Genomic DNA, 461,373 nt, shown 5'->3' with positions numbered 1-461,373 from the left:
CAGTTTGGCACTGGGTTTACTGGGATTTAGAACTCTTTAGAGATCCCCGCACTGGTGAACCAGCACTAGACTTGCCCAAGATGTTTGGTATTCACCTGTTCTTATCTGGTTTACTCTGCTTTGGTTTTGGTGCATTCCACCTCACCGGACTTTATGGCCCAGGGATGTGGATTTCCGATGCTTATGGAATCACAGGTAGCGTGCAGGCAGTAGCACCAGAATGGGGCCCAGATGGTTTTAACCCCTATAACCCCGGTGGTGTTGTGGCTCACCACATAGCCGCTGGTGTGGTTGGTATTATTGCTGGTTTATTCCACCTTACAGTTAGACCTCCCGAAAGGCTATACAAAGCCCTACGGATGGGTAACATTGAAACCGTACTTTCCAGCAGTATTGCTGCGGTATTCTTCGCTGCTTTCGTAGTTGCTGGCACCATGTGGTACGGTAGCGCTACCACCCCAATCGAACTGTTTGGCCCTACCCGTTATCAATGGGATCAAGGCTACTTCCGTCAAGAAATTGAACGTCGTGTTCAAGCTAATGTAGCTAACGGTGCAAGCTTGTCTGAAGCTTGGTCACAAATCCCTGAAAAGCTGGCATTCTACGATTACGTTGGTAATAGCCCTGCTAAAGGTGGTCTGTTCCGTACAGGCCCTATGGATAAGGGTGATGGTATTGCTCAGTCTTGGCAAGGTCACGCAGTATTCAAAGATGCTGAAGGTAGAGAATTGACTGTACGTCGTCTGCCTAACTTCTTTGAAACCTTCCCCGTAATTTTGACCGACAGCGATGGTGTTGTCCGCGCTGACATTCCTTTCCGTCGGGCAGAATCCAAATATAGCTTTGAACAAACTGGTGTTACCGTTAGCTTCTACGGTGGCGACCTAGATGGTAAGACCTTCACAGATCCTGCTGATGTGAAGAAGTATGCTCGTAAGGCTCAAGGCGGCGAAATCTTTGAATTTGACCGCGAAACCTTGAACTCTGACGGTGTATTCCGTACCAGTCCTAGAGGTTGGTTCACCTTTGGACACGCAGTATTTGCTTTGTTGTTCTTCTTCGGTCACATTTGGCACGGCGCTCGGACAATCTACCGAGACGTATTTGCTGGTGTGGAAGCAGACCTAGAAGAGCAAGTCGAATGGGGTCTGTTCCAGAAAGTGGGTGATAAGTCAACCCGCCGCAAGGAAGCCCTCTAAACAAGTCTGAAGGATGAAGTCTGAAGTGTGATTCAGAACTTCATCCTTTAGGTTTCATTTATTACTGGCTGGATAAGCAGGAGCTTTTGATATGGAAAGCGTTGCATACATTTTAATTTTTACTTTGTGCATAGGCGTTCTGTTTTTTGCGATCGCCTTCCGCGAACCTCCCCGCATTGAGAAAAAAGACGAGTAATAGATTACTATTACTAAGCTTTGCAAAATATCCGCTGTTATGGCTAAATAACAGCGGATATTTTACTGGTATATTTTTTGATAAAACTGCCTTATATCCTTTGACAGATTGCAAGAGACCATTTGTTATGTGATACAATCTTCTATCTGGAAGTTGATATGTGTTAACACTAGCTTTCTACGCTAGGATTAATAAGGATGTAAGTGTACACTGGTTTTCAGTGGCTTACACAGGCATTATAGTTATGTCACAAAACTTTACGGAGACTAGAACCAGGAACAAATCAGCATGGTCAATCAGAACTTAACCGCTACAGAAATTGGATTTACTCACGAAGATTTCGCTGCTCTACTTGACAAATACGACTATCACTTTAGCCCTGGAGATATTGTACCAGGAACGGTTTTCAGTATAGAGCCGCGCGGCGCTCTGATTGACATCGGTGCTAAAACAGCAGCATATATTCCCATACAAGAAATGTCTATCAACCGGGTAGATGCCCCGGAAGAAGTTTTACAGTCAAACGAAACACGCGAATTTTTCATTCTTACTGATGAGAACGAAGATGGTCAATTGACCCTTTCGATTCGTCGTATAGAATATATGCGGGCTTGGGAACGTGTTCGTCAGTTGCAAGCAGAAGACGCAACTGTTCGTTCTGGTGTATTTGCGACCAACCGTGGTGGGGCGCTGGTAAGAATTGAGGGATTGCGTGGTTTTATCCCTGGTTCCCACATTAGCACCCGCAAACCTAAAGAAGAATTAGTAGGTGAAGAACTACCCTTAAAGTTCTTGGAAGTAGACGAAGAACGTAACCGCCTAGTTCTATCTCATCGTCGGGCGTTGGTTGAACGTAAGATGAACCGCCTCGAAGTTGGCGAGGTAGTAATTGGCACAGTTCGTGGTATCAAGCCTTACGGTGCTTTTATCGATATCGGTGGTGTCAGCGGCCTGTTACACATCTCAGAAATTTCTCACGAACACATCGATACGCCTCATAGCGTGTTCAATGTCAATGATGAAGTTAAAGTCATGATCATTGATTTGGATGCAGAAAGAGGCCGGATTTCCTTATCTACCAAACAATTGGAACCAGAACCCGGTGATATGATTAAAAACCGTGATTTGGTCTACGATAAGGCTGAAGAAATGGCAGCTAAGTATCGTGAGCAACTGTTAGCAAAACAACAAGGTATCACCTTACCAACTGCTGAAGAAGGTGCTGCTGAAGAAGGTGCAATTGAAGAAGAAATCCCAGCAGCTACCGAGGAAGAAATTCCATCAGCTATTGAAGAAGAAATTCCAGTAGCGATTGAAGAGTAAGGTCATTAAATAATTGTACTAAAGCCTAAAAAAAGAGGGAAAAACCCTCTTTTTTTATTTTTTTGAGTGGGGTGAAAGATTTTGGTAAGTATTCAATGTAAAGATATTACTTTTGCCAATATTCAGGCAATTTTTTTTGATAAAAATGGTACTTTAGAAGACTCAGAAGTTTATTTGCGATCGCTTGGACAAAAAGCCGCACGAATTATCGATGCCCAAATTCCTGGAATTAACGAACCATTATTAATGGCCTTTGGTATCAATGGCCATTACATCGACCCTGCGGGTTTAATGGCGGTAGCTAGTCGCCGAGAAACGGAAATTGCTACAGCTGCGTATATTGCTGAAACTGGTAGAGGATGGTTTGAATCTCTCAAAATAGCCCGTCAAAGTTTAGACGAAGCCGAGAAATATTTAGAAGAATCTCCCGCACCCATGTTTCCAGGAAGTTTGGAGTTGTTACAGTCCCTCTCAGCCGCAGGGCTGAAACTCGGTATTATATCGGCAGCTACAACCGCAGAAGTTAAAGCATTTGTAGCCCGGTATAAATTGAGTGATTATATCCAAGCTCAAATCGGCGTGGATGATGGCCCTGGTAAACCAGATCCAACACTGTTTTTGCAAGGCTGCCAAATTTTAGGAGTAGAATCAAGCACCGCACTGATGGTAGGAGATGCGGTTGGTGATATGCAAATGGCACGGAACGCCAAAGCCGCAGGTTGTATTGGCATCACCTGGATTGGTAAATCAGATCACGTCCAAGGTGCGGATGTGGTGATTCATCAACTAAATGAAATTCAAGTTTTAGGTTTCTGATTTGATTTGCACTCCAGCCTGAACTAAATCAAAATTTGGAGGAAAATGAGTGTTGCGATCGCAGTCTGCTTTTTCCAGCTTTGCACCTTGGAGGTTAGCTTGGCGGAGATTAGCTGACATTAATAGTGATCCCCGCAAATCTGCATCTGTCAAGTCAGCTTGAGAAAGGTCGCAATAGCTGAGGTCAGTTCCTCTAAGATTAGCAGCGCGAAGATTAGCTGTGCTTAAATCAGCATAGCTAAGGTCAGAACCTTTGAGGTTAACCCCTTGCAAATCAGCATCACCAAGTTCTGCCCTAATAAAATCCCGTCGTCCCTCAGCGTACTGTTCTAAAAGAGTAGCCACTGTATTAATCGGCTGTTGATAATTTACTTCAGACATAAAACAGCCTCAAACATTTTTGATTTAAATTCATCATAAAACTACTGATGCAAAAAATTACATCATAAATTGCTTTAATTTATCAAAATAAGTGAAAGGAAATCAATAAAGATTTCCTTTCATCCTATTATCTTTATTGATTTTTGACTAACAAACCTAGATAGACGATCGCTTAAACGTTAACTTTCTGTTTTGACCAAACACCGTTTTCATCTTCATCAAATTGCTGATGCACCGCTGCCCAAGCTGCTTGTTCAGCATTAAACTCATCACTTGTTTCATTCAACACAGCGTTATAACGCTCAATAAATGTGCGTTGAGCTTCTGGTGACAAATGAGAGCGCACTTCAGGAGATAAATCCTCTGGGTTGTTACATGGCCCAGGGCAAGGATGAGCTAATATTTTATCAATTGTGTTAATTTCTTCAGCACCCGCACTTTCTAAAAGCAATTGAAATTCACCAGCGCGATTAGCTGGAACTTCTGCCATTATTAAGAATTCGCCAGCTTGTAAACGAGTTTGGTAAACAGCAGCTTTATCTTCGGGCATTCCCCAAGCGGTTAAAACTGAAACTAAACCAGCGCCAGCACTACCTGCGATCGCACCACTTGCCGCTCCTAACAGTAATGCACTGATTGGCCCAGCAGCCACAATCGGCCCAACAAAGGGAATAAACAGTACGCCTACACCTGTAAGCAAACTGAGGAAAGAACCAAACAGAGAACCAAAAATCGCCCCTGTTCGCAGACCTCCTAAAATTACATCTCTCTTGGTAATAAAGCCTGCAATTCTAGTTTCCGACTGGAAATTCCGTCCCATCACCGAAATATGATCTCTGGGTACGCCTCTGTCTAGTAAACGTCGAATCACATCATCAACTTGTTTCTGTTCTTTTAATACAGCCGAGATAGTACGTTCTGCTTGATAGACTTCTGGCACTTGAATACTCCTTAAAATCTGTTTTTCTACAGCTAATTTGCCAAGAGGCAAATGCGGGAGATAAAGTCTTCCCGCAGCCGAATATTTTCAGTCAGACTCTACATTTAGAGATAAATCTGCGTTGAACTACACACCTACAGGGGTTTTTGCTCCTGTCCCTGGTTTTGTTCCGTCTGGCTGCAATTCCTGACCTTCAATAAAAGAGCGCAACATCCAAGCCATCTCTTCATGCTCTTCCATTAGTCCAGTTAAAAAGTCAGCAGTTCCTTCATCATGAAACTCTTCACTAGACTGATCAACATGCTCTCTTAAATTGCGGATAATTTGCTCATGATCTTCCACAAGGTTAGCTACCATTCCAGTTGCTGTAGGAACATCACCAGAATGTTCTTTGAGGGTAGCAAGTTGGAGAAATCCTGCCATTGTGCCAACTGGGTAACAACCCAAAGCCCGAACTCGTTCGGCTAGAGCATCAATATTTTCAGTTAGCTTTTCATAGTGTTCTTCCCAAAGTTCGTGCAAACTGCGAAACTGAGGGCCAACTACATCCCAATGATACTTTTTAGTTTTTACTAAAAGTAAATAGGCATCTGCTAAATCTTGATTTAACAGATTTGCCACACCTTGACGCTGTTCTTCTGTCAAACCAATGTTAATCGCACGCATTGTATTGTAATTCCTAAGTAGACTTATTAATAAGTTCACAAAAATCAAACATCATTTACATCAACCATAGGAAAGATTGCCAGAGCATAATTATTTACAACTTAAGGTCAGGTTGATTTATGACTTATAATAGAAAAGTATTTTAGATAATTATTACTGATAAATAAAAACACCTTGATTAAATTTATCAACCAAGGTGTCAAAGCAGAGTAACAGTATATAGAAGTGCGAATGAAGAGTATTTAGGCTAACTAGCAGTCAAAGCTTCTACTTGGTAAATAATTATCATTGAGTTATTACTGATAATTCCCAAATATTATTACGTAGATTACTTTGGCAACGGCTTATTAGCATCATTACTTTTTACTTTTTGCCTGTTACTTTTTCCAACAGATTTTGCACTTCATCTTCAACTGAGGTTGCGGATTGGGAATTTTCAGGACGCTTCATTTTTTCAATGTCAGCATCTCCTTGAACTTCGTTGAGTCCTTTATTAGACTCTTCTTGCACCTTATTCAGCCCAGGAGGTGCAGATCTACCAATTTCATCAGTTTTCTTTTGAGTTTCTAGAAGTTGTGTTGTAGCTTCAGTAGGAGCGCTCTTATAGCTTTCAATTGCAAAAGCTGGAAATGCATTAGATACCAACAATAATGCACAGGTAAAAGCTACAATTAGAAAACGGACTGGACGCAATAGAGATAGAACAAAAGTCATATTCTTCATTGGAAATCCTCAAAACAGGTTAACAACAAATAAGTTATATTTTTGCAGAGAAGCAATATTTGGCCATCATTAAATAAAATGGTGGTACAAATGAAATATTAAGATATGCTTCACTCTTGAGTTATTTCAAGGTAGATATTTGCGCAAATTATAATTGTGGATCACTTTAAATTAGACCAGAGAAAAGCTCATATAGCTATCAACTATATTTGCTTTATTCACAATCAATTTCCTAGCAAATTTCACCTAACTTATATTTACTTTGAATCATCCTACTTTGGGATCAACCTGTAGAGTGAAGTTGATCGCTTCTGCGTGAGAGATAAGATCAACCTGTAGGTAGAGTGGCTAAATATCGTTGAATTTGGCTGTTTATTGCTTTTATCTAGCCTTGCTAGAGGGCAGTCAATATATTTGCTTGTGTTATTTATACAATAGTTTTACTTATGTTATTTATATAATAATCCGGTTTGTTTACTGAAGCTAAATGTGTAAAAAAAGAATAAACATTGAGTAAAAAGTAAGTGTCAATAGCATAAGTGATAACGTTTAACTAAATTTAATAAGATCAGTGATCGCACCAATTAAACTAGTATTTTTTCTCCAATACTAAAACTAATACAATTAATGATGAAGATTTATCAGCGTCATGCTTGGCCTCAAACACTAGAGGAAGCTATTACTATTCAAGAAAATTTGCGTGAACAAGTAATCACCGAAGATCAACTCCCAGAACCTATCAACTATGTTGCTGGCGTAGATATGGGTTTTGAAGCTGATGGTACAATTAGCCGTGCAGCGGTTGCAGTGCTGAGTTTTCCTGATTTACAAGTCGTAGAAACAACCCTAGCACATCGTCCTACTTCATTTCCTTACATTCCTGGCTTCCTCTCATTTCGAGAAATTCCTGCTGTACTTGATGCTTTAGAAAAAATTCAAACAGCACCAGATATTATCCTCTGTGATGGACAAGGCATTGCCCACCCCCGCAGATTTGGTATCGCCAGCCATCTAGGAGTAATTTTAGATATGCCGACAATTGGTGTGGCAAAATCACTGTTAATTGGCAAGCATCAAGAATTACCTGAAACTAGAGGTAGTTGGCAACCACTTATACATAAAGGTGAAATCATTGGTGCAGTTTTACGAACTCGTGTTGGGGTTAAACCTTTGTATATTTCTAGTGGCCATAAAATTAGCTTGTCTACAGCAATTGATTATGTATTGCGTTGTACACCAAAATACAGGCTACCAGAAACTACACGCGTAGCTGATAAATTAGCTTCTAATAGATAACCACCGTAATCAGTTTTCTGTGCTGTGAAACATCTAGAAAAGTCAACTTTGCAGGATTAATGACAAAAAATATACGCTGGAATAGTGTAGAAATGTATAGAATCTTGTAAAGATATAAAATATAGTCTTTTTTAAGATGCAAACATTACAAGCTCTTTCTTCAATGCAACTGTCTTTAGCCCCAAATCAATGTCAGTCTTTGAAGATTGTCGCTCTTGGAGACAGCATAGTTTACGGTTTTGGCGATCCTGAACGCGGTGGCTGGGTAGAACAACTGCGACGATGGTGGATGTTGCCTGGTAGTGCAGGTCATATTTTATATAACTTAGGTGTTAGAGGCGATCGCACACAACAGGTAGCCCAAAGACTAGAAGTAGAATTTCGCCATCGCGGCGAACTCCGCAATCGCGTTCCAGATTTGATTATTCTTTCAGTAGGTGTAAATGATTCAGCGCGGTTAGGTCGTCCCAATGGCAAAAATTACACCGATTTTGCTGTTTTTGAATCAGATATCGCCCATTTACTAGATTTGGCACAACAACTTTGCCCAGTTTTATTTGTGGGTATGGTTCCAGTGGATGAAGCAAAGATGCCATTTCTCGATTGTTTTTACTTCAATCACAGTGACCAATATCGTTACAATGAAGCGACTCGCCTAGCTTGTAACCAACGCCAAATTCCTTATTTAGATATTTTCGACCAATGGATGGGACGCGGTGAAACTTGGTTACGCCAGCGGATGAGTGTTGATGGTTTACATCCCAACACATTAGGCTATCAAGCTTTATTAGATGATGTGCTGAAATGGGATGCATTAGCAGCCTATCATTCCCAACCAGAGTATCAACTAAGATAATTTTAGTTTCTTATGCAATAGCGATCGTCTCAACTTGAATATACTGAATATTTTGTAACCACATTTTTACTACTGCTCTTTTTAGTTGTGTTTGAAATTAACACCTAAATTGCACTAGTAAATAAATTTACATCGTGGCTAATTATACTTTAAGTTTTGGTGATCGCTTTTCTTGCTCAATGTTTTACTTGTATGCTAATTGCACAATTATTTAGAGCAAATTAACATGAATTGGCAATTATCTGCATCTTCTTGAATGCTCCTGATTTGATAAAGCTAATTAACATCAATATTGGTCTATAACAAGCCATAGTTACCATAATCACTAATATTGTCATAATTATCATAGTGTTAAATTAATCATGATTACCTGATTTTTACAGAAGTCAACTGATAAAAATACTCAACATTCATAAGTAATTCTAGAAGTCTTGTCTAGTATTAATTACATAGATATCTGGTAAATCTCTAGACAAAAATTTTATCTAAAATTGCTAAATAGCATTTATTAACGTTTAAACGTTAATAAAAAAATCTTCCCCATATCTGTTAGTTATTCACCAAGGTTGAAACATCTATTTTGTCAAATATTCTCTGAATATCTCTTAAATTCATAGCAAATCACTATTAATGAGTTTGACTGTGTTGTAACAACAATTAACATCATAGTCGAGCATAAATTTACATGGAATATGCTTAACAAGGTTGACAATTTCCCATTTCTTAAAGAATCATCTTAGGGAAACCAGTCATTTAGAGGAAACCATGCACACAGTTATTCTCGTTCTGATCGAGGTACTGATTGTTATTGGACTGTCCCGGCTTATAGGTCTGGCATTCAAATCAATTAAGCAACCGTTGGTAATTGGTGAGATTGTTGCTGGGATTATGCTTGGCCCATCTTTATTTGGATTGGTTGCTCCTCATGTAGCAGCTAGTCTATTCCCACCAGAAACTATTCCATTTCTCAATGTTTTGTCCCAGGTGGGATTAATATTCTTCATGTTTTTGATTGGGCTAGAACTCAATCCGAAATATCTGAGTGGTCAGTTAGAAGTAGCAGTCTTAACTTCTCATGTCAGCATTTTAGTACCCTTTTCTTTGGGAACTTTGCTGGCAGTATTGCTATATCCTTTAGTATCGAATGCCAGTGTTTCTTTTACTGCATTTGCACTATTTTTAGGGGCAGCAATGTCTATTACTGCCTTTCCGGTATTAGCACGAATTATTACAGAGAACAATTTACAGGGGACACGTTTAGGAACTCTGGCATTAACTTGTGCAGCAGTAGATGATGTAACGGCGTGGTGTGTTTTAGCAGTAGCGATCGCTGTAGCACGTACTGGTAACTTTTTTGGTGCTATACCCACAATTATCGAGAGCATAGTCTACATTGGCTTTATGCTGACAGTGGGGCGTTGGTTTCTTCAAAGGTTAGCCACTTACTACCGGCGTACTGGACGCTTAAGTCAATTACTTCTAGCTGTAATTTACATAGCAGTAGTTGCTTCTGCACTGATCACTGAACTTATTGGTATTCACTTAATTTTTGGCGCATTTTTACTCGGTGCAGCAATGCCCAAGAATGCAGATTTAGTTCGGGAATTAGCTGTCAAAACCGAAGATTTTGTCTTGATATTTCTGCTACCGATATTTTTTGCTTACAGTGGCTTGCGGACGCAGATTGGTTTACTCAATCGTCCTGAGTTGTGGTTTTTGTGTGGATTAGTGTTGCTAGTAGCGATCGCAGGCAAGTATTTTGGCACTTATGTAGCGGCTCGTGTTAGTGGAATTAATCAACGAGAAGCCTCAGCCCTTGGTTGGTTAATGAATACTCGCGGTTTAACTGAGCTAATTGTTCTCAATATTGGTTTAGAGTTGGGAGTTATTTCGCCTTTAATCTTTACCATGCTGGTGATTATGGCATTGGTAACAACATTTATGACCTCACCTCTGCTGGAGTGGACATATCCCAAACGCCTGATCAAATTGGATGTAGTCGAACCAGACTTAGAAGCAGAAACAACTACTGAAATTGCTACTGTTGTTGAATCCGCTCCTAACTACCGGATTTTAGTACCAGTGGCGAATCCCAGCACACAAAAAGGTTTGGTGCAATTAGCAGTTGCGCTCGCGCTAAACTACAGACAAAATGCTGTTGTCAATCCTCTCAGCTTAATTGAACTGCAAGAAGATTATGCTTTTGAGAGTACCCCAGTAGAAGCAGATCGATTAATTCTACAGCGTCGCCAGCAATTAGAAGAACTAATTAACACCTTAGAACCGCCAATTGCTCGTTCCCATGTGCATCCAATCATTCGCATATCAAGCAATGTTGCACGAGAAACAGCTCAAATAGCCAAAATTGAGCAATCTGATTTAATTCTTGTAGGATGGCATCGTCCAGCTTTTAGCAACAATCGCTTAGGTGGAAGAGTCGGTCAAATTCTTAGTACTGCACCAGTAGATGTCGCCGTGTTTGTAGACAGGGGTTCAGAGCGCTTAGAAAACTTATTGGTTCCTTATTCGGCAAATATCCACGATGATTTAGCCTTGATTTTAGCTTTGAGACTCTTGATTAACCGTGATACCTGTATGTTACAGATTTTACAGGTATTAGGAGAAAATCCTCACCATGATGAGTTGAGTTATGAATTGCACAAAATGATGGAACAACTCCCTGCTAGTGTACGCGATCGCATTGAAATTAAAACAGTCGAATCCCCAGAACCAATTCAAGCTGTTGTTACAGCTTCCGAAGCAGTTGACCTCACCATTGCTGGAACCAGTCGCGTTTGGGGAATTGAGCGTCAAACTTTAGGTAGATACACAGATGCACTAGCCATTCAATGCCGTTCCTCGCTGCTAATTACCCGTCGTTACAGCCAAGTTACCTCTCATCTTGCTTCTGTACTGCCTGAAATAAGTAACCAAGAATCAACACTCACAAGCTAAATCTATGAATAATTTTAATGTTAAATCTTTGACCTTCTACGGAATAACCATAGGTTCAGTGCTACTGTTGTTTAAAACTGTCACAGCCTATGGAGAAAATAATCTCAAAGCTCCTCCTGTAATTGACGGTCGCTACCTTCTCACTTTAGCTACAAGCTTACCTAGCTGTGAAACAGCAGACACTCTTGTATTAAATATGCAACAATCAGGTATTTATTTAAATGCCTCTTTATTGCCAGTAAATCCCAACGCAGATACTGAACAACAGCTTTCGCTTACAGGTATCTTGAAAAATCAACAGGTAAGCTTCTCTGGAAAAATTAATCCAGAAATCCTATGTCATCATTCAAACTCTCAGGTTTACCCAAGTAAATCAGCCACAATGCAAATGCAGCTGATAGATCAAGGTAAAGTGAAAGGTCAACTAACAGTCAATGGCATTCCTCAAACTTTCAAATTTACTGCAACCAAACAACCAACCCAAGAAAAATCACAAAAGTTAAATAGCCATTGAAATATGGGCAAATTATGGAAGTTAGGAATTTGGTGAGGACTTACCTCTGAAAACGAAAAATCAAAGGTTTGGGTAGTGAAAAAGTTTAGGCGTTCAACACCCTTACACCCTTTCAAAATAAATAGTCTCTTTGCGTCAGTCCTTTTACCAGTTCCTCAAAACTTCCTGATGTCTAAATATACAAGGAATAGAAAACATGTACACAAGCCCAAAACCCAAGTGGTTTTGCTTATGGGGCCAGCGCCTAGTTAGTATAAGCTTACTTGGATTCTACACAGCAATTACCTTAGAAACTGGCAGTGGTAATGCTGCACCCATCGCTAAGTTGAATGATTGGCGATTTTATCCAGAAGCTTCGCAATTAGAATTTACTCTTTCAGCAGGCACAACTCCCCACTACTTTTATCTTTCCCAACCCCCACGTCTAGTTATTGATCTGCCAGATACTAAGTTGGGTTATGTTGTTACCAAGCAAAATTACACTGGTGCAATTCAAAGAGTCCGAGTTTCTCAATTGAACGCCAGCATAACTCGGATTGTTCTAGATTTAGCAGCCGGAACATTTATCGACCTCAAACAGGTTAAACTACAACCTGTTTCTCGATATAACCCCACGCGCTGGGTATTACGTCCTTTTATTTCTAGCTATAGTCGCTCTATTCAACCACAAAACTTACAGCCTGCGGTTAATAGTCTACCGCCAAGTTCATATAATTATTACCCTCAAACACCTACTAACTTAAATCCAAATTCAAACTATCTACAGTTACCTAGTACTTTACCGCCTATCACCAGTAACCAACAGCAGCCCTATATCACTGTACCTCCCATAAAGCCTAATAACCCCTATCAAATCCAAGGTTCGATTTTGCCTCCACCTAACTTCCCAAATCAACTTGGTAATTTGAATAATATTCCACCCCTAGCAAGTCCTAATTTTCCAATTCCTCCAGCACCAAACACGCCTAACTATCCATCTAATGAACCCCAAATTCAAGTGATTGAGTTTGGTCAACCTCTTCCCAAACCCAAATACTAATTAAGTTAAAAGTGCTGAGTGCTGATTAATGAGTAAAAATACTAGTATCTAGTCTCTCTTTCTTCTCGCACTAAAATCTATCGGTTTCTTGAGGTACTGCAACTGCTCCTGGTTGAGAGGTGAAAAAGTTCTGTGCTGCCTCGTTTTGATAAATACATCTAATATCGGGTTTTTCGCTATCTAAGCTACCTGTAAAACCAAAGGTATTCAAACGATTTTTGCATTCTCTTACTTGCTCAGAGGTGACAAGTTTGCGCTGTTCTAAAATTGCCCAGTTATTTTGACGCAACACACATCCTGGACGCATACTTGGTTGCGCAACATAAACATTAAATGGGTTGAGTGTGACAAATAATCTCGCATCCATGACCATTGCACTAGCACCGTACTGTACGCAAATCTCTGGGTTTGGCGCTCTTGTATCAATGAATTCTCTTGAAGCTACGTTTGATGGCGTTAAAGTGGTTGTGGAACTAAAAGCAATCCCAATCCCAATACCCAAAACTAGCACCCCTCCCAAAATGGCGATCGTGGTGAGGTTGAATAGAGAAGGCTGTAAAGCCGTAGGTTTAGATGTTGTAGCTGATCTACCAGTAGATTTACGTCTCATTTTTACTTGACACCTTCACGTTTTGGAAAGCAGGGAGCGGTCTAAACTGCTCTCCCTATTTCAGTATGCCGATTCTTGACGATGATTGTCTGCAAAATTTATCAGAGCTATGAATTCTGTGAGCTTAAATAGCATTTTCTGCATTTTTTTAGTGATAAATAATACATAAACTGTAAAAACAGTATTTTTGATAACAATTATTAATTGAGGTAACAAAAATTGTAAAGTATTATTACTGGAACTTTGATAGGTAACGGCAAGAAAGTGACATCTCAAAAAGCATTAATCTGGGGAAAAAGCTTTAAAACTACACAATTTCAACTTCTACTTGCAGATAGTCTGACGATTTTCTGGGGTGAGTGGTTAAAATTGCGTGCCAGAATCACACAAGTTGCCGCAACTGGTTTAGTATCTCCACTAATATATATTTTGGCTTTTGGTTTGGGTCTGGGTAGCTCAATTAGACCAGGCTCAGGGATTACCGGGAATTTCGATAATTATTTAGAATTTATTCTGCCGGGGATGGTAGCACTATCCTCAATGACTATTAGCTTTGGCGGTACAACATTTTCAATTTGTGGAGAGAGGCTTTTTAGCAAAACTTTTGAAGAGATGTTACTGACTCCCATACATCCTCTAGCGTTACACATCGGTAAAATGCTGGCTGGAGTTGTACGAGGCTTAATGACATCAGGTTCTGTAATTCTGGTAGCACTGCTGTTTACTGGTAACTGGAATTTTCTAAATCCGCTATTTTTGCTGTTGTTGGTGCTGAATTGTGCCGTATTTGCTGGGTTGGGGGTAATTGTGGGGTTAAGTGTGCGATCGCTCGAATCTGTGGGACTATATAACAACTTCGTAATTGTTCCCATGTCCTTCTTAGGCGCAACCTTTTTTGACCCCAGTACTTTACCAGTCGCGTTGAAATGTGTAGTTTACTTATTGCCTTTAACTTACGCCAGCACAGGATTACGTGCTGCTGTTTATTCACCTTTATCTGAGTTTCCTTGGTACAGTGTACCGATTTTATTAGTAGTGGCGATCGCTCTATCTCTCTGGGGTGCTTCCAAATTTTCCCAACAACAAGATTAATAGGAAAACTTACGGTGTTGCAATAAAGGTTTGACCCAGTCGAAGTTGCACAGCTTTATTGCGAGATCGCTCTAAGTAGGTAAAAAATTGGTTTACATACAGACAAATCATGGATACGAATTAATACTTCATTTTGTTTTTTACTTGATGTTGAGTAGTCTGATCAAGTAAAAGCCCGGTAAATAATACTCGCCGAGCATATTAAAAAAATAAAATAAAAATATGCATGTGATAAGTCGCAAAAAGCTTCGAGAATTCTGCGAAATACACGCTGATTCGTGCGAAGCACTTGATGACTGGTTTCAAACGGCAAGCAAATCAGACTGGAATAATTTAATTGAGGTTCAGACAGTCTACCCAAAAGCTGAAGCAGTTAGTAACTTTACGGTCTTCAACATTAAAGGAAACAAATATCGCTTAATTACAAGTATTAATTAAGAGAAGCAGGTTATCTACATCAAGTACGTTTTAACTCATGCCAATTATGACAAAGACGACTGGAAGCATGACCCATACTATTAATTCCACAATTTACGGTGAGTTATTGTTACACTATCAACCCCGCATCATCAAAACTGAGTCAGAAAATGAGCAATTTTTGGCGGTGGTTGAAGAATTACTGGCTCGTCCTGACTTGAGTCCAGAAGAAGATACCTTGTTAGAGCTATTAGTCAAACTAATTGAAGACTTTGAAGGAAAGTACTATCAACTTAATGCTTCAACCCCTTGTTCAAGACTACTGCATTTGATGGATGCTCGAAATTTACAGCCATCTGACTTGGTGGAATTAGTGGGTTCAAGTGACACAGTGACTGAGTTGCTCGATGGTGAGCAAGAAATAACTGAGGAACAGGCTAAGATTTTAGGAAAGTTTTTTCACGTCGAGCCGGAGTTATTTTTTTCATCAAAAAAATAGGCGATCGCACCCAAAATTAAAAGTAGCGATCGCCCAAAAGCCAATACAAAAAGATTACACAGCCTGAGAACTAACCGCGAAGGTAGCTGTTAAAGGTTTCCAATTGAAAGCGCGACTACCGCCTCTTTCAACAACTACTTTGACTTTTGGTTCCAATTTAGGCAGTTCTGCCAAAAACTCCACTTCTTGGTCAGAAAGAATATGCCCTTCAATAATCCACAAAACTAAACCCTTGGATTTTGGTGGTAGCTGTTCTAGCTGATAGTTAACAATTGGGGGCAAATAGTAGACAGAACCTACAGCAGCGCCACTACCAGTACTTTTCTTACCCAAATGAGGTGGTCTCACACCATGAACTCCCGTGAGATAGGCAGCCACATCGCCTAATCCCCTAGCAGTTATATGCAAAGTCACATAGCCAGCAGCACGCAATCGGCGGCGATATCTACCTTCAAAACCTCCTTCTAAAGGGACGTATACACCGAGAGCGCCAAATTTTTCCAAATCCCGGATTAAACCATTGCCAGTGGTAATTAGTGCCATAGATTTTCGTTTATCCTATCCCACTTACATATCTCTATTATTTACCGTTAAGTAAAATATTTAAGTTACAGTCAGATAGCAACTAGTCGAAAAGTTTCATATAACTGATAACTTTAGCTGCTACAAGCAATTTCCAGCCAATATTATTCATGGATATGGTCTTTGCTCACAAAAGCGCCGTCAAAAAATTTTGTAAAAATATCGACAAACATCACATCTCTCATCTATAATGTGAGATTGTGACCAAATCAGCAAGTTAAGCTTTTCTCTGTCATAGACTTTGGAATAACATCTAAAACTGATTAAACAGAATCAGGAAATGATTTAGCCCAAAGTACTAAGAGACTGCTAAACTATAAAAGCCTGAAAGTTCACTAATAAGCTTGTGGCTAACTAATAAAAGCCATCGCTTAGATGTAATCTGGATTCAACACTGTAGCCCGGATAAACTAGGTAAACCCTTGAACAATAGTTTAAGGTGTTCCGTAAAGTAGAAGCTGAGCCGTAATACTAGCGCTGTAGTAGTACAAAAGTCTTAGTTACAGGATACTGAGTGGTGAAAAACTGCTTAAGTCCTTCTACAAGAAGGCAGATGTTTCAAGCGCTGCCTTCAGAGAGTGCCTAAGCAAGTGCTTGGACGAAAGCATTGCTGCACAAAGTGCAAAGCTTTAAAGCATTGCCTTAAAGCCAAAAGTTTATGCTTCCCATTGGGAAGAAACTCCAGGCTGTTTCAGTAAGCAACTGAATTCAAGTAAACGGATTCACCAGATAAAGAAGGGAACGGTTTCTGTTTTCCGGATAAGAGAAAGCAGCTAATACTGCTGGAAATTGCTGAGGATCGTCCTCCCTCAGTCGGAACATGGCCGAGCATCCCGATGAATCTGCTCAGTAAGTAAAAAGGAGAACCAGTTACTGTGTCTGTAGGTATTCTCGGCACCAAGCTGGGCATGACCCAAGTATTTGACGATGCAGGAGTAGCAATTCCTGTCACAGTTATTCAAGCGGGGCCATGCACTGTCACACAAGTAAAAACAAAACAGACTGATGGTTACTCAGCCATTCAAGTTGGTTATGGCGAAGTAAAACCAAAAGCGCTAAACAAACCCTTGTTGGGTCATTTAGCTAAATCATCTGCCCCAGCTTTACGTCATCTAAGTGAGTTTCGTACAGATAATTCTAGCGAATACACGTTAGGACAAGAAATTAAAGCAGATATTTTTAATGCTGGTCAAATCGTCGATGTAATCGGTACAAGTATCGGTCGCGGTTTTGCAGGCAACCAAAAGCGGAATAACTTTGGTCGCGGGCCAATGTCTCACGGTTCTAAAAACCACAGAGCGCCCGGTTCCATTGGTGCAGGTACAACACCTGGTCGTGTGTACCCCGGAAAAAGAATGGCAGGGCGTTTGGGCGGTAGCCGCGTCACCATTAGTAAATTGACAGTTGTGCGTGTAGATGCAGAACGCAACTTATTACTCATCAAAGGGGCGATTCCTGGTAAACCAGGTTCCTTAGTGAGTGTCGTGCCTGCAAAGAAAGTTGGTAAATAGTCAAAAGTCAATAGTCAATAGTCATTAGTAGCTGAACTATGGACTATGGACTATGGACTATGGACTAATGACATAGGACAAAAAAATGGTTGAGACTGTAGTTAAAAACTGGCAAGGAGAGGAAGTCGGACAAAAAACGTTCGACTTGCGGGTTGCCAAAGAAGAAACAGCGGCTCATATTGTACACCGCGCCTTGGTTAGACAAATGACCAATGCTCGTCAAGGAACCGCTAGTACAAAAACTCGTGCAGAAGTTAGAGGTGGTGGCCGCAAACCTTGGCGGCAGAAAGGTACCGGTCGCGCTCGTGCTGGTTCTATTCGTTCGCCCTTATGGCGTGGTGGTGGTGTAATCTTTGGGCCAAAACCCAGAGAATACAACCTGAAAATGAACCGGAAAGAGCGACGGTTAGCATTACGGACAGCTTTTGTAAGTCGTGCTGATGACTTAATTGTGGTCGAGGAATTTAGTAACGAACTGTCTCGTCCCAAAACAAAAGATTTAGTTGCTGCTTTGGCACGTTGGGGAGCAAGCCCAGAACAAAAAACTCTATTAATTTTGTCTGAGATTGCTGACACAGTTTATCTGTCAGGACGCAACATAGAAAATTTAAAGATTATTGCCGCAGATCAGCTAAATGTTTATGACCTGCTGCACGCTGACAAGCTTGTAGTTACAGCACCAGCATTAGAAAAAATTCAGGAGGTCTACAATGGCTAAGATTGCGACCCGTGATCTGCCTGACTTGGTGCGTCGCCCGATTGTCACCGAAAAAGCAACGATTCTGATGGAACAGAATCAATACACTTTTGAAGTTGTTCTAAAAGCTACCAAGCCAGATATTAAAGCAGCGATCGAAGACTTGTTTCAAGTCAAGGTTGTCAAAATTAATACTGCTACACAGCCACGTAAAAAACGTCGCGTTGGCAAATTTATTGGCTACAAGCCCCAATATAAGAAAGCTATTGTCACCGTCTCACCTGGGGACGCACAGAAGATTAGACAGATTCTATTCCCAGAGGTCTAACAGAAGATGGGTACTCGTTCTTATCGCCCTTATACCCCTAGCACTCGTCAAGTTACAATCTCCGACTTTTCAGAAATTACGAAAACTGAGCCGGAAAAGTCCCTTACGAAGTACATACATCGCGCCAAAGGTCGCAATAATCAAGGGCGGATAACCAGCCGTCGTCGGGGTGGCGGCCATAAAAGACTTTATCGGATTATCGATTTTAAAAGAGATAAGCGCAACATTCCAGCAACAGTATTGGCGATTGAATACGATCCCAACCGGAACGCTCGCATTGCCTTGCTGCAATATCAAGATGGGGAAAAACGCTATATCCTTCAACCTAACGGGTTGACTGTAGGTAAAACTTTGATAGCTGGACCTGAGTCTCCTATTGAAGATGGTAACGCCTTACCTTTGGCAAACATTCCATTGGGTACAAGTGTTCACAACGTAGAACTTACCGCTGGCAAAGGTGGACAGATTGTCCGTTCTGCTGGGGCTACAGCCCAAGTAGTTGCGAAAGAAGGTAATTATGTAACTCTCAAGTTACCTTCAGGAGAAGTGCGGATGGTGCGACGCGAATGCTACGCCACCATTGGACAAGTAGGAAACACCGACGCAAGAAACCTCAGTGCAGGTAAAGCCGGACGCAATCGCTGGAAAGGCCGTCGTCCTAAAGTTAGAGGTAGCGTCATGAACCCAGTGGATCACCCACACGGTGGTGGTGAAGGTAGAGCGCCCATTGGTAGATCTGGCCCAGTCACACCTTGGGGTAAACCAACATTGGGAGCAAAGACACGCAAACCCAAGAAACCCAGCAGTAAGTTGATTGTGCGTCGTCGCCGCAAATCTTCCAAGCGTGGTCGTGGTGGTCGTCAGTCTTAAAATTTTAGATTTTAAACTTTGGATTTCTAGATTGAAAAATTATCTGAAGTCCAAATTAATAAATCCAAAATCCCAAATCCTAAAACCGAAATTTAACTATGGGTCGTTCATTAAAAAAAGGGCCTTTCGTTGCCGATCATTTACTCAGCAAAATTGAAAAGCTGAACGAGAAAAACGAAAAGCAAGTTATTAAAACTTGGTCAAGAGCCTCGACAATCCTGCCCCAGATGGTAGGACACACGATCGCTGTTCACAATGGCAGACAACACGTCCCCGTTTTTATCAGCGATCAGATGGTAGGACATAAGTTGGGAGAATTCGCCCCAACACGCACCTACAGGGGTCATGGAAAAAGTGACAAAAAAGCGGGTAGATAAGAAAGAGTCAAAAGTCAATAGTCAATAGTCAAGAGTCCCAACAAATGACCATTGACCATTGACCATTGACCGACTCAAGGAGAAAAACATGGCAACTAATACTACAGAAGTAAAAGCGATCGCCCGTTATATACGCATGTCTCCCTTTAAAGTGCGTCGTGTACTCGATCAAATTCGGGGGCGGTCTTATAGAGAAGCGTTAATTATCCTGGAATTCATGCCTTATCGGGCTTGTGAGCCAGTACTGAAACTCATCAGAAGCGCAGCCGCAAATGCTGAACATAATGCAGGTTTAGACCGCGCTCAACTGGTGATCACCCAAGCCTATGCAGATCAAGGCCCAGTCCTCAAACGTTTCCAACCTAGAGCGCAAGGTCGAGCTTACCAAATTCGCAAACCTACGTGTCACATTACAGTAGCTGTTGCTGCTGGTGAGACTGCGGAATAATTACCAGAACTTTAGAGGAAGCATTTGTGGGACAGAAGATTCATCCAGTTGGCTTTCGCCTCGGAATTACCCAAGAACACCAATCCCGTTGGTACGCAGATCCTGAACGCTATCCAGAACTTTTACAAGAAGATCACAAACTTCGTAAGTACATCGAACAAAAACTGGGTAGACTTGCTCAAAATAACGCTGGCATCTCCGAAGTCAGAATTGAGCGTAAAGCAGACCAAATTGATCTCGAAGTGCGTACAGCACGCCCAGGTGTAGTAGTAGGTCGCGGTGGACAAGGTATCGAATCCTTACGCACCGGATTACAAGACTTATTAGGAGGGACTCGCCAAATTCGGATTAACGTTGTGGAAGTACAACGAGTTGATGCTGATGCTTACTTAATTTCGGAATACATCGCTCAACAATTAGAACGCCGGGTTTCCTTCCGCCGCGTAGTCCGACAAGCAATTCAACGGGCGCAGCGTGCTGGTATTCAAGGAATTAAAATTCAAGTCAGCGGTCGCCTCAACGGTGCAGAAATTGCTCGGACAGAGTGGACACGTGAAGGTAGAGTACCTCTACATACCTTACGGGCTGATATTGACTACGCTTACTGCACAGCAAAAACCGTTTACGGTATTTTGGGCATCAAAGTGTGGGTATTTAAAGGAGAAATTATTCCTGGACAGGAAGAAACTCAACCCCAACCCGCAGCCCGCGAACGCGAACCTCGTCGCCGTCAACAACAGCGCCGTCGCCAGCAGTTTGAAGACCGTTCAAATGAAGGCTAGTCAATAGTCAAAAGACCATTGACCATTGACCATTGACCATTGACTCTTGACCCTTGACAAATCATGTTAAGTCCTAGAAGAACTAAATTCCGCAAACAACAGCGCGGGCGGATGGCGGGTCTAGCTAACCGTGGTAGCACCCTCAATTTTGGAGATTTTGCACTCCAAGCCCAAGAACCAGCTTGGATCACCTCTCGGCAAATTGAGGCTTCCCGTCGGGCAATGACTCGTTATATCCGCCGGGGTGGTAAAATTTGGATTCGGATTTTCCCAGATAAACCTGTTACCATGCGTCCGGCAGAAACACGGATGGGTTCTGGTAAAGGTAATCCAGAATTTTGGGTAGCAGTAGTTAAACCAGGGCGGATTTTGTTTGAAATCGCTGGTGTTTCTGAAGAAATCGCCCGTGAAGCTATGCGCCTAGCTGCATACAAACTGCCAATTAAAACTAAATTTATTGTGCGCTCTCAAGTAGAAGAGGAGCAGGAGTAGGTCATGCCGCTTCCCAAGATTTCAGAAGCTAGAGAATTAAGTGACGAACAATTAGCTGCGGAAATTGTTGCCACTAAAAAACAACTGTTTCAGTTGCGCTTGCAAAAGGCAACCAGACAATTAGAGAAACCTCACCAATTCCGCCATGCTCGCCATCGCCTCGCCCAACTGCTAACGGTAGAGGGAGAACGCAAACGGGCAGCAAATCAACCGCCTAAGGAAGAGAATTAAGAGATTATGGCAATCAAAGAACGAGTTGGCTTGGTAGTGAGCGACAAGATGCAAAAAACGGTGGTAGTTGCCATCGAAAACCGCGCTCCCCATCCCAAATACGGCAAGATTGTAGTTAAAACCCGCCGCTATAAAGCTCACGATGAAGAGAATAAATGCAAAGTGGGCGATCGCGTGCGGATTCAGGAAACCAGACCCCTGAGCAAAACCAAACGCTGGCAAGTCACAGAAATCCTCAACACTAAAAATTCATAAGTTGTTACTTAACTAACAACTGCACAAGGGAGACCAATTGTGATTCAACCCCAAACTTACTTAAATGTGGCAGATAACAGCGGTGCGCGGAAACTAATGTGTATCCGTGTGTTAGGTGCTGGTAATAGCCGTTACGGTTTTATCGGTGACAGAATTATTGCTGTTGTTAAAGATGCCATTCCCAACATGGCTGTGAAAAAATCAGATGTTGTGGAAGCTGTGATTGTTCGCACTCGCCATAACATTCGTCGTGATAGTGGTATGACTATTCGCTTTGATGATAATGCTGCCGTCATCATCAATAAAGAAGGTAACCCTAGAGGTACACGGGTATTTGGCCCAGTAGCACGAGAACTCCGCGACAAGAACTTTACTAAAATTGTTTCTCTGGCTCCGGAGGTGCTGTAATGGCAAGACAAAACGAAAAAGAATTTCATAAAATGCACGTCAAAACTGGTGACACTGTGCAAGTGATTGCTGGCAAAGACAAAGGCAAAGTTGGCGAAATCATTAAAGCATTACCCCAACTGAGCAAAGTCGTTGTTAAAGGTGTCAACATTAAGACTAAGCACGTTAAACCCCAACAAGAAGGGGAATCTGGACGGATTGTTACCCAAGAGTACCCAATCCACAGTTCTAACGTGATGCTCTATTCCACAAAGCAAAATGTCGCTAGTCGCGTTTGCTACACCTTCACCCCAGAAGGCAAGAAGGTCAGAAAACTCAAAAAAACTGGCGAGATTATTGATTAAGGATGAATTTAAAGCCTGAAGTATAAATACTACTTATTTTATCTTCATCCTTCATAATCTTCCCTGACCAAGCCCAGGGATATCAGGACAAAAAAATATGGCGACAACAAGACTCAAAACCTTATATCAAGAGACAATCGTCCCCAAACTCACAAATCAGTTTCAATACACCAACGTTCATCAAGTACCGAAGGTGATCAAGGTTACTGTTAACAGAGGTTTGGGCGAAGCAGCACAAAATGCTAAAGCATTAGAAGCTTCTATCAACGAAATAGCGTTAATTACAGGTCAAAAACCTGTAGTGACAAGGGCGAAAAAAGCGATCGCAGGCTTTAAAATCCGTCAAGGTATGCCTGTTGGGATCATGGTCACTCTCAGAGGCGCGAAAATGTATGCTTTTCTCGACCGCCTCATCAGCTTGACATTACCTAGAATTCGTGACTTTCGTGGTATTAGCCCTAAAAGCTTTGACGGCCGCGGTAACTATACTCTAGGCGTAAGAGAACAGCTAATCTTTCCAGAAGTCGAATACGATAGCATTGATCAAATTCGCGGTCTGGATATTTCAATTATTACTACAGCAAAAAATGACGAAGAGGGCCGCGCTTTACTCAAAGAATTGGGAATGCCCTTTCGCGATCAATAAGTTCATCTAAAGAGGGAACGATGGCGGCTAACGACACAATTGCAGATATGCTGACGCGCATCCGCAATGCCAACATGGCAAGGCATCAAACAACACAAGTGCCAGCCACTAAAATGACCCGTAGTATTGCCAAAGTACTACAGGAAGAAGGATTTATTTCAGAGTATTCCGAAACCGAAGAAGGCGTAAAACGTCACTTGGTGATTGCCCTAAAATATAAGGGTAAAAATCGTCAGCCTTTGATTACTGCCCTCAAACGGGTGAGTAAGCCTGGTTTACGCGTTTATTCCAACAGAAAAGATTTACCCAGAGTACTAGGCGGCATCGGCATTGCCATTATTTCTACATCTAGTGGCATCATGACCGACCGTGAAGCTCGCCGTCAGAACTTAGGTGGTGAAGTACTTTGCTACGTCTGGTAGTCATTAGTCATTTGTCATAAGTATTAAAGACAAAAGACAAAAGACAAATAACAAAGGACAAAAGATCATGTCTCGTATTGGTAAACGACCAATTACTATTCCCGCCAAAGTGCAAGTCACCATTGATGGCACCAAGGTTGTGGTAAAAGGCCCCAAAGGCGAACTGTCACGAGATTTACCTGTTCACGTGACAGTCAGCCAAGAAGGGGAAACCTTACAAGTAGTTCGTAAAGATGATTCCCGTACCTCTCGCCAAATGCACGGTTTAAGCCGAACATTGGTTGCCAACATGGTAGAGGGAGTTTCCCAAGGTTTTCAACGTCGTTTGGAAATTCAAGGGGTTGGTTATCGCGCCCAAGTACAAGGGCGTAACCTTGTTTTGAACATGGGTTTCAGCCATCAAGTACAAATTGAGCCACCAGAAGGAATTCAGTTTGCTGTAGAAAACAATACTAACGTTATAGTCAGCGGCTATGACAAAGAAATCGTAGGTAATACAGCAGCTAAAATTCGTGCCGTCCGACCACCAGAACCTTACAAAGGTAAAGGTATTCGCTATGCGGGTGAAGTAGTCAGACGCAAAGCTGGTAAGACCGGAGGTAAAGGTAAGAAATAAAAATGAAACTTACTCGTAGAGAATCAAAACAGCGTCGTCATCGTCGCGTCCGTGGCAAGGTTAGCGGTTCTCAAGAACGCCCACGCCTAGCAGTATTTCGGTCTAACGAACATATTTACGCCCAAGTAATTGATGATACTCAACATCATACTTTAGTGGCAGCGTCAACTTTAGATGCAGAGTTAAAAGCAAATTTAGCTTCTGGGGCTAACTGCGAAGCATCGGCACAAGTTGGGAAGTTAATTGCAGCACGCGCTCTTGAAAAAGGCATTACTAAGGTAGTCTTTGATCGCGGTGGTAACTTATATCACGGTCGAATCAAAACACTAGCTGACGCAGCACGTGAAGCTGGTTTAGATTTTTAAAGTTGTCAAAAGTCCATAGTCCATAGTCAACAGTAATGACTATTGACTCTTGACTCTTGACTGTTGACTCTTGACTTTTAAAGGCATTGATTATGGCAACAGGTCGTCGTAAAGCTAACCGCGCAAAAAAAGAAGAAACCAACTGGCAAGAGCGGGTAATCCAAATCCGACGCGTGAGCAAGGTAGTTAAGGGTGGTAAAAAACTCAGCTTCCGTGCGATCGTTGTTGTTGGTAACGAACGTGGTCAAGTAGGTGTCGGAGTAGGTAAAGCCTCAGATGTAATCGGTGCTGTTAAAAAAGGCGTAGCCGATGGCAAAAAACACCTAATTGACATTCCCATCACCAAATCTAATTCCATCCCTCATCCTATTGATGGCATTGGTGGAGGTGCAAAAGTTATCATGCGCCCCGCCGCACCTGGTACTGGTGTAATTGCTGGTGGTGCTGTGCGGACTGTACTGGAATTAGCCGGAGTTCGTAACGTTCTAGCTAAACAACTCGGTTCTAACAACCCACTCAATAATGCTAGAGCCGCAGTTAATGCTTTATCTACCCTGCGTACTCTTGCTGAAGTGGCCGAAGACCGTGGTATTGCTATTGACAAACTCTACATTTAGTAGAGCTTCACTTACAGAGTTCTTGTAAAAAATAAAAATAACATCATGAGACTCAACGATGTTAAGCCTCAAAAAGGCTCGAAAAAACGCCGTCGCCGTGTAGGTAGAGGTATTTCTGCTGGTCAAGGTGCTAGTGCTGGTCTAGGTATGCGGGGTCAAAAATCTCGCTCTGGTAGCAGTACCAGGCCAGGGTTTGAAGGTGGTCAACAGCCATTGTACCGCCGTATACCCAAGCTGAAAGGCTTTCCACTTGTGAATCGCAAGAGTTACACTACGATAAATGTAGAGAAGTTAGCCTCTCTTCCTGCCAATACAGAAGTAACATTGGAATCCTTAAAAGCAGCTGGGATTTTAACCTCTGCCAAAGGGCCATTGAAAATTTTGGGTAATGGGGAATTGAACGTTGCCCTCAACGTCAAAGCGGCAGCTTTCACAGGCCAAGCTCGTAGCAAAATTGAGGCAGCTGGAGGAAGTTGTGAAGTTTTAGGGTGAAGCCAACCGCGCACTTAAATACCTCAACTCGCTTCCAGTGCCTGGTTCACGACAAAGGTAGCACTCTATGATCAGTCGAGATAAAGCCCCAACGGCTCAAGAAACTTTTATGCAGATGGCACAAGCAGCTGGGCTAAGAGGCAGGCTGCTTGTCACTGTCGGTATTTTAATTTTGGTTCGCCTAGGTATCTTTTTACCTGTACCAGGAATTGATAGAAATAGATTTCACGATGCTATTTCGGGTAGCAATTCCATATTTGGTCTATTGGATATCTTTTCTGGACGTGGACTTTCAACTTTGGGAGTCTTTGCTTTAGGGATTTTGCCCTTTATTAATGCGTCCATTATCATCCAATTGCTGACTGCGGCTATCCCATCTTTAGAAAATTTACAGAAAAACGAAGGCGAAGCAGGAAGGCGTAAAATTTCGCAAATCACACGATACGTGGCTGTAGGCTGGGCAATCGTTCAAAGCGTGGCTTTTTCTGCCTTATTCCTGCAACAATTCGCCTTAACTCCAGGACCGCTATTTGTGGCTGAAACTGCGATCGCTCTTACCGCAGGTTCTATGTTCGTTATGTGGGCATCCGAACTGATCACAGAACGAGGTATTGGTAATGGTGCATCACTGTTGATTTTTGTCAACATTGTCGCTTCGCTACCTAAATCTCTAGGCGACACCATCGACTTAGTACAAGTTGGCGGTAGAGAAATCGTAGGTAGGGTAATTGTACTAGTATTGGTATTCCTGGCAACTATTGTTGGGATTGTGTTTGTGCAAGAAGGTATCCGCCGCATCCCAATCATTTCGGCTCGTCGTCAAGTAGGTAGAAGAGTGCTGGCAGAACAACGGAGCTATCTACCGCTACGTCTCAATTCTGGTGGTGTTATGCCAATTATTTTTGCGGCTGCCATCCTGAGTTTGCCATTGCTAATTGCCAACTTTACGAAGAATCCTGAGTTAGCGAATATCGTCAATACCTATCTCAGTCCTGGTGGTTCTGCGCCTTGGGTATACGCGCTGGTTTACTTAACCTCAATTGTCTTCTTTAGCTACTTCTACTCTTCATTGATTGTTAACCCAGTTGATGTAGCCCAGAACTTGAAGAAAATGGGTTCTAGTATTCCGGGAATTCGCCCAGGTAAAGCTACAAGTGAGTACATTGAGCGGGTAATTAACAGATTAACTTTTTTGGGAGCGATATTTTTAGGCTTGGTTGCGATCATTCCTACCGCCGTGGAAAGTGCTTTGAAAGTACCAACCTTTAAGGGATTAGGTGCTACTTCATTACTAATCCTAGTTGGGGTGGCAATTGATACCGCCAAACAAGTCCAAACTTATGTTATCTCTCAGCGCTATGAAGGAATGGTGAAACAATAGTGACGCGACTAATCTTCTTGGGGCCACCTGGAGCGGGTAAAGGAACTCAAGCTCAAGTTTTGGCAGAACACCTGCACATCCCTCATATTTCCACTGGTGAAATATTGCGGCAAGCAATGAAAGAGCAAACTCCTCTGGGAATTAAAGCTCAAAGTTATGTTGATAGCGGTGAGTTAGTTCCTGATCAGTTGGTGCAAGACTTGGTAGAGGAACGCTTAGGTCAACCAGATGCAAAATCTGGCTGGATTTTAGACGGTTTTCCTCGCAAAGTTACACAAGCAGCTTTTTTAGAAGAATTGCTGGCAAAAACTGCGCAAGGTGGCGAAAGGGTAGTTAACTTAGATGCACCAGATGACGTTGTGATCTCAAGGTTACTGGCTAGAGGACGAAAAGATGATACCGAAGAGGTAATTCGCCGTCGCCTAGAAGTGTATCGCAATGAAACTGCGCCTTTGATTGATTACTACAGTAAGCGCGAAAGGCTGCTGACCGTCAATGGTAATCAATCCCAAGAAGAAGTCACTACTGAATTGAAAAACATTTTAGCTTCCTAGCTAAATACGAAGGGGTAGTAATTGGGAAGTATGGAATTCACGAGTCATTACTCCCAATTCCTAACTCCAATTTGGCAACAGAATGCTGATCAATTTTAGCTAAGATATATTAATAAACTGTTGATATATTTCTCAAATTATGTTCTCTTGCAGATGAAGGCTGCAAGTGAACGGAAAATTGTTGAGTTGAGGAACAAAAAAATTGTCTAAGCAAGATTTGATTGAAATGGAAGGTACGGTTACTGAGTCCTTGCCAAACGCTATGTTTCGCGTAGACTTAGACAACGGTTTTAATGTACTGGCACACATTTCTGGAAAGATTCGCCGCAACTACATCAAAATTTTGCCAGGCGATCGCGTCAAAGTGGAATTAACTCCCTATGACCTGACAAAAGGCCGAATTACCTATAGATTGCGGAAAAAATAAATAAATCCAGAACAAATTAGTTATATGTAGAGGATCATACCATAAAACTAAGTTTTTGGTGATTCTCATTTACTTAACTGCAATATTTTTCTAGAAATGCTATAATTTTATATTTGGAGTCAATTACAAAAGGCATGAAAGTCAGAGCCTCTGTCAAAAAAATTTGTGAAAAGTGTAACGTGATTCGCCGTCGTGGTCGCGTTATGGTGATTTGCTCTAATCCTAAGCACAAACAACGTCAAGGATAACACTCTCAACATTTGGGAGATAACTGCGACTTGGAAAAATCACCACAAAAATTTTGGATGTGGTTTAAAATCCACATCTTAACAACAGAAATTGCGAGAACAACAGGGAGAAATTCATTGTGGCACGTATTGCCGGCGTAGACCTGCCACGCGATAAACGCGTTGAGATTGGTCTAACTTACATTTTTGGAATTGGATTATCTAGGTCGCAGGAAATTCTTGCGGCTACAGGTGTCAATCCCGACACCCGTGTTAAAGACTTAAGTGATGCCGATGTCGCAGCCCTACGTGCAGAAATAGAAAGTAACTATCAAGTAGAAGGTGACTTGCGGCGCTTGGAAGCCATGAATATCAAGCGCTTAGTTGACATTGGTACCTACAGAGGTCGCCGTCACCGGATGGGTTTACCAGTTAGGGGCCAAAGAACTCGTACTAATGCTAGAACCCGTCGTGGAAGAAGGCAGACAGTAGCTGGTAAGAAGAAAGCTCCTGGCAAATAATTGTTCATTGCTTGCTCATCAGAGCAAGTTTTTCTCTAGATTAACTAAACAAATATGGCGAGACAACCAACTAAGAAAACTGGGAGTAAAAAGCAAAAGCGGAACGTACCCAACGGACTTGCTTATATCCAATCTACTTTCAACAATAGCATTGTCACGATCACCGATCAAAATGGCGATGTCATCTCCTGGGCAAGTGCTGGTTCCAGTGGTTTTAAGGGAGCTAAAAAGGGAACTCCCTTTGCTGCCCAAACTGCTGCTGAAAGCGCAGCCCGCAGAGCTATTGACCAAGGAATGCGTCAAATAGAGGTGATGGTCAGTGGCCCTGGTGCAGGTAGAGAAACTGCGATTCGCGCCCTTCAAGGAGCAGGACTGGAAATTACACTCATTCGAGATATCACTCCAATTCCTCACAATGGTTGCCGTCCACCAAAGCGCCGCCGAGTCTAGATACAATCTGTTGGGCAACATCAAAATTCACCTGTGATAGCTCTTAGGACTTATTGGCTTTTAGCTTTTAAGCAGCGTGAATACTCAATAACTTCTGACGGCTTGGACGGTAAAAAGCCAGTTAGCTCTTCCTTGAGGGAGAGCTGCTGTACTTTCCAAAACCCATATTTATGGATAATCGCCCGCAGACTTAATAAGGAGGTCAATTACCGCCATTATGACGTTGGCAATTTGATCAGCCTGAAGAAAGCTTAGGGCAAAAGTAAATTGAATAGGTAATTAATTGTTAGCAGCACCTTAATTAAGGGAGGCTACTCCGTGGCGCAGTTTCAAATCGAATGTGTAGAGTCTAGTACAGAGGAAAGTCGGAGCCATTACAGTAAGTTTGTCTTAGAACCCCTAGAGCGTGGTCAAGGCACAACTGTTGGTAATGCGTTGCGGCGGGTGTTACTTTCCAATTTGGAAGGAACAGCAGTTACCGCAGTGCGAATTGCCGGTGTGACACACGAGTTTGCCACAGTTCCAGGTGTGCGAGAAGACGTATTAGAAATCTTGATGAGAATGAAAGAAGTCATTCTCAAAAGCTATTCTTCTCAACCCCAAATTGGCAGATTACTCGTTACCGGGCCAGCAACAGTAACAGCAGCCCATTTTGATTTGCCAAGTGAAGTTGAAGTCGTTGATCCTACCCAGTATGTCGCTACTCTAGCTGAGGGCGGTAAGCTGGAAATGGAATTTCGTATCGAAAGAGGCAAGGGTTATCGCACCGTAGAACGAGGCCGGGAAGAAGCCACTTCTTTGGACTTTTTGCAAATCGACTCGGTATTTATGCCAGTGCGAAAAGTCAACTACAGTGTCGAAGAAGCCCGTGCGGATGGCTCGATTACAAAAGACAGACTGTTGTTAGAAGTTTGGACAAATGGCAGTGTCTCCCCTCAAGAAGCACTATCCTCAGCGGCAGGTATTCTGGTAGATTTATTCAACCCTCTGAAAGATATTTCTTTAGAACCAACAGATATTGGTTCTGAGGTTCCAGACGACCCAACTGCTCAAATTCCGATCGAAGAATTGCAACTTTCTGTGCGGGCATACAACTGTCTCAAACGCGCACAAGTCAATTCTGTGGCAGACTTATTGGATTTTACCCAAGAAGATCTGTTAGAAATCAAAAACTTTGGTCAAAAATCAGCAGAAGAAGTTGTAGAAGCCCTGCAACGACGTTTGGGCATTACCTTACCGCAGGAAAGAAGCTCCAAACACAGCTAAAGCAAAACCTTTCATAGTTCATAGTCCACTATTATGCGTCACCGTTGTCGGGTTAAAAAACTTGGTAAACCAGCTGACCAGCGTCGCGCTCTGTTGCGTACCTTAACCACTGAGCTAATTCGTCATGGTCGAATTACCACTACTTTGATTAGAGCGAAAGCTCTGCGAAGTGAAGTAGATAAAATGATTACCTTAGCTAAAGACGGCTCCTTAGCATCACGTCGGGCAGCTTTAGGTTATATATACGATAAACAACTGGTTCATGCTTTGTTTGAGCAAGCTCCTACTCGGTATGGTAATCGCAATGGTGGTTACACCCGCATTCTGCATACCGTACCTCGGCGCGGAGATCATGCTGAAATGGCAATTATTGAACTAGTGTAAGTCAATGGTCAATAGTCAATAGTCAAAAGTATTTATACAAATGACGAATGACAAATGACACAAAATCTGTATGTTAGAAACTGACCAGCCTAGACAAACTCAAAGAGTAGCCTTGGTAGTTCAATACCTTGGCACTCATTTTCATGGCTGGCAACGGCAAAAGGGGCAGCGTACAGTCCAAGAAGAAATCGAAACAGCGATCGCTACTATTCTTGGTCATCATGTCACACTGCACGGTGCAGGTCGCACTGATGCTGGTGTTCATGCGGCTGCACAAGTAGCCCACTTTGATGCTACAGGTTTAATTCCGGCTCATAAATGGGCAACAGTTCTCAATAGTTATTTGCCGCAAGACATAATAATAAGGGCTTCAGAACCCGTGAGTAACGCCTGGCACGCTCGTTTTAGTGCAGCGTATCGGCGATACCGCTACACGATATACACTGAAAAACGACCTAATTTGTTCGTTAAGCCCTTCAGTTGGCATTATTATCATGAGCCTCTGGATGAATTATTGATCCAGACTGCCATGAAACCTCTGCTGGGCAAGCACCATTTGGCTGCTTTTCATCGTGCAGGCTCGAAAAGAGCGCATTCTTGGGTAGAGGTACAAGCCGCAGAATGCCAGCGTAACGGGTCATTAATCCATATTGAAATCCAAGCAGATGGATTTTTATATGGCATGGTCAGGCTACTAGTGGGAATGCTAGTACAAGTTGGTACGGGGCAGCGATCGCTTGCTAACTTCACCGAAATTTGGCAAGAAGAACGTCGAGAAGAAGTAAAATACGCCGCGCCTGCTCAAGGTTTGTGCTTGTTGCGTGTCGGCTATCCTGATTTTCCTTTTTCTCCTGATGTTTGGTACGATACCCAGCCAAAATTTAGTTTTTAGTCAATAGTCATTGGTCAATAGTCAAATATTTCTACTATGGACTATGGACTATGGACTTTTGACTCCAAAAAAATGACAAAGGACAAACAACAATGAATAAAACCTACCTTCCCCCTCAAGATTCTCTTGAGCGTGATTGGTACGTAGTAGATGCTACAGACCAACGCCTTGGTCGCCTCGCTACCGAAATTGCTATGATTCTTAGAGGCAAAAAGAAAGCTGAATATACTCCTCACCTAGATACTGGTGACTTTGTAATCGTTGTTAACGCTGAGAAAGTCGCAGTTACAGGTAAAAAACGTACTCAAAAAGTTTATCGTCGCCATTCTGGCCGTCCTGGTGGGATGAAGACCGAAACTTTTGCCAAGCTGCAACAGCGTCTACCAGAACGGATTGTAGAACACGCTGTTAAAGGTATGTTACCTAAAAATAGCTTAGGTAAGCAGTTGTTTACGAAACTGAAAGTTTACGCTGGGCCTACTCATCCCCACGACGCACAGAAACCTAAAGAATTAAAAATTAGTACAATTCCTGGAGCAGAAAGTTAATGGTAGTAGCAGAAGCAAATAGCGGTCGCGCCGTGTACTGGGGTACAGGTCGCCGTAAGTCAGCAGTAGCAAGAGTACGCCTTGTACCTGGTAGCGGTCAATTAACAGTAAATGGCAAATCGGGAGAGTTGTACTTTCAGTTCAATGCGAATTACTTGGGAGTTATCAAAGCACCTCTAGAAACTCTTGGCTTAGAAAGCGAATATGACATTTTAGTCAAAGCTGAAGGTGGCGGCTTAACTGGTCAAGCTGATTCTATCCGTTTGGGTGTTGCTCGTGCTTTGTGCCAATTAGACCCAGAAAATCGCTCTCCTTTGAAGACCGAAGGCTATCTAACCCGCGATCCTAGAGCTAAAGAGCGCAAAAAATATGGTTTGCACAAAGCTCGTAAAGCTCCTCAGTACTCCAAACGATAAGTTACTGGGTCTTGGGTATGGAAAAGTCAAAAGCGTTTACCTTTTGGCTTCCTAGCCTTAATCTCTAACCACATCAAAAAGTTATAATTTATATAGATTCACCACAAAAGGAACAATGGCTAAACCTGATATTCATCCCAAGTGGTATCCAGACGCTAAAGTCTACTGCAACGGTCAAGTTGTCATGACTGTTGGTTCTACCAAACCAGAATTGCACGTAGATGTTTGGTCTGGAAATCACCCTTTTTATACTGGTACTCAAAAGATTATCGATACCGAAGGTCGTGTAGAACGCTTCCTGCGGAAATACGGCAAGTCAAGCGAGCAAGGCTCCGGCGACAAGAAGAAAAAGTAGCGGTTTGGCTCTGCTGTTAACGACGACCCTGCGAATGCTGGGTCGATTGTCATTTTTTGAGCCAAGTTGTTATTTTAAGGAGCGATCGCACTCGTCATGGCTGAAACATACCTGCTGGAAAAACTTAGATCTGTTGAACAAACTTTTAATGAATTGACTCGTCGCTTGGCCGACCCAGATACAGCTAAGAATCCCGATGAGTATCAAAAAATTGCCAAGTCTCGTTCTTCTTTAGAAGAAGTAGTCAATACCTACGAAACTTGGAAAATAGCCCAAGAAGAATTAGTAGGGGCGCGTCAAGTCCTCAAAGAGTCAAATAGCGATCCAGAGTTGCAAGAGATGGCAGCTTTGGAAGTTGATGAATTAGAGCAGAAAGTTGAATATCTAGAAACTCGCTTGAAAGTCTTGCTGCTACCCCGCGATCCCAACGATGATAAGAACATCATGTTGGAAATTCGCGCCGGGACTGGTGGTGATGAAGCGAGTATCTGGGCTGGCGATTTACTGCGGATGTATTCTCGCTACGCTGATACTCAAGGTTGGCGAGTCAAACTAGTGAGCGAGTCACTAGGGGAAATGGGCGGATTTAAAGAGGTAATTTTAGAAATTCAAGGTGACAGCGTTTACAGTAAGCTGAAGTTTGAAGCTGGAGTGCATCGCGTGCAGCGTGTTCCAGCAACGGAAGCTGGTGGACGGGTTCACACCTCAACCGCGACTGTCGCGATTATGCCAGAAGTGGATGATGTGGAAATTCACATTGACCCGAAAGATATTGAAATGACTACGGCGCGTTCTGGCGGTGCTGGTGGGCAGAACGTCAACAAAGTGGAAACAGCCGTTGACTTAATGCACAAACCGACAGGAATACGGATTTTCTGTACAGAAGAACGCAGCCAGTTGCAAAACAAAGAACGGGCGATGCAAATTTTGCGGGCGAAACTGTACGAAATGAAGTTACGCGAACAACAAGAAGCTGTAACTTCCATGCGGCGATCGCAAGTTGGTACAGGATCGCGATCGGAAAAAATTCGCACTTATAACTATAAAGATAACCGCGCGACCGACCACCGCTTAGGTCAGAACTTTTCTCTGAACCCTGTACTTGAAGGTGATTTAGAGATGCTGATTCAATCTTGTATCTCTCAAGATCAGCAGGAACGTTTGGCAGAATTAGCTGCTTCTGGAGCGATGAACTAATCTTTAGTTTGAGAATTAATTTAATTAGAAACCGTCTGGTGTGTTGTTATGTTTAACGCGCAGGCGGTTTTTTAATTTAGCCATATTTTTCACCATTTTTACTGATTAATTCATAACATTGAAATATTTAAAATCACTGAAGTTCATTTGTAATCAAAAATGGTAGCAACACGCGAAAGTTTGGATAAATTTGTCAGTTTTTGCAAACAGCACATTACAGGACAAGAAAAAAAAGAAGCTCAAACATTTTTAGACCGCTTTTTTCGGGCTTTTGGACATGAGGGTGCATTAGAAGCAGGTGCGAGTTACGAGGAAGCAATTAAAAAAGGTAGCAAGAAAGGTAAAACAGGTTTTGCGGATTTAGTTTGGAAACCTCGCGTATTGATTGAAATGAAAAAGCGCGGGGAAAATTTGAGTAAGCATTATTCTCAAGCATTTGATTATTGGACGCGTTTAGTACCACAACGTCCAAAATATGTAATTTTATGTAATTTTGATGAGTTTTGGATTTTTGATTTTGATATTCAATTAGATACACCTGTAGATGCAATTCCTCTAGAGCAGCTACCAGCAAGGGTGGGAGCCTTTGGATTTATGGAATTAGGCGAAAAAATTCCTATTTTCCGTAACAATCAGGTAGAGGTGACAGAACGGGCTGCACGTAGTATGGGAGAGTTGTTATTGGAGCTAGAAAAACGTGGAATTGAGAAGCTAAAAGCACAGCGATTCATTCTGCAATGTGTACTTGCAATGTTTGCAGAAGATAGGCAACTTTTACCCCGTGATATGTTTATTTCTTGTGTTGAAGATTGTATTAAAGGTGCAAGTTCTTATGATGTTTTAGGTGGATTATTTCGAGAAATGAATCAGCTAGGAGTTACACCTGCTGGACGTTATAAAGGAGTTGATTATTTTAATGGTGGTTTATTTTCGCTAATTTATTCTATTGATTTGACAAAAGATGAATTGAATTTATTGGAGTTGTCAGCTAAAGAAAATTGGAGTCAGGTACGTCCAGCAATTTTTGGTAATTTGTTTGAAAGTACGATAGATAAAATAGAGCGTCATGCACGAGGTATTCACTATACCTCAGAAGCGGATATTATGAAAATTGTTCGCCCAACAATTAGCCGTTATTGGGAAGAAAAAATAGAAGCGGCTAATACAATTGGCGAATTGTCTACACTGCAATTAGAATTACAAAGTTATCGCGTACTTGATCCTGCTTGTGGTTCTGGCAATTTTCTTTACATAGCCTATCAGGAACTCAAACGGATTGAAATGTTATTGCTGGATAAGATTTCTCAGCGTCGTAGGTCAGATGATAAACAAATGCAAATAGGATTTGTCACACCATTAAATTTTTTTGGGATGGATACAAATCCTTTTGCGGTGGAATTGGCTAGAGTCACGCTGATGATTGCGCGAAAGATTGCTATTGATAATTTAAATTTAACTGAGCCTGCTTTACCTTTGGATACCTTGGATAACAATATCGTTTGTCAGGATGCGCTATTTAATGAATGGCCAAAAGCTGATGCAATTATTGGTAATCCTCCATTTTTGGGTGGACATCGAATTAGACAAGAATTAGGGGATGATTATGCTGAAAAGATTTTTGAAAAATTTACAGAAGTTAGAAACCAACAAATAGATATAGCTTGCTATTGGTTTCGATTATCTCATTCGCAGCTCAGAGAAAATGGGAGAGCAGGATTAGTAGCTACAAATTCAATTTGCCAAGGTAAAAATAGAGAAGATTCTATAGATTATATTATTGAGAATAATGGATATATTCATGATGCTATATCTACTCAGCCTTGGTCTGGAGAAGCTAGTGTTCATGTTAGTATTATCAACTGGAGTAAAGCAAAAAATCCAAGTTTATATTTAGATAATCGTTTAGTTCTAGCGATCAACTCTTCACTCAAATCTACTGTTGATGTGACTAAAGCAAATTGCATCAAAGTAAATACTGGTTGGTGTCTTCGTGGAGTAGAGCCTAATGGTAAAGGATTTATAATTAATGAAGAGCAAGTAAAAGCTTGGATAAAATCTGATTCTAAAAATCAAGAAATTCTTAACCTATTTTCAATGGGTGAGAATTTAGCTCAGAATCCTCATGGTACTCCAGAACGCTGGATAATTGACTTTGCAAATATGCCTATTGAAGAAGCAAGTAATTATATCTTACCTTTTAGGCATATAGAAACCTGTGTCAAACCAGAACGTTTAAAAAATCGTGAAAGGTCTTAAGAAGAAAATGGTGGGTTTTCAAGCGTACTAATGAAGCAATGAGAACAGCAATTGCTGATTTAAAATTTTACTTTACTGTTCCTAGAGTATCTAAGTGGTCTGTATTTATTCCTGCACCTCTGAATTGGTTAGCAGGTGATAAATCAGTTGTGCTAACCACTGATGATTTTTACGTTTTTGGTATTGTTTCATCAATAGTGCATCGTACTTGGATGAATGCTCAAAAGTCAACTTTAGGTGAAACAACAGCTTATACACCCACAACTTGCTTTGAAAAATTTCCGTTTCCCCAAACACCAGACCCTAAATTAGTTCAACAAATTCGTGCTAAGGCTGAGGAACTTCATCAATACCGCACACAACAAATGCAGTCAAAACAGTGGGGAATTACCACACTTTACAACAAATTTTTTGATGAACCAACTAGCCAGCTTTATAAACTGCATCAGCAGTTAGATAAATTGGTAATGGAAGCTTACGGTTTTAATTCTAATGATGATCTTTTAGAGCAACTACTAACATTAAACATAGAATTAGCAGAAAAAGAGCAGCGAGGTATCAATATTATTGGCCCTTGGTCGCCAGTTTAATAAATTGCCTTAATTAACCTATGTCATTTTATAAAAAGCTAGATCCTCGACTTCTTTAAGAAGTCGGGGATCTAAGTTATGAATTGTTTGTCTCAAATTTTACTACTGGCGAGTCACTATAAATAGTCTTAGAATGGTGAGCATTAAATTTTCATAGGTGCAGCCATGTCTTTGCTACGTAACGAACCTTCAGATTGGCAGTTTGATCCAGATGTAGCTTATATTCCTATTTATCATAAAGGTAATTTAGTCGGTTTCTTTAAGCAAGAATATGCCAATGAAATTACTAAGTTTTTAAATGAAGAAGAAGTTTTAAAAAAAGCTTTGAGAAAAGCCTGTACTGATTTATTAAAAAAGACAGGTGGCGATACTAGTAAGGTTAACCACTTAATACAAAAATATATAAAAATTAGCGAACGTCCTAAGTTTGGGACGAGAGCGATCGCACTTTTACTTCAAGAACGACAAAAAGAACTTGACCTCAACAATCAGGAATTTACTAAATTCTGCGATACCTTTAAAATTTCTCCTACAGAACTAAATAATATTTATACTGGAGAACCAATTGATGATAGTTTGTTAGCACCAATAGCACGAGTATTAGGAATATCTAAAGAGCGTGTACAAGAAGTTAGGGATGGTGCAGAAGCAGAAAAAGAGACATAATTAGCTACAGAAAATTATCTACTAGTACCAATCTGTGAAAACAGACACCATATTTTATCGCTTGTTTCAAGAATTTCCTGACATCTTCTTTGAATTGATTGGGAATTCTCCTGATACTGCAAGTATTTACCAATTTTCGTCAATTGAGATTAAACAAACATCCTTCAGAATTGATGGGGTATTTGTTCCGAATTTTGAAAGTGAGCAGCCAATTTACTTTGTAGAAGTGCAGTTTCAAGCCGATGAAAGAATTTATGCACGCTTGATTGCAGAAATCTGCTTGTACCTGCGGCAAAATCAACCTGCAAATGATTGGAATGCTGTGGTTTTATACCCTAACAGAAGTGTAGACATAGGAGATATCAAGCACTACAGAGAATTCTTTATTAGTCAGCGAGTTAGGCGTATTTATCTTGATGAATTAAGTACCGAAGCATCCCTACCTATTGGCATTGCCACTGTTAAATTAATTGTGACATCTGAAGACACAGCGATCGCAGAGGCCAGAGGACTGCTAGAAAGGGCAAAATTAGAGATAAACTCATCAATCAAACAACAGCAATTATTAGAATTAATAGAGACAATCTTGTTGTACAAGTTTCCCACAATCACTAAAGAGGAGATGGAGGAAATGTTTAACCTCAGTGAATTAAGGAATACCAGATATTTTCAGGATGTTTTTCAGGAAGGCAAACAAGAAGGAAGACAGGAAGGTATAGAAGAAGGTCAACGCCAAGAAAAGTTAAGAATGGTTCCTCGCTTTTTGAAGCTGGGTTTAACTGTAGAACAAGTGGCTGAGGAACTTGGTTTGACTATTGAAGAAGTACAGCAAGCCGCACAAAATTCGTAATTAACTAAAATTAGGAGGTATCTGGTATTCATTACAACTTACTGGGAGGAATTATTGGTTAATTTTTGTTAATATTGGACACGGTGTTGGTACTTCGTCCTTAACCATATATTTCTTACCAGAGAGAAACTCGATGCTGCGACTCGAACATATCAGTAAAATTTATCCTACAGGCGAAGTCCTTAAGGACATCAACTGGGAAGTCAAACCAGGCGATCGCATTGGCTTAGTTGGCGTTAACGGTGCGGGAAAATCTACCCAGTTAAAAATTATCTCTGGGGAAATTGAACCTACCGCCGGCGAAATCATTCGTCCTGCTAGTTTGCATATTGCTTACCTCAATCAAGAGTTTGAAGTCGATCCCACGCGCACTGTTAGAGAAGAATTTTGGACAGTATTTAAGGAAGCAAACGAAGTACAGTTAGCTCTAACGCAAGTGCAACACGATATGCAAACTGCAACACCAGAGGAACTGGATAAACTGATCAACAAGTTAGATCGTTTGCAGCGTCAGTTTGAAGCTTTGGATGGTTACGGTTTAGAAGCACGCATCGGCAAGATTTTACCAGAGATGGGATTTGAGCAAGAAGATGGCGATCGCCTCGTCAGTGCTTTCTCTGGTGGTTGGCAGATGCGGATGAGTTTAGGTAAAATACTGCTGCAAGCACCAGATTTGTTGCTATTAGACGAGCCAACAAACCATTTAGACTTAGAAACTATTGAGTGGCTAGAAAATTACCTGAAAGGCTTAACAACGCCAATGGTAATAGTTTCCCACGACCGAGAATTTTTAGACCGCCTCTGCACTCAAATTGTCGAAACTGAACGTGGAGTTTCTAGTACATACTTAGGTAACTATTCAGCTTACCTGCAACAAAAAGCTGAAAATCAAGTAGCACAACTAAATGCTTACGAACGTCAGCAAAAAGAACTGGAGAAACAGCAAGCCTTTGTTGATAGATTCCGCGCTAGTGCTACCCGCAGTACTCAAGCAAAAAGCCGAGAAAAGCAACTAGACAAAATTGAGCGTATCGAAGCACCCACATCTGGAGTGAGAACCCTGCATTTTCGTTTTCCCCCTGCACCCCGTAGTGGTAGGGAGGTAGTGAAGATTAAAGATTTGACTCATATTTATGATGATAAAATCTTATTTCTGGGTGCAAATTTGCTGATTGAAAGGGGCGATCGCATCGCTTTTTTAGGGCCAAATGGTGCAGGAAAATCTACCTTATTGCGAATAATTACGGGTAGTGAGACACCCACAGAAGGCATTGTTAATTTAGGCGATCATAACGTTATTCCAGGTTACTTTGAGCAAAATCAAGCCGAAGCGTTGGACTTGAAAAAGACAGTTATGGAAACAATTCATGATGAAGTTCCTGACTGGAAAAACGAAGAAGTTCGCACACTGCTTGGCAAATTCTTATTCTCAGGTGACACTGTATTTAAATCTGTTGAATCTTTAAGCGGTGGAGAAAAAGCGCGTTTAGCATTGGCAAAAATGCTATTGCGTCCAGCGAATTTACTGATTTTAGATGAGCCAACTAACCATTTAGATATTCCAGCAAAAGAAATGTTGGAAGAAGCACTGCAAAACTATGATGGGACGGCAATTGTAGTTTCTCACGACCGCTATTTTATTTCTCAGGTAGCAAACAAAATTGTTGAAATTCGAGACGGTGAGTTTCGAGTTTATTTAGGAGATTACCATTACTACCTAGAAAAAATTGCCGAGGAAAAAGAACAAGCAAAATTAGCTGCTATAGCTGCGGAAAAAGCTGCTAAGAAAGCCGCCAAAGCAGCGAAAGCTTCTGCCAAGAAAAAATAAAATATCAAGTTAGTAGTAGCACCTCTGCTTAACTACTAACTAATCAACCCGCTTGAGATATCACAAAATATATTCAAAAGCTACGAAAAGTAAAAAAAGTCTAAAAAATCTGTCAATAATTCATAAAATAAGTTAATAAGCAGAAATTCACTTGCACCTGTGGTTAGCAGTGGTATCATTCGGGTATTACAAAAAGTAAAGGGCGATTTTACTATGACCAAAGCACCTGTTGCTCCTGTGGTGCTAGTCATTTTAGACGGATGGGGCTACTGCGAGGAGACGCGAGGAAACGCTATTGTTGCGGCTAAAACGCCGATAATGGACAGCTTGTGGGCGGCGTACCCGCATACCCTCATCCGCACATCAGGAAAAGCCGTAGGCTTGCCAGAGGGTCAAATGGGTAACTCAGAAGTTGGTCATTTGAATATTGGCGCTGGGCGAGTTGTACCACAAGAACTTGTACGCATCTCGGATGCTGTAGAAGATGGTTCAATCCTCAGTAACCCTGCACTGGTCAAAATTTGCCAGGAAGTTCGCTCTAGGAATGGCAAGCTGCACTTAGTGGGTCTTTGTTCTGATGGAGGGGTACACTCGCATATTACCCACCTGTTCGGACTAATTGACTTAGCCAAGGATCAGCTAATTTCAGAGGTTTGTATCCACGCGATTACTGATGGTCGTGATACTTCCCCTAGCGAAGGTATAAAAGCGATCCAGCAAATTCAAGATTACATTGACTCTGTTGGGATTGGGCGCATCGCTACTATTAGTGGTCGCTACTACGCGATGGATCGCGATCGCCGTTGGGATCGAGTTAAGCGGGCTTACGATATCATGACCCAAGATGGTGCAGGCGATGGACGAACAGCCGCACAAGTCTTGCAAGCATCTTACGCCGAAGGGGTGACAGACGAGTTTATTAACCCAGTCCGCATTGCTCCTGGCGCAGTTGAACCAGGAGATGGGGTAATATTTTTTAACTTCCGACCTGACCGTGCTAGACAGCTGACTCAAGCCTTCGTCAGTCCCGAATTTACAGGCTTTGAACGACAGCAAATTCAGCCATTATCTTTTGTTACATTTACCCAGTACGATCCAGACTTACCAGTGACGGTAGCTTTTGAGCCGCAGAATTTGACTAATATTCTCGGTGAAGTCATTGCTAATCATGGACTGAAGCAGTTCCGTACTGCGGAAACAGAAAAATACGCTCACGTTACTTACTTCTTTAACGGCGGTTTAGAAGAACCCTTTGCTGGCGAAGACCGAGAACTAGTTAGCAGTCCGATGGTAGCGACTTATGACAAAGCCCCAACTATGTCAGCCGCTGCCGTTACGGATGTAGCGATCGCTGCCATTCAAAAAGGCATATACTCCTTAGTAGTAATTAACTACGCTAACCCAGACATGGTAGGGCATACTGGTCAAATGCCAGCTACCATCACGGCGATTGAAGAAGTTGATCGTTGTGTGGGTCGTCTCCTCGAAAGCATCATCAAAGCAGGCGGGACAACAATTATTACCGCCGATCACGGCAACGCTGAGTATATGCTAGATGAAGAGGGTAATTCTTGGACGGCTCATACTACCAATCCAGTACCCTTGATTTTGGTGGAAGGAGAAAAAGCTAAAATTCCTGGACATGGTACAAATGTCGAACTGCGTAGCGATGGCAAGTTAGCCGACATTGCGCCTACCATTCTGGATATTTTACAGCTACCTCAACCAGAAGAAATGACCGGGCGATCGCTAGTTAAACCAGTAGAGTTTGACTTAAAGCGGAATCGTACCCCTACGCCAATTGGTCTGTAAAAAGTGCTGAGTTGAAAGTGCTGAGTGCTGAGTATTTTTTGCTTTACTCAGCACTCAGTCCTCACTACGGATTATGCTAAGAATCTTAGGAGTTAAAAGTTAAAAGTAATAAAATAGAGTTTTTGAAGCCTTAACTTCCGACATCTGTTTTCAAACCGTTATAAATGAGATTGCTAACATGACAGTTACAAATATCGTACAAATTGTTTGGGCATTAGCCGCCCTTGGAGTCATTGTTTTAGTATTACTGCACAGTCCCAAAGGTGATGGTATTGGTGCTATTGGCGGGCAAGCCCAATTATTTAGCAGCACCAAAAGTGCAGAAAACACATTAAACCGAGTTACTTGGGCTTTGACAGTAATTTTTCTTGGTTTGACAGTGGTATTAAGTGCAGGCTGGCTACCTAAATAAGGATAGGGAAATGGGGAAAATTACCCTACACCCGATACTGAATATTAGAAAATTGCTAACAGCCCTTGTCTTAACTATAAGCACAGGGCTGTTAATTATTTTGGCTAACTTACCCTCTAACGCCATCTCTCTACCTTCCCCCAAGCCTCATCCCCTACCATCTACACTGACTCAATGGAAGGATAATACAAACATTGGTGATTACTTTTCCCAAGTTGAAACAACCGAAGTAGGTTATTTAATTTGGTCAAAATTTCCGGTGCAAGTTTATGTAGAACAGCCGAAAGCTATTAGTAATCAACAAGCTGAAGTATGGGTTAAAAGCGTTTTGCAGGCTGTACAGGAATGGAGTGTTTACTTACCTTTAACAGTAGTAGAAAAGCCAGAGATTGCTGATATTAAAATTGAGCGAAAAGCACCACCATTACAATTATCACCAGATAAAAAAATCCTGCGTGCGCGTTCTGCTTTAACCACCTATAAGTTGTATACCAGCAACAATGTTTTATTACACCGTTTTACTATTCTCTTGAGTCCTAGTCAGACAGGTAATTATGTCGTTGCTGCTGCACGTCATGAACTAGGCCACGCCTTGGGAATTTGGGGACATAGCCCATCACAAACTGATACTTTATACTTTTCCCAAGTTCGCAACCCAGCGACTATTTCACCCAGAGATGTGAATACTTTGAAGCGGGTTTATCAACAGCCAACGAGTTTGGGGTGGAATTTATAAAATATTGAATAAAAATATTTAATATAAACCCAAGTCAGGTCTATTTTTGATTTCTGCATTGTATTTACACAAAAAATAATCTGACCTAACTCTATCTTCTTCTAAAAATCCATGAGAATTAACATAGTAAGCACCATTTTCGTAACAATCTGCAATTATTAACATTAAATTTGTCAAACTTGTGTAGCAGATTACGGAGTCATCACCAGTATGGACTACCCAAACTTGAGAATTATTATTCTTTTTTTCATCAGCAACTACAAAGAAAAATGAATCATCTCTACTAAAAAGAATCAGGCTATTACGTGGACTCATTAAAAGACTTTCGTCTAGCTCATACTTTACAGTTTTATGGTAAAAATCCAAAGATTCTTCTAAAGAGTAGAAGACTGAAAATGGAAAGAAACCATGACCATGTAAAGTGCCATTACGCCATTGATAAAGTTCTTTTACTTCACTTGGGAGTTTAAAAGGTAAATCTTTGGTTAGTTCTTGAACTTGTTCATTTGTCAATCCTGGATAAGGAAATGAAGCAACTGACGGACAGTTAGCTTGCAGCCACACCAAAATTCTTTCTAGAGCTTCTGTAAGCGGTGACATAAGATACCATGTTGGAACAATATTCACTAATTTGAATAGTATTCCGACAACAGCCATTGTAGATTCACTACTTTAGACATTAGGGGTAGATTGATGAGAAGGTGAGGAGGCGAGGATATATTCTGTCAATGCCTGATTAATCAGTGCTTTATACCCCTGTTCACCAGCTTTTGCCTCGAAGTATTCCACGATGAACGCATCCAGCAGAAGCTCGACACGCCGTTGACCTCGTTCAACAGGTTTTCCACTAACACGCAGCACAGCCCGTTTCATCTGCGCTTCAGTTACTTCCGGAATTTCTGAAAGATCAATGTCTTCATCTTGCATAGCATCAATCTGATCCCAATCAGTTTGAGAGGTTTTGGAAGAAAATGATTTGCTCACGTTTAGTTCCCTCCCTCATCGAAATGACACGAATTTCATCTTTAACTTCTGTATGGGCTATCACCACTACTCGCCCACGCAATAGTCCTAATGTAATAAAACGCTGCTCTCCATAAGCATAACGCTCATCTTCAAACGTGAATGTTGCGCCCTCAAAAACCTGGGAAGCATCTACAAAATCAAACCCATGTTTGTCTAAATTTGATTGCCGTTTATTTTCATCCCAAGTGAACCGTATCTCTTAACTATGAACAACACAAAGCCATATCAAATAGCTGATAGACAATAACCTTTATTTTAAGCACCCCAGCTAAGATGCACAGGTCGCTTTACTAAAACTTCCTTATACAATTCTTCTAGCTGTGTAATATTTTTATCCAAGGTATAGCGCTCTAAAACACGATTTCTAGCTTTTTGTCCTAGTAAAGTTGTTAACTCTGGATGATCTTGGCATAGAGGTAAAAGGGTTTTCAATTGCGATCGCACTGTTTTAGTACTTAAAACTATACCAGCGCCTTTTTCCAATACTTCGCCATCTGCACCTACATCTGTAGCTATACAACCTACTCCACAAGCCATTGCTTCTAATAAAGACAAAGACAATCCTTCTACTAAAGAAGGCAAAATAAATACATCTGCGCCCCGTAATATTTCGATGCGTCTGTCTTCTTCCGCAATAAACCCTAACCAGATAATGCCGTATTCTGAACCGTAAAATTGCTCTAGCGAAGCCCTTAAAGGGCCATCTCCGACAATTAATAACTTACTTTCAGCCCCCATATCGGACTGTTTCCAAGCGCGGAGGAGGGCTTCAACATTTTTTTCTGGGGCTATGCGTCCTTGGTAAACAAATAGACGTTCAGCTTTAAACTCCGCTTTAACTGCGGAATATCCCGGAGAATATTTAACTGTATCTACACCGTTGGGAATGACGGCGATATTTTCTTCTCGGACACCCATACGTGCCAGTAATTCTCGCTGAATTTGCGAAAATACAATCACGCGATCGTAGTTATCTAAAAAAGGTGCATATAACTGATAGGCTATCAGCTGCGTTCCTGATATCAGTTTTGCCCCTTTACCTGCAAATGGTGTATGAAAAGTGGCAATTAAAGGTAAATTAAGTTGTTCGCAAATTTCTGGTAAAACAAAGTCTAGCGGAGACAGAGTTAAGGAAGCATGAACTATATCAGGCTTGATTTCTCTTAACGATTCGGTTAAAACTTTCGTCGCTTTTAGTGCAGGGATTGTATAAACTTGAGATTTATAAATAAAGGGTAAAGATACTTCTTGGAATTTTGGCCAGTTATCCGGTTCAGGTTCTTCTTGAGCAAAGTGGAGAAAACTAACTTGATGTCCCCTATCTAACAAAGCATTCGTTATCTCTCGGCTGTAGGTGACATTGCCACAAAAGGGCGACTTTTTTCCAATCCAAGCTATACGCATTCTTTAAAGTTAGTTATAAGAAAGCTGGTTTTATTTATTAGTTTTGCGCCTTAGCTGTATTGGACTTTATCCTGATTTTACTTGATGCTTTTGGTCGTCAAATACCGAAATAATCTGTTTATCAAGCTGATTATCAGCTGATAAAAACAATAGATTTTCAGCTTAATTTAGTTTAATGAATAAGTTGCTAATTTTTCACTTGGAATACAACTTAATTCTGTGTAATCTCAGGTTTATTTCCAGCAAGTAGGCACTAAATTATTGATGAGTTCAGTTTACCATGAAATCAAAGTCAATAATAAATTATTGCTTTTGTCAAGCGATGGATGAATTAACCTGTTTATAAATACTGACGGGAGTTGTACCAAGTTAAGATACCACCAAAAAAGACGATCGCAGCTAATCCTAAAAACACCGCTTTCAATCCCACAAAGGTTTCTGCTACACCTGCCAGTGCTAAAGGTAAAGTCAGAGCAATATTAATTACATTATTTTGCAAGCCAAAAACTTTACCGCGCATGTCTGGTGGAGTTTCTGTTTGAATCGCGGTTTGCATAGGAATCCCAACCAGCGCTCCAAAAATACCCAAGATAGCTACAAACAACAAGACTAGCCATAATTGGGTTGTAAATAGGGCAAGTCCAATTAAAGATGCTGCCATTCCTAAACAACCATACAAGCCTAGTTGAGAATAGGAAAAGCGTTGTCCAAACTGACCCAAAATTGTTGCTCCAACTGCAATCCCGACACCACCTGCTGCTAGTAAAAAGCCAAACTGAGAAGCTTTCAAATTAGGAATTATTTCTGCCATCCGCACTGCCAAAACAGTTAAGGCGGCAAAGACAGAAAATAAAATAATTAGCCTGACTAAAGCATTGCGTACTTGATGGTTAGCTTTGAGATAAGCAAAACCATCCTTTAAATCCGAGAAAACGTGAGGAAATTCTGTGTCGGGAGCGTGAGGTTTTTCCTTCGTTGCCAACAACATTAAAATTATGCCTGCGATCGCATAACTGCCACCAACCAAAATTTCTTTACCCAAACCATTGCCACCACCAAATTGCGCCCATATACTATCTGCGATCGCTAAAATTGGTTCACCAATGGCAAATCCAATAATCACCGATGCCATCATTGTTGTTGTGTAAAGGGAGTTGGCAGAAAGTAAATGCTGTTCTTCTACCACTAAAGGAATTGCTGCTTGTTCTGCTGGCGCAAAAAACTGTGTCAGTGTGGAAACCAAAAAGGTTACACCGAGAATAATCGCAAAACCTAGTGGCAAAACTCCTATGGGTTGCCAATCATGAGTCAACCAAAGTAAGACAGGAATTGCCAATACCAAAAGACCACGCCAAACATTAGAGGCTACCAAAACTGCTTTTTTCGACCAACGATCTACAAACACCCCAGCCACAGAGCCAAACAATACTGCTGGGATGGTAAATGCCATCATTAACGCTGACACCCAACCACTAATGCTTTGACTACTTGCTTGAAAGTTAGTATTAATTAAAGCAATCATCAATACTAAATACACCTTATCAGCCAGTTGGCAAAACACTTGACCACCCCAAAGTGCCAGAAAATTGGGGTTTTTCAATACAGGTAAAAATCCTTGCTGTTGTAAGTTACCTGATTTAGCTTCACCACCTGAACCATTCCAATCTGCTTTTTCTGGCGCAGCTTCTACTGGCAAACTACGCTCATTGCTGCTAGGAGCAATATTGATTAATGGCTCATTAGCCTGTTTATCAAAAAATTGGCTAGGAACATCTGTCTTGACTTTTTCTGATGTCCACTGTTTACCATTTGTAGAAATGTCTGGTTTGGAAACTTCTTGTTGATAAATTTGACTGTTTGTAGAAGTGGGAACAGTTCTCAAAGGATGGGTAACAGTAGAGTCTGTTACTCTGCTCTGTTTTTTGGCATGGCTTGGTGATAAAGGTAGGATTTTTCTATCCAAATCAGATGGTTGCATCATGGTTGGCAGCAAAATAAGAGTCAATTAGGGTAGCGGAGCGAATAGAGTGGCCTAAATGATACTGAGCATACTGGCGCAAAATCTGCTCAACAGATAACCAGCCATTATCTCTAAATACATCAATTTGCATTATCTCTGGTTGTGACAACTGTTGGAGCAGAGCAAATTCGGTAGCGCTCAGGCGACTTGAAATTACTGGAATTTCTTGTCGATGGACAACAGTCTCGTAACTAGTGACAGGAGAATTCGGTGATGAGGCATGGTGGTGATTATCTCTATCTTCCCACCTTTCTATCTCCCGTTTTCTGCGTAAACTTTCCCACGCCTCCAAACAAATCACCCCACCAGATGGAACACTAAATCCCACTTGCCAGTTGGGATTTACAAAGTCTGGCTTTAAGGCGCGTTGAGTTAAACAACATGTTTGGGTTTGAGGAGTCAGTCCTGCCAAGACTAAAAGTTGAAATACCCCAAGGGCAAGGTATGCGTAAACATCTGATATTTCAGTTTTCGGTAAGCTTTCTAACTGATGAAGGTGTTCATTGAGTAACTCATAAAGTTCTTCTTGGGGTTGTTCACTCAAAGCTTGACATAAAGCTATTTCTGCTAAATATTGCCCTGCGGCTAATTTTCCTAAATCTTTAGCTAAACCGGGGTATGTTTTTAAAGTTTGTGCTTGAGTAATTTTATCGAGCGATCGCCCTTTGGCAATCAGTAGTTCATTCACCACAAACATCCCACTCCTACCGCCAAGGCTGGAGTTGTGCTTACGCGCTCCTGGGGCAACTGCTCGAATCAGACCGAACTCTCGTGTCAAAATTGTCACTATTCTGTCTGATTCCCCCAGCACCTGAGTTTTCAGATTAATACCAGTTGCTTTATAAGTTTTACTCATGAGTTATTATTCATCGGTCACTAGTCATTTAGCCATTAGTCATTAGTCATTAGCTGAGGACAAAATGACAAAGGACAAATGACTATTCCCCTTTCTCCAGATTATCGCGCTGGCGGATCAAATCGATACCACGAGATGTACCCAATCTAGTAGCACCTGCTAGGATTAAGTCTAGGGCTTGCTCGTGAGTCCGAATACCTCCAGAGGCTTTAATTCCTATCCTTTCTCGGACTATTTCTTTCAATAAATGTACATCTGCCACTGTGGCACCGCCATTCCAACCTGTACTAGTTTTTAGGAATGCTGCACCCGCATCCATACATATTTCTGCTGCTAGTCTTTTTTCTGCATCTGTCAGCAGGTTGGTTTCCAAGATTACCTTAACTGTTTGCCCAGTTTCTTCACAAATCTCGGCAATTTCTCGGTGAACTTCCTCAGTTTTTCCCACCTTCAACCAACCTAAGTTAAGCACTACATCCAACTCAGTTGCTCCGTTTTCTACCGCTTCTTGCGCTTCATACAGCTTAACTGCGGAAGTTGTTGCTCCAGTCGGAAAACCAATGACTGTACAAACTTTCGGCTTTTTTCCTTGAAGGAGTTCTGCTGCTTGCTTGACGTAGGTGGGGTAAATGCAAACCGCTGCAAAGTTAAATCTGTATGCTTGTTCACACCATTGCGCAACCTGCTCTGGAGTCGCCGTTGGCGTTAACAGGGCGTGATCAATAAATGGCGCAATATCAATATCTGGATAGTCTGCTGCCATCGAGCCTTTTGCCTATAAGTGATTATTAAGCTTTATAAAAAATTAAGACATTTATTATCTATTAAACCACATTTACTACGAGTTGATCCCCAAAACAGTCTGATTATGTGGTTTATTATTTAGACTGATATTGAGTTTATTTAATTATTGTAACTAATTTATTGAGCTTTAGGCGGTTATCGTTTGAGGCAATTCAACAGTTTCTTCTACATTAATTCCTAAAAATTCAAGAATACTTCTCGCTAAGGCCTTAGACACTAAATACGGCACACCATTACCAATTGTTTTAAACATATTGGTAAGCGACATATGGTCAGGAAGTACAAAATTTTCTGGTAAAGATTGTATAGCTAGGGCTTCTGCTACAGATATTCGTCTGATTTTATAAGGATGTAAATGCACTTCGTTATTTCCATAGCAAGCTGTAGGAGAGTAACGCCATCTGTGAAGACGCTTAAAAGATTTTTTAGAATCATCTCCTTCATCCACATTTGCCAATTTACTTATACCTGCTCTTGGTTGAAAGTAGTGTTCAGCATTAGGATGATTCTGGACATGATTTTTTCTAAACCAAAACTCAACAGTTAATTCTGGAAGAATATTATTTGGGCAAGGCAATATAGAATCTTCTTGAAAAGTCTGGCAAAGTGGCCAAGGATAAGCAAAAATTTTTTCTTGAGAATGTATAATGTATTGTTGCCAAGCCAAAATATTTCGAGTTTTTTTTATACCCATTTCATTAATTAAAGGCTGGGAAAAACCTAGAAGAATAATTCTTTCTCTGTCCTGTGGTACTCCGTATTCAATAGCGTTAATCAAACGTTCATTTAATATATAGCCAGCTTGCCGTAACCGAACTTTTAAAGATTCAAAAAATAAACGATGTTTCTTTGTTTTCCACAAGCCTTTAACATTTTCAAACAAGAAAAAATCTGGCAAATTCTGACAAATTAATTCAATATAAGCAGCAGAAAGTTTACCATTATCTCCTAAGTATCCTCGATTTTTACCTCCAATAGAAAAATCTGGGCAAGGCGGCCCACCAATAAAGCCAACAATATTGTGAGACTTACGGCAATTTTGTACTAGTTCTAATAGACGTTGTGCTTGTACTCCTTCAACTAACTTACTGACATCTCCTGCTTCCCCGTGGTGATATCCATAGTCAGGCAATGGGAATTTGAGTAATTCTCTGGAATAGCGGTATGCTGCCATGAAAGGGGAAAAAATTTCATTGACATAAACAATATTAAAGCCGTTAGCTTCAAAGCCTAGGTCAAGAAAACCTGCACCAGCAAAAAATGAGAAAATAGCAGGGCGATCGCTATTCATTAGCTCTTTTAATTAGTACATAATAAATTTATCATTTTAGCTCTGCTTTTTCTAAGCAAAAAAGTTAATAGAGACGTTGTATTGCAACGTCTCTATTAAATAAAGCCTCCCAATAATTGACAACTAGTACTTTTATAACTATCTAGAAAATTTACTCATTGGTAATAATGATTCTAGGTGTTAACTAGACTAGACTACTATCTTAAGCAACTTGAATGAGGATTTTTGAGAACAAACTATTAAATGCAACAGAGTTAAAAGTAAGTATTAATTTTACTTAATTTTCTGCTTAATAAAAGTGACTACCTGAGCTAACTGTTTTTTCAAGCCATCTATTTCAGCTTGCATTTGAACTATCTTCTCATTCAACGCTTTAATTTCTGCTAAGGAAGCTGTATCAACACTAGCTGTTGTTAATGGAGAGTGATCCACACTGACTGTGGCTATTGTGTCATGCTCAGCGATCAAACCTGTACTAGCTGTACTTACACTAGCACCATTTTTAGCAGCAACCGCTCCTACCAAAGCTGGTTCTTGACGCGGTAGCTTAGCTTTAGCCATTGCTGATTTAATCGCATCAATCAATTGCTTTTTATCAAATGGTTTACCCAGAAAATCAAAGTATTCAAATGGTTCTGGAATTTTTTCGGTAACTTCTTCCTTGCGACCAGACATGATCACCAAGGGAATTTTTCTTAAATCTGGCTGGGCTTGAATTTGTTGAAAAACTTCCCAACCACTCATTTTCGGTAACAGGAAATCTAACATAATCAAACTGAGCTTTTCTTGACGGATAAAATTGAGTCCTTCTACACCGTCTTTAGCTTCTAATACCTCAAAGTTACCTGGAGGCAACATTTCTCGTACTTTTACCCTGACAACGGTAGTGTCATCGATAACTAAAATTTTGTTACTAGCCACAACTGATTTCTCTAACAGAAAATTTAAGTTTAATTACGGCTATGCCGCTTGACCTTGAGAGTCATCCCACTATATCTAAATTTGTTATGGATTGGGGGATAGTATATTTCGGTATAAATAGCTTGATTATCAGTGTTTTGTAAAACTTTTCCCCGTACTCTCAGCAGTTTGATGCAATATCTAAGTACGCCCAGTCTCCACCAATAACCTTTCTGTGTAAGCCTTAATGTAGAGAAACTTACTTTACATTATCTTTGGACTTACTTAGGATATTTATGACTTCGTTAGAACCAGCCGAATTTAAGTCAGAAATTATGGCAATGCCTAGCTGGTTACGTCGCCCTATTGGCAAAGCCAGCGAAATTTCAACTGTACAACGCATTATTAAGCAGCGCCAAATTCACACTATTTGTGAGGAAGGCCGTTGCCCTAACCGAGGAGAGTGCTACGCCCAAAAAACAGCAACTTTCTTACTTATGGGGCCAATATGCACACGTTCTTGTGCTTTTTGTCAAGTAGATAAAGGTCATGCACCAATGCCGCTTGACTTAGAAGAACCACAAAAGGTTGCTGAAGCAGTACAGCTTTTGGGATTGCGTTATGTAGTGTTGACTTCTGTGGCTCGTGATGACTTGGCAGATCAGGGAGCCGGACACTTTGTCCAAACAATGGAAACTATTAGAAAGCTCAACCCCAAAACTCAGATTGAGGTATTGACACCAGATTTTTGGGGTGGTGCAGGTGCTGGCGAAGCAGGACAACGCCAACGGATTGCGATGATTGTCGCAGCCAAACCAGCGTGTTTCAATCACAACATTGAGACGGTGCAAAGGTTAACAGGCCCAGTGCGTCGCGGGGCAAAATACGATCGCTCGCTGCGAGTCTTGGCTATAGTTAAAGAGATTGACCCGACTATTCCCACCAAGTCTGGTTTAATGCTGGGACATGGAGAGACAGTAGAAGAAGTCATCCAAGCAATGGCAGATTTAAGAGCAGTAGGATGCGATCGCTTAACTATTGGCCAGTATATGCGTCCTTCTTTAGCACATCTGCCAGTACAAAAATACTGGACTCCAGCGGAATTTGAGCAACTTGGCAGCCTAGCCTGGAAAATGGGATTTAGTCATGTCCGTTCTGGGCCGCTAGTTCGCAGTTCCTACCATGCAGGAGAAGAAACAAGTGTGAAGTCTGAAGTGTGAAGTATGAAATGTTAAATCCTACAACCAAACCTGAAAAACTCTCTTAACTCAGCACTCAGCACTATTGTCCAGCTAGACAAATATTTTTAACGAATGTGGGTAATTGGTGCAGCTATTTGGTATTTCTGAAAAAGTCATGACATTTAGGAGAACCGATTATGGCTGATAAAACTCCGAATTCAGCAGTTGCAGACAGTGGAGCAAAACCCCCCTACGCCTTTCGTACAGGTTGGGCATTGCTCCTTTTAGCTGTTAACTTCTTGGTAGCAGCTTACTATTTCCACATCATTGAATAATTAGAAGTGGATTTGGTGCTGCTCAAATCGTGCCTTTGAATAAACCTTTGGGACGAATGAGCAGCACCAAAATCATAATCAGCAGGGCAATACCTTGTTTGTATTGAGAACCCAGCCAAATGGTGCTGACTTCTTGGGCAATACCAATGATAAAAGCGGCTGCGATCGCTCCGTAGGGATTACCAATTCCGCCTAAAATTACAGAAGCAAACAAAGGCAAAATTAAAAACCATCCCATATTTGGGCGGACTGCTGTAATTAAACCGTACATACTGCCACCCAAAGACGTGAGTGTACCAGCAATCAGCCAAGTCCACAGGATAACTTGCTCAACATTGATACCAGAAACTCTGGCTAAGTCTAAATCATCGGCTACTGCTCGCATCGCTTTACCAATTTTCGTGTTTTGCAGGAGGTAATGCAGCCCTACAATTGCTAACACGGCTAGACCTAACACTAACAATTGATTTTGGGGGATTTTGACACCAAAAAAATCCCAAGCAGAAGTTACAGGAACATTGTAATTTTGGTTTTTGCCTCCCCAAACCAAGATAATGCCATTGCGCAAAAATAAAGCTAGACCAATAGAAATGATAATCAGCGTCGTGGAAGTAGCTCGAATCAAGCGCATTCTTGACCACAAAAGTTTCTCCGATAACAGCATTGCTGCGACAGTTCCTACTGCTGCCAAAATCATTGATAGCCAGATATTAACCCCAGCTGCATTTACCAATAAAGTCAAATAAGCTCCTAAAGTGAGAAAATCACCATGAGCAAAATTAGATAACCGTAAAATCCCGTAGGTAAGAGTGAGACCAACAGCAGCTAGAGCAATAATGCTTCCTAGAGCAATGCCATTGACAATTAGTTGTATAAGTTGTGTATCCATGATTTTTAAGCAAATAAGTTACTCTAAAGAAATTTGATGTGAGTGATTTCTTCCAAAAATAGTGTTACGTCTGTTACCATAAACAGAAAAAGTTAGGGTTTGTGAACAATCAGGATTTGTGAGCTAATATACATAGAATCTTGTTCGCAATTTTGCGCCAGGCTAAACTTGTTCAGCGGTCTAGTTGACCATGCAGCAGTATTCAAGCTTACCAGAACGAAACTCACAGGTAGATGCAACGCCAACACTGTTGGCAACAATTCAACAACTCCGTGCGGAGTTGTGGTTGGAACGCAGCTTGAACAAGTTGCAAAGTCGCCTGAATGATTACCTACTTGCCGCTTCAGCGCCTACTGTACAAGTAGAAGCTACAGAAGCAGATATTTTTCAAACAGTGGTCGATGAACTCGATATTGCTTTGAACAATAGTAGAGTAGCGATCGCTCTATCTCAACCACAAGCAACATTTGCTAAAGTTTGTTACCTTTCTTGTTCATCTTCAGTCGTGGAAGTAATGTCTCAAAAAGGCAAAAAACTGCGATTGAAATTGTCACAGCTGATTGAAGTTGAAGATTTACAGCATCTAACTAATCAGCAACCGCCTAGTGCTTGGCCTTTAGAAAGTGATTCTGGCATGATTGGCTGGCTAATCATTGCTACAGCGCCTCGTGAACTGCTGACAGAATCACAAGTACAACTTAAATCAGAATTATTCACCAGAGTTACCCAACAGTGTGCTGATGCTTTAGCACAACTAAAACAAATACAATCTTGGCAACAACTCTCTCAAAATATCGGTAGTTCTAATCAAGAATTAGAAAGAACAAATCAACTTAAAAATCAATTTTTGGCCAATACCAGCCACGAAATTCGCACACCGCTAAGTTCTATTATCGGATTTACCCATCTGCTATTAGCTCAAGGTTACGAACCAACCAGAGAACGTCATCAAGAATATTTAAATATTATTCAGTCGAGTGGCAAACATTTGTTAGCACTGATTAATGACATTTTAGACCTCTCCAAAATTGAAGCTAATCAGTTAGAAGTCCAACAGGAAGAAGTTAATGTACCAGAACTGTGCCGGAATGTTTTGGCATTAGTCAAAGAGAAAGCTGCTAACAAAGGTTTAAAACTGCGCTTAGAATTAGATCCCACCGTTAAAACTTTAGTTGCTGATCCCTTACGGCTGAAGCAAATGCTGTTAAATTTGCTATTTAATGCCGTGAAATTTACTCGTACTGGTGAGGTAGGATTACAGGTTGTACCTCAAGGTACATCTGTATGTTTCACAGTTTGGGATACGGGGATTGGTATCTCTAAAATAGACCAGGCGCAACTTTTTCAACCTTATTTTCAGATTGCTAATTCTGTAACCAGTCGTGATGAAGGTACAGGCTTGGGTTTAGTTGTGACTAAAAAACTCGCTGAAATTCACGGCGGTTCTATAAAAGTAGAATCAGAAGTTAACTGTGGTTCGCGTTTTTCTATTATCCTTCCTGTGAAACCAGTAACAGAGGTGGAGGAAAAGCAGGAAACTCAAGCAGATGCAAAAGATATTACACCTTTATCTCCTTTACATATCTCCGTTAGTTCCAACTCAAGCATTTTATTAGTGGAAGATGATTTACCTAATGGTGAGTTGATGCAAACTTATCTTGAGCGGTTGGGTTATCACGTAAATTGGATCAAAAATGCTACAGAAATGTGGTCAGTTCTTTCACAGCAAAAACCAGGACTAATTTTAATAGATATTCAGTTACCAGATGAAAACGGACTCAACGTAGTGCAGCAATTACGTCAAAAGCCAGAATATCAAACAATTCCGGTAATTGCTCAAACTGCAATGGCCATGAAAGGCGATCGCGAAACTTGTTTAGCCTCAGGAGTGAATGAATATATTTCTAAACCGCTTGACTTACCGCTATTAGCTACACTGGTATCTAAGTATATTCAATTACCCCAGTCAGAATCTCAGGTGACGAACAGCTAAAACACAGATTTTCTCTACACCTTTAAAATGGAATTTGTTGGGAAATGTAAAGCTTTTGCTAGGAATTTAAAATGAGATTGACCGAAAAACTTGAGCAACTAAAAGCCTTGTTTGGTGAAATGGAACGCGCTTTAATTGCCTATTCTGGCGGTGTAGATAGTACTTTAGTTGCCAAGATTGCTTATGATGTTTTAGGCGATCGCGCTTTGGCTGTGACAGCAGTTTCGCCTTCGCTGTTACCAGAAGAATTAGAAGACGCGAAAATTCAAGCCGCCACTATTGGAATTCCCCATCAAGTTGTCCAGACATATGAGATGGAAAATCCTAATTACACATCAAATCCTGTCAATCGTTGCTATTTCTGCAAAAGCGAATTACACGATACTCTCAAACCCTTAGCTGTCAAATTAGGCTATCCCTACGTAGTGGACGGTGTGAACGCTGATGATTTGCATGATTATCGTCCTGGAATTCAAGCTGCTAAAGAACGAGGTGCGCGATCGCCTTTAGCAGAAGTTGGTGTGTCAAAATTAGAAGTGCGCCAACTTTCTCAACAACTTGGTTTACCTTGGTGGGATAAACCTGCTCAACCTTGCTTAAGTTCTCGCTTTCCTTACGGTGAAGAAATTACTGTAGCTAAGTTACAAAGAGTCGGTAGAGCAGAAATTTATCTGCGAAAACTCGGATGGGATAATTTACGCGTGCGCTCTGAAGGTGATACCGCACGTATTGAATTAGCACCAGAAAAAATTAAAGATTTTGTGTTGTCAGTTGATTTACCCTCTGTAGTTTCCACATTTCAAGAATTTGGATTTATCTATGTCACTCTAGACTTAGAAGGTTATCGCAGTGGCAAGTTAAATCAAGTTTTAAATAAAGAAATTTTAGAGGCTAAAATATAAACCTTTTTTGATCATTTACCATCGGCTAAGAATTAAATAATTTCTACTTCCACCGAGACTAAAATGCAGCCGTTAATTTTCCAAGTATCATCAGGTTGCTGTTCCATAAAATACAATGCTCTCAAAGGTACTCCATGAGGACTCAGCAATAAAACAGGCTGAGTTATATTGTCTTGGATATTTGTGATTTTTTCAAAAACCACTGAACGAGGACGGTAGACAGCTGGGTAGTTGAGCATTACCATTCGCATAAAGTTTTCTGCGGTTTGAAATTGCTCTTGAATACCTGGACTAGCAAGAGCAAACGCAGCTGGAGCATCATCTTTTTGAAAAGCTGCTAATTGACTTTCAATCACATAACGGATGGCAGTAGAATCACTATCATTAACTTCCATAATTTTAATATTGCGATCGCAATCTCTCTTGTTCACGCTGAGTAAGCTTGAACTCCACTTGTTCAAGTGCAGAACGCCAAACATCATATCCCTCACGAGATAGATGTAACCCATCTGTCGTCAACTCTGGACGTAAATTACCTTCAAAATCTGTAAACCAACCGTGAATATTTAAATAATTAGCACCCTCTTGTTTAGCAATGAGAGCAAGTTGTGAATTAATTCGACGAATTCGACTATTAGAAATTGTTGGTAAACTTGTCGGTAGAATTGATTGCACAATTATTTGAGTTTTTGGGTGAGCTTGCCTTAAATTGCGAATAATTTGGCGATGATTACGCAAAATTGTTTCATCACTTAAACCTTTGCGTAAATCGTTAATTCCAGCCATGATATAAATACTTTCTGGCCTTGTGGCAGAAAATGCTCCTAATCTTTTTAAAATTCCACCAGAAGTATCACCAGATATACCTTGATTTAGCCATAGTTTGCCACTGGGGAGTTTTTCAGGGGGAAACCACATACTTAATGAATCCCCAACTATAATGCTCAGATAATTGTGGCCTTGTCCTTTAGTAACTGCTTTGGCTTCTAAAGCTAATAAATTTTTCCAGTCTTCATAAGTTAGCTGGTGCTTTTTACCTAATTCAGCAGAAGACGGTGAATCATCATATATACGTGTATAAATTTGACCAGTTTTTAAGGCTGCTAATCTTTGGTAATAAAGTTGATAACCTGAAACTAAAGGCACATTCGGCGTTTGGTGTCTACGCTCAAATAATGATTCTATTGGTGCTAAAAAACCCTGCTCACTAATTTCTAGAGAAGATTCATCAATATGAGAAACGTTTTTCTCTTGGACTATTGGCTGTGTATGTTCTACAGGCTGCAAAACTTGACTGCTAAATTCGGATGATAAAGTATCAATCCTTGAGTCTACTGTTGATTGTAAAGTTTTTAAATTATGTAAAGATTGGTCACTAAATTCTGGTAAAGATTTATCAATATTAGTACCATTTTTTAGTTCTAATGTTGACAGTGAATTATGTTTTGAATACCACAGAAAACTAGAATTTACTGCCAAAATACTCGACAGATGTGGAATAGTCGATGCTGGTATTATCAATCCTGTTAACACGCAGGCTGTCAACAGATAATTGTGCCTCATCGCTTTATTTTTCCTCATACTTAGTACTTTTCCTTATGACAGCATCAGTTACCTGTATTCAGGATGAATTTTGGTAGTTAAGTTATTATTTTTATCCACTCTACGTAGTACTGTAAAGTAGTTTATCAAGTTTATATTCGTTTTTCATATTCTCTTTAAAGCAACTTTTAGCACAGTAAGATCATTTAAGCGACACAGATGATTTTGCTGAAGCACTGAGGATGGTTTGTCACCTAGTTAATTAGCAGATTTAGCCATACGTGAAGCTGCAAAAACTCAAAATTTTTGGAGTAATATAATTAAATTTTTCCAGATTTTGCTCTTTGCAGATACTTTATATTTTGATTTACAGAGTCATGATATCTACGGAAGCTAATATTACTAGTGTAGCAAGTATTGAAAAGTACTAAGCATATTTATGGCGTAAGTGTGTGAAGAATATTATTTGACTAAAATATTTCCCCTAAACTAGTTAATAATGGAGCTTTCATAATTCAGGCAAGAGTTAAGTTATGGCAGCGATCGCTATCTGCATACCGAGTTTAAAATTTATCATGAAATACGTATATACTTAAGATTTTGTCAATTAAATACGAACGCTGCAAAAATAGCTAAAAATGAAGGTAAAACTTGTTAAAAGCACAGCAATTACGCTTATATAAATAATTATTCTTTTTAAGAAAGTTAAATTCAATATAAGTTATTTACAACAACTTCAAGGGAAATGCTAAGATTTAGGCGGTGTCTAGAATGTTATACATTTGTTCTGTGGCTAGAGCTAGTACAGCGATCGGTGTTAGTCCGATTATTAAGGAGATTGTGCAAAAACAGGCACATTCAACTCGTTTAACTCTCAAAGAAGTCATCCTCATGGGGATGTTAGCGATTGACAAGCTTGACGATCAAAATCGTCAAGAATTGGCAGATCAGGTTCATAAAATGCAAGTGGATGGAGAGATTTAAGTAAAAATTTCTCGGTTTTAACTTTAAACTCTCAATTAGATTTGGCTACTCAACAAAGCGACAACGACTCCCTAAAACATAATCTTGATTAATTTCAAAAGAAATCCATTGGCGTTTTAAAGTCTCAGCAACAAAACCAGTTGTGTTGGAACCAGCAAATGGATCTAAAACCAGATCACCTTCTTCTGTTAAAAATTTGATAAAAAATTCAGCAAACCCCTGAGGGAAACGCGCCGGATGGGGCTGAATTCCTAAAGCTTTACAACGACGTAAATAAGCACTATTTGATTCTGTGTTGGGAATTTCTAATAAATTGGGTGGAATTGCACCCTGATTATCTTTTTGGAATTTATCAGAAATTTCATGTCCACTAGGACGCATTTTAGCTTCATAGCCATTTTTGAGTAATCGCTGCATACTTTGGCTATAAGGCTTTAAAACTTTTCGATTATCCGCTTTAGGATGTGGTGTTTTAGACAACCACCAAACAACATTAACCGCATCTTTTACCCGGATTCTTCTAATTGTTACCCACTCAGCCGGGGTAGGTAGTCGTGCTGGGTTGTAATGGTAAAATTCTTGTGCCAAAAAAAAGCCAACTTCCTTAGACAATCTCAGCAATAGTTCATACTGGTAAAGACTCCGTACAGGATTACCAGGAAGATAAGCACCACCTAAATCTAAAATAAACGAACCATCATCTGTCAAAACTCTTTTGAATTCATCAGCAAAAGGCAGAAACCACTCAATATATTTTTCTGCGCTTTCATTACCATATTCTTTTTTGCGAGTCAAAGCAAAAGGAGGCGATGTCAGAATCAAGTTAACGCTGCTTTCTGGCAAAAATTTAATTAGTTGCAGACTATCGCCTAAATATATTGAGCCGTAATTTTGAGTATAGTGAGGTGTGAAAATATTAGGTTGTGGTGTATTTTCTGGTTGAGTTGCCAAGATTGATATTATCGATTAATTTAATTTGATTTATACAAATTTTTAAAACCCCTCTCCACACCTCTCTCCTGCGAAAAGAAAGGCTTTAAAAGCTTATTTCCGTATTAAAAACTCATGATATTTAAGCTCCTATCCGCGTCGGAGAGGGGTTGGGAAGAGGTTAATTAAATTTATACCTTTCAAGTTTCTATTATAAAATCATCTGGCTCAAGTCCCCAATTAACCCAGCGAATCGCTTCACGGGCTGATACCATATTTGAGGGAACACGTAAGACATGAATAAAACCTGTACTGGGACAAGTCATTTTTAATAACAAAATCGGTTCAATATCAATATTATTATCAATTCTTAAAAGGGTATATCCAGCCCAATTATCTAATTCAATAACTTGTAACTCTTGGCAAATACGGCTGTAACCAATACCTTGAATCAACACGCGCCGAAGTTCAGCATTTGTTTCTGTTAATAGCCATTGGGCTTCCCATTGATGTGGATGAATCTTACCGTATTTTTCAGGTAAGGTGACACCGTGATAAGAATAAAGGCTATAGCCATCAGCATATTCAATTGCAGGTTCACCTTCGGCGTGGAGGAGGTTTTGATTATCGAAGCGGATATGAATCGGGCGATCGCATATAATCGCTATATGCTCATCAGGAAAAATCCAACCACAATTTTTAACTAAATTTTGTAACACCAACCAATCTTGTTGAGAGAAATCGCAATTTAATTCAGATATACAAAAATCAATATAACTAACGTCAATTAAGCATCGTTCTGTTAAGATACACTGTAAATGAAAAATACAAATATATAATTCTTCATTTAAGTTACAAATGTCTTGGTCGAGTTTGTCAAAAATAATCCAACTAAATATTTCATCTATATCACCGCTTAAGATATTAATAATTTCTTGATTAAGTGAACTTCCTATTTTTTTACTTGGTATTTGAGAATATATATATTTTTTGAGCGGATAAATTAATTTTTCTTCAATCTTATAAGTCTCTTGCTTAAATACAGACTTGTCTAATTGGAAACGAAACTCTTTTAAGGCTGTATAAGGACTATCAAAAAATACAATTTCAGGCTCATCGAAACCCAGAATTTTATAAACAGCTTTCACAGCATCAGCCGCTTTCTCTCTATCAATCCGTTCCGTAGACAGCGCAATTTTTCGCCATTTTTCTCGATAAACTGGAATCAAAGCCTCTTGTTCGGGCGTTAGTTTTTCAATCAGCGACATATCGCCACCCTTCCGGTTCATATTCACGCTGAATTTTGACTATCCAGTTACCTTGCGGGATAGGAATTGCTTGATGTTCTTCATGAGTTAATAACGCCGTCTTTGATAAAACACGTAGATAAAAATTTCCATCTTTTTGTAACAATTCTGCCTGTCCTTCACTAATTCGATGCTTGTGTCCTGTGACTTCACCTTCTGCCAAAATTAAATGAGATAGCTTTTGTCCATCAACTTGCTGTACAGGGAGTAAAATAACATCACCTTGACGAATCGCTCTCATAGTCTTAGTTCCTAGCAACAGAGAATTAACCCTACTTTGTTTTCATCTCAAAGTTTGATTTTGGCATAACCTATAAAAATATAAAGGGAGCAGCATACCAGTCAGAGAAAATCCATTAGTATCAATTTATATTCCTGACATTGTTTCAAGTACCATTACCCATCTAGACAGCCAAACTCAGAACTCTGTGTTTAATTCTTTGGTTCCCGACTTAAGGAATGTGAAAAAGTAGAGCAGCATTAAACTTCAGCAGTAATTTGCCAACGGTAGTCGCCAATTATGCCCTAGATAAGTTAAAGATTGAAATAGTTGGCAATTCACCGCCAACGTTTCCATATTCTATGCTCTAAGAAAGACTGCATCTGAAGTTTTGCGAATTTTCGCCTTCACAGGCAGTTTGTGTGAGGATGAATTCACAGCCCCCAAGCTCGAATTTTCTCTTGACATTTCACAGAAATTGCTTCAATTTGACTGTTTAGCTTAGCAGCTATTCTTTTTTTTGAAATTTCCATGTCAACTCTCGTCATCGTCGAATCTCCCACTAAAGCTCGTACCATTCGCAACTACCTGCCAAAAGACTATCGGGTAGAAGCGTCTATGGGTCATGTCCGTGACCTACCCCAGTCAGCAAGTGAAATCCCCACGACCATCAAAGGGGAGAAATGGGCGCAGCTAGGGGTAAATGTGGACGCAGACTTTGAACCGGTGTATGTTGTCCCCAAAGACAAAAAGAAAGTTGTTACTCAGCTCAAAGATGCCCTGAAAGAGGCAACCGAACTCATCCTGGCAACTGACGAAGACCGGGAAGGAGAAAGCATCAGTTGGCATTTATACCAATTGCTTAAGCCCAAGGTTCCCACCAAGCGGATGGTGTTTCACGAAATCACCCAAGAGGCGATTAAAAAAGCTTTGAAAAACTGCCGCACTATTGATGAGCAGTTAGTACGCGCTCAAGAAACACGACGGATTTTAGATCGTTTGGTTGGATATACACTGTCTCCGCTGCTGTGGGAAAAAATCGCCTGGGGATTGTCGGCTGGGCGAGTGCAGTCAGTAGCAGTGCGATTATTAGTGAAAAAGGAACGCCAACGCCGAGCCTTCCGTGAAGGGACATATTGGGATTTAAAAGCGTACTTAGAGCAGGAAAAAGCACCGTTTACCTCCCAGTTAGTTACCTTGGGTGGCACAAAAGTAGCTAACGGCAGTGATTTTGACCCCAACACTGGACAAATTGCTGCCGGACGCAATGTGGTATTACTCACAGAAGCCGATGCTGTGGCGCTCAAAGAAAGGCTGACAGGCAAAACCTGGAATGTCACCGAGATGGAGGAACGGCCAGTGACTCGCAAACCTGCGCCACCATTTACGACTTCAACCTTGCAACAAGAATCAAACCGCAAACTTCGCCTTTCAGCACGGGATACCATGCGGATTGCGCAAAACTTGTACGAGCAAGGGTATATTACCTATATGCGTACAGACTCGGTGCATTTGTCAGAACAGGCGATCGCAGCTGCCCGTGATTGTGTAGAAAAGCTTTACGGTAAGCAATATCTCAGCCCCCAACCCCGGCAATACACCACCAAATCTAAAGGCGCACAAGAAGCCCACGAAGCTATCCGTCCAGCAGGTAACACCTTCCGCACACCCCAAGAAACAGGCTTAAGCGGTCGAGAACTAGCTGTCTACGACTTAATTTGGAAGCGTACCGTCGCCTGTCAAATGGCTGACTCTCGTCAAACTCAAATTACCGTGCAGTTGCAAGTCGAGGATGCAGGCTTCCGTTCCTCTGGTAAACGCATAGACTTTCCTGGTTACTTACGCGCTTACGTCGAAGGTTCTGACGATCCCGAAGCTGCATTAGAAGACCAAGAAATCATTTTGCCCAACCTAAAAGTCGGGGATCATCCAAATTGTAAAGAACTAGAAGCAGTTGGCCACGAAACCCAACCACCAGCCCGATACACCGAAGCTACCTTAGTAAAAACCTTAGAAAGTGAAGGTATTGGTCGTCCGAGTACCTACGCCAGCATTATTGGCACAATTATTGATAAAGGTTATGCCCAATTGGTGAATAATGCTTTAATTCCGACCTTTACCGCCTTTGCCGTCACCAGTTTATTAGAAAAACATTTCCCCGATATTGTTGACCCTGGTTTTACCTCCAAAATGGAGCAAACCTTAGATGACATAGCAGAAGGGGAAGTTAACTGGCTACCTTACCTCCGAGAATTTTATCTGGGTGACAAAGGTTTAGAAACATTAGTCAAAGAACAAAAAAGTCAAATTGATGCCAATAAAGCGAGAACCGTAGAACTAGAAAATTTAGAGGCAAAAGTCCGCATTGGCAAATACGGGCCTTATATTGAAGTAGAAAATGGTGAAGGGGTAGTTACAGCATCCATTCCTAAAGATTTAACACCCGCTGACCTCGACCCTAAACAAGTAGAAGTTTTACTGAAGCAAAAAACTACTGGCCCTGATGAACTCGGTCGTCACCCAGAAACAGGTGAGCCGATTTATATCAAAATTGGAACTTATGGCCCTTACGTCCAATTGGGCGACAAAACAGAAGAAAATCCTAAACCTAAACAAGCTTCCATTCCCAAAAACGTGCCGCAAGAAAACGTCACTCTCGAAATGGCTGTCGGTCTTTTAGCACTTCCCCGCACCTTGGGAACACACCCAGCTACAGGTGGCAGAATTCAAGCTAGTATCGGCCCCTATGGGCCTTACATAGTTCATGACCAAGGCAAAGAAGGCAAAGACTACCGTTCTTTAAAAGCTGCGGATAATGTTTTAACAGTTTCTTTAGAACGAGCTTTGGAAATATTATCAGAACCGAAAAAAGGGCGGAGTTCTGCTAACAGTAAATCCAAAGCGGCGTTACGTGAATTAGGTAACCATCCAGAAGACGATTCACCCGTTAATATCTACGATGGCCCCTACGGCCCTTATATCAAGCATGGCAAAACTAACGTGAGTATCCCCGAAGGACAATCGGTAGAAGATATGACACTATCTATAGCCCTGGAATTGTTAGCCAGTAAAACTTCGTCATCTAAAAAATCTACCCGCAAGACAAGCAAAACAACTAGCACACGGGCTAAATCAACTACCAAGGCATCCAAGACTACTGCAAAAAAGAATGATGCGTAAGATGGTCAAGAGTTTATAGTCAACAGTCCATAGTCAAAACTAAAAACTATTGACCATTGACTCTTGACTATTTCTCCAATATACCCATCCTTAGCTAGATGCAGTTCATTGGGTTGCAGATGTGATACTCTAAAAAGTAAGGGAAATCACAACTCTCAACTTTTAAAGTGGCTAAAACTCGGAATCCCAAATTCTGGTTCAGCCAGGTTAGCAGCAAAACGTGTAAGATTAAGCCAATTTCCGCGTAGCTGTTAATTACAATAGGTAGTAACTCAGGAGCGGTCAGTTCATGGACTATATAGAAAAGGTACTGGAAAAGCTGAAGGAAATGGCACGCAAGCTGATTGAAGCCCTGCTGGGGCCAGAAGCTGAACCGGAACCGGAACTGATTCCGATTCCAGTCAATGAACGTTCCCGTCGTCGTTAAATTTGAAGGGACGGAAAATTGAGGGTGCAACCTTTAAGCATTTTGGTACTGCATGGGCCAAACCTAAATTTGCTGGGACAGAGAGAGCCTGGAATTTATGGTGCTGTAACTTTGGCTGAAATTAACCGTTTATTGCAAGAAAAAGCGGTAGAGATGCAAGTGAGCGTTGATACCATGCAGTCTAATCATGAAGGGGCTTTGGTAGACGCAATTCATGATGCTTTAGGTAAACACCAAGGAATTTTGATTAATGCTGGGGCATATACACATACAAGTGTGGCACTAAGAGATGCGATCGCAGCAGTTAATTTACCAACAGTAGAAGTACATCTAAGCAATATTTACCGTCGAGAAGATTTTCGCCATCACTCTTATATAGCGCCTGTAGTTATTGGACAAATCAGCGGTTTTGGTGAACAAAGTTATTTGTTAGGCTTACAGGCTTTAGTGCATCATTTGCGAAAGAATGAAAGATAAAGACTAAAGGCTGAAGGTTAAAGAAGTATTCAGAAGTAGAATTAAGAATTTAGAATCAATTAATGGGAAAAAGACCCACTACCAATAATTTTCACTGTATTTTTCATTTGATGCGGGTATAATCGCACAGTATTGATACTAAATTTTCATTCCTAAATCCTATTTCTGAAAAAAACGTAACAGTTTCTACGTTCAACTTCATACTTCATCCTTTACACTTCATACTTCAGAAATATGCGCTATTCACTTTTCAGTCGATTTAGAGGTACTTTACTGGGAGCTTTATTAGGTGCAAATTTAGCCAAGTCAGGAGAACAACAACTTCAAGCTTTCTCTGATATTGGTAAATTAATATTTCTGGGTACTGAAAGTCTGATTGCATTAGGCAAATTAGATTTAGATGACTGGAAACAACGTCAGCAACAAGAATTACCTAATTTCAATGCAAATAATAGTGTCTCTTCAGAAATAATTTTAGCCACCTTACCAGTGGCACTTTTTTTTCATGACAATCTGCTCAAATTGCGATCTAATCTTCTAGCTACGTACCAACTCTGGGGAGATGACTTAGTTGTACGAGATGGAATATTAGCAATAGGATATACGATCGCTTTATCTTTAACCGAAAAATTAGATTCTCAAACTCTTGTACCTCAAATAATTAGTTTTATTGGCGAAACACCAACATCATTACCAAAAAAATTATTACAAGTTAATGATTTGTTAACTAAACACGCTGGGTTAGAAAGAGCTAAAACAGAGTTAACTACACAAGACAAAACCAGCAGTGCGATCGCAATGGCATTTTACTGCTTTCTAAGTACTTTGGACGACTTTCGCTTAACAGTTTTACGGGCAACTCTCCATCCAACTCGGCTTTTACCTTCGCAAACTATAGGTGCGATCGCAGGAGCTTTATCTGGAGCTTACAACAGTACAGCAGGAATTCCTACCCAGTGGAGAGTTTTACATTCATCACCCGATTATTTTACTGGGATACTGGTCAATTTTCCGCAAATGCTAGAATTGACCGATGCACTTTTAACCGTGTGGTCAGGAGTATATAACCTGTCCCTACATCCAAAACATTTTTCCCCAGAAGGATGTATTATGCTTGACAAACAAAATTCTGTTTCTGTCTTTGCTGCACCACGCGTCATTCGGTCACGTTAATAAAGTGATCAACAGTAAATAACACTTATTAGTCCAAGCAGCACTTAGACTTAGAGTTTTTTATTTTTGTTTTAATTTTTACCTCCACCTAATTCTGTAGACAGATATCCTAACTAATTTTTGTTAATTACTTTCGATTAAAGCTTAAACTTTTCTTAAGAAAATTTTGTTCTGAGCTATCAAAATCAGTAGCCAGAGGTCATGAAAAAGCAGCAATTTTTTCAGTCCTTAACCCAGCAATTAACTAACTGGCGATGTTACACAATAAAATTTCGTCCAGTGCATTGGCTAGTTAAGAAAAGTCAAAATAGCCAAAACTTTCGTGGTCAACATCAAACAAATGTTTTCAGTAACTTTCGTCTGTTTTTGTTAAAAATTAGTAACAGCAGCAAACACCATAAACGAGCAACGGTATCCAGATCAATGGCAAAATCGATCAAAACTCAGACTGGAATTAGTGCAGTCGGTTTAGGCTGGGTACATCAAAAGCGTTCTTCTGTGGTTTTTGCGATCGCAGTTGTGTCTCTTACAGGGGTACTAGGTCATAAGCTATACAACCAACCCCAACTGCAAATAGGCACTCCAGCACCACAAACTTTCAAAGCGCCTTATTCTACAAGCATTGAAGATAAACAACAAACTCAAGCTCGACGCAAAGCTGTTAGTAGAAGTTCTGTACCGATACTAATGCTCGATGCGCAAATAACCGCTGATATTAACCAAGATTTGCAACAACTTCTAGATCAAGGTAATGAACTTCGTTCTACTGCTGGATCTTTTCCTTTTTTTGAGACCTCAGCGTTGTCGATAGCTACCCAGCAGTATCTACGTGCTTGTTCTGACTCAGAATGGAAAGCGCTACTAGTAGCTGTAGAAAATAAGAGTAAACAGAAATTAGAGCTTGTACCAAATAATCAAACTAGTCTCCGCCAGCAACAAAACCTCAGCACAAAACAAAAATTTAACCCTTCCAAATATCTCCCTTTATTTCCATCTGCAACGGGTTCATCCATTTACCAGCATCGTTCACCGACTAACCTCACCCAGCCTCTACCATCTGAGGAAGTTAAACCTGTTGATACTACTCAAAACAAAGACTTCCAACTAGCAGTGGGAGAGTTGGATGCTTACCGCATTACCACCTCGTCCCAAAACTTACTTTCATTGGTGCAGCAAATATCTCAAGTTCGCCAAGCCTATATCCAAGCTAAGTCTCAACTTTCACAATTAGCAACAACTAATCCAGAAACAGTTTATCAAGAGACTGTAATCTTAGATTTATCAGATGATGATTGGTCAACTACTTACACAGAAGTTCGCCAAATTGCTGAGCGGATTCTCACTCAGGGAATTCCGGAAGGACTCCCCGACAAAACTTTACAAGATGCAGTAAGACTACATGTAAAAGCTGTTGTGCCAAAAGATGCAGAAGCTTTAGCAACTAAGTTGTTGTTGACAGTGTTGAAGCCTAATTTAAAACGAGATGAAGAAAGAACCAAACTACAGGCTCAACAAGCAGCATCAGAAGTCTCACCTGTAATAGTGTCGGTCAAGCAAGGTGATGTGATTGTCCGTCAAGGACAAAAAATTACTGAGTGGCAGTTTGATGTTCTGGAGGAGTATAAATTAATTCGCCGAGAAAATAACTGGCCAGGGTTGGCGAAGTTAGCAGTGATCATTACAGGCGCAATTGGAATTTTTGTTTGGGTAGAAAAGCAAAACAAGTATCGATTACGACAACGCGATCGCCTATTAATATTACTGCTGACTTTGAGTACACCAGGAGCGATCGCAATGGGTATAATTCATACTACATGGAGCGCTCTTGGTTTGCTGTTAGGAAGCTTTTATGGGCCAACTTTGGGTACAACAGTCGTAGGACTATTGTTGCTAGTTATACCTACAAGTTTGGAAGTAAGTAAGATAGCGCTGGTAGCAGGTGCAGCTGGAGGGATATTAGGTAGTTGTATCGCCCAAAGACTGCGATCGCGGGAAGAATTAGCATTGTTAGGTGTAGCGATTGCGGCAACTCAAGGTAGTGTTTACCTAATTTTTAGTTTATTCATCGGTGCAGCATTTGGTACAGGCTGGTATATGGTCTTTCAAGAAGCCGGATTATTTGCTTTATCGGGTTTGGCTTGGAGTATCGTCGCCTTAGGCGTAAGTCCCTATTTAGAAAAACTATTTGATTTAGTCACTCCGATTCGGTTAGCTGAACTGGCAAACCCCAATCGTCCCTTATTAAAAAAACTCGCCACAGAAACTCCAGGAACTTTTCAACACACCTTATTTGTCGCTACCCTTGCCGAAGCTGCTGCTAAAAAGTTGGGATGTAATGTCGAACTAGTCAGGGCGGGTACTCTTTACCACGATATTGGTAAAATGCACGACCCTTTAGGTTTTATTGAAAACCAAATGGGGGGGCCAAATAAACACGAAACAGAAATTAAAGACCCTTGGGAAAGTGCCGAAATTATTAAAAAGCACGTCAGTGAAGGGTTAGTGATGGCACGTAAACACCTTTTACCAACAGCGATTCAAGCTTTTATTCCCGAACATCAGGGAACAATGCTGATTGCTTATTTTTATCATCAAGCACAGCAGCAAGCTCAAGCAGATCCCAGCTTAATAGTAGATGAAGCTGATTTTCGCTACAACGGACCAATTCCTCAATCGCGGGAAACAGGAATTGTGATGTTGGCAGATGCTTGTGAAGCTGCACTGCGATCGCTTAAAGAAGTTACACCCGAACAAGCTTTAACTACACTGAATAATATTCTGCGTGCGAGATGGCAAGACAATCAATTACTAGACTCAGGACTAACGCGAGATGAAATGACAGAAATTGCCCAAATTTTTGTAGAAGTTTGGCAGCAATTCAACCATAAACGCATTGCTTATCCCAAGTTAAAAACTAGTAATGAAAAGTTAGCTAAGTAGTTAAATTAGAAAATGGGTGTAGGTGTTCAAAACCCTCATATCCTTACACCCATTTTTAACAGACAATCTTGGTGCGTAAGTCCTGCTACCGCGCAATGTCTGGGTCTAAAACTATACGAGAGCCAGATTCATCAACATGATAAGTCCAAGACTGACGACGTACTCGTACAATCACTTCCCATCCTTCGATGGGGTTGTATTCCCTAGTACAGACCTCGCCAAAGTTAAAAATGCAGGGATTGCTAAAGGTTTTGCGGATAGCTTGGGTAATTCTTAAATCCCTCTCATCCTCACCCGAACGACGAGCCGCGTCTCGTAAAATTCTATCTGCGATCGCTCTTGGTAATTGATAACTGTTTTCTGAGTCTGAGTCGGCAATTTGGGGATCTAAAACGATACGAGAGCCAGATTCATCAACGTGATAAGTCCATGACCGTCCCTCAACTCTGACAATTACTTCCCATCCTTGAATAGGGTTATATTCTCTAGTGCAAACTTCGCCAAAGTTAAACTCGCAAGGATTACCAAAGGTTTTGCGAGTAGCTTGGGTAATTCGTAAATTATTAGTGTTGACACCAGAACGGCGGGAAGCATCTCGTAAAATTCGATCTGCGATCGCTCTTGGTAGTTGATAGCTGTTGTCTGAACCTGAGTCAATAGTATTTGGATCTAAAACGATTTGAGAACCAGATTGATTGCTGTGGTAAGTCCAAGACTGTCCCTCAACTCGGACAATTACTTCCCATCCTTGAATTGGGTTATATTCCCTAGTACAAACTTCGCCAAAGTTAAAAATGCAGGGATTACCAAAAGTTTTGCGAGTAGCTTGGGTAATTCTCACCTGACCATTTGGTACTCCAGCACGTCGCGCCGCATCACGAATTATGGAGTTAGCAATTGCTTGCGGTAGTCGAGTTGTACGAGTACGAAAGTGGTCAGGTAAGCGTTGAGATAGTTGTATTGGTTCGCCACCGGGAGCAGCTTCGGCTGAGTAATTATTCGTAAATCCCTGTCCAAAAGATAATAGGCTTGTTAAAGCCAGAGTCAAAGCAACACCTCTGGGAAACTTACTGGTGCTGTTGATTATTGGAAATAACTTTATATTTGATTTCATACCGTCACACCTGCGTAAGTAAAAATACTTTTTCCAAAAGCCAAACCTTTCGACCTTTGACTTTTGCGTAGCTATTCTAGGTGGGTTGACGGATGTCGCAGGTTGATTGTTGCTGATGTTGCTTGGTAATCTTCCGGTGTGCTTTAGAGTATGTTTGAAAAGTCTAAAATTCTATTAAAAACCCCTCTCCAAACCTCTCCCCGAAGCGGAGAGAGGCTTTGAAACCCTCATTCCCTCGTAGGGAAGGGGGGCTTGGGGGGTTAGGTTTTTTAAATTTTGATGTTACCGACAATACTTTTCAAACAACCTCTTATATTCTCATATAGAATGATTAAATTATTTATTATCAAATCTGAAACAAAATTAAGCTGTGTAGACATTTAGAGCATCAAACATGGTTTCATCATTTTGAGCTTTGGTTTATGGAAGAAGCTGAACAACTAGTTACTGCAATTTTTGAATCTGATTTTACCAAAATTCAGGATTTAATTAAGCATGGTATAGCCATAAATCAAGAAATAAATGAAAAAAGCCCATTAGCAATTGCTATCGAAGAAGGAAAACTAGAAATTGCAAAAGTTTTAATTGATGCTGGGGCAAATGTAAACTGGCGCTATAGCTGGTATGATCCTCTCTTAGTTTCTGTTGCGAGATCAGGAAACTTAGAAACTGTAAAGCTCTTAGTTGAAGCTGGAGCAAATTTAGACTTAAAAGATGATGATGGACATACTGCTTTATATAGTGCTGCATTGTATGAAAATCAGGCAATATATGATTATTTATATAACTTGACTGAACCTAGTGATTATCGAGATTGGGTAGATAAAGTAATTCTTCCAAATGCTTCAGAGACAACCAGAACAAATTCTTATTAGAGTAGTATAATTGCCTGATTTTATAGTTAAATAATCTTCAGGTGTATCACGATGTAAACCACCAAATCTCTTGTCAAATTAGAAAATTTTCATACTTCACACTTCACACTTCATACTTCCACTGATTCAGGAAACTGTCGCTTTAATGCAGGAAACACCGGACAAGGTGCTTGTTCTTGTAAATTATCTGGTTTACTCCAAGTGAAAGGTGCTTTTTGCGCCGCAGACATCCATAACAGACGCTTGGCGCGTGTCATCGCCACATAAAGTAAACGATACTCTTCAGCCGTTTTTAGGTGTTTGGCTTGTTCCCAAGCTTGGGTGACATCAGGTATACCAGATTCTCCGTGGAGCGCCGCGCGAATTTGGGCGCGTGCTACTTCTGATAAGGTGAAGTCTCCTAAAAACTGACTTTGAGGCGGAACCCAAAATCTACCAGGAATCAAATTTTCATGTAGAAAGGGAATGAAAACATAGTCCCAATCCAGCCCTTTAGCTTTGTGCATGGTAATGATGGTCAATTGATTCGCACGGGTGTAGTGAGCTTCTAAATCTTCTGTTTCCACAGGCTCAAAGCGTTCAGAATTGACAATTTCGCTTAAAGCTGACAGCATTGCACCCATTGAACTACCACCAGCTATTTGCTGATTAACTCGTTCTGCAAGTTTGTCAGCCGTTGCTAATTCTGCTTGGTCATAATTCAAAGCCAAAGCGAGAAAGGAAATTAATTGATACAACGGTAGTTCTAAACGGGCGCGGAGTAAGCTACGGCAAAGGTGAGCCGCTTTTTCGACTGGTTCTGCTTGGGGTGCGGCTAAAGGGCCGGGATATAAAAATTCTTCTGGTAAACTAGCCAAGGCGTTGAGGTCTTGAGTCGGAATTAATTGCCGTTGTACTAAGACTTCTAAGGCAGCTTTCAGGTAATCTGGTGAGTGCGGTCGATCGCAAAATTGCAGTAATGCCAAAATTTCTTGGGGTACATGAGAACGGCGATCGCGTTCGCCCACATCGTAAAGTGTAATTTTATGCTCTTTACATACAGGTGCAAGCATTTCAGCCAGCCATCGACCTTGGCGATTTTCTCTCACTAACACCGCCGCACGGGTATTTGTGGGGTCTGGCGTAAATAACTCAACCACTCTTTTAGCCAGCAGTTCGACTGTGTGATGAATATCACGGGGGGTATATAGTTCCAGCCCTTTACCTTCTGGTGCTGGGTTAGCATTTTTTTGCGGATCATTAGTACTAACTGGATAAATTGTCTGCGGACGGAAAGGAGAAGCAGCATTAATAAGTGGTGACTTTTGATTTTTCGCGCCATAAAAACTATTCACCCATTCCAAAGCGAAGTTAGCCGCCGCAATGATAATTCTTGTACTGCGCCCAGCTTGATTCATCGTTGCTAATTTTTCCACGCGATCGCACTCTTCGCAAAATTGCCGAAAATAAATTGGGTCGGCTGGTGTAAAGGTGGAGTTAATTGCTTGGTTAGGATCACCCACTCTTACGAGGTTAAGTGCTGAGTATTGAGTGCTGAGTGCTGAGTGCTGAGTGCTGAGTAAGATATTATGTTCTTGCTTCCCTGCTTCCTCGGCGGAATCAGAAGCTAATATTTCTAACAGTTTCGTCTGGAGTGGACTAGAATCTTGGGCTTCGTCTTCAAAGACAGCGAAAACTTGGTTTTGTTCGATGCGACGGGCGCTGTCATTTTCTAAGACGCGCAGGGCGGCGAGAATCATATCGTCGTAGTCGATGAAGTCGCGCGATCGCATTAAGTTTTGGTATTGTTCATACAACCCTGCCGCTATGCTTAAAATTGCATATTCATCTGATGTTTGTTCACTCCACTGTTGCAGTTGTTCTGGTGATATTCCCGAACTTTTGGCTTCGTGAATAACTGTAGTTGCTAAATCTGGTAAAACTTCTGTGCGTAGTACAGATTGACGACGCAATCTTTCTGTTTCTTCGCCGTCAAATTGTTGTCCTTCCAGTAAACGGAAATATTTTTCAGGATTGTTATTAATCCATTGTTCGACTGCTGTGCGAATTAAACGATGGCTTTGGCTAGGAGTAATTAATGTCAGATTTTCTAACTCTAAACTTGATAAATCAGGATAACGACTCGCTATATTTAGTGCCAAACCATGTAATGTGTAGACAGCAAAACCTGTTTGCGGTAAAGATAAATCTTCACGGAGATATTTCCGAATTTTCGCTTTAATATTGGCAGCCGCCGAACGAGTAAAAGTAACAACTACTAACTGACGGTGAACAGATGAACGTGACTGCGCCAAGCGTTCATACTGACGAGCGATGGCGATCGCCGCCGCCGCCGCCATACCTGTCGATTTACCTGCACCTGGAACCGCCGAAACCGCCAATGGCCCAGATTCCCAGTCAGCCATTTGTTGTTGTCCTTGGCGCAAGCCGTTGCGGATTGCTAAGATTTTTTCGTGCAATGATAAAACAGGCGATGACTGAGATAATTCTGATTGAGCAGATTCTAAAGGTACAGTCGCAGTAAAATTTGTATCTGACATAATGAATTTTATACTTTGGGCAGAATGCAATTATTCAACTACAGATGCGAATGATAATTGGTATTGATGTGATTTTGTAGTGAGAAATTTTCATAGTTTAATAATGGTAAATAGCAGATTTTCTCTACATTATTTTGGTTTAGTTGGAGCGATCGCACTTGGCGCTATTTTGCGCTTTTGGCATTTAGATTTAAAACCTTTATGGATGGATGAAGTAATTACTTCCATCTTTAGTTTAGGCAAAAATTATCATGAGTTGCCTTTGGATGTAATATTTCCTTTAGAACGTGTGCAGGAAATTTTTACCTTTCATCCAGGTGTCAGTTGTGCGCAAATAGCTACAAATCTTGATACGCAGTCTACCCATCCACCTTTATTTTTTTGCGCGATGTATCGGTGGTTAAGTTGGATGACTCCTTTGGGAACAGAATGGGTGACAAAATTGCGATCGCTTCCTGCTTTATTTGGTGTAGCGACAATTCCTGCAATTTATGGGCTAAATCGCATTGCCTTTTCTAAATCATCGGGAACTATAGCAGCTTTGGTGATGGCGACTTCGCCCTTTGCTGTGTACCTTTCCCAAGAGGCGAGACACTATACTGCACCGATGTTTCTGATTACCTTATCTTTGTTAGGATTGATGCAAATTCAGCGGGATATATTTGAGCGATCGCGCCTGAGGTTTTGGGTTTGGCTATTATGGACGATTACTAACAGTATTGCTCTTTATGTTCACTATTTTTTTGCTCTAGCATTTATTGCAGAAATAGCTACTTTAATCTTTCTAGTTTATCTGTATAAGCCAAATATTTTAATTATCAAAAAATTTTGGTTATTTCTATTTATTTCTAGTACTGCTGTTTTCATTAGTTTTATTCCTTGGTTCCTCAGAATATTCAATCATGTTCAGCGTACAGAAACAAATTGGTTGCCGACTCCTAACTACATTTCACCTTTATATCAAACTTTGATTAACTGGGTATTGATGATCATTGCTTTGCCTGTAGAAAATCAGCCTTTACCAGTAGCAATTATTTGTGTTTTACTTATGGTAATATTTTCTATTTGGTCGGGGCGTACAATATTTCAAGGTTTGCGTATTTTGTTATTAAATAATCAAACTAATATATCGACTAATACACTTTTAATTTTTACTATTTTTGTAATTTTAGAATTTTTAATTATTATTTATTTATTCGGTAAAGATATTACAGTTGTTCCTAGATATAACTTTGTATATTATCCAAGTTTTTGCGCTCTTTTAGCCGCAGGTCTTAATTCTAGCTGGAAAAATAAAAAATTAATCCCTATATTTTTGATAGTTAGTATTATTAGTTGTATTTTTGTTGTTTCTAATCTAGCTTTTCAAAAACCTTTTCAACCTGAAAAGGTGTCTCATAATATGAATTTAGAGCCATCTGTTCCACTAATGCTAGTTACAGGATATGGTAGTTATCAAGATGTAGCATTAGGATTAAGTTTTGCTTTAGCTTTAGAACCACTTAGAAATGCATATAAATTAGATAATTTTGCTTTTATTAATCAAAACTCTAATATAATTCCTTTTTGGCAGAAACTTTCGCAATTAACCGTTCCAGATACATCTAAGCTAAATTTGTGGATAGTCGCTCCTGGTTTGCGACGGCGCGATTATCAACAGCAGGTAATATTATCTGCTGGGCAAATCGTTTGTAATATAGACCCAACACACCACTATCGGATAGGAATTCCCTATCAACTTTATCGCTGTATTAAAACATAGTTCAAGCAGACAACTATCCAAGCGACTGATTGAAATCAAAAGTGAATTATTCGTCAATCAGCCAAGGTTCTTTGATGACTTCTTCATCTAAAATTTTCTTCGGACGCACAATGACAATCACTTTTCCCAGGATGGAAATGTCTGGTTCAGTTTCCAACCATTGAATATCTAATTCTCCGGTATGCTCAACTATAAAATAGCTATTAGCATCCCATTGTCTTTGAGCGCGATCAACAACTATTAGTAATTCTTCTCGCTTGTTTGATGCTTGATTAGGAAGGCGATCGCTATTTGCTAAAATCACCACAGGGTCTTCAGCGTTTAACAGGGCTTGCCAACCAGGTAAGGGAACCCAAGCTTGTTCTCCAGCAAACTTCACTATTTGGAATGGTTCAGCCGCTGTAATCAGAGGTACAGCTTGTAAATCTTGTGGCTTTAAGGGAAGTTTACCTACAACTGGTAGGATACGCGGTAATTCTTCTTCCGAGTCAAAGCGGTAAAAAGGCAACAAAGGAGCCGGGCGTTTAGGAACAACGGTAAAATCAACTAGTAGTTTTTCTAGTTGCTTCCTAGCGGAATCGGTGTGAGCAAAACGTAACCCTTTAGCTATTAAACGCGATCGCTCTGCTAAATCTGAATTTTGCCGGGCTAATTTCCAAGCTTGGTAAGCAACTGCATCCCCAACATGATCCGAAAATCCTTCTGGTAAAGTGCGTAACCAAGAGTAATCTTTAATTGCCTTGGCTACTTCTTTTGCGCCATCGAGATCAAGTTTGTGAGTAAAAGTCAGTTCCGCCGCCGCCGCCCGTTCTTCTTGAGAAAGCAAGCGTAATTCATATAAAACATCACTACCGCGTGTAGAGTAGTGCGATCGCGTCGCTTCTGATGCCCCTGCTTTTTCTATAGAATTGTAAACTTGAGCGCCAACCACTACCTGATTTTGTTGAATGGGTTCAAATCCAGTAGCTTCAAAAATTTCTTGGGGATTATAACCAGATTTTTGCAGAGTAGCGATCGCAATTCCCCATTCCACCCAATTACCTTGCTTTTGCCGTAGTTTACGCAGTAACTCCTGTGCATGATCGTTAGCAGAAGTTTCAGGGTTTTGGGCGTTGGGTGGTAAGTCAGTCATAATCTAGAGTGACAGATGGAAGTTGAGAAAACTACCGATACCTGATCGGCAAGTATTATTCTAATCTTTAACAGCGGACTATCTCTACACTCTACCGCCAAATAAAATTATGGGTTATCAATAGTACACACAAGTTCTGCCTTGAACTTATCAGTACCTTCACGCAAGGCTTAGTTACTGTATATCAACTAAGCTTGGTGTGGAATATAACACTATAGTGAATTATTTACAGGAATTATCTCATGGATAATCCCACGCTTGAAATAACTACAAGTCGTCGGCAAGCAGCTACATTAGAAAGGGCAAAAAAGCTCAAAATATTGGTAGTGGATGATGAGCCAGATAATCTCGATTTACTTTATCGGACTTTTCGGCGCGACTTTCATGTTTTAAAAGCTGATAGCGGCATCAATGCCTTAGAAGTTTTGGCAACAGAAGGAGAAGTAGCAGTAATTATCTCCGATCAGCGAATGCCAGAAATGAAAGGAACGGAATTTCTGAGTAAAACTGTGCCGCAGTTTCCCGATACAGTCAGAATTATCCTTACTGGCTTTACTGATATTGAAGATTTAGTAGAAGCGATTAATGCTGGACAAGTTTACAAGTATATTACCAAGCCTTGGGATCCAGGAGAACTGAAGGCAGTAGTTCAAAGAGCCGCAGAAACCTATGACTTGTTGAAGCAACGTACCGAAGAATTACGCCGTGCCAATGCTCAAATGGCGTTATTGTCTGTGTTGGTGCAAGTCACCCAAGCCGCAGATACTTTAGAGTCAATTTTAGAACCCATAGCTACAGCCTTTAGTGATAGTTTCGCCGCTGATGGCTGTATTTTGCAGCTGGTTGAAGAAAATCAATTAGTTGGTGTTCAAGGTGCATATAGCCGTGTTGGTAGTATTGTCAACTGGCTAGACAAAGACATCTTGGTAACGGAAGCGATCGCTACTGGTAAGATGCAGGTAGCCTTAAATGTTGCTAAAGATTCTAAACTCACTGGTCTATCGCACTATCAAGATACAGGTGTCCAAGCACATTTAGTTATTCCAATTACCTACCGCAATGGTATGTTAGGTGTGTTGTCACTCCAATGGAAACAACCTTGCTCTTTGCGAGAAGATGAACTGAACCTAATTAATTTATCCGCTCAACTGGTAGCGATCGCCCTAACTAGCAGTCGTTGCCATCAAGTACAAATTTAGTCAAGAGTCCATAGTTCATAGTCCATAGTGAGGTTATGTTGACTCTTGACTATGACTATTGACTATTGACTATTGACTATTGACTATTGACTAATGACTCAAGACATTCGTGCCATTTTTGACAGTATTGCTCCAGTATATGACCAGCTAAATAATTGGTTGAGCCTGGGACAACACATGATATGGAAGGAAATGGCTATTAAATGGAGTGGTGCTAAACCTGGAGATACTTGTATTGATTTATGTTGTGGGAGTGGTGATTTAGCGTTGCGTTTGGCGCGGCGTGTTGGCAACACAGGACACGTGTATGGTGTGGATTTTTCACCTAACTTACTAGCTACTGCTAAAGAACGCTCTCAACAACAATACCCCCAACCTGCCATAACTTGGCTAGAAGCTGATGTCCTCAATTTGCCTTTTGAGGATAACCAATTTGATGCGGCGACAATGGGTTATGGGTTAAGAAATGTTACAGATATTCCTAAAAGCTTGAGAGAGATTCACCGTGTTTTGAAGCCAGGTGCGAAGGCTGCAATTTTAGACTTTCATCGCCCGAATAATCAGCAATTACGCGCTTTTCAACAATGGTATTTGGATTCTATAGTTGTGCCAATGGCTGAACATATGGGCTTAAAAGAACAGTATGCCTATATCAGCCCCAGCTTAGATCGCTTTCCTACAGGAGATGTGCAGAAGGAATTAGCGCTTCAAGCTGGTTTTGCATCGGTTACACACTACCCCATTGTGAACGGTATGATGGGAGTGCTGGTAGTCAGTAAATCTTAGATTTAAGATTGGAGATTTTGATTGGCTCTGCTGGCACAGAAGCAGAAATAATCTAGAAATCAACATCTGAGTCTAAATTTCCAAATTCAAAATCGGCAAGTCCAAAATCCTGTGGATTGGTCTCATCTTTGGCTTTATGTATCTCCCCCGATATTGGGCGGCGTAATTGGCTATTTCACAAATGATATAGCCATCAAAATGTTATTTCGTCCCTACCGCGCAATTTATATTGGTGGACGACGAGTGCCTTTCACTCCTGGTTTGATTCCTCGCAACCAGGAACGTCTGGCTAAAAATATTTCTAATACAATCATGGGTTCGCTGCTAACGCCAGAAGAATTACAAAATCTGGCGCGGCGCTTGTTGCAAACAGAACGAGTCCAAAGCGCTATCCTGTGGTTATTACGTTTAGCAATTGAACAAATCAAAGCAGATAAAAACCAAAAAAGTGCCAAAATTGTGGCAGGAATTTTGCGTGATTTGTTAGGTGAATCTTTACCACGATTGCTGAAAGTTTTAGCACGAAGAGAAGACTTTTTAGAAGCGCAAATCAATCAAATTTTTGATCAAGTATTACTAGATTTACAACTAACAGATGAACAAGCTACACGACTAGCTGATTGGTTGTTGCAGACAGTTTTACCGCCAGACATATTACGACAAGCCATTGTTGACTTTTTAACTGACAACACAATTCAAATTATCGATGAAAGCTTCCGCGAAAAAACTAGTGGAACTTATTGGGTAGTAGCCAATTTGTTTGGTTTACGCAATACGCTCACAAGATTGAGAACCTTTTGTTTAGATGAAAAAGAAGCGACAAATGCTCGTTTGCAAGAATTAACTCAAGATTTGCAACTGCGCGATCGCCTGAAAAAAATTCTGCAAAATTTATCATTACAAAACTTGCCAATTGGTACGGTACGTCAGTTACGTAAAACCACACGCGAAACAGTCCGCCAATATATTCAAACTAGTGGGAGTGATTTATTAAAAGGATTCACTGATTCTGTTAACTGGGAGAATATTGCTACCCTGCTGCTAAATCGACTGAGTGCTTCACCTGTTGTCAGTTCTTCTTTAGAAGTTGTCAGCTTGGAATTAGCTTTGATCTTAGAACGTTATTTAGAAAAAGATTTAGAAGCAATTGTGGCACAAGTGATTCCGATTTTATCAATAGATCAAGTGATTATTGACCGTGTAAAGTCAACATCTCCTGCTGATTTAGAAGCGGCTATTGAGGGAATTGTCAAAAATGAATTGCAGGCGATCGTGACTTTAGGAGGTGTTTTAGGTTTTATTGTTGGGTTATTCCAGACAGGATTTTTAATCTTGAGTCAGCAGTAAGTGTTCAGGTGACATGACTGCGATCGCCTAACTCAAAATTTGTGCTAAACCCAGAAACAAACCTGGCATAAAATCTGACGGCACGATGAGATGATGTTTGGAAAGTCGTGAAAAATACCATAAACCCCTCTCCAAACCTCTCCCCTGCAAGGAGAGAGGCTTCAAAGGCTTATTTTTCGTTGAGACTTATACCAATTATATGAAAAGCTGCACTCTATAAATCCTGTAGAGATGTTATATACAACGTCTCTACAAAAACCGATTAATTGCATCTTCATAAAGAAACGGTATTAAGCCCCTCTCCGCGTCGGAGAGGGGTCGGGGAGAGGTTAATCGAATTCACTTTCACTAACGATCGCTAGTTATCCTTTACATTACCCTTATTCACTTTTCGTTCTACTTGTCAATGCCTAGTTCTAGCTGCACTAGATCAACTTTCTGATGGCTTTATTTAGCATATATTGGCATTTCTGCAATTTGAATAGTATATAATTATGGATCGTGTCGAATTGTCAAATTAAAGCCAGCAAATGCCTAAACTAAAAACCCGTAAAGCAGCAGCGAAACGGTTCCGCGCTACTGGTAGCGGTAAAATCGTTCGTCGCAAAGCTTTCAAAAACCACTTGTTAGAACACAAGACAACCAACAAAAAGCGTAAATTGTCCAAAATGGCAATTGTTAACGAGCGCGACGAAGAAAACGTGCGCTTGATGCTTCCTTATTTGTAATGTATTTTTTTTAGGAATTAAAACATGACACGGGTAAAACGCGGTAACGTAGCTCGTAAACGCCGCAATAAAATTCTCAAATTAGCTAAAGGTTTTCGCGGTTCCCACTCAACGCTGTTTAGAACTGCTAACCAGCAAGTAATGAAGGCACTACGCAGTGCCTACCGCGATCGCAAAAAACGCAAACGTGATTTCCGTCGTCTGTGGATCACTCGGATTAACGCTGCTGCTAGACAGCATGGCTTAAGCTACAGCCAGTTGATTGGCAACTTGAAAAAAGCTGATATCCAACTCAACCGCAAAATGTTGGCACAATTAGCAGTTCTAGATCCTACTAGCTTCGGCAAAGTTGCTGAATTGGCAATCCAAGCTAAAAAATAAAGGTGGTAACGGATGAATAACCTTTGAAGGATGAAGTATGAAGTATGAAGGCTGAAACTTACCCCAAAAATGAATTAAGGGGTTTGAAGAAGATTGGCTCTTTGCTGAAGAGATTGCTGCGGCAACAAATCTTTTTTTCATCCTTTATCCTTTATCCTTTATCCTTGATTTGGTTATATTTGGTCTTGTTCACTACCATTGTTGGGATTTTCTGCTGTTTATTTATAGTCACAGGATTACCTGCATCTGCCGCAGAAATGCCAGAAATTCAGCGGCGGGGCTATTTTAATATTGCCGTCAAAGATAACTTGCGTCCCTTGGGATTTAGGGATGCTAACGGCAATCTTCAAGGCTTAGAAATTGATTTGGCGCAACGATTAGCAGCAGACTTGCTCGGTAAACCAGAAGCTGCTAAGTTGCAAACTGTAGCGAATCGCGATCGCTTATCTATAGTGTTAAAGCATAAAGTTGATTTTGCGATTGCCAGAGTTACGGCTACGGAGTCACGCGCACGGTTAGTAAGTTTCAGTGTGCCTTATTACTTTGATGGCGCTTATCTAATTACTAAAGATTTCTCTGTCAAAGAACTTCCAGATTTAGCAAATCGTAAAATAGCGGTACTCAACCACTCTAATACAATTGCCCAAGTACGTTATTATCTCCCTAATGCTGAGTTAGTGGGAGTAAATTCTTACCAAGAAGCGCGAGAAAAACTAGAAAATAATACAGCCACAGCCTTTGCCGCCGATGCTAGTGTTCTCAGCGGTTGGATACAACAATATCCCCAATATCGATTATTACCAACAAAGCTATCAACGGAACCTTTATCTGTAGTGATGCCCAAAGGCTTGCAATACGACGAACTGCGCCGTAAAGTAAATGAAGCGATCGCACGTTACACAATCGAAGGTTGGCTCAAACAACGCGCTCAATATTGGGGATTACCTTAAATAAGTGCTGAGTGCTGAGTGCTGAGTAAGATATTCTTTTCCTGTGCCTCATCTCTCCCTACTCCCCATAAGGTTGATAATAGATGTAGAAAGTAGTTTTAATATTTGTCTTAGCAGGCGATGGATAATAATCTAGCTGTTGTTTACCTCTCGATTGTGGTAGCAATTCTTGCATTTGCGGTTGTAAGTGTTTTTCGCCAAATCCTCAAAACTCGCAAGTTAGAAAGCGCATTTTCAAAATTGCGAAAAAAATTGGAGAAAGAAAAAGGTACAACTCAGGAATATTACGAGTTAGCCTGTATCTATTCTGAAAAAAAATTGTACTCTCAGGCGATCGCGTTATTTCAAAAAGCTCTCAAAGCGGCTGAAGAAGAAGGCGAAGAAGCTATTGCTCCTATTTATAATGGGCTAGGATACGCTTACTTTGCCCAAGAGCAATATGATTTAGCAATTCGTCAGTACAAAGAAGCACTGAAAATTAAACCAGATTATGTAGTGGCATTAAATAATATCGGTCATGCTTATGAACGAAAAAAATTAAATGCTCAGGCGCTACAAAGTTACGAAGAAGCACTTAAATTAGCTCCTAATAACGCCACCGCTAAACGTCGTGCTGAATCTCTACGCCGCTTGGTTTCTGCATAATTTTCCAGTAAATGTCTCAAAAAGTATCAATCAAAATCTTGATACTATATCCCCTTAAAAAAGACAGTCTAGCAAATAGAATGTTCTATTTTTAAGGGGCAAATTTTAATAATGAATAAGAATTTATACCTATTGCTACAGAGATTATTTTTCAGTCAATTTATCCCTGACATAGGCAATTAATCGGAATCTGAATTATAAATTCTGTACCCTTTCCAAGAGTAGATAAACAATTAATTCGTCCACCATGCTTTTTCACTATAATTTCATAACTTATAGATAATCCTAAACCAGTCCCTTTACCCACTGGTTTAGTAGTAAAAAATGGGTCAAATATCTTTGAGCAGACTTTTTCATCAATACCTGAACCATTATCTTGAATAATAATCGACACCCATTTTTCATCCGTAAATTCAGTTTTAATGTTAATTTGAGGGCTATCAATAACTATTGTTTGATTTTGATTTTTTGCTAAAGAATTAGGATTTTTATATTTTTCTTCCAGTGCATCAATAGCATTAATAAGAATATTTATAAATACTTGATTAAGTTGTCCAGAATAGCAAGTCACTTTAGGAATTAATCCATACTCTTTAATAACTTTAATGTCTGAAACCCCACTTTTAGATTGTAGGCGGTGTTCTAACATCATTAAGCTACTATTTATTCCTTCATGAATATCAACTTTTTTGATATCTGCTTCATCTAATCTGGAAAAGTTGCGTAGTGATAGGACAATATTTTGGATGCGCTGTGTTCCTGCTGTCATAGATTTGAGTATTTGAGCCAAGTCTTGGCTAACAAAATCTAAATCCATAACTTCGATTTTATTTTGAATATCTGGATGAATATTTGGACAATATTTTTGATATAGATTTACTAATTCTAGCAATTCTTCAATGTATTTTTCTGCATAGTTCAAATTGCCATAAATAAAGCTAACAGGATTATTAATCTCATGAGCAATACCAGCAACCATCTGAGCTAAACTAGACATTTTTTCAGCATGAATTAGCTGGGTTTGAGTGAGTTGTAGCTCCTTTAATGTTTTTTTCAAAGCTTTTGTTCGTTCTTTAACACGAAATTCTAGTTCTTCATTGATTTTTGAGAGTTCTTCTTCAGCTTGTTTACGTCGTTGAACTTCTTTAGCTAATTCATCTATTTTTTTATTTAAAAGGACAAAATTATTATTAGCAGTAGCACGATTTTCTAAACGTAAAAGAATCAAAGCTAATGACTCAGGAGATAAAGGTTGAATAACTGCACCTTGGCTACGGCAGACTAATGTTTCTCCATCAGGTTTGCGTATAGTTAGAGTACCAATAACCATTGCTCTACTAGTTGAACAGACTTGCAAGTAATTAACTAGCTCGTTGGCAGGTTCAGTGACTAAATCAAAGAGCGTTCTTTCTTTGATTTCCTGACTACGTAATCCAAACAATTTGGCGGCTGGTTGATTTCCTGCTAAAAGCTGACCCGCACTGTTTACTAATAGTAAAGGTTCTGGTAAAACTCTAGCAAATTCAAGAAACTGCTCAGGAGTCATAGGTGTTTAATTTGAGAGTTTACCAATATATGCAGAACAAAACTCAGTTAAACTCTAGGTTACAGCTTAGTAACCTAGAGTTTAATATGGTTCTAGTCTTTTAACCCTTTAAAGTATTCTCGCCCTTCTGCATCTTCTGACTCTTCTGTAGGTCTTAAATAAATCACTACTCTGCATCCAGTAGCACCTTCTGCTATGGTTTCTTGCAATTCTACTTTGGCATATCCAAGATTATTAGCCACTATCGTCCCAAAAACATTTGAGGTCATCATACACATAGCAGGACGACCTGAAACTTTGTCTGCAAACGGACAAACACGATTACCAAATACAATTTTGTCTTCATTCTGTTCAATTACATAAAAATCACCTTGAATTCGTTTTTTCAAATCAACTAAAACAGCAATAACTTGCTCACGAGAAAGATTTGAAACCTCCAAAGCAGACTTATAATTTTGATTAATCTGCCTACCCATTCTTTCGCCAACTACACTAATAAATCCAGAGGCTTCTTCTAGCCCAATTACTTGTTGTAAAGTGCCGGATAATTCACGAATTAATGTACGTAAGAAAATATCCCGTTCTAAAGGAACATTGAGAGTGTCTAGGGAATACTCAAGGGAATGATTCATAAATTTTGAACTTACAGTTGTTGAACTCAGTCATGACTTACGTAAAAATCCCTCTCTAGCTGAATTTCTTGAACTACCCCAGTCGCCTAATTCGGGAAACCCGCCTACCGCGATGGTTCGCTAAGTCGCCAATAACCCTAAAAAATCCTAGAGTTTGCGTAAGTCTTATCAGTTTTATTTATAATTCCCCAATAGACTGCCAAAATAATCACTTCATCATCAAAAACTTCCTGGAATTGTCAGTTTATACATAGATTTTTAAATAACTGTACTAACTAGCTCCACATATCTACGGTATGTATCTCAATACACGATAACTCTAGTAGTTAAGTATACAAATTTAAATATAAAATTTTTAAAAAACGTATCAAGAAAAAGCATATAGAAAAAACTATGTTGAATATTACGGTTTTAAGCCTAATTTATAGTAATAAATAACTGTAAGTTTCTTGGCTTTATTTAAAAAATGCTTCAAAGAATACGAATTTTGGGTTTAACTATTATCCTGCTTATTTTGACTTTAACTGCATTGGTATGGACAGGAAAAGTATCTGCTCAACAGCCTGTAATAAATCATCCTCTTACATCATTAACAGAGACTGAAATTACAACAGCTGTATCAGTTATCCAAAAAGAAAAAACTTTGAGTGACATGACTGTATTTCCTGTTATTGCCTTACAAGAACCAGATAAAAATGAAGTTTTAAGTTTTACAGCAGATAAACAATTTCAGCGAAATGCTTTTTTGGTAGTATACGAGCGATCGCAAAATAAAACCTACGAAGGTATAGTTGATTTAAAAAAGCAATCACTCACTTCTTGGAAAGAGATAGCTAATGTTCAACCAGCGCTAGTTAATCCAGAATATCAACTAGCAACTCAAGCAGTTAAAGCCGATCCGCGATGGCAAAAAGCTATGCAACAGCGGGGAATTAAAGATTTTGATGATGTCAAAATTAATTGCTGGGCAGCTGGAATCTTAAGTAAACAGGAAGAAGCAGCAGGCGATCGCCTTTGTCGGGCATTATCTTATTATCGTGGCGATCGCTGGAATTATTACGGTAGTCCAATTGAAGGTGTCCTAGCAACTGTCAATTTGAATACAGGTAAAGTTGCCAGCTTTATAGACAGAGGAATAGTCCCATTCTCCAAAGAAAACTGGAACTACGATATTAAATCTTTGGGTAAATTACTCACACCACCAAAAGCATTAAAAATTCTCCAGCCTAATGGTAGAACCTTTCAAATTAATGGTAATGAAATTAGTTGGCAAGGTTGGAAATTTCGCTATCTGATGCACCCGCGCGAAGGTTTGGTGTTGTACTTGGTGTCTTACAAAGATGGTGAAAATATTCGACCAGTTTTATATCGTGCCAGTTTATCAGAGATGGTAGTACCTTATGGTGACCCGAATCCTACTTGGTCATTTCGTAATGCTTTTGATGTTGGGGAATATAATCTTGGTTTATTAGCTAATACCTTAGAGTTAGGTAAAGACATCCCAGAAAATGGAGTTTTACTAGATACTGTATTTGCCAACGAACAAGGAGAACCTTATACCATGCCAGGTGTTGTTGGTATTTATGAACGCGATAATGGCATTCTTTGGAAACATTATGAATATAACACTCAGCGTAATGATGTCCGTCGCAATCGTGAATTAATTGTGACGATAACTGCAACCGTTGACAATTATGATTACAGCATTAATTGGATTTTTCACCAAGATGGAACTTTAGAAGTACAGAATGAATTATCTGGAATTGTCCTGGCACAAGGAACAGCGTTAGAGAAAGAGTCTTTTGATAATTTTTATGGACGGCTACTGGCAAAGAATATTTTTGGTGTCAATCATCAACATTTCTTCAATTACCGCCTAGATATGGATGTAGACGGACAGGCAAATTCTGTAATGGAATTGAATGTTAATTCTGTCCCAATAAATGATAAAAATCCTATAGGAAATGCGATCGCAGTAGAAGACACTCCATTAACAACAGAAAAGGCTGCTGTGCGCGATGTAGATATGAAGCATAGCCGAGAATGGATGATTGCCAGTGCAAGTAAAAAGAATGTTTTAAATACTGCACCTGCATATATGTTAATGCCAACTGGAAATTCAATCTTTTTCCCTACAGAAGGTGCAGAAATTCGTAAAAGGGCAGAATTCGCTACACATCACTTTTGGGTAACAAAATATAAACTAGAAGAACTTTATGCTGGTGGCAATTATCCTAACCAAACTCAATCAGGACAAGGTTTACCAAAATATATCTCTGATAATGAATCATTAACAAACGAAGACATCGTAGTTTGGTACACGATGGGAATGACACACGTACCTCGTCCGGAAGATTGGCCTGTGATGCCTGTTCACCGGATTGGGTTTAAGTTAGTTCCACGTGGTTTCTTTAGTCGCAATCCTGTAATCAATTTACCTGAGTAAGTCTCATATCCCCGACTTCTTGAAGAAGTCGGGAATCTATTTCTTCACGAATGATTTAGAATTGCTCTATTTGTATCGAAATGTTAAGAATGCCTTCTAAAAATTTATGAATAAATATTAACTAACCGCTTTATCTTGTTATCAAGATTTGCATAAGACTAAGAATTATTTCGGAAACAAATATATATTGTTGCTGCTCTAAAAAGCTGAATGCCAATAATACAAAAGGTTTTAGCTATTCCTACACCAATTAAATAGTAAATAGTCCTATTTCTTCAACGCTACAAGTTTTGGGACAATCAAAGACTAATAATTTCGCAATCATAGTCCACCTCTGATTCACCTCACAAGGGAGAACGCCTGATGAAATTGGCTTACTGGATGTATGCAGGCCCAGCCCACATTGGCACTTTGCGAATTGCTAGTTCGTTTAAAAACGTTCATGCGATTATGCACGCCCCACTCGGAGATGATTATTTTAATGTCATGCGTTCCATGCTCTCACGGGAGCGAGATTTTACACCAGTGACCACCAGTGTTGTTGATCGCAACGTTTTAGCACGCGGTTCTCAAGAAAAGGTGGTTGACAATATTACTCGCAAAGATGCGGAAGAACACCCGGATTTGATTGTGTTAACTCCCACCTGCACCTCTAGTATTCTGCAAGAAGACTTGCATAACTTTGTGGAACGGGCGCGGATTGAGGCTAAAGGCGATGTCCTCTTAGCAGATGTGAACCATTATCGCGCAAACGAATTGCAAGCAGGCGATCGCACTCTGCATCAAATCGTTCAATACTATATCGAGAAAGCCCGCAAAAAAGGCGAATTGCCTACAACTAAAACCGAAAAGCCATCAGTTAACATCATCGGTATTTCTACCCTTGGTTTCCACAACAACCACGACTGCACCGAACTGAAAAAACTCATGGGTGATTTGGGAATTGAGGTTAACGCCGTCATTCCCGAAGGTGCTTCAGTTCACGAGTTGAAGAATCTGCCCAAAGCTTGGTTTAACTTAGTTCCTTACCGCGAACTCGGTTTAATGACAGCTAATTACCTGCAAGCAGAATTCGGAATGCCTTGCGTAGATATTACACCGATGGGTGTGGTAGAAACTGCCCGTTGCATCCGCAAAATTCAACAGGTAATTAACGAACAAGGGGCAAATGTTGACTATGAAGAATATATCAACGAGCAAACCTTGTATGTCTCTCAAGCTGCTTGGTTCTCCCGTTCTATTGACTGTCAGAATTTGACTGGTAAAAAAGCTGTAGTATTTGGCGATAACACCCACGCGGCTGCTATCACCAAAATTTTGTCACGAGAAATGGGGATTCATGTAGTTTGGGCAGGAACTTACTGCAAATACGATGCAGACTGGTTCCGCGAACAGGTAAGTGAATATTGCGACGAAGTGCTGATTACTGATGATCATGCCGCAATTGGGGATGCGATCGCCCGTGTTGAACCTTCAGCCATTTTCGGTACACAAATGGAACGCCACGTCGGGAAACGCTTGGATACTCCTTGCGGTGTGATTGCTGCACCGATTCACGTGCAGAACTTCCCCATCGGTTACAAACCATTCTTGGGTTACGAAGGTACAAATCAGATAACAGATTTAATCTACAATTCCTTCACTTTAGGAATGGAAGACCATCTATTAGAAATATTTGGTGGACATGATACTAAAGAAGTAATTACTAAAGGTATTTCTGCCGAATCTGATTTGAATTGGACAAAAGATGGTTTAGCAGAATTAAATAAAATACCTGGATTTGTACGCGGTAAAGTGAAGCGAAATACTGAAAAATTTGCCCGCGATCGCGGCATCAAAGATATCTCTGCTGAGGTGCTATACGCTGCCAAAGAAGCAGTAGGGGCGTAGTTTTACGGTTAGCTGTTAGCTTTAACCCGATTTATGATGTAAGAGCGTTTATATGCAAAAACGCTCTTACTATATTTTTTAGGGTGCTTAAGCTACATAACAAGACAAGACTATGATTGATCAACAATTAATTAAATGGATTGAAAATAAGTTTGATTTTACTCCAACTAATTTAACTGAATATAGAAATGCAATCACCCTCAGAGAGTATCAAGTATTAGAATTTTTTGGAGATTCAATACTTGGTTTTGTTGTTGCTGAGTATTTAGTGAGAAAGTTTCGTAAAATAGGCGAACCAGGATGGTTCACTAAAGTTAAATCTAAAGTTGTAAAAGATACAAATTTATCAGATATAGCTAAAAAAATTGAGTTACAATCAATCATTGTAGTACCTATTACAAGTAGTAAACAACACATTACAGACAGAGTGCTTGCTGATGTTATGGAATCTTTGATAGGTGCAATTTATTTAGATCAAGGACTAGATAAATGCACACAAATTGTTTCTAAGTTATTAAATTTGGACAAAATTGAGTATTTTGATTTTATAGACGAGGACAATCCTATTTCTATGTTGCAGGAATATCTTGTTGGACTTCGTTATGCTCCTCCGGAATATATGGACTTAGATAAAACAGGTAGTAGTCATGAACCTATATATACTATAAGAGCTACTTGTAATGTTAAAGGACAAGAGTTAAAAGCAGATGGTGTTGGTAGTTCAAAAAAAGAAGCAAGAAAGGAAGCAGCTAAAAAACTATTTTCATTAGTTCTTAAAACCTTACAAAGTTTACAGATTCTACCCAAATAATAGAAGGACATTGTGAGGTTATAAAAAAATCGAGACAATTATCTTGGTGATTGCACTAACTGAGCTATGTCTTCGCCAATCCGAGTAAAATCATTAGCGTTAAGAGTCAATAAAACATCTACATTTGCTTTAATAGCAGCCTGAGCAATCAAGGCATCGTAAATTCCACCACCAGGAAGATTTAAACTTACCATCCTGGCTATTGTGTCTTGATAATCCTTGGCAGTGAGAGCAATCTTATGAAACTTATTGAGATTTTCTTGAACTAATCTTTGTGCTAGTTTTGGTTTAATTCTGGGTTTTTGAGGAAGGCGAGTCAGTATAGCATAAAGTTCAGCTAGAGTATGATTTGAAACAAAACCTTCTATCTGCCCTGCCTGGACACGCTGTAACCACGGTAAAGCTATTGAGTAATGGGGATGCTCTGCCACAATTGCAGCAACAAGTACAGAAGTATCAAATAATATTTTCACCAAGATGTAAATTTTTGAATTCGTTCTTCTCTTAAATCATGAACAGCTGTTTCCCAGTTTTTTGTGCTTTTAGTATGTACTACTAATACACCTTCAATATATTCTGCAAAACATTCTTCTTCTATTTGTTCATTTTGTCCTTCTGTCAGTTCTTGGTAATTTGCCTTTCTCCATTCTAAAAACTCAACAAAATCTAGAACCTCCTGTAATTTATTTTCAGGTAATTGTTCTAGTTTGCCTACAATTTTTTCTTTGAGAGAATCCATCTTTAATTTCACTATCTTTACTTAAAATTTTAACTCAGCGTCAGCGTTGAGAGTCTATTCATATATCTTTATTTATGGTTATTTTTATTACATTCTCCTAAAGAGAAATATTTCATAGCAGAGTATTCCTAGTCTCTACACCTTGACACAGCAAGCATTTTCCTATGTTTACGTAAGCCGTCACCTGAGGCTTACGGATTAATACTGATAAATAAAATTTAATGTTTATCAATTATTACAATACAAGCTTATTAGTTGAGCGATCCCGCAAGCCAAAATAGCTCACCTACTGATTCACCGTTGTATTTCCAGAAACGACGTATAAAAAATTATCAAAAAATCTTAGTAGTTGCTGATCAAAAAAATCGGGGTAGGCGTGATAAGGTTTAAATCCATCCTATTCTGTTCGCGCTTCTCATCATGCATCTACACTATTTAGAACCCAAACACCTTGAAGAATTAGTCAAGGGCAGTAGTATAGATTTACACCTAGCGCAACTAAATTTTAAGTCTCTCCAAGGTGCGATCGCCTACGAATATTTATTAATCTCCGAACTTCTTCCACGCACTAACACAGGCATGGTAAAAAGCGGCTGGTTGCAGCGTTACAGTCATATCACCGCTGGTGGTTGGTGGTGTGCGGGATTAGATCCGCTAAATAATTGGCAATCACTGGAATGGGGATGCTTTAAGCCAAACCAACCCCGTATCAAGGATAATGGCAAACCTATTAAATATGAACATCCACCCAGTACACCCACAAGGGTATTTTGTTTGCGGGTGACTTTGGAAGCATGGCAAGAAGTAGCCAAGCGTTACAATCTCAACCTACCTGCTAACATCAGCGTTGACTCTAACGGCGAAGCCATTGGTTTTTGGAAATGGGTGACGGAACAGAACATCCCCGTGATTATCTGCGAAGGTGCAAAGAAGGCGGCTGCACTGTTATCGCTGGGGTATGCGGCGATCGCAATTCCCGGAATTACTAGCGGTTATCGAGTTGTGAAAGATGGATTTGGTAAAGTTACCAAGCGCCAACTAATTCCTGACTTAGCGTTGTTTGCAACTGCAAAGCGCCACATATATATATGTTTTGATTTTGAAACTCAACCCAAGACTATAGCAGCTGTGAATAATGCGATCGCTCAACTTGGCTGCTTATTTCAAGAAAAAAATTGTTTAGTCAAAGTTATAGAACTTCCTGGCCCCGAAAAAGGCGTTGATGAACTAATTGTGGCGAAAAATGGTAATGCTTTTGATAAAGTTTATCGCCAAAGTGTTGATTTAGAAATTTACCTGGCTCAAACTAAGCCACATACCGAATTAACTATTCCGGCTGCACTCACAATCAACCGTCCTTATTTAGGAGAGATCGCTTTTCCTCACTCAGGATTAGTAGGAGTTAAATCAGCTAAAGGTACAGGTAAAACCACAGCATTACAAACTATTGTCAAACAAGCTAAATCTCAAAATCAGCCAGTATTATTAATTACCCATAGAATCCAGCTTGGAAAATTTTTATGTGACAAAATCGGTATTCGTTGGGGTTTAAATATTAATAATCATAATTTGTTATCTTACTTTGATGCTCAAAATACTGAGTCTTTAGGCTTATGTATCGACTCTATTTGGAAGATTAACTCAAATAATTGGCAAGGTGGAATACTTATTTTAGATGAAGTAGAACAATTACTGTGGCATCTATTAAATAGTGATACTTGTAAAAATAAACGCGTTAAAATTTTAAAAAACTTTCAACAACTCATTACCACAGTTTTGAAAACTGGAGGGTTAGTAATTGCCCAAGATGCTGACTTGTCAGATGTATCCTTAGAATATCTACAGGGTTTATCAGGAATCAAACTAACGCCTTGGGTGTTGGTAAATCAATGGCAACCAGAACGCGGTTGGGACATTACTTTTTATGATTCACCTAACCCTACGCCTTTAATTCATCAATTAGAACTAGATTTACTAGCAGGCCGTAAATGCTATGTCACTACAGATAGTCGGTCTGGGCGCTATAGCTGTGAAACGATTGAAAATTATCTCAAAGAACGTTTAGAAAAATTACGATATCAGTTTCCTAAAAGCTTAGTAATTAGTAGCAGGACTACAAACACACCTGATCATCCAGCAGTTGAGTTTGTGGCAACTATTAATCAGAAAATAGGGGATTACGATACTATTTTTGTTACTCCCAGTTTAGGAACTGGAATTAGTATTGATGTGCAACATTTTGATAGAGTTTATGGCATTTTTCAAGGCGTAATTCCAGATTCAGAAGCACGACAAGCATTAGCGAGAGTTAGAGATAATGTACCCCGAATTGTTTGGTGTGCTAAACGAGGTATTGGTTTAATTGGTAGTGGTAGTACAAACTATCGTTTATTATCTGATTGGTATCAAGCCAATCAAAAAGAAAATTTAGCATTACTTAGTCCCCTACATAAAATAGATGTAGATTTGCCTTTAGTATATGACCCGATTCATTTACGTACTTGGGCTAAGTTATCTGCTAGAGTAAATGCTTCTATTCGCCTCTACCGTCAGTCAATGCAAGATGGTTTAACTGCTGATGGACATCAAATTTGGCTACGGAGTAATGCAGTTCACAATAATATTATTCGAGATTTACGTTTAGCATTTTTAGCAACTGACGCTAATGATTTAGCAACCCGCAAAAGGCTGATTTTAGAAATTGTGAAAGTTCAAAGAGATTGGACGGATAAGCGCCAAAAAGCTAAAGATATTAAACGCCAAATGAGCGAAATTAAGCAGAAAAATCAATTAATTACTGCTAAGATTATTGCTGAAGCCCAAGATATTGATTACGTAGAATATCAACGGCTATCATCTAAAAACTCTCTAACAGAAGTAGAACGCAATCAAATACATAAATATACACTCAGACAAAAGTATGGAGTGGAGGTTACACCTTCACTAAAGCTAAGAGATGATCAAGGTTATTATGCTCAATTACTAATTCACTATTACTTAACCCACGAAAGTGATTATTTTCATGTTAGAGACCAGCATGAATGGCAGCAGCAATTACAGTGGGGAGAAGGAAAAGTTTTCTTACCAGATATCAAAACTTATACTTTCAAAGTTGAAGCAATGAGAGCTTTGGGAATGGTAGAGTTTCTTGACCCAGCCAGAAATTTTACTGAAAATGATGCTGATTTACTCTGGTTGCAAGATGTTGTTTATCAGCACAGTCAACATATCAAACGGGTTTTAGGAATTAATCTAGCTAGGGAAGAAGAAGTAACTTCACCAATCAAAATATTGAGTAAATTACTCAAGTTATTAGGATTGAAGTTGAAATTAGTTAATGAAGGTTATCAACTAGATCCTGAAAGTTTTTACGATGGGAGAGAAAAGATATTTGTAGCTTGGTATCAACGAGATGAGTTGATGTTAGCTAATCTTAAAGATATACAATTGGGAACGAAAAATTTATCCTGGAAGTTTGAACCTATTAAGCAGCAAACTGTATTAGCAAGTTGATCAATGAGATGAATTACCCAATGCTATAACTGCATTTTGCCCACCAAAGCCAAAGCTAAAACATAGTATATTTTGAATTATATTTTGTTGTGCAGTCATCACAAAATTTAAATTAAATTCTGGTTTGTGCAAGCCGATACATGGAGGTAGAATCTGCTGCTGCAAAGCTTGTAGGGAAAACGCAATTCCTAAAGCACCTGAAGCGCCTAAAGTGTGTCCTGTTGCACCTTTGGTAGAACTTACAGCTACGGTTTGCGGAAATAAGTGTTGTATTACTTTGCTTTCAATCCGGTCGTTTAATTGTGTAGCTGTACCGTGAGCGTGAATGTAGTCAATATCGTTTGGTTTTAAATTACTACGTTCTAGACATTGTTTAATAGCTGCGATCGCACTTTTTCCATTTGGTTCTGGCTGGTTGGTATGATAAGCATCTGCGGTAAAACCAAAACCCAGAATTTCACCGTAAACTTTGGCTTGGCGTTGTTTGGCTAACTCTGCTGACTCTAAAACCAACACAGCACCGCCTTCACCCAAAACTAAGCCTTCTCGCTGCACATCAAAAGGATAAGCACCAGTTTTGGCTAAAGCATTCATCTGTTGAAAGCCGCAGATAGTTAGGGGTGTAATCGGTGCTTCGACAGCGCCAGCAATTACCCGTTGACATTGCCCTGTCTGTATCAAAAAAGCTGCTTGGGAAATAGCCCAAATTCCTGTTGCACAAGCCGCCATCGGTGCTGAAACTATTCCAGTTGCACCAATTTGCCTAGCAGATGCGATCGCATTCATGTGAGGTAAGAAATCCAACCAATCTTCTAATGAACAATTGGTATCTTTTCCATACATTTGCCTAGCCAGCGATTCCCATACACCTTGATGGCTACGACTTGAACCAATTACTACAGCACAATCAGGTAAAGGAGGACTCAAACCAGCATCTTTTAATGCAGAAGCAACAACCAGCTGGTTGAGCATTTTTAACCCAGCTGGTTGTTTACCAATTAAGCCTATAGGAACTACTTCCAGTTCTGGAAATGGTTGTTGCCATTGAATTCCTGATTTACCTGCTAGTAAATTTTGCCAGCTATCTTCTAAGCTTGCGCCTAAAGCGGAAACTAAACCAATACCAGTGACAACAACCTTAACCAATTTCGTGAGTGGGGATTAATAAAGTCAAAAGTTAAAAGTAAAAACTGAAAAGATTTTTTTACTTTTGCTTTTTTACTTTTAACTTCCTAAATTCCTATTGTGGAACTTTCAGGTTTTCTGCACCTTGAGTGACTTTAGCAGAGTCAATGCGATCGCCCTGCTGAATTTTGTTGACTACATCAAAGCCTTGGGTGACATAGCCAAATACAGCGTAGTTACCATCTAGAAAACCCAAATCAGCTAATGCAAAGTAAAACTGTGAAGAAGCTGAGTCTGGCATTTGCGATCGCGCCATTGCCACCGCACCTTGTTTGTGAGTTAATTCGGGTGGTTTAGTGATTCCAGCCATTTCAAATGTTTTGCTGTAAATTGGGCTGGCTTCACCTTTGGGTTTGATTTCTAAAGGTATATAGCGTTCATTACCAGTTTTTGGGTCAATATAACCGCCTGTCCCCAATCTGCTGGCTGGAAACTTGGGGTCTTTGCCTTGGGGATCGCCACCTTGAACAACAAACGGTTGCGGGTCGCGTACTACTCGATGGAATACTAAGCCATCGTATACACCTTTTTGAACTAAATCGACAAAGTTACCGGCTGTAATTGGGGCATTTGTGCCATCTACTTCAATAGTGATTGGTGAACCTTTCACCGTCATCACCACAGTAGCTTTACCTTCGAGCCGTGGTAAATTGTTCATTCCTGGGATACTCTCACTTGTTGTTTCAGATACAGACGTTGCTTCAGTAGTTGTCGTAGTTGTTGTTTGGGTAGCTGTTGATGTAGGAGAAGTGTTAGAGCTAACTTGCTGTGTGGAACATCCTCCCAACATTAAAGCAGCGACCATCAAAAACGTAACTAAAAATTTTGTAACTTTTAACCGCATTTTCAGGTACTGACTCAACCAGAGTATCTTATCCTCTCAAGTGAATTGAAAGTAAAAAGGTAAAAGTAAAAAGTCAAAATATTCTATTCTTTTAACTTTTGCCTTTTTACTTTGGAATTTCTACAACCCTTCTAGAGGAACTTGCAAAAAGCGAGCTAACTCTGCGCCTTTTGTTTCTATTTCAGTCAAAGAAGGCGGCTGACCCACTCTCGTTAAAGGAATATCTCTGCGACCTTTAATTCTGAGGTAAACTGCACGCTTAGGATTCAAACCTTCTTTAATTTCCAGCCGCACAGCTTGTACATCACGGATGCGAGCATCAATTTCAATCCGCCGATTTTTGCCGGGGAATCCCCAGCGAAAGATTTTGAGGCTACCAGTTTCTTGATTGAACTCGTTGTAACCGCCGCCCACATCCCATAAAATCATTAGCCACAGATACAAAGCTAAAAGTACGCCAGCAGTGCCATACAAGCCCATTACTAACCCTTGGGGTATGAACACCAATTGAGTGGGATCGGTGACCAATAGTAAATTGACTTTTAAATAACTAGATATCCCAGCCAACAAAAAGCCTGTGGCTCCTAAAGTCACAACAGTTGCCCACCAGTAGTTACTCAACCGACGAGAACCGATAACTTTTTGATGTAAAACGCTTGAAGAAGAGCGATCGCCATTCGGTGAATCGCCTTTGTTAATTGTTGTTGATGCCGTCATGGAACTACCTTGGCCAGTGAGTGCTTCCCTATTAGAGTCTGCCATTTGAGCCGTATATCTTGCAAGTTTAGCCAATGGTCATCGTTTAAAAGCTGGACACAGAATACCAAAGGATAAAGTTTCATATTTCATACTTCACACTTCAAACTTCATACTTCTTTTCGAGATTTCTGAGAAAAGTTGTGTCAGATTGTAAAAATTCTGATATTCATAATATTTAATAGGTTTGTGATCAATACCAGATTTCCCTGCGTAGTTCAGGCAAAAACCCGAACTAATGTGATAAGTTAAGGATCATTAAGTTACCACAAGCTAGGTTACTAGCCAATGGTACGTGTAATGGCATAAGCCTGAGAAATGCCATCTTACTTAAATGGCAAGCTCTCAGAAACTCAGCAGCTCTAAAGCAGTTGAGACTGTCAAAAAAAACGTTTATTCCTCAAAAGCGTTGAAATTTTTAGTAAAAAGAGGATTTTAGTCCGATGACCATCGCAGTTGGACGCGCCCCAAGTAGAAGAGGGTGGTTTGACGTATTAGACGACTGGTTAAAGCGCGATCGCTTCGTATTCGTAGGTTGGTCAGGAATACTACTATTCCCCTGCGCCTTCCTCGCACTCGGCGGTTGGTTAACCGGCACAACCTTCGTCACATCCTGGTACACCCACGGATTAGCATCATCCTACCTCGAAGGCTGTAACTTCCTGACAGTAGCAGTATCCACACCAGCAGACAGCATGGGACACTCCTTGCTGTTGTTGTGGGGGCCAGAAGCGCAAGGCGACTTCACCCGTTGGTGTCAACTGGGTGGATTATGGCCATTCGTAGCCCTGCACGGAGCCTTCGGCTTAATCGGCTTCATGCTGCGGCAATTTGAAATTGCGCGGTTAGTAGGCATCCGTCCCTACAACGCATTAGCATTTTCCGCCCCCATCGCGGTATTCGTCAGCGTCTTCTTGATGTACCCCTTGGGACAATCTTCTTGGTTCTTCGCACCCAGCTTTGGTGTAGCCGCAATTTTCCGCTTCTTGTTATTCTTGCAAGGGTTCCACAACTGGACACTCAACCCCTTCCACATGATGGGAGTTGCAGGTGTACTCGGTGGAGCGCTATTGTGTGCGATTCACGGTGCAACCGTAGAAAACACCTTGTTTGAAGACGGTGAAGCCGCCAACACCTTCCGCGCCTTCAACCCCACCCAATCCGAAGAAACTTACTCAATGGTGACAGCAAACCGCTTCTGGTCACAGATTTTCGGGATTGCTTTCTCCAACAAACGCTGGTTGCACTTCTTTATGTTGTTTGTACCAGTCACAGGTTTGTGGATGAGTGCGGTAGGGATTGTCGGTCTAGCACTTAACTTGCGGGCCTATGACTTCGTGTCCCAAGAATTGCGGGCAGCCGAAGACCCAGAATTTGAAACTTTCTATACCAAAAACATTTTGCTGAACGAGGGTATCCGTGCTTGGATGGCTCCTCAAGATCAGCCCCACGAACAATTTGTATTCCCTGAGGAGGTTCTACCTCGTGGTAACGCTCTCTAATAGACCCGCAGTGATGGGCGGCGGTCGTGACCAAGAATCCACCGGTTTTGCTTGGTGGTCTGGTAACGCCCGTTTGATTAACCTGTCTGGTAAACTGCTAGGCGCTCACGTAGCCCATGCTGGCTTGATTGTCTTCTGGGCTGGAGCAATGACTTTGTTTGAAGTTGCTCACTTTATCCCAGAAAAGCCCATGTATGAACAGGGCTTGATTCTGCTACCTCACATCGCTACTTTAGGTTGGGGTGTAGGCCCTGGTGGCGAAGTAATTGACACCTTCCCCTACTTTGTTGTTGGTGTACTTCACTTAATTTCTTCCGCAGTCCTGGGTTTTGGCGGTATTTATCACGCCGTTCGTGGCCCAGAAACCTTAGAAGAGTATTCTTCCTTCTTTGGTTATGACTGGAAAGACAAAAACAAGATGACCAACATCATCGGTTTCCACCTAATCATCTTGGGTTGTGGTGCGTTGCTGTTAGTGCTGAAGGCTATGTTCTTCGGCGGTATCTACGACACCTGGGCACCTGGTGGTGGTGATGTTCGTGTCATTACTAACCCAACTTTAAACCCAGCAGTTATCTTTGGTTATCTCATCAAAGCTCCTTTTGGTGGCGAAGGTTGGATTGTCAGCGTTAATAACATGGAAGATGTTATTGGCGGACACATCTGGGTTGCTTTACTGTGTATTGCTGGTGGTATCTGGCACATTTTCACCAAGCCTTTTGCTTGGGCGCGTCGTGCCTTCATCTGGTCTGGTGAAGCTTACCTCTCCTACAGCTTAGGCGCTTTGTCCTTAATGGGCTTTATCGCTTCTTGTATGGTTTGGTATAACAACACTGTTTACCCCAGTGAGTTCTACGGCCCCACAGGCCCAGAAGCTTCTCAAGCTCAAGCTTTAACCTTCTTGATTCGTGACCAACGCTTAGGTGCTAACGTTGGTTCTGCTCAAGGCCCCACAGGTCTAGGTAAATACTTGATGCGCTCTCCTTCTGGTGAAATCATCTTCGGTGGTGAAACCATGCGCTTCTGGGACTTCCAAGGCCCCTGGTTAGAACCTCTACGTGGCCCCAACGGTCTTGACCTAGATAAAATCAAGAACGATATTCAGCCTTGGCAAGCTCGGCGTGCTGCTGAATACATGACTCACGCTCCTCTGGGTTCTTTGAACTCTGTAGGTGGTGTAGCCACTGAAATCAACTCCTTCAACTACGTATCTCCTCGTGCTTGGTTGGCTACTTCTCACTTCGTACTAGGTTTCTTCTTCCTAGTAGGTCACTTGTGGCACGCGGGTCGCGCTCGTGCTGCTGCTGGTGGTTTCGAGAAAGGTATCGACCGTGAGAATGAACCAGTATTGTTCATGAACGAGCTTGACTAAGTTGAAATATTTTTTTCATCACTGACAATCGAATCTCTAAAAGGCTCTTGTTCTGGAACGAGAGCCTTTTTCTTTAATGTCTTATAGTAAAGTACTGAGTATAAACCCAGTTGCATCATACACTTTCCAACCCAAATTTACGATCGCCTATTGGTGTAGCTTCAACTTTAATATTGGTACTATCAGTAAGTTCTAAGGTAATAATTGTGCTTTAAATTTTCATGTTAGTTTAAATACATATCCCTGCTTTTATAACCTATCAACTTAACTACCTCCCACATTCATCGCTTCTAAAACAGCCTTTTGGCTAACATCTTTGTAAACAGTATCTAAATATTTCATTAACACATCGCCAGAAGTTGAGTTTACAACTTCTTCCTCGGTTTTTGCCAAGGGAATTGCGCCTAAAACATCTAATACTGTTTCGCTCATGCTAGGTGTAATCACTACTAAAGATGAATCTAAAGGCTCATGATATTCCCAAAAAGAGTTAAGGTTTACTGAGGATTCCTTGAGAGAAATTGCCTGTTGAACATCTGATGTTGAAGTAGTATTTACTTCAGATTTAGCACCGCGTAATTTGCGTAAATCACTGATAATTTGTTCTTTAGTCCGTCCGCGTAATTGAAATAGCACAAACGGGTCTTCGCTGAACCTGTCACCTAATTGATAGTAAATTGCTCCAACATGTTTACAAGGGTTGGCTTTATCTGGACAAGAACATTTGCTATGAACATCACCTAATGTAAACGGAAATAAAGAAAGACCATTGGCAGTAAAAACTTCTTCAATATTTTGAGGCATTTCTCCTGCTAACAGTTTGGCAGCAAATAATGCCCTTTTAGACATTGTTTCAATTACATAACCCCACTCTTCATAACTAAAAGAGTCAAGAGAAAGAGATACTGTATAAGGTTCAACTTCACTACCTTGTACCTTAGCTAATACTTTCGCACCTTTAAATTCGATGCTGAGAACATTACCTTGACGTGCATAATTTCTAGCCCGTTCTAACCGCTTTTTAAAACGATAAGAATCGAGTAACTCTAGCCATCTTTGCGACCACCATTCACGGCTTGCTTGTAATGTGTAACTGGTCATAATTAATCTCTATCAATTAACTTAAAAAACTATGCGTTATTCTGCCTCTTCATCAATCAAAGCACTGCGGTCAAGTATCAGTAAGTTACGTAGTTGGTCTGTATCTAATTCAGTTAACCACTCTTCACCAGCACTCACGACTTGTTCGGCTAATTGTTTCTTACTTTCAATCATGTCGTGAATTTTTTCTTCTAAAGTGCCAGTGCAGACAAATTTATGTACTTGGACATTTCTAGTTTGACCAATCCGAAATACTCGGTCTGTGGCTTGATTTTCAATTGCTGGGTTCCACCATCTATCAAAGTGAAATACATGATTGGCGCGGGTTAAATTCAAACCGACACCACCAGCTTTCAAGGAAAGAATCATAATTGGCGGCCCTTGCGGATCATGTTGGAAACGGTCTACCATTTCCTCACGTTGTTTTTTACTAGTGCTGCCATATAAGAAGAATACTTCCCTTCCTAATTGATTTTCTAAATAAGGTTTGAGCAATTTACCCCATTCAGCAAATTGGGTGAAGATTAAAGCCCTGTCTCCTTCTGCGATCGCCACATCTAACATTTCTTCTAAACGTTGCAACTTTCCAGAATTATGTTTATCTAACGTATCTTCTTTTAGATACTGGGACGGGTGATTACAAATTTGTTTAAGTTTAGTTAATAAAGCTAAAATCATTCCCCGTCTTTGTAATCCCTCAGCCGATTCTATTTCAACTAAAGATGTGTCTACTGCTTGTTGATAAAGTGCAGCCTGTTCTTTAGTCAGACCACAAAATATGGTCATTTCTTGTTTATCTGGTAGGTCTTGTATGATTGTACGGTCTGTTTTTAACCTTCTTAAAATAAAAGGTTGAACTAAGGAACGCAACTGAGTTAGAGAAGCAGCATCACCATACTTTTCAATTGGCATTGCAAATCGCCGTTGAAAGAATTGTTTATTACCCAAATAACCAGGATTGAGAAAATCTAATATAGACCATAATTCTTGTAATCTATTTTCTACTGGTGTGCCTGTTAACGCAATGCGAAATTTTGCCTCTAACTGCCGTACTGCCTGTGACTGTTTTGCATCAGGATTTTTCACATTTTGGGCTTCATCTAATACAATTGCCTGCCAAGAAATAGTCTGCAATGATTTCACATCTCTATGAACTAATGAATAACTAGTAATAACTAAATCATGTTTTTTAACGGCTTCAACAAATGCCTTTCCTTTAGGACGTTTGTCACCGTGATACTGCATGACTTTCAAGCTTGGGGCAAATTTTTGAACTTCCCGTTCCCAGTTACCTAAAACAGAAGTTGGACAAACTAGTAAGGTTGATTTTTCTAGTACATCCTGTTCTTTGAGGTGTAAGAGAAAGGCGATAAATTGAATAGTATTGTGACAAATAATATTATTAGCAATAAAATTGTGATGCTGACAAACTTCAAAATCGTAAACCCAACCTTCGTAATCTACATCTTCAATATTATCAATTCGGCAATAAAATACTTCTTGGTCAATCAAACGTTGCAAATGCTGTTTGGTGAGGTTTAGATTTTCTAAATCTAATTGATCATAAGCTGTTAATGTTTTATTCGTCCACTTAGAAGCTTTTAATAGCTGATATTGCTTTTGAGTTTCTCCAGAAACAATATGACTAATACTAGTCACAAATTTTTGCAAGCTTTCTCTAGAGAATTGCTGTGAGCCATTAATATAAACTGTATTGTGCATTCCCAGATGTCGTAAAGGTATGCCTGTTTTTGTGACTGTTTGGGCTACAACATCAGCAGCGGGAAGACCTTCAATATTGGTGTTACTAACTCGCTGACAAATTTCTATTAATTTTTGCTGTTTCTGGGTGTAATTAAAACCAATTTCTTTCAGAAATCTTCGGGCTGAATTGCCGCCAATGACACCAATATAATAAGTACGAAAAATTCGCGTACCATTAGTAGCACATTTTTGTTTAGACGAAATTCGTAACCAAATACCAAAGCGACGCAGCAGTGCAGAAAGTTGCTGAATTAGTAAACTTGATGCTGTGGCAATCTCAATACTCCGCATACTAGAAACTACAGCAGACTCAGCATCAAAATAGTGGCGTAAAAATAACCGCACAGTATCTAAGTCCGACTGCATTATAAATGAAGGAATAGATTTTTCTGCGGAAAGTTTACCCCAAAGGTAACCTTGATTTTCGAGAAAGCGGCGATAAGCTTGACTATTAATTCGTAAATAAGGAACTTTACCGGGGAATGTACAAATACTAGGACGGTTGATTTTCAGATTGTAGCGATCGCCTATTTTTTGAAATGTTTGGCGTAAATCTTCTAATAAGTTTATGTCTTTTTGAGTAATGTTGACAGTTCCAATATCTGCTAGTTCATGTCCTTCCGCAATTTGCCAAGCCAGAAACTTGACTAAATCGGGGTCTTGTGGTTTACCATGCCACAGCATCTTCTCAGGTACACAAACATAATCACCCACTTGCAAATTATTTGTCCAACCTTGATTTGTTAGCAACTTATGGCGATGGGTAATAGTGACACAACTTCCGTCTTGCAGCGTGATTTTTCTTAATTTCTCGCATACTTGCTGCCTATACAATCGCTGAATCGGTGCCTGTACAATTTTGCCAGTTGCTTCATCTATGGAATTAACTAGTAACTGTTGAGTGGGTTCAGCCCAAAATCCTTCACCGTCAAATGTTGTGTCTCCAGCATTATTTGTCCAGATAGCCTCTGCTGTCTGTAACATTCCATTGACATTAATTAAGGTATCAGGGGCTACGCATTTTCCGAGTCCCATATCGTCGGCGAGACACGCGCCTAAACCCCAACGTTCCAAAAAAGCCAGCCAAGCAGCACCACGTTCTTGATAAGGGCGCAATTTTCCTTGGAAACCTGCTGGTGTGGGTAAAGGTGCGATCGCCTGATTATTTGTTAACGCCCCAATCAATTCTTGTAACGCCCCAGATGCTTCAAAACTTACCACTGGTAATTTTTCAATCACTTGGGTATCGCCTGTACTCAGGCGCAAAGCATCTTCTAAGGAAAGTGCCATTTGTTCTTTGCGCGAAGCAAAAAATGTCTGGGCTGTCTTGATATCTTGGGGACGTAACTCCACCCACTCACCGTTAATTTCTACGAGAGGACTATTCAGCGCTACTAGCCGATCAAACTCCGCTTTAGAAATTGTCTGTCCGCCAATTGCCAATTGCCATTGAAAATTCAACAGACTTTGTAAACCCAAGCGTTCCTTTTGCTTCTTGGGCGTTTCAGCAGTAATTTTCAACCCTAAACGGTTCGCCAAGCCTTCGCGGTTGGTTAAACTGGGTGGCAAAATCACACCTAAACCGCTATCTTCCAACCTCCAAGCTACAGACTTGATAAATTCGTATGCCTGTACTGGGTTCAGTTGACAAGATTGGGGATATTCTGTTTCTAAACTGGGTGCGATCGCGCTATACAATCGAGAAACTAACCCCAAACCTCGCAAGAAAGTTTCTTGGGGTTTATCAATGGTACGGTTTTGATAAATTAATTCCTCAACTGGATTTTGCCAAATTGTTGCAGCATCCACTAAAAACTCTGGATTATCAGCAGCTTGGAGAAAGTACGCCAATTTCCATTCTCTTTCTCCTGCTGCTGGCGAATTAAGTTGAAAACAAGTACGAAATAACGGCTTTCCTGTTAATTGATGCTGTAGCGGCAAAGTCCAAGCTGTGAGGGCTGCTTCTAAACGTTCTATGCCAATCGCATCTGCAACCACAGTGTTAGATGCACTAGTTAAAGCTTGCAACCACTGTCGTACTGCCGCTGGTAAAGCAGCCATCACTCTGGGTTCAATGATGGGTTGACCACCTACCATCTCCCGCACTTGGAAATCTATTGTACTGTTGAGAAATTCTAAAATTAATTCCTGTGCAGGTTCGGGTAAATCTACAGAGATCACCCCACTCCCTACTCCCGATTCCCTACTTCCCAACTCCTGATAAGTCCGACAAGCCAGTGGCATTTTCGCCGCGAATTTTTCTAAGCGAGTTCCATCCACAGCACTATCTAAAAGCACTTGCCACCCAGCAATTCTAGTACCATCTACTTGGTGTTGAATATTTGGTAAAAACTTAGAGCGTGAAATTAAATCTAAACTCCAACGCGCCACTTGTGACCAAAATCTTAAATCTCCAGCTAAAAAAGCATCTTCACCACTAGTAATGTTGAGAGGAAGAGATTTGAGAAATTTAATTGCTTCGCTAGTATTCAGACAAAAACCCTCAACTTGCCAAGGTTGTAGGTATGGTGTAGCGTCGGATTCTAAATCTTGGCTGGCAGAATGCACAGGCAATAAGTTGAATGTTTTATCTGCGCTGTTTTCCAGGATCTGAGTTGGTAAAGCAATGATTTGAGAATGTGTAGGTAAACCTGATTCAGGTGGTTTTGCAGTTTTGCGCGATCGCGTCGATGTTGATTGAGTCTGTACCTGCTGTTGTTTGCTGCTGGAAATTGTTAAATTCCGCGCTGCCAACCACTCACTCAACTCCACTGCTGTCATTGCTAATGGATGTAGTGGTACATCTGTAGATTTATTTATGTCCCAATTTACTTGTGGCGATCGCCAAGTTTCTCCCCATATAAATAAACAACTTTTTTGATTATTTCTTAACCAGCTACCGTGTAAAATCGCCATTTTTAACTTCTCAGATTTTTACCAGACTAAATTATTTAAACTTGATAAATTTGATGGGATAATTTTATTTTGAATACTACTATATTACTTTCGTCATTTATCACTGAGATTTAACTCTATATATTTTTTTCAAATTATCAGATTATTACTTAGTTTATAAAAATTAGCAATTTACATATCTGCTAAAAACTAAATTGCTAATCTTCAATAATTGGTTGCTTGGTGATTGAATTAATATTTTTTTGTTGAGGCTAATGCAACTATATGGCAATGCTGGTACTATTGTACAACTAGGGTTACATAGTGGTGGGATATTATTTTTGTTTAATTTAATGATGATTTAAGAAATGTAGCATTCCGTTTAAGAGTTGTAAAAAAATCTACTTTGCTTTTACTTGGCATCACTAGTAGTCGATAAATTACATAGATTGGTATATGTGCAATTCTTCAACCTTTTGAGTATGATTAGGCATATTCTACCTGTGACAATCCTAAAAGATCAGCAAGCCGTCGAATCTACTGCCGCTTGATAGCAAACGTGTAATACATTTGGCAGGAAATAACTTGTTGCTGTTTGTATGTAACAGAAGCCAGCCAGAGTGCATAAATGTTAGGATTGCCACAGAGAGAGAATAGCGTGCATAGAAGGAAAAAAAACTGAATGGCAGAAGTTGAAAAGTCAATATCCTTTGATGGACGGGATATTCGACTGAAGTTAGGCCTACTAGCTCCCCAGGCTGGTGGGTCGGTTTTGATAGAATCAGGGGATACAGCTGTATTGGTAACAGCTACGCGAGCAGAAGCCAGAGAAGGCATTGATTTTCTTCCCCTTACCGTAGATTACGAAGAAAGACTTTATGCAGCAGGGAGAATTCCTGGTGGGATTATGCGCCGGGAAGGTCGTCCACCAGAAAAAGCAATTCTCACCAGCCGTCTGATAGACCGTCCTCTGCGTCCTCTGTTCCCTTCATGGTTGCGGGATGACCTGCAAATTGTGGCTTTAACATTATCAATGGATGAGTTAGTGCCACCCGATGTTCTAGCAGTAACTGGTGCTTCTATTGCTACCTTGATTGCCCAAATTCCCTTTAACGGGCCAATGGCAGCCGTGCGGGTAGGCTTAGTAGGAGATGATTTCATTATTAATCCTACTTATGCAGAAATTGAAGCTGGAGACCTGGACTTGATTGTAGCTGGTTCGCCAGAAGGCGTAATCATGATTGAGGCAGGAGCTAATCAGCTGCCAGAGCGAGATATTATCGAAGCAATTGATTTTGGCTACGAAGCGGTACGTGATTTAATCAAAGCGCAGCAAGATATAATTGCTGATTTGGGTTTGCAAATAATTCAGCAAGCACCACCAGAGGTAGACCAGACCCTGGAAAATTATATTCGCGATCGCGCCAATGACGAGATTAAGAAAATTCTGTCTCAATTTGAATTCACTAAAAATGAACGCGATGCTGCTTTAGATGCTGTTAAAGAGACAATCGCAACTGCGATTGCTGAGTTACCAGAAGAAGATCCTGTTCGCGTAGCTGCTACTGCTGACCCCAAAGCAGTTGGTAAGACTTTTAAAGACATCACCAAATACTTCATGCGCCGTCAAATCGTTGAAGACAACGTGCGCGTTGATGGTCGCAAGCTAGATGAAGTGCGTCCGGTTTCTTGTCAAGTTAGTGTCTTACCAAAACGCGTTCACGGTAGTGGTTTATTTAATCGCGGACTAACTCAGGTATTGTCCAACTGTACCCTTGGTACTCCTGGCGATGCCCAAAACCTCAACGATGACCTACAAACAGACCAATCTAAACGCTACCTGCACCATTACAACTTCCCACCCTTCTCAGTTGGAGAAACCAAGCCATTGCGTGCGCCTGGTAGACGGGAAATTGGTCACGGCGCTTTAGCAGAACGAGCCATATTGCCAATTCTGCCACCTAAAGAACAATTTCCTTATGTAATTCGCGTCGTCTCGGAAGTACTTTCTTCCAACGGTTCCACCTCAATGGGTTCCGTCTGCGGTTCTACCCTCGCTCTAATGGATGCTGGCGTACCAATTATCAAACCCGTTAGCGGTGCAGCAATGGGTCTGATTAAGGAAGGTGATGAAGTCCGTGTTTTGACTGATATTCAAGGCATTGAAGACTTCTTAGGTGATATGGACTTCAAAGTCGCTGGCACGGATACTGGGATTACAGCCTTACAAATGGATATGAAAATCCCTGGTCTGTCTTTGGAAACCATTGCCCAAGCCATTCACCAAGCTAAAGAAGCGCGGTTGCACATCCTGGAGAAAATGCTCCAAACCATCGACCAACCACGCACAGAAACATCACCCTACGCGCCACGTCTGCTAACCATCAAGATTGACCCAGACATGATTGGTTTAGTCATCGGCCCTGGTGGTAAGACAATCAAAGGCATTACCGAAGAAACTGGTGCCAAAATCGACATAGAAGATGATGGTACAGTCACCATCTCTGCTGTCGATGAAACCAAAGCCAAGAAAGCGCGGAACATCATCCAAGGTATGACCCGCAAGCTGCATGAAGGGGATGTTTACGTAGGACGTGTAACTCGAATTATCCCAATTGGTGCATTCGTGGAATTCTTACCCGGTAAGGAAGGTATGATCCACATTTCTCAACTGGCTGACTACCGCGTTGGCAAAGTTGAAGATGAAGTCGCAGTTGGTGATGAAGTGATTGTCAAAGTGCGCGAGATTGATGGTAAAGGACGGATTAATCTCACACGTTTGGGTATCCATCCAGATCAAGCAGCTGCGGCACGGGAAGCTGCGGCAGTGAATCGATAAATCGATTTGGGATTTTAGATAATATCTAAAATCCGCGATGCCTTTGTTGTAGGCATCGCCGTAGCTTCTTTAACAGTTTTGTTTAAGTGATATGAGCCGCACAAAGACGTTCGCGGTTATACAAATTAAAAATGAGCCGAATGAGTAAACTGGTACGCCAGCTACTAACCTTCAAGAAGCAGCACAGATTACGTATATAAGTCATCTCTGCCAACGACAGGCAATTCCCAATATCTCTACTGGACTGTCTAGACTAAAATAGTGCATTAAAGGTAGGTTGGGTGGAACGCAGTGAAACCCAACACTTTCAAGATTTTGTTGGGTTACGATCCGCTTCGCCCAACCTACAATTTTTTTGCTGCCAACGACAGGCAATTCCCAATTTACTATGCTGCGTGCAAACTCTACCAGTCGAAGTATTCTCCCAAAATTGGGCATAGTCTACTAAACTCAAACATAGGGTTTCATCTCGATTTTTACTCTATTTAAAGTTATTCTAGTTACCCGCCTTTCTCATATTATCTGCCTGCATACTTATAGGAGCGATCGCGTGAATATATTCGGTATTGGTCTGCCAGAAATGGCTCTAATTATGATAGTGGCACTACTCATCTTCGGCCCTAAGAAATTGCCAGAGATTGGTCGGAGTGTTGGAAAAGCCATTCGCGGTTTTCAAGAAGCTTCTAATGAATTTCAAAGTGAATTTAAACGAGAAGCCGAACAATTAGAACAAGCTGTAAAAACCACTGCTGAACTCGAACCCAAGCAAATCGAAGCCGCTCAACCACAACAAGATACTGCTAATTCTTCTCAAACTAGCTCATAAAGTGCTGAGTGCTGAGTAAAAATACTAGTCGCTAGTACAATTCGACATAAATCACCCATTCTCAATTTCTGAAAGCCTCACTATACAGGTTTCTTCATTTCAGACTTAAGACTTCAGACTTTTCTACTAATCCCTTAACATAGTGGTGCGAATCGATTGATTGTAAGTGAAATGACAGAAGCTGTAACACAACCAGCTTTGGTAATTCCCCAACTAATTGTTGGGTTGGGGAATCCAGAGCCGAAGTACGAACAAACACGCCATAATATTGGTTTTGCCGCTGTCGATGCGTTAGCTCGTGCTTGGCAAATTTCCTTAGCGGAAAATCGCAAGTTTCAGGGCGAGTATGGCGAGGGTGTAGCATTCGCTGGCAGCAAAATCCGCTTGCTGAAGCCATTGACTTACATGAATCGTTCAGGACAAGCAATCCAGGCTGTCACAAGTTGGTATAAATTGCCGCCAGAGTCTGTGTTGATAATCTATGACGATATGGATTTACCTTTAGGAAAAACTCGCCTGCGCCTATCTGGTTCTGCGGGTGGGCATAATGGAATGAAAAGTGCGATCGCTCATCTTAGCACGCAAAACTTTCCTCGTTTGCGCATCGGCATAGGTAAACCAAAAAACTCAGCTAACAGTGATAACTCAGAAACTGTCTCTCATGTACTAGGAAAATTTTCTACTGCTGAAACTCAATTGATGTCTGCTGTACTTCAATTTGTAGTTGAGTGTGTAGAAATGAGCATAAAGCAGGGTGTAGAAAAGGCTATGAATCGTTGTAATAGCCGCACTGTTGAAGTTAATGGTTAATATAGTGCTGAGTGAATCAATTTTGGATTTTAGATTAGGACAATCTTTCAATCTAAAATCGCCAATCTGTCTTGAAAAGTTTGCTCAAGTCGGGAAACCCGCCCACGCAACTTTTCGCAAAATCTAAAATTCTCTAGCCCCTATTATCTCTTAACAGCAATATACCCAAACCCCTGTTAGGGTTGGGTAAATCTTGCTAAATTTCATGTGAGTATTATGGCAAAGTGCTGTTGCTGATTTAGAGTGATTTCTTTAAGCAACGCCAGTACCAAACCACATAGGTTTATTTAAAACGGCGCTTGCGTCTGGCTGCTACGGCCTTACGTTTGCGCTTTTCTAATGGTGTTTCAAAGTGCCGATGATATTTCACGTCAGCTAGGATACCAGCCTTGGATACTTGGCGCTTGAACCGACGTAGCGCTGAATCTATTCCTTCGTTTTCGCCTAGAACCACTTGGGTCATTCTGTTTCCTCATTATGGATAATTTCCATTGTAATAGTAGCCTCAAACTTAGCCAAACTCCTCAGCCGCAATTTTTAATCACCGATGATTCGTCTATTTCAGGCAAAAGTTTGATAAAATTTATACTTAGCTATTATTACTTAAATACTTATGTTAAAAGTACTATTTACTACCTTGCAAACAAGTACAATCGTCCCTAAAAACTATGAGTTAGAAGTTAATTCTGCCTTGATTCAATAATTTATAACCAACTGCTAATGATGTGAATGCAACACAGAAACTCCACAAACTAGTTGGTTTTAAAATAACTCCACCACTTAAGAAAACTAGTACTATGCCAATACCCAGAAATATCCATCCCAAATTACCAGTTTCTCTGGAAAAGAAAATCAATGCAAAGATACCTGCCATAATTGCCAATACCGAACCTGTAGCAGGTAGCCTCCGATAGAAAAATGAATAGTAGCCGCTAACAAATATAATGTTTTGACCGAAAAAATATAAACCCAGAAATAACAGAATTAAGCCTATAAGTTTAATCAAAAGCCTACCCATAATTATTGAATTAGTCTTGCTTGGATCTGAAGTTAGTATGGGTTAATTATATTTGGCATCTTAATTAAAAAATAGGGGTTACAGTAAAATTTTATATAAAAATTATCGTGACAACCAAGTAAATATACGTAAAAAATGACAATAAGCTACTCAGAACTCAGAACTATAGACAAAGCTAGTTGATAAACTTGACGACGGGAAAGCGAGGTAAATTTGGCTAGTTGACGGCTGGCTTGCGATCGCGATATTCCTTGGCTAATTAACTGTTGCAATTCAGCCTTGAGTTCTGTCTCTGTTAATAATGGTTGAGTGGCTGGAGTTCCGGCAACAACTAAAGTATATTCACCTTGGGGTTCGCGTTGCTGGTAATGAGCGATCGCTTCGGCTATTGTGCCGCGCCAAAATTCTTCGTACAGTTTAGTTAACTCCCGTGCCAGTACAATTTGGCGATCGCTTCCAAAGACTTCTGCTAAGTCTTGCAAAGTATCTAACAAACGATGGGGCGATTCGTAGAAAATTAAAGTGCGGGATTCTGTTTGCAAAGTTTCTAAATGTTCCCGTCGTTGTTGTGCTTTCGGTGGTAAAAAGCCTTCAAACACAAATTTATCCGTTGGTAAACCCGCAGCACTCAAAGCCGTAATTGCTGCACTTGCACCGGGAATTGGTACAACTTTTATCCCTGCGTCAATACACGCTTTAATCAGTTCATACCCAGGATCAGAAATTCCCGGCATACCTGCGTCACTAACTAAAGCGATCGCTTTATTGTTACTTAAATGTTCTAATATTTCTGGAATGCGACTATTCCGATTATGTTCGTGATAACTTACCTGGGGTGTTTTAACTTGAAAATGTTGTAACAGTTTCCCTGTATGACGGGTGTCTTCCGCCGCAATCAAATCCACAGTCTGCAAAATTCGCACCGCCCGAAAAGTGATATCTTCTAGGTTGCCAATGGGTGTGCCAACAACGTAAAGTGTTCCTGGTTGCGGATCGGTTTGCATGAGACTGAATGTAATTCGTAGTTCGTAATTCGTAGTTAGGTTTTCTCGTCTTAGTTTTGGAGAATGGGTATTATCGGTGACTAATCTAAAATCCAAAATCCAAAATCTAAAATCGCATCGGGGATTATTTGTGGGTTTGGTCACCTTGGATTTAATTTATCTTGCTGATTCTGCTCCTCAAAATAATCAGAAGTTGGTGGCTGCTGACTATACTGTAGCAGCAGGCGGCCCTGCTACCAATGCGGCTGTTGCTTTTGCACATTTGGGTAACCAAGCAACTGTCTTGGGTGTGGTTGGTTCTCACCCGATGACCCAACTAATTAATAGTGACTTAGAAAATTATAAAGTAGCGATCGCTGACCTCGACTCTCACAAGCAGACACCACCACCTGTCTCTTCAATTATTGTCACTCAAGCAACAGGTGAACGGGCAGTAATTTCGATTAATGCTGTAAAAACTCAAATCAGCAACGCATCTATCCCAGGAAATATTTTGCACGATATTGATATTGTATTAATTGATGGACACCAAATGACAGTTAGTAGAGCGATCGCTCAAACAGCGAAAGCTAAGAATATCCCAGTAGTTATTGATGGTGGTAGCTGGAAACCTGGTTTCGAGGAAATCCTACCTTGTGTAGATTACGCTGTTTGTTCAGCAAATTTTTATCCTCCCAACTGTGAAACAGAGATAGAGGTTTTTAATTACCTTAGCAGTTTTGGCATTCCCCACATAGCCATTACTCACGGCGAACAACCAATTGCATATCTAAATAGTAATCAAAGTGGTACTATAACCGTACCGCAGATTGCAACAGTTGATACACTGGGGGCTGGAGATATTTTTCATGGCGCTTTCTGCCACTATATATTAAGTGATAATTTCACTAATGCTTTAGCACAAGCAGCTAATATCGCCGCTAGTTCCTGTCAATTTTTTGGCACACGTCGCTGGATGGAAGAGAAGTAATGAAAGATTTAGAAGAAATATTAGCGATCACTCGTGATGTAGGCTGGAAAGCAGCAGATATACTCCACTCTTATTACCACGGTACTGTTAAAGACTCTGACTTACAGGTGGAATACAAACAGAATGAACCTGTGACTATTGCAGATGTTACCGTCAGTCAATATATTTTGCAGAGATTGCAAGCCGCTTTTGGTCATGAAGATTTTGCTTATATTAGCGAAGAAACTTATAAATCCCAACTCCATCAACAAAAATCACAGTTAGTATGGCTAATTGATCCCTTAGATGGAACACGAGATTTTATCGATAAGACGGGAGACTATGCGATTCACATTGCATTAATTAAGGATCATCGCCCTATTTTATCTGTGGTAACTGTGCCTGAAGCGGAAACAATCTACTACGCTACTAAAGAAGGTGGAACATTTAAGGAAACTTTAAAAACATCTGTTCCCATAACACTTGCAACACAAAAGCGAGTTGAAGATTTAACCTTAGTTGTGAGTCGTTCTCATCGCAATGAAAGATTAAACTATTTGCTACAACATTTACCTTGCCAAAATCACAAATCTGTAGGTAGTGTAGGTTGTAAAATCGCTACTATTCTCGAACAACAAGCAGACATCTATATTTCTTTATCTGGAAAGTCTGCCCCTAAAGATTGGGATATAGCTGCACCAGAATTGATTTTAACCGAAGCAGGCGGTAAGTTTACTCACTTTGATGGCAGTCTTTTAAAATACAATACTGGTGATATAAATCAGTGGGGAGGCTTGCTTGCTAGTAATAGTAACTATCACGAATTCTTATGCCAGGAAGCCCAAAGGATATTATTAGAGTTCGATAGTAATAATAAAGAAGTTGAGAAATATAGTTAAAAATCACTCGTTTATCTTGACCATATAATTGATAATTATATGTAATACTTAACTTCATCAATGTCTATGAACAACTTCCAATACATTTTTTAAGTATAAATACTCAAATAAATTTTTCTTAATAGTTGTAAACTACAAAGTTTTTTAACTAATTGATAACTTTGATTATTTGAAGCTTGTGCTATACTTTGGCATATAAGGATTATTTTCGGTTGAGTAACTCGTTTTGATTTTGAAAAAGCGTCTCTCCGAATTTAACTCTCTACACTCCCTGAATTCGGAGACATTATATGTCAATTTACGTCGGAAACCTGTCCTACCAAGTCACTGAGGACGACTTGCGGATGGCATTTAGCGAGTACGGAAAAGTTAATCGTGTTCAGTTACCTACTGACCGAGAAACTGGCCGTCCTCGTGGTTTTGCCTTTGTAGAGATGGAAAGTGAGTCACAAGAAACCGCAGCCATTGAAGCACTTGATGGTGCTGAATGGATGGGGCGTGACTTGAAAGTCAACAAAGCTAAACCTCGTGAAGAAAGAAGTCCTTCTCGTGGCGGTGGCTGGGGTAATAACAATCGCGGCGGTGGCGGCGGTCGTGGTCGTTACTAAACTTTTGAAATAAAAATTTAGCATCTAGAGTCTCCAGCAGATAAAGCCAAAGGCTCATTTCTGCTGGAGTATTTTATTTTTTCTCTAGAGTCCGCTATTCATCCACATAAGGAGGAATGAGAATGACGCAAGTAGTCTTGGGGGAGAATGAGGGTATTGATTCAGCTTTGCGAAGATTTAAACGGGAAGTTTCTAAAGCTGGAATTTTCCAAGACATGAGAAAGAAGCGTCACTTCGAGACACCGCTAGAAAAACAAAAGCGGAAAGCTGTTGCAAGACATAAACAAAATCGCAGCAACGGCGCTCGTCGCTTCAAATAACACTCAAGTCTATCTGGCTAACCACTCACAATTAGACAGATATTAACTAAAAAAATTACTGGTAGTAGCGCTTACAACCTTAAGGCAGCGCTGCTACGTGTTTGTATATGGCATATTTTTTGGCGAAATTTACAGTTATTTAATATATCTTTACTGTATACTCACCAAATGTTGTAGTCTATAGCCTGATTCGGCAATTTCTGGCTCTGGATTTTCAGAAAAAATGTTGCGTGTTTATCATCTTTTCCTGGCTGCGATTTTACTGTTGTTAGCGCCAGTAGGTATAAAACTTGTCCTGCCCTACTTTTCAGGAACCAAAGTAGAACCAAAGAATCAAGTAGCGTTACCGACACCCAAGACTTCCCCACAACTTACCCCTGGAGACACTTCCACCCCCATAACAGGAAATCTGTGGCAAAAAGTTTTAGGTAAAAATATTGTAGTTCCTAACGGCTGGCAAGTGGCTCCTTGCCAAGGAAATGCACCTTTTTTATGTGTGTCTTCCAAGGGCGAAGTTTTAGGTTCAGTCGAGTTTGGTATTTATCAAGTTAGTAAAGATCCGAATTTTCAAAAGCAACTTGCCAATGCAGGTATTCCATTCGGCTCTAAGGTTGTAGATTATAAAAACGCTGTTAACAAAACCAAAGTACTTACAGCACTGAAAGCTTGGGCGGAAGACTACTATGCTTCTTTGAGTAAAGACCGCCAGAAAGGATATGGCAATAAAATTATTTTTTCTACCCACCCTTTAGAAGAATTATCAATTGGTAAGTTACCAGGAATACGCTACGGTTTTACAGGTATTAAACAAGAAGGTGGATTGCAAGAGCAATACATTAGTTATGCTGCCTTTGATGGGACTGCACTTTATATAATGAGTACGGCTTTTGACCCAGGTGCAGTTACAGGTAAGTTTGAAAAACTGGAAAATTTAGTAATTTTTCAGCCTTACTTAGATGCGATCGCGGAAAATTTAAATCTATAAGTTTTCATGGTCATTAGTCATTAGTCATTTGTAAATACCCATGACTAATGACTAATATTAGCTTGAACTAAATCTCAGCGACGGCGCGTTCAATTAAACGACGTGCTAAAGTTTGTGTGCCTGTATGTTCGTAATAATTAGTAGACACATCTAAGAAAGCCGCCAAATAATCTAACTTGTCATCGCTGACTTCCATAAAGTTTTGCAAGTGACCAACGACATTTTGCGGGGTTAAATTATTCTGAACAACTAACCCATTCATCCAACCTTTAACCGAATCAAAACTTTCACCAATAAAGTTTAGTTTACTTCCAGCATCTCCACCAGGAATTGCATCTTTAATGCCTTGGAAAGTAGAGTTTTGTTCTAGTTCTTGAGGGTTGGTTTGGCTTACCGCAGATAGTGCTTTGTTGATGAAATCTGGGCCTAATGGTATCAACCCATCAATACAAACTAACGCCACCATACGGATGAGTGATTCACCACTATACTCACCCAAAGAAGCAACAAAATCTCCAATGCTGTCTCCAGGGATGCCATTAATTTGACAAAAAGCCACCAATTCAGCTACAAGTTTTAAGCACAAATCAATGGTTTGGGCTTTGTCTGGTTTAGGTGTAACAGAGTTGAGAAAACCCAAAAGCGGAATTTTTTCGCCAACTTTGTTAGCCAAAGCTGCTGCACCAAGAGCTTTATCTGTACCATCAACAGTTTGATAAAGCCACATCGCGCGTTGGTAGCCTTGAGAGCGATCATTGTAAAGATAAATTGCTCTTTCGCCAATTTGTTGAATTAATTCTTCGTCAGTTTCACCAGTAACAGTTTTAATTGTGTTGACAAAGCCAACAGTATTTTGCCACTCACCAGGAGCAACAAAATCGAGAGCTTTTAACACAGATACAGTTAAGCCACCAGTTGGTAGTTCATCAACCAATTCAAAAATTGCTTTGCTCACAAAAATCTCCTGATTGCGAGTTTGTTATCTAAATATCTTGAGCGCAGATTATTTGAGTTTTGCTAAACCATCAAGATTAAATTTACTAAGCCAATCAGCGCGATCGCTCGCTGTCAAAGTTTTTGACGAGACTTTAACTTGATACTTACCAACTAAAACCGCAGTTGCGGTTGAACCTTGTTCTACGGCTGGATATCCACCAATCTTTTTGGTACTTTTAGAGAATTTGGCTGCGGCACTCGGCGTGCTGCTAGTATCAGAAATCGACAGCATCGCTACTTCTTTTCCGCTTTTTTTCAGCTTGGCTTCTGCAAAGCCTTTCTTCTCTTGGGTATAAACGCGATCATAGCCACCACCCGGTTTTGGGAAATATTTGTTAAATTCACTTCCCTGAGTGGCAGTCTTAGCAACTGCTTGACCACTTTTTTGTTTGGTGCTTTCTTGTTGTACTTGGTCAAAACGTCCTGGTGTTTTGGGAGTACAAGCTGTTGTCAGTATTAACACTGAAATCAGCAAGACAGCTAAAACTTTACGCCCACGATAGAAACTCATGTTTCTTTCTCCTTATACTTTGAAGCAATTATCAGCGCACTTGTCAACTTTTGCCCATAAAATTTATTTTTCGATAACTATTGTGAGTAGAGAGGGAATAGGGAATAGGGAACAGGCAACAGCAAGAGTAGGCTTGATACTATGTGAAAAAGGGATTCTCATGTCTCTTAACTTTGCCAACTACCACCACAACTTGTGCAGCAGAAAAATGAACACTGATTTTGGCAATCTGTTTAGGGAAAATGCTTTAATTCAAACTATACATACTTCTATCAAAGGCAGAGCTAGATATAAGGTGAAGGGACTGCATTATTCGCAAGCTCTGAAAAAATACTTAGAATTAAGATTGTCCAAGGAAGAAATCGTTGTTCAAGCTAGTGCAAACCATTTAACAGGTAATGTTTTGGTACTTTTTCAGCCGAATTTTAGCCCCAATGCGATCGCTTGGCTCCTGCATAATATAGTTCTAGATTACAGAGGATTTCAAAAGCAATTACCATCTAGCAGTGCGCCAGAATTTATTCCTAGCAAGAGCATTTCTCCGGTTGTGCTATCAGATACCCTCATAAATCGGCGTAATCAACTAATTCCCGTAGCAACAGCCTTTACTTCTCTTTCCTTTGGCACTGTACTATTACACAGATATGGTTTAGACACAAGTATTTTATTAGCTATTCAAAAGTTGCACACACCGTTACTAGACCGCATTATGGTGAGTGTAACTTCTTTGGGTGAGGCCCCACTATTACTATTAACTTGTTTAACATGGGAAGCGATGCTGCTGTCTCGTCGCCGTCACTTACAAGCTAATACTTTTGGCATTGCGGCGGTTGGTGCGATTAGCTTAAATTATTTGCTGAAAGAATTGTTTGTCAGGGCGCGTCCTGCACTGTGGGATCACATTATTAATGTCAATCACTATAGTTTTCCCAGTGGCCATGCAATGGTGTCAATAGTGGTTTATGGTTGTATGGGCTATACGCTGTCCCAAGAATTTCCGCAATGGCGATCGCAGATTTTAACCTTGACTGTTATTTTAATTTTGGCAATTGGTTTTAGTCGGCTTTATTTGGGAGTACATTGGCCTACTGATGTGATGGCTGGTTATGCGGTGGGTTTAGTGTGGTTAACTGCTTGTATAGTAAATGAGTATTTGTTAACTCAAAAGGCTGTTGAAACGCAAAGGAACACAGAGGTAAACGCGGAGTTACGCGGAGTTTAAGTTGACTACTGGTGCAGAGACTACCCCTTGAGATTCTAACCAGGCTGCTACTCGCAAGATTACAGCTTCGTTGTAGGGTGAGGCGATTAATTGTACGCCTAGTGGTAAAGCATTGGGGCGGTGAATTGGGATTGATAAAACAGGTAAGCCAATGAAGGATAAGGGTTGGGTAAATAATCCTAAATGTGGACGAACTAATATTTCTTCGCCATCTAAAATCATGGTTTGCTGACCAATTAATGGTGCAGAAATGGGTGTGGTTGGTGCGAGAATTATATCTACATTTTGAAAGACTTCTTGAACGCGATCGCGATACCAGCGGCGAAATCGTTGTGCTTGCAAGTACCAACTACTGGGAATTAACGCCCCAGCCAAAAAGCGATCGCGTGTTGCGGGATCAAAATCTTGAGGATGCGATCGTAATTTATCTAAATGCAGATTTGCGCCTTCACTGGCTGTAATCACAAAAGCGGCTGCACGGGCGCGTTTTGCTTCTGGTATTGTTATGTATTTAGTTACGCCTAAAGCATTTGCTACGGTTTGGACTGGGGCTAATGCTTCTGGTGTTGCGCCTTGGATAAAATAATCATCTGCGATCGCAATTCTAATATGAGAAATATCTTGATGCAGTTGGGGTGAACACAACTCTGGCGGACGTTTGGTACAAATCGGATCGCGGTTATCTTCTCCTTGCAGTACATCAAAAACTGTAGCAATGTCTTGTACAGAACGGGCAAATGACCCAATGTGGTCAAAACTACTAGAAAATAAAGCTACACCTGCACGAGATAAGCGTCCGTAAGTTGGTTTTAAACCAAACACACCACATAAAGCCGCAGGTACGCGAATTGAACCATTCGTATCAGAACCCAGTGTGAATGGAACCAACCCAGCCGCCACCGCTGCTGCTGAACCACCAGAAGAACCACCTGCTACTCGTTGTAAATTATATGGGTTATGAGTAGCACCATAATGAGAGTTTTCTGTGACAAATCCATAGGCGTACTCATCCATATTTAAAGCGCCAACCAACACTGCACCAGCTTGTTTTAATTTGGCGACGGCTGTTGCATCTTGGGTAGCTGGGGGATTTTCGGCATTAATTTTTGCACCAGCCAGAGTTGTGATACCTGCAATATCAAAAAGATTTTTGACAGCAAAAGGTACGCCAGCCAATAAAGGACGATGATTACCTTGAGCTATTTCTTGATCAACTCGTGCTGCGTCTGCTAAAGCTGTTTCTGCTGTGACAGTTGTAAAACAGTTAAGTTGATTGTCTATTGTGGCAATTCGTGCTATTGCAGCTTGAGTGACTTCTACTGCACTAACTTTACCTCCGCGCACAGCAGCTGCTATTGATAAGGCATCAGCTAAATCTAAATTCATCAGTTAAGCAATATTGCGTTTAGCTTTTTGAGTCACCGCAGTTCGCATAGTTTTGATTAGTTGTAACAAAACAATAGTAAAACCTAAATCTAAAAAGCCAGATAATAACAGCCACAAAGGGAGAAATTTATCTCCAGGATTTTTATAAGCTTCAAAAACAATACGATTTACAGTTCTTGAACCTATCATAAAACCATACAGCGGTGCTATCAACGATCGCACTTGTTCACTTGAACTGCTTAAATCACCACCTTCTTCTTGAAATTTTTCCGCAAAAGTGAATAAGGTGTTATGTATGCCCCAAAGGCTGTATATAGGAATTAAAAATCGTGCGATCGCACCTCCTGGGGTAATAGGATATTCCTGGAAGAGGTTTTTTAAATCTGTATGGATACGATGTAGCCAAATCAAAAAAATAATAATTGAAATTATACTGACCAGCAACGCAACTATTGAGATTACTCCATCAACAGAAGCAAGTAGCTGATAAAGTGGCTGTGCTATGACCCCTAATAAAGAGAAAAATGTAGAAACAATCCCAACTCCCACAAGCACCCACAGCAAACGTACCAAAAATTTACCTATAGCCGCAGACTTCAATGAACTAGCCGCATTAAAATTACTCATTTCATTTTTACAATGGCATTATCGGCTAATATCTTAAGCTTACTAGTTATATTGAAAACTCAGTGCATTTACTTGAGGAGTCAAGCCGTTGCTCATCAACTATGGTTCAAATACGGGTGCAGATTCAACTTCTTCGGGTAATGGAAAAGAATTGACAAGTTGAGCGATCGCTTGAATTCTCGCAAAATTCGCTACCACTCCATCACGATACTCATCTTTGATCTGCAAATCTAATAATAAGGAGATTTGCTCAACATACTTATTTACATCTAATTCTTGATTGTTCATCGTTGTTCGGGTGATATTTTGGTTGATCAGTCATACTCATACAGGGCAGTCTATAACCAAATACGAATACGTCTGCGGTTATAGACTGCCCTGTAAAAAAGTCTAAAAAGTAAACGTAGTCCGGAGTACACCTACAGTTGTAGTTTCGTTTCTGCTGTCACCTTCAGGGTTAAACAAAACAAAAGCACCGGGGGTAATGCTAATATTATCCGTCAACCTAAAGCGATAATAGGCCTCTAAATGGTAAGGAGTAGTCCGATTTGTTATCCCAACCTCAGCTGGAGCTAGTCGAGCAGCACCGCCAGCATCTGAGCGAAAAAGTGGTTGTCCAAAAATAATCCCAGCATTGTTTCCTGATTTAAATAAATCATTGAAGTGAAGTCCTACCATCCAACTAGTAAAAGTGGTGGAAGCATCAACATCTCCAGAAGAATCATCTACAAACATTGCTGCACCATACCCAGATAAAGCCACCTTTGGAGAAAAGCGCCAAGTTACAGTACCACCAACAGAATTGAGAGTAACAGGTGTTCCCAGAGGTACGCCAGCTAATGCACCGATATCATCACGAACTAATCCTGTGCCTAAGATATTAATTTCGTGATAACTATGGGCATAGTTTAAACCAACATCTATGGAACTAGTAGGTTTAAAGGTTAATTGAGCGCTGACAACGTTACTACCACCAAATACACCTGCTCCCAAAGGAGTATTAGAAACTCCTGGGACGATATCACCTGCTTCTTGGGGTAGGTTGGCATTGACACTGCCGTATAAAGCTCTTAAATCTAACTGGGGAGAAATGTTAAAAATAAATCCCGCAGCCGATGCTAAACCAGTTCCCGAAGTCCCACCTGATACTCGTGCTACAGGATTTAAACCGGCAAACCGAGAAATAGACTCTTGTCCTTCACCATAAAAAGGTGTGATAGCAGGAAAAGCATCTGTTGCTTCCGCCGCAGTTCCCGCAAATAAAGTCAATTTATCAGCTACAGGAAAAACATACAGTAACTTATATAGTTCTACGCTATTAGCGCTTACAGGTGATAACGTTTTCACGTCTAACCCAGGAAACAGTGGCTCAAAACTTGTCCTAGCACTACTAGCACTGAGTAAAGGCGAAGCTAATCCTAAACTTTCTTGCAGACTACCACTTCCGTCTACACCACCCAAAAAGTTATAAGCTTGCAAACCAGTGATTAATAAATCTTTCCCAGTAAAGCTAGTATTGAGATTCAACCTAACTCGATTCACTAAGATAATATTAGGATCGTCTCTATCGGGTGCGCCACCTGTAGCACCAATCCCAGCGATAATGACTTCTCCATTGAGTTTAGTAGTAGTGGAAAACTGATTTGCTTCTAGCTCTGCGGTGCGTGCTTCTAGTGCATCAACTCGCCCTCGCAAAGTTGCTAGTTCCGCCGCAAAGTCTTCTTGCAACTTTTGCAAAGTCGCTAAATCTTCTTTCTTGACTAAATCAGAAGTTGCTGTGGCGATGAGTTCGTTGACTCGCTCTAAACAAGCATTTAAGCCAGCAGCAAATTCATAACGAGTCATGGCACGATTACCACGATACGTGCTATTGGGATAACCAGCAATACAACCATAACGCTCAACCAAAGATTGTAATGCTTGAAAAGCCCAATCAGTTGGTTGCACATCAGACAATTGCGATACAGAGGTTACTTGGGCGCTGTTGTTGTCGTCTGATGTCTGCAACGAGTTAGGCTGTGATGAGTCCTGAACTTCTTGCTTGTCTTTTTTAGTAGGTGATTTTAGTTGGCTATCATTTGCTATGAGCAACCTACCTTCAGCAGTATTGACAAAAGGAGCTTTATTTAACTCATTGGCTTGATTAGAAATTTTGTTATTTAAAATTGCTGATTTTTGAGGCTCATTGCTCAATGAATTCTGAACTGCTGGCACTAAATTAGCTAGTGCTTGTACAGGTAAAATTCCGTTGATTAAACATAAAAAACTAGCTCCACTAGCAGAAGCTAGGAGATACTTTGCCATTACCACTCCTCACAGATAAGAAATATTAAGAAAACTTATCTACGATATTTATACAGTTATGAAGCACTCTTTAGTAAATTGCTCAAAATAAGCTTGCTTCCCGTAAGTAATTACCGTAGGTATTAAAATCTAGTAAATACTATTTGCATAAACATTTAACATTAGTAATGATTGATAGTTCTAATTATCTTGATAAAAATATTTTAATCATTAGAATCATCTATAGTAATCATAGATAAACATAAAACATTCAGCTACATAGCTTCGTTGAGAAGTTAGGTGGCTAAATCTCATAATTTTTATCTATCAAATCAGATGGTTCCAGAAACGAAAAGTAAATATTTGATTCTGTAAAAATAAGGAGTTAAATTTTAGTGAAAAATCAAAAATTGCTCTAGTAATTGTTAGAGAAAAATTGCAAAATTTATTTTATGATTAATCATAAAGAAAGCACATTTAATGGTATTGGAAACATTGATCTGTATTACCAAAGCTGGAAACCAGCAGGTAAGCTAAAGGCAGTATTAGCTATTGTGCATGGACTGGGAGGTCATAGTAGCAAGTACGGTAACATAGTTCAGCACTTCATACCCAAGCAATATGCTGTTTATGGTTTTGATATGCGTGGTCATGGGCGATCGCCAGGACAAAGAGGATATATTAATTCTTGGGCAGAGTTCCGCGAAGATGTGCGAATTTTTTTAGAATTAATTCAAACCCAGCATCCAAAATGCCCAATTTTTCTTTTAGGTCATAGTTTGGGTTCAATTGTTGTTTTAGATTACGTTCTGCGTTATCCCCAAACTGCTGCCACACTCCAAGGTGTGATTATCTTAGCGCCAAGTTTAGGGAAAGTTGGCGTATCAAAATTCAAGCTATTTCTGGGACAACTGCTGTCGCGTGTATGGCCACGGTTTACTTTAAATACTGGTCTTGACCTTGCTGCTGGTACACGAGATGAGAAAGTTTTAGCTACCTATATGCAAGATTCTTTACGACATACCCTAGGAACTGCGCGTTTAGCAACAGAGTTTTTTGATACTGTGGCTTGGATTAATCATCATACTGCTGAATGGCGATCGCCACTATTAATTCTGCACGGTGGCGCAGACCGAGTAACGCTACCAGAAGGCGGTAAGATTTTTTATGAAAAACTAACCTCCTGTACAGATAAAACCAGAATTGAATATCCAGATGCTTATCATGAACTGCAAGATGACCTCAATTATCAAGAAGTTTTAGCTGATTTAGAAAATTGGTTAGAGAAACATTTACCGCCTGAGACTGTGTAGTTTATATATGAAAGTAATTGGTTGAATAATTTGAGTTATCAACACAGATGTCAATACCAAAAAAAGGTACAAGAAAAATATTAGTTGATGGCGAACTATTCATTTGGTTAATCAGAAGACAAGCTACAAACTTCCAAGCTGACTATCCTGATGGACATATTCATGTAGCAATAGAACACGCTTCTGAGTCAGGTTCAGTATTAGTGATTATTACTGATAAACTTCATTCACAGGGTTTCAGCCTCACTAATAGCGCAGTCACCCCAAAAGACGTAGCGTTATGGATAAAACAAGCTATGCAAATTGGATGGTTTCCTAAAAAGTCAGGCAGAACTTTTAAGGTTCGCGTTATTAGCAATAGAATAATCCAAGCTTAAGGCAGTTATTGAATTTTTCTACTAATTTCTCTGTAATTTGATTGATAATTCGCCAGTGTTTCTTTAGCTTGTGAATACACAAATGTATTTTTAGGAATTGCTTTTAAAAGATTAATTGCTTGTTGCCATTTGTCTTTTGCTTGTTGTCGAACCGAGAGTGAGTGCGGCGAACTTTGGATAAAAAAGTGAGCTTCTATTGCTAGTTTATGTGCTGTTTCTAAATTAGCTAAGGCTTGTTTTTCTGCAATTACTCTTTGATTAATAGCTGTATGATAAAAACGATAACGAATCAACTTATCTTTAGCTTGAGCCGAAACTGATGTGTTTTCCGGTACACTTTCTAGTAACTTGACGGCCTCTTGCCATTTAGATTCTGCTTGTTGCCAAATAATTAGCGGATGGGGCGGTGATTGTACTAGCCCAGAAGCTTCTAAACCCAGCTTTTGAGCAGCTTTAAAATTAGCGATCGCAGTTTCTTCTTGATTAAAATTTAAGTTAATTTGTTGTAATTGCGGAATTTCAGCTTTAATCATCCAGCTACCAAAGCTTAAAGCTAATAAACTCACTGCAATAATTCCACCATAGTGAGATAATTTTTGCTCTTTAAACTTTTTTAGCAAACTAATATTTACGAATTTACGTTGACCAGATTTAGGCTTGAGCAACTTTTTTTCAGTCTTGATTCTCAAGGCACTAATCTGCAAAATCAAAGAATCAATTTTATCTTGGTAAAATTCGCAATCATTAATAATATCTGTTAATTCTTGTAATCTGCCATCGCCAGATATAATTAATTCCTGGTCATCATCTAGCCATTCTAGTGCAAAGCCAGATTTGCCACAAAAAGATGATACTCCTAATAAAATATTTAATAAGTTATTGCTATGTTTAATATTGTTAAAAATAAATTCTAATCTTTCTTTGATTTTTAAAGAATCTTCTTGGGCTTTGATAATTTGCTTAATTTGTTGTTGTAAAAGCCTGGGTTTATCTAAATCTAATTTGATTTTTAAAACTTCTTCGGCAGCTTGAAACGTGGCTGGAATACTATCATGATTAGCATCAGTATTTAATTGTTGAATTAATTGATTATCGCTTAAAATATCGGCGGCTATAGCTTGAATTAAATCACCCCAATCAATCCAAATATCTATTTTTGCTTCAACTTCTTGGAGCGAAATCTCTATCGGCAAGTGACCAAATTTTACTATTAGTAACCCTGGATAGTCATATTTATAAATGTAGACTGTATAGTCTGCATTTTTGAAAGATTTTTGTACTATATCTAAACTAGAAACTGTAGTAGCAGGTGATTTTTCTAATTGGTTACACTTAACTTTCTCGTGAATATGACGTAATTGATCCTGAGCATGATTAATCATGACAATCTGTTGCATGATGTCATGAGAATGTCCAATATTCAGCCTCAGACTATGAACAATTTTTGGTAGTTCATTTACCAAAGTTTCTAAATCAGCCATAAATATCCCTTGGGGATTTGCCGAAAGTTGATGTGAAACAATTAAAATGACTATGCAGCAAGGTGGTAGCTTAAATACCAGCCTCATCTGATTGGTGGTAGTGCAGCATCCTAATAGATTGAAAATCTGAGGAGCTATGGATTCATACTTCCCGAAAATCCTACTAAAGTAACAAATTCAACTGAAAAATTTTAAATAAATGCACAATTAGTAATTAAAGTCAAATATGAATGAAATTGATTTAGCGTTTACTCCAGCGCTGGAGTTAGCGCAATTAATCCATCGTCGGGAAGTGTCGCCACTAGAGTTAGTGGAAATATATTTACAAAGAATTGAGCGGTTAAACCCCCAATTGGGAAGTTATTTTACGGTGACGGCAGAATTAGCGATCACTGATGCCCAAGCAAAAACCGAAATGCTGGCAACAGGCGCTGAACTGCCGCCTTTTTTTGGAGTGCCAATTTCGATTAAAGACCTCAACACTGTGGCGGGCGTACCTTGTACCTACGGCAATCCAGCATTGTTAAATAACATTCCTGATTACGATGACGGGGTGGTAACTAAGATTAAACAAGCGGGATTCACTATTCTCGGTAAAACTGCAACTTCCGAAATCGGTTCCTTTCCTTACACTGAACCAACAGGGTTTCCCCCAGCCAGAAATCCCTGGAACTTAGAATATACTCCTGGCGGTTCCAGCGGTGGTGCAGCGGCAGCTGTAGCGGCGGGATTATGTGCGATCGCTCAAGGTTCTGATGGTGGTGGTTCGATTCGTGGCCCGGCGGCTTGCTGTGGTTTAGTAGGAATTAAACCATCACGAGGCAGAGTCACCAAAGCCCCGGTAGGCGATCGCTTGGGGGGAATTGCTGTCAATGGCCCCATTGCCCGGACTGTGGCTGATGCAGCAGCAATGTTAGACACAATCTCTGGTTACTTCACAGGCGATCCTTACTGGCTACCTGATCCTGAACCATCATTTCTCGCTGCTACTCAAGAAAAAATTTCTGGGTTACGCATTGCCTTCTCTACTAAAATCCCGCCTTTGGGAACTGCCGATGTTAACTGTCAGCAAGGTGTATTGCAAACAGTCCGGTTATTAGAACAATTGGGTAACACAGTTGAAGAAAACTGCCCAGATTTTAGTGGCTTAGTCGAACCATTCCAAGTCGTTTGGCAAGCTGGGGTAGCAGCATCAGGAATTCCGGCAGAGGCGTTACAGCCTGTAAACCGTTGGCTATTGGCACGCACAGGTTCTGTCGCTGAATATCTCCGGGCTTTATCGCAATTGCAAATTATCTCACGCCAAATTGTGGCATTTTTCGAGCATTTTGATGTTTTGGTACTGCCTGTGTATTTACATTCACCAATTCGCGTAGGAGAATGGGCTGCCTTGAGTCCAGAAGAAGCATTTCAAAATATTGTGCGTTGGGTTGCCCCTTGTCCAGTTGCTAACGCCACCGGACAACCTGCGATCGCTTTACCAGTGGGTTTTGATAGTCACGGTGTACCTATCAGTGTGCAATTGTTGGGTAAACCTGCGGCGGAAGCCACTTTAATTAGCCTTGCCGCCCAAATTGAAGCAGCGAAACCTTGGATTCAGCACCGCCCAGCTTTTGCCTCCTAATGCCGTCACCCAAGCAGGATTTATTCAGAAAGAAAAATCAAGGGTTTAGGGATGTGGGGTGTATATGAGCAAAATCTTTATATTCCTACTCCCTGATTTCAACTTTACGAAAAGCCGTTGTCGCGTCTACACCCCCTTTAAATGTTAAGTTATTTTACGATTACATGGCACGGAGTATCGGAATTATTGACGAAGCATATTTACACCTGATCAAAAGTCTTCCATCAGTCATGGTCTAAAGCCGAGGCGACAAGCTTAACATCCTTATTCCACATCAATTAGCAGCGATCGCCTCTAGCAGAAATATATCTGGATAAATTGCCTAAATTAGGCGATAAAGAGGCACAAATCCAGATTTTTCTCTGGTTTAAGAATTTAGTTGTTTCGGACAAAACAGGTGTTTTTACTAAGTATTTATTCCTACTTTAGGGGTGGTTTTGAGTGCAACACACCCCTTAAAAACATAAAACATCCTGAAATCCATATAAATTAATGGTTTCATATATCCACTTCTGGCTACTACACCTTAGAATGATTCATTGAAAAGTCGAGCCGAAGGGATGTGTAGCCGTTTTGAGTAGAAATACTCCCTAAGCCCGGCTTTTGTAATTGTGCAAACAGAGGTTTGAGTAAAGATGCTACATGCTGCATCTTGAACAAATCTCAAGTAAACCTGAAGGAGTTTATATGAACAAAGGCGAATTGGTTGATGCAGTAGCAGAAAAAGCTAGTGTTACTAAAAAACAAGCAGATGCCGTCTTAACCGCTGCTTTGGAAACCATTATTGAAGCGGTTTCCTCTGGCGATAAAGTAACACTAGTAGGGTTTGGTTCTTTTGAATCACGGGAACGCAAAGCCCGTGAAGGACGTAACCCCAAAACCAATGAAAAAATGGAAATTCCGGCAACAAAAGTGCCTGCTTTCTCTGCTGGTAAACTCTTTAGAGAAAGAGTTGCGCCCCCAAAATCTTAGGTTTAGTTTACGGAATTTGTATTTTGATGCAGCAACCAGCACACGGGGGAAATTTAGCCTGGGCAGCAGCACTGGCTGGCTGTCCCCGTGATGCTATTCTTGATTTTTCTGCAAGCATCAGCCCTTTAGGGCCACCGGATAGTGCGATCGCTGCGATTCAGTCACAAATGAGTAGTTTGAGGCACTATCCCGAACCAGAGTACAGTGAACTGAGACTAGCTCTCAGTCACTTCCATCAATTACCGCCAGAGTGGATTCTACCGGGTAACGGTTCAGCAGAATTATTAACTTTGGTGGGAAGAGAATTAGCCGCATTATCGGCAACCATCTTGCTTACTCCAGCCTTTGGTGATTACTACCGCACCTTGGCGGCTTACAACGCTAAAGTTCTGGAGTTTCCCATTGATTTCAGTCATGTGTCATTTGTCAATAGTCATTTGTTAATAAACAATGACACGAGTCTGAGTGTTGGCAGCCAATGCTTAGAAATTCGAGGAAAAAGTACCAATGACAAAGGACTGCTGTTAAACAATCCCCATAACCCGACAGGAAAACTATTTTCGCGGCAGGAAATTTTACCGCTGTTAGAAGAGTTTGCCTTAGTGGTGGTGGATGAAGCGTTTATGGATTTTGTACCACCGGAAGCAGAACAAAGCTTGATTTCGGTGGTGCAAGAATACGAAAATTTAGTCGTGTTGCGATCGCTCACAAAATTTTACAGTCTGCCGGGGCTAAGACTGGGATATGCGATCGCACACCCTGATCGTTTAGCGCAGTGGCAGTCGTGGCGTGATCCTTGGCCTGTCAACAATCTAGCTGCGGCCGCCGCAATTGCTGTCATAGGCGATCAAAATTTTCAACAGCAAACATGGCAATGGCTTCCACCCACACGAAACCAACTGTTTCAGGGTTTAGCTGCCATTGAAGGATTGCAACCTCACACAAGCGCTGCGAACTTTTTACTAGTGGAATCACAAAAATCAAGTTCGCAGTTACAGCAAAAATTACTGCAACACCATCAGATTTTAATTCGAGATTGCCTGAGCTTTAAAGAATTAGGCGATCGCTTCTTCCGAATAGCCGTGCGTTCTGTGTCCGACAACCAGCGCTTATTAACAGCGCTGCAAGCATTACTGGAAAATTCTTAATTCGTCAGAATAGGAACTACGAATTATCTTGCACTTTGTAGAGACGCGAATCATCTCGTCTCTACAATTAACTAATGACCAATGACAAATGACCAATGACAATTGATTATGATGTCGTGATTATTGGTGGCAGTCTCGCCGGACGCTATGCTGCTTTAGCTGCAACCAAATTGCACGCCAAAGTCGCCTTAGTAGAACCACAAATAAATTACGGATTTATTTATCACCACACCCTCAGCGAAATTGCCAACCGCTTACAATCCCTCAATGATGTAGATGGCTTTGGTATTCGTACCAACCATGCTGACATCGCCGAAAAATGTCACATATCTGTCGCTTGGCAAGAGGCAATGCTATATGCTGACAAAGTTAAAGCCAACATCCAAGAACTCAATTCTCCCGCCACCCTAGCCGCGCTGGGAGTTGATGTCATTTTTGGCAAAGGTGAATTTCACTCTTCACCACACTTAGCATTTGCTATTTATGAAAATGATGAAAAATCATTGCAATCTTCACATGATCGCATCCTCCGCTTGCTGCGGGGACGCACCTATTTACTAGCGAGTGGTTCTCGTCCAGCCATTCCCAATATAGAAGGTTTACAAGCCACTGGTTACATCACCCTAGCCAATATTTGGCAGTCTCTTAGAAAACCAACACTACCCCAGAATTGGGTAATTATTGGTGGCATTCCTCAAAGTATAGAAATAGCCCAAACTTTAGCGCGTTTGGGTTGCAGTGTTACATTAGTCATTAAATATCCTTATATTCTGCCCAATATTGATCCAGAAATTGCTCAACTACTCCAGGCACAATTAGAAGTTGATGGTGTGCGCGTTCTGACTCAAACACCCGTTACTCAAGTCAAACAAATTGAAGATAAAAAATGGATACAAGCCGGAGATAAAGCAATTGAAACTGATGAAATTTTAATAGCAACAGCACAAAAACCAAATATTGATTCATTAAATTTAGCAGCAGCAGGAGTGAAATGGTATCGGCATCGCTTGATAGTTAACAATAAACTGCAAACTACTAACAAACGTATTTACGCTTGTGGTGATGTAATTGGTGGTTATGACTTCACTAACATTGCTAATTACGAAGCAAGAATTGCTCTGAACAATGCTCTCTTTTTCCCAAGATTGGATGTTAATTATCAACACATACCTTGGGGAATATTTACTCGCCCAATGTTAGCACAAATCGGTTTAACTGAGACGCAAGCAAAACGGCAATTGCGTTATGATGAATTTTTAATTTTAAAACAATATTTAAAATCTTTAACAGCAGCCCAAATTCAAAGCGAAACTACAGGTATTTGTAAATTAATTGTTCTACTTAATGGAGAAATTTTAGGAGCCACTATCTTAGGTGCAGTAGCAGGAGAATTAATTAATTTAATTTCATTAGCCATAGCACAAAAAATTAAAGTTAAAGATTTAGCAAATTTAGCTCCTATCCATCCCAGCTTCTCAGAAATTTTGACCCAAGCCGCACAAGAATGGCATCAACAAAAATTAAATAGTAATCCAAATTTACAAGACAGATTAGAAGGCTTCTTTCATTTCCGACGAAATTGGAAGTTGTAGATAGTTTGGTTTTGATAGGGGATGCAGGTAAAAATTACAGCGATAATCATCAAGCGATCGCAATTCATTCTCTCAGGCACATCTGAAATTAATCATACCGATTTTCAAATCAGAATTCTCAATCTGTCAACTGTCTAATATCTTTAACTCTGCTTTCTCAGATCCTCTGCGGTTTGTTAAAAAAATATTGTTGCAAAAAATGCAACAGTAACAGCAATATTACGCCAAACTAGTAAGATAACAACAGATTTTCCGTAATATCTCTGATGACAGATAAATAATTGTCATTAGCAACTTGTCATAGCTGCTAACTAGTAGAGTGCGTGAACAACAGTATGACGCAAATTCGAGGCTAACTTCATATACAAAAAACTATGAAAAATCCTCTTTCCCACTTCCTACTCTCTACTCCCCACTCCCTTTTTTTACCCTTATTGCTGAGTTCGCTGCTGTTATCCGATACAGTCACCGCAACATCAACAACTCAAACGTTGCAGATAGCACAACAACCAACCCAACCAGACGCAACCCGCGCCGCAGCACAACAGGCATTATTTGAAGGATTTGAGTTATATAAGCAAGGCACAGCCGAAAGTTTACGACAGGCACTTGCAAAATGGCAAATTGCCTTACCCTTGTGGCAGAAACTAGGTGATAAACGCGGTGAAGCAGTGACTTTACTTGGAATTGGTCGTATATACGACAATTTAGGACAAAAGCAGCAAGCATTGTCATTTTTCAACCAAGCTCTGCGCCTATCTCGTGCATTAGGCGATCGCGCAGAGGAAGCTACTACTCTCAATAACATTGGCTCTGTTTACGATGATTTAGGAGAAAAGCAGAAAGCACTATCATTTTATGACCAAGCTCTGCCTCTCAGACGTGCAGTGGGCGATCGCTTTGGGGAAGCCACTACTCTCAGTAACATTGGTGCAGTCTACGACGCATTAGGGGAAAAGCAGAAAGCACTGTCATTTTATAACCAAGTTCTGCCCATAGATCGGGCATTGGGCGATCGCGCTGGTGAAGCCACTACTCTCAATAACATTGGTCAAGTTTACTCAGATTTAGGCGAAAAGCAGCAGGCACTATCATTTTTTAACCAAGCTTTGCCCCTATTTCGTGCGTTGGGCGATCGCGCTGGTGAAGCGGTTACTCTCAATAACATTAGTCGAGTCTACGACGATTTAGGAGAAAAACAGCAAGCATTGTCATTTTACAACGAAGCTCTGCCCCTAATTCGTGCAGTGGGCAATCCCTCTAGGGAAGCCACTATTCTTAATAACATTGGTCTAGTTTACTCAGATTTAGGGGAAAAGCAGAAAGCACTTTCATTTTACAACCAAGCTCTGCCCCTCAGACGTGCCGTGGACGATCCCTCTGGGGAAGCCACAACTCTCAATAACATTGGCTCTGTTTACGATGATTTAGGAGAAAAGCAGAAAGCCCTATCATTTTATGACCAAGCTCTGCCTCTCAGACGTGCCGTGGGCGATCGCGTTGGAGAAGCTAGGACTCTCAATAACATTGGTCGAGTTTACTCAGATTTAGGAGAAAAGCAAAAGGCACTGTCATTTTACAACGAAGCTCTACCCCTATCTCGTGCAGTGGGCGATCGCTCTGGGGAAGCTGGTATTCTCAATAACATCGCTTACATCGAACGAGACAAAGGTAACCTGGAAACCGCACTCACTCAAATCGCAGCAGCCATCAAAATTGTTGAAGAATTACGCACCAAAATTGATAGCCCAGAATTGCGTACTTCTTACTTTGCCACCGTACAAAACTATTACCAGTTCTACATCGACTTATTGATGCAGTTGCATAAAAAAGACCCTTCCAAAAGTTACGCCGCACAAGCACTGCACATCAGCGAACGTTCCCGCGCTAGAGGTTTAGTAGAACTATTAACAGAAGCTAACATTGATATCCGCAAAAATATTACCCCGGAATTAGCAGCCGAGGAGAAACGTCTGCAACTGCTACGAGAAGCCAAAGAAAAACAACTATCACAATTTGCCAATCAAACCCAACCAGCAGCACCACTCATAGCTGCCACTAAAAAAGAAATCGAAGATATCCTCAAACAACAGCAAGAACTCACAAACAAAATTCGGGCGACTAACCCAGAATATGCCGCTTTGAAATATCCCCAACCCCTCACCTTGCCGCAAATTCAGCAACAACTCGACAAAGACACACTCTTATTGCAATACTCTATCGGTGAAGAACGCAGTTATCTGTGGGCTGTTACCCCCAATTCTCTCAACAGCTACGAACTACCAGGACGCGAAACAATTGCCCAAGCAGCAAAAAAATATAAAGAACCATTACTTTCTTGCCAAATCCAAGGCGTTGACTGCCGAGAACTTTCCTATCGCCAAACACCATTCTTCCCAGCAGCAACTCAACTGAGTCAAATTATCCTCGCACCTGTGGCTGATAAATTAGGTGATAAACGCTTAGTTATTGTTGGCGATGGCGCATTACAAGATATTCCCTTTGCGGCGTTAGTTGCACCCAACACTCCCGCCACCAACCAAAAAGATTACCAACCCCTCATCCTCAAACATGAAATTGTCAATTTGCCTTCTATGACGGCTATTGCTACCCACAGGCAAAAATTGCGTCAAAGGCAATTAGCACCCAAAACTTTAGCTGTTCTGGCTAACCCTGTGTTTAGTGCCGAAGATAAACGGGTAACAGGTAAACCAGCAGGAGTTACACCAGACTTAGACACCCGTGGTCAATTAGAACAGTCTGCCCTAAAACGCGCCGCACAAAATATCAACCGCAGTCAGTGGTGGGATGTGCTTCCTGGTACGCAGAAGGAAGCAGAAGCAATTTTACCGTTAGTACCATCAAACAGCCGCCTATTGGCTGTTGACTTTGATGCTAATTACAACTGGGCAACCAGCAAACAACTTGCACAATATCGCTTTGTTCATTTGGCGACGCATGGCTTTGCTGACCACACCAACCCAGAGTTATCAGGAATTGTTTTGTCTTTAGTTAACAAGCAAGGTCAATCTATTCCTGGTTATTTGCGACTGAGTGATATTTTTAACCTCGATTTGCCTGCGGAGTTGGTGGTATTAAGTGCTTGTGAAACTGGTCTAGGCACAGATGTCAAAGGCGAGGGATTGGTAGGGTTGACAAGGGGTTTAATGTATGCGGGTTCGGCAAGCGTGGCGTTGTCTTTGTGGCAAGTGAGTGATGATGCGACACCAGAACTAATGAAGGAATTTTATCAGCAAATGTTGCAAGGGAAAAAGTCACCGAATGCCGCTTTACGTGCGGCGCAAATAGCTATGTTACAAAACCAAGATTGGCGTTATCCATATTATTGGGCGGCGTTTACAGTTCAGGGTGAGTGGCGCTGAGACTAATTCGGAATTTGAGTAGTTGATAGTGTTTTTAAACGCAAAGGAATGCGGAGGAAAGCGCAAAGTAACGCGGAGTATTGAGTGGAAGTCTATCAATTAAGCTGATTTTTATCCAGGAATGGTATTAGTGTTTACAAACCAAAGAGGCTGACCAATGAATAACAAATTTATTTCTAAAAAAACTTCTGCATTATTAATTTCAGGTGTTCTCGGTTTTACTACTTTGGGTGTTTGGGCTTCTGTCCAAGCACAGGCGCAAAAACAACCTGCGCCAACAACAGCCCCAATACCGAAGGAAGCCAGTCAATTACAATTACAAAATAACGGCAAACCCTTTAAACCATCAGAACTAGAGCAATCAAATAAACCTATTAAAAAAGGGACGCGGGGGACGATAGGTCGAGACGATCGCCTGCCGATGTTAAGTAATAATTATCCTTGGTCAACTGTTGGTCGCATTGTTGGTGAATCAAACTCGAAAACTTATACTTGTACGGGTACTTTGATTGATGAAGATATTGTTTTAACTAATGCTCACTGTGTAGTTGACCCGAATACTGGTAAGGTTGCAAGCCGAGTTGTCTTTCTGCCAAATGTGGTTGATGGTCAATATGCAGATAAAGCCTATGCTGTACAATATCTGGCTGGCACTGATTTTCAAGAGAAAAATGCAGAGGCTAAAGATTGGGCAGTTGTGAAGATAGATAAACCGCTCGGTCGTAAATATGGTTATCTAGGTTGGAAGTCTCTGCCTTCGTCAACTTTAATTCGCAATGAGAAAAAATTCTTTTTTGTTGGGTATTCTGGTGATTATCCCAAAGCAGAGACAGAAAAGTTTTGGGGTTTAACAGCAGGCCAAGGATGGACAGCAGGTTTTCAAGCGGGTTGCAGTATTATTGATGAGCGATCAAATATCTTATTACATGATTGCGACACTGCGGGTGGCTCATCTGGTGGCCCAATTATTGCCTCTATTAACGGTCAGCCTTATATTGTGGCTGTAAATAATGCAGAAATTAAAGATGCGAAAACTGGTCAAGGGTTGATTAATTTGGCTGTAAAAATCTCCTTTTTAGATAGTTTATTTGGCAAAAAATAAGCTTAGGGCTTATGCACATAGATCAGTCGTTGAGATTGGGTGTAAGGGTATAAGGGTGCAGGGTGTGAGGATTTTGCTGATTTACACTCCTCGCTCCTAAACCCTTAATTTTTGGTATCACTGTGTAAGTTGTATGAGTATTATTTCCTTCACAAAAAGTCACAATTCGGTAGAATTGGTTAAAGCAATCTCTGCTCTTGTGAAATAAAGGTCTCAGCAAACTCATGCAACTGAAACTCAGTGCATTTCGCCTATCCTTCGCTCCCCTATTGTTAATTGCTCCCTTTTTCCTCTGGGGAACAGCAATGGTTGCCATGAAAGGAGTTATACCCCATACGACTCCACTATTCATGGCGGGTGTGCGCTTGCTACCAGCTGGAGTGTTAATTTTGGTGGCGGCTGCACTTATGGGTAGACCCCAGCCACAAAGTTGGAAGGCATGGTTTTGGATTAGCTTGTTTGCCTTTGTAGATGGGACATTATTCCAAGGCTTTTTAGCAGAGGGATTAGTGAGAACCAGTGCGGGTTTGGGATCAGTGATGATTGACTCGCAACCTTTAGCAGTAGCTTTGCTATCGCTGTGGCTGTTTCAGGAACACATTGGTTTTTGGGGATGGTTAGGGCTGGCTTTAGGAGTCACAGGTATTAGTTTAATTGGCTTACCAGATGAGTTGATTTTTCATTGGCTGGGTACACAAGGAAATATCACCATTGGTAACTGGCAAGATTTGTTTGCTAGTGGTGAATGGTTAATGCTGTTAGCGGCGCTGTCGATGGCTATAGGGACGGTGTTGATTAGATTTGTGACACGGTACGCTGACCCTGTAAGCGCTACCGGATGGCACATGATTATCGGTGGTTTGCCATTATGGGTAATTTCGGCATTTACAGAATCTCAGCAATGGCAGAATATTTTGATACCTGATTGGTTGGCCTTGGGATATGCCACAGTATTTGGTAGTGCGATCGCTTACGGTTTGTTTTTCTATTTTGCTTCTAGTGGTAGTCTCACTAGTCTCAGTTCCTTAACTTTCCTGACACCAGTATTTGCCTTAATATTTGGTCATCTCTTTCTCTCGGAAATGCTTAGTCCGTTGCAGTGGATAGGAGTTGCCCTAACATTAATCAGTATTTATCTCATCAATCAGCGCGAGATCTTAGCTGGACAAAACCAAACGCTAAATATTGTAGAAAAAACTGCTACACAGCAAACATCAGTGTTAGATACATCTGCGAACAAGCTCAATTCTGTACCCATAAAGGTCAGAGAATCTGAGACAGAAACTGTACCCTAACTAGGGTAGGTAAGAATATAACAAATGGCTAATAATAAATAACCATAGTTAACATTTAGACATATAAAACTTACTGCGTAAGTCCATTCTCATTTCAGCTTCAATTTTGCCAGTCAATTAACTATTGACCATAAATATTGACTCCCCTTTGATTGGGGAGTTAAAAACTGTTGGTTAATGGAATAGAGTGAAAAAGTTGATAATCTAAAATCCAAAATCTCAAGATAGGAACTATGCGGGCGTTATTGTCTGGTTATTACGGCAAAGGTAATGGTGGTGATGAAGCTTTACTGGCGACGCTTCTACAAATGTTGCCATCTCGTGTAACACCTGTGGTGCTTTCGGGCAATCCAGAAGAAACGCGCGATCGCTACAATGTAGAAACTTACAACCGTATGGCTATGCTACCTGTACTGCAAGCGTTGCGTTCTTGCGATGCTTTTATTTGGGGCGGTGGTAGTCTAATTCAAGATGTTACCAGTACCATTAGCCCTCTATATTATGGGGGATTGATGACATTGGCGCAAACAATGAATTTGAAAACCATAGCTTGGGCGCAAGGTATTGGCCCGTTAGTACGTCCGCAAACGCGTTGGTTAGCCAGACGCAACTTTGCTGGCTGTACCAAAGTTAGTGTGCGCGATCGCGCCAGTGCTGCATTATTATCTGATTGGCAAATTCCGCATATCATTGCACCTGATCCCGTTTGGGCGCTGCAAGGTAAACCAGTTCCCGGACTTGCGGATTTACCTGCGCCGAGGGTTGCTGTAACATTGCGATCGCATCCTCAACTCACTCCAAAACGTTTAGCTAACCTGACTAAAGCATTAGTAGATTTTCAAAAAGCTACTCAGGCATTTATCTTATTACTACCATTTCAAAAAAGTGAAGATTTAGGCATTGCTCAAACAATCCAACCTCATCTTGCAGATGTCAGTAAAATATTGTGTCTGGAAGATCCACAACTTTTAAAAGGAGTATATCGTGGTGTTGAAATGGCGATTGGAATGCGGTTACACAGTTTAATTATGGCTGCTGCTGAAGGTTGTCGCTGTTTTGCCCTCAGTTATGATCCCAAAATCAATCGTTTGATGGAAGATTTAGCAATACCTGGCTGGGATTTAGAGAATTTACCAGATGACGCAAATGTAATTAGTAAAACTTGGCTAGAACATTACGCCAACAGTGAGCCACTTTTATCTGAACAAATTCAATCTTTAGTAGATCGAGCCTTAATGCACCGCGAATTGTTGAGTGAAGCTTTAAGTTAAATGTTTGGGTGGAAATGAATATAAAAAATTTTCTTTATAATGCCAAGTCTAAAAACTTAAAGCAAGCTCTTGATATTTATACAAATGGAGGTCGGATTTTATGTGCGGTATGCGGTTCTGAATTAATAATAATTGGTTATGAAGATAGAAAATTAATAAAAAAACAGCAATTACAGCCTGGCATTTATTGTCCGGTTAGCCCAAAACACATATATGCAAGATTTATTATCGGAGAGCATTTTGAAGAATTTAGACAGAAATGTAGCTATAACGAATAATCATTGAAAGTTTATGCGATCACTTAAACTGCCGCATCTTTGATTCACAAAACAGTAAGTTTATTTATTAGTTCAAACTCAGTATAAAAATTATTACAAATTTAATAGAATTAACCAGGGCGATCGCTTCTAAATCTAAAATAGAATAATGCTATCAACTTCTACTCACTTATTACGACTGTCTCAAGGGCAACTCAATTTACTAGAACGTTGTCCCCGTCAGTTTCAGCATACATATCTAGAGCAACTCAATTCTCCCTCCGATCCTGAACACGAAGAGAAACAAACTTTAGGTAGCCGCTTTCACTTACTAATGCAGCAACAAGAAATGGGTTTACCAATTGATAGTTTCTTACAAACAGATACTCAACTGCAAAGTTGGATGTCTGCTTTTGCCAATGCCGCACCAGAAATTGTAACACCCATAACAGATAGTCAAACCTTCCGCGAAAGCGAACACTACCGCACCCTACAAGTTCAAGATTATTTATTGACAGTTATCTATGATTTATTAATTGCAGATAACCAGCAAGCCCAAATTTTGGATTGGAAAACTTATCCAAAACCACCAGATAAACGCAAATTAGCACACAACTGGCAAACACGCCTTTATATGTACGTATTAGCTGAAACTAGCGAATACTTGCCAGAAAATATTTCGATGACTTACTGGTTTGTTCAGTCCGCAGGTAGACCACAAAATATAAAATTTATTTATAATAGTAAGCAACATCAGCAAACACAAAAAGAACTAAATCAACTATTAAATCATCTGAAAAATTGGCTAAAACTTTACCAAAAAGGTCAGCCATTTCCGCAAGTAATTGAGAGCAGTAAAGCTTGTCATCATTGTCAGTTTGCTACTCGGTGTCAACGTACACAAGCAACAGAAGAAACCAAAATCTATCCCTTACCAAATATTGATAATATTCAAGAAGTTTCACTTTAAGCTGAAAATTCTTTTTGAATATTAACTATTAATTTATTTATGACTAACTTTGACGAAAGCGATGTAATTTATGTACGCGAATTAGGAATTGATGATATCGCTCCCGTGTACCATTTGGGAGAAGAACTATTTACAAGCGATTTATATCCATACCTATACCGTACTTGGGATGAGTGGGAAGTAATCGGACTTTACAATACAGATCCAGAATATTGTTTAGTTGCCGAAACTAGTGGAGAACTAGCAGGATTTATTTTGGGAACCATCATTACTAAAGCATCTTGGACTTATGGTTATATTTTATGGCTAGGAGTTAACCCTAAATTTCAGCGTCAGGGAGTAGCAGACAAATTAGTTGATAAAGTCGTTGCTCGAATGATTGAAGATGGGGCAAGATTCATGTTGGTAGATACTGATCCGACCAATAATGCAGCAGTGAAATTTTTCAATCGCAAAGGATTTGGTAACGTTCGTCAACACATTTTCTTATCGATGAACTTAAGTAAACACCCACATTATGGCAGACTAATTGATTACGAACACCAAAAAGCAGAAAGAGCAGGTTATAGGCGATCGCGTCCTGCTATTCGTCCTCGTAAATCTGATGGAGTGGCTACTGAATTAGTTCTCAATCCTTTAGTAAATGAACCTCCAATAATTGAAGAACAGAAATAAAGAGTAGGAGAGTTAAAGTAATAAATAACTATTGACAATTAACCATTGACTATTGACAACATGCAGTGGATTTTAGTACCAACTGAACAACCGACAGATTGGTTTATTACAGCAGTAAAACAGTACACACCTGCATCAAATGGATTATATGCAGCACAATTATTGTGGCAAAGGGGTATCCAATCTCCTCAACAACTAGCAGCTTTTGTTAACTATCAAACTTATCAACCTGCTAGTCCCTTTGAATTTGGGGAAGAAATGTACCTAGCAGTAGAACGATTACGACAAGCACGTAATATTGGTGAAAAAGTTGCTATTTGGGGAGATTTTGATGCTGATGGTATCACTTCCACTGCGGTGTTATGGGATGGCTTGGGGCAATTTTTTGAGCAACATACTCAGTTAACTTACTATATTCCTAATCGTCTGAGAGAATCTCACGGACTGAATAATTCAGGAATTGAGAATTTAGCGAAACAAAATTTTAAATTAATAGTTACTTGTGATACTGGCAGCACAAATATTAATGAAATTATCTATGCTCAACAGTTAGGTATAGATGTAATCGTTACAGACCATCACACCTTACCTGCTGAACGTCCACCTGTTACAGCAATTATTAATCCCCGTTATTTACCAAGTGTTCATCCATTATTTCATCTTTCTGGGGTAGCAGTAGCTTACAAATTAGTAGAAGCCCTTTATCAAACTCTGCCAAATATTCCTCAAGATGCACTAGAGAATTTATTAGATTTAGTAGCGGTGGGGTTAATTGCCGACTTGGTACAACTAAAAGGAGATTGTCGCTATTTAGCACAATTGGGAATTCAACGTTTACAGACAGACTTTAAACAACCACCAACAGCGCGACGGCGACCAGGCGTAGGGCGATTATTAGAATTGTGTCAAAAAAGTGGCGATCGCCCCACAGATATTTCTTTTGGTTTAGGGCCACGCATCAACGCAGTCAGCCGCATTCAAGGCGATGCTAGTTTTTGCGTTGAATTATTGACCAGTCGAGATACCAAACACTGCAATCAATTAGCTGAAGTTACAGAACTTGCCAACACCCGCCGCAAATCATTACAAAAAGATGTACAAGCCCAAGTAGCACAAAAACTCACCCAATTAGATTTATCAACAACCAGCGTCATCGTCCTGGAAGATCCCCAATGGCCAGCAGGTGTGTTAGGCTTAGTCGCCGGGCAAGTAGCCCAAGAAACAGGCCGACCAACAATTTTGTTAAGTACAGAAGACAATTGGGAAAGTTCTCCCTCGACTCCCGACTCCCAACTTCCCACTCCCCTAGCAAGAGGTTCTGCCCGTTCCATCAATTCTGTCGATTTATATCAACTAGTCAAAGACCAAGCACATTTATTGCATCGTTTTGGCGGACATCCCTATGCTGCGGGTTTGAGTTTGCCAGTGGAGAATATTCCTTTATTTACACAAGCAATTAATCAGCAATTGCGACAATCTTTGGGTACTACAGACTTAATGCCCACAGTACAAGCAGATTTGAAAGTCACCGTAGCAGACTTGGGCAAAGAGTTATTCTTAGAACTTAAACTCCTGGAACCCTGTGGTATGGGAAACCCAGTTCCAAAACTACTGATACAAAACTGTTGGTTTGAAAATGCCTGGCATCGCAATCAGCAAGATTGGCAAGGAAAAAAAGTACAGTATATTAAAACTGATTTTGACATTCGAGATGAGTCAACTAAAAATCCTTTTCCAGGTGTGTGGTGGGGACACTACAAAGATGAATTACCCATAGGTAAATCTGATTGCATAGCCGAATTGGACTACAACAGTTATAAAAAACGTTATGAAATTAGATTAATTGCCGTCCGCCCCAGTGCTAACTCAGAACTCAATCAAAAACACTCAACACAAATCCTAGACTGGCGCAACCAAGAATACTCAGCACTCAGCAACGCCACTTGCTTCAAGTCGGCAGAGCCGATGACAGTTGCTACAACGGAGGGAACCTCCGCAACGCACTGTCTCCCCAACGCAGTGGCTCCTCAGCACTCAGCACTTATCCTTGAAGAATGCCCCACAAGCTGGGATGAATTACGCACTTGGTGGCGGCGATCGCATTACAATAACCAACCATTAGCCCTTGCTTGGTCTAAACCTCACCTGCAACCACCACAAGAAATTTGGCTGACCTTGGTTGGTATTGCGAAATATCTCAGCCGTACACACCAGGTAGTCACCCGTGTACAACTATTAGACAAATTAGGTATAAGCAACCAAAGCTTATTTTTAGGCATCAAAGCCCTGAAATATTGGGGATTTACAGTCAAAACCCAAGACCATCATTTACAAGTTACCCAAAATTCCCAAACAATTTCAGCAACCCTAGCCGATGCAGCAGTCACTCAATTTTTAGCAGCTGTCAGCGAAGAACAATTTCAACAACAGTATTTTGCTGAAGTACCTCTATCTACAATTGTGGCAGTAGTTAATAGACCTGTTACTTTGTAACTCAACAGCGATCTTGATTTACCTAAACAGAAATTTTACATTTTTGCCAACTCACCATACTCACAGTGATTCACCCTAAATAAATAACTTGATGTATAGATAATTTACTGTATATCTGGGCATTTGCTGAGTCTAGTGCATTTGTTGTCGAGAAAAACTTTTGATGGTTTTTAGATGTCAGTGATACGTTATCAATATCTCAATCAAGTTTTAGAGCTTAACAAAACTTTATATATGCCTTTCAAAGGTAGATTTATTGGAGTTTTTTCATAATCAAAGCTTCATATAAATTTAGGTAGATTTAGCAAGCCTAGAAGCAAAATTTCAGAGTTAGAAATAGATTAGCAATCTTGCGTTCATCCAGTTTGAGAAGATAATTTCCCATGACAACAAAACTATTTCAAACTCTAGCAGCTGCTACAACCTTAGCAGGCATTGTTGCCTCCGCTGGCGCTGCAAACGCAGCTTCACTTTCCTACTCTGCCCAATACAAACCTACAAATGACGTAGCAACACCCGATGGTTATTATGCTACAGATATCAATGATACTATCAGCGTCCAACAGTTCAACACAGCTTTAGGTACCCTCAAAAGTGTAACGATAGATTTTGTGGGTAGTTTGAAGGGAGATGCAGGATTTGAAAACAAGAGTAACAATGCGACTACAGTAACAGTAGATCTTTCTGGCCTGCTGAAATTGCAACTACCAACAGGTGTAGATCGGTTTGAGCTAAATCCTCAACAGATTTATAATTACAATGTTGTTAAGTATGATGGTAAAACTGACTTCTCTGGTACTTCCGGTATGACAGTTGATGGTCTAATGGCTAGTATATCCGAGACAAAAACATTTACTGACACTAGCTTTTTGCAATATTTTCTGGGTACAGGAACAGCAGATTTTACCTTCTTAGCTAACGCCACATCCAAAATCACAGGATCTGGTAATATGGCTTCTTTTGTTAATACATTGGCCAGTGGCGGTATCAAAGTCACCTATGACTATGACCCAGCCAAGTCTGTACCCGAACCCTCTGCTGCAATTGGTATCAGTTTAGTTGCAGGACTTGGTTTGTTGTCACAACGTAAAAAAAGCTTACTGAAAGCATCTAACTAATTGATTTTTCTAAATAAGTGGCTTTTCTCTCATCATTGATTCTCCCACTACTTAAGCACCAAAAAGCACATTTAATAGTTACGACAGTGTGTATCTGTTAGATTGCTCTTCATGCTGATAATTACTGCCAGAATTATCTTTCATTTAACGGTGAAAAACCTAGACTATAAAAGTCTGGGTTTTTTATTTTGGTTGGCAATGACAACGCGTTTACTGAAGCATATTGTGCCAATGCCTGTTAACCTCTTACTGGGAGTTCATATGTTAAAAATTTATGTATGTTGTATCGTCTGATCATCAATCTATACCTGCACAAGACATTAAGTTACTAGTTTTGGACATAGATGGCACGATCGCAGGAAAATCCAACACCATAAGCAAACCCGTCAAGCAAGCGATCGCAGCAGCGCAAGCACAAGGAATTTATGTAGCAATTGCTACTGGTCGGATGTATCGTTCAGCTTTACGCTTCCATCAAGAAATTGGTTCTAACCTACCATTAGCAGCTTATCAAGGAGCCTGGATTCAAGACCCAAGCAACCAGAAAATACATTGTCATTTGCCTGTTGCCAGAGAAATAGCATACCAACTACTAGATTATTTTGAACAACCAGAATGGCGATCGCTTCTTTCTATCCACTTCTACATCAATGATCAACTTTATGTACGGGAATTAACCAGAGAAACCAAAATTTATGCACAAAGGTCTGGAATTACCCCTATTGCGGTAGGTGATTTACGTCAAGTCTTAATTGAACATGAACCTACAAAAGTTTTAGCTTTGTGCGATGATACAAATGCAATTGACCAATTACTGGGAAATTTGCGCTGCCAGTACACACCTGCGGAACTTTACCTGACAACTTCTGTAGCTACATTTTTTGAAGCTACAAATCCTTCTGCCAATAAAGGCGTTGCTGTACGTTATTTTGCCGAAGAACTTCTAGGTTTACAAAGAAATAATGTTATGGCTATTGGTGATAATTTTAATGATGTAGAAATGTTGGAATATGCTGGTGTTGGTGTAGCAATGGGTAACGCACCAGAACCTGTGCAGGCGCTCGCGCAGTGGATAGCTCCTAGTGTAGAGAATGACGGAGCCGCAGTTGCAATCAAAAAATTTTTACTGTCTTAAAGCACACTGTTTAAGCTGTTGTACATCATGAAATCAGAAAGAACACCGACGACTGGCCGTGTTTCGTCTCGGTGTTCTTGCTGGTTCGCTCCTCACACAACTGAAAGTATAGTCGAACTACTTTTATGCGTCAATAGCTGCAATAAAAATTGTTATATTTTACCTCAGAAACACCACGGATGAATAACACACTTATTCCTAGCAAAATTGCCTAGCTAATGTTCAAAAATCTAACTTTTTAACCTCAATAAATCATCTAGTCACATCACTTAACTTTTATAAATCCTCATCAGCAGCTACCGTACATAGTTTCCCGACTGGCTTGACTATAGTAGCAACCACCACAACGCATTGACTTCTTTTGAAGTGTAACTTCCACTCAACAGTACTAGTTCATAACTCCAAAGGAGCAGAAACCCCTAGTTTTTTTTCCAGTAAAATTCTCAGTAAACGCTGAGTAACCATTACTAAACCCAACCTAGCTTTAGCTAGTTCCAGTGAAGAGGTTTTTACGTCACCCCAAATGCGACATTGACACCAGAAGTTTTCAAAAGCTTGACTCAACTTCAGGGTAACTTTTTGCCAGTTAAAAGCATCACCCACATCTGAACACGCTAAGTCGTCCACTACTTGCACTAGCTGCGCCAGTAAATATTTCTCAGTTGGGTGATAAAGGCAAAGTTGGTTGTCCTGATTCAACCAAGGTAGTGGTTCTTGAGATATTAATTGCCAAAACGCTGGACTAGTATCTGGTAAAGGTTGTCTAAGTTTAATTAATCCTTCTCGATAGCCTAGTAATACTAATGAACAGCAGCGTGCATGAGCGTATTGAACAGCAAACACATTTGAAGGGTTTTGGTGTTTAAATTTTGGAGTGATTTCTCCTACTCCTATGTTTCCTTCTAGCTCGACACACTCAGTTGACATGGTTTGTAGCCACCTTGCCAAACAAGGTTGAGTTAATTCACAATAAATCCAACCAGGTGGAACAATTGTGACACTAAAAACGTCGCCACTGGTCGCCGATAATGTAGATACAAGAGTATTAGCTATCTCTATAGCAGTGCAATTATGAGATTTTGATAACTGCTGTGCCACTCCTGAGATATACAAGATTCTGTTATTATTTCTATCTTTGTATAGAGGAATTTTTGTTATTTCTATGCTTTGTATTTTTTGTAATTGCGTAGATTTGTTTAGTATATTAAATAACTGGCTGTGTATTAACTGTTTAATTGATATGTAACGGCTGATTAATGACCAACTATGCACTTAATGAGATAAGAATAGCTTTTTATGAGTGCTTGAGCAGTTGCTTGTCATCTTCCTTTAGATATAAGTTTTATCTATATAAAGAAAAATGAGAAGAGCATAAAATTTAATAAATATTCTATGAATAGTAAGTAAACTTTACTACCATCATTGTACAGTAAGAAGTATAACAAAAGAGTAGGGGCTAAAATTGCTTTCTACTCTTTGGATGGCTGGCGCTGTTAGGCGTTAAGCCTACCCCGTCAACACAAAGACACTCCTTGCACCTTGTTTTATGACGTCTTTGTCTTCAGCCGAACGCTCTTTGTTACCTATGCAATCTCCATCCTCCTTTTCTGAGGCATCACGCCCTTTTTTGACTTGGCAACGTATTCTTGACTGGGCTCAAGAACACTACCGTTGCCGCACCTTTAGCAAAGATGAGCGCATTCCAGCTAGACCTGGATTGCTTTATTTAGTGCAAAGAGGTGCGATCCGCATGGTAGGCACTGCCCAAGTTAGTGCTACTGCGAGTCAGCTAACATCTCGACGCATCAACAGAACCCCAGAAGAAGCTTTCTTGGGTTTTGTGGGAGCGGGACAACCATTTGAAATTGTGGCTCAGTCACCATTCACGCTCCAGGCATACGCTCATGTTGACCAAACTGCGGTGCTGTGGATGTACTGGCATGATTTAGATAACTGGCCTCACTTCCGGCGCGAGGTTATGGATGCCTTTAGGTATCAGCATCAGCGTAAATTGTTGTGGCTGAGTGCCTTAGGCCAACGGCGCACAATTGACCGACTCTTAGGATTCCTCACATTGTTAATTGAGGAATATGGCGAACCAGCAATGAGCGAAACTGATCCTGACGTGATCCGTGGCTATTGTCTGCCTTTCCCCCTAACTCATGCCCAAATTGGTAGTGCGATCGGCTCTACTCGCGTTACTGTTACCCGCTTAATGGGCAAATTGCGTCAACGAGGTTTAATCCTTACTCAAGGAGATAATCTCATTTGCTTGCCAGCAGAATCGATTAATAGAGCCAGCTAAGATGTATCCAGAGTTCCTGTAACAGCATCTCTCAGAACTTGACCCGATCATTCACCAGTAAGTTGGCGCAGCAACACCTCCTTACTGTTGGGTTTGACCAATCTGTTTGACCACCACAAACAGATTGTGCGTAATCGGGGGTCTTCTGGATAAAAAGCCTCTGTGTGAAGTTTGTGACTTTTACAAGGTATTCACAAGGGAAAAATAATAGTTCTTGGTAGGGAACTGATTGATGGTATTGATTGTGTTCCAACAGCCCGAATTAAGTGGAACATTGAAGATGATACCTTTTTAGGTAAAAGCAAAAGCGTAGTAGATCCCAGTACAAATATCAGCCAACTTTGCTTAAGTTTGGGTGGTTTTGAAAACAAACTCAAAATTAGAGTCGAAAGTATTGATTACTCAAGACTTATTCCATCAATTTGTCTGTCTTGTTGTTATCAGTGGTGCAGTGGAAATACAGTTTACTCACACAATTGGAGCCTATAACTAGGCTCCAATTGTCAATTTTGCCTATTTATAGCAAAGTGTTGAGTGCTGAGTACAAACATAGTAGTATCAAAGCTTTGAGCAATTAGTAATTTCCGCATCTATGCTTCGACTGCTATAAATACTAGGTCTTGATTAGCGAAGCCTAACAAATCCTGCTTTAGCAATTAATTCTTGACCTTGATCTGTAAGCAACAAGTTGGCGTAAGCTTCTCCAGCTTGCTGATCACTTTGTCCATTTTGTTTAACAATCACAAATAAACGTCGGGTGATAGGATATTCACCAGTTTGAAATGCTTCTATATTAAGTTGATTGCGCTGTTGCGGGCATTTTTCTGAGGAAATATAAGGTTTTTTGTAAGGTTCCACAAGTTTGTCTGATTGCCGCCCTAGTGGTAAAGGCTTAATGCTGCACTGTCCAATTACTTCCGGTGCTGAGGCATAGTAAATTGCACCTGAATTTTTGGCTATTTCTTTTAAGGCGTTAGTTGTTGTGTCGATAAATTGGACATTACTACCAAATTTATCTCCTCCTAACACGTTCTCATCAAAAAACTCGATAGTTCCGCTATCTTCTGGACGGCGAGAATAAGGTGTGATGGGTAATTTTGGGCCACCTAACTGTTCCCAATTTGTTACTTTGCCTGTGTAAATATCTTTCAACTGCGCTAGGGTTAACCCAGAAAGTTTGAGATTAGGGTTAACTGCGATCGCAATTCCATCAATTGCCACTGGAACTGCTTTGAGTGTAAATCCCAATTTTTTTGCTTGTTCATTCTCTTCTGGTTTTAGGGCGCGGGACGACTGAGAAAAAGCTAGTTGATTACCCAGTAACATTTTAATGCCAGTACCTGAACCGGGTGCGGCTTCAATCGGCTCGGTGTAACGTAGTTGAAATCTTGGCCAGACAATTGCGACTGCTGAATCTACTTGTTGGCGGATGGGTGCCCAAGTAGTACTGCCTCCATAGCTAAATAATCCTGTGGGTACATTAGGTATTTGAGAAAAAGTGTCAGTATTTGGTGTTTCTACCCTTGCCCTGGTAAAAGAACTAGCTTTGATGCCATAACTGTTAAAAAACCACCACAACAAACCACCCACTAGTCCTAAGGTGATTGCTAGTGTTAGAACCAAAACTTTAGTTTCATTAGTTCTATTTTGTTGTGTCATAGCTGGTTTTATGATTTTTTTACCCTGAAAGTAATTTCTCATCTTATGGGTAACTGTAAGTTAAATTTTAGTTAAACTCTAATTCGCCAGTTCCAATGCTGTTAGTAGATGGATACATAACAATCCGATTTAATTCCTGAAAATAGTTGCTAACAGAGATATAAGTGCTTTGTAAAAAGTAAATATTAGTTGTACAGGGAGTTAGCTATAGTTAAAACATCATAGATAATAACTTATATATAAGACGAAATAGTGTGGTAAATACAATAGCTATTAAGCTGCCTGCAACTGCTAAAACCACTATTTGTTGAATATCTAGTCCTGCATGCAAGAAAGGAACAAAAAAAACAATAGCAAATGTTATTCCCGAAATAATTAATAAATCTATTTTTTTAATCCAGCGTCTAGTTTGCCCAAAAATCATTAAAGCCAAAATCACGGCTGTCATACTCAAAACGATGATGAGTGATGGTATTAGACTAGATAGCGCGATCGCAATTAATGCACTTTCTAATCCGCTAAAAGCTGCTCCTGTTAATAACTCCCAGGTAGAAAAGGTAGAATGCGACTGTATTACCTGGGCTGCTGGCGGCGTTGTTGGTAATGCAGTTAATACAGTTGGAGGTATTACTTGGTTACAAAGTTCTGCCAGTACTTCCTCGGCTGATTGAAAGCGTTGACTAACCGCAGGCAGAAGCATTTTATCTAGTACTTCAGCTAAGTGTGGATTCAGATTCACATGCGATCGCCATGTCCACTGGTTGATCAGGGGGTCGAATAACTGAGTTGCTGGTACACCTGTAAGCAAGGTAACCGCTGTTACAGCTAAAGCATATAAATCTGTACATGGAAATACTTGATTACCAGTCATTTGTTCTGGGGGTGCAAATCCCGCAGAATAAATTCCTGTGGATGAAGTAACTGAACCTGATGCGACATTTGTGACTTGCTTAACTGCGCCAAAATCTAAGAGAAACAGTTTCCCATCCTGGCGGCGCATGATATTAGAAGGCTTGATGTCTCGATGAAGAATGCCTTTATCATGGACAAATTTGAGGATTTTGAGGATTTCCTGCAACAAGTATAAAATTTCAGATTCCGAAAATTTCCCCTTTTGAGTTAATTCTTCCTCAAGATTTAGCCCATCAATATATTCTTGTACCAAGTAAAAAAACTGTTCTTCGTGATTTGGCTGGGTGAAGCTGGGAACTGTGACTTGAAAAAAAGCGTATAGTTCTGGTATTTGCTCGTGTTCTCTGCCTATTTCTGCTAAAACATCTGCTTCTCTTTCAAACAGTTGTTGTGCTATGCGCAATTGATTAGAACTGATGTTTTCCGCAGGTTGGAACTGCTTGACTACACATGCACGAAGTCCCGGAATGCGGCGATCGCGTGCTAAAAAAGCGGAGGCAAATCCTCCCCGACCGAGTAATTTGGTAGACATATATCTACCATCTAAGATTAGTGGCATCCCGCATGTAGCACAATATTTTTGCTGTGCTGTTTTTAGCGTTGTCACATCATCCAAGTCGGCAAAGTAGTTTTTCGGGCGGGGGCAGCGTGGACGGGTGCAGTAAGCTTCCATGTTAATTGTTAGTCAATAGTCCACAGTTAGTAGTCAATAGCCTGTAGCCCTTTACTAATGACTATTGACTATTGACAAGTATCAGCCTTCGTCAGAAGAACTGGGTGTTGCTACATCTAATGTATTTACTACTAGCTTTTTTTGTGACAATTTTATCAGGTCTTGGTTCCATCCCGGAGTAGCAAATTGCGGTAGAATTTCCTGACTAAATGCCTCTGCGGCTTTGGATCGATAGCGATTGGGATTGAAAATCAACCATAGTGTGCGTTTGACGATTACACCTTCTATTGGGGAGCAGTGTAGCACACCCATTTGTAGCTCTTTAGCAATCGCTGAGGTTGAAACAAAAGCAGCCCCTAGGCCTGATTGCACGGCATTTTTGATTGCTTCTATGGAATTTAGTTCCATTTCAATTTTAAAACGCCTGGTATCAATTTCGCAGCGTGCTAATACTTGATCGATGACCTTGCGAATAGTTGATTGCGAATCTAAAGCAATGAATTGTAATTTATATAGGTCTTCTTTTTGAATTGTTTCAAGTTTAGCAAAGGGATGAAAGACGGGTAAAATCAGTGCCAGTTCATCTTCTGCATAAGGAATAATTTCCAAAGATTCGGCTAATTCGCCGGGAATTTCACCACCGATGATTGCTAAATCAACTTGTCCGTTGGCTACACTCCAAGCAGTCCGGCGAGTCGAGTGAACATGTAATTGTACAGCAACATCTGGATATTTTTGCCGGAACATCCCAATCATTCGTGGCAATAGATAAGTCCCGGTGGTTTGAGAAGCACCGACAATTAAAGTACCACCTTGGAGATTTTGTAGATCCTCAATGGCGCGGCAGGTTTCTTGACACAGACTGAGGATTTTCTCACCGTAACTTAGAAGTAGATGCCCTGCTTCGGTTAATTGTGCGCGACGGCCACCACGGTCGAAGAGGGGGACATCTAGCTGCCGTTCGAGGTTCTGCACTTGCAAACTAACAGCAGGTTGGGAGACGTAAAGACTATCAGCGGCACGCTTGAAGCTCCCTTCTTGTGCGATCGCTTTCAGAATACGTAACTGATCTAAAGTGAAAGGAAGGTCAGACATAAGGCTCAACCCACAAACTTTGAAAGGAGCGACTTTGGCAATAAATCGGATTTGATCACTGGGTAGTGAGAGATGATTTATTGCATCTGAAAATTTGAAGACTTGACTCAAAAAAAACAGTACTACTGCATCTTCTCTCAAGTCCCCTGTTGAATACTTTGTGTTATTGGTTGTACTGTATTAACTTTTGTTTAAATAACTTCACCCATGTCTACGATGCCCAATCCTTGGTTTACTCCCAGTCATTTTGTCATGTTGGGGTTACAATTTGCTTTTGCGATCGCCCACAGCGGTGGCGCTGCTCTACGTCCATTGGCTGAGAAGCACATAGGAGCAAGGCTTTATCGCATTTTGTTTGCATTAGTTAGTTTACCTTTGGCTGTCATCCTAATTATTTACTTTTTTAACCACCGCTATGATGGCTGGCAAATTTGGCAGGTACAGGGGGTACCAGGGATACAGGCTGTAGTTTGGGTGCTGTCAGCAATTTCGTTTTTGTTTTTGTATCCTGCCACCTTCAATCTACTAGAAATTGCTGCTATTCAAAAGCCCCAAGTCCATCTGTATGAAACAGGGATTATTCGGATTACCCGTCATCCCCAGATGGTTGGGCAAATTATTTGGTGTGTGGCTCATACTCTTTGGTTAGGTACTAGCTTTACCTTGGTAACATCTATAGGATTGGTATTACATCACTTATTTGGAGTTTGGCATGGCGATCGCCGTTTGGCTCAACGTTACGGAGAAGCTTTTGAACTTGTGAAACAAAGAACTTCCATCATTCCCTTTAAAGCAATTATTGATGGTCGTCAATCTATCAAATGGCAGGAGTTTATTCGTCCTGCTTATTTAGGAGTAGCAATTTTTGTAGCTCTGCTATGGTGGTCACATCCCCTGTTGATAGTAGCTACTAGTAAAATAGGATGGTGATTTTTGTTGATCCCCATTATCAAAAGAAAATCCAAGTGAATGAAAATTTCTGCTTATCAATTGCTGCCAAATCAATGTAGGATCAATTCAAATAGTTGTCAGTGGGGGAAAGCTTAGCCAGTTTGATTTTTATATAGTGGTAAGTCGCTGGTCAAATGCCTTGGTTGAGAATTTAATGACACTGTATTCTCAACCCCCTCTATAGCAGCGGCAATCAGGAGTTAAAAATCAAAAAGCCACCGTGACAGTCGCGCTGGCTTTTTTATCACAGTTAAAATCAAAGCGGAATTATTTGTTTAATCATCTTAGTCCTGAATGCTTCTATAGATAGGTGCTGACTGGGTTGCCAATTCTCCCTGCTGATAGCTAGTTTGATATTAAAACCCTATAATTTTCGAGGCGTCATGGTGTTGTCGGTTAGTGAGCGGACATTTACTCAAGAAGTTTTAGAATCTCCAATACCTGTTTTAGTGAATTTTGAAGCACCTTGGTGCGGCTTATGCCGGATTATTCACCCTTTATTGTTGCAATTTAAATCTCAATGCGGGGAGCAAATTAAATTGGTTGGAGTTAATGCCGATGAAAACTTCCACCTATCTAACACTTATCGTCTCAAGTCACTACCCACCTTACTTTTAGTAGAAAACGGAATTATCCGACATCGCCTAGAAGGTTTTCGTGGCAGAGACGATTTACGTCTAGCGTTAGAAGAAATCAAGCTCACCTACACCAACCGTTTTCAAACATACAATCATTCCCAAACAGCAGATTTAGAATGCCGTACTGCATGATAAAAGATATTTGTCAATAGTCAATGGTCAATGGTTAAGAATTCTTTTTTTGAACTATAGACTATGGACGTTGGTACTCAGTGCAAATCTAAAACCATGCTTAATTACCCCGCCCAATCACCCTTGGGTGGGGTATTTTATCATCAGGGGTGTGTGTCACAATTATTAACAGTTCCGACCTGGACAGTTGCCTGCGGAGGACAGCCACCGCAAAACTGTCCTAAGCTAGTCAAGAATTCTAAAATTACGCGTCAGTGATGGAAGCAATCTATGAATATGCCTGGCTGATTCCGGTGTTACCCCTGTTAGGGGCAATGCTGGTCGGTTTGGGATTAATTTCGATCAATCAGGTGACTAACCGCCTGCGGCAACTCAATGCTGTGTTAATTATCTCCTTGATGGGAGCAGCAATGGGCTTGTCGTTTGCCTTGCTGTGGAGTCAAATTCAAGGACACCCAACTTACCTCCGTACCTTGGAATGGGCAGCAGCTGGGAATTTCCACCTGAGCATGGGCTACACAATCGACCATCTGACAGCCCTTATGCTGGTAATTGTGACAACCGTAGCCTTTTTAGTCATGGTTTACACCGATGGCTACATGGCACATGATCCTGGATATGTAAGGTTTTACGCTTATCTGAGCTTGTTTGGCTCATCGATGTTGGGTCTGGTGATCAGCCCCAACCTAGTGCAAGTTTATATATTCTGGGAACTGGTCGGGATGTGTTCCTACTTGCTGGTCGGCTTCTGGTACGATCGCAAGTCGGCAGCAGATGCAGCCCAAAAAGCATTTGTCACCAACCGTGTCGGCGACTTTGGCCTATTACTGGGCATTTTGGGGCTGTTCTGGGCAACAGGCAGCTTTGATTTTCATGTTATGGGCGATCGCCTCGCTCAACTAGTGCAAGCAGGTACAGTGAGCAATTTCCTTGCCGTTCTGTTTGCGATTTTAGTCTTTCTCGGCCCTGTAGCGAAATCAGCGCAATTCCCCCTGCACGTTTGGCTACCAGACGCGATGGAAGGCCCGACCCCCATTTCTGCCCTAATCCACGCTGCAACAATGGTGGCGGCGGGTGTGTTCCTGGTAGCGCGGATGTACCCTGTTTTTGAACATGTCCCCGCAGCCATGAACGTTATTGCCTTTACTGGGGCATTTACAGCGTTTTTAGGGGCAACCATTGCGATTACGCAAAACGACATCAAAAAAGGCTTGGCATACTCCACCATCTCCCAATTGGGTTACATGGTAATGGCGATGGGAGTAGGCGCTTACAGTGCTGGCTTGTTCCACCTGATGACTCACGCTTATTTCAAGGCGATGCTGTTCTTGGGTTCCGGTTCTGTAATTCACGGGATGGAAGGAGTCGTTGGACATGACCCCGCTTTAGCCCAAGATATGCGCTTGATGGGCAAACTGCGGAAATATATGCCAATTACAGCCATTACCTTCTTGATTGGTTGCTTGGCTATTTCCGGTATTCCGCCTTTTGCTGGTTTTTGGTCAAAAGATGAAATTCTCGGTAAGGCATTTGAAGCCAATCCATTTTTGTGGATAGTTGGCTGGCTAACTGCTGGGATCACTGCTTTCTATATGTTCAGAATGTATTTCATGACATTTGAAGGCAAGTTCCGGGGTACGGACGAGAAAATCAAAGACAAGCTCAAGAAAGCGGCGACAATCATTCTGGAATTAGAAGCCGAAGAACCAGCCCCGACTTTTGGCCCTGGGGCAATGAAACACGGTGAACTAGCTGCGACAGGAGGCCATCATGGTTCTGGTGGTCATCACAGCGATACTCCCCATGAGTCACCGTGGACGATGACCTTGCCATTAGTCGTGCTGGCTGTGCCTTCGATTTTGATTGGTTTGCTAGGGACTCCTTTCGCCAATTACTTCGAGGAATTTATTTACTCACCTAACGAAACCCTCACCGAAGTTCTAGAAAAAGCCGCCGAGTTCAACCCGACGGAATTTTATATTATGGCGGGGGCTTCTGTAGGTATTTCCTTGATTGGGATTACCTTGGCTTCCTTGATGTATTTGCGTGGGAAAATTGACCCAGCTGCGATCGCTGCGAAAATCAAACCCCTATACGAGCTATCACTCAACAAGTGGTACTTTGACGACATTTATCACCGCGTCTTCGTCCTTGGCTTGCGTCGCGTAGCTAGACAAGTCATGGAAGTTGACTTCCGCGTCGTTGATGGTGCTGTCAACCTAACAGGCTTTTTCACCCTGGTTAGCGGCGAAGGGTTGAAATACTTAGAAAACGGTCGCGTTCAATTTTATGCCTTGATTGTGTTTGGCGCAGTTTTAGGCTTAGTGATCGTTTTTGGTATCACCTAACCGAGTGCCGAGTGCCGAGTGCTGAGTATTGAGTAGAAAAAGAATTCGCAATTAGCAAGCAGTACCGTAGGCACTATCTTGACTCAGCACTTTTAACTTAGCACTCAGCACTTTCAAAGATGAAGGCTTGGGTACAGGTTGACCCACCTTCATCTTTCTTTATGTTGATTAAATCAACCTAACAAGGAATGCCAAATCCTCAAAAAGCTGCTACTTAATAGCTAGGGCTTCCTTGATAAACATGATTTTGATTTCAGACAAATTGTGATGAATACAGCTAATTTCCCGTGGCTGACTACGATTATTCTGTTGCCGATTGTGGCAGCACTCCTGATTCCGATCATCCCGGATAAAGACGGTAAAACAGTGCGCTGGTATTCCCTGATTGTTGGGTTGATAGACTTCGCACTGATTGTCTACGCTTTTTATACCGGGTATGACTTTTCCAATCCAGATTTGCAGCTGTTTGAAAGTTATGCCTGGGTTCCACAACTAGATTTGAAGTGGTCAGTAGGGGCAGATGGCTTATCCATGCCCCTAATTATTTTGACTGGATTCATTACTACCCTGGCGATATTAGCAGCGTGGCCTGTCACCCTCAAACCAAGGCTATTTTACTTTTTAATCCTAGCGATGTATGGCGGTCAAATTGCCGTATTCGCTGTGCAGGATATGCTGCTGTTTTTCTTAGTGTGGGAACTGGAATTGATTCCGGTTTACCTGCTACTGGCAATTTGGGGCGGTAAAAGGCGGCAATATGCAGCGACAAAGTTTATTTTGTACACCGCAGGCGGTTCGCTGTTTATTTTGGTCGGGGCGTTGACGATGGCCTTTTATGGCGATACAGTCACCTTTGATATGCGATCGCTCGCACTCAAAGATTACGCCCTCAATTTTCAATTGTTACTCTATGGTGGCTTTTTGATTGCCTACGCCGTCAAATTGCCTATTATTCCCTTGCATACTTGGCTACCCGATGCCCACGGCGAAGCTACAGCACCCGTGCATATGTTACTGGCAGGTATTCTTCTGAAAATGGGCGGCTATGCCTTAATTCGGATGAATGCCCAAATGCTGCCTGATGCCCATGCTTATTTCGCCCCGGTTCTGGTCATTTTAGGGGTAGTGAACATTATCTACGCCGCCCTGACATCCTTTGCCCAGCGCAACCTCAAGCGAAAAATTGCTTACTCCTCAATTTCGCACATGGGCTTTGTGACCATCGGTATCGCCTCCTTCACCGATTTGGGATTGAGTGGTGCAGTACTGCAAATGGTGTCTCACGGTTTAATTGGGGCGAGTTTGTTCTTCCTTGTCGGTGCAACTTACGATCGCACACACACCCTCATGCTGGATGAAATGGGTGGTGTTGGTAAGCGAATGCAGAAAATTTTTGCTATGTTCACCGCCTGTTCAATGGCTTCTTTGGCATTGCCAGGAATGAGCGGTTTCGTAGCAGAATTAATGGTATTTGTTGGCTTTGCCACTAGCGATGCTTATAGCTCTACCTTCAAAGTTATCGTAGTATTCTTGATGGCAGTTGGGGTAATTTTAACACCCATTTATTTGCTATCCATGCTGCGAGAAATTTTCTACGGTAAAGAAAACGAAGAATTAGTTTCTCACCAGAAACTTATCGATGCTGAACCCCGCGAAGTCTTTATCATTGCTTGTTTGCTAGTGCCAATTATTGGTATTGGTTTCTATCCCAAATTGCTGACTCAAATTTACGACGCTACAACCGTACAACTAACAGCAAGATTGCGTGATTCTGTACCTACATTGGCACAGAAAAAAGAAGAAGCACCCAAGATTTCATTAAATGCGCCAATTATTGGTAATTAGTTAATAATTGGTCACTTTAATTGAAATTTTTTAGGGCGGGTTTTATACTCGCCTTTTTTGTATAAAGCTAATTATTAGACTCTATAAAGCTTCTAAAAATTCCTAGAATTTTCCCTACATCACTTAAAAAAATATTCATTTAAATCAATTTCTACTACCTGCCCAGTCAGCCGCATAAATTTCCAGCTATTACCTGTAGTTAGGCTACCATAAACAGTTTCAATTGCATTACCTTTTTGTTGGTTAAATAATTGTGCAGCTACCATTTCAGCTATACACTTTTATCTAAAAGCCGCTGTATTGCTTGAGATTTTAAAACTTAGCGATATCTACATATATCAAAATTAATTTATTTTCTAAAATCTTTGTAGAAATAGCATCTACCATTGCCACTCATGTTAAACTACAACCCGTTACACTGTTTGCCATCTTCCGAAGAGCTACCAGACTCAGAGGATACACCTGTGGATAATGAACTACAAAATTTAATTCTCAGTTTGCTAAAAGCTACGCTGGCTTTTGTATGGTCAGAGCGTTGGGATTGGTTTTTTGGCGTTAATATGGGTATTTATTATGACCCTAAAAAAGCTGCGATCGCTCCTGATGGATTTCTCAGTGTAGGAGTTAAGCGATTTATTGATGGCGACTTACGTCTTAGTTATGTCATGTGGGAAGAAAAACAGCCACCAATTTTAGCACTAGAGGTGGTTTCTCAAATCAGTCATGGTGAGTATAGTACTAAAAAAGAATTTTACGCTAAAGAATTAGGAGTTTTGTATTACGTTATTTACAAACCTCTGCGGCGGAAAAAGCCACCTTTGGAAGTTTATCAGTTAAGAGATGGTGAATATTTCTTAATGTCAGGAAATCCCATTTGGATACCAGAGATTAATTTAGGAATTGGAAGAGAACGAGGAATTTATCAAGGTATTGCACGGGAATGGTTGTATTGGTATAACGAGCAAGGACAAAGGTTGCTCACCCCAGAAGAACGTATTCAGGAAATGGAAGAACAGTTAAATTTTGAGCGACAGCTACGCATACAAACACAACAAAAAATGCAACTACTTGCACAACAATTAAAGGCTTTAGGTGTAGAACCAGAAACTTTAATTTGAAATAGCTAATTTACAACATTTAAGAGAAAAACCGTACAAATTAGTCTGCCTTGATGGGTTGCCATTTCATATTTTCAGAAGCGCTATCAAACAGGGGTAAATAGTACCCTTAGGGGTACTGCTAAAGCCATTTTCGGAAAACTATACTACGTTCAGTATTACTGATAAATAAGATACTGAATATAAAGGAGCCGATATGCGTAGACGGCATGGATTTCCCCCTCGTAATGGTGAAAAACAACCCTTGAGTGAATTTGCACCTACTGGGAAGTTCGGTAGGTTATTTCCTAAACTTCGTCCCTTCACTCCATCTGTAGAAAGTTTGACCGAGTTAGGCAACGCGATGAGCGATCCTAGCCCTGAGAAAACAGAAGGAGACAATTTGAAGGTTCCCGCAGGGTTTACCTATTTGGGTCAATTTATTGATCATGACATTACTTTAGATACTACTGCTTTGCAGGAGATTATTGTAGACCCATTGGCAGTAGTTAATTTCCGCACTCCAATGCTGGATCTTGATAGTATCTATGGTTCTGGGCCAGAAGCGCAGCCATATCTATACCAACTAGATGACCCAGATCTATTTTTGATAGGTACCACAAATGAAGCTCCTGGTGCGGGAGATCCCAACGTTAAAACTAAACTGCCTCACGACCTCCCCCGACTTTCGAGTACGTTGGCTGTCTTAGGTGATTCACGTAACGATGAAAACCTAATTGTTGCCCAACTTCATCTAGTTTTCCTTAAGTTTCATAATAAAGTAGTCGCTGGTATCAGGGATGGCAGCATTAAGCCCACAAGTTCTATTGATAAGTCTGTTTTTGAACAAGCCAGAGAATTAGTAATTTGGCACTATCAATGGATTGTCATCCATGACTTTTTGACTCGCCTAATTGATAAAGAGCAGTTAGAAATCGTTCTCAAGAAAGGTAGAGACTTTTTCTTGTTTAAAGACCAGCCTTTTATTCCTGTAGAGTTTGCTGTAGCTGCCTACCGTCTAGGTCATAGTATGGTACGTGCAGTTTACGACTATAACCGAGTTTTTACGCCTCGTCCTGGTGGCGTTACACCTGCGACTCTAGAATTGCTGTTTGCTTTCACTGCAAAATCAGGTAAATTAGGTGATTTTGCTAATATTCCAATTCCCAGTGATTGGATTATTGACTGGAGAAGATTTTATGAGATTGATGCAGCTGTGCCAATTAATCATAGCCGTAAGCTAGATCCATTCTTGGTTGACCCGCTGAAGAATTTGCCCAACGTGCCACCACCAAATTCACTAGCTGTAAGAAACTTACTTCGTGGTCGCAGTGTCGGTTTACCATCTGGTCAAAGTGTTGCTCGATTCATGAAATTCAAGCGCTTGACCAAGGCTGAAATTGCTACTGGCCCTGATGGAGCAGTTGCTGTTAAACATGGATTTGATATTGAATCACCATTGTGGTACTACATCCTCAAAGAAGCACAAATTCAAGGTCAAGGTGAGCGTTTGGGTCAAGTAGGAAGCCGTATCTTGGCTGAGGTGTTTGTTGGTTTACTAGAAGGAGACAGCAGTTCATATTTAGTACGTAATCCAGATTGGAAACCAACATTACCAGCCCAAATTCCAGGTACATTTACAATGGCGGATTTACTGAAGTTTGTTGGGGATCTTAGTCCCATCGATGATCCCAATAACCTGATTAAGGAATCAAATTGATTTTTATCCGTTCATTTAGCTGTTATTAAACTCACGTAACACTAAGCCAAGCTCCTCAAAAACCCTGTTGAGGAGCTTGGCTTGTTTTAGGTTTTTGTTTCCGGTTGTTAATTAATTTGTTGAATAGGGAATTATATATGTAAATACACTAGTTGCTTGTTGGTACAATTTGTAATTATTGTTGCTACGGTAATTTATTTACATAGATATTCTTAGACAATATGGGTGTTAAATTAGGGTTCGGATCTATCCCAAAACCACAGTATATCTTTGTTAGTAAAGAAAGTGACCACTGTTGGTATATGCTCTCAGATGATGCAAGACAAATCCCTATTTATGACAGAGCATTAACTGGAATTATTACAGAAATTGAAGTTAAGAAAGAAGTAGAAACTTCTCAGGGAAAAAGTGAAAAAACAGATTTACATATTTTGGCAGATAAGCCATATATTATTCGCTCAGGAAGTGAATCTTATTTTTCAAAGGGTTTATTGCTTTCACTTAATGCCCTAAGTTACGAACAATTGCTGCAACCACTAACTATTGCTGTGAGTCCGGGAGACAAAGCTATTGTATTTTGTACAATCTATCATCCAGTAACTTATCGTTCTGTTGGGGTTAGCTGGGATGGGCATAAGGAAATAGACTGGCAGGCATTAGGACAAAAAGTCAGTTTAAAAATCAACGGTAATAAAACTGTAAATCCAGAATCCGCAGAAATTTCGGCTAACACAATTACATCAGAAATTCGGGCAGATTTTATCGCTAAAACAGATACATATTTATCACAGTTAAACTGGACTTCCAAGCAGGGTAGAGAGTATTTACAGCAAAAATATGGCAAGAAATCACGTCACCATCTTTCAGAGACAGAACTGCTAGATTTTATTGATTATCTCAAACTACAACTTAGTTACAGCTATTAAAGTATTGGATGTACTCAAAAAGCGATCGCCTAATTTCCAGAATTTTTTTCACTGGCAAAGGGCGATCATTTTTTTATAGTATATGTGTATTGTGAAAAACTTAGCTTAAGTAGATCCATACCGTACAAATCTAGAAAATGCTAATTTTCATAAATCTTGTTATAACAGTTTTACTGTTTTCAATCAGCAGTTGCAGCCGCATACATCCAGAGCAATAAAAGTCAATAAGTGTAAATACTCTCGCCATAAGTTATTAAGTTAGTCAAGTTTGTATGAACTCGGAATTGCCAATCATTACTAGCGATCGCCTATTATTAAGAATTGCCATCAAAGAAGATATTCCACAAATCTTAAAATATTTTATTGAAAATAAATCTTATCTAACTCCATTTTATCCTCAATGGGCAGATGATTTTTTTACAGAACAATATTGGCAATATCAACTAGAAAATACTTTTTTAGAATTTATTCATGACCAATCGTTAAAGCTATTTATTTTTCCTAAAAAAAATCCTAACGTAGTCATTGGAACAGTTAATTTTAGTAATTTTATTCGCGGAGCCGCTCATTTTTGTTATGTAGGTTATAGCCTAGCAGAAACTGAACAAGGTAAAGGATACATGACAGAAGGACTAAAAGCGGCAATTCAATATGTATTTGATGATTTAAATTTTCATCGTGTTATGGCAAATTATATGCCACACAACCAACGCAGTGGTAATGTCCTAAAACGGTTAGGATTTGTTGTCGAAGGATATGCTAGAGACTATTTATTAATTAATGGCAAATGGCAAGATCATATTCTAACAAGTCTTACTAATCCTAATTGGCAAGCAGAGGAATATTAAAGTGAGAATTCAGAACTCAGAATTCAGGAGTCAGAAGTTAGGAGTTAGATATAGCAATAGCCAAAGTAGTTCAGATATGAGTAAATAATCAAACTTAGACATCAAAATACAGCTTTTAACTCTGTCACCCTTCGGATTCGCCACTTGCTTTATGCCGGGAAACCCGTCCACCGCAGTGGTCTCACCTGTCACTTGCTATACTTCTACTCGTAACCCAAAGTAAGTAAGAACTAGTTCAGTTGAACCATTGTTGATAACTTCGTGAAGTTCTCCTGGTTCTATTGCGATACAGTTTCCTGGTAACAGCGGATATTCTTTGTCATCAACACGAATTACCCCTGAACCAGCTTCGACAAAAAATACTTCACACATATCTTGATGAGCATGTGCTGGTGCTGTATGTCCAGGGGCAAAACGAGCTTGAGAAAAGTTGGTGAGGTGAGGTAAATCACCAAAGCGTAACATCACCTTTTTTTTGATTTCGGGGTTGTGAGAAACTGATTCTTCTGGCAAGTTGTTGAGGGAAGTAGTAATCATTGTGGCCTTAAGTCGTTAGATAGTTCTACGATACCTCTAGACCCATCAATTCTGACTCGTTGACCATCTTGCAATAACCAAGTTGCACCGCGAACATCCATAACGGCGGGAATACCGTACTCACGGGCGACAATTGCGCCATGAGATAATCTACCTCCAGCTTCAGCAATGAGTCCACCAGCCCTAACTAACAAAGGGGCCCAGCCAGAATCAGTATAAGGTACAACTAAAATTGTTTCACGGTCGATTTGCGGCAAATCTTGTAAGTTCCGCACTACTTTTACTCGCCCGACCGCTTGTCCGTGACTGGCGGGAATACCTTGTAATACTTGGTCAGAGTATAAAGGCGAGGGTGCCAACGGGTGCGGGGGTGTGTTGCCGTAAATTAAGATGGGTACTTGCGGAATTTTACTATCTTCGAGAAATTGCGATCGCCTATATTCGATAATTTCTGGCAAGCGTTCTCTCAAAGGAGTATCTGCTGCGGCAATTATTTGTCTGATTTCCTCGATTTCTAAGAAAAAGATATCTCCAGCTTCTTGAAGCAAACCAGCTTTTAACCAATTTTTTGCAATCGCCACAAATCGCCATCTTAATTCGGCTAACAGCCGCGAATAAACTTCGGTAACGCGTCCTTTAATATCCACACGTTCTTGGACAAAGCCGCGCTTACGTTTACCTGATAAGGCGCGATTAATGGGGTCTACATCGCCTGTTTCTGGTTGATTACCTTGAATCAATTGCACAAACAACTGCTGAATTGGTCGGGGGTCTTCTTTCCAGGTAGGAACGGCAATGTTAGTCCCCACATCACTTAAATAACCGTAATCCTCCAGCAGTTCGTTAAAGTCGTAAAGAATTTTTTGCCCTTCGGGAGTTTGTTCTAACTGTTCAAATACTGTATCTGGCTCAAACTCAGGTAATACTTGCCTTGCATCGGCGGCTAAGGCACTGAGCGATCGCAATGCGGCGACTTCTGGTGTCACACTGTTATCAATCTGCCCATCTTTAACCCGAAAGATAGCTTGTCTGATGGCTGCACTCAAGGGCGCGAAGATGCTGTAATATGTCCCACGACGCAGTAATTCTAAGTTAAAGTCAATTCTGGCTAAGAGTTCCGCTGGTTCCATCTCCTCAATTGATTCATGGGCTAGTTGCGACAACCCAGGAATAAATAACTCGCGGTAGTCTTGTTTAAAATCTTTGTCTAAATTCAATTCCTGCTTCAGCAACTGCATCAGTCCTGGGAGATTCTGCATTGTTGACTGTAAGGGGGGTTTACTCATTTTTGCGCCTCTGGTCAGAAATTCTAAACTTTCGGGCGGTAAACCCATTCGTAGAAAAATATCTCCTAAGAGAGAGGCATTAAAATAAGCTCTGGAGTAATGCAGCGTGGCAGTTTCTGTAAAATCTAACCCAGAAGCGCGATCGCCTAAAACAATTGTGAAAATATCTCCCCAAACTCCACAAGTTAAAGGTCGATTAATTGACCAAGTTAAGGGGTGAATTACACCAGGAATCACTTCCGCTGCAATCTTCCTTGTCCATATTGGCAATAAGGTAGTAATTGGTCTAGCTTGCAATACCCACAACGTTTGACCGTCATAACTCCATTCAATATCTTGGGGAATGCCGTGATAACGTTTTTCGATGCGGTGGGCGAGGTAAGCTACTTGTTTGAGGATGGCTTGAGGGACTTGTCCTGTACCTTCTATGTGAATCGAGGAAATATTGTCTGTTTCGACCACAAAGGCGCGATATTGTTCTGGGGTAACTTGTCCAGAAACAACTTGAATCGGACTACCAGGTAAGGCTTCAATGACGATCGCATCGCCTTGCTGAGTGATGGGATCGCGGGTAAACGCCACTCCCGAATACACGCTTTGCACTTGCTGCTGCACCAGTACCGTCATGGCTGTTTCTGGTAAACCGCGATCAATCCGATACTGCACAGCTGTTGGATGATTATACGAATCACGCACTTGGGCGATCGCAGTTTGCAATTGTTCTTTACTAGTGACACTTACTATTGTTTCATACTGTCCAGCGGCGGAAGCGTGTTCGGAATCTTCACCAATGGCAGACGAACGCACAATTAACGGCGATAAATCTGATGGTTGCAGGATAGCAATTAATTTTTCTGGATCAGCACCAGGAACAACTACCCAGCCTTTCGGTACAGGATAGCCCCAACGCTTTATTTGCGAGAGAGTAGCCGCTTTCTGCCCAACTACAGCTGCATCCAACTCATCATCTAAAGTCAAAATCGGGGGATCGCTTTGCAAAGTTTCTAAAGTCGCCTGTGTATCTGTCTCTGCTTCTTCTACAGGTAAATCTAGATCGTCAGGCATTTGACGATAAATCCACCCCAGTAAAACAGCTAAAGCGATCGCTGCAATGATTCTAAAGAAATCATCAGAATGTAAGACGGCCACAAATAAGGGAAACAAAACTAACACTCCGTACTTCACCAGTTGTTTGGTACGAAATACTAAGAATGTGGTGAGTGCCAAAAAAGTTACAAAGACGGCCACGAGTGGATCGTGTATGAGAAATCCCCATGCAGCATTAGTTGTCCCCGCCCCTTTGCCTAACCAAAATCTACCTAAGACTAAAGCAATCAAGGCGACTATTTCCCAAGGCGATCCATCTGGGAAAAAAATCCTAGTCAGAAAAACTGCGGCGATTCCTTTCAAAGCTTCTGACACCACTGCCAAAAGCCCTACCCATGTGCCGCCATGATAAAAAGCGGCTGATACACTGATGTTTTTTGTGCCTATCTGTGACAATTGCCTACCTGTCAACCCGTTGGTAATCCAGGCTATCAGCGGTAAGCCTCCTAATAAGGGGCAGGCAATTAAAATAACTAAGGCACCCCAAAGTTCAAGCATTGTTGATGTTGGATTTTAGATTTATATTGCATCTAAAATCTCAAATCGCAAAATCTAAAATTATTTTGAAGTTTTTCAACGATTGTGCAGGCATTTTTCTTATGTGCTTTATGGACACTGGGCAATGGCGGAAACCGTTTTTTCCCAGTGTCCACCTCAACAAATTTTCTGCACCTTGTGACTTAATCTAAGGCATAGGCAGCTTGCAGCGCCCAAATAATCAGGCCAGCAATCGAACCTAAGAGCAACACAGTAGAAATAGTAACTACTCTTGGGGAGTCGGCTCCCTCAAATTTCATAATTCCTCTATTTAAGTCGGACATCCTGTTTAATCCTCCTTCGTTAGAGTCCTAATTTGTCCGTTTTGATTGTAGTCCTTCTGTTAGCAAAACAAGTTAAGTTTCTACTTTTATTTTGTTTAAGCTTTGCAACAAATACATCAATAAATTTACTTACGCCGCTAGAGGTAATATCTCACTTTATACAAACAAATAGTATATCTTTGGTTTGACTTACTACCAAGTAGTAATATTTATGGTTAATTATTGGCAGTTTTAAGTAAACATACGGTTTAAGAGATTAATACTTTCTAACTAATACACTGAAAAAATCGAGTATAGTTGATTACTTTATAAGTGTGAATTTGAATAATTTATAGGTGAGGCTGAACAAGTGAAAGTAGTAACATTAGTGATTTTGCTAGTAATTGTGCTACTCATTCTCATTGAGATGGGGTTGCGATCGCTCTTTGGTTTCGGTAATCCCCTAATTTACATTAGCGACTCGCAAATAGGTTATTTATTAGCGCCAAATCAAAGCACTCGTCGCTTTGGTAATCACATTGAAATTAACGAATTTTCGATGCGTAGCAGTCAGCTCGCTAAAATCCCTGCGCCTTCAACGTTGCGAGTGCTGCTGTTAGGAGACTCAATTGCTAATGGTGGCTGGTGGACTGATCAAAAAAATACCATCTCCAGTTTAATCATGAATTCGCTAAAATCAGCGATCGCTGACAAATATCAGCAAGTCGAAGTTTTGAATGCTTCAGCTAATTCTTGGGGGCCAAGAAACGAATTAGCTTATTTGCAGCGGTTTGGAGATTTTGAGGCGCAGGTAGTAGTTTTATTAATTAACACTGATGATTTGTTTGCTTATACTCCCACAGCTTTACCTGTAGGACGCGATCGCAACTATCCAAATACTAAACCGCCTTTAGGATTAGTAGAAGTATGGCAGCGTTATGTCAGCAAACAACAGCCAATCCCTGAATTGAAAGCACTTCAAGAAGAACCAGGCGATCGCGTCGGTGCTAATTTAGAGGCAATCAGACAAATTCAAGTTATAACTCGTCAACGCCAACGTCAGTTTCTCTTAGCCATGACTCCCTTACGGCGAGAACTAGGCGAACCAGGCCCCCATGATTACGAAATTCAAGCACGTCAACGGTTGAATGAGTTTACCAAAATTCAGCAGATACCTTATATAGATTTTCTGCCGCTATTTAATGCAACTGCCAATGCTCAAGCTTTATATCATGACAGTATTCACATGAATTTGCAGGGTAATCAGTTCGTTAGTGCAGTTATCGAGCGATCGCTTCGAGAAATTTTGGAATTCAAAAGTTCAAATCAGCCTGTTTAAATGCTCTCAAAAATCTATAGGACTCATATTTGATGAGTGAAAAAAATCAGTACACAACTAACTTTCCTGTTATCTGTTCCCCATTCCCTGTTCCCTGTTCCCTTCCTACACAAGGATTTTCAGTAATCAAATCGGATTCCTAGAGTATTTCTCAATTAGATGAGATACTCCCTAACTAGCCCCTAACTGATAAAAAGCGCCAGTTAAAGCGGAATAAAAACTGGCGCGATCGTGTTATCGGTTTGTTAGCGTGTTATAAACAAAGTGAATTCAACAGAAAACAAAAAGTTATTTCCTCAAACTGAGAAAATTCTTTGATTTCTGCGATGTTCTGCCGAAAGCAAATTAGTATAAAAAAACTGTGTCTTTTCTAACATTTTGCTCTCGGCACAAATTATTGCCAGGATAACATACCAATCAGTAAAAATTAGAAATGTCCTTATTATTTCTTAATTTTCTTTTTATAAAGTAATTTAATTTACAAAATAAATTGATTAATTGTTATAACTAATGAATGCTGCATATCAAAAAATAACCTCCGGGGTCGCATAACCACTGGAGGAGATGAGCAAAGACATTTTTGTGGACTAGTCTAGATATAAATTTAGCTCTATTATTCAATCAATGCCCTCCATCTTAAGAAGAATTAAAGGTTAAGTTGATAAGTTCTCTTGATTACAAATTAGCTAACTGCTTATTTGACTGATTTCGTCAGGAAATAAACTTTAAATAGCAAATTTACTCAAATATAACTGTCATTGAAATTACTATTAAGTTTAAAAGATAATAAACTCCATCTATCAAAATATATAATTTTGCATAGTAAGAGAATATTTTCCTGATAAATTCTGGGGTTGGAGTTTCTGCTATCTCTTGATTTCAAGATAGCAACCTTGCTGTGATTGAATGATTTTGCCATCCAGTTGTACAATAAAATATAGATGCGATCGCTCTTCGCTATTCACTTTACAGAAAGCTGCCTTTGCGCCAGTGTTAGCATCCTGTGGTAAGTTGAGATGCAGTAGGAATAGAAAAAGAGTCGTATATTTGTAGGCAAAGGGAATATCTCGTAAAGCTTGCCTTGTTCAGAGTTTTCAACTCTGGGTGGCACATATTTGGAATCTGCAAAATTAACACAATACCTGTGTATTAAGCTAATGTTTCTAAGTAGAAACTCATTAGTCATTTTTCCCATTTCTCTCATCAATACAGATGACTAATGACACAATACAACCCCTACAATTCCATGTGCAACTTAGACAGATAACAGCTTAGTCACCAATAGCTTCACATCATTTACTGCTAGGTAAATAAACTAGCACAGATGCATACTTGGTAATTACTCAACAACCTTCACAAATTTAAAATTTTCGAGGAGTCAATGACTTTCACTAATTATACCAAAGCTAGAAGTGCATATAAACACCTTGAACAAGAATCGCCTTCATCAGGAAAACTTGTGTTGAAAAATAGTTCCAAAAGTGAAAATTTTCACAATAGAGAACCTAGAACTCACAGTTCAACAATCAACGGATTAAACCGGGGACGAGTGGCAATTTTTATTGATGGTGTCAATCTTTTTCATGCAGCTTTACAACTAGGCATTGAAATCGACTATCTCAAATTGCTTTGTCGTTTAACTTCTGGTTCGCGGCTGTTGCGAGCGTTTTTTTACACAATCGTTGATGTTGCACGACCAACACCAACACGTCCACGAGCGAATGAAAAACAACAAGGCTTTCTGTTTTGGATGCGGCGAAATGGTTATCGTGTCGTCACCAAAGAAGCTCAGGTGACAGATAATTCTAAAAAGCCCAATTTAAATGTAGAAATTGCTGTTGATATGATCACTTTAGCGCCTTATTACGATACTGCTATCTTAGTTAGTGGCGATGGCGCTTTAGCTTATGCTGTTGAAGCTGTCACTAGCAAAGGTGGTCGAGTGGAAGTCGTGAGTTTGCGACCTATGACCAGTGATAGCTTGATTGATGTTGCTGATTACTTTCTTGACCTCGATAGCATTAAACAAGAAATTCAAAAAGATTCCCATGTGGGTTACAACTATCGGTCATTGTCTAATTCCCACCTGTAAAATTCACTCCTCCCAACCCATCGCAGGTTTTTAGAGTACAATTACAAGCCAGGAAATAACTCTGCGTATTCCGCTCAATCCTAATTGCGATGGATATTTTAATTGTTGAAGATGAACATGAAATTGCTCAGTTAATCCAATTTTCTCTAGAGAAAGAAGGATTCTCTTGTCGCAATAGCCGCGATGGTATCAACGCCTTGCGAATGTTTCAAGAGCAACCACCTGATTTAATTATCCTAGACTTAATGATTCCTGGGTTGGACGGGTTAGAAGTTTGTGCCAGAATTCGGCAAAAACCCGGTGCAAAAGACCCTTATATTTTGATGTTGACAGCCAAGGGTGAAGAAATCGATCGCGTCATTGGTCTATCTACTGGTGCTGATGACTACATGGTTAAACCATTCAGCCCCAGAGAATTAGTTGCCAGAGTAAGAGCTTTATTACGGCGTAGTCTCCGCCAAGGAGGTCAACATCAGGTCACTCGTACACAAAACTTTATCGTAGATATTGAACAACGCACCGCTTCTCGCCAGTTAAATTCCCAAGAAGCAGAAATTTTAGACTTAACAAACCTCGAATTTAACCTCTTAAGCACCTTTGTTAGTAATCCTGGGCGAGTTTGGAACCGCACTCAGTTAATCGATAAACTTTGGGGAGATGATTTTTTTGGTGACGAGCGAGTTGTTGACACTCACGTAGCAAGGTTGCGGAAAAAAATTGAGCCTGACCCAGCTAACCCTTCCTTTATTAAAACTGTTGTTGGGGTCGGCTATAAATTTGAAGACTCTCCTGTAACGTGAGTATGTTGAGTAAACAAGAAGGCAAAAGTAAAAAGTGAGCTACTGCGGTGGACGGGTTTCCCGGCATAAAGGAGGCAGTGCGTTGGGCGGCTTTGCCGACTCCCTCACTGTCGTCAAGTGGCGTTAGCGACGTAGGAGCGTCACCCGAAGGGGTAAAAGGCAAAAAAAGCAGTAACATTAATTAGGATGACGACCTCCGTAATTTCTTAATGATAGGACTTACGCAGACTCTACGATTTATTGGCATTCTACCCACCGGGAAGCCGCTACGCGTCTACGATAAATTAAGTTGTTTGGCGATTTTTGCGTAATTCCTAATGAAAAAAAGTGTTTGTTTCCAATTTCCTAATTCTAATTAGGGGAATTATCTTTTTACTTTTTACTTTTTATTTTTTACTTTTTAAAATGAGTTGGCGTTGGATGAAATCCTTGCCTTTGGCATCACGTTTATTTTTTTCCCACTTGGTAGTCATGATTGTGGGAGTAGTTAGTCTTGTCATCATCAGTAAAGTTTCTTCGCCGCGTTTTTTTGTACTGCACTTAGAGAGATTAGAAAGTAGAGGTTTGAAATTAATTCATATTCGGACGGAACTGGTTCAAGGCTTTGAAACAGCTTGGCGCAGCAGTACTATTTGGTCGGTGATTGTGGGTACAACTGCGGCGGGAGGATTAAGTTATTGGGTATCCAAACGGATTATGCTGCGGTTGACGGAGATGGAACAAATTACGCAAAAGTTTGCAGCTGGTGAGTTACAAGCACGACTACCCATGTCTGATATTCCCGAACTGAATCGTTTGGGTGCTAGTTTTAATCGCATGGCGGTCAGTTTAGAGGGTGTGGAAGCACGGCGACGAGAATTAATTGGCGACATGACTCATGAACTGCGGACACCGCTAACAGTTGTGCGCGGTTATTTAGAAGAATTAGCAGATGGTGAAATAGAACCGTCGCCTGAAGTTTATCGGCGCTTGGCCAAGGAAACAAGACGCTTAGAAAGATTAGTTAATGATTTGCAAGAACTTTCTAAAGCAGAGGCTGGTTATTTACCAATTAAAATACAGCCAGTAAATCTGCGTCCGTTATTAGAGTCTTTGGTAGAAAGATTTAGCGAGCAACTATTAGAAGATGGGCCAGTGCTACGCTTGGAATGTCCATCACAGCTACCTGTGGTATTGGCAGATATCGATCGCACCGAACAAATTTTAGTCAACTTAGTAGGGAATGCGATCCGCTACACTACCAAAGGTACAATTACTATGCAAGCTTGGACGGAAAGCTCTAAACTTTGGATTGCCGTGATTGATACTGGTATTGGGATTTCCTCTGAAGATTTACCCCACATATTTGAGCGCTTTTGGCGAGCCGATCAATCACGCGATCGCCATTCGGGAGGAACAGGTATTGGTTTAACAATTTCTCGGCATTTGGTTGAATTACAAGGTGGAAAAATTCAGGTAGAAAGCGAATTAGGAATTGGTAGTACATTTCGTTTTTGTCTACCTTTAGCTTAATAGCTACCGCAAAGCTTTGAAATAACTGGCTCCTCAGCACTCAGCACTTTACTTGTACAAGGAATTGTCACAAGCTAGTCGTATTACTGTCATACTCACTTGATAGCTTGAATATATTCAAAATAGTGTTTTAATTAATTTTTGAGATGACTAGTATTGTTCTGGCTTGTTTATTAGTGAGTTTACTGACTATCTCTGGCTGGACTGCGATCGCCTATCTATTTCCGCAAAATGACTCCCAAGACTAAGTATTAGTCTGTGTTTTGTGGTTAAAAATTCCCGAAAACGGACATACACAAAAATTTTTCCAGGCTTGCTATTGTTTTTCTAACACACTGTTAATCTGACTCAAGTGGGATAATTAATTTCCATCTTCTTCCCAGTTTTCGCTACCTAATAAGTCAATAATTCTATCTCTGAGCAAAAATTCGTTTTTTTCTAGCTCAAGTTCAAAAACAACCCAGTCACGTTCAGGAATATACTTACATAAAGCATAAATTGGTCGCTGACGACTAATAAGTCCCTTTTTAACCAGTTGACGTGCTTCTTCTTTGATCATTTCAATGTCGTATTTAACAGCAGTATCCATAGCTAGTTTCTTTGTTTATTATCTAAAGAATTCCAGGCTTCGCTTCTATTGTAGAATTATCAAAAAAATTTGAGGAAATTGTGAGTATCTACAGCATTAAAGCTGGCTGAAGCTATTTAATTTAATCAATTAGTTTATATTCATAAACATATCTAATTAATTTTAGTTTTAATGTAGCCACAAGTAGATAAATTCTGAATATCTACACTTTGCTCAGAATGACATATTTGTATATACTTGTGATCAGTCCTGAGGTAGAGCAGATTTAGAAAACTTTATGTAGATTGATTAAATTGATACAATTAGAAATTATTCTTCTTGCTCTAAGGCATACTTGGCTTGTAGAAGGTGCTGCTTATCTTCTTCGCTAACGGTAGGATATTTCAAATTCAATGACTCTAATTTAGAGCAGATAATATCAGCCACTACCATACGCATAAACCATTTGTGATCGGCGGGAATAATATACCAAGGAGCATGTATGGTGCTAGTGTGATGAAAAACTTCTCCGTAAGCAGCCATATAATCTGACCAAAATGCCCGTTCTCGAACATCATTAATTGAAAATTTCCAATTTTTTTCTGGAGCTTCAATTCTGGCTAAAAATCTTTTTTTCTGTTCAGATTTGGAGACGTTAAGAAAAAATTTTAAAACAATAATGCCATTATCTACTAAGTATTTTTCAAAATTATTAATTTCCTCAAAACGCTGTTGCCAGATTTTATTTCCTTTTGGTAAATGAGGGAGTTGTTGCTTTTGCAGTATTTCTGGATGCACACGCACTACTAACACTTCTTCATAATAAGAGCGATTAAATATACCTATTCTTCCTCTTTCTGGTAAAGCCTTCATTGAGCGCCATAGATAGTCATGGTCTAATTCTTCGTTACTTGGAGCTTTAAAACTAAATACTTGACAACCTTGGGGATTAATTCCAGACATCACATGTTTAATTGTGCTGTCTTTACCAGCAGCATCCATTGCTTGAAAGATAATTAGCAAGGCATAACTGTTTTGAGCATAAAGAACATCTTGATACTTTGCTAATCTTTCTATATCTGACTTTAATTTGAGTGTGGCATCATTTTTGTCATGATAATTAGCTGTATAAGCAGGGTCATAGTTTTTTTGCAGAGAAATCTTTGCACCTGGCGGCACAATAAAAGCATCATGATTCATATAAAGTATGAAGTGTGAAGTCTGAAATATGTAAGGTGCGATCGCTATCCTACAATTTTCTTTCTGATTTTCTTTGGTTTGACAGGAGGTCGCATTGTTTCTCGACCAAGGACAAACATCCCCGCTATCCCTAAGCAAACAAACCACACATATTGATACCAGTATTGGCGAATTTGCTCAACTGTACTTAGTTCTGGATGCAACGTATTCAAGTACAGCAGCAGCACCAGGATCATCAGTGCGCCAAAACCCACAAAGCTTAAACCAACACGTAAACGTGCAGGCTGCAATTCCCAGTCACTAATTTGCTCTAAGTCAATTTTTGCCAGTACTTGTAAAGATTCTTCCGCAACAGTTGAGACTTCTTGCATTCTGTTACTCAACTTTGGGGGCAAAATTGGCACTAATGTTGCTACAGCAGGACGACGTAGCAAAGCTTCTGTATCTCGTAACAATTCTAGTGGTTTACGTGCTGTTACTGATTGAGCAAATTCTGTATTTTTTGTAGCAGTTGTAGCGGTGGCTTTGCCTTCAAAATCCATAGCAGGCTATAGAAGTAAGAGGATACAAATAGCCTAGCGAATCAGTTGGAGCAGCGCAAACATCTTTAGTATCTATGTGTCTTGATAGCTGAAATTTCCCTACCAAGACACACAAATAACATCTACGAAGCTAAAGATTGTAATTGTTCTAATCTTGCCAGCACTTCTTGACTGTGAACAGATGGGTTGACTTTGACAAAAGTTTCGCGCAAGATACCTTCTGGGTCGATGATAAAGCTGTGGCGCATGGAGACGAAACCAATCCACGAACCATAAGCTTTGCTCACTGCGCCAGTTGTATCGGCTAAAAGTGGAAATTTTAATCCCTCAGAATCGCAAAATTCAGCATGGGAATCTACATCGTCAGCACTGACACCAATTATTTGCGCGTTTTTTTCTAAATATTTGGGTAGGTCTTGCTGAAAACGCCGTGCTTCGATGGTGCAACCAGCCGTAAAGTCTTTGGGATAAAAGTAAAGTACTACCCACTTACCGCGCAAGTCAGAAAGAGAAATTTTGCCATCGCCTGTGTTAGTGGGCAATGTAAACTCTGGTGCTGGTTGATTCACCGTTGGTAGTTTACCACCCAGCGCATAAGCCGCAGGTGAAAAATTTAACCAACTGATCAGGGTAAAGCAACTGGCAAATAAGATACTCAAAAAATTGCGACGAGAAATCATGGTGCAAACCAGAATCACAACTTTACATAAGTTTACAATTCTTGGTTACTGCTATTATCATCTTGCTCAGATTCACTGGGGGCATCTGTACTTTCAATGTATTGGCTATCGAGGAGAAAAGCGCCTCTTGTAAAGCGAATCCCCCAATAGCCGCCAGGACGACGGTCAAGTACTATACCTTCTTCACCAAGATGAATTACATCTGGGGGACGTAACATCGGCATAGGGTCGGCTGTTTTTACATAGGGTGGTAGCGCCACAACCCGGACTTTACTACCAATGGCAAATTCTTTGGACATAAAAAAAGCTAGAAGTTTTAATTAACTCCTAACTTTATCCTAAAGGGGTTGTCAACTTTGCTGATGTGAGAGTAAACCTAGTTGGGAAGAATCTTAAGGAATGCGAAAGGAGACGGAACTTATCCCCTCTCGCCATCTTCTGCAAGGAAGTCTGAGTAAGTTAAAAGTAAAAAGTTAAAATTTAAAATATTTATTGGTTTATAGAAAATATTGCTTGCACTTCAGTTAATGGTAGATGCCAAACTAACTCTGGTTGCCAAGTATCAGGGTCAAAGTTGGAGTGATGACCACGCTGATATGCTTGCCACAATCTTTTCCAAGTAAATTCTTGGCGAGAATTGAGATTTTTATGAATAACTCTTAATAGACCTAAGCCCAATAGAAGATTAAATAATCCAAACTTTGCGCCTAATAAAAATGCTTGTACTTCTGCTTCGCCAATGGGATCTGCACCATAACCAGTCAGGACATGAACGCCATCATGAAGTTGTTTGCGACGGATACCTTGAGTAAAAGGTTTGAGGTTGTGTGCATCGAGAAAATCAACCCAAGTTTTACCAAAAGTTCCAGCAGGTAAAGAACGCAATTTTTCTACATGAACAATTTGTGGCACATTCTGGCCGCGTGCTTCAGTAACGCGATCAAGTGTATCTAAAAATTGTTGGAGGTGAGGAGTTGAATTTGGGGAAGCAATATCGGGTTGCATAATCTTGATGTGGTTTTGTGTAGGGTGGAGTAACCCACCCTGATATTTCATGAGTTGGGTGCAGCAGAATTAGCGGGGTTGTTGACGTTGTTGGCGGCGTTGTTGAGCATTTTGCCGTAATTGCTCTAGTTTTGTGCGTTGTTCTGGAGTCAACACTGCTTGTATGCGTTGTTTAGAAGACTCACGTATTTGCCGCATTTGAGTTTTTTGTGCTTCAGTTAAATTCAACTCAGCAAAACCCTTACCGCCTCGACGGCCTACGCGCTGTCCTGGTTGGCGTGGTTGACCTTGATTTGCTTGTCTTTGAGCGCGACGTGCTTCAAAGGCCGCTTTTAATTTATCTTTTTGTTCTTGGGTAAGAACATTGTCCATTTGAGTGCGGGTCTCGCGTTGGATTTGCTGAATTTGGGACTTTTGAGCATCTGTGAGACCTAATTCTGACCAAGCACCTTTTTTACCTTGCCAACGTCCTTCTTTTTGTGCTTGAGCAACTAGTAGGGGTGAATGAGATAAAGTTTGAGCTTTTACACCGAGGGAGGTTGTAGTAAGAGTAAGAGCGATCGCACCAGCAATTAATGATAATGACTTGAGCTTCATTTGTTACCTTGTTTTCCTGTCCCGTTGAGGATGTCATCATCATAGGAATTTGCTCTTAATAATCACATGAGGAGAAAGTCATGGTTACACCCATGACTTTAGTCATACTTTATTTTTGGGCGATTGGAGTAATAATAATTGATAAATTCCAGTGTATAAAACTGGCAGGAAACCAAATATTTCTTCCTCAGATATTCTGTAAATAACTTTTTATGAATCGTCCTATTCAAATAAACAATCATCCCTTTCGATTTTTACTATATTTAGAATGGATATTACTAGTTCTTGCCATTTCGACAACTGCTTTACCAGAACTTTCGCCAAAATTTGCAAGTAAGTTTCCTGAACTGACCATTGGCTGTTTAATTGTTTTTGGTTTAATGGGATTAAGAATACCTACAAATAAACCTATAACTAAGATCATCTATACAGCTATTGAAATTTTATTACTATTTACTATTGGCATTTTTGGTGGTAGATCGGCTCGATTGTTTCCCTTTCTCTACTTAATTTTAGTAACTCGTAGTTGTTTAATTTTTCAATTACCTGGTCGCTTAGTTGTCACGGGTTTATCTTTCGCTTTATTTTTAATTACGCTGAATAGTCGTATACCCCACGCTTTACCACCACAAGCACAAGAGCGTTTTCGGTTTATTACTTTCAATACAGCCCTATTATTTGGATTAAGTTTAGTTTTTGTTTTATTATTAATGAATACAGTATTATCGGAAAGACAAAGTCGAGAAAAGCTGGCGATCGCTAACGAAAAACTGCGTCAATATGCCTTACAAATTGAAAATCAAGCAACTCTAGAAGAACGCAATCGTATTGCCCGTGAAATTCATGATTCATTAGGACATTCTTTAACTGCCTTAAATTTACAATTAGAAACTGCTTTAAAATTGTGGCAGTCTAATCCGGTAAAATCACAAGAGTTTTTAGCAAGAGCAAAAGAACTGGGTTCTAAAGCTTTAAAAGATGTGCGCCAATCTGTTTCAACTATGCGGGCTAATCCTTTACAAGATAAAACTTTAGAACAGGGAATTGCTATTCTTTTAGAAGATTTTTATCGAGCTAATGGTATAGTACCAATTTGTTTAATTAATCTCGATCATCCACCACCCGCAGAAATTAATATTGCTCTTTATCGTATCATTCAAGAATCATTAACAAATATTTCTAAATATGCCCAAGCTACAGAAGTTATACTAGAGCTTACTAGTACTAAAAAAAGCTTACGCTTAATGATTCAAGATAACGGCAGAGGTTTTGATATTAACCAAAATACTACCGGGTTTGGCTTACAAAGTATGCGCGATCGCACTTTGGCATTGGGAGGTGAATTTACTATTAACAGTACTCCTAATTCTGGCTGTCAAATTATCGTAGAAATTCCCTTATTTAGGATAAATAGATGATTAAAGTTTTGCTAGTAGACGACCAAAATTTAATTCGCCAAGGACTAAAAGCATTATTAGAACTAGAACCAGATTTAGAAATTGTTGGGGAAGCAGAAAATGGTGTGATGGCTGTAGATTTGGTAGCAGAATTACAACCCGATGTAGTACTAATGGATATTAGAATGCCAATTATGGATGGAGTTGCTGCTACACAAAAAATCCATCAGAATTTTGGTAATACAAAAATTTTAGTACTGACAACTTTTGATAATGATGAATATGTTGCAGCAGCTTTACAACATGGTGCAATGGGTTATTTACTCAAAGATACACCCTCAGAAGAATTAGCTGTGGCAATTCGCGCCGTTCACAAAGGATATACTCAATTAGGCCCAGGAATAGTTAAAAAACTATTAAATCAATTTCCGAGTCATGTCCAAACTCCATTACAGCCTGTACCGCCGAGTTTAACTGAACTTACACCTAGAGAAAAAGAGGTGTTAAAGTTAATTGCCACAGGTGCTAGTAACCGCGAAATTGCCCAGAAACTATATATTTCTGAGGGTACAGTCAAGAATCATGTTACTAATATTTTGAATCGGTTAAGTTTGCGCGATCGCACTCAGGCTGCTATTATCGCTAATACGTTTTTAGCTTATTTAAATGAACCTGATTGAAATCTCAAGTTAGCTCAAAATTACTGTTGTCTCAGCGCCGCCATTACGTGAGGCTTAACATCTTGCCCACCTTGTAAATTCGTCATCAAAGATTGGATGGTATATTATGCCCCAAGGTATACCCCACCATCCTAAAAATAGAGAAATTAAGGTAAACTTTAAGATTTTTTTAAGAGTGTTTTCTCCAGATTTAATAAAATAAATATTAGAACTACGCTTAAAAGTTAAAATTACTATCGAAAAGCAATAAAGAAAAACAATAAACTTAGCACCAGTTGCTAATTCCTGATTTACTTCTTCTAAAGTCATTCCACCCAAACCAATTATTTTCGACAGTCTCTGCTAATATTACAGAATTTAGCCTTTATCAAATAAAGCCAAACACTCATTTTTTAAAACACCTTTTGTGACTTTGATGTTTCTAAAAGACTTGGCTATAATTTCTTCGCAAGAAATATAAATTTGCGATTGATATATTGAGATTAAATCTTGAATTGAAACACCATAGACAATTTCTGATATACCTGTCCAAACACAAGCTGTCGCACACATAGGACAAGGTTCACCAGTTGTATAAATGGTGTAACCTTCTAGAGAAGGGCTTTTTAATTTAGCTGCTAAACTGCGAATAGCATTAATTTCTGCATGAGCAGATGGATCATTATCTCGCTGCACAGTATTGTATGCTACCTCAACAACTTCGTCATCCTTGACAATCACAGCGCCATAAGGCCAATCACCTTTTTTTGCTGCTTCCAAAGCTAAACGCATAAAATATTCTTGGTTCATTGTTGTTATTACTAGTTAAAAATCATACTCAATCATATCTTACTGATCTATAAGATGTAAGTAAAGCGTTAAAGGTCGAAAAAATATGTTAATAAGTAGAGAACAAACAGAATTTTACTTAACAGACCTGGAAACAAATACAGGTAAAATTATTAATCTCACAATTGCTGCTTTAGTTTTAATTTCATCAGGAATTTTTGTTGCCCAAACTTATAATCTTCCCGATAATATTAGGTTTCAGCTAGATTTAATTGACACTGCTATCCTCATCATTTTTGCAGCAGAATATGTACTACGTTTGTGGAGTGCAGAAAACAAACTCAAGTATATTTTTAGCTTTTATGCAATTATTGATTTAATGGCGATTTTGCCTTTTTTTCTCGGCGTAGTAGATATCAGCTTTATTCGCTTACTGCGATGGTTTCGGATTTTACGATTAATTAGATTTATCGATCAGCGGTTTTTATTTGCCAGCATCAGCAGTGAAGATGGTCAAATTTTTGTAAGAATATTATTTACATTATTTGCAATTATTTTTGTCTATTCTGGGTTGATTTATCAAGTTGAACATCCGGTAAATGCCCAAGTATACACCACATTTTTAGATGCATTTTATTTCTCAGTTGTCACCATGACAACTGTAGGATTTGGGGATGTCACACCGATTTCAGAAGTAGGCCGTTTACTCACAGTATTAATGATTTTGACTGGCGTAGCATTAATTCCTTGGCAGGTGGGAGATTTAATTAAGCGTTTGGTGAAAAATGCTAATCAGTTAGAAACAGTGTGTTCAGGATGCGGTTTAGCATTTCATGATTTAGATGCAGCTTTTTGTAAACGATGCGGCAATAAATTACGCAACACTGGCAGTGAAAGCAGTTGAGGTGTTACCAGTGGTCAGTAAGACTGAGTGTGTTAATATACTGTGGTATGATGAAAAACAGAGTTGAGATAGCGAGATGTTTTAGGAACCCGCTGCAAAAGTTTTGAAATTACATTTTGGATATTTTCATAAATTCCCTAACAAGGAGTAAAAGTAATGGATGCATTACTGCACAATTTCGTTGCAGATATGTATGGGCCGAACTTTCTGCTATTGTATGGTATTGTTATCGCCGCAACTTTGTTATTGTGTGAGCGTTTAGTCCAATATCCGACCAAAAATCAGCCTTTACCGCTAATTCCGGCTGAACCAGATCCTTATAAAATTGCTTACTTGCGTTCTCAAGCCACAGGAATTGCTCATGTAGTATTATTCAAATTGATTCAGCAGGGTTATTTGCAAGTCAGTGGACAGACTATTAGCCAAGCATCTAACCATCTTGACATATCCAATTTACAACCAGTCGAACGGCAAGTTTTTGAGAAAATTTCTGAACCTGCTACAGCTAAAACATCTCTGTGGTTAGCAACTCAGTGTCTACAGTCATTCTGCAATGCTTATCAAGAAAAGTTGTATGATGAACAACTGCTGTATAGTGCTAAGTGGCAAGAATGGAATATTAAAGTCGGCTTGGTTGGCGCGATGCTGATTTTTGGCTTGGGTGGCTATAAGCTGCTGATAGCTTTGGGTAAGGGACGCTATAACGTTGGGTTTTTGATAATTATGGGTGTGTCGTCCATTATCTATTTGCTGTGGTATGTGAGTCAGCACAAGTTTCTCAGCCATCTCGGAAAAAGGTATCTGCAACAACTGCAAAACACTTTCAACCAACTGCGCGAAACTTCTATAGTCAACAACAACTTACTGGTATTAGCACTATTTGGTGTTGAGTCTCTGGCTGGAACCGCCTACGATGCTTACTACAAAGCATTCTTTCCGCCAACTTATTCTACGACAAGTAGCCGCAGTAGTTCGTCTAGCAGTTCATGTAGTAGTGGTAGTTCCTGCGGGAGTTCTTGCAGTAGCGGGAGTTCCTGTGGGAGTTCTTGTGGTGGTTGTGGCGGAGGCTGTGGCGGTTGTGGAGGCTAGGTAAATGTTATCTCAACTTCCTACTTTGGGTGTCGGGTTGGGTTTTCGAGAACCATTCAAAAGTGATTTGTTTCTCAACCGTCAACAAGTGGACTTTTTGGAAATTGTGGCGGAACATTATCTTGATGCACCAGTACAAAAACAACAAGAGTTAGAAATACTGGCTGCACATTTCCCGATAATTCCCCACGCCATTAATTTGTCGCTGGGTAGTGCGGAAGGTTTAGACACAGATTATTTACGCAAACTTGCTGCACTCATTCAACAACTTAACCCGCCTTGGTGGAGTGAACATATTTGTTTTACCAAAGCTGGTGGTGTGGATATTGGGCATTTGTCACCCTTACCTTACACCAAAGAGGCGGTAGATATACTCTGTCGCAATATTGCTGAAGTGCGACGCTTTGTTGATGTGCCGTTAATTCTGGAAAATATTACTTATATGGTAAAACTTCCTGGTGCAGAGATGAGCGAAGCGCAGTTTTTGGCAGAAGTGGTAGAACGTGCTGACTGTGGGTTGCTGTTGGATGTGACGAATTTACATACTAATGCGGTAAATTATGGTTATGATGTCCAAGATTTTCTCAATAATTTACCTTGGGAACGCATCGTTCAGTTGCATTTCGTCGGTGGACATTGGCATGATGGCGTACTAATTGATAGTCATTCACAGTCAACGCCGCAGGAAGTATGGCAAATAATGGAGGAAGTGGTAGCCCGCATTCCAGTTAAAGGGATAGTGTTAGAACGGGATGAAAATTTACCTGCGTTTACAGAAATAGCCCAAGAATTGCAGACAGCACGAAAGATTATGCACACATATTTTGCGCCTGGCGACTGAAGTCGCGGCTACACAGGCAAAACCCGCCTGCGCGGGTTATCAACCAAAGGCTAAGTGCAAGCTAAAATCCAAAATGGTATTAGGAGTTATCAAAGATGGGGTTAGCACAAACGCAGCAAGTTTTAGTCCAGCTTTATACTAGTACTGAATTTAGACAGCGTTTTTTTGCCAACCCGCAAGCAATGGGTGTGGAGTTTGGTTTGAGTGATGATGAAGTACAGCAGTTAGCACAAGTTTCATCACAGGAAGTCAATATATTCGCCAATTCTTTGAAGTGGAAACGGTTAGGGGAAATACGGGAATTATTACCGCGTACTGCTAAGGTGTTAGGAAAAAATTTTAATACTTTGTTTTGGCGATATGCAGAAACTTATTTACCTACAGGAATTAAGAAACATCGAGATGATGCGATCGCTTTTGCTAACTTTATTACTAAGGTGGCGCAAAATGAAAACTTAGAACCTGCTTGGATAGGTGATTTAGTCAGGTATGAACAAACTTGGCTGTTAACTTATGAACCTGGAATTTGTTTAAAATTTTGTTGGTTGCGTTACGCTGTCCATCGTGATTTTACTGCAAAACCAACTTTGGCAATCTGGTGGCGTTTATCGGGGCGATCGCTGTTACGTCATATCATCTTATGATATTGTCTCACGCGGAGGCGCAGAGACGCAGAGAGTGTTAGAAAAATCATTCTCGGATAGCTTGAATAAATTCCTGTACCGCGTCATACTGGTCAGGACTGGCGATATACCGCAGCAAAATTGCTGGATCTAAATCTGGGAAAAACTGACTCCGGTTGACTTCTGCATACTCACCACTTTCAGTTAGAGAAAATATTTGGATTTGATGAGATTTCCAGAACCAAACTTCCGGTATATTCTTAGGTTTGTATAAATCTTTTCTATTAATACTGCCACTGGTAACAACAACTTCAATCACAATGTCAGGAACTTCTTTTTTTATACCAATGCTGTAAGATTCGTCTGGTGTACCAGAAGCATATCCCGGTTCTTCTAAAGTATAGCCACCACGCTTATAAAACCGGATGTTTTTCTCTCTCATGTAAGCTTCTAGTAATAAACTCAGAGTACTTTTGACGAACTCATGTTCTTCTCCAACTGGCGACATAATTTCTAATATTCCTGACAAATAAGACAGTCGAACATTGTGATTATCCTTTAGCTGTGTTTCAATTCCCTTGAATTGCTCCCATGAAACATCTTTCAGAGTTACTAGTTGTTCTTTCTTGGGCTGGTCTACAAGTGGAATGCTCATCATCACAGTTCCTTATATAACCAATGTTGAAATTGTACTTATACTCACTAACTAGAAATACAGTTAATTTACCTGAAAATAATTGTTATTATAACTCATTTTGTAGCGAATAAAACTACCATGAGTAATGAACACATCGTAAAATTACTCATGAATAAAATAGACCGCCAGAGAGAACATCAAGCCAATGAAAGAACTTTTTTAGCTTGGCTGAGAACTTCTATTGCTTTAATTGGTTTTGGTTTTGCCATTGCAAGGTTTGGTCTATTTTTACGCCAATTAAATACAGCAATTACCCAACAAGAACCTGTGGTTCATCCTTTATTTAACTCGGAGAATTTAGGAGTTGCTTTAGTAATTGTGGGAGTAAGTGCGATCGCCTTAGCTGCGTGGCGTTATAATCAGGTCTTCTGGCAAATTGAACGGGGAGATTATCAAGCCAATCGTTTACCAGTTTGGATTCTCACCGCAGTGGTGATGATTTTAGGTTTACTGAGTATTCCTTTATTATTTTTACGCAATCATCTTACACCGCGCCCATCTTCAATATCACCCCAGCCCCAAACTAAAAATCTTCACCAAAAATAATTAATGATTTATTTATGACCATAGATATATTTGAATCATGACTATAGGCATATTTTTAAAATTAATTTTGTGCTTTTAAATATCAGCCGCTAAAATTTTAGAATAGATTAATCAGGTAAATAAAGCTGTTTTGAAAACTCAAATCAGTTCCCGCACCTCTACCCCCACAAATCAAAAGCATCTATTGGAAAGACTTGATTAGAGATTGTTTTTGCTGTTGAGTACATCGCTAATAGATATTATTAAATAAAGTATTTCGGATGAGATACTAAGGCATACAATCACTATTTAGAGTCAACTCTAAAGCCCGCAAGTGGTCAATCAAATATTATCCTAACCAGGGATAATCCTACCTACAGATATTGGATTTTCCAGTTGGATGCAGCTAACATGAACCACCAACTTCCAGGCTTTAACTATTTCTAATTAGTACCACAACGCTGTCTGATAGTGCCGTTTAAAGGCTAGGACTACAATTATGAGTCAAACCTTTGCAACCATCGACGGGAATGAAGCTGTTGCCCGTGTTGCTTACAAATTAAATGAAGTAATTGCTATCTACCCTATCACCCCCTCTTCAGCAATGGGCGAGTGGGCAGATGCTTGGTCAGCAGAAGGCCGCCCTAATCTTTGGGGTACGGTTCCCAGCGTTGTGCAAATGCAAAGTGAAGGCGGTGCGGCTGGTGCAGTGCATGGGGCATTACAAACAGGTTCTCTGAGTACTACCTTCACCGCTTCTCAGGGGCTTTTGTTAATGATTCCCAACCTCTACAAAATTGCAGGGGAACTGACTAGCACAGTTGTTCATGTGGCTGCACGATCTTTGGCTACTCACGCTTTATCCATTTTCGGCGATCATAGTGATGTGATGGCGGCGCGGGCGACTGGCTTTGCCTTGTTGTGTTCCGCTTCAGTGCAAGAAAGTCACGACTTAGCCCTCATCGCCCACGCAGCGACTCTCAAATCAAGAGTTTCGTTTATGCACTTTTTTGACGGGTTCCGCACCTCTCATGAAGTGCAGAAGGTAAAGTTACTCTCGGATGACGATATCAAATCGTTGATTCCTGACGAATTGATTTTAGAACACCGCGCCCGTGCTTTAACCCCAGACCGCCCTGTGTTGCGGGGTACTGCCCAAAACCCTGATGTTTACTTCCAATCGCGGGAAGGCGCAAACCCCTACTACAACGCCTGTCCAGAGATTGTCCAGAATATCATGGATCAATTTGGCGATCGCACAGGTAGATACTACCGCATTTTTGAATATCACGGTGCGCCGGATGCGGAACGGGTAATTGTCATCATGGGTTCTGGTTGTGAAACCGTCCATGAAACCGTTGATTATCTCAATGCGTGTGGGGAAAAAGTGGGCGTGGTGAAAGTACGCCTCTACCGTCCCTTTGATATCCAAAGGTTTGTGGAAATGTTACCAGAAACTGTACAAGCGATCGCGGTTTTAGACCGCACCAAAGAAGCAGGTAGCGCTGGCGAACCACTATATCTCGATGTGGTCGCTGCTATCAACGAAATCCGGGCTGAACGCGGTAGTGGTAGAGACAAGGTTCCCTCTATCATCGCTGATGCGCGTGGTAGTGGTAGAGATAAGGTTCCCTCTGTCATTGTCGGTGGTCGTTACGGCCTTTCCTCCAAGGAGTTCACTCCGGCGATGGTGAAGGCCGTCTTCGATAACTTGTCTCAACCAAGACCAAAAAATCATTTCACTGTGGGTATTCATGACGATGTTACCCACACTTCCCTTTCCTTCGACCCCAACTTTTCCATCGAACCCGATAGCGTCGTCCGGGCGATGTTCTACGGCTTGGGTTCCGATGGTACGGTAGGGGCGAATAAAAACTCCATCAAAATTATCGGTGAGGGAACCGACAACTACGCCCAAGGTTACTTTGTTTACGACTCGAAAAAATCCGGCTCGATTACCGTTTCTCACCTGCGGTTCGGGCCGGAACCGATTCGTTCTACTTACCTGATAGACAAAGCCAACTTTATTGGTTGTCACCACTGGGTATTTCTGGAAAAGATAGACGTACTGCAAGCGGCTGCAACTGGGGCGACGCTTTTGTTGAACAGTCCTTTTGATAAAGAGACGGTTTGGCAAAATCTCCCCCTGAAAGTGCGACAGCAAATTTTAGATAAGCAGCTGAAATTGTACGTCATTGATGCCAACCAAGTCGCCCGTGAAAGTGGGATGGGGGGGCGCATCAATACAATTATGCAGGTGTGCTTCTTTGCCTTAGCAGGTGTATTAGCACAGGATGAAGCGATCGCCAAAATTAAAAAGGCGATCGAAAAGACTTATGGTAAAAAAGGCGCAGATATTGTCCGCATGAACTTGCAAGCAGTGGACATGACTTTAGATAACTTGTATCAGGTACAAGTCCCCACCGCAGAACAAGGTAAATGGATAGATAAAGAATTATTCTCCACAAATTCCCTACCTGTAACTGCACCTGAATTTATCCAAGAAGTTCTCGGTAAAATCATGGTTTGGCAAGGCGATGATTTACCAGTAAGCGCATTACCCGCAGATGGAACCTTCCCCACAGGTACAGCCAAATGGGAAAAACGCAACGTCGCCCAAGAAATCCCCGTTTGGGAACCGGATGTCTGCGTACAGTGCAGTAAGTGTGTAATGGTTTGTCCCCACAGCGCCATCCGTGCTAAGGCTTATCAAGAAACTGAGTTAGCTAATGCACCGTCTGCTTTCAAGTCGGTGAATGCTAAAGATAAAGATTTTAATCATCAAAAATTTACTATTCAAGTTGCTCCAGAAGATTGTACAGGTTGCGCTATTTGTGTAGATGTTTGTCCTGCTAAAAATAAATCTGAACCGGGAAAAAAAGCCATTAATATGGCGCAGCAACTACCTTTAAGAGAACAAGAAAGGAAAAATTGGGATTTCTTTTTAAGTTTGCCAAATCCTGACCGCAGAAATTTAAAATTAAACCAAATTAGACAACAACAATTACAAGAACCTTTATTTGAATTTTCCGGTGCTTGTGCTGGTTGTGGTGAGACACCTTATTTAAAATTATTAACGCAATTGTTTGGCGATCGCTCCGTCATTGCCAACGCCACAGGCTGTTCCTCCATCTACGGCGGCAACTTGCCCACCACACCTTGGACAACCAATACCCAAGGACGCGGCCCTGCTTGGTCAAATAGTTTATTTGAAGATAACGCCGAATTTGGTTTTGGTTATCGTCTATCCATAGATAAACAAGCCGAATTTGCCGCAGAATTATTACAACATTTAGGAAGTAAATTAGATGATAATCTCGTTCAGTCCATCCTCAATACTGAACAAAAAACCGAAGCCGATATTTGGGAACAACGGGAACGAGTCGCATTATTAAAAGAGAAATTAGATAACCTCTTAACTTTTGAAATCGATTCTAATTTAAAATCAAAAATCCAAAATCTCAAATCAATTGCAGATTACTTAGTCAAAAAAAGCGTCTGGATTATCGGTGGCGATGGTTGGGCGTATGATATTGACTTTGGCGGTATTGATCATGTGTTAGCCAGTGGTCGCAACGTCAATATTTTAGTAATGGATACAGAAGTATATTCTAATACCGGTGGTCAATCTTCCAAAGCCACTCCAAAAGCAGCCGTAGCGAAATTTGCCGCCAGTGGTAAGCCTGCACCCAAGAAAGACTTGGGCTTAATGGCGATGAACTACGGTAATGTCTACGTAGCGAGTGTAGCTTTAGGCGCAAAAGATGACCACACCCTCAAAGCCTTTTTAGAAGCCGAAGCTTACGACGGGCCATCATTAGTTATTGCCTACAGCCATTGCATCGCCCACGGCATCAACATGACTACTGGCATGAATCATCAAAAAGCCTTGGTAGAATCAGGGCGGTGGTTGTTGTATCGCCATAATCCGCAATTACGAGAACAAGGTAAGAACCCCTTGCAATTGGATATGCGCCCTCCTACACAATCTGTAGAAGCATCCATGTATCAAGAAAATCGCTTCAAAATGCTCACTAAGAGTAAACCAGAAATTGCCAAACTGTTGTTAGAACAAGCACAAGCTGAAGTTGATGCCCGTTGGCAAATGTATCAATATTTAGCTGAACGGAATCTTTAGAAACACTGTCTTTACTCTAACAATTGTAGAAGATTTTGAAATTGGCTTAAAAACCTGCGAAAATAATACAATTTTTTTAGAGCGATATCCAGAATAGTTCTGGATATCGCTCTAAATTGGGTATTTATGCAGAAAATGTCTAGATAATCGGTAAGACAAATTGTTGCTTATATGGGGGCGATAGAAGAAGCTGAAAATAAGCCAGTTCGTGGTTTACTTGTAGCAGGTGATTTTCACAAGAAAGTCATCCTTGCGGCTAAAGCAGTTCCATCACTTGAATTGAAGAAATACTCATTTCAATTCACGTTTGAGCCAGTCAAGTAAGGCTGTGTGAGTTTAGAATAAGCGGTGTATGGAGTGAGTGCCTTGAATGCCAACAGATGCCCAATTGAGAGGTTTATATCGTCTTAGCTATTGGCTAACTTATATTGTGCTTCAGCCTATACATCTTGTTTGCATTGATGAGCGCACAAGTAATCTGTATATCTTGGCTGGAAACGCTGAAAATCTAGAGTTCCAGATTACCCCAAACGGAGAGGTGTTTTGATGAGTCAGGTTAACTATGCTGCTATGTCTGATGAAGAATTGAGACGATATTTTTTGCAACATCGTGATGACAAGCTGGCTCTTAGGGCGTATTTGGATAGATTAAATCAGCATCCACGCGAGATAATTACAACTGTAGACGATCCTGATTTTGATGCCAAGATTCAAGCAGCAATTCTACGGAAAATGCAAGCAGCAAATAATAACGGTGAAGCTAAAGCTTAATCACAGTGAATAAAATTAACTCAGCGCTTACCGAAAACCTCACGCAGAGATGCAGAAACAAGGAGTTTAAAAATGTATCTCTGCGTGAAATATTAGTTGTTGACAGCGATCGCAATTTTACCAACTGCCCGCTCACTTTCACTATAAGCATGAGCCGCAGCTAATTCTTGCAGGGGAAAAGTCCGGTCAATTACAGCACGAATTTTACCAGCCTCAATCAAGTCTTTTAAATAAATCAAGTCTTGGCTATTTGGTCTTTCAATTACTAATTTTGCTTTTTGACCAGGTAAAAACGTTGTTAAAAAACCTTGTATCAAAACTTCTGGGCTAGGCAAAGTTGTAACATAAACTCCGTTTGGTGTCAGCACTTCTCTACAGGTAGAAAATGCTCGTTTGGCAACTGTATCAAAAATAATGTCACACTTTATTGCCTCTGTGGTAAAGTCTTGTTGCGTATAATCAATAACGCGGTCTGCTCCTAGAGATTTGACAAAATCTAAATTTTTTGTACTGCAAACTCCTATTACCTCTGTTCCCAAAGCTTTAGCAATTTGCACTGCAAATATACCCACGCCACCCGCAGCGCCATTAATCAAAACTTTCTGTCCAGCTTGAATATTTCCCAAGTCACGTAAAGCTTGCAATGCTGTTAGTGCGGCTAAAGGTACGGTGGCTGCTTCTTCATAGCTTAAATTTCCTGGTTTGGGTGCTGCTAAATTCTCTGGAATGGCAGCAAATTCGGCGTATGCACCCCCAGGAAAGCTAGTGCTGCCATAAATTGCATCTCCCGGTTTAAAGCGGGTGACTTGCGAACCCACGCTTACGACTTCCCCCGCCACATCAAACCCCAAAATCAACGGAAATTTGTTTCCTACCAGCAAGCTCAACAGTCCCTTGCGAATCTTCCAGTCGATGGGGTTAACGCTGCTGGCGTGGACTTTCACAAGTAATTGGTCAGGCTTGATTTGCGGCTGCATCCAATCTTCATACTGCAAAACATCAGTGGTTCCGTAGCCTCGGATAATGACTGCTTTCATAGCATTCCTCCTGTCACCCTGTTTTGAAAGTGCTGAGTTGTAAGTGCTGATTGCTGAGTAATAATACTAGCTTCTCTTTCATGCTTGGCACTAATTCCAGTGTAGCGATCGCCCCCGCTTTGTGACGTACTTAACTTTTTATGCTATCTGTTAGATATGCTGCAATTTGAATATCAAAATATTTTACTTTTTATATAAAAAAATTAATTTTTGCAAATTATATTCATTAATTTTGCCCGTTTCTAAAACCGCGAAACCTAACAATATCATACTCTCCAGTGCGATTTAATTTCATTAAACTTAGAAAACTTAAGAAAATGTGAATTACATTTTTCTCTAAAAAAAAATGATATGTTGTATACAGAATTGAATTTCGCACGTATCTGGAGTAGTACCAACAAATCTGCTCCAGTTTTTCCCCCTAAATCCTTTAGCTGTCAAGGTTTTTGGCAGGATTTAAGGGATGGTTGAGTACAACGTTTTGTATCCCGAAATCAGCAGCAAATAGCCGGAAAGCTTTGCTGATGTTGTGTTTTAGCTGAGTACAAAGAAATCCTAAACCCCACTCTAAAAATACAAGAACCCTGACCTAAAAATACTAGAACCCCTACCCGAAAAAAAATTTTATAAACTTTTTTATAGCTCAATCTCAAGGTTTCCAGATTTGAGTACAAATGTAATAAATCCAATAAATTCTATCCAAAAATAACAACCAGTCGGGGGAAACAACGGCTGCTATAAATCATATATCGCCAATCACCAATGGCTCAAAACACAGAGCCAAAAGTGAGTGGAGGGATGAGATAGCACCATGCCTCGGTGAATCGAAGTCGCGGCTGTACACACAACTCTACCCAGAACCTAAAAGTTGACACACACCAGCCGAAACACAAGGATTCATAGCCTGTCATCATCAGCGAAGTTACCCACCAAGTGGCTTTGCTACAACCAAAGGATGCACTCCTACGGGCAGTGTTATGGCCGTGACTTCCATTCTAGGGCAGACCAAATAGCAACGGCATCTCCCACAGTGGCAGCTTAGTCCACCGACCTTTGCGAAATTCAATGACACTACCGGTTACAGGACTCACCAACAACTCCGTTACTGAAGCGACAACCCAAGCAAAATCAGGTGGTTGCGGATGCGACAGCAAAAGCAGCGCCACCGTGGAAATGGACGAAAAGCTCCAAGAACGTATTGCTAAACATCCCTGCTACAGCGAAGAAGCTCACCACCATTACGCGAGAATGCACGTTGCAGTTGCACCCGCTTGCAACATTCAATGCAACTATTGCAACCGCAAATATGATTGCGCCAACGAAAGCCGTCCTGGTGTAGTTAGCGAGTTACTCACACCCGAAGAAGCAGCACACAAAGCTTTAGTCATCGCTGGCAAGATTCCCCAAATGACAGTTTTGGGAATTGCTGGCCCTGGCGACCCCTTAGCCAACCCCGAAAAAACTTTCCGCACCTTTGAGTTGATTGCAGACAAAGCACCAGATATCAAGCTTTGCTTATCAACCAACGGTTTGATGTTAACTGAATACATCGATCGCATTAAACAATTAAATATAGATCACGTTACTATTACCCTAAATACCATCGACCCAGAAATCGGTGCGCAGATTTACTCTTGGGTTCACCATAAGCGCAAGCGTTACAGAGGCGTGGAAGGAGCCAGAATTCTGCTCGAAAAGCAGTTAGAAGGTTTACAAGCTTTGAAAGAAGCCGATATTCTGTGCAAGGTCAACTCCGTGATGATTCCCGGAATCAACGACCAACACTTAGTTGAAGTCAACAAGGCAATTCGTGAGCGTGGTGCATTCTTGCACAACATCATGCCTTTGATTTCTGCACCAGAACACGGTACACACTTCGGCTTAGTAGGTCAACGCGGCCCCACACAAAAAGAACTGAAAGCAGTTCAAGACCAATGCGCTGGCAACATGAAAATGATGCGCCACTGCCGTCAATGCCGTGCAGATGCTATTGGTTTGTTGGGTGAAGACCGCAGCCAAGAATTCACCAAAGAGAATTTCTTGGAAATGTCTCCAGAATACGACCTCACCAAGCGCCAAGAAGTTCACGAAGGTATTGAGAAATTTAGAGAAGAAATTAAAGCAGCCAAAGAAAAGGCAAAAGTAGGCAAGCAGCAAGCAGTCAACAATCCTAAGATCTTAGTTGCAGTTGCAACCAAAGGTGGCGGATTAGTTAACCAACACTTCGGTCATGCCAAAGAATTCCAAGTTTACGAAGTTGATGGCAACGAAGTTCGCTTTATCAGTCACCGCAAAATTGATCAATATTGTCAAGGTGGATACGGTGAAGCCGCCACCGCAGAGAATATCATGAAGACAATTGCAGATTGTAAAGCAGTATTGGTTTCTAAGATTGGCAACTGTCCCAAAGAAAAATTGCACGAAGCTGGCATACAGACCGTTGAAGCTTACGACGTAATCGAGAAAGTTGCTTTAGAATTTTACGAACAGTACGTCAAAAAACAATAGGAAGTATGAAGTATGAAGGCTGAAGTATGAAAATTCTACTGCTCCGCAGAATAGAGTTAATGAATTAAAGACTAAAAAATTTCACACTTCATACTTGACACTTCATACTTCAAACTTCACACTTCACACTTCTCTCATTCGCAAGGAGAATAATCATGGCTTATAAGATTACCAGCCAATGTATTTCTTGCAATCTCTGTGAGTCTGTATGTCCCACCGGAGCAATTAAAGTAGAAGGCACGCGCCACTGGATTGACCCCGAACTTTGCACAAACTGTGTTGGTACTATTTACTCCGTGCCTCAATGCGAAGCTGGTTGCCCAACCTGTGATGGTTGCGTTAAAGAGACAAACGATTATTGGGAAAGCTGGTTTGCTAAATATAATCGCGTTATAGGGAAATTAACAAAAAAACAAGATTATTGGGAACGTTGGTTTGACTGTTATTCTCAGAAGTTCATTCTATCAAATAACAAAAATGCTGATTCTGCAAGGGTTAAACACTATCTGCATTAAAGCAGATGTCCAGAACTTGCTTGAGAAGAAGAATTAGGGTAACAAAAAGATTATTAAGTCATGTTTCTTTTTTAAAACCTTTTGCCTTTTCTCAGTCATTATTGCAACTTTGACCAAATTCCTTGACAGCGTTCCATCACTAACGCCTGAAAAATTGATTGAGTTGATGGATGAATGTCTATTTTATATAGATAGAAAATACCTGTAGGACTTTTCAAGTTTAACTCTCTGCGAGTCAGAGATAATGCTTGCGCTCTATGGAGTTCTACCGCTTGAAGTAAACCAGGATAACTCAAATTACGTAAAGCTAATTGACCCTTTTTAGTGACATAGATAGCATCATTCTGAAAAAGATGTTCTAAGCTGAGTAAACTAGCATATACATCCGTATCTTTTTCTATACCTCCTAAACGGTGAGCATCTAAACCAAAGCGAATACAGAAATTGACAGCCACTAATTTACCAGCTTCTTCAGCAGGTAAAGTGCAAGCAGCAAACTCAAACCCTAAGCTATCAGCCCGCCATTCTTCTACACCACCATAGGAATAGTTTTGAAAAAGTTGATTCTTGTCTTTAAAGTCAAATCCTAAACCACTCGCATGGCCTGCTTCATGAACTTGAGTGTCTACGTGACGATAGCGATCGCCATTGATTTCGTCTTCTAAGGGGCCTAATAGTAAATTAGCCGTGTCGTAATCAAATATCTTTTGGATACATTCACGGCTAGAACCTAAAAAACGTCGTTTCTGCTCTTTTGCATTGTTTAATGCTGGGCCACAAACACTGTTAGGAAAAGGCCATCCATTCGGGACTATAAAGGCTTCACCACTTTCACCACTAACATGACCGCAACTAGCAATCTCAGTGAAAGAAAGGTTTATGGGAATTGGTTGATTCAGTTTGCCAAATTTTTCTCGAATCAAATGTTCTAATTTTTCTATAGAAGGCTCTTGGTTATCGTGCATTTTTCCATAAATTGCACTTAAAGTTACTTGACCTTGGCATTGGCGACTAATTCGGTATGGTGCAATTATTAGGAAATGGCCGTTTTTACCAATAAAATTCCTATTGATAAAGTCTTGAGACAAGAGACTCCAGTCATTATTTTCTAAAGCATCTGCTGTTTTTAATAGCCAAGAAGAAGGAAGTTCACTAGAGTTTTCTGCCTGTTGACGTAGTTTTTTGACAGCTTGAGCAACTTCATCTTTCTCGATATCTTGGACTATTTGTTTAGTTAGTTCTTGTTCGTCTATACAGATTGTTTTCATTGTTCGATGTTGTTATTAATTTTAGTTGTTATTTATTAGTTATTAGTTATTAGTCATTGGTGTTTATCTCCTATATCCTCAAAAGTATGAGTGTTCGCTAAACTCTGACCCATTTCAATACTTTGGGGTCTTTGTTGTAGCGGTAGGTAAAGCCATCTTTAGCAGTAATGGACTTTCCTTGGCTTGCTCTGCTTCTGATGGTGCCAAGTGAATAGTCTGTTAATGTCTGCATTTCTTTGTGAGAAAACCCTGCAATTGTGTTTGTTACTACACTGGTTTTTGATTGAATTTGTAGTTGATTGTTAGGAAATTCATCTATAGTGCTTTGAACATTTTCTTCAGGAGGATTAGTGACTATTGTTTTTTGTCGTTGATAATCTTCCACAGTTACAAGTTGCCAAGTGGAATTTTCCGATAGTTCTAGAACCCATTGATGATATTGAAATAGACTTTCTCGATGTCCAACACTGATAAAAGTTGTTTTGGTTTCTTGTAATTGTTGATATAAAATCCCTTCATTAGTTAAATCTAAGGCACTTGTTGCTTCGTCTAATATAGTGAAGCTAGGATGAGTAATTAATAGTCGTGCAAATGCTAGGCGCTGTTGTTCTCCTAGCGATAATATATTTTCCCAAGGAACTTCTGTATCAAAGCCTTTGACTCGGTTTAGTACATTTTGTAGGTTAACTTGTTGCAAAACTTCTCCCAGTTGTGCATCGGTCATTTGACAATTGGTATGAGGATAAAGTAATTGTTCGCGCAAAGTTCCCAAAATTATGTAAGGACGTTGAGGTAAGAATAAAGCTTCTTCCAGAGGAGGTCGGACTAAACGACCAGTTCCCGCATTCCATAAACCTGCGATCGCTCTCAGTAAAGAGCTTTTTCCTCGACCACTTGGCCCTATAATTAATAAGCCTTCTCCTGGCTGAACAGACAGGGACAAGTCTTTGACAATTACTTGCTCATAGTTGGGTGTTTGTAAGGTGACATTCTCAAACGTGAGATGATTATCTTCTATTGTTTTGATGGTACTGATGTTTTCTGGTTGTTTAGTTACTTCTTCTAAAGCTGTTGAAAACTCAGTTAAACGCTCAACATAACTATAAAACCTTCCAGAAGTTCCAAATTCATTGATTAATTCTGCTACAGAATTAGAAAAAAGATAGGCGGCTAAAGACGCTTGGCTAATTTCTCCAAATCCTAGTTGATTTGTAATATATAAAGGGCCAAGTATGAGAAATGGAAATATTTCAATTACAGCCTGATATCCTCTATTATAAATATCTTGGTTTCTTTCCCAACTAATCTTGCGTTTAGCATCTTTTATCACATTGATAAATCGTCGTCCAATAATATTTAATTCTTGATTTTCTCCCCGGAAAAAAGCTATAGATTCTGCATGATTACGAACATGAGTCAGACAATAGTTATAGTTAGCTTTCGATTCGAGTTCTTCTTGATTAATCTTATTTAATGCTTGAGTCAAGAAAATGGCAATCAAATTACCTATAATTGTATAAATAAGTAAGATAATTGCAACTTCTTGAGAAATTGACCAAATAATTAATATAAAAGCTACCATTTCCAGTATCTTTTCGAGGAAAGTAGCTGAAAAACTGAGAGCATTACTGGCAATAGGTTCAATCTCTTGAGATAGACGTTGATCGGGATTATCAATATCAGATTTAAAATTGATTTTATAATAAGCTTGGTTACTTAAATATTTCGATAAAGTGTGGTTATTGAGCCATTGATACCAATCAAGTGCGATTTGTTTTCTCACAAATTTAGAAAACCCTACCAAGAATGTTACCAATACTAGGGCTATGCTATAAAGCCAGATAGCATCAAAAAACTTAGCTACATTCTTTTCTGTAATGATGATATCGACTAAATAGCGGTTAATGAAGTTAGTAAAAACATTTACGCCTACAAGCGCGATTATTAATAAAATTAAGAGAATGAGCATTCCCCAAGCACGAATTACTTCTGAAAATGCTCTTTCCCCTGGCTTTGTCGGATACCAGTAAGGGCCTGTAATCGCTTTAATATTTTCCCAAAATTGAATAAAAGCTGAATAAATATTGATTAGGGGGTTAGCGTGCAGAACTTGAGATGGCATGGTCTAAAAATATAGTGGTTCTTAGCGATTATCAGAGTGGCAGAGAAAACAAATTTACACAAATTTTTCCTCTGCTTTATAGTTTGATTTTATCTGCTAATTTTAAGTTAGCAGACTACTCTGCTTAATTAATCTTATTAGTGATCGCCATTTTTTCAGTTAATAAATGGTTATCTATCAACCCGCTACTTATGAAGTAGTGAAAGTAAGTTTTTAGTAAGTTTTTGTCTAACATAGGACAAACAATTTCAGTATTTACTAGCCCCTTCATAGTGTTTTGATAATCGATTTTTGGTTCTTCAGAGTTTTCTATTGTAGTTTTGGGTACAATATCTGATAAGAATTTTAAGTTGTCTGTGTCAGACATTTTACTATGGTGTGAAATTTCTGAATGCCATTGCTCTAAAGGAATTAGTTGCAAAGAATAACCTAAAGAGCGAATTAATTTAAACAAATGATTGAGTGGAGTGGAGTTAGGATTGACCAGATGAAATGCTTTTCCTAATGATTCTTTTTGACGTGAAAGATAAACAATAGTTTTGCTCACATAGTCCACAGGAGTCAAGTTATCTTCTATATCAATATCTGGAGCCATTTTCATTTGTAAACAACCTTTGACTAGCCTACAAAATAAATCCTCTGTGTTACTAATCCCAGTTTGGCTGTGTCCTGTTATCCTTGATGCTCTGTAAATAGAAACAGGAAGTCCTAAGTCACGGGCTTGCATTAGTAGTTTCTCTGCTACCCATTTGCTTTGGATATAGCCATTTTCTAGGGCTTCATATTGTTCAAGCGGATCTGATTCTAGAATTAATCCATCTTCATTTTGAGTAGATGCTGATAATACAGATGTCGTTGAGACAAAATGCAAAGGTTTGATTTTAATTTCGCTGGCTAATCGGATAATTTCTTGAGTTCCAAGTACATTGGCGGCTTTTAAAACAGAGTAAGGATAGATGAGATTGACCAAAGCACCACAGTGATAGATGACATCTATCTGACTAGCTAACTGTTGAAATTGTGATGTGGAAAGACCTAGATGGTTTTTCGTTAAATCTCCAACCACAGGAATGATGCGATGGGCTATGCTTGGCTGGCTGCGATCGCTATTCACTCCTTCCCAGAGTTGATAGAATTTAAGCTGACTTTCCAGTTTCTGTTTTGCCTGTTCTACATTGGTAGCGCGAATTAAGCAATAAATATCAGCTTGAGTTTGTTGTAGGAGTTCATGCAGTAAATGAATCCCTAGAAAACCTGTTACTCCCGTTAAAAAGATTCGTTTGGGCTGGTTGATGAACTCAAAAGGCGTGCTGGAAATGTCGATGTTTGAATCTAGGACAGCTTCTGCCTTTAAATTGATGATACTTGCAGTAGTAATTGTGTCTGTCTGGGTTGTTTGTAAGCTATCGACTCCTTGGGCGAGTTCTGCAACTGTAGGGTTCTCAAACAGGTAACGTAGGGGTAACTCTAGTTGCAAAGCCTCTCTCAACAGTGACATTACATGGATAGCACGTAAGGAATTTCCACCCATTTCAAAAAAGTTGTTGTGAATGCCTAGCTGTGTAATTCCTAAAACACTACTCCAGATATCTGCTATCAGCTTTTGTGTTGGAGTATTAGGTAAAACAAGGTCGGTTAAGTTAATGTCTTGCTGTGGAGCTGGTAGTGCGCGACGGTCAATTTTTCCATTAGCATTAAGTGGCAATGACTCTAGCATCACAAACGCTGTGGGGATCATGTAGTTTGGCAGCTTTTGTTTTAAAAAGCTTTGTAATTGATTTTGGTTTAAGGATGGGTTACTAGAGACAACATAACCAACTAACTGCTTCTGCCCTTTATCTTCTCTTAGTATTACAGCCTGTGCAATGACATCAGGATGTTGAAGTAAGAGACTCTCAATTTCTCCAAGTGCAATCCGAAAACCTCGTATTTTTACTACATCATCAATCCGTCCAAAGCATTCAATGTTACCATCAGGCAGATAACGTCCTACATCACCTGTTTTGTACAAGCGTGGCGATTTGGCATCCTTAAACGGGTTAGGAATAAATTTTTCCTGGGTTAATTCTGGGCGGTTGAGATATCCTCTGGCTAAACGCACGCCGCCAATGTGGATTTCCCCTCTGATGCCAACGGGTACTGGCTGGAGGTTACGGTCGAGGATGAATATTTGTGTATTCGCAATGGGACGACCAATCAGGACTTTATTAGTTTTTGATGATTTGGGATGTAGCAAATCGTGGACTACGGCTGTTACCGATGCTTCGGTGGGGCCGTAAACGTTGAGGCAGGTAATGCGTTCACCTCCGGTGGGCGGAACGCCATCGCTTACCAACTCCCGCCACATAGTAACTGTTTCTGGTAGCACTGTATCCCCACCCACAGCTACTAAGCGTAAACATTGCGGCACAGTTGCATAGAATTGCGAGACTGCCACTACCCATTCATGCCAATAGGCTGGGGTGATATTTAAGACAGTCAGTTTTTGTTGCTCGATAAATTCGGCAAAACTGGCAAAGGAAGAAAACATTTGTACAGGTCTGACGACCACAGTTCCGCCTGTATACCAAGTGGGGAAGATTTCTTCGGCTGCGACATCAAAGCAAAAGGAAGCAAATTGCAAAACGCGATCGCTGTTATTCAGTCCAAATACTTCACTAATAGCACTACTATGATTCACCAATGCAGCATGAGTCAGCATCACCCCTTTAGGTTTGCCAGTAGAACCAGAAGTGTACAATATACAAGCTAAGTTTTCTGGTCTTACCTCACTCACCAAATTGTCTTGACTTTGAGAAGTGAGCATCTCAAACTCTCTGTCTAAGACGATGACTTTCACCCCTTCGACTGGCAAGGAGTTGAGTAATTTCTGCTGTGTAATCAGTACCGAGAATTGTGAGTCCTCTGATATGTAAGCTAATCGTTGCTGGGGATAATCAGGGTCGAGGGGAACATAACCGCCGCCAGCTTTGAGGACAGCTAACAATGTCACAATAATAGATAGCGATCGCTCTAAATAAATCCCTACCAAAACCTCTGGCCCCACACCCAAAGATTGCAGGTAATGTGCTAATTGATTCGCTTGGGCATTTAACTCTTGATAAGTCAGTTGCTCATTATCAAAAACCACTGCTACAGCATCGGGTGTCAGTTCTGCCTGCTGCTCAAATAATTGATGCAGACATTTATCCCAAGGATAATCTGCCTGAGTATCATTCCAGTCAACTAATATCTGCTGTTGCTCAGATTGTGTCAACAAAGGCAATTGGTCAATGCGCTCTTGGGGATTACTAACAACTGCTTCCAGCAGAGTGACAAAATGACCAGTCATCCGCTCGATGGTGCTATGGTCAAACAAATCAGTGTTGTATTCCCACACACCCACCAGTCCACCAGCAGTGTTCTGCATTGATAAAGTTAAATCAAATGCAGCCGTTACAGCTTTGAGTGGCACTGAACTCACGGTTAACCCGTTTAAATCCAACTCAGACGCAGACGCATTCTGAAGCACGAACATCACTTGGAACAGTGGTGTATGGGCTAGATCCCGTTCTGGTTGCAATGCTTCTACCAGCATTTCAAAAGGCAAATTCTGATGAGTATATGCCCCCATTGCCATTTCTCGCACACGACCCAGCAATTCACTAAAGCGCGGATTACCTGCTAAGTTAGTACGCATCACTAAGGTATTGACAAAAACGCCAATTAACCCTTCTATTTCCGAGCGATCGCGGTTAGCAATGGGAGAACCCACCAAAATATCTGATTGTCCGGTGTAGCGGTAAAGCAGAGTGTCATAAGCTGCCAACAAGGTCATAAATAAGGTGACACCTTGCTCCTGGCTGAGTTTAACCAATTTATTAGTTAATTCAACTGAGAGGGCAAACTCTTGATGTGCGCCTGCGACAGTCTGTACAGCCGGTCTTGGGCGGTCAGTTGGTAATGACAATACAGATGGTGCATCCTTGAGTTGCTGTTGCCAATAACTCAGTTGGTTTTGCAGAATATCTCCTTGCAACCAGCCTCTCTGCCAAATCGCAAAATCTGCGTACTGAATTGGCAGTGGTGCTAAAGGTGATGGTTGACCTTGAGAATAAGCATTATAGAGTTGCGTTAGTTCAGAGACAAAAACACCAATTGACCAACCATCAGAGACAATGTGGTGCATACACACTAACAAGACTTGTTCTGTCTGGTTCAGTAATACTAATGTCGCTCTAATTAATGCTTGTCTTGCCAGGTCAAATGGTTCAATGAGTTGTTGTTGCGCTAATTGTTGTACGGCTATTTCTTGTTCAGTAGTTGGCAGATGTTGGCAGTCAACAATTGATAGTGTCCAATTGGTTTGTGTTTGAATAACTTGAGTTGCTTGTCCATCAACTGTGATGAAGTTAGTACGTAAAGCTTCGTGGCGATGAATAATTTCTTGTAAGCTTTGCTCTAACGCTGCAACCTGGAGTTTCCCTACTAGACGCAAAGCAGTAGGTATATTGTATAAGACACTGTTCGGCTCGAATTGGTCTAAAAACCACAAACGCTGTTGAGCAAAAGACATTGGTAAGTCTGAATTCTCTGCTCTTGGTAAGATAGGCGGTGCAGAGAGTTCTAAACTTTCTTGCTGTAACTGCCCAATTATATGCGCTAATTCGCCAACTGTAGGGGCAGTAAACAACTCATACAATGGTATTTCTACTTTAAAAACGTTGCGGATGCGTGAAACCAGTTGTGTTGCTAGTAGTGAGTGTCCCCCCAATTCAAAGAAATTATCATGAATACCCACTGGCGCTACTTTCAGCACTTGCGCCCAAATTTGGGCTAACAGTTCTTCAATTGGGGTGCGTGGGGCAACATATGTATCTGAGTTAGTGCTTTGTAAATCCGGTGCAGGTAAAGCACGGCGGTCTACCTTACCGCTAGGAGTTAGTGGTAAAGACTCCATAATCACAAAAGCCGTGGGAACCATGTATTCTGGCAACTTGGCTTTCAGGAATTGCCGCAGTTCGCCAACTGTGGGTGTACACTCCTGATGTGCTACCACATATGCAACTAAGCGTTTATCACCCCTGATATCTTCACGGACGATGACACAACAGCCCTCCACATCCTCAAACTGGCTCAGTGCTGCTTCCACCTCGCCCAACTCAATACGAAAACCGCGTATTTTTACTTGTGAGTCAATGCGTCCCAAGTATTCAATATTGCCATCTAGTAAATAGCGGGCTAAGTCTCCAGTTTTGTAGAGACGACCAGCACCAAAAGGATTATTGATGAATCTTTCCTGTGTCAATTCTGGACGGTTGAGGTAGCCTCTAGCCAAAGCGACACCACCGATGTACAACTCTCCAGGCACACCGACGGGGACAGGCTGTAAATTTTTATCTAAAATATGAATCTGTGTATTGGCAATTGGCTTTCCAATTGGAGGCAGTAGCGGCCATGTCTCTACTGAGTTAGGCAGGGTAAAAGTGACGACCACATGACTTTCAGATGGGCCATAATGATTGTGCAGAGTACAATCGCCTAGTTTGCTGAACCATTGAGAAATCGCAGGCGTAATCTGCAACTGTTCGCCAGCAGTAATGATTTCTCGAAGATGACTAGCAACTTTTTCACTACCAACGGCTACTTCCGCTAGTTGCTGTAAGGCGACGAAGGGAACAAACAGTCTCTCCACAGCTTTTTCTTGCAGAAATCCTAATAAAGCCAAGGCATCACGGCGCAATTGCTCTGTAATTAACAGCAATGTGCCTCCAGAAAACCAAGTAGAGAACATTTCTTGGAAGGAGACATCAAAGCTGATGGGAGCAAATTGTAGTGTTTTTGCACCACTAGAATGTTTTGTATTTTGCAGTTGCCACAGAATCAGGTTGCACAAAGGAAGCTGAGTCATTGCCACTCCTTTGGGCTTACCTGTAGAGCCAGAGGTATAAATTACGTAAACCAAGTTATTAGCTTGTACACCGGAGATAAGATTGTCCTGACTCGACTGGGAAATCTCTTGAGTGTCAGTATCTAAACAAATAAGTGTTGCCTTGTCTCCCCTGCTCCCCTTCGGGTTCGCCAGTCCCCCATCGTGACGGAGACCGCCAAGACGGGGGCTGGTCTCACCTGCTCCCTGCCCCCCTGCTTCTTCCCACTGGGGCAATCTGTCCAGGAGTGACTGCTGGGTTAGCAAAACTGAAACTTGAGCATCTTCTAACATGAAAGCCAAACGCTCAGTAGGATATTCTGGATCAAGTGGCAGGTATGCACCACCAGCTTTGAGAATACCTAACAGTCCTACAACCATTTCTAAAGAACGCTCAACACAAATACCCACCAGCACATCGGGTTTCACACCCAAAGACTTGAGGTAGTGCGCTAACTGATTAGCACGACAATTTAATTCATGGTAAGTCAGTTGTTGGTTGCCAAACACCACAGCTACAGCATTAGGTGTACGCTCTACCTGCTCCTCAAACAACTGATGGATACACTTATCTTGGGGATAGTCTACAAAAGTATCATTCCAGTCAATTAACAACTTTTGTTGCTCAACTGCTGTTAGCAGTGGCAATTGCCAAATTCGCTCTTTGGGGTTGGTAACAATTCCCGTCAGCAATGTTTGGAAATGTCCTAACAAACGAGCGATCGCTCCATCATCAAATCGGCTAGTATCATAGCTAATCCTCACCAGCAATTCCTGACCAGGAACCACCATTACTGTTAGAGGATAATTGGTTTGTTCAATGGCGTGAAGATTGTCTATCGAGAAACCGTAATTGTTTTTCTGTGCTGCCTCATCAACTGGATAATTATCGAAGACAACAAGACTCTCAAACAAAGGTGTTCCTCTCTTGACATCACTCAGACCTTGAATATCTACCAAAGAACTGTATGAGTATTGCTCAGACTCAACTTGCTGTGTCTGCAAATCTTTTAACAGAGTCAACACTTCCGTCTCAGCAGCAACCTGAACTCGTACTGGCAAGGTGTTAATAAATAGTCCTACCATCGACTCTACACCAATCAAAGATGGCGGACGGCAGGACACAGTAGCACCAAAAACTACATCTGTTTCTTGACTGTAGCGAGACAGCAATAATGCCCAAGCTCCTTGCACTAAATTATTCATCGTCAGTTGATGCTGTCGTGCAAAAGTCTGTAAGGCGGCTGTCGCTTCTGGTGTCAGTTGAATTTTTTGTTCGCTGTAACTAGAATCTAACTGTTTGCGGTTTGATGATGGTTTATCAACTACTAAAGGAGTGGGTGCAGTAAGACCTTGGAGTTTTTCTCGCCAAAATTCTTTAGCTTGGGCTAGGTCTTGTTGCTGTAGCCAAGCAATATAGTTGCGGTAGCTTTGAGCTGGTTGAAGTGTCTTAGTTTCTCCTTGAGAAATTGCTTGATAAAAATCCAATAAGTCTTGGAAAATCAAAGGCCCTGACCAACCATCAAGCAATAAGTGATGGAAATTCCAAACGAATTGATAACTATCTGCACCTAATTGAATGAGGCTGAGGTGCATCAATGGTGCTTGCGAAAGTTGGAAGCCTTGTTGTCGCTGTGACTGCAATAAGAATTCTAATTTCTGTTGCTGTTCTTGTGCAGATAGCGATCGCCAATCATAAGTTTGTACTTTAACATCAACTTGCCGATACACTACTTGCAGTGGTTGATCTAATTGCTCCCAAATAAAAGCAGTCCGCAAAATTGAATGTCTTGCTACGACTTGCTGCCAAGCTTGCTCAAAAGCTGGTAGATTCAACTCACCACTCAAGGTATAAATCAACTGCTCAAAATATGCCTGAGAATCAGGAGCATACAAACTCTCAAACAGCATCCCCTCTTGCATCGGCGAGAGTGGGTAAATATCTTCAATATTTCTCCAGTTAGTTTTGCCTAAACTTGTCAAAATTTGGTCTAGTTCTGGCTGCTTGAGCTTCACTAACGGGAAATCTGAAGGTGTATAACCTCCACTCTCCGGTGATGAGCAATGAGCAATGAGGCTCTGCAATGTCTTGACAAATTCTTGTGCCAGACTCTCGATTGTAGCGTGCTGGTGGAAATTTGTGCTGTAAGTCCACTCTATTCGCAATTGTTCTCCAGCAATAATACTGTCAATCTCTAGCAGATAAGCGCGGTTGTTCTGTAAACCGTGCATTTTCCCCGCCGACTCGGTAGCTGGCTGCATCCAAGAAGTTGTATTAACAAGTTGATCGAATTGACCCAAATAATTAAAACTGATTTGGGCTTGCGGTAGTGCCTGTAGTTGGTTAGAAATTTCTGTATCTTGACTCAGATAGCGCAATAAGCCGTAGCCAATTCCTTTATTAGGAATAGCCCGTAATTGTTCTTTGACAGATTTTAAAGTATCTGCTGGATTGTCTGTGGCTGGGAGTTCTACAACTACAGGGAAGATAGTTGTAAACCAACCGATGGTACGTGATATATCCACACCATCAACGATATCTTCTCGCCCATGACCTTCTAAGTTAAACAGCACACTCTGAGAGTTAGTCCATCTGCTCAAAACCAACGCTAAGGCAGTCACTAGTACATCGTTAATTTGAGTGTTGTAAGCTTTTGGCACATCGTGCAGCAAGGCATGAGTTTCCGCCTCACTTAAAGAAAATAATACTGTGTTAGCTGCGGCAACAGTGTTTGCTCCTTTTATATAGTCAACTGGGATGGGTGGAACTGCGGCGCGAGATTCATTGAGCCAATAAGCTACTTCCGATTTGAGGGCTTGTGATTTTGCATATTCTGTTAATTTAAAAGACCAATCTTTGAAGGAAGTTGTTTTAGCTGGAAGTGTAATGGCTTTACCTTGAGCAAGTTGCTGGTATGCTGTTTGCAAATCTTCTAATAAAATCCGCCAAGAAACACCATCAACTGCTAAGTGGTGGATAATGATGAGTAATCGCGCTCTTTTGTCAATACCTAGATAGAAAAAGGCGACTTGCACTAGATTTTCTAAGAGATTTAAACTCGCCTGTGATAAATTCCCTTGAGCTTCAATGGCAGCTTGTTGTTCACTTTCTGGAATTGCCGATAAGTCTATGTAAGAGAAAGCAACGCTATCATTCGGAGCAGAGTAAATCTGCTGCCAAGTAGAGTCAGACTTGGTAAAACGTAAACGCAGAGCATCGTGATGTACTAGCAATTGCTGGAAGGCTTGCTTTAATAGCTCCGGCTTGAGGTCAGAGGGAACTGAGAGCAGAAATGCTTGATTAAAGTGATGCGGCTGGGAGAGATTTTGCTCAAAGAACCAATGTTGAACGGGGGTTAGAGGTAATGTGCCTGTGGCTAATTCCTGCTTTACCTCGATCGCCTTAATTGTACCTGCTACTGCTGCCAACTGTGCGATCGCCTGATGTGCAAATAGTTGTTTAAGAGTTAGTTGCAGCCCTGCAAGCTTTGCTTTGGCGAGAATTTGGATGCTGAGGATGGAATCTCCACCGAGTTCAAAGAAGTTATCGTAAATACCTACTTGCTTGACTCTTAGCACTTCTGCCCAAATCTGCACTAATATTTCTTCGGTTTGGTTACGTGGAGCAACAAAACTGTCTTCCAGTCCCTCACGAGAATCTGGTGCTGGTAAAGCGCGACGGTTTACTTTGCCGTTGGGAGTCAGAGGCAACGACTCTAGCATCACAAAAGCATGAGGTATCATGTATTGTGGCAGTTGACTAGAGAGGAACGCTCTCAACTGGCTGATTGTAGGTGAATAATTTTGATGTGCAACTACGTAAGCAACTAAGCGTTTATCACCGGGATTATCTTCGCGGGCGATGACAGAACATATCTGCACACTTTCATGTTGGCTCAGTGCAGCTTCAATTTCTCCCAACTCAATGCGGAAGCCCCGGATTTTTACTTGATTATCAATTCGTCCTAAGTATTCGATATTACCATCTGGTAAGTAGCTTCCCAAGTCTCCGGTTTTGTAGAGACGACCCGCACCAAAGGGATTAGTGATGAATCTTTCCTGAGTTAATTCGGTACGGTTGAGGTAGCCTCTGGCTAACCCAACACCACCAATGTGTAATTCTCCTGGTACACCCACAGGTACGGGTTGCAAATACTCGTCTAAAATGTAGACTTGGACGTTAGCGATTGCACGACCAATAGTTATTTTCTCATCTTCATTGTATTTGGAAATTGTGGCACAGACACTAGCTTCCGTCGGCCCATAAGCATTGAAGAAATTTCTGCCCACAGACCATTGCCTGATTAATTCCGCCGGACAAGCTTCTCCAGCGACAATGATTGTTTGCAGTGCAGGCAGTTCTTCCACTGGCATTACTGCTAACGCCGATGGTGGTAGGGTGATATGAGTAATGCCATGATTGCGGAATTGCTCAAGTAATGGCTTCCCTGGCATCAGAGAATCTTTTGTTCCCAAGTAAAGCGTTGCACCAGACCCCAAAGCCATCAAAATTTCTGATATGCAGGCATCAAAACTGAAGGAGGCAAACTGAAGAACGCGGCTATCAGAGTGTACGCCAAAAGTTTGAATCTGAGCTTGAGCTAGGTTACATAGTCCCCTATGCTCAACCATCACACCTTTTGGTCTACCTGTTGAGCCGGAGGTATAAATGAGATTAGCTAAATTAAAAGCTGTGACTCCACTCGCTGGGTTATCTTGACTGTTTTGGGCAATTTGTGACCAGAGTTCATCTAAACAAATAAGCTTTACTTGATGCTGAGGGAGTTTGTCAATGAGTCGCTCTTGAGTTAACAGTATCGAAACTTGAGAATCTTCTAACATGAAGCTCAAGCGGTCTTGGGGATACTCTGAGTCTAGTGGCAGATATGCACCACCAGCTTTCAGAATACCAAGTAGAGCGGTAATCATGTCGAGCGATCGCTCTACACAAATACCCACCAACACATCTGGTTTTACACCCAATGAGCGCAAGTAATGAGCTAACTGATTAGCGTGACAATTCAATTGATAATAGGTGAGTTGTTGATTCTCAAACACCACTGCTACTGCATCCGGTGTTTTCTCAACCTGTTCCTCAAATAACTGATGGATACACTTATCAAAAGGATAGTCTGCTTGGGTATCATTCCACTCGACTAACAATTGATGCCGTTCTGAGGGGGTTAATAAAGGTAATTCCCCAACTTTCTGATGAGGGTCTGTAACTATTGCTGCTAACAAAGTCTGGAAATGACTTATCATCCAGGCAATTGTCTCTGCCGCAAACACATCGCTGTTATATTCCCACGAGCCAATTAATCCCTGTTGTGTCTGCCACATTGAGAGGCTCAAATCAAATTTAGACGTACCTCGTTCTACCATCTGTGGAGTCAGAGTAACACCAGGTAACTCTAAAGTATCGAGGGAGAAATTTTCTAGAACAAACAACACCTGAAACAGAGGGTTATAGCCAAGAGAACGTTCCGGCTGTAGTGCTTCTACCACTTGCTCAAATGGGATGTCTTGATTTGCGTAGGCATCCCAGACAACAGAACGGACTTTTTCGAGTAACTGGGAAAAACTAGGATTCCCGGCAATCTGGGTACGCAGCACCAATGTATTGACAAAAAAGCCAATTAGTGAATTAGTTTCTTGGCGATCGCGGTTAGCAAAAGGCGAACCAATGCAAAGGTCATCCTGACCACTGTAACGATGCAGTAAAACGGCAAAAGCTGTCAGCAGGGTCATGAACAAAGTGACACCTGACTTTTGGCTGAGGGCTACCAGTTCAGAGGTTAAATGCTCGTCAATTTGAAATTCTATAGTAGCACCAGCAAACGTCTGTTCTGGAGGATGAGGATAATCTGTTGGTAACTCCAACAAAGGCGGTGCGCCTGCTAACTGTTGTTTCCAGTAGCCGAGTTGTTTTTCTTGAACTTCTTGAGTTAACCATTGACGTTGCCAGACAGCAAAATCAGCGTATTGTATCGTTAACTCTGGTAAGGAACTCGCTTGTCCTTGAGTAAAAGCTGGATATAGTGCTGCTAATTCTTTGAAGAATATCCCTATTGACCAACCATCTATGATGATGTGGTGCATGGTTAATATCAACAAATGGGATTCTGGTTGTTGTCGCAGTAGAGTGGCTCGAACTAAAGGATCTGTCTCCAGGTCAAAGGGCTGGCTAACTTCCTGGGTGACTATCTGTTTTACTAAAGCTTCTGTGAAGTCCTGCACATTTACCACAGGTATGGTGATAGTTAAACCCGGTCTAATTACCTGAACAGGAACACCATCGACCGTAGGAAAGTTAGTCCGTAAGGCTTCATGACGGCGAATAATTTCGTTGATACTTTGTTCTAAGGCCGTGACAGAGAGCTTACCAACAATTCGCAGTTGGAAACTTTCATTGTAAAATGAGCTTTTTCTATCCAATTGATCAAGAAACCACATCCTCTGCTGGGCAAAAGATAAAGGCAAATCTTTATCTCTAGAAACTGGAACTAAGGGAACAGAAATTAATTGTGTTGCTGTTTGAGCTTCTTGGAGAAAAGCCAGGATTTCTGTTTTCCTTTCCTTGAGTTCCTGTTTTATTTCTGCTGTCATTGCTCCTTTAGGAGCGCGATAGCGTAACTGACCATCTTCAATCCAGATTTTGATATCTAAAGTATTTAATAAAGATAAAAATTCAAATATAGCCATTTTATAAATAATCCTCTTCGTATTCTTCTTCGAGTGTTTCAATAAAGGAATTATTACTTTGGGTTACTGTTTGAATTGCTGCAATAGTCTGAGCTAAACCTGCAATAGTAGGTGCTTTAAACAAACGCTGGAGAGACAATTCTATAGAGAAATCTTCGCGTAACCGCGCAATTATTTGACCAGCTAGTAAAGAATTTCCTCCTAACTCGAAAAAGTTGTCGTAAATGCCTAAAAGTGGAACTCTCAGAACTTGTTGCCAACATTGAGCAATTTTAAACTCTATGTCGTTGCGTGGTTCTATCCGCTCCCTAATTTCCTGAGAGTTAATTTTACTAATTAGGCTGGCGCGGTCAATTTCGCCGTTTTCCAAACAAGGCATTTCAGGCAATTGTACTAAGTTGCAAGTACAATAAGTCCCAAAGCGGTCTTGTACTTGCAAATCTGGTAATTGAACCTCGTGACTACTGGCAGTGAAATAAGCAGTTAACTTTTGTAAATTAAAAAATTGAGACTGCCAACGTTGAATGTTTTGGTTGCTACCATCCAAACCTATCAATAGATTTGTTTGTTGATGTTGTAAGCCAGCCAGCATTGAAGATATTGCTTGAGAAGCAGACATCACATAGAAACCTTTGGCGCGGATCAGATTCTTCATCTGATATCCTTGGCTCATCCCTGTTTCATCCCACATACTCCAACTAAAACAATAGCTTGCTAATTCAGTTTGGGCATTTTGGTAATGAGAAAAACAGTCTAAAAAACTATTGGCAGCAGCATAAGCACCAACAGCAGTACTACCAAAAAAACCGTGTGCCGAAGAAAAGTTAATAAAAATACTGCTCTTATGATCTTTTACCAATTGATGCAAAGCCCAAGCACCCAAAACCTTGGGACGTAGTATAGCTGTTAAGCTTTCCTGAGTCTCATCAAGTACAAGTTGCTCATGAAAAGTTCCAGCTAAATGAAGTATCCCATCCAGATTTTTACCCCATTTATTTTGGGCTTCCTCAACAATTATTTGCAACTGTTTAAAATCACAAATATCAACAGCTTCGTAAATCACTTCTCCCCCAAACTGCTGTAATTCTTGATAAAGTTTTATGCGTCTTTCTGGAGTTAAAGGAGTTCTGCCAACTAACAGTAATCTAGCTTGGTAATCTTTCAGCAAATATCGCGCAATTTCAATACCAATACCACCGAGTCCTCCTGTAATTAAATAAGTACCACCTTGCTTGAAGCTAATTGAGGATTTATGTAGGTTGGAAAAATCAACTTTTTCTAAACGAGGAACAAAACGCTGCCCATTTCTGTAAGCTACCTCTCGTTCTTTAGAGGAAACTTGTATCTCTTTTAAGATAAAAGCTCCATTTGTCTCAGCTTCAGCGAAAGGCAAATCTATATGGCGACAGTTCAACCAAGGCAATTCTTGAGGAATTGTTTTCAATAGCCCTAATACTGCTGATTTCTCATAAGCTATGGGATCCTCTGACGTAATAGCTTGAATATGAGAAGAAATAAATAATAATTGAACAGAATGATCAACACCCTGAACTTTGGCTAAAGCTTGAGTCAAAAATAATAAACTGTATATTCCATTTTCTTGTGTTTGTTCGAGAGCATTAAGGCTTTTGACTTCGCCAATGTATTGGTCATAAGTCCATAAGTGAAGAATCTGCCCAATGATAATATTATCTGCTGCTAGAGATTCGAGTAAAAGTTGGTAATCTTTGGATTGTCCTGGGGTAATTGTGTAGTGTGAACGATTTATTTTTCGGAAATCTTCTCCGGGTGAAACAGTTATGTATGGCAGATTATGTTCTGACAATTTTTGACATAAATAAGAACCTAAACCGCGGGAATCTAGAAATACTAAGGTGAAATTAGTAACAGTTAAAGCCGAAGTAAAATTAAGAGTATTTTTGGGTTGCCATACTTGGCGGTAGAACCAGTTAGGAATTGTCTTGGCATTACCTAGTAATATATCAATGTGTTTAATAATTGATTGAAATTCGCCTGCATTGAATCGCTGGCTGAGTTGCGATCGCTGAATTTTTCCAATAGCAGTTTTCGGAATAATTTCTTTATTGACTAGAATTAAATAATCTGGATTTATACCTACTTTGTTGACAACCGCAGTACGAATTTCTCTAAGCAGAGCTACTAAACTAGCATCATCAGCAACAGCAGTATTGAAAAATATAGCTAATTTATCAGTATTGATTCCTGGTTGTCTGACTGCACAGGCGGCTGTATAAGAAACTTCTACATTTTTCAGTTCTTCAACGGCTGCTTCGATTTCGTGACAGTAGTAGTTGAGTCCATTGATGATAATGACATCTTTCTGTCGTCCGGTAATCGTTAAACGCCCTTGATTGAGATATCCCAAATCTCCTGTATTAAACCAACCATCGGCAGTAAAAACTTCTTGGTTTGCTTGAGAATTTTGATAGTAACCGCTGGTAACAGATTCACCTTTTACTTGTAAACGACCGATTGTACCTTCTGTAACTATCTGTTCGTTTTCATCAACAATCCGCAATGAAGCACCAGCAATTGGTAAACCTAACTCGACAAATGAAGTGTCATCCGATGAAGATTCCAGGGAAAAACTATCAGAGTAGGTGATACCAGAAGAAGTTTCACACATCCCAAAGGCTGGATGAATAGCATTAGTTGGTAAACCGTGACGACTCAGCAGTTTTAAGAAATTCCTTGCTGTTTTCGTGACAATCGGCTCCCCAGCATTGATCACAAACTTCATTGATGATAAATTCCAGTTCTTTTGATTGATATCAGAAGCGCGATCGCAGATTAGGGAAAATGCAAAGTTAGGGGCCCAATTAATCGTTGCTTGATGCTTGTCAATTAAATCTAGCCACTTGAGTGGATTCTGCACAATCAAGTCAGTGGGTACATGGATTTGTTGGCAACCTAAACTCACAGCCATAATACTCAGAGATACCAATGCACCAACATGATCTAAAGGCATCCAGTTTAAAACGCTTTCCTGGCTAGAGAAATGACCCATTAAAATTAAGCCAGTCGTCATACTCAATATGTTGCGGTGATTGAGCATCACACACTTGGGTATACCAGTGCTTCCAGAGGTCAAAAATAAAATTGCTAAATCTTCTGGCTGACTTTGATATAATTGCAAATCTGGTTCGCACTCACGCAACTTATCAATAGTTGCAATTTGAAAGTTTTCTAAGTTTAACAGCCTGAAAAAATCATCAATGTTGGAAGCTAAAGAAACACTGGTCAGTACTAGGGGTTTCTCCAGCATTTGCCAAGTATTTTGTAATTTGCTGGCGGTACTATTGTCTGGCTCATAAATTGGGGCTATAGATACTGGTACAGGAACAAAGCCCCCTAGCACGCAAGCCCAAAAACCACTCAAGAAATCTTGATCATCTTCTAGTTGAAAAATTACTTTGTCTTGAGGTTTGAGTCCCTTTTTTCTCAGTCCGGCTAAAATTCGTTGAGCATCTTGCAATAATTCTCGATAAGACTGAACTTGCTCATGTCCCTCAGATTGAATGTAAATAATACCTTTATTTGAAATTTCAGCAGCTCGTTGCAATACTTCCACTAAAGTTTGAGGAGCATCTTTAGAGTATTGGAGTGGTTCACCGTGACTAATGGCTAACTTTTTTGACAAAGAATAATTTTTGTTTTCTGTTGTCTGATTATGTGTGATTGCTTGTATTTCTTGGTTCTTTTCATAGAGAGTTACTTGAGTCTCACCTAGTAAATCATCCAAATGTAGAGGCGGAATATTGTTAACAATAGGTTCGACAACGACAGCAATACGCTCAATTTCTGACAATGACTCTAATTGCCCTTCTATGCAACGTACTAAGTCAGAGTCAATAACTTCTAATTTGGCTAGAGTGGCTTCATCTACTAAACCTGTATCTGTTATCGGTATTGTGGAGATTGGTACAAATAATGTAGGTATTAATTCGCTAGGCAGAATTGTTTGCAGATAAGACAACAATTGCTCTAGTACGAATACAACTGAAGGAACTATATAAGCAACTAATTCCTGTTTTCGCTTTTGTGTTTGTCTTTCTCTAACTACACAATCATCTACAGTCAAACTCGACCGAATAGCAACTTCTATTTTTTGGTATGGAAAATTTTTATCACTTGAGGCTGCTAAAATTTGACTATGATTATTTAACTGCATTAGCTTTAATATCCTTATAGGAATCCGATTTGATTACTGAACATCCTTGTATAGGTAGGCAACTCTTAACAGAGAATGGGGAACAGATAAGAGGAAAATTATATGTGTACTGATTTTTTCAAAAATCAAATATGAGTCCTATATTAATATTTGTTATTCATAAATTAAAAATTTTTCTAATTTAAAAATGTTATTTTTATTTATCTATTGTTTTTCAATATTATCCAACAGATAGATGATCTCAGTTTTATCAATAAAATGCAATAGTAGTTAAGACAGTTAAGAAAACAATTCAGTTAGTTAGATAGACAGTTAAAACATTTAAGAAGACAGTTAAGACATTTAAGATATTTAAGAAGACAGTTAAGACAGTTAAGACATTTAAGGGGATAGTAAAAATAAAAAATTAGAATTTACGCACAAAGATTGGCCGTTGAGACTGGGTATAGATTTGAAAAATGATTACTACAGATGTACGTTAGATTGAGGAACGTAGACTTAGCTTTCCCGGAAAGTAACTCAAAAGCTTAAAAACTTGTATGCGTTAGGTTTCACTTCGTTTAACCCAACCTACGCATCTGTCACATTCTGTTATTAAATTGGTATAATTTATAACAAATTGGGTAAGGACTTACGCCGCAAGCCCTTACTGTTGCACAGATTTCATTAAACTCTCACCCATTGTGCGATCGCTACACCAATTAAAAAAAATCATACAACTTTTCAGTCTATGGAATGTAATATTATCAAATTGCTGAACAGTTAATTTTTTCGTGGTTTATTATATTCTTTGAAATACTCGTTATCAAACTCAACTTGAGAGATTTATTTATGTCCACAGTACTTGCTTATCTTGAAGATACTTATAAATTTACTGATAAGGCTCACGTTGAGTATATTGCCAATGATGAGCGAGGTAATTATTGTGTACTCGATAGTACTATATTTTATCCGCAAGGTGGTGGTCAGCCTTCAGATGTAGGCACTATTGAAGTTAAAGGAGTTAAGCTTGCTATCACTTTCGTAAGCTTTGTAGATGGAGAAGTTCGTCATTATGGAGACTTTTCATCTGTTTCTTTAGAGAAAGGCGAAGAAGTAACTTTGTATGTTGATGAAGCCCGTCGTATACAAAATGCTAAGGCTCATACAGCAGGACATCTTATGTACACCATAGTCGAATCTCTGGATAAAAATTTAATTGCAGTTAAAGGATATCATTTTCCTGATGGTTCTTATGTAGAGTTTCAAGGAAGTTCTTCATTTGAAAATACGGAAACATTTCTTGCTGAAGTTAATAAAAAAATTAGCGAAGCTTTAAATCAAACTACTAGTGTAGAAGCTTCACTAATTACACCAGAAGAATTAGCAGCGCGTTGGTCTAATATTCCCAGTAATTTACCTCCGGGAAAACCTTTGAGAGTTGTGACAGTTGGCAATCTTCATCCAACTCCATGCGGCGGAACTCATTTAAAATCACTTAATGAATTAAAAAGTGTAGTAATTACTAAAGCCAAGCGTCAAAAAGGAAATCTCAAAGTCAGTTATAAATTTGATTAAGGTTATGCTTTTTATTACTCGGTCAAAACTTTGGCTTTGTTGTTTGTAATGGTTGCATCTTGCTATTAATTTCTGAAATCTTGTCACATTAATGGCATAAATTATTTGATGTAGCGCATCTGTCTAGCCTGCGCCACATCAAAGCATTTACGACCAAAAAACTAAATTTCCTCCCGGCATTTGTCCAATAAAAGAACTAATTGTTATACGTTCTCCAATACCTGGTAAGACTTCATGAAAATTACGGCTGTTGAAGATAACTAAATCTCCTATGAGTGGAATATTGTGTTTTACTTCTGAGTTAGCCACTAAGGAAGAATCGTAGCCATACGAACCAGGAATTTTATATTTTTCATCTTCAGGCTGCCACTGGCGGTTGTAGACTTTGCAAATACCACCTTGGCTAGGTGCTTTGATATAGACATTCCACACTAACTGTGAAGTAATATTTCCTATGCTCCAATTTGGGGCATCTAACCCTGCAAAGTCTATGTGTAACAAGGCAATATTAATCTGACGTATCAAACCAGCAAAATAATTTCCATAGTTTTCATTTTCGTAAGCAATTTCTACTTTACTTGATACATGCTGGCGCAGAATTGTCGCCAAACGTTTTAATGGATCAAAAGCTAAAGCAGTTACTTGATTATAAGTTTTACTAGCTTTTTTAACTGCATCGAAATATCCTGACTTATCCCTATTTATATATTCAAATTGGGTAATTCCAATTCTTCCTATTGGTGGTTCTACATTTCTATAAAAATCAAACCCAACTTTTTCAATTGCTAAGGTTAATTTGTGGCATTCTTCAACTGAAGCAAAGTTAGAAATCCGAATTGATGGAATCTCATTTCTCAGCAATGCTTGAAAATTTTTAGAGTTAATTTCGCAGTCATTTAAGGTTTGCCACTGGGTTGTTTTCAGCATATAAATTTCTCCTTGATAGCTTATAATTTAAGTTATTGTAGGAATCGAAAATGATAGAAAATTTGAATGTGGGTTCTTGATTAAAAAAGATTATTTACTCTGGAAAATAACCTTTTATTTAATATTTAGTTTGTCAAAAAATTGGCATTAATAGCCATCGAAAATAAGAGTGGAGCCTGAACTCTTCCACCGCATAATTATTCTTTAATTAAAAAAAATAAATATTTTACTGTTTTACAAAAGGTGATTTATCTTTCAGACTTATGGTTAGTAGCCACTAAACCCTCACCCATTTCAATACTTTGCTATCTTTGTCATATCGATAGGTAACGCCGTCTCTAGTGGTGATAGGTTCTCCTTTGCTGGCCTTACTTCTAATAGTCTTAATGGAATAGTATGTTAATTCGCTCATTTCCTTATGAGAAAGTCTCTCAGTTGTTTCTTGTTGGGTCAAAATATCTAATTCATTTTGAGATTCATTATTAGATGTGATTTGAACATTTTCTGGAGAATTGTGAACTATATTTTTTTGATTGCGGTAATCTTGGACAGTCACAAGTTGCCAGCTAGAGTCATGTGAAAGTTCCAAAACCCATTGATGATAATCAAATAAACTTTCTCGATGTCCAACGCTAATAAATGTTGTTTTTGTCTCTTTTAACTGTTGATATAAACTTGCTTCGTTTTTCAAATCCAAGGCACTTGTGGCTTCATCTAAGATAGTGAATCTTGGATGAGTTATTAACAGCCGTGCGAAAGCTAGGCGTTGTTGTTCTCCAAGCGATAATATGTTCTCCCAAGGAACTTCAGTATCAAAACCTTCAACTCGACTGAGCAAGTTTTGCAGGTTTACTTGTTGCAAAACTGTTTTGATTTCTGCATCGGTCATTTGACGATTAGTTTTGGGGTAGAGTAACTGTTCGCGCAAAGTTCCCAAAATGATATAGGGACGTTGGGGTAAAAATAAGACTTCTTCTAAGGGAGGCCGCACCAAACGACCAGTTCCCGAATTCCACAAACCCGCGATCGCTCTCAGTAGAGAACTTTTCCCTCTACCACTAGGGCCGACAATTAATAAGCCTTCTCCAGGTTGAACAGAAACAGACAAATTTTCGACAATTACCTGCTCATAGTTGGGTGTTTGTAAAGTGACATTCTCAAAAGCAAATTGGTTTTCTTCTATTGTTTTAATAGTATTGACGTTTTCTGGCTGTTTAATTACTTCCTCTAAAGCATCTGAAAATTCTGATAAACGCTCAACGTAACTAGAAAATCGCCCAGAAACACCAAATTCACGGATTAATTCTTCTAATGCGGCTGCAAACTGATAGCTGGCTGTAGTGGCTTGTCCAACTTGTCCAAAATCAATGTCACCTTTAATATATAAAGGTGCGAGTACTAAGAGCATACCAAGTTCAATAGCACCTCGATATCCTCTGTTAAAAATTGCCTGATTTCTCTCCCAACCAATCTTGCGTTTAATATTGTTTACCAGAATTAGAAATCGGCGTTGAATTATATTTAATTCTTGTTGTTCTCCTTGATAAAAAGCTATAGACTCAGCATGATTTCGCACATGAGTTAGAGCATAACTATAATCGCCTTTAGATTCGAGTTCTGCCTGATTAATTTTAATATATTCTTGATTTAAGTAAACACCAATGAAATTACAGATAATAGTATAAATAATGATAACAACAGCTATTTGTTGGGAAATTGACCAGATAATTACTAAAAAAGTCATCATTTCCAATGCTTTTTCTAAGAAAGTAGCTGAAAAGTTGATAGCACTACTCGTAATCGGTTCAATTTCTTGAGATAAGCGTTGATCTGGGTTATCTATATCGGCTTTAAAGTTGATTTTGTAATAAGCACGCTTACTCAAATATTTATTTAATGTATTCTTTTCGAGCCATTGATACCAATCAAGAGAAATTTGTCTTCTGGTAAATTTATTAAATCCAATTAAAAGCGTTATTGCAATAATTCCAACAGCATAAATTGAGATAGTAGAAGTAAATTTAGAAGCATCTTTTTCTTGAATAATGACATCGATTAGGTAGCGATGAATAAAGGTATTGCCAGCATTTATACCTACATATGAAATTATTAATAATAAGAGTAAAATAAGCATTCCCCAGGCACGAATTACGTCAGAGAATGCTCTTTCTCCTGGCTTTGTGGGATACCAATAAGGCCCAGCGATCGCTTTGACATTTTCCCAAAATTGCAAAAATTCTGAAAAAGGATTTGTTGTCGGTTTAGATTGAATAACTTGGGTTGTCATATTTGATAAATAAACTGGAAAATTCTTAAATTAGATTAATACTTTTTCTTGTTGAATAATCAACAAGAATGACCGAATAACAAATCCCATTCACAACTACTTTTCTAAAACATATTACCTAGTTGTTGAGTGCGGCTCAAAGCAGTCAGCACTGCATTAGCAATCACAGTTCGCAACCCACCTTTTTCTAACTCGTAAAGGCCAGCAGCAGTCACTCCCCCAGGACTCGTTACTTTGTTGCGTAAGACGGCTGGATGTTCGTCAGTTTGAGACATCAGTTCTACACTGCCAGCAATCGTATGTAAGGTTAATTCTTGGGCTTGTATGCGAGTTAAACCCATCTGTACCCCAGCATCAATCATCGCTTCGATATACAGATAGATAAACCCAGTTCCCGCGCTACTTAATGCTGTTGCCATATCAAGGTAATGTTCGTTTTGAGTAACAAATTCCTTACCTAAAGCTTGTAGAATAACTTGTGTCTGCGATCGCTGTACCTCAGTCACACTTGATGATGCACTCCATACCGTAGTCCCATGACCAACTTGCACTGCAATATTGGGCATAGTGCGAACAACAGCAGCATGATTTAACCCTTCACACAGCGATGCAATACCTACTCCACCGATAATACTAATTACTAATACATCAGGTGAAATCTTACCTTTCAACATAGCCATAACAGAGGCTAACACCTGTGGTTTCACCGCCAACACAATAATAGATGCGCCTTGTAGAGCTTCTATGTTAGAAGTTGTAGTACGTACTCCATATTCCTTCTCTAAATGAAGGCATCGAGTAGAAAGTGGGTCGCTAACAACAATTAGTTCAGGTTTTTGCACAACCTTCGTTGATAATAATCTACTAATTATCATTTCGCCCATCGTTCCACCGCCGATAAAGGCAATTTGTAAATTTCCCAGCATATTCTCTTCCTTATTCATTTAATATATTTTTATCCTCAAGTTAAATTAGGCTGAATTACAGCTTTTAATACAGAACCTTGCTCTACATCTGCTAGGGCTTGATTAATTTCTTCTAAAGTATATGAACGGCTAATTATGCTTGACCAATCAACATTTTTTCTGGAACTGCTATGACGTTTTAATAATTCAATCATTCTATAAAAATGGCTAAAATCAATTCCCCAAGTTCCGCGAATATCTATATGTTTTAAATTAATTTCTAAATGTGGATTGATGAGAATCTCACCTGTATTGGTGTAATGTCCTACAATCACATAACGACCTCCATTTCTCGTTATATTCAAGCCCTCTTTGACCGCAATGGGAACACCTGTGGCTTCTATGGTCACATCAGCACCATGTCCCTGCGTCAATTCCAAAACTCGCTCCAGATGTTGTTTTGGGTTATCGGCGTTAATTGCAAGAGTTTCATCTACACCAAAGGATTTGGCAACTGCTAATCGACTCTCAAATTTATCAATAACAATGACTTTACCTGCACCTGAGAGCAAAGCCAGAATTGCCGCACTCAAACCCACAGGGCCGCAACCTTGCACTACAACAACATCACCAATTTGAATCTGCGCTCTATCAATAGCGTGGAGTGCAGTGGGTAAAGCACATCCGCCAGCAATGAACTGTTTTGGTGAGACTTCTTCTGGTAAAGTTAGAACCTTTACTCCTGGTTTGAGGTAGACCAGTTGAGACCAGCCCCCCAACAATCCCTCATTGGCTGAGTAGGTGACACCATAAACCTTGCGTTGGGGACAGCGAGTGGATGCTTTGGCTACTAGACAATACCAGCAGTTGTAACAAGTTTCGTGGACATCCAAAAAAGTGGCGATCGCCCCAGGTTGAATTAATTTACCATTGACATCAGTAACTTTTCCCCCTGTTTCCACCACACGACCGACTGAAAAGTGACCGGGGATAATTGGATAAGGGACTCCCTCTAAATGTCCACGCAGTAGATGTACATCAGTTCCACAAACCTCACTATATAAGGTTTCAATAATGATTCCACCCTTTTCTAGAATCGGGTCTGGTAATTGTTGCACTGTAACTGGCTTATTGGGTGCAGTCATCACAGCTGCTAAGGGCATGAATGATTACCTCACTATATTTGGGCAGGGAGCGGGGAGCGGGGAGCAGGGAGCAGGGAGATTAGCGTTTTATGAGCCAGGGTGATGGATTGTTAATTATGGTTACTAGAATGGCTAAAACTCTATTTAATTGCCCATAAAGTTATCTTCCTGTGTCAACGTCTAAGTAATTGCATTTCAAAGCGAATTTAAGCCAGGTTTGAGTTTCTGCGGCTTCAGCTTCAGAATCGTTCAATTTTGCAATAAAAGCAGCCTCATAACGACGTTTTCTCCATGCTTCAGCTAAATTAGCGCAAACGGAGCATGACGACCGACGAATTTGGTCATTTGATTGGTTCTTTTTCCATTCCCCCTGCTCCCTGCCCCCTGTACCCCTGCCTCCTATCAAGACCAGAAAATAATTTCACCGTTAGGAAGTAAGCCAATCATGGAAGTGAAAGCTACACGATGTCCATTCATCGGCTCAACATAGTGATAATTTCTGGTATTGAAAAGCAATACATCGCCGACATAAGGTTGGAAAGCGATCGCATCTGCATCATTAATGACTGTATCACTGTATCCGTAGGAATCGAGTTTATATTGCTCATCTCCTGGTGTCCAACGGCGATCGTAAATGTAGGTTTTACCTTGATTGTTATCAGACAATTTCAAATACAAAGTCCAAGAAAGTTGAGTGGTAATTGTGCAAACTTCCCAGCCAGATTGCTCGAATGGGGCAAAATCAATATGAAGTTGAGTACCATTTTCAATTTTTCTGATCAATCCTGCATAATAGCTACCGTAGTCTGCCTCAGAAGCGACTCGCACCTTCGCGCCACACTCTCTAAATTTCTCCATGATGCGCTCTAATGGATTGAAGGAAGCTGCGAAAATAGAGTCTCTTAATTTAGATGCTCTTTCTACTTCTTGAAAATAATTTGCTTTACTAACGCTGTTGTATTCAAATACTGTGATGCCAACTTTTTCAATTTTAGGGGTGACATCTTCATAAGCATTAAAGACGAGTGATTGAGATTGAGCATATAACATTTCACACTCTTCGGGTGTGGCAAAGTCTTTAATCCGAATGAGAGGAATGCGGTGTTCAATCAGCTTTCTTAAAGATTCTGCTGTTAAGGGATACTCTTGATTTTTTTCCCACAGCTTTGATTGAATTTGGTTAGATGTAGCAGTCATAATACAGTTCCTTACGTTTAAATTTCAATTTTCAATTCCTACTAATATTTAGCAACGCTATGTTTGCTTGTGCTTGTTGAATACAAACTTTCAACCTTTCAGCTAAAACCTGAACATGGGGTTCAGCCAACATAGTGACATGGTTTCCTGGAACAAAATGCACATCTACTGGTTCGCAAGAATACTTATCCCAACCCATAGCTGAATCCTGTGCAATATCAGAAAACTGGCTATTCAGGCGTTCTGGAGGAATTTCGCTGGCACGTAGAAGGGTAATTTGTCCAGGATAAGTATGTTGTGGTTCATATTTAATGAGAGATAGAGAGTTTACTTTTAAAGCTTGCACGATGTTTTTTAGCTGTGTAATTTCAGCATTAGGAGGCAACATATTTACCGTTTTGAAATGCTGTAAAACTCTTTTTAGTTGTTCCTCTACAGAAAGCGATCGCAGGGTATCGTAAGAAATATCTATATTCGTTGATAAAGAAACTTCTACTGCTTTAATCGTCTCAATTAACCACCTAGCATGATCCCAATCAAGCCGCTCAATTCGTGTTTGTATGTCTTTAGAGGTTGGTGCTGGCATATCAATCATGGCAAGTAACGCAACTTGATGTCCTTGATGAACCAGCTGAGTTGCCATTTCAAAAGCTACGATACTTCCTAAAGAATGACCTCCTAAAAAGTATGGCCCTTGCGGCTGAATTGTCTGCATTGCTTGAATATAATGACTAGCCAGAGCCTTAATTCGGGTGGCTGGCTCTAGTCCATCTAAATTGTTAGCTTGAAAACTATATAGAGGTTGGTCTGCTCCTAAATAACGCCCCAAATGATACAAGTAGTAAGGCTCGCCACCAGCACCGGGAAGGCAGAAGAAAGGTAACTTGGAACCGTTTGGTTGAATCGGAACTAGACAAGACGAATTTGCATCATCCGAGTCTACTTGCAAAACGGTTGCCAACTGTTCAATTGTGGGGTTTTGGAAGAGGCTTGTTAAACTCACATCTTTACCAAACTGCTGCTGAATTTGAGCCATTAAGTAGGGAGCTAACAGCGAGTGTCCGCCAAGGTCAAAAAAGTTGTCTTGTACTCCTACTTTGTCAACTTTGAGAATTTTTGACCAAATTTGCACTAGTTGCAGTTCTAATTGGTTACGGGGTTCAACAAATGTGTCTAAGTTATTGACGTTAGCAGGTGTAGGTAAAGCGCGGCGGTCTACTTTACCGTTAGGTGTTAGTGGTAACCTATCTAGGAAGACAAAACTAGAAGGAACCATGTACTGTGGCAATTTCGTAGACAGGAAGCGGCGAATCTCACGGATGGTAGGTGTTTCCTCTTGAGTGGGGACAATGTAAGCCACTAAACGTTCTTCAGGTGCAGTTACGATAGTCTGATGCACAGATGGGTGTTGTGCTAATGTTGCCTCAATTTCTCCAAGTTCAATGCGTACACCGCGAATCTTGACTTGATGATCTTGACGACCGAGAATTTCGAGAGTGCCATTTGGAAGATAGCGACCGCGATCGCCTGTATAATACAGCAAATCTTTTTCGTCATTGCCAAAATGGTTGGTGACAAAGCGAGAACGCATTTCTTGGGCGGCGTTAATGTAGCCCAAACTGCGAAATGGAGTCCGTAAAACAATCTCGCCTGGTTCCCCAATACCGCACAGCTGATGATTTGCATCCAAAACTAAAGCTTGAGTTTCTGGAAGTGTTTGTCCGACTGGTTGCACCCCTGCTCTAGGTTCGCTGGGTACTTGGTAATAACACTTCGCCAAAGTTGTCTCTGTCGGCCCATACAGATTAACGATTTCACCTGCTTGGGGAAAAGCATCTCGCCATTGCAATACAAGCGTCTCCTTCAGAGGTTCTCCGGCTAAGAATAACCAGCGTAAGTTATGCAGAGAAACGTCTGAGGGAACATTGGCTAACCATGATTGCGCTAAGGAAGGAACTGTATGGAGAACAGAAATTTGCTCGCGTTCCAAATAACGTAAAATTTTTGTCGGTTCTAACTTATCCTCTGGTGCTGGCAGACATAAGGTTGCACCACTGGTCAAAGGTAAGAACATATCTCTCAGGACGACATCAAAGGAAAGTCCTGTTAATTGGGCAATGCGGTCTTTTTGATTAATTCCAAAGGTTTGTCTTTGCCAGCTAATAAAATGTGCTAACCCTTTGTGACACCCCAACACACCTTTAGGAACGCCAGTAGTACCAGAAGTAAAGAAAATATAGGCTGCATCATCACCAGATATTTCTGATAAGGGTATAGTATCACTGCTTTCTAAACTGGCAGATGCCGTGTCTGGATTTACATAGATAACAGTTAAAGACTGCCATATCTCCTGGTTTTCTGGAGGTTGACTATTAACGTAAAGTATGAATTTAGCTTTACCTTCCTGAAGCATTAGCTGTTGGCGATCGCGCGGAAGTTGCGGATCGAGAGTCAGTAATACTCCTCCACTTAAGAAAACGGCGAGTTCACTAGCAATCAATCCAAAACTTGGGCTTCCGTACACAGCTACAACATCACCCTTTGCGATACCGTGACTCAGCATCACTTGAGCTAAAGCTTGAGATTTATTGCCTAATTCTCCATAGTTCCAGGTGCGATCGCCTTGACGCACTGCTGAGAGTTCTGGATTGGTATTTACCCAAGAGGTAAAAGTTGTTGTGACTAATTCGTATTCTGGTTGTGGTATGGGTGTTTTAGGATCTGGTAGTAAAAATCGGGCTTGTGGTGTGACAAGAGAATAAGAGGCGATCTCTCTATCAGGCTCGACAACAATTTGATTTAACAAATGATGGTATTGTTGCAACATTTCCACCATTCGTTCTGAACTAAATAAGTCAGCATTATAGAGTAGTTGCAGAGTTGTGCCTTGTTCTTGTTCTGTAACATACAAGCTTAAGTCAAACTTAGAAGCTGCTTCTGAAACTAATATAGGTTCTACAGACAGCCCAAAAAGTTCTAGTTCGTTTTGTGCCAAATTCTGTAAATTAAACCACACCTGAAAAATTGGATTATGGCTGAGATTGCGTTCTGGCTGTAACGCTTCCACCAACATTTCAAACGGCAAATCTTGATGAGCATAAGCTCCCAACGCGACTTCTCGCACCCGTGATAGTAGTTGTCTAAAACTGGGATTTCCATCTAAACGGGTACGCAATACCAGAGTATTGATAAAAAAGCCAATTAGTGGTTCAATGTCTGCACGGTTGCGGTTAGCGATCGGTGTACCTATGCAAATATCATCCTGTCCACTATAACGCCATAGCAATATTTGGAAAGCTGCTAACAGCGTCATAAACAAAGTGACACTTTCTTTTTGACTCAATTGTTTAAGGGCAATACTTAACTCTTTCGATAGTGCTAACTCTTGATAAGCCCCCTGGTAAGTTTGCACAGCCCCTCTGGGTCGGTCAGTGGGTAGCGATAATAAAGTTGGTGCGTCTTTTAGTTGTTGTTGCCAGTAACTCAGTTGGCTTTGCAGTACATCCCCTTGCAACCACTGTCGCTGCCAAATTGCGAAATCTGCGTACTGAATCGGCAATGGTGCTAAGGGTGAAGGCTGACTTTGAGCATAAGCATTGTATAAAGCTGCTAATTCTTGAATTAACACACCCATTGACCAACCATCAGAGACAATGTGATGTATAAACACTAACAAAGCGTGTTCTGTCTGGGACAATACAACTAATGTTGCTCTGACTAATGGTTCATTTGCCAAGTCAAAAGGTTGTTGTGCTTGTGTTTGCACTAATTGCTGCAAAGCAATTTCTTGTTCAGTTGTAGATAAATGCTGCAAGTCACCAATTGATAATACTCCCTGCCCCCTGCTCCCTGCTCCCTGCTCCCTGCCTTCTATTACCTGTTCCCTAATAACTTGAATTGGTTGCCCATCAACGCTAATGAAGTTTGTGCGTAATACTTCGTGGCGATGAATAATTTCTTGTAAGCTTTGTTCTAAGGCTGTTTGATTGAGAGTTCCTACTAGACGCAAAGTTAGGGGCATATTATATGCGCCACCCAAAGGCTGTAACTGGTCTAAAAACCACAAACGTTGTTGAGCATAAGAAAGTGGTAATTGTGTATTGTTTGCCCGCCTTAAGATGGGTGGTGTAGAAAGTTCTAATTCTTTTTGCTGTAATTGCCCAATAAAATGCCCCAATTCCGCAACTGTAGCTCTAGCAAACAATTCACGCAGTGGTAATTCCACTTTGAAAATGTTGCGGATACGTGAAAGTAATTGAGTTGCTAGTAACGAATGTCCCCCCAGTTCAAAGAAGTTATCATGAATGCCCACTTGCTCTAGTTTTAAGATTTGCACCCAAATTTGCGCCAGCATTTCTTCGATTGGATTGCGTGGAGCAACGTATTTATCTGATAATTTGCTTTGTAAATCCGGTGCAGGTAAAGCACGACGGTCTATTTTGCCGTTAGGAGTGAGTGGCATTGACTCCAAAATCACAAAAGCACTTGGAACCATGTATTCTGGGAATTTTGCTTTGAGAAATTGCCGCAGTTCGCCCATTGTGAGTTGGCATTGTTGATGCACTACTACGTAACCAACTAGGCGTTTATCACCTCTGTTATCTTCACGGGCGATGACACAAGATGTTTGCACGCACTCATGTTGGCTCAGTGCTGCTTCGATTTCGCCTAACTCGATGCGGAAGCCCCGAATTTTTACTTGATTATCGATACGTCCCAGGTATTCAATATTGCCATCAGGTAAATAACGCGCTAAGTCTCCTGTTTTATACAGACGCTCGGAAGAAGCAGGGGAGCAGAGAGAAGTCCGAGCGGAGGCTTCCTCTGCTCGGAACTTCGGAGGGAGCAGGGGAGCAGAGGGGAAATCCTCTCCTCTGTCCCTCTGCCCCTCTGCCCCTCTGCCTCTTTCAAAGGGGTTACGGATAAATCTTTCCTGTGTCAACTCTGGACGGTTGAGGTAGCCTTTTGCCAAGCACGCACCACCAATATACAATTCCCCTGGCACACCAATGGGAACAGGCTGTAAATACTTATCTAGAATATATATAGTCTTGTTAGGCAGGGGACGACCAATAGGAATTTTTTTCAGATTGATGCCTTCATTTACCTGAGGAAGAGTTTCAAATACAGTTGCGGCGATAGTTGTCTCAGTGGGGCCATAAACGTTGACCAAACGAACACAAGACATTAGGCTTTGTTGCCAAAGGGCCACATATTCAGGCAACATTACATCTCCACCAACCAACACAAGTCTCAGTTGGTTGTTGGCATCTAACAATTGTGTTTGAAACCACTCTTGAGCCAATTGTTGCCAATAGGCTGTTGGAATACTAACGACAGTAATGCCAAAATCCGAAATTATTTTTTGGAAGTTTGTTGGAGTCCATACATCTGAACCTCGGAGTACCAAGGTAGCACCAACCATTAATGTATGAAATATATCTTCTAATGAGGGATCGAAGCTGATTGAGACAAACTGGAGTATGCGATCGCTCTGTACAAATTTATAAGTTTGTTGAATAGCACAGCAGTGGTTAGCGATCGCGCCATGTGGTATCATCACTCCTTTGGGTCTGCCTGTAGAACCAGAAGTATATATCACATAAGCCAAGTTAGTTGCTTGCACACTAGCGATCAGGTTTTCCTGGCTATACTTACAAATACTTTGCCAGTCAGTATCCAAAAAGACTTGTTTTGCTTGATGTTGAGGCAACTTCTCAATTAGACTATGTTGTGTTAGCAGCACCAAAACTTGAGCATCTTCTAGCATAAAGCTCAAACGCTCAGGCGGATATTCTGGGTCAAGTGGCAGATATGCCCCACCTGCTTTGAGAATCCCCAATATTCCCACAATCATTTCTAAAGAACGCTCGACGCAAATACCCACCAGCGTATCTGGTTTTACGCCCAGACTTTGTAAGTAGTACGCCAAAGAGTTAGCACGACAATTTAACTGCCGATAAGTCAGTTGTTGATTTTCAAATACTACCGCCATAGCATCCGGGGTACGCTCAACCTGTTCCTCAAACAACTGATGAATACACTTATCCTGCGGATAGTCTAATTGAGTATTGTTCCACTCAACTAATAACTGTTGTTGCTCAACTTCACTCAGCAAAGGTAATTGTGAAATCTGCTCTTTGGGATTAGCAATAATGCCTTCAAGCAATGTGACAAAATGCCCGCTCATCCGTTCGATAGTGGCTGTATCAAATAGGTCAGCGTTGTACTGCCACATACCTATTAATCCACTGGCAGTGTTCTGGAATGATAAAGTTAAATCAAACTTGGCAACTGTGCTTTGAGTTGGCAAAGGACTGAGAGTTAAGCCAGTAAGCTCTACTTCCGATATAGGAGCATTCTGGAGGACAAACAACACCTGAAATAGTGGCGTATGGCTGAGGTCGCGTTGTGGTTGCAATGCTTTGACTAACTCATCAAATGGTAAGTCTGCATGAGCATAAGCTTGCAATGTCAACTGCCGCACTCGACCCAGCAATTCTTTAAAGCTGGGGTTGCCTGACAAATCGGTGCGAAATACTAAAGTATTGACAAAAAAGCCAATTAATCGTTCTATTTCCAGGCGATCGCGGTTAGCAGTTGGCGTACCCACTACAATGTCATCGGAGCCTGTATAGCGATAAAGCAAGGTAACATAAGCTGCGAACAGCGTCATGAATAGGGTAGTTCCCTCTTGCCGACTAAAATCGGCAAGTTTTTGACTCAGTTCTTTTGATAATTTTATATATTCGACTGCACCCCGATAAGTTTGAATGGCTGGTCTTGGTCTGTCTGTAGGTAATTCCAGTAAGGTTGGAGCATTTTTGAGTTGTTGCTTCCAGTAATCAAGCTGCGTTTGCAGTACTTCTTGTTGCAAATATTGGCGTTGCCAAATTGCATAGTCAGCATACTGAATTGGTAACTCAGGTAGCTCTGGCGACAAGTTCTTACATAGGGCTGAGTAAATGGTTGCTAACTCACGCATCAATATGCCTGTTGACCAACCATCGACGATGATGTGGTGTACCGTTAATATAAAAGCGTGTTCTAGTTCTCTGAGTTTAACTACACAAGCTCGGATTAAAGGAGAACTAGCAAGGTCAAACGTTTGAGCAGCTTCTCTCGTAGCTAATTGTTGGCAAGCGATTTCTCTGTCACTTTCAGGTAGTTCTGTTAGGTCTACTACTGGCACACTTAAGGTTAAACTGTCAGCAATTACCTGGACTGGCTGTTCGTTGATGGTGCGGAAGTTGGTACGTAAAACTTCGTGACGAGCAATAATTACGTTGAGGCTTTGCTCTAGTGCCACAATGTTTAATTGACCGTGAAGTTTTATAGCTGTTTGTTCGTTGTAGAAGGGATTATCTGGTTCTAACTGGTTTAATAACCAGAGTCTTTCTTGGGCAAATGACAGAGGTAAGTTCTGAGGGCGTTTGGCTTTGACCAGAGGAAAATCTGTGTTGGTAGAAACATTTTTTTCTTGCAGTAACAAAATAAGTTCTGCTTTATTTTGAGCTAATAAGTTACGAGTTTCTAGCGTCAACACTCCCTTTGGAGCATTAACACGCAACTGCTCACCTTCAACCCACAACTTTACACCCTGATTACGAAGGTCAGCTACCAATTGCTCAGTATTCACAGAAAAATTTCCTCCAATCACCTAATTCTTAATTCCCAATCAAAATTTTTATTTAAATCGCATTTTTTATTTCTATTACACATTAATTTAATTGTTAAATTTACTATCTATAAATTGAAATTATTACTAGTTAATATTTGTGAATAATTTTATTTATTTTGCTATTTTTTAATTATCAGTAGACAGATGATCTCATTTTTATCAATAAAATGCAATGCCAGTTAAGACAGTTAAGACAGTAGGAAATAAGACAGTTAAGACAGTTAAGACAGTTAAGAAGACAGTTAAGACATTTAAGAATATCCTTATATTTAATGAATAATTACTCTCACTTGTACGGCATTAGTTTCTGCGCCTGAACTACTCAACAGCCATTAAAGTACGCACTCATATTCCCTAAACCTCTTAAAAATGGCGCAGAGGATCAAGAAACAAGATTGGAAAACCTAAACTTTTCGTTGAAAACTCAGAATATTTTTGTCCCTCTCTCTAGGGAAGATGTGTAGGTAGGTTGGGTAGAACGTAGACACCGAAGGTGGCTTCCCGCAGGGTAGTGAAACCCAACAAAGACAAGGTTTTGAGTGTTGGGTTACCCTTCAGGAAGCCGCGCGGAGCGCGTCTACGTTCCTCAAACGCCACGTACTTTAAGTCTGGCGCTCAAACGCAGTGGCTCTCCAACCTACATCTGTAGCAATAATTTTTTGAATTGGCATAACACAAAATCAAGGGTTTGGAACCCGCGCAGGCGTTTACTGAGCTTGTCCTGAGCGTAGCCGAAGGGCTTGTCGAAGTGCGGGTTTTGCCCGTGTAGCTACGACTTCAGTCGCATGGTGCAAGATATAAGTTATTGCATTTAAATTGCAATTTCTTCTCGCTCATTCATAGTTAAGTTAGCATCTAATTGGAGTTGTTCTTGTAGCTTGGCTGTAATTTCAGCGATTGTAGGAGATTCAAACAAACTGGCTACAGTTAATTTAATAGAAAAAGCATTTCGTAATCGGGATATGACTTGTACAGCTATTAAAGAATCTCCTCCTAATTCAAAAAAGTTATCATGGATACCAACTTCTTTTACTCCTAATAATTCTTGCCAAATCTGGGCAAGTTTTTGCTCAGTTGCATCACGAGGAGCTACATAAGAATTAGGTAAATTAGGTCTTGAATAGGTTGCTGATAATTTTTCAGTCTGAAAAATATCTGGCTTTGTTTGTAATACAATTTCTGATTCTTTCTGTCCAGATTTTGCGGTAAATGCGGCTGATGCAGATGCTTGAGCCATAATAATCTGATGTTCAATTGCTTCAGTTTCAGGAAAAGCCGCAACTTGCACAAAATCCTGTTCTCGTAATGCTTCAAACCACTGGTCTAGGATAATAAAAGGCTGACCTGGGCTGCGTCTTTTATCATCTAAAGGTTTCAACAGCAGACCCCAGCTAATATCAAAGTCAATTTTTGGCTGAGTTATTTCCCACACTAAGAGTAAGCCGCCAGGAGCTAATAAAGAGCGTACATGATGGAGAGTTTGATCTATATTTCGAGTGGCGTGTAAAACATTAGTGGCGATGATGACATCAAAGCTGTACTTTTCAAACCCTTGCTGGGTTGGCGACTTGTCTATATCTAGTAAACGATATTCAACAAATGGATAGTCTTTAAATTTCTCTTGCGCTTGAGTTAGGAAACCGCTACCAATATCAGTAAAAGTATAGCTGGTTCTTTGGGGTGGCAACACAGGTAATATTGCTTGTGTAGTTACGCCAGTACCTGCACCGATTTCCAAAACTCTCAGTTGAACAGATGATGGTAATGATTTGATTAGCTGTTCCAAGCTGGAACGCACAATAGAGTTGTAGTAAGTAATTAAAGCAGATTCTGAATATGAAGGTTTGTTTTCTTTTTGGTAAACCAGTTCATTGAAAATCTCTAATGGTTCTTGTTCGCCAGTCACAATAGCTGCTAAATTTTCACCACAGCGTTGGATTAAATCTAAATCTACTAAAGATGAATTAGCAAACCTTGTTCTGACTTGTTCTAAATGTTCATGAATATAATCTTGTGAACATGGCACTAGCCCAGTAAATAATTCTTCTTGTTGCTGTAGTTGTTTTTGCTCGACTAATATTTGCAACCATCTAGAAAATAATTGCTCATAGCGGGGAGAAATATCATATTTCTGCAATAAATTCTCTAAAGAATGCTTGTCTTGAGGTTTACTAAAAGCTCCTAATTTTTGGAATGCAGAATTAATGTAGGCTGTACATAAATTATCTAACCACTGTCTATTCTCTTGATAGGTTAACTCGTCGAGTTCTGCATTTCTAACGCTTGCTTGCTTTTGACCTGCTTGTGTAAGCAGGTTCCACAATTGTGATGTTGTGGGTGTTTGCGAATTTTCCCAAGCTGTTTTTTGTGGAGGGTCTATCCAATAACGTTGGCGTTCAAAGGGATAAGTTGGTAAGGGAATATGATAATACTCATCCTGGCTATAAAATCCAAACCAATCTACTTTCACCCCAGCCAACCAGAGTTGACCGAATGTGTTGAATAAAACATGAATATCAGATTGCTTTTCTTGCGGATGGCGTACTGAAGTTAAGACATTTTGCGCGGCTGCTTTGTTTGGATGTCTTTTAACAAATGTAGCTAATGTATGTCCTGGTCCTACCTCTAATAAGACTTGCTCTGGCTTTGCTAATAACTTCTCGACACCAGAAGCAAACAGCACTGTGGAACGTAGATGTTGAGCGTAATAGTCAGGATTTGTAGCTTGGGTGGTTGTAATCCAAGTACCAGTTAAGTTAGAAATATAAGGCAGTTTTGGCGGATTTAAAGTAACTTTTTTAACTTGCTCTGTAAATGCTTCTAAGATTGGTTCCATCATTTGCGAATGGAAGGCGTGGGATGTATGCAGACGACGAGATTCAATTCCTTGAGCCGCAAGCTGATTTTGTAATGCTTCTATCGCTGCTATGGAACCGGAAACTACACATTGCGAAGTTTGATTAATTGCCGCAACAGACAGTTCTTGACCTAATAGAGATTGTACGTTTTCTGCGGACAGAGGAACCGAAAGCATTGCACCTGTGGGTAGTTGCTGCATCAACTGTCCGCGTGCTGCTACCAAAGATAAGGCATCTTCTAAAGAGAAAACTTCTGCGAGAGTTGCGGCTACATATTCGCCTATACTATGACCGATCGCAGCTTGTGGTTGCACTCCCCAAGACTGCCATAATTTAGCTAAGGCGTATTCAATTACAAAAATAGCAGGTTGAGCGATCGCAGTTTGTTGAAGTTGCTTTGATGCTTCATCAATCTTTTCGTCGCTGGGATAAAGAATATGACGTAAATCTAACCCTATTAAGGGTTGAAGGAATTCTGAACAATAATCAACTTGTTCTTGAAATACTGCCTCAGTTTCATAAATTTCCCGCGCCATATTCACGTACTGAGAACCTTGACCGGGAAACATAAAGACAACAGGTCGTTCTGTAATTTCTGTATAGTTCGTAAAAACCTGTTTTGGCTCTAAATTACTCAGACCATTGACAGCATCTTCTATGTCACGACAAACTAACATCCGTCGATAATTAAAACCCCTGCGACCACTATTAAGGGTATAAGCTACATCGCCTAAGTTAACTTCTGGATGCTCTTTTAAATGCGTGGCTAAATTAGCCGTCGCCTTCTCCAACGCACTCGCCGTCTTAGCCGACAGACACAACAAGTGATGATTTCTCCCCTGCTCCCCTGCTCCCCTGCTCCCCTGCTCCAACACAGGCGCTTCTTCTAAAATCACATGAGCATTCGTCCCCCCCATTCCAAAGGAACTAACCCCAGCACGGCGAGGAGTGTTATTTGTTTTCCATTCCTTTAGGGTTGTGTTGACATAAAAAGGACTATTAGCAAAATCAATTTTGGGGTTGGGTATCTCGAAGTGCAAACTAGGAGGCAGCATTTTATGTTGCAGTGCTAACACCGTCTTAATTAAACCTGCGACACCTGCGGCTGTATCTAAATGTCCGAAGTTGGTTTTGACTGAACCAATGGCACAGAAACCTTTTTTATCAGTAGTTTGATTAAAAGCTTGAGTTAAAGCGGCAATTTCTATCGGGTCTCCTAAAGGTGTCGCTGTACCATGAGCTTCGATGTAGGAAATTGTTTCAGCATCTACACCCGCTATAGCTTGTGCTTCACCAATGACTGCGGCTTGTCCGCTAACACTAGGAGCAGTGTAGCCAACTTTTGTTGCACCATCGTTATTAATAGCCGAGCCTTTAATGATGGCATGGATATAGTCGCGATCGCTGATTGCATCCTGTAATCTTTTTAATACGACAATCCCAGCACCGCTACCTGCAATTGTCCCTTGTGCTTTTGCATCAAAAGTACGGCAGTGTCCATCAGGAGAAAGTATCATTCCCTCTTGATGCAAATAACCTATTTTCTGAGGAATACACAGAGTCACCCCACCTGCTAAAGCTATGTCACATTCACCATTTAAAAGACTTTGACACGCTACATGAACCGCAACCAAAGAAGTAGAACAGGCTGTTTGCACATTGACTGCGGGGCCAGTCAAATCGAGTTTATATGCGACTCGTGTCGGTAAAAAATCTTTATCGTTGGATATTCCTAGTTGTACAGGGTCAAATGTTGGTAATGATTGATGATGAGAAAAGATGTTTTTTAAAAAATATCTATTCATCCCCACACCACCATAAACCCCAATTAAACCATTGTAGGTTTGCGGGTCATAGCCAGCTTTTTCGACAGCCTCCCAAGCTAATTCTAAAAATAGGCGTTGTTGTGGGTCTATTAACTCAGCCTCTTTGGCACTATAAGCAAAGAAATTTGCATCAAACAATTCAATATCTTCTAGAACACCGCTTGCTTTTACATAACTCGGATTATTTATTAAATCAACAGAAACACCAGAGTTGATTAATTCTTCATCTGTCAGCCAAGAGATGCATTCTACACCATCTCGGATATTTTGCCAAAATGATTCAACATCTTTTGCGCCAGGAAATCTACCAGCAACAGCAATTATTGCTATTTCAGAATTATTAAATTCGTTATTGTCATGCACTAGATTTGTCATTTTACACCTTTCTTCTGAGAGCGATATTGTTGTCTGGATTGTAATTGCTGTTTTCTTAGAGCTTTAATTTCACTCTGGGCTTGAGTTCGAGAATTGTTTTGCTTAATGATTGGTTCTTTTTGAGATTTAGTATTTAAATATTGGCTAAGGCTATGTATAGTTGGGTAGTTAAACATATCAACTATTGATAGTTCTAAGCCCAATTTTTCTTGCAATTGCTGATTAACTTTTACTAGGAGTAATGAATGACCCCCAAGCTCAAAGAAATTATTGTAAATTCCTACATTTTCTAGAGCTAATACTTGTTGCCAAATGCCAGCAATAATTCTTTCTATCTCTGTATTTGGCATTACATAATCTAATGACTCTTGGTGTAAATCTGGGCTAGGCAGAGCGCGACGGTTTACTTTGCCGTTAGGTGTCAAAGGTAAGGACTCTAGTATGACAAAAGCGGCTGGAACCATATACCCAGGCAATTGATTAGCCAGGAATTGACGCAGTTCTTCGGTTGTGAGTGTCACGTCTTGTTGTGGTACTACATAGGCAACTAAACGCTTATTACCGCCAGTTCCTTCATGAGCAATGACACAACAGTTCTGCACATCACCATGTTGCCCCAACAGGCTTTCTATTTCTGCCAATTCAATGCGGAATCCGCGAATTTTTACTTGGTTATCAATTCGTCCCAAGTATTCAATATTGCCATCTGGTAAATAACGCGCCAAATCTCCAGTTTTGTAGAGGCGACCAGAACCGAAGGGGTTAGGAATGAATCTTTCTTGAGTTAGTTCTGTCCGGTTGAGGTAGCCTCTTGCTAACCCGACTCCACCGATATGTAACTCTCCTGGGACACCTACAGGTACTGGTTGTAAATTTTTGTCTAAGATGTAAACTTGAGTATTAGCGATCGCTCTACCAATAGTGATTTTCTCTTCATCATTGCATTTGGCGATCGTTGCACAGACAGTCGCTTCTGTCGGCCCGTAAGCGTTAAAGAAGTTTCTACCAACAGACCATTGCTTAATTAATTCAGTAGGACAAGCTTCTCCCGCGACAATGATTGTTTGCAATGCTGGCAGTTCCTCTTGTGGCATCACTGCTAGTGCCGATGGTGGTAAGGTGATATGCGTAATCGAATAATCACGTAATCGCTCAATTAACGGCTTCCCTGGCAATAGAGAGTCTTTTGTTCCCAAATACAGCGTTCCGCCTGACATTAGTGCCATGACCACTTCCCAGATAGAAGCGTCAAAGCTGAAGGAGGCAAATTGAAGAACGCGACTATTCGCACCTAAGCTAAAAGTTTGAATTTGCGCTTGAGCTAAGTTGCACAGTCCTTTATGCTCAACCATCACACCTTTCGGTCTACCTGTTGAGCCAGAGGTGTAAATCAAATTCGCTAGATGAAAAGCTCTAACTCCACTGTCTGGGTTATCTTGATTGTTCTGGGCAATTTGTGACCAAGCTGCATCTATACAAACAACTTTTGCTTGATTTGGAGGAAGTTTATCAACGAGTCGCTGCTGAGTTAACAGTAGGGAAACTTGAGTATCTTCTAACATGAAGCTCAGGCGTTCCGATGGATACTCAGGGTCAAGTGGCAGATATGCTCCGCCAGCTTTGAGAATACCTAGTAGTCCCACCACCATCTCTATTGAGCGTTCTACACAAATACCTATCAGCGTATCTGGTTTTACACCCAGCGATCGCAAATAATGCGCTAAAGAGTTAGCACGACAATTTAATTGCTGGTAGGTGAGTTGTTGATTTTCAAATACTACCGCTACAGCATGGGGGGTACGCTCTACTTGCTCCTCAAACAATTGATGGATACACTTATCTTCAGGGTAGTCCAACCGTGTATGATTCCAATCAACCAATAACTGCTGTTGTTCAACTGCTGTCAGCAGTGGTAACTGGGAAATTCGCTCTTGAGGATTGACGACAATTGCTGACAGCAATGTGACAAAATGACCAGTCATTCGTTCAATTGTGCTGGCATCAAACAAGTCAGTATTGTACTCCCACACGCCCACCAATCCTTGGGTAGTGTTTTCCATCGATAAAGCCAAATCAACCTTTGTAGTTGTGCTTTCTACTGGTAATGAACTAACAGTTAAGCCAGCAAGCTCTAATTCTTGTACGGGTGAATTCTGAAGGTTGAACACCACCTGAAATAGAGGTGTATGACTGAGATTCCGTTCTGGTTGTAATGCTTCCACCAACATTTCAAACGGTAAATTCTGATGAGCATACGCGCCTAAAGCGACTTCTCGAACACGGCTTAGTAATTCGCTAAAAGTGGGATTGTCTGCGGTGTTGGTACGCATGACTAAGGTATTGACAAAAAAGCCGATTAACCCTTCTATTTCTGAGCGATCGCGGTTAGCAATTGGTGTACCCACCAAAATATCTGACTGTCCTGTGTAGCGATAAAGCAGAGTATCATAAGCTGCCAACAACGTCATAAAAAGAGTACAACCTTGCTCCTGGCTCAGTTTTGTCAACCTATCAGTTAATTGGGCTGAAAGTGGAAACTTCTGATATGCGCCAGCGAAAGTTTGCACAGGTGGTCTTGGTCGGTCTGTAGGTAGGGACAACAAGGCTGGTGCATCTTTTAGTTGCTCTTGCCAGTAATTTAGTTGGTTTTGTAATACATCTCCTTGTAACCACTGTCTTTGCCAAATTGCAAAATCTGCATACTGAATCGGCAATGGTGTTAAAGGTGACGGCTGACCTTGAGAATAAGCATTGTATAAAGCTGCTAATTCTTGGACAAACACACCCATTGACCAGCCATCAAAGACAATGTGATGTATAAACACTAACAATGCCTGTTCTGTCTCAGACAATACTACTAATGTTGTCCTGATTAATGATTCATCTGCCAAGTTAAAAGGTCGTTGTCCTTGTTCTTGCGCTAATTGCTGCAAAGCAATTTCTCTTTCGCTTGTGGATAAATGCTGTACATCAACAATTGATAATACTCCCTGCCCCCTGCTCCCTGCTCCCTGCTCCCTGCCTTCTATTACCTGTTCCCTAATAACTTGAACTGGTTCTCCATCAACTGTAATGAAGTTAGTGCGTAAAGCTTCGTGGCGATAAATAATTTCTCGTAAGCTGTGTTCTAAAGCAGTTCGATTGAGAGTGCCAACTAGACGCAAAGCTACAAGTAAGTTGTAGAAAGGACTATTGGGATTTAACTTGTCTAAAAACCACAAACGCTGTTGAGCATAAGACAGTGGTAATTCTGCATCCCTTGCTCTTGGTAAGATGGCTGATGTTGTTAGATCCTGTTGCTGCAACTGTTGAATATGTTGAGATAATTCGGCAACCGTTGGGGCAGCAAATAAGCTCCGCAGAGGTAATTCTACATTCAAGCTACTACGCACGCGGGAAACCAGTTGCGTTGCTAATAGCGAATGTCCGCCAAGTTCAAAGAAATTATCATGAATGCCAACTCGCTCAACTTTCAGCACTTGCGCCCAAATCAGTGACAAGATTTCCTCAATTGGGTTACGTGGAGCGACATACTGATCTGATAATTGGTTGTGTAAATCAGGTGCAGGTAAAGCGCGGCGGTCTAATTTCCTGTTAGCAGAAAGCGGTAGAGCCTCCAAGATGACTATTGCACTTGGAACCATATACTCTGGTAACTTTTCCTTGAGGAAGTTACGTACTTCGCTAATAGAGATTGTCTGCGCTGGTTGCGGCACAATATAAGCAACTAAGCGTTTATCACCTGGTGTATCTTCACGAACAACTGCACAAGACGCTTGTACATCAGTTAGTTGACCCAGTACCGCTTCAACTTCGCCCAACTCAATGCGGAAACCCCGAATTTTAACTTGATTGTCAATACGTCCTAAAGATTCAAGCTTACCGTCAGGTAAATAACGCGCCAAATCCCCTGTTTTGTAGAGACGGGAATTAGGATCAGTGCTAAAGGGGTTGAAAATAAATTTCTCTTGTGTTAGCTGAGGTCTGTTGAAGTAGCCCTGAGCTAAAAGCGCACCTGCAATATACACTTCTCCTTGAACACCCACTGGTACAGGCTGTAGATATTTATCGAGGATGTAAATTTGCGTATTAGAAATGGGTCGCCCAATGGAAGGAAGTAGCGGCCAAGTGTCTATTATTGCATCAGGCAGAGTGTAACTGGTGGCTAAATGGCTTTCTGACGGCCCATACTGATTATGCAAAGTAATATCAGTTAGTTTGCTCAACCAACCAGATATCGCAGGGGTAATTTGTAACTGTTCTCCAGAAGTAATAATTTCCCGCAAACCAGTATTAACTATGTCATTCCCCAAGGCGACTTCTGCAAGTTGCTGTAAGCCGACAACAGGGAGAAACATTCTCTGAATTTGTTTCTCTTGCAGAAAACCTAACAATGCTAAAGCATCACGGCGTAATTCCTCTGTGATGAGGAACAATGTACCGCCGGAACACCAAGTAGTGAAGATTTCTTGGAAGGAGACATCAAAGCTAACCGAAGCAAATTGCAGGGTTTTTGCACGAGCAATTTTCAGGTTGTCCCGATGCCACAAGATATGATTGCAAAGGGCAAGCTGACTCATGGCTATACCCTTTGGTTGACCTGTGGAACCAGAAGTGTAAATTATATAAACTAAGTTATTGGGTTGTACGCCAGAAATTACGTTATCTGTGCTGCACTGAGAAATTAATTCTGCGTCAGTATCTAGACAAATAAGTTTTGCCTGATTTGGTGGGAGTCTGTCAATCAGTTGCTGTTGAGTGAGTAAAACTTTAACTTGAGTATCTTCTAAAATAAAGCTCAAGCGATCGCTCGGATACTCTGGGTCAAGTGGTACATACGCTGCACCCGCTTTGAGAATTGCCAGCAGTCCGATGACCATCTCTAAAGAACGCTCGACACACAGCCCAACCAAAGTATCTGGTTTTACACCCACAGACTGTAAGTAGTGTGCCAACTGATTAGCGCGGTAGTTTAATTGGGAGTAAGTTAGAGACGCGATATATCGCGTCTGTACATCTTGAAACTCCACCGCCACTGCATCGGGTGTCAGTTCCACCTGCTCCTCAAACAACTGATGGATGCACTTATGTAGGGGATAATCTACAAAAGTATCGTTCCACTTCACTAATAACTGCTGTTGCTCAACTGCTGTTAGCAGTGGCAATTGAGAAATTCGTTGTTCTGGGTTAGCAGTAATCCCTTCAAGTAATGTGACAAAATGACTTGTCATACGATCAATGGTACTAGCATCAAACAAGTCTGTGTTGTACTCCCACAACCCTATCAGCCCAGTAGGACTGTTTTGCATGATTAAGGTTAAATCAAACCTGGAAGTTGTACCTTTAATAAAGAAGGAATTGACACTTAGCCCTGTTAGTTCTAATCCAGATGTGGGTGCATTCTGGAGAACGAACATTACTTGAAACAGTGGTGAATAACTAAGATCCCGTTCTGGCTGCAATGCTTCCACTAGCATTTCAAAGGGCAAATGCTGATGAGAGTATGCCTGCATTGCCATGTCTCGAACTCGACTTAGTAATTCGCTAAAGGTGGGATTACCTGCTAAGTCAGCCCGCATGACTAAGGTATTGACAAAAAAGCCAATTAACCCTTCTATCTCGGAGCGATCGCGGTTAGCAATGGGCGAACCCACCAATATATCTTCTTGTCCTGTGTAGCGATAAAGCAGGGTATCGAATGCTGCCAACAGTGTCATGAACAAAGTTACCCCTTGTTCTTGGCTCAGTTTTGTCAGCTTATTAGTTAGTTCAGCAGAAAGTGCAAATTCTTGATGTGTGCCGTTATAAGTCTGCTGGGCTGGTCTGGGTCGGTCTGTGGGTAAGGATAATAAAGCTGGTGCATCTTTTAGTTGTTGTTCCCAGTAACTTAATTGGCTTTGCAATACATCTTCTACTAGCCACTGTCTTTGCCACAAGGCGAAATCTGCATACTGAATTGGCAGTTGTGCTAAAGGTGACGGCTGACCTATTGAGTAAGCATTGTAAAGTGTTGCTAGTTCCGAGACAAACACACCCATTGACCAGCCATCTGCGACTATGTGGTGCATACAGACGAACAAGATGTTTTCTGTGTCGGATAGCACTACTAATTTAGCTCTGACTAATGCTTCTTTTGCTAGGTCAAAGGGTTGGCTAAATTGTTGTTGTCCTAGTTGCTGTACAGTTATCTCTTGTTCATTTACGGATAAATGTTTTAAATCAACAACGCAAACAATTCCCTGTTTACTATTCCCTATTCCCCTAATAACTTGAATTGGTTGCCCATCAATGGTTATGAAGTTGGTGCGTAAGGCTTCGTGGCGTGCAATGATTTCTTGTAAGCTCTGCTCTAAAGCGGTAAATTGCAATTTTCCTGTTAAACGCAACGCTATGGGTATGTTATAGAAGGGGCTGTCTGGCTCGAACTGGTCTAGGAACCATAAACGCTGTTGAGCGAATGATAATTGTAAGTCTGCGTCCTCTGCCCGCCTTAAGATTGGTGCTGTAGAAAGTTCTAAGTCCTGTTGTTGTAAATGTGCGATCGCTTGCGCTAATTCTGCAACTGTAGCTCTTGCAAACAACTCGCGTAATGGTAATTCTACTTTGAAAATGTTGCGGATGCGTGAAACCAATTGTGTTGCGAGTAGCGAGTGTCCCCCTAGTTCAAAGAAGTTATCATGAATACCCACTTGCTCTACTTTCAGCACTTGCGCCCAAATTTGCGCCAGTATTTCCTCTGTTGGAGTACGCGGTGCAATATATTTTTCTTGTAGGGTGCTGTCTAACTCTGGTTTTGGCAGGGCGCGGCGGTCTACTTTACCGTTAGAGGTGAGGGGTAAGGATTTCAGCAGTACAAAAGCACTTGGGATCATGTACTCTGGCAACTTTGCCTTAAGAAACCCACGCAATTCTGGGACTGTAGGATATTGTTCTACCTGCGGCACTACATAAGCCACTAAACGTTTGTCGCCCGGTTCATCTTCTCTTACTACCACTACACTTTCCCAAATGGCTGGGTGAGAAGCTAGTAATGCTTCCATTTCGCCCAACTCAATGCGGAAACCGCGAATTTTTACTTGGTTATCGATGCGTCCTAAATACTCTAACTCACCGTTGGGTAAATAACGCGCTAAATCACCTGTTTTGTATAGTCGTGCTTGAGGGTTGTTGCTAAAAGGATTAAAGATAAACCGTTGTTGTGTCAATTCGGAACGGTTCAAATAACCACGCGCTACTCCAGCACCACCAACATACATCTCGCCAGGAACACAAATTGGTACTGGTTGTTGATGTTCGTCTAGTACATACACCTGCAAATCTGGTATTGGGCAACCAATTACACTGGCTGTGCCATGCAAATCAGCTTTACTCAAGGGGCGATAGGTAACGTGTACGGTGGTTTCTGTAATCCCGTACATATTCACCAATTGCGGCGACAAGTCGCCGTGGCGTTCAAACCAAGGTTGCAAACTCTTGAGTTCTAAGGCTTCACCACCAAATATGACTAGGCGTAAGTTCAAGTCGTTAGTAGCTGTTATTGACTGTTCGGCTTGAATTAACTGGCGGAAGGCGGAAGGTGTTTGGTTGAGAACTGTGACTTTTTCTTGACACAATAAATTGTAGAAAGATTCAGGCGATCGCGTCACTAAATACGGTACTACTACCAGTCTTCCACCATACAGCAATGCCCCCCAAATTTCCCATACGGAAAAGTCGAAGGCGTAAGAGTGGAACATTGTCCACACATCATCAGAATTGAATTTATACCAAGCGTCTGTAGCTGCAAATAGACGAGTTACATTATAGTGATTAACTAAAACGCCTTTGGGTTTACCTGTAGAACCGGAAGTGTAGATGACATACGCTAAGTTATTGGGCGTTGTGGCATTTTCTGGGTTTTTGTTACTATGTTGCTTTATGGTTGAGCGATCGCTATCTATGCAAACAAGCTTTGCGCTATGCTCTGGTAGTTTGTTGAGTAATTCTTGTTGGGTGAGTAGCACAGCAACTTGAGCATCTTCTAACATGAAGCTCAAGCGGTCTTGGGGATACTCACTGTCAAGTGGGACGTAAGCACCACCCGCTTTGAGTATAGCCAATAGTCCGACAATCATATCGAGCGATCGCTCAACGCAAATACCCACTAGCACATCTGGCTCTACACCCAAAGAACGCAAATACTGTGCTAACTGGTTAGCGCGACTATTTAACTGGTCGTAGGTGAGTTGCTCGTTTTCAAACACAACTGCTACAGCATCAGGTGTACGTTCTACCTGCTCTTCAAATAATTGATGAATACATTTATCTTGGGGATAGTCTGTTTGAGTATTGTTCCATTCAAGCAATAACTGTTGCTGCTCAATTTGTGTAAGTAAAGGTAATTGCCAAATTTGTGCTTCAGGGTTGGCAACAATTCCTTCCAGCAAGGTCACAAAATGCCCTGCCATGCGCCTGATTGTCGATGCTTCAAACAGGTCAGTATTGTACTGCCAGCATGGCTCTAAAATCCCCTGAGCTTCTCGCACCATTAAACTCAGGTCTAACTGTGCGCCCCTTTGCCCAAGCAAATAAGGCTCCATTTCCAGCACTAGTTCTTGACTGTGCAAAGAATTTTCTGTTTGTTCACACCAAGTTTGTGCTTGCCAAGCGAAACTAACTTGACACAAAGGATGGCGACTAGGATCTCTTTGTGGTTGGAGTTGTTCTGCTAACAGAGAAAATGGGTAATCTTGATGCTTTTGGGCTTGTCTAACTGTTTTGCTGACTTGAGTAAGAAGTTCATGAAATGTGCCATCTTCCTGTACAGAAACTCGTAAAACAGTCAGGTTGGAAAAGTAGCCAACTATCTCTTTAAACTCTTTGCCCGGCCGACCTCTCATTGGGCTGCCTATGAGAATGTCTGTTTGATTGGTATAGCGGTAAAGTTGGACGTAAAATGCTGTGAGCAGAATTTGATAAAGACTGCTTCCAGAAGCGAGAGCTAGATTCTTGAGTTTTTGAGTTAACTGTTCATCTAGCTTTAAAATATGTGATGCTCCTTGATAAGTCTGTACTGGGGGGCGGGGTTTATCTGGGAGCAAGTTTAAAATTGGTAATTCGCCAGCTAATTGTTTTTGCCAGTATTGTCGCTGTTTTTCTCCCCTTGAACTCGATAACATTTCTGATTGCCAGCGAACAAAATCTGCATAAGATTTCTTCTTGCTTAAAGAATCTGCTGTTACCTGGGTTTGTTTTTGATTAGCTTGCTCAATTTCCTTAGCATACAAAGTTTGAAATTCACTCAGTAGTAAATCATAAGACCACATATCCCCAGCAATGTGGTGCATTGTTAGCATGAGAACGTGTTCTTGCGCTGAACGAATGAATAAATTTACCCTGATAATTGAATCTTTTTCTAAGTTAAAAGGTTGATCGGCTATAGCATAAATTTTTTCTTTTAATTCGTCTTCACTCCAATTGCTGGCATCTATTACTTCAACATTAATTGTTTGATGTTCGTTAAGTTGTTGAACAGGCTTGCCTTCATGACTGGTATATGTGGTTCTGAGAATAGAATGGTTTTGAATAATTTTTTTCCATACATTATTAAAAATAGAAATATTTAAATTACAATTAATTTTCGCTGTAATAAATATATTATATGCAATGCTTTCAGGATCAACCTGATGAATAAGCCACATTGCTTCTTGTCCAGATGAAAGTGTATAACTATTTTTAATAATTGTGTCCATTATAATCCCTAAAAAATTACGTAATATTTTTAATATTATTTCACTTCATTGAAAATAATTAAATGTGTTAAAGTCATCTGGGTCAGCAACTCCTACTTTTAATTGTTATTTTTCATGTATTTTTTATTCCTATACAATCATTCACAGTCAAGCTTGAACAAATAGTAACTGCTATATATTATTTCTGTATATATATGTTCTACAAATTGAATTTTTCAATATTCAAATAATTAAAAAATTTGAATGCACTTATGTTTTTTTAAATTCCCCTCTTTATTTAAATTTAATCAAATTTTATAGATTTTACATAATTATTGTTTTTGTAATTATTCAATCGTATTAATAATCTCAGTTTTATTAATAAAATGCAATAGCAGTTAAGACAGTTAAGGAAACAGTTAAATAGACGAAAGTAGACAGTTAAGACAGTTAAGACAACTAAGCGGACAGTTAAGACAGTTAAGACAGTTAATAAATAATATTAAGAACCAATGAAAAAATAAATAGCCTTCAGCAACCGCATCCTTGACAAGGAGATAACTGCGCCAGCATCAAGGGCAATCACTCATAATCACACAAAGTCTATGTTTATCCATAAGAGAAGGTCAGCGTAAATCACCTTGAGTGCTTGGTAAAATCAAGGCGAGCGATGTTTTTTAGTTTAACCTGAAACTTCTACATCAAGATTAGTTGAGGCAAAGTGATCGCCGGATAAATAAGCATTGATGACTTTTTGAGTTTGAGCAATTAGAAAAGTCTTTTAAAACATCCTCGTCACAACAAGCTCTCGAACAGGAAAATACTCTTCCTGTGATTAAATGTCACAATGAATCATTGCTGCATTATTTATTGTTCCAAAAGCGAGCGCAATTTGTTCTTTGAGGTCATTTTTGATTTGTTCAATAGCTGAACTTGAAGGCGATCGGATTCATAGCCATGAATTGCTTACTTTTTTTGTTAAGGGTACAGATTTAGAGCAGATTCAGCAGCATCTGTTAAAAGAAATGATGAGTAATCCCAGTGGTAAAATCGGAACCGTTGAAGACGTAGCGCATCTGGTGACATTACTTTCTAGTCCTCTTGCTTCTCAAGGCTCATGGAATTTTAGGGACTGAGATTAACGAAGGAGATTTAGGAAGATTACTTTCGTGTCATCGAGATGCTTTTAAGGCTATATATAAGTGGATGGTTCACTTTGATAACACTATCAATAATAGCTTTCCATTTGAGTAAGTAGAGATATTTTTTAGTTGGGAGTTTGACTATAAACCCCATGCTCAACAGTCTTGGGCTTTGCTAAATCTCTGCAAAGAAATTCTAAAACGCGACCAATTTGGATGGAAAGAGTCAATTAAATCTCTTTCTGCTGCTGAACTTTGGTTTAGCTGCGAATTTGAGCGATTGGAGAATACTTTTAAAAGAATAGGAATTTTAGGAACAAGTTCTCCAATAAGAAAACAGGATTCCTGCGATGCAATGTCAAAACAAATACGAGAAAATTTCTCTTCTTTACTCTCAAGACGATTTGAAGGCATAGGTAAATTTCAACGAAATCAAATTCAACGTCGTGACTCTATAGAAGAAGCTATCAGAGTACACGCTGAAAAAATAGCACAACATGACATTGAGTTTAGTTGTATCTACTCCAAATACATCAAGATTCAGAAACAGACTCTCAGAAGCATTCGTAATAATCCTAATCTACAGAGTCCATTTCTTTGTCTAATATCCAATCAGGGAAAACGCACCTTATTTCCTAACAAAAACTAATAAGGATTTCAAAATCATTTTCATAAGTGCAAAACTTGACCAAAATATAAATAGAACAAATCGATTTTTTTGCTAACAAGTAAATTAGCTTATCGCTAATGAAATAACTCTTGTTTAAAGATAAATTAGCTAACTATTCAGCTATAAATAAGTAAGCTTACCCTTAAAAATAAGCAACAATCTTAACCAAATTATTGACAAGCTAGTTTACGCTAAAGCTAAAACTCTTTCTAAATAGTTATTATCCATTGCTGCCAAAAACTGTTTATTTTTGATTCCCCGCTTCACACGTTTCTCTTTACCTAAAAGATTTACTGCTATCTGCCGCATCACTGCAAAATTTTGTGGAGCATTATCTTTCCTAATCCGGCAGTCATCTTCTTTTAAAGCTACATCTAATACCCAATGTAACGAATTTTCTATGCCCCAATGACTGCGAACACAATTAGCAAATTTTTTCGCATCATTCTCAAGACTGCTAATATAATAACGAGTCTCCACTGTTGTTTTACCATCTATTTGTCGAACAGACTCTACCATCCCAACACTTTTTAAGTTTGACCAAACTGAATCTGGGTCAAGCTGAGATTCAATTCCAGATAACATCACATAATTGCGGATTTCATCACGACCATGCCCCGTTTCTTCTGTTTTATATGTGCTATGGTGAAGCCCTTCAAACCCTGTGCTTATTCCTGTTCTTAATAGTTCTTCTACTAACTCATATAGATTACCCTGATTCTTTTTTAAGGTGATTACATAATCTGCGTTTTGTTGCGTAATTAACTTCACAATTTCTTTTTGGCAACCGATTGCATCAATTGTCACGATACAACCATTCAACTCTAAAACATTCAGTAGTTCTGGGATAGCTGTAATTTCATTAGATGCTTCGTTTACTTTTACCTGTCCCAACACTAATTTATTCGTAGTTGCCCATGCACTTACCATTTGAATCGCACTCTGACCACTACTTTTATCATAAGAACCACATAAAGTTTTACCGTCAATTGCTACAACTTCACCATTTGTTATCTTCTGAGTTGATTTTATCCAGTTTAAGAAACATGACTGAAATTGCTGTGGATTCAATTGTGCAAACACTCTTGCAAATGTATCGTGTGATGGTATTCCGTTTGGTAACTCCAAAAATGTTTTTAACCACTCATACTTTGTGCAGCCATACAATTCTATTGCCACCCAACTATCTGCTCCACAGATTACTGCACAAATCGCAATTGTCAAAATATCAATTAGCTTATGTAATCTTGTGCGGTCTACTCTTGGATCTGACATCTGTGCAAAATGGTCAGCTATTGTGATTTTGGGCTTGAGCTTCATCCAAACGTCAGTGTAGCGTGCTTTTTTTCTTGAGGATACTTTTTGACAATACCATACCGAGTTTATGTTCTGTATCCCTACTCTCTTCTCAACCGGTCAGTTCTTATTGTTACTGATGGCTTACGGTTGTACTTCCAAGCCTCTTCTTTCGTTCTGTGCATCAATATTTAGATACGTTTGCCCTGCCTCAAGGATAAGATTCGTCAGCAGATAGCAGAGGAAATTAATCCTTTTATCTCTGATTCTATCGTGGATAAGAGTACGGAAGAAATTATTCGTGCTGGTAATAATTTAGCAATCTGGCATACACTTTCTCCTGATGATAAGGTAAAAATTTTTCAGCAGATTGTCTATAGAATTACTGTCCAGAACAGAGAAGTTAAAGAAGTTACTCTCAAAATTTAAAAGCTTATTCTAATTTGGACTTATGAATACTCAAAAGATTTTCGATTTAAATAAACTTAGATGTGAAGTTGCTATGCAACAAGCTCTACAGGAATGGCAACCACAGCCTCAAACTTATGGTCTTGATTGTCCTAAATGTAATTCCACTCGACTTGCAAAAATGGGTAGGTATAATGGCATACAAAAGTATTTATGTAATGATTGCGATCGCACTTTTCAAGAAAGACCAAGGCTTAAATGTGAATGTTTAATCCCAGGTCATCAGCCAAATTGTCAGTCTTGTCCTCAGTTCCAAGATTTTTTAGCCCTAGTCAAGCAAAAAATGGATGAATTGCGTATCTTAAGTTTTCAGTAGTTACAAAATCTCAAATCTTCTGTGGCTGAAACACTTGATTAACTATTTTTGCTATAGTATAATTTATTACTAAATAGTTGGAAGCCGCTGCATAACACTTAATCCTCCAACAGTTTTTCAAAGTCTCCGAAGATTGAAGATTATTGCAAAACAACTTCCTTTCTACACAGCAGTTGTCAAATTACTCTATTCCAACTAGTTCATTCTCTTTGCCAGTGCTTTAGTTTGGGTATCCAAACTACTTTTTAAAATTTTTTTGAGAAAAAAATTATTTTAAGCAACTGGCTTGTAATGAACAAAAAAATTTTGAACTTTCGCTATCCTCATATTAACTAACAATGGTGCTTATGGCTTACGAATCTTGGTCACAAGTTGTAATTCGTACAGTTTTGGAATGGGAAAAACGTAAAGCCGAGCTACAATCTACCTCGGCTATTCCAGAACAAAAAACAAAGTCCAAAAACAAAACTGCTTAGTAACGATACTCAATGGCTGTAACGAAGTGGCCATCTACAAATATTTTTTTTACGCAGCCATTGAGTATTAATCGTTTATCTTGACCTTTCAACCCTTGCCAGTAAGTTTTATTAGCAAAAGCCTGTATAATTCTTTCCTTCGCAATCAGGGATTCTTTGGCTGCATTATGTGTTGTTCCAAGTGCGATAGCAATTTGTTGTTTCAGGTCATTTTTGATTTGTTCTATCGCTAAACTTGGTGGTAAGGTTTCCAAAGTATTCAGCGATGCACGCAGGGTTTTAACTTCTGCGGGTTCCTCTATTGGTAATTGTTCATCTGTTTCCACTAAATTCGCTAACCGTTCAGCTTCTTGTGCTAATAAATCTACTACTTGCATATCTAATATTTTTGATGAAATCATATTTTTATTGCTACAGTTGCCAGCTTTATACAATCGGCACTGAAAATAATAGATAGCTTCCCCATCTTTATTTACTCGTTTTGCATGGCGCGTCATTGAACCTCCACAATGAGCGCATTTGATTAAATTAGAAAATGGGTTTACTTCGTTGTCTTCTCTAGAAGCCCATCGGTTATTGCGATTTTCTCTAATAATCTGTTTTACTCGTTCGTGTTCTTCGTAAGTAATTATGGCCTCATCGTCATGAGTTCCCCATTTGACCTTCCACTCATCAAAATTTTTTCGTTTTCCCTTTGACTTAACGTAAGTATCATAAGGCAAACCCCCAGCGTAAACAGGGTTGACTAATAATGCTTTTAAACCTGCGATTGACCATCTCAACCCAGACCAAGGATAACGCAAGGGATGGTTAGTTTTATGTGGTGTAAATACAATTTTATCTAAGTCATCATCACCAACAACCCGTGAAGATGTTTCTGGCTTGTGCAGATCAAAAGCTTTTGTTTCGATGCCGAAATCTGCGTGCAGTTGACGCACAGTCGCCGCAACGGAACCGCACTCAAAAAAAGTATTGAAAATATACCTCGCCACATCAGATACAGTTAATTCTCTGCGTCCTTCCAGCAAGCAAACACATGGTGAGCGATCGCAGATATATTTATCTTTGTCTATACGATATCCTAATGGCGCAACTCGGTGACTTTTGCCTTGGTTCACCCGATGACGACGTTCACTCTTTAACCTTTCTGTCACCATTCGCACCTCAAATTTGGCAGCCGCCAGCAACATATCTATTGTTAATTCTCCACCCAGGCTGTCAGGATCAACGCCTTGATCTAGGGCTATCAGTTTAATTCCCTTAGAGCGCAATACCTCCAATAATGAATAAAATAACCTCGATGATGAACCAATCCGGTCAATCCGGGTAAATTGCAGAGATTTAACTTTACCCTTTGGCGATGTCTTCAAATCATTAATTAATTGTTGTAGCCCTTCCCTAACTTCAGTTGTCCGCGATTGAATATCCCAGTACACTTTAGAACATCCTGCACCACGCAAGCGTTCTATTTGTTTACGCAACGCACCTTTATCTGTTTGCTGCTCTTCACCACTGACTCTGGCATAACCCCAACTTTCCATAACAACGCATAGATACGACTTTCAATTATATTTGATAGTTAATACTTCTATTCTCAGAAGTTCTCTGAACAAATTCAAAAGCATCAGGGTGAAATCCTAGGGGTATAAATAATGAGCGTCATTTATCTAGATAATAATGCGACTACTAAGGTAGACCCACAGGTTTTAGAGGCAATGATGCCCTATTTAACCGAATATTACGCCAACCCCTCAAGTATGCACACCTTTGGCGGGCAACTGGCTAAAGCAGTGAGAACAGCCAGAGAACAGGTAGCCACCCTCTTAGGTGCAGATGAATCAGAAATTGTTTTTACCAGTTGCGGAACCGAGGGAGATAACGCAGCCATTCGCGCCGCTTTGTTAGCCCAGCCAGAAAAACGCCACATCATCACCACCCAAGTAGAACATCCGGCGGTGCTGAATGTCTGCAAACAACTAGAAACCCAAGGTTATAGTGTTACTTATCTTTCGGTAAATAGTCAGGGACAGTTGGATCTAGATGAACTAGAAGCCTCGCTGACAGGGAACACCGCCTTGGTAAGCATTATGTATGCTAACAACGAAACAGGTACGGTTTTCCCGATTGAGCAGATTGGATTACGCGTTAAAGAACGCGGCGTACTGTTCCACGTCGATGCAGTGCAAGCAGTGGGTAAGATTCCCCTGAACATGAAGACCAGCACTATAGATATGTTAACTATGTCTGGTCATAAGATTCACGCACCTAAAGGTATTGGCGCATTGTATGTGCGTCGGGGCGTGAGATTCCGTCCCCTGTTGATAGGTGGACACCAAGAACGCGGTCGCCGCGCTGGTACAGAGAATGTTCCTGGTATCGTTGGTTTAGGTAAAGCAGCCGAGTTAGAATTGCTGCATTTAGAAGAAGCAACTGCGAGAGAAAGACGGTTGCGCGATCGCCTGGAACAAACTCTCCTCGCTAAAATCCCTGATTGTGAAGTTAACGGGGATATCAAAAATAGATTGCCCAACACCACCAACATCGGTTTTAAATATATCGAAGGTGAAGCAATCCTACTTTTGTTAAATAAACACGGTATCTGTGCCTCATCTGGTTCCGCTTGCACCTCCGGTTCACTCGAACCATCCCACGTTCTGCGGGCAATGGGTTTACCATACACCACCTTACATGGTTCCATTCGCTTCAGTCTTTGTCGCTACACCACCGACGCTGAAATCGATCGCGTCATTGAAGTAATGCCCGAAATTGTAGAACGTCTCCGCGCTCTGTCGCCATTCAAAAACGACGACGCGGGTTGGTTGCAATCGCAGTCATTAGTCAATAGTCATTAGTCAAGAGTCAAGGGTCAATAGTCAATGGTCAAAAGTTATTAGACACAAATGACTATTGACCAAGGACAAATGACCAATCACAGACTAATCCAAAATCCAAAATCCAAAATCTAAAATAGACCATGTGGGACTACACAGATAAAGTATTAGAACTGTTTTACGATCCCAAAAATCAGGGAGTCATCGAAGAAACGGGTGAATCTGGAGTTAAGGTTGCAACGGGAGAAGTAGGAAGTATTGCCTGCGGTGATGCGCTGAGACTCCACCTGAAAGTAGAAGTAGCAACTGATAAAATTCTCGATGCACGTTTTCAAACCTTTGGCTGTACCAGTGCGATCGCTTCTTCTAGTGCATTGACCGAAATGGTTAAGGGTTTGACTTTAGATGAAGCCCTGAAAGTATCTAATAAAGATATTGCAAATTACCTCGGCGGCTTACCCGAAGCCAAAATGCACTGCTCAGTTATGGGTCAAGAAGCCCTAGAAGCCGCAATCTATAACTATCGTGGCATTCCTCTAGCTGCCCATGACGACGATGACGAAGGCGTGTTAATTTGCTCCTGCTTTGGTATTACTGATACAAAAATTCGCCGCGTAGTGACAGAAAATAACCTTACTACTGCGGAGCAGGTAACAAATTATGTCAAAGCTGGTGGCGGATGCGGTTCCTGTTTAACAAAAATTGATGATATTATTAAAGAAGTAGAGCAGGAAGTCGCCGCAACGAGCAAAACAGCAGTTAACGGCATAAAATCAGCAGAAATTCTTAGCTCTGGTCAGATAGCTACAGCCACAAAACCACTGACCAACGTTCAAAAGATTGCCTTAATTCAAAAAGTCCTCGACGAAGAAGTCAGACCCGTCCTCATTGCAGACGGTGGAGATGTAGAACTTTACGACATAGAAGGAAACACCGTTAAAGTCATCCTCAAAGGTGCTTGTGATTCTTGTCCCAGCAGCACCGCCACCTTAAAGATAGCGATTGAATCGAGACTGCGCGATCGCATCAGCAAAGAAATCGTAGTTGAAGCAGTTTAACTAATAGTCAAGAGTCAATTGTCAAAATCAAATACTTTGGACTATTGACCATTGACTATTGACTAATACAAAGAACTTTCACAACTTCATAACCAACTAAATGTACATTATGCCAACACGAGTTTCCGTAGAGCGATCGCCTCCGGCGGCGTTCTACAACCCCTCACAGCCATAGCTCAACAGGCGTGAGATTCTCAAACAAACGCAAAGACCGACTAAACCAACCAATTGTAGGAAAAGAGAACCATGACTGACGAAAGAATTAGACAGATAGCTTTCTATGGTAAAGGCGGTATTGGTAAATCTACCACCTCCCAAAACACCCTGGCAGCTATGGCAGAAATGGGTCAACGCATCATGATCGTAGGATGCGACCCTAAAGCAGACTCCACCCGTTTGATGCTCCACGCCAAAGCACAAACCACCGTATTACACTTGGCTGCTGAACGCGGTGCAGTAGAAGACTTAGAACTCGAAGAAGTAATGCTCACCGGTTTCCGTGGCGTTAAGTGCGTAGAATCTGGTGGCCCAGAACCTGGTGTAGGTTGCGCTGGTCGTGGTATTATCACCGCTATTAACTTCTTGGAAGAAAACGGTGCTTACCAAGACCTAGACTTCGTATCCTACGACGTATTGGGTGACGTTGTGTGCGGTGGTTTTGCTATGCCTATCCGTGAAGGTAAAGCACAAGAAATCTACATCGTTACCTCCGGTGAAATGATGGCGATGTACGCTGCAAACAACATCGCTCGTGGTATTTTGAAATATGCTCACTCCGGTGGTGTACGCTTAGGTGGTTTGATTTGTAACAGCCGTAAAGTTGACCGTGAAGCTGAATTGATCGAAAACTTGGCTGAACGTTTGAACACACAAATGATTCACTTCGTACCTCGTGACAACATCGTTCAACACGCTGAGTTGCGTCGGATGACCGTTAACGAGTATGCACCTGACAGCATTCAAGGTAATGAATACCGTGCATTAGCTAAGAAGATCATCAACAACGACAAGCTCACCATTCCTACACCAATCGAGATGGATGAACTAGAAGCACTGTTGATCGAATACGGTATTCTTGATGATGATTCTAAGCACGCAGAAATCATCGGTAAGCCCGCAGAAGCTACAAAATAGGTAATCCTGTAACTTAGGAGACAAGGAAAGTATGAAGTATGAAGTGTGAAGTATGAAAATTCCCTTCATTCAGCTTTAGCCTTCAGCCTTCATTCTTCTCCTCTCCCTTTTTTCCCTCCATTTCCCCATCCGTAACAGTAACCGAGGCAGACTATGACACCTCCAGAAAACCAAAATCTTGTAGATGAAAATAAGGAACTTATTAAAGAAGTTCTGCAAGCTTATCCAGAAAAGTCTCGTAAGAAACGCGAAAAACACCTCAACGTTCACGAAGAAGGTAAGTCCGATTGCGGCGTTAAGTCTAACATCAAATCTATTCCTGGTGTAATGACCGCTCGTGGTTGTGCTTACGCAGGTTCTAAAGGTGTGGTTTGGGGCCCTATTAAGGACATGATCCACATCAGCCACGGCCCAGTAGGATGCGGTTACTGGTCTTGGTCTGGTCGTCGTAACTACTATGTAGGTATCACAGGTATCAACTCCTTTGGTACTATGCACTTCACCTCCGACTTCCAAGAACGCGACATCGTATTCGGTGGTGACAAAAAACTCACCAAAATCATCGAAGAACTTGAAGTTCTTTTCCCCTTGAACCGTGGTGTTTCCATTCAATCTGAATGTCCCATCGGTCTAATCGGGGATGACATCGAAGCTGTAGCTAAAAAAGCTTCTAAGCAAATTGGTAAGCCAGTTGTACCCCTACGTTGCGAAGGTTTCCGTGGTGTATCCCAGTCTTTAGGCCACCACATCGCTAACGACGCTATCCGTGACTGGATTTTCCCTGAATTTGACAAGGCTAAGAAAAACAATACACTCGACTTCGAGCCAAGCCAATATGATGTAGCTCTAATTGGTGACTACAACATCGGTGGTGATGCTTGGGCAAGCCGGATGTTATTAGAAGAAATGGGCTTGCGTGTTGTAGCTCAGTGGTCTGGTGACGGTACACTCAACGAGTTGATTCAAGGCCCTGCTGCTAAGTTAGTTCTCATCCACTGCTACCGTTCTATGAACTACATCTGCCGTAGTTTGGAAGAACAATACGGTATGCCTTGGATGGAATTCAACTTCTTCGGCCCCACCAAGATTGCTGAATCTCTACGTCAAATTGCTGCTAAATTTGACTCTAAGATTCAAGAAAACGCTGAGAAAGTCATCGCTAAGTACACACCAGTGATGAATGCGGTACTTGAAAAGTATCGTCCTCGCTTGGAAGGTAACACCGTAATGTTGTACGTAGGTGGTCTACGTCCTCGTCACGTTGTTCCCGCTTTTGAAGATTTGGGTATCAAAGTTGTCGGTACAGGCTACGAATTCGCTCACAACGACGACTACAAACGTACCACCCACTATATCGATAACGCCACCATCATTTACGATGACGTTACCGCTTACGAATTCGAGGAATTCGTTAAAGCTAAGAAGCCTGACCTAATCGCTTCTGGTATTAAAGAGAAGTACGCCTTCCAAAAAATGGGTCTTCCCTTCCGTCAAATGCACTCTTGGGATTACTCCGGCCCTTATCACGGTTATGACGGATTCGCTATCTTCGCTCGTGATATGGATTTAGCACTCAACAGCCCAACTTGGGGCTTGATTGGCGCTCCTTGGAAGAAAGCTGCTACCAAAGCTAAGGCTGCTGCTTAATTCCCAAGAATAAAACGGATAGCCTGGGGTTTTTAGCCCCAGGAACCGAGGGAAGAATGGTGAATGCTGAATGCTGGATGAAGATTTTTATTCATTATTCATGATTCATCACTCGTGACTCCCAAAGGGGAGGAGCGAAGTCCCCAGGCTCTCCCAACACTTCAATTACTACACCAACCAGCAAGCGTAGAGAGACAGACAAATGCCACAGAATCCTGACAGAATTGTAGACCACGTTGATCTATTCAAACAGCCAGAATACACCGAGCTATTTGAAAACAAGAGAAAGAACTTTGAAGGCGCACACTCTCCTGAAGAAGTAGAAAGAGTGTCTGAATGGACAAAATCTTGGGACTACCGGGAAAAGAACTTCGCTCGTGAAGCTTTAACCATTAACCCCGCTAAAGGTTGCCAACCCGTAGGCGCAATGTTCGCTGCTTTGGGTTTTGAAGGTACTCTACCTTTCGTTCAAGGTTCTCAAGGTTGTGTGGCTTACTTCCGTACACACCTCAGCCGTCACTATAAAGAGCCTTGCTCCGCAGTGTCTTCTTCTATGACAGAAGACGCAGCAGTATTCGGTGGCTTGAACAACATGATTGAAGGTATGCAAGTTTCATACCAACTGTACAAGCCTAAGATGATTGCTGTTTGCACCACCTGTATGGCTGAGGTAATCGGTGACGACTTGGGCGCGTTCATCACCAACTCTAAGCAAGCTGGTTCTATTCCTCAAGATTTCCCAGTACCTTTTGCTCACACCCCAAGTTTCGTAGGTTCCCACATCACTGGCTACGACAACATGATGAAGGGAATTCTGTTGAACCTGACAGAAGGTAAGAAAAAAGCTACCAGCAATGGCAAAATAAACATCATCCCCGGTTTTGATACCTATGTAGGTAACAACCGTGAAGTTAAGCGGATGTTGAATGCAATGGGTGTTGATTACACCATTCTGTCTGACAGCAGCGATTACTTCGATTCACCCAACACTGGTGAATTTGATATGTACCCAGGTGGTACAAAGCTGGAAGATGCGGCTGATTCTATCAACGCTAAAGCAACAGTAGCTCTCCAAGCTTACACCACACCTAAGACCCGTGAGTATATCTCTACTCAATGGAAGCAAGAAACAAAAGTTCTGCGCCCCTTCGGTGTTAAAGGTACTGACGAGTTCTTGACTGCGATCGCTGAATTGACTGGTAAAGCGATTCCTGAAGAGTTGGAAATCGAACGCGGTCGTTTAGTTGATGCTATCACTGACTCCTACGCTTGGATTCATGGTAAGAAGTTCGCTATCTACGGCGATCCTGATTTGATCATCTCCATTACCAGCTTCTTGTTAGAAATGGGTGCAGAACCTGTACACATCCTCTGCAACAATGGTGACGAAGCTTTCAAGAAAGAAATGGAAGCTATCCTCGCTGCCAGCCCCTTCGGTAAAGAAGCTACTGTTTGGATTCAAAAAGACTTGTGGCACTTACGCTCCTTGTTGTTCACCGAGCCTGTAGACTTCTTCATCGGTAACTCCTACGGTAAGTACCTGTGGCGCGATACCAAGATCCCAATGGTACGGATTGGTTATCCTCTGTTTGATCGCCACCACTTACACCGCTATGCTACCCTCGGCTACCAAGGTGGTCTAAACATCCTCAACTGGGTTGTAAACACTCTGTTGGATGAAATGGATCGCAACACCAACATCACTGGTAAGACCGATATCTCCTTCGACTTGATTCGCTAGAAATTGCTACAAGCTTGTTTGTTAAAAACAGCTAAAGATTAGGAACTGGGGACTAGGGAATATTTAATTCCCCATCCCCAATTCCTATAAAAGATACTCAACTTTTAACCTACCTATCCCTTGATTCGTTTTCTCTATCATGGACAGCATCAATCACACTCACTCTCACGTTCATTTCCATCCACCTAACTATAAAAAGTCTCCTCTACTTAACCCTTTGCGTCGTCTGGTGGACGGAATTCAAGTTAAAAATAATCGCTTCGCTCATCTAATCTGCCAGGTTATTCCTTGCTGTTGCCCTTTTGAGCGAAATATTAGTTTATTTGGTCGGAGTTTCCATATTCCACCTTTGTGTAAGCTTAATCCTCTCTATGATGAGTTTGTTGGCTTACGTTTTCGGGCTTTGTCTTACCTCGCTGATGAATGTGGTGAGGATGTGACAAGGTATATTTGCTAATTATTTTCAATCTCGCCTGAAGATAGGGGTTTGGGGCTATTTCTAAAAATATATTTGTGTAGTTATATAAATGTCTCACCCCAAAATCAGGTAAAAGTTTTTTATCCTTTGTAGTGAACGATACTTTTAAGTTTCTTGTAAAAGTCGATGTTATAGAAATGAATTACTGATGCACATGGGGAATTGTGTGTCGGGTATAGTGAAGATTTTTGCAGGAAGTTTTTGTAACAGTTAACAGTAATCAGTAGGCATTTTGCATAAGTATTTTTTTGTTTCGCGCAAAGGCGCAAAGGCGCAAAGAAAAGTTTGCAAAGATGTCTAGTGAATTTATAGGTGATTATTGTTAACTGTTTTTTTCAAGACTAAGAACGAACCGCAAAGGACGCTAAGGACACGAAGGAATAAGAAAGAGCTTCAGAGAGTTCTTAGTTCAGTCCTAATCAAAGAATACTAGATTTTTATCGAACCACAGAGGCGCGGAGAACACAGAGGAAGAGAGATGAATACCCAAAAGAAGGTTAATGAATTGCTGAATGAATCGGGTTGCGAACATAATCAGCAGAAGAAGGGCGAGAAGAAGAATAAGTCTTGTACGCAACAAGCACAACCTGGGGCGGCTCAAGGTGGGTGTGCTTTTGATGGGGCGATGATTGCTCTGGTTCCAATTACTGATGCGGCGCATTTGGTTCACGGCCCGATCGCCTGTGCTGGTAATTCTTGGGGTAGTCGTGGTAGTCTCTCTTCTGGGCCTGTGCTTTATAAGACGGGTTTCACTACCGATATGACTGAAAATGATGTGATTTTCGGTGGTGAGAAGAAGTTATACAAGGCAATTCTGGAGATTCATCAGCGTTATAATCCCACGGCTGTATTTGTTTATGCTACTTGTGTGACGGCGTTGATTGGTGATGATATCAATGCTGTTTGCAAGGCGGCGGCGGAAAAAATTGGTACTCCTGTTGTCCCGGTGATTGCGCCGGGATTTATTGGGAGTAAGAATTTGGGGAACCGTTTTGGCGGTGAAGCTTTATTAGATTATGTTGTCGGGACAGCAGAACCGGAGTTCACAACGCCCTATGATATAAACTTGATTGGCGAATATAATATCGCCGGGGAAATGTGGGGAGTCCTGCCTTTATTTGAAAAATTAGGCATCCGCGTACTATCCAAAATCACGGGTGATGCTCGTTATCAAGAAATTTGTTACGCTCACCGTGCGAAGTTGAACGTGATGATTTGTTCGCGGGCTTTGCTCAATATGGCGAGAAAGATGGAGGAGCAATATGGGATTCCCTACATTGAAGAGTCTTTTTATGGCATTGATGACATAAATCGTTGCTTGCGGAATGTGGCGGCGAAGTTGGGCGATCCTGGTTTGCAAGAGCGCACGGAAAAGCTAATTGCGGAAGAAACGGCAGCTTTAGATATCGCCTTAGCTCCCTATCGCGCCCGACTCAAGGGTAAGCGTGTAGTTCTGTATACTGGCGGTGTGAAGAGTTGGTCTATTATTTCTGCCGCTAAGGATTTGGGGATAGAAGTTGTGGCTACTAGCACCCGTAAGAGTACGGAGGAAGATAAGGCAAAAATCAAACGCTTGCTCGGTACAGATGGCATCATGCTAGAAAAAGGCAATGCTCAGGAGTTGTTGCGATTGGTACGTGATACAAACGCTGATATGTTGATTGCGGGTGGTCGTAACCAATACACAGCCCTGAAAGCGCGGATTCCTTTCCTCGACATCAACCAAGAACGCCATCATCCGTATGCTGGGTACGTGGGAATGTTAGAGATGGCACGAGAGTTATACGAAGCCCTCTACAGCCCCATCTGGGATCAAATTCGTAAGCCTGCGCCTTGGGATGAAGAAGCCGGGACTTTAAATAATTTTATGTCAGCAGATGAGATGTTCTCTGCGTCAATAGAAGAGGTATTTTAGATGGCGATCGTTACTGTTCCCGAAAAATCAGTTGCAGTTAATCCTCTCAAACAAAGCCAAGCTTTAGGTGCATCCCTCGCCTTTTTGGGATTAAAGGGAATGATACCTCTGTTTCACGGTTCTCAAGGGTGTACCGCCTTTGCCAAGGTTGTGCTTGTACGGCATTTTCGGGAAGCTATTCCCCTAGCCACTACAGCCATGACGGAAGTTACTACGATTTTGGGTGGCGAAGAGAATGTGGAACAGGCACTTCTGACGTTGGTTGAGAAGGCCAAGCCAGAAATTATCGGTTTGTGTACCACTGGATTAACCGAAACCAGAGGCGATGATATTGAACGCTTCTTGAAGGATATCCGCGATCGCCATCGTGAATTAGACCACATCCCCGTTATCTTTGCACCGACACCAGATTTTAAAGGTGCATTGCAAGATGGTTTTGCAACAGCAGTTGAAAGTATCGTTAAAGAAATTCCCCAAGCAGGTGGAATTAGAAGCGAACAAGTCACGATTTTGGCTGGTTCTGCCTTTACTCCCGGCGACTTGCAAGAAATCAAAGAGATTGTCACCGCCTTTGGATTAGAACCTATCTTCGTACCTGACCTTGGCGCATCGTTGGATGGTCATTTGGAAGATAACTATAGTCCGGTGACAGGTAGCGGTACAAGTGTGAAACAACTACGACAAGTAGGTTGTTCTGCCTTCACCATCGCTTTGGGTGAAAGTATGCGGGGTGCTGCCAAAATTCTAGATGAACGGTTCAACATTCCCTATGAAGTTTTTGGGGAACTGACTGGACTAGAAGCCGTGGATGAATTTTTGCAAGCCTTATCGATTTTAAGCAGTAACCCAGTACCCGAAAAGTACCGTCGCCAACGTCGCCAATTGCAAGATGCGATGCTCGATACGCACTTTTATTTTGGTGCAAAACGAGTATCTTTAGCATTAGAGCCTGATTTGTTGTGGGGAACAGTGCGCTTCTTACAATCGATGGGAAGCCAAATACACGCCGCAGTTACCACAACGCGATCGCCTCTACTCGAAAAACTCCCAATCAAGAGCGTCACCATCGGTGATTTAGAAGACTTTGAAGAACTAGCAGTAGGTTCTGACTTACTGATTGGTAATTCTAACGTGGCGGCGATCGCAAAACGTCTGTCGATACCTCTTTATCGTTTAGGCTTGCCCATTTACGACCGTTTAGGTAATGGTCTGTTTACAAAAGTTGGCTATCGCGGCACGATGGAGCTTTTGTTTGGCATCGGCAACCTCTTTTTAGAACAGGAAGAGTCAAGAGTCCATAGTCAACAGTCAATAGTCCAAAATCCATAGTCAATAGTTATCACTTATTGGTAATTCATATTGACCAAGGATAAATGACAAAAGACGAATGACAAATGACCATTGACCATTGACCATTGACAAAGGACAAAACACAATGAAAATTGCCTTTACAACCAGTGACCACACTCATATCAATGCTCACTTTGGCTGGGCGAGAGAAATTGATGTCTATGAAATTAATGCAGAAGGATATCAATTTTTAGAAACTCTCAACTTTGAGGGTGAGCTAAAAGAAGATGGTAACGAAGATAAAATCACACCCAAACTTGACGCACTGGTTGACTGTGCAATTGTTTATGTAACAGCAATTGGTGGAACTGCTGCTGCTAAGTTAATCAAAAAAGGTGTTACCCCAGTCAAAGCACGTACCGAAGAAGAAAAAATCGAAGAAGTGCTAAATAAACTAGTCCAAACTCTTAAAGGTAATCCTCCACCTTGGTTGCGGAAAGCTCTTCAACCCAAAACCAAAAACTTTACAGATGACATTGAGAACGAAGCAACTGTATGACCGCAGATAATACTGTTAACGGAACCACCAGTATTGCAGCCTTAAATTCTCCCTTCATTAAGGCTTTAATCCTACAAATTCGCGGACAAGATAGTTATGGATTTTACCGTAATTGGTCAGATGAATTAATCCTCAAAGCATTCGTTGTCCCCAAAAAAAAGAAACGCGAAATTCCCATCGAAGGTGAAGTTGATGCTGCAACGCAAGCCCGGATTTTAGTATTTTTCCGCGCTATTGCTGCCAGAATTGAACAAGAAACAAATCTAATTTCTCAGGTTGTAGTTAACATCAACCATGAGGGCTTCGGCTGGGCGTTAGTCTTTTCTGGACGGCTTTTGCTAACAGTCAAAACCTTAAGAGATGCTCATCGCTTTGGCTTTGAATCTCTAGAAAAGTTAGCAGAAGAAGGCGAAGCTTTTGTCCAAAAAGGATTGGATTTAGTTAATCGCTTTCCGGAAGTAGGTAAACTCTAACTTTTCGTCAATAGTCATTAGTTATTCGTTATTTAAACCCCTCTCAAAACCTCTCCGTCAAAGGGAGAGAGGCTTTGAAAATGCAGAATATTTCTGCCCCTCTCCGCGTCGGAGAGGGGTTGGGGAGAGGTTTATGAAACTCATGTTTATTTACAAATGACCAATGACAAAGGACAAATGACAAATGACCATCGAGGAATTGAAAACCCAAATTAAACGCCTCAACAGCAAAGCAGGTCAAATGAAAATGGATCTGCACGATTTAGCAGAAGGTCTACCAACCGATTACAAACAACTTATGGAAGTTGCAGCCGCAACTTATGAAATATATCGCCAACTAGATGAGTTAAAGCAGCAGCTAACAGAATTGGAGGGTAAATGAGTAAAACTATTGAAGAATTCAAAAAGTTAAATGATGCCGAAGAATATTTTCAATTTTTTGAATTAGATTATGATCAAAAAATTGTCAATATAAATCGTCTCCATATATTGAAAAAGTTCTCGCAATATATCCAAGAAATTGATGAACAATCTGCTGATTTAAGTGCAGAAGAAAAGCTAAATCAATATTGCTTGGCTTTGCAAAAAGCATATCAGGTATTTCTCGAATCAACACCCCAAGAACAAAAGGTGTTCAAAGTCTTTAAAGACAAGCCCAAAAATGTAATTACGCTGACAGAACTCTCTTCTGATTAGGAGGTAAATAGTGATCAACCTAACTCCTACCGAGTTAGAACGTTATAGTCGCCAAATGATGCTCCCTAATTTTGGCGAAGCGGCTCAGAAGCGCCTGAAGTCAGCGACAGTATTGGTAACAGGTGTGGGGGGATTAGGTGGTACAGCCGCGCTTTACTTAGCAGTAGCAGGCGTTGGTAAGCTAATTCTAGTCCGGGGTGGCGATTTACGCCTTGATGATATGAATCGTCAGATTCTCATGACGGATGATTGGGTAGGTAAGCCAAGGGTATTTAAAGCTAAAGAAACCTTGCAAGCTATCAATCCTGATATCGAAATTGAAGCGGTTCATGATTATATTACTCCAGAGAATGTAGATTCTTTGGTACAATCCGCAGATATGGCGTTAGACTGCGCTCATAATTTTACAGAACGCGATTTATTGAATGCAGCTTGTGTGCGCTGGCGGAAACCAATGGTAGAAGCTGCAATGGATGGGATGGAGGCTTACCTAACAACGATTATTCCGGGTGTCACGCCTTGTTTATCTTGTCTGTTTCCCGAAAAGCCTGATTGGGATCGGCGTGGTTTCTCGGTGTTAGGTGCGGTTTCTGGGACTTTGGCTTGTTTGACAGCACTAGAAGCAGTCAAGCTGATTACTGGGTTTAGTCAGCCTTTATTGTCACAATTACTGACAATCGACTTCAACCGGATGGAATTTGCCAAGCGTCGTTCATACCGCGATCGCTCTTGTCAAGTATGTGGTAATAATGCACCTTGGAGATACTCGCAATCTCCATCAATGGAAACCACCAGTAATTTCACAACTTAATAATAAAGGTCAATAGTCATTGGTCAATGGTCAATAGTGATCTTTAAACTCTGGACTTTTGACTATTGACTCTGGACTTTTGACTTTTGACTAAATTATCAAATTCTAGATTAGAACAATCAATCGCTACAGATTAGGAGATTGAATGACTGTTACTTTAACAGAAAAAGCAGAATTTCGTTTGCGGGCTTTCCTGCGAGGTTCCGGTTCCGATGAGAATAGTGCAACTAAAGGTATCCGCATCTCTGTCAAAGGTGGTGGTTGCAATGGCTATGAATATGGCATGGATGTCACTAACCAACCCCAACCAGATGATTTAGTAATCCAGCAAGGTAGTGTGCTGGTTTACGTTGATGCCAAAAGTGCGCCCTTATTAGAAGGAATCGTGATTGATTTTGTCGAAGGGGTGGTAGAAAGCGGTTTCAAATTTACCAACCCTAATGCAACTAGTACCTGCGGTTGCGGCAAATCTTTCAAAACAGGAGATTGTACGCCAGATGGTGTTCCTTGTAGCTAAAAGAGTCTTCTTTTAGCGTCAAGTCAAACCATAGAGGCTTTTCGTAAACGTACTCCGCACCAAATGTCAGAGACACTCGCAATCACTCATCAAATGCTGTGTCTTCCTATTCATATTTTCTCGAAGAGGAGACTGACACACTTCGAGAACCAACCGAACCGTAATGAGGAGAATCGGAAAATGGCTACCTATCAAGTAAGATTAATCAACAAAAAAGAAGACATCGATACCGTAATTGAGGTAGATGAAGACACTACAATTTTAGACGCAGCTGAAGAAGCTGGTATTGAGTTACCTTTCTCTTGCCATGCAGGTTCTTGCTCTAGTTGTGTAGGTAAAGTTACAGAAGGTGAAATTGATCAATCCGATCAAAACTTCTTAGATGACGAGCAAGTATCTAAAGGATTTGCTCTATTGTGCGTTACCTATCCTCGTTCTAACTGCACAATCAAGACCCACCAAGAACCTTACCTCGTATAATTGATGCCTTAGACTATGCACAGAAGTTGCAGCTATACAGTCAAAATCTCTCTGCACAGATTCAGATTGTATAGCTGCAATTTTTCATTGCCACAGCTATTTTTAGCAATCCAAAAAGTATGAAAGGTAAAGAAAATGTGCTTTACGTTTCATACTTCATACTTCACACTTCATACGTTTAATGTTTAAGCCTTTTAGTGTAAGTGGCTGTTCTCTATCACTACTCCAACCAGCAGAGCAAGGTATTATAGCTTTTTATCAAACTCAAGATAAGAAAATCCTACACCAAATTCATTTAGCAGGCATAAAAATTGGAACTTGTATTACTCTAGAACAGCAACTTCCTGTATTACAAATTAAAGTTGCTGGAGAATCTATCAGTTTAAGCCAAGAAGTTTCTCAGACTATTTACGTGCGGATAGTTGATAACTAAATTCAAGCTAAAATCTATTACCAATTATATGAAAATTGTAATATACAAATCCTGTAGAGACGTTGTATACAACGTCTCTACAAAAACCAATAAATTCCAGTTAATGAATTAGTTATTTATCAATCAATAGCAACAATAACATCTGAAGCTTTAATAACAGCATAAGCTTGCTTACCTTCTACCAACCCCAGGTTATCGGCTGAGGTTTTAGTAATAATAGACACCAACTCAACTCCAGGTGCTAATTCTAAAGTTACTTCAGTATTAACTGAACCAGTTACAACCTTCTTAACAGTAGTTTTTAACGCATTACGCGCACTAATTTCCATGTTTTTATTTCCTTTTCAATCATGATTGTTTGAAACAATACCAACTTTTTGGAATCCCAAGGTTATTTTTTAGATTTTCTTTATAAAATTACTAGATATAGTTTATACGAAATCTATATCTATGTAACTAACAGTCCGCTACTAAAAATACTCCGCTAGAGTGAGAATTTGAGTTGAAATAAGTAGCACAATATATCACTAATTAAGAATATTTTTAGTTAAAATATTGATACATGAACTCCGTCTATAAAACTTAATTAAAAAAATAATTGTTACCTAGTAAACAAATTAATATCTATAAATTTTGATTTTCAAGAAGCATCTGAATAAACATAGTATTAAAAAAATAAATGTAGTTTGTGCTGCATTTTGATATTTTTTTGTGATATTTAACCAATATCTTTAAGAGAATACACACTTGTTTATAGAACAAACTTATCAGAGTGATAATATATAAGTAAGCTAAATTGTTGCTAGTGAACCAAACTTCAGCAGCAAGAGATTACAGGGTTATCAAAGACGTTTCTACCTAAATCCTGGTACATCTGAAAGTTAGACAGACGATGCGATCGCTTCAGCAATAGAGTAGGGAAAATGTGTAAATCTTATACTGATAATTGATGATTCTACTTAGTAGAATTTAGGGCTAATACTGCGTAAAACCTGTGTCTAATTTTCATTATACTTAGACGAAGCAAACACAGTTTGGGAATAAGTGCAGCAGTTTAGAAACAATTCCCTTACTTGCAATAATAAGGAGCAGGAATTATGCGAGCCAAACATATTATGACTCAAGATGTAGCTACCATTCGCGGCTCCGCTACAGTAGCAGAAGCAGTGAAATTATTAAGGCTCAAACAACTGCAAGAATTGATTGTAGAACCTCGTCATAGTGGTGATGCTTACGGCATTGTGACTGAGAGTGATATTGCAGGCAAAGTGGTTGCTTATGGAAAAGATCCTCAAAGAACTTATGTTTACGAAATAATGAGCAAACCCTGCGTCACTGTAGATCCTGACCTTGATTTAGAATATGCGGCAAGGTTATTGATTAATACAGGTATGCGGAGTGCGCCTGTAATCCGAGGTGAATTACTTGGGATGATTACTATCAGCGATATTATCCACAAAGGCGACTTTGTAGATAAACCAAAACTCCTATTCTTGCAAAAAGAGATATATAAAGCTGTCTCCAATGCGCGGACAATTTCTGCAAACTACGGCCCAGATTCTAAACGCACAATTGAAGCTTGGGATTTCGTAGATGAACTCGAAGCTGAAGCTGGTTTTTATGGCGCACCCAAGCAAGAAAAATCTTCTAGAGAACTATTCTCTGAAGAACCCAAACCAATGGTAACAGGTGAACAGCCTAACCAAACAATGAATGCTGTCTAAGTATAAATTTATAGTAGTTTGTACAACTCCCTAGACAGGATTTTCAAAGAGTTTTTGGTGAATGGTGGGCATTGTCCACCATTCCCTTTTGTTAGTAAATTGAGGCCATTTATGAAACAACATAGCCAGCAAAGTTTGAGTAAAACAACTTGTGAATGGTTAATAGCAAACAATTACAATCCTGAAGATTTAAATCAGCCTGGAGAAAATGGTGATACAGCTTTGATGAAAGCGACCAGAGAAGGTAATTACTCAGTCGTTCAAGAATTGATTAGTGCAGGCGCAGATATTAATACCACAAATAATGATAAGAACAATGCTTTATGGTTTGCTTGCTTTGGAAATCATTATGAATTAATTAATTTGCTGCTAGAAATGAAAATAAATATCGATAACCAAAACGATAATGGTGCAACAGTTTTAATGTATGCAGCTTCAGCAGGCAAGGCAAAAGTTGTCAAGTTACTTTTACAACACCATCCCAATTTGAATTTAAAAAACTTAGATGATTACAAAGCTATAGATTTTGCTAGTACTATCGAAGTTTTAAGGATGCTGAAAGATGCTGAAAAATGATTTATTTAGCAAAAACTTTCATCAAGCAACTAAACATTCTTACCTATCCGTGCAGCTTGATCCTAATTATGTAGACCCGACAACTCAACCATCCGCTTTTAAGCAATATCCAAAATTTTATCGCAGGTTGCAACTAAATCTCAATGATTCAATCCATTCATTTATTTACTTAACAAGTGCAATTACACTAGAAAAAACATATAAGGATGTAGCCTATAAACTACGTGTTAATCCTTCTGCTGGTGGGTTATATCCTACAGAGATTTATGTACAAATTCGTGGAATGCCTGAAATAGTCGATGGCATATACCATCTAGAAGTTGAGAATAATTGTCTAACACTCATCTATGAGTTAATAGATGATGGCTTAGAAAGTTATATTATACCGGGTAAATGTATCAAGGGAATCATTTTTTTAATTAGTTGCGTTTATTATAGGTCTAGTTGGAAATATAAAAACAGAAGTCTGAGATATTGCTTTTTAGATAGCGGACACCATTTGGGTACAATTGCCGCATCAGCTTATCTCCATGACAAAAATATCCAGCTAATTTTCGATTTTGATAAGTTAGCTCTTAATTCAGACTTAGGTTTTGAGAATAAAGAGTTTGTGACTGCTTGTGTTTTATGTGGGGAAGTAGAAGAAAAGAATGTGAGATGCTTAAGGCTAAAAGTACCTTTTGTTTGTGGCACAGATTATTTTGAAGCTAATCAATTTATTGAAGATAGCTATCAAGTAACTGCTTTACAAAAGAGTTCAAAACAACAGCTAGAGCATCCAAAATTTGAGTTTGACAAGGACAAATTTTATCAAACTGTTTGGCATAGACGTTCAAATAGACGTTTCCGGAAACAGTTGATTTCTCAAGAAGATTATTTCAGAATATTGCAACAACTAAACCAACCAAGTCCTACAGAAAGTTGTGAAGCAATAAAAGTTTATTCAGTCGTGCATCGAGTTGAGGGGATATCCCCTGGGTTATATCAAGACAACCATCTAATAAAAAGTGGCGATTTTAGTGAAAATACTGGTTATTTATGCATTAATCAAGCTATAGCTCGTGATTGTGCAGTAACTTTATTTTTTGTGTCCGACCATACAAATTATCAAACCGTTATGCAGTTAGCAGGTTTTTTAGGACACAGAGTTTACCTGAGTAGCAATTACTTAGGGATACAATGTAGCGGAATTGGTGCTTTTTATGACGATGAAACCCAGAGTTTCTTAGAAACAACAATGGATATCCTCTACGCAATAGCTATTGGCATTTAAGTAGTTTTGTAAGTAGAGATGGCTAGGTATATGTATTGTTTCAATGATGATTACCGTCCAATGCAACTGACATCGGCAGATATTATTTTGCGCCAACAACTAGAGCATTCTATTAGTAAATACTTTTACGAAGCATGCGATCGCACTATTCAAAATCTTATATCTAGTTGCCGATGGTATGTCACAACCGATGCCAGCGCAATGACATTAGTCATCGAATGTCCCGACCAAGTTACCAACTGGCGAGTTCTACAACAAATTGTACCAATGGGGACATTACTCCAAACAATTGTGAGCAGTGCAAAAATCCGTGTTTGTCCTCCCGAAAGCCAAGGTATACCTTTTGAAATGAGGGTAGATGAACTTGCTGTTTACCGTGACATGGCTGGCTAAAAAAATGCGTGAATGAGGAGAGTAGGAAACGACAATTGACTATTGACCCTTCGGGTTCGTCAGTTGCTCATGGGGGAAACCCCCAAGCCAAGACCGCACTGACTCACCATTGACCATTGACCAATTACCAATAATTGCAACTACCTCTTCAAAAACCAGGTCAGCAGAATGTTTAACCACAGGACTTAACTCCAGTCCAAAACCAAGATTTGCCGCCTCTATTAAATAAACAGTCACATCTTTAGGAAATTCATCCTGAAATATTTTCCTTCCGGCGGCTAATGCATTATCCCAACGAAAATCATGCAAGTTATAACTAGGTTCCGGTAAAGCTTCCAATTCTTTGCCTGGAACCTTAAATATTGCACCCGCTTCAGAATTAGTTGAACTAGCATCAATAACTACTAATTGTTTGCTACCTCTAGCTTGAAACATAACCTCCATCCCTGCGGTTCCACAGTCATACACGCGCACATTGGGGTGAGGATTTTTGGCTAGGTATTGTTGTAAGCGTTGGGCAATAATTACACCTACAGCATCGTCGCAGCGATTGAGATTTCCGCATCCAATAATAGTTAGCATAAAATGGAGCAATTATAAGTAAAAAAAGACACCGAATATTGATGGCAAAGGTTAAAGGCCCTCTCTGTTTTGAAAACTGGAAGGCAAAAGGACAAGTAAAAAGCTGGAGCAGTATTTGTGAGTATCCTCTATTTTCTGATGCACACATTGCTCGTGAAGAGCCTAAACAGATAGGCCCATACAAACTAATTGACGCCATTAGAATTACAGAAGATACGAAAACCCCCTTAATGATTTTAAGAATAGAAGATTACTATGATCCATTTTATGATTCAGATATTCAATCTGATACAAAAAATACTTCTAGCCGCTATCATGGAGGCTCAATAGCAGAAGAGATTGCATCTTTAATTTCTTTATGTTTAGGTATTCGTTTAAAAGCAGGTTTAATTAGTAGACAATTTACAAGAAATGGCGACCCATTAGGGTTTATTGCTTCATGGGATTCTAATATAAATCCTACTTTGTTAGTATCTGACATAAGATACCCTATCTTACCAAACTTTAAACGAACTATAGACCTAGCAGGTGTTATGAGAATAGCAAAACTTCCTCAAATGTCTGAAGAAGATGCTAATGCACTAGTTCGTTCTGCCAGAATGTATCAGGATGGTGTTTGGATAGCGGAATCAGAACCAGAACTTGCATGGCTAATGCTAGTTTCGGCAGTAGAGACTGCTGCCGGATATTGGCGTAAACAATCTGAATCGCCTATTGAACGATTTAAATCATACCAACCTGCTCAAGATTTGATTCCAATTTTAGAATGTGCTGGTGGCCACGAGTTGGTTGAGACTGTCGCAAATGCTTTAGTAGACTATATGGGCGCTACAAAAAAGTTTGTTGACTTTATGATTGAGTTTAAGCCAGAGCCTCCCGATGAAAGGCCAAGTGGAAATTATCAAATTTCTTGGAGAGATAATGAATTGAGCAAGATTTTTAAAACAATTTATAGATTAAGGTCACAAGCGCTACATAGTGGCGTACCTTTTCCAAAACCAATCTGTATGCCTCCAGATCGTTTAGAAAATAATAGATTTGCAGAGAAACCAGTAGCATCAGGAGCAATTATTAGTACTATTAATGCGTCTTGGAAGGCTAAAGATTTTCCAATATTTTTTCATACTTTTGAATATTTAGCAAGAAATACATTATTGAATTGGTGGGATTCGATTTTAAAAGGTAGCATTACCTCTAGCTAGTGACAGCACAAAGGCTCTGTCTCATGGCACAGACAAAGCCTCTGAATAGTTAACAAATAACCGCAACTTAGAACGTTACATTATATTTATCAGCAAGTTCAGATAGCTTTTCATACTGCTGAATGGCTGCTTCTGTGATTAACTTTTGTGCTTCCTCTGGAGTTGTGCCATTTTCCGGGATTAAATACTTGACATACAGGGCAATAAAATCAGCCATAATTGCCGAACCTATCAAATCATGACTATCAGCTTCTTGACCAGCCATTGTAGCTACTAGACCCGCTTTAATTGGATCTGGCTTGACTTTCATAAACTGATCAATCAGTTGCCAAATATACTCATTTGGTATTAAGTTTTCTAACTTGGTTGTGTCTGGCATGAATTCTATACCTGCGGCTTTTGACTGCTCTAAAACACACCATTCTGTAAATTCTTGTAGCGCTGGTTCAGGAAGTTTGGGAAGATATTTGTGTAGTTCTAAATCAGACACAGGCTTACCTTATAAATTTCAGGTTTGTTGAACTGTATTAAGGCAAGCCTAACGCACTGTTTATAAAGGTTTTGGTGTGATACGCTACGGCTATTGAATAATATAGTTAGACGACTAAATCTAGATAGAGTGTCTACAGTCTATTTGTCATATAAATTTTTGATCAAAAAAGTAACCATTAATTTTTAATGTGAGTTCTGTCAGTAGCAGAACAATAAACTTGGGCGTTTATAGAAAGTTGGAAATGTTCTATCAGCGTTTTGTGAAGTTAGACTGGTTAAGCAATAGGCAAAACTGCATAAAGAAGCCATGAGTTTTGGTAGACACTTGCTAAATATGTGAATTATAATGAAGTTACTACACAACATACATAAGTAACAAACAATTTATGCGCTTAAAAAGATGGGAATCTCCCCGTAGAGAAGGTAGAAATGATAAAGGCAAAGGCGGTTCCGCAAGAAAGCGGCAGCTAAAGAAGCAAAGACAAATGCTACGACAAAGACTAAAAGAAAATAATCAATCAGACAACAAAAAAGGGGGAAGAAAAATAATTCTTCTCCCTTTTTTAGTTCATGCTTGCAATTTTAATTAATCAGGTGTTTCAAAACGCGCATAAACAACTAACAACATACTCTTAAGCGTATTGCTTAACTTTTGTACCACTTCAATTCATGATTGCGACACATTGATTCTGGTAGAGCTTAGGAAAACCTATCCATAGTACCGTATTCTTTTTTAAATCAGTATTTATTCTGTTTTATTTCAAAAATTTCAGTCTGATTCTAACTTATCAAATTAATTTATTTATAAAAAAAAATTATTAATCAATGCATCCTAGCCTATTAATTTAAATATAGTTAGTTAAGATAAATACTCTTGAAGTGTCTTGACATTAAAAAAAATGGTTAAATTTACAATATAATTTTTCTAACACAAACATTCTTACGTAAGAGTATTGGAATAGTAATGTAATGTTTGCGTAAACTAATTACTGGAAAAATATAAAGTAAATATAAAGTTTGACATATTGATGTAATTAAAGTTTAGTTAACTAGTAAGCTAATTTACGGTTGTAATTTTTTTTGAAAAGAATTCAGCAAACAGTAAATTTGCTGAAAAACTATTTTATATTCATGTGTTCTCGGGTAAAAATGCTACAAGCTCAAAAAAGAGTCAAGATTCATCTAATTGGCTCACGTAAACATTGAGAGTGCCTGAGGTAATCTGTTGCTATTTTGCTATTTATCTTTGACACAAGGAGTGAGCTATGGTAGCAGAAGTTCTTCTGCCTACACAAAAAGTACTTGATTTCCCTATTACTGCCTTACGCTTTGAGGATCAGATACAAACAATTTTAAAATGGGCGATCGCTCAAGAAAGCAGAACTGTGTGTGTAGCAAATGTACACATGCTCATGGAAGCACACTGGAATCCAGATTTCGCTAACGTACTGAAAAATTCAGATATGGTCACTCCTGATGGTATGCCTTTAGTCTGGATGATGCGCCATATGGGATCTCGTTATCAAGATCGCGTAGCGGGGATGGATATTTTTGTTGAGACATGTCAGTACGCACAGACACACAATATTAGTGTTTTTTTTGTAGGTTCACAAACTGAAATTCTTGCCAAAATGCGAACAAGATTAGAGCAAGAATTTCCACAACTGGAAATAGTAGGTATGGAACCTTTACCCTTCCGCCCACTAACGGAAACTGAAGATGAAGTGTTAATCAATAAAATCAACTCCAGTGGTGCGCGTGTAGTCTGGGTATCTTTGGGATGTCCGAAACAAGAAAAGTGGATGGCTCAACACAAAGGTAAAATTCGCGCAGTCATGATTGGAGTAGGTGGCGTTTTCCCTGTATATGCTGGAATCCAAAAACGCGCCCCCCGTATAGTACGAGACCTAGGACTAGAATGGCTCTATCGTTGGATTCAAGAACCGCGCCGACTTTGGCGGCGCTATGCAACAACAATTCCTGCTTTTGTATGGTTAGCTGCTAAACAGCTACTTTCATCAAGTCGTATTGCAGGTGTATTCCTCAATAGTACTGGAGATTAAAAAAACAGATATTCATACTAAAAGGTAAGAAATTTTGCAACAAAAACTAAATAGCTATTTTTTGTGAAAGTAAGTGAATGAGATATCGGCTATTTTAATTCGCAAAATGAAGGATATATTACATGAATATTTTTTTAAATAGCTGCAATAAATAGTAAACACATTACATCTATTTTATTTTCAATAACAATGTGTAGTAAATATTTTAGTTTCTATTAATTTGAAATTATTGCTGAATGTGTTGTTAAACTTTTTCTGTATTTTCGCAGGTTAAATCTATAATGCAATCATCGCCAGAAACATCAAATTTACGGCAACAGGCAGTTAAAGCTGTAGTTTGGTCAGCAATTGAAAGTTGGGGAAGTCAGGTAATTTCCTTTGGTGTTTTCTTAGTTCTCACCCGTCTACTTGATCCTCAAGCTTTTGGCTTGGTTGCTTTAGCTAGTGTGTTTCTTGGCTTTATTCAACTTTTCTTAGATCAAGGATTATCTACAGCAATTGTTCAGCGTAAAGAAGTAGAACCTGAACATTTGGATACTGCATTCTGGACAAATATTAGTATAAGTATACTATTAACTATACTGAGCATTGTTTGTGCTGATTCTGTAGCAGAATTTTTCAAGCAACCAGATATAACACCTATAATTCGCTGGTTATCCCTCAGCTTCTTATTCAGTGCTTTTAGTAGCGTTCAATATGCAATTTTGCAACGGAACCTAGCTTTTAAAGCTATTGCAATACGTACATTAGTAGCTGTGATATTTGGTGGAATAGTTGGTTTGACTATGGTGTACATGGGATTTGGTGTATGGAGCTTGATAGGCCAGCAGTTAGCCAACGGTTTAGTAAAAGTTTTAACTTTATGGGGAGTAAGTAATTGGAGACCTCGCTTTAATATCTCTGCAAAGCATTTTAAAGAGTTATTTAGTTTTGGTATTAATGAAGTCGGTTTTAATGTATTTAACTTTTTTAGTCGTCGTGGAGATGATTTTTTAATTGGTTATTTTCTAGGGCCAACTGCTCTTGGCTATTACAGTGTAGCCTACCGTATATTAATAGTGATGACTCAGCTTTTGATAAGTGTAACAAGCAAAGTTGCTTTGCCTACATTTTCTAGACTTCAGCAAGAGCCTGAACGTATGAGGCGTGCTTTTTATACTATCACTCAACTATCTAGTGTTGTTGCTTTTCCAATATTTCTAAGCATTGCGGCTCTATCTCCTGAATTGATAAAAACAATATTTGGTAGTAAATGGTTGCCTAGTATACCAATAATGAGTGTCCTCTCATTAGTAGGACTTCTTCAATCAGTTTCTTTTTTCAACAATTCAGTTATCCTGGCGATGGGTAAGCCAGCTTGGAGACTTTGGTTGACAGTGTTTAACTCTGTTGCCAATGTATTAGCTTATGCTCTTGTAGTTCAATGGGGAATACTTGCTGTTGCATCATCTTACGTTATTCGTGCTTATCTCTTTTCACCTATTCCTGTTTGGATGATTCACAAGCTAATTAGAATTAACGTAAGTGTTTATCTAAAACAATACCTTACTCCTTTAATTAGTTCTGTAGTTATGCTTGTTGTAATGTTTGGATTGAAAATTTTTCTAGAAAATATATTTAGCTTATATGTAGTATTGCCCATTTGCTTTATAGTTGGTTTTGGAATTTATGTACTAATGATTCGTCTGATAGATCCCAAAATTTTTCAATATATTTTAGATTTAGTGCGTATTCCTTTTAAATCAAAAAAAGAAATTGTTAATTAAACATAAATGTAAAAATCAGTTATTAACGCAAGATTAACAATAATAAAAATAAACTGATTCAAATTATTTAGGTAATTCATTATGTACGCTACTAGTAATTCTCAAAAAATCAAGAAACTAGTCAAATTAATAGTGCCACAGGATTTAATAAATACGATTGTTATCGTAATCAATAAACAAAAAAATAAATTAACATACTTTTTATTAAAATTAGCTGTAAAATCAGAATTTTTAAGCTCATTATATTACGGGTTGTTTTCAAAAGCTTTTGCGAAAGAACATTTTGGTTGCATATATGGTCAGTTAAAATATTTAGAAGAATCTCAAACTCCCAAAGAAAGTCAATACCGTTTAAGACGTAATATTCATCGTTTGGAAAAAGGCTTGCTAATGCGGCCTAGACGTAACATCTTTGCAGTAGACTACATAACTGAAACTTTCCACAGCTATGAAAAAGTTTTAGGGGCAAGTGATATTTCTACAGATTCAAGTGAACTAACTTGGGCTTACGATGTATTGTTAGAGTATTTTACAGTGGTTGGCTCTCATCCGATAATTGATGAGGTGAGAAAAAAGTTTTTCGCTCTAAAGTCCATAACTAAAGCAGAAGTTTCTCGCATTCCTTACAAACGAGATATTAGTAAACCTTGTTCGGTAAGTTATGAAAATTTACTAGAGCTTTCTCATAGACGTAGATCTGTACGTTGGTATTTGCAAAAGCCTGTACCAAGAGAATTGATAGATAAAGCAGTTGCAATAGCTGCTCTTTCTCCAAGTGCCTGTAATAGACAACCCTTTGAATTTAGAATCTTTGATGAGCCAGAAATTGTTAAAAAAGTAGCATCTATCCCAATGGGAACTCAAGGTTTTAGCCACAACTTTCCTGTAGTTGTAGTTGTAGTCGGTAAGTTGAGAGCATACTTTAGCGAGAGAGACCGTCATGTAATTTATATTGATGGTTCTCTTGCCTCAATGTCTTTTATGTACGCTTTAGAGACATTAGGACTTAGTTCATGTCCAATTAATTGGCCTGATATCGCTCAAAAGGAAAGAGAAATGGCTCAATTACTTAAACTAGAGCCTGATGAGCGTCCTATCATGTTAATTTCTTTAGGATATCCTGATCCAGATGGAATGGTGGCTTATTCACAAAAAAAATCTCTTAATCAGCTTTGTAGATACAACTAAAGATTTATAAATTTGGTTGTCGTATAAAAATCACTTAAAAACTTTTAATCTGGAGAAAAAAATGATTGTTGAAATTAGAGGAGTAAATTTTAACAATAAGGGAGCCGAGCTAATGCTTTACGCAGTTGTACAAAAGCTCCAAGAATGGGATAAGGAAAACATCGTAGCAATTCGTCCTAAAATTGGAAAATATTCCCAGAGGTCTAAGGTTGGATTATATCAACTTCTGTACACAGACAAAAAAATTCCTTTCATCAACTCAATAATTGATTCAATTGTTAACATAGCTCCTCATTCATTGAGAAATTCATTAGGATTACTCACCTACTCAGATATTGATGCAGTTTTAGATGCTTCAGGTTTTAACTATTCTGATCAATGGGGCTTACAAAGAACATTTGTGATGGCAGAACTTGCAAAGAGATGTAAAAAGCAAGGCAAAAAAGTTATTTTATTGCCACAAGCTTTTGGCCCTTTTGAGAATGTACAAATTAGGGACGCATTTTTAGGTATATTGAATAATGCTGATTTAGTTTTTCCTCGAGATAAAATTTCTTATCAATATTTAATCAACTTAGGCGTAAATCACTCAGGCATTAAAATAGCACCTGATTTTACAAATCTAGTTAAAGGGCGTATACCTGATTATTTTAATACTGATAGTAAACGTGCCTGCATAGTACCTAATAGCAGAATGCTTGATAAAACTTCAGAAGATATACAATCAAATTATATTTCCTTTTTAGAGACTTGTATAAATTTTTTCAATTATTTACAATTGAAGCCATTTATTTTAATTCACGAAGTTACTGATAGCAATTTACTATCACAGCTAAAATCTAAATTTGGAGAATCAGTAGAATACATTGTAGAAGTTGATCCTTTATATATTAAAGGTATACTTGGTAAATGCCATGTAGTAGTTAGTTCGAGATTCCACGGTTTAGTTAGCGCTCTTTCGCAAGGAGTTCCGTGTTTAGCGACTGGATGGAGTCATAAATATCAAATGTTACTTGAAGACTACAACTGTGCAGAATGTTTGGTTTCTCCACTTGATGCAAAAGAAGAAGTAATCCAGAAGCTCAAATTAATTACAGATGAATCAACTCGTTCTGCTATAGTTAAAAATTTAAATGAAGCAAGTGCAAGACAAAAACAGTTAGCTTGTGATATGTGGGATGAAGTGTATGCTGTTTTAAATACTTAATTAAAGATAGCAAACTACAAGTATGGAAATTAAAGAGGCTGCATGAATATGCAAGGGGAAAACCATCTTAATGTATCAAATAATTTTGTTTCAGTAATAATTCCTGTTTTCAATGATCCTGAACGATTAGCAACTTGCTTAACAGCTTTGGAGAAACAAACATATCCTAAAGAACTATATGAAGTCATTGTGATTGACAATGGCTCTAAAGAAAGTATAGAGAATGTAGTTGGTAAATTTAGCCAAGCGAGAGCGGCTTATGAGTCCCGTCTTGGTTCCTACGCAGCTCGTAACAAAGGCATTTCTCTTGCTAAAGGGGATATTCTCGCTTTTACAGATGCTGACTGTATCCCAGTACCACATTGGATAGAGAAAGGCGTAGAAACGCTCCAGAGTACACCAGAGTGTGGCATGGTTGCTGGTAAGGTAGAGATTTTTTTTAAAAATCCTAGTAAGCCAACAGGTGTGGAACTATACGACAAAATCGAAATGGCTATTCCACAACAAAAGTTTATTGAAGAAAGTAATTTTGGTGCCACTGCTAATATTTTTACTTATAAAAAAGTTATCGAAGATGTCGGTTTATTTAATGATACGTTAAAATCTGCTGGTGATAGAGAATGGGGTAAACGTGTATTTTTAGCTGGTTATAAACAAGTATATTCAGATGCTGCATGTGTTTATCATCCTGCTAGATACTCTTTAAAGGAATTATATAAAAGAGCCACTCGGATTGATGGTGGAAAATATGATTTAGTTAAATCACAAGGTTTGAATAAAAATTTTACAAAAGCGTTAGCTAACGATTTATTTTTTTCAATATTTCCACCTTTTAGAAGCTTGGTTCGGATATGGAAAAACGAAAAACTGCCAAACTCTAAACAAAAAATTCAACTTATACAAGTTACTATTTTTCTGAGCTATCTACGTGCTTGGGAAAGAGTAAGAATAAAATTAGGTGGTCATTCCAGAAGATGGTAGTTAAAATATTTTACTACTAAAAATTATTTTTTATTGTTAAGTATATTGCATTTTAAATTAATAATTATGATTTTTTATGTCTAAACTAGTTTCTGTAATTATCCCTTGTTTTAATGCAGAAAAATGGATAAAAGAAGCAATAGATAGCTGTTTAAATCAAAGCTATCCAGTAATAGAAATTATTGTTATTGATGATGGTTCAACAGATAATTCTTTAGAAATTATTAAAAGTTATGGTAATAAAATTATATGGGAAACTGGATTAAATAAAGGAGGAAATTACGCAAGAAACAGAGGATTTGCTTTAGCAAAAGGTGAATATATCCAATATTTAGATGCAGATGATTACATATTACCTAAAAAAATAGAAAATCAAGTTCGCTTCTTAGAAGATACTGGTGCTGATGTTGTTTACGGCGATTGGAGACATCAAAGGCATCTACCTGATGGAAAAATTATTTTAGAAGATATAAAAGTTTCTGGCGTACAAGCAGACATTTTAGAGTCTCTACTAGCAGATTGGTGGGTTTCTCCTGCTTGTTTATTGTTTACAAGAGCATCTGTAGAAAAAACTGGCGGTTGGGATGAAAATTTAAAGGCTGGGCAAGATAGAGACTTTTTTATTTCTGTAGTAATGACTGGGGCAAATGTTGCCTATCAACCAGGTTGTGATTCTATCTACAGACGCTATGGAAATGTCACGGTTTCTACTTCTTCTAAAGTTAGGTATTTGGAAAATCACCTCTACATTATCAAAAAAGTAGAGCAAAAGCTTATAGAAATGGATAAATTATCAAATAAATATAGTTATGCTTTAGCTCAATCATATTTTAGAATTGCGAGGGGTTACTTGCATACTGATTACGCAAAATATTTAAAATTTTTGGATAAAACTTTAACATTAGCACCAAATTTCAGGGCAAAAAGTTCTGATAGAACTGCTATTTTTCACATGGCTCAAAATATTTTTGGATTTAAAAATATTGAGGCAATTGTTGTATTTTATAAAAGAATGAAAAAACTATTAACCAATAAATTAAATAATATAAATGCGTCACAATTAGTTTAGTTAATACTTGCGATCGCCTAGTTTAATTAAATCAATCATTACTTTAATATATCAGTCAGCATCTCACCATGAATCAAATACTAAAAAAAGAGCCTTTAGTCAGTATCATCATCAATAATTATAACTACGAATGCTTTCTATCAGATGCAATTGACAGTGCTTTGAATCAGACATACTCATATATTGAAGTTGTTGTTGTTGATGATGGTTCTACTGACAATTCTAGGCAGCTAATTAATAGTTATGGTGACAAGATAATTAAAGTCTTTAAAGAAAATGGCGGTCAAGCATCAGCATTGAATGCAGGTTTTGCAGCTAGTAAAGGTGAGATTATTTGTTTCCTGGATGCTGATGATATTTTTTTACCTGAGAAAGTTACAGAAGTTGTTAATTCTTTTAATTCTGAAGCAAATGTAGATTGGTTTTTTCATGATTCTTGTCCAAAGAAAACAGAAGATATAGAAAAGCTTAAACCAAAATTTAATTTAACTATAGAAAATCAAGATAATTTAGATAAAATTAGATATATTGACTTTAGAAATAACATTTTAAATGCAGAATTACCAAACTTTACACCTTCTACATCTAACCTATGTTTTTCAAGAAACATCCTAAAGGAAATATTTCCCTTACCTGAAATTAAAGGTTTGTCTCATGTAGCTATTAGTGATGCTTATATAAAGTATTTAGCGGTTGGATTAGGTACAGGTTGTGCTACTAAAAAAAAATTAGGTATTTTTAGATTACATAATAATATATATTCAAACTCAAAGATTCCTTTAAATATTAGGAGAAAAATGTATTCTGAAATATCTATAATGACAGCTTATTATATGAGATATAAATTTCCCCAATTTTACAAGTTAAGTAATAAGCTTTTTTCTAAAGGATATGCAACTTATTTGACAGCTAAAAGTGATAACTTTAATTATGAAATGCAAATAAGGGATTATCTAGTAAAAAGTTCTTTTTTGGAAAAAATCAAAATTAATTTAAGAACGATTTTTTATTTAATCAAATTAAAATCTGGTAAGGGAATTGTTTAGAAAATTGAGGGTATAAACAATACATATTTCATTATTGATTGGGAATAGTTAGCTGTTTTTCCAAATGTTTATATGACAGACATCGACAGTAAATTTATTAAAATATTGTGTTTTAATTTATCTATCAGCCAGACATTTTATTCAAAAAATTATTTAATTCTCTTTTCAAAAAGTCTATTTAACTGAATTCAACTGACATTTAAGCATTTCCTTATGGATCAAAAAAATCATCCACTAGTCAGTATCATCATCAACAACTATAACTACGGACAGTTTTTACCAGAAGCTGTTGATAGTGCGTTAAATCAGACATACCCTAATGTAGAAGTGATTGTCGTTGATGATTGTTCTACTGATAATTCTCAAAAGATTATCTCCTCTTATGGTGATAGAGTTATACCAATATTTCATCAAGTCAACGGCAAACAGGCTGCTGCGTTCAACAGTGGATTTACTAAAAGTCAAGGAGACATTATTATTTTCCTGGATTCTGATGACTACCTTTATCCCTATGCTGTGGAACGCGTAGTTCTAGCTTGGAAACAAAATATCGCTAAAGTTCACTACCGTTTAACGGTTGTAGATAAAGATAGAAAACCTCTGGGATTTTCTTATCCACAAGGAGGTAAACCTTTAGATAGTGGTGAAGTGTGGCGAAATGTAGTAGAAAAAGCTACTTATGCTGGTGTGCCAACTAGTGGTAATGCTATCAGTCGTAAAGCTCTGACACAAGTTTTTCCCATTCCCAATGAATATAAGACAATGGCAGACGATTACTTGTCAGTCCTTATACCTTTACACGGTGAAGTAGTAGCTATAGAAGAATCTTTAGCAGCTTACCGAATTCATACTAGTAACCAATGGGCTTTGTTTGAAGTTACAGCTGCACGCTTTCGCAGGTTTGTGCAACATGGACAGCAGAGGTGCAAGCTTTTGGCACAAAAAGCACCAGAATTAGGCTATGAAGTACCACAAAATTTAGATTTAGAATTTTCTGGGCGTATATGGTTTCGCTTAGCTTCTTTACGCCTTGAGCCTCAAGAACATCCGATTGCTTCAGATAATCGACTGTCTCTAATTTACTGGGGAATTCGATCGCAATGGAAATCTTCAGACGCTAATTTCTTGAAAAGACTAATATACAGTCTAGGGTTTATTTGGGTAGGACTAATGCCATTACCTTTAGCAAAAACAGCAATTATTTGGTTGTTTGCACCGCAATTCCGCCCCAAAATCTTGAATAAAGTATTAAAAGTTCAGCATTAAGCGTAATCTCTAGGAGTAGTCATGCGAATCGCAATTCTTCGTAGGTCGCCACAAGTTTCTTTTAGTATGGATGTTTATGCTGATGGTTTAATCAGTGGACTGAAAACTGTTCGACCAACGTGGGAAATTGTAGAATTTGCACCAAAATCATACCAGTCTGATCAAAAAATTAGTGTTTGGTTGGTTGGACTATGGAAGTATTACGATCGCTATTGGCGCTATCCTAGTATGATCAAACAACAGAATCCTGATATCTTTCATATCATTGATCATAGTGATGGTCACTTAGTACGTTGGCTCAAAAGCAAATCTCAACCAGCAATAGTAACTTGCCATGATTTAATTAACTTATTTCAACCAGAAAATATCTACGGTCGGGCTACATTACCATTTATTAGTATGACTGCTTGGAAATACTCTATAAAAGGAATGGAGAAAGCAGATCATATCATCAGTGTTTCTTCTCACACAGCAAATGACATAATAAATAATTTAAAGATTACGACAGAGCGCATCACAGTTGTACCTGATGCAGTTGAATCAATATTTCGGTTACTACCACAAAAAGAAGTCGAATTGTTTCGAGAAAAAAATGGTATAAATTCAAATACATTGTGTTTACTCAATGTAGGCTCAAATCATCCACGTAAAAATATTTCTACTATTTTAAAAGTCCTCAAGATTTTGGTAGAAAAAGGGTTACCTATTTACTTTTGGAAAACAGGTGCTGATTTTACACCTGAGCAAAAAACATTTATTCAAACTCACAGTTTAGAAAATTACGTTGCCTATTTAGGCAAACCCGACAAAAACAAATTAGTTCAAATTTATAATGCAGCTGACATACTCATAGCTCCATCACTTTATGAGGGGTTTGGCATGACAATTCTCGAAGCTATGGCTTGTGGAACACCAGTTATTACTTCAAATGTGACATCATTACCAGAAGTGGCTGGTAATGCTGCTGTCTTAGTAGACCCGATGGATGTTGATGCAATGGTAAAAGCTGTATGTTGTATTTTTGAAAATTCAGCCTACCGTCAGTCGCTAATTGAAGCAGGCTTGGCAAGAGTCAAGCCTTTTACATGGGAAAATATTGCTGAACAAATTGCCCAAATTTATGAAAAAGTTTTGAACAAAAATTAATATTTTTACTTTTAGTTATTTATCCCAATTAACCAACATAAGCTCTAGCTATGCTCAATAATTCACAATTAACAATTCTTGTAAATAGCACAGACAGTTTTGAAGATTGCTGGCAGCCTTTTTTTACTCTCTTTGCCAAATATTGGTCTGATTGCCCTCATCCCATAGTATTAAATACTGAAACTAAAGTATTTAGTTATCCTGGGTTAAATATACAATGTTCTCAAGTAGGTTTGGATGATTTAAGTACAAGACCTAGTTGGAGTGATTGCTTAATTCGGTGTCTTGATCAAATTAACACAAAGTACATTCTTTATGTACAGGATGATTATTTTCTCAACGATTATGTAAATACCAGCATCCTCTATGATTTTCTCCAAATCATGGAATGTGAAGGCTATTCCCATATTCGTTTAAGAGAAACCTTGGGACTTGGCCCTTACCAACCATCATCTAAGTATCCTTTATTGTGGGAAATTCCTCAAAAAGCTAACTATCGCATTGGGTTGCAAGCTGGTCTGTGGGTAAAAGATAGACTAAGGTTTTATCTTCAACCAAATGAGACAGGTTGGCAGTTTGAGCGCTGGGGTAGTATTAGAGCGCGAAAAGTTAAAGATTCATTTTTCTGCCAAAATATTGATTACTTTAATGGTCAAAATAAATATATATTTCCTTATTACCCAACTGGCATTGTACAGGGTAAATGGTTAGAGCCGGCTGTAGTTGATCTATTCAAACAAAATCAAATAGACATTGACTATTCAATTAGAGGATTTTATCAATTAAATACACAACAAAAGCTTATACAGTTCCTGAAAAATAGGTCACGAAAATTATTAATGCGATACCTCGTACCATAAAATTTTAATTAATGACAAATATGAAAATTTTAGTTTCTGCCTACGCCTGTCGGCCAAAAATGGGATCTGAACCAGGAGTTGGCTGGAATATGGTTCAAGAATTAGCTCAAAGAGGTGAGGATGTATGGATACTTACACGTCAGGATAATCAACCGAGTATTGAAGCTGAATTATCCAAGATGCAAGTTTCTGGACTGAACTTTATTTATCATGACTTACCTTCCTGGGCTAGATGGTGGAACCGAGGACAAACAGCACTGTATTTTCACTATTATTTTTGGCAAATAGGTGCATATTTTCGAGCTAGGAACTTGCATGAGCAAATTGGCTTTGACTTAGTACACCATGTCACCTATGGTAGATACTGTTTTCCTAGCTTTTTGTCATTATTGCCAATACCTTTTATTTGGGGCCCATTGGGAGGCGGTGAAGCAGCGCCAAAGAGTTTTTGGCGTGATTTTAATTGGCGTGGCAAAGCTTATGAAAGCTTACGGAACTGGAGCCGTTGGATAGGCGAACGCGACCCTTTTGTAAGAATGACAGCCAGAAAAAGTGCTGTAGCTATAGTCTGTACATCAGAAACAGCTGATTGTGTAAGTACCTTAGGTGCGAAACGTATAGAGAGAATATTGGGACAAACAGGTGTAAATAGGCAAGATATTGCTCAATTTGAACGATACGCTGTTTCGCACGACCAAGCTCCCATCAGATTTGTCAGTATGGGACGTTTACTGCATTGGAAAGGATTTCATCTTGGTTTACGTGCCTTTGCAGCAGCTAAATTGGAACAGGGTGAATACTGGATTATTGGCCAAGGGCCAGAACGTCAAAGACTAGAAGCTCTAGCTCAGGAACTAGGAATTTCTGAGCAAGTAAGATTTTTAGGAAGCCTGCCTCGTGAAGAAGCATTACGTATACTGGGAGAATCTTGTGCTTTGATTCACCCTAGCCTGCATGATTTTTCACCTACAGTTTGCATAGAAGCAATGGCAGCCAGTCGGCCAGTAATTTGTTTGAATTTAGGAGGCCCAGCTTTTCAAATTACAGAAGAAACAGGTTTTAAAATTTCTAGTAATTGTCCTGAAGATGCAGTCCAAGGCATAGCAAAAGCAATAGTTTGTTTAGCTCAAGATCCAAAACTAAGAAGCAAAATGGGAAAAGCAGGGCAAAAGCGTGTGAGTGAGTTATATGACTGGGAAATTAAAGCAAAGTCTTTAGTTGAACTTTATGAAGATATTCTTGCTAGTCAGCAGTCTTTAGAATCACCAAGTGTAATTCAAACCTAAAACGCTACACTCAGGTTATTAAATCACTCATTATTCCAAAAGAAATTTCCTAAATGCGTATTCTCAGCATTCATAACAACTATCAAATTCGTGGCGGCGAAGATGAATCTCGTGAGGCAGAAGAAAGGCTTTTACGAGAAATGGGTCATGAAGTTGATGTTTACCAAGAACATAATGACCGGGTAGCATCTATTGGTGCTGTGCCGATGGCGTTGAGAGCAGTTTGGTCTAAAGAGTCTTACAATATTGTTAAACAAAAACTTAGGCAGTCAAATTGCAATATTGTTCATATTCAAAATTTTTTCCCGTTGATTTCTCCCTCTGTCCACTACGCGGCTAAGTCAGAGGGATTACCTGTTGTTCAAACTCTGCGTAATTATCGTTTGTTGTGTCCTAATGGCTTATTTTTTCGTGATGGACAAGTCTGCGAAGATTGTCTAGGGAAGTTTATACCTTATCCCGGAGTGGTGCATGGTTGCTACCGAGAAAACCGTCCAGCCACGATCGCTGTAGCAACAATGTTAACAGCTCATCGGGCTATGCGTACTTGGATGGAAATGGTAGATATTTATATTTCTTTAACTGAGTTTGCAAAGCAGAAGTTTATTGCTGGAGGTTTTCCTGCGGAAAAAATCATAGTTAAGCCCAACTTTGTCCATCCCGACCCTGGTGTCGGAGATGGTTCTGGTGGTTATGCTTTATTTGTCGGTAGACTATCTGTAGAAAAAGGATTGGATACTTTACTTACAGCTTGGAACTATTTGGAAGGGAAAGTTCCTTTGAAGATTATTGGTGATGGGCCTTTAGCAGATGAAGTAGTGGAAGCAGCGAAAAGATTACCCAAAGTAGAATGGCTGGGACGTAGACCAATGTCTGAAGTGCATAAATTGATGGGAGAAGCAATGTTTTTAGTGTTTCCTTCCAAATGGTATGAAACTTTTGGTCGAGTAGCTGTTGAAGCTTTTGCTAAAGGTACTCCTGTGATTGCTGCTAATATTGGAGCGATCGCAGAATTAATAGACTCAGGTCGCACTGGCTTACTTTTCTCTCCTGGCAACCCAGAGGATTTAGCCAATAAAGTACAATGGGCTGTTGCTAATAAGGGGTTACTAGCTCAAATGCGCCAAGAAGCTAGGACTGAATTTGAATCTAAATACACAGCACAACAGAACTATTATCGGATGATAGCGATTTATGAGTTAGCTTCTAATCGCAGCCTATTAAAAATCTAATGTATTCTATTTTAAATAACATAAATTTTATGTGAAGTGAAAAGATACATAAAATATATATTTATACTATATCTAATAATATATTTGTACAATTATTTTCTATGTGCATCGTTTCCATAACTGAACATCAACAAATAGCAGCTAAAGTAACCCATGCTGGATAAGACAAGTATTTATCTTAAAAGTGACACAGAAAAATCTGCCCTAGCCGATAAATTTCTCAACTGGCATAGTTGGGTGCTTTTAGGATATGCCTTATGTGGCAGAGGCTTTTCTTACGTCGGGGTTGCTCCTGCTTATATTGGGGAAATTACTCTTCTTTTCGGACTGTTCACTTTAAGCATCAATAAGTCAATTCCAAAGCTTCTTAAGATACCTCAAGCTTGGTTTTTAATCATATTTATGGTGTGGTGTTGCATAAATACCATACCTTATATTCCAGTATATGGCTTGTTTGCTATACGTGATGCAGCATTGTGGTATTACTGTTTTTTCGCCTTGATAGTTGCAACATTATTACTTAGCAAACCACAGCGCTTTTTGTTCATGGTTTCTCAGTATGAGCGCTTCTGTAGAATTTTTATTATTCTGATACCATTTTTATGGGTAATACCAAGATTTATCCCATTACCTCGCTTCCCTGGCGCTGATGTTAAAATTATTTCTTTAAAACCAGCTGATACCATGACTCACTTGTCTGGAATCACTGGTTTCTTTCTTAGCTCTAATTTACTACAATTACAACCAATATTATTTACTTTAATATTTTTTGTGAATTTAGGAGTTGTAGCTATTAATGCAAATCGTTCAGGAATGCTGGCTTTTTTAAATGCTTTTTCTATAGTCAGCCTAGCTAAATATAAAAGTAATAAAACTTGGCGCATAGTAACTATTATAGTTTTAATCATTTTATTAGCATTTATCATCAATCCAGAAATATTTGAACCGTTAATTAACAAATTTTTAAGCATTTTTGTTGATAATAAACAAAGGCAAGGTTCAAAAGAATATCGCCTAGAATGGTGGACTTATTTAATCAAATCCACTATTTCAGATTATTTTTGGACTGGTCGAGGATTTGGTTTCAATTTAGGTGCTGGTACTGGTTTTGACCCTGTAGGTGGTGGTGTTGTACGTAGTCCCCATAACGGGCATGTTACAGTACTCTCTCGTACTGGAGTGCCTGGGTTTGTTCTTTGGCTAATAGTTCAACTAGGTTGGGCTGGAAGCATACTAGCCAAATATTTGCGGTGCAGAAGAAAGGGACAAACAAAATGGGCTGGTATATTTCTAACTTTACTAGCTTATTGGGTGGCTAGTATGACTGTCACATCATTTGAAGTAATTATTGAAGGCCCTACAGGTGGCATTTGGCTATGGACAATGTATGGTGTTGGTTTAGCAGCGATGCAAATATACAAACGTTATCCGCAAATTTTTGATGCAGAAATTGACTCTGTAAAATGATATGTAAATAAGCATTTTAGATAATGCTAACTTAAATTATGAAAATATTACAAAAATTAACTTTATTAAAGCAGCCATTAATGCTCAACAAATAATCATTAATAATTATTATGAAAATTCTTATTTCTGCATACGCCTGTGAACCAGGTAAAGGTTCTGAGCCAGGAGTAGGCTGGAATGTTGTTAGGGAAATAAGCAAATATCATCAAACTTGGGTTTTGACCTCCCAATGTCATCGCTCAGCTATTGAAGCGAAATTAGCGCAAGACCCACAACCTAATCTGAATTTTATTTATTTAGATCCTTTTGGTTTAATTATAGATTGGAGTCATAAAGGTAAAAAAACACAAAAGTGGGTATATATTCACTATTATTTATGGCAAATTAAAGCTTACTTTATTAGTCGATCACTTCATCAAAAAATTGACTTTAACATTGTGCATCATGTAACTTATGTCAAATATAATAGCCCAAGTTTTCTTTGTTTATTACCAATTCCCTTTATCTGGGGGCCTGTTGGAGGAGGAGAATTAACTCCCAAAAATTTTTGGCAAAGTTTGAATTTAAGTAGCAAAATATATGAGTTGTTGAGAAATATAGCTTGCTTTATCGGAGAGTGCGATCCTTTTGTTAGTTTAACGGCACAACGCAGCATTTTAACTTGGGCTACAACTGAGGATACTGCTAAAAGGCTACATCACTTGGGGGCAAAAAATATTCAAGTGTATTCTCAGCTTGGTATATCTCAAGAAGAATTAGTTAGTTTTGAAAACACATTTCAACCGGATCAATCTACTATCCGCTTTATCAGCGTGGGTAGACTGCTGCATTGGAAAGGATTTCATCTAGGACTATTAGCATTTGCAAAAGCAAATCTATCTAATTCTGAGTATTGGGTTGTTGGAGAAGGATCTGAACGAAAATCCTTAGAAAAGATAACTCACGAACTAGGCATTGATAAACAAGTAAAATTTTGGGGTAGTTTGTCTCGTGATGAGACTTTAAGTAAAATAAGCAACTCTCATACGCTAATTCATCCAAGCTTACATGACTCTGGAGGATTAGTATGTTTAGAAGCCATGTCTGCTGGCTTACCAGTGATTTGCTTAAATTTAGGAGGCCCAGCACTTCAGGTTACTGAAGAAACTGGCTTTAAAATCCAAGCACCTACACCTGAAGAAGCAGTAAATGATATTGCTAAAGCAATGATGTGTTTAGCTAAAGATCCAAAATTAAGGTTAGATATGGGTCAGGCTGGACAAAAGAGAGTCATAGATGTTTTTAGCTGGGAAATTAAAGGTTTATACTTGTCACAGTGCTATGAAGAAGTCTGCAAACAAGCATAGTAATTCTGATAATGTACATATATTAGTTTCAAGAATATATATTTTAGATAAATTTCTCTTACAGTACTAAATTTAGCACTGATTAAACAGTATTAATTCATATTCACTAGTGCAGAGAAACAAGCATGAAGCTGTTAATTTTACATAATCGCTATCGATTAACTGGAGGTGAAGATCAAGTAGTTCAAGCAGAAAAAAAACTGTTAGAAGCTCATGGACATAATGTGATTATCTTAGAAGAAAATAACCTGAATATCGTAAATATTTGGGACACATTAGCTGCCGCTGGAGGAGCGATATATTCATTTGCATCCAAACAGCGAGTTCAAGCGGAAATTACGCGTTTTTCTCCTGAAATAGTTCATGTACATAATTTTTTTCCTTTACTTTCCCCTGCTGTGTATGATGCTTGTTACAGTGCGGGAGTACCAGTTGTGCAAACGTTGCATAACTATCGCCTTGCTTGTCCTAAAGCAATGCCATTTCGAGATGGCAAGATTTGCGAAGATTGTATTGGTACATTAATACCTTGGTCTAGTGTTGTGCATGGCTGTTATCGCAATTCTCATATTCAAAGTTCTGTGGTAGCTGCTATGACTACATGGCATCGGTTAAGAGGAACTTGGCACAAGAGAGTCAATGCTTATATTGTTCTAACCCAATTTCAAAAAGAAAAAATGATCCAAGCTGGACTACCAGCAGGAAAAATTTATATCAAACCAAATTTTGTTTTTCATACAAATACTAAAAAGTCAAATAATCATTGTGGTAATTACTTTCTATTCGTTGGTAGATTATCAGAAGAAAAGGGAGTTTCTCTTCTAATTGATGCATATATTCAAAATAATATATCAATACCACTAAAAATTGTAGGTGATGGCCCACTACGTCAAGTATTACAGAACAAAGTACAAAAAGCAGGTCATACAGATTTAATTGAATTTTTAGGATATCAAGATAAATCAATAGTTATTTCATTAATGAAAAATGCTAATTTTTTGGTATTTCCTTCTATTTGGTATGAAGGTTTTCCATTAACAATCCTTGAAGCATTTGCCTCTGGTTTACCTGTACTAGCATCTAGGTTAGGAAGTCTGGCAGAAATAGTTGAAGATCAGGTAACTGGATTACATTTTGAAGCCGGGAATCCACAAGATTTAGCTAATAAAATTAACTGGGCAATTACTCATCCTGAAAATATGAATATTTTTGGCAATAATGCTCGTTATATTTATGAATCTAAATACACCTCAGCAGTAAATTATAAGCAATTAATGTCTATTTACAAAAATGTTATTCAAAATTGTTGATTTATATAAAACAATAAAACTACAAAGCCTACTCATCGAGTAGTTAAAGAAACTAAGATATACAATTATAAATAATATTTATTAATTAAGCAATAAAAATTAGAAAGTGCTTTTTATATCGGATAAAAACTTTTAAGTTTGGTCATAAAGATTTCAATATCTTTATTAACTTATAGCACTTGAAGTATAGGTTAGGGCAGTCTTGATTACTCAAAACTTGTCACAGACTGGATTTTATCTCAGCACTCAGCACTTTGCTATATTAAAGACTCCTGCCGTTGTACAAAAACCCAAGCATGTGATTTATAAGCTAAGAAATCGTTTATCAAAGCAATGGCAGTAAGTAAATAGTAACTTGGTTCAAGAGTACATTTTGGAGCTTTTTATTTAAACTCATTGGGTTGATTTTGAGTTTTTACAAAAATATTAACAATCAAGCGGAATGGTCTTAAAAAATAGTATAAAAATGATAAAAACTTAGGTAGAGGTATCCAACTTTTATCTGCAATCGTTGGAACAATTAAATTTTCATAGCAATATGCTATTTTGTCCCAAGGGTGTTCTATCAATTTTAAATGAAATAGGGTAGATTTTAATTGGCTTTGTGTTGCATAATTTGGCTCAGGATGAGTCAGTTGTATAACGACTTCTGCGGATAAGGCTTTGACTAGTGAGTTAGCTTCTATTGTTTGTAATATTAATTCAGGTAGTTGAGCATCTAAAACATTATGAGCTAGTGAAAGCCCTAATAGCAGCATTCGTGTCATTCTTATTTTTGCAGCTTGTTGCAAAATTTTTTCCCAATTGACATCAGTATGAGTGCGTAGTACTTCAGCCAAGTCACAAATTCTATTCAGCCATAACCAACAGTCTTTTCCTCCTTGTGAACAGAGAATAATGATCAGGTTTTCGGCAGAAAAGCTAAGTATTTGTTTATCAACAAAAGATATCTTTTGAGTGTCTTTCCATATCCAGTCTGAATTAGATGGTAATGAAAACTTCTTGGATAAAATTCCTTGATGGACATCTAAAGTGACTTGCTCTTTACGATTAATTAAATGTAGTTCCCAATGAGAGCGTAAATAAGCCTCTTGTTCTTGAAGATTGAGAGATTTAAGATAAGCTGCTTCTTGTTCACTACTATCGGCGTATGGCTCAAATCCTTGATCTATCAATATTTGTTTAGTTTTAATAAAGTCTTTTCTTTGAACAAGAAGATCTAAATCACCAAAAGAGCGGCGCGATATGTCTCCGTAAGCTGTAGCAGCTAATATCGGCCCTTTAAAAGGAATTACAGGAATTTCATTTTGAGCAAAAGTATTTAATATACTTACAAGTTTACTAGCAAGTAATAAACTACGTTGCGTATTAAAATAATAGTAATTTTGTAGTGACTGGAAGATATTATTAGGGATAGATTGAGAACCAAACTTCTTAATATTTATAAATAATAATGGTAAAACTTTGTGATAACTCGCAATTTCGATAAGATACGGCCAGTTAATTTCTCTTTGTAACAATATTTTGATTTTCATAGCTGTTTTTTCGCATATACAAGTACGACAACAGCAAATTAATAGTTCGGTTTCAGGCGTTAAGGTATTTTGCTTAAAAGATTTATTTTCTGAAAAAACTTGATTCATATAATAAATTTATTAAAGCAATTATAATAAAATTTTATCATAATATCCAAGTTATGATTAATTTATTTTTTTAGGTTTTACGCTAGATAAATATGGAGTTAAGAAGATAGATTACTCTGATTAATGGAGAAGAAATTGAATTACGATTTTTAAATTTAATTGAGTTAATTTAACTAAAATAGCTAAAAAAATAGCTAGAATCTATTCTAGCTAAAGTGTTTATTAATTAAATCGCATTTCACTGCTCAGAAATTTTTCTATGATTGACTAACTTAGTTTCTGAGATTGACAGATGTTATGGTCGTAATTACTCACTGCGCAGAGTAATAAGATCCAAACTTTCTACTTTGGGAACAGTTACTTTTCCTTGACGCATCAAAGCAGTGCCGATATAGACATTGTTAACATTACTGTTAGAACGATACATTTTCATCTTGATGTCACCAGCTTGAGCTAGTTCTTCAACAAACACCGTGACAGCAAAAGTTTCTGCTGGAAGACCAGTTTGGGGATTAGTTGCCATTGTACCTTCTGGAAGACCCAAACTAGCAGGAAGTGGAAAGTAAAATTTGTCAGAAGTAAAATTACTTACACCTATTCCCCAAGAGCCATTAGGGTTTTTAGCGCTGGCAACAGTAATTCGAGGTTTTTTGCCATAACTCCATGTCATGTTTTTATCAAGCGAACTATAGCTTCTTCTGAATACTGCTCCGACATCAAAGGTGTGACTCAGTTGCTGGAGATAATAATATTTTTGAAACACGTCATACCGAAATGGCTTGACAAAGTAACGAATTAGCCGTGTGGCATTATCTGTCTTATCTGCTGGTGCATGTCCGATAAACCAAATCCAGTGAGTTACCCGATTGTTCATGTCGCTGAGAAAGCGGGAAGCAGCCGAAGCGGCTTGAATTGCATCTCCTGGATCTTCTGGCCCATTAGCACCAGCTTCTGTAATCCAATACTCTTTATTTGTTCCTTCAATCAGTGCAGCGATCGCAGGTGTTGCTGCCATATTGTAAGAATGAGTCGAAATTGCAGCCAGCGCTTTCCACGCATCGGGGTTATTTTTAATCGCTGTGATTACTCGGACAGCTAAACTGTCACCATTCGCTAACTCAGGTGTAACTATTTTTACATCTTTTAAATTACGATTATCCAACTGTTGGCGCAGAGCTTTAACCATCACAGGCCATTGAGCATCTGTGAACTTACCAGCTGGTTCATTCATTATACCGGTAGCATGAATTTTAACTCCATACTCCTGCTTCATCTGAGATATAAAATTAGCTAAAAGAACAGCATGATTGACAATTTCAGAGTCTTTAATGTTACTACTATTCGCTGCCTTCATATAGGATGGAAAATTACCTGGAGCTAACAGTAAAGTAGTACATCCGTTCGCCAAAGCATCTGCAATCAAACCAGAGGTTACATAAGATTTGACAAAATCAGCAGGATTTTGTTGTCCCGGCTGAGGTGCATATTTATTAGGATCAAACCATAATCTGACAATTTTAAAATTTCCCTCTTTACAAATCAGTTTTTGAAGTGTATTTTTTTCTGATTGTTGTAGTTTTCCATATTGTATGGAAGTTCCAAGAGTTTGACTAGCGCCTAGGCCTTGATATGTTTGTCTTGCTCCTGTTTTGACTGTGATGTTAATGGGAGTGATGGCAAATGCACTAGATAATGGTTGTGCCAAAAATGCCGCAGATGCTATTAAGGAACACAAAAAAGAATTATGTTTACTCATGAACAAAATCCTGAACTCATTAGGGAACACTGAACTCTTTCGATTTCTCTATCTCAGAGAAACTGCGTAAATAGGGCTGATACTGCAATGTGATTCAGGTTAACTTAATATTTGCGTGTTTGGTATGAGAAAAAACTCGTAACCAGTATTAAAAAAACAGAAGAAAAAGTATTGAATAAAACTAGTGATTCTACGTAAAATTTAAATTAAATCAAAAACAATTTAATCTTAAAGTGTTACTATACAATGCTTTGGTTGCTTTATATGTGCTTTTCAGCTTTGATGTAGCCTGTAACACCAAGAATCTAAATGGTAGTTTGTTTGCGTATATTTTGGGTGAAGTAAATTAGAAAATCTCATATATATATTTTTATTTTTGCGTATAAAATTTATATGACTTGCCAACACAGATTCAATCAAGAAATGAATTTACAAATTACATAACTTATACATAGTGGTTTTAAGCTTTTTGACGAGTAAAGACAACATTGATAAACTTGTAATTTTATTTTTTATTTGCTGAGATTTGAGATTGCAGATTTGTAGATTTTTGAATTTTTAAATTTGCTTAACTGCTACTAAGCGATCGCCTGACAATTAAATCTGAGCCAGAAAATTAGTCAAACTATTTAGACCTATATATTTGTGATAAATAAAGCAAGAATTTTATACTAAAATTTGTCAGACCATTAACTTTGAGTGGAATTGCTGCTACAAATTTGATGAAGCGAAAAAAAAGGCTTACTACAAAGTAGTAGCAGCCAGATATAATCAATTGATTTTAGAATGTCTCTAGCAGTAATTTGCAGGGTTATCTGCTGTTGTAGTTGGCGACAGCAGCTCGAAGATTTCCTTGGTGTTCTGATAAAAGCCGATCGCCTTCTTCTTTTTCTAAACCAGTCCAATGCATCAATAAAGCCAGCTTCACCCATTTACCGCTACGTTCTAGTAGTAAAGCCGCAGTTTCCCTACTTAAACCTGTGAAGTCTTGCAGAATTCGCAAAGCGCGATCGCGGAGTTTTTGATTTGTTACCGCTACATCTACCATACGATTGCCGTAAACTTTGCCGAGCTTCACCATCACCCCAGTGGACAAGATATTTAAAGTCAGTTTTGTGGCTGTACCAGCTTTTAAACGAGTTGAACCGGCTAATACTTCTGGCCCAGTCAAGAGGCGAATATCAATATCAACATCGATACTAACTTGTTCTTTTGGTACACAAGCAATAAATATAGTAACGGCTCCTCTTTGACGAGCAGCGTTCAGCGCTCCATGAACAAAAGGTGTTGTCCCACCAGCCGTAATACCGACCACTACATCCAATTGTGTAATCTGTCTTTGGGCGATCGCTGCTTCTCCATCTTGGGCGCGGTCTTCTAAGTCCTCAGAACTGCGTACCAGTGCGCCAGCACCACCAGCAATGATTCCTTGCACTAATTCTGGAGGTGTACAAAAAGTAGGGGGACACTCAGCTGCATCTAACACTCCTAACCTACCACTTGTTCCCGCACCTATATAAAATAAACGTCCGCCTTGGTGTAAACGCTCTGCTGTTTGTTCAATTGCTTGAGCTAACTCAATTTTAGCCGCTGCTACTGCTGCTACTGCTTTTTGGTCTTCGTTATTAAACAGTTCTACTAATTCTAAAGAACTAAGTTGATCTAAGTTGAGACTGAGAGGATTTATCTGCTCAGTTAAAAGATGCCCACGTTCCTGCAAATCTGCCATGTTTTCTATTTCCTGTGTGATTTGTCATTTGTCAACAACAAGGGTGTAGGGGTGTCGGGTGTAAGGGTTGTAAAGAAAGCCCTAATAATAGTTGACTAGTTATATCTCGATTTCACAGGTTGCTTCATTCACTTACACCCCTACCTCCTTATACCTTGACACTCACCCTAAAGAGTTACTAATGACTAATGACCAATGACTAATTACAATAATCCTTCGAGTTTACGGCGAATACTTTCGAGTTCCGAGTCAGAAAATTCTGTTTCCTCTGCTGGTGGGACTTGTGCGTCGTACTCACTCTCATCAGTATCTTCATTTTCGGCATCTATTTGCCAGTCAGTTTCTTCTACGTTCAGTTCTGGAGGAATCACTAAATCGCTATTTTCGGGAACGATTTCCCAGTCGTAACCAGCACTTTCGCAAAATTCCTTAATTTCTTCTGAATCAATCGCTTCGACTGTAGGTGTAGGGAAATCCTGAGCTTCTAGCATCAGGGCAAAGCGCAGAGCATCATCTTCTGACTCAAACATGAGAATTTTATTGCGATCGCCAACTCGAACGGTATGAATTCCTTCATTGTCTGTATGAGCATTAAAAATTAAAACAAATATACGCATTGGTGTAATCATCTATCCTTTTACTTAAATTTCTTTATCTAGCCGCTTTTGAGGGTAATTTGCTGCAACAAACAATATAAAATTGTCGAAGCACAGGGCATGGATTGTCGATGCTCTTGGTGAAATTATCTAATTTTTTTACAGCTAATTATCTACTTTCTCAAGTGTCATCTATCTATTGCCATGCGCATCAAAGCTATAAATAGGGACTTTTGGCCAAATTTTCGCAAATTCAGTAGGTTTTTACGTTTATTTTTGTATTTTTTGATCAGTCTACTGTGTGTGCTTGGTTCGCCTGGGTTAGCAGTTTTACCTCATAATATCTATTCTTCATCTTTATTGACGAACGCCAGCATTACAGCTTCACCTTTACAGCAAGGTAAAATTCTTTATAATGCTGGGCGCTTTGCTGAAGCAGTGCAAGTACTACAACAAGCAGCACAAGAATACGAGCAAACAGCAGATCAACTCAAACTAGCTATCACCCTGAGCAATTTATCTCTCGCTTACCTGCAACTAGGCGCACTCCCAGAGGCACAGCAAGCAATTACTAAGAGCTTGAAATTGCTTGAAGGTAAACAGAATCTGCAAGTATTTGCCCAATCCCTAGAAATTCAAGGTCGTCTGCAATTGGCAATGGGGAAAGCAGAAGCAGCTTTATCAAGTTGGCAGCAAGCAGAAGAAATTTATCAGCAAAGCAAAAATTATAGTGGTGTAGTGCGATCGCAGATTAATCAAGCACAAGCTTGGCGCACTCAAGGTTTTTACCGCCGTGCAATTCAAATGTTAGAAGCAGTGAATCAACAGTTGCGATCGCAACCAGATTCTCTAGAAAAAGCTGTAGGGTTGCGATCGCTGGGTAATGCATTGTTAATATCAGGAAGTCTGGAAAAATCCCACGAGGTTCTAGAACAAAGTCTAGCGATCGCTCAACGCCTAGAAGCTCATCATGACATGGCAGCTAGTTTTTTGAGTCTGGGAAACAACGCACGTAAACAGGAGCATACACAGGATGCGATCGCATATTATCAACAAGCTATCAAACTAGCTACCTCACCTTTAGCCAAAATCCCTGCACAACTTAATTACCTCAGTCTCCTAATTGAAGCTCAACAATTAGTAGAAGCCTTATCTTTATTACCTTCCATTCAATCTGAAATTAATCAACTACCTGCAAGCCGCACGGCTATTTATGCCCAAATTAATTACGCCCAAAGCTTGATGAAATTGGGTATTGCATATCAACAAAAAAATTCTACACCTGACTCTCAAATTCCGAATTTTCCCAAAATTGCGCAGATGCTTGCTGATGCTGTGAAACAATCTCACAGTTTAGGCGATCGCCGTGCCGAAGCCAATGCACTTTTGAGCTTGGGTAATTTGTACGAACAAACTCAGCAGTGGTTAGAAGCTAAAAGTCTAACTCAGCAGGGGTTAATCTTAGCACAGGCAAGTACAACACCAGACATTGCCTATCGCTTGCAATGGCAGTTAGGTAGATTACTGTGGCAACAAAAAGATTTTACAGGAGCGATCGCTGCTTATGATGCGGCCGTAGAAACTGTTAAATCTCTGCGTAGTGACTTAGCAACAATTAATCAAGACATTCAATTTAATTTTCGGGATAGCGTTGAACCGATATATCGTCAGTCAGTAGAGTTACTATTGCAATCTCAAGCCGCAAAACCAGATGCGAAAATTTTAGATCAGGCACGTCAGCGAATAGAAGCATTGCAATTAGCAGAATTAGATAATTTCTTTCAAGAAGCTTGTTTAGAAGGTCAAAACGTTCTCCTCGACCAAGTAGTCAAAAATAAAAATTCCACTGCGGCTATTTTTTACCCGATCATTCTCCCTACACAACTTCAGGTAATTGTCAAGCTACCTGATCAACCCCTGAAGAATTACAGCATTAATGTTACCCAAGCAGAAGTAGAAAAAGTTACAACAAATCTGAGAAGTGTTTTGGTCAACCCCACGGCTATTAGAGCTATTAGAAGCCAATCCCAAACGATTTATAACTGGCTAATTAAACCTGTTGAGTCGGATTTATCAGTAAAGAAAGTTGATACTTTAGTATTTGTGCTGGATGGGGTATTACGTAATATCCCAATGGCATCTTTGTATGATGGTCAACAATACTTGATTGAGAAATATGCGATCGCCTTGAGTGTTGGTCTACAACTACAAAATCCTCAGCCTTTAGTACAACAGAAACTGAAAGCCTTAATTGCTGGGTTAACTCAGCCTCCACCGGAGTTTTCCAACTTTGCACCATTACCTGCAATTAAGTCAGAAGTTAACTCTATTTCCAATGCTGGAATTGCCACAACCAATCTGTTAGATCAACAGTTCACCAGCAAAGCACTAGAAAAAGAAGTCAACTCAGTCCCTTTCAATGTGGTACATTTAGCCACTCATGGCCAGTTTAGTTCTCGTGCTGAGCAGACTTTTATCTTAGCTGCTGATGGGCCAATTAATGTCAAGCAATTTGACAGCCTACTCCGCAGTCGAGATGAAACTCAAGCACAAGCAGTAGAACTGTTAGTATTGAGTGCCTGTCAAACAGCCGCAGGAGATAAACGTGCTGCTTTAGGACTTGCAGGTACAGCAATTCGAGCCGGTGCGCGTAGCACTCTAGCTTCTTTGTGGCAGATTGATGATGAATCCACAGCTTTGTTTGTCGGTGAATTTTATAAAGAACTCAAAAAAGGTAACATCAGCAAAGCTCAAGCTCTCCGTAATGCTCAACTCAAAATTTTGCACCACCCCAATTACAAAGCACCTAGTTTTTGGTCTGCTTATGTCTTAATTGGTAATTGGTTGTAAGTTAGGGGCTAGTCTTCCGTAGGTTGGCTGGAGGCGCACAAAATATATTGACAGCAAAACGGTAAATTCACATTCGCGCCGTAACCCAACACCAGATATCTTGATTTTGTTGGGTTTCGCTTCGCTTCACCCAACCTACTTGCTTGTTGAAATATTCTCTGAAAATATGATGATTTGGTGTTGGGTTTTGCTGTCGCTCTACCTAACCTACCATTATTTACTATTGACTGTTGACTATTGACTAATAACAAAAAAGAGGTCTTTCTTGACCTCTTGGGAACTCCCTACAATAAAGTTCAATTTGTATATATGAATTAGGACAGGCCTGCGTTGGTACCTTGCTTGCCAGTTGCCAGTTCCACTTTAACGATTTTGCCACCCATTTTTTGAATCCGTTGCTGTTCGCGGAACCAGTTTTCGTAGGGAACCAATTTGGTGAAATAGGTATTTTGTAGTTCGCGTTGAGTACGAATCCGGGTTTGGCTAGGAACGCAAGCAGTAATTTTAAACAACCGCGCCATGTGATCAATCTCCTGTGGTGAGTGTGAAAACTTTTTTATCTCAAAGTGAAGCGGGAGTATATTTTTTAGGCAAATCTTTATTTAATCTCTCCAAGGCTGGAAATCAAACATCAATACTAGACCACTAACACTCATCATGATTTATGCAATTAAGATAAGCGACAAGACGTTCTAGCACTCACGGTTGATTTCCAGACCTTAATAAAGCTGCACCTAATTGCTTAGATGCCCACTAGCTCTTAGCTCAAGCCAGAGGAGATGTAGTCTAAGTAAACGCCCATTTCTTTACCAGCGTCGGGGCCGACCAAGCTAGCGGTTACTTCTTTGATTGCTTGGATAGCTTGTACAGTAGCGCCTACGGGTACACCCAAGGAGTTGTAGGTTTCTTTCAAACCGTTCAGTACGCGCTCGTCTAGGATGGAAGGATCGCCAGCCAGCATAGCGTAGGTAGCATAGCGGAGGTAGTAATCCAAGTCACGGATACAAGCAGCGTAACGACGGGTGGTGTACATGTTACCACCGGGACGGGTGATATCAGAGTACAACAGAGACTTAGCAACAGCTTCTTTAACGATCGCAGCTGCGTTAGCGCTGATGGTGGTAGCTGCACGAACGCGCAGTTCACCAGTTGCGAAGTAGCCTTTCAGTTTTTCTAAAGCAGCGGTGTCGAGGTATTTACCTTGAACGTCTGAAGAGTTAATAACAGAGGTAATTGCGTCTTGCATGTTGTTATTTCCTTATTTCCAACCGTATTGCAACAGTTTGTGTCAGCAGGGAGAAAACCTCAACCTACTGCATTGCACCAACTAGGTAGTCGAAGTAGGCGCTAGCTTCGGAAGCATCTTCAGCAGACAGCAAGGAAGCAGCAACGTTCTTCATAGCAGCAACACCAGCGGCAACTGCATCGATAGGAGTGCCGAGGGATTTGTACATTTCACGAACGCCAACTACACCGATTTCTTCAATAGGTGTAACATCACCAGAAACTACTCCATAGGTGATGAGACGGAGGTAGTAGTCTAGGTCACGCAAGCAGGTAGCGGTCATTTCTTGACCGTAAGCGTTACCACCGGGAGATACAACATCGGGGCGCTTTTGGAACAATTGGTCGCCAGCTTGCTTAACAATGCGCTCACGGTTGTCGGTCAATACTTGAGCGATGCGGAGGCGACGTTCGCCACCAGAAACAAAGCTCTTGATCCGATCCAGTTCGCCAGGGCTGAGGTAGCGAGCTTCTGCATCAGCATTCACGATGGACTTCGTGACGATACTCATTAATGGATTCCTCCAGTACTAATGAAACCAGGATATGAAACTGGTGCGATTTTAATTTCGGTCGAATGTAGCTACGTTCTCTCGTTGTTTTTTAGATACAACAGTTGAGTAGCTGCTGTAGCTAATACTTTACGAGTTGGCTGGTGTCAATTTCAACTACACGAGCTGTAAAACTCAGCTACCTTCCGCAAAATATTCTCCGGCATTCTGTTGAGCATTTATGACTGCTCTTAATACTTTGTAATATTCCTTTTCAGATTTACATCTGATTTAGAAATCTGAGAGGAGTGTTACGAAAGGTAAAGTCTTTTTAGTCAAAAAGGCATGAGGCAATAGTCAAGAAGTTTACACTCTTGACTATTGACCTTTGACTATTGATTAAGTATTAGCGATCGCTAGGACGACCAGTTAATACAGCAGGAGACAGACTAGACCAAGATTGTTTCACTAGATCAGCCGCCGCCTGTACGCTACCGAGGTAGTTACCTGCTGGTAGAGATGGGAAGCGTGGGTATGGAACCACATCTTCACCAAAGTAGCGAGCGTACTCTGAGCTATCAACAATTGCTTCTACAGCGGCTCTCAGACCCTTATCAGCCAACAGTTTGTTATACTGACGAATTTCGCCTTGAGTAGCTGGTGCGCGTCCCAATAGGTGACGGAATAAGTATTCAATCACCTTGGTGTTGGGATAAGGCGTATAGAAGCGTTTGCGATAGATTTCTGAGCTTGCTAGTTCGCGGACAAACTCGCGCACGGATATTTCGCCATTCCGCAGTTTGCTGTCGAGGTCGCTACGGCGGTAATAGTCGGGAACTTGACCGCTAAAGACATCCAATACTTGACAGTAAGCAGCGTTAATTACTAACTGTCTTTCTGATTGGCTGCTACCATCTGTTAACCGGAAAATCCGCGCAGGTTTACGACGGCTAGTACCAACACCAACTTCTACAGACTGACCGCGACCATCGTTATAGGAACGACCCAATTCGATAAACAATGGCTTGGTCTTGTCAATTTGCCGTGCTTGGGCTGCCAAATCTGCGATCGCTTTTGCCAAAATTGGTGTATTAGCAGACTCAATCCGCGCTTTGACAGGCTTAAAGCTAGGTACAACCACATCATCATTTTGCTTGGTGAGTTGGTTGTAAAGCTTTTCGGTATTGGGGAAGTTAGCCGCAGGTAAAGTCGGGAAGCGACGATAAGGAACTGTATCTTCACCAAATACTTGGCGATACTCCGCACTGTTCAACATCGCAGCAATAAACGCTTTCAGACCTTGGGTAGCCAAAATCTGGTTATATTTGCGGATTTCTGCTTGGTCGATGGGTGCGCGTCCTAAAAAGTGCTTGGTTCCCAACTCAATTACTTTGGTGTTGGGATAAGGTGTATAGAATTCCTTCAAGTACAGGTTAGAGTAACCCAAAGCTTCGATAAATTCTTTGACAGTGATTTCACCGTTACCCAGCTTGCTTTCTAGGACTGTGAATTCGCTTTTCACAATGTAAGGTGCAATGTCGCGCTCAAAAATCTGGCGGTAAGCAGCACTAATTACAGTTTTCACTGCAACTTTGTCAACTGTATTGGCTACCAGCTTGAAGACTTTAGTTTGTTCACGCTGCTTAGTAACACCTTGATTCACGCGGAACTGAATATCGGGTTCTGTCCGATTTTGAGATACTGCACCCAGTTCTACAAAGCGTGGTGTTTCTTGCTTGTCAACCTTGGTTGCAACAACATCTTCGCGGATGGTACCAACACGCAGTTGTCGCAAAGACACACCAGCAGGAGTCAGATAGCGTTCGTAAGGAACTGTATCTTCACCAAAGGCTTCGCTGTACTCTACGCTATCAAGAATGGCATCAACCACTCCGTAAAAGCCTTTCTTAGAGGCAATATCGAAGTATTTGTTATTTTCTTGACGACCGTAGGTAGGACGACCTAACAAGCGACGGTGGATGTATTCGATCGCTTTACAAACATACAACGGTGTCCAGTAAAGCTTGCGGAATAAATCAGACTTAGCCAAAGCTCTGACAAATTCCCGCACAGAAATTTCGCCGTTTTCCAGTTTAATTTCTTGTACTTTCAGCCGTTGACCTTCGTAAACATCACGACCAATTACTTGCAAGTAAATTGCTCTAATTACTGCCTGTGTGGAGCTTTCAGAGAATTTAACGCTTACACCCTTGGGTGCTTTCTTGCCAATAGTGCCAGGCAGTTGATCCAGTTTGAATACTTTTGGCCCCAGAGTACCGGGCGCTACACCCCGCGCTTTTGGGTTGCTCAGTTGGTTATTAATACCAGGCCCTTGGTGAATCAAGATCCGTCTTGTATCCTTACCAAATGGAGCCGGACGGCTGCTGGGGTTGCGAGTTTCTTTCGGGAAAATCGCCCCAAACTGAATTTCTAATGGGTCGTTACCAGAACCGTAGGGGTGTTGATCTGGTAATGGTTGTTCGTAAGCCGCGAATGTTGTAATGAACTGAGGTACTTTGCGGAAAGGTGCACTGTAGTTAAACAGGTCTTGTTGCGGCCCCCAGTTACGGCATTCTTGAGCTTCTTGACCCAGACCCCGGATGTAAGGTACTGTCTCTTCGCCAAAGTAATCGCCGTATTCGTCAGAATCTACCAAAGCATCTACTAACTTAGGTAGACCACCGTTAGAAATAATTGAGAAGTATTTTTGAACTTCTTCCCGGCTACTTGGCCCACGTCCCAAAATGTGACGGAAAGCCAGTTCGATTACACGGCTGTTAATAAAAGGCTGATAAAACTGTTTTTGGTAAAGAGGAGATTTTGCCAAACGGCGGACAAACTCTTTCATGGAGATGTCGCCATTTTTCACCTTGGATTCCAAATCAGAAATCGACAAGCTGTAAGCACGAGTAATATCGCGCTCAAAGATTTGCCGATATGCTGCTTTAACTACCTCAGTTTTTTCGCTGGCTGACAAACCAGGCTTCATCACAAACTTGGGACGACGTTCTGCGGCATTAAAGTAAATCTGCGGCAGTTGTAAACCTTGTTGGTCGCCAGAAGGACGTTGACGTAGTTTAGTCGAAGGTGTGGGTGCTTTGAACTCTGTTAGCAACACATCCATGTACTGAGTCACAATGTCTGTAGCCTCAGCATCTTTGCGGAAGTAAGACAGGGATGCTGCCTTAATTTCCTGCAAAGCTACGATAGTTGCTTCACCAGAACAAGCATTTTCAATAATTTCCCGCAGACCCCGTGTGTTCACAGCAATTATGTTGGGGTCGCCAGCTACGATCGCATAAGTAGCATAGCGCAAGAACCAGGACAAGTCCCGTAAGCTCTTGGCCATGTTGCTTGGGCCGTAGCGAGAAACGTTAATTGGTCTGAAACCTGGAGGGGTTGGGCCACTCGGTGAGGTGTTGAAGATAGAACGCAAGTTTTCTAAGAAACCACCCCGACTTTCAACGTAGGTGACAGTTCCTAGTTTCATGCCTTCTGTAACATCTCTACCAGCGCCAACAGCAGCACCAGCCATTGCTAATTCAGGTTCTTGTGGCTTTTCTAAGAAAGCCATTGGTGAACCACCGACAAATATCCGGTTAGCAGCACGAGATACGATAATCTCGGAATTTTCTGTGAGAATCTGGGCAATTTCTAGACGCTTTGCACCAGATGCAAAATAGCTTGCCAGTTCATTTAATTCCCCGGTTCCCAAAAAGCGGTCTTGCTGTTCCGCTTGGGAAATGGTTGCCACAGCTAGGGTTTGATATAGTTGCGGACGCGCAACTGAGCTTCCACCACTCGCCTTAACACTCATCGGATTTGTAAAACTCCCATCATAATCGTTTATGTGTTAAGTCTGGGTCGCTTTGAGGCTTGACACATCGGTGTGTTTATGCCTTCAGAGTACCGCCTTCAAAACTGTCAGTAAAATTAACCCAGTCAGCTTTTAGATTAGAACGTTTTGCGTTTTTCCTGGTAATTTATTAAGAAGTATGTAGATTCCGTAGCTTTGATTTAGCAAGTCCAAGAATAAATACTCCTATTGACATGAGACAAAATCTAAGTTTTGTATCTGAAAGTTAAAAACTTTACAAAAATATTTTACTTGAGCCTCAACCCAAATTTTATTTAGCCAAGACAAAAGTATACAAACCTTAGTCTTTAGTCCTCTGGCTTGAAAAATAGGGAGTAGACAATGGGTGTCAGGGTTTAGGGATGTAGGGATCAAAAGACTTTTATCTGTTTGTTATGGATTGCTCACATAACCATTTAGCCTCTTTCTTATGCTTGGCTGTTTACGCTTGAAGAGCTAGTTGCAATTTCCCATGATACTTTTCTGTGATGATTTGGTAACTGATAGCTATACCAAAAGCTGTTCCTTTGGCGGTAAATTGCCATAATCACGAATCACTTGATTGCTGGATAATCTGGTTTGTCTTTCAGGCGAAATTAATAGTGTATTTTCAATGTTGATTTACCTCATTGCTGGTTAAGGATTTTGGATAAATACACCCCTACACCCTGACACAATTGTCGAAACCCTTGATTTTTCGTTTTCATACGTAAGTCCTATTTTCTTCAAGGATGACCCCGAAATTATCATGGGCTATGCTGTAGCTAACAGCATTATTACTGGGAAATACTATGAAAAATAGTAATAAATTTAACTATTTAACTTTGGCTGCTTTGTCTTCTATAGCAGTTGCGATCGCTGTTACACCTGCTCATGCACTTCCTGGACAAAATATTAACACTGTTATTAAATGGGCAAAAACTAAAGCTCAATTACCAAGGCTGACCTATAGCAGCGAAGCACACGGTTACTCAGGTACAAAAGGTAATTTATATTTTTATGTGGATGTTCCTGCTGAGAATGGAACAGTTACTAAAGAAGGAATCACAGTCAGTGGTGACTCAAGTATAAAGTTCACCGCTAAAAATGCTAAGGCTGTGAAGTTAATTCAAAATATTTATAACGCAAATATCGCTAATGACTTCAGCCAGTCTCGCCGCATCACAAAAATTGGTCGAGACCAATACTATAAAGGTAAAAAATATGCTTATATTCTAGCTGAAGTGGTGGATGGTTCAGCATTTCAGATTATTCCTGTAAGAGAATTACAAGCAGAAATCGATAATGCCAAATATTGCCAAACTCATCAATGTGACTTGTAATTAATTTTAGGCGTTGCTGAATCTTGAGATGAAATTTGATGTCTTGAAGTCTCACGCTATTTATACTCTCTGCCCCTCTGCACCTTTGCGTAAAAAAATTCATCCCGAAATTATGCAGCGCCTAATTTTGTAAGCGATCGCACCTTCTGGTGATCAACTGCCAAACACTCACCACTTTTTCAAGCTAGACGACTACAACTCCTGCTCTTCTTCATAAAACCAAACTTCTGCTAACAAAGAGAAGCCCATAAGCCAAATAAAGCAAAAAACGGAGAACCAAAATATTCCCATCATATTTACTACCTCCAAAAAGCTTCTTAATGCAAGATTGCGTTTTTAGGTAAGTATTTACTTACAAAATCGTGATTAGATTACTGAGTCAGATAAACTCACAGGAGAGTTATAAATAGCTAATATGTTAATTTTTGATATCGTCATTCATGAGTAAATTATTACTTGAAATTTCTATCTTTAGTTAGGTTATTTATAAAACTCAATTTTAGTCGCTAAATTATTACAATAAATTTCAAGCAGTGTGAATTACAGGGTTTAGTTATTAAAGCCAGGTAGAAAGTCGATTCTTGTTCTGAATTCTGCTGTAAGCGTTAAACTAGAGGTATTGGGATAGCAATCTCTGGCAGTAAGTTCTACAAGTAGTCAATTTTGATAACTCCAGGGAAATGACTCAAGAGCATGACGAGTTGTTTGAGATTCAGCAAATATCTAACCTTAAACCACGACATTTTGCTGATTTAATCAGGGCTGCACAATTAATTTTTGATCCGACTGCGGGAATTGTAGGAAGCCATATAAAAGTGGATTGGCAAGAATTTGGTATTCCTGATGACGTAGAAGAAAATCTTAAATTACTTGGTCAGCAATATCGATATGCGTGTCCTGATATTCCAGGTGCAATCATTTGGAGCCAATTAACTTTAGCTACACGTAATTGGTTCCTGAAAAATAAAGATGAATTGTGGAAATTTGAGGAAGCTTTTCCACCGTTGGATGAAGACTAATGATGATCTGCTGTTGCTAAAATCCAAAATTCACCAAAAAGACAATAAATGGTAGAAAACATCTGTTTCCTACCATTTACTGCCCTAAAAGCCAAATATTCATGTGGCAATTAGGATGAAAGCTATGTTTAAATTTTATTAAGATTATTGTGGCATTATTGCCATTGTACATGGAACTTAAAAAGTGTAAGTCATTGGCGATCGCATTAATTTCAGTGCTTAGTCAAATTTAATTTTAAAAATCTTGTATCAATGAATCAAATCTTTAGTGTTGCTCCCTCTCACGAGGAAATTTTTACCAAAAATATTTCTGTTACTAAACCACAGCTAATTATACAGCAACTAATAGTTTTGGCTTTAGAAATGGTACTAGCATTACCACTGGGTTTAGGGTTGGTAAAGTTTCATATTGGCGGTATTGCTTGGATATTTGGCGGTATCGCTGCTGGTACAGTCATACTTCAAGTTTGCCGAATTTTTTACCAATACACTCCCAAGCCTAACCGAACTGCTAGAAAAGTAGGGATGGGACTTGTAGGATTAACTGTTGGTTTATCTAATAGCAATAGCGACCTCCTCAATTTAGCTTCTGGAATTCCAATATTTGTTGTTCTGACATTTTTTCTATTATTTTGTGGTAGCTGCATTGGCTATATTTATTCCCGATTCAGCAAAACCAACTTATTAACAGCAATGCTGGCAACAGTTCCCGGTGGTGTGGGTGTGATGTCATCTATTGCTGCTGATTACAATAAAAACGTTACCTTGGTTGCTTTAGTGCAAGCAATTCGGGTTACTTGTGTAGTATTAGTGATTCCTTTTATTGCGAGAACAACGGTTGGTAGTTATTGGAATTCGTCAACACTTCCTGTTAAACAAGCTTTACTCAGTTTAGAACCTTCGCAACTTGGACTTTTATTAATAGCTTTATTCATTACTGGATTGATAGTTTACCTAGCTATTGTGTTTAAAATTCCCGCTGGTGATTTTTTTGGGGCGTTGTTGCTGGGTATATTTTTTAATTCTTTACTAAATGGGCTGCCTTTTGTTAATGAGGCTTATTTGAGTCCACAACCATTGATTAATATAGTTGGTCAAATGCTTTTGGGAATTACCATCGGTGAGTATTGGGGCGAAAAACCCGCCTTTGGAAAACGAACTGTCGGTTGGGCTTTGATTTCTGTAGCCTTGACTCTCGTTGCAGGTGCGATCGCTGCTATGCTGGCTATGTCCTTAACTTCTTGGGACTGGTTAACTTGTCTGTTAGTAACAGCACCAGGCGGTTCCGCAGAAATGATCTTAGTTTCCCTCGCATTGGATCATAATGTGGAAATTGTTACTACAGGACATTTAGTCCGCCTCATCGCTATCAACAGTTCCTTACCACTTTGGTTATTCTTATTTCGCCGCCTCGATAGTCAGTTGAAGTCTGAAGTGTAAATTGTGAAAGTTAACAGTCAAAAATCAAGCTCTTTTAGACTATTGACCATTGACTATTGACTATTGACAGCCTAAATTTCAATGCTGAAAAGAAAAAACCTCGGCCGTTGTTAAAACCGAGGTGATTAGGAGAAGTCCAAATGTCGATGGGAGATACCGATACCGAAGTCCGTTGCTTTTTGCTAACTGCAAAAGATACCAAACTCTGACAATACCTTTTGTGTTAGCAGCAGTATTTGTAATTTGTTTTTATTTATTAACTTATGTAAATAAGTGTAACTAAATTGTTACGATAAGTCAACAGAGATTGACATAAAAAGCCAAAGATCAGTAATAAGAAAAATTTATACAATCTCGTTAGAGATCATCTTCTGGCTCATTGATAAAATACGAATTCTTTTTTTGCCTTTTACATTTTTACTTTTACCTTTCTACATATTCCTGCACCACTTTGAGCGCATCAGGAGGAATTTCTGTTATCAGGCGGAAGGGAAAAGCAGGTGTCGAAGCAGCAACAGCATAATTTGGAGTCAAAAAGACACTATATTGTTTAGCTTCTGGGGTTAGTTGTGCAGCCATTGCCAAAACTATAACTTTTACAAATTTGCGCACATCTGCTGCTTGTTCTCCAACAACTTCACCACCGCTAAAAGGTGTATTAGGTTGTCCTGCCTGATCTAAAGTAGTGCTTGGGTCTTTCACACTTAAATGAGTACCACCAAGTATACCAACTAGCCATTTAGGCGCAGGAATTTTGTGAAATCCGACAATTTGTTCAGTCAAAGCCGGAGTGGTTTTATCTGCGGAACAGGCCAAGATCATAGTCGGAACTTGCACTTTAGTTAAACCAGTGTCGCCAAACATCAAAGAACTGGTAGGGTTAAGAGCGATCGCTTGTTTAATCCGAGGATCTCGTAGTTGATAGTTGTTGTTTGGTAGTTCTTGCGCAACGCACTGAGCAGCTTCTCCCAAACTCAACACAGCCAAATTTTGCTTGCAACGTTCTTTTAGCTTATCGAATTGTAACTCACCACCAGCCAGTGCCAAAGCTGTACCGCCACCAAAAGAATAACCAACAATCATCACATTATCAGTTGCAAGTTTTCCAGCTAAGGGGTTATTAGCAGCTTGGTTAATTTTGGTGAGTTCATCCAAAACAAAACTAATATCTTTGGGACGGTCTAAAAATTCCTGCGGCTTGAGGAGTTTATTTTTGCCTTGTAAACCAGAATCAACATTTGTTTGGTTACTACCAGGATGTTCTACAGCTACAAACACATAACCGTGAGATGCTAAGTGTTCGGCGAGATATCGTAAATCTGTGCGCACCGAACCTAAACCGTGAGAATAGACAATTACTGGTTTATTTGCAGTTGCAGCCGTTGACCAGTAGATATCAACAGGAATATTACGTTTACGTTGTTGGTCATTCCAATTAACTTTGAGGACTTGGACTTCAGCCGTACCTGATTGACTGGGGTCAAATGGTAAAGAAACTTGTAGCGATTGTTGGTTAAGTTGGGGAGCGATCGCTAACATAAATTGTTGAGTCTGCCAAAATGCTGTATTAAAATTACCAGCCAGTTTAAAAGTTTGTGGCAAATTAATTTCTAGACTTTGGCTAGGATAAGCAGCAATAAAGCTAAGTAGCGAAAGACCTTGAGGCGCAGTTGAGCCAATTACTAATCCGGCTCTGATTGCTTGTACACCAGCTTTATCCTTACGCACAACAGCTTTGGAAACATCATTGAGGATTGTTGTGCCAATCTGGGTATTGAGTAACCGATTAACAGTCACAACATTCAACGAAAGTGGCATTTTCAGCGTATTTACTAGCAAGCGCCGCTGTTGTGTAGATAATCTTCGACCATAAAGCTCAAAACCTCCCGGAAAATCTCCAATTTCTGCTGCCTTTTGTAACTCAGCTAAAGAAACAGATTCCGCCAACAAACCATAACGCAAAACAACTGTATCAGCAGCTGTTGCCGCAGTAGTTATACCTAAAAACTTAGTAAAAGCGAAAGCACAAAAGCAACCTACCAATAGATTTAAAGCTTTCCTACTTATTCCCATAAAAATATTCGTTAATGATTCCTGACGGGAATATAACGAATATTTTGGCATTTGACGAATTTTGAGATTACGGTAAGGGAACAGCAAGATAAGCTCTTACGCCTGTAATTTACAAGATCACTCATGATGTTAGTTGACTTTTAACACAAAAAATCTGCCAGTATGCGCCGTCAATTCATCTATGTTTTAATCCTGTTGCTTTCGATGTTGATTGTTACACTGTGGTGGCCTGTAGATGACTCTCAATGCAACTCAGAAGCTTTTTTGAAATCAAACAGCAAAAAATTTCCAGTACAAGCCTCTCAAGTTGTAGTACAACCGTGGCTTGGCGAACATCATGTATATGGTATTTTTATGGTTCCCGATGAATATAAAGAAGCACCATTTTTTGTATTATCTGTTCTTGGTGCTGGTAACTATTGTTCCAGGCCATTTGGTTACAGCCAAAACTATGATGATATCTTTGCAGAACCAGGCACTCATTTAATTCGGTACTATCTGAGAACTCGCATCGCTTTGCGGCTGATTTTTCAAGGTTCTTATTTTCAACTCAATGATAAACAGAACTGGATACTGACTTACCCACAGCCATAGCAGGTGACAGAAAACTAAAGTGAAATTTGAGAAATTAGTGAGCAAATGGGAACACTAATTTTATGTAGATGCGGTTGGGTGATTTATCACTATGAAAATCTCTCATAAACTCGTTGGAAGCTTTGTTGGTGTTTCCTTATTAACGAGTGTAGTTGGTACGGTTGCGATCGCCCAAAGCCAAAAAATTGCAGAAAATTTAGCGATCTCCGAAGCTGAACATGTTGCCCAAGTGCTTGCCACTTCTATCACTCACAATACTGATCACAATAAAAAATCTATCTCTCTAGAACTTTCACAAGAACTACAACACTATACAGATTTGCTACACGCTCTGCAAAAACGTGACATTGTGGTGGTCAATCGGCAGAAGCTAATTTTAGCAGATGCTGTTCCGGAAAATGTAGGCAGTATTTTTGATCACGACACAGGTAATGAAATCCGGCTAACAATGCAGGATGGTAAAACAAGAACTTTTTTAGAAAAGAGCGTCGATTATCCCCAAGGAATTAAATTAATTGTCGTTACACTGAAAAATTATCAAAATCAAGTTGACGGTGCCGTTATTTTAGAGTGGTCATCGCTTTATGACGAGGCGATCGCTCAAGCTAGACCAACAATGGTGGTGATTGGTGTCACTAGTTTAGGCTGTGTGATTTTAGCATTGTTTCTGGGATTGATAATTTCCAACAGTATTGCCAAACCCCTACAATCTGTGACTAAAGTCGCGCAGCAAGTTACCCAAGAGTCTAACTTTGATCTGCAAGCTGATGTGAACACCAAGGATGAAACAGGTATTCTCGCGACTGCATTCAATAATCTCATTGAACGTGTGAAGACACTGCTGAAGGAAAAAGACCAACATTCAAGTGAACTTCAGCAAGCTTTAATTCAGCTTCACAATACTCAACTACAACTAGTTCAAACTGAAAAGATGTCGAGTCTGGGTCAACTGGTGGCGGGAGTTGCTCACGAAATTAACAACCCTGTGAACTTTATTCATGGCAACATTACTTATATTAATACTTACACCCAAGATTTACTGAAATTGGTACAGTCCTATCAGGCACACTATCCCAATTCACCTGCAACGCTTCAGGCAATTTTAGATGAGGTGGAACTTGAATTTCTACGTGAAGACCTGAGTAAGCTACTACAATCCATGAAAATAGGCACTGAACGGATTCGGCAAATTGTTTTATCTCTTCGTAACTTTTCTCGCTTGGATGAATCTGAATTCAAAGCTGTTGATCTTCATGAAGGTATTGATAATACATTGCTCATTTTGCAACATCGCCTCAAAGCAACACCAGAGTATCCAGAAATTGAAGTCCTGAAAAACTATGGTCAATTGCCGTTGGTTGAATGCTATCCTGGACAACTCAATCAGGTATTTATGAACTTACTGACAAATGCTATTGATGATCTAGAGGAATCAGCTCGACAACAGACCATAGCCAGTAAAATTTGGATTTCAACTCAGGTGACGGCTGATCATCAGGTGCAGATTATAATTGCCGATAATGGTTCGGGTATACCTGAAACAGTGCGATCGCGCATGTTTGATCCCTTCTTTACTACTAAACCAATTGGTAAAGGTACAGGCTTGGGCTTATCCATCAGCTACCAAATAGTTACCGAAAAACATCACGGCAAAATCTGGTGTGATTCCACCCTAAAAAAAGGTACTAAATTTGTTATTGAAATCCCAGTGTATCAATTCAAATCAGTACTAAATTGAAAATAGGAAGTTGAGAGTTGGGAATAGAGGTTTAGGAGAAAGATTTGTGATTTTTGGTTGTGAGTACATAGGTAATACCAATTTGAAAAATAATTGTGACAGATGGAGTACTGAAAAGCCTACCAAAAAACCCTTTCACAATTCAAAATCCAAAATGGTATAAAGTGGACAAATTTTTTTCCAACCTACTGAGGATTACGAAGAAGGTTGAGTGGCTAAGCTCTCAGTTTTCTCTAACAAGGCAGTGGTAGTATTTACAACAATCTGTGCTGTACCTGCAAAAAACGATCGCTCAATAGTATTAGGTTGATCACTAGACTCATGGTAGTGAGGAGTACGAAGATTAGCAGTATCTGTCACCAAAACAGCACCTACTCCTTGATACCAAAAAGCTGCATGATCACTGCGGAGAGTATCAGGTGTCAGTAACCCTTTTAAAGGAATTGGTACTGTGATAACTGCTGGTAAATTAGCTGGCTGAGAGTTTTGAAAGGCACTTAGCAACGGTAAATGTTCTGTATCACCCACAACGGCTAAAAAATCACCTTTATCGCTAGGTGGTGTAATCGGTAAACCTGGTGGATATTTTTGACAGCCATCTGTGTAGCAAGCATAACCAACCATATCCATCACAATGACACCGCTCAAATTGCGCAAACGTTTTGCTTTGGCGACAAAAGCCTTACTACCTAAAAGTCCCGCTTCTTCTTTATCAAAAAAAGCCAACTGCAAAGTTCGTGGTGTAGGTGGGGAACCAAGTAGCCGTGCAATCTCCAGCATTACAGCTACCCCACTACCATTATCATCAGCACCAGGAGAGACAGCTACAGTATCATAATGTGCGCCGACCAGAATTGCACCTGCGGTTTTGTCAGTACCTAAACGTTCAGCAAAGATATTCACGCCCTCAGCAAATTTTTCTAGCTGTGGTTTCCAGCCGTACTTTTTTAATTGGGTTGTGATATATGTACGAGTACGCGATCGCTCAGCTGTTGTATAACGTTGAAAATTCAACTTTTGAATATGGGCAAGTAAATTCTCAGCAGAAACTTGTGGCGTAATTTCCTGAATTTGCGGCTGTGGCTGTGGTTGAGCGTTTTCTGTTGTTACTCTCTCAACAATTGTTGGTGAAGAACGGTGTGAAAAAAAACTATTAAACGCATCACTCTTACTGCCAACTATTACTACTACCACCAACGTCAACAGCACTAGCCAAATCCGTTTTTTCATACATTCAACCCTGCTTTCCAGACCTAGAGTAACGCAAACACAAAGTTTGACGACTTGTCTTTTGACAGAGGCACAAATTTCACCTATTGTTCCATATTGGGAAAGTTCTGTGTCATTTCATCATTTGTGACTTTCCTGACCTACCTTGTCTTCTCTGCTTTATATGCGTAATCCTGCCTTTTGCTTCCTGGGAATATGTTAGATTTCTTGCTAATTGCAATCCTAGGGTTTCTAGGCAGTTTTGGGCATTGCTTCGGTATGTGCGGCCCATTGACAGTAGCGTTTTCGCTGTCGGGTAAGAATCCAGGACAAAAATCTGTCACGGAAAAGTCATCCACTTGGCAACAGCAATTAATATTTCACTTTTTGCTGAATTTAGGCAGAATGCTAAGTTATGCCTTGGTTGGGGCTGGTATCGGGGCTTTAGGTTCAGTATTGTTTCAAGGTGGGCAACTAGCAGGTATTGGCAGTGAATTTCGTCGCTTCATGGCAATTGTTACAGGAGTTATGCTGATTTGGTTTGGGTTAGGACAAATTAAACCAAACTGGTTACCAAATATTCCTTTATTACACCCTTTATTAAAAAGTAATTTACACGATCGCCTGAGTGCAGGCATGGTCAAGCTTTCCTTACAAACCAAATGGTGGACACCCATATTTTTAGGGATGACTTGGGGTTTAATGCCTTGTGGTTTCTTGTATGCAGCCCAAATTAAAGCCGCAGAAACCAGCAACCTCTGGATGGGTGCGGCGACAATGTTGGCTTTTGGTTTGGGAACTTTACCTACAATGCTGGGAGTTGGTATTTCCACTTCTTTAATTAGTAAAGATCGGCGCAGTCAATTATTTCGCTTAGGCGGTTGGGTAACACTTGTCATTGGCGCAATTACTTTATTGCGGACTGGTGACACAATGGTAGACTACACCGGACACGCTGCCTTGTGCTGCTTGATGTTAGCGCTGATTGCCCGCCCGATTAGTAATTGGTGGGCTGCACCTATGCGTTACCGCCGGGCTTTGGGCGTGGGAGCTTTTGTGTTATCTGTAGTTCACACCACCCACATGATTGAACATTCTCTGCAATGGAATTTTGCCGCTTTTTGGTTTTTTCCAGCAGAATTTCGCTGGGGGATGGCTGCGGGTGCTGTAGCATTGATATTAATGACCCCCGCTGCTTTAACTAGTTGGGAATCATTGCAGAAATCTTGGGGTAAGCGTTGGCGACAAATTCATCTTTTAAGTGTGCCTGCTTTACTTTTGAGTACCTTTCATGCGGTGTTGATTGGTTCCCATTACCTGGGTTCTCTAGAATCAACTTGGGGGAATAAGTTAGCAACAGTGCTGCTAGGAATTGCCACCTTTGGTGTATTACTGTTGCGTTGGGTAAAACGGTTGAATTAAGGAGTTATCTGTTGAGGTCAGCAGAAGAACAGAAGTGCAGGGTGAGAATGAAATTTTACCAAAAACGAAATACTGTTAAGCACGTATTATTACTGTTTTGTTTAGCGATCGCAATCACTAGTGTTCACCCTGTTTTAGCCCATAAAGTGCAAGTATCCGCAGATGTCGGCGCAACTTTACATCTTGAACCCAATGATAATCCGCGTGCTGGCGAACCTGCACAAGTTTGGTTTGCCCTTACCCGTAAAGGTGGACAAACAATTCCTCTCGCCCAATGTAATTGTCAGTTGGCAGTTTATGCCGAACCTCACACTCCTGGAGAACCAGCCCTACTGGAACCATCTTTACAACCAGTAGCCGCCGAACGCTTCCAAGGTATTCCCGGAGCGGAAATTACCTTTCCTAAACCTGGACTTTATGAATTACAGCTCAATGGTAAACCAGCCAAAGGAGCAAGTTTCAACCCTTTTGAACTTAAGTTTGAAGTTACTGTGGCTGCTGGTGCTGCTAATGCAAAAAATACGCAAAATGTCAATAGTGAAATAGCTGAGGAAAATACTAGCACTTTCCCATTGTGGGCGATCGCAATTCCAGGTTTAGCATTGCTGGGCATTTGTTTTATAGTCTTTCAAAAAACAAGAAGAAGTTAGTTATAGCTAAGTGCTGAGTGCTGAGTGCTGAGTAAAATGAAGACTAATAAATACTTTCTAACCCAGTAAATGTTCAGAAAGAAAGTAAGTGATCTTGTAACTCAGCACTTTCAACTCAGCACTCAGCACTTCTATTTGTGTCGCTTTTGATGCCACTGCCAAGCATGACTCACAATATCGTGGATAGATGGATATTGCGATCGCCAACCTAAAATTTTTCTAGCTTTTTCGCTACTACCAATTAAAACAGGTGGATCACCAGGACGGCGATCGCATTCTTTAATTGGAATAGATAATCCCGTCACTGACTCAGCCGCAGCAATCACTTCTCGCACAGAGAAACCATTTCCATTACCTAAATTAAATACTTCGCTATCGCCACCCTTTAATAAATATTCCAATCCTAAGACATGGGCATTGGCTAAATCATTAACGTGAATATAATCACGAATACAAGTACCATCAGGTGTAGGGTAATCTGTGCCAAAAATTGAAATAAACTCTCGCTTACCCAAAGCTGTCTGCAATATCAAAGGAATTAAATGAGTTTCTGGGTTGTGGTCTTCACCTAGTAAGCCATCAGGATTAGCACCAGCCGCATTAAAATAACGGAATCGAACTGATTTTAAATTATAAGCAACATCAAAATCAGAGAGAATGCGCTCTACCATCAGCTTACTAGCCCCATAAGGATTAATTGGGTCTTGGGGATGGTTTTCGGGAATTGGAATAACTTCTGGGACTCCGTAAGTGGCGCAGGTGGAAGAAAAGACGAACTTGTTAATCGACGCAGCCAGCATTGCTTCTAATAAAGTCAGCGTCCCAACAACATTATTGCGGTAGTATTTCGCCGGGTCAGTTACCGATTCGCCTACGTAGGCGTAAGCAGAAAAATGCATCACTGCGGCAAACTTACGAGTCTGAAATAAATCGTCTAATAAAGGGCGATCATTAGTATCACCTACTACCAGTTCTACTTTTAAAACCTTTTCTACCAACTCTCGATGACCGTAAACTAGGTTATCAAGTATCACCACGTCATAACCTGCTTGCTTGAGAGCAAGTACAGTATGGGAACCGATATATCCTGCTCCCCCCGTGACTAAAATGCTGGGCTTTTCAGGCGACATAGTTTTTCCCCTCTGAGTTGACAATTCCTCAATTAATTATGGGTATAAGGATGTAGGGGTGTAAGGGTGTAAGAAAAAAATAAGCGTAAAACTAAGATAAAAGCAAGTCAACACAGGGTTATATTTCCCCTAAACCCCTACACCCCACACCTCTTCATAGTTCATACCCCTACACCCCTAATTTTGTGACTCACCTGGAAAATTATAAATAATAGACGCAGTGTCAAAAAATTGCTCTAAAATCACTACGACGGTAGTCTTTAGGTGTGAGGCTGGTAATATTTGCAGTCAAGTAAAAGTCCGATTACAATTTGACGGTCAAATACAAATCTTGCTCCAAACCTAGGCTGATTGCACTAGAAAATTTAAGAGTTAATCTATGTTCATATTGTTAAGCCGCGTACTGTTGTGGCTGCTTGTTGGCACTATCGTATATTCTTTGTTCCAGAGGTTTTATCCTCAAGGAACTTTTGCTGGACGAGTAGTTTTAGTAATCGTTTTGGTTGTCTTAGCTTTGTCGTTCATTAACCCCAATGAACCAGCTGTAGCATCTTTGTGGAGGGTTATATCATTTCCACTCAAGCCTTTGGGAGCATCAGTATTATTGATGATTTTTGCCGCCCAAAAAATCAAGGATGGTGGGATAGTCAAACCAGGAGGATATTTGATAGGTTGGGCGCTGACAATTTTGCTGTTGTCTAGTACACCTGCGATCGCTTATTTTTTGGTGAGAACACCAATCGCCACAGTTGTTAATCCTAATCTAGCGTCAGCTGGAACAACTGGATCAGAAGTACTTGTAGCGTTAGCCCCAACAACTATGACTAGCGATGTAGATAGTCAGCTAGGGCCAAGTGCGATTGCTTTCAACTCCTTAGATCTCAAAGTCCCGCCTTACTTGTTACAAAATCCTCAGCAAATTCGAGAACGCGGTTTGCGACTGGAGGACTTTGTACCCAGTGCTGAAACACTACAACTTACCACCCAAGTCTGGGAAAGTTACCTTAACCAAGTTTACTTTTTCTTGCGTGGTCGCCAGTCCTAGGGTTAAAAAAGTAAAATTAACAAGGCCGCAACGCTACGCCCTAGTGGCTGGCCTTATTTAAAAACAAGAATTCTGAATTCTGAATTCTGAAGATAATTAGGTAAACCCTTTTCTCTACTGAATTCTGATTACACACTCCTGAATTCTTTGTAGATAAAATATAAACCTACGATCCGTTTGTTTTAGGATGATGGAGTTGCAAAATTGCTGTAATGGCAAAATCTCGACGACTAGCTAAACTCGGTGCTTACCTGCGTCCTCATTGGTTAGAGGCAACATTGGGCATTTTTGCTTTGTTGTCTGTTAATGGCTTGGGCGTTTATATTCCTTGGTTAATTCGTGGCTGTGTTGATAAACTTTCCACCCAATTTAGCTGGAATCAACTCATACATTATGTAGTGATCATCATTTTGTTGAGTTCAGCTATGTGGTTAATCCGCATGGCTTCGCGGATCTGGCTGTTTGGCGTAGGGCGACAGGTAGAATTTGACCTAAAACAACGGATTTTTGAACATTTACTGAAGTTAGAACCTGCTTATTTTGCTACGAATACTGCCGGAGATTTGATTAATCGCGCTACCAGCGATGTCGAAAATATCCGACGATTGTTAGGTTTTGCGGTGCTAAGTTTAGCTAATACTTTTTTTGCCTACACGTTGACACTGCCTGTGATGCTGACGATTAGTGCAGACCTAACGCTGTATTCTTTAGGAGTGTATCCTTTCATGTTCTTGTTGGTGCATTTGTTTAGCGATCGCCTACGCAAACAACAAGCCACAGTACAGGAAAAACTCTCTGATATCAGTGAACTGATTCAAGAAGACATTAGCGGTATTGCCTTAATTAAGATTTACGCTCAGGAAGAAAACGAGCGTCAAGCTTTTGCCAAAAAAAATCAACAGCTACTAAAAGCTAATCTGCAATTAGCAAAAAGCCGTAATATATTGTTTCCGATGATTGGCGGTTTAGCTAACATCAGTTCTTTAATCATTATTTGGCTAGGAACAAACCGCATTTCTGGCGGAACTTTAGCAGTTGGTGACTTTTTAGCATTGCTAATTTATGTAGAACGTCTAGTTTTTCCCACTGCTTTGTTAGGCTTTACAATCACTACTTATCAACGCGGTGAAGTGAGTATTGATCGCCTGGAATCAATTTTCAGCGTTACACCCAAAATTCAAGATACAGCTGATACTGTACATTTACCATTGGCTGAAGTTAAGGGAGAAATTACAGCCAAAAACTTCAGCTTTACATACCCAGAAATGGCGATACCTGCTTTAGATAATGTCAATTTTACAATTGCCCCAGGAGAGACAGTAGCCATTGTTGGAGCAATTGGTTCGGGTAAATCAACTTTGGCAAATGCCTTACCAAGGTTGTTAGATATTGCGCCTGGACAACTGTTTTTAGATGGGGTAGATATTACCAAAATTGTATTAGCAGATTTGCGTAGTGCGATCGCTTATGTTCCTCAAGATAGTTTTTTGTTCAGCACTACAATCAAAAATAATATCCGCTACGGTGATCCAGTTACAGAGCAAGAATATGTAGAATCTGTAGCGAAAACGGCTCAGATTCATTCCGAAATTACCAATTTTCCCCAACAATATGAAACTATTGTGGGTGAACGTGGTATTACCCTTTCTGGCGGACAAAGGCAACGTACAGCTTTAGCTAGAGCTATGCTAGTTGATGCGCCAGTCTTAATTCTGGATGATGCTTTATCTAGTGTTGATAATCAAACAGCCACAAAAATTCTCAAAAATCTTTCTAGTGGCACTGACCGCAAAACTGTAATTTTTATCACGCATCAATTATCAGCAGCAGCAGCAGCAGATAGAATTTTAGTTATGGATAAAGGCAAAATTGTCCAAACCGGCAATCATATCGAACTTGTTCAACAAGAAGGCCTTTACAGAACATTGTGGAGTCAACATCAAGTCGAAGAATTGCTGCGTTAGTGTTTTTTTACTGAAGACGATTTTTTAGGTAGCGAGTATAATTTGTCGTTTATTACAGACAAAAACATATTCGTTCCCTATGTGGCAATTTATTCAAGGATTTTTTGCTGATGGCTCATTTATTCCCCACGGACATTGCTACCTTTGGCAGCCAAGTTTGGTATGGCTACATATCCTATCAGATGCGCTAACAGCTTTAGCGTATTATTCTATCCCTATTGCTCTTGTTTACTTTGTTCGCAAGCGTCAGGATTTACCTTTTAAATCAGTACTTGTATTATTCGGAATCTTTATTATTTCCTGTGGTACAACCCATGTCCTGGAAATTTGGACACTTTGGCATCCTACGTACTGGCTATCTGGTTCTGTCAAAGCTTTTACGGCTTTCATATCTGTTTACACAACCATTGTTTTATTGCCCATAATTCCCCAAGCATTAGCTTTACCAAGTCCAGCAGTCCTAGAAGCAGCACACAGTCAACTAAAACTTGCCTTTCAAGAACTGGCAAATACCCAAGCACAACTCATTCAAACTGAAAAAATTTCTGCTTTAGGGCAACTAGTTGCAGGGATTGCCCATGAAATTAACAATCCAATTAATTTCATTTATGGTAATACTTCTCTCATTGAAGACTACACTGAAAATTTACTAGCTTTAATTGCTATTTATCAAAATCACTATCCTCATCCATCACCAGAAATTCAAGCGGTGACAGATAAAGTAGATCTCGATTTTATTCAAGAAGATTTACCCAAAATATTGTCTTCTATGAAAATCGGAGCAGAACGTATCAGTAAACTAGTGTCATCACTACGAAATTTCTCTCGACTAGATGAAGCTGAACTAAAAGCAGTAGACATTCACGAAGGGATTGATAGTACTTTGTTACTTTTGCAAAATCGCTTAAAAATTACGGGTAATGTTCCAGATATTCAAGTTATTAAAGAATATGGCAATTTACCAAAAATTGAGTGTTATCCAAAACAGATTAATCAAGTTTTAATGAATATCCTGATAAATATGATTGATAATTTAAAAAAATCAATAGTTAACAGTCATAATTTTGTAAAAAAAATACCTGATAATCCTCAAATTAAAATTACAACTGAAATTGTAGATAGTCATCAAGTATTAATTCGGATTGCTGATAACGGCTGTGGAATAACAGAAGAGGAAAAGCAAAAAATATTTGAATTACCTTTGACCACTGAAGCTATAGCTTCAGGAAAAAATATCGGGATGTTAGTTAGTTATCAAATCTTAGAGAAATACGGTGGTCAAATCAATTGCATATCTGCACCAGTTCAAGGTACAGAGTTGAACATTCGGCTTCCATTGCGCATGAAGCTAGTTGAGTAATCAGCATCACTTTATAGGGTTGGTGACTGTTAACCGCTAACCGTCAAGATCTTGGGTAAAATGCTCGATGAAGTCATAAAAAATAACATAGCGATCGCGTTAGTTTTTTTTAGTACTTGGGCAGTATAAAGTACCGAAAAATTAATTTGGTATAATATTATGTCTAAAGATAAGTTACTCCAGCATCATATTGGTGCGATTGCTACTTTAGGTATCATTAGCTTGCTGAGTTCATGGACTGCATTACCATCTTTGCACGAAATTTCTAACTCCTGGGACGGCTTGTTGTGGGGAATTGCAGATCCGGTACTGGCGTTAGATAATTTAGTTTGTATCTTGGCAATTGGTTTACTTGCTGCTGGGAATTTACGCGGTAGATGGATAGCGATTGTACTGATATTCGCTAACATTGTCGGAACGCTAATTCATCTATCTCAGATAAATTTACCATTCACAGAAATAGCGATCGCTATTGTTAGTATTGCTGTTGGTATAGTTTTAGTTATGGCAAAGCAGCCTCACTTGTTAATACTGTTATTGCTAACGGCGATCGCTGGTTTGTTTCAAGGTTATTTTAATAGTGATTCGATTATTGGGGCAGGAACAATGCCTTCAGTAATGTATATTTTTGGTGCTGTTTTGACACAGTATGCAGTGGTGATGAGTACCAACCAAATTGCTACAAAAGTTAATCAAGCAGAGTTCCTAGGTAATTGGCCGAGAAAAATAAGCTTAGCGGGCTTTGCTATTTGCGCTCTTGGTATTGTGTCTTTGACAAACTGGATAAACTAACGAGAGTTCGGGATAAGCTGAAACCATGATTCTATCGTTGTATGAAACTCCTATCCCTTCGTATCAATAGCAGCAAAATCTTCTTAACCCGAACTGAGGCTAAACTAATAACTTAAAATGCCCCAACTTTGCCAAAGATGACGTAGAAAGTTTTGGTAATCAAAAACAAATCATACAATGGATGCCATCTTTCTTGGTAGCGCAAGTCTAAATCAACGATTTGTTCAAAATCTTTGATTTGAGAACGACCATGAACTTGCCATTCACCAGTTAAACCTGGTTTGACATTAAGACGTTGCCAATGGCGTTGATTGTACTTGGCTACTTCATCAGCAGTAGGTGGACGTGTTCCTACTAAGCTCATTTCACCTACAAGCACATTCCAAAATTGTGGCAATTCGTCTAAGCTGGTACTACGTAAAAAACGCCCTACTTTCGTGACTCGGAAGTCATTTTTGTTTTTAAAGATTAGTCCTTGAGCTTCATTTTGGACGAGAGATTTGAGTTTATCAGCATCGTTCACCATAGAGCGGAATTTACGAAGCTTAAAAGTTCGTCCTTGAAGTCCATAACGTTCCTGAGTAAAGAAAATCGGGCCTGGACTATCGAGTTTGATAGCGATCGCTATCGGTATAAACACAATAGCCAAAATTGTTAAACCCACCAAACTTCCCAAAATATCTAAACAACGTTTGAATTTAGAATCTACGGAAGAGTGCGGTGTCTTTAAATTCCAAGCTTTCTCAGTAGCACCTTGACAAACGCTTTGCAATTGTGTTTGGTACATTATCCAGCTAAATGTATATGAACCAGGGCAATTTTACTTAAATTTATTCCTGAATATAAACATTGCATTCTGCTCAAAAGGACTTTTTTACGGTATATTTACGTAATCTTCATCAATATTCCTAAATAAATGAAAATTTGTAAAATTTACGTAATTTTTTTAATCTACCTTTTGGAGGATGCTTAAGCATAAATAATATGTATAAAACTATGCCAAATATTAAAAACAGTTACTAATTAATTAGTTGAACTTTATAGCTAAACTGAAGTATCACAGAAAAATTTTTAAGTAGTAAGGGCAGCACATCTCAATAAATGATGTGTTCAGACTAACTTCAGATGGCACCTCTTGTATAACTGAGCAGATGTTACGGGCTATGTACATCAGCATGAGTAAAAAATGACACTAAAGCTAGAGGAACTAGTATTTTTATGATGGGGTGATAGAGATATGATTTCAGGTGGAGTCGAAGTTAAAGTTAGTCGCTTAGAATCTATTGTTGAACAAATTGGGGAAGCAGTACTTACTACTACTGAGACCATTGAAAGTCTTGCCGAAAGATTAGATCATCTCAGTATGCAAGTTGAGGCACAAGGAAAGCAGTTGCAGCAGCAGGGCCATCAAATTCTTGCCTTGTGTGATGCCCTGCAAAACTTAGCTCAATCTCAGGATTATACTGTGCAGAAACTCGCTCAACTTACACAGACCTTAGACAAGCTAACATCCTTGATTCAAAAATTAGACACGGGAGAAGCCAAAACTCAATAGTCATGAGTTAGCAGTAACTCAGCTTTGTCGGGTTGATGTTTCACACCCTTAACTGCGTAATGGCAATGTTACCTGAAAAACACACATCCACATCACTACCAGGAGTGCGATCTCGTTTACCATATTCTCCTACATAATAAAAATCATTGCCATCTATGCGATAATTAATCGGCAAAGCTTTAGAGCAAGGTTGACAAAATACCATTTTGGGATACTGCTCTCCTGGCTGCAAATGCGGTAAGTTGACATTCCAGAAACACCCTGGTTCTAAAGGACGGGGTAGTAAATCAGCTAAAACTTCAGCAGTTAATTTTGCCGCCAATTCCCAGTCAAAATTTTGCTTGGCTTTACGATAGTGAGAAATAGCAATCCCCGGAATACCGTTCATTGCAGCTTCTCGCACAGCAGCCACAGTACCAGAAATATAAACATCTACGCCAAGATTACCACCTGCATTAATACCTGATAACACAAACTGGATATCTTGAGAAATTTGCGATATTGCAATTCTCACACAATCGGCAGGAGTACCAGCGATCGCATATTCCCTCTGAGAACGCTGTTGAATACCAATAGAGCGCGTTGTGGTGACTTGATGTCCACAGCCTGATTGATGATCCTTTGGCGCAGCAATAATTACATTGTTACTATTAACAGCCTTAAGCAGCGCTTTTATCCCTGGAGCATCAATTCCATCATCGTTAGTCAGGATTATAGTCATTTATCAGCCTAATGAATTGGAATAGTAATTATAAATTCTGAACCTTCTCCTAGTACAGAATATACATCCAATTTACCTTTATGCTTTTCGACAATAATTTGATGGGCGATTGATAATCCTAGACCTGTACCTCGCCCGAATGGCTTAGTGGTAAATAAATGCTCAAAGATTTTCTGCTGAATATCAACAGACATTCCTACTCCATTATCTTTAATCCGAATCAGCGCATTATTTTTGTCTTCACTCAGAGAAGTTTCAATCAAAATTTGATTAGGATTCTTTTCAATTTCACTATAGCTACGTCCTATATTAGACTCTTCTAAAGCATCAATGGCATTAGTTAAAATACTCATAAATACTTGATTTAATTGACCGCTGAAGCAAGTTATCGAAGGCAGATTACCATAATTTCTAATCACTGCGATTTCTGGACGAACTTTAGAAGCTTTCAAGCGGTGCTTGAGGATCATAATTGTACTATCAATGCCATTATGAATATTGCAAAATACTTTGCGGTCTTTATCGGAGCGAGAAAAATTTCGCAGACTAGTACTGATATTACGAATCCGCTGAACACCTTCTTTCATTGAAGTAATTAAATTAGGTAGATCAGAGCGCATATACTCTAAGTCTGTTTCCGCAATTTCCTCTTGAATAGCAGGCACAGGTTCAGGATAGTTTTGCTGATAAAGGTCAATTATTTTAATTAAATTATTAAAATAATTGGCTGCATGAGCAAGATTTCCATGAATACAACTAACAGGATTATTAATTTCGTGAGCAATACCTGTTACTAGTTGACCTAAAGCCGACATTTTCTCCTTCTGAATTAGTTGAATTTGATATGCTTGTAAATCTTTTAAAGCTTGAGAAAGCTCTGCCGTTCGCTCTGTAACTCTTTGTTCTAAAGTTTTGGTTAAATAACGCAGTTGCAGGTGTGTTTTAATTCTGGCTAATACTTCCTCTTTCTGAAATGGTTTAGTAATATAATCAACTGCGCCTAAACTTAAACCTTTTACCTTAGTTTCTGTATCAGAAATACCAGTCATAAAAATTACTGGAATATCTTGAGTTAATGGATTGATTTTTAATTTTTTACAAGTTTCAAATCCATCAATACCAGGCATCATGACATCTAATAAAATTAAATCAGGTATTTTATCCTGAATTTGCTGAAGTGCCTTTTCGCCGTTTCTGGCTGTAGTCACAAAAAATCCTGCATTAGTTAATGCATCAGAGATAATTTCTAGATTGGTAATACTGTCATCTACTACTAAAATTAAACTATTTTCTGGTAAATTCAGCATTTTTATGTTTTGGTTTTAGATATTAAAACGGCAATTGATTATTTGACAGCGGTTTCAAGGACAAAAACTCTTTTAGAGTTTTGAACATAATTAGGTAAATATACGGTGAACAAATTAATATAGCGAGAAAGCGTGAACCTACTATCCCCTGTTAATTATTTTTCCCAAACCAGCAGCATCTGTTACTATTGCTATAAAATTTTTACTCACAAACTCTGTCTTTGCTGAGAATTACCAACAGTCCTAGAAGAATGAGAATATTTAACGAACTCAGAATGATAATTAAGAAATAAAAAAAGAATAAAATATTTTATTTAGAACTCAGAATTTTTCAGTTAGCAACAGAAAAATATAATTTCCGCTTTTTAAATTAAGTAGACTTCAGGAATTTCCTTGGCGAATAGGAATAGCGATCGCAAATTTAGCGCCTTGTCCCGGTGAAGCGTTGACTTCCAAAGAGCCTCCGTGTTTTTCCACTATAATTTCCCGTGCGATCGCCAACCCTAAACCAGTACCTTTACCTAGAGGTTTAGTAGTAAAAAATTGCTCAAACATTCTCTGTTGCACATCCACAGACATACCAATACCATTATCAGCAATTTCAATCAAAACGGACTGTTGATCAGTTGAGACTGTTGTGCTAATCCAAATCGTGGGGGATTGTTCATTAGTTGTAGATTCCATCTGTTCTACAGCTTCATCAATAGCATCGATCGCATTGGCTAAAAGATTCATCAAAACTTGATTGATTTTTCCTGCATAGCACTCTACTAAAGGTAAGTCACCATATTCCTTAACAATATTAATAGTCGGGCGTGTCGATGTAGCTTTAATCCGACTGCTTAAAATTACCAAAGTGCTATCAATACCTTCATGTAAGTCAACTAACTGACATTCAGTGTCATCTAATCGAGAAAATAGGCGGAGCGATCGGACAATTTGTTCAACTCGTTCAGACCCTTTCTTTAAGGAAGATAAAAGTTGAGGTAAATCTTGCTTCAGAAAATCTACTTCAATTTTGCTTGAAAAATCTTTAATTTCTGGAATCGCAATTTTTGTATGATTTTCATATAATTCTAATAATTTCAATAAATCTTCAATATATTTTTCAGCGTGAATTAAATTACCAGAGATAAAGTTAACTGGATTGTTAATTTCATGAGCAATACCTGCAACTAATTGCCCTAAAGATGACATTTTTTCTTCCTGTGCTAACTTTAATTGAGTCCTCCGCAGTTCTAAATGAACATTAATTCTGGCTAATACTTCTTGATGCTCAATTGGTTTAGTAATATAATCTACTGCTCCTAGTTGCAAACCCTTGACTTTATTAACTGGTTCAGAAAGTGCCGTCATAAATATGATAGGGATGTCTTTCGTCTTTGGGTTTGCCTTTAAAAGGCGACAGGTTTCAAATCCATCCATGCCAGGCATCATAACATCTAATAAAATTAAATTAGGTACTGCCTCTTCTACCTTTTCTAAGGCACTTTTCCCATTTTTGGCAACAGAAACTCTATAACCTGCTTGAGTTAATATTTCCAATAAAATTTTGATATTTATTGGTACATCATCAACAACTAGAATTGAATTATTAGGAATGGCATTCATTTTTTTAAATTAATTAACTTGATTGTTTAATCTAAATATGGTTTAAGGATTTCCACAATAGCTTCATCTTCAAAATCTTCAATTAATTCTAAAATTTTATTAGTAAAATTCGTATATTTATCATCTAGGTTTTGAATCCGCTTTACTTCGTCTTGAATACCCATAACATAACCAGCTTTAGCAGCTTGATATAAACTAACTAGTTCTGCCGCAGGAGGAAATATAATATCATCATGAGCATCTAATAAAATTTGCTGATTTAGATTGATATTTTCATAAATCCAATCTAATTTTAAATATAACTTTAGCTGAGAAAATAATTCCTCAGCTTCTACAGGCTTGGGGAGAAAATCATTACAACCTGCTGCTAAACTTTGTTGGCGGTTTAAATTAAATACACTAGCAGAAGAAGCAACAATTACTGTTTGTGTAAATTCTGTTTGTCTGCGTAAATATTGGGTCATTTCCACTCCGTCCATTATGGGCATTCCTAGGTCAGTAATAATTAAATCTGGGTTGCACTCTTGTGTTTTACTGATACCTTCTTGCCCATTGGATGCTTCAATTACGCGAAATCCAATTGGTTTTAATAAATTTACAATCACAGCGCGATTATCCGATACATCATCTACAACCAAAATGGTTTTTTGTTTTCCCTTGTATCTAATGATGTGATTGCTCATTTTGTCAAGATGGGCAATTTTGTACGATACACAATCTGTAACTTTTAGTAAATCTAGATCAAACCAAAATTTACTACCTTGACCATAGTTACTTTCTACTTGAATTTTGCCACCCATCATTTCTACAATTTGGCAGCTTATAGCCAAACCTAAGCCTGTTCCTTCTGCTTTCCGAGAACTATCTCCTACTTGTTCAAAAGGCAGAAAAATTTTCTGTAATTGGTCTAGGGATATGCCAACTCCTGTATCTTCTATTTGAAATTTGATTTTGTTAGTGTTAAGTGAATCATGATGAATTACTTCTACACTAAAATTAACTTCACCATCATCTGTAAACTTAATGGCATTACCCAAAAGATTCAGCAATACTTGGCGTAATCGTTTTTCATCAGCACAAATAAAAGTTGGGATACAGTTACTTATTTGATAATTAAAATTAATATTTTTTTGTTCAGCTTTAATCCGAAATATTTCATATATCCCTAGTAAAAAATCTTGTAAGTTAAATTTTGTAGGATATAGTTCTAGCTTTTTAGATTCAATTTTAGCAAGATCTAAAATATCATTAATTAACATTAATAAATGCGAACCACAGTTATAAATAACTTTGATAGCTTTTTGTTGTTCATGACTTACTTTGATATCGCGTTGGAGAATTTGTGTATAGCCAAGAATACCATTGAGAGGTGTGCGAAGTTCATGACTCATATTGGCTAGAAATTCGCTTTTTGCTTGGTTAGCTGCATCAGCTAATTCTTTCGCAGTTTTTAATTCTTTAGTTCTTAAGTCAACACGTTGTTCTAGTTCTTGGTTTGTTTTTTCTAAAGCTGCAAAAAAATCACCTAATTGTCTAGCCATTTGATTAAATGATTGAGCTAGAATACTCAGTTCTCTAACACCAGAAATTTCAACTGTTTGGTCAAGTTTTCCAGAAGCGATCACGCTACTAGCTTGAGTCAAATGTAAAATAGGTTGAGCAATCCAACGGGAAGTGTAAATTCCTAGTACTATTGCCACAAAGAGTGCGCCAAAACAAAGCAGAATAGTTGTCTGAGTGTTAGCATTGATTTCGGCCATAAAGTCAGTTTCAGGCACAATCACAATCACCAGCCAGTCTAATCCTAATTTGTCCTGCCAAGGTGTAACTTTCACAAATTGGCGTTCACCTTGGATCTGTAATGTAAACTGTTGAGTATCTTGAATTGTTTGAAAGTTACCAAACTTTACTTGTAAATAATCAGCTATCCCCTTAATTAAAGGACTTTTACTATTGAATACTGATAGTCTATGAGCCTTACCATAAATGACATCATATGGTGGCTCATTCGTCGAGGAAGCTACTATTAATCCAGACCTTTCTAAAAGAAATACTTTGCCTTGTTTACCAAATTTTAAATTCTTTAAAAAATCACTAATTTGAGTTAGTAATAAATCTACACTAATTACACCACTAAGATGGTTAGAATCATCATATAGGGGATAACTAGAAGATATTGAAAATATGTCTGGTTTATCTTCCCATTGATAAATTTGACTCCAAACTGGTCTACCTACTTTGACGGCATCTGCGTACCAAGCTTCTACACGGGGATCGTAGTCTTTTATTGCTGTTAACTGATTACGTTTTCCTTGATTGTCTGTAGTATAAACATAGAGTTTACCGAGAGCAATTTTCTCAGAAACTTCATTAATTAAAAGCTGGCCATCATCTAAACGTTCAACACCAATAAATTCACCTTTAGGATTAGCAAAGCTAATATAGCCAATATTAAACACTCGCATTTGTTCCCAGAAATAGAGACTTGCAAGCTGATAGTCTTGTAAATCCAACATTCCTAGCTTAATTGCGGCTAAATTAATTTGATTAACCTGATGAGGAGTGGCTAGGTATGTATCAAGATGCTGTTCTACAAGTTTATTCACCTTACTAGTTAACTGGTCTGCGAGGTCATTTACTGCCTTTTGCCCGTTTCTAAATGATAAATATCCTACTAGACTGACTGCTGCAAAAATTTGCAAAATAAAGGGAATAATGAGAATCAGCCGCAAAGGCAACTTTGACGAATGCAAAATACCAAAATGCTTCATAGTTTTCTGAATGGTGAGAACTTTGAACTACATACCTTAAATTAGTTTGCCCATTCTCCCAGTCTTAATATCATCAAACACTGCTATCTACTGGTAGGTAAATACTACAGCAAGAAGCTATGAATTCATTTGTGGATTTTGTAAACAAGCAGAATCTAAACTTGCATACTACATTTATTACAAAGACAGTTAATTAGTAAAATTTCTCTGTAACTAGCTTATGAACTATTAGTGTATTCAGTAATAAAATTTCTCAGTAAAAAAGAGATGGTTGCTATGTAACCATCTCTTTTTGCTCAAACCTCCAATTAACCAATAGCCTTCTCAGCGCCTACCATTTCAACCTGTTGTGTATGTGGCAATAAATGCTTCATTCCCTGTTTAACAAAGCCTTGCAGAAAAGTTATCTGCTGATTTTGCTGAAAAACTTGTTGCAAGGTTTGGCGTAACTTATCGAGATTTAAAGAACTTGCAGAATCTAGCACTATGTCTTGCTGTGCAAAGTATTCAACTAAACTTAAACCTGCTACTCTGGTGAGATAAGCTGCACTAACTCCTTGCACTAAACCACCAGCAACAAAGGTGATAGCGTTACTTTTAAGGACAGTGCTAACGGCTTTTGTAGAAAGCTCTACTAAACCTAGTTTCAGCATCAAACTTCCTATTGTGCCAGCTACAGTTTGTGCTTGTTCTAGAGAAAATTTCTGCTGATAAATATTACCTAAATCTAGTACCATTTGAGCATTAATTGCCGCAGATGCTAATATATCTAGGGCTGGTACTGGGTTAGCAAAGGCTGTAGCCGCAGCTATCCATTGATATTGTTCAATAACTGGAGTAGCGTGATCGCATCTTGTTTGATTCAAGCAGTTTTTAGCTTCAGCTTTCAGCGCCAAAGCTTTCCTCATGGTGGTTGTCCATACTAACTTTTGACCTTGCTGTGCCAAAACTGCATTTAATTGCTGCGTTAGTTGTTCAATGTTTGGCGCTGGCTGTTCCATCCATTCTTGTACAGAACCATCAGTCTCATGTTTCCGCACTTTAATAGGAATGGGGGATACCGCAGTAGCTACGACATTGCTTTGCATTCTTTGTTGTAATGACAGCAAAACACTAGCACGTTCATCTGCTAAATACTGGTCTTGTTTGTTAAAAACCAGAATTATCGATTGATTTACTGTCTTTAATTGTTGTAAGATTTGATACTCTGTCTCCGTCAAGTCACCGTTAGTGAGAAATAGAACAACATCAGATCTTGAAACTTCTGCCAAAACTGCTGCATCTGACTTGTCATTTGTTTCTATAAACAGAGGTGCTGTCTCTTGAAAGTTGAATTTTGGTTGTTTTTCTTGCCAATCACTCGACTTCAGCACTTGAATTAAAGTGCTTTTACCCGTAGTTTTACCACCAGTCACAGCAATGTTAATTTCTTGTCTGTCCAACTCCAAGAACAAGTGAGTTAATTTTTCTCGCAGTGTATTTAAGGAAGTGTGGTTTTCTGATTCTTGTGCTAGTTGGTCAATGACTGTTTCAGCTTTAGCGATCGCACTTTCTGCTGTTGCCCGATCTACAGGTGTAAAATCTACTTGTTCCAGACTGGCTTTTGGGCGATTTTTCTGCCACAACAACAAGCCACCACCAACCGCCAGGGTACTCAACAAACCAAATTCACCTAGCTGTACTATGGAATGATGCCAACTTTGTAGTATCCAAAGGGAAAAGGAAAGACCTAATCCTCCCACTAAAATTGGTCGTTCTAACTTCACAACCATTATTCTCCGCACTTTTTGGAAGGTTTTACTTCAGAATAGATCAAAACCTTGCTTTGCGAATCAGACAGACGAAGATACACAATTTTCTTCACCTAAAGATGCTTGTAAGATTAAACTCCAAGCATCACGGTACTGTGCAGAACGAGGTTTACGCTGTCGTTTTTCAGCTTCCACAAGGTGGATTTCGCTACCATATCCTATGAACACATCTACCGGAAAGACATAAAACAAATCTAGTTGCTCTACATACACTAAAGCAAAATCAAAATCAGTTTGCTTGTATGCTTCTCGAACCATGAGCCGTCGATTTGTTTTAGTACGCCGATTATCTACAACATAATTACCAGAAGACTCGGCTAACCAAGCATATTTAACTTGGATTTTAGTTAAGTTTCCCCCTATGTCAAATACTAAATCGTAAGATAAGCGATCGCCAACTGTTCTTAACACTCCCCAACCACGCTTGAGAGCATGAAGAACCGCAGCTTGCTCTGCTATATCACCCTTGAGCTTTATATCCATTTACAAATACCTCAGCAAAACAAAACCCTGTAGGTTTAAAAAACTACAGGGTTTTGTTTCATTTTTGATTTGGTGGCGGGAAGTGGATTTGAACCACTGACCTTCGGGTTATGCTTACCAACTACAGTTTTCACTGCCTGGCTTAACCAGTTTGTGGTCTGGACTGTCCCTTCACCCTCGACTTATTACGTTAGGGTGCCTGCCTTCCAGTCTCTACACCTTCTCCATCTCTGGAGCTTGGTTCGGGATTACCGCGCTAGTGGCTTCCCCGAGTTTGACAGGTAAACGCACATGAGTTTCTTCATGTACCGCCCACTGCAAGACTAACTTTTAAGCGTTTAGTTATTCTTGCCAGTTGAGCCCGACGAGCTACCAGGCTGCTCTATCCCGCGTCGCTCTTGACTTTTCTAGTGTAACGCAAAGTCAAGAGTTTGGCAACTATAAAAGCGATAATTCTCCCACAACTTCTAAACGCTTGTATTTGCCGAAGGTCATAAACTTTTCTGCAAGGGTTTCTGCGGCACTAGGGCTAATCCAACCCATTTGTTGCAATAAGTGAATAGCTACAGCATATTTTGCTCGTTTTGCTCCATCCATTACTTTGATTGCCAACCCCATACCTTCACCTAGTCTGCCAATACACTGTACGCCTTCTGCTCCAGCTTTACTGACTACTTCCCCAGGAGCTAAACGCATCAATTCTGTATCAAATTCTCCATCTCCTGCGACTAAGGCAGGATGATGAGTCATCGCACGGACGATGCGTTCCATATCCAGATTGCTACTAGAGGCCAGTAGGGCATACAAAGATGCTATCTGTCCAAGCTGCATGAGATAGGTTGGTACGCCGCAGTCATCGTGAGCGCTGATAAATTCCTCAGCGGGCATTCGCAGTAACTCTGCAACTTTGCCTAGAATTAACTGCTGGATGGGGTGCTTGCGTTCTAAATAGTTATTTAAAGGCCAGTGGCGTTGCTGACAAACAGCTAACATTCCGGCATGTTTACCAGAGCAATTGTATTCCAGCGGACTGCGTTTACCTTCAGGTATCGGGCATTGAAGAGCCGTGGGATCAACATCGGCACGCCACAGGATGTTAAATACCTGTCTAACTTGCTCTATTGTTCCTTTATGAGAACTTGCAATAATTGCTAAATCGCGATCGCTCAGATCGTAGCGTTCTAGTGTGCCGGTAGTGGTAACAGCTAGTGCCTGAAACGGTTTAAGTGCTGAACGGACAAATGTGGCTGTTTCAGCGTTGCCAGCAACGGACAAAACTCGTCCTCGGTCATCGCATACAACAGCTTGGACTGTATGCCGCGATTCAATGATGCCTTCCCTGAGTAATCGGACTTCTAATACTGTGGCTTGAGTTCGTTTTCCCATTGTCATGGGTTAATATTTATCTCTTTTTAGTTATTGGTCAATTGTTAATTGTCAATTGTCTGAAAACAGCACTTTTGACTATTGACTTTTGACTATGGACTTTCTAAAACAAATGCCAAACTATAGTACCAATTAGGTACATTCCCGCCAAGCCAGCAAAGGTAAATTTTAACCGTTGGAGAATTGGCTTAATTTCGTAGGTCACAATCAAGCGATCGCGAGTTAACACTTCTTGGGGTTTTATCCAGGTTTGACCATCATACCAACCTGACTCTTCATAAAATACGGTCGTACTGTAGAGGCGATCGCGTACATAAAGCCAGCCTAAATACATACGTACTAATACTAGAATTACACCCAAACTTGCCCCTGCGGCTCCACATAGGACAAAATGGGCAGTGTATTTTTGTGGTGGAAAGCTGGCGGCGGCTACTGGCCCTGATACTAGCCAGGAAAAACCCCAAATCCAAGCGATGTTTGTGATGTATTCGCGCCAATTTAAGGTGCAATCACGAAACAGCCAGGCAGTTTTTAATTCTTCGTACTCATTAAGTGGTTGTTGGTCTGTGGGAACTGGGCAATTAGAAACCGAAGACCTCATCATGTTGGCTTACCCCCACCCTCATCTGCTTCTGGAACGGCAATACGTTCTGCATGAACCCAGAACGCTTCTAAATTATAAAACTCCCGCTCCTTGGGCATCATGATGTGAACGATCACATCGCCGTAATCTTGTAACACCCAACTCCCTTCAGCTTTGCCTTCTATGCGCAAGGGACGACGTTGCCATTCAGTTTCTACTTTATCTTCTATTGCTTCGGCGATCGCCCTGACTTGCACCCTAGAGTAGCCTGTCATCATCACAAAATAATCTGCTAGATAAGATACATCGGCTACCTTCAGTACCAAAATATCTCCTGCTTTGCGGTCTGATGCTGCTTCAGCAACAGTCATAGCTAATTGTCCACTCAAATCTTTCACGCCTGTATCTAGGCTTTTGAGTGGACTATTCTTCTCCGAAACAGATTGTAATGGGAGATTTCCTTGGATATATTCAGACATTAAACCTCAGGTGCTTGATCCCTTTTATTTTATAATTACTCACAAACAACAATTGAACAACAACTGTTTTTTTGAATACTAACAAAAAATGTCTGTTAATGCAGTTGGTTCAAAATTGGCTGTTCGGGTTGCAACTAAAAATCAGACCAAATAGCTATTGGCTAATGTGCAGAGGTAAATCAAGTAGTATACTTTAATTTTCAATAATAATTTTAGCGAATAAATTCTTAACTAAATGCCATAATTTTAAATCTTCTACCTAAAGTATGACCAGGGGCTGATTTGGCTATAGTTCTCTAAATGTCAGCGCTTGTCCAATTGATTGTGTCAACACGACATATGTAGTTACTGGGTGCTGAAAATTTAGATCAAATTAATAATGCACCCATGATATCTGCCAATCATAATTCCAGAGTATTTAAGCTACTCAGTCTGCCAGCACGAACTTTTCTGATTTACTGTAATCGAATTTTTTCCTGGTTTAGTGTAATTTTAGATACTCTTTAACATTACACTTCTTGTTTTGAAACTACTTTAGTCTCTATTACTTGAGTATTAGCTGTGACTGATTCAAACAAAGTCTCGTAGTGATTTAATGCTTGTTCAAAAGCATATTGCTCTACGGCATATTGACGACTGTTGTAACCCAAAGTTTTTACCTTTTCAGGGTGTTTATAAAGTTCTAAAATAGCTGCTGCCAAAGCTTGGGCATCTTCTGGAGGAACTATAACTCCGCCACCACTTTGTCTCACGGCTCTTGCTGCGGTGCCATTTTCGGGTACAGAGGCGACTAAAGCTCGACCACTAGCCAGCAAAACTTGGATTTTTGACGGCATATTGAAGGATATAACATTCTTCTTCTGCACGACTAAACCAACATCAGCAGCTGCTAACATTTGCGGCAAATTTTCGCGGGGTTGGAACGGCAGTAACAACACATTGTCTGCATCACAGTCTAAACAATACTGCTGCAATCGTTGTAAACCTTTAGCTTCACCAACAATCACAAAAGCAATTTCTGGAATATGACGTAATGTAGCGGCAGCTTGAATGACAGTTTCTAAGCCTTGAGTAAGAGCAATGTTTCCCGAATATTGCACAACAAACTTACCGTTGAGATTATGTGCATCACGGAAAGGATTATTTTCTTTAGGTAAAGGGCGAATGAAATTCACATCAACCCAGTTAGGAATTTGCTCGATTTTGTCGGCTTCTACACCCTTAGACAGCAAATTTTCGACAAACCCATCAGCAATCACACTAATTTTGGAGGCTGAATGGTAAGCAAATTTTTCTAATGCTGCAAATACTTTGATCAGAAATTTATTTTTGAGTAATCCGACATGAACAGCTGCTTCTGGTAAAATGTCTTGCAGATTAAGTACTACAGGACAAGCACGTAACCATCCCAACAAAGCCGCAGGTACGCACACAGGTAGTGATGGTGATGTTGATAGAATTACATCTGGTCGCCAGCCAACCAAAGCAGGTAAAAAACTGGTAACAACGAAACTAGCATCTAGCATTATCCGATCCAACAGATTCGGTTGTGGGCGAATCCAAACATAACTGCGTTGGATTTGAACACCATTTTTATTCTCATTAAGGTAAAACTTTCCCCGATAATCTTCGTAAATTTGGCGTTCAGGATAATTTGGCATAGCGGTAACAACCCGCACTTCATGCCCTCGCTTGGCCAGTCCTTCTGCTAATTCCGTCATCAACGGGGCAATACCAATTGGTTCTGGATAGTAGTTGTAGGAGTAAATTAATATCCGCATAAGAAATCAGTCAGAGTCCCTGGCTTGTTGAATAACGAAACTGTTGTTCTGCAATTTGTTGCGCCTAATATTTAATTGTCTCTTTAGTCTCTTTTGATGTCAGTAGTTTTTGTTGAAGATTGAGTAAAATTTGTTTATTCTTACTTAAGTAAGACTTGATAAAATTTTTACTATTTAAAACAACTAGTAAGCGTATCATTAAAAGCTGAAGCTAAGTGTAAACCCGACTGTTTTGCTATCAGCAGATAATGAAAATTTCAAGAAGACTTCGGTAGTCAGAATCAGGGAATTAATTAGGAATTTATAATTGTTAATCTCATTGCTAAAGAATTTGAGACAAAAATTGCCGAGTTCTGTCTTCTTGAGGTTTGGTAAAAAAGATATCAGGTGTTGCTGATTCTACGAGAAACCCACTATCCATTAAAACTACGCGGTCAGCAACTTCACGAGCAAATCCAACTTCGTGTGTAACTACAACCATCGTCATGCCATCACGCGCTAGACTGCGCATGACATCTAAAACTTCGCGTACCATTTCCGGATCTAAAGCTGAGGTGGGTTCGTCGAATAGCATAATTTTAGGTTGCATAGCTAATGCACGGGCGATCGCTACTCGCTGTTGTTGTCCACCAGACAATTGCCCAGGATATTTCTGTGCTTGTTCTAATATTCCTACTCTTTCTAACAGTTGCATTGCTAATTCTTCAGCCTTGGCTTTTGACCAGCGACGCACCCAAATTGGAGCTAAGGTGATGTTTTGCAGTACGGTGAGATGAGGAAACAAATTAAACTGTTGAAAAACCATGCCAACTTCTCGCCGAATTGCTTCAATATTACGCAAGTCATTGCTGAGGGTAATGCCATCAATAATAATTTTTCCTTGTTGATATTCTTCTAAAGCATTAAATGTACGGATAAATGTTGATTTGCCTGAACCGGAAGGCCCCATTAAAACTACTACTTCTCCACGGTTAACTGTTAAACTCACACCCTGGAGAACGTGGAATTTTCCATACCATTTATGAACATTCTCAGCAATAATTATCGGATTTTGTTCTTTAACCACTGACTATAACCTCTGTATACAAGCAGAATAATTTTATTGAAACTAGATAAAAATTATTGACTATTGACAAATGACCAATGACTATTAACTAATTACTTAACTGCTTTTCTAAATTTCGCGACGCTAAAGACATTGAATAACAAAATATCCAATAAATTAATCCAATAAATAAATATACTTCTGCGTAGCGACCGAGAAACTGCGGTTGTGCCAAGATAGAACGGGCAATGCCAGTTAACTCTACTAAACCTAGCAAAGATAATAGAGAAGTGTCTTTGAATAACCCAATAAATTGTCCAACGATTGCTGGAATAACAGCACGTAAAGCTTGGGGAAGAACAATTAATAAAATCACTAAAGGAGTTTTTAATCCTAATGCTTTGGCAGCTTCAATTTGCCCACGAGGTATGGATTGAAGTCCACCACGGATATTTTCTGCCATGTAAGCAGCACTAAATAGAACTAATCCAGCAATTCCTCTAATTACCCGATCTAAACGCCAGTCTGTCGGCAGAAATAAAGGTAGCATTACCTGGGCAAGAAACAAAACGCCAATTAGTGGTACTCCTCTGACAATTTCGATATAGAAGATACAAAACCAGCGTAATATAGGCAAATTACTAGTACGTCCTAAAGCTAATAAAACCCCTATAGGAAAAGAAAGCACAATACTGACTACTGCCATCAGCAAGGTGAGAAGTAAACCATTCCATAAATTTGTGGGTACAGGTTGCAAGCCAAATCCGCCGCCTATTAGCCAAAGAATTACAGGGAACGATAATAACCATATTAGAGCCAGCCAAGGAGATATTAATTTAGTAAAATATTTACCAATCCAAAAGCCTGCCAATAGTAAAATAGCTATTAGTAATAACCAAAGGCGTGAGTTTAAATCCAGCGGAATAAAAATTAATAATAGACTATAAATAAAAGCAGAAATCGTAAATACTAGCTTATTAACCTGTTGTTTTTTAAAGAAAATACCGCAACTTATAGATGTTAGAATAGAAGTGATCGCCAAAACAATCCAAACTCGCCAATATAAATTTTGCGGAAATCTACCAACTAAGAATAAACGTAAGTTAACTTGAATAACTGCCCATTGTGCTTGAGTGGTTGCCCAAGTTATTACTCCCTGTAATGTCCAAAATAAAAATACTAAACAGACAACAGTGAGCAAGCTGTTGTACCAAGTGTTAAACAAGTTTTTTCGTAACCACGACAATTGTAGATGTTGGATTTGGGTTTTTGGATTATTTATCATATTATTTGCTTCTTTTAAAAAGCTATCTCTCTCGAATTTGCACAGTACGATTGAGAAAATTCATGATGATAGATATAGTCAAGCTTAAGGTAAGGTAGGTAAACATAAGTAGTAACATTACTTCTACGGCTCTCCCGGTTTGGTTAAAGGTGGTAGAAGCGACGAAATAGACATCAGGATAACCAATAGCGATCGCTAAACTAGAATTTTTCGTCAAATTAAGATATTGACTCGTCAGCGGAGGAATAATTACTCGTAAGGCTTGGGGAAAAATCACCAGCCGCATGACTAACCCTGGTTTTAATCCAAGCGATCGCGCTGCTTCCCATTGTCCTTTATGTACTGATTGAATCCCGCCTCGGACAATTTCTGCAATAAACGCGCCTGTGTAAAAAACTAATCCCAGTAGTAAAGCTGAAAATTCTGGGGAAAAATGAAACCAAGGCAGATCAATGCCATTTTGACTAAAACTTATAAATCCCCAAAGGGAGATTGTATTGTCTACTTTGGGAAAGCTCAAAAAAACAGCAAAGTACCAAAATAGCAATTGCAGGAGTAAAGGAGTATTGCGGAAAAGTTCTACATAAATTAAGCTGAGATTCCGCACTAACCAGTTATCAGATAACCGAGCAATTCCGGCAGTTATACCGACAATTGTAGTAAAAAAAATTCCAGCGATTGCCACACGCAAAGAGTTAATCAACCCTACCCACAAAGCACGAGTATATGTATCAGTAGCTTTGTAAGCAATTGGCGTTTCACCAATATCAAAAGATGCTTGCTGTTTGAGAAAATCAAATCCGAACTGAATGCCTAATTGTTGTAAGTTACGGTTTAGGTTACTCCAAAGTATTGTTACTAAAATCGCTGCTAAAAATACAGCCATGAATTGAGCTGCGATTTGCAAAAATCGATGATTACTGGTCATTTGTCATTGGTCAATAGTCAATGGTCAAAAAACAAAATGTAAAAGGATGAAATTTCCTACTTCAAACTTCATAATTCATACTTCATCGGAATGGCGGGGAATAAAGCAGTCCACCTTTTGACCAGAGTTGATTTTGACCACGGGCGAGATTGAATTTTGTGTTAGGGCCGAGGTTGCGATCGTACACTTCAGCATAATTACCAACGTGCTTGATGACTCTGGCGGCGAAGTCGTTGGTTAAACCGAGTCCTTCTCCTAAGTTGCCTTCTTTACCTAAAAAGCGTTTGATATCAGGATCATTACTGTTGGCAAGTTGATCTACATTTTGAGAATTAATACCCAACTCTTCAGCTTTGACTAGCGAATAAACTACCCACTTAACAACGTTGTTCCAATTTGTGTTTCCTTTAGCAACTGCGGGTGCAAGTGGTTCTGAGGAAATGACTTCATCCAGAATCACGTTCTCCTCTGGTTTGGGTAGAGTTGTTCGACGGGAAACTAATGCAGAACGGTCAGCGGTAATGCCGTCACAACGTCCTTCAGCGTAGGTGGCAAAAGTAATATTTACGTCTTCAAAAACAACAGGTCTGTAGCTGATGCCTCGTTTCCGCATTTGGTCGGCTAAATTTTGTTCTGTAGTTGTACCAGTTTGCACACAAATTGCTTTGCCTTTTAAGTCAGCCAAAGACTTAATATTGCTATTTCTGCGAACCATAATCGCTTGGCCATCATAAAAGACTACAGGCGCGAATTCTAAACCAACGGATGTATCTCGACTGAGTGTCCAAGTGGTGTTGCGGCTGAGAACATCTACTTCTCCAGTTTGGACGGCGGTAAATCGTTCTTTGGCGTTGAGATTACGAAATTCGATTGCATTGGGATCGTTAAACATTGCAGCTGCTACAGCACGGCAAACATCTACATCTATACCGCTGTATTTGCCGTCAGTACCTACAAAGCTAAATCCTGGAATTTCGCCACTAACACCACAAATTAGTTGACCACGACTTTTGACTGTATCCGTGCGATCGCTAGTTCGGTTACTAGCTGTATTTGCTGTTTGGCCTGATTCTGCACTACAAGCCGCGATGGTCAAGATTAAAGGTGCGATCGCTAGGATTAAAGCTGATTTCCGCATAAACTTCATGAATATTCAATGCTAAAAAACGTGTTGACGACTACAATAATTTTGTAAAAAACCAGTCGATGTTTGTAATATAAAGCTTTTTGTAGATTTTTTAGCACCAGTATTTCAGATCAGTCTGATTTGATTTGTAAAATTGATAAACTTCATATCTCCGTCTTCTTTAAGAAGTCGGGGATCTATTTAATAACTGATAATTCGGGTTTAGTATTGTTACTTAAATAAGCAGATATTGAAGTTTTTAAGTATTACTTGAAATATTGATTCTTGAGATACAAAGTTTGCTGGATATTTTGTCCTTATGCCTACTTCCGAGAAAATATTTTTCCTATTTCATAGAATTTATTAAGCAGATACTCATGGCATACTTCTCAACAAGTAGAAGTAGCTACACCAACCTAAACATAGACCCCTAGCAGGTTACACTAGTTTTGGTGACAGCCGCTCCACCATTTCTTATGAGGCTTTTATGGGAGCAAATCTCGAACAGATTGCCAATTACTTAGACAAACTAGGTTGGGACTACCGCTTTGATGATGAAGAAGACCGAATTATCACGGGGGTGGAAGCTGATAACCTAGAAGATTTTCTCATAGTTGTTCAACTGGATGAGGAGGGAAAATTTTTCCGCATTTTTGCGCCTCAAGTTTTGGCAGGAGTACAAGACCATCCTCACAAAGCGGCTATTCTCCAGACGATGTTAGCCATTTCCTGGGAAACCAAAATGCTGCAATGGGAATATGACCCATCCGATGGTGAAATCCGTGCCATTATTGAATTTCCTCTGGAAGACTCAATTTTGACAGAAAAGCAATTTCAACGCTGTTTGAGTGGGTTAATTCAGATTGTCGATGGCATAGCTATCCCTCGATTGAAAGAAGTGATGGCTACAGGGGAAGATCCAGGGAATATAGAGATTGGGGAAAGAATGTTACTCAGTATTCAGGAAGAAGCACCTGGTTTACTAGAACTTTTAGAAAAGGCAATGGAAGCTAGAAAAAAGCGGGGAACTTTTCCAAGTGAATGAGGCGGATCACCACTTAAATAGCTATACTCCAAAGTGATACCCTCACTATATACTGAAATTTTCTAGGGCTGGATTTTATGACATCCTATGCAACCTCCTCTGCCAAAGCAGAAATGAGTGAACTCCGGCGATTAAAAGGCTTATTACCACCAGAATTGCAAAGCTGGGTCACAGTTGAAGGCACAACTGAGGTCAATCCACCCCTGATCCGTAGCGAAGAAATTGGTAAAGACCAGGTAGAAATCCAAATTGACTTGGTGAAATGGGATGCTTTGGCTATGGATCAGCGTAATCTGCTATTCTGGCATGAAGTTGCCCGCATTCAAAATGACACGATTCCCAAAGACGGTTGGGAAATGGCAGCATTAGCTATTGGTTTAGGCGGTGCTGTAGGTGAGTTGTGGGTACAAGATGGATTGTTGCTAGTGTTAGCTTTGGCGCTGTGTGGCGTTTCTGGCTGGCGACTTTATCAAAAAAATAATGGCGAAAAGCAAATGAGAGAATTGCTAGATGCTGATGAAAAAGCGATCGCATTAGCAACTCGCTTTGGTTACAGTCTCCCCAATGCCTACAAGAGTCTTGGTAGTGCTTTAAAAAGTTTAATTGATACTACTCCCAGCAAACGCCAACGGTCTCGTTATGAAGCACGACTTTCTGCCCTCAAACGTAGTGCCAACAAGGCAAAATCTAAGTCTAGGTCTACAGAAGACAGTGGACTGTAGTCACCGAGAATTATCTTGGGTGGGCAATACCCACCCGCAACAGAATTTATTTACTTTTGAATAGATTTAGACTGCCGCTTTAAAAAGAAACTACTAGAAGCCAGCAAGACTAGTCCAGCAGTTGTAGTTGGTTCTGGGACTCTTTTTGGTGGTACAAATCCTGCTAATTCTTCTTGGCTGGCGTTTAAAGCATAAATGCGTGTGGGAATTAAAGACTGTCCTGTTGGACAACCGCTATCAATGGGGACTTGAGAGAAGTTAGTCCCATCTGTACAAACATCAAACTGCACATCATCTTCATTTTGAGTCACACTAAAGTCGTTGTCTGTACCCACTATTAAGGCGTAGGAACCATCGGCAAGTTGTGGCCCGATTGCCAAGCCTTCAAATTTTTCGGGAATGGGTTGTCCAGCATTTCTCAAAAATTCGGCAATATCAGCAAACAAGGTTTTAGTTACAGGTGTGACTCCATCCGGTAAAGTATTTGTAGCTGTCAAGCTAATATCAGTCACATCGGTTGCAGCAGTTAAGTCAATTTTGTAGATGCGTTTGCTGGCAACTGGTGCCTCACCTGTGGGATCATCTACACCAATACCCCGATTATCACGTTCCAAGACTAAAAATTCGTTATTGTTTAAGGCTGTGATGGCACTAATCCCAATATTTCGCCCTTGGGAATTAGCTCCAAAAGTATTATCAGGAACACGAGCATTAATATCTGCCAAAGTTTCTAGCTGATAGATGTATTGAGCAGTACTATTACCAGTGTTTGTATCATATTCGACTATCCGGACATTATTGCTCCGCCGCCCGTCTGGGGAACCTTCGTTAACTAAGGGATCTTGCAGCACGGCAAATAGTCTGCTGCCATCTGGACTGAGGGTTAAGCCTTCAAAGCCACGATTGTCTTGACGACCAGTGGCAATGTCTGGACGACCATCTACGTAGTTAATTGTGCCATCGCTTTGTCTGGGAATGAGATTGCTGGGAGTGGCAAATGCCCGAATGAAAGAACCAGTCGGACTGAATTCATAGACAGAAGGGCCATATTCATCGGAAATATAGAAATTACCATTAGGGGCGATCGCAAATCCTTCTGGGTCAAAGCTAAGACCGAGAACACTGGCATCACCGTTGAGAATTCTAGGGTTCAATCCGTTAAAGTTTTGACCATTTTGAGTGAAGAGAATACTGTCTAATAATCGTAAATTACTGATTGCGCCTGTATTTTGGTCAACATCTAAAGAAAATTTTTGGACTCGTGTATTGTAGCTGATGACACCACCACCAGGGCCACGATCAGCCAAACTGTAGTACACGTTGTTGTAGCGATCATAGTAGAGGTCAGAGAAAAACCCTAGGCGATTAGTGTTAGCACTATTAGTAGTGGATGAAGATAAATCTGTACTATCAGCAGGAACCGTGATGCCATTGACCAGAGAAATAGCACTAGCAGTGGTTGCCGATCCTGTAATACTGACTACGACAGTTACCAGTGAAAGACTGAATCCAGAAATCCAATGCTTGACAGAGATCATGTAAACTTCCCAAAAAGACACAGTTTTCTCAGCTTTGGACTTCTAGATTAAAGAAAGGTTAACCCATAATTAAGGTAGCTAATATCACATATTTGCTTAATACAATGCGGTTTTTACTTGAAAACATCTTCATTAAACTTTCATAGTTGATTGAGCATTTTATGTGTTTGCGGCACAACACGGACATGAGGCACAAACTTTTTCATCAAAGCTTGCCAGATCAAGACTTGATCGGGATTTGGGGCGAGTATGGGTGTTGAGCTAAGTTGCTCAGAAACAACAAGTGGTGTAACTGGTTGCAAAAATACAGGGATATTTGGATTGATATCTGCTATCAATAAGGCAGCTTGCTTTAATTCATCGGGATTTGTACTTTGCGAAATAATTATCTTGACAAAAACATCCAAAGATGGGCTGTTATGGCATAATTGGAGAAATTTTGCATGGTCTTGCCAATAAGTCTCGCCGCTGACACTGGGCAGTTTCCAATCCATACCAACAGAGTCTAGGTAAGGCAGAATCATTGTCAGTTGTTCTGGGCGATGTCCGCCAGTCTCTAAGTATATGGGTAGACCTGTCAGCGATCGCACTTGGGGCAGAAATTCATGCAAAAAAGGGGCATGTAGAAGTGGTTCGCCGCCAGTTAAGCTAATGCTATCGTGTAGAAACGGTAGATTTTGGCGCTCAATCCATTCGAGTAATATTGTTAAGGGGACGGGATTTGAATAAATTTCAAAGTCTCGTAATCCAGGTGATCGTTCTACCTTACAGGTAGTGGGTGCATTCCATGTGTGGGAGCTATCGCAAAAATGACAGCGCAAGTCACACAAAGCAAAGCGAATAAAAATTTGACGTGTCCCGACATTCAATCCTTCCCCTTGAATAGCAGAAAAGACCTCAATCAGGCGTGCGGTAGGTTCAACTGTAATGTTAGCAGTCATGGGATAGTGACAAAGCGATCGCGCTGCGGCAATATAAAAGCAAGTACGTTTTTTAGTTCTTGTTCTATTGTGAATCGTCGTTGGCAATCTCGGCTCTTATCCCAAACAACTAGCCATCAGTGCCTAATGCCATCAAGTAAATGTGAGGTTAGGTAATTTTCTAGGACACAATAATGTTTGGCAGATTAAATGTACATGGCAACGAAAGTGCAGAGCTTCATGACTAGCCAACCCATAGAGGTAAATTTCTCAGTTACTTCCCTAAATGAAACGGCGATAGTGCAGGTACCCGCGCGGTTAAGCGTGCTAGAAGCAGTCAGCTTCAAGCAAACCTGCCAAGACTTAACCCAAGCAAACCCACATCCCAAGAAAATCATTATTGATTTTCACCAAACTATTTTTATGGATAGTAGTGGTTTAGGCGCTCTGGTCAGTAATTACAAAACTGCCCAGGAAAAAGGAATTACTATGATTCTGCGGGATGTTACTCCTCAAGTAATGGCGGTGTTGACCCTGACAGGATTAGATCAAGTTTTTCCGATGGAGTCAAGTAGCGATTCAGCATTTATAGAAGCTGAAAATGACATAGAAGCCCCTAAAAATAATTCTCGTAAATTAGAGCAGCTACCCACTACTCACCCCTCTGTAGCCTCGTGGATGAAACGTTTTATAGATATTGTTGGTTCACTAGTCGGTTTGGTAATTACAGGATTTTTGTTTATTCCCATTGTGATTGCTATTAAAATTGACGATCCCGGCCCAATTTTCTTCAATCAGACCCGCTGCGGCTGGATGGGGAAGCGATTTAAAATTTGGAAATTTCGCTCTATGTGTGTAGATGCGGAAGCCAAAAAAGCTTTAGTCAAAAACCAAGTACAGGGTGCATTTTTCAAGAATGAAAACGACCCCAGAATTACCAAAGTAGGGCGATTTTTACGACGCACTAGTTTAGATGAGTTGCCACAATTTTGGAACGTTTTAAAAGGTGATATGAGTTTAGTAGGAACTAGACCACCTACACCTGATGAAGTTGAACGTTATGAAGTACCAGAGTGGCAACGCTTAGATGTTAAGCCAGGAATGACTGGAGAATGGCAAGTTAACGGGCGGTCTACAGTTCGCAGTTTTGAAGATGTCATTCGTCTGGATTTGCAATATCAAAAAAATTGGAGTTTACTGTACGATTTAAAATTAATTTTTAAAACTGTTGCTATTCTCTTTAACAGAAAAAGTGGCGCTTTTTAGCAGAAAGATTAATTTTAAATTTGTCAGTAGATTGTAACTAATATAATTAATTGCCCAAACTTTATAAGAGTTTGGGCAATTTACTATAGTTTAGTTTTTAACCTTTGCTTTTTGAGCGATCGCAGCGATATGGATAAAGCCATTCACACCTAAAAATCCCGTGAGTATGTTTTTCTAAAAATGTGCCGGCATGATACTTACTTGATATATTAATTCCGGCTTTTGTTTTAATTTCGTATAGTTTAGGAAAAGCTGCGGCTAAAATGGCGATCACCGCGAATAAATAAAAAATTGTGGTACCAAATTTGGCAAATCTGTGAGAATTGCTGTTGACGTTTCGAGACATAGATATTAAGAACTAACAGCCTATTCTAGGTTAGCTTAACTTTGAAAACGTCGCCGAAAACGCTGATCTGTTTTGTCTGATTTTGTTTGGTTGCACGCTAAGCAAAGAGTATGCAAATTGCTGATATCGTTTTGACCACCCAGTGCCAAGGGGATGATATGGTCGATAGTCAAATGAGTTTCTGTAGCGGTTTTACCACAGCTTTGACATTGGTGTTGATCGCGTTGAAATACATATTGTCTAACTTCCGGAGGGATGCGAATACGCGGAGTTTTGTTCATGAATGTCCTTCGTGAATTATGCGACGTAGGTCATCAATTAGGAATTTGGGTTTAATCATTTCTGGTTCATCAAGATAATATTCTCCGGTTACTTTGATTTTAATTTTTTCTTGTAATGACATTGTTAGTGGCTCAAAGCTTTGAGGCTAGTAGGTAAGTTTATACTCAGCACTTTCAACTCAGCACTCAGCACTTTACTATATATTGTGGCAATGTGGATATTAAGAACAGCACAATAATTCACACAATAGGAAGTACTGATGAATCGCTCAAAAATAGTCGCAATTATTACAGGTGCAATTTCTATCATACTAGCTCTTGCTTATCTCATTATTGTTCAAATCCTAGATTACAGAGATATGCAACCTGCTCCGATTGGCCAAATTGACTCAACTCCAGTGGTTATTACTAATACCATTAAATTTACAACGCAATTATTCTAAGCAGTTGAGGGATAAGGGAAAAAGAGAAAGGAACAAAATAAATACCCTTTCATCTTTATCCTTTTCCCACAAGACAGAATTTTGATATTTGAAAATTTTATTCTGGTGTGCCAAGAATAAACTGTTATTCTTGGTTAAAACTGGCAATTGCTTCTGCATTCATGCAACTTACTTGGTAACTCCTACTAAAGACAAAAGTTCTTGTGTTGTGAGACTGCGTTTCTTTTGGATTGATTCTTGTCGCACTGCATTTAATACAGATTGAGTTTCTTCGCTGTTCAAGATAATCCCGTGTTGTTGCAGCACATTAAATAATAGATGCCGACCAGAATGCTTACCGACTACTAAACGCCGCTCACGTCCAATTTCTTCTGGGGCAAATGGTTCGTAGGTATGGGGGTTTTGCAAAACTCCATGAGCATGAATACCTGATTCGTGGGCAAAGGTATTTTCACCCACAATTGCCTTCCAAGGCGGTAAACCATAACCTGATGCTGTTGCTACCAGTTGAGATATTTCTAATAAACGCCGCGTATCTATATTTAAATCCAGCTTATATATATGTTTAAGAGCCATCACAACTTCTTCTAAAGCTGCATTTCCTGCTCTTTCACCTAATCCATTGACGGTAGTATTCACAGATAAAGCACCAGCTTGAATACCTGCTAAAGCATTGGCAGTAGCTAAACCAAAATCATTGTGAGTGTGCATTTCTATAGGTATGGACAAGGATGTCACCAATTTTTTTACCTTGTCAAAAGTTGTAAAAGGGTCAAGAATACCTACGGTGTCACAAAAGCGAAACCGCGATGCACCCCATTCTTGGGCAGAAAGTACTATATCTAAAAGAAATTGTTCATCGGCTCTGGAAGAATCTTCTCCTCCTACAGATACAAACAGTCCGTTATCTAGGGCAAAGCTCAGACTATCTTTGAGTTTTTGTAATACTAATTGCCACTGTCCTTGAAATTTTGCGCTTATTTGAATTGCAGAGACGGGAATGGATATATGCACTCGCTTTAAACCACAAGCGATAGAAGCTTGGATGTCGGAAATAACAGCGCGATTCCAACCTAAGAGATGAGCTTGCAAATCCAAATCAACAATTGTAGCGATCGCTTGTTGCTCTGCTTCACCCATTGCTGCAATGCCAATTTCTATTTCTGGAACGCCGATCGCATCGAGAAATTTGGCGATCGCAATTTTCTCTTCTAAATTAAAAGCAACACCTGCTGCCTGCTCGCCATCACGTAATGTTGTGTCATTGATGACAACCTGATCCATTTTTTAAATTTCTCCAAAAAAAGAGATTTATCTTCGTTGCCTGAAATTGAATAAGCATAAGGAGAATTTGACAAAAATTACTTCAAAAGTAAAGAGGTGGTCTCATCCATACTTATGCTACTTTTATGCAAGATTACTACAATCTGTAGTAACAAGCAGATATCTTCTAATCACTACTTGTGAAGGGGTATTTCAAAGCTAGAATTCTCCTTTTCAGGATTGCATATTTAACGGTGCTGACTGTTGACAGTTAACAGTTAATGACTACATGAAATGATTATGCAATGAATATGTATTTTAGCTGATCAAGAAAGTATCTTTTTCAGCATCATGATTTTCTCATAATGTTTAATCCGAAGTTACAGTTTTATCTGCTAATATTTCTGTTGCTTCCGATATTTTTTGATGATTGTTAGTAGTAACATGTTCAAAAAAGCGAGACATTAAAGGTAAGGCAATAAAAATTACTGCTAAAACTAATAGAAATGCAGAAATTCCGAAAAGCTGATTCTGTTGTATTTCTAATACTCCACGTAAAATTACTTCCCGTAATGCAGAAACTATGGTAATTTCAACTGCTGCTCCTACTGATATCTGCTGGGTTTGTAGGTAATCAAGAAGTAGACGGAATAACTCTACAAGAATTAAAATAAACAGTATATCAGATGTAATTTCTCTGACATCTAAAGGGTGTAAAAAGGAGAAGAACATATCTCCTAGCCGAATCAACATGACGCAGAATAAACCAAGACACAGAGAAACAATAATGAAGTCTTGGAATCTTTCTAGGTTATTGACAATTCGCTCTCTTTCAAACCAACTGTTGACTTCTCTAAGGACACGTTTAGGCATAATTTCTTCCAAGACTTTGATTTTCCTATTTACATAATAAGCAATTTAAAACTTAAAAAGTTTCTTGAAAATATTTAATTCTTGGTATTTCGTAACAACTATTTGAACTGATTTGTTGTGTTATTTACAGCAGAAATCCAAGTTTTAAAAACGTATTATTTTTGACAGGAATTATATTTTTATTGATAAAATCTCTGTTTATATAAAAGGCTAAACCAATGATTAATCTCACTAGTTAGCTTTATTTGTAATCATCCACTTACAAGTTCAAATACGCCTAGACAAGGCGGCAACTAAAGCTACCAATTGCGGTGGCTCAATAGGTTTAGCTAAATGCATTTTGGTTCGCTTGTTGCTGTTCGTCAGGAGTAGACGACTGAGATTTTTGTGACCGCCTAGAGTTCATTATCTACAACCGATTCAAAGTCGGGGTGTTGCATTATTTGTCAATACCATACAGTTTTTCTAGCTTGACTTTAGCCAGCTAAAGATAGATGTTATCAAAACAGAATACATACGCTACTTCGCCAGAATTGGTGAATTTACCTGAGTGTGACAATTCGGCAAGCTCCCTTCGACAAGCCCTTCAGCTACGCTCAGGGCATTGCTCCTGAATTCTGAATTACACACAGTCAACTTACAAATGGTCACCGACAATGTAATATTGTCGTCCTTTGAATTTATATTGGGTCGGTGAGCGATCGCCAAAAAAATTTCCCGTTATTATTACATCTAACAACGGGAACTAATAAAATTTTCTATAAACTTGTTTAGCAATTATCGAGTAGCAACTTGTGGCCCTGCCCACACTTCTGTTTTATCACCGAAAGTCACAGGCTGATCGGCCTCTGTTGTATTTACTGTCTTGCCATCAGTAGCAACTTGTACCAGAGGCCACTCTTCTTCACCCATTTCTCCCTCGCGGAACAACACATGATCAGGTTGGTTTTTACTCCAACCTAGCAATACAGCAATCTTTTCATGCTCATCGTCTTGGCGAGCAGGCGCAACAGTATTAGTGTGATTTTTTTGCCGATCCCAAATAACTGCACGATCTGTAGCGTCGCCTGTATTGAACACCCCTTCAAATTTGCGAGCTAAAAAGCGATCGCTTTTTTCTGACCAGCTAACAGGAACAAGTACCCCAATTTTGCCATTTTCTTGGATCTGTTCTGGAGGTGCAACATTAGCACGTAATAGCGGATCGTTTATTTGAGAGGTAGAAGCCATCACCCGCAATTTCTTAGTCTGTCTATCTTCGACAAACATCGTACTGCTAACACGGCTGTTATACATTTCCGGTTTAATTTCCATTTGCACCCGGCTGTAAACAGCATACTTACCATCAGGAGAAACCACAGGTAAACTACGGTAATAGCGCACTCCAGTATTACCTTTCGATCCAATCGCCTCCTGAGTTGCAACAATCCATTTCCAAGGAATTGGATGCGGACTACCTATCGGATCTACTTGTTCTGCTTGCTCCTCGCTAGGTACTTCCATTGCTGGTGCTTCAGTTGTAGATTCTGGTTCTGACTCTTGGGGAAGTGGTGCAATAGCTGGAATTCGATTTAATGCTGATGATCCCACACGATAATTTTTGGCATCAGCAAAATTCTTATCTTGCATTAACGATTCAATCTCCGCAGCTGGAAATTTTGCTGCTAACTTGAAGTCGCTAACAGTTATGTTGGGAATTGGAGCCAGTTCCACTGCTGCTAAGGGATCGACAGTAGCTTTATCCCCGCTGGCGTGAGAGTCATTTTTGATTGAATAATCTGCTACTACTAAAGACTCGATTTTTTGTGCTTTGACAACTGGCTGTTCCCCAACTACAGCCAGATTCTGTGGAACTGAAACAGATTCTCCGGTTGTGGAGTTGCTCGAAGCATCTTGAAACATTTCAGCTAAATCAGGTTCGCCAAAATTAGCCGTTTCCTGAGGTACAGCTTCCGATTCTCCAGCGTCAGGAGCAATTTTAGCTACTACTTTTGATTGTTTAGCAGAGGTAGAGTGACCTGATGCTGCAATTAAAGGAGCAATCAGCATCACTACAACAACAGAATTAAGAAATGGTTGCGCACGGAACCATCCTGACAGCAAGAGGGGTTTGAGCATGTGTGGACTCTCTAGAAGTGCGGGTGCTGTGTGAGAAGCAATCGATGCCTATGTAGCAAGGGGAAAGGTGATGACTACAGGTATAACAACAAACTCACCGTTTTAACGAGTTGTGAGAAATAATTTTTTTAAACTTGCACCTTGTCACAAAAATTTATTATCATTACCTACACCTTTTGCTTAATAAATAAACTATTTATCCGCTACAGTTTTGCCAGTACAAAGCTGATGCAGATTAATCACGAAATTACTGCACAAACTAAATTTTTACGCCTCTAACACAATTAACCACACCAAAAAATTGGTAGTGGATGAAAAATTATTAGGCGTATTATTTCGGCTACAAACACTGGCAGCCTAAAGGTAGAGCTAAATAGCTGAACTGTTGGGATAGACTTTAGCAACTGCTAAGCCGCAGGAGGCTCCCCTATATATACCTGCTACAACAGTGCAGACCCCGGTAAAGGTAAAGAGTGAGTGAGGCGTTACTTTGAAAGCTGGGAAAGCTGACGCACAACATATGATACTCGAAAAACCGAGTTAGTATCCACTCCTGGGAGTAAATTAATATCTAACTGTAACAAAAGCAAAAGCGTTGCTTAACTTGTAGCTAATAACCGCAGAAAAAGCGGTCTAAAAGCTCTGCTTTGGTAAACCTCACAAAGCATGTTTTGATATCTAGCTGAATCAGCCCAGTAATAAAGTATCAAGTTGATATCAATTGATCAACATGTTGAGTTAAATTATTTTCAGTCTATCAAGAAAACCTAGATTTCGCCAACTAGATGTAGAAAATAGGGAGTAAGAAGGATAATAATAAATAACGAAGTAACTAATACCTATTGACTATTAACTATTGATTATTGATTAATGAAAGTTGTATTTTTTGGTACTCCGGAATTTGCCATTCCTACCCTCGATAAATTACTGAATCATCCAGAATTTGAAATTTTGGCAGTAGTTACCCAACCAGATAAACGTCGAGAACGAGGAAATAAACTAACTCCTTCACCTGTAAAAACACTTGCTCTGAATCATAATTTGCCAGTGTGGCAACCTGAGCGAGTCAAAAAAGATAGTGAAACTTTAACCAAGCTGCAACAATCAGAAGCCGATGTGTTTGTTGTGGTAGCTTATGGGCAAATTTTGTCCAGAAAAATCTTGAACATGCCCAAGCTAGGTTGCATTAACGTGCATGGTTCGATTTTACCTAAGTATCGTGGTGCGGCTCCGATTCAGTGGTGTCTCTATAATGGTGAACCAGAAACAGGAATTACCACCATGTTAATGGATGTCGGTATGGATACAGGAGATATGCTACTCAAAGCAACCACACCAATTGGATTGTTAGATAATGCTGACAATTTAGCCGAGAGACTAGCAACAATCGGTGGAGATTTATTAATAGAAACTTTGTTAAAACTGAAGCATCAAGAAATTCAACCTGTTCCGCAAAACAACGCTGAAGCGACTTATGCACCTTTGATTCAAAAGCAAGATTACCAGTTAGATTGGTCAAAGAGTGCGATGCAATTACACAATCAAATTCGGGGTTTTTATCCTAACTGCTTGACAACTTTTCGTAACCAAACTCTCAAAATTACAGCCACCCTTCCCCTTGGTTCTGCTTACAGTGAAGAAATACCACCAGAATTAGAAAATATACGTCAAAAATTACCTGATTTATCCAATATATCTGGTAGCCCAGGGGAAATCGTAAGCATTGCCAAGGGAATAGGCGCGATCGCCCAAACTGGTGCGGGTTTATTATTATTACGGGAAGTTCAGTTAGCAGGTAAACGTCCCCAGTCGGGATGGGATTTTGTGAATGGTACTCGTTTAACAGTGGGGGAAATTCTGAAGTACGAATCATGAAGTATGAAAAATTTCAGACTTCAGACTTCAGACTTCACACTTCATACTTTACACTTTCATAGTAGCGACAATCCTTGCAAGGGCCGTGGGGATTAACAGCACAGCGAACAATTTCCGAATGAGCGTTATACATACAAGTCGCATCACCAACTACCCATCGTCCATCCACTAAGCTTTTTTCTGCTGGTCTTTGAGCAGATTGCACGTAGAGGGAGATATTGTACAACCGATAACGCCCTGATTTAAATTGATATCTATGCCGACGCTCTAGAACAGCATAGGTTTTACCTTCAAAATCAAGATAGTTTCCCGGTTGGGGTGTCCAGTCAAGCTGAACTTTACCGAGGGACTGACGCGGGTGCGTCAGTATAACCTCGGTTGGTAGATAGTCTGGCTCCATAAGTTTATGTGATGTGATTTACATTATAAAAATAGTATCGCAGGAGCCTACTCTTGCTTATCCGACTTCGATTATAATTAACGATTAACTTTATTCTTGAATAATTTGTGCATGGCGATCGCACTATCACCACTCTGTTATAGTTGCGCCTTAGACTTGAAGTCCAAGGCGGTAGGTTATCAAGCTACTTCAAAACTACTTGGAAGGAATTCAAATAACCCGTAATAGTTTTGCCTAGAGTTTTTTGTTGCTTTTTAGTTGTGATAGCCATAACTTGATAAAGTCTTCCTTGAGCAACATACATCCTGCTTCTAGTAATTTTTCCTCCGGCGTTAATAAACTCAATTTCTTTGCCTGGATGACCGTTGGAACTGCGAATATTGCGCTGGCGAATTAAACTACTTTTCGTAGTTTTTAACAGCATATACTGTGCTTGGTCTAATATGGTTTGGGGATTTGTCAGTTGACCATAACTGTGGGGAAAATCGTTGTAAACAACTACATAGGCAACTTGCTGCTTTTGTGGTTCAGCATAAAATATTTCTAAGTCAATTTCCCCCATGTAAGTTTTTTGGGTTTGGGTTTCCTTGTTCGGTGTTCCTGGCATTAACACTGTAAAACGACCATCAGGCGCACGGAATAACTTCCATTTTGGCTGCACTGGTTGAGTTGCAGTTTCTGGCTTTTTCACCGCTGGTTGTTGAGGTTGACGTGCTTCCACAATAAAAGAGCTACCACAAACAAGTGTGGCAGCTATTAATGGTAGAATTTTTTTGAATGTCATAGTTTTAGCTTTGTCGATGCAGATATCACTGATGATGTTAGTGTTATAACCTAGCTGCACACAAAGCCGCACCTATTAAACCTACTTGATGGTTGAGAATAATATATACAGGTATCTCTTCTAAAAGAGAACGCATTCTGCCTTTTTGAGTGAAGTTTAATAAGAAACTGCCGTTTTGAATCAAAGGTAAAATTTTCGGTGCAATTCCACCAGCAATGTACAAGCCACCATAAGGTAAAAGTTTCAGGGCGAGATTTCCGGCTTCTGCACCGTATGCCTCAACAAACAATTGTAAAGTTTGTTCACAGAGGCGATCGCTTTTTTCAACTGCGGCTTTGCCAATTACAGCACCAGGATCAACAGTTTTTTCTGCCTGTCCGGCTTCTTGTTCCCAAGTTCTCACAATTTGAGCGATTTCTGGGGATTCGGTTGCATGTTTGCGATCGCGCAAAAATTGGTAAATCGCAACAATACCCAAACCAGACACAACTCGTTCTACAGAAACACGCTGGATGTCATGTTTATCCAGCAGATATTTCATTAGTTGAAACTCTAACTCGTTTCGGGGAGCAAAATCGGCGTGACCACCTTCAGACGGAAAAACTTGATAATGATCTCCATACTTCATTAAAAAGCCTTGTCCTAAGCCAGTACCAGCACCAATAACGGCGATAGGTGCTTCTGGTTTTGGTTTACCAGGTTGTAGAGTCAGCACATCTTTTGTAGTTAAACCGAAAATGCCATAGCCAACAGCAGCAAAATCATTAATTAAAGAAATTGCAGCAATACCCAATTCTTGTTGCAAACGTTCGGTATCGAGAAACCATGCTAAGTTAGTCAATTTAGCAGTGTTGTTGACTACTGGCCCGGCGATCGCAAAACAAGCTTTTTGCGGAGTTGCTGTATTCGCTTTGAGCAAAAACTGCTGCACCATCGGTACTAAATCAGGAAAATCCCCACTGCGATAACTTTCCTCATAAATAGTCTGTAACCCTAGTGAGTCTGAGGGTTCAACCAATCGCAAAATGGTTTTTGTACCGCCGATATCTCCTGCTAGTAACAAAGTCATACAAAGTAATAGTAATTTAGTTGCTGTTTTTGTAGAGTCAGTCTAGGGTTGAGGATAGCAAGTCGAGTGAGACTGGATTGATACTTAATTTTCTGCTAATTTTTGTCCCCAGTCTTCTACCCGGTTGAGGAATTTACGCAAATCGGATCACTTCCTCTACCTCAGTCAAATGAGAAGTGTCTCCCTTTAGTTCTAGCAACCATTCTGGGCCTTGAAGCACAACCTTGACTAAGGAACATAAAGAAGCTTTAACTTCTGTTTTGGCTACTTCACCGACTAACCCCATTGCTGCACCTAGCACAGAAGCACCATGTCCTACCAATAAGATATGCTCTGGAAAGAATTCCGTTGCTAAACATCTGGCTGTTTGTCCTGAACGTGCGCGGACTTGTTCGTGAGTTTCGGGATATTTAGCAGCAATGCGTGGCGTGTAGCCAGTATCAATTCTGGGAAATAGTTCTTTTAAGGCTGGAACTGATAGTCTTTCCGGTTCTTCAGTCATCCATTCAGGATTTAACCATTCACTCAAGCCTGCTTCTAATTTAATAGATAAATCTAATGCTTCTGCGACTGCATTTGCTGTTTGCACCGTTCGCAGAAAAGGAGAAGCAAAAACATGGGTGATTTTCTCTGTTTTCAAGCGTTGAGCTAATAGTTTTGCCTGTACGAAACCATCATCAGATAAGGGTGGATCGTAGCGTCGTTCGGCGGTGAGGAACCAATCAGGATTTACGAAGTCGAGGCGGTTGGCGTGTCTTGCGATCCAGACTATTTGACTCATGGGTTTTTTGAAGGCAAATAAAGTTTACACCTATGGAAATAAGCATGACGGGTGCAAACCCAATATTATGACAAATTTTGTAATGTTTTGTAATAGTTAAATATATTTATTGGTAAAAATTAAAATTATAACTCTACAGTTTTAACCAGCCGAATAGTTGTTCTACAGTTAATTGCAGATTACTGGCTAAATCAGGAACTGGTAATATTACTTGTGATTCTTGTAAGATTTCTGGTTGCTGGTTTGGATAATAAACTAAAAGCGATCGCTCTTCTGGATCAATCAGCCAGCCTAGCTGAGTACCATGTTTGAGGCAGTGTAATATATTTCCAGTGACTTTAGTTTGACTTTGGTCGGGTGAAAGAATTTCAATTGTCCAGTCTGGATAAGTGGGAAAAACATTCGCTACATCACCACGCTCATCTAAGGGAATACGTTCCCAAGCAAACACCGCTACATCAGGTACAATGGAACGTCCGCCAAAAGTACATCGTAATTCAGGAAAAGCTAGGGCAATTTTTTGACTTTCAACTACTGCATTAATCCCAGTTACTAATTTTCCCTGTAACTTACTATGTTTTCCTTGTGGTATTGGTTTTTGAATGACTTGACCATTGATATATTCACTAGCCGGCTTTGTTTCTGGAAGTTTTAAAAATTCTTCCAATGTTATAAGTTTAGTAGGCGACTTTACCATTTACTTCTTGTAACGTTTAGAATAATAATGACGAATTATGAATTATCCCAAGTAAGCTTTTTTCACACGTTCATCACTAATTAATTCTGAGGCTGCACCTGTTAAAGTGATAGAACCAGCTTCTAATACATAGCCTCTATCAGCAATTTGTAAAGCCAAGTTAGCGTTTTGTTCAACTAACAAAATGGTAACGCCTGTAGCCCGTAAATTTTCAATAATTGAGAAAATTTCTTTGACAATTGCAGGTGCTAAACCCAAGCTTGGCTCATCTAACAATAGCAGTTGTGGTCTACTCATTAAAGCACGAGCGATCGCCAACATTTGTTGTTCACCACCGCTAAGAGTTCCTGCTAATTGGTTGCGGCGTTGTAACAAACGCGGAAATAACTCAAATTGACGCTGAATATCTGCTTTTATCTCTGCTTGATTAGACCGAATATAAGCACCTAATAGTAAATTATCAAAAACTGTTTGCTTTGCTAACACTCTCCGCCCTTCTGGACAATGAGCAATACCTAATTTCACAACTTCGTGAGGCTGACGGCGAGTAATATTGCGTCCACTATAAATAATTTCCCCACTCGGAGGATTAACTATTTTTGATATTGCCCTCAGTGTAGTACTTTTACCAGCACCATTAGCACCAATTAAAGTAACAACTTCACCCTTGTTAATAGTTAAATTAATTTTTTTCAGCGCTCGAATCCCACCATAATTCACATCTAAGTCGTGAACTTCTAAAATTTTAAAATCTTCTAGATTTTTATATTGGCGTTCATCGGCGTGCATCGGCGGTTTCATCTAAAAATAATCTAATAAATTATCTACCTTATTAAATCATTTTTGGCTGGATTCTAAGGTCTGTATTTAATGCGAGGTATGGCGCGATCGCCCAACACCGCTAAGAGGTTGTTTGAAAAGTATTGTCGGTAACATCAAAATTTCAAAAACCTAACCACCCTGCCTTTCCTACAAGGGAATGGGGGTTTCAAAGCCTCTCTCCGCTTTGGGGAGAGGTTTGGAGAGGGGTTTTTAGTATAATTTTGGACTTTCCAAACATCCGCTAACATTCTTTGGTAGTCTTGCCAATTTCCCAAGAGTTTGAGAACAGCGCCAGGAGGTAGATCAATTCTTTCTGATGTGATGACAGTATTCATGCTGGAAATCAACAGAACCTGCGGTTCAAGTACACTTGCTAAGATAACATCATGAATAACATGGGAGGAATTAATCGTCATGAGTGTGATTGTTGCCAAGTGGATGATTGACGATTAATAGCTAAAAATGGAAAATACACAACTTTGGTATATTGTCAAGCGTAGTACTGGCAACTGCGAAATCGTCCCTAGCAATTTAGTTAGGGACGATGATCCAGAGATTATTGAAAAGTGGGGGACTTTTGCTTCTGTGGAAGAAGCGATCGCCCGACGGATTGGTTTAATCAGGGCTGGTAAGTGCCAACCCCAATAAATAGTGCTGAGTTCAAAGCGCTGAGTGCTGAGTATATATGCAGGATGAAGTGCGATTTTTAACCAAGTTTAAAGGTCGATTCTTTGCTTCTTTGCACGAGGCAAAAATCCTCCCATTTTTCAGCAAGCCTCTAATTATTTTTCTCGGCGCTAGTGATACCTTTAGCAGCAATTTGCTTACCTAGCACTTCCACTGCTTTAGCAAATTGTGGATCTGCCATAGTAGCCAGTTTGTCACGCTCATGTAACCACAAATCTTGCCTTTGAGCATCAGTCAAATCGACTTTCACATCTGGATCAATTCCGTGCTTGTTAATATCTTTACCGCTGGGAGTGTGATATTTAGCAATTGTCACTGCTAACCCTGAGCCATCTTCTAAGGGACGCACCGATTGCACCAAACCTTTACCAAAAGTTTGAGTACCGACTAAAACTGCCCGCTTGTTGTCTTGTAAAGCTCCAGATAAAATTTCGCTGGCACTAGCTGAACCCTTATCTACCAAAACTACCAACGGTTTATTAGTTAACGCCCGTCCTCTAGCTACTTCCTTTTCTTGCTCTCCTTGGCGGTCAATGGTAGAAACGATTGTGCCTTGATCCAGCCACATCCGGGCAATTTCTACACTAGAGAATAACAAGCCACCTGGATTACCACGCAAATCTAAAACATATCCAGCAACCCGCTTAGACTCTAAATCTTTGATTGCGTTTTGCATTTCCTTACCAGCGTTAGCACTGAACTGGTTCAGGCGAATGTAGCCAACATTACCTGTTGGTGTTTGTTTTTGAGAATAACGTACTGGATGGATTTCAATCCTGGCGCGTTTAATATCAAACTGCTTGACAGCACCATTGCGCTGAATTGTTAGCGTTACTTTGGTGTTTGGTTCACCTCGGATTAAGGATACAGCTTGGTTAGTATCCATTCCCTGAGTGCTTTTACCATTAATTTTCAAAATGACATCTTTGGCAAGAATTCCAGCTTTAAATGCTGGTGTATCTTCAATTGGCGCAATTACAACCAACTGCTTGGTTTTCTCATCCTGGCTGATTGTTATACCGATACCTGTAAGTTCTCCTGAGGTATCAACCTGCATATTCTTGAACTCTTCAGGATCCATAAACCGGGTATAAGGATCACCCAGCTTTTTCAGCATTTCCCGGATGGATTTATACGCTTCTTGCTGATTACTGTAGGACTTGTCCAGGTACTCCTTACGAACAGCCTGCCAATCTACCTGATTAAAAGTGCCATCTACATATTGGCGGTTAACAATTTGCCAAACTTCGTCTACTGTATCCTTGGGACTTGCTTTAAATAAAGCCTGACCACGCGAGTGAATGCCCAGGCTAGTAACAGCAATTGTGGAGAGTGTTACTGCCGTAGCACCCAGAACAAGCCTACTTTTTGTAATCACCATAATGACAGCTGTGTCAGAGGGAAAAAATAATAGTCAGTATGCCCAATCTAACACAGGTATTCTGCAAAGACCGGGTATGTATTCTTAATTTCATTAAAATACTTGACAATCCGGCGAAGTTGGAGATTCTGAAGTATGAAATATGAAGTATGAAATTTTAGACTCTACTAGTTTTTGCGATGATGCTCCTGCATCCTTAACAAAAGTTGCTTCTTGCAGAGAAGCAGCCTAAAGTCTGCTTACATAACTTTATACTTCATACTTCACACTTCACACTTCATACTTCTTATGGTTCTACCCAACGTCCATCGGCTTTAATCAGGTTGATTAACTCCTGCACACCTTCGGTTTCTGGTACTTTTTTAATTTCTTCTCGCCCACGATATAAAGAAATGTAACCAGGAGTCTTACCAACATAGCCATAGTCAGCATCTGCCATTTCGCCAGGGCCGTTCACAATACAACCCATCACAGCAATGTCTAGTCCAGTTAAATGCTTGGTGGCTTCCCGGACTTTATGCAGCACTTCTTCTAAGTTAAATAAAGTACGTCCGCAAGAAGGACAGGCGACATATTCCACCATTGTTTTTCGCAATCCCAAGGCTTGCAAGATGCTGTAGCAGACAGGGATTTCGTTTTCTGGTGCTTCTGTGAGGGATACACGGATGGTATCACCGATGCCATCTGCTAGTAATGTGGCAATACCAGCGGTGGATTTGATTCTGCCGTATTCGCCATCACCTGCTTCCGTTACGCCCAAATGCAAAGGATAATCCATGCCTAATTCATCCATACGCTTGGCTAAAAGACGATAGGCGGCTACCATCACGGGTACTCGTGAGGCTTTCATAGAAATAACTAAGTTGCGGAAATCTAATGATTCACAGATGCGAATGAATTCTAAAGCAGATTCCACCATTCCTTCTGGGGTGTCACCGTAGGTAAACAGCATTCTTTCTGCTAAAGAACCATGATTTACCCCAATCCGCATAGCTTTACCTTGGTCACGCAGAGACACTACCAGCGGTTCTAAAGTCTCGCGGATTTTTTCGCCAATTTCCTCAAATTCCGCTTGGGTATATTCGGTGCGATTGGCGTTTGGTTTTTCAAACACATACAACCCTGGATTAATCCGTACTTTTTCGATGTGTTTGGCGACTTCTAAGGCAATTTTCATGCCATTGTGATGCACATCAGCCACAATTGGCACATCTTGGTAAGTTTTAATGATTTTTTGTTTGATTTCTGCCAATGCTACAGCGTGAGCTAAGCTAGGCACTGTGACACGAATGATTTCGCAGCCAACTTCGTGCAACCGACGAATAGCAGCTACAGAACCATCAATATCAAGAGTGTCTTCATTAATCATTGACTGCACAACCACAGGGTGGCCACCACCTATGGTGACATTGCCTACCTTGACTGGGCGGGTTTTACGCCGCTTGATTGTAGTATCAAAGGTGGGTTGACTAGATGTGGTGTTTGACGTTGTAGGTGTAGGCAGAGTTTGCATAACTCTATGAAGTAAATTTTTTAGCTAAAATATCGGACTGAACAATCTCTGTTTCTCAGATTGCCATAGGACGGGCTGGTTTGGGCGATGAGATGGCCAAAAAGAAGATAAAAAAATCTGAGGGAAACAGTAAGTAATAGATTTCTGTTATACGGTATGAGTTTAATCCTGCTTTAAAGTTTCTTAATATTATGTAGGTTTGATGAGAGATGCGATCGCATTCAGTTCGCCTTAGCTACAGGAGTTAAATATTTTTCTGTCCTTGAGCCAAGCCAAAGTAAGAAACTGTGACACAGAATTTCTTACTGTTAGTTACCGCACCTAGCCGTATCAATGGTTTTGAAAGCCAGTGCTGTGCATCTCTATTGCGTGATCGTGCTTCGCAAGCTGGGGTGACTGGGGGCGAAAACTGCGATCGCCCTTGGATGTCGGGAAAGTGAGCTATACCGACATGGATACACCAGAATCTCCACAACAGCAATCAGTACGGTAGGTGCGATCACACTCTTTATAAATAATGATTTATTATTTTTATTAATTAATAATTGCCCTAGTAAAATCCTTTTTTGTTGATTCTTACTACATCAATATGGAAAAAAGTGAAGAAACATCTGTTTTTAAAAATTCTAGCAATGTAGAAGCTATACAAACAAACTGGATAATAGCAAGTGGATTATTTATTATTTTTATTTTATTTTGCATCTTAATGTGGGTAGTTTTCTTTATTTTAAATACTCACCAATGGTCAGAAATATTAGAAAAAAAGATTGAATATATTACTAGAGCTTTAACTACAGCAGGTTTAATTTTTGGTGGAATTGTAGGAGCTATAAATGTTTATTTTGGAGCCAAGCGTGCATTAGCTATGGAGAATAGTGCTATTGCAGCCAATAGAACAGCCAAAGCTGCTGTAAAAAATGCACAAATATCAGAAGATAAACAGATTACAGAGCGATTCTCAAAAGCCATAGAACAAATGGCAAGTGAAAGCAATGCAATTATATTAGGTGGAATACATACTTTGGAAAGAATTGCTAAAGATTCCCCTAATGATCGCTGGACAACAATAGAAATTCTTACAGCTTTCCTTCGACAAAAAACAAGGTTTGAAAAATTTGAAAAATTATATGAGCTAGAAGAAGATGCTGATATATATGAATATCGAAACAGTCCTCTGAGAATAGAGAAGTTAGAAAAACTAGAACTTTTTCAAGAAATTATTACTGTAATTGCTCGACTAAACTCTCAAAAAGCACCAGAAGGCAGAGCGCTAAATTTATCTAATATTAATCTTGTTCTATCTAGACTTAAAGGAGCTAACTTTAAAGAAGCTAACTTTGAAAGAGCTACCCTTATACAAACCAATTTTGAAAAAGCCGATCTTACAGATGCTAACCTTACATCAACTATACTCAGAGGATCTGACTTTAGAGGAGCTATTCTAGAAAGAATCAACCTCTCAGGAGCAAACCTTGAAGGAGCCGACCTTCGTTGTGCAAACCTCACAAACTCTAATCTTCAGTATGCCAACCTCTCAAGAGCTAACCTTTCGGGAGCTAACCTTACAAATGCTGACCTTATACGTGCTAACCTCGAAAATGCTGAGATGATAGTAGCAAACCTTACAAAGTCTAATCTTCAGTATGCTAATCTCTCAAGAGCTAACCTTGATGGAGCTAACCTTACAGAAACTGATTTTACTGCAAATCAAACTATAAAACTTAGCCAAATAAAAAACCATACTAAAAATTGGGAGAAAGCCAAATATGATAAAGACTTTCGAGATAAGTTAGCTTTACCACCAGAAGAAGAAAAATAATTAAATGAATATGTGATTGCATCCTCACAAAATACACAAAAAACCGCCAGTGTACCCTCATTTCTTTTGCACCAAAAGAAATGAAATCAGTTAGTCTTCAACGAAAATTTGATTCTTACTTTTTGATTACTAAAATTTAACTTCAATGAATCAAATCTTCTTCAGTATTCATAGTGCATTGATTAGTATCTCTGCCAAACTTTCTTCTCTCATGACTATTCAATTCAAAATCACAATGGCTTTTGATGAGGTACACCAACAGCACGAGGAAATTGAGGAGGTGTAGTTGTTACCTTTCGTAAGTATAAGCAGTGACGGATGCTATTAGTTAAGGGAGTAGCGAATTTTTCAATTGATTCAATTTCACCACCTAACTGCTTAACAGCATTTTGCAAAGTGATAGTTTCCTCTTCAGTCCAAGTACCTCGATAAATTACAGCTAAACTACCTTGTTTCAGTAATGGTAAGCTATACTCCACACATTCTGAAGCTGTACCGACGGCGCGGATAAGGGCAATATCATAGCTTTGGCGGTGCTGGGTTTGCTGGCCGATTTGTTCAACTCTGCCAACTAGAGTTTTACAATTGCTGAGTTCTAGTGCAGTTAATACTTTATCGATAAAAGCAATTTTTTTGCGGGTTGAATCTAGCAGAGTGATTTGGCTATTAGCCATAATCAAACCTACGGGAATACCGGGAAAGCCTGCACCTGTACCAATATCAATTACAGATGCACCTGTTTGAAGTGATTCAATAAATTGGTTTTTTAATACGATTCCCCGCAAAGAATCCCAGAGATGTTTTTCCCAAAATTCTTGAGGTTCTGTAATGCGAGTTAAGTTTAATTGACTGTTACCTTCCAGAATTAACTCGTAAAGTTGCTGGAATTGTGCCTGTTGCTGTGTTGTTGGTTGCCAATTAAGTGTTTGCTGCCAAATTTCTGCCATTTCTGGCAGCAAGGGAGTTGTGGAATTAGTCATTAGTCAATTGTCAATTGTCAATGGTTAACAGGCAGCAGGCAAAAAGATAAAATTTCATACTTCATATTTCACACTTCATACTTTTTAAGTCATGCTGCTGCTTGGGGTTCTTTCACTTTACTACTAAGTGTTGTGGGATCAACTGATTGGAGTTCGCCATGATTGAGTGTCCAACAGCGGTCTGCGATCGCTAACAAATCTCCAGCATCATGTGTTACTACTAACAGTGTCCAGTCTTGTTTGAGTTTCGCCAATAAGTTTACTAGTTGCTGGCGCATTGACCAATCTAAACCAGCTGTGGGTTCATCTAATAACAATACATTTGGCTGACGAATTAATTGCACTGCTAAAGCTAAACGTCGTTGCTGTCCTCCACTTAAAGCATAAGGTGCGGCGGAAAGTGATAAATGCTCTAATCCCACTTCACTTAGGGCTTGTCTCACTCTTTCTGACCCTAACTCAGGATGCCCTAATCGCAATTCTTCTAAAATCGTACCACCGCAAAAGTGCCGTTCGGGAAACTGAAACACTATTCCAGCCAATTGTTGTAACTGTTCGGCTATGAGTTCTTGTTCTCGCCAAAACACTGCGCCAGAAGTTGGTTCGGCCAGTCCAGACAGAATTTCTAGTAAGGTGCTTTTGCCAGAACCACTCGGCCCAATAATTAAACCTAACTGCTGAGGTGGTAATTCTAGGTTAATTGACTTAAGAATTGCTGTTGGGCAAGCTGTGGGATGATAAGTTAAATTTCTGAGATAGAGCATTTGTTAAAATTACCAAAAATTGGCGAATAACTCATTAACTAAGGTTAACTACATCAAGTACAACCGGAGAATTCCGAAACGCTTCAAGCATGATCTCACAGCTAGACTATCTCTTTATTTTGGCAGAAGAACCCTGGATTCAGAGCTAGAACAATCATGGGAACTTGCAAAAATTAGCCAAGTCAACCTGTTTAGAATGTGTTGACCGAAATAGTACTAAATTAAGATGAAACATTTTTTGCATTCTAGGTAACATATAAAGCTATTTCAACCGCAATTATTCTGAGGGTGCTAATGACTAAACTATTTCCAGCTTCACAAATAGTATTTACTAAATTCACTACCCTTGCTCAGGCAACTTTAACCGCTGCGATCGCACTTAATTTTTGGGTGAGTCCATCCTTAGCTGGCGACCCCTTTCGCAGTAGCCAACCCCATAACATAGGTGACAATACAGAAGCCGCTTTTAAAGCGATTTTCCAACAAGGTAATTATCCCGCCGCTGAACGTTACCTCAAAGAAGCATTAGAGAAGGAACCAAATGAACCTTTAGCTTATGCAATGCAGGCATCTTTAGCCTACATCAAGGGAGATATAACAGGCTTAAATAAATACAGCCAGCAAACTTTAGAAGCTGGCCAGAAATTAATTGCTAATGATCCATTACGGGGGAATATATACACTGCTGTTGGGCATTTTTTTGAAGGTGCTGTAATTGTGACGCGTGATGGTGCGGCTAAAGGTGCTACACAAGCTTTAGGTCGATTGCGGCAAGTTTACCAGTATTTGGATAAAGCAGAAGCGATTTCGCCAAAAGATCCAGAACTGAATTTACTTAAAGGCTACATGGATTTGATGCTATCTGTTAACCTGCCTTTTGCGAATCCTGATGAGGCGATTGGGCGGCTAGAGACAAGTGCTGCACCTAAGTATTTGGCAGATCGAGGAATTGCTATTGGCTACCGAGATTTGAAACAATACACTCAAGCTTTAGATTATGCAAATCAGGCTATCAAAGGCGCACCAGATAACCCAGAGTTGTATTATCTCAAAGCCCAAGTTCTTAAAGAACAGGGGAGAAGAGAAAAAAGCCAGCAGTTGCTTAAAGAAGCGATCGCTAATTTTGACAAAGCTTTAACGAAAAAATCTCAACTACCAGCTAATTTAGTCAAGCAAATTGAGAAAGAACGTGCAAGTGCGGTTAATCAACTAAATAATTCAGGTAGATAATGAGAAAAGTCTGAAGTCTGAAGTCTGAAATCTGAAATTTTATTCTTCAGTTTTCATTCTTTAGCTTTCATTCTTGACTAGCCCCCTGTTTGATATGCTTATTTTAAGTAACAGTAATTGAGTTATTTGAATGCACATTCAGTTTCGTGAATTTAATCCGTTTGATGTCTGGATTTGGTTAAAGTTTAGTACTGTACCTTCGCAACGGGAAAAAGAATATGTAGAAGAGGTTTTGAATTCCTGGTTTTACTTAGGTAAATTAGGTGCATTTAATGCCGAAAATCTGCAAGTCCAGGAAACAGGGCTGGAAATCAGCTATATGGATTATGATGCACAAGGGTATGACAAAAGTTTGTTAGCCCTAATGCACAACATGGGTGAGATTGAGTACGAAGGACAATGGGCGCGTTGCTGGTTTGACTTGGGAACTAGTGATGCGATCGCTTTAGATATTTTAATCAACGCCCTCACCCAGCTAAGTGAAGAATACGTCACTATTGAAGATTTGTATATTGGCGGCGAAAATGAAGACTGGCCTGTCGAGGATAGCGACAGCCGTTCTTACTCGATATACGATAATTAGTGGCAAGAATGAATAAATCAGGAGAAATTCGGGTCATAGTTTTGGGGCTAATTCGGGATGGAGAGCGAATTTTTGTTTCTGAAGGCTATGACCCAGCCAAGCAGTCTACTTTTTACCGTGCTTTGGGTGGTGGCGTTGATTTTGGTGAAACTAGTCACGCCGCTTTACAACGAGAATTTCAAGAAGAAATTCAAGCTGAGTTAACTAATATTCGCTATTTAGGCTGTATTGAAAACTTATTTATATATAACAATCGGCAAGGTCATGAAATAATTCAACTTTATCAATGTGATTTTGCCGACTCAAAGTTTTATCAAATAGAAAGCCTGATGTTTTCTGAATCAGGAACACATCATCATCGGGCGCTGTGGGTAGAAATTGAGCGCTTTAAATCTGGCGAACTGCGGTTAGTTCCAGAGGAATTTTTTGATTATTTATCAAGATAATTAAAGCTTGAATAGTAGATGCACTCGCTATTTACAGCAGAATTCAGGTGCTATAAATAAATAAGAAAATCAAACTGGATTATCATAGAAACCATGTTTTTAGAAATTTAAAATATCCAATGAACCTTCTATTTGCAAATCTAAAAATCGTCCTCGTGCATCTTTGAGCGCATCTAATTTACCTTCTTTACGATAAAGTTCTACAGCTTTCTGAAAATCTGCAATTGCTGCTTGCTTATCTCCTATTTCGGATTGCACATTGCCACGATTGTAATAAGCATCAGCGTAATTAGGATTAATTTGTATAGCCTGAGTATAATCGTCAAAAGCTCCGGCATTATCGCCTAAATCATAACGAGCATTGCCGCGATTGTAATAAGCACTAGCATCATGGGGGTTAATTGCAATTACTTGAGTATAATCATCAATTGCACCTTCGTAATCACCTATATCAGCACGAGCATTACCACGATTTTTATAAGCAATAGCATCATGAGGATTCATTTTGATGGCTTTAGTAAAGCTTTGCTGATATCCTAAAAAATAACGTGCCATGCCACGATTTTTATAATTTAAAGCATAGTTAGGATTAATTTTGAGTGCTTGAGTATAATCTTCAATTGCTCCTTGATTATCTCCTAAATGAGAACGAGCATCAGCGCGGTTTTTATAGGCAACTGCCACATTAGGATTGAGTCTGATAGCCTGAGAATAATCATCAATTGCTGCTGCATAATCTCCTAATTGATAACTGGCTAAACCTCGTTTGATATAGAGTTTGGTATCATTGAGATTTATTTGAATGGCTTGAGAATAATCTGTGAGCGCTTCTTCGTAATCTCCTATCTGATAATAGCTTAAACCGCGTTGATAATAAATTTCAGCATCGTTTGGATACAATTCTAAAGCTTGGCTATAGTTGGCGATCGCATTTGCGTATTCTCCTTTTTCTAAGCAATCATGACCTCGTTTGATATAATCAATTTCTGGTTGATCAATAAATAATTGATTATCTGCATTAACTGCTGGGCGCGACAATAAAATCTGTGATTTGTTGTGATTTTCTGGCTTAGCTAAATTGTAATTAATTGCAGATTGATACTGTTCTAAATAGCAACGCAAACCACCGCCATATAATAGCTGTTCTATCCCAAAGGCAATTCTGCCAGTTTTGAGTTTAATCATACGGGTAGGCAGAAACCCTGCTAAAAACAGGTGATATTCCGATTGTGCTTCGTGTACTTCTTCTTGAATTAAAATACAGACCACAACCGCATTTTTTTCGACTTCTTCTGAACTTACAGACCATCTCACTTTATCAAGGCTGCCATGCCGAGATTTGACTTCAATACCAACTGATGGGTTAGTGGTCAGGGTAAAATCTATCTTGCCATCGCCACCAAAGCGTTTTTCATAATCAACTTCGGTAATAAAATCAGCCAAGCGTTCTTTAACAACTTCTTCACCCAATTTGCCTTTGAGATAGCTGATAAAAACATCCCGCACTGGCGAAACACGCTTATATTTTTCTGCCATTTGCCAGCAAAATTCTCGGAGAACTTTTAATCTCTCTCCAGAGATTATAGTTAATTCACTATATTGACCTTCTGTTTCGCAATGAAGCAGAGAACCGGATGTTAACCTTTTAACAAAATCAGACTGTAGCGATCGCAATAGCGTAATCCAGTCCATTGATATATCTGCGAAACTTTTAATTAAATTATTTTATTCAAATATTCCAGCAGCGTAAACATTTATAGTAGGGAACAGGGAATAGGCAACAGGGAATGGGGAACAGGTATGGAAGCGGCTTAGTTTCTATTTTTAATGATTAGTTTTTTTTCATTTATCCAGCGACTGCTCAATATATCGTCTGAATGGTACTGTGGACATTAACAACTGGATAAACCCAGTTTTTCCAGTTGTCCAAAGTAGATGTGGTGGATATCATTCATTTAGCAGATACTTGTTAATGGTTAACTGCAATTATTCCTGATCAACTAAATCGACAGTATGACATTACAAATATAAGTCAAACTCTATCCCAAAAATTATTGTAATTTACAGTAATCTTCGGTACAAGCTCAGACTCATTGTATACATATAGTATTTCTTAAGCAATTAATCTTTGTGATATGGCAGTATTACATCCGTCTCCTCTTGGTGGTAAAAAAAATACACGTACAGTCGGACGCAATTTTCAGTCTATATTTTTAATCATATTTACCCTCTCAATGTTAACTGGCATTGGGGCGCGGTTGGCATATTTGCAAATTGTTGAGGGGCAAGTACACCGCAAACGAGCCGAGGCTAATCGCATTCGGGTGATTGCCAAACAACCAGAACGTGGGAATATTTTTGACCGTAATGGCAAACTTTTGGCTAGTACACGCTATCCTCGTTCTGTATATCTTTGGCCGATGGCACATACTAAACCTTCTTGGCCAGTAGTCGGGCCGAGGTTAGCCAGCATTTTAGATATTCCCCAAACAGAAATTGAAAAAAAACTGGATGAGGCTGGTGCAAATTCTTCTTCTTTAATTAGAATTGCCCGTGATTTGAATGAAGCGCAAGTCACAGCAATGAAGGAGTATGAAAACGAACTACCAGAGGTAGAAGTTCATACAGAGGCTGTTCGTTACTATCCCCACGGTAAGGCACTAGCTCATGTATTAGGTTATACGCGAGAATTAACGGCTGAACAGTTAAAAGAAAGACAAAAAGAAGGCTATCGCTTGGGTGATGTTATCGGCCAGATGGGAGTAGAAAAAGCTTATGAAAAAACATTGCGGGGTGAATGGGGAGGTCAGCAGGTAGAAGTTGATGGTGCTGGGCGACCGCTACGGGTTTTAGGGGAGAAACAAGCCAAAGCCGGGAATGATCTGCACTTGACTTTAGATTTAGATATACAAAAGGCCGCAGAAAAAGCATTGGGCGATCGCGATGGTGCTATTGTGGCAATCAACCCAAAAAATGGTGCAGTTTTAGCATTAGTATCTCATCCCACCTTTGACCCCAATATCTTTTCTAAACAAAAACTCACTCAAAAAGATTGGGAATCTGTACAAGGTGAAGACCATCCTCTAGTTAATCGCGCCCTCAGCGCCTTTCCGCCCGCCAGCACCTTTAAAATTGTCACTACAACTGCTGGTTTGGAATCAGGTAAATTTTCTCCCAGCACAATCTTACAAACCTATGGTTCTTTAAACATTGGCGGAACACGATTTGGCGAATGGAACCATGCGGGGTTTGGGCCTTTAGGATTTGTCGGCGCGATGCAGTGGAGTAGTGATACCTTCTTTTATCAAATAGGTAGAGGCGTTGGTGGCCCAACTTTGATTGAGTGGACACGCAAGTATGGATTTGGTCAAAAAACTGGCTTTGAGTTTGCCTCAGAAGAAACTAAAGGTTTAGTTCCAGATGAAACATGGAAACAGAAAGCCTGGAAAATCCCCTGGACTGTCGGCGACACAATTAATATGTCTATTGGTCAAGGTGCTTTACAAACTACACCTTTACAAGTAGCGATTATGTTTGCTGTCCCAGCTAATGGTGGCTATCGAGTCCAGCCGCATTTACTCAAAGATAATGAAGATGCCAAAAGCTGGCGTGAATCTTTAAATATGAAGCCGACAACCATTAAAATTCTGCGCGATGGACTACGCAAGGTTGTTTCTGAAGGTACGGGTAAAGCTTTAAATAAGCCGACAATTCCCTCTGTAGCTGGCAAAAGTGGCACAGCAGAAGCTTGGAAACGTCGTGTCAAACAAAATCATGCTTGGTTTGGTGCGTATGCGCCAGCCGATAATCCAGAAATGGTCATTGTTGCTTTTGCAGAACATTCTGGTGGTGGTGGTGGTAGTATCGCCGCGCCGATGATTCTACAAATTATGGAAGATTATTACCAAAGGAAATATCCAGGTAAATATCAAAAACCAGAGGCGAAGAAACCATAGTTCGCTAGGGTGCGTTATGGATGATAATTCTAACGCACCGCAAATCTGAAGTTGAAATTACATAAATTCGATGAACCTCTCCCCAACCCCTCTCCGAAGCGGAGAGGGGCTGAAATATAGACGAAAAATTAAGCTTTTAAAGCCTCTCCCCTGCAAGGAGAGAGGTTTGGAGAGGGGTTTGTTAAATCCGTCGAACTCACGTTGAAATTACGTTTTTGCGATCGCAATTATTATATTCCCTGACACCCCTGTATTTCCTCAAAGCTATGGCGTTGTTTCCGTTGGAGTGGCTGTGGGTTCGGGTGTAGATGTTTCTGTTGGCGTGGCTGTGGGTTCGGGTGTAGATGTTTCTGTGGGTGTGGCTGTGGGAGATTCCACTGGGACGGGATTTTCGGCGGCGATGCTGAGTTGATAATCTACTGTTGTTGATGCCGTAGAAGCGATCGCAAACTCATAATAGCCCTTCTCTGGTAACTCTGTAGTTAAAGTGCGTTTTGTTGAGTCTTCTAAAAGTTTGACTTTGCCAGAAGGAGAATAAACTGATAACAAAACTTTGGGACTCGCTTTGAGGTTTAATTCCAATGTTTGCCCTTTAGCGAGTCCAGCAATGAAAATCTTACCACTGCCTGGTTTGAGAGTTCCAGTTACTGTTTTACTTGTCGCCCCTATATCAAAAACAATCTTTTCAAAAGCACTCCCATCGAGGATAGCACTAAGTTGATCGCTCACAAAGCCATGCCAAACTTGCCCAATGGGTTCATTTAAAAAATTTTCATCACGACGTTGTTCAGGAAATATTCTGTTGAAAGCCACATCACCTAAATCATATAAAGCGCGACTACCAACGTTGATTTTGTTCACTGCTGTTTTCCAGCGATCGCGTTCCGATGCCGTATAATTTCCTAGTTGCCGACGTGCTTTTGTACTTAAAACTGAAAGCTTATCTAACACTTCGTCAGCAGTTCTATCCCATACAGCCCGCAAACTTTCATCTTCTGGTTCATTGCTGAGAGTGCGTCCTTGTAAACTGGGGTTTCTTTGCCAAAAGATTTGATTGACCAAGTTTACATAAAAGCTTTGATCAATATTTAACTGTTGACGGCGATCGCTTAATTTTTCTTTGCGTTGCTTTTCTTCGGGCGAATAATTTGCTGAAGGATCAACGGGTTGGGTAACTGTTGGGGTGGGTGTAGGGTCAACATTTCCACCATCATGATTATTTCTCGTGACTCCCCACCAAACTACTCCGACAGCACCCACTAAAACTAATGTTGCAGCAAAAGTTTTACCCGGTGTCCACCAGCTTGTTGGTTGAGAAATAGGTGCGGGAGATGCAGCGATGGGACGAGGCGGTGTTGGGGTAAAAGCAGGAGAAGGTGCGACGGCGAAAGTAGCGGATGTTGTAGGTGGAGGTGCAACTGATGGTTGAGTTGGTGGTTGAGTGACAGGATATTGAACAGATGAAGGGTTGAGTGCTTGTAAAACTTGATTAGCAGATTGATAGCGATCGCTCGGTCGAGGCGCTAACATCTTATCTAATACCTGACCTAACATCGGACTCAAACTCAGTTCTTGATGCCATTTCCAAGTCAGAGTGTAATTATCGAGTAATTCTTGCGGTTGTTTACCTGTTAGCAATACTAATATTGTGACCGCCAAAGCGTACAAATCACTGTGGGGAGATACTGCACCAGTTTGCATTTGTTCTGATGGTGCAAAGCCGATTTTTCCCAATAAAGTAGGCGCTGGAGGCGATGCTGCACCTGGTTGGTAATATTGAGAAGCAACAGTGGCAACAACTTGTTTCACCCCACCAAAGTCAATTAATACTGGCAGTTGGTCTGCGGTACGTAAAATTAAATTATCTGGCGAAATATCTCGATGAATCACACCCATCGAGTGGATATATTCTAAAACAGGCAAAATTTGCTGCAACAGTTGGCGTACTTCTGCTTCTGTAAACCGTAAGCCTTGCTGTTTGCGAGTATTTAATAAAGAGTTGTATGTTTGCCCCTCTACATAATCTTGCACCAAGAAAAGATATTCCTTACCTTGGAGATTTGTGCGAAACAATTCTCGAAAGCGGGGAATTTGGGGATGTTGCAATTTGTAGAGAACACTGGCTTCTCGTTGAAATAGTTCTTCAGCTTTTTGTAAAACGTAAGCAGTTTGAACTTGAGGAGAAAATTCTTTTAAAACACAAAGTTCGCGGAAGCGGTTGATATCTTCAGCTAAATAAGTACGTCCAAATCCACCTTGCCCGATTTGCCGGACAATGACATAGCGATCGCTTAAAGTTAAACCAGGTTGAATACTATAACTTACAGGTAAATCTTGTAAATTTTCACCACAATGGAGACAAAACCGACTACCTGGGGGATTTTCATGACCTTTAGAGCAATAAAATTTAGTCATTGGTCAATAGTCAATAGTCAATAGTCAATAGTGGTGAATGCTGAGTCATATATTCTTCCCTTGTACTCTGACACCCTTGCACCTTTGCACCCTTGCACCCTTCTTGACTCATCACCTTGACACCTTCACTAATTGTTCGATTGTATTTTACTAACTTTATCAGCCGCGATCGCATACCAAATTTGACCGTAAGTTTGTTGATTCTGTTTTTCCTGTTGCTTTCCTGGAAATAACTCTTCAAATTTTTGATTAGTCTCTTTGTTTAACTGACTGATTGTATAGTTACCCAACTTTCCGGTTTTAGCTTGTAGTCTCCATCTTTCGTAATTTTTTTGGCTATATGTTCCTAGTTTCCGACGGGCTGCGGTGCTGAGTTCAGCCTGTTCTAGTTTATCCAACAAGTCATCAGCGATGCTCAACCACTCATTGCGCAAAGCCACATCTTTTGATGTGATGCTGCGCCCTTGCATATCTGGTCGCTGACTATAGAATATGTTGTCTACCATGCGGATAAAAAAGACTTCTGGGATTTCTAACTCTTGACGACGCGCCATTACATCCGCAATATTTTTACTTCCCTTGTTACTGACTGGTTGACCAAGGGGATTAGGTAACGATGGCATTTGGGGCAATGAAATTGCAGGCATTTTGATAGATTCTATACCTCTAACTACCGCATTTACCGCAGCCCAAGTTCCAGCGACTGTTAAACCGACTATTGCTGTACCAGCCATACTCACAGCAAAAGGACGTAGCCACACAGGTAAAGCACTGGTCACAACTTGAGTTCTTTGATGGAATTTACTCACAATAGCGTTAGCGCGTTTTTGTCCGGGGGAGACTATCTGAGTCTTCAGCTTGGTAATATAAGGATTGCTAGGTTGCGTTACAGCTGGCGATGGTAAGTCTTTGAGAACTTGTTCGGCTGTTTGATAGCGATCGCTTGGTTTATAAGCCAGCATCTTTTTCAATACTGATTCTAGTTTGGGGCTAACCTTAATTTCCTTACCCCAATACCAAATGCCTTGATAGCTGTCGTATAATTTTTGCGGTTCCTTCCCTGTTAATAATACTAATACCGTCACCGCTAAAGAGTATAAATCGCTGCTCAGAAATACCTTTCCTTGCCGCAGTTGTTCTTCTGGTGCGTAGCCTTTTTTACCTAATAAAGTATGATTTACAGCTAACTTAGTAAACCAAAAACCTTGAGAAGCTGGTAATTGCTTCACACCCCCAAAATCAATCAGTACAGGCAAATGATCAGAACGTCGCCAAATCAAATTATCCGGTGAGATATCGCGGTGAACCACATCTTTTGAGTGGATGTAAGACAATACAGGTAAAATTTGTTGCAGCAGTAGAATTATTTCTTCCTCACTAAAAGTTTGTCCTTGAGCTTGGCGTTGTTCTAATAGCTGGCAATAATTATCACCCTGGATATAATCTTGCACGAGAAAGAAAAAATCTTTACTGCCTATCTGCACCTGTAAAGAAGCGTGAAAACGCGGAATTTGCGGATGCTGGAGTTTCTTCAGCACACTGGCTTCTCGTTCAAATAACTCCTTTGCTTTTTGTAAATCTTGCTGTGCTTGCACTTGCGGTGCAAATTCCTTCAGCACGCATACTTGATTGCTTTTGTGCTTATCTTCCGCTAAATAAGTACGTCCAAAACCGCCTTGCCCTAACTGACGTATAATTTGATAGCGTTGATTGACAACCTGCCCAACAGCAAGAGGCAGCGGTTCACCACAAGAGGTACAAAACCGATTACTGCTAAGATTTGCGTGTTGTTTACTGCAATAAACCTGCATGGTGCTGAAGGATAAATTAGGGTTTTTATAAATTACTACAACATAAGCAGTTCTGTTTACGGATATGCTACCTAGAATTTTCCGCGAACTGAAACTCTGTTAAAAAGTAATTTGCCAAATAGAGCTTGCTGAGAGCCTTAGCTTTAATAAAATTTATCTTTAAACACCAAAATACTAAGCACACAGCAAAAACTAAAATAAACACTCAGCGTACCTTTGCGTTTACCTTAGCGATCCTCCGCGTTTAAAATCAAATCTGACTTGATACTTTTCAGATAAATTTATGAACGCTAATTCTCAACAACAGCGAGCCATCAAGGCATTTGAAGAATTTATTTCTACACCTATAGAAACCCTACTACAGAGACATCATCACACTGCCAATTCACGAACAGTCTTAACATTGTTTCACGATGTCGCTGCTAATGTCCCAGCATACAAAGCTTTTTTAGCAGAAAGAAAAATTAATCCTGATACTATTCAAACTCTGGAAGATTTTCAGCAATTACCTGCGATCGCTAAAGAAAATTATATACAACGTTATCCTCTACCTGATTTGTGCCGCAACGGTCAGTTAGCAGAGTGTGATATGATAGCTGCTTCCTCCGGTTCCACAGGTAAACCCACATTTTGGCCGCGCTTCTTCACCAATGAACTGCAAATAGCCACACGCTTTGAGCAAATTTTTCATGACAGTTTTTTTGCAGACACTCGTCGCACCCTCGCAGTAATTTGTTTCACCCTGGGAACTTGGGTAGGCGGAATGTTCACAACAAATTGCTGTCGCTATTTAGCAAGTAAAGGTTATCCCATCACCGTTATTACTCCTGGTAACAACAAAGAAGAAATCTTGCGCGTCGTTCAAGAACTCGGTAAAAATTTTGAGCAAGTTGTACTTTTGGGATACCCGCCATTCCTCAAAGATGTGATTGATACTGGGATAAGTCGTGGCGTGGAATGGTCGCAATATCACATTAAGCTAGTCATGGCGGGAGAAGTATTCAGTGAAGAATGGCGTAGTTTAGTCGGTGACAGAGTTGGTTCGCAAAATCCTTGCTACGATTTCGCCTCACTCTACGGAACTGCGGATGCTAGTGTATTGGGAAATGAAACGCCTTTGAGTATTTGCATTCGCCGTTTCTTAGCCAAAAACCCCGATGCTGCTAGAGCTTTATTTGGCGAATCTCGTCTACCTACATTAGTACAATATGACCCCAGCGATCGCTTTTTCGAGGTACAAAACGGCTCATTGCTGTTTTCTGGAGACAATGGTATTCCCCTAGTACGTTACGACATCCTCGACACTGGTGGAATTATTACCTATGATGCGATGCTTCAATTTCTAGCACAATGGAAATTCAACCCATTAGAAGCACTCTGTTCAGAAACCAACAACTCAGCACTCAGCACTCAGCACTCCCCCAGAGGAATTCACCCATTACCTTTCGTCTACATTTTTGGACGTTCTAACTTTACAGTTTCTTACTTTGGCGCAAATATTTATCCTGAAAACGTCACCGTCGGCTTAGAACAACCAGTTATTCAAGCATGGGTAACAGGTAAATTCGTGTTGCAAGTCAAAGAAGATGCAGACAAAAACCGATTTTTATCTGTGGTTGTAGAACTAGCACCAGGCGTTGAAAGTAATGAAGACAAACGCCAAGCTATAACCGAGTCAATTTTGGCGCAACTCTTACGCCTCAACAGTGAGTTTGCTAATTACGTTCCCCCAGAATATCAAACACCACAGGTTGCGTTAACTGCAACAGGCGATCGCGAATATTTTCCCATCGGAGTCAAACATCGCTATACCCGCAAGTAAGAAAATAAATAGAGGTTAAATATGTCTTTTTATTAATCTCATACCCCTCAGGCTTTGCTTACCTTTGCAATTTTTTGCTAAACATTATATTAAGTTGCTTAAAAACACATTTTTCAACTTCAAATATAATGCAAGTAAGCACTTGCCAGCACAATGAGCAAAAACATCCGTTCATCGACTCTCACCCGTACACGTTTAATAGAAGCCGCCTCACAAGTATTTGCGAATTTAGGTGTACAAGGCGCAACTACCCGCGAAATAGCTCGCGTTGCTGGCGTAAATGAGGTAACTTTATTTCGTCACTTTGCCAGTAAAGAACAACTGCTCAAAGCCGTCATTGAAAATGCTCTCGCACTCCAAATAGAAGCTTTGGCGCATCCCGAAACTTGGACACAAAATCTCAGTGTTGATTTGAAATGCTATGCCAAACTATACAACGCTATGCTAGAAGCCCACGAAGACTTGATTCGTACCTTTATTGGGGAAGCTAAACGTCATCCCGAAGCAGCCAAGCAAGTTATTCAAGAAGCAACTCAACCCTTAAGTGAAAAACTAATTGCTTATCTCAAATCTTGTCAGAAACATGGTACGGTCAGACCAGAACTTGATCCAGCGCCCGCAGTTGATATGTTTACTGGAATGCTACTAGCAGGTATGCTCTGCCGTAATGCCAAGCTCAAGAAAAATAGTTATAGCGGTGATGAATATATCGATACTTGTGTGGATATTTTTGTGCGCGGTATCAGTCTTGCTTTTGTACCTGCTGTTAGTGGAGGTAGGTAAAATTAATAATTCAAATTACAAATTATTTATTAAATAAATCAGCATATTTCTCAGGCAGATTAATCAAATTTTTTATATTTTTTTAACAAATTTATTACTTTCTAGGTTAAATAAGTATATGTCCATATAGCTATAATTAATAATTGTAAAGTTTCTACTTTAACTTATAAAATTAACTCCAAACTCCCAGATAGAAGCCGCAATGCATACGGGCAAGTTATAATTCTCTTGCGGACGAGCGTAACAAAAATTTATGAGTAACCCCCTTTTACAAGCCTTTTTCGTAGGCAGAGCGGTAGCAGAAATCATTAATGAACGATTAGAGGTTGCCTTAACCGATGCGTTGAGTGAGCTAGGTAAATTTGATGCAGAAGCAAGAGAACAACTGCGTCAGTTTACACAAGAAGTCACAGAACGAGCAAATCGCGCAGCCCAAGCAGCTAACGTCGGTCAAACAACTACAGCCGGGCAAGATGCAGGTGATTTGCAAGCCAATATTGATGAACTACGAGCCGAAATTGCTCTATTGCGTAATGAATTGCAGCGTTATCGCAGTAGTTCTGTTTAATCTATTGTCAATGGTCAATAGTCAATAGTTATTAGCAGTTTAGGAATCAGAGTGTCTTACCTTCCAGTTGATTCGGTGACAAACCAACGGTACGCAAAAGATATGGAACAAAGTTATTCAGACAAAGCATACCGTTGGAATCGTGAAAACTACTCTAGCAAGCGCCGCTTTGTGGACATTTGGTCTTTTGTGTTGACTTTAATGTTCAAACTGTGGCGCTACAACAAATCTTGGAGTTATCCAGGTGGTGTAACAGAAGCAAAACAAGCTGCAAGGCGCAAAGCCCAAGCAATTTGGATTCGCAATACACTATTGGATTTAGGGCCGACCTTTATTAAAGTCGGGCAGTTGTTTTCAACTCGTGCTGATATCTTCCCCAGTGAATATGTCGAAGAGTTATCGAAGCTGCAAGATAAAGTCCCAGCATTTAGCTATGAGCAAGTAGAAACGATTATCGAGCAAGAACTGGGGAAAAAAATTCCTGAACTCTTCCAAAGTTTTGAACCTATTCCTCTGGCTGCTGCAAGTTTAGGACAAGTGCATAAAGCTGTGCTACACAATGGGGAAGCTGTTGTTGTCAAGGTACAGCGTCCTGGACTAAAGAAATTATTTGAAATAGATTTACAAATTCTTAAAGGAATTGCTCGTTACTTCCAAAACCATCCTAGATGGGGGAAGGGACGAGATTGGATGGGAATTTACGAAGAATGTTGTCGCATTCTGTGGGAAGAAATCGATTATCTCGGTGAAGGTCGTAACGCTGATACATTTCGTCGCAACTTTCGTGGTTATGACTGGGTAAAAGTGCCAAGAATTTATTGGCGTTACACTTCGCCACGAGTTTTAACATTAGAATATCTGCCGGGAATTAAAATTAGTCAATATGAAGCTTTAGAAGCTGCGGGTTTAGATCGGAAAGTCATTGCCCGTCAAGGCGCTCAAGCTTATTTACATCAACTGCTGAATAATGGCTTTTTCCATGCTGACCCTCATCCAGGTAATATCGCTGTCAGTGCAGATGGTAGTTTAATATTCTACGATTTTGGCATGATGGGGCGAATTAAATCCAATGTCCGGGAAGGGCTAATGGAAACTTTGTTTGGGATTGCCCAAAAAGATGGCGATCGCGTAGTACAGTCACTGATTAATTTAGGAGCGATCGCACCAGTAGAAGATATGGGGCCAGTACGGCGTTCTGTCCAGTATATGCTGGATAATTTTATGGATAAGCCGTTTGAAAACCAATCAGTGGCAGCAATTAGTGATGATCTATACGAAATAGCTTATAATCAGCCATTTAGATTTCCCGCAACTTTCACTTTTGTGATGCGAGCTTTTTCCACTCTAGAGGGGGTAGGTAAGGGCTTAGATCCAGAGTTTAATTTTATGGAAGTTGCCCAACCTTATGCAATGCAGCTTATGACAGATATGAATGGCGCTGACGGTAATAGCTTCCTGAATGAATTAAGTCGTCAAGCAGTACAGGTAAGTACCACTGCCTTTGGGCTTCCACGTAGACTAGAAGATACTTTAGAAAAATTAGAGCGTGGCGATATGCGCGTGCGGGTGCGTTCGATAGAATCAGAACGCCTGTTGCGGCGACAGGGCAATATTCAACTAGGAATCAGCTACGCTTTGATAATCAGTGGATTTACTCTGTCAGCTACCATTTTATTGGTAAATCATTATGTATGGTTGGCGCTAACAGCAGGTTTAATTGCCGCCGCAGTCTCAGTAATTCTGATTCGCTTGCTTCTTCGCCTCGACCGTTATGAACGTATGTATTAATTATTGTCTTAAAAAATTATGAAATTAAAATTCACGGGTTTTAGTGATCCGGGACTTATTCGTTCTAGTAACCAAGATGCCTATTATGTCGATCCCGAAGGACGATTTTTTATCGTTGCTGATGGGATGGGTGGTCACGCAGGCGGTGAAGAAGCAAGCCACATTGCAACGCGTGAAATACAAGCCCATTTAGTAGCAAATTGGAATTCAGTAGAATCAGACCCACAATTGCTCGAAAAAGCTTTGTGGCAGGCCAATGAAGCAATTTTGCAGGATCAGCAAAAACATCCCGAACGGGCTGATATGGGTACTACTGTCGTCGTAGTACTGTTTCGCCAACCAGAAGCTCCTTGGTGCGCTCATATTGGAGACTCTAGATTGTATCGCTTACGGGGGTCACAATTAGAGCAAATTACAGAAGACCATACATGGGTAGCAAGAGCAATTAAAGTAGGCGATATCACTGCTGAGGAAGCACGAATTCACCCCTTCCGCCATGTATTATCCCGTTGTTTGGGTCGGGAAGACCTGCACCAATTTGATGTGCAACTGTTGGATGTTAAAGGGGGCGATCGCTTGCTTTTATGTAGTGATGGTCTAACCGAAGAATTAGTAGATGAGAAGATTGCTGATTGTCTACAAAACATTCCCTTGCTAGAAAAAGCCTCCATCTCCCTAATTGAAGCTGCTAAGGAGCAAGGAGGACACGATAACATCACAGTTGTCATCGTAGAGCTACAAGTTTGAAATACAGTTAATAGTCAATATTCAATGGTCAAAAGTAATTTTGACCAAAAGTTCCTCCACGGTACCAGCCCCCGTTGTGGGTCAATCCAAAATCTATAGCATAGTCACATAGATGAGGAATTGCTGATTGCTAAAAGCTTTGTAGACGCAAGGCTGCTTTTTGTAGGGTAGCAACTGGATTTATACTCAGCGCTTTACCACAAGATCCAAAATTGTTTGGCTTTGGACATTTTTTAGTAAATATACTCAGTAATTTGTTCAGCCTGAGCATTTTTATTCTTTACAACTTGATAAAAATACATTTAACCTCCAAATTTAGCCTTTGGAGGCTATGTTTATATAATTTTGTTGAATTGACATCTTGCACCTAATACGGTATGGCGCATATAATTCAGGTTTAATACCTTTTATTTATCCTTGCGCCAATCAGCCTCTCCCCTAAGAGAGAAACTCAAAGTTAGCAAGGCTAGGTTAAGGTATTTTATTTCACAAACCGTGAAATTTCCCGGACTCTGCCTCAGCAGACTTGAGTTCTATATCAGTAGGTTTAGGCCGAAGCTGTTTCTGACACCAAAAATTTATCCTAAGGAGTGTGGGCAAATAGTCAAACAATTGTTATCTTTCTTAATACGTAGGAACAAATGTAGAGCTACTATTAGTCCCATCACCATCCTTTGAGGAATGGTGTCACTAAATTTCTCTTTTACGCGTTGTTTTCGGAGTTTACTATGAACCAGCCAATCGAATTATCCTTGGAACAACAGTTCAGTATCCGCTCATTCGCCACCCAAGTGCAACACATGAGCCATGACCAAGCTAAAGACTTTTTAGTCAAGCTCTATGAGCAAATGGTTGTGCGTGAGGCTACTTACCAAGAGTTACTCAAACATCAGTGGGGCTTAGATTCCGGTTCCACTCTGGCATAGGATTGTTTTTGTGTCGCAGTGGGCGACCTCCTTCTCTTGCTCGGTTCCAAGAAGGAAAGGAGCTGGGGATGCTGGGGCGTCAACTTCAAGTTTAACGATTGTAAATTACCTGTTTTAACCTAACTCTAGGCAGTGCCACATTAAAGGCTGCATCTATTTGTTAAGACTAAACTGTATTGTAGGGGATAAATTAGCAACTGTAACTAGCCAATAAAACTTCAGTTATGGCTTTTTCAGTACACTAATTTATGTGCTGTATTGGATACAGAGCAAAATTTGCGTAGATCCAATTAACATTAGTTGACCGCTCGCCATCGCTAATCATTATATTTGCTATAACGTAGGGCTTACAACCGAATATAGATTTTTCGTTATAAAACTTTACATTTTGCAATCAGCCACATTCTAGCCCGAAAGGTCGAAGGGAATGTCTGTAGCCGTTGCTTCTAACTTAGATAAAATTTGGGGTTTAATTTTTTCGTACTCAGTTTTTAATACATTTTTACTAATTTGGGGATCAACAGATGAGGTGGTAACTTTACTTTCTTCTGCCCACTGTTCCAAGTTTTTGCGTTGAGCAGTAGCAATACTGCAAAGTAGGATATGAGAACAGCGACTTGGTGCTTCCCGCGCAAAAAATAACAAACGATAGTAACCAGTTTTTGCCAGTAACCTAGCGATTTCTTGCCCTAGATTAGTTTTGAGGTCAAGGTAGTAAGGCAGCCACTTGACACCATGTTTGCGATTGTAGATCACAGTAATCCACAGTGCCATAGGGTGAGGAGCAGGCAGGAAGAGAAATTGATTATAACGATTACAGGCAAATCTGTTGAGAATTTCTCGTTGTGGTAGCATTACCCATAAAGCTGGTAAAACTTCGTCATGAACGCGAATCGTTTGAGGAAAAACAATATCAGCAATTGGCTTATTATCTGGCCAAGAAACAGAGCGTAAGATTTCATCATGAGAAGGTAGAACCTGTACATCAGCCTTAGTCTTGGGCTGAACTTCAACAGGAATGGTTAAGCTGCGAGTTGCTACAGGTTTAGGTACTGGGATATCAGGCTGAGTGTTGTGTGAGCGGTAATTCTGTTCTATGGATTCTAACACCTTTAAGATTTCGCTTACCTTTTGAGGGCGATCGCTTGGTGCTTTCGCCAGACAACTCATCACTAAACTTTGTAATTGTTTGGGAATTTGCAACCCAGGATTCACATCATTAAAGGAGCGAGGTTCTTGAGTGTGATGTGTTTTATACCATGCTCCAAAGGAATGTGTGGGTGCTACTAACGGCATTTTGCCAGTTAGCATCTCAAACATCATGACACCTAAACTGTAAATATCCGAGCGATTGTCTAATTCCTTACCCTCCATTTGTTCGGGAGAAGAATAAGCCAAAGTTCCCAAATAAAATTTTGTTTGGTCGTTATTTCCTTGTAGTAACTTAGCAATCCCAAAATCTAAAATTTTGACTAATTCGCCAAAACTAGAGTCTTGAATGACCAGCATATTGCTGGGTTTAATATCACGATGAATAATTGGATAAATACTGCCATCAACTGGGATACCATCATGAGCGCACTGTAACCCCAAGCTGATTTGACGCACCATACTAAAAAATCTGGGTAACGCTAGATGGTGCTGACGAATAATCTGACTAAGGCTATGTCCTTGAAGATATTCCATGACATAAAACGGCGTATTATTTTCATCTACGCCGTAGTCCATGACTCGCACAATATGAATGCTTTTTTGTCCCAGCAAAGCACAAGTTTTCGCTTCTCGCTCAAAGCGTTCTTGTAATCGCATCTTTTCATTTTGAATCGATAAGGCGAGAAACTTGACAGCAACAGGGACTCCTCCCAACAAAATATCTTTAGCACGATAAACCCGACCCATAGCTCCAGTACCAATTAACTCCTGAAGCTGATAGCGTTTGCCGAGTAAGCGTCCGATGTTGGGGTCTGACATAAAACATTCGACTCCAAAAGCAAGTTGTATGTGTGTGGAAATAAAAGGAACTAAAGCATTTTTTAGTTCTCTGGTCGAAAACTTCTACCATTAGCCTGCGGTTTATCACCGAGGTGGTTTTTACCACTGTTCTACGGAATGATAGGTAATTCTGAAGTTTTCTAGCATTCCGCACTGTTATGTTGATTTATTTTTAGTTTGCCCAATTTGGTCTAAATAAATATCTATAGATTCTATTGATTTGCCATACATCAAAGAGACGTTGCATTGCAACGTCTCTACAATTTAAGACTCAGTACTATGTAAGTGGCTGACGTTCTAAGCTGGCTTCCATCGTACTAGTTAAAGAATGACCTGCCATGACACCACAACTTAAATAGTAAGTATTATTTGAAAGACGATATACAGTTTCAAAGCCACTACGACGTTGACGATCGCTTAGTACCCAATAGCGCTGCACAATTGTATCTAGACCAATCCAGCCTTCACCTTCAATTTGTCCCAAAAGGTTATGTTGCAGTAAAAAAGTATACTGGCGTTCTCCCTCATGCAAACGCCCTTTGTATTGTAAAGAAATTTCCGAGCGATCGCTACCGGGAAAAATTAGCTTAGTTGCCATTGTGAACCAGTTATCTCGATTCCAAGCAACCAAGGTCATACCCTTCACGCTAATTGGCATTCCATTGCGTTCTAGCCAACTGCCTTGTAATGTCCAGCGTCCTGGTTCCATTAAAAAAGTGTGACCCACCTTCTCAGTTCCTTGTGTTAATCGAGTACCTCTACGACTCAAAGATATATTTGAAAGCAGAAAATGTCAGGTGGTTGAGTAATCAAAACTTATTTTTGGGCTTGGTGAATTTCTCCTAAAAGCACTTCACTCGGTGCGCCTGTTGCTGATGGTAGGTTTCCAGGCATACCTAGCTGTCGCCAGTAGGCTAAAACTGCAAAAGCGATCGCTTCTTTAAAATCTGCACTCAAGCCGACTTCATCAGTAGTCAAGACTGGGATTTTTCCTAATAATGACTGTAACCGTTGTTTTAAATACAAATTACGACTCCCACCACCACATAAAAAGACTCGTTGTGGCATTTCTGGCAAGAAAGTTTGATAACTATGAACAATAGAAGCAGCAGTTAGTTCTGTTAATGTCGCTAGAAAGTCAGCGGGGCTGAGTTGGTATGGTTCGGCATCTTTTAAACATTGATGTAAGTAATCTACACCAAATAATTCGCGTCCTGTAGATTTGGGGGGCGGGAGATAAAAATAATCTTGCTGCAACCATTGTTCAACTAAAGGTTGGCAAACAGTGCCAGTAGCAGCCCATTTACCATCCTCATCATAAGTTTTTGCACCATTAGTTAAATGCTCGACTGCCAAATCTAACAGGCTATTTGCTGGGCCAGTATCCCAACCGTGCATTTTTTCTAACCAGTTGTCGCGGCGGGGTGGGATGTAAGCAACATTACCGATCCCGCCTAAATTCTGAATGCACCTTCCTTCTTGTGGGTGACTGAGTAAAAAAGCATCAACTCTGGGTACAAGGGGTGCGCCATGACCACCAATCGCAATATCAGCTACACGAAAATTACTAACAGTTGTTATCCCTGTAAGATAAGCAATCAAAGCACCACGACCAAGTTGTAGAGTATAACCCAGGGAGTGGGGTTGATTTATTCCCTTGTTTTGTGGTGGTCGATGGAAAACTGTTTGTCCGTGAGAACCAATTAAAGTGGCTGGCTGATGACCAGTTTGAATATTTCCAGCAGCTTGAGCAAAACTCAAAGCGATCGCATCATCTAATTGAGCTAATTCTGCCATTGAGATGGCTTTGCCTGCACAAACAGCTAAAATATTTTCTCTGAGTTCTGCGGGATAGGGATATGTTTCTCCTGCTAACAACTCAACTTTGAGATCTAAATCTGTACCAGAAATATCTACTAAAGCAGCGTCAATGCCATCTACAGATGTACCACTGATTAAACCGATAACGCGAGTCATAAATAATTTGTTAATAGTTATTGGTCAATAGTCATAAGTCAATGTTGAGGTTCAAGTCAAGTACTTTGGCATCATAGTTTGCTAAACTATAGTTCATCAAAAATTGATTTTTTTAATAAAACTTTGTTTTTCTTGTTTAGGAATTTCTTTGCTTGAGTTATGGTGTGAATTATTTACTATAACTAAAATGTTTAATATGTATCGACCTATTGATATATATTTAATCTATCTTAAGTATGTTAGTTAAAATTATATCTCAGTACATAATGACAAATGTTCCACTTTTGTTTGTGCAGCGATCGCTCCAGTAATCCGTATTAATAGGAGCGATCATTTCTCTAGTTTTAGCTCAAAAAAATTCTTCAATAATTGGTGAACAGCAAAATACCCGACTTCTTCAAGAAGTCGGGTATCTGAGTTTTAGGCATCAATTAATCTAACTGACTCAAAATTGAACTGACATCAACAGCTAACTTTTGGCCTAATTTCAACAACTGTCTACACTGATTCATATCCTGTTTATTAATTAAGCTGATAAAGCAAGCTGGTTTTATCTGGCTATACAAACAACTAAAGTATAGTTCTTGAGAACGATATAGAGAAATACCCAAATTTAGTTGATAGCCTACATCAATCAATCTTTCTAACAATTGAATATCGGTGGCAAAACTACCATTGGCATCGTGCAGTAATTGCCAGAGCGATCGCAAAATCAATTGCTCTAACATTTGCTTAGCTTCAGGAATATTCAATCGACAACGCAGATGTTTAGCTTCTGTGGCGATCGCTTCTAATTCTACAATGTAATTCCAACAAGATTGCGGTTCGGCTATATCTTGTTCTAGCGATCGCAATGTAGTCATACAGCGATATCCTAAAGCAATTTCCGCTGCTACTTGCAATTCTTGTGGGACTTCTAATTCATCCCGATGGAATGCCATGAGTACGCCGTAATTTTCTCGATATGTTTGAGTATACAGTTGGTCTAACCTGGTCAATGTTTCTTGACTAATTAACCGCATAATTCGGTGGCGTTCTTCAGCAAAGAGATTTTGCAAGCTGAAGGTTTCATTGCCAAATAACTGGGTCATTACCAAAATTGTGTGCGCTGCACTTGCTTGTTGGAGTGCAGTAAACAATTTTTCTTTTAACTGGCTGTAGTCACGTCGCCCAGTAAACTGTTGAATGCAGCAGTGGAAATCCCAACCACCCAAATGCAACACTGCAAATACTAAATGTTCGCTTTCCCAAGTAATTTCTGAGACTAACTTTAAATGTCCTACAACCAAAGTTAGCGCTCCCATACGTTGCAGTTGGTAATCTAACTCATTGGTGGTGTAGCAATAAACTCGTTTCTGGCAAGGATGATGCAGTGAACTCGCAGTATCTTGTCCTGGTAAATTGCAAGTTTCTGCTGGTCTGTGATTATTAAACAGTGAAGTAATCGCATAATGGGCAGCTACTTGCTTGAAGCTGACTTGAGCGGTTAGTACCAACTGACGATAAACTTCACCACCATGTTTGAAGAATTCTACATTGCTCGGCGCTAAACCCAGGCGTTTGAGAAAGCCTTTTTCTAATTGCACACCTGCGACATCTCCCGCCAATTCTAAAGCACGGGCAGCGTAACGGAGAATTTGAGTACCTTCGGGACGAGATAGTTCTTCAAAAAACCAACCGCAACTAGTAAACATTAATAAAGCGTGACGCTGCATTTCTAATAAACGCAAAGCATCTACTTGTTCAACAGCAGTGAGTTTGTGAGTTTGATGACGAGAGAGGAAGCGGCTGACATTCGCAGAAGAGCGATCGCGGATGACTTTGATATACTCATCCCTAGCTAACCAAGGATCTTTGAAAAATTGCTGTCCATATTCTTCATAGACTTCAATTAATTGATCCCGCAGCCAATTTAAAGCATTGCGTAAAGGTCGCCGCCATTTTTGATGCCAAACGCCGCCTTCACCACCGCAACCACAGTCATCTTGCCATCTATCTACACCATGAGCGCAACTCCAGGCGGTAACTGACTTGAGTTCTACTTCCCAAGTTGGAGGATTTAAGCTGAGGTAGTGGGCAAAGTTAGTGACTGTCCAACCGTGATGGGGAAATTCTTCGGTAAAGGCGTAAGCTAAGGTTTTTTCCGTGCCTTTTTTATGATGTCCAAAAGTTTCTCCATCGGTGGCGACAGAAATCAATTGGGCGGGACGATGATCCCCACGCACGGCTGAACCAATGCGTCCTGCCAAGTGATGGGAACTATGAGTCACATCTGAAAAACCCATGTCCCGCGATATTGGGCCATCGTAAAAGAAGATATCTATATAAGGTAGTCCTTCTACAGATTCCTCAATACTTTCTGCTGAAGATACAGTACTCAGCGGTGAAGCCGCAGTACTCAAATTTGGCTTCAAATAGCAACGATAGGGACGGGTGGGATCAATTTGACTACCGCCAACTTCATACCATTCCTTTTGGGGATCATTTTTCGTAGGTAAGGGACGGCAACGTTGTGCTTGCGATGGTGCCAAGATAATGAAACGAATACCTTCCGCGATGAGAGCTTCTATGGTTGCATAGTCAACACCTGTTTCTGCTAACCACATACCTTCGGGATCGTGGCCAAAGCGGGATTTGAAGTCTTCTTTGCCCCAGCGAATTTGTGTATATTTATCGCGTTCGTTAGCCAGAGGCATGATGATGTGATTATATACTTGCGCGATCGCATTGCCATGACCTTGCAAGCGTTGGGCGCTTTTGACATCTGCTTCTAATATTCGTTGATAAACCTCCAAATCATAGCGTTCTAGCCACGACATCAAGGTAGGGCCAATATTAAAGCTGAGATACTCGTAATTATTCACGATCCCCATGACTTCGCCTTTTTCATTCAATATCCTGGCAAAGGCATTGGGACGATAACATTCATAGTGAATCCGCTCATTCCAATCATGGAAAGGTGCAGCACTCGGTTGACGCTCAATTGCGTCTAGATAAGGGTTTTCGCGCGGTGGCTGGTAAAAATGACCATGCACCGTGACATACACACCAGTAGCTGTTCTCAGGGGATCATTCTGGTGAGTATCTTTAACATTAGGATTATGAGTAAACGTAGAGCCAGAGCTTCCTGGCAATTCAGCAGCAGAAGTCATGTATGTATATTTTTCCAAAACAAAAAACTTGCAGCAACGCGGAAAGCTTTGTATTCCAACCTCATCTACACAGGTTTGAATACAAAATCCGGTATAGACTGAAACTATGGGTCTAGGATACAGTCTAATTCTTGAGAAAGCAGTCTGACTAGAGTGTGAAATCTGCGTTATCACATGGCTGTTTCTCAAGTATCACTAAATTCTCAGCCATCTAACAACACCTATGTTACGGTTTTCTCGTTGGCAGCGCCAATAAAAGTTTAATTCTCTTTTAATATATTAAACTGGATGTTTTGTATAGATTGCCACTTCAAAATTAATACTTTTGCTACAAAAGATTGCGAAAAATCTGTAAAACGCAACTTTAATTTACAAGTACTGAGTTTGGTAAATTCTCTCAATGGCTTAATTGATAGTTGAGAGTATCCTATTGAAGTGCTGAGTTATGAGTACTGCGGGGGATGAGGGAGATAAGCAAGATCAGAAAAAATAATTAATTGTTGGTTGACGCACCTTACTTCCTTCACTCCCTCATCTTCTGCATACCTCTCTCAGCGTTTTTGTCGGATACCTTTAACTGAAAGTAACCAAATGTCAGGTAAAAACATTCTTTTTTTCGTGCTGTTACTGTTTATTCCGGTTTCTTTAGCGGCTCATTATCTCGAATGGGGAGACTTGATAGTATTTGTCGCCGCTGGTTTAGCCATTTTGCCTTTGGCGGCTTGGATGGGAACAGCTACTGAAGAAATTGCTGTAGTGGTAGGCCCAACACTAGGAGGGTTATTGAATGCTACCTTTGGCAATGCCACAGAATTGATTATTGCTTTAATAGCCTTGAAAGCCGGACTGGTAAATGTAGTCAAAGCTAGTATTACAGGCTCAATTGTCAGCAACTTACTGCTGGTGATGGGTCTTTCGATGTTATTAGGAGGACTACGCTACAAAGAACAAACATTTCAGCCGATTGTGGCGCGGGTAAATGCTTCTTCGATGAATTTGGCGGTGATTGCGATTTTGTTACCAACGGCAATGAACTATACTTCCAAAGGCATTGGCGAACAAACTCTCCAAAATCTTTCATTGGCTGTTGCAGTGGTGTTAATTGTGGTCTACGCCTTAACGCTGCTATTTTCGATGAAAACTCATACTTATCTGTATGATGTGGGTGTCGCTGAGGCAGAAGACAAGGAAAGTTCTCACAATAAACCAAATATCTGGTTGTGGACTGGCGTGTTGTTAGTATGTACCTTGCTAGTAGCACTTGAATCAGAAATGTTGGTTGATTCATTAGAAGTAGCAACATCGCAGCTAGGTTTGACAGCATTATTTACAGGGGTAATTTTAGTTCCCATTGTTGGTAATGCCGCAGAACACGCCACCGCTGTTACTGTAGCTATGAAAGATAAGATGGATCTTTCTGTATCTGTGGCTGTGGGTTCCAGTATGCAGATAGCCTTATTTGTAGCTCCGGTGTTAGTAATAGCTGGTTGGGTGTTTGGTCAACCAATGGATTTGGATTTTAATCCCTTTGAATTGGTAGCTGTGGCTGTGGCTGTGTTAATTGCCAACAGTATTAGTTCTGATGGTAAATCTAATTGGTTAGAAGGCACTTTACTGTTAGCTGCATACACAGTTTTAGGGTTCGCTTTTTACTTCCATCCAGTTATTGACAGCATAGGATAGTGAAAATTATCAGACAGCGATCGCTTGTTACTTTCTCACTGCGATCGCTTCTGCTTATAGGTAGAGTTAATTTTGCATTTTGTTGGCTATGTAACCATAATTTTGTATCTTCATAAATTCTAAAAAATCAAGATAATTTTCTTATTCAAATCTTATTAACCGTTAGAGATACTGCTTAAGATAGAACCAATTTCTGATTATCTAGAGTTTATTATTTTCAAGGAAAGCAGGGACATAAAAAAGTAGGCGAGACATTCTCTATTGTGTGAGCCATGATTTAACATAGTCAGGCGATCGCAGCAGTTTCTCGTAGCAAACAATTATTAGATTTTTTTATTTTTAGGACACACCATTCCGGAACCACGACAATTTTTCTGTCAAAGGAAATATGGGTGTTAATAACATCAAAAACAATGAGTGATATTGTCCTGCTGATGACGGGCGTGTTAATTGCAAAACAACCATCTCCGTCTCATTTTACCAAGCAGCCTGTAATTCAGCTAGACAATGGCGTGCAGAAAACACCACAGGGGCAGTCATCTCAAATTAATCCAGCTAAAAATATCACGCCACCTGAATTCATGCAGCTCAAAGAAAAGCCTCAAGCTACTCTAGTAGCATTTAATTCTGAGCCTGAAAAAAATCTAGTAAAAAACACAGACAAAAAAACTACTAAAGACTTATATAGCTTATCTGAATTCAAAAATTTTCAGCCTGTAAATGTGAAATTGCCGCGTTCACAACGCTTGATAGCCCAACAATTTAATGATGATGAAATTCTTTTGGCTAGATCTCCAAGATTTGCTGGTCGAACTGTACCAAATCTACGTTTTGGTAATTCCGGTCTAGCTGTCAGAGTTTTACAAAGGCTACTAATAGCTAACGGCTATGCTATACGCATTGATGGGGTTTATGGTGCGCTAACGGAAAGTGCTGTTAAGGCCTTTCAAAACCGTCGAAATTTAGTAGTAGATGGCGTAGTCGGCCCAAGAACTTGGTTTCATCTGACAAGGTAGATGATAGTCCAAAGTCAAGAGTCAAAAGTCAATAGTAAAAACTGTTGACTCTTGACCATTGACAATTGACTAATTACCGATACTTATGCTGTTCTAAGAGTTGTTGCGCTCTTGGTTTGTAGATTAAATAAAACAAAGATTCAAGATAACGCAATAAATCCTCACGGTTTTCTTTGGATGTAAAGTTCCAGAAGCCGTAAATTCTTGCTAAAGATAACAACTTGGTTGTGTGAATTTTCCAAGTATATGTAGTGTAAACTCGCTCAATTGCTTTTTGAGAAACTGTTTCCCAATAGTCAGGATTTTGTTCGCACTTAGTCACAAAATCTAAAATTTTTGTGGCTGTTTCATCTAAGTTAGTCGGGTTAATGTAAAATCCATTAACTCTATCTTGAATGATTTCTAATGGCCCCCCAAATTGAGTTGCAAAAGTAGGTAACCCGGAAATCATGGATTCTAAAATTGTTAAACCAAAGGCTTCAAATAATGCGGGTTGCACAAAAATGCCTTTATGATCAGCAATAACGCGATAAATTTCGCCAGAATCACTTTTTGATAGGCGCACACCTAACCAGCGAATTTTGCCGTGAAGATTGTATTCGTTAATGATGTGATAAAGTTTGATAATTTCATCACGTTCTTCATTATCATCTGATTCTTCTGTGCGTAACTTACCTGCTACTAAAATCAAGTTGCAATGTTCTTGCAAGTCTTTACTTTGACCAAAGCATTCGGCTAAACCAGTCAAGTTTTTAATGCGGTCGAGACGCGCCATTGAAAAGATAGGTCGCTTGTTGGGGTCGTCGAGTTTGCCGAAAATTTGGCTGGAATCTTCTAAAGTAAATAACATTTCAGCCAGGCGATCGCGATCGCTTTCTACCCGTTCTTGAGTCCGTGTGTAGGGGAAGTAATAATTCTCGTTCACCCCAGGCGGAACAACATTAAATTTCGGACTAAATAATTCAACGCCATTCACCACATGGTACAACTCAGGCATGGTGAAGCATTTATAAGATTCGTATTGTCCAACACTATCAGGTGTCCCAACAATTTCTTGGTAGGTGCTGCTGACAATAAAATTGGCAGCGTTCATTGCTATTAAGTCAGCGGTAAATTGTAAGGAGAAATGATATTTATCTTCTAAATCTTGCCAGTATAAGTTACTAAACAAGTATTTAGATTTTTCTAAAGCATGGGCGATGTTACACTGGGTAACTTTCATGCGTCGCGCCAAGAGGAATGCTACTAAATTTCCATCGGAATAGTTACCCACAATTAAGTCGGGTTTACCGTGGAATTCTGCTAGTAATTCTCTTTCTGAGTCGATGGCGAAGCTTTCTAAATAAGGCCAAAACTCAAATCGAGAAATCCAGTTCTGCGTCATGTTGGGATTAAAGTCTCGCAGCGGTACACGCAAAATCCAAGCGTTGTCTGTACCGTGGACTTTTTCTAGTCTTTGGTTACACAGAGTCCCATCACTATTCGGAATCAAGCGAGAAAGAATAATCACTTTTGGTTGAACGTTCAGTCCGTCTAAACCAGCTAGTAAGACATCTTCTTGTAGTTGCTTTTCTAAATTCCTAGCTTGGTCAAGAACGTAAACCACCTGACCACCTGTATCGGGTCTTCCTAATACGCCCTCTTGTCCAAACCAACCGTGGGCTGAAACCAAGACGATTCTAAAAATCATCGGGACACGGGAAATAAAAGCTTCTAGGGTTTGGGGGTCAGGTGAATCAATTAATTCATCTAAGATATTTAAGGTTTCTTGCACCCGATGCGCTGTGTTACCCCAACCAGGTTCAAAGCCCATTGTTTGCAATTGAAACCGGAATTGGTCGTAGGGTTCATCACTGGGACGTTCATTGACAAATGCGATCGCTTTTTTAACTTGTTGCGAAAGTTGCTGCTGTGATTGAATGCGATTATTAATTAGTAGTTGAATACCGTTATATTGGTGCAACCGCAAGAAATTAAATAAGCTTTCTAGCCATTGTTTTGGGTCTTGAAATAGTTTACTAGAAAGATAGCGGTTGAGATACTGCACACCCTTACCGATATTTTTGGGGTCGCGGATAACTGGTGTGTAGTCGTAAAAAGGGCCAAAGTCTAATTCTAGCAAGTCGCCTTCGTTGGGATGATGTTTGTTGACGAGGCGATCGCGCAGATCCAACAGTTCTTGGACTGTCATTGCTTCTACACTCAAGTCTGCTGTCACTCGATAAACTTCTTGACTAGCAATATGAGGACGGATAATAAAACAAAAATTGGAGTCTTCTTGAATGATTTCTTGAGTGTAATAGATGAGTTTCCCTAAGAGAGAAAAATTGTGTAACTTTTCGGACTTATCGTTTTTAGCACAGTATTCACTATATACATACAGTATGTCATTCCGCAGCAAATAGTTTTTTTCTTGCTGGCGTAAGTGACTAATGAAAGCGCGTAAATCATTTTTTTCTTCACTCTCTAACACTGTTTGGAGCAATTCAGACATATTCACCTCAAATTAAACAAGTACAAACACGAATAAACACAGATAATTTCTATCTGTGTTTCCAAGCTTAGGGTCTTCATTCGTGTTCTTCTTTACTTAAAGTATCGATAACTCAGTATTATTCCCTCTAACTATAGGCGTACAATTTTCCTAACTTTAGGATGATTCATTATACATAACACTTACACAGCCTCGATTATAAATTATTTGCAGTTTTTATCTAAAAGCTATCCCTTGGTAGATTTCTATTATTGCTGCCTTAGTTTGTTTTTTACAACAACCATTTTATCAATGAAACCCAAATTTACTCTTTTTAGAGTAAATTATACTTATTTTTAGTCAGTATACTACTCAAATAACGATATATTTTGTAAAAAAATCTTATATTTAGTATTATTAATGCTAATGCCTAGTACTTTTGTTAAGTGATTAAATCTTTATAAAAAACTCAGTAATAAATTTTAATCTTTTTGCTTGTGACCTAACAATGATTCTGAACTTAAATCAAATAAAATCAACTTTTGGTATTAATTTAAATAATTCAAATTAGCCCTAGCTATAATTGCACCACAAGTAAATTAAAACAGAGTAGGTGCATATGCAAGACCATCCGCACAAACTAACAACTAACGACCACAGCATAGGCAATATCATGATTGTCTCATTAATCGTCTTCTGTGGAATGACTTTCATCTTTCTTTTAGGACTTTTCTAACAGTGATTTTGTTGATAAAAAACTTAATTGGGAAGCAAAAGAGAAATTTGCTTCCCTTTTTAAATTTGTATGAGACTGAGGGAGACTAATTTATGTCAAACCCTAAATGAACGTGAGTTCGAGCAGTTTTTTGACCAACCGCTCTCCGACGCGGAGAGGGGCTGAAATATTTTTAAATTACCAACGAAAAATTCATTTGAAAGCCTCTCTCCTTGCAGGGGAGAGATTTGGAGAGGGGTTTTCTCAATCCGTCGAACTCCTAAGAAAACGCTGTTTTCTTTCGCCCTTCCCACAACTTCGCCTTCGTTGGAGACTCACGTTCAATAAACTTAGAATCTAGTACTCAATTGCTATCCTAAAAATCCTGAAATTTAAATTGAAATACTCAGCTAAAACATATATTTATCGCACAATTAATTCATGGGAGCATTGATCGTCAGCAGTCAAGGGTCAACATTATTAAACATATAAGCTTTCTGTGGAAAATCTGATCAGTTAAATAAGCTGATCAAGCTCAAAACTATTGAAAGTTATAGCAATCGAAGCATAGATAATGACAACGACTAATGATCAAACATGGACACTGAGCGACTCTAAAGCCTGTTCCCTGTTCCCTGCTATAAAGTCTTGAACTTACTTAAAATTAAAGTTTCTACAATAGTTTTACCTTAATCTCAGCTATAATCGGCTGCTGTTCCGGTTCACACCATTGATATATAGTAATCTATATTATTCAGGGCGAACGATGGGACTCGAACCCACGAGTGGTGGAACCACAATCCACTGCCTTAACCACTTGGCTACGCTCGCCATTAACTTTATCGATTTCTAATTATAGCACCTACCTACTAAATTGATCAAGCATCCTTTAAAAGGAACGGACTTTGCTAATGTGTAGTCCTGGGACTCTAATAATTATCAGAGTATGACGGTAAGGAAATATGAAATTCTTGACTATTATGGCATTTGCGATCGCCGCAAGTATAGGTGTAGTTGGCGTAGCAATGGCTAAGACTAATCCAACTCCAGATGAATATGAAGAGTATGCAGTTAATCGACTGACAGAATATCTCAAACATGATGTGTGTAAAAAAACATCTAAGCTAATTGAAAATCTATTGAATTCTAGTTGTGACAAACTAGTTGACTCCACTAATCCCCAGATGCGGGAATTGCTGGCTAAAACGACGGAAAGACAAAATTTTCTACTGTTTAGCGTGTATCGTACAGATTTATCACTCGGCACTTGGCTACCTGGTTACAAATTTGAAACTGTGGGAGCTTTTCATAATTTTTATACCTACAGCGCCGAACAACAATAAATCAAAAGTCAAAAGTTAAAAGTCAAAAGGTTCACATTTACCAATGTCATCTGCATATCTGCTGGTATCTCATGGAAGCCGCGACCCACGTCCAGAAATTGCTTTGCAGCAATTGACAGAGTTAATAGCTAAAAAACAGCAAAGTTACTCATCAAGCAACAAATTAGTAGGCTTGGCTTACTTGGAAACACGTCCAGAACCTTTGCACGTTCAAATTAAAGAATTTGCTCATAGTGCTGTTGGTGCTGGATGCACCAGTCTAAAAATTATTCTGCTATTTCTACTACCGGGAGTCCATGTGATGCAAGAAATTCCCGAAGAAGTGGCACTAGCACAAAAAGCTATTGGTGAACATATCAGCCTGGAATTATTACCATATATAGGTAGTCACTCTGGTTTGACGACGTTGCTATCTCAGCAAATGGCTGATATCAAAACCGAAGCATGGATTTTAATCGCTCATGGTAGTCGTCGTGCAGGTTTTCAACAGCCAGTAGAAACCATAGCAGCAAATATTGGTGCAGTAGCTGCTTATTGGTCTGTGCCTCCGAGTTTAGAAACACAAGTAGAAGATTTGGTAGCGGCTGGCAAGGAAACAATTGCAATTTTGCCATATTTTTTATTCGCTGGCGGCATAACCGATGCGATCGCTCAACTAACAGAAACGCTAAAATTGAAATTCCCTGCTGTGACTTTCCAATTAGCTCAACCTTTGGGAGCAAGTGCAGAGTTAGCCGATTTAATTTGGGATTTGATGAACGAATGAACTGCACACAACAACAAGAGCAGAAGAATTTGGGAAAAGTTTATTTAGTTGGTGCAGGGCCGGGAGACCCCGGACTCTTGACTCTCAAAGGTAAAAGTTTATTGGAATGTGCCGATGTAGTTATTTATGATGCTTTGGTGAGTCCAGCAATTTTGGCAATGATTAATCCCCAAGCAGAACAAATCAATGCGGGGAAGCGGATGGGGAGACATTCGCTGTTGCAAGACGAAACAACGCAATTACTAATAGATAAAGCCCAAGATCATGCCATAGTCGTGCGACTCAAAGGCGGCGACCCGTTTATTTTTGGTCGTGGTGGCGAAGAAATGGCAGATTTAGTCAAAGCGGGCATTCCTGTAGAAGTTGTGCCAGGAATTACATCTGGTATCGCTGCTCCAGCTTATGCAGGGATACCTTTAACCCATCGATTGTATAGTTCATCAGTAACATTTGTAACTGGGCATGAGTCTGCTGGTAAGTATAGACCGAAAGTAAATTGGCAAGCGATCGCTCAAGGTTCCGAGACAATTGTCATTTACATGGGTGTTCACAATCTATTGCACATTATTGAAGAGTTAGCAACGGCAGGTTTGAGTTTAGAAACACCAATTGCTTTAGTACGTTGGGGTACACGACCCGATCAAGAAGAATTAATTGGTCAGTTAGGCACAATTGTAGAACAAGTTGAAAAAGCAGGATTCGATGCCCCGGCGATCGCAGTTATTGGTTCTGTAGTGAATCTGCACGATATCTTGTCTAAATGCCGTCCAGTTTGATAAAAGAGCCTAAATATATCGCACCTGACTTTGCATTTCCTCTGCTGTAACTTGATTCAAAATCACTAATAGACTTGTCCGGAATATTAACTTAGGAAAAGAAAAATGGTAAAACGTTAAATTGAGCGTCTACCATTTTTCAACATTAGTTATGGTTTTTGATTATATCCAAAAGTACCCACACCGGACAAAACAAATTTTAGGAATTAGTTATGAACAGTTACAGTCGCTATTGAATTGTGCGATAAAACGTCACCAAGAAATTAAAACAAAACTCCAAAGCCAAAAAATTAGAATTAATGTGGCTGGTGGTGGTCGTCCCGAAAAATTGTCAACAGAAGAACAAGTATGTTTATGCCTATTTTATCTCAGACAGATGCCAACATTTCAAGTATTAGGAATGTTATTTGCTGTATCTAAGACAGAAGCCAACGATACTTTTCATTATTGGATACCAATCTTACGAGATATTTTACCCGCTAGTTTATTAGAACAAGTCTCAAATAATGAAAGCGACTTACTCTTTGTTCAGGAAGTATTAACCAATTTTAGGCTATTAGTCGATAGCCTAGAACAGCCAATATATAGGGACTCTGACCAAAAAGAACAACAAAAATATTTTTCTGGCAAGAAGAGACAACATACATTGAAAAGTCTAATGTTTGGGATGCCAGAAGGGAAAGATATTGTGGAGGTAGAAGTGGGCGTTCCTGGGCCAACAGCAGATATAAAATTGTTTCGTCAATCTCAGAAAAAATTTGATAAGTCTCAACCTTTTTCAGGTGATAAAGGATTTCAAGGTGGCGAAAACATCACTACACCTCATAAAAGAAAACCAAAACGAGAATTAACTCAACAGCAAAAAGATGAAAACAAAGCTTTGTCCAATAATCGGATATTTATTGAGCATTTAATCCGTCTGCTCAAAATATTTCGGATTGCCTCACAACGATTTCGGTTAAATCTTGAGACTTACGAGCAGATTATCTTAACAGTTTGCGGATTAGTTAGGTTAAGAATTGGTAGCTTAGTTCTTCCAAGTTAGCTATTAGTAATAATCATCAATTTTAAGAATTTAGGAGTTAATTTTTATGCCTCTAAACTATCACTAGCTATCTCAAACCCTTATGGCTCCGTTTTTATGAAGATATCAAAGTTTTGCCTCAAAGCTTTGAACTGTTTGGCTTTGGAGTTTTCGGACAAGTCTAATAATCTTTGTGCAATTTCTTGAGGTAAACGCCGAACAGCAAAAATTATACCATAGTGCATTTGTCCTGAAGCAAAGTAAGCTTGTACAAGCTCTTCAAAGTCAGTTCGATTGTGTGTAATTAACGCTCTCCCTTGGCTGACGGCATAGGAAAGTTGTTCTGCATCCGTAGCATGAAGTTGTTCAGCATCTCTTGCGGTGATTGCATCAAAACCTCTTGCTTTTAACAAGTCTGCTACTAAAACATGAACATCTTCATCTAAGTGCAAACGAATAAAAAGACTGCTCACAAATCTCTAACTAATGGGTCAATTAATTCTTCAGGAATTCGGTTACTTTCTATATAATTATTAATTTCATCTTGATGATCACTGTTCACTGTAATAAGTCAACGCAGCGAACACTTGCGCTAAAGTCAGATGAGGCATACCTTTGGGAATTTCTTCAGGTGCAACACCCATACGCCAAGTTTCAACAATAGCTCTGACAGGTGTACGAGTTCCCTGAATAATTGGTTCGCTGTTTAAAATCTGATCATCTCTGACAATGTAAAGATATTTTGTTGCTTGAACCATTGTTGCTTTTAGAAACAGTTATTAATACAGCAGATTTGAGGTTCATGAGGTACAGTAGCAGCAATTAGTAAACCAATTTTTTAGATGCTTTGGATCAACTAGTTTCAGCGCAATTTTAATTAAACCATCAACGACAGATGCACTCTTGGGAGAAAATTGTTTCAGAAAAGCTTTTAATTGTGACCACCAATGTTCAATTGGATTGAATTCAGGAGAATAAGGAGATAGATAAAGAACACTTGCTCCCACTCCTTCAATCAAAAGCTGAATCTCTTCGACTTTATGAGCAGGTAGATTATCCATTACAACGACTGCACCAACCCATAATTGCGGAAGTAAAAAATGTTCTACAAAAACTTTATATGCATCTCCATCCATTGAGCCGTTTAAAGTCATCACCGCTAAAACTTTCTTTAAGCTAATTCCTCCGATTACACTTATTTTTGCTCCCCGGTAATATGGTTTAAAATTATACGCTCTAGTGCCGCGCTCGCTTCTTTGATGAGTCCTAGTTAAGCCAAGTAAAACACCCATTTCATCTATAAATACAAGGTTTTCTGGGTCTACTTGCTTTACTTTCTCCCAATACTCTATTCTCAGTTTTTGGACTCTTTCTGTTTTTCCTTGGCTGCTACGCAAAGTCTTTTTTTTCGAGTTAATTTTTGTTTTTGTAATGCACAACACATCACACTTGCACACACCCAAACGTTGTATTTTTCTCCAAAATATTCGCAATATTCCAATAAAGTTGCATCTGGGTAAATTTGAACCATTTCGGCTAATTCGCTCGCGAAATCATCTAGCCTACCCTTCATGGCTCCACCTTGCTTTTTGGGTTCTAGATGTCCTTGCACTCTATGAAGTTGGATTAGCTTTTGCACATAGCTTTTTGCTACACCAAATTGCACAGCAACCTTTCTTATTGAAGTACCACCCTTTTCGTAAGTATTTACTATTTTTTCTCGTAAATCGATTGAGTATGCTTTCATTTTAAGTCTTGATGCACCAATACTATGTGTACCTCATTTACCTCGAAAGTGCTGTATCAAACACAAGAGTTTTTATTACTGTGTATTTTCCTGCTTTATAACTTATACATAAATACGTTTTTAGTTATAAGCAAAGATGCTCATCTTTAGCAAAATTTTAGCTTTTTAGCAGTTCATATCGCCTCATGAACAATGGTAAAATAGCTAAAATATTTCTAAGAAGCTCAAGCAACTTTGATGAAATATAACAGCATTGATGATCTTCTGAAAAATAATCAGACTTGGGTTGCCGAAAAGTTAGCTCTAAAACCAAATTACTTTGAAGAATTATCTACAGGACAAACACCACAATTTCTCTACATTGGTTGTTCTGATAGTCGTCTGCCCTTAACAAACTTTACCCGCACTGAACCTGGAGATTTATTTGTACATCGGAATATTGCAAATCAAGTTTCTCTAACGGATATTAACTTTTTAGCCGTTTTAGAATACGCAATTCTACATCTTCAGGTGCAACATATTATCGTTTGTGGTCACTATGATTGCGGAGGTATTAAGGCGGCTTTAGAGTGGCGAACAATTGGAATTATTGATAACTGGGTAAATCCGATTCGAGAACTGTATTTGCAAAACAAATCTGAAATTGATACGCTACCAACGAGAGTGGAACGTCTAAATCGTTTAGCAGAAATCAATGTTGTGGCGCAAGTGAAAAATCTTTATCAAACTTCAGTGATGCGTCAAGCACTCTATGAACGAAAAGCGCCTATGGTTCATGGTTGGCTACTAGATATACGCACTGGATTGATTAAGGATTTGAATGTTTCAACTGTGCAATGGCAATTGTACCCATGTCCTTTACTTGTGGAGTTGAGGCTCTATGCTATCATTCAAAATGAGGATTAATCAGGATTAAATCATTCAAATTTTATTGAGATTTTGGCAAATAGAAGGTGAGTATATTCCTGCACCAAAGACACTTCAGATTGCTTAATTTCTCAATTTTCAAGTTTGATTGTTGCGATCGCACCACTATAAAAATCATCAATAAATCTATATCTCTACCGATTGAATCACACTCAGTAACTCTTCTGCGGTGTAAGGCTTTGTCAAATAAGCATCTGCACCCTGCTTTCTACCCCACAAAAGATGACTTGTCTGATTTTCAGCACTACAAATTAAAATCGGCACTTTTGCTTGACTGGGACGATTTTTGAGGAAGCGGCAAAATTCAAAACCATTCATCCCTGGCATAAAAACATTAGTAATAATTGCATCCGGCTTTTCTTCTAAAGCGATTTCTAAAGCCTCTTTTGCAGTCTTTGCTGTAATAATTTTATAACCTTTATCTTCCAGATAATAAGGCACTATTTCTAGTCCACTAAGAGAATCTTCCATTATCAGAATTGTACCCACCCAAGTAATACTCAATCCTGAATCTCCATAAAAAATAATTTAGTTGATTTAGTCGCACTTAACCTGAAATTACATAATATGTTGGAATATAATTTTCATTAAATCTCCTTGGGTAAAAGGTTTTGTTAAATAGCCAGAAGCTCTAACTAATTTAGCTCTAGCTCTATCAAGTAAACTGATTTTTTCAGTCACCATAATTATGGGTGTATTTTTAAAATATGCGTGTTTTCGTAACAAAGTGCATAACTCATACCCATCTAAATCTGGCATATCTACATTTAATAAAATAATGTCTGGTTTGGTGCGGAGAATTTCCATTAAAGCTTTTAAAGAATCTGTAACTCCAAGTACAGAAAATATTTGCTCATCTAAAGAATTTTTAATGACATTTAATAAAGCAGGGCTATTATCAATACAAAATATTGTGTAGACTTTCTTCTCTGTTGACGGAGAAGAAATTGCTTGATAATTATGAGGATTAGGATTAGTAGGCTGTGATGGATAGCGGTTAATTTTGGGTAATTGCGGTTCCGGCTTGGGTTGGGGTTGTGGCTGAGTTGGGTTTGAAAATGGCGTGCGCAACCCTTGATGATTAAAGTCAGAGGAACTATTTTCTGTATATGGCGAGGTATCTTGATAAACCCCTTCTCTTCCCCGCTTTTGACATCGTTCTACTAGTAAGCGGAGATTGAGATGACAGAATTTAGGCATATCATCCAAAAAGCTTTCGGGGATAAACTCATAACTCCCCTCTTCTAAACTCAAAAATGAGTCTAGAACTTCTAACGCTAATTGTTCTATAAGTATGGCTGCTTCCGTTGGACTAATATACTTTTGATTCACTAACCAGCAAATCGCTAAATAATCGGGATTTGGGATAGCTTGACTACCAGCCCCAGTTTCAAATATCGCTCTTAGTTGAGCGTCAATACCATAAGGTAGAGTAGAAATTTGCTCACTTAAGCGTTGCAAATTTCTGTAAAGTGGCTCAAACATCTTTTCTGAGTAGCAAGCATAAATTAACTTACCCTCATCTATATATATTGACCAAGCACCAGATGTGCTAAACACCTGTAAACAACCATTCACAGATTTACTGGTGATTTTTTTCAACAGAGATAATGGCTGAATTTTTTGGAAGAATCTATATCTACTAATAGGTAGGGTTGTCATTGGAATATCTTTAAATATAAATACAAATCGGCAAGCAAAACTTGTGAATTACCTAGTCGGTATTCACTGCAAAGTATTTTAGACATTCTGTTCAGCTAAAAAATATAGCTGTCACATTTAAGTTAGTACAGAGATTCTTCACCCCTTGCTCTAAAGTTGTCAATCTCTGCTAAAGTCTTGTTAACCTAACTCAATTTTGAAGGTTAACAAACTGGGCTATTGCCAGATAGAAAAATAGCCTAAGTAGTGACTAGTAAATAGTATTCAAAAGTCAAATCGGCTTTTGTCCGATGCAATAATCTGGTCAATTTAACAATAACTCAAATTTTGCATTTAGAAGTATTGGCTCCAACCCATCAGTATCAAAATCACTAATGTTCTACGGGTGATTTAATTGAGGATTATAGCTCTTTAACTACTCAATTCAAGATTTAAGTATATACTTACTGAAAAAATCATTTAAAAAACTTAAGTGTAAATAAAGACACAGTATTGGTATTTGCCTCAGTATAAAGGTTGAAATTACTTCTGGGCAAACCCTGAGCCAATTTATGACCCACTGGCAAATCAAGGCTGTTTTCTCTCCAGGAGAATTTAGCTAATAATTGACCTAGCAGAAATTTTTTATTATTGGTTAAAGCATCTGAGTGAGCAGAATATGATTGATGCATAGGCTTAAAAGGGGTTTTAGTCTTATAAGTGCTTGAAGAAGAATTCAGGGGTCAAAATCAAGAGCGTGGGGAATTCAGATCTACCACCTAGAAGCACCACTAAATCTTCTCCTATCGGAGACGCTATGTGTAGCTTGCTTAAGCGTAGGGGTACGATTTAGCGGGGGTTTTAAACCAGTGCAATTCATCCACCCTGTACACGCAATTCAATTCTGAATTCTGTTTTGATAACTATCTATCCTGCACGATATTAGATTTCCATAAATCAAAGCTTATGGAAAAATTCAACAGTAGTGCTACAAACACAGTATCTAAATTTAGCTAAATGGTAGATGCCAGTCTAGGCAGGATTAAAATTGACACAGCCCTAAATTAATCTATCAGAGAAAAATAGATTAACTTTATGATAATCAAACTATAAAAAGACAAATATAATTATTATTTAAAGATTTTGATTTGTGGAAATTAAACAGAGTATCCGGAGAATCTAAAGAAGTACAGTAATTAGTCATATTTTTGAAATCTATAGTAAAAGTTAAAACATTGGAAAAAAGAAAATTTATCTTTGTAAATATATATGCTCAATAAAACCCCAAATTTACTAGCTCGTAATAGTAAATTATGACTCTTGAATTCTAAGCTAAAATTAATTATGCCACTTGTGTAATCTGGACTTACGCTTATGGTGACTCAACTACCTTCTTCTACCAAAAAAGACATCATCTACCCGGAAACTGATGGACAGCCAATTGCAGAAAATACGAAACAGTTTGAGTTGATTGTACTGATTAAAAAAAATTTAGATCTATTATTTGCTAATGAGCCGAATGTATTCGTAGCTGGTGCTCTGTTTTGGTATCCTTTAGAGGATGATAACGTAACTCGCAGAGCGCCTGATATCATGGTGGCTTTTGGTAGACCAAAAGGCGATCGCGGTTCATATTTACAATGGCAAGAAGGTAACATTCCTCCACAAGTGGTATTTGAAATTCTTTCCCCCAGCAACATTGCCAAAGAAATGATTGCCAAATACAAGTTTTATGATCGCTATAGGGTGGAAGAATACTATATATATGACCCAGAGACAACAGAGTTAAGTGGTTGGTTGCGTTCAGAAAATGAACTAGCCGAAATCCCGCAAATGATCAATTGGGTAAGTCCTCGTCTGGGTATTCGCTTTGAATTATCAGATGGCGAACTTCAAATGTATCGTCCTGATGGACAAAAGTTTCTCACTTATCTAGAACTAGCGCAACAACGCGAGCAAGCACAAATAGTAGCTGAACAAGAACGTCAACGTGCTGAACAAGCAGAAACTCAACTAGAAGCACTCCGTACTTTACTGCGTGAAAAAGGAATTAACCCTGATGAACTTTCATGAAAGTTGCAAGTGTGAAGTCTGAAGTGTGAAGTGTAAATTTCGTCCTTTAGCCTTCAAGCTGAATAGTTCCTAGTAGATTTTGACGTAAATAAAACACACATTCTCAATCGCTCTCAAGCTTACTATCGAATTTCTTCATTTCATACTTTATACTTCATACTTCAGCCTTTTTTACTATTACCTACTTTCTATCCTCAATGCAGACCGAATTTAATTTACAAGTTTCCGAAAATAGTGAACGTTTAGACCGTTATCTTGCAGAAGAATTACCAGATATATCTCGTTCTCGCATTCAGCAGTTAATTGAACAAGGTAATGTCCAAGTTAACAGTAAAGTCTGCACATCTAAAAAGGTGAATGTGAAAGCAGGCGATCGCATTACTCTACAAATACCAGAAGCACAGCCTTTAGAGCTACAGGCAGAACATATTCCCCTAGATATTCTTTACGAAGACGACCAGTTACTCATCCTCAACAAACCCGCTGGGTTAGTTGTCCATCCCGCACCCGGACATCCTGATGGCACACTAGTAAATGCTTTATTGGCGCACTGTCCAAATCTTCCGGGTATTGGTGGAGTCCAGCGTCCGGGAATTGTACATCGATTAGATAAAGATACAACAGGTGCGATCGCGATCGCTAAAACTGACGTTGCTTATCAACACCTACAAGCACAACTCCAAGCAAAAACTGCACGCCGAGAATATCTCGGTGTAGTTTACGGTGCGCCAAAAACTGAAAGTGGTACGATAGATTTCCCTATTGGTCGCCATCCCCAAGACCGCAAGAAAATGGCCGTTGTCCCTGTAGAACAAGGTGGACGCGTAGCCATTACTCATTGGCGCGTTTTAGAACGCTTAGGTAACTACACATTAATCCACTTTCAATTAGAAACAGGACGCACTCATCAAATTCGTGTTCACAGTGCCAAAATCGGACATCCAATTGTTGGTGACCCTGTTTATAGTTCTGGTCGTTCTGTGGGTGTAAATCTTCCAGGCCAAGCATTACACGCTTGGCGACTCAAGTTGCAACATCCCATTTCGGAAGATTGGATTGAGGTGACAGCACCAACACCACAAACGTTTACAACTTTGTTAGAAGTTCTCCGCCGAAGAGTAGCTATCTCTTCTTGAAAAAGAATGTAAATAATTTTTCAGATCTACGTGACTTTGCTTTACAAAAGCTTACACATACAATTTTGTCAAAAATGGTGATGAATAGTAACAATGCTCTATGAAACGCTTATAAACAAAAAGTTATAAGGAAATTAAGAGTATATCTTGTATTTAAAATCAAAATAATTTTTATTTAGCTAATAAAAATTGAAGATTGTCGCATAAGTGACAGAATTTCTCTAACAAATTTATAACAACCTACTAACACTACATCAAAACTACAAATCAAAAGTTAAAGCTGAAAAAGCTTGAATTTTCAAGTTTTAGTTCTTGTTGGACAGTAGCTTGATTCTTGCTGCGCTGTCTACCTCCATAAATCATACTGTCAGAAAGCCCTGATATATAAGTTCTATTTGTTACTAGACCGAAAAAAACTGAGAGACTGTATGAAGTAAGATTGCAAAAAATGTTTAATTGTAAAGCAAATAGTGCCTCAGTATGAGTAAAAGCTTTGTAGAGAAACACTTTAGCTAAAAAGCTGTATGGAGTAACACTATTTTACAAAACTTAAGAATAAACGAACTCAACCAATATATAAAATACGAACAAGGTTTTAAAAGCAATAAAAAAACAAGCAAAATTAGCTGTTTTTTGAAATAGTTGATTGCAGCAAAATGCTGCTATTTCAAATACTAATTTGAAATAGCTATTATGTTATGCGATAAATTTTCTGCAATAGATTAATTGCTATAAACCTCATAAACATCTGCAATGAATGACCTTTAGGAGGAATAGAAAATGCGCGACGCTTTTTCCAAAGTAGTTGACCAAGCAGATAAAAAAGGTTCATATCTAAGTAGTGACGAAATCAACGCTTTATCAGCAGTAGTTGCTGATAGCAATAAGCGGTTAGATATAGTTAACAGACTAACTAGTAATGCTTCCTCCATTGTGGCTAATGCCTATAGAGCTTTAGTTGCTGAACGTCCGCAAATTTTCAATGCAGGTGGTGCTTGTTTCCACAACCGTAATCAAGCTGCTTGTATTCGTGACTTAGGATTTATTCTGCGTTATGTCACCTATTCTGTATTAGCAGGTGATGCCAGCGTTATGGATGATCGCTGCTTAAATGGCCTACGTGAAACTTACCAAGCACTGGGTACTCCTGGCGATGCTGTAGCTTCCGGTATTCAAAAAATGAAAGATGCTGCTGTAGCAATTGCTAATGACCCTAATGGAATTACCAAAGGTGATTGTAGCCAACTAATTGCTGAATTATCCAGCTATTTTGACCGCGCAGCTAGTGCTGTTGTTTAAGAAATTGCTTGCAAACTTTTCTCAAAACTGACTGTTAATAATTAGTCGAAAAATCGAGGAGATTAGGAGAATTATGAAAACACCTTTAACAGAAGCGATCGCAGCTGCTGATTTGCGTGGTTCTTATCTTAGCAATACCGAAATGCAAGCAGTATTTGGTCGGTTCAACCGCGCTCGTGCAGGTTTAGAAGCTGCCAAAGCATTTACAAATAATGGACAAAAATGGGCAGAAGCAGCTGCAAATCATGTTTATCAAAAATTCCCCTACACCACTCAAATGAGTGGCCCTCAATATGCCTCTACTCCCGAAGGTAAATCCAAGTGTGTACGGGATATTGACCACTACCTCCGCACCATCAGCTATTGCTGTGTTGTTGGTGGTACTGGCCCCTTAGATGAATATGTAGTTGCAGGTTTGAGCGAACTCAATAGTGCCTTGGGTTTATCTCCTAGTTGGTATGTAGCTGCACTCGAATTTGTACGTGACAATCATGGTTTAACTGGTGATGTTGCTGGAGAAGCCAACACCTACCTTAACTATGCAATTAACGCTTTAAGCTAATACAAACTTGTGGGTCTTTGGAAATAGAGAATTGCTCAATTAGTAGGAAAAGTTTCTACTTGAATTGTTGCTATTTTCTACTGCCGAAGACCCAAATTTATTATGTGAAGAATTCAGAAGCAAAAAGTCAGAATTCAGAATCAGCTTAATTCATATCTAAATTTAAGATTTAGATGATCTGCAACTAATAAATTCTGATTTCCGAATTGTGACTTCTGTATTCTTCTTCAGTAACAAGAAAAATCGAAAAAGGAGCGATTGTCAAAATGAGTAGTTCAGTCGCAGAACGGCTAGGCATTAGAGATGAAATCGGCATTAAAGTTGAGCTAAGGCAAAATTGGACTGAAGACGAATTACAAAAAGTATTTCGGGCTGCCTATCAACAAATTTTTGGTCGTCAAGGAATCTATGCCAGCCAAAAATTTACTAGTGCAGAAGCTTTATTGCGTAATGGCAAAATTAGCGTGCGGCAATTTGTTGAGACTTTGGCAAAATCTGAATTTTACAAAGAATGCTTTTTTTATAACAATTCCCAAGTGCGGTTTATCGAATTAAACTATAAGCACTTATTGGGACGTGCGCCTTACGATCAATCAGAGATTGCTTACCATGTAGATTTATATGCTGCTCGTGGCTACGATGCAGATATTGAATCTTACATTTATAGCCCAGAATATGACAATGCTTTTGGAAATTCTGTTGTTCCTTACCATCGGGGATTTCAATCAATTCCTGGAATGAAAACAGTAGGATTTAACCGCATATTCGAGCTTTATCGTGGTAACGGTAACAGTGATAATGCTCAAATGGGGCGGAAAAATTCTCGCTTGCGGACTAAAGTTTCATTGAATTTGCCTAATGGAATTTTGCCACCTACTTCCGCAGGTACAGGCTTTGTCTCAGCAGCACCAACTTTAATTAGTTCGGCTATCCGGGGAGATAATCGGATGTTCGTTGTGGAAGCGATCGCCGGTACAATCGGTTCTCAAGCATCAGTTCGCCGCAGCCGACAAGTTTACACTGTGCCTTATGAACGCCTCTCAGCTACATACCAAGAAATTCACAAGCGCGGTGGCAAAATAGTCAAAATTTCACAAGTGTGAAAAGTGCTGAATGCTGAGTAAATTTTAGTTTACTTAGTATTTAAAACTAAGTAAGTAGTCTGAGAGAAAGATAAAAATTCTCTTTTAGACAGGGTGTAGGGGTGTAGGGGTATATGAGTGTAAAAAATTCCCCTACACCCTTACACCCTTAAACTCTTACACCCTGATTTAGCAATGACTACCACTAACTTTGCCGAACCAATTCTTTCGCCAGAAACAGCGATCGCTGCATTATCTAGTGACGATAACCAAATTAGTTATTATGCTGCTTGGTGGTTAGGCAAACATCAAGTGCAAGCAGCTTGTACGGCGTTATGTGATGCTTTGTTTGATGAACGTTATCGTATTCCATCGGGTGGTTATCCGTTGCGCCGTCAAGCGGCAAGGGCTTTAGGACAATTGAAAAATTCCCAAGCTGTAACAGCTTTAATAACAGCGTTAGAGTGCGACGAAGATTTGCGTTTCAAGGAAGCAGCGATCGCTGCTTTAGCTGCTATTGGTGATAAAACAGCCGTGACTCCTTTGCTCAATCTTTTGCAAAAGAATCAAGAACAACCCTACGAAGCTTTGATTGAAGCATTAGCGACGTTTCAAGTTTGGTCAGCCCGTCCACAAATTGAACCATTTCTGAAACATCCTTCGGAACGAGTGCAATGTGCTGCGGCTCGATATATGTATCTTTTAACTCAGGAACCCCAATACATTGAACGTATTGTCAAAAACCTCAACCACGACAATATGTATTTACGTTGGGCAGCACTTTTTGACTTGGGTGCAGTTGGTCATCAACAAGCTATACAGGCTATCTTGATGGCGCAAGTTCCTAATAGTTTGAAGTTGTTAAACTTAAAGCGCATTTTAGAAACCCTTTTGGAAAGTAACAATTATGAGAAAGAAACAGCTTTGTTAATCTTTCAAGCGATAGATGATTTACTAATTCAACTTTAAATTTTTATTTTCAATCTTTCAGATTGATGATAGAAAGTGAAACATAACGCGATGTGCGACTTATTTTTGAAACCCCTCTCCAAACCTCTCACGCCAGTTGCTACAACGGAGGAAACCTCCGCAACGCGCTGGCTCCCCGAAGCGGAGAGAGGCTTTGAATCTTACTCCCCTTCCCTCCTAGGGAAGGGGTTGGGGGTTAGGTTTGAGAGAAAGTTGCACACGGCGTAAGCATAACAAGTAAAAATGGAATTCCATATACAAAAACATCCTAAACTTTCTTGTGGGGTGGGTGTCCTCACCAGCTCTTGGGATACGGCGGGCAGGATGCCCACCCCACAAAATGATTAATTTATTTTTTGGAAATCCTAAAGGCAAAAAATTATTTTTTGCTCTTTTTACTTTTAGCTTTTCCCTTTTAACTTCTCGCAACCAGTCTCTTTGATCATGCGATTTTTCATGAATGGGCAAAACATATATGAATACATCTACCTCTAGTAATATTGAGCAATTAATTTCACAAATAAATTTTGCCTCGACACCAGAAAAAGCAATCGCAGCAATTACAGCCATAAGTTCTAGTGGCACAGAAGAACTAGCTGTGATTAATGCCGTAATCGCAGTTTTCAGCCATCATCATCCAAGGGTTAGGGCTGCGGCTGTAGAGGCTTTAGTCAAGTTGGGAAATCCAACAGTGAAGCCGTTAATTGCAGCCTATGCGGCTTCTGGTGATCAGGGGTTCCAGGCTCATATTATTCAGGTTTTAGCCCAAATAGGTTCTTCAGAAGCGTTGGATTTATTAGCGGAAGTTGTGGGTACAACAGTAGCTAATCATTGTCAGGGTAACGTCCGCCGGATCGCTGCACGAGGATTAGGAAAAATTGCCATCAATTCTCATGATGCAGAAGTGATTCACCGCGTTCAAGAAAAGCTAATTTGGGCTTTGCTGTCTCCTGAAGATTGGGGACTGCGTTATGCCGCTGCGGTGTCTTTACAAGAAATAGCCACACCAGAAGCTCAGGCTGCTTTACAAAATGCGATCGCTCAAGAAGCTGATAACGTGGTGCGATCGCGCATGGCTTTGGCCTTAACTTAGAAATTCAGGGATAGAGAAATGAGTGTTAATACTCCCTCTAGCCTCTTTTTTTGCCTTTTCCGGCCTAAACCAAGCACTCACAAAAATGTTGCGAAATATTTATTTTATGTTTCTTTACAATAACGTTCCGGATGCAAAATCTGGTTTAAAACGTCAATATCTTGTTTGGCAAGGGTTTGACGAAAATTAAGAAAATATTAAATCGGCTATATTTGCTGAAAAATTTTTCACTTATGAAGTTATGTAACGAAAAATCTGTTCTTTTCTCAGTTACAGCCCTTGTATGTAAAGGATTTGAGGTTGTTCTTATGACTGCAACTTATTTATTCATAATTTGTAACAAATAAAGGATCTATAGCGTTGTATAAACATAAGCTGTAGGGGTAAATAACAGACAGAACATAAACAAGACAATCAATTCGTAAAGTTTGCTAGTCTCTCATAAAACGAACCCTGATTCTCATAATTTTCTTCATGAAGTAACAGGCAAATCTGAGAGCGGCAAAAATACAAATCGGTACTTGGTCTGTTATAAGCCATCCCGAATTGATAAAACATTACCAGTTTTAATCGAGACATCTCTCAACTAAGGAATTAGGAGATTAGAGTCCATGACATTAGATGTATTCACCAAGGTAACTTCTCAAGCCGACGCTAGAGGCGAATTCTTGAGCAACGAGCAATTGGATGCTCTAACCAACGTTGTTAAAGAAGGCAGCAAGCGCTTGGATGTTGTTAACCGCATCACCAGCAATGCTTCTGCTATCGTAACCAACGCTGCACGTTCTTTGTTTGAAGAGCAACCCCAATTGATCGCTCCTGGTGGTAACGCTTACACCAACCGTCGCATGGCTGCTTGCTTGCGCGACATGGAAATCATTTTGCGCTATGTAACCTACGCTATTTTGGCTGGTGATGCAAGTGTCCTGGATGATCGCTGCTTGAACGGCTTGCGTGAAACCTACCAAGCTCTAGGTACACCTGGTTCTTCCGTAGCTGTTGGCGTTCAAAAAATGAAAGATGCAGCTATTGCGATCGCTAACGATCCCAACGGTATCACCAAAGGTGATTGCAGTGCATTGATCTCCGAAGTAGCAAGCTACTTTGATCGCGCTGCTGCTGCTGTTGCTTAATAGCAGTCAAAAAGTCTAAATACGAAAGTATTAGACAACCAGGTAAAAAGACTAAAAAATACCAAGGAGATTTGAAAAGATGGTTAAAACACCAATTACCGAAGCTATCGCAGCTGCTGATACCCAAGGACGTTTCCTGAGCAACACCGAATTACAAGCTGTTAACGGTCGTTATGTACGTGCTGCTGCAAGCATGGAAGCGGCTCGTGGTTTGACCTCCAACGCTCAACGCTTGATTGATGGTGCAACCCAAGCTGTTTACCAAAAATTCCCCTACACCACCCAAACCCCTGGCCCTCAGTTCGCTGCTGACAGCCGTGGTAAATCTAAGTGCGCTCGTGACGTTGGTCACTACCTCCGCATCATCACCTACAGCTTGGTTGCTGGTGGTACTGGACCCTTAGATGAATACCTAATTGCTGGTTTGGCTGAAATCAACAGCTCCTTTGATTTGTCTCCTAGCTGGTACGTAGAAGCTCTGAAGCACATCAAAGCTAATCATGGTTTATCTGGTCAAGCTGCTAACGAAGCTAACACCTACATCGACTACGCTATCAACGCTCTTAGCTAGATAGTTTTTTGCCCGGAGAGGGATGCAAGTGCTGGATGGAATCACCTAGCAGTTGGATCTGGCTCCGGGCATAGTTTTATGTGGGGATAAATAAAAAGCTTATTAGTGCAAGCAGTCGGCGCTAACCGCCGAACATCAATAGGGGGATAGAAAATGGCCATTACAGCAGCAGCATCTAGGCTAGGGACAGAGCCTTATAGCGAAGCACGTCGAGTTGAACTGCGCCCCAACGCCAGCAAAGAAGAAGTCGAAGCCGTGATTCGTGCCGTGTATCGGCAAGTCTTGGGTAATGATTACATCATGGCATCAGAACGCCTTGTAAGCGCAGAATCACTCCTGCGGGATGGAAACCTGACAGTGCGGGAGTTTGTGCGTAGCGTTGCCAAATCAGAACTCTACAAAAGCAAGTTTTTCTATAACAGCTTCCAAACTCGTTTGATCGAACTCAACTACAAACATTTGTTGGGTCGCGCTCCTTACGATGAGTCAGAAGTTGTTTATCACCTCGACTTGTACCAAAACAAAGGCTACGACGCTGAAATCGACTCTTACATTGATTCGGTAGAGTATCAAAACAACTTCGGCGACAATATCGTACCTTACTATCGTGGTTTTGAAACTCAACCAGGGCAAAAAACAGTAGGTTTTAACCGCATCTTCCGGTTATACCGTGGTTATGCCAATAGCGATCGCGCCCAAGTAGAAGGAACAAAATCTCGGTTAGCGCGGGAATTAGCTGGTAACAAAGCTTCCTCAATTGTTGGGCCTTCTGGCAGTAATGACAACTGGGGCTTCCGAGCAACAACCGATGTGGCTCCCAAACGGAATTTAGGCAACGCCGTGGGAGAAGCTGATCGCGTTTACCGCATCGAAGTGACAGGACTGCGCAATCCCGGCTACCCCAGTGTTAGAAGAAGCAGTACAGCTTTTATCGTACCTTACGAGCGGCTTTCTGACAAAATCCAACAAATTCATCGGCAGGGCGGCAAAATCGTCAGCATTACATCAGCCTAGCCGAAAATTGGGATTGTAAAACCAAACAGGAGATATAGAAGTAATGTTCGGTCAAACCACACTTGGTGCTAGTAGCGTTTCTTCATCTGCTAGCCGCGTATTCCGTTACGAAGTTGTAGGCTTGCGGCAAAACTCAGAAACCGACAAAAATAAATACAATATTCGCAACAGCGGTAGTGTATTTATTACAGTGCCATACAGCCGGATGAATGAAGAATACCAAAGAATTACCCGCCTCGGTGGCAAAATCGTCAAGATTGAACCGTTAACTGCTGAAGAGGAATAATCCCCTGGTAATGATGGAACCCAGTGGGGAAGCATTTCCCGCAGAGAACGGGCCACAGCTCACACCAGAACTAGCACTCGCTAACCTGCAATCTCCAGATTTAAGTCTCCGCTATTATGCAGCTTGGTGGCTGGGCAAGTTCCGGGTTAACAGAGCCGATGCAGTAGATGCTTTAATTGCAGCATTAAAAGATGAAGCCGATAGAACAGAACTCGGAGGTTATCCTCTAAGGCGGAATGCAGCTAGAGCATTAGGTAAGTTAGGTGATACCAGAGCAGTACCCAGCTTAATTGAATGCCTAGAATGTTCTGACTTTTACGTGCGTGAAGCCGCAGCCCAATCTTTAGAAATGTTGCGCGATCGCTCCGCCGCATCAGCACTAATCAAAATGTTAGATGGGGGTGTAGCCGAGGCCGTGCAAGTACCGGGACTCCCTCATCTAACCCAGCCCTACGAAGCAGTTATAGAAGCCTTAGGAGCCATCGGTGCAACTGAGGCAATTCCTCTCATCCAGCCTTTCTGTGAGCATCCATTACCACGAGTACAATGCGCTGCGGCCAGAGCTATGTACCAACTAACACAAAACCCAATCTACGGAGAGCGGTTAGTAGAAATGTTGGCAACAGGCGATCTGAAATTGCGTCGCGTTGTCTTAGGGGATTTGGGTGTAATTGGGTATTTGGCAGCGGCAGATGCGATCGCTCAGGCTAAGGTGGAAAATAGCTTCAAACTTATTGCCCTCAAAGGATTGTTAGAACATCAACTTACAGATGAGTTAGATGGTTTATCTGTATCTGATGACGCAATTCGGGTAATGAACTTGATGGATTCACTTTTATAGTCAATAGTCAATGGTCATTAGTCCATAGTCAATAATCATTAACATTGACTATGAGATTTACCCAGAAATTAGATTTTGACCATTACCATACAAGGTCTTGATACTAGTTTACGGACATATTGACCATTGACCATTGACCATTGGCAGATGACGAATGACTGATGAACTAATTAATGCCGTCGCCTTAGCAGATACACCAGCGAAAATGGTGACAGCAGTGCAGAACTTGGCAGCCACAAAAGATGTAACTGCAATTCCTACCCTGATTGCTGTATTTGGTTATAACAACCCAGCAGCCGCAGCGTTAGCAGCAACTGCCCTCACAGAAATGGGAGAAATCGCAGTACCGCAGCTACTATCTCAAATTGATGATTACAACTATGGCGCGCGGGCTTATTCGATTCGCACCTTAGCGGCGATCGCTGACCCTCGTGCTTTAGATTTATTAATCAGTGCAGCTGCTACAGACTTTGCTCCTAGTGTCCGCCGTGCTGCTGCCAAAGGATTAGGAAACTTACACTGGCATAAGCTAGATTATCCCGAAAGCCATACAGCACCCAAAAGAGCCTTAGAAACACTTATATTTATTTCTCAAGACTCTGAGTGGTCAATTCGGTATGCCGCTGTTGTTGGTTTACAAGCCTTGGCACAAAATAGCGATTTGCAACAGCCTATTTTCGCCAGACTGCAAGAAATGCTGACAACCGACACCGAAAAAGCAGTCCGCGCTCGTGTGCAACTAGCTTATCGTTAATAAGCTTGTTTGTTTACCATAAAACAAGGTAAAAGTAAATATGTCAATACCACTACTTGAATATTCACCAAGTTCTCAAAACCAGCGGGTAGAAGGTTACGAAGTACCCAACGAAGATACCCCAACTATTTATCGCTTATCTGCTGCCACTGACGATAAAGATATTGATGACATTATCTGGGCAGGATATCGGCAAATCTTCAGTGAACATCTAATTATTAAAAGCAATCGCCAACCCTTCTTAGAATCGCAACTGCGAAATCGGGCAATTAACGTCCGGGACTTGATTCGCGGCCTAGGTAAATCTGAAGTTTTCCGCACCCAGGTAGCAGATATCAACTCTAACTACCGTTTAGTTGACCTGATCTTAAAACGGTTTTTGGGGCGGGCTGCCTATAATAAAGAAGAGGAAATTGCCTGGTCAATTGTCATTGCCACCAAGGGCTTACATGGTTTTATCGACGCATTGCTAGACAGCGACGAATATCAACAAAACTTTGGTAACGATATCGTACCTTACCAACGCCGTCGCTTTAAAGATAGACCCTTTAACTTAGTTAACCCACGCTACAACAATTACTGGCGCGATCGCCAGACCATGAACTTCCTCGGTGGTCGTTCCTTCTACAGCGCACGCACCACAGGTTATGCCTCTAAAGAAGAAATTCGTCGCGTAATTCCCAGCAACTTCTTAGCAATGGCTGGAAATCTAATCACCAACGAACGCAATTATCAACGCATAACCGCTTCAGTTGTCTCCCAAATCAAAGACATCAAAATTCCCGACAACAGTCGTGAAGTAGGCACTCCTCAACCAACAGTCAAACCCACAGCCGTTGCACTACCTTACCGTTACCTTCCCGGCAACCGCACCACCTAGAAAGCAGAAGGTTCAAGTCAAAAGTTGAAAGTCAAAAGACAGAAAGAGAAATATTACATTTCAGACTTCAGACTTCAGACTACCCTGCGGGAACGCCAAAGGCGAACAGACTTCAGACTTTTTTCATGACAAATGACCAAACTCTAAAACTATGGCAATTCCCTTACTAGAATACAAACCCAGTTCTCAAAACCAGCGCGTCCCTGGTTACGAAATCCCTAACGAAAACACTCCCAGACCTTACCGCATAGAAGACTGCGCTGCTGATGGTGATATTCAAGAATTAATTTGGGCAGCTTATCGGCAAGTTTTCAGCGAACATGAAATTTTAAAATTTCATCGCCAAAGTAACTTAGAATCTCAGGTAAAAAATCGTGCCATTACCGTGCGTGACTTTATTCGGGGTTTAGCTAAATCTGAAGCTTTTCGGAGTTTAGTCATCGAGACAAATTCTAACTACCGTCTGGTAGAAATTGCCCTGAAACGTTTTTTAGGTCGTGCGCCTTATAATAAAGACGAAGAGATTGCTTGGTCAATCAAAATAGCGACTGCTGGTTGGGATGGTTTTGTTGATGCCTTGATTGATTCTCAAGAATATCTCACCAACTTTGGCGAAAATATAGTTCCCTACCAACGCCGCCGCTTCAAAGATAGACCTTTCAACTTAGTTACCCCTCGCTACGGCAACTACTGGCGTGACAAGCTAGAAGATGCTCGTTATAAAGAAGGCGACATCAAAAACTTCTTGGCTTTGGCTAACTCCCTCAGCATTAGAACAGTTAGCTACACACCAGTTAACATCGCCAACATCAAAATTCCTGACACCACAAGAGAAACCGTACCCCAAGGTATTCCGGTGTCTATCAATTCCAGTGCTAACTTCCCCGTGCGGTAAGGGCTTTTTTTCAGTGGTTTGATAAAGGTATAAGAAGGTTACTTGGAAAAAGAATGGAGACAAATGGATTGATAGATATATCTAAAATCCAAAATCCCAAATCTAAAATCCAAAATTTATAAGATGCCAACCTTATTCTAAAGGCGGTCTTTAGTATGGCATTACCTTTACTGGAATACAAACCCACAAGTCAAAATCAAAGAGTTAGTAGTTTTGGTACAGCAGATATCAACGAAGATACACCTTATATCTACCGTTTAGAAACAGCTAACTCTCCTAGCGAAATTGAAAGACTAATTTGGGCAGCATATCGCCAAGTCTTTAATGAGCAGGAAATTCTTAAATTTAACCGCCAAATCGCCCTAGAAACCCAACTCAAAAATCGGTCAATCACGGTTAGAGACTTTATCCGAGGTTTGGCTAAATCAGACCGATTCTATCAGTTAGTTGTAACACCAAATAACAACTATCGGCTGGTAGAAATGTGCCTGAAACGTTTGTTGGGTCGCGCTCCTTACAATCAGGAAGAAGAAATAGCCTGGTCTATTCAAATCGCCACTCGCGGTTGGAGTGGATTTGTGGATGCTCTGATTGACAGTGAAGAATACACTCAAGCCTTCGGTGACTACACTGTACCTTATCAGCGCAAACGTATGACCATAGACCGACCATTCAGCTTTACACCCCGCTATGGTGCTGACTATCGAGATCGGGCAGGTATTGTTAACACTGGGCGTTATCGTTCTACGTCATATATATCTAGCAAGAACTTTGATGGAGCTGCATTACTCGGCGTATTACTTGTAATGTCCGCAGGAATAACTTTCTTGTTGGTACTAAATTGGTTAGGAATTAATACTGGCTTCTAACCTAATGCGGGACAATAGATAAAGCATGAGTGAGGATTTGAGCAATCAAACCTCCTCATTCTTCACCAGCTAATCTCTGTGTAATCTTTTAATAAGAGGAAAAAAGCAGCATGGCACTGCCACTACTTCAATACAAACCAAGCAGTCAAAACCACCGAGTCAAAAGCTTTGGTGTTGCTGACCAAAATGAAAATACACCCTATATCTATCGTTTAGAAGATGTCAGTTCTTACACTGATATCCAAAACATCATTTGGGCAGCTTACCGCCAAGTTTTCAGCGAACATGAAATTCTGAAGTTCAACCGCCAAAAAACTTTAGAATCTCAACTTAAAACTGGCGCAATTTCCGTGCGTGACTTTATTCGTGGTTTAGCTAAGTCTGAAGCTTTCTATCGTTTGGTTGTTTCAGTCAACAACAACTATCGTTTAGTTGACATTACCCTCAAACGCTTATTAGGTCGTTCTGCTTACAACAAAGAAGAAGAAATCGCTTGGTCAATCGTAATTGGAACCAAAGGTTTTGGTGGGTTTGTTGATGCTATTGTAGACAGCGAAGAATACTCTCAAGCCTTCGGTGACAACACCGTACCCTATCAACGTAAACGCTTGGTAGACCGTCCTCATAACTTGGTGACACCTCGCTACGGCGAAGACTTCCAAGAAAAAGCAGGTACAGTTCAAACCGACTGGCGCTTTACTTTGGACAAATTCTACACCCGCAAGTTCCAAGAAAAACGTCTTGCCGAAGGTGATCCACGCAAGTTTGCAGATTTGGCAGCAGCAATTAATCCTGGTGGTAACTACGCTCAAAAACTCTCTGCATTTGATATTGATTATCTTGCAGCAGTGCCTTACCGTGGTGGTAGCAGACGCTAAGATTAAAAATCTAATTGTCTAAAATTTTATACTGGGTCTAGTTTTTGCGTTGATGTAATAACCAGCAGCTGATGTGTAGTTGGATATTGCATTGAGTGGAAGCTAGACCCAGTAGCTTTTATATAAGGTATCTCAAATCATTTGTGCTAGACAAAAAAACATCTTATTATACAAAAAAATATACTCAGCAATATCCTAGTGATAATTGATGCTTGCTCAGGATTGGAATTTTCCAAGTGTGTTCTGTGGAATTATTACGTTGTTGATATTGAACAAATATAGGCGATTTATCACTCTGTTTTACCTCAAGGTTAATCTATGAGAGTTTACTGTACAAATCCTCACTGTCGAACTCCAGAAGACGAAATTGCTGATGAATTTCGCCACGCCAAGGGTAAACAAAAATTCTGTAGTAATTGTGGAATGCGACTAGTTTTAAAAAATCGCTACATATCTTTAGAACAAATAGGTAGTGGAGGATTTGGCAAAACTTTTCGCGCCTGGGATTGTAATTTAGAACATGAGTGCTTAATCAAACAGTTACGACTAACAAATATTTCTAACGCACCTTGGACACCTGCACAGTTGCAATATATTCAAAATTCTTTTAAAAGAGAAGCACAAGCTTTACGCCATTTAAACCATCCACAAATCCCTAGATTATGGGATTTTTTTGAAATTTCTGCTCCTAATCCTGATGAATCTGAACAAGTAGTAGAAGCCACACAAATATTATTTTATTTGGTACAAGATTATATACACGGTAGCAACCTGCGACAAATAAAAAACGAACAATGGTCAGAAGATGAAGTTGTCAATCTTTTGCAACAAATTTTGCCAGTTTTAGATTATATCCATAGCTTGCAACCTGTGATGTTAATCCACAGAGATATTAAACCAGAAAATATTATTCTAGAACAAAGAGGAATTCCTTATCTTATAGATTTTGGTGCTGTAAAACAAGCGATCGCAGGTATACCCGCAGAACAATCAATAGCTATATCAACGCCTGGATACGCCTCACCAGAACAAAGAGCAGGTTTAGCTGTATCTCCATCTTCAGATTTATATTCTCTAGCAGCCACTTGTGTTTGTTTACTAACATTAAAACCACCGGACAACTTGCGAATTGGAGACATCTGGAGTTGGAGAAGATATGTTGATGTTAGTGACAGACTTGCCACGATTTTAGATGCTATGCTGTCGGCTGATATTAGCTATCGTTTCCAGTCAGCGCGTCAGGTAATGGAAGTTTTAGAAAATAAAGAAGTATCAGCGTCAACGTCACTACCAAAACAATTATTTACACAGGAACAGTCTTTACAGACAGTATCTCAAAATTCATTTCCCACCCAAAATCAGCAGCTAATAACACAAGAACAGTCTTTACAACAATTGTCCCAAGAATCATCATTACCATCAGTACCCTTATGGAAAAAAGTACTAATGGTATGTTTCGGAAGTGGAATTATAGGCTTGGGTACTTGGGCATATTTTGCCTTACAGCCTAAAACACTTTGTATTGATGATTCTTACTTTAGTTGTGGAGAAAAACAACTGATTACCTCACCACTAGGTTTGGGAAACAACATTGACTTTGAACAAGGAGCAACAGCTTTTAAAAATCAAAATTATGATAAAGCAATTTCTAGCTTTTCTAGATATTTAAATAATTTTAAGAAAAATGATCCTGAAACTCGGATTTATTTAAATAATGCTAGAGCTGCTAAAAGTAAACAATTTATTAAAATCTCAGTATGTGTTCCAATAGAAAGTGACAATGGCTTGGCTGAACAAATTTTACGTGGAGTGGCTATTGTTCAGGACGAAATTAATACCCAAGTAAACAAACTCATAAATGGACAGATGTTACTTGTCCAGATTTGCAAAGATGAACACCGAACAGATACCGCGCAACAAGTTGCTAAACAAATTGTTGAGCAAGATAAACAGACTCTAGGTGTTATAGGGCATAATTCTAGTTTAATCACTTTAGCGGCAGGGAAAGTTTACGGAGATAAAAAATACGGTAATGAAAGATTAGTCAGCATCTCTCCTACTAGCACAGCTGTAAGAGGAACTACCTTTAATCAAGCAGAGATTTTTGAAATTAATGATTTTGTTTTTCGGGTTTCTCCAACTGATGACAAGATATCTGAGGTTCTCAGTAATTACATTTTGAAAAATGAACGTTATAGAATAGCAATTTTTCTGAATAGTAAAGAGCCTTATAGTAAATCTTTTAGTCAAACTTTTAGTGAAAGATTTAAAAAAATTATTGGAAAGCAGGGAGAAATTGTTAATAAATGTGATTTAGCTGGATATCAATTTAATACTATATCTCAATGTTTAGAAGCTGTAAAACAAAGTAAAGCTGACTGTATTGTATTGACGATAAGTGATGATATATTACAACAGGAAATTGCCAAAATACTACGAAGTAGTGGAAATGCAATTATTTTAGGAGGAGATACATCCTATGTTAATATCTCACAAATTAGTGAAATACCCTACGCTAAGTTAGTTGTTGCTATTCCTTGGCACAGAAGCAATGATAATTTATCTGTAATAGAGGAAGAATCTCTCAAACTTTGGGGAACTACAAAAATCAGCTATGCAAGTGCAATGACATACGATGCAACTCAAGCACTGGTGGAAGGTTTAAGGAGAAGTGGTAAGAATCCAACCCGAAAACGTTTATATGAAGAACTAAGTAAGTCTAATTTTGTAGTAGAAGGTGCTAAAACCAAAGTGCAGTTTGATCAGAAGCACGATCGCATTGTTAACGAACAAAACATAAAAGATTTAGTTTTTTTAGTTTCTCCTAAAGATGGCGAGTTTCAAATAATTAAATAACTCTTCATTTTTTACACCAGTTGTATTGTATGCTACTGGCGATCGCACTCATCTTTTTGACTGTAATCCGTTATTTGCTAGTCTCCAATGTATTATTTACATCTGTCAAAAGCGGCAAAAGTCATTTCTGTCTCCAGTAGGGTTAAAGCAAAACGCTTGATTTATAGCATTTTGAAAGTGAGTGACAGATAACTGCCATAAGTAATTTTCATTACTTTGTTGAATTCAAGCGATCAGAGATATTTTATGACTTACGCAACCGACGAACGCACAAGACAGGCTGTACAACAATTTCGCCAATTTGATGTTGATACTCAATTAGCTTTACTATGGTTTGGCTATCTCGATATCAAAGATGAAATTCTTCCTTCAGGAAATGTTCCTGCTGAAGTAGATACAGCTAATGCTGTATATGATCAAATCCTGGCTTTGCCAAGAGAAAAGCAATTACAAGCACAACGTGATATCGCCAGCAATGCAAACTCTGATATCAGTCGTGCTTACACTAGCTTACATTCCAGTGGCAAATTGGAATTGTGGTTACGCCTAGCACAAGGTATGGAAAACAATCAAATTATCACCGTACCTTCTGACTATGAATTACCTGAAGAAACAAATGATTTTGTAGAAAGTATTGAAAACTTAGATTTGGAACAGCGCATTGATTTTATGCGTAGTGTTGTATTAGAAATGGGTGCGAAGCAATAATTTGCTATCTAAGAGTGCGTTACTAAAATAACGCAGACTCCATGAATAGATTTTGTGATCGCAAAAATAGTAATTGCGATCGCATCTTCTATTTCTGCGACTCCATGAATAGATTTTGCGATCGCAAAAATAGCAATTGCTATCTCAAAAATTAAATAATCGCCAATTCAGGTTTTATCAGCATTAGCACTTTCAAAAACTATCCGCTCATTTAAGGCTTGAATTGGGCGAGCATTATGAGGAAATAGCTGAGTAAATTTAGCTATTTGTTCACTCGACACTTCAATGGGAGTTTCCATCACGTACCATGTAACATTTTCTGAACAAGGTGGGGTGGTAAGAGAACCAGAATAAGTTAAAAATCTGCGTTCTGTCGGTAAGAGAGAAGAGGCGTTAATAATAGTATCTTTTGCTTGCTTTTCTTCGCCCTGTGTTTGTGGTATCACATCCCAAATAGTTTGGAGATTGGGGTTAAACTCTCCTGCTTTTAAGAACACACCAACTACTGCTAAATTACCTGCTTGACTACGGTGAACGAAATGTAGTTCCATATCGTATTCCTCACCATTGAGGTGGTGTTCGCTGGGGTGGTGAAAATGGAACTGAAGCAGATGGTAAACTTGGCGTTCACTCTCTATAAAACTTCCTGGTTGATAGTTAATTTGAATCGTTTTACCATTATTAATTAAATTCAAAGGTGTTGGCTGATATTTAACTACCAATGATTCTGGATTTTTGTTATCGATACTTTTGACATTGGCAGTTTGTAAATCAATCGGTGTTTGTCTTTTGCCTGTATAACAAAGCTGAAAATCAGGTGAAAGTTTACCCCAATATTCTGGCCCTTGTTTGCCGATATATCCCCAATTTATTGTTGTAGCTGCTGCGGCTGGAGAAGTCAAATAATTAGAAACAGAAGTTCCCAAGGCAGTCATACCTAATAACTTTAGCAGTCGCCGTCTATTTAGAATCTTACTCATAGCAATTTTTGATTTTTGAGGAAAAGCTTTGATTCATTCTTCGGAGTTTGCCAATTGCTAGGGCAACCAAAAATCAGGCAAGATAGACTTAGTTAGTTGACGGACTGTTTGGTTGAGCGATCGCCCAATTTTAATATGCACTTCATCGTCGTGTACAGGTAAAATATCGGCAGGCTGCCCTTCTCCTAAATAGGACATGACAAAATTCGCTGCTTCTAAACCTGTAACATAAGCTTTTTCTTGCGACCATGAACCGTGATGGTTGACAATCCAATCACCACTCATAAATACATTGGCAAAACTTGTTCTGGCTGGCAACATATAACGATAGCTACCTGGCGCAAAGTGAGTCACTGCATTTGGCAAGCGAATTACACTGCTATCAATTACTTTTGCTTGCTTAAATGCTGGTACACAAGTTGCTAAATAATTCTTAACTATTGGAATAATTTCTTCATCACTTAGATTGACAAACTGATTAGCATGATAGAAATCAGCTTCAATTACTGTTCCCGGTTCATTTTGATATTCATCATGCAGTGAATTCAAATCAAAAAACGTCCATCCGGTAGTAGCATCAAAGCCAAAGCAAGCATTAGAAGGACGAGGTACATCAATTTTACGGTCAAACCACAACCGTGTTGCTAAAACATCAATTGCCCCTAAATTACTTAAATTCTGAAATTCTTTGCGACTTTGTAAGCTAGGACTGGAAGAAACAATTTTCTTCATGCCAGTGATACCAACAGCAAAAATCACGGCATCAGCATTAAACACTTCATCGCCACAAACTACACCTGTGGCGCGATTATTACTATCAATAATTAAATCCGTTACGCGATGTTTTGGTAATACTTTGCCGCCAGCTTTTTCTATTTTTTCTACCCAAGGACGGAATATTTTTTCGCCTACAGTTCCACGACACCAAACAACATCAAAATTAGGCTGATGCGCCAAAATAAAATAATAAAGCATCCCTAATGTTGCGGCAGCAGAACATTGTTCACCAGGGGCAAACAAACCTACCAACAACATCGGCTCAAACGCATCACGATAAAGTCTGGCAGATACACCAAAATCTTTGAACAATTCCCGCGCCGTCACAGAATCATAACGCCGCCAAGCTGCATCAGAATTATCAAAATCAACTACGGCATATAGTAAAGGTAGGGCGCTGAGACGTTCAACAAGTGGCAGCCTTTGAAACTGAGTGTAGAGAAATGTGCCTAAAGGTGCAGGTAGTTGGGGTAATTCTTGAAAAATTGGTGATTCTACTTCTAAACCTGCGGGTGAATATTGGGCAGAACGAGTCCAAGTAGTGAAGGGATTAAGATTTAATTCGTTGATGAGGGCAAAAATATTTCCGTAAGGATACCAAAAGCCATGAATGCCAGCTTCAACAGATTTACCACCTGGGGTTTGCCAACCTGCAACTAATCCACCAGGATAGGGGCCTGCTTCGAGAAGTGTCACATTGTACCCTTGCTTGGCCAAATGGTAAGTTGCGCCTAAACCAGCCCAACCTGCACCAACAACTACGACACGTTTTTGTTGTGACGCTTCTGCCATTTTGCCCTCCGAATTTTTGCAGCCCATCAATTAATGTATACGAACTTGCATTCAGCCGGAGAGGGAAATTTTCTGTGACAAAATAGTTTTATTATTCTGGAGACGATGCGATCGCAACGACCTATGGTTTCTACAGTCAAGCACCGCTACACTTTGGATGAATATCGCGCCATTGAAGAAAAAGCGGAAGGACGCAACGAATATCAAGATGTAGAAATAATGTAGTTGAAAAATTTGCTGTTTTCTTTATGACATAAATTCGTGTCACAACGACAAGGTTTCATGTCATAACGACAGAGTTTCGTGTCATAACGACAGGGTTTAGTGTCATAACGACAGGGTTTAGTGTCGTTACGACAGAGTTTAATGTCATACATACTTTTACTACAACAACCAAGCAAACAAATCTTTAACAGTCAGCTGAAGTTCACTCATAAAAGATGGTACAGGGATGAGTGCGTCTGGCTCATCAAACACTGTGGTTTCTTGCTTGGGTTGATAAACAAAGACTGTTTGCTCATCAGGGTCAATTAACCAACCCATTTGAGTACCATGTTTTAAGCAATGAAGAATATTTTTCGTGACTTTTGTTTGATTTTGGTCAGGCGACAAAATTTCAATTGTCCAGTCTGGTGCAAGAGTAAAGGTATTAGCTATTTCTCCGTTTTCATCACGAGGAATGCGATTCCACATAAAAACCGTAATGTCAGGTACGGTTGAACGTCCGCCAAATGTACAACGCAACTCAGGAAATGCACGGGCGATGCGTTTAGGCTTAACTATATTATTGATAGCAGGGACAAATTCTCCTTGAATTGCGCTATGTTTTCCCTGTGGCATTGGTTTCTGGATAATTTGACCATCAATATATTCGTTAGCCGGTTTTGTTTCTGGTAGTTTGAGGAATTCTTCTAAAGTTATGGGTTGAGTTGGGGTCTGTACCATTGAGACTTCCTTGCTATCAAATGAGGATGAGTACTTTTTTAACCTCTCCCCCAACCCCTCTCCTACGAGGAGAGGGGAGTAAAATCCTCCTTTTTTACTCCTCCCTTGCCTTTTAGGAGACGGAGGTTGGGAGAGAGAGGTCTGTCAAATTCACCGTAATATATTTGATAGAATTCTAAGCCGCGCAACAAATAGGGGCAGGTTTTAAGCCTACCCCTTTGTTCTCTGATATTCTGCGTCCTACGGCAGATGCTACGGGCTTTAAAGTTTCCACTAAATTCTCCATGTCTTCTAAAGATAGTGCTTGACGGGCATCAGAGACGGATTTTTCTGGTTCTGGGTGACACTCGATAATTAATCCATCTGCGCCGCAAGCGACAGCAGCTTTGGCGACAGGTGCGACTAGTTCGCGTTTACCAACGGCGTGGGAAGGATCTACAATTACCGGCAAATGAGTGATTTGCTTGAGTGCTGCAACTGCACCCAAATCTAAGACGTTGCGGGTGTAATTGTCGAAGCTGCGAATACCGCGTTCACACAGCACTACATTAGGATTTCCATGACTGAGGATGTATTCAGCAGCCATGACGAATTCTTCAATGGTGGCGGCTAAACCACGTTTAAGCAAGATTGGTTTGTTAGCTTGTCCCAAAGCTTTGAGTAAGTCGAAGTTTTGCATATTGCGGCTGCCAACTTGCAGCATATCAGCATGGGCAGCAACAACTTCAATTTGGGAAATAGACATTACTTCAGTGACTACAGGGATATTGTAGAGCGATCGCACTCTGGCTAAAACTTCTAATCCTGCTTCTGCCATTCCCTGGAAAGCGTAAGGTGAGGTGCGGGGTTTGTAAACTCCACCGCGTAAGGCTTGCACTGGTGCAGATGATAGCTTTTGCGCAACAGTTTCCATTTGTTCTAAGCTTTCGACTGTACAAGGGCCGCCAATCATTACTAATTCTTCACCACCGAAAGCCACTGTCTCTGAGAGTTTAACAATTGTTTGGTGGTTGGGATGAGATTGGGAGGCAAGTTTGGCGTTAATCATTGTTGAATTCTCCAAAAGTATGAAGTATGAAGTATGAAGTTTGAAGTCTGAAGTCTGAAAAAGGGAAAGATTTGATAGCGACTGCAAAACCAGTTAGGAAATAGTTGATTACTCAAAGCTTTAAACTTACTGGGTTTCTACTCAGCACTCAGCAACGCCAGTTCGCTCAAGTCGGGAAACCCGCCCACGCGACTGGCTCCTCAGCACTCAGCACTTTGCTATAAAAAAAGCCCGGAAACTGAGAGTTCCGGGCGCGTTCTGACTGATTGGCATGACGCTATTTACCCGGAGTTTGCTCTAGGCCAAAAGTAAAAGCTATAAAACCAGTTGTGGAAATTAGTCATCATGTTTAATACTCCTAAAAACAAAAAAACCGCAGAATGGGCTTCTGCGGTTCACCGGGCGGTTTCCAGTCGGAAACGTGACTCACTCCCGGTGAACCGCCTTAAACCAAAAATAAAAGTAGTAATTGCTGCTGAACATTTATGCTGCGCTGAGATAGAAAATTTAATAGATAGTTTCCTTGAGCTTCACGATAGCAAAAGCGATCGCTTGCGTCAAGAACCACACAACACCAAAAAAGCGATAGACTCATTACAACTCTGGGAATGGAGGCTTGTGGCTGGTTGGTAACTGAAAAATAAGCTTAAAGGCATCACAATGAGGAGAATCAGTTCTCGCAAGCCCTTTCAAGCTTGGTTATTCAACTTTGCACGAACACATTACTTTTGCGCAAAACTCAGTTTTATTATGCCCAGTTCCAAAATCTTCAGCAAATCTTTTGACTATCATGAAGTTTACCCTTGCCCAGTTTGTCGAGTCGGTAAAATTTCACAAATGCCGTTAATGGAGACTATGGCTTGTGATTTCTGCCAAGAGATTTTTACTGTCAACCTAGAGCAACAGCAAATCAAAATGCCTTCGCGTCAACCACCTTTAGTTTGGCGTTGGAATGGTTTTAGTTGGACAGAAGCTCAGTTAGAAGGTGTGGAGTTGGGTTGGGGTTATGCCATTGCTGCGATCGCTTTTGTATTTCTTCCCACTACTTTAATTGGTATTGTCGCTTTTTACTTTCCCCCATCTATTGATTCTCCCCTCACTTGGATACCATACATCTGGACTATCTTAACTTTTTTGTCACATTTATCAATTGTTTTGTGGATTATTGTTGAGGTTTATCAAATTCCTGTTGCAGCATATTTCCGAGCTATGAATCGATGGCGAAATGGAGAAATAGGAAGATGACGAGGACACAGATAAAAAGAGACAATAACCATTGACTATTAACCCCTTCGGGGTTCGCCAGTCGCTCATGGAGGAAACCTCCAAGACCGCGCTGGCTCACCATTGATTATTGACTATTAACAACATCCTATGAACGAGTTGGAGCGGTATTATCGAGTCTTAGAATTAGAGCCTGGAGCAACAATTGACGAAGTAAACCAGGCTTATAAAGATTTAGTCTTTGTTTGGCATCCCGATCGCCTTCCCAAAGATAATATCCGCTTGCAACAAAAAGCTCAAGAAAAGCTCAAGGCAATTAATGAAGCGCGGGAAAAATTGCGCTCTTACAATGGTAATTCTGGCAATGGTAAGCATCATAATGCTTCGCACAATCAGTCATCTCAATCAAATGGGAAGCATAATCACGCACCTTACTACCAGCCACCTCAACCAAAAAGACCAGCGCAAACTACTCATCAAGCACCAACTCCGAGTCCAGATTTGAGTGGTAAAGATTTCAGTCGCGCAAATTTAAGTAACAAAGATTTATCTGGGAGAAACTTGAGTTATGCAAATTTAAGCGGTGCAGACCTCAGTGATACTTTTATGCACAAAGTGATTCTTAGAGGTGCAAATTTGTCAGAAGCAAATTTATTTAGAGCTAACCTACTTTTAGCCGACCTTAGAGAAGCAAATTTACGTAATGCTAACTTAATTGGTGCAGATCTCAGTGGCGCTGATTTGCGGGGAGCCGACTTAACAGGCGCAAGAATTCGTTCTGGCGATCGCTTGCTGGTGAAACTGATTGGTGCTAACTTAGCAGGTGCAATTATGCCAGATGGTACGATTCATAATTAATCATTAACAGATGAGTGCGATCGCCATCTCTTGTAACTTTGCTCTCAAGGGAAATGCGACATCTGATAGTAAGCAAATTACGAATTACGAATTTGTATAGGACTCATATTTGATTTGTGCGAAGCTAGGTACACTTTTATTCCTTCTTACCTGTTCCCCGTTCCCTGTTCCCCGCTCCCTTCCTACGCAAATGTTTTCAGGAATCAAATCGGATTCCTATATAAGAATTACGTATTTTAACTAATCTCAAATTGAGATTTATCACAGAAAATGTAGCCATTAATATTTTTGTTGCATCTCCTGCATTTTGTTGGCTGCCATAATATTAAACAAAATGCACTTGTTAATTAAGTGACTGTGGCTGACACTACATATTTAAGTTAGGCTAAAGCCATTTGTGTGGGGATAACAAATATATATGCAATCTGCCAAAGCTAAAAATGCTTCTGTGAAAGATCATCAAAATAATAATTTTTCTACAAAAGACTCTGTAGCTCAAGCACAATTAAATCATCAAAGTTGGATTTCTAGGCTAGTTAATAATCTTAGTATCAGTAAAAAAATTGCTTGGGGTTATACTTTAGCTCTAGGCGTTGCTGTTGTGGGAACGGTAGCTGGTTTTACGTTAGGAGATTACTACCAGCGACAAGCCTTAATGCAAAAAGAAGAAAAATGGCAAGAAATTCAGCTAATTTGGAATCTTCACGCTGTTTTGCTAGAGTTACAAGCTCATCAAGGAAAAATCTTAGTTTTCTCAGATTTAGAACGTTGGCAAGAAGAACATACTCATCTACTACAATACTCTTCTGAACTCCAACAACTTTGGTCAGAACTCACAACTTATGCTAATAAGTCTAGCAACAACCAAGATAAAAATATAACCAATTTTTTGCAAACTTATAAAAGTACTTCTCAAGCATATAGCCAGCAAATAATGGCACTATTAAGTAAAGTTAACACATCTAATTTAAAATCAGAGAATATAGCCCTAGTAAAAAAACAATTGTTAACTTTTACTCAAGGTAATACATATATTCAATTACACAATGCTACAGAAGCTTTAGAAAAATTGCTTGCAGCTTCTCATCAGAATTTTCTTCGCAAAGAAGCAGCTGTATTAGCTACAGAGAAAGTGCGAGACAGAATTATTCTCATGAGTATGTTGTCATCGATAGCGATCGCTATTTTACTAGCTCACTACACCAGTCGAGCGATCGCTCGTCCTCTCAAAGCAGTTAATGATATTGCACTTCAAGTTACCCAGGAATCTAACTTTAATTTACAAGCACCAGTCACCACAGCCGATGAAGTGGGGATGTTAGCAGACTCTCTCAATCAACTAATTCAAAGAGTCAATACACTTTTAGCCGAGCAAAAAGCAGAAGCATCACGACAGTTAATTCAAAATGAAAAAATGTCTAGTCTCGGCCAGATGTTAGCGGGAGTAGCACACGAAATCAACAACCCTGTCAACTTTATTTACGGTAACCTGCAACATATTAACGTCTACTTTCAGGATTTATTAACGCTGATTGAAGCCTACCAAGCTAAAATCCAAGATGATGAACTTGATTCTTTAACAGAAGAAATTGACTTAGATTTTTTGAAACAAGACTTGCCAAAATTACTACAATCTATGCAAGTCGGCGCTAACCGTGCTAAAGAAATTGTTTTAAGTTTAAAAAACTTTTCTCGTCTAGATGAAAATGAAGTTCACTTGGTAGATATACACGCTTGTATTGATAGCACATTATTAATCCTCAATAACCGCATTAAAAAAGGGATAAATGTAGTAAAAAAATATGGAACACTACCCAACATTGAAGGTTATAGTGGTGCATTATATCAAGTATTTATGAATATTTTATCTAATGCAATTGATGCTTTAGAAGAACAAGAAAATCAACAAGAATCACAAGAAATTATTATTATTACAGAGCATCTTTATGAAGACTGGATAGAAATCAGAATTACCGATAATGGTTCGGGAATTTCTCCTGAATATCAACAAAAAATATTTGAAACTTTTTTTACTACAAAACCTATTGGCATTGGCACAGGTTTAGGATTATCAATTAGCTATCAAATTGTCGTAGAAAAACATCATGGTCAGCTAACTTGTGAATCGGAAGTAGGTGAAGGAACAACATTTGCGATCGCTTTACCCATCAAACACCCAACCGACAATGACAAGCCTGTAGATTATAGCAAATTAGCTTGTGCAATCAATACTATTGAATAGTAAAAAATAATTTAAATCCAATTGGCGATCGCTATTTAACTTAATGAAGATTTTTGGCTGTGCAAGCCTTAATATTATTTATGTTCAGTAAAAGAAGAATAATCAATGAATATTGCCATCATTGGTTGCGGTTATGTAGGTTATGCAATGGCTAAATATTGGCAGCAAAAGATGACTTTTGTTGTTACCGCTACCACAACTACCCCTGAACGCATAACAGAACTACAAACTGTAGCGCAAAAAGTCGTAATTGCCCAAGGAAACGATACTGAAACACTTCAAGCAGTTTTGCAAAATCAAGATGTAGTATTGCTGAGTGTGGGTGCAAAAAGCGCAAATTTATATGCAGAAACTTATTTAGAAACTGCCAAAACTTTAGTTGCGATTTTGCCACAATTACCTAATATCAAGCAAATTATCTACACAGGTAGTTACTCTGTTTATGGCGATCGCAATGGTACTACGGTAGATGAAGATACACCAGTTGAGCCAACTCATCCTCAAGGAATAATTCTTAGAGAGACAGAAAAAGTTTTACTCTCAACCGCCAGTGAGAAATTGCGAGTTTGTATCTTGCGCTTGGGTGGGATTTATGGAAATAATCGAGAACTAATTAAAATATTTGGTCGTGTATCTGGTACAACTCGTCCTGGTAACGGGGAGGATATCACGAATTGGATTCATTTAGATGATATTGTCAGTGCGATCGAGTTTGCCCGTCAACAACGCTTACAAGGTATTTATAATTTGGTAGATGATGCACATTTAAGTAGCCGAGAATTGCTTGATACTTTATTTACCAAACACAACTTACCCAACGTGCAATGGGATAGTTCTCTCAAAAGTAATCGGCCATATAATGCCACAGTATCCAATCAAAAAATCAAAAACGCGGGATATAAACTCATTCATCCTCAGATGATTTTTTAAGCAAAGTAGAGACGTTGCATTGCAACGTCTCTACAAATGGGATTACAAAGGACGATAAACCCGATAGTTAATTTCCGGGAAGATATTATCCATTAATTCGATTTTTTCTAGCCAACCGCTGTCAACTTTACCAATTTTGACATCTTCATAGAGTTTATTAAACCGCATGAGGTGCGATCGCGTCCGGCGTACAGCATAAGGAACCATTGTGCCTGTCCGCATAATAAATGCCCAGTCAGAAGACTGCGCTAATAACAGTTCTCGTGCTGCTTGGTTCAACGCCCGCCATTCCAACTCATCGGCTGGTTCCAGCTTAGAGATTTCAATCATGCGTTCTGCGGCTTTGTGCAAATGCGGATAAATCCAAGCATTTGTCTCATTCAACCAATACTCATGGAAACCTTTGTAACCCCAACTTGATTGGGAAGGACGGCAAACTTGCTGGGTTGGTTCTGCCCGGAGATAATCTGCCAAGTGGGTCATTTGATATGTACCTTGGTCATACCATGACTTACGGAACAAGTAATCAATGAACCAAGGGCCTTCGTACCACCAATGTCCAAATAACTCCGCATCGTAGGGCGAAACAATGATTGGAGGACGTTGCATTATCCCGTAAAGATGCTCAACCTGCCGTTCGCGATTATACATAAAGTTACCAGCATGTTCCGCTGCCTTTTCCCGCGCCCAGTAAGGGTCATACAATGCCTTATCTGATAAGCCTAAACCGCGTCCAGTAATTTTATGGTACTTAATCCCCGTATTTTTTCGTTGACCATTGGGCATGATGTAGGGTTTGATGTACTCATATTCTGCTTCCCAGCCCAAATCTTTGTAAAATTCTCGATATTCTGCTGCACCAGGATAGCCTACCTCAGAAGACCATACCTGCTGTGAAGATTCATGGTCTCTGCCAAACGCTGCAACCCCTGTTTCTGTAAAAATTGGAGCATAGCTGCCAAAGCGTGGACGAGGACGAGCGTAGAGAATACCATGCCCGTCAGTCAGGAAGTAGCGTAACCCAGCATCTGCCAGCATCCGCTCCAGGCCTTCATAGTAAGCACATTCCGGCAACCAAATACCTTTAGGCGGACGACCGAAGGTTTGTTCGTAATGTTCGCAGGCTACTTGAATTTGCGCCCACACGGCTTGGGGATACATTTTCATCAGCGGCAAGTAGCCGTGAGTCGCACCACAAGTGATAATTTCTAAGTTATTACTGTCTTGGAATTGCTTAAAAGCAGTTACCAAATCACCGTTGTAGCGCTCCCACATTTCCCGCGCTTCGTTAAACTCAGTGGCGTAGTGTTCAGCCAGATAACGAATATGCCCGTTGTGGGCGTTATGCTCGATTTCTAATTCTGTAAGTTCCTCTAATTTGGCTAAGTGAGCATCATAGCGTTCTTGCAGCAGCGGATCGCGCAACATTGACACCAAAGGCGGTGTCATACTCATGGTGATTTTAAAGTCGATACCGTCTCGCTTTAAGCCTTCAAAGACTTTTAGTAAAGGAATATATGTTTCGGTAATGGCTTCATAAAGCCATTCTTCCTCCAGCACATAGTCACTTTCTGGGTGACGAACGAAGGGCAGGTGTGCGTGAAGTACAAGCGCGACGTAGCCAATAGCCATAGTAATTTTGGGTGATACTGGTAAATTTAAGGTCGAGGGGTTTGGCAGAAATTAACAATATTTTAAGACCTTCTGGGTATCGTGGTGGTCTGATTGTATTGAGAAAATTGAATTTGAGAGATAAGCTAATCCGGTACAAGGCAGGACGTAGAGTCTTGATGTTATCTGTCGCAAATCTAAAACCCTGCCCCCTGCGCCCTGCTCCCCTGCGGCTTATTTGTATCAAACTTCAAGTGAAACGGTATATTTCGTGTTTTATCTATCTGCAACCATGCTGTTGAGCAAGTCAAAAGCTACAGCAGTAGCCAGAATAGTATTTAGGTAGGCATTAAACCATCACAATGTTTGAGATTTTTAGTTTTCTTTGAAAGAAAAATCTCAACTATAAATTGCAACCAATTAATAGTTAATCTAACTAAAATTATGTAATAAAAACCCTCTAAAGACAGAGGTTTTTTCGTAATTTATATATATTTAAATGCCCGTAAAACCATCGTCTTATGAGCCATACGTCGCCTCAAAAGTATGAGGTTTACTATCAACTTTTAACTATTACTAACATAAAAAAATAATTGCTATACTGAAAAAATCTTGAAAACAATCAGAAATTGCTCAGCAAATTTATAGACAGTTGCTGAGAGTTAGGTATGGGTTTAACAACCCATTTCATGAGTTAACGAGTTAGAAAAAAATAAAATTATGAAGTACGTCAGCAGCTTTTTAAGCACGCTGTTTATTGGTGTAGGTATCTGTTCCTTACCTCAGTTTGCAGCGAATGCAGTTACTTTGAGTAGTGGTACGATCGCTTTTGCTCAACCACCAACTCTGGTTAGCACTAGTACCCCATACAATGAAACGAGTGTGTCTGATACGACATATTATTTTACGGTCAAAGTACCAGCCACCGCCGGGGAATCACTGCAACAAGTGACTTTTACCCAAGTCTCAGGCACAGAAGAAATTGAATTTAATCCAAATGATACCTTGGCTTTTGTTGGTACACGCGATCGCCGCGGCGAAAAGTTAGCAGTCAAGTCTGTGGTTAGCAACGACAAACAGAATTTCACAGTCACTTTTGCTAATCCTGTACCACCAGACCAAACCGTGACAATTGGTTTGCGGACTTACCGTAATCCTGTTAATGATGGAGTCTACTTATTTGGCGTAAAAGCATTTCCCTCTGGACAGCAAACAGTTGGTCAATTTCTCGGTGTAGGTCGTTTGCAATTTTATAAAGATACCTATTCAGAAGGTTAGGAAATTGGGCATAGAGACGCGAAATTTCGCGTCTCTACTATTGCCTGTTATTCCAATTTATTGAATAAATCAGCCAAAATTACATTAGAAAATAAAAATCCTTCTGGGTCACTTAATTGCAACCTTCCTTCTGCAACTTTTACCCAACCTTTCTCAAAGTACGGTTGCAAACATTGATAAATTTCTGCTATTTTTGCTTCTCCAAACTCCTCTTGTAAGCTGGAGACACTAACACCTTCAGCCAAGCGTAACCCCAACATTAAAGTTTCTAACAACACTTCAGCTGGTGGAGTTACTTCACAGTCAATTATGCAGCCAGCTTGCACCCATTGGTAATATTCCTGCGTTTTGCGTGGACGAGTGTAGCGCTTCCCGGCTGTATAACTTGCTGCACCCATACCAAAACCATAATAAGGGCGGTTTTCCCAATAAACTCGATTATGCTGACACTGATGTCCAGGTCGTGCATAATTAGAAATTTCATAATGCTGATAACCTGCACCAGTCAATACTTGCTGTCCTATTTGGTACATTTTGACTGTAGTTTCATCTGTGGGTAGAGGTTTATCGCCGGGTTTGTAGTAGCGACCAAAAGCTGTTCCTGGCTCAATCGTTAAATCATAGATAGAGATATGCGTCGGGGAGATAGCGACTGCTTTTTCTAAAGAATCAGACCATTGATCTAAAGACTGATGTGGCAACCCGGAAATCAAATCTATACTAAATTCGGGAATCTCGACTTTGTGAATTAATTCGACAGCTGCAAAGATATCTTTAACTGAGTGCGATCGCCCAGCTACTTTTAACAATTCTTCTTGAAAGGCTTGTACACCCAAACTTACCCGATTCACACCCAAGCGACGATAGCCTGTAATATGCGCCAAATCGAATGTCCCTGGATCTACCTCCATCGAAATTTCTACTTCTGGCGCAATGCCAAAACGTTGCTCTAAAGATTCTAGAATTTGTGCCAACTGCTCAACTGAAAGCAGCGAAGGAGTGCCACCACCAAAAAAAATTGTTTTCAAAGATTGACCAAACACTGGTGTAACGGCGATTTCTTGACATAAAGCTGCCACATATTGGGAGATTGTACCTGATGTTTCACCCCGCAAGCGATCGCCCACAACAGACACAGGAAAATCGCAATAAAAGCACCGTCGTCTGCAAAAGGGAATATGTACATAAGCAGAACTGACAATGCTAGAAATATCAAATTTTGAATTCATTATGAGCAATAATTACTTAACTTAACAAAGAATTACAAATTGCCAAAATAAGAAGTTTTTTTATGGTTTTTTATCGTTTTACAACAAAACCATGAAAAATTTTAAAATAAAGCTCTTTAGTTATAATATTTGCAGATATTCCCTGCTTCAACCCTTAGTCTAAGTCAATATTCATTATTGTCTCTTAGCGATGAAATCAAAAACATTTGACTTTATCGGGTAAAACAATTGCAGGAAAACAACACAACCATGCTTGATGCCATTATCATTCTCTCATTCATTTTGGCAGCAGCAGGCATAGGTTTCTACAGCACCGATCTGCTACCTGATGGCACGCTAGATCGAGTGACCAACCTAGAAGCTTTACGCCTCACAGTTGCCGTCTTTGCCGCCATTATTGGCGGTGCAGTGGGACTGAGTTTCCAGACGACCTATCGCCGCCTAGAAGCACAAGTCCGCGAAATGCCACTGGAAGTCATCTTAACGCGTGCCATTGGATTAGTCATCGGCTTACTACTGGCAAATTTAATGCTGGCTCCGCTATTTTTGCTACCAATACCACCAGATTTTAGTTTTATCAAACCCTTGGTGGCAGTGGTTGGTAGTATTATTCTAGCTGTGACAGGCATGAATTTGGCAGACACCCACGGTAGAGGATTATTGCGATTAATTAATCCCAACACAGTGGAGACAATGGTAGCAGAAGGTACATTAAAACCTGCGAATACCAAAGTTTTAGATACTAGCTGCATAATTGATGGTCGCATTGAAGCACTCCTAGAAACCGGGTTTTTAGAAGGGCAAATTATTGTGCCACAATTTGTATTACAGGAATTGCAGCAAGTAGCTGATGCCAGTAAAGACCAAAAGCGGGTGCGGGGAAGACGAGGTTTAGAGATTCTCAACCGCATTAAAGAAGCTTATCCAGAACGCATCTTAATTAACCCTATTGACTACGAAGACATTGCAACAGTCGATGCGAAATTAGTCCGCTTTGCCCAAGAAATCAACGCGACATTGTTAACCAACGACTACAACTTGTCAAAAGTAGCCAGTGTGCAGAAAGTACCCGTGTTAAACGTCAATGATTTAGTTAACGCTGTCCGTCCCACCTATTTACCAGGCGACTACCTCGACCTCAAAATCCTCAAAGAAGGGAAAGAACCAAGTCAGGGTATTGGCTATTTAGATGACGGCACAATGGTTGTGGTTGAAGAAGGCAGCAGTTATGTAGGGGGTGAACTGCGGGTAGTAGTCACTAGTGCCTTACAAACCTCAGCCGGACGGATGATTTTTGCCAAACCCCAAGCTTCAGCATTGGCGTGAGGGAAATGTCTGGTTCAATCACAATTAAATCATCGGTAATGTGCGATCGGTGTAGAAAATCTGCACCGATTATTTTTTGTTTGGCGTTGCATAAATGCAGGATGAATTGAGATGTGTGGCCAAAATGAAAGATTGATTTTTTGCGCCTTTGCGCCAAACAAAATTCCTCCCCTTAATCAGCAACGCCGACAAAAGAATGATCTTCTCTGGAATTTTTGGCAGATATGAGCATAAATTATGGTATTCCTGGCTTCTATGCTACCTTGTTGCTGCATTTTCAGAAAGTAGAGACGCTGCAAGGCAACGCCTCTACAACAAAAGTTAGGCGATATTCCAATCAACACGGACAATTAAATCGTTGAAGTCTCTATCACCACTTCTGGGTAAATCTTCAAAGCCGAAGATGTTATTACCTAACAAAGCAATTTGGTCTGTTTGTCTGGAATTAGCACCTAAAAATGGGAAGTAAACCGCCGGATTATTTCTGGGGTTACTATCTAAAATTGCTTCTGGTGTACCATTGGCAATGATGAATGGTGCATAGATATAACCAGGTTGAAAGGTTGCAGTATAAGTTGCTGTACCACGGTTAGCTGTTAGGTCAATGTCTGGAACACTCGCACTTACAGCAGCTTGAGTATAACCAGCCTGTCCAGGTAAAACATCTGCTACGCCATCACCATTGGTGTCAATGCCACCGTTAGCATCAGTAACTCGATAGAAACTGACGTAGTTTCTATAGGCTGCATCTCTGCTAACCACAAAATTAGCTGTTACCAACTCTGTGACATCACGTAAGTCAATTAATTCAGCTTGTGATTGACCTTGCAAAGCTGTACCGATGGGTAACACAGTTTCGGTAGATTGAATATTTACCACCAAGTCTTGGAAAGGTTGACCATTTCCTGATTGAAATTCCCAAGCTAGAGAATATGTGTCATTGCCCAAGTCGGTGACTTTTTGGGTATTGGGATTAGCAAAGACAACATTGCTGATGGGAATATTTCCAGCCCTAACATTATCAGTTGTACCATTGCTGACTACATAGAATCGTAAGCGATCGCCTGAATCAAATTCCAGTAGGCGAGAAACATCAGCTGAATTCAAGCCACGATTCACGGCAGAGAAGATTGTTCTTGCCCTTTCTAATGCAGCTTCGGTGTAACCTGCTTCTCCTGGGGCGATACCATTGATTCTGCCTGCTTCATCATCTACAGTAAACACACCAAGTTCGTTGGTGCGATTCGTACCACGTCTGGTGAGGTCTACTTGCAGTCTGGTTTTTTCACCACTGCCTTTGATGGTAAAGATATCACTGTTAGGTGTCTGGATGAGTGGGCGATCGCGATCGGTAATTGTGACGGTTGCAGTTGTGTTAACTCTGGCGATGTCGTAGTTGTTCCCATCAGCCAAAGTCAAAGTTACAGTTTCACTGCCTTCAACCAAATTATCATCGATTGGTTTAACAGAGATATCCACAAAAGATTGACCAGCCGCGATGGTTGCAGTCCCGGTGAGGCTGTCGTAATCACTGCCGTTAGTTGCAGTCCCGCCGACAGTGTAATTAAAAGTTAAGGCTGTATTTGTGTTACCTACGCGAGAAATGCGGAAAGTTCCAGGGGTGGAATCGCTTTCTGCGGCATTGGGAATGGTGCTAGTAACACTAATAACAGAGGTAGTAAAATTCAGCGGCTTGTCTAAATCCAGGATAATAATTTCGTCGTTGTCGATATCGCCTGGTCTGCCTTGGGAAAAAGGATAGTTGTTATCGTTGGCAACTAAAATGGTGTTTGCATCTAGTACCAACACATTTTCAATAGTGACAAAGGGGAAAGTAAATTTCGTGCTACCATCTCGATTCAAGTCATTGGGGTCTTGAATATTCAGCAGGTTAACGACTTCTTCTTTTTCGACAAAGCCATTCGCATCGCGTTTTGAGAAGTCAACTTTGAAGATTTTCTTGAATTGGGCGGCGCTACCTTGGTTATTATCCCGCTCAATCACTAAATATTCATGGTCGTTGACTACGGTGAAGTCGCCAATGGCGTTGCTAGGGTTGTCTAAACGGTAATAACCCACTAAACCTTGATATTGCTGAGATGCAACATCAAATTTATAAATCCGTAGTGAACCTGCGGGGTCGCCAGCCACAGTACCTTCCAGCAGTGGATACAAAGTTTGTCTATCGGGACTGATAGCTAAACCTTCAAAGCCTTTAGAACCACCAAGATTTGGAACTGCTGGTTGTCCGACGTATTGGTCGCGGACTAAATCACCTGTACTGGGGAAGTCGGTAAAGTAAGCATCAACACCCAAATTGATGAATTGTTCGTATTCTGCTGTTGGGTCGCCGTTGTAATCTGGTGACAAGAAAAAGCTTTCACTGCGGAAGGTGTAAGGATGTACCTGCAAACCTGCGGCGTGGGCATCTTGTACCAAAGTTGTCGGAGTACCAAGGACGCGATCGCCATCACTGATCTGTCCATCGCCGTTGAGGTCATCTGGTCTGCCATCACCATTGCGGTCTACTGTTTGGGCGGGGACAATCAAGCGTTTATCTGGGCCAATCCCTGCTGCATAGGTAGTGATCGCCGCTAATCCAGTCGGTCTAATTAAGTCGCCATAGGTGCGAGTATCACCGCTAACTACAAAGTCGTAAGGTCTAGCCGCTGCACCACCAATTAACTGAATCAAAGGCAGATTAATGCCAGCTTCAGGCATAATTTGCTGTTTCAGTTCCCGCAGATTGCCCACCTCAAAAGATTGAATGAATACTCTGTCAGGATCAGTAAAGTTATTGGCAACTAATGTATCAACTAATAATTGACCGAGGTTGGTATTGATTGGTGTACCGTCCAGACGTGTACCTACCGAGGCAAAGTAAGTAGGATGCTTGGTTTCGGGATAAATGCCAATTTTCCGCCCTGTATCTGCTTCAACTTGCTTCACCAAATCAATGATTTCTTCGAGGGTGGGAATCTTCAAGCCATCATTGTTGAATCGAGTTCCCCGCAGGGCTGGCAAACGTTCAATGGCATTGAGGGTTTTCAGTTCTGCCAGGGTAAAATCTTCGGTGAACCAACCTGTAACTGGAACACCATCAATAATTTTAGTTGTTCGGCGATCGGCAAATTCTGGATGGTCGGCAACATCGGTAGTTCCAGAGATATCATTTTCGTGACGCGCTACTAAATAGCCATCTTTGGTTGCTACCAAGTCAGGTTCGATGAAATCTGCACCTAAAGCGATCGCTAGTCGATAAGATTCTAAGGTATGTTCGGGGCGGGAACCACTCGCGCCTCGGTGTCCAATGACCAACGGTGCATCACCACTTAATGTGTTAAACTCCCGACGGTTGAGAACATCAGGGTTTTGCGGCGACCTGACAAACTGCCCAGTTAATTCGTCACGGACTAAATCACCAGTTCCAGGGAAGTCCGTAAAGTAGCCATCTACACCCAACTGGATAAACTGGCGAAATTCTGCGCGTGGATCACCGTTGTAGTCTGATGCGAGATAACGTCCTTCGTTGCGGAATGTGTATGGATGCACTAGCAACCCTGCATTATGGGCATCATTCACTAAAGAAGTTGGCGCTGTCAAGGTTTTATCAGCGTCGTTGACTAACCCATCACCGTTGACATCATCAGCTTGCCCATCACCGTTAGCATCTACACCTTGAACTGACACAATCATCCGCTTCCAAGGGCCAATTCCATCAGCGTAGGTAGCAATTTCTCGTAAACCTTCTGGTGTTCTTAAATCCCCGTATGTGCGAGAGTCGCCATTGACAACAAAATCAAAAGGTCTTGTCTCAATTAGCGAACCATCAAGTCTAACATCTGTCGCATCTAATAGCTGAATTAACGGTAATTCAATACCATACGCTGGAAAGAGGACATCGTTAAGTTGCTTGAGATTACCAACCTCAAAAGATTGAATAAATACTCTATTCGGGTCAGTAAAGTCATTCTCAACTAAGAGGTCAACTAACTTCTCAGTGATATCCTGATTGATTGGTGTACCATCTAAATATCTGCCGACCGATGCAAAATAGGTAGGATGCTTAGTTTCGGGATAAATGCCGATTTTCTTACCTGTATCTGCTTCTACCTGCTTCACCAAATCAATGATTTCTTGCAAGGTAGGAATTTCCAACAAATCGTTAAACGCTTGAGTGCGGAAACTCGGTTGAATTCTCGCCCGGAGAGTTTTAATTTCGGCTAGGGTAAAGTCTTCAACAAAGAAGCCATCCTCAGCTACGCCATCAATAACTTTTGTGGTGCGGCGATCAGCAAATTCTGGATGATCTAAGACATCGGTAGTGTTAATGATATTCGGTTCGTGACGGGCAACCAATACACCATCCTTTGTCACTACCAAGTCAGGTTCAATAAAATCTGCACCACGTTCAATCGCCCGCATGTAAGAACCGAGAGTATGTTCTGGTAGTTCACCGCTTGCACCTCGGTGTCCAATTACAATTGGTGCTTGACCGTTTAAAGTATTGAGATTAGTAATGTTGGGTGTAGGGATGGGTGCATCTAAAAGTTTGCCAGTGGCATCAAAGTGCAGTAGGTAAGGGCCAAACTCATCGCCAATCCAGAAAGTTCCATCTTCCGCAATCACGAGAGATTCGACATCGAAATCTGCACCAGTTAATAGGCGTTCCCCGGTGTTTTCGTTCACAATTCGGAACGGAACTTTGTTGTCAGGGTCAGATAGCTGAATAAAGTTCAAGATGTTGACACTACCATTCCCCCCAGGTTCTGCACCTCGGAAACTCGGATCTACCCGATAAATCCGCAATAAGTAGTCAGCACTGTTATTCTGCGCACCAAAACCGTTGTCAGAGAGGAAGTAGAAGGAATTATCATCAGCCCTCTGGACACCACTAAAGCCTTGGACTGGTTGGGCGGCGAAAGGTACATTCCTGCCATTAGTACCAGTAATTGCACTACCAGATCTTGGCCCTTCGGCGAAGGTATCAGCCGGAAGTGAAGCAAAACCTTTGAGTGTGACTCTAGGAACAAATAAGGAAGTATCGGGATTGCGCGGATCGTAGCTGGTGGTGTCGATTGTTAAAGCTTCGGGGAAAGCGTTGGCGATGTTTTGCCAAGGGACAAACTTAAAGTTAGTGCTGATGTTTTCCAGTTCACCGTCATCTTCCACAAGTACAGATGGGTCATTAGAACCATCTTGGGTAATGAAGACACCATAAGGGAAGTTGGGGCCTAAAGGCACATTCACCACATCTGCACCATCAGACTCTTGCACACTATCAATAGACCCGTTGTTACCTACTGCAAAGCTACCTATATATTCGTTATTACCTGCACGGTTGTAAGCCACAAAGGTGTTGTCACCTTGGCTAGAAGCTAAGAGGTAGCCTTGACCATCTTTGCCATAGTAAATTGTCAGTCCTTCGACATCGTTGGTGAGGTTTGCACCTCCCAAATCACGGACTCGATCAATCAGCGTACCTGTATTGCTACCGTATGGTTCTGCGTCAAATTTCCAGATACCAACATCTTCTTGACCAATGTAGAGATAGCCTGTTTCTTGGTCAACAACCATCCCTTCTGTTTGGGGCGATCGCCCTTCTGTAGTTGGAATGGTAAATTCCCGCACTCGTTCTGCACCAATCTGGCCGTTACCTTTATCTATCAGTCGTAACTGGGCTATGTCTCCAGTTTCCCGACGGCTGACGAAAGCATAGTAATCATTGCTTTGGGGACTGCGGTACAATGCCAACCCGTAAGCACTGCGTTCGTCTGATGAGTAAGGTGGTTCAAAAGGTAATGCTTGGAAGATAGTAGCAATATTGCTGTCGGTGATTTCTTCTAAATATTCACCAGGGGTTGTGGGGTTGGGATTAATTTGGAAAATCGCTAGTTTATCGTTTTCGCGATCGCTGGCTACGGCAATATCAATTGTTTGATTCCCCAGTTGAAAACCATATTGCAAATCAATATTGTTGTAGCGAATGTCACCCGGATTCACTGTTTGCAACAGTTCCCCAGACAAGTTGTAAACCCGCAGTCCGCCATTTTTTACTGAGGTCAAGACCAAACTATTAGCTGCATTGGTGGCGTTAACATATATAGCTGGGTCATCCGCATCAGCATTTTGAATATCATCATCCAACAAAGCCGGGCTAGTTTCGACAGTCGGTGCAACAGTGGGAATTAAATCTGCACCCAAAGTCAGAATTTGTGTGAATTGAGTCGGACTGAAGTTATTGTCACTAACCAGCACAATTGATTGACGACCATCTGGGAGTGTAGGGCCAAATTCTATCCCTTCAACGTTGTCCAACCCAGTCGGCAAATCCAAATCATTCAAGTTCAACACTAAACGCTTTTGGGCTGGTTGAATTGCTGCTAATTGTTCTGCACTCAAACTCTCTAGTGAGTTGATGCTGCTAATATCGGTTGCACCTTGGAGAGAGATTTCGTAAATTTTGATTGTATTACCTGTTCCAGGAATTCCCGTAGAAAAAGAACGTTCTACAGCTAGTAAAGTCCCGCGATTATCAATAGCTAGTAAATCTACTAAGCCATTAGTATTAAATGCATCAGCAGGATTAGATGGTTCTGCTACTGGGTCTGTGATATACAGATATTCTTTTTCTGGCTGTCCTGTTGCCAAGTTGTATTGCAGAATGCGGGAACGTGTGCCAGTATCAACAGTCGCAACACCCCCATCTTGGAATAAAGCGTTTTCTGTAGCAGTGAATAAGGTTGTTTGGTCTGGTGTGATAGTGAGACTTTCAAAGGCTAAGTTATTCCGCACACCAGATGTTTGCGTATTACCTGCTTGGACTACTGGTAAGAATTTTGTAGGGATGGAAAGCGATCGCACTTCCTCTCCAGTGCTAAGAGAAAACTCCTTCACAAATGGATTTGTCACACGTCCAGCACCGGGATTGACTTCCCCTTCCGAAGAAATGAAAACTGTACCGTTGTTAGTTAATACAATGTCTTCTGGGTCTAAACTCAAAGCTGGAAAGAGGTTGCCATTGGTATCTCTGATAGGAGTGACATTGGTAAAAGTCACACTATTAGTAGCAGGATTACCAGTGAAAGTATAAAAGCGGGCAGGGCCGATTTGGGAGCGATCGTCCGAAATTGCATAGTAGCGGTTATTAACAGCATCATAAGCTACGCCAGACAAACCACCAACTTGAGTTGGTGTACCATTGACTATACCTGCTGCACCAGCAGGTATAAAGCCAGTAGCAAAGATTTGCTGTCCTAAAAATCCGACATTGGTGATAGTTTTACCAGCTTGCATATTGTTGGGTGTAAGTGTAAGTAACTCAGAATTGACAAAAGCGATTTAAACTTCTAGTCACCAAAGATGGCGATTCTACTTACAATCTCTGCTTTGTCAGTTGGTAGAGTGAGCGATCGCAATTAGGCAAGAGAATATAACTGTAAAGATCAACTTCACAGTTTGGGCGATCGCACGAATAGACAAATTTTGGATTCAGTGCTTCACGCTATCCCAGCGAGATTAAGAAATGCCTAGCAAAAGGTTAAATCAGGTGAAAAACAGAAGTTTAGGCTAGAGGCTAAGGACTAGAGAGTGGTCTTTTTCATTCAGCACTCAGAGCTTTTTCAACGTTAACTGTTGACTGTCAATAGTCAACTATCTTATGAAGCGATGATGTAACGAATCGGATTGCTATATAAACAATTAGAGACGTTGCATTGCAACGTCTCTTTTTTCGCGTTTCACTACCTAACCTCAAGCTAGTGATCCAAAACTTTTGAAATGTGCAGTATTTTATAACTCCGCAAAAAGCCACTGTGTAAGTCTGTAGCAGGGAATAATGTTCCCATAAATCAACATCAGCAGGACGAAGGGAAGGAGGAAAACTCGAACTTTTTACGCGTTGATTCGCTCCCTCTCTCCCCCATTTCCTGAAACATAAGATTTTGTGTTGTCAAAATCACAAACAATTAGCGGAAATTGCCAGGATTTAAGCGAGTCCGAACTTGAGATTGAGTTGGAGATTGACGACGAATTGCTACACCATTACGTAACTTTGTTCCAGTTCCACCATCTTTGCGATCGAGGAAAGGTTTGAGGTTAATACCACTTCTCGATGCGCTCACTTGACGATTGCTTCCACCTAAAAGTGTGCGGCCGATGTTGTAGATTTCGTCTACTCCGCCTCTGTTATTGCGATAAGTGTTCACAGCAGTCGTTTGTTGACCGTCATCCGCAGAAATTAAGTTTTGGAAAATGCTATTGCGGACAACATAAGGATCTTTGTCGCGCGGTACTGTCAATACAATGCGACAGCTAGAGTTAGCTTCGGTGGTAACGCAGACGATGTTTTCGTTATTCAAAAAACCTGTTTGAAGTTCTTGCAAGCCGTCAGGACGATATTGTTCTAAGCGTTGAGCAATGGTAACACAACGTTTGTAGGGATCCCAACCACCACCTAATGCTGCTGGAGCCGCCCAAGGAAAGAATCTTCCTGGTTGGCTTTCGGGCTGATACATAACTACGTACTGACCATTACTGTTTTGGCAGCTAAATCTAGTACCAGTAACTACAGTACCAGAAGAAGAAGTGGGTACGCCTGTTGAAGTATCGACAGGCGTTGATGAACCTGATGGATAAGGATCTGAAGTGGTGGGTACGACGATACCACCGCCATCATTAACTTGGGCAAAGGCGGCGGAATTTCCCCAAAATAAAGATAAGCCCAAACCACTCAAAAATAATAACTTCAAGGGTTGTAATGCCATAAATTATCCTTTAGTAGATATGAGGTAGCCAATTGATAATTCAAGTGACGCAGAAATTTGGTTTTTGATTCATCAAGAACGACGCTTTTTTTCTTCTCGTTCTTTTTTCTCTTTTAGCAGTTGTTTCACTTTTGCTTGAATAGTGGTGTGACGTTCGACACCTTCATAGCTGTAGCGGTTATAGTGACCACGAGTAATCAAGTTTTCTAAATAATTCACTCGTTCCTTACCGCCTGGGTGGGATGATAACCAAGTAGGAGGAGCATTTTTTTGTTGTTTTTGTAGCGTCACCATTAAGTTACGCAAACCATCCGCAGCGTAGCCACTAGCCACAATCAACCTTGTACCAAGGGTATCGGCTTGACGTTCCATATCACGGCTGTAGCTGAGGGCGAAAAGTTGACCGACTGTACCACCTAAAGGCAGATATTGGGTAACGTTAGAAATGAGATTACCTTGGGTGATGAGTTGAAAGCCGTGAGATAAAACTACGTGTGATAATTCATGGCCGATTAATCCAGCAAGTTCAGCTTCGGAGTTACTTTTAGCGATCGCACCTGCATTAATAAAAACTTTACCTCCTGGCAAGGCAAAGGCATTGAGTTCTTCTTCGGGAATTACAAAAAATTCATATTTAAATTCGGTGCGTCCTGAAACTTTTACTAGTTTCTGCCCAATTTCGTTCACATAGTCCAGCACTTCTTCGTCTTTAACTAAAGGTAGCTGTTTTTTTGCTTGTTTCGCTACCGAATCACCCACTGCACCTTCTCCCTGTAACAGCAAGATGGTAGAGTCCAATGCAGAAAACGGCCCCAACAAACTACCAGTGACGGCGTAACCTAATGCACCTGTGATGATATTAGCTAAGGTGTTACCTCTAATTTCGGCACGAATGTGGGATTTGTAGCGTTTGAGATTTTGTTCTGCGAGTTGAGTAAATTCGGCTGCTTGCGGATCATTCGGATAAAGGATGGCATACTGACGTGCTGCTAAAGATGCTTCCATCCATTTCTTTTCGCCAGCCAGTGCGGTAACTCTGGCTTTAATTAAATCTGGCTGATCTGGATATAGTGATGATGCCCGTTCTAAGATATCTAAAGCTTCTTTTGGGCGATCGTATTGTTTGAGAATTTCGGCATAGCGAATATGACCGGGAATAAATTCAGGATACTGCTCGACTAGTAATTTTAGAGGTACTTCTGTTCTGGTTTGCAACTTAGCAGCTATCCCTGCTTCGGCTTCTCGCCAGTAAACTTTGCCGGCTGGCGATAGTTGCGTAGGGTCAAGAATGGCTGGTTTGCGTTCTTGGCTTTGTATATCTGTGTTGGCGAATGGTGCTTTTACCTCGCGGTAAAGTTTTTCCGCTTCGGCAATATTTCCGGCGAGGTATAGCTTGTCTGCTTCGATAAACTTTTGTTGACGGGCAATTTCTTCGGGAGTGAGTGCAGGTTCTACCGCTGCATCTGGTTTTTTGGGTTCGGCGGCTTCTGGTGTTTCTGTCTGGTTTGGCTGTGGAGTTACGGAATTTGGTGTATCTGTTGTTTCTACGGTCGTAGTAGCAGGTTCTTGGGCTGGAACGGGTGCTATCGGTTGCGTCAGAATAATTAACACAGATGTACTAACTGACAACAATATCCAACCCAAGGTCAGCAGCAGAGACTTCCTGGTTCGTTTCATGCTGGAGTGAATTTATGCAAGGGGCTGATTTAATGCTATGTGTAATCAGCCCTATCCGCCTAGAGCGATCGCCCTTGTTTTATCACTAGTCTTTGAAATCAGAATAATTATGATGTAAGATCTATCTATTAGTAATAAATACTCTATTAAAATTATCTTTCTGAAGACATATTAGTGCTGAGAGAAGAAACCTTATAATAAGGATCTAGGCCAGTTAGTGTGATTCAAGTAAATGCTATGCAGCAAAAAGCTGATGAGATTGTCAAAATACTCAAGAGTAAAGGATTGCGAGTAACTCCCCAGCGCTTCGCAGTGTATGCAAACCTACTGGCACGAGAAGACCATCCCACAGTTGATCAAATTCTGACAAACTTGAATCAGGATGCACCGACTTCATCCCAAGCTACAGTTTATGCGGCGCTACAAGCATTACGCGAGGTGGGCTTAGTGCGAGAAGTGCTGTTAGAAGAAGGTGTATCTCGTTATGATGCCAAGGTTGTACCCCATCATCATTTCCGCTGCAATTGTTGTGGTGCAATAGAAGACATTGATTGGAATACCTTTCGGTGTATTGATTTGAGTAAACTGCGGATGGGATTGAAAGCAGAACGCTATGAAGTGACTGTTCAAGGAATTTGCGATCGCTGCCAATCAAATTCTGAAGTATGAAGTATGAAATTTTATACTTCACACTCCATACTTTACACTTCAGACTTCATCACTGCATCCAATAACAAACCAGCGCCAAAACGGACTGCATCAGTACAAGGTAAACCTGTTTCTGCTGTAGTTTGGGCGATCGCTTCATGGGCTGCAAATTCATCTAAATGTGCAGTATTCAAAGCAATACCAACAACAGGTACTTTCCCAAAAGCACCTCCAGCACTGGCGACAGATTCATACATTTGAATTACTTTTGTCAATGGTGGAATCGGGACATGGGGGTTATTGCGGTTATGGGTTTGTCCAGCCCGATGTACCAGTACCATTTGGGTTGGTTGGGAACCACGAATCAAGGGTAAAGTGGCTGTCGAACCAGGATGCAGCAACGAACCTTGTCCTTCAATGTGTAGAATGTCATAGTTTTTGCCATAACGCATAACTATTTGTTCGACAGCACCAGCCGCAAAATCTACCCTGACAGCATCTAAAGCTATACCGTCCCCTTCTAACATCAAACCAGTTTGACCTGTAGCGATAAACTTAGAACGCCAACCCCGCAGTTTTCCCGCCCAATGTAGTTCTAAACTAGTTGACATTTTCCCAATCGCCATATCTGTTCCCACCGTCAAAACTCGGCGACAGGGAAGAGTCCGCGCCATTCCACTAGCTATATCTATATTTGGTGGTTCTTTACGGACATCCCAGATTAACTGTCCTGGTTTTAGCAGTGCATTTAACTCTGCCACAGTAGCTAATGGTGTGTGTAAACCATTTACCAAAGACATTCCGGCTTTTAGCGCATCTTTGATTTCTCTCCAATAATCATCTGGAACAGCACCACCTTTTGGGGCAATCCCAATTACTAAAACTTCTGGTTTATACTCCAAAGCTGCTGCTACCGATGCCACAATTGGCACATCACGCTTGATACCTGTTAATTCTGGTAAAGATTTGCCAGCAGTTACCTTGTCAATTACGGCTACGATTGGGGCTTCACTATAGCGTAAAATTGCCAACCCTGTTTTGCCCTGAGTTCCTGTAGTTCCTTCATGCAGTAAAATAGCGATTCGTTGATTAAGCGGCAAACGCACTGTATTGTACCCCCAAGCCTGGTAAATCGTTTGGTAAAACTTTCCCCTCTGACACCAATGCACCCATAAATGGGTCATCAACTAAGTTTAGGTGACTGTCTAAATCTAAATAATCAGCGAATGGTGCTAACTGTGCAGCGGCTGTGTTGGCTAGTGAACTGTCAGAATAACAGCCAAACATCACTTGCAACCCGTAAGCCCGCGCTGTGTGTACCATCCGTAATGCCTCGGTTAAGCCCCCTGACTTCATCAGTTTGATATTAATCCCATCTACGTAGTTTGCCAAATGGGGAATATCAACGCTGGTAAAGCAACTTTCATCAACAAAAATTGGTAGAGGTGACTTCTCTTTGAGTTGTGCTAAATTCGCTTCTTGACCGCGTGCTAATGGTTGTTCTACATACTTTACACCTAAATCAGCCAACCAATTGCACATTTCAATTGCATCTGGCAAACTCCAGCCGCCGTTTGCATCTACAAAAAATTCTAGCTGTGGTGCTTCTTGTTGTACTGCTAATAGCATTTGTCGATCTGCATCAATGCCATCTGGGCTACCTAGCTTTACCTTAAACAGTCGAACATCCATGTACTGTAACCAGTCTCGCGCCCTAGCCCTAGCACCTTCAGGTGAATTGATACCGATGGTTACCGAAGTTGGAACTATATTGTGGCGATCGCATCCCCAAATCTGCCAAAGTGGTAAATTAACACGCTTACCTAGCCAATCGTGCATAGCCATATCCAAAGCAGCCCGCACCGCTGAAGGAACCTGCTGTTGAATTAAAAGTTGCTCAACTTGCTGTCTCTGTAAAGGGTGAAATGAAGTTAAAAATGGTATAACTTGCTTTAAAGCATCTTTGATTTGCTCTGTTTTTTGAGCATGGTTACCCACACCAAACGGTGATGCTTCACCCCAGCCCTCAATGCCATCTTCAGTAATTTTTACCCATACATTTGTAGTTTGTGCAGTTGTACCCCGACTAATAGTTAAGGGAAATCGTTTATTAACAGTAAATACATTTACATCTACTTGCATAACTATGCTCTATTATGGCTAGGGCAAAAAACAGTGTAAGAGATTTTAGCTTATTTCTGGTATCTGTTATACTTTTTTACATTTATCAATTAGCCTCTATGAGCAATCTCAAAAAGTGGAAAATTTTGCAATCAAAAATGGTATTAAATCATTCCTGGTGTAAGGTAAGACAAGATAAAATTGAATTACCGAATGGTAAAGTTATAGATGACTATTTTGTCAGCATTAAACCAGAAATTGCGATTATTTTACCGATTACAAGTAATAGAGAAATTATTTTCGTCCGTCAATACAGACACGCAGTAGAGGATTTTTTTATAGAATTACCTGCGGGACATTTTGACCCCACACAAGAAAGTGCAGAAACAGCAGCTATTCGAGAATTACAAGAAGAAACTGGCTATCTAGCTCAACAGGTGAGAAAAGTTGCTGTATTTTATGATAAGCCAAGCAAAGATACAAATCGCATCCATTTATTTTTAGCAGAGAATGTCATTAAATTTAGCGAGCAAAATTTAGATATCACAGAAGAAATTGAAGTTATTTTAATTCCTGTAGAGTCAGTGTTTGAAAAAATTACTCAAGGCGAAATTTCTGTATCAGGAACTATTGCAGCTCTCTTTTTAGGTTTAAAGTTGATTAATTGATTAATCCTCGATGCAGCTTATTGCTATTTTGTCAGCATAATACTTGAGTCGAACTTATAGAGAAATTTTGATAGCAAATGTAGTGCCAATATTGCCCTGCCATGCTTGCAAGATAAGACAGGTCAAGAATTTGTTAGTAAGCCAGTAAATTGGGGAACTATATCAATATCAATCAAAAAACCCTTTACTCTTCTGCTGTAATGGAGTGTCCTGTAGTGAGTTCTCAAGTCAACTTGCTAGATCAAGCAAAACAAGGAAATGCGACAGCAATTACAACGCTGCTCAACCATAAGCTTCAACCTAAAGGTATCACAGCAAAGGCATCTGTCAAAAACAATTGCTTACATATAATGTTAGAAGCAGCTAAAACACCACCTCAGAAGCCCTTGGTTGAGTTTATTCAGAAAGTATTTTCCGCTTTCAGTGTTGATGCTTGGCATACAGTGAAAGTCTATGGATGGCGAGTAGGTGAAGATGTTCCAGATTGGCTGGAAGATTTTAAGATTGGTCTAGAACCAACACAAAATCTTGATATCCTGGCAAAGCAGGGAAACATAAAAGCAATTACAACATTAATTAATCAGAGTTTAAAACCAAGTGGTGTTATTGCTAAAGTCAGCTTAAAGGATGATTGTTTAAAAATCATGCTGGAATCTTCAACAGTACCAGTTCAACAGTATATGGTTTCGTTAATGCAAACTGAGGTTCTCAAGTTAGATATTCCGTCTGTAAAAAACTTGAGTTTGTATGGCAAGCAATCTGAGGAAGAGTTTCCCGATTGGTATGAAGAGGTACGTCTGACTTTAAACGAACAGCCTTTATTTGAGAAAATTCCGGCAACTTCTAAACTTTCTCCCCCACCTGAAGATAATACGCAAACAGTGCCATTATTACTGGTCGAGGAGATTGATTGTATAAGACTTTCCAACGAACTATACACAACAATACAAATAACTTACTATCAGCATCTTAACTATAAGGTTGCATCAGAGGATAATAAAAGTATTCATGAAATTGTTGAAAATTTTGTACATGCTTTAGAAGCAGATTTAAAGCTAGACATAGACCAATTTGTTAAGGAGGCAGTTAGCATTACTGAACGATTCAGGATTCAAATAGAACTAACCAAAATGCAGAATATTATCTCTGATATAGTTACCTTTAACTTTACTAGAGTCAGATTAGCAATTCGCGAATTAGAAAAGGTTACTCAAGAAGTACTGCAAACAGATTTTCCTCAAGAGCGTGATGCATTAAAGTCATTTTTTACAGGAGCAGTTAAAGAATTTACTGCGAACCTGTTGGGTAAAACTACGATGTCAACTGAGGCAATTGTAGGAATAACGATTGGAACAATGATTGCTCCTGGTATTGGCTCTGCAATTGGCGGCGCAATCGGTGGATGGCTTGGCGGTAACAAGCAACAAAAAGCAATTCAAAGTATTATTGAGAAATATCAAAAAGCCAGAGCAAATCTTTTCCAAGAGTGGGAGACACTTTTACAAATCATCTACACTAAATTTGAAGATTTCATTGCTAGTATAGCCCATGCCAAAATCCTAACTTATCAAGCAATTAGTCAAGCTATCGACTTCTATAATGAAGGGAATAATCACTTAAATTTAGAAGAGGAATTTCAAGAAGCGATTTCTCTTTATGATAAAGCTATTAATCTGAATCCAGGATTAGCTCTTGCCTGGAATAATAAAGGTTATATTTTGAACAAGTTAGGAAAATACGAGGAAGCACTAGTAGCACTAAAACAAGCAATCGAAATTGATAATACGCTTTTTATAGCCTTTAATAATAGTGGGGATGCTTTACAAGGTTTAGGCAGATATGAAGAGGCGCTCACTGCTTATGATAATAGTATCAAACTTGATCAAGAAAACTATAATGCTTGGTGGGGTAAAAGTATTTGCCTATACAATCTCCAGCAATATAGAGAAGTTTTAGCGGTTTGTGACAAATTAATTGCTATAGATTCAGAAAACTTTTTAGGTTGGTATGCAAAAGCGTCCTGCTGCGCCCGTGTAAATGATACTCTTCTAGCACTAGAAAACCTGCAAGAAGCTGTTAGGCTGAATCCAGATGCATCTCAAAATCTTACTAATGAAGATTCTGATTTTAATTACTTACGAGAGGATGAACGATTCAAATCACTCATGGAATCCTCAGTGGGTGTAAATTATGCCAATCTTAAGAAATATTTGAAGGAAAAGCAATGGCACGAAGCAGATCAGGAAACAGCTAATCTCATAAGAATGGTTATTCAAAAAATTACTAATTCTACAGAGATTAGTCCAAATACTCTAACCGTTTTTCCTATCGTTGATTTGAATACTATCGATAGACTTTGGCGAGAAAGTAGCGATGGACGATTTGGTTTTAGTGTCCAAAAAGAGATTTATCAACAATTTTCACAAGATAGAAATTTATTTGGTAATATAACTGGCTGGCGAGTACGTGATGCAAATGGTAATTATTTATGGCGTAGTAATGTCAGTTTTGATTACAACTTTGCGACGGCTTCCAGAGGGCATTTACCTAGTAGCTTATGGGCAGGTGAGGATGGTTGGTTTGAAAATCGCAGAGATAGGTTAATTGCTCTCTTCGCTAGAATGAATGGATAGGGTTAATAATTTTAATTTTTCGTGATATGCAGAGATTTAAAATTATGTATATACAGGCTGGAGTAAACGACGAAATTGTAATTGTGATTGATGAAGATGGGAGTTGGGAGTTTGTTCTATGAAGTCAAATCTATCTCAAATGACAAATACTGAGCTTAAGCAATTTATTTCTGAAAATCGTAATGATCAGGAAGCTTTTCAAGCAGCGATGGAAGTTTTAATGAGCCGTCGTAATCCAGCTAATTATCATCCTTACCCTTTTGATTTAGTCAATCCTGAGACTGAAGTTGAAGCTATCTTAAAACAAAAGCTTAATTTAGCTGATTAGCTGGCGGATGAAATTACTGTAATTACTATTTTTGCCAGGATACCAGTTGAGAGTACAAAAGTGCGATCGCTCTCATCTCCATAGCTATTAAAATTACTTTTAGTGAACAATCGTGATTGCTTAGAGTTATGTTAAATTTGAGTCAAATTTGGTAAAAACACTTAAAAGCTAACCTTCTCACCTAAATCTTGACAGACATAAAAAATCGGGACTAGGAATTAACCCAGCCCCAAAAAAACAAACAAAAAAGCGGGCTAACCGCTATGATGTGGTTAACCCGTGCAGCTTTGGGAACGCGCAGAGAAATATTATTGCAATACCAACTTAACGTTAGCGTTTTGCAGACCGCGCTGTTTTACTTCAGCCAAAGTCTTATTAACTGCATATTTTTGATTAATGGAGTTGATTAACTCGGTTTGGTTGTGCTTTTTAGCAACGCCCCACAGGTCAGCGATGAGGTCGAAGGAACCATCGCTATTGCGAGACCAGCCGAGATCATATTCGCCTTCCAAAACAGCAACGATGTCGGAACGAACACGCTGACCGTTATAACCGCGTACATCTGCTTCTGTCTTTACGGTAATACCCAAGTCGCGTAAAGAAGCTTTGAGGATTTCTGCATCGGTGATTTTGGTGCGAAGAGTGCTAAAGTGAGACATTTGGGTTTCCTCCAATGAGAAGATTGAGAAAAAAACAACGGTTTATCTTCGGCAAGCCGCGCTTATCGTGAGGCGGCTTTTTCTCTTAACTGCTAGTTTTTGGGACTAGCCTTTCCCCCTGGGTTAGCAAGGGAAAGCTTTTAAAACTCCATTCGCTGGTATTCAGCAACGGAGGCTGCGGCTGGTCTTGCCCGCTGTCTAGCCCAGTCTCTTAGGGCTGTTACCTGTTCTTGCATCGTGCGAGACAGGGGCAATGTTGCCTTCAGTGCAGCAATAATATCTAATTGGGTGAACTCGCGGTCTTGGGCAAATGCTTCGTACATTGCCGCTACTATCGCCTGTTCAATTTCTGCCCCAGAAAAGCCATCGGACATCTTGGCTAATTGCTCTAAATCAAAGCGAGTGATGTCTTCACGACGGCGTTTGCTTAAGTGAATATTGAAAATATCACTCCGTTCTTCAGGTGTAGGCAGATCAACAAAGAAAATCTCATCAAACCTACCTTTCCTCAAGAATTCCCCAGGTAAGCGTTCGACTCGGTTGGCTGTTGCCATGACAAACACTGGAGATTTCTTTTCTTGCATCCATGTGAGGAAAGACCCAAAAATCCTGCTTGATGTGCCGCCGTCGGAATCACCAGACCCAGCACTACCTGCAAAGGATTTATCTAACTCGTCAATAAACAGAATCGCTGGAGAGATAGATTCTGCTGTTTTGAGGGCGTTACGCAGATTGGCTTCGCTTCGTCCCACCATTGAGCCGTCGTAGACGCGCCCCATATCCAAGCGCAACAACGGTAAACCCCAAAGCCGAGATGTCGTTTTGGCTATTAATGATTTACCACAACCAGGAACTCCTAAAATTAGCATCCCTTTTGGTTGGGGTAGACCATACTCTCTTGCTCTCTCGGTAAAGGCATTAGAGCGTTGCTTTAGCCATTTCTTCAACTCTTCTAAGCCACCTACAGCATCAATGGTTTCATCTTCTTCGATGTATTCTAATATACCATTACGCCGAATTAGTTGCTTTTTCTCAGATAAAACTATATCAACTTCTTCTTCTGTCAACCGCCCTGTGGTAACTTGGGCTTTGCGATATACTTTCTCAGCTTCATCTTTGGTTAAACCTAAAGCGGCTCTGAGAAGTTTTTCACGGGCTTCTGTTGTCAAACGTCGCCCACGATGATGATCTAAATGAGAAGTTAAAACTTTATTCAACTCCGCCATATCTGGCAGTTGGAAGTCTAATACAACAACTTCCTTCTCCAATTCTATGGGGACTTGGTGCATTGGCGACATTAAAATAATATTTTTTTGCTGCCCTTTAAAACTAGCGATCGCATCTCGCAACGATCTTGTGGTTGCAGGCGCATCAATAAATGGATGTAAATCTTTAAGAATAAATATACCTGGTTCTCTTTGGCGGATTATCCAATCAATTGCCGCTTCTGGAGAAACAGTGTTATGTTGGCTCACATTTCGGGGTTGACCATATTCCACGATGCCATGAGTTACTGTCCATACGTAAACTCGGCGCTGGGGCTTTAACACTTGAGCGATGGTGGAAATTGATTGCTCAGCCCGCTCTTCCTCGGAGGTCACAAGGTAGATTAGAGGGTATTGAGCTTGAATTAGAATGTTGAGCTCTTCTTTCATACAATCGACCTACTTGAGACCTAATACAGTAAAGAACAGACTTTGTTTGTAGTTGAATTATGAATTACTTCATCCATAATTCTTATCTAGCAAGGGACTAGCTCTTCCTCACCCTTGGGATGGGTTTCTACTTGCTCCATTTCATCAATAGAAAGATGGTCTTGGCCAATCACTCCTGGTTGACTACCTAAAGCAACTAATTCGCCATCACGCAATACTAGTGAACTTTCACAAGTTGGGCAGGAATGTACTCTATGAGTTCTTCCATAGGTAGAAGCTTCTAACTCTTCTACTAATTCTGAATTTGCCAAGTAAAAGCAGAGGGCGCGTTCGGCAAGGTCTGACATTGGCTCAGAATCAATTGCTGAACGAATCTTCAACCTTTTGTGCAGCTCTGGCGATATATAAAAAGTAACCTTTTGCTTAGTTTGCATATAACTCTTTGGCGGTCTTACCCGGGTATGTATATCAAGTTATCGGTTCGTTCATTCCTTGTCAAGCCGTCAAAACGTTTTGACGGCTATTTTGTTACATTTATTTATATTTGTTTTAGTGCTTTTGGATAAAGTAAGTAATTTATAAAACATGTAATTCTAGTGACAACAATTAAAATAAACAAGGAAAAATGTTGAAATATTCTTGATAAATACTATATTTGCAAGATTTTGCTAAAATAAATCATATTGAATAAAAAGTGTAATTATGTCTGCTAACGCAGTGAAAACTTGTAATTCAATAACAAAAAAATATACTAAGTATCAAAATATTGCTGGTGCGATCGCTCTATCCTTGCTTTTCTGGGGATGCAGCAAGCCTTTCAACATTGCCGATACACAATGGCAAACTTATAAAAATTCTCGTTACGGCTTTGAATTTCCCTATCCCAGTAATTGGAACGTTTTAGCAGTACCAGAAAATGATGACGGCATAGCCTTAGTTTCACCACGTAGCCCAACAGTGCAAATTAGAGCCTGGGCAAGTAATCGCTTACCAAATACTGTACAAAATGCAATCCAGTCTAACTTTCAGACTACCCAAGGCGTATCTGGTGTACTTCTGGTAGAAGTTGGTCAGCAAATTGGTTCTATGAAACTGACCATAACTCAAGGAAATATTTCATATTATTGGCAAGCACAGAGCTTAAGCCAAGATTTTTCTAACTATTACCCTTTGTTTTATTACATTGCCCAGCAGTATCGGATAAAAGTGTGAAGTGTGAAGTAGGAAATTTCATTATTTAGACTTGGCCTTTTGACCATTGACGAATAACTAATGACTAATCACTACTTTTGATGGTTGAGGGGGTACAGAAACCTGATAGATTTAGCTATCAGCGAGTAAAAACTGGTGAAAATGAAAGTCCTGGTTATTGGTGGCGATGGGTATTGCGGTTGGGCAACCGCACTTTACCTCTCCAATCGAGGTTACGATGTTGGAATTTTAGATAATTTGGTGCGTCGGCATTGGGATAACGAACTTGGTATCGCAACTCTAACGCCGATCGCACCGATTCAGCAACGTATCCAGCGCTGGCAAGATTTGACCGGCAAATCTATCGACCTATTCGTAGGCGATATTACTAATTACGAATTTCTGCAAAAAGCTTTACATCAATTTGAACCAAATGCGATCGTGCATTTTGGTGAACAGCGTTCTGCACCATTCTCGATGATTGACCGCGAACACGCAGTTCTTACACAGGTCAATAATGTAGTTGGGACACTGAACTTGCTGTACGCCATGCGCGAAGACTTCCCAGACTGCCACTTAGTGAAGTTGGGAACAATGGGTGAATATGGCACACCTAACATCGATATTGAAGAAGGGTACATCACCATTGAACACAATGGGCGCAAAGATACCTTGCCTTATCCTAAGCAGCCTGGTTCAATGTACCACCTCAGCAAAGTGCATGATAGTCACAACATCCACTTTGCTTGTCGGGTTTGGGGATTGCGTGCCACAGACTTAAATCAAGGCGTGGTTTACGGAGTCCTAACCGAAGAAACGGGAATGGACGAAATGTTGATTAATCGCCTAGATTACGATGGCATTTTTGGTACAGCATTAAACCGATTCTGTATTCAAGCAGCAATTGGACATCCTTTAACTGTGTATGGTAAAGGTGGCCAAACTCGTGGATTCTTGGATATTCGGGATACAGTCCGCTGTATGGAATTAGCGATCGCCAATCCGGCTGAACCAGGAGAATTCCGCGTCTTCAACCAATTTACCGAACTATTCAGTGTTGGTGACTTGGCATTGATGGTGAAAAAAGCAGGTAACGCATTAGGGTTGAACGTTGAAATCAACAACATAGATAACCCCAGAGTCGAGAAAGAAGAACATTACTTCAACGCCAAAAATACTAAACTTCTCGACCTGGGATTACAACCTCACTACTTGTCAGATTCCTTACTTGATTCACTGCTGAATTTTGCCGTCAAATATCAGCAACGAGTTGATAAAAAACAAATTCTACCCAAAGTCTCTTGGCATAGGAAGTAAGGCACAATTAACACCGAAAAATTTTTCGTTCTCATTCTCATCAGGATGTGAGGATGACAAGAGGTAAGGTTTTTAAATTCTTACCTAAACTTCTGTTGCCAACCATTGTTTTTTGTGTAGAGACGTTGCAATGCAACGTCTCTAAAAACCATTGGTAAGAAAAATATTTGCTTTTTAAAAGATAGATTTCAGGAACAATAATGTTTTCCTCCTGCTTGCTGTCTATAAAACCTGAATTGTAACTATCGAGAATTGATCGCACTACAGGATAA

388 protein-coding genes, 1 tRNA gene and 5 pseudogenes (2 of these 394 only partly in view) are annotated in these 461,373 nt (G+C 40.1%); 238 read left to right on the top strand and 156 right to left on the bottom strand.

Translation table 11 applies throughout. From position 1 onward, the window contains the following. The 4 genes from psbB to ACMX3D_RS21585 all read left to right on the top strand — a co-directional run. Positions 1-1,199: the 3' portion of a photosystem II chlorophyll-binding protein CP47 gene (gene psbB, locus ACMX3D_RS21600; protein WP_482747871.1), read on the top strand. The gene continues 331 nt to the left of window position 1, outside the view; only the last 1,199 of its 1,530 coding nucleotides appear in the window; its start codon lies off the left edge, out of view; its stop codon occupies positions 1,197-1,199. Between the two features lie 91 nt (positions 1,200-1,290). Further along, positions 1,291-1,395, top strand: a complete 105-nt coding sequence (locus tag ACMX3D_RS21595; RefSeq protein WP_015115729.1) for a photosystem II reaction center protein T — start codon at positions 1,291-1,293, stop codon at positions 1,393-1,395. Between the two features lie 288 nt (positions 1,396-1,683). Then, entirely contained in the window at positions 1,684-2,718 is a 1,035-nt protein-coding gene (locus ACMX3D_RS21590) for a 30S ribosomal protein S1 (RefSeq protein WP_482747870.1), read from the top strand. Between the two features lie 81 nt (positions 2,719-2,799). Then, on the top strand, positions 2,800-3,534 hold the full coding sequence (locus tag ACMX3D_RS21585; RefSeq protein WP_482747869.1) for an HAD family hydrolase: 735 nt from the start codon (positions 2,800-2,802) through the stop codon (positions 3,532-3,534). Here the strand turns inward: ACMX3D_RS21585 and ACMX3D_RS21580 are convergent. The 4 genes from ACMX3D_RS21580 to ACMX3D_RS21565 all read right to left on the bottom strand — a co-directional run bounded on the left by ACMX3D_RS21580 (position 3,523) and on the right by ACMX3D_RS21565 (position 6,244). Beyond that, a complete protein-coding gene (locus ACMX3D_RS21580; protein WP_482747868.1) occupies positions 3,523-3,915 on the bottom strand; it encodes an Alr5209 family pentapeptide repeat protein in 393 nt (130 codons plus the stop codon). The two genes, ACMX3D_RS21585 and ACMX3D_RS21580, sit on opposite strands and share 12 nt — an antisense overlap. A 172-nt stretch (positions 3,916-4,087) precedes the next feature. After that, the gene (locus ACMX3D_RS21575; RefSeq protein WP_482747867.1) at positions 4,088-4,855 is read right to left on the bottom strand and encodes a ChaB family protein; all 768 of its coding nucleotides are present in this window, start codon (positions 4,853-4,855) and stop codon (positions 4,088-4,090) included. Positions 4,856-4,981: 126 nt separating this feature from the next. Further along, entirely contained in the window at positions 4,982-5,521 is a 540-nt protein-coding gene (locus ACMX3D_RS21570; protein ID WP_482747866.1) for a Dps family protein, read from the bottom strand. A 363-nt stretch (positions 5,522-5,884) separates the two neighbouring features. Then, the gene (locus tag ACMX3D_RS21565) at positions 5,885-6,244 is read right to left on the bottom strand and encodes a hypothetical protein (RefSeq protein ID WP_482747865.1); all 360 of its coding nucleotides are present in this window, start codon (positions 6,242-6,244) and stop codon (positions 5,885-5,887) included. A gap of 630 nt (positions 6,245-6,874) precedes the next feature. Here ACMX3D_RS21565 and nfi point away from each other — a divergent pair. From nfi to ACMX3D_RS21540, 5 genes are all read left to right on the top strand, one after another. Then, positions 6,875-7,540, top strand: coding sequence for a deoxyribonuclease V (gene nfi, locus ACMX3D_RS21560; protein WP_482752396.1), 666 nt, complete (start codon positions 6,875-6,877; stop codon positions 7,538-7,540). Between the two features lie 136 nt (positions 7,541-7,676). Next, positions 7,677-8,396, top strand: a complete 720-nt coding sequence (locus tag ACMX3D_RS21555; protein WP_482747864.1) for a GDSL-type esterase/lipase family protein — start codon at positions 7,677-7,679, stop codon at positions 8,394-8,396. Between the two features lie 765 nt (positions 8,397-9,161). Then, a complete protein-coding gene (locus ACMX3D_RS21550; protein ID WP_482747863.1) occupies positions 9,162-11,351 on the top strand; it encodes a cation:proton antiporter in 2,190 nt (729 codons plus the stop codon). A 4-nt stretch (positions 11,352-11,355) separates the two neighbouring features. Then, positions 11,356-11,865, top strand: a complete 510-nt coding sequence (locus tag ACMX3D_RS21545; protein WP_482747862.1) for a hypothetical protein — start codon at positions 11,356-11,358, stop codon at positions 11,863-11,865. 196 nt (positions 11,866-12,061) lie between these two features. Then, positions 12,062-12,904, top strand: a complete 843-nt coding sequence (locus tag ACMX3D_RS21540; protein ID WP_482747861.1) for an AMIN domain-containing protein — start codon at positions 12,062-12,064, stop codon at positions 12,902-12,904. Between the two features lie 70 nt (positions 12,905-12,974). Here ACMX3D_RS21540 and ACMX3D_RS21535 read toward each other — a convergent pair whose 3' ends face one another. Beyond that, the gene (locus ACMX3D_RS21535; protein ID WP_482747860.1) at positions 12,975-13,514 is read right to left on the bottom strand and encodes a DUF3172 domain-containing protein; all 540 of its coding nucleotides are present in this window, start codon (positions 13,512-13,514) and stop codon (positions 12,975-12,977) included. A 264-nt stretch (positions 13,515-13,778) separates the two neighbouring features. Between ACMX3D_RS21535 and ACMX3D_RS21530 the strand changes: the two genes are divergently transcribed. The 3 genes and pseudogenes from ACMX3D_RS21530 (at position 13,779) to ACMX3D_RS21520 (ending at position 15,522) form a co-directional block, all read left to right on the top strand. Then, on the top strand, positions 13,779-14,606 hold the full coding sequence (locus ACMX3D_RS21530) for an ABC transporter permease (protein WP_482747859.1): 828 nt from the start codon (positions 13,779-13,781) through the stop codon (positions 14,604-14,606). 222 nt (positions 14,607-14,828) lie between these two features. Next, positions 14,829-15,128, top strand: a pseudogene (locus ACMX3D_RS21525) (type II toxin-antitoxin system HigB family toxin). Beyond that, positions 15,082-15,522 (top strand): helix-turn-helix domain-containing protein, encoded by a 441-nt coding sequence (locus tag ACMX3D_RS21520; RefSeq protein WP_482747858.1) that lies wholly within the window; start codon positions 15,082-15,084, stop codon positions 15,520-15,522. The pseudogene ACMX3D_RS21525 and the gene ACMX3D_RS21520 overlap by 47 nt, the downstream one beginning before the upstream one ends. A 54-nt stretch (positions 15,523-15,576) precedes the next feature. Here ACMX3D_RS21520 and ndhN read toward each other — a convergent pair whose 3' ends face one another. Further along, entirely contained in the window at positions 15,577-16,065 is a 489-nt protein-coding gene (gene ndhN / locus ACMX3D_RS21515; protein WP_482747857.1) for an NAD(P)H-quinone oxidoreductase subunit N, read from the bottom strand. Between the two features lie 914 nt (positions 16,066-16,979). On the opposite strand from ndhN, the gene rplC reads away from it, so the two are divergent. The 38 genes and pseudogenes from rplC to ACMX3D_RS21325 all read left to right on the top strand — a co-directional run bounded on the left by rplC (position 16,980) and on the right by ACMX3D_RS21325 (position 43,773). Beyond that, the gene (rplC, locus tag ACMX3D_RS21510; protein ID WP_482747856.1) at positions 16,980-17,615 is read left to right on the top strand and encodes a 50S ribosomal protein L3; all 636 of its coding nucleotides are present in this window, start codon (positions 16,980-16,982) and stop codon (positions 17,613-17,615) included. Positions 17,616-17,700: 85 nt separating this feature from the next. Then, positions 17,701-18,333: a 50S ribosomal protein L4 gene (rplD, locus tag ACMX3D_RS21505; RefSeq protein ID WP_482747855.1), complete on the top strand. Its 633-nt coding sequence runs from the start codon at positions 17,701-17,703 to the stop codon at positions 18,331-18,333. Next, the gene (locus tag ACMX3D_RS21500) at positions 18,326-18,640 is read left to right on the top strand and encodes a 50S ribosomal protein L23 (RefSeq protein ID WP_482747854.1); all 315 of its coding nucleotides are present in this window, start codon (positions 18,326-18,328) and stop codon (positions 18,638-18,640) included. Before rplD ends, ACMX3D_RS21500 begins: the two co-directional genes overlap by 8 nt. A 6-nt stretch (positions 18,641-18,646) precedes the next feature. Next, positions 18,647-19,510 (top strand): 50S ribosomal protein L2, encoded by an 864-nt coding sequence (rplB, locus tag ACMX3D_RS21495; protein ID WP_482747853.1) that lies wholly within the window; start codon positions 18,647-18,649, stop codon positions 19,508-19,510. 98 nt (positions 19,511-19,608) lie between these two features. Next, positions 19,609-19,887: a 30S ribosomal protein S19 gene (rpsS, locus tag ACMX3D_RS21490; protein WP_062291740.1), complete on the top strand. Its 279-nt coding sequence runs from the start codon at positions 19,609-19,611 to the stop codon at positions 19,885-19,887. A gap of 88 nt (positions 19,888-19,975) precedes the next feature. Beyond that, entirely contained in the window at positions 19,976-20,335 is a 360-nt protein-coding gene (gene rplV / locus ACMX3D_RS21485) for a 50S ribosomal protein L22 (RefSeq protein WP_062291738.1), read from the top strand. Positions 20,336-20,361: 26 nt separating this feature from the next. Further along, positions 20,362-21,117: a 30S ribosomal protein S3 gene (rpsC, locus tag ACMX3D_RS21480; RefSeq protein WP_482747852.1), complete on the top strand. Its 756-nt coding sequence runs from the start codon at positions 20,362-20,364 to the stop codon at positions 21,115-21,117. Positions 21,118-21,180: 63 nt separating this feature from the next. Continuing rightward, positions 21,181-21,609: a 50S ribosomal protein L16 gene (gene rplP / locus ACMX3D_RS21475; RefSeq protein ID WP_482747851.1), complete on the top strand. Its 429-nt coding sequence runs from the start codon at positions 21,181-21,183 to the stop codon at positions 21,607-21,609. 3 nt (positions 21,610-21,612) lie between these two features. Beyond that, positions 21,613-21,840, top strand: coding sequence for a 50S ribosomal protein L29 (gene rpmC, locus ACMX3D_RS21470; protein ID WP_482747850.1), 228 nt, complete (start codon positions 21,613-21,615; stop codon positions 21,838-21,840). Between the two features lie 6 nt (positions 21,841-21,846). After that, positions 21,847-22,095: a 30S ribosomal protein S17 gene (gene rpsQ / locus ACMX3D_RS21465; protein WP_015113422.1), complete on the top strand. Its 249-nt coding sequence runs from the start codon at positions 21,847-21,849 to the stop codon at positions 22,093-22,095. A 39-nt stretch (positions 22,096-22,134) separates the two neighbouring features. Continuing rightward, entirely contained in the window at positions 22,135-22,503 is a 369-nt protein-coding gene (gene rplN, locus ACMX3D_RS21460; protein ID WP_062291728.1) for a 50S ribosomal protein L14, read from the top strand. After that, positions 22,503-22,847: a 50S ribosomal protein L24 gene (rplX, locus tag ACMX3D_RS21455; protein WP_482747849.1), complete on the top strand. Its 345-nt coding sequence runs from the start codon at positions 22,503-22,505 to the stop codon at positions 22,845-22,847. Before rplN ends, rplX begins: the two co-directional genes overlap by 1 nt. A 97-nt stretch (positions 22,848-22,944) precedes the next feature. Continuing rightward, on the top strand, positions 22,945-23,493 hold the full coding sequence (gene rplE / locus ACMX3D_RS21450; protein WP_482747848.1) for a 50S ribosomal protein L5: 549 nt from the start codon (positions 22,945-22,947) through the stop codon (positions 23,491-23,493). A gap of 20 nt (positions 23,494-23,513) precedes the next feature. Next, the gene (gene rpsH, locus ACMX3D_RS21445) at positions 23,514-23,915 is read left to right on the top strand and encodes a 30S ribosomal protein S8 (RefSeq protein WP_482747847.1); all 402 of its coding nucleotides are present in this window, start codon (positions 23,514-23,516) and stop codon (positions 23,913-23,915) included. Positions 23,916-23,982: 67 nt separating this feature from the next. Beyond that, the gene (gene rplF, locus ACMX3D_RS21440; protein WP_482747846.1) at positions 23,983-24,531 is read left to right on the top strand and encodes a 50S ribosomal protein L6; all 549 of its coding nucleotides are present in this window, start codon (positions 23,983-23,985) and stop codon (positions 24,529-24,531) included. Positions 24,532-24,533: 2 nt separating this feature from the next. Further along, a complete protein-coding gene (gene rplR / locus ACMX3D_RS21435) occupies positions 24,534-24,896 on the top strand; it encodes a 50S ribosomal protein L18 (protein ID WP_482747845.1) in 363 nt (120 codons plus the stop codon). A gap of 92 nt (positions 24,897-24,988) precedes the next feature. After that, on the top strand, positions 24,989-25,513 hold the full coding sequence (rpsE, locus tag ACMX3D_RS21430) for a 30S ribosomal protein S5 (protein WP_096584530.1): 525 nt from the start codon (positions 24,989-24,991) through the stop codon (positions 25,511-25,513). Positions 25,514-25,558: 45 nt separating this feature from the next. After that, the gene (gene rplO, locus ACMX3D_RS21425; RefSeq protein WP_482747844.1) at positions 25,559-26,005 is read left to right on the top strand and encodes a 50S ribosomal protein L15; all 447 of its coding nucleotides are present in this window, start codon (positions 25,559-25,561) and stop codon (positions 26,003-26,005) included. Between the two features lie 67 nt (positions 26,006-26,072). Beyond that, complete coding sequence (gene secY / locus ACMX3D_RS21420; protein ID WP_482747843.1) at positions 26,073-27,386, top strand: preprotein translocase subunit SecY; 1,314 nt, start codon at positions 26,073-26,075, stop codon at positions 27,384-27,386. Then, positions 27,386-27,940, top strand: a complete 555-nt coding sequence (locus ACMX3D_RS21415) for an adenylate kinase (protein ID WP_482747842.1) — start codon at positions 27,386-27,388, stop codon at positions 27,938-27,940. The genes secY and ACMX3D_RS21415 overlap by 1 nt, the downstream gene beginning before the upstream one ends. A gap of 202 nt (positions 27,941-28,142) precedes the next feature. Then, on the top strand, positions 28,143-28,367 hold the full coding sequence (infA, locus tag ACMX3D_RS21410) for a translation initiation factor IF-1 (protein WP_006276978.1): 225 nt from the start codon (positions 28,143-28,145) through the stop codon (positions 28,365-28,367). Between the two features lie 134 nt (positions 28,368-28,501). Next, entirely contained in the window at positions 28,502-28,615 is a 114-nt protein-coding gene (gene rpmJ, locus ACMX3D_RS21405) for a 50S ribosomal protein L36 (RefSeq protein WP_015113411.1), read from the top strand. Between the two features lie 119 nt (positions 28,616-28,734). After that, a complete protein-coding gene (gene rpsM, locus ACMX3D_RS21400) occupies positions 28,735-29,115 on the top strand; it encodes a 30S ribosomal protein S13 (protein WP_482747841.1) in 381 nt (126 codons plus the stop codon). A 54-nt stretch (positions 29,116-29,169) separates the two neighbouring features. Next, positions 29,170-29,565: a 30S ribosomal protein S11 gene (gene rpsK / locus ACMX3D_RS21395; protein WP_015113409.1), complete on the top strand. Its 396-nt coding sequence runs from the start codon at positions 29,170-29,172 to the stop codon at positions 29,563-29,565. Positions 29,566-29,883: 318 nt separating this feature from the next. Next, complete coding sequence (locus ACMX3D_RS21390) at positions 29,884-30,831, top strand: DNA-directed RNA polymerase subunit alpha (protein ID WP_482747840.1); 948 nt, start codon at positions 29,884-29,886, stop codon at positions 30,829-30,831. A gap of 33 nt (positions 30,832-30,864) precedes the next feature. After that, positions 30,865-31,215 carry a 50S ribosomal protein L17 gene (gene rplQ, locus ACMX3D_RS21385; protein WP_482747839.1) on the top strand — a complete coding sequence of 117 codons (351 nt, stop codon included), beginning with the start codon at positions 30,865-30,867 and terminating at the stop codon, positions 31,213-31,215. Between the two features lie 70 nt (positions 31,216-31,285). Beyond that, complete coding sequence (gene truA / locus ACMX3D_RS21380) at positions 31,286-32,107, top strand: tRNA pseudouridine(38-40) synthase TruA (RefSeq protein ID WP_482747838.1); 822 nt, start codon at positions 31,286-31,288, stop codon at positions 32,105-32,107. A gap of 92 nt (positions 32,108-32,199) precedes the next feature. After that, entirely contained in the window at positions 32,200-32,655 is a 456-nt protein-coding gene (gene rplM, locus ACMX3D_RS21375; protein ID WP_482747837.1) for a 50S ribosomal protein L13, read from the top strand. Next, positions 32,655-33,071 carry a 30S ribosomal protein S9 gene (gene rpsI, locus ACMX3D_RS21370; RefSeq protein ID WP_190707360.1) on the top strand — a complete coding sequence of 139 codons (417 nt, stop codon included), beginning with the start codon at positions 32,655-32,657 and terminating at the stop codon, positions 33,069-33,071. The genes rplM and rpsI overlap by 1 nt, the downstream gene beginning before the upstream one ends. Positions 33,072-33,186: 115 nt before the next feature. Further along, on the top strand, positions 33,187-33,426 hold the full coding sequence (gene rpmE / locus ACMX3D_RS21365) for a 50S ribosomal protein L31 (protein ID WP_190707364.1): 240 nt from the start codon (positions 33,187-33,189) through the stop codon (positions 33,424-33,426). Positions 33,427-33,522: 96 nt separating this feature from the next. Further along, the gene (prfA, locus tag ACMX3D_RS21360; protein ID WP_482747836.1) at positions 33,523-34,623 is read left to right on the top strand and encodes a peptide chain release factor 1; all 1,101 of its coding nucleotides are present in this window, start codon (positions 33,523-33,525) and stop codon (positions 34,621-34,623) included. A 159-nt stretch (positions 34,624-34,782) separates the two neighbouring features. After that, positions 34,783-37,469 (top strand): annotated as a pseudogene (locus ACMX3D_RS21355) (DNA methyltransferase). Between the two features lie 165 nt (positions 37,470-37,634). Then, positions 37,635-38,135, top strand: a complete 501-nt coding sequence (locus tag ACMX3D_RS21350; RefSeq protein ID WP_482747835.1) for a hypothetical protein — start codon at positions 37,635-37,637, stop codon at positions 38,133-38,135. A gap of 34 nt (positions 38,136-38,169) precedes the next feature. Beyond that, positions 38,170-38,985, top strand: a complete 816-nt coding sequence (locus tag ACMX3D_RS21345) for an Rpn family recombination-promoting nuclease/putative transposase (RefSeq protein WP_482747834.1) — start codon at positions 38,170-38,172, stop codon at positions 38,983-38,985. A gap of 133 nt (positions 38,986-39,118) precedes the next feature. Next, positions 39,119-40,813, top strand: a complete 1,695-nt coding sequence (locus ACMX3D_RS21340; protein WP_482747833.1) for an ABC-F family ATP-binding cassette domain-containing protein — start codon at positions 39,119-39,121, stop codon at positions 40,811-40,813. Positions 40,814-41,026: 213 nt separating this feature from the next. After that, entirely contained in the window at positions 41,027-42,625 is a 1,599-nt protein-coding gene (gpmI, locus tag ACMX3D_RS21335; protein ID WP_482747832.1) for a 2,3-bisphosphoglycerate-independent phosphoglycerate mutase, read from the top strand. A 178-nt stretch (positions 42,626-42,803) separates the two neighbouring features. Then, complete coding sequence (secG, locus tag ACMX3D_RS21330; protein ID WP_482747831.1) at positions 42,804-43,037, top strand: preprotein translocase subunit SecG; 234 nt, start codon at positions 42,804-42,806, stop codon at positions 43,035-43,037. A 10-nt stretch (positions 43,038-43,047) separates the two neighbouring features. Further along, positions 43,048-43,773 carry a peptidase gene (locus ACMX3D_RS21325; RefSeq protein WP_482747830.1) on the top strand — a complete coding sequence of 242 codons (726 nt, stop codon included), beginning with the start codon at positions 43,048-43,050 and terminating at the stop codon, positions 43,771-43,773. 18 nt (positions 43,774-43,791) lie between these two features. Here the strand turns inward: ACMX3D_RS21325 and ACMX3D_RS21320 are convergent, their stop codons facing one another. The 9 genes from ACMX3D_RS21320 to ACMX3D_RS21280 form a co-directional block, all read right to left on the bottom strand. Then, positions 43,792-44,430 (bottom strand): SMI1/KNR4 family protein, encoded by a 639-nt coding sequence (locus ACMX3D_RS21320; RefSeq protein ID WP_482747829.1) that lies wholly within the window; start codon positions 44,428-44,430, stop codon positions 43,792-43,794. Between the two features lie 15 nt (positions 44,431-44,445). Then, a complete protein-coding gene (locus ACMX3D_RS21315) occupies positions 44,446-44,757 on the bottom strand; it encodes a BrnA antitoxin family protein (protein WP_482747828.1) in 312 nt (103 codons plus the stop codon). Next, positions 44,720-44,995: a BrnT family toxin gene (locus ACMX3D_RS21310; RefSeq protein ID WP_482752395.1), complete on the bottom strand. Its 276-nt coding sequence runs from the start codon at positions 44,993-44,995 to the stop codon at positions 44,720-44,722. Before ACMX3D_RS21310 ends, ACMX3D_RS21315 begins: the two co-directional genes overlap by 38 nt. A gap of 59 nt (positions 44,996-45,054) precedes the next feature. Beyond that, positions 45,055-46,203 (bottom strand): glycosyltransferase family 4 protein, encoded by a 1,149-nt coding sequence (locus ACMX3D_RS21305; protein ID WP_482747827.1) that lies wholly within the window; start codon positions 46,201-46,203, stop codon positions 45,055-45,057. 340 nt (positions 46,204-46,543) lie between these two features. Further along, a complete protein-coding gene (locus ACMX3D_RS21300; RefSeq protein ID WP_482747826.1) occupies positions 46,544-48,184 on the bottom strand; it encodes an MFS transporter in 1,641 nt (546 codons plus the stop codon). Further along, positions 48,168-49,079 (bottom strand): DNA repair protein RecO, encoded by a 912-nt coding sequence (gene recO, locus ACMX3D_RS21295; RefSeq protein WP_482747825.1) that lies wholly within the window; start codon positions 49,077-49,079, stop codon positions 48,168-48,170. The genes ACMX3D_RS21300 and recO overlap by 17 nt, the downstream gene beginning before the upstream one ends. 82 nt (positions 49,080-49,161) lie before the next feature. Then, positions 49,162-49,842: a deoxyribose-phosphate aldolase gene (gene deoC / locus ACMX3D_RS21290; protein ID WP_482747824.1), complete on the bottom strand. Its 681-nt coding sequence runs from the start codon at positions 49,840-49,842 to the stop codon at positions 49,162-49,164. 168 nt (positions 49,843-50,010) lie between these two features. Further along, complete coding sequence (locus ACMX3D_RS21285; RefSeq protein ID WP_482747823.1) at positions 50,011-51,174, bottom strand: DNA cytosine methyltransferase; 1,164 nt, start codon at positions 51,172-51,174, stop codon at positions 50,011-50,013. Between the two features lie 273 nt (positions 51,175-51,447). Further along, positions 51,448-52,095 carry a response regulator gene (locus ACMX3D_RS21280; protein WP_482747822.1) on the bottom strand — a complete coding sequence of 216 codons (648 nt, stop codon included), beginning with the start codon at positions 52,093-52,095 and terminating at the stop codon, positions 51,448-51,450. Positions 52,096-52,370: 275 nt separating this feature from the next. Here ACMX3D_RS21280 and lipA point away from each other — a divergent pair, with 275 nt between their 5' ends. Both lipA and psaX read left to right on the top strand, forming a co-directional pair. Then, entirely contained in the window at positions 52,371-53,294 is a 924-nt protein-coding gene (gene lipA, locus ACMX3D_RS21275) for a lipoyl synthase (protein ID WP_482747821.1), read from the top strand. A gap of 158 nt (positions 53,295-53,452) precedes the next feature. Further along, positions 53,453-53,590 carry a photosystem I protein PsaX gene (gene psaX / locus ACMX3D_RS21270; RefSeq protein WP_482747820.1) on the top strand — a complete coding sequence of 46 codons (138 nt, stop codon included), beginning with the start codon at positions 53,453-53,455 and terminating at the stop codon, positions 53,588-53,590. 22 nt (positions 53,591-53,612) lie between these two features. Here psaX and ACMX3D_RS21265 read toward each other — a convergent pair whose 3' ends face one another. After that, positions 53,613-54,479, bottom strand: a complete 867-nt coding sequence (locus ACMX3D_RS21265; protein ID WP_482747819.1) for a branched-chain amino acid ABC transporter permease — start codon at positions 54,477-54,479, stop codon at positions 53,613-53,615. A 190-nt stretch (positions 54,480-54,669) separates the two neighbouring features. On the opposite strand from ACMX3D_RS21265, the gene hrmK reads away from it, so the two are divergent. Both hrmK and larE read left to right on the top strand, forming a co-directional pair. Continuing rightward, positions 54,670-56,472: a hybrid histidine kinase/response regulator HrmK gene (hrmK, locus tag ACMX3D_RS21260; RefSeq protein ID WP_482747818.1), complete on the top strand. Its 1,803-nt coding sequence runs from the start codon at positions 54,670-54,672 to the stop codon at positions 56,470-56,472. Positions 56,473-56,543: 71 nt separating this feature from the next. Further along, positions 56,544-57,374 (top strand): ATP-dependent sacrificial sulfur transferase LarE, encoded by an 831-nt coding sequence (gene larE / locus ACMX3D_RS21255; RefSeq protein WP_482747817.1) that lies wholly within the window; start codon positions 56,544-56,546, stop codon positions 57,372-57,374. A gap of 32 nt (positions 57,375-57,406) precedes the next feature. On the opposite strand, the gene ACMX3D_RS21250 is transcribed toward larE, so the two are convergent. Together ACMX3D_RS21250 and ACMX3D_RS21245 are read right to left on the bottom strand one after the other, a co-directional pair. After that, on the bottom strand, positions 57,407-57,769 hold the full coding sequence (locus ACMX3D_RS21250; protein ID WP_482752394.1) for a DUF4864 domain-containing protein: 363 nt from the start codon (positions 57,767-57,769) through the stop codon (positions 57,407-57,409). A 4-nt stretch (positions 57,770-57,773) separates the two neighbouring features. Continuing rightward, a complete protein-coding gene (locus ACMX3D_RS21245; RefSeq protein WP_482752393.1) occupies positions 57,774-58,937 on the bottom strand; it encodes an SGNH/GDSL hydrolase family protein in 1,164 nt (387 codons plus the stop codon). A 750-nt stretch (positions 58,938-59,687) separates the two neighbouring features. Between ACMX3D_RS21245 and ACMX3D_RS21240 the strand changes: the two genes are divergently transcribed. Beyond that, a complete protein-coding gene (locus ACMX3D_RS21240) occupies positions 59,688-59,900 on the top strand; it encodes a hypothetical protein (RefSeq protein ID WP_015113380.1) in 213 nt (70 codons plus the stop codon). Positions 59,901-59,945: 45 nt separating this feature from the next. On the opposite strand, the gene ACMX3D_RS21235 is transcribed toward ACMX3D_RS21240, so the two are convergent. The 3 genes from ACMX3D_RS21235 to ACMX3D_RS21225 form a co-directional block, all read right to left on the bottom strand. Continuing rightward, positions 59,946-60,851: a DNA-methyltransferase gene (locus tag ACMX3D_RS21235; protein ID WP_482747816.1), complete on the bottom strand. Its 906-nt coding sequence runs from the start codon at positions 60,849-60,851 to the stop codon at positions 59,946-59,948. A 179-nt stretch (positions 60,852-61,030) separates the two neighbouring features. Further along, positions 61,031-62,098 carry a DUF6745 domain-containing protein gene (locus tag ACMX3D_RS21230; protein WP_482747815.1) on the bottom strand — a complete coding sequence of 356 codons (1,068 nt, stop codon included), beginning with the start codon at positions 62,096-62,098 and terminating at the stop codon, positions 61,031-61,033. Further along, positions 62,085-62,378, bottom strand: a complete 294-nt coding sequence (locus ACMX3D_RS21225; protein WP_482747814.1) for a hypothetical protein — start codon at positions 62,376-62,378, stop codon at positions 62,085-62,087. The genes ACMX3D_RS21230 and ACMX3D_RS21225 overlap by 14 nt, the downstream gene beginning before the upstream one ends. A 510-nt stretch (positions 62,379-62,888) precedes the next feature. On the opposite strand from ACMX3D_RS21225, the gene topA reads away from it, so the two are divergent. The 5 genes from topA (at position 62,889) to ACMX3D_RS21200 (ending at position 70,554) form a co-directional block, all read left to right on the top strand. Then, positions 62,889-65,537 (top strand): type I DNA topoisomerase, encoded by a 2,649-nt coding sequence (topA, locus tag ACMX3D_RS21220; RefSeq protein ID WP_482747813.1) that lies wholly within the window; start codon positions 62,889-62,891, stop codon positions 65,535-65,537. A gap of 328 nt (positions 65,538-65,865) precedes the next feature. Further along, positions 65,866-65,964 (top strand): DNA topoisomerase I, encoded by a 99-nt coding sequence (locus ACMX3D_RS21215; protein ID WP_162491113.1) that lies wholly within the window; start codon positions 65,866-65,868, stop codon positions 65,962-65,964. A 24-nt stretch (positions 65,965-65,988) separates the two neighbouring features. Continuing rightward, positions 65,989-66,441 carry a type II 3-dehydroquinate dehydratase gene (aroQ, locus tag ACMX3D_RS21210; protein ID WP_482747812.1) on the top strand — a complete coding sequence of 151 codons (453 nt, stop codon included), beginning with the start codon at positions 65,989-65,991 and terminating at the stop codon, positions 66,439-66,441. A 234-nt stretch (positions 66,442-66,675) separates the two neighbouring features. Beyond that, the gene (locus tag ACMX3D_RS21205; protein ID WP_482747811.1) at positions 66,676-67,614 is read left to right on the top strand and encodes an ADP-ribosylglycohydrolase family protein; all 939 of its coding nucleotides are present in this window, start codon (positions 66,676-66,678) and stop codon (positions 67,612-67,614) included. 201 nt (positions 67,615-67,815) lie between these two features. Beyond that, positions 67,816-70,554: an HD family phosphohydrolase gene (locus ACMX3D_RS21200; RefSeq protein ID WP_482747810.1), complete on the top strand. Its 2,739-nt coding sequence runs from the start codon at positions 67,816-67,818 to the stop codon at positions 70,552-70,554. 85 nt (positions 70,555-70,639) lie between these two features. Here ACMX3D_RS21200 and ACMX3D_RS21195 read toward each other — a convergent pair whose 3' ends face one another. Beyond that, on the bottom strand, positions 70,640-71,668 hold the full coding sequence (locus ACMX3D_RS21195; protein WP_482747809.1) for a hypothetical protein: 1,029 nt from the start codon (positions 71,666-71,668) through the stop codon (positions 70,640-70,642). 422 nt (positions 71,669-72,090) lie between these two features. Between ACMX3D_RS21195 and ACMX3D_RS21190 the strand changes: the two genes are divergently transcribed. Next, entirely contained in the window at positions 72,091-72,543 is a 453-nt protein-coding gene (locus tag ACMX3D_RS21190) for an ankyrin repeat domain-containing protein (RefSeq protein WP_482747808.1), read from the top strand. Positions 72,544-72,653: 110 nt separating this feature from the next. On the opposite strand, the gene ACMX3D_RS21185 is transcribed toward ACMX3D_RS21190, so the two are convergent. Beyond that, positions 72,654-75,083, bottom strand: a complete 2,430-nt coding sequence (locus tag ACMX3D_RS21185) for an ATP-dependent helicase (protein ID WP_482747807.1) — start codon at positions 75,081-75,083, stop codon at positions 72,654-72,656. 103 nt (positions 75,084-75,186) lie between these two features. Between ACMX3D_RS21185 and ACMX3D_RS21180 the strand changes: the two genes are divergently transcribed. Then, entirely contained in the window at positions 75,187-76,845 is a 1,659-nt protein-coding gene (locus ACMX3D_RS21180) for a glycosyltransferase family 39 protein (RefSeq protein ID WP_482747806.1), read from the top strand. Between the two features lie 46 nt (positions 76,846-76,891). Here the strand turns inward: ACMX3D_RS21180 and ACMX3D_RS21175 are convergent, their stop codons facing one another. Next, positions 76,892-77,977, bottom strand: coding sequence for a RuBisCO accumulation factor 1 (locus ACMX3D_RS21175; RefSeq protein WP_482747805.1), 1,086 nt, complete (start codon positions 77,975-77,977; stop codon positions 76,892-76,894). A 242-nt stretch (positions 77,978-78,219) separates the two neighbouring features. On the opposite strand from ACMX3D_RS21175, the gene ACMX3D_RS21170 reads away from it, so the two are divergent. The 7 genes from ACMX3D_RS21170 (at position 78,220) to ACMX3D_RS21140 (ending at position 84,013) form a co-directional block, all read left to right on the top strand. Then, the gene (locus ACMX3D_RS21170) at positions 78,220-79,176 is read left to right on the top strand and encodes a response regulator (RefSeq protein ID WP_482747804.1); all 957 of its coding nucleotides are present in this window, start codon (positions 78,220-78,222) and stop codon (positions 79,174-79,176) included. A gap of 93 nt (positions 79,177-79,269) precedes the next feature. Further along, entirely contained in the window at positions 79,270-79,962 is a 693-nt protein-coding gene (gene ubiE / locus ACMX3D_RS21165; protein ID WP_482747803.1) for a bifunctional demethylmenaquinone methyltransferase/2-methoxy-6-polyprenyl-1,4-benzoquinol methylase UbiE, read from the top strand. A gap of 111 nt (positions 79,963-80,073) precedes the next feature. After that, a complete protein-coding gene (locus ACMX3D_RS21160; RefSeq protein WP_482747802.1) occupies positions 80,074-81,309 on the top strand; it encodes a DUF445 domain-containing protein in 1,236 nt (411 codons plus the stop codon). A 530-nt stretch (positions 81,310-81,839) separates the two neighbouring features. Next, on the top strand, positions 81,840-82,037 hold the full coding sequence (gene rpmI / locus ACMX3D_RS21155; RefSeq protein ID WP_190983895.1) for a 50S ribosomal protein L35: 198 nt from the start codon (positions 81,840-81,842) through the stop codon (positions 82,035-82,037). Between the two features lie 24 nt (positions 82,038-82,061). Further along, a complete protein-coding gene (rplT, locus tag ACMX3D_RS21150) occupies positions 82,062-82,418 on the top strand; it encodes a 50S ribosomal protein L20 (protein WP_482747801.1) in 357 nt (118 codons plus the stop codon). 44 nt (positions 82,419-82,462) lie between these two features. After that, on the top strand, positions 82,463-83,368 hold the full coding sequence (locus tag ACMX3D_RS21145; protein WP_482747800.1) for a transporter substrate-binding domain-containing protein: 906 nt from the start codon (positions 82,463-82,465) through the stop codon (positions 83,366-83,368). Positions 83,369-83,488: 120 nt separating this feature from the next. Further along, on the top strand, positions 83,489-84,013 hold the full coding sequence (locus tag ACMX3D_RS21140) for a tetratricopeptide repeat protein (RefSeq protein ID WP_482747799.1): 525 nt from the start codon (positions 83,489-83,491) through the stop codon (positions 84,011-84,013). 160 nt (positions 84,014-84,173) lie between these two features. Here ACMX3D_RS21140 and ACMX3D_RS21135 read toward each other — a convergent pair whose 3' ends face one another. Both ACMX3D_RS21135 and ACMX3D_RS21130 read right to left on the bottom strand, forming a co-directional pair. Continuing rightward, positions 84,174-85,559: an ATP-binding protein gene (locus ACMX3D_RS21135; protein WP_482747798.1), complete on the bottom strand. Its 1,386-nt coding sequence runs from the start codon at positions 85,557-85,559 to the stop codon at positions 84,174-84,176. A 92-nt stretch (positions 85,560-85,651) separates the two neighbouring features. Continuing rightward, positions 85,652-86,191: a methanogen output domain 1-containing protein gene (locus tag ACMX3D_RS21130; protein WP_482747797.1), complete on the bottom strand. Its 540-nt coding sequence runs from the start codon at positions 86,189-86,191 to the stop codon at positions 85,652-85,654. 466 nt (positions 86,192-86,657) lie between these two features. On the opposite strand from ACMX3D_RS21130, the gene ACMX3D_RS21125 reads away from it, so the two are divergent. From ACMX3D_RS21125 to ACMX3D_RS21115, 3 genes are all read left to right on the top strand, one after another. After that, positions 86,658-88,637 (top strand): primary-amine oxidase, encoded by a 1,980-nt coding sequence (locus tag ACMX3D_RS21125; protein WP_482747796.1) that lies wholly within the window; start codon positions 86,658-86,660, stop codon positions 88,635-88,637. Positions 88,638-89,000: 363 nt separating this feature from the next. Beyond that, a complete protein-coding gene (gene bchB, locus ACMX3D_RS21120) occupies positions 89,001-90,527 on the top strand; it encodes a ferredoxin:protochlorophyllide reductase (ATP-dependent) subunit B (protein WP_482747795.1) in 1,527 nt (508 codons plus the stop codon). 112 nt (positions 90,528-90,639) lie between these two features. Further along, entirely contained in the window at positions 90,640-91,338 is a 699-nt protein-coding gene (locus ACMX3D_RS21115; protein ID WP_482747794.1) for a ribonuclease III family protein, read from the top strand. Positions 91,339-91,376: 38 nt separating this feature from the next. Here the strand turns inward: ACMX3D_RS21115 and ACMX3D_RS21110 are convergent, their stop codons facing one another. Then, the gene (locus ACMX3D_RS21110; RefSeq protein ID WP_482747793.1) at positions 91,377-91,811 is read right to left on the bottom strand and encodes a type II toxin-antitoxin system VapC family toxin; all 435 of its coding nucleotides are present in this window, start codon (positions 91,809-91,811) and stop codon (positions 91,377-91,379) included. Continuing rightward, positions 91,808-92,077, bottom strand: a complete 270-nt coding sequence (locus tag ACMX3D_RS21105) for a DUF2281 domain-containing protein (RefSeq protein WP_482747792.1) — start codon at positions 92,075-92,077, stop codon at positions 91,808-91,810. The genes ACMX3D_RS21110 and ACMX3D_RS21105 overlap by 4 nt, the downstream gene beginning before the upstream one ends. A 420-nt stretch (positions 92,078-92,497) precedes the next feature. On the opposite strand from ACMX3D_RS21105, the gene ACMX3D_RS21100 reads away from it, so the two are divergent. Continuing rightward, positions 92,498-95,590 (top strand): plasmid replication protein, CyRepA1 family, encoded by a 3,093-nt coding sequence (locus ACMX3D_RS21100; RefSeq protein ID WP_482747791.1) that lies wholly within the window; start codon positions 92,498-92,500, stop codon positions 95,588-95,590. Here the strand turns inward: ACMX3D_RS21100 and ACMX3D_RS21095 are convergent, their stop codons facing one another. The 3 genes from ACMX3D_RS21095 to ACMX3D_RS21085 all read right to left on the bottom strand — a co-directional run bounded on the left by ACMX3D_RS21095 (position 95,591) and on the right by ACMX3D_RS21085 (position 98,336). Next, entirely contained in the window at positions 95,591-96,736 is a 1,146-nt protein-coding gene (locus tag ACMX3D_RS21095) for a beta-ketoacyl-ACP synthase (protein WP_482747790.1), read from the bottom strand. 94 nt (positions 96,737-96,830) lie between these two features. Beyond that, entirely contained in the window at positions 96,831-97,619 is a 789-nt protein-coding gene (locus tag ACMX3D_RS21090) for a peptidylprolyl isomerase (protein ID WP_482747789.1), read from the bottom strand. Positions 97,620-97,739: 120 nt separating this feature from the next. Continuing rightward, entirely contained in the window at positions 97,740-98,336 is a 597-nt protein-coding gene (locus ACMX3D_RS21085; protein ID WP_482752392.1) for a photosystem I assembly protein Ycf4, read from the bottom strand. Between the two features lie 482 nt (positions 98,337-98,818). Between ACMX3D_RS21085 and psbD the strand changes: the two genes are divergently transcribed. Together psbD and psbC are read left to right on the top strand one after the other, a co-directional pair. Then, positions 98,819-99,877, top strand: coding sequence for a photosystem II D2 protein (photosystem q(a) protein) (gene psbD, locus ACMX3D_RS21080; RefSeq protein ID WP_482747788.1), 1,059 nt, complete (start codon positions 98,819-98,821; stop codon positions 99,875-99,877). After that, positions 99,861-101,249 (top strand): photosystem II reaction center protein CP43, encoded by a 1,389-nt coding sequence (psbC, locus tag ACMX3D_RS21075; RefSeq protein ID WP_482747787.1) that lies wholly within the window; start codon positions 99,861-99,863, stop codon positions 101,247-101,249. The genes psbD and psbC overlap by 17 nt, the downstream gene beginning before the upstream one ends. A 264-nt stretch (positions 101,250-101,513) precedes the next feature. Here the strand turns inward: psbC and ACMX3D_RS21070 are convergent, their stop codons facing one another. Together ACMX3D_RS21070 and ACMX3D_RS21065 are read right to left on the bottom strand one after the other, a co-directional pair. Then, positions 101,514-102,350 carry an SWIM zinc finger family protein gene (locus ACMX3D_RS21070; protein ID WP_482747786.1) on the bottom strand — a complete coding sequence of 279 codons (837 nt, stop codon included), beginning with the start codon at positions 102,348-102,350 and terminating at the stop codon, positions 101,514-101,516. 36 nt (positions 102,351-102,386) lie between these two features. Then, positions 102,387-107,030: an SNF2-related protein gene (locus ACMX3D_RS21065; RefSeq protein WP_482747785.1), complete on the bottom strand. Its 4,644-nt coding sequence runs from the start codon at positions 107,028-107,030 to the stop codon at positions 102,387-102,389. A gap of 661 nt (positions 107,031-107,691) precedes the next feature. Here ACMX3D_RS21065 and ACMX3D_RS21060 point away from each other — a divergent pair. The 3 genes from ACMX3D_RS21060 (at position 107,692) to pth (ending at position 111,484) form a co-directional block, all read left to right on the top strand. Next, on the top strand, positions 107,692-109,848 hold the full coding sequence (locus ACMX3D_RS21060; RefSeq protein WP_482747784.1) for a polyribonucleotide nucleotidyltransferase: 2,157 nt from the start codon (positions 107,692-107,694) through the stop codon (positions 109,846-109,848). 550 nt (positions 109,849-110,398) lie between these two features. Continuing rightward, entirely contained in the window at positions 110,399-110,674 is a 276-nt protein-coding gene (locus ACMX3D_RS21055) for a TatA/E family twin arginine-targeting protein translocase (RefSeq protein ID WP_482747783.1), read from the top strand. Between the two features lie 171 nt (positions 110,675-110,845). Then, entirely contained in the window at positions 110,846-111,484 is a 639-nt protein-coding gene (gene pth, locus ACMX3D_RS21050; protein WP_482747782.1) for an aminoacyl-tRNA hydrolase, read from the top strand. A 283-nt stretch (positions 111,485-111,767) separates the two neighbouring features. Here the strand turns inward: pth and rpsU (ACMX3D_RS21045) are convergent, their stop codons facing one another. From rpsU (ACMX3D_RS21045) to rsmI, 3 genes are all read right to left on the bottom strand, one after another. After that, a complete protein-coding gene (gene rpsU / locus ACMX3D_RS21045) occupies positions 111,768-111,947 on the bottom strand; it encodes a 30S ribosomal protein S21 (RefSeq protein WP_008226419.1) in 180 nt (59 codons plus the stop codon). Positions 111,948-112,157: 210 nt separating this feature from the next. Next, complete coding sequence (locus ACMX3D_RS21040) at positions 112,158-112,502, bottom strand: hypothetical protein (protein ID WP_482747781.1); 345 nt, start codon at positions 112,500-112,502, stop codon at positions 112,158-112,160. Between the two features lie 146 nt (positions 112,503-112,648). Further along, positions 112,649-113,506, bottom strand: a complete 858-nt coding sequence (gene rsmI, locus ACMX3D_RS21035; protein ID WP_482747780.1) for a 16S rRNA (cytidine(1402)-2'-O)-methyltransferase — start codon at positions 113,504-113,506, stop codon at positions 112,649-112,651. A gap of 76 nt (positions 113,507-113,582) precedes the next feature. Here rsmI and ACMX3D_RS21030 point away from each other — a divergent pair, with 76 nt between their 5' ends. The 5 genes from ACMX3D_RS21030 (at position 113,583) to ACMX3D_RS21010 (ending at position 117,267) form a co-directional block, all read left to right on the top strand. Then, positions 113,583-114,476, top strand: a complete 894-nt coding sequence (locus ACMX3D_RS21030) for a sugar kinase (RefSeq protein WP_482747779.1) — start codon at positions 113,583-113,585, stop codon at positions 114,474-114,476. Further along, a complete protein-coding gene (locus ACMX3D_RS21025; protein WP_482747778.1) occupies positions 114,476-115,354 on the top strand; it encodes a 3'(2'),5'-bisphosphate nucleotidase CysQ family protein in 879 nt (292 codons plus the stop codon). Before ACMX3D_RS21030 ends, ACMX3D_RS21025 begins: the two co-directional genes overlap by 1 nt. Before the next feature lie 290 nt (positions 115,355-115,644). Beyond that, positions 115,645-115,962 (top strand): RNA recognition motif domain-containing protein, encoded by a 318-nt coding sequence (locus ACMX3D_RS21020; protein ID WP_482747777.1) that lies wholly within the window; start codon positions 115,645-115,647, stop codon positions 115,960-115,962. Positions 115,963-116,084: 122 nt separating this feature from the next. Next, positions 116,085-116,282, top strand: coding sequence for a 30S ribosomal protein S21 (rpsU, locus tag ACMX3D_RS21015; protein WP_062292816.1), 198 nt, complete (start codon positions 116,085-116,087; stop codon positions 116,280-116,282). A gap of 223 nt (positions 116,283-116,505) precedes the next feature. Further along, positions 116,506-117,267 (top strand): hypothetical protein, encoded by a 762-nt coding sequence (locus ACMX3D_RS21010; RefSeq protein WP_482747776.1) that lies wholly within the window; start codon positions 116,506-116,508, stop codon positions 117,265-117,267. A gap of 67 nt (positions 117,268-117,334) precedes the next feature. Here the strand turns inward: ACMX3D_RS21010 and ACMX3D_RS21005 are convergent, their stop codons facing one another. Continuing rightward, the gene (locus ACMX3D_RS21005) at positions 117,335-118,222 is read right to left on the bottom strand and encodes a hypothetical protein (RefSeq protein WP_482747775.1); all 888 of its coding nucleotides are present in this window, start codon (positions 118,220-118,222) and stop codon (positions 117,335-117,337) included. Positions 118,223-118,270: 48 nt separating this feature from the next. Continuing rightward, the gene (locus ACMX3D_RS21000; RefSeq protein ID WP_482747774.1) at positions 118,271-118,774 is read right to left on the bottom strand and encodes a hypothetical protein; all 504 of its coding nucleotides are present in this window, start codon (positions 118,772-118,774) and stop codon (positions 118,271-118,273) included. 208 nt (positions 118,775-118,982) lie between these two features. On the opposite strand from ACMX3D_RS21000, the gene ACMX3D_RS20995 reads away from it, so the two are divergent. Continuing rightward, positions 118,983-119,996 carry a phosphatase PAP2 family protein gene (locus ACMX3D_RS20995; RefSeq protein ID WP_482747773.1) on the top strand — a complete coding sequence of 338 codons (1,014 nt, stop codon included), beginning with the start codon at positions 118,983-118,985 and terminating at the stop codon, positions 119,994-119,996. Here the strand turns inward: ACMX3D_RS20995 and ACMX3D_RS20990 are convergent. The 4 genes from ACMX3D_RS20990 to ACMX3D_RS20975 all read right to left on the bottom strand — a co-directional run bounded on the left by ACMX3D_RS20990 (position 119,982) and on the right by ACMX3D_RS20975 (position 124,313). Then, a complete protein-coding gene (locus ACMX3D_RS20990) occupies positions 119,982-121,382 on the bottom strand; it encodes an AtzE family amidohydrolase (RefSeq protein WP_482747772.1) in 1,401 nt (466 codons plus the stop codon). The genes ACMX3D_RS20995 and ACMX3D_RS20990 overlap by 15 nt on opposite strands. Positions 121,383-121,385: 3 nt before the next feature. Continuing rightward, the gene (locus ACMX3D_RS20985; RefSeq protein ID WP_482747771.1) at positions 121,386-122,009 is read right to left on the bottom strand and encodes a DUF4328 domain-containing protein; all 624 of its coding nucleotides are present in this window, start codon (positions 122,007-122,009) and stop codon (positions 121,386-121,388) included. A 99-nt stretch (positions 122,010-122,108) separates the two neighbouring features. After that, positions 122,109-122,297 carry a DUF4089 domain-containing protein gene (locus tag ACMX3D_RS20980; RefSeq protein ID WP_482747770.1) on the bottom strand — a complete coding sequence of 63 codons (189 nt, stop codon included), beginning with the start codon at positions 122,295-122,297 and terminating at the stop codon, positions 122,109-122,111. Between the two features lie 102 nt (positions 122,298-122,399). Beyond that, positions 122,400-124,313 carry an iron uptake porin gene (locus ACMX3D_RS20975; RefSeq protein ID WP_482747769.1) on the bottom strand — a complete coding sequence of 638 codons (1,914 nt, stop codon included), beginning with the start codon at positions 124,311-124,313 and terminating at the stop codon, positions 122,400-122,402. Positions 124,314-124,744: 431 nt separating this feature from the next. On the opposite strand from ACMX3D_RS20975, the gene ACMX3D_RS20970 reads away from it, so the two are divergent. Both ACMX3D_RS20970 and ACMX3D_RS20965 read left to right on the top strand, forming a co-directional pair. Then, entirely contained in the window at positions 124,745-125,605 is an 861-nt protein-coding gene (locus ACMX3D_RS20970; RefSeq protein WP_482747768.1) for a lysophospholipase, read from the top strand. A 47-nt stretch (positions 125,606-125,652) separates the two neighbouring features. Then, positions 125,653-125,982, top strand: coding sequence for a hypothetical protein (locus ACMX3D_RS20965; protein WP_482747767.1), 330 nt, complete (start codon positions 125,653-125,655; stop codon positions 125,980-125,982). Positions 125,983-125,987: 5 nt separating this feature from the next. Here ACMX3D_RS20965 and ACMX3D_RS20960 read toward each other — a convergent pair whose 3' ends face one another. Further along, positions 125,988-127,550: a hypothetical protein gene (locus tag ACMX3D_RS20960; protein ID WP_482747766.1), complete on the bottom strand. Its 1,563-nt coding sequence runs from the start codon at positions 127,548-127,550 to the stop codon at positions 125,988-125,990. A 139-nt stretch (positions 127,551-127,689) separates the two neighbouring features. On the opposite strand from ACMX3D_RS20960, the gene ACMX3D_RS20955 reads away from it, so the two are divergent. The 14 genes from ACMX3D_RS20955 to ACMX3D_RS20890 all read left to right on the top strand — a co-directional run bounded on the left by ACMX3D_RS20955 (position 127,690) and on the right by ACMX3D_RS20890 (position 146,498). Beyond that, positions 127,690-129,087, top strand: a complete 1,398-nt coding sequence (locus tag ACMX3D_RS20955) for an amidase (protein WP_482747765.1) — start codon at positions 127,690-127,692, stop codon at positions 129,085-129,087. Positions 129,088-129,774: 687 nt separating this feature from the next. Next, complete coding sequence (locus tag ACMX3D_RS20950; RefSeq protein WP_015111786.1) at positions 129,775-130,059, top strand: HU family DNA-binding protein; 285 nt, start codon at positions 129,775-129,777, stop codon at positions 130,057-130,059. 26 nt (positions 130,060-130,085) lie between these two features. Beyond that, a complete protein-coding gene (gene cobD / locus ACMX3D_RS20945; RefSeq protein WP_482747764.1) occupies positions 130,086-131,207 on the top strand; it encodes a threonine-phosphate decarboxylase CobD in 1,122 nt (373 codons plus the stop codon). 95 nt (positions 131,208-131,302) lie between these two features. Then, entirely contained in the window at positions 131,303-132,799 is a 1,497-nt protein-coding gene (locus ACMX3D_RS20940) for a dihydrolipoyl dehydrogenase family protein (protein WP_482747763.1), read from the top strand. 374 nt (positions 132,800-133,173) lie between these two features. Further along, positions 133,174-136,182 carry a CHAT domain-containing tetratricopeptide repeat protein gene (locus ACMX3D_RS20935; RefSeq protein ID WP_482747762.1) on the top strand — a complete coding sequence of 1,003 codons (3,009 nt, stop codon included), beginning with the start codon at positions 133,174-133,176 and terminating at the stop codon, positions 136,180-136,182. Positions 136,183-136,339: 157 nt separating this feature from the next. Then, positions 136,340-137,284 carry a trypsin-like serine peptidase gene (locus tag ACMX3D_RS20930; RefSeq protein ID WP_482747761.1) on the top strand — a complete coding sequence of 315 codons (945 nt, stop codon included), beginning with the start codon at positions 136,340-136,342 and terminating at the stop codon, positions 137,282-137,284. A gap of 224 nt (positions 137,285-137,508) precedes the next feature. Further along, a complete protein-coding gene (locus ACMX3D_RS20925) occupies positions 137,509-138,579 on the top strand; it encodes a DMT family transporter (protein WP_482747760.1) in 1,071 nt (356 codons plus the stop codon). Positions 138,580-138,812: 233 nt separating this feature from the next. Further along, on the top strand, positions 138,813-139,850 hold the full coding sequence (gene csaB, locus ACMX3D_RS20920) for a polysaccharide pyruvyl transferase CsaB (protein ID WP_482747759.1): 1,038 nt from the start codon (positions 138,813-138,815) through the stop codon (positions 139,848-139,850). Between the two features lie 14 nt (positions 139,851-139,864). Further along, entirely contained in the window at positions 139,865-140,128 is a 264-nt protein-coding gene (locus tag ACMX3D_RS20915; protein ID WP_482747758.1) for a hypothetical protein, read from the top strand. A gap of 148 nt (positions 140,129-140,276) precedes the next feature. Then, positions 140,277-141,077 carry a PD-(D/E)XK nuclease family protein gene (locus ACMX3D_RS20910; RefSeq protein ID WP_482747757.1) on the top strand — a complete coding sequence of 267 codons (801 nt, stop codon included), beginning with the start codon at positions 140,277-140,279 and terminating at the stop codon, positions 141,075-141,077. 39 nt (positions 141,078-141,116) lie between these two features. Beyond that, on the top strand, positions 141,117-141,752 hold the full coding sequence (locus tag ACMX3D_RS20905) for a GNAT family N-acetyltransferase (RefSeq protein ID WP_482747756.1): 636 nt from the start codon (positions 141,117-141,119) through the stop codon (positions 141,750-141,752). A 60-nt stretch (positions 141,753-141,812) separates the two neighbouring features. Continuing rightward, a complete protein-coding gene (gene recJ / locus ACMX3D_RS20900; protein ID WP_482752391.1) occupies positions 141,813-144,245 on the top strand; it encodes a single-stranded-DNA-specific exonuclease RecJ in 2,433 nt (810 codons plus the stop codon). A gap of 383 nt (positions 144,246-144,628) precedes the next feature. Beyond that, on the top strand, positions 144,629-145,363 hold the full coding sequence (locus ACMX3D_RS20895) for a choice-of-anchor E domain-containing protein (RefSeq protein ID WP_482747755.1): 735 nt from the start codon (positions 144,629-144,631) through the stop codon (positions 145,361-145,363). 274 nt (positions 145,364-145,637) lie between these two features. After that, the gene (locus ACMX3D_RS20890) at positions 145,638-146,498 is read left to right on the top strand and encodes a Cof-type HAD-IIB family hydrolase (RefSeq protein ID WP_482747754.1); all 861 of its coding nucleotides are present in this window, start codon (positions 145,638-145,640) and stop codon (positions 146,496-146,498) included. Positions 146,499-146,891: 393 nt separating this feature from the next. On the opposite strand, the gene ACMX3D_RS20885 is transcribed toward ACMX3D_RS20890, so the two are convergent. Then, complete coding sequence (locus ACMX3D_RS20885) at positions 146,892-147,596, bottom strand: DALR anticodon-binding domain-containing protein (RefSeq protein ID WP_482747753.1); 705 nt, start codon at positions 147,594-147,596, stop codon at positions 146,892-146,894. Positions 147,597-148,044: 448 nt separating this feature from the next. On the opposite strand from ACMX3D_RS20885, the gene ACMX3D_RS20880 reads away from it, so the two are divergent. After that, complete coding sequence (locus ACMX3D_RS20880) at positions 148,045-148,803, top strand: Crp/Fnr family transcriptional regulator (RefSeq protein ID WP_017654928.1); 759 nt, start codon at positions 148,045-148,047, stop codon at positions 148,801-148,803. Positions 148,804-149,427: 624 nt separating this feature from the next. Here ACMX3D_RS20880 and ACMX3D_RS20875 read toward each other — a convergent pair. The 3 genes from ACMX3D_RS20875 to ACMX3D_RS20865 form a co-directional block, all read right to left on the bottom strand. Beyond that, entirely contained in the window at positions 149,428-150,462 is a 1,035-nt protein-coding gene (locus ACMX3D_RS20875) for a PstS family phosphate ABC transporter substrate-binding protein (protein WP_482747752.1), read from the bottom strand. 211 nt (positions 150,463-150,673) lie between these two features. Then, positions 150,674-152,047 (bottom strand): protein kinase domain-containing protein, encoded by a 1,374-nt coding sequence (locus tag ACMX3D_RS20870; RefSeq protein WP_482747751.1) that lies wholly within the window; start codon positions 152,045-152,047, stop codon positions 150,674-150,676. A gap of 81 nt (positions 152,048-152,128) precedes the next feature. After that, positions 152,129-153,142: a LysR substrate-binding domain-containing protein gene (locus ACMX3D_RS20865; protein ID WP_482747750.1), complete on the bottom strand. Its 1,014-nt coding sequence runs from the start codon at positions 153,140-153,142 to the stop codon at positions 152,129-152,131. 207 nt (positions 153,143-153,349) lie between these two features. Here ACMX3D_RS20865 and ACMX3D_RS20860 point away from each other — a divergent pair, with 207 nt between their 5' ends. The 4 genes from ACMX3D_RS20860 to ndhD1 all read left to right on the top strand — a co-directional run bounded on the left by ACMX3D_RS20860 (position 153,350) and on the right by ndhD1 (position 159,056). Beyond that, positions 153,350-154,072 carry an NnrU family protein gene (locus ACMX3D_RS20860; protein ID WP_482747749.1) on the top strand — a complete coding sequence of 241 codons (723 nt, stop codon included), beginning with the start codon at positions 153,350-153,352 and terminating at the stop codon, positions 154,070-154,072. 404 nt (positions 154,073-154,476) lie between these two features. Beyond that, positions 154,477-154,863, top strand: coding sequence for a thioredoxin family protein (locus ACMX3D_RS20855; protein WP_482747748.1), 387 nt, complete (start codon positions 154,477-154,479; stop codon positions 154,861-154,863). 257 nt (positions 154,864-155,120) lie between these two features. Continuing rightward, positions 155,121-157,211 (top strand): NAD(P)H-quinone oxidoreductase subunit 5, encoded by a 2,091-nt coding sequence (locus tag ACMX3D_RS20850; protein ID WP_482747747.1) that lies wholly within the window; start codon positions 155,121-155,123, stop codon positions 157,209-157,211. Between the two features lie 267 nt (positions 157,212-157,478). Continuing rightward, positions 157,479-159,056, top strand: a complete 1,578-nt coding sequence (ndhD1, locus tag ACMX3D_RS20845) for a photosynthetic/respiratory NAD(P)H-quinone oxidoreductase subunit D1 (RefSeq protein WP_482747746.1) — start codon at positions 157,479-157,481, stop codon at positions 159,054-159,056. 119 nt (positions 159,057-159,175) lie between these two features. On the opposite strand, the gene ACMX3D_RS20840 is transcribed toward ndhD1, so the two are convergent. Further along, positions 159,176-159,322: a hypothetical protein gene (locus ACMX3D_RS20840; protein ID WP_482747745.1), complete on the bottom strand. Its 147-nt coding sequence runs from the start codon at positions 159,320-159,322 to the stop codon at positions 159,176-159,178. A 129-nt stretch (positions 159,323-159,451) separates the two neighbouring features. Here ACMX3D_RS20840 and ACMX3D_RS20835 point away from each other — a divergent pair, with 129 nt between their 5' ends. The 4 genes from ACMX3D_RS20835 to rimJ all read left to right on the top strand — a co-directional run bounded on the left by ACMX3D_RS20835 (position 159,452) and on the right by rimJ (position 163,647). Next, entirely contained in the window at positions 159,452-160,174 is a 723-nt protein-coding gene (locus ACMX3D_RS20835) for a Uma2 family endonuclease (protein ID WP_482747744.1), read from the top strand. A gap of 196 nt (positions 160,175-160,370) precedes the next feature. Then, positions 160,371-161,873: a peroxidase family protein gene (locus ACMX3D_RS20830; protein ID WP_482747743.1), complete on the top strand. Its 1,503-nt coding sequence runs from the start codon at positions 160,371-160,373 to the stop codon at positions 161,871-161,873. 221 nt (positions 161,874-162,094) lie between these two features. Beyond that, entirely contained in the window at positions 162,095-162,799 is a 705-nt protein-coding gene (locus ACMX3D_RS20825; protein WP_482747742.1) for a hypothetical protein, read from the top strand. Positions 162,800-163,071: 272 nt separating this feature from the next. Beyond that, a complete protein-coding gene (gene rimJ / locus ACMX3D_RS20820; RefSeq protein ID WP_482747741.1) occupies positions 163,072-163,647 on the top strand; it encodes a ribosomal protein S5-alanine N-acetyltransferase in 576 nt (191 codons plus the stop codon). A gap of 195 nt (positions 163,648-163,842) precedes the next feature. Here the strand turns inward: rimJ and ACMX3D_RS20815 are convergent, their stop codons facing one another. From ACMX3D_RS20815 to ACMX3D_RS20805, 3 genes are all read right to left on the bottom strand, one after another. Further along, positions 163,843-164,184: a cupin domain-containing protein gene (locus ACMX3D_RS20815; protein ID WP_482747740.1), complete on the bottom strand. Its 342-nt coding sequence runs from the start codon at positions 164,182-164,184 to the stop codon at positions 163,843-163,845. Then, positions 164,181-167,075 carry a glycerol-3-phosphate acyltransferase gene (locus tag ACMX3D_RS20810; RefSeq protein WP_482747739.1) on the bottom strand — a complete coding sequence of 965 codons (2,895 nt, stop codon included), beginning with the start codon at positions 167,073-167,075 and terminating at the stop codon, positions 164,181-164,183. Before ACMX3D_RS20810 ends, ACMX3D_RS20815 begins: the two co-directional genes overlap by 4 nt. Before the next feature lie 182 nt (positions 167,076-167,257). Beyond that, positions 167,258-167,398 carry a hypothetical protein gene (locus ACMX3D_RS20805; protein ID WP_482747738.1) on the bottom strand — a complete coding sequence of 47 codons (141 nt, stop codon included), beginning with the start codon at positions 167,396-167,398 and terminating at the stop codon, positions 167,258-167,260. 349 nt (positions 167,399-167,747) lie between these two features. Between ACMX3D_RS20805 and ACMX3D_RS20800 the strand changes: the two genes are divergently transcribed. The 4 genes from ACMX3D_RS20800 to ACMX3D_RS20785 all read left to right on the top strand — a co-directional run bounded on the left by ACMX3D_RS20800 (position 167,748) and on the right by ACMX3D_RS20785 (position 173,120). Then, positions 167,748-168,716 (top strand): SGNH/GDSL hydrolase family protein, encoded by a 969-nt coding sequence (locus tag ACMX3D_RS20800; RefSeq protein WP_482747737.1) that lies wholly within the window; start codon positions 167,748-167,750, stop codon positions 168,714-168,716. Between the two features lie 1,381 nt (positions 168,717-170,097). Then, on the top strand, positions 170,098-170,808 hold the full coding sequence (locus tag ACMX3D_RS20795; RefSeq protein ID WP_482747736.1) for a LabA-like NYN domain-containing protein: 711 nt from the start codon (positions 170,098-170,100) through the stop codon (positions 170,806-170,808). 89 nt (positions 170,809-170,897) lie between these two features. Continuing rightward, the gene (locus tag ACMX3D_RS20790; RefSeq protein ID WP_482747735.1) at positions 170,898-171,608 is read left to right on the top strand and encodes a response regulator transcription factor; all 711 of its coding nucleotides are present in this window, start codon (positions 170,898-170,900) and stop codon (positions 171,606-171,608) included. A gap of 405 nt (positions 171,609-172,013) precedes the next feature. Further along, positions 172,014-173,120, top strand: a complete 1,107-nt coding sequence (locus ACMX3D_RS20785; RefSeq protein ID WP_482747734.1) for a sensor histidine kinase — start codon at positions 172,014-172,016, stop codon at positions 173,118-173,120. 361 nt (positions 173,121-173,481) lie between these two features. On the opposite strand, the gene ACMX3D_RS20780 is transcribed toward ACMX3D_RS20785, so the two are convergent. The 7 genes from ACMX3D_RS20780 to ACMX3D_RS20750 all read right to left on the bottom strand — a co-directional run bounded on the left by ACMX3D_RS20780 (position 173,482) and on the right by ACMX3D_RS20750 (position 177,712). Beyond that, positions 173,482-173,709: a DUF4327 family protein gene (locus tag ACMX3D_RS20780; protein WP_482747733.1), complete on the bottom strand. Its 228-nt coding sequence runs from the start codon at positions 173,707-173,709 to the stop codon at positions 173,482-173,484. A gap of 309 nt (positions 173,710-174,018) precedes the next feature. Beyond that, positions 174,019-174,888, bottom strand: coding sequence for a polyphosphate kinase 2 family protein (locus ACMX3D_RS20775; protein WP_482747732.1), 870 nt, complete (start codon positions 174,886-174,888; stop codon positions 174,019-174,021). A gap of 44 nt (positions 174,889-174,932) precedes the next feature. Beyond that, complete coding sequence (locus tag ACMX3D_RS20770; protein WP_482747731.1) at positions 174,933-175,430, bottom strand: hypothetical protein; 498 nt, start codon at positions 175,428-175,430, stop codon at positions 174,933-174,935. A gap of 122 nt (positions 175,431-175,552) precedes the next feature. Then, positions 175,553-176,110: a peroxiredoxin gene (locus ACMX3D_RS20765; protein WP_482747730.1), complete on the bottom strand. Its 558-nt coding sequence runs from the start codon at positions 176,108-176,110 to the stop codon at positions 175,553-175,555. Positions 176,111-176,142: 32 nt separating this feature from the next. After that, positions 176,143-176,409, bottom strand: a complete 267-nt coding sequence (gene sipA, locus ACMX3D_RS20760) for a regulatory protein SipA (RefSeq protein WP_482747729.1) — start codon at positions 176,407-176,409, stop codon at positions 176,143-176,145. 190 nt (positions 176,410-176,599) lie between these two features. Beyond that, positions 176,600-177,166 (bottom strand): Coq4 family protein, encoded by a 567-nt coding sequence (locus ACMX3D_RS20755; RefSeq protein WP_482747728.1) that lies wholly within the window; start codon positions 177,164-177,166, stop codon positions 176,600-176,602. An 18-nt stretch (positions 177,167-177,184) separates the two neighbouring features. Continuing rightward, a complete protein-coding gene (locus tag ACMX3D_RS20750; protein ID WP_482747727.1) occupies positions 177,185-177,712 on the bottom strand; it encodes a Spy/CpxP family protein refolding chaperone in 528 nt (175 codons plus the stop codon). Positions 177,713-177,924: 212 nt separating this feature from the next. Between ACMX3D_RS20750 and ACMX3D_RS20745 the strand changes: the two genes are divergently transcribed. Beyond that, on the top strand, positions 177,925-179,130 hold the full coding sequence (locus tag ACMX3D_RS20745; protein ID WP_482747726.1) for a sensor histidine kinase: 1,206 nt from the start codon (positions 177,925-177,927) through the stop codon (positions 179,128-179,130). Continuing rightward, positions 179,127-179,789 carry a response regulator gene (locus tag ACMX3D_RS20740; RefSeq protein WP_482747725.1) on the top strand — a complete coding sequence of 221 codons (663 nt, stop codon included), beginning with the start codon at positions 179,127-179,129 and terminating at the stop codon, positions 179,787-179,789. Before ACMX3D_RS20745 ends, ACMX3D_RS20740 begins: the two co-directional genes overlap by 4 nt. 54 nt (positions 179,790-179,843) lie before the next feature. Here the strand turns inward: ACMX3D_RS20740 and ACMX3D_RS20735 are convergent, their stop codons facing one another. Together ACMX3D_RS20735 and ACMX3D_RS20730 are read right to left on the bottom strand one after the other, a co-directional pair. After that, positions 179,844-180,098: a hypothetical protein gene (locus tag ACMX3D_RS20735; protein WP_482747724.1), complete on the bottom strand. Its 255-nt coding sequence runs from the start codon at positions 180,096-180,098 to the stop codon at positions 179,844-179,846. Between the two features lie 48 nt (positions 180,099-180,146). Then, the gene (locus ACMX3D_RS20730; protein ID WP_482747723.1) at positions 180,147-180,578 is read right to left on the bottom strand and encodes a nucleoside deaminase; all 432 of its coding nucleotides are present in this window, start codon (positions 180,576-180,578) and stop codon (positions 180,147-180,149) included. 85 nt (positions 180,579-180,663) lie between these two features. Here ACMX3D_RS20730 and ACMX3D_RS20725 point away from each other — a divergent pair, with 85 nt between their 5' ends. From ACMX3D_RS20725 to ACMX3D_RS20710, 4 genes are all read left to right on the top strand, one after another. Beyond that, positions 180,664-181,461, top strand: a complete 798-nt coding sequence (locus ACMX3D_RS20725; protein WP_482747722.1) for an ion transporter — start codon at positions 180,664-180,666, stop codon at positions 181,459-181,461. Between the two features lie 156 nt (positions 181,462-181,617). Continuing rightward, positions 181,618-182,550: a TIGR04222 domain-containing membrane protein gene (locus tag ACMX3D_RS20720; RefSeq protein ID WP_482747721.1), complete on the top strand. Its 933-nt coding sequence runs from the start codon at positions 181,618-181,620 to the stop codon at positions 182,548-182,550. Between the two features lie 4 nt (positions 182,551-182,554). Continuing rightward, positions 182,555-183,391: an MbnB/TglH/ChrH family RiPP precursor modification enzyme gene (locus ACMX3D_RS20715; protein ID WP_482747720.1), complete on the top strand. Its 837-nt coding sequence runs from the start codon at positions 182,555-182,557 to the stop codon at positions 183,389-183,391. A gap of 95 nt (positions 183,392-183,486) precedes the next feature. Further along, positions 183,487-184,035 (top strand): SCO6045 C-terminal-like domain-containing protein, encoded by a 549-nt coding sequence (locus ACMX3D_RS20710; RefSeq protein WP_482747719.1) that lies wholly within the window; start codon positions 183,487-183,489, stop codon positions 184,033-184,035. Between the two features lie 46 nt (positions 184,036-184,081). Here the strand turns inward: ACMX3D_RS20710 and ACMX3D_RS20705 are convergent, their stop codons facing one another. After that, complete coding sequence (locus ACMX3D_RS20705; protein ID WP_482747718.1) at positions 184,082-184,672, bottom strand: Uma2 family endonuclease; 591 nt, start codon at positions 184,670-184,672, stop codon at positions 184,082-184,084. A gap of 147 nt (positions 184,673-184,819) precedes the next feature. Between ACMX3D_RS20705 and ACMX3D_RS20700 the strand changes: the two genes are divergently transcribed. The 4 genes from ACMX3D_RS20700 to ACMX3D_RS20685 all read left to right on the top strand — a co-directional run bounded on the left by ACMX3D_RS20700 (position 184,820) and on the right by ACMX3D_RS20685 (position 190,145). Further along, the gene (locus ACMX3D_RS20700; protein ID WP_482747717.1) at positions 184,820-185,257 is read left to right on the top strand and encodes a YidH family protein; all 438 of its coding nucleotides are present in this window, start codon (positions 184,820-184,822) and stop codon (positions 185,255-185,257) included. Positions 185,258-185,735: 478 nt separating this feature from the next. Beyond that, a complete protein-coding gene (gene nifJ, locus ACMX3D_RS20695; RefSeq protein ID WP_482747716.1) occupies positions 185,736-189,374 on the top strand; it encodes a pyruvate:ferredoxin (flavodoxin) oxidoreductase in 3,639 nt (1,212 codons plus the stop codon). A 370-nt stretch (positions 189,375-189,744) separates the two neighbouring features. Then, positions 189,745-189,921 (top strand): DUF6888 family protein, encoded by a 177-nt coding sequence (locus tag ACMX3D_RS20690; protein ID WP_482747715.1) that lies wholly within the window; start codon positions 189,745-189,747, stop codon positions 189,919-189,921. Continuing rightward, positions 189,921-190,145, top strand: a complete 225-nt coding sequence (locus tag ACMX3D_RS20685; protein ID WP_482747714.1) for a DUF6887 family protein — start codon at positions 189,921-189,923, stop codon at positions 190,143-190,145. Before ACMX3D_RS20690 ends, ACMX3D_RS20685 begins: the two co-directional genes overlap by 1 nt. Before the next feature lie 92 nt (positions 190,146-190,237). On the opposite strand, the gene ACMX3D_RS20680 is transcribed toward ACMX3D_RS20685, so the two are convergent. After that, positions 190,238-191,182, bottom strand: coding sequence for an NAD(P)-dependent alcohol dehydrogenase (locus ACMX3D_RS20680; RefSeq protein ID WP_482747713.1), 945 nt, complete (start codon positions 191,180-191,182; stop codon positions 190,238-190,240). A 1,065-nt stretch (positions 191,183-192,247) separates the two neighbouring features. Between ACMX3D_RS20680 and nifB the strand changes: the two genes are divergently transcribed. Continuing rightward, a complete protein-coding gene (gene nifB / locus ACMX3D_RS20675) occupies positions 192,248-193,690 on the top strand; it encodes a nitrogenase cofactor biosynthesis protein NifB (protein ID WP_482747712.1) in 1,443 nt (480 codons plus the stop codon). A gap of 155 nt (positions 193,691-193,845) precedes the next feature. After that, positions 193,846-194,205: a 4Fe-4S binding protein gene (locus ACMX3D_RS20670; RefSeq protein WP_482747711.1), complete on the top strand. Its 360-nt coding sequence runs from the start codon at positions 193,846-193,848 to the stop codon at positions 194,203-194,205. 98 nt (positions 194,206-194,303) lie between these two features. Here ACMX3D_RS20670 and ACMX3D_RS20665 read toward each other — a convergent pair whose 3' ends face one another. The 4 genes from ACMX3D_RS20665 to ACMX3D_RS20650 all read right to left on the bottom strand — a co-directional run bounded on the left by ACMX3D_RS20665 (position 194,304) and on the right by ACMX3D_RS20650 (position 214,397). Continuing rightward, complete coding sequence (locus ACMX3D_RS20665; protein ID WP_482747710.1) at positions 194,304-195,473, bottom strand: DUF6014 family protein; 1,170 nt, start codon at positions 195,471-195,473, stop codon at positions 194,304-194,306. Between the two features lie 97 nt (positions 195,474-195,570). After that, on the bottom strand, positions 195,571-197,595 hold the full coding sequence (locus tag ACMX3D_RS20660; RefSeq protein ID WP_482747709.1) for an ABC transporter ATP-binding protein/permease: 2,025 nt from the start codon (positions 197,593-197,595) through the stop codon (positions 195,571-195,573). 124 nt (positions 197,596-197,719) lie between these two features. After that, the gene (locus ACMX3D_RS20655) at positions 197,720-210,205 is read right to left on the bottom strand and encodes an amino acid adenylation domain-containing protein (RefSeq protein ID WP_482747708.1); all 12,486 of its coding nucleotides are present in this window, start codon (positions 210,203-210,205) and stop codon (positions 197,720-197,722) included. 1 nt (position 210,206) lies between these two features. Next, positions 210,207-214,397: an SDR family NAD(P)-dependent oxidoreductase gene (locus ACMX3D_RS20650; protein ID WP_482747707.1), complete on the bottom strand. Its 4,191-nt coding sequence runs from the start codon at positions 214,395-214,397 to the stop codon at positions 210,207-210,209. Between the two features lie 831 nt (positions 214,398-215,228). Between ACMX3D_RS20650 and ACMX3D_RS20645 the strand changes: the two genes are divergently transcribed. Then, positions 215,229-215,954, top strand: a complete 726-nt coding sequence (locus tag ACMX3D_RS20645) for an alanine--tRNA ligase-related protein (RefSeq protein ID WP_482747706.1) — start codon at positions 215,229-215,231, stop codon at positions 215,952-215,954. 147 nt (positions 215,955-216,101) lie between these two features. Here ACMX3D_RS20645 and ACMX3D_RS20640 read toward each other — a convergent pair whose 3' ends face one another. The 10 genes and pseudogenes from ACMX3D_RS20640 to ACMX3D_RS20595 all read right to left on the bottom strand — a co-directional run bounded on the left by ACMX3D_RS20640 (position 216,102) and on the right by ACMX3D_RS20595 (position 244,886). Continuing rightward, positions 216,102-216,881 carry a 2OG-Fe(II)-dependent halogenase WelO5 family protein gene (locus ACMX3D_RS20640; protein ID WP_482747705.1) on the bottom strand — a complete coding sequence of 260 codons (780 nt, stop codon included), beginning with the start codon at positions 216,879-216,881 and terminating at the stop codon, positions 216,102-216,104. 277 nt (positions 216,882-217,158) lie between these two features. Next, the gene (locus ACMX3D_RS20635; protein WP_482747704.1) at positions 217,159-219,168 is read right to left on the bottom strand and encodes an ABC transporter ATP-binding protein/permease; all 2,010 of its coding nucleotides are present in this window, start codon (positions 219,166-219,168) and stop codon (positions 217,159-217,161) included. A 104-nt stretch (positions 219,169-219,272) separates the two neighbouring features. Continuing rightward, entirely contained in the window at positions 219,273-220,094 is an 822-nt protein-coding gene (gene proC, locus ACMX3D_RS20630) for a pyrroline-5-carboxylate reductase (protein ID WP_482752390.1), read from the bottom strand. Between the two features lie 35 nt (positions 220,095-220,129). After that, the gene (locus tag ACMX3D_RS20625) at positions 220,130-221,236 is read right to left on the bottom strand and encodes a zinc-binding dehydrogenase (protein ID WP_482747703.1); all 1,107 of its coding nucleotides are present in this window, start codon (positions 221,234-221,236) and stop codon (positions 220,130-220,132) included. Positions 221,237-221,297: 61 nt separating this feature from the next. Continuing rightward, positions 221,298-221,621: pseudogene (locus tag ACMX3D_RS20620) on the bottom strand (four helix bundle protein). Then, positions 221,621-222,415 (bottom strand): 2OG-Fe(II)-dependent halogenase WelO5 family protein, encoded by a 795-nt coding sequence (locus ACMX3D_RS20615; protein ID WP_482747702.1) that lies wholly within the window; start codon positions 222,413-222,415, stop codon positions 221,621-221,623. The pseudogene ACMX3D_RS20620 and the gene ACMX3D_RS20615 overlap by 1 nt, the downstream one beginning before the upstream one ends. 31 nt (positions 222,416-222,446) lie before the next feature. After that, a pseudogene (locus tag ACMX3D_RS20610) lies at positions 222,447-230,054 on the bottom strand (amino acid adenylation domain-containing protein); the annotation flags it as partial. Positions 230,055-230,543: 489 nt separating this feature from the next. Next, a complete protein-coding gene (locus ACMX3D_RS20605) occupies positions 230,544-230,693 on the bottom strand; it encodes a hypothetical protein (RefSeq protein ID WP_482747701.1) in 150 nt (49 codons plus the stop codon). A gap of 214 nt (positions 230,694-230,907) precedes the next feature. Then, complete coding sequence (locus ACMX3D_RS20600) at positions 230,908-235,155, bottom strand: beta-ketoacyl synthase N-terminal-like domain-containing protein (protein WP_482747700.1); 4,248 nt, start codon at positions 235,153-235,155, stop codon at positions 230,908-230,910. After that, positions 235,152-244,886 carry a non-ribosomal peptide synthetase gene (locus ACMX3D_RS20595; RefSeq protein WP_482747699.1) on the bottom strand — a complete coding sequence of 3,245 codons (9,735 nt, stop codon included), beginning with the start codon at positions 244,884-244,886 and terminating at the stop codon, positions 235,152-235,154. Before ACMX3D_RS20595 ends, ACMX3D_RS20600 begins: the two co-directional genes overlap by 4 nt. 890 nt (positions 244,887-245,776) lie before the next feature. Here ACMX3D_RS20595 and ACMX3D_RS20590 point away from each other — a divergent pair. Next, a complete protein-coding gene (locus ACMX3D_RS20590; protein WP_482747698.1) occupies positions 245,777-246,001 on the top strand; it encodes a hypothetical protein in 225 nt (74 codons plus the stop codon). A gap of 162 nt (positions 246,002-246,163) precedes the next feature. On the opposite strand, the gene ACMX3D_RS20585 is transcribed toward ACMX3D_RS20590, so the two are convergent. Together ACMX3D_RS20585 and ACMX3D_RS20580 are read right to left on the bottom strand one after the other, a co-directional pair. Further along, on the bottom strand, positions 246,164-246,421 hold the full coding sequence (locus ACMX3D_RS20585) for a hypothetical protein (RefSeq protein WP_482747697.1): 258 nt from the start codon (positions 246,419-246,421) through the stop codon (positions 246,164-246,166). A gap of 442 nt (positions 246,422-246,863) precedes the next feature. Beyond that, entirely contained in the window at positions 246,864-247,997 is a 1,134-nt protein-coding gene (locus ACMX3D_RS20580; protein WP_482747696.1) for an ISAs1 family transposase, read from the bottom strand. Between the two features lie 249 nt (positions 247,998-248,246). On the opposite strand from ACMX3D_RS20580, the gene ACMX3D_RS20575 reads away from it, so the two are divergent. The 3 genes from ACMX3D_RS20575 (at position 248,247) to ACMX3D_RS20565 (ending at position 249,233) form a co-directional block, all read left to right on the top strand. Next, on the top strand, positions 248,247-248,402 hold the full coding sequence (locus ACMX3D_RS20575) for a hypothetical protein (protein ID WP_482747695.1): 156 nt from the start codon (positions 248,247-248,249) through the stop codon (positions 248,400-248,402). 22 nt (positions 248,403-248,424) lie between these two features. Beyond that, positions 248,425-248,757, top strand: coding sequence for a transposase (locus ACMX3D_RS20570; protein ID WP_482747694.1), 333 nt, complete (start codon positions 248,425-248,427; stop codon positions 248,755-248,757). 347 nt (positions 248,758-249,104) lie between these two features. Beyond that, positions 249,105-249,233, top strand: a complete 129-nt coding sequence (locus tag ACMX3D_RS20565; protein ID WP_277883411.1) for a hypothetical protein — start codon at positions 249,105-249,107, stop codon at positions 249,231-249,233. Here ACMX3D_RS20565 and xisF read toward each other — a convergent pair. After that, positions 249,230-250,774, bottom strand: coding sequence for a fdxN element excision recombinase XisF (gene xisF, locus ACMX3D_RS20560; RefSeq protein WP_482747693.1), 1,545 nt, complete (start codon positions 250,772-250,774; stop codon positions 249,230-249,232). The genes ACMX3D_RS20565 and xisF overlap by 4 nt on opposite strands. A 111-nt stretch (positions 250,775-250,885) precedes the next feature. On the opposite strand from xisF, the gene nifS reads away from it, so the two are divergent. From nifS to ACMX3D_RS20480, 16 genes are all read left to right on the top strand, one after another. Continuing rightward, positions 250,886-252,085, top strand: coding sequence for a cysteine desulfurase NifS (gene nifS, locus ACMX3D_RS20555; protein ID WP_482747692.1), 1,200 nt, complete (start codon positions 250,886-250,888; stop codon positions 252,083-252,085). Positions 252,086-252,207: 122 nt separating this feature from the next. Further along, positions 252,208-253,122, top strand: a complete 915-nt coding sequence (gene nifU, locus ACMX3D_RS20550; protein ID WP_482747691.1) for a Fe-S cluster assembly protein NifU — start codon at positions 252,208-252,210, stop codon at positions 253,120-253,122. Between the two features lie 246 nt (positions 253,123-253,368). Beyond that, positions 253,369-254,256, top strand: a complete 888-nt coding sequence (gene nifH / locus ACMX3D_RS20545; protein WP_482747690.1) for a nitrogenase iron protein — start codon at positions 253,369-253,371, stop codon at positions 254,254-254,256. 153 nt (positions 254,257-254,409) lie between these two features. Then, positions 254,410-255,903 carry a nitrogenase molybdenum-iron protein alpha chain gene (gene nifD / locus ACMX3D_RS20540; RefSeq protein WP_482747689.1) on the top strand — a complete coding sequence of 498 codons (1,494 nt, stop codon included), beginning with the start codon at positions 254,410-254,412 and terminating at the stop codon, positions 255,901-255,903. A 202-nt stretch (positions 255,904-256,105) separates the two neighbouring features. Further along, entirely contained in the window at positions 256,106-257,644 is a 1,539-nt protein-coding gene (nifK, locus tag ACMX3D_RS20535) for a nitrogenase molybdenum-iron protein subunit beta (protein ID WP_482747688.1), read from the top strand. 139 nt (positions 257,645-257,783) lie between these two features. Continuing rightward, positions 257,784-258,101, top strand: coding sequence for a Mo-dependent nitrogenase C-terminal domain-containing protein (locus tag ACMX3D_RS20530; RefSeq protein WP_482747687.1), 318 nt, complete (start codon positions 257,784-257,786; stop codon positions 258,099-258,101). 499 nt (positions 258,102-258,600) lie between these two features. Further along, positions 258,601-260,037 carry a nitrogenase iron-molybdenum cofactor biosynthesis protein NifE gene (gene nifE / locus ACMX3D_RS20525; RefSeq protein ID WP_482747686.1) on the top strand — a complete coding sequence of 479 codons (1,437 nt, stop codon included), beginning with the start codon at positions 258,601-258,603 and terminating at the stop codon, positions 260,035-260,037. Beyond that, complete coding sequence (nifN, locus tag ACMX3D_RS20520; RefSeq protein ID WP_482747685.1) at positions 260,038-261,366, top strand: nitrogenase iron-molybdenum cofactor biosynthesis protein NifN; 1,329 nt, start codon at positions 260,038-260,040, stop codon at positions 261,364-261,366. 106 nt (positions 261,367-261,472) lie between these two features. After that, on the top strand, positions 261,473-261,886 hold the full coding sequence (gene nifX / locus ACMX3D_RS20515; protein ID WP_482752389.1) for a nitrogen fixation protein NifX: 414 nt from the start codon (positions 261,473-261,475) through the stop codon (positions 261,884-261,886). Further along, positions 261,883-262,359: a NifX-associated nitrogen fixation protein gene (locus ACMX3D_RS20510; RefSeq protein WP_482747684.1), complete on the top strand. Its 477-nt coding sequence runs from the start codon at positions 261,883-261,885 to the stop codon at positions 262,357-262,359. The genes nifX and ACMX3D_RS20510 overlap by 4 nt, the downstream gene beginning before the upstream one ends. Positions 262,360-262,543: 184 nt before the next feature. Beyond that, the gene (locus tag ACMX3D_RS20505; RefSeq protein WP_482747683.1) at positions 262,544-262,741 is read left to right on the top strand and encodes a CCE_0567 family metalloprotein; all 198 of its coding nucleotides are present in this window, start codon (positions 262,544-262,546) and stop codon (positions 262,739-262,741) included. After that, on the top strand, positions 262,738-263,055 hold the full coding sequence (gene nifW / locus ACMX3D_RS20500; RefSeq protein ID WP_482747682.1) for a nitrogenase-stabilizing/protective protein NifW: 318 nt from the start codon (positions 262,738-262,740) through the stop codon (positions 263,053-263,055). The genes ACMX3D_RS20505 and nifW overlap by 4 nt, the downstream gene beginning before the upstream one ends. A gap of 10 nt (positions 263,056-263,065) precedes the next feature. Next, positions 263,066-263,866, top strand: coding sequence for a HesA/MoeB/ThiF family protein (locus tag ACMX3D_RS20495; RefSeq protein ID WP_482747681.1), 801 nt, complete (start codon positions 263,066-263,068; stop codon positions 263,864-263,866). A gap of 145 nt (positions 263,867-264,011) precedes the next feature. Next, on the top strand, positions 264,012-264,383 hold the full coding sequence (locus tag ACMX3D_RS20490) for a HesB/IscA family protein (protein ID WP_482747680.1): 372 nt from the start codon (positions 264,012-264,014) through the stop codon (positions 264,381-264,383). A 180-nt stretch (positions 264,384-264,563) separates the two neighbouring features. Next, positions 264,564-264,863 carry a 2Fe-2S iron-sulfur cluster-binding protein gene (locus ACMX3D_RS20485; RefSeq protein ID WP_190967893.1) on the top strand — a complete coding sequence of 100 codons (300 nt, stop codon included), beginning with the start codon at positions 264,564-264,566 and terminating at the stop codon, positions 264,861-264,863. Between the two features lie 181 nt (positions 264,864-265,044). Continuing rightward, complete coding sequence (locus ACMX3D_RS20480) at positions 265,045-265,296, top strand: FeoA family protein (protein ID WP_482747679.1); 252 nt, start codon at positions 265,045-265,047, stop codon at positions 265,294-265,296. Positions 265,297-265,415: 119 nt separating this feature from the next. On the opposite strand, the gene ACMX3D_RS20475 is transcribed toward ACMX3D_RS20480, so the two are convergent. Next, positions 265,416-265,625 (bottom strand): TOBE domain-containing protein, encoded by a 210-nt coding sequence (locus ACMX3D_RS20475; RefSeq protein ID WP_190967891.1) that lies wholly within the window; start codon positions 265,623-265,625, stop codon positions 265,416-265,418. Positions 265,626-266,393: 768 nt separating this feature from the next. Between ACMX3D_RS20475 and ACMX3D_RS20470 the strand changes: the two genes are divergently transcribed. The 4 genes from ACMX3D_RS20470 (at position 266,394) to ACMX3D_RS20455 (ending at position 269,262) form a co-directional block, all read left to right on the top strand. Next, positions 266,394-267,020, top strand: coding sequence for a CBS domain-containing protein (locus ACMX3D_RS20470; RefSeq protein WP_482747678.1), 627 nt, complete (start codon positions 266,394-266,396; stop codon positions 267,018-267,020). A gap of 111 nt (positions 267,021-267,131) precedes the next feature. Beyond that, entirely contained in the window at positions 267,132-267,596 is a 465-nt protein-coding gene (locus ACMX3D_RS20465; protein ID WP_482752388.1) for an ankyrin repeat domain-containing protein, read from the top strand. Next, on the top strand, positions 267,583-268,869 hold the full coding sequence (locus ACMX3D_RS20460) for a nitroreductase family protein (protein ID WP_482747677.1): 1,287 nt from the start codon (positions 267,583-267,585) through the stop codon (positions 268,867-268,869). Before ACMX3D_RS20465 ends, ACMX3D_RS20460 begins: the two co-directional genes overlap by 14 nt. 18 nt (positions 268,870-268,887) lie before the next feature. Continuing rightward, positions 268,888-269,262 (top strand): hypothetical protein, encoded by a 375-nt coding sequence (locus ACMX3D_RS20455; protein ID WP_482747676.1) that lies wholly within the window; start codon positions 268,888-268,890, stop codon positions 269,260-269,262. A gap of 39 nt (positions 269,263-269,301) precedes the next feature. On the opposite strand, the gene ACMX3D_RS20450 is transcribed toward ACMX3D_RS20455, so the two are convergent. Then, positions 269,302-269,844: a hydrogenase maturation protease gene (locus tag ACMX3D_RS20450; RefSeq protein WP_482747675.1), complete on the bottom strand. Its 543-nt coding sequence runs from the start codon at positions 269,842-269,844 to the stop codon at positions 269,302-269,304. Between the two features lie 41 nt (positions 269,845-269,885). Here ACMX3D_RS20450 and ACMX3D_RS20445 point away from each other — a divergent pair, with 41 nt between their 5' ends. Then, complete coding sequence (locus tag ACMX3D_RS20445; protein ID WP_482747674.1) at positions 269,886-271,046, top strand: hypothetical protein; 1,161 nt, start codon at positions 269,886-269,888, stop codon at positions 271,044-271,046. Positions 271,047-271,113: 67 nt separating this feature from the next. Here the strand turns inward: ACMX3D_RS20445 and ACMX3D_RS20440 are convergent, their stop codons facing one another. Beyond that, positions 271,114-271,536: a hypothetical protein gene (locus ACMX3D_RS20440; protein ID WP_482747673.1), complete on the bottom strand. Its 423-nt coding sequence runs from the start codon at positions 271,534-271,536 to the stop codon at positions 271,114-271,116. 388 nt (positions 271,537-271,924) lie between these two features. On the opposite strand from ACMX3D_RS20440, the gene ACMX3D_RS20435 reads away from it, so the two are divergent. The 16 genes from ACMX3D_RS20435 to ACMX3D_RS20360 all read left to right on the top strand — a co-directional run bounded on the left by ACMX3D_RS20435 (position 271,925) and on the right by ACMX3D_RS20360 (position 290,771). Beyond that, a complete protein-coding gene (locus ACMX3D_RS20435; protein ID WP_482747672.1) occupies positions 271,925-272,128 on the top strand; it encodes a hypothetical protein in 204 nt (67 codons plus the stop codon). Positions 272,129-272,803: 675 nt separating this feature from the next. Next, positions 272,804-273,601: a WecB/TagA/CpsF family glycosyltransferase gene (locus ACMX3D_RS20430; RefSeq protein WP_482747671.1), complete on the top strand. Its 798-nt coding sequence runs from the start codon at positions 272,804-272,806 to the stop codon at positions 273,599-273,601. 281 nt (positions 273,602-273,882) lie between these two features. Next, positions 273,883-275,367: an MOP flippase family protein gene (locus ACMX3D_RS20425; protein ID WP_482747670.1), complete on the top strand. Its 1,485-nt coding sequence runs from the start codon at positions 273,883-273,885 to the stop codon at positions 275,365-275,367. 81 nt (positions 275,368-275,448) lie between these two features. Further along, a complete protein-coding gene (locus tag ACMX3D_RS20420) occupies positions 275,449-276,555 on the top strand; it encodes a nitroreductase family protein (RefSeq protein ID WP_482747669.1) in 1,107 nt (368 codons plus the stop codon). Positions 276,556-276,616: 61 nt separating this feature from the next. After that, a complete protein-coding gene (locus ACMX3D_RS20415) occupies positions 276,617-277,762 on the top strand; it encodes a polysaccharide pyruvyl transferase family protein (RefSeq protein ID WP_482747668.1) in 1,146 nt (381 codons plus the stop codon). A gap of 42 nt (positions 277,763-277,804) precedes the next feature. Continuing rightward, entirely contained in the window at positions 277,805-278,743 is a 939-nt protein-coding gene (locus tag ACMX3D_RS20410) for a glycosyltransferase family 2 protein (RefSeq protein ID WP_482747667.1), read from the top strand. Between the two features lie 76 nt (positions 278,744-278,819). Beyond that, positions 278,820-279,812 (top strand): glycosyltransferase, encoded by a 993-nt coding sequence (locus ACMX3D_RS20405; protein WP_482747666.1) that lies wholly within the window; start codon positions 278,820-278,822, stop codon positions 279,810-279,812. Between the two features lie 68 nt (positions 279,813-279,880). Continuing rightward, a complete protein-coding gene (locus ACMX3D_RS20400; protein WP_482747665.1) occupies positions 279,881-280,858 on the top strand; it encodes a glycosyltransferase family 2 protein in 978 nt (325 codons plus the stop codon). 213 nt (positions 280,859-281,071) lie between these two features. Next, positions 281,072-282,124, top strand: coding sequence for a glycosyltransferase family 2 protein (locus ACMX3D_RS20395; protein ID WP_482747664.1), 1,053 nt, complete (start codon positions 281,072-281,074; stop codon positions 282,122-282,124). 21 nt (positions 282,125-282,145) lie between these two features. After that, entirely contained in the window at positions 282,146-283,270 is a 1,125-nt protein-coding gene (locus tag ACMX3D_RS20390) for a glycosyltransferase family 4 protein (protein WP_482747663.1), read from the top strand. Between the two features lie 50 nt (positions 283,271-283,320). Further along, a complete protein-coding gene (locus ACMX3D_RS20385; protein WP_482747662.1) occupies positions 283,321-284,130 on the top strand; it encodes a hypothetical protein in 810 nt (269 codons plus the stop codon). Positions 284,131-284,150: 20 nt separating this feature from the next. Continuing rightward, positions 284,151-285,416, top strand: a complete 1,266-nt coding sequence (locus tag ACMX3D_RS20380; RefSeq protein WP_482747661.1) for a glycosyltransferase family 4 protein — start codon at positions 284,151-284,153, stop codon at positions 285,414-285,416. Positions 285,417-285,469: 53 nt separating this feature from the next. Continuing rightward, a complete protein-coding gene (locus ACMX3D_RS20375) occupies positions 285,470-286,648 on the top strand; it encodes a glycosyltransferase family 4 protein (protein ID WP_482747660.1) in 1,179 nt (392 codons plus the stop codon). A gap of 153 nt (positions 286,649-286,801) precedes the next feature. Continuing rightward, entirely contained in the window at positions 286,802-288,115 is a 1,314-nt protein-coding gene (locus ACMX3D_RS20370) for an O-antigen ligase family protein (protein ID WP_482747659.1), read from the top strand. 110 nt (positions 288,116-288,225) lie between these two features. Next, entirely contained in the window at positions 288,226-289,461 is a 1,236-nt protein-coding gene (locus ACMX3D_RS20365; RefSeq protein ID WP_482747658.1) for a glycosyltransferase, read from the top strand. 125 nt (positions 289,462-289,586) lie between these two features. Next, complete coding sequence (locus ACMX3D_RS20360) at positions 289,587-290,771, top strand: glycosyltransferase family 4 protein (protein ID WP_482747657.1); 1,185 nt, start codon at positions 289,587-289,589, stop codon at positions 290,769-290,771. A gap of 383 nt (positions 290,772-291,154) precedes the next feature. Here the strand turns inward: ACMX3D_RS20360 and ACMX3D_RS20355 are convergent, their stop codons facing one another. The 4 genes from ACMX3D_RS20355 to ACMX3D_RS20340 form a co-directional block, all read right to left on the bottom strand. Further along, a complete protein-coding gene (locus ACMX3D_RS20355) occupies positions 291,155-292,414 on the bottom strand; it encodes a nucleotidyltransferase domain-containing protein (RefSeq protein ID WP_482747656.1) in 1,260 nt (419 codons plus the stop codon). Positions 292,415-292,721: 307 nt separating this feature from the next. Beyond that, positions 292,722-294,170, bottom strand: coding sequence for a glycoside hydrolase (locus ACMX3D_RS20350; protein ID WP_482747655.1), 1,449 nt, complete (start codon positions 294,168-294,170; stop codon positions 292,722-292,724). 811 nt (positions 294,171-294,981) lie between these two features. Further along, positions 294,982-295,899 carry an N-acetylmuramic acid 6-phosphate etherase gene (murQ, locus tag ACMX3D_RS20345; protein ID WP_482747654.1) on the bottom strand — a complete coding sequence of 306 codons (918 nt, stop codon included), beginning with the start codon at positions 295,897-295,899 and terminating at the stop codon, positions 294,982-294,984. 203 nt (positions 295,900-296,102) lie between these two features. Beyond that, a complete protein-coding gene (locus ACMX3D_RS20340; protein ID WP_482747653.1) occupies positions 296,103-296,528 on the bottom strand; it encodes a DUF3110 domain-containing protein in 426 nt (141 codons plus the stop codon). A gap of 171 nt (positions 296,529-296,699) precedes the next feature. On the opposite strand from ACMX3D_RS20340, the gene ACMX3D_RS20335 reads away from it, so the two are divergent. Continuing rightward, the gene (locus tag ACMX3D_RS20335) at positions 296,700-299,345 is read left to right on the top strand and encodes a CHAT domain-containing protein (protein ID WP_482747652.1); all 2,646 of its coding nucleotides are present in this window, start codon (positions 296,700-296,702) and stop codon (positions 299,343-299,345) included. Positions 299,346-299,659: 314 nt separating this feature from the next. Here ACMX3D_RS20335 and ACMX3D_RS20330 read toward each other — a convergent pair whose 3' ends face one another. From ACMX3D_RS20330 to ACMX3D_RS20315, 4 genes are all read right to left on the bottom strand, one after another. Beyond that, on the bottom strand, positions 299,660-299,866 hold the full coding sequence (locus ACMX3D_RS20330; RefSeq protein ID WP_015114200.1) for a phycobilisome linker polypeptide: 207 nt from the start codon (positions 299,864-299,866) through the stop codon (positions 299,660-299,662). 239 nt (positions 299,867-300,105) lie between these two features. Then, on the bottom strand, positions 300,106-300,591 hold the full coding sequence (gene apcB / locus ACMX3D_RS20325) for an allophycocyanin subunit beta (protein ID WP_062295329.1): 486 nt from the start codon (positions 300,589-300,591) through the stop codon (positions 300,106-300,108). A 64-nt stretch (positions 300,592-300,655) separates the two neighbouring features. Continuing rightward, the gene (gene apcA, locus ACMX3D_RS20320) at positions 300,656-301,141 is read right to left on the bottom strand and encodes an allophycocyanin subunit alpha (RefSeq protein WP_482747651.1); all 486 of its coding nucleotides are present in this window, start codon (positions 301,139-301,141) and stop codon (positions 300,656-300,658) included. A gap of 385 nt (positions 301,142-301,526) precedes the next feature. After that, positions 301,527-304,937, bottom strand: a complete 3,411-nt coding sequence (locus ACMX3D_RS20315) for a phycobilisome rod-core linker polypeptide (protein WP_482747650.1) — start codon at positions 304,935-304,937, stop codon at positions 301,527-301,529. A gap of 830 nt (positions 304,938-305,767) precedes the next feature. Between ACMX3D_RS20315 and ACMX3D_RS20310 the strand changes: the two genes are divergently transcribed. The 3 genes from ACMX3D_RS20310 (at position 305,768) to ACMX3D_RS20300 (ending at position 308,757) form a co-directional block, all read left to right on the top strand. Beyond that, complete coding sequence (locus tag ACMX3D_RS20310) at positions 305,768-306,298, top strand: hypothetical protein (RefSeq protein WP_482747649.1); 531 nt, start codon at positions 305,768-305,770, stop codon at positions 306,296-306,298. 680 nt (positions 306,299-306,978) lie between these two features. Beyond that, positions 306,979-307,317 (top strand): hypothetical protein, encoded by a 339-nt coding sequence (locus ACMX3D_RS20305; protein WP_482747648.1) that lies wholly within the window; start codon positions 306,979-306,981, stop codon positions 307,315-307,317. A 252-nt stretch (positions 307,318-307,569) separates the two neighbouring features. Next, on the top strand, positions 307,570-308,757 hold the full coding sequence (locus tag ACMX3D_RS20300; RefSeq protein ID WP_482747647.1) for an AbrB family transcriptional regulator: 1,188 nt from the start codon (positions 307,570-307,572) through the stop codon (positions 308,755-308,757). A 423-nt stretch (positions 308,758-309,180) separates the two neighbouring features. Here ACMX3D_RS20300 and ACMX3D_RS20295 read toward each other — a convergent pair whose 3' ends face one another. Beyond that, positions 309,181-310,830 carry an alpha/beta hydrolase gene (locus ACMX3D_RS20295; RefSeq protein ID WP_482747646.1) on the bottom strand — a complete coding sequence of 550 codons (1,650 nt, stop codon included), beginning with the start codon at positions 310,828-310,830 and terminating at the stop codon, positions 309,181-309,183. A gap of 162 nt (positions 310,831-310,992) precedes the next feature. Between ACMX3D_RS20295 and ACMX3D_RS20290 the strand changes: the two genes are divergently transcribed. Both ACMX3D_RS20290 and ACMX3D_RS20285 read left to right on the top strand, forming a co-directional pair. After that, the gene (locus ACMX3D_RS20290) at positions 310,993-311,424 is read left to right on the top strand and encodes a hypothetical protein (protein ID WP_482747645.1); all 432 of its coding nucleotides are present in this window, start codon (positions 310,993-310,995) and stop codon (positions 311,422-311,424) included. Positions 311,425-311,515: 91 nt separating this feature from the next. Beyond that, entirely contained in the window at positions 311,516-313,162 is a 1,647-nt protein-coding gene (locus ACMX3D_RS20285) for a sensor histidine kinase (RefSeq protein ID WP_482747644.1), read from the top strand. A 195-nt stretch (positions 313,163-313,357) separates the two neighbouring features. Here the strand turns inward: ACMX3D_RS20285 and ACMX3D_RS20280 are convergent, their stop codons facing one another. Beyond that, positions 313,358-314,392: a M20/M25/M40 family metallo-hydrolase gene (locus ACMX3D_RS20280; protein ID WP_482747643.1), complete on the bottom strand. Its 1,035-nt coding sequence runs from the start codon at positions 314,390-314,392 to the stop codon at positions 313,358-313,360. A 195-nt stretch (positions 314,393-314,587) separates the two neighbouring features. On the opposite strand from ACMX3D_RS20280, the gene ACMX3D_RS20275 reads away from it, so the two are divergent. Then, positions 314,588-315,793, top strand: coding sequence for an urease accessory protein UreH domain-containing protein (locus tag ACMX3D_RS20275; RefSeq protein ID WP_482747642.1), 1,206 nt, complete (start codon positions 314,588-314,590; stop codon positions 315,791-315,793). Positions 315,794-315,840: 47 nt separating this feature from the next. Further along, positions 315,841-316,443, top strand: coding sequence for a hypothetical protein (locus ACMX3D_RS20270; protein ID WP_482747641.1), 603 nt, complete (start codon positions 315,841-315,843; stop codon positions 316,441-316,443). A 131-nt stretch (positions 316,444-316,574) separates the two neighbouring features. Here ACMX3D_RS20270 and galE read toward each other — a convergent pair whose 3' ends face one another. Then, positions 316,575-317,573 (bottom strand): UDP-glucose 4-epimerase GalE, encoded by a 999-nt coding sequence (gene galE / locus ACMX3D_RS20265; protein ID WP_482747640.1) that lies wholly within the window; start codon positions 317,571-317,573, stop codon positions 316,575-316,577. Between the two features lie 379 nt (positions 317,574-317,952). On the opposite strand from galE, the gene fraI reads away from it, so the two are divergent. The 4 genes from fraI to ACMX3D_RS20245 all read left to right on the top strand — a co-directional run bounded on the left by fraI (position 317,953) and on the right by ACMX3D_RS20245 (position 322,734). Continuing rightward, entirely contained in the window at positions 317,953-318,618 is a 666-nt protein-coding gene (gene fraI, locus ACMX3D_RS20260) for a septal nanopore formation protein FraI (protein ID WP_482747639.1), read from the top strand. A gap of 212 nt (positions 318,619-318,830) precedes the next feature. Continuing rightward, entirely contained in the window at positions 318,831-320,582 is a 1,752-nt protein-coding gene (locus tag ACMX3D_RS20255) for an ABC transporter ATP-binding protein (RefSeq protein WP_482747638.1), read from the top strand. Positions 320,583-320,661: 79 nt separating this feature from the next. Further along, the gene (locus ACMX3D_RS20250; RefSeq protein WP_482747637.1) at positions 320,662-321,942 is read left to right on the top strand and encodes a sensor histidine kinase; all 1,281 of its coding nucleotides are present in this window, start codon (positions 320,662-320,664) and stop codon (positions 321,940-321,942) included. Positions 321,943-322,101: 159 nt separating this feature from the next. Beyond that, on the top strand, positions 322,102-322,734 hold the full coding sequence (locus ACMX3D_RS20245; RefSeq protein ID WP_482747636.1) for a HupE/UreJ family protein: 633 nt from the start codon (positions 322,102-322,104) through the stop codon (positions 322,732-322,734). Positions 322,735-322,846: 112 nt separating this feature from the next. Here ACMX3D_RS20245 and ACMX3D_RS20240 read toward each other — a convergent pair whose 3' ends face one another. Beyond that, positions 322,847-323,521 carry a sugar transferase gene (locus ACMX3D_RS20240; RefSeq protein ID WP_482747635.1) on the bottom strand — a complete coding sequence of 225 codons (675 nt, stop codon included), beginning with the start codon at positions 323,519-323,521 and terminating at the stop codon, positions 322,847-322,849. Between the two features lie 450 nt (positions 323,522-323,971). On the opposite strand from ACMX3D_RS20240, the gene ACMX3D_RS20235 reads away from it, so the two are divergent. Beyond that, the gene (locus tag ACMX3D_RS20235) at positions 323,972-324,289 is read left to right on the top strand and encodes a hypothetical protein (RefSeq protein ID WP_482747634.1); all 318 of its coding nucleotides are present in this window, start codon (positions 323,972-323,974) and stop codon (positions 324,287-324,289) included. Between the two features lie 40 nt (positions 324,290-324,329). Here ACMX3D_RS20235 and surE read toward each other — a convergent pair whose 3' ends face one another. The 14 genes from surE to ACMX3D_RS20165 all read right to left on the bottom strand — a co-directional run bounded on the left by surE (position 324,330) and on the right by ACMX3D_RS20165 (position 341,618). Then, positions 324,330-325,010, bottom strand: coding sequence for a 5'/3'-nucleotidase SurE (gene surE / locus ACMX3D_RS20230; protein WP_482747633.1), 681 nt, complete (start codon positions 325,008-325,010; stop codon positions 324,330-324,332). Between the two features lie 8 nt (positions 325,011-325,018). Continuing rightward, the gene (locus tag ACMX3D_RS20225; protein ID WP_482747632.1) at positions 325,019-326,317 is read right to left on the bottom strand and encodes a hybrid sensor histidine kinase/response regulator; all 1,299 of its coding nucleotides are present in this window, start codon (positions 326,315-326,317) and stop codon (positions 325,019-325,021) included. Positions 326,318-326,698: 381 nt separating this feature from the next. Then, on the bottom strand, positions 326,699-327,928 hold the full coding sequence (locus tag ACMX3D_RS20220) for a hybrid sensor histidine kinase/response regulator (RefSeq protein ID WP_482747631.1): 1,230 nt from the start codon (positions 327,926-327,928) through the stop codon (positions 326,699-326,701). A gap of 26 nt (positions 327,929-327,954) precedes the next feature. Beyond that, positions 327,955-330,699: an ATP-binding protein gene (locus ACMX3D_RS20215; protein ID WP_482747630.1), complete on the bottom strand. Its 2,745-nt coding sequence runs from the start codon at positions 330,697-330,699 to the stop codon at positions 327,955-327,957. 308 nt (positions 330,700-331,007) lie between these two features. Further along, on the bottom strand, positions 331,008-332,471 hold the full coding sequence (locus ACMX3D_RS20210; RefSeq protein ID WP_482747629.1) for a YcjF family protein: 1,464 nt from the start codon (positions 332,469-332,471) through the stop codon (positions 331,008-331,010). Between the two features lie 60 nt (positions 332,472-332,531). Then, positions 332,532-332,993, bottom strand: a complete 462-nt coding sequence (locus tag ACMX3D_RS20205) for a group I intron-associated PD-(D/E)XK endonuclease (protein ID WP_482747628.1) — start codon at positions 332,991-332,993, stop codon at positions 332,532-332,534. A 438-nt stretch (positions 332,994-333,431) separates the two neighbouring features. Further along, positions 333,432-334,385: an asparaginase gene (locus ACMX3D_RS20200; RefSeq protein WP_482747627.1), complete on the bottom strand. Its 954-nt coding sequence runs from the start codon at positions 334,383-334,385 to the stop codon at positions 333,432-333,434. Between the two features lie 97 nt (positions 334,386-334,482). Continuing rightward, positions 334,483-334,983: a CGLD27 family protein gene (locus ACMX3D_RS20195; protein ID WP_482747626.1), complete on the bottom strand. Its 501-nt coding sequence runs from the start codon at positions 334,981-334,983 to the stop codon at positions 334,483-334,485. Beyond that, the gene (rsfS, locus tag ACMX3D_RS20190) at positions 334,980-335,441 is read right to left on the bottom strand and encodes a ribosome silencing factor (protein WP_482747625.1); all 462 of its coding nucleotides are present in this window, start codon (positions 335,439-335,441) and stop codon (positions 334,980-334,982) included. Before rsfS ends, ACMX3D_RS20195 begins: the two co-directional genes overlap by 4 nt. Positions 335,442-335,950: 509 nt before the next feature. Then, positions 335,951-337,222 carry a glycosyltransferase family 4 protein gene (locus ACMX3D_RS20185; protein ID WP_482747624.1) on the bottom strand — a complete coding sequence of 424 codons (1,272 nt, stop codon included), beginning with the start codon at positions 337,220-337,222 and terminating at the stop codon, positions 335,951-335,953. A 322-nt stretch (positions 337,223-337,544) separates the two neighbouring features. After that, complete coding sequence (locus ACMX3D_RS20180; protein ID WP_482747623.1) at positions 337,545-338,288, bottom strand: amino acid ABC transporter ATP-binding protein; 744 nt, start codon at positions 338,286-338,288, stop codon at positions 337,545-337,547. An 88-nt stretch (positions 338,289-338,376) separates the two neighbouring features. Continuing rightward, on the bottom strand, positions 338,377-339,552 hold the full coding sequence (locus ACMX3D_RS20175) for an amino acid ABC transporter permease (protein ID WP_482747622.1): 1,176 nt from the start codon (positions 339,550-339,552) through the stop codon (positions 338,377-338,379). Positions 339,553-339,574: 22 nt separating this feature from the next. After that, the gene (locus ACMX3D_RS20170; protein WP_482747621.1) at positions 339,575-340,480 is read right to left on the bottom strand and encodes an amino acid ABC transporter permease; all 906 of its coding nucleotides are present in this window, start codon (positions 340,478-340,480) and stop codon (positions 339,575-339,577) included. Between the two features lie 82 nt (positions 340,481-340,562). Continuing rightward, a complete protein-coding gene (locus tag ACMX3D_RS20165; protein ID WP_482752387.1) occupies positions 340,563-341,618 on the bottom strand; it encodes an amino acid ABC transporter substrate-binding protein in 1,056 nt (351 codons plus the stop codon). A gap of 475 nt (positions 341,619-342,093) precedes the next feature. Between ACMX3D_RS20165 and ACMX3D_RS20160 the strand changes: the two genes are divergently transcribed. Together ACMX3D_RS20160 and ACMX3D_RS20155 are read left to right on the top strand one after the other, a co-directional pair. Continuing rightward, on the top strand, positions 342,094-342,651 hold the full coding sequence (locus tag ACMX3D_RS20160; protein ID WP_482747620.1) for a hypothetical protein: 558 nt from the start codon (positions 342,094-342,096) through the stop codon (positions 342,649-342,651). Between the two features lie 77 nt (positions 342,652-342,728). Then, on the top strand, positions 342,729-343,373 hold the full coding sequence (locus ACMX3D_RS20155) for a DUF3318 domain-containing protein (RefSeq protein WP_482747619.1): 645 nt from the start codon (positions 342,729-342,731) through the stop codon (positions 343,371-343,373). A gap of 50 nt (positions 343,374-343,423) precedes the next feature. On the opposite strand, the gene ACMX3D_RS20150 is transcribed toward ACMX3D_RS20155, so the two are convergent. Both ACMX3D_RS20150 and ACMX3D_RS20145 read right to left on the bottom strand, forming a co-directional pair. Next, positions 343,424-344,911, bottom strand: a complete 1,488-nt coding sequence (locus ACMX3D_RS20150; protein WP_482752386.1) for an esterase-like activity of phytase family protein — start codon at positions 344,909-344,911, stop codon at positions 343,424-343,426. Positions 344,912-345,051: 140 nt separating this feature from the next. Next, positions 345,052-345,852 carry a 7-carboxy-7-deazaguanine synthase QueE gene (locus tag ACMX3D_RS20145; protein ID WP_482752385.1) on the bottom strand — a complete coding sequence of 267 codons (801 nt, stop codon included), beginning with the start codon at positions 345,850-345,852 and terminating at the stop codon, positions 345,052-345,054. A 195-nt stretch (positions 345,853-346,047) separates the two neighbouring features. Here ACMX3D_RS20145 and ACMX3D_RS20140 point away from each other — a divergent pair, with 195 nt between their 5' ends. Beyond that, on the top strand, positions 346,048-347,097 hold the full coding sequence (locus tag ACMX3D_RS20140; RefSeq protein ID WP_482747618.1) for an anti-sigma factor antagonist: 1,050 nt from the start codon (positions 346,048-346,050) through the stop codon (positions 347,095-347,097). A 97-nt stretch (positions 347,098-347,194) separates the two neighbouring features. Here the strand turns inward: ACMX3D_RS20140 and ACMX3D_RS20135 are convergent, their stop codons facing one another. Genes ACMX3D_RS20135 through ACMX3D_RS20125 form a run of 3 tightly spaced genes read right to left on the bottom strand, consistent with a single transcriptional unit; the run spans position 347,195 to position 347,846 of the window. Then, the gene (locus ACMX3D_RS20135; RefSeq protein WP_482747617.1) at positions 347,195-347,443 is read right to left on the bottom strand and encodes a hypothetical protein; all 249 of its coding nucleotides are present in this window, start codon (positions 347,441-347,443) and stop codon (positions 347,195-347,197) included. Positions 347,444-347,478: 35 nt separating this feature from the next. Then, a complete protein-coding gene (locus ACMX3D_RS20130) occupies positions 347,479-347,724 on the bottom strand; it encodes an HNH endonuclease (protein ID WP_482747616.1) in 246 nt (81 codons plus the stop codon). Further along, positions 347,721-347,846: a hypothetical protein gene (locus ACMX3D_RS20125; RefSeq protein ID WP_482747615.1), complete on the bottom strand. Its 126-nt coding sequence runs from the start codon at positions 347,844-347,846 to the stop codon at positions 347,721-347,723. The genes ACMX3D_RS20130 and ACMX3D_RS20125 overlap by 4 nt, the downstream gene beginning before the upstream one ends. 138 nt (positions 347,847-347,984) lie before the next feature. On the opposite strand from ACMX3D_RS20125, the gene ACMX3D_RS20120 reads away from it, so the two are divergent. Beyond that, positions 347,985-348,167, top strand: coding sequence for a hypothetical protein (locus ACMX3D_RS20120; protein ID WP_482747614.1), 183 nt, complete (start codon positions 347,985-347,987; stop codon positions 348,165-348,167). A 168-nt stretch (positions 348,168-348,335) separates the two neighbouring features. On the opposite strand, the gene nifV is transcribed toward ACMX3D_RS20120, so the two are convergent. The 3 genes from nifV to ACMX3D_RS20105 form a co-directional block, all read right to left on the bottom strand. Next, the gene (gene nifV / locus ACMX3D_RS20115) at positions 348,336-349,451 is read right to left on the bottom strand and encodes a homocitrate synthase (protein ID WP_482747613.1); all 1,116 of its coding nucleotides are present in this window, start codon (positions 349,449-349,451) and stop codon (positions 348,336-348,338) included. Positions 349,452-349,799: 348 nt separating this feature from the next. Further along, positions 349,800-350,303 carry a phosphate-starvation-inducible PsiE family protein gene (locus ACMX3D_RS20110; RefSeq protein WP_482747612.1) on the bottom strand — a complete coding sequence of 168 codons (504 nt, stop codon included), beginning with the start codon at positions 350,301-350,303 and terminating at the stop codon, positions 349,800-349,802. Positions 350,304-351,080: 777 nt separating this feature from the next. After that, the gene (locus ACMX3D_RS20105) at positions 351,081-352,421 is read right to left on the bottom strand and encodes a hypothetical protein (RefSeq protein WP_482747611.1); all 1,341 of its coding nucleotides are present in this window, start codon (positions 352,419-352,421) and stop codon (positions 351,081-351,083) included. An 870-nt stretch (positions 352,422-353,291) separates the two neighbouring features. On the opposite strand from ACMX3D_RS20105, the gene fmt reads away from it, so the two are divergent. After that, a complete protein-coding gene (fmt, locus tag ACMX3D_RS20100; RefSeq protein WP_482747610.1) occupies positions 353,292-354,296 on the top strand; it encodes a methionyl-tRNA formyltransferase in 1,005 nt (334 codons plus the stop codon). 34 nt (positions 354,297-354,330) lie between these two features. Here the strand turns inward: fmt and ACMX3D_RS20095 are convergent, their stop codons facing one another. From ACMX3D_RS20095 to ACMX3D_RS20070, 6 genes are all read right to left on the bottom strand, one after another. Continuing rightward, a complete protein-coding gene (locus ACMX3D_RS20095; RefSeq protein ID WP_482747609.1) occupies positions 354,331-354,696 on the bottom strand; it encodes a DUF6464 family protein in 366 nt (121 codons plus the stop codon). A 184-nt stretch (positions 354,697-354,880) separates the two neighbouring features. After that, on the bottom strand, positions 354,881-355,480 hold the full coding sequence (locus ACMX3D_RS20090; protein WP_482747608.1) for a hypothetical protein: 600 nt from the start codon (positions 355,478-355,480) through the stop codon (positions 354,881-354,883). Positions 355,481-355,523: 43 nt separating this feature from the next. Next, positions 355,524-356,549, bottom strand: coding sequence for a glucokinase (locus ACMX3D_RS20085; protein WP_482747607.1), 1,026 nt, complete (start codon positions 356,547-356,549; stop codon positions 355,524-355,526). A 133-nt stretch (positions 356,550-356,682) separates the two neighbouring features. Next, positions 356,683-357,330: a histidine phosphatase family protein gene (locus tag ACMX3D_RS20080; protein WP_482747606.1), complete on the bottom strand. Its 648-nt coding sequence runs from the start codon at positions 357,328-357,330 to the stop codon at positions 356,683-356,685. Positions 357,331-357,463: 133 nt separating this feature from the next. Then, complete coding sequence (locus ACMX3D_RS20075) at positions 357,464-358,027, bottom strand: Uma2 family endonuclease (RefSeq protein WP_482747605.1); 564 nt, start codon at positions 358,025-358,027, stop codon at positions 357,464-357,466. 42 nt (positions 358,028-358,069) lie between these two features. Then, positions 358,070-358,828: an ABC transporter ATP-binding protein gene (locus ACMX3D_RS20070; protein WP_482747604.1), complete on the bottom strand. Its 759-nt coding sequence runs from the start codon at positions 358,826-358,828 to the stop codon at positions 358,070-358,072. Between the two features lie 483 nt (positions 358,829-359,311). On the opposite strand from ACMX3D_RS20070, the gene ACMX3D_RS20065 reads away from it, so the two are divergent. Beyond that, positions 359,312-359,497 carry a DDE transposase family protein gene (locus ACMX3D_RS20065; RefSeq protein ID WP_482747603.1) on the top strand — a complete coding sequence of 62 codons (186 nt, stop codon included), beginning with the start codon at positions 359,312-359,314 and terminating at the stop codon, positions 359,495-359,497. Between the two features lie 130 nt (positions 359,498-359,627). Here the strand turns inward: ACMX3D_RS20065 and ctpC are convergent, their stop codons facing one another. Next, positions 359,628-360,917, bottom strand: a complete 1,290-nt coding sequence (gene ctpC / locus ACMX3D_RS20060) for a carboxyl-terminal processing protease CtpC (RefSeq protein WP_482747602.1) — start codon at positions 360,915-360,917, stop codon at positions 359,628-359,630. Between the two features lie 286 nt (positions 360,918-361,203). Further along, positions 361,204-362,430: a (E)-4-hydroxy-3-methylbut-2-enyl-diphosphate synthase gene (gene ispG / locus ACMX3D_RS20055; RefSeq protein WP_482747601.1), complete on the bottom strand. Its 1,227-nt coding sequence runs from the start codon at positions 362,428-362,430 to the stop codon at positions 361,204-361,206. Between the two features lie 287 nt (positions 362,431-362,717). On the opposite strand from ispG, the gene ACMX3D_RS20050 reads away from it, so the two are divergent. Together ACMX3D_RS20050 and ACMX3D_RS20045 are read left to right on the top strand one after the other, a co-directional pair. Then, positions 362,718-362,870 carry a hypothetical protein gene (locus tag ACMX3D_RS20050; protein ID WP_482747600.1) on the top strand — a complete coding sequence of 51 codons (153 nt, stop codon included), beginning with the start codon at positions 362,718-362,720 and terminating at the stop codon, positions 362,868-362,870. A gap of 149 nt (positions 362,871-363,019) precedes the next feature. Further along, complete coding sequence (locus ACMX3D_RS20045) at positions 363,020-364,249, top strand: pentapeptide repeat-containing protein (protein WP_482747599.1); 1,230 nt, start codon at positions 363,020-363,022, stop codon at positions 364,247-364,249. Positions 364,250-364,479: 230 nt separating this feature from the next. On the opposite strand, the gene rsmG is transcribed toward ACMX3D_RS20045, so the two are convergent. Beyond that, on the bottom strand, positions 364,480-365,229 hold the full coding sequence (gene rsmG / locus ACMX3D_RS20040) for a 16S rRNA (guanine(527)-N(7))-methyltransferase RsmG (RefSeq protein ID WP_482747598.1): 750 nt from the start codon (positions 365,227-365,229) through the stop codon (positions 364,480-364,482). Between the two features lie 89 nt (positions 365,230-365,318). Continuing rightward, entirely contained in the window at positions 365,319-365,993 is a 675-nt protein-coding gene (locus ACMX3D_RS20035) for an ABC transporter ATP-binding protein (RefSeq protein WP_482747597.1), read from the bottom strand. A gap of 294 nt (positions 365,994-366,287) precedes the next feature. Here ACMX3D_RS20035 and ACMX3D_RS20030 point away from each other — a divergent pair, with 294 nt between their 5' ends. From ACMX3D_RS20030 to ACMX3D_RS20020, 3 genes are all read left to right on the top strand, one after another. Next, positions 366,288-367,223, top strand: a complete 936-nt coding sequence (locus ACMX3D_RS20030) for a Sll0314/Alr1548 family TPR repeat-containing protein (RefSeq protein WP_482747596.1) — start codon at positions 366,288-366,290, stop codon at positions 367,221-367,223. Between the two features lie 130 nt (positions 367,224-367,353). After that, on the top strand, positions 367,354-367,806 hold the full coding sequence (locus ACMX3D_RS20025) for a DUF3531 family protein (RefSeq protein ID WP_482747595.1): 453 nt from the start codon (positions 367,354-367,356) through the stop codon (positions 367,804-367,806). 8 nt (positions 367,807-367,814) lie between these two features. Continuing rightward, entirely contained in the window at positions 367,815-368,252 is a 438-nt protein-coding gene (locus ACMX3D_RS20020; RefSeq protein ID WP_482747594.1) for an NUDIX hydrolase, read from the top strand. Positions 368,253-368,351: 99 nt separating this feature from the next. On the opposite strand, the gene ACMX3D_RS20015 is transcribed toward ACMX3D_RS20020, so the two are convergent. Next, positions 368,352-369,944, bottom strand: coding sequence for a tetratricopeptide repeat protein (locus ACMX3D_RS20015; RefSeq protein ID WP_482747593.1), 1,593 nt, complete (start codon positions 369,942-369,944; stop codon positions 368,352-368,354). Between the two features lie 443 nt (positions 369,945-370,387). Here ACMX3D_RS20015 and mrdA point away from each other — a divergent pair, with 443 nt between their 5' ends. Next, a complete protein-coding gene (mrdA, locus tag ACMX3D_RS20010) occupies positions 370,388-372,208 on the top strand; it encodes a penicillin-binding protein 2 (RefSeq protein ID WP_482747592.1) in 1,821 nt (606 codons plus the stop codon). 264 nt (positions 372,209-372,472) lie between these two features. Here the strand turns inward: mrdA and ACMX3D_RS20005 are convergent, their stop codons facing one another. Together ACMX3D_RS20005 and ACMX3D_RS20000 are read right to left on the bottom strand one after the other, a co-directional pair. Then, on the bottom strand, positions 372,473-374,623 hold the full coding sequence (locus tag ACMX3D_RS20005; RefSeq protein ID WP_482747591.1) for a protein kinase domain-containing protein: 2,151 nt from the start codon (positions 374,621-374,623) through the stop codon (positions 372,473-372,475). A gap of 128 nt (positions 374,624-374,751) precedes the next feature. Then, positions 374,752-376,434, bottom strand: coding sequence for a protein kinase domain-containing protein (locus tag ACMX3D_RS20000; protein WP_482747590.1), 1,683 nt, complete (start codon positions 376,432-376,434; stop codon positions 374,752-374,754). Between the two features lie 283 nt (positions 376,435-376,717). Here ACMX3D_RS20000 and ACMX3D_RS19995 point away from each other — a divergent pair, with 283 nt between their 5' ends. The 6 genes from ACMX3D_RS19995 to ACMX3D_RS19970 all read left to right on the top strand — a co-directional run bounded on the left by ACMX3D_RS19995 (position 376,718) and on the right by ACMX3D_RS19970 (position 383,068). Further along, positions 376,718-378,256 carry a phenylacetate--CoA ligase family protein gene (locus ACMX3D_RS19995; protein ID WP_482747589.1) on the top strand — a complete coding sequence of 513 codons (1,539 nt, stop codon included), beginning with the start codon at positions 376,718-376,720 and terminating at the stop codon, positions 378,254-378,256. Between the two features lie 153 nt (positions 378,257-378,409). After that, positions 378,410-379,039: a TetR/AcrR family transcriptional regulator gene (locus ACMX3D_RS19990; protein WP_482747588.1), complete on the top strand. Its 630-nt coding sequence runs from the start codon at positions 378,410-378,412 to the stop codon at positions 379,037-379,039. A gap of 253 nt (positions 379,040-379,292) precedes the next feature. Further along, entirely contained in the window at positions 379,293-379,607 is a 315-nt protein-coding gene (locus tag ACMX3D_RS19985; RefSeq protein ID WP_482747587.1) for a DUF6825 family protein, read from the top strand. Between the two features lie 102 nt (positions 379,608-379,709). After that, a complete protein-coding gene (locus tag ACMX3D_RS19980) occupies positions 379,710-381,395 on the top strand; it encodes an ABC1 kinase family protein (RefSeq protein WP_482747586.1) in 1,686 nt (561 codons plus the stop codon). Positions 381,396-381,413: 18 nt separating this feature from the next. Further along, entirely contained in the window at positions 381,414-382,142 is a 729-nt protein-coding gene (locus ACMX3D_RS19975; RefSeq protein WP_482747585.1) for a Stp1/IreP family PP2C-type Ser/Thr phosphatase, read from the top strand. A gap of 728 nt (positions 382,143-382,870) precedes the next feature. Then, positions 382,871-383,068: an NblA/ycf18 family protein gene (locus tag ACMX3D_RS19970; RefSeq protein WP_015113604.1), complete on the top strand. Its 198-nt coding sequence runs from the start codon at positions 382,871-382,873 to the stop codon at positions 383,066-383,068. A 405-nt stretch (positions 383,069-383,473) separates the two neighbouring features. Here ACMX3D_RS19970 and ACMX3D_RS19965 read toward each other — a convergent pair whose 3' ends face one another. The 4 genes from ACMX3D_RS19965 to ACMX3D_RS19950 form a co-directional block, all read right to left on the bottom strand. After that, complete coding sequence (locus ACMX3D_RS19965; RefSeq protein ID WP_482747584.1) at positions 383,474-385,039, bottom strand: serine/threonine protein kinase; 1,566 nt, start codon at positions 385,037-385,039, stop codon at positions 383,474-383,476. A gap of 298 nt (positions 385,040-385,337) precedes the next feature. Beyond that, positions 385,338-385,787 carry a hypothetical protein gene (locus ACMX3D_RS19960; RefSeq protein ID WP_482747583.1) on the bottom strand — a complete coding sequence of 150 codons (450 nt, stop codon included), beginning with the start codon at positions 385,785-385,787 and terminating at the stop codon, positions 385,338-385,340. An 89-nt stretch (positions 385,788-385,876) separates the two neighbouring features. Beyond that, the gene (locus ACMX3D_RS19955) at positions 385,877-387,037 is read right to left on the bottom strand and encodes an anhydro-N-acetylmuramic acid kinase (RefSeq protein ID WP_482747582.1); all 1,161 of its coding nucleotides are present in this window, start codon (positions 387,035-387,037) and stop codon (positions 385,877-385,879) included. Between the two features lie 431 nt (positions 387,038-387,468). Then, entirely contained in the window at positions 387,469-390,189 is a 2,721-nt protein-coding gene (locus ACMX3D_RS19950; protein ID WP_482747581.1) for a DUF3536 domain-containing protein, read from the bottom strand. Between the two features lie 591 nt (positions 390,190-390,780). Here ACMX3D_RS19950 and cax point away from each other — a divergent pair. Together cax and ACMX3D_RS19940 are read left to right on the top strand one after the other, a co-directional pair. Beyond that, positions 390,781-391,872 (top strand): calcium/proton exchanger, encoded by a 1,092-nt coding sequence (gene cax / locus ACMX3D_RS19945; protein ID WP_482747580.1) that lies wholly within the window; start codon positions 390,781-390,783, stop codon positions 391,870-391,872. 413 nt (positions 391,873-392,285) lie between these two features. Next, positions 392,286-392,888 (top strand): peptidoglycan-binding domain-containing protein, encoded by a 603-nt coding sequence (locus ACMX3D_RS19940; RefSeq protein ID WP_482747579.1) that lies wholly within the window; start codon positions 392,286-392,288, stop codon positions 392,886-392,888. Positions 392,889-392,961: 73 nt separating this feature from the next. Here the strand turns inward: ACMX3D_RS19940 and ACMX3D_RS19935 are convergent, their stop codons facing one another. Together ACMX3D_RS19935 and ACMX3D_RS19930 are read right to left on the bottom strand one after the other, a co-directional pair. Further along, positions 392,962-395,382 carry a sucrose synthase gene (locus tag ACMX3D_RS19935; protein ID WP_482747578.1) on the bottom strand — a complete coding sequence of 807 codons (2,421 nt, stop codon included), beginning with the start codon at positions 395,380-395,382 and terminating at the stop codon, positions 392,962-392,964. A gap of 1,452 nt (positions 395,383-396,834) precedes the next feature. Then, positions 396,835-396,907: transfer RNA gene (locus ACMX3D_RS19930), tRNA-His, on the bottom strand. A 131-nt stretch (positions 396,908-397,038) separates the two neighbouring features. On the opposite strand from ACMX3D_RS19930, the gene ACMX3D_RS19925 reads away from it, so the two are divergent. The 4 genes from ACMX3D_RS19925 to ACMX3D_RS19910 all read left to right on the top strand — a co-directional run bounded on the left by ACMX3D_RS19925 (position 397,039) and on the right by ACMX3D_RS19910 (position 400,006). Beyond that, complete coding sequence (locus ACMX3D_RS19925) at positions 397,039-397,419, top strand: DUF4359 domain-containing protein (protein ID WP_482747577.1); 381 nt, start codon at positions 397,039-397,041, stop codon at positions 397,417-397,419. A gap of 43 nt (positions 397,420-397,462) precedes the next feature. Continuing rightward, a complete protein-coding gene (locus tag ACMX3D_RS19920) occupies positions 397,463-398,185 on the top strand; it encodes a sirohydrochlorin chelatase (RefSeq protein WP_482747576.1) in 723 nt (240 codons plus the stop codon). Continuing rightward, a complete protein-coding gene (gene cobA / locus ACMX3D_RS19915; protein ID WP_482747575.1) occupies positions 398,182-398,961 on the top strand; it encodes a uroporphyrinogen-III C-methyltransferase in 780 nt (259 codons plus the stop codon). The genes ACMX3D_RS19920 and cobA overlap by 4 nt, the downstream gene beginning before the upstream one ends. A gap of 151 nt (positions 398,962-399,112) precedes the next feature. After that, the gene (locus tag ACMX3D_RS19910; RefSeq protein ID WP_482747574.1) at positions 399,113-400,006 is read left to right on the top strand and encodes a transposase; all 894 of its coding nucleotides are present in this window, start codon (positions 399,113-399,115) and stop codon (positions 400,004-400,006) included. An 80-nt stretch (positions 400,007-400,086) separates the two neighbouring features. On the opposite strand, the gene ACMX3D_RS19905 is transcribed toward ACMX3D_RS19910, so the two are convergent. The 4 genes from ACMX3D_RS19905 to ACMX3D_RS19890 form a co-directional block, all read right to left on the bottom strand. Beyond that, a complete protein-coding gene (locus ACMX3D_RS19905) occupies positions 400,087-400,458 on the bottom strand; it encodes a DUF5615 family PIN-like protein (protein WP_482747573.1) in 372 nt (123 codons plus the stop codon). 78 nt (positions 400,459-400,536) lie between these two features. Continuing rightward, a complete protein-coding gene (locus ACMX3D_RS19900; RefSeq protein ID WP_482747572.1) occupies positions 400,537-400,743 on the bottom strand; it encodes a DUF433 domain-containing protein in 207 nt (68 codons plus the stop codon). 42 nt (positions 400,744-400,785) lie between these two features. Further along, a complete protein-coding gene (locus ACMX3D_RS19895; protein WP_482747408.1) occupies positions 400,786-401,382 on the bottom strand; it encodes a transposase in 597 nt (198 codons plus the stop codon). After that, positions 401,340-401,732 carry a helix-turn-helix domain-containing protein gene (locus tag ACMX3D_RS19890; RefSeq protein WP_482747409.1) on the bottom strand — a complete coding sequence of 131 codons (393 nt, stop codon included), beginning with the start codon at positions 401,730-401,732 and terminating at the stop codon, positions 401,340-401,342. Before ACMX3D_RS19890 ends, ACMX3D_RS19895 begins: the two co-directional genes overlap by 43 nt. A gap of 237 nt (positions 401,733-401,969) precedes the next feature. On the opposite strand from ACMX3D_RS19890, the gene ACMX3D_RS19885 reads away from it, so the two are divergent. Next, positions 401,970-402,638, top strand: a complete 669-nt coding sequence (locus ACMX3D_RS19885) for a carbonic anhydrase (RefSeq protein WP_482747571.1) — start codon at positions 401,970-401,972, stop codon at positions 402,636-402,638. Positions 402,639-402,785: 147 nt separating this feature from the next. Here the strand turns inward: ACMX3D_RS19885 and ACMX3D_RS19880 are convergent, their stop codons facing one another. Beyond that, positions 402,786-403,163, bottom strand: coding sequence for a response regulator (locus tag ACMX3D_RS19880; protein WP_482747570.1), 378 nt, complete (start codon positions 403,161-403,163; stop codon positions 402,786-402,788). A 54-nt stretch (positions 403,164-403,217) separates the two neighbouring features. Next, positions 403,218-404,321, bottom strand: a complete 1,104-nt coding sequence (locus ACMX3D_RS19875; protein ID WP_482747569.1) for a response regulator — start codon at positions 404,319-404,321, stop codon at positions 403,218-403,220. Positions 404,322-405,674: 1,353 nt separating this feature from the next. Between ACMX3D_RS19875 and ACMX3D_RS19870 the strand changes: the two genes are divergently transcribed. From ACMX3D_RS19870 to ACMX3D_RS19780, 19 genes are all read left to right on the top strand, one after another. Further along, positions 405,675-406,373, top strand: a complete 699-nt coding sequence (locus tag ACMX3D_RS19870) for a Uma2 family endonuclease (protein ID WP_482747568.1) — start codon at positions 405,675-405,677, stop codon at positions 406,371-406,373. A gap of 197 nt (positions 406,374-406,570) precedes the next feature. Next, entirely contained in the window at positions 406,571-407,509 is a 939-nt protein-coding gene (locus tag ACMX3D_RS19865) for an RluA family pseudouridine synthase (protein WP_482747567.1), read from the top strand. Positions 407,510-408,289: 780 nt separating this feature from the next. Next, positions 408,290-408,808, top strand: coding sequence for a phycocyanin subunit beta (locus tag ACMX3D_RS19860; RefSeq protein WP_482747566.1), 519 nt, complete (start codon positions 408,290-408,292; stop codon positions 408,806-408,808). 70 nt (positions 408,809-408,878) lie between these two features. Then, positions 408,879-409,370, top strand: coding sequence for a phycocyanin alpha subunit (locus tag ACMX3D_RS19855; RefSeq protein WP_482752384.1), 492 nt, complete (start codon positions 408,879-408,881; stop codon positions 409,368-409,370). 266 nt (positions 409,371-409,636) lie between these two features. Beyond that, positions 409,637-410,473, top strand: coding sequence for a phycobilisome rod-core linker polypeptide (locus ACMX3D_RS19850; RefSeq protein ID WP_482747565.1), 837 nt, complete (start codon positions 409,637-409,639; stop codon positions 410,471-410,473). A 174-nt stretch (positions 410,474-410,647) separates the two neighbouring features. Continuing rightward, on the top strand, positions 410,648-411,421 hold the full coding sequence (locus tag ACMX3D_RS19845) for a HEAT repeat domain-containing protein (protein ID WP_482747564.1): 774 nt from the start codon (positions 410,648-410,650) through the stop codon (positions 411,419-411,421). A gap of 475 nt (positions 411,422-411,896) precedes the next feature. Next, positions 411,897-412,514, top strand: a complete 618-nt coding sequence (locus ACMX3D_RS19840; protein WP_482747563.1) for a HEAT repeat domain-containing protein — start codon at positions 411,897-411,899, stop codon at positions 412,512-412,514. Positions 412,515-413,125: 611 nt separating this feature from the next. Beyond that, on the top strand, positions 413,126-413,647 hold the full coding sequence (locus ACMX3D_RS19835; protein ID WP_482747562.1) for a phycocyanin subunit beta: 522 nt from the start codon (positions 413,126-413,128) through the stop codon (positions 413,645-413,647). 79 nt (positions 413,648-413,726) lie between these two features. Continuing rightward, positions 413,727-414,218, top strand: coding sequence for a phycocyanin subunit alpha (gene cpcA / locus ACMX3D_RS19830; RefSeq protein WP_482747561.1), 492 nt, complete (start codon positions 413,727-413,729; stop codon positions 414,216-414,218). 153 nt (positions 414,219-414,371) lie between these two features. Beyond that, on the top strand, positions 414,372-415,232 hold the full coding sequence (locus ACMX3D_RS19825) for a phycobilisome rod-core linker polypeptide (protein ID WP_482747560.1): 861 nt from the start codon (positions 414,372-414,374) through the stop codon (positions 415,230-415,232). Positions 415,233-415,275: 43 nt separating this feature from the next. After that, positions 415,276-415,518, top strand: a complete 243-nt coding sequence (locus ACMX3D_RS19820) for a phycobilisome linker polypeptide (protein WP_190700964.1) — start codon at positions 415,276-415,278, stop codon at positions 415,516-415,518. Positions 415,519-415,528: 10 nt separating this feature from the next. Beyond that, the gene (locus tag ACMX3D_RS19815; protein WP_482747559.1) at positions 415,529-416,359 is read left to right on the top strand and encodes a HEAT repeat domain-containing protein; all 831 of its coding nucleotides are present in this window, start codon (positions 415,529-415,531) and stop codon (positions 416,357-416,359) included. A gap of 154 nt (positions 416,360-416,513) precedes the next feature. Next, positions 416,514-417,113, top strand: coding sequence for a HEAT repeat domain-containing protein (locus ACMX3D_RS19810; protein ID WP_482747558.1), 600 nt, complete (start codon positions 416,514-416,516; stop codon positions 417,111-417,113). A gap of 40 nt (positions 417,114-417,153) precedes the next feature. Then, entirely contained in the window at positions 417,154-417,993 is an 840-nt protein-coding gene (locus tag ACMX3D_RS19805; protein ID WP_482747557.1) for a phycobilisome rod-core linker polypeptide, read from the top strand. Between the two features lie 151 nt (positions 417,994-418,144). Next, positions 418,145-418,888 carry a phycobilisome rod-core linker polypeptide gene (locus tag ACMX3D_RS19800; protein ID WP_482747556.1) on the top strand — a complete coding sequence of 248 codons (744 nt, stop codon included), beginning with the start codon at positions 418,145-418,147 and terminating at the stop codon, positions 418,886-418,888. 155 nt (positions 418,889-419,043) lie between these two features. Next, positions 419,044-419,757: a phycobilisome rod-core linker polypeptide gene (locus ACMX3D_RS19795; protein WP_482747555.1), complete on the top strand. Its 714-nt coding sequence runs from the start codon at positions 419,044-419,046 to the stop codon at positions 419,755-419,757. A gap of 110 nt (positions 419,758-419,867) precedes the next feature. Then, positions 419,868-420,635, top strand: coding sequence for a phycobilisome rod-core linker polypeptide (locus tag ACMX3D_RS19790; RefSeq protein WP_482747554.1), 768 nt, complete (start codon positions 419,868-419,870; stop codon positions 420,633-420,635). 318 nt (positions 420,636-420,953) lie between these two features. Further along, entirely contained in the window at positions 420,954-423,491 is a 2,538-nt protein-coding gene (locus ACMX3D_RS19785) for a bifunctional serine/threonine-protein kinase/ABC transporter substrate-binding protein (RefSeq protein ID WP_482747553.1), read from the top strand. A 246-nt stretch (positions 423,492-423,737) separates the two neighbouring features. Continuing rightward, positions 423,738-424,199 carry an orange carotenoid protein N-terminal domain-containing protein gene (locus ACMX3D_RS19780; protein ID WP_482747552.1) on the top strand — a complete coding sequence of 154 codons (462 nt, stop codon included), beginning with the start codon at positions 423,738-423,740 and terminating at the stop codon, positions 424,197-424,199. 167 nt (positions 424,200-424,366) lie between these two features. Here the strand turns inward: ACMX3D_RS19780 and ACMX3D_RS19775 are convergent, their stop codons facing one another. Continuing rightward, positions 424,367-425,179: a carbonic anhydrase gene (locus ACMX3D_RS19775; protein WP_482747551.1), complete on the bottom strand. Its 813-nt coding sequence runs from the start codon at positions 425,177-425,179 to the stop codon at positions 424,367-424,369. A gap of 57 nt (positions 425,180-425,236) precedes the next feature. Continuing rightward, positions 425,237-426,748, bottom strand: coding sequence for a hydroxysqualene dehydroxylase (locus tag ACMX3D_RS19770; RefSeq protein ID WP_482747550.1), 1,512 nt, complete (start codon positions 426,746-426,748; stop codon positions 425,237-425,239). A 123-nt stretch (positions 426,749-426,871) separates the two neighbouring features. Between ACMX3D_RS19770 and ACMX3D_RS19765 the strand changes: the two are divergent. After that, a pseudogene (locus tag ACMX3D_RS19765) lies at positions 426,872-426,970 on the top strand (Uma2 family endonuclease); the annotation flags it as partial. Positions 426,971-427,132: 162 nt separating this feature from the next. Here ACMX3D_RS19765 and ACMX3D_RS19760 read toward each other — a convergent pair. Together ACMX3D_RS19760 and aroF are read right to left on the bottom strand one after the other, a co-directional pair. Next, positions 427,133-427,693, bottom strand: coding sequence for a Uma2 family endonuclease (locus ACMX3D_RS19760; RefSeq protein WP_482747549.1), 561 nt, complete (start codon positions 427,691-427,693; stop codon positions 427,133-427,135). Between the two features lie 175 nt (positions 427,694-427,868). Further along, positions 427,869-428,741, bottom strand: coding sequence for a 3-deoxy-7-phosphoheptulonate synthase (gene aroF, locus ACMX3D_RS19755; RefSeq protein WP_482747548.1), 873 nt, complete (start codon positions 428,739-428,741; stop codon positions 427,869-427,871). 345 nt (positions 428,742-429,086) lie between these two features. Between aroF and ACMX3D_RS19750 the strand changes: the two genes are divergently transcribed. The 5 genes from ACMX3D_RS19750 to ACMX3D_RS19730 all read left to right on the top strand — a co-directional run bounded on the left by ACMX3D_RS19750 (position 429,087) and on the right by ACMX3D_RS19730 (position 433,995). Further along, entirely contained in the window at positions 429,087-429,374 is a 288-nt protein-coding gene (locus ACMX3D_RS19750) for a hypothetical protein (protein ID WP_482747547.1), read from the top strand. Positions 429,375-429,491: 117 nt separating this feature from the next. Then, positions 429,492-429,986, top strand: a complete 495-nt coding sequence (locus tag ACMX3D_RS19745) for a hypothetical protein (RefSeq protein WP_482747546.1) — start codon at positions 429,492-429,494, stop codon at positions 429,984-429,986. A gap of 129 nt (positions 429,987-430,115) precedes the next feature. Then, positions 430,116-430,823, top strand: a complete 708-nt coding sequence (locus ACMX3D_RS19740; RefSeq protein WP_482747545.1) for a pentapeptide repeat-containing protein — start codon at positions 430,116-430,118, stop codon at positions 430,821-430,823. Positions 430,824-431,241: 418 nt separating this feature from the next. Next, positions 431,242-433,065: a sensor histidine kinase gene (locus tag ACMX3D_RS19735; protein WP_482747544.1), complete on the top strand. Its 1,824-nt coding sequence runs from the start codon at positions 431,242-431,244 to the stop codon at positions 433,063-433,065. Positions 433,066-433,170: 105 nt separating this feature from the next. After that, a complete protein-coding gene (locus ACMX3D_RS19730; RefSeq protein ID WP_482747543.1) occupies positions 433,171-433,995 on the top strand; it encodes an NAD-dependent epimerase/dehydratase family protein in 825 nt (274 codons plus the stop codon). A gap of 42 nt (positions 433,996-434,037) precedes the next feature. On the opposite strand, the gene ACMX3D_RS19725 is transcribed toward ACMX3D_RS19730, so the two are convergent. Next, positions 434,038-435,627: a glycoside hydrolase family 57 protein gene (locus ACMX3D_RS19725; protein WP_482747542.1), complete on the bottom strand. Its 1,590-nt coding sequence runs from the start codon at positions 435,625-435,627 to the stop codon at positions 434,038-434,040. Positions 435,628-436,326: 699 nt separating this feature from the next. Between ACMX3D_RS19725 and ACMX3D_RS19720 the strand changes: the two genes are divergently transcribed. Continuing rightward, a complete protein-coding gene (locus ACMX3D_RS19720; RefSeq protein WP_482747541.1) occupies positions 436,327-436,884 on the top strand; it encodes a DUF2808 domain-containing protein in 558 nt (185 codons plus the stop codon). Between the two features lie 47 nt (positions 436,885-436,931). Here the strand turns inward: ACMX3D_RS19720 and hemW are convergent, their stop codons facing one another. Further along, complete coding sequence (hemW, locus tag ACMX3D_RS19715) at positions 436,932-438,113, bottom strand: radical SAM family heme chaperone HemW (protein ID WP_482747540.1); 1,182 nt, start codon at positions 438,111-438,113, stop codon at positions 436,932-436,934. A gap of 249 nt (positions 438,114-438,362) precedes the next feature. Here hemW and ACMX3D_RS19710 point away from each other — a divergent pair, with 249 nt between their 5' ends. Then, the gene (locus ACMX3D_RS19710) at positions 438,363-439,439 is read left to right on the top strand and encodes a PIN/TRAM domain-containing protein (RefSeq protein WP_482752383.1); all 1,077 of its coding nucleotides are present in this window, start codon (positions 438,363-438,365) and stop codon (positions 439,437-439,439) included. Between the two features lie 321 nt (positions 439,440-439,760). On the opposite strand, the gene ACMX3D_RS19705 is transcribed toward ACMX3D_RS19710, so the two are convergent. The 3 genes from ACMX3D_RS19705 to ACMX3D_RS19695 all read right to left on the bottom strand — a co-directional run bounded on the left by ACMX3D_RS19705 (position 439,761) and on the right by ACMX3D_RS19695 (position 449,881). Further along, positions 439,761-446,735 carry a phytase gene (locus ACMX3D_RS19705; protein ID WP_482747539.1) on the bottom strand — a complete coding sequence of 2,325 codons (6,975 nt, stop codon included), beginning with the start codon at positions 446,733-446,735 and terminating at the stop codon, positions 439,761-439,763. Positions 446,736-447,406: 671 nt separating this feature from the next. Then, positions 447,407-448,204, bottom strand: a complete 798-nt coding sequence (locus ACMX3D_RS19700) for a COP23 domain-containing protein (protein ID WP_482747538.1) — start codon at positions 448,202-448,204, stop codon at positions 447,407-447,409. Positions 448,205-448,276: 72 nt separating this feature from the next. Next, complete coding sequence (locus tag ACMX3D_RS19695) at positions 448,277-449,881, bottom strand: M48 family metallopeptidase (RefSeq protein WP_482747537.1); 1,605 nt, start codon at positions 449,879-449,881, stop codon at positions 448,277-448,279. Positions 449,882-450,118: 237 nt separating this feature from the next. Here ACMX3D_RS19695 and ACMX3D_RS19690 point away from each other — a divergent pair, with 237 nt between their 5' ends. Next, complete coding sequence (locus ACMX3D_RS19690) at positions 450,119-450,550, top strand: Fur family transcriptional regulator (protein WP_482752382.1); 432 nt, start codon at positions 450,119-450,121, stop codon at positions 450,548-450,550. Positions 450,551-450,582: 32 nt separating this feature from the next. Here ACMX3D_RS19690 and ACMX3D_RS19685 read toward each other — a convergent pair whose 3' ends face one another. Both ACMX3D_RS19685 and ACMX3D_RS19680 read right to left on the bottom strand, forming a co-directional pair. Continuing rightward, on the bottom strand, positions 450,583-451,635 hold the full coding sequence (locus ACMX3D_RS19685) for an N-acetyltransferase DgcN family protein (RefSeq protein WP_482747536.1): 1,053 nt from the start codon (positions 451,633-451,635) through the stop codon (positions 450,583-450,585). Next, positions 451,619-452,671 (bottom strand): dipeptide epimerase, encoded by a 1,053-nt coding sequence (locus ACMX3D_RS19680; protein ID WP_482747535.1) that lies wholly within the window; start codon positions 452,669-452,671, stop codon positions 451,619-451,621. The genes ACMX3D_RS19685 and ACMX3D_RS19680 overlap by 17 nt, the downstream gene beginning before the upstream one ends. A gap of 98 nt (positions 452,672-452,769) precedes the next feature. Here ACMX3D_RS19680 and ACMX3D_RS19675 point away from each other — a divergent pair, with 98 nt between their 5' ends. The 3 genes from ACMX3D_RS19675 (at position 452,770) to ACMX3D_RS19665 (ending at position 456,279) form a co-directional block, all read left to right on the top strand. Beyond that, positions 452,770-453,318: an NUDIX hydrolase gene (locus tag ACMX3D_RS19675; RefSeq protein WP_482747534.1), complete on the top strand. Its 549-nt coding sequence runs from the start codon at positions 452,770-452,772 to the stop codon at positions 453,316-453,318. Positions 453,319-453,533: 215 nt separating this feature from the next. Then, entirely contained in the window at positions 453,534-455,951 is a 2,418-nt protein-coding gene (locus ACMX3D_RS19670) for a GUN4 domain-containing protein (protein ID WP_482747533.1), read from the top strand. A gap of 118 nt (positions 455,952-456,069) precedes the next feature. Further along, on the top strand, positions 456,070-456,279 hold the full coding sequence (locus tag ACMX3D_RS19665; RefSeq protein WP_482747532.1) for a DUF6887 family protein: 210 nt from the start codon (positions 456,070-456,072) through the stop codon (positions 456,277-456,279). Positions 456,280-456,587: 308 nt separating this feature from the next. On the opposite strand, the gene ACMX3D_RS19660 is transcribed toward ACMX3D_RS19665, so the two are convergent. The 3 genes from ACMX3D_RS19660 to ACMX3D_RS19650 form a co-directional block, all read right to left on the bottom strand. Then, entirely contained in the window at positions 456,588-456,938 is a 351-nt protein-coding gene (locus tag ACMX3D_RS19660) for a DUF1257 domain-containing protein (protein ID WP_015113818.1), read from the bottom strand. A gap of 140 nt (positions 456,939-457,078) precedes the next feature. Further along, the gene (gene ycf46 / locus ACMX3D_RS19655) at positions 457,079-458,593 is read right to left on the bottom strand and encodes a stress-responsive protein Ycf46 (RefSeq protein WP_482747531.1); all 1,515 of its coding nucleotides are present in this window, start codon (positions 458,591-458,593) and stop codon (positions 457,079-457,081) included. Positions 458,594-458,679: 86 nt separating this feature from the next. Next, the gene (locus tag ACMX3D_RS19650) at positions 458,680-459,027 is read right to left on the bottom strand and encodes a slr0373 family blue light stress response protein (RefSeq protein ID WP_482747530.1); all 348 of its coding nucleotides are present in this window, start codon (positions 459,025-459,027) and stop codon (positions 458,680-458,682) included. Between the two features lie 268 nt (positions 459,028-459,295). Between ACMX3D_RS19650 and ACMX3D_RS19645 the strand changes: the two genes are divergently transcribed. Both ACMX3D_RS19645 and ACMX3D_RS19640 read left to right on the top strand, forming a co-directional pair. Further along, positions 459,296-459,805: a hypothetical protein gene (locus ACMX3D_RS19645; protein WP_482747529.1), complete on the top strand. Its 510-nt coding sequence runs from the start codon at positions 459,296-459,298 to the stop codon at positions 459,803-459,805. A gap of 141 nt (positions 459,806-459,946) precedes the next feature. After that, the gene (locus ACMX3D_RS19640; protein WP_482747528.1) at positions 459,947-461,101 is read left to right on the top strand and encodes an NAD-dependent epimerase/dehydratase family protein; all 1,155 of its coding nucleotides are present in this window, start codon (positions 459,947-459,949) and stop codon (positions 461,099-461,101) included. Between the two features lie 40 nt (positions 461,102-461,141). Here the strand turns inward: ACMX3D_RS19640 and ACMX3D_RS19635 are convergent, their stop codons facing one another. Further along, positions 461,142-461,373, bottom strand: the 3' portion of a protein-coding gene (locus tag ACMX3D_RS19635) for a hypothetical protein (RefSeq protein ID WP_482747527.1). Its footprint extends 56 nt past the window's final position; 232 of the gene's 288 nt are visible here — the last part of the coding sequence; its start codon lies off the right edge, out of view — the gene reads right to left on this strand; it ends in the stop codon at positions 461,142-461,144.

This window comes from Anabaena sp. TISTR 8404 (assembly GCF_056847745.1).
This window is presented reverse-complemented; position numbering and strand designations above follow the sequence as displayed.

Excerpts from the sequence above, each read along its gene's own strand:
- ACMX3D_RS21595 (WP_015115729.1), top strand. The coding sequence starts at position 1,291 with ATGGAAAGCGTTGCATACATTTTAATTTTTACTTTGTGCATAGGCGTT.
- ACMX3D_RS21590 (WP_482747870.1), top strand. The coding sequence starts at position 1,684 with ATGGTCAATCAGAACTTAACCGCTACAGAAATTGGATTTACTCACGAA.
- ACMX3D_RS21580 (WP_482747868.1), bottom strand. The coding sequence starts at position 3,915 with ATGTCTGAAGTAAATTATCAACAGCCGATTAATACAGTGGCTACTCTT.
- ACMX3D_RS21570 (WP_482747866.1), bottom strand. The coding sequence starts at position 5,521 with ATGCGTGCGATTAACATTGGTTTGACAGAAGAACAGCGTCAAGGTGTG.
- ACMX3D_RS21565 (WP_482747865.1), bottom strand. The coding sequence starts at position 6,244 with ATGAAGAATATGACTTTTGTTCTATCTCTATTGCGTCCAGTCCGTTTT.
- nfi (WP_482752396.1), top strand. The coding sequence starts at position 6,875 with ATGAAGATTTATCAGCGTCATGCTTGGCCTCAAACACTAGAGGAAGCT.
- ACMX3D_RS21555 (WP_482747864.1), top strand. The coding sequence starts at position 7,677 with ATGCAAACATTACAAGCTCTTTCTTCAATGCAACTGTCTTTAGCCCCA.
- ACMX3D_RS21550 (WP_482747863.1), top strand. The coding sequence starts at position 9,162 with ATGCACACAGTTATTCTCGTTCTGATCGAGGTACTGATTGTTATTGGA.
- ACMX3D_RS21545 (WP_482747862.1), top strand. The coding sequence starts at position 11,356 with ATGAATAATTTTAATGTTAAATCTTTGACCTTCTACGGAATAACCATA.
- ACMX3D_RS21540 (WP_482747861.1), top strand. The coding sequence starts at position 12,062 with ATGTACACAAGCCCAAAACCCAAGTGGTTTTGCTTATGGGGCCAGCGC.
- ACMX3D_RS21535 (WP_482747860.1), bottom strand. The coding sequence starts at position 13,514 with ATGAGACGTAAATCTACTGGTAGATCAGCTACAACATCTAAACCTACG.
- ACMX3D_RS21520 (WP_482747858.1), top strand. The coding sequence starts at position 15,082 with ATGCCAATTATGACAAAGACGACTGGAAGCATGACCCATACTATTAAT.
- ndhN (WP_482747857.1), bottom strand. The coding sequence starts at position 16,065 with ATGGCACTAATTACCACTGGCAATGGTTTAATCCGGGATTTGGAAAAA.
- rplD (WP_482747855.1), top strand. The coding sequence starts at position 17,701 with ATGGTTGAGACTGTAGTTAAAAACTGGCAAGGAGAGGAAGTCGGACAA.
- ACMX3D_RS21500 (WP_482747854.1), top strand. The coding sequence starts at position 18,326 with ATGGCTAAGATTGCGACCCGTGATCTGCCTGACTTGGTGCGTCGCCCG.
- rplB (WP_482747853.1), top strand. The coding sequence starts at position 18,647 with ATGGGTACTCGTTCTTATCGCCCTTATACCCCTAGCACTCGTCAAGTT.
- rpsS (WP_062291740.1), top strand. The coding sequence starts at position 19,609 with ATGGGTCGTTCATTAAAAAAAGGGCCTTTCGTTGCCGATCATTTACTC.
- rplV (WP_062291738.1), top strand. The coding sequence starts at position 19,976 with ATGGCAACTAATACTACAGAAGTAAAAGCGATCGCCCGTTATATACGC.
- rplP (WP_482747851.1), top strand. The coding sequence starts at position 21,181 with ATGTTAAGTCCTAGAAGAACTAAATTCCGCAAACAACAGCGCGGGCGG.
- rpmC (WP_482747850.1), top strand. The coding sequence starts at position 21,613 with ATGCCGCTTCCCAAGATTTCAGAAGCTAGAGAATTAAGTGACGAACAA.
- rpsQ (WP_015113422.1), top strand. The coding sequence starts at position 21,847 with ATGGCAATCAAAGAACGAGTTGGCTTGGTAGTGAGCGACAAGATGCAA.
- rplX (WP_482747849.1), top strand. The coding sequence starts at position 22,503 with ATGGCAAGACAAAACGAAAAAGAATTTCATAAAATGCACGTCAAAACT.
- rplE (WP_482747848.1), top strand. The coding sequence starts at position 22,945 with ATGGCGACAACAAGACTCAAAACCTTATATCAAGAGACAATCGTCCCC.
- rpsH (WP_482747847.1), top strand. The coding sequence starts at position 23,514 with ATGGCGGCTAACGACACAATTGCAGATATGCTGACGCGCATCCGCAAT.
- rplF (WP_482747846.1), top strand. The coding sequence starts at position 23,983 with ATGTCTCGTATTGGTAAACGACCAATTACTATTCCCGCCAAAGTGCAA.
- rplR (WP_482747845.1), top strand. The coding sequence starts at position 24,534 with ATGAAACTTACTCGTAGAGAATCAAAACAGCGTCGTCATCGTCGCGTC.
- rpsE (WP_096584530.1), top strand. The coding sequence starts at position 24,989 with ATGGCAACAGGTCGTCGTAAAGCTAACCGCGCAAAAAAAGAAGAAACC.
- rplO (WP_482747844.1), top strand. The coding sequence starts at position 25,559 with ATGAGACTCAACGATGTTAAGCCTCAAAAAGGCTCGAAAAAACGCCGT.
- secY (WP_482747843.1), top strand. The coding sequence starts at position 26,073 with ATGATCAGTCGAGATAAAGCCCCAACGGCTCAAGAAACTTTTATGCAG.
- rpmJ (WP_015113411.1), top strand. The coding sequence starts at position 28,502 with ATGAAAGTCAGAGCCTCTGTCAAAAAAATTTGTGAAAAGTGTAACGTG.
- rpsK (WP_015113409.1), top strand. The coding sequence starts at position 29,170 with ATGGCGAGACAACCAACTAAGAAAACTGGGAGTAAAAAGCAAAAGCGG.
- rplQ (WP_482747839.1), top strand. The coding sequence starts at position 30,865 with ATGCGTCACCGTTGTCGGGTTAAAAAACTTGGTAAACCAGCTGACCAG.
- truA (WP_482747838.1), top strand. The coding sequence starts at position 31,286 with ATGTTAGAAACTGACCAGCCTAGACAAACTCAAAGAGTAGCCTTGGTA.
- rplM (WP_482747837.1), top strand. The coding sequence starts at position 32,200 with ATGAATAAAACCTACCTTCCCCCTCAAGATTCTCTTGAGCGTGATTGG.
- rpsI (WP_190707360.1), top strand. The coding sequence starts at position 32,655 with ATGGTAGTAGCAGAAGCAAATAGCGGTCGCGCCGTGTACTGGGGTACA.
- rpmE (WP_190707364.1), top strand. The coding sequence starts at position 33,187 with ATGGCTAAACCTGATATTCATCCCAAGTGGTATCCAGACGCTAAAGTC.
- prfA (WP_482747836.1), top strand. The coding sequence starts at position 33,523 with ATGGCTGAAACATACCTGCTGGAAAAACTTAGATCTGTTGAACAAACT.
- ACMX3D_RS21350 (WP_482747835.1), top strand. The coding sequence starts at position 37,635 with ATGTCTTTGCTACGTAACGAACCTTCAGATTGGCAGTTTGATCCAGAT.
- ACMX3D_RS21340 (WP_482747833.1), top strand. The coding sequence starts at position 39,119 with ATGCTGCGACTCGAACATATCAGTAAAATTTATCCTACAGGCGAAGTC.
- gpmI (WP_482747832.1), top strand. The coding sequence starts at position 41,027 with ATGACCAAAGCACCTGTTGCTCCTGTGGTGCTAGTCATTTTAGACGGA.
- secG (WP_482747831.1), top strand. The coding sequence starts at position 42,804 with ATGACAGTTACAAATATCGTACAAATTGTTTGGGCATTAGCCGCCCTT.
- ACMX3D_RS21325 (WP_482747830.1), top strand. The coding sequence starts at position 43,048 with ATGGGGAAAATTACCCTACACCCGATACTGAATATTAGAAAATTGCTA.
- ACMX3D_RS21320 (WP_482747829.1), bottom strand. The coding sequence starts at position 44,430 with ATGGCTGTTGTCGGAATACTATTCAAATTAGTGAATATTGTTCCAACA.
- ACMX3D_RS21305 (WP_482747827.1), bottom strand. The coding sequence starts at position 46,203 with ATGCGTATAGCTTGGATTGGAAAAAAGTCGCCCTTTTGTGGCAATGTC.
- ACMX3D_RS21300 (WP_482747826.1), bottom strand. The coding sequence starts at position 48,184 with ATGATGCAACCATCTGATTTGGATAGAAAAATCCTACCTTTATCACCA.
- recO (WP_482747825.1), bottom strand. The coding sequence starts at position 49,079 with ATGAGTAAAACTTATAAAGCAACTGGTATTAATCTGAAAACTCAGGTG.
- deoC (WP_482747824.1), bottom strand. The coding sequence starts at position 49,842 with ATGGCAGCAGACTATCCAGATATTGATATTGCGCCATTTATTGATCAC.
- ACMX3D_RS21285 (WP_482747823.1), bottom strand. The coding sequence starts at position 51,174 with ATGAATAGCGATCGCCCTGCTATTTTCTCATTTTTTGCTGGTGCAGGT.
- lipA (WP_482747821.1), top strand. The coding sequence starts at position 52,371 with ATGACTTCGTTAGAACCAGCCGAATTTAAGTCAGAAATTATGGCAATG.
- psaX (WP_482747820.1), top strand. The coding sequence starts at position 53,453 with ATGGCTGATAAAACTCCGAATTCAGCAGTTGCAGACAGTGGAGCAAAA.
- ACMX3D_RS21265 (WP_482747819.1), bottom strand. The coding sequence starts at position 54,479 with ATGGATACACAACTTATACAACTAATTGTCAATGGCATTGCTCTAGGA.
- hrmK (WP_482747818.1), top strand. The coding sequence starts at position 54,670 with ATGCAGCAGTATTCAAGCTTACCAGAACGAAACTCACAGGTAGATGCA.
- larE (WP_482747817.1), top strand. The coding sequence starts at position 56,544 with ATGAGATTGACCGAAAAACTTGAGCAACTAAAAGCCTTGTTTGGTGAA.
- ACMX3D_RS21250 (WP_482752394.1), bottom strand. The coding sequence starts at position 57,769 with ATGGAAGTTAATGATAGTGATTCTACTGCCATCCGTTATGTGATTGAA.
- ACMX3D_RS21245 (WP_482752393.1), bottom strand. The coding sequence starts at position 58,937 with ATGAGGCACAATTATCTGTTGACAGCCTGCGTGTTAACAGGATTGATA.
- ACMX3D_RS21240 (WP_015113380.1), top strand. The coding sequence starts at position 59,688 with ATGTTATACATTTGTTCTGTGGCTAGAGCTAGTACAGCGATCGGTGTT.
- ACMX3D_RS21230 (WP_482747815.1), bottom strand. The coding sequence starts at position 62,098 with ATGTCGCTGATTGAAAAACTAACGCCCGAACAAGAGGCTTTGATTCCA.
- ACMX3D_RS21225 (WP_482747814.1), bottom strand. The coding sequence starts at position 62,378 with ATGAGAGCGATTCGTCAAGGTGATGTTATTTTACTCCCTGTACAGCAA.
- topA (WP_482747813.1), top strand. The coding sequence starts at position 62,889 with ATGTCAACTCTCGTCATCGTCGAATCTCCCACTAAAGCTCGTACCATT.
- ACMX3D_RS21215 (WP_162491113.1), top strand. The coding sequence starts at position 65,866 with ATGGCACGCAAGCTGATTGAAGCCCTGCTGGGGCCAGAAGCTGAACCG.
- ACMX3D_RS21205 (WP_482747811.1), top strand. The coding sequence starts at position 66,676 with ATGCGCTATTCACTTTTCAGTCGATTTAGAGGTACTTTACTGGGAGCT.
- ACMX3D_RS21200 (WP_482747810.1), top strand. The coding sequence starts at position 67,816 with ATGAAAAAGCAGCAATTTTTTCAGTCCTTAACCCAGCAATTAACTAAC.
- ACMX3D_RS21195 (WP_482747809.1), bottom strand. The coding sequence starts at position 71,668 with ATGAAATCAAATATAAAGTTATTTCCAATAATCAACAGCACCAGTAAG.
- ACMX3D_RS21190 (WP_482747808.1), top strand. The coding sequence starts at position 72,091 with ATGGAAGAAGCTGAACAACTAGTTACTGCAATTTTTGAATCTGATTTT.
- ACMX3D_RS21185 (WP_482747807.1), bottom strand. The coding sequence starts at position 75,083 with ATGTCAGATACAAATTTTACTGCGACTGTACCTTTAGAATCTGCTCAA.
- ACMX3D_RS21180 (WP_482747806.1), top strand. The coding sequence starts at position 75,187 with ATGGTAAATAGCAGATTTTCTCTACATTATTTTGGTTTAGTTGGAGCG.
- ACMX3D_RS21175 (WP_482747805.1), bottom strand. The coding sequence starts at position 77,977 with ATGACTGACTTACCACCCAACGCCCAAAACCCTGAAACTTCTGCTAAC.
- ACMX3D_RS21170 (WP_482747804.1), top strand. The coding sequence starts at position 78,220 with ATGGATAATCCCACGCTTGAAATAACTACAAGTCGTCGGCAAGCAGCT.
- ubiE (WP_482747803.1), top strand. The coding sequence starts at position 79,270 with ATGACTCAAGACATTCGTGCCATTTTTGACAGTATTGCTCCAGTATAT.
- rpmI (WP_190983895.1), top strand. The coding sequence starts at position 81,840 with ATGCCTAAACTAAAAACCCGTAAAGCAGCAGCGAAACGGTTCCGCGCT.
- rplT (WP_482747801.1), top strand. The coding sequence starts at position 82,062 with ATGACACGGGTAAAACGCGGTAACGTAGCTCGTAAACGCCGCAATAAA.
- ACMX3D_RS21145 (WP_482747800.1), top strand. The coding sequence starts at position 82,463 with ATGAAGGCTGAAACTTACCCCAAAAATGAATTAAGGGGTTTGAAGAAG.
- ACMX3D_RS21140 (WP_482747799.1), top strand. The coding sequence starts at position 83,489 with ATGGATAATAATCTAGCTGTTGTTTACCTCTCGATTGTGGTAGCAATT.
- ACMX3D_RS21135 (WP_482747798.1), bottom strand. The coding sequence starts at position 85,559 with ATGACTCCTGAGCAGTTTCTTGAATTTGCTAGAGTTTTACCAGAACCT.
- ACMX3D_RS21130 (WP_482747797.1), bottom strand. The coding sequence starts at position 86,191 with ATGAATCATTCCCTTGAGTATTCCCTAGACACTCTCAATGTTCCTTTA.
- ACMX3D_RS21125 (WP_482747796.1), top strand. The coding sequence starts at position 86,658 with ATGCTTCAAAGAATACGAATTTTGGGTTTAACTATTATCCTGCTTATT.
- bchB (WP_482747795.1), top strand. The coding sequence starts at position 89,001 with ATGAAATTGGCTTACTGGATGTATGCAGGCCCAGCCCACATTGGCACT.
- ACMX3D_RS21115 (WP_482747794.1), top strand. The coding sequence starts at position 90,640 with ATGATTGATCAACAATTAATTAAATGGATTGAAAATAAGTTTGATTTT.
- ACMX3D_RS21105 (WP_482747792.1), bottom strand. The coding sequence starts at position 92,077 with ATGGATTCTCTCAAAGAAAAAATTGTAGGCAAACTAGAACAATTACCT.
- ACMX3D_RS21100 (WP_482747791.1), top strand. The coding sequence starts at position 92,498 with ATGCATCTACACTATTTAGAACCCAAACACCTTGAAGAATTAGTCAAG.
- ACMX3D_RS21090 (WP_482747789.1), bottom strand. The coding sequence starts at position 97,619 with ATGCGGTTAAAAGTTACAAAATTTTTAGTTACGTTTTTGATGGTCGCT.
- ACMX3D_RS21085 (WP_482752392.1), bottom strand. The coding sequence starts at position 98,336 with ATGACGGCATCAACAACAATTAACAAAGGCGATTCACCGAATGGCGAT.
- psbD (WP_482747788.1), top strand. The coding sequence starts at position 98,819 with ATGACCATCGCAGTTGGACGCGCCCCAAGTAGAAGAGGGTGGTTTGAC.
- ACMX3D_RS21070 (WP_482747786.1), bottom strand. The coding sequence starts at position 102,350 with ATGACCAGTTACACATTACAAGCAAGCCGTGAATGGTGGTCGCAAAGA.
- ACMX3D_RS21065 (WP_482747785.1), bottom strand. The coding sequence starts at position 107,030 with ATGGCGATTTTACACGGTAGCTGGTTAAGAAATAATCAAAAAAGTTGT.
- ACMX3D_RS21060 (WP_482747784.1), top strand. The coding sequence starts at position 107,692 with ATGGCAGAAGTTGAAAAGTCAATATCCTTTGATGGACGGGATATTCGA.
- pth (WP_482747782.1), top strand. The coding sequence starts at position 110,846 with ATGACAGAAGCTGTAACACAACCAGCTTTGGTAATTCCCCAACTAATT.
- rpsU (WP_008226419.1), bottom strand. The coding sequence starts at position 111,947 with ATGACCCAAGTGGTTCTAGGCGAAAACGAAGGAATAGATTCAGCGCTA.
- ACMX3D_RS21040 (WP_482747781.1), bottom strand. The coding sequence starts at position 112,502 with ATGGGTAGGCTTTTGATTAAACTTATAGGCTTAATTCTGTTATTTCTG.
- rsmI (WP_482747780.1), bottom strand. The coding sequence starts at position 113,506 with ATGCAAACCGATCCGCAACCAGGAACACTTTACGTTGTTGGCACACCC.
- ACMX3D_RS21025 (WP_482747778.1), top strand. The coding sequence starts at position 114,476 with ATGAAAGATTTAGAAGAAATATTAGCGATCACTCGTGATGTAGGCTGG.
- ACMX3D_RS21020 (WP_482747777.1), top strand. The coding sequence starts at position 115,645 with ATGTCAATTTACGTCGGAAACCTGTCCTACCAAGTCACTGAGGACGAC.
- rpsU (WP_062292816.1), top strand. The coding sequence starts at position 116,085 with ATGACGCAAGTAGTCTTGGGGGAGAATGAGGGTATTGATTCAGCTTTG.
- ACMX3D_RS21010 (WP_482747776.1), top strand. The coding sequence starts at position 116,506 with ATGTTGCGTGTTTATCATCTTTTCCTGGCTGCGATTTTACTGTTGTTA.
- ACMX3D_RS21000 (WP_482747774.1), bottom strand. The coding sequence starts at position 118,774 with ATGAGTTTCTATCGTGGGCGTAAAGTTTTAGCTGTCTTGCTGATTTCA.
- ACMX3D_RS20995 (WP_482747773.1), top strand. The coding sequence starts at position 118,983 with ATGAACACTGATTTTGGCAATCTGTTTAGGGAAAATGCTTTAATTCAA.
- ACMX3D_RS20990 (WP_482747772.1), bottom strand. The coding sequence starts at position 121,382 with ATGAATTTAGATTTAGCTGATGCCTTATCAATAGCAGCTGCTGTGCGC.
- ACMX3D_RS20985 (WP_482747771.1), bottom strand. The coding sequence starts at position 122,009 with ATGAGTAATTTTAATGCGGCTAGTTCATTGAAGTCTGCGGCTATAGGT.
- ACMX3D_RS20980 (WP_482747770.1), bottom strand. The coding sequence starts at position 122,297 with ATGAACAATCAAGAATTAGATGTAAATAAGTATGTTGAGCAAATCTCC.
- ACMX3D_RS20975 (WP_482747769.1), bottom strand. The coding sequence starts at position 124,313 with ATGGCAAAGTATCTCCTAGCTTCTGCTAGTGGAGCTAGTTTTTTATGT.
- ACMX3D_RS20970 (WP_482747768.1), top strand. The coding sequence starts at position 124,745 with ATGATTAATCATAAAGAAAGCACATTTAATGGTATTGGAAACATTGAT.
- ACMX3D_RS20965 (WP_482747767.1), top strand. The coding sequence starts at position 125,653 with ATGTCAATACCAAAAAAAGGTACAAGAAAAATATTAGTTGATGGCGAA.
- ACMX3D_RS20960 (WP_482747766.1), bottom strand. The coding sequence starts at position 127,550 with ATGAGGCTGGTATTTAAGCTACCACCTTGCTGCATAGTCATTTTAATT.
- ACMX3D_RS20955 (WP_482747765.1), top strand. The coding sequence starts at position 127,690 with ATGAATGAAATTGATTTAGCGTTTACTCCAGCGCTGGAGTTAGCGCAA.
- ACMX3D_RS20950 (WP_015111786.1), top strand. The coding sequence starts at position 129,775 with ATGAACAAAGGCGAATTGGTTGATGCAGTAGCAGAAAAAGCTAGTGTT.
- cobD (WP_482747764.1), top strand. The coding sequence starts at position 130,086 with ATGCAGCAACCAGCACACGGGGGAAATTTAGCCTGGGCAGCAGCACTG.
- ACMX3D_RS20940 (WP_482747763.1), top strand. The coding sequence starts at position 131,303 with ATGACAATTGATTATGATGTCGTGATTATTGGTGGCAGTCTCGCCGGA.
- ACMX3D_RS20935 (WP_482747762.1), top strand. The coding sequence starts at position 133,174 with ATGAAAAATCCTCTTTCCCACTTCCTACTCTCTACTCCCCACTCCCTT.
- ACMX3D_RS20930 (WP_482747761.1), top strand. The coding sequence starts at position 136,340 with ATGAATAACAAATTTATTTCTAAAAAAACTTCTGCATTATTAATTTCA.
- ACMX3D_RS20925 (WP_482747760.1), top strand. The coding sequence starts at position 137,509 with ATGCAACTGAAACTCAGTGCATTTCGCCTATCCTTCGCTCCCCTATTG.
- csaB (WP_482747759.1), top strand. The coding sequence starts at position 138,813 with ATGCGGGCGTTATTGTCTGGTTATTACGGCAAAGGTAATGGTGGTGAT.
- ACMX3D_RS20915 (WP_482747758.1), top strand. The coding sequence starts at position 139,865 with ATGAATATAAAAAATTTTCTTTATAATGCCAAGTCTAAAAACTTAAAG.
- ACMX3D_RS20910 (WP_482747757.1), top strand. The coding sequence starts at position 140,277 with ATGCTATCAACTTCTACTCACTTATTACGACTGTCTCAAGGGCAACTC.
- ACMX3D_RS20905 (WP_482747756.1), top strand. The coding sequence starts at position 141,117 with ATGACTAACTTTGACGAAAGCGATGTAATTTATGTACGCGAATTAGGA.
- recJ (WP_482752391.1), top strand. The coding sequence starts at position 141,813 with ATGCAGTGGATTTTAGTACCAACTGAACAACCGACAGATTGGTTTATT.
- ACMX3D_RS20895 (WP_482747755.1), top strand. The coding sequence starts at position 144,629 with ATGACAACAAAACTATTTCAAACTCTAGCAGCTGCTACAACCTTAGCA.
- ACMX3D_RS20890 (WP_482747754.1), top strand. The coding sequence starts at position 145,638 with ATGTATGTTGTATCGTCTGATCATCAATCTATACCTGCACAAGACATT.
- ACMX3D_RS20880 (WP_017654928.1), top strand. The coding sequence starts at position 148,045 with ATGACGTCTTTGTCTTCAGCCGAACGCTCTTTGTTACCTATGCAATCT.
- ACMX3D_RS20875 (WP_482747752.1), bottom strand. The coding sequence starts at position 150,462 with ATGACACAACAAAATAGAACTAATGAAACTAAAGTTTTGGTTCTAACA.
- ACMX3D_RS20870 (WP_482747751.1), bottom strand. The coding sequence starts at position 152,047 with ATGGAAGCTTACTGCACCCGTCCACGCTGCCCCCGCCCGAAAAACTAC.
- ACMX3D_RS20865 (WP_482747750.1), bottom strand. The coding sequence starts at position 153,142 with ATGTCTGACCTTCCTTTCACTTTAGATCAGTTACGTATTCTGAAAGCG.
- ACMX3D_RS20860 (WP_482747749.1), top strand. The coding sequence starts at position 153,350 with ATGTCTACGATGCCCAATCCTTGGTTTACTCCCAGTCATTTTGTCATG.
- ACMX3D_RS20855 (WP_482747748.1), top strand. The coding sequence starts at position 154,477 with ATGGTGTTGTCGGTTAGTGAGCGGACATTTACTCAAGAAGTTTTAGAA.
- ACMX3D_RS20850 (WP_482747747.1), top strand. The coding sequence starts at position 155,121 with ATGGAAGCAATCTATGAATATGCCTGGCTGATTCCGGTGTTACCCCTG.
- ndhD1 (WP_482747746.1), top strand. The coding sequence starts at position 157,479 with ATGAATACAGCTAATTTCCCGTGGCTGACTACGATTATTCTGTTGCCG.
- ACMX3D_RS20840 (WP_482747745.1), bottom strand. The coding sequence starts at position 159,322 with ATGGTAGCTGCACAATTATTTAACCAACAAAAAGGTAATGCAATTGAA.
- ACMX3D_RS20835 (WP_482747744.1), top strand. The coding sequence starts at position 159,452 with ATGTTAAACTACAACCCGTTACACTGTTTGCCATCTTCCGAAGAGCTA.
- ACMX3D_RS20830 (WP_482747743.1), top strand. The coding sequence starts at position 160,371 with ATGCGTAGACGGCATGGATTTCCCCCTCGTAATGGTGAAAAACAACCC.
- ACMX3D_RS20825 (WP_482747742.1), top strand. The coding sequence starts at position 162,095 with ATGGGTGTTAAATTAGGGTTCGGATCTATCCCAAAACCACAGTATATC.
- rimJ (WP_482747741.1), top strand. The coding sequence starts at position 163,072 with ATGAACTCGGAATTGCCAATCATTACTAGCGATCGCCTATTATTAAGA.
- ACMX3D_RS20815 (WP_482747740.1), bottom strand. The coding sequence starts at position 164,184 with ATGATTACTACTTCCCTCAACAACTTGCCAGAAGAATCAGTTTCTCAC.
- ACMX3D_RS20810 (WP_482747739.1), bottom strand. The coding sequence starts at position 167,075 with ATGCTTGAACTTTGGGGTGCCTTAGTTATTTTAATTGCCTGCCCCTTA.
- ACMX3D_RS20805 (WP_482747738.1), bottom strand. The coding sequence starts at position 167,398 with ATGTCCGACTTAAATAGAGGAATTATGAAATTTGAGGGAGCCGACTCC.
- ACMX3D_RS20795 (WP_482747736.1), top strand. The coding sequence starts at position 170,098 with ATGACTTTCACTAATTATACCAAAGCTAGAAGTGCATATAAACACCTT.
- ACMX3D_RS20790 (WP_482747735.1), top strand. The coding sequence starts at position 170,898 with ATGGATATTTTAATTGTTGAAGATGAACATGAAATTGCTCAGTTAATC.
- ACMX3D_RS20785 (WP_482747734.1), top strand. The coding sequence starts at position 172,014 with ATGAGTTGGCGTTGGATGAAATCCTTGCCTTTGGCATCACGTTTATTT.
- ACMX3D_RS20780 (WP_482747733.1), bottom strand. The coding sequence starts at position 173,709 with ATGGATACTGCTGTTAAATACGACATTGAAATGATCAAAGAAGAAGCA.
- ACMX3D_RS20775 (WP_482747732.1), bottom strand. The coding sequence starts at position 174,888 with ATGAATCATGATGCTTTTATTGTGCCGCCAGGTGCAAAGATTTCTCTG.
- ACMX3D_RS20770 (WP_482747731.1), bottom strand. The coding sequence starts at position 175,430 with ATGGATTTTGAAGGCAAAGCCACCGCTACAACTGCTACAAAAAATACA.
- ACMX3D_RS20765 (WP_482747730.1), bottom strand. The coding sequence starts at position 176,110 with ATGATTTCTCGTCGCAATTTTTTGAGTATCTTATTTGCCAGTTGCTTT.
- sipA (WP_482747729.1), bottom strand. The coding sequence starts at position 176,409 with ATGTCCAAAGAATTTGCCATTGGTAGTAAAGTCCGGGTTGTGGCGCTA.
- ACMX3D_RS20755 (WP_482747728.1), bottom strand. The coding sequence starts at position 177,166 with ATGAAATATCAGGGTGGGTTACTCCACCCTACACAAAACCACATCAAG.
- ACMX3D_RS20750 (WP_482747727.1), bottom strand. The coding sequence starts at position 177,712 with ATGAAGCTCAAGTCATTATCATTAATTGCTGGTGCGATCGCTCTTACT.
- ACMX3D_RS20745 (WP_482747726.1), top strand. The coding sequence starts at position 177,925 with ATGAATCGTCCTATTCAAATAAACAATCATCCCTTTCGATTTTTACTA.
- ACMX3D_RS20740 (WP_482747725.1), top strand. The coding sequence starts at position 179,127 with ATGATTAAAGTTTTGCTAGTAGACGACCAAAATTTAATTCGCCAAGGA.
- ACMX3D_RS20735 (WP_482747724.1), bottom strand. The coding sequence starts at position 180,098 with ATGACTTTAGAAGAAGTAAATCAGGAATTAGCAACTGGTGCTAAGTTT.
- ACMX3D_RS20730 (WP_482747723.1), bottom strand. The coding sequence starts at position 180,578 with ATGAACCAAGAATATTTTATGCGTTTAGCTTTGGAAGCAGCAAAAAAA.
- ACMX3D_RS20725 (WP_482747722.1), top strand. The coding sequence starts at position 180,664 with ATGTTAATAAGTAGAGAACAAACAGAATTTTACTTAACAGACCTGGAA.
- ACMX3D_RS20720 (WP_482747721.1), top strand. The coding sequence starts at position 181,618 with ATGGATGCATTACTGCACAATTTCGTTGCAGATATGTATGGGCCGAAC.
- ACMX3D_RS20715 (WP_482747720.1), top strand. The coding sequence starts at position 182,555 with ATGTTATCTCAACTTCCTACTTTGGGTGTCGGGTTGGGTTTTCGAGAA.
- ACMX3D_RS20710 (WP_482747719.1), top strand. The coding sequence starts at position 183,487 with ATGGGGTTAGCACAAACGCAGCAAGTTTTAGTCCAGCTTTATACTAGT.
- ACMX3D_RS20705 (WP_482747718.1), bottom strand. The coding sequence starts at position 184,672 with ATGATGAGCATTCCACTTGTAGACCAGCCCAAGAAAGAACAACTAGTA.
- ACMX3D_RS20700 (WP_482747717.1), top strand. The coding sequence starts at position 184,820 with ATGAATAAAATAGACCGCCAGAGAGAACATCAAGCCAATGAAAGAACT.
- nifJ (WP_482747716.1), top strand. The coding sequence starts at position 185,736 with ATGAGTCAAACCTTTGCAACCATCGACGGGAATGAAGCTGTTGCCCGT.
- ACMX3D_RS20690 (WP_482747715.1), top strand. The coding sequence starts at position 189,745 with ATGCCAACAGATGCCCAATTGAGAGGTTTATATCGTCTTAGCTATTGG.
- ACMX3D_RS20685 (WP_482747714.1), top strand. The coding sequence starts at position 189,921 with ATGAGTCAGGTTAACTATGCTGCTATGTCTGATGAAGAATTGAGACGA.
- ACMX3D_RS20680 (WP_482747713.1), bottom strand. The coding sequence starts at position 191,182 with ATGAAAGCAGTCATTATCCGAGGCTACGGAACCACTGATGTTTTGCAG.
- nifB (WP_482747712.1), top strand. The coding sequence starts at position 192,248 with ATGACACTACCGGTTACAGGACTCACCAACAACTCCGTTACTGAAGCG.
- ACMX3D_RS20670 (WP_482747711.1), top strand. The coding sequence starts at position 193,846 with ATGGCTTATAAGATTACCAGCCAATGTATTTCTTGCAATCTCTGTGAG.
- ACMX3D_RS20665 (WP_482747710.1), bottom strand. The coding sequence starts at position 195,473 with ATGAAAACAATCTGTATAGACGAACAAGAACTAACTAAACAAATAGTC.
- ACMX3D_RS20660 (WP_482747709.1), bottom strand. The coding sequence starts at position 197,595 with ATGCCATCTCAAGTTCTGCACGCTAACCCCCTAATCAATATTTATTCA.
- ACMX3D_RS20655 (WP_482747708.1), bottom strand. The coding sequence starts at position 210,205 with ATGGCTATATTTGAATTTTTATCTTTATTAAATACTTTAGATATCAAA.
- ACMX3D_RS20650 (WP_482747707.1), bottom strand. The coding sequence starts at position 214,397 with ATGCAGTTAAATAATCATAGTCAAATTTTAGCAGCCTCAAGTGATAAA.
- ACMX3D_RS20645 (WP_482747706.1), top strand. The coding sequence starts at position 215,229 with ATGTCCACAGTACTTGCTTATCTTGAAGATACTTATAAATTTACTGAT.
- ACMX3D_RS20640 (WP_482747705.1), bottom strand. The coding sequence starts at position 216,881 with ATGCTGAAAACAACCCAGTGGCAAACCTTAAATGACTGCGAAATTAAC.
- ACMX3D_RS20635 (WP_482747704.1), bottom strand. The coding sequence starts at position 219,168 with ATGACAACCCAAGTTATTCAATCTAAACCGACAACAAATCCTTTTTCA.
- proC (WP_482752390.1), bottom strand. The coding sequence starts at position 220,094 with ATGCTGGGAAATTTACAAATTGCCTTTATCGGCGGTGGAACGATGGGC.
- ACMX3D_RS20625 (WP_482747703.1), bottom strand. The coding sequence starts at position 221,236 with ATGCCCTTAGCAGCTGTGATGACTGCACCCAATAAGCCAGTTACAGTG.
- ACMX3D_RS20615 (WP_482747702.1), bottom strand. The coding sequence starts at position 222,415 with ATGACTGCTACATCTAACCAAATTCAATCAAAGCTGTGGGAAAAAAAT.
- ACMX3D_RS20600 (WP_482747700.1), bottom strand. The coding sequence starts at position 235,155 with ATGACAAATCTAGTGCATGACAATAACGAATTTAATAATTCTGAAATA.
- ACMX3D_RS20595 (WP_482747699.1), bottom strand. The coding sequence starts at position 244,886 with ATGGACACAATTATTAAAAATAGTTATACACTTTCATCTGGACAAGAA.
- ACMX3D_RS20585 (WP_482747697.1), bottom strand. The coding sequence starts at position 246,421 with ATGCCTTCAAATCGTCTTGAGAGTAAAGAAGAGAAATTTTCTCGTATT.
- ACMX3D_RS20580 (WP_482747696.1), bottom strand. The coding sequence starts at position 247,997 with ATGAAGCTCAAGCCCAAAATCACAATAGCTGACCATTTTGCACAGATG.
- ACMX3D_RS20570 (WP_482747694.1), top strand. The coding sequence starts at position 248,425 with ATGAATACTCAAAAGATTTTCGATTTAAATAAACTTAGATGTGAAGTT.
- ACMX3D_RS20565 (WP_277883411.1), top strand. The coding sequence starts at position 249,105 with ATGGCTTACGAATCTTGGTCACAAGTTGTAATTCGTACAGTTTTGGAA.
- xisF (WP_482747693.1), bottom strand. The coding sequence starts at position 250,774 with ATGGAAAGTTGGGGTTATGCCAGAGTCAGTGGTGAAGAGCAGCAAACA.
- nifS (WP_482747692.1), top strand. The coding sequence starts at position 250,886 with ATGAGCGTCATTTATCTAGATAATAATGCGACTACTAAGGTAGACCCA.
- nifU (WP_482747691.1), top strand. The coding sequence starts at position 252,208 with ATGTGGGACTACACAGATAAAGTATTAGAACTGTTTTACGATCCCAAA.
- nifH (WP_482747690.1), top strand. The coding sequence starts at position 253,369 with ATGACTGACGAAAGAATTAGACAGATAGCTTTCTATGGTAAAGGCGGT.
- nifD (WP_482747689.1), top strand. The coding sequence starts at position 254,410 with ATGACACCTCCAGAAAACCAAAATCTTGTAGATGAAAATAAGGAACTT.
- nifK (WP_482747688.1), top strand. The coding sequence starts at position 256,106 with ATGCCACAGAATCCTGACAGAATTGTAGACCACGTTGATCTATTCAAA.
- ACMX3D_RS20530 (WP_482747687.1), top strand. The coding sequence starts at position 257,784 with ATGGACAGCATCAATCACACTCACTCTCACGTTCATTTCCATCCACCT.
- nifE (WP_482747686.1), top strand. The coding sequence starts at position 258,601 with ATGAATACCCAAAAGAAGGTTAATGAATTGCTGAATGAATCGGGTTGC.
- nifN (WP_482747685.1), top strand. The coding sequence starts at position 260,038 with ATGGCGATCGTTACTGTTCCCGAAAAATCAGTTGCAGTTAATCCTCTC.
- nifX (WP_482752389.1), top strand. The coding sequence starts at position 261,473 with ATGAAAATTGCCTTTACAACCAGTGACCACACTCATATCAATGCTCAC.
- ACMX3D_RS20510 (WP_482747684.1), top strand. The coding sequence starts at position 261,883 with ATGACCGCAGATAATACTGTTAACGGAACCACCAGTATTGCAGCCTTA.
- ACMX3D_RS20505 (WP_482747683.1), top strand. The coding sequence starts at position 262,544 with ATGACCATCGAGGAATTGAAAACCCAAATTAAACGCCTCAACAGCAAA.
- nifW (WP_482747682.1), top strand. The coding sequence starts at position 262,738 with ATGAGTAAAACTATTGAAGAATTCAAAAAGTTAAATGATGCCGAAGAA.
- ACMX3D_RS20490 (WP_482747680.1), top strand. The coding sequence starts at position 264,012 with ATGACTGTTACTTTAACAGAAAAAGCAGAATTTCGTTTGCGGGCTTTC.
- ACMX3D_RS20485 (WP_190967893.1), top strand. The coding sequence starts at position 264,564 with ATGGCTACCTATCAAGTAAGATTAATCAACAAAAAAGAAGACATCGAT.
- ACMX3D_RS20480 (WP_482747679.1), top strand. The coding sequence starts at position 265,045 with ATGTTTAAGCCTTTTAGTGTAAGTGGCTGTTCTCTATCACTACTCCAA.
- ACMX3D_RS20475 (WP_190967891.1), bottom strand. The coding sequence starts at position 265,625 with ATGGAAATTAGTGCGCGTAATGCGTTAAAAACTACTGTTAAGAAGGTT.
- ACMX3D_RS20470 (WP_482747678.1), top strand. The coding sequence starts at position 266,394 with ATGCGAGCCAAACATATTATGACTCAAGATGTAGCTACCATTCGCGGC.
- ACMX3D_RS20465 (WP_482752388.1), top strand. The coding sequence starts at position 267,132 with ATGAAACAACATAGCCAGCAAAGTTTGAGTAAAACAACTTGTGAATGG.
- ACMX3D_RS20460 (WP_482747677.1), top strand. The coding sequence starts at position 267,583 with ATGCTGAAAAATGATTTATTTAGCAAAAACTTTCATCAAGCAACTAAA.
- ACMX3D_RS20455 (WP_482747676.1), top strand. The coding sequence starts at position 268,888 with ATGGCTAGGTATATGTATTGTTTCAATGATGATTACCGTCCAATGCAA.
- ACMX3D_RS20450 (WP_482747675.1), bottom strand. The coding sequence starts at position 269,844 with ATGCTAACTATTATTGGATGCGGAAATCTCAATCGCTGCGACGATGCT.
- ACMX3D_RS20445 (WP_482747674.1), top strand. The coding sequence starts at position 269,886 with ATGGCAAAGGTTAAAGGCCCTCTCTGTTTTGAAAACTGGAAGGCAAAA.
- ACMX3D_RS20435 (WP_482747672.1), top strand. The coding sequence starts at position 271,925 with ATGCGCTTAAAAAGATGGGAATCTCCCCGTAGAGAAGGTAGAAATGAT.
- ACMX3D_RS20430 (WP_482747671.1), top strand. The coding sequence starts at position 272,804 with ATGGTAGCAGAAGTTCTTCTGCCTACACAAAAAGTACTTGATTTCCCT.
- ACMX3D_RS20425 (WP_482747670.1), top strand. The coding sequence starts at position 273,883 with ATGCAATCATCGCCAGAAACATCAAATTTACGGCAACAGGCAGTTAAA.
- ACMX3D_RS20420 (WP_482747669.1), top strand. The coding sequence starts at position 275,449 with ATGTACGCTACTAGTAATTCTCAAAAAATCAAGAAACTAGTCAAATTA.
- ACMX3D_RS20415 (WP_482747668.1), top strand. The coding sequence starts at position 276,617 with ATGATTGTTGAAATTAGAGGAGTAAATTTTAACAATAAGGGAGCCGAG.
- ACMX3D_RS20410 (WP_482747667.1), top strand. The coding sequence starts at position 277,805 with ATGAATATGCAAGGGGAAAACCATCTTAATGTATCAAATAATTTTGTT.
- ACMX3D_RS20405 (WP_482747666.1), top strand. The coding sequence starts at position 278,820 with ATGTCTAAACTAGTTTCTGTAATTATCCCTTGTTTTAATGCAGAAAAA.
- ACMX3D_RS20400 (WP_482747665.1), top strand. The coding sequence starts at position 279,881 with ATGAATCAAATACTAAAAAAAGAGCCTTTAGTCAGTATCATCATCAAT.
- ACMX3D_RS20395 (WP_482747664.1), top strand. The coding sequence starts at position 281,072 with ATGGATCAAAAAAATCATCCACTAGTCAGTATCATCATCAACAACTAT.
- ACMX3D_RS20390 (WP_482747663.1), top strand. The coding sequence starts at position 282,146 with ATGCGAATCGCAATTCTTCGTAGGTCGCCACAAGTTTCTTTTAGTATG.
- ACMX3D_RS20385 (WP_482747662.1), top strand. The coding sequence starts at position 283,321 with ATGCTCAATAATTCACAATTAACAATTCTTGTAAATAGCACAGACAGT.
- ACMX3D_RS20380 (WP_482747661.1), top strand. The coding sequence starts at position 284,151 with ATGAAAATTTTAGTTTCTGCCTACGCCTGTCGGCCAAAAATGGGATCT.
- ACMX3D_RS20375 (WP_482747660.1), top strand. The coding sequence starts at position 285,470 with ATGCGTATTCTCAGCATTCATAACAACTATCAAATTCGTGGCGGCGAA.
- ACMX3D_RS20370 (WP_482747659.1), top strand. The coding sequence starts at position 286,802 with ATGCTGGATAAGACAAGTATTTATCTTAAAAGTGACACAGAAAAATCT.
- ACMX3D_RS20365 (WP_482747658.1), top strand. The coding sequence starts at position 288,226 with ATGAAAATTCTTATTTCTGCATACGCCTGTGAACCAGGTAAAGGTTCT.
- ACMX3D_RS20360 (WP_482747657.1), top strand. The coding sequence starts at position 289,587 with ATGAAGCTGTTAATTTTACATAATCGCTATCGATTAACTGGAGGTGAA.
- ACMX3D_RS20355 (WP_482747656.1), bottom strand. The coding sequence starts at position 292,414 with ATGAATCAAGTTTTTTCAGAAAATAAATCTTTTAAGCAAAATACCTTA.
- ACMX3D_RS20350 (WP_482747655.1), bottom strand. The coding sequence starts at position 294,170 with ATGAGTAAACATAATTCTTTTTTGTGTTCCTTAATAGCATCTGCGGCA.
- murQ (WP_482747654.1), bottom strand. The coding sequence starts at position 295,899 with ATGGCAGATTTGCAGGAACGTGGGCATCTTTTAACTGAGCAGATAAAT.
- ACMX3D_RS20340 (WP_482747653.1), bottom strand. The coding sequence starts at position 296,528 with ATGATTACACCAATGCGTATATTTGTTTTAATTTTTAATGCTCATACA.
- ACMX3D_RS20335 (WP_482747652.1), top strand. The coding sequence starts at position 296,700 with ATGCGCATCAAAGCTATAAATAGGGACTTTTGGCCAAATTTTCGCAAA.
- ACMX3D_RS20330 (WP_015114200.1), bottom strand. The coding sequence starts at position 299,866 with ATGGCGCGGTTGTTTAAAATTACTGCTTGCGTTCCTAGCCAAACCCGG.
- apcB (WP_062295329.1), bottom strand. The coding sequence starts at position 300,591 with ATGCAAGACGCAATTACCTCTGTTATTAACTCTTCAGACGTTCAAGGT.
- apcA (WP_482747651.1), bottom strand. The coding sequence starts at position 301,141 with ATGAGTATCGTCACGAAGTCCATCGTGAATGCTGATGCAGAAGCTCGC.
- ACMX3D_RS20315 (WP_482747650.1), bottom strand. The coding sequence starts at position 304,937 with ATGAGTGTTAAGGCGAGTGGTGGAAGCTCAGTTGCGCGTCCGCAACTA.
- ACMX3D_RS20310 (WP_482747649.1), top strand. The coding sequence starts at position 305,768 with ATGAAAAATAGTAATAAATTTAACTATTTAACTTTGGCTGCTTTGTCT.
- ACMX3D_RS20305 (WP_482747648.1), top strand. The coding sequence starts at position 306,979 with ATGACTCAAGAGCATGACGAGTTGTTTGAGATTCAGCAAATATCTAAC.
- ACMX3D_RS20300 (WP_482747647.1), top strand. The coding sequence starts at position 307,570 with ATGAATCAAATCTTTAGTGTTGCTCCCTCTCACGAGGAAATTTTTACC.
- ACMX3D_RS20295 (WP_482747646.1), bottom strand. The coding sequence starts at position 310,830 with ATGGGAATAAGTAGGAAAGCTTTAAATCTATTGGTAGGTTGCTTTTGT.
- ACMX3D_RS20290 (WP_482747645.1), top strand. The coding sequence starts at position 310,993 with ATGCGCCGTCAATTCATCTATGTTTTAATCCTGTTGCTTTCGATGTTG.
- ACMX3D_RS20285 (WP_482747644.1), top strand. The coding sequence starts at position 311,516 with ATGAAAATCTCTCATAAACTCGTTGGAAGCTTTGTTGGTGTTTCCTTA.
- ACMX3D_RS20280 (WP_482747643.1), bottom strand. The coding sequence starts at position 314,392 with ATGAAAAAACGGATTTGGCTAGTGCTGTTGACGTTGGTGGTAGTAGTA.
- ACMX3D_RS20275 (WP_482747642.1), top strand. The coding sequence starts at position 314,588 with ATGTTAGATTTCTTGCTAATTGCAATCCTAGGGTTTCTAGGCAGTTTT.
- ACMX3D_RS20270 (WP_482747641.1), top strand. The coding sequence starts at position 315,841 with ATGAAATTTTACCAAAAACGAAATACTGTTAAGCACGTATTATTACTG.
- galE (WP_482747640.1), bottom strand. The coding sequence starts at position 317,573 with ATGTCGCCTGAAAAGCCCAGCATTTTAGTCACGGGGGGAGCAGGATAT.
- fraI (WP_482747639.1), top strand. The coding sequence starts at position 317,953 with ATGTTCATATTGTTAAGCCGCGTACTGTTGTGGCTGCTTGTTGGCACT.
- ACMX3D_RS20255 (WP_482747638.1), top strand. The coding sequence starts at position 318,831 with ATGGCAAAATCTCGACGACTAGCTAAACTCGGTGCTTACCTGCGTCCT.
- ACMX3D_RS20250 (WP_482747637.1), top strand. The coding sequence starts at position 320,662 with ATGTGGCAATTTATTCAAGGATTTTTTGCTGATGGCTCATTTATTCCC.
- ACMX3D_RS20245 (WP_482747636.1), top strand. The coding sequence starts at position 322,102 with ATGTCTAAAGATAAGTTACTCCAGCATCATATTGGTGCGATTGCTACT.
- ACMX3D_RS20240 (WP_482747635.1), bottom strand. The coding sequence starts at position 323,521 with ATGTACCAAACACAATTGCAAAGCGTTTGTCAAGGTGCTACTGAGAAA.
- ACMX3D_RS20235 (WP_482747634.1), top strand. The coding sequence starts at position 323,972 with ATGATTTCAGGTGGAGTCGAAGTTAAAGTTAGTCGCTTAGAATCTATT.
- surE (WP_482747633.1), bottom strand. The coding sequence starts at position 325,010 with ATGACTATAATCCTGACTAACGATGATGGAATTGATGCTCCAGGGATA.
- ACMX3D_RS20225 (WP_482747632.1), bottom strand. The coding sequence starts at position 326,317 with ATGCTGAATTTACCAGAAAATAGTTTAATTTTAGTAGTAGATGACAGT.
- ACMX3D_RS20220 (WP_482747631.1), bottom strand. The coding sequence starts at position 327,928 with ATGAATGCCATTCCTAATAATTCAATTCTAGTTGTTGATGATGTACCA.
- ACMX3D_RS20215 (WP_482747630.1), bottom strand. The coding sequence starts at position 330,699 with ATGAAGCATTTTGGTATTTTGCATTCGTCAAAGTTGCCTTTGCGGCTG.
- ACMX3D_RS20210 (WP_482747629.1), bottom strand. The coding sequence starts at position 332,471 with ATGGTTGTGAAGTTAGAACGACCAATTTTAGTGGGAGGATTAGGTCTT.
- ACMX3D_RS20205 (WP_482747628.1), bottom strand. The coding sequence starts at position 332,993 with ATGGATATAAAGCTCAAGGGTGATATAGCAGAGCAAGCTGCGGTTCTT.
- ACMX3D_RS20200 (WP_482747627.1), bottom strand. The coding sequence starts at position 334,385 with ATGACAATGGGAAAACGAACTCAAGCCACAGTATTAGAAGTCCGATTA.
- ACMX3D_RS20195 (WP_482747626.1), bottom strand. The coding sequence starts at position 334,983 with ATGATGAGGTCTTCGGTTTCTAATTGCCCAGTTCCCACAGACCAACAA.
- rsfS (WP_482747625.1), bottom strand. The coding sequence starts at position 335,441 with ATGTCTGAATATATCCAAGGAAATCTCCCATTACAATCTGTTTCGGAG.
- ACMX3D_RS20185 (WP_482747624.1), bottom strand. The coding sequence starts at position 337,222 with ATGCGGATATTAATTTACTCCTACAACTACTATCCAGAACCAATTGGT.
- ACMX3D_RS20175 (WP_482747622.1), bottom strand. The coding sequence starts at position 339,552 with ATGATAAATAATCCAAAAACCCAAATCCAACATCTACAATTGTCGTGG.
- ACMX3D_RS20170 (WP_482747621.1), bottom strand. The coding sequence starts at position 340,480 with ATGACCAGTAATCATCGATTTTTGCAAATCGCAGCTCAATTCATGGCT.
- ACMX3D_RS20165 (WP_482752387.1), bottom strand. The coding sequence starts at position 341,618 with ATGCGGAAATCAGCTTTAATCCTAGCGATCGCACCTTTAATCTTGACC.
- ACMX3D_RS20160 (WP_482747620.1), top strand. The coding sequence starts at position 342,094 with ATGGGAGCAAATCTCGAACAGATTGCCAATTACTTAGACAAACTAGGT.
- ACMX3D_RS20155 (WP_482747619.1), top strand. The coding sequence starts at position 342,729 with ATGACATCCTATGCAACCTCCTCTGCCAAAGCAGAAATGAGTGAACTC.
- ACMX3D_RS20150 (WP_482752386.1), bottom strand. The coding sequence starts at position 344,911 with ATGATCTCTGTCAAGCATTGGATTTCTGGATTCAGTCTTTCACTGGTA.
- ACMX3D_RS20145 (WP_482752385.1), bottom strand. The coding sequence starts at position 345,852 with ATGACTGCTAACATTACAGTTGAACCTACCGCACGCCTGATTGAGGTC.
- ACMX3D_RS20140 (WP_482747618.1), top strand. The coding sequence starts at position 346,048 with ATGGCAACGAAAGTGCAGAGCTTCATGACTAGCCAACCCATAGAGGTA.
- ACMX3D_RS20135 (WP_482747617.1), bottom strand. The coding sequence starts at position 347,443 with ATGTCTCGAAACGTCAACAGCAATTCTCACAGATTTGCCAAATTTGGT.
- ACMX3D_RS20130 (WP_482747616.1), bottom strand. The coding sequence starts at position 347,724 with ATGAACAAAACTCCGCGTATTCGCATCCCTCCGGAAGTTAGACAATAT.
- ACMX3D_RS20125 (WP_482747615.1), bottom strand. The coding sequence starts at position 347,846 with ATGTCATTACAAGAAAAAATTAAAATCAAAGTAACCGGAGAATATTAT.
- ACMX3D_RS20120 (WP_482747614.1), top strand. The coding sequence starts at position 347,985 with ATGAATCGCTCAAAAATAGTCGCAATTATTACAGGTGCAATTTCTATC.
- nifV (WP_482747613.1), bottom strand. The coding sequence starts at position 349,451 with ATGGATCAGGTTGTCATCAATGACACAACATTACGTGATGGCGAGCAG.
- ACMX3D_RS20110 (WP_482747612.1), bottom strand. The coding sequence starts at position 350,303 with ATGCCTAAACGTGTCCTTAGAGAAGTCAACAGTTGGTTTGAAAGAGAG.
- ACMX3D_RS20105 (WP_482747611.1), bottom strand. The coding sequence starts at position 352,421 with ATGCTCAAACCCCTCTTGCTGTCAGGATGGTTCCGTGCGCAACCATTT.
- fmt (WP_482747610.1), top strand. The coding sequence starts at position 353,292 with ATGAAAGTTGTATTTTTTGGTACTCCGGAATTTGCCATTCCTACCCTC.
- ACMX3D_RS20095 (WP_482747609.1), bottom strand. The coding sequence starts at position 354,696 with ATGGAGCCAGACTATCTACCAACCGAGGTTATACTGACGCACCCGCGT.
- ACMX3D_RS20090 (WP_482747608.1), bottom strand. The coding sequence starts at position 355,480 with ATGACATTCAAAAAAATTCTACCATTAATAGCTGCCACACTTGTTTGT.
- ACMX3D_RS20085 (WP_482747607.1), bottom strand. The coding sequence starts at position 356,549 with ATGACTTTGTTACTAGCAGGAGATATCGGCGGTACAAAAACCATTTTG.
- ACMX3D_RS20080 (WP_482747606.1), bottom strand. The coding sequence starts at position 357,330 with ATGAGTCAAATAGTCTGGATCGCAAGACACGCCAACCGCCTCGACTTC.
- ACMX3D_RS20075 (WP_482747605.1), bottom strand. The coding sequence starts at position 358,027 with ATGGTAAAGTCGCCTACTAAACTTATAACATTGGAAGAATTTTTAAAA.
- ACMX3D_RS20070 (WP_482747604.1), bottom strand. The coding sequence starts at position 358,828 with ATGAAACCGCCGATGCACGCCGATGAACGCCAATATAAAAATCTAGAA.
- ACMX3D_RS20065 (WP_482747603.1), top strand. The coding sequence starts at position 359,312 with ATGGAAAATACACAACTTTGGTATATTGTCAAGCGTAGTACTGGCAAC.
- ctpC (WP_482747602.1), bottom strand. The coding sequence starts at position 360,917 with ATGGTGATTACAAAAAGTAGGCTTGTTCTGGGTGCTACGGCAGTAACA.
- ispG (WP_482747601.1), bottom strand. The coding sequence starts at position 362,430 with ATGCAAACTCTGCCTACACCTACAACGTCAAACACCACATCTAGTCAA.
- ACMX3D_RS20045 (WP_482747599.1), top strand. The coding sequence starts at position 363,020 with ATGGAAAAAAGTGAAGAAACATCTGTTTTTAAAAATTCTAGCAATGTA.
- rsmG (WP_482747598.1), bottom strand. The coding sequence starts at position 365,229 with ATGACTAATTCCACAACTCCCTTGCTGCCAGAAATGGCAGAAATTTGG.
- ACMX3D_RS20035 (WP_482747597.1), bottom strand. The coding sequence starts at position 365,993 with ATGCTCTATCTCAGAAATTTAACTTATCATCCCACAGCTTGCCCAACA.
- ACMX3D_RS20030 (WP_482747596.1), top strand. The coding sequence starts at position 366,288 with ATGACTAAACTATTTCCAGCTTCACAAATAGTATTTACTAAATTCACT.
- ACMX3D_RS20025 (WP_482747595.1), top strand. The coding sequence starts at position 367,354 with ATGCACATTCAGTTTCGTGAATTTAATCCGTTTGATGTCTGGATTTGG.
- ACMX3D_RS20020 (WP_482747594.1), top strand. The coding sequence starts at position 367,815 with ATGAATAAATCAGGAGAAATTCGGGTCATAGTTTTGGGGCTAATTCGG.
- ACMX3D_RS20015 (WP_482747593.1), bottom strand. The coding sequence starts at position 369,944 with ATGGACTGGATTACGCTATTGCGATCGCTACAGTCTGATTTTGTTAAA.
- mrdA (WP_482747592.1), top strand. The coding sequence starts at position 370,388 with ATGGCAGTATTACATCCGTCTCCTCTTGGTGGTAAAAAAAATACACGT.
- ACMX3D_RS20005 (WP_482747591.1), bottom strand. The coding sequence starts at position 374,623 with ATGACTAAATTTTATTGCTCTAAAGGTCATGAAAATCCCCCAGGTAGT.
- ACMX3D_RS20000 (WP_482747590.1), bottom strand. The coding sequence starts at position 376,434 with ATGCAGGTTTATTGCAGTAAACAACACGCAAATCTTAGCAGTAATCGG.
- ACMX3D_RS19995 (WP_482747589.1), top strand. The coding sequence starts at position 376,718 with ATGAACGCTAATTCTCAACAACAGCGAGCCATCAAGGCATTTGAAGAA.
- ACMX3D_RS19990 (WP_482747588.1), top strand. The coding sequence starts at position 378,410 with ATGAGCAAAAACATCCGTTCATCGACTCTCACCCGTACACGTTTAATA.
- ACMX3D_RS19985 (WP_482747587.1), top strand. The coding sequence starts at position 379,293 with ATGAGTAACCCCCTTTTACAAGCCTTTTTCGTAGGCAGAGCGGTAGCA.
- ACMX3D_RS19980 (WP_482747586.1), top strand. The coding sequence starts at position 379,710 with ATGGAACAAAGTTATTCAGACAAAGCATACCGTTGGAATCGTGAAAAC.
- ACMX3D_RS19975 (WP_482747585.1), top strand. The coding sequence starts at position 381,414 with ATGAAATTAAAATTCACGGGTTTTAGTGATCCGGGACTTATTCGTTCT.
- ACMX3D_RS19970 (WP_015113604.1), top strand. The coding sequence starts at position 382,871 with ATGAACCAGCCAATCGAATTATCCTTGGAACAACAGTTCAGTATCCGC.
- ACMX3D_RS19965 (WP_482747584.1), bottom strand. The coding sequence starts at position 385,039 with ATGTCAGACCCCAACATCGGACGCTTACTCGGCAAACGCTATCAGCTT.
- ACMX3D_RS19955 (WP_482747582.1), bottom strand. The coding sequence starts at position 387,037 with ATGACTCGCGTTATCGGTTTAATCAGTGGTACATCTGTAGATGGCATT.
- ACMX3D_RS19950 (WP_482747581.1), bottom strand. The coding sequence starts at position 390,189 with ATGACTTCTGCTGCTGAATTGCCAGGAAGCTCTGGCTCTACGTTTACT.
- cax (WP_482747580.1), top strand. The coding sequence starts at position 390,781 with ATGTCAGGTAAAAACATTCTTTTTTTCGTGCTGTTACTGTTTATTCCG.
- ACMX3D_RS19940 (WP_482747579.1), top strand. The coding sequence starts at position 392,286 with ATGAGTGATATTGTCCTGCTGATGACGGGCGTGTTAATTGCAAAACAA.
- ACMX3D_RS19935 (WP_482747578.1), bottom strand. The coding sequence starts at position 395,382 with ATGTCTGAATTGCTCCAAACAGTGTTAGAGAGTGAAGAAAAAAATGAT.
- ACMX3D_RS19925 (WP_482747577.1), top strand. The coding sequence starts at position 397,039 with ATGAAATTCTTGACTATTATGGCATTTGCGATCGCCGCAAGTATAGGT.
- ACMX3D_RS19920 (WP_482747576.1), top strand. The coding sequence starts at position 397,463 with ATGTCATCTGCATATCTGCTGGTATCTCATGGAAGCCGCGACCCACGT.
- cobA (WP_482747575.1), top strand. The coding sequence starts at position 398,182 with ATGAACTGCACACAACAACAAGAGCAGAAGAATTTGGGAAAAGTTTAT.
- ACMX3D_RS19910 (WP_482747574.1), top strand. The coding sequence starts at position 399,113 with ATGGTTTTTGATTATATCCAAAAGTACCCACACCGGACAAAACAAATT.
- ACMX3D_RS19900 (WP_482747572.1), bottom strand. The coding sequence starts at position 400,743 with ATGGTTCAAGCAACAAAATATCTTTACATTGTCAGAGATGATCAGATT.
- ACMX3D_RS19890 (WP_482747409.1), bottom strand. The coding sequence starts at position 401,732 with ATGAAAGCATACTCAATCGATTTACGAGAAAAAATAGTAAATACTTAC.
- ACMX3D_RS19885 (WP_482747571.1), top strand. The coding sequence starts at position 401,970 with ATGAAATATAACAGCATTGATGATCTTCTGAAAAATAATCAGACTTGG.
- ACMX3D_RS19875 (WP_482747569.1), bottom strand. The coding sequence starts at position 404,321 with ATGACAACCCTACCTATTAGTAGATATAGATTCTTCCAAAAAATTCAG.
- ACMX3D_RS19870 (WP_482747568.1), top strand. The coding sequence starts at position 405,675 with ATGGTGACTCAACTACCTTCTTCTACCAAAAAAGACATCATCTACCCG.
- ACMX3D_RS19865 (WP_482747567.1), top strand. The coding sequence starts at position 406,571 with ATGCAGACCGAATTTAATTTACAAGTTTCCGAAAATAGTGAACGTTTA.
- ACMX3D_RS19860 (WP_482747566.1), top strand. The coding sequence starts at position 408,290 with ATGCGCGACGCTTTTTCCAAAGTAGTTGACCAAGCAGATAAAAAAGGT.
- ACMX3D_RS19850 (WP_482747565.1), top strand. The coding sequence starts at position 409,637 with ATGAGTAGTTCAGTCGCAGAACGGCTAGGCATTAGAGATGAAATCGGC.
- ACMX3D_RS19845 (WP_482747564.1), top strand. The coding sequence starts at position 410,648 with ATGACTACCACTAACTTTGCCGAACCAATTCTTTCGCCAGAAACAGCG.
- ACMX3D_RS19840 (WP_482747563.1), top strand. The coding sequence starts at position 411,897 with ATGAATACATCTACCTCTAGTAATATTGAGCAATTAATTTCACAAATA.
- ACMX3D_RS19835 (WP_482747562.1), top strand. The coding sequence starts at position 413,126 with ATGACATTAGATGTATTCACCAAGGTAACTTCTCAAGCCGACGCTAGA.
- cpcA (WP_482747561.1), top strand. The coding sequence starts at position 413,727 with ATGGTTAAAACACCAATTACCGAAGCTATCGCAGCTGCTGATACCCAA.
- ACMX3D_RS19825 (WP_482747560.1), top strand. The coding sequence starts at position 414,372 with ATGGCCATTACAGCAGCAGCATCTAGGCTAGGGACAGAGCCTTATAGC.
- ACMX3D_RS19820 (WP_190700964.1), top strand. The coding sequence starts at position 415,276 with ATGTTCGGTCAAACCACACTTGGTGCTAGTAGCGTTTCTTCATCTGCT.
- ACMX3D_RS19815 (WP_482747559.1), top strand. The coding sequence starts at position 415,529 with ATGATGGAACCCAGTGGGGAAGCATTTCCCGCAGAGAACGGGCCACAG.
- ACMX3D_RS19810 (WP_482747558.1), top strand. The coding sequence starts at position 416,514 with ATGACTGATGAACTAATTAATGCCGTCGCCTTAGCAGATACACCAGCG.
- ACMX3D_RS19805 (WP_482747557.1), top strand. The coding sequence starts at position 417,154 with ATGTCAATACCACTACTTGAATATTCACCAAGTTCTCAAAACCAGCGG.
- ACMX3D_RS19800 (WP_482747556.1), top strand. The coding sequence starts at position 418,145 with ATGGCAATTCCCTTACTAGAATACAAACCCAGTTCTCAAAACCAGCGC.
- ACMX3D_RS19795 (WP_482747555.1), top strand. The coding sequence starts at position 419,044 with ATGGCATTACCTTTACTGGAATACAAACCCACAAGTCAAAATCAAAGA.
- ACMX3D_RS19790 (WP_482747554.1), top strand. The coding sequence starts at position 419,868 with ATGGCACTGCCACTACTTCAATACAAACCAAGCAGTCAAAACCACCGA.
- ACMX3D_RS19785 (WP_482747553.1), top strand. The coding sequence starts at position 420,954 with ATGAGAGTTTACTGTACAAATCCTCACTGTCGAACTCCAGAAGACGAA.
- ACMX3D_RS19780 (WP_482747552.1), top strand. The coding sequence starts at position 423,738 with ATGACTTACGCAACCGACGAACGCACAAGACAGGCTGTACAACAATTT.
- ACMX3D_RS19775 (WP_482747551.1), bottom strand. The coding sequence starts at position 425,179 with ATGAGTAAGATTCTAAATAGACGGCGACTGCTAAAGTTATTAGGTATG.
- ACMX3D_RS19770 (WP_482747550.1), bottom strand. The coding sequence starts at position 426,748 with ATGGCAGAAGCGTCACAACAAAAACGTGTCGTAGTTGTTGGTGCAGGT.
- ACMX3D_RS19760 (WP_482747549.1), bottom strand. The coding sequence starts at position 427,693 with ATGGTACAGACCCCAACTCAACCCATAACTTTAGAAGAATTCCTCAAA.
- aroF (WP_482747548.1), bottom strand. The coding sequence starts at position 428,741 with ATGATTAACGCCAAACTTGCCTCCCAATCTCATCCCAACCACCAAACA.
- ACMX3D_RS19750 (WP_482747547.1), top strand. The coding sequence starts at position 429,087 with ATGTTTAATACTCCTAAAAACAAAAAAACCGCAGAATGGGCTTCTGCG.
- ACMX3D_RS19745 (WP_482747546.1), top strand. The coding sequence starts at position 429,492 with ATGCCCAGTTCCAAAATCTTCAGCAAATCTTTTGACTATCATGAAGTT.
- ACMX3D_RS19740 (WP_482747545.1), top strand. The coding sequence starts at position 430,116 with ATGAACGAGTTGGAGCGGTATTATCGAGTCTTAGAATTAGAGCCTGGA.
- ACMX3D_RS19735 (WP_482747544.1), top strand. The coding sequence starts at position 431,242 with ATGCAATCTGCCAAAGCTAAAAATGCTTCTGTGAAAGATCATCAAAAT.
- ACMX3D_RS19730 (WP_482747543.1), top strand. The coding sequence starts at position 433,171 with ATGAATATTGCCATCATTGGTTGCGGTTATGTAGGTTATGCAATGGCT.
- ACMX3D_RS19725 (WP_482747542.1), bottom strand. The coding sequence starts at position 435,627 with ATGGCTATTGGCTACGTCGCGCTTGTACTTCACGCACACCTGCCCTTC.
- ACMX3D_RS19720 (WP_482747541.1), top strand. The coding sequence starts at position 436,327 with ATGAAGTACGTCAGCAGCTTTTTAAGCACGCTGTTTATTGGTGTAGGT.
- hemW (WP_482747540.1), bottom strand. The coding sequence starts at position 438,113 with ATGAATTCAAAATTTGATATTTCTAGCATTGTCAGTTCTGCTTATGTA.
- ACMX3D_RS19710 (WP_482752383.1), top strand. The coding sequence starts at position 438,363 with ATGCTTGATGCCATTATCATTCTCTCATTCATTTTGGCAGCAGCAGGC.
- ACMX3D_RS19705 (WP_482747539.1), bottom strand. The coding sequence starts at position 446,735 with ATGCAAGCTGGTAAAACTATCACCAATGTCGGATTTTTAGGACAGCAA.
- ACMX3D_RS19700 (WP_482747538.1), bottom strand. The coding sequence starts at position 448,204 with ATGGCATTACAACCCTTGAAGTTATTATTTTTGAGTGGTTTGGGCTTA.
- ACMX3D_RS19695 (WP_482747537.1), bottom strand. The coding sequence starts at position 449,881 with ATGAAACGAACCAGGAAGTCTCTGCTGCTGACCTTGGGTTGGATATTG.
- ACMX3D_RS19690 (WP_482752382.1), top strand. The coding sequence starts at position 450,119 with ATGCAGCAAAAAGCTGATGAGATTGTCAAAATACTCAAGAGTAAAGGA.
- ACMX3D_RS19680 (WP_482747535.1), bottom strand. The coding sequence starts at position 452,671 with ATGCAAGTAGATGTAAATGTATTTACTGTTAATAAACGATTTCCCTTA.
- ACMX3D_RS19675 (WP_482747534.1), top strand. The coding sequence starts at position 452,770 with ATGAGCAATCTCAAAAAGTGGAAAATTTTGCAATCAAAAATGGTATTA.
- ACMX3D_RS19665 (WP_482747532.1), top strand. The coding sequence starts at position 456,070 with ATGAAGTCAAATCTATCTCAAATGACAAATACTGAGCTTAAGCAATTT.
- ACMX3D_RS19660 (WP_015113818.1), bottom strand. The coding sequence starts at position 456,938 with ATGTCTCACTTTAGCACTCTTCGCACCAAAATCACCGATGCAGAAATC.
- ycf46 (WP_482747531.1), bottom strand. The coding sequence starts at position 458,593 with ATGAAAGAAGAGCTCAACATTCTAATTCAAGCTCAATACCCTCTAATC.
- ACMX3D_RS19650 (WP_482747530.1), bottom strand. The coding sequence starts at position 459,027 with ATGCAAACTAAGCAAAAGGTTACTTTTTATATATCGCCAGAGCTGCAC.
- ACMX3D_RS19645 (WP_482747529.1), top strand. The coding sequence starts at position 459,296 with ATGTCTGCTAACGCAGTGAAAACTTGTAATTCAATAACAAAAAAATAT.
- ACMX3D_RS19640 (WP_482747528.1), top strand. The coding sequence starts at position 459,947 with ATGAAAGTCCTGGTTATTGGTGGCGATGGGTATTGCGGTTGGGCAACC.